Origin of the sequence: Streptacidiphilus sp. PB12-B1b, from assembly GCF_014084125.1 — a bacterium.
GTDB lineage: Bacteria > Actinomycetota > Actinomycetes > Streptomycetales > Streptomycetaceae > Streptacidiphilus.
The window spans coordinates 3,186,759-3,648,131 of record NZ_CP048405.1 but is presented as its reverse complement, the minus strand read 5'-3'; the positions used below and the strand labels follow the sequence as shown (position 1 = coordinate 3,648,131).

Genomic DNA, 461,373 nt, shown 5'->3' with positions numbered 1-461,373 from the left:
ATCATCCAGCCCCGGTACCACAGCGGGCCCAGGTCGCGCGGCACCCGGCGGACCGCCCCGGCGGCGTCCCCGGCGAGCAGGGCGTCATGGTCGAGCAGCGCCACCACGGCCCCCAGGGCCCGGGCGGCGGCGGCCTGCCCGGCGAGGTACGGGTCGCAGCGGGTGGAGCGCAGGGGGTCGCCGCAGAGCAGCAGGGAGGTGGCCACCGCACCACGGTAGGGGCGCCCGGCCACGGCCGCGCGGCATTTTCCCGGTGCCCCGGCGGGCACGGCGGGCGGCCCCGCGGGGGCCGGTCAGGCCTGGTCGGCGGCGGCGGCGCGGACGCCGGGGCGCAGCCGGTTGCCCGCGGCGACCAGCAGCAGCATGAAGACCACGAAGACCGCGGTGACGATCAGGGACCAGGTGGTGACGTGCGCGTATCCCCCGGGTTCGCGCGGGTCGAGGAAGTCGTACGGGTACCAGCCCACCATCGGGCCCCGGACCAGTGACACGCCGAGGTAGACCAGCGGGAAGACCAGCCAGTACGCGGCCCGGCCGAGAGCGAGCCGGACGGTCGGCGGCACCAGCAGCCAGTCGAGCAGGAACGCGACCGGCATCACCCCGTGCACGACGTCGTTCTGCCAGACGATGGTCTCCGGCGTGATGGTGTCGGACAGCAGCGTCCAGAACACCAGGCCGGTGATGACCAGGTAGAGCACGGACGCGCCGCGCACCAGCGCGGGCAGCCCGGGGCGTCCGCGCAGCAGGGCCGCGCCGCCGGTGAGGAACACGAAGGCGCCGAAGAGGTTCGACAGGTTCGTGAAGTAGAACAGGAAGTTGCCGCCGTCGTGGACGTGGACGTCGCGGTCGAGTCCGACCGCCAGCGCCACCAGGGCGAGCAGCCCGAGCGCGATCCGTACTGCGCCCACAGCCTTGGGGTTACGTGCCATGGGAGCAAGGTACAGACTGCCGACCCCGCGCGCTACCGCCGAGTAACCGGCGGGACGCCTGCTCAGGCGGGTCGCGGGGCCGGGCTCGTGCCCAGGTCAGGGGCGGCGGCGCGGGTTCCGGCGGCCCGGGCGTGGACGATCGCCGGGCACCCGGGTGCGCGGGTCATATTGTAATGTATAACATCTACTTCCGCCCTGATCGCGGGTAGAGTGTCGCTGTGGCCCTCAAACGAACCTCCCTGCCCCGCACCGCCGAGGCCGTCGCCCTGGTCGAGCTGCGCGACGCCATCGTCCGGGGCGATCTGCCGCCCGGCTCGCAGATCCGGCAGAGCGCCGCCGCGGAGCAGCTGGGGCTGAGCGTGATCCCGGTCCGCGAGGCGCTGAAGACCCTGGCCAGCGAGGGCATGGTGGTCTACCAGGCGCAGCGCGGCTACACCGTGGCCCAACTGCACCCCGAGAGCGTGGACGGCATCTTCCGGGTGCGGGAGCTGCTGGAGGCCGAGGCCGAGACCGCCGCCGCCGCCCGGCTGCGCCCGGAGGACCTGGCCGCCATGCGGGCGGCACTGGAGGAGCAGTGCGCCGCCACCGAGGCGGGCGACGCGCACGCGGGGATCACCGCCAACCGGCGGTTCCACTTCGCCCTGCTGGACCGCTGCGACAACGAGTGGCTGCTGCGCTTCGTGCGCCAGCTGTGGGACGCCCTGGAGCCGCACCGCGCACTGGCCTACCGGCGCACCGCCGCCGGGGGCGACCGTGCCCGCGCGGAGGAGATCCTGCGCGAGCACGGCGCGATCGTGGACGCCTTCGAGGCCGGGGAGGCCGCCTCGGCGCTGGCCCTGCTGTCGGCCCACCGCCGCAACGGCCAGGGCGACTTCCACCGGCTGCTGGCGGCGGTCGATGCCGCCCCGGTCAGCCCCGGGGCAGCTGCTCGCTGAGCACCGAGGGCAGGCCGGTCCAGTCGCAGGAGACGAACGAGGCGTGGTCGGCGGCCAGTTCGGCGACCCGGGCGGCCGCGTCGGCCTGGCTGGGAGCGGTGTCGGACAGCGCCGGGGTGACGTTCTCGGCGTCGGTCATGACCAGCAGGTAGTGGTTGGTGTCGTACCAGGAGGTGTCGATGCCGCCGTCCACGTAGGCGCTGGCGTCCCCGTCGAAGACCACGAACCACTGCCGCAGCGAGGCGTCGCTGTAGCGGGTGCGCGGGTCGCCGGAGGCCGCGCCGAGCACCGAGGGGAAGATCTGCGCCTGGCCGAGGTTGCCGGCGGCCTGCAGCCCGGAGAGGTACTGGGCGTACTCCGTGTCCGTCCACAGGTGGTCGAAGGGGTTGGCCTGCTCGAAGGTGCCCGGGATGGCCTCCAGGATCACCTTTCCGGCCAGCGCGGCGCGCGAGGGCCAGTTGTCGGCCCGGGCGGCGGCGTCCAGCGAGGGGTAGCCGCCGAGCAGGTCGGCGGGGCGGAACACGTCCGCGCCCAGGTGTGCCTGGACCAGCGCGTCCAGCTGCGCCGGACCGAGGCCGTCGGTGGCGTCGAAGCCGGCCTTCATCTCCAGCTTCACCATGATCGGCGGGTGGCCCGGGTGGGCGGCCAGCCAGACCCGGATGTCGTCCAGGCAGCTGCCCAGATCCTTGTTGGCGCCGCCGGTGTAGAGCTGGGCCGGGGTGGAGGCGTCGACGCAGTTGTTCTGGTTGCCCAGCGGGCTGGAGTGGCTGACCTTCCACTCGTGGGTGAACGGGTCCACCCAGGTGTCCAGCTCGATCAGCGAGGCGCCGGTGTCCAGCGCGTCGGCGAGGAAGGGGAACTGGCTGGTGTCGGCGTAGGTGTTGTGGATGCCCACGGACGTGCCCGCCGCCAGCGACAGGCCGCCGGTGTCGTCGGCGGAGGCCGGGGCGGCGGTGGCGAGGGGCAGCAGGCAGGCGAGGGCCGCGGCGACAGCGGCCAGGACGCGGGCGGGGCGGATGGGGACGGACATGGAGCCTCCGGGGTCACGGGCGGGAAGCAGGCTGCGCGCAGCCTGACGCTATACCCCTGCAATGACAAGGACATGACCATCCGTCGAACGGATCGGATACGGCAACGCGCGGCTCCGCACCCGGGGCGTCCGGCCCGGGCGCGGAGCCGCGCGGGGAGGGGCCGTCAGGCCCGGTGGTCGGCGGGCCGCTCGGGGCTGGCCTCGGCCAGCGCCTTGGTGACCGCGTCCACGTCGCCGACCAGGCCGTAGACCGGGGTGCCGGGCTGCTGCCGCCAGGACTCGTCCAGCCCGCCGGCGTCGACGGTGTCGAAGCCGATCTCGTCGATCAGCGCGCGGATCACCCGCTTGGCGTCCTCGTCGTCCCCGGCCACCGGCACCGCCAACCGGCCCGGCGCGCCCGCGGGCAGCGGCTTCTCCACCAGGTGGGCAGCGTAGGTGCCGTTGAACGCCTTGACCACGGTGTGGCCGAGGTGCTGCGCGGTCCAGCGGCTCTCGGTCAGGCCGTCCTCGATCTCGGCGATGCGCCCGTCCCGCTGCTGCGGGTAGTAGTTGCCGGTCTCCAGGACCGCGAACCCGGGCGCGACCCCGTCCAGCAGCCCGGCGGGCAGGTCGGGGACGTTCTTCAGCGGCACGGAGACCACGACCACCTGCGCGCCGCGCGCCACCTGCTCCACCGGGACGGCGGTGGCGCCGGTCTCCGCGGCGATGTCGGCCAGGGTCTCCGGCCCCCGACTGTTGGCGATGGACACCTCGTGGCCGACGGCGGTGAACCGGCGGGCCAGGTTGCCGCCGATGTTCCCGGCTCCGATAATCCCGATCTTCATGATGCGTCAGTCCTCCGGTTCGGATGGGCAGTCAGCTGGGCCAACCCACGGATTCCGGCGGGTATTCCGGCCACAGGGAACCGGCGGGTAGTGTTCCGGTCCGATGAAATGGCATGACTGAATCAAGAAATCTCCTGGATTCCCTTGACGTGACATTTCGCTGCGTACTTGGATGTAACACAGCGTCACGCATGATCGGTGTGTTCACCCCCGGAACACCCGTTCCCGCGCTCGGCGCTCCTTGTCCTGCCCGCGATGAGTCGAAGGATCGCCATGTACCTGCCCACCGGGCCCGCCTGCGCCTGATGCCGCTGCGTCCATGACGGGTCACCGGTCCGCGCCCCGCCACCACCTTCGATCCCTTGGAACTCCCGTGACGTCGATCCCCGATGCCACCGCACAGGCGCCCGCCCAGGGCTGCCGGCGAGCGGCGCCCCCAGCGCGCCCGGCGTTATCCCGCGCCGGCGGAGCCCCCGCGGGCGGTGGGCGCCGATGAGCCCGCAGGACGGCGGCCGGGACGACTCCCGGCTGGTGTACCACCCGGCCGGGCGCGACACGGCCCTGCGCGCGGCGCTGGAGGACCTGCGGACCGGACGCTGGATGTCCATGCGCAACCTGCTGGCCGCCACCGGCGACGACTGGGGGCTGCGCACCGCACGCAGCCAGGTCCTGGCCACCGCCGCCGCCCGCTCGGACATCCTCCAGGTGTGGCAGGCCGAGGAGCCCGACGGCGCCGACGTCCCGCTGATGCAGGCCCGGGTCGCCGTGGAACGCGTCCTGCAGGCGCACCGCCAGGGCCGCACCGACGCCCCCGCCCTCGCCCGGGCCGCGCGGGAGGCCTGCCTGCGGGCCGGGCGGCTGCACCCGGCGGACCCGGTGCCGTGGGTGTGCCTGCTGGCGCTGGCCCAGGTGGACGAGCGGCAGCAGCTCCCCGAGCACCGGCAGCCCGCCCCGGAGCAGATGCTGCCGCCCGGGCCGTGGGGCCTGCTGGGCGAGGCGCACCAGCGCGACCCCTTCAACCGGGAGGCGTTCCACCGGATGCTGAAGTTCTGGCTCACCCGCGCGGCCGGCTCGCACGGGGACGCCATCGACTTCGTCCGGGCCACCGTCTCCTGGGCGCCGGCCGGGTCCGCGCTGATGGTGCTGCCGCTCTACGCCTACGTGGAGCAGTACCGGCTCCAGCGCGACCGCGACCAGTTGGACCCGCTGACCCGCCGTCAGTGGACCCGGGACCACATCGCCCTGGACGTCGACCGCGCCCTGGCCCTCTGGTTCGACCAGCCCGCCGACGCCGCCCGTACCCCGCTGGACCTCAACCACCTCGCCCACGGGCTGTGGGCCGGAGGCAGACTGGGCGACGCCGGGCGGGTGTTCGACGCGATCGGCCCGTACGCCACCACTGCGCCCTGGGCCCATGTGGCGGACGACCCGGCCGCCGCCGAGCGCGAGTTCGCCTGGGCCCGCAGCCAGTGCCGCAACTCCGGCGCCCACCCGGTGCGCGGCCACTCCCCCGGCTGAACTCCGGCCGACCCAAGGCCGATCCACGGCCGATCCCCGGCTGACCCACCGCACCGCAGGCAGCACCCCTCCCCCCGTTGCCCCACCACACGAAGGCCCCCATGTCCCCCATGTCGCAGACGACCACGCCACCGGCCCCGCCGACCGACGACAGCGCGCTGTTGCGCCAGTTGGGCTACCGGCCCCAACTGGTGCGCAGGATGAGCTCGTTCGGGAACTTCGCCATCTCCTTCAGCGTCATCTCGGTGCTCTCCGGGTGCATGACGCTGTACGGGTTCGGGCTGAACACCGGCGGCCCCGCGGTGATGATGTGGGGCTGGCTGGCCGTCGGACTGGCCGTGCTGTTCGTCGGCCTCTCGCTGGCCGAGGTCACCTCCGCGTACCCCACCTCCGGCGCGCTGTTCTACATGGCCGACAAACTCGGCGGACCGCGCTGGGGCTGGTACACCGGCTGGCTCAACCTGCTCGGGCTGCTCGGGGCGATCGCCGGGATCGACTACGGCGCGGCCCAGTTCACCGGGGCACTGCTGCACCTCCAGTGGAACTTCACCCCGACCCCCGGCTCCACGCTCTGGATCTACGTGGCCATCCTGGCGCTGCACGGCGCGCTGAACATGTTCGGCGTGCGGGTGGTGTCGCTGCTCAACTCCATCTCGGTGTGGTGGCACCTGGGCGGCGTGGCCCTGATCGTCGTGGTGCTGGTCGTCGCGCCCTCGCACCACCAGTCCCTGGGCTTCGTCTTCGGCCACTACGTGAACAACACCGGCTGGTCCAGCCCGCTGTACGTCGGCGCGATCGGCCTGCTGCTGGCGCAGTACACCTTCAGCGGCTACGACGCCTCCGCGCACCTCTCCGAGGAGACCACCCAGGCGTCGGTGTCGGCCGCCAAGGGCATCGTCCGCTCCATCTGGGTCTCCTGGCTGGCCGGCTTCGTGCTGCTGTTCGGCCTGACGTACGCCATCCAGAACTACTCCGGTACGGTCGGCAGCGCCACCGGCGTGCCCCCGGCGCAGATCTTCCTGGACGCCCTGGGCGCCACCGGCGCCAAACTGCTGCTGCTCGTGGTGATCCTGGCCCAGCTGTTCTGCGGCAACGCCGGGACGGCCGCCGCCTCGCGGATGGTGTTCGCCTTCTCCCGCGACGGCGCCATGCCCGGCTCGGCCCTGTGGGTCCGGGTCTCCAGCCGCAACGGCACCCCGACCCGCGCGGTCGGCCTTGCGGTGGTCGCCGCCCTGGTGCTCGCCCTGCCCTCGCTGTACTCCCCGGCCGCCTACGGCGCGGTGACCGCCATCAACGTCATCGGCATCACCCCCGCCTACGCCATCCCGATCCTGCTGCGGCTGCGCGCCGGGCGCAGCTTCACCCCCGGCCCGTGGAACCTGGGCCGCTGGTCCACTCCGATCGGCGTGGTCGCGGTGGTCTGGGTCGCCGTGGTGACGGTGCTGTTCTGCCTGCCGCAGACCAAGCCGGTCAACGCCACCACCTTCAACTACGCGCCGGTCGCGCTGGCCGTGGTGCTGGCGCTGGCCACCGTGTGGTGGTGGCGGGCCCGGCGCTCCTACGCCACCCCGGTGCACGCCAGCCCGGAGATGGCCGAGCTGGAAAGCGATGTGGTCTGAGGTGACGTCCGGTCTGCTCACCCCCGACCACCTGCGCCAGCAGGTCGCCTCCGGCCGGATCGACACGGTGCTGCTCGCCGTCGCCGACGGCCAGGGGCGGCTCAAGGGCAAGGAGTACGACGCCTCCGTCTACCTGGACCGCATCGCCGGGGGCGGGGCGGCCGAGGTGTGCGCCTACGTCTTCGCCACCGACGTGGAGATGCGCCCGGTCGACGGCTTCGCGCTGACCTCCTGGGACGGCGGCTACGGCGACCTGCCGCTGGAGCCGGTCGCCGCGACCGCACGGCTGCTGCCCTGGCTGCCGCGCACCGCCCTGGTGCTGGCCGACGCCCTGGGCCCGGGCGGACAGCCGCTGGCCGTCTCCCCGCGCACCATGCTGCGCCGCCAGCTGGACGCCCTGGCCGAGCACGGCCTGCGGGTCAAGGCCGGTGTGGAGACCGAGTTCACCCTCTACCACGGCCCGCTGGGCGAGGCCGCGGCCCGGGGCTTCACCGGGCTGACCCCGGTGGCCTGGGACAACCGCGACTACGCGCTGGACCAGCCGCGGGTGCTGTCGCGGTTCTCCCGCCGGCTGCGGACGGCGCTGGCCGGCGCCGGGCTGCCGGTGGAGGCGGTCAAGACCGAGGGCGCCCCGGGCCAGGTGGAGGTGACCTTCCCCTACGGCGACGCGCTCGCCGCCTGCGACGGGCACCTGCTGTTCAAGCACGCCACCCGGGCCGTCGCCGAGCGCTGCGGGTTGGCCGCCACCTTCATGGCCGCGCCCGCCGACGGCGTCGGCAACGGCCTGCACCTGCACCTGTCGCTGTGGCGGGGCGAACCGGGAGAGCCGGGCGAGCAGGCCGTGCTGGCCGACGCCGGTGACGGCGAGGAGCTGTCCGGGGTCGGGCGCCGGGCCGTCGCCGGGCTGCTGGAGGCGCTGCCGCAGCTCGTCCCGCTGTACGCCCCCACCACCAACTCCTACAAGCGCTACCAGGACCACTCGTTCGCGCCCACCCGCTTCGGCTGGGGCCGCGACAACCGCGGCTGCGCGGTCCGCGTGGTCGGCCACGGCGCGGGGCTGCACCTGGAGATCCGGCTCCCGGGCGCGGACGCCAACCCGTACCTGGCGCTGGCCGCCGTGCTGGCCGCCGTCCGGCACGGCCTGGAGGGCGACCGGCAGCCGCCCAAACCGGTGGCGGGCGACGCCTACCGGCACGGCGAGGCCGCCCTGGTGCCGCGCACCCTGCACGAGGCCCTGGCCGCCTTCCAGGACAGCGCCCTGGCCGCCCGGCTGCTGGGCGCCGAGGTGGCCGCGCACTACGCCCAGGCGGCCCGGATCGAGCTGGACGTCCAGCGCGCCCAGGTCACCGACGTCGAGCGGCGCAGAGGCTTCGCCCAGGCGTAGCGAACCGCCCGGGCCGCACCTCTGCCACCGGGCCCGCACCACCGACGCCATGCCGACGCACCGCACCGCACCGCCACCGCACCACGGCGGCCCGCTGTCGGCCCGGCGCGGGCCCGGCCGACCGGCCGCCGCCCGCACCGGGCCCGCTCCGACCGTCCCCGCTCCGCCTGCTCCGCCCCCTGCTCCGTCCCCGCTCCGACCGTCTGCTCCGCGAGGTCCGATGCCGCCCTTCACCCCAGCGACCGCCCAGCCGGCCAACGCCGGTCCGCTGCCGCTCCGCACCCTGCTGCGCCTGGTCGCGGCCGTGGTCACGCTCGCCTGCGCGGCGCTGGTCGCCACCTGCACCGCCGTCATGCTGACCCAGGCCGACGCCTTCCGCTCCGGCGACCTCCAGGTGGCGGGAGCCGCCGCGCTGCTGCACCGGGACGCCTACGCCCTGGCCGGGGCCGGGGCCGCGGTGGTGGCCGCCGTGCTCACCATCAGCCTGGCGACCAGCCGGACCATCGTCCGCCGGGCCGAGCACGCCCAGAAGACCGCGCTCTCCGTCGCCCAGCACCAGATCCCCGACCTGGTGCGCCGGCTGCAGGCGGGCGAACAGGCCGATGTCGGCACGCTGCCCCGGCTCAGCGGGCACCGCGACGAGTTCGGCGTCATCAACGACGCCATGGCCCGGCTGTCCCGGCTCGCCAGCGACTCCGCCCAGACCGTCTACCTGGAGCGCGACGGCTTCACCCGGTTCGCCACCGCCACCGCCGCCCGCGCCCTGGTCGCCGCCGGGACGGTGCTCGCCGGTATGGACGAACTCCAGCGCCGCCCCGGCCTGGACACCGCCAGCCGACAGGAGCTGTCCCGGCTGGACCAGGTCACCGTGCGCCTGCGGCGGCAGCTGGAGAACCTGCTGCTGCTCACCGGCGGCGCCATTCCCGATCCGCACACCGAACCCGTCCCGGTCGGCAACCTGATCCTGGACGCCATCGGCGAGGTCTCCCAGCGCGAGCGGGTACGCGTCGACTTCGGCGCACAGGGCTACGTCGCGCCGGAGGCGGCCGGTGCGCTGACCCACCTGCTGGCCGAGCTGATCGAGAACGCGCTGGCCTTCTCGCCGCCGCAGCTCACCGTGGTGCTGCGGTCCTCGGCGACCGCGGGCGGCATCGCCTTCGAGATCGAGGACCGCGGCCACGGCCTGACCGCCCCCGTCCTGGAGCAGCTCAACCGCCGGCTCCAGGTCGCCCCGCTCTACGCCGAGCTGGCCGAGTTCCAGCAGCTCGGACTGTTCGTGGTGGGTCGGCTCGCGGCGCAGCTGGACCTGTCCGCCCGGCTGCGCCCGTCCGCGTTCGACGGCGTGTCAGCGGTCGTGCACGTCCCCGCGCGGCTGCTGGTCGACGGCACGGCCCGGGAACGCACCCCGGACGCCCCCCGCGACCCGCTCGGCGCGGACGCCCGGCAGGCGCCGGTGCCGCTCCCGCCGCAGGCCCCGGCGGAACCCCCGGCCGCAACCCCGGCCCCGCCCACAGCCGCAGGCCCGGCCGCCGCCACCGCTGCCGCCGGGCCCCGGCCGGAGCCGGCGGGGCGCGGCGCGGCCCGGGCCAGACCCACCCTGGCCGTCGTCCACGCGGCGCACCTGGAGCGGACCGAGGACGGCCTGCCGCAGCGGATCCCCGGCGCGCACATCGCCGCGCCGCTGCAACAGCGCCCCGCGCGCCCGGCGGACTCGTCGACCGGCTACGGCGACGACGAGCGGACCCCGGAGGAGCTCGCCGCTCTCTTCGCCCACTACCCCATCGCCGACCAGCAAGAGGACTCCCCGTGACCGACCTGACCACGCTCGCCAACTCCGTCCAGGACACCGACCCGGCCGACGCCGGCACCTACGACATGCTGCGCAACGCGCTGGCGGCCGTCCCCGGCGTACGCGGCCTGGTGCTGCTGTCCAACGACGGCATCCCCAAGGCCGCGTTCGGCGTCGAACTGGACGACGCCCAGCGGATCACCGCCGCCTGCTCCGGCATGGCCAGCCTCGCCGACCACCTCTCCAACGGCGTCGGCGGCGGCCCGGTGCTGCACACCGTGGTCAGCATGCGGCAGCGCAGCATCGTCGTCACCTCCTGCGGGCGCAACAGCACGCTGTGCGTGGCGCTGGACTCCACCACCCCGATCGGCCTGGCGATGATGGAGATCACCCGCACGGCGCGCGCCTACGCCGAGCAGATGGGTACCCGGTCGCGTCCGGACCTCCCGGCCCGCTGATGCCCGACCAATCCGCACGCCGTACGCGCCTGTTCGCGCTGACCCCGGCAGGCGCCCTCCCCCAGTCGCCCTTCGCCATGCACTCGTTCGTCACCGCCGCCGTCCCGGTCGAGCAGGTCGGCGGCCTGCCCCGCGAATGGCAGGGCGCCATGGACCTGTGCCAGGACTCCCGGGCCGTGGCCGAGGTCGCCGCGCGCCTCGGCCTGCCGCTGACGACCGTGATCGGGATGCTCACCGAACTGGCCGCGCGCGGCCTGGTCCACCACCAACCACCCATGACCGAGAACCAGGCAGCCGATGTCACTCTCCTCCGCCGCATCAAACACGGCCTCCAGGCCCTCTGATCCACCGCCCCCGCAGGCCAAGGTCCTCATCGCCGGCGGCTTCGGGGTCGGCAAGACCACCCTGGTCGGCGCGGTCAGCGAGATCGCTCCGCTGCGCACCGAGGAACGCCTGACCGAGGCGGGCATGGCGGTGGACGCCATCACCGTCGCCGGCAAGACGACCACCACCGTGGCCATGGACTTCGGCCGGATCACCCTGCCCGGCGTGGCCACGCTGCTGCTGTTCGGCACCCCGGGCCAGGAGCGCTTCTGGTTCATGTGGGACGACCTGCTGCGGGGCACCATCGGCGCGATCGTCCTGGTCGATCCGCGCGACCTGGTCAGCAGCTTTCCCGCGATCGACTTCTTCGAGGAGCGCGGCACGCCCTTCGTCGTCGCCGTGAACTGCTTCGACGGGGCCCAGACCTACGACCACGAGCAGATCAGCAAGGCCCTGGTGCTGAAGGACCCGTACACCGAGGTGCTGATGGTCGACGCCCGGGTCCGGGAGTCGGCCCGCACCGTGCTGGTGGCGCTGCTGGACCAGCTGATCGCCCGCAGCGAGGAGAACGACCCGCTGTCCCACAGACCCGGCACGCCCTGACCGGCCGCCCTCCGGTCGGCGGGGTTCGCCCGCCCGGCGGTAGGCCGAGCGGGCGAACCCCCGTGGCACCGGCCGCCGCACTGGGTACGGCGTGGGGGTGCGGTGCGCCCGGTCGAGAGGGAACTGATGGCATTGAACAGGCAGGACGCGTGCGATTCGCCTGAGCTGTCCGGGGAGGGCCCGCCTCCGAGCCACCCGGTTCCGGCCCCCGGGGGCCGCCGTCGGCGCGGGGCGCTGCTGTGGTCGGCGCTGACCGTCCCGATCGTGGGGCTGGCGCTGGCCGTCTACTGCATCCACGCCGCGCTGGCCGCGCCCGGCAGGCAGGGGGCCACGGCCAAGCTCGCCCGCTGGGGCCGCTGCCACCACCTGGTGGTGGTCGCCGACCTGGTCGACGGCCGTGCCCGCGCCCACAGCGCCCCCTCGGCGGAGTGCTCGCCGGACGGCTACGCGGAGCTGCGCCGGGAGGACCACCCGGACCACGCGGCCCGGCTCGCCCGTTCGGCGGCGGCCCGGGCGGCGGCCGCGGTGATCCCGCTGCACCGGCCGGTGCGTCCGCTGGTCTCCCCGGCGCTGCCCGGGGAGGGCGTCTTCACCCCGCTGGTCACGGTCAAGGGGCAGCCGGTGCTGCAGAGCGCGACCATGCGCCCGGACGACTCCGACAGCGACTTCCCGGTCGGGGTGGTGTGGATGCACCGCACGGCGCTGCGCTTCGAACTGCACCCGGGCGTCTCGGAGCCGGGCGGCGACTGGCCGGTCCCGGCGACGCTGGCACCGGGACGTCGCACCGGCCTGGTCGCCGCCTACAACGGCGGCTTCAAGCTCTCCAACGGCGACTCGCACGGCGGCTTCTACCTGGACGGCCGCTACGGCGCGCCGCTGGTCGACGGCGCGGCCTCGGAGGTGTTCCACCGGGACGGCTCGCTGACCGTCGGGGCCTGGAACCGGGACGTCGCCATGGCCCCGGACGTGGTCGGCGTGCGGCAGTGCCTGGTGCCGCTGGTCTCCGGCGGAGCGGTCACCGAGGCCGTCCAGGACGGCGGCGTGGACGTGTGGGGGCTGACCGACGGGGGCAACTCCTACGTGCCGCGCTCCGGGGTCGGCGTCGATCGCAACGGCGACGTCATCTACGTGGGCGGCCGGCTGCTGTCCGTGGAGACCCTGGCCACGGTGCTGCAACGGGCCGGGGCGGTGAACGCGATGATGCTGGACATCAACCTCAGCTGGCCCTCGTTCATCTCCTACGACGGCAGCCGCGACCCGCACGACCCGGTCCCGCACAACCTGGTGAACTTCGTCCGCGACCCCACCCGCTACTACGACGAGTCCAGCCGGGACTTCGTCGCGGTGTACGCACGCGGGTGACCGCTGCGGGGCGGTCGCGGGCCGCGCGGGCCGCGACCGCCCCGGAGGTGTCCGGCGGCACTACGGCGCCGGGACCTCCTTGATCAGCCGCGAGGTCCACGGGCACCAGTAGAGGCCGGGCAGGAACGGGCCGCCGGCCTCGTCCAGGTGGTCGTTGACGTAGGGGATGGTCGCGTCGCAGACCTCGATGGCGTAGTTGTAGAAACTCACCGTCTCCGGGTCGAGCTGGAAGTCCCAGCGGCCGTTGTACTCGGCGCGGCGCTTGATGATCCGCCCGATCAGGTGCGGCTCGTCGCTGGTCTCGCCGCGCACCAGCTCGCGGGCGTGCCTGATGTCGTCCTCCTGGGTCAGCTTGACCACGAAGACGTGACGCGTGATGTCGGTCATCTCGAAGTAGGCGGGGGCGACCGCCGCAGCCCGGGCCACCGGGGCTACAGGACGCTCGGCCTGGGCGGGCTGGGCCAGGGAGACGGGAAGCATGGCCACAGCCGCGAGGCTGCAGATCCGGGTGAACATGCGTCGCATGGGGACAACTCCTGTGACTGGCGGCCGCCGCTGCGGCCGTTCATGACGGAATGTAGTCGATTCTCCACGCTGCGTGTTCGCAACTTTCCACCCGTCAGTTCGTTGACAGCGAGAGCACTGCCGCATGGATCGGGCGCGGAGCGCGGCAGCCCACCCCCCGGCCCGTGGGACGCGGCGCTCCAGAGCAGAGCAGAACCGTTCCTGCCACAACCCGGCGGCACGGCGGAGCCGAGTCGCTCACACGCATGCGTTATCGAACACGGATTCCCTTGGTGAGGCGCCGACGCATCGTTGACGACCCACATGTGGGCGTGCACAGCTCAAAGCGAGCTCCGATCCACGCAGTTGGACACGCGTTGCCGCAGAGCCGGAACAACCACCCGCACGGGATGCTCGTCCAATCCCAACCCAGCTGCCAGAGAAGCCATATGACGATGCATCAGTTCCATCGGCGGCGTCCTCGGCCGTACCGGAACCTGCTGCCAAGGGCGTTGGCAGGAAACTCGGCCGGATGAAATTCAACGCTTGGGGACGAAACTCCGGGAAGTTGTGTCTACCATCACGGGAACACTCCTAGCTACAAATGATGGGTAAGGCGCTCATGGCAGAGGCATCAACCACCACGTTCGAGTCGGTGATCGCGGGCATCCGTGGCTACCTCAACGAGCAGTTGGGCGAGCTGGAGCGTGAACTCGACGCCGCCCGGCAAGCGGTGACGCAGCTCAACGACCAACTCACATCCAAGCAGTCCTCCATCGAGGGCCTGATCGCCAGCCGTGACCTGCTGGCCGCCAAGTTGCGCGAGCTGGACGGCGCGTTGGCGGAGTCCGCCACCGTCACCCTGCCCCGCCAGTCGCGCGCCGAGGCCGACACCGCCGCCGCGCCGCAGGACGAAACCGTGGCGGCTGTCCGGACCGTTGAGGCGGTGGAGGCGGTTGCGGAGCCCGCTGCCGCCGAGGCGGCCCAGCCCGAGGCGGCTCCGACCGCACCGGCCAAGGCCCGGAAGCTCAACGGCAACCAGCGCAACGTGCTCGGTTTCCTGGAGACGACCCCCGGCGTGCACAAGGTGTCGGAGATCGCCGCAGCCGTCAACGGCCCGGACGCGGACAACGCCGCCACCCAGGCCGTCCGCCGCGCGCTGGCCACACTGACCAGGACCGGCCTGGCGACGAAGTCCACCCAGTCCGGCACCGCCTTCTACTCGGCCGCCGAGACCGCAACCGGAACCGTGGCGGTGACCGAGGCCGCCGCCGTGGTCGCCGAGGCGGTCGAGGCGGTCCAGCCCGTGGAGGCGGCGGAGGAGGCAGCCGCCGAGTCCGTCGCGGCGGCGCCCAAGGCCCGCACCCGCAAGGCCGCGACCAGGACGGCCCCGAAGAAGGCCGCGCCCAAGAAGGCTGCTCCGAAGAAGGCGGCGAAGGCGACGGGCGCGAAGAAGACCGCCAAGCGTCCCTCGCGGGCCGTTGCGGCCACGCCTGCAGAAACGATCGCTGACGCGCCGTCGGCCGCTGCGGAGACGCCGTCGACCCCGGCGCGTGCCCGCAAGCGCGCCGCCAAGAAGGTCGCGGCCGCCTCCCCGGCCGACGCCGGGGAGCGCACGCTGCGCGCCGACCGCGCCAAGATCGTGGCGACGCTGCAGGCCGCCACCGAGCCGCAGTCGGCCGGCGACGTCTCGCGCACCGTCATGGGCGACGAGTGGCGGACCTCGGACGCCACCAACTTCCGCAAGGTCCTCAAGAGCATGGCCACGGAGGGTGTCGTCGCCGAGCACGTGGGCGAGAACAACCGCGCCCGCTACACGGCGGCCTCCGGCGCCTGACCGGCGGGTACCGGCCCGCCTCGGGCGGCGCGCTCGCGCCGGCCGGGGCGGGCTGCTTGCGTTACTCCACCGAGTTCACGTCCAGGATCCGCTGCACCTCCGGCGAGCAGCGGACGCGGTCCTTGAGGATGGCGTAGCGCTCCCGCAGCCATTCCACGTCCGCGTTGGTCCGCACCTGCTCGGGTTCGCCGACCGGGTTCTGGTAGGCGTTGAGCACGTGGGCCATCAGGATGTCGCCCTGCGTGATCCGGATGTCCAGGATCACGCCCGTGAGTGCACTGTCCATGGCTACAGCATCGACCGGGATCGCCCGTTCGGCATCCCGACACGGCCGGGCCGCCACCCCCTCGGGCACGCCGTGCCGGAGCGAACGGGCGGGCCTAGGCGCCCGGGTGGTGCTGCCAGCCGCGCTCCGCGCGGTCGGGGGTGTGGACGTCGCCGACGTACTCGCCGGTGGCCTCGTCGGGCCAGGAGACGACCAGGGTGAAGCGGTGCTCGTAGGTGGGGCGGCCGTCGTCGTCGTCCATGGCCGGGATGCGGGCCCAGCCGGTGGAGTGGATCTGGGCGTCCTCGGCCGCCGCCGTCCGGCTCCAGTCCGCAGCGGCCTGCAGGGCGCCGCCCTGGCTGGACGCGGCGAAGGTGACGGAGGTGCGGGTGGAGATGGTGATGTCGCTGTCGGCGTCGGGGGGCATGGACGCGACCGCACCCGCGGCACTGGTGATGTCGCGGGTGAGGTCGTCGATGACGTGCTGAGGCGCGGTCAGTATGCCGGGAACCAGTACCGCTCCGGCCGGGGCGGCCGGGACGATCTCATTCCGGACAGCAGGTGCGCTCATGTCTTCCTCGCCTGTGTTCAGTGGTCCCCCACCGCACATGCTCCCCTGCCGGTGGGCCGCTGTCACCAGGAACCTGACAGAGAACACTGTCAGGGACGAAACTGGTATATGCCGTCAGCAGGTTGACAACTCACCAGCGAGGTGGGAGAAGCTAGTTCTCGTCCTGGGTCACCACCCGGCCGGCGGGCTCCGCCTCGGCGCTGGGCAGGAACCGGGCGATCACGAACTGGTAGATGCCCGCGCCCAGCAGCCCGCCGACGAACGGCCCGACGATGGGCACCCAGAAGTACAGGTTGCCGTACTGGTCACGCCAGGCGTGGTGGTAGCCGGTGATGAAGCTGGCCAGCCGGGGGCCGAAGTCACGGGCCGGGTTGATCGCGTAGCCGGCGTCGGTACCGAAGGACATGCCGATCGCCACCACCAGCAGGCCGGTGATGAAGGGGCCCATGTTGGCCTTGGGGGCGGTGTTCAGCAGGTCCGTCAGCGCCATGATGACCAGCAGCAGCAGGGCCGTGCCGATGACCTGGTCGCGCAGCGCGCCCCACTCGCTGACCGGGAAGGTGCCGTTGCCGGGCAGGGTGGAGAAGACGATCTGGGTCTTCAGGGTGTGCCCGGGGTCGGCCTTGGCCAGCACCTCGGTGTAGTTCCAGCGGACCAGCAGCGCGGCCACGAAGGCGCCCAGGGTCTGCGCCAGGGCGTAGGGCACGACCTTGCGCCAGGAGAAGCCGCGGAAGGTGGCCAGGGCGACGGTGACCGCCGGGTTCAGGTGCGCGCCCGACAGCCGGGCGGCGACGTAGACGCCGATCATGACGCCCAGGCCCCAGGCCCAGGCGATGCTGTCGTGGTCGCCCACACCGGCCGCGACCACCTGGGCGACCACGCCCGCCCCGAACAGCAGCAGGAGCATGGTGCCGATGAACTCGGCGAGCACCTCACCGAGCAGGATGCGGGTAGCGCTGGGTGCTGGCCGGAGGGCCGGACTGGAGGCCGAAGCCATGGGGGGTGTCCTTTCGTGCGGTCAGTTCAGGGGCAGCATGTCGGGGGCGTCGAGCCGGGCGGCGTCGGCGGTGCGGTCGTCGGGCTGCTGCTGGGCGTCGCGTTCGGCGGCGACCCGCCTGCGGTAGTGCTCGACCTCGTCGCGGGTCTGCTCCTCGGTCCAGCCCAGCGGTCCGGCCATCAGCCGGGCCGCCTTGTCGGCGGCGGCCAGGCCCCGGTCCCAGGACTCGATCGAGGCACGGGTGCGCCGGGTGAGGACGTCGTCGAGGTGGCGGGCGCCCTCGTGGGTGACCGCGTACACCACCTCGGCCTCCAGGTAGTCGTCCGCCCCGGGCAGCGGCGTGCTCAGCGAGGGGTCGTCCTTCAGCAGGTCGAGGATCTCGCCGATCAGCGACCCGTAGCGGTTGAGCAGGTGTTCGACCCGGACGACGTGCAGCCCGGACTCCTGCGCCAGGTTCTGCCGCCGGTTCCACAGCGCGGGGTAGCCGTCCGCGCCGACCAGCGGCACCTCCTCGGTGACCGAGGGCCCGGCCGAGGCGCCGTCCAGGGTGCGCACCGCCTCGTCCACGGCGTCCTTGGCCATCACCCGGTAGGTGGTGTACTTGCCGCCCGCGACCACGACCAGGCCGGGCACGGGGTGGCCGACCAGGTGCTCCCGGGAGAGCTTGCTGGTGTCGGCGGCGTCGCCGGAGAGCAGCGGCCGCAGCCCGGCGTACACGCCCTCGACGTCGTCCCGGGTGAGCGGGGTCTCCAGGACCGAGTTGACGTGCTCCAGCAGGTAGTCGACGTCGCGGGAGCTCACCGCCGGGTGCTGCTTGTCCAGGTCCCAGTCGGTGTCGGTGGTGCCGATCAGCCAGTGCCGGCCCCAGGGGATGACGAACAGCACGCTCTTCTCGGTCCGCAGGATCAGGCCGGACTGCGAGTTGACCCGGTCCCGGGGCACCAGGATGTGGACGCCCTTGGAGGCCCGGACGTGGAACTGGCCGCGGGTGTCGGCGAGCGCCTGGGTGTCGTCGGTCCACACCCCGGTCGCGTTGATCACCTGCTTGGCGTGGACCTCCAGCACCCTCCCGGTCTCCAGGTCGGTGACCACGGCGCCGCTCACCCGCTCGCCCTGGCGCAGGAATCCGGTGACCCGGGTGCGGTTGGCGACGTGCGCCCCGTACGAGGCGGCGGTCCGGGCGATGGTCATGGTGTGCCGGGCGTCGTCCACCTGGGCGTCCCAGTACTGGACCGCGCCGACCAGGGAGTCCGCCTTCAGCGCGGGCACCTCGCGCAGCGCCCGGCGCTTGGTGAGGTGCCGGTGGTGCGGCAGGCCCCGGGCGTTGCCCGAGGTGATGCCCATGGTGTCGTACAGCAGCACGCCCGCGCCGACGTACGGCCGCTCCCACACCCGGTGCTTGAGCGGGTAGAGGAACTTCACCGGGTGCACCAGGTGCGGTGCGAGCCGCTGGATCAGCAGGCCGCGCTCCTTGAGGGCCTCCTGCACCAGGCGGAAGTCCAGCATCTCCAGGTAGCGCAGGCCGCCGTGGATCAGCTTGCTGGAGCGGCTCGAGGTGCCGCTGGCCCAGTCACGGCCCTCGACCAGGCCCACGCTCAGGCCGCGGGTGACGGCGTCCAGCGCGCATCCGGCACCGACCACACCGCCGCCCACGACCAGGATGTCCAACTCCACGCCCGAGCCGAGGGCGTTCAACGCGTCCTCGCGGGACTGTGGCGACAGGGCGACCGGCTTCATCAGTCTGCTCCTTCAGCGGCATCGACAGGGGCACGGACGGTGCTGTGCGTCCGAGGCCATCCGAACAAGCAGTGACCGTCCGCGCACCCGCTGCGGCCCCCGCTGCGGCCGAACGGGTAGCGACACGCCGCCCCCGGGCGCGCCGCGCGCGTCCGCCGAGGTGCGGTCCGGGGCGCCCACCTATGCTGAGGTCATGGCTGGTACGGCCCGTTCCGCAGGTCAGCACCGGGTCCGTCGGTTCGCTCGCGCGTTGGCCGCCGACCCGGTGGAGGCCCTGCTCTACGTCCCCGAGGAGCTGACCGGACGGCTGGAGTACCCGGTCGACTACCGGGTGGACGAGTCCTGGGAGCCCGAGCTGCACCGGCTGCTGGGCGCGCCGTGGCCGTGCCCGCAGACAACGCGCGCCTCCGAGCTGTGGGCGGGCATCGCCGACGAGCTGCGGCAGCGCGGGCTGGACTTCGGCCGCCACACCTACGGCGCGTACAGCGACGCGGACGAGTGCCTGGCCCGCGCGGTGTGGTGCACGGTGCTGCACCGGCGTCCCGAGGTGGTGGTGGAGACCGGGGTGGCGCGGGGCGTGATCACCCGGGTGATCCTGGAGGGGCTGGCCGAGAACGACCGGGGCCACCTGTGGAGCATCGACCTGCCGCACCCGTTCGAACGCGGGCTGCACGACCAGACCGGCGTGGCCGTACCGGGCCCGGTGCGCTCGCGGTGGACCTACGTCGAGGGTTCGAGCAGGCGGCGGCTGCCGCGGCTGGCACGGGAGTTGGGCACGGTCGACATGTTCGTGCACGACAGTCTGCACACAGCCAGGAACACCCGCTTCGAGATGGACCGGATCGCCCGGGTGCTGGCGCCCGGCGGGGTGATGCTGGTGGACGACATCAGCACGCACCAGGGCTTCGAGCCGTGGACCAGGGCGCCGGGCGGGGCGGAGGCGCTGGTGTGCCGCTCCGCCGACCGCGAGGGGCTGTTCGGCATCGTCCGCACCGGCAGCGGGACCGGCTCGGGCACCGGCGGCGGCCCCGGCCCGCGCCGCTGACGGCGGGCGGCCGGGGCACGACCCGTACCGGGACCGCTCGGACCGGCCGACCGTTCAGGCCGGCACGGCCGCGAGCAGCTCCCGGGTGTAGTCCTCGGCCGGGTGGTCGAAGACCTGCTCCGCCTCCCCCGTCTCCACGATGCGGCCGCCCTGCATCACCGCGACCCGGTCGCTGAGGTGGCGGACCACGGCCAGGTCGTGCGAGATGAACAGCAGCGCCACGCCCAGGTCCTGCCGCAGGTCCGCGAGCAGGTCCAGGATCTGCGCCTGGATGGAGACGTCGAGCGCGGAGACCGGCTCGTCGCAGACGATGACGTCGGGGGCGGGCGCCAGCGCGCGGGCGATGGCGACCCGCTGGCGCTGGCCGCCGGACAGCTCCAGCGGGCGGCGGCCGAGCAGCCCGGCGGGCAGGCCCACCCGGTCGAGCAGCTCGCCGACCCGGGCCCGGCGCTCCCGGCCACGGCGCACCCCGGTCCGGGCGACGGCCTGTCCGACGACCCGCTCCACGGTGAAGCGCGGGTCGAAGGAGCCCAGCGGGTCCTGCTGGACGGACTGGATCCGCAGCCGGGAGGGGCGGCGGTGCCGCTCGGGGACGCCGCTCCACGGCAGGCCGCCGAAGCGGACGCTGCCGGAGTCGGGCTCCAGCAGCCCCAGCACGATCCGGGCGGCGGTGGTCTTGCCGGAGCCGGACTCGCCGACCAGCCCCAGGGTCTCCCCGGCGCGCAGGGTGAAGGACACGTCCCGGACCGCGTCGTAGTGGCTGCCGTCGGGGGCGCGGTAGCGCTTGGAGACCGACTCGGCCTGCAGCACGACCTCCGCTTGGGCCGGGGCCTGGGCCGGGGCCTCAGCCGGGTCTGCTTCGAGGGTGACGGCCGAGGCGGCTCTACGGCTGGCAGCCCTCGTGGCGGCCTTCGTGGCAGCCCTCGGGGCGGCCGTGCCCGGGTGCCAGCAGAGCGTGCCGGAGTCGTCCGGTGCGGGCAGCGCGGCGCGGCAGCGGTCGTCGGCGGCGGCGCAGCGGGCGGCGTAGGGGCAGCCGTCGGCACCGGCCGCGGGGAGGGCGGCGGCGGGGGCGGAGAGCCGGGCGCCCCTGGTGTGGGCGGCGGGCACGGCGTCCAGCAGGGCCCGGGTGTAGGGGTGGCGCGGGTCGTCCAGGACCCGCCGGGCGCGGCCGGTCTCGACGATCCGGCCGCCGTACATGACCGCGACCCGGTCGGCGAGCCTGCCGACGACCGACAGGTCGTGGCTGATCAGCAGCAGCGCGGTGCCCTGCCGCCGGAGCGAGTCCAGCAGGTCGAGCACCTGGGCCTGGACGGTGGCGTCCAGCGCGGTGGTGGGTTCGTCGGCGATCAGCAGCTGCGGTCCCCCGGCGACGGCGGAGGCGATCAGGGCGCGCTGCCGCAGGCCGCCGGAGAGCTGGTGCGGGTACTGCTCGGCGCGGCGGGCCGGGTCGGGGATGCCGACGTCGTCCAGCAGCTCCAGCACGCGCGGGCGGATCTGGGCGCGGGCGAGCAGGCGGTGGGTGCGCAGCGGCTCGGCGACCTCGGCGCCCACGGTGCGCAGCGGGTCCAGCGAGACCAGGGCGTCTTGCAGAACCAGGCCGATCCGGCGGCCGCGCAGGGCGCGCCACTGGGCTTCGCTGCGCGCGGTCAGGTCGTCGCCGTCGAAGGCCAGGGTGCGGGCGGTGACGGCGGCGCGGTTGCCGGTCAGGCCGACCAGGGTGCGGGCGGTGACGCTCTTGCCGGAGCCCGACTCGCCGACGACGGCCAGGCACTCGCCTGCGTCCAGGGTGAAGGAGACGTCGCGGACTGCGCGCACCGGCCCGAAGGAGACGTCCAGGCCGTCCACGGTGAGCAGTGGGGGCGTCATCGGGTGGTCCTTCGGGTGAAGCCGGACTGCGCGCGGCGGCCGACGGTGTTGACGACGAGGGCGGTGAGGGTGATCGCGGCGCCCGGGAAGATCCCCAGCCACCAGGCCGTCTGCAGGAAGTCGCGGCCCTCGGAGAGCATGGCGCCCCACTCGGGCGAGGGCGGCTGCGGGCCCAGGCCCAGGAAGCTCAGCCCGGAGGCGGCGATCAGCGCGGAGCCGAAGCCGACGGTGGCCAGCACCAGCATCGGGCCCAGGGCGTTGGGGACGACGTGGCGCAGGATCAGCAGCGGTCGCGGCAGCCCCAGCCCGACGGCCGCCTCGACGTAGCCGGACCGGCGGATGACCAGGGTCTCGGCGCGGACGATCCGGGCGTAGCCGGGGACGTAGGCGGCGGCGATGGCGATCATCACGTTCACCGGGCCGCTGCCCAGGATGGTGACGGCGAGCAGGGCCAGCAGGATCGGCGGCAGCGCCAGCAGGACGTCGGCCAGCCGCATCAGCACCTGGTCGGCGACGCGTCCGCCGAGGGCCGCCGCGAGGCCGAGGACCGCGCCGCCGGCCGCGGCCAGCAGGGTCGCGCCGGTGCCCATCAGCACCGAGGGGCGGGCGCCGTACAGGACCCGGGTGAAGATGTCGCGGCCGAGCTGGTCGGTGCCGAACCAGTGCGCGCCGCTGGGGGCGCTCAGGGCGTGCAGCGGATCGGTGTCGATCGGTGAGGCGCTGCTGAACAGGCCGGGGTCGGCTGCCACCAGCACGATCAGCAGCAGCACGGCCGACGCCAGTACCAGCGTCACCCGGCCGCCACGGCCCGGCCGGACCGCCCGGGCTCTGCGGGCGGCGGTGCGCCGGGGGCTCGCGGCGGCGGACGCCGGTGTGCCGGGCGGGGCGGTGTCGAGTTCGGTCATGGGCTCACCCAGTCCTCAGGCGTGGATCGATGACGAGGTACAGCAGGTCCACGGCGGTGGACAGGGCGACGAAGACCAGGGCCGACAGCAGCACCAGTCCGATGACCAGCGGCATGTCCTTGTTGGTGGTGGCCTGCAGGGTGAGCGCGCCGATGCCGGGGCGGCCGAAGACGGTCTCCACCAGCACCGCCCCGCCCAGCAGCGATCCGGCGAGCCAGCCGGTGAGGGTCACCAGCGGGACGGCGGCGTGCCGCAGCGCGTGGCGCAGCCGGACGGCGGCGACGCTGAGCCCGCGTGAGCGGGCGGTGACCGTGAACGGCTGGTCCAGTGCCGCCTCCAGCCCCTCGCGCAGCACCTGGGCGAGCACGCCGACCATGGGCAGGGCCAGCGTCACCGCGGGCAGCACCAGCGCGGACGGCCCCTGGTCGCCGACGACCGGGAAGATCCGCAGCTGGAACGAGAACGCGGTGAGCAGCAGGATGCCGATCCAGTACGAGGGGCTGGAGACGGTCAGCAGCTCGACCAGGCCCGCGGCGGCCCGCAGCGCCGGCCGTCGCCCGGCGGTCGCCACGGCCACGCCCACCGCCACGGCGACGGCCAGCACCAGTGCGACCAGGGCGAGTTGGACGGTCGGCCAGAGCTGCGCGCCGATCAGCGCGGTGACCGGCCGTTGCAGCTGGTAGGACTCCCCGAGGTCGCCCCGGGCGAGGTTGCCCAGGTAGTGCAGGTACTGCAGGGCCACCGGCTGGTTCAGCCCGAACTGGGCCCGGATGCGGGCGCGGACGGCCGGGGTGGCGGCGTTGCCGGGCCCGAGCATGACCGTGACCGGGTCGCCGGGGATCAGCTGCAGCGCGACGAACGCCACGGTGGCGGCCCCGAGCAGGACCGCGACCGCGCCGGCCAGCCGCTTCACGATGCCGCGGAGCAGGGCGGGGAGGTTCACGTCACTTCCCGAGCCAGGTGTCGTGGAAGACGAGCCAGGTGTTGGGGTCGAAGGTGAGCCCGTGCACGCTGCTGGAGGCGGCGTCGATGGTGGTCTCCACGTACAGCGGGATGTCCAGGGCCAGGTCGGTGACGCGCTGCTGGACCTGCGCGTACACCTGGCTGCGGACGCCCGGGTCCAGGGTGGCCTCGCCCTGCGAGGTCCAGGTGTCGAGCTGGGGGTCCTTGTAGAAGGTGGCGTTCTCGCCGCCCTTGGCAGGCTGGCTGGAGCTGTTGAAGTACAGCCGCAGCACGTCCGGATCGGCGCCGGACCAGCTGTAGTCGGCGATGTCCTCCTGGCCGCCGTAGACCTTGGTGATGTACGTGCCGATGTCGAGCCGGGGGCGGTCCACCGCGATGCCGATCTTCTTCAGGTCGGCCTGGATGGCCTGCCCGAGGATGTCGCGCTGCTCGCGGATGTACTGCTGCGGCATCAGCGGCCACTCGATGGTGAGCTGCTTACCGTCCTTGGTGCGGTATCCGGCGGCGTTGCGGGTGGTCCAACCGGCCTGGTCGAGCAGCTTGTCGGCGAGCGCCGGGTCGTACTGCCAGCTGTTCTGCAGGGCGCTGTCGTAGTCGGGGGTGGCCGGGGAGATCGGGCTCCAGGCGCGCGGGTACAGGCCGAAGTAGACGCTCTGGACGTCGGTGCCGACGTTGATGCCGTGCTGAACAGCCTGGCGCACCCGCTCGTCGTCGAAGGGGGCGATCGAGGCGTTGAGCATCAGGCTGTACACGGCGCCCGGCGCGGTCTTGGTGAGCACCTGCAGGCCGGAGTCGGCCTTGAGGCTCTTGACGTCCACCGGGGGCACGGCGGCGGCGACCTGGATCTGGTTGCTCTGCAGGGCGCCGACCCGGGTGGAGTCCTGCGGCAGGAAGCGGAACACCAGCTTGTCGAGGTAGGCCGGGCCCTGGTTGACGTCGGTCGCCGGGGCCCAGCGGTAGTTCGGGTTGCGGGTGAGGACGGCGCTCTGGCCCTTGGTGTAGCCGGCGAACTCGAACGGTCCGGTGCCGACGTCGACCGGCCCGCCGGCGCCCAGCTGGGAGCCGTGGGCGGCGATGGCGGCCGGGGAGTAGAAGCCCAACTGTGGGGTGCTGGCAGCCTGCAGGAACGGCGCGTAGGAGCGGGTGAAGGAGACCTGGACGGTGTCCTTGTCGATGACCTTGGTCCCGGCGTAGGGGCCGAGCAGGCTGGCCGCGTACTGGGACTTGGTGGCGGGGGCGACGATGCGGTCGAAGTTGGTCTTCACGGCGGCGGCGTCGAAGGGCGTGCCGTCGGTGAAGGTGACGCCGCTGCGCAGGTGGAAGGTGTAGGTCCGGAGGTCCTTGGAGACCGTCCAGGAGCTGGCCAGCCAGGGGTGGAAGCCGCCCTTGTCGTCCTGGTAGACCAGCGAGTCGACGATGTTCCGGTCGATGGCGCCGGTGATGTCCTGCTGGTTGACCTGGATGTCGAAGGAGACGGGCTCGGTGTCCACGGCGTAGGTGAGCGTCCCGCCGTGCACCGGTGTGCCGGAGCCGCTGCCGGTGGCGGCCGCGGTGGTGCCGGTCGAGCTGCACGCGGTGAGCATCAGAGCCGCCGTGGTACTGACGGCGAGCAGCGGGATGCCTCGGTATCTGGATCGGGACATGCTCGAACTCCTAGGGGCGCGGGAGGGTTTGGGATGCGCTGCGGGGTGGGGCCGGTGACTGCGCGGCCCGGGGATGCCCCGAAGCTATCGACGCCCGCCCGGGCCGCCGCACCCCTAGCCCACCCCTAGCGGACCCTTAGTCGGCAACCGGGTAGCGGGGCACGGAGCGGCGCTGCCGGATCCGCCACCCCTGCGGGGTGCGCACCAGGACGTCCAGGTAGTCGCCGTTGTGGACGCTGCCGTCGGCGAGCATCGCCAGGTAGCGGCTGTGGCCGCGCACGGTGCCGTCCGGATCGACCGTCAGCACGGTGTCCAGGGTGTGGTGGTCGGGTGAGCGCTCGCCCAGGCGTTCGTTGAACTCCCTGATGGCGTCCAGGCCGTGGAAGAACCGGCTCTGCTCGCGGACCAGTTCGATGCTGCCGTCCTCGGTGAACACCTGGTCCAGGGCGTCGCGTCGGCCGTTGTCGAAGACGTGCGCGAAGTGCGCGAGGAGCTGCCGGATCTCCTCCCGGTCCTGGACGGTCAGTTCTGCTGTCATGGCGGCTCCTCGGGGCGGGCACGGGAGCCGCCCGGCCGGGGAGCCCGGCCGGGCGGCGTCGGATGGTGCGGGGACCGGTGGGGCGTGGTGCGGCTGGTGCGGTGCGGTGTCAGACGGCCGGGGCGGTCAACTGCTGGACGATGCCCAGGCGGTCCGGCAGCACGTTGTAGCGGACGACCTGGCCGTCGCGGACGGTCAGCGAGCTGATGCTGCGCCCACGGAACCGGCGGCCGGTTCCCTCCACGCCGAAGACCGTGCCCTCGTGGATGCCGGCGATGGTCCAGAAGACGATCACCCGGTCCCCCTCGGCGACCAGGTCGTCCACGGTCACCTCCAGCTCCTTGACGCTCTTCCAGAGCCATTCGACATGCTCCTGGAAGTCGGCCCGGGTACCGCTGCCGCCGACCCCGACCCGGGTCTCGTCGGCGGCGTCGGCGGCCACGACCTCGGCCAGCACCTCGATCCGCTGCCCGTTCACCAACTCCTCGAAGTACCGCCGGGCCACGCGCTTGTTGGCCTCGGTGGTGCCTGCTCCGGCGGTGTCGGCCTGGGTGCTCACGTGTTGTCTCCTTCTGTTGCTGTGCGGGTGGGAAGCGGGGCCTGCGGCGGGAGCAGGATGCCCCCGTTGGCACTCAGACCCCCGTCGACCGGGACGGTCACCCCGGTCACGTAGGAGGCGGCAGGCGAGGCGAGGAACCAGACCACCTCGGCCTGCTCGCGGGGGGCGGCCCAGCGCTGCGCCGGGATACGGCGGGTGACCGCCTCGCCCAGCTCCGGATGGGCCAGGACGCCGCTGGTCAGCGCGGTGACCGTGCCGCCGGGCGCGATGGCGTTGATCCTGATGTTCTGCGCCGCGTAGTCGATGGCTGCGCCGCGCACCAGGTTGATCACGGCCGCCTTGGTGGCGTTGTAGCCCCAGGTGCCCGGGTCGCCGCGCAGCCCCGAGACCGAGGAGGTGGCGACGATCGCGCCGCCGCCCGAGGCCCGCAGGGCCGGCGCCGCCGCCCGGATGCCCAGCGCGATGCCGCGCACGTTGACCGCGAACAGCCGGTCGAAGCGCTCGATCGAGCCGGGCGACTCCAGCGGCCCGGAGCCGCCGATCCCGGCGTTGAGCACGGCCGCGTCCAGCCGGCCGAAGTGCTCCAGGGCGAGCCGGACGGCCGCGGTGCTGGTGGCCTCCTCGGCGACGTCACCGGCCAGGGCCACCACGTCGTCGAGGAGTGCAAGTTTGGCCAGGCCCTCCTCGTCCACGTCCACGGCCACGACCCGGTGCCCGCGTTCGTGGAACAGCCGCACCGTCGCCTCGCCGATCCCGGACGCGGCTCCGGTGACGAACGCCACCGGCGCCGCCTCCGCTACTGGGCTGACCATTGCTGCTCCTTCTGTTCGATCCACTGCCGGACGGCGTCCGCCGTCGTCGGGGTGTGCTGCTCCAGCAGGGTGAAGTGGTCGCCGGGGACGTCCACCGCCTCGTGCGGGAGGGGCCAGTAGGCGCGCCAGTCATGGCGCCCGGTCGGGTCCACGACCGTGCCGCGCAGCGGGGTGTCGGCGCGGACGGCGAGGATGGGCGCGTCCACCGGCTTCGGCTGCCAGCCGTCGAAGACGGTGTTGTAGCCGCCCATCGCGGTCAGGCTGGCGTCGCTCCAGACCATGTCGTACTGCTCGATCCGGTCGAGCATCCCGGTGAGCATCGCCGTCAGCCACCACTCGCCCATGCCCTCGCGGACGGCGCTGTCGATGGGGTAGGCGTCGATCAGCGCCAGCCCGGACACGGCCCGGCCCTGCTCCTCCAGCCGGGCCGCGACGGCGTGCGCCACGCAGCCGCCCATGGAGCGTCCGACCACGACGAACGGGCGGTCGTGGCCGACCACGTCCAGCACCGTCTCGGTGTGCAGGGTCAGGAAGGCGTCCAGGTCGTCCGGGAGGTGGTCTCCGGGCTCCCACCCCGGCGAGGGCAGTACGAAGACGTCCCGCTCGCCCTGGAAGGCGTGCCCGAAACGGGCGTACTCGTGCGGGCCGGAGATCGCGCTGAGCGCGGGGAAGCAGACCACCGCCGTCTCCCGGGCGCCGGTGGCCAATTGGATCGGCGGCAGGGCGTGCGCGGACCGCTCCCCCGTGCCGAAGCGCGGACGCAGGTGCGAGGCCACGCCGATCAGCGCCGACGCCCGCGCGAACTTGCCCTGCGCGGCCAGCTGTCGGTAGAGCCGGGAGAGCGGGTGGTCCGCGCCGGGCGCGACCACGGCCCCGGTTGCGGCCGGGGCGCTGTCGACCGGGCTCAGGTCGCCGAGCAACTCGTCGATGTGCGCGGCGAGTTCGGTGGGGGTCGGCTGGTCGAAGGTCACCGTGGGCGGCAGCCGTAGGCCGGTGGCGGCGGTGAGCCGGTTGCGCAGCTCCACCGCGCTCAGCGAGTCCAGTCCCAGCTCGTTGAAAGGGCGTTGGCCGGTCACCGCGTCCGGTTCGGCGGCCAGGACGGCCGCCACCTCGGTCCGGACCAGATCCAGCAGCACCGCCTGCCGGGTCTCCTCGTCCGCTCCGGCGAGGCGTTGCGCCAGCGTCGGCCCGCCGACGACGGCGGACCGCGCGGTCCGCCGGGCGGGCCGGACCAGTCCGCGCAGCAGCGCCGGAACCCCGTCCCCGCGCAGGGCGTTCAGGTCGAGCGGCGCGGGGACCAGATAGGGCGCGGCCAGCTGCTCCGCCGCGTCGAACAGGCGCACACCCTGCTCGGACCGGATCGGCCGCACCCCGGCGCGGGCGGCGCGGCGCAGATCGGCCTCGGTCAGCTGCGCGGTGACGCCGCTGGGCTGCTCCCACTGGCCCCAGGCCAGGGACTGCCCGGGCAGCCGGGAGGCGCGGCGGTGCACGGCGAGGGCGTCCAGGAAGGTGTTGGCGGCCGCGTAGGAGGCCTGACCGGGGCCGCCGAAGACGGCCGCAATCGAGGAGTAGAGCACGAAAGCGGCCAAATCGGTTTTTTCGCGGGTGAGTTGGTGCAGGTTCCAGGCGCCGTCGGCCTTGGCCCGCAGTACCGTCTCCAGCCGCTCCGGGGTCAACGCACCGATCACACCGTCGTCCACCACACCGGCCGTGTGCACCACAGCCGTCAGCGGACGATCAGCCGGAATCCCCGCCAACACCCCCGCCAGAGCCTCACGGTCGGCCGCGTCCACCGCCGCAACCTCCACCTCGGCGCCCAGGGCCGACAACTCCGCACGCAACCCCCCGGCGCCCGGAGCCTCCAGACCGCGCCGCGACACCAGCAGCAACCGGCGCACCCCACGCACCGCCACCAGATGCCGCGCCAACAAGCCGCCCAACACCCCGGTACCACCGGTGATCAGCACCGTCCCCTGCGGATTCCACACCGGGAGCGGGTCATCGGACGGGGCAGCGGTGGCGCGGGAGAGCCTCGGAACTCGCGCTGTCCCCTCACGCAGCGCCAGTTGCGGCTCTCCCGCAGTCAGGGCGGCGGTGACGGCCGCACGCAGGGCTGCCTCCGAATCCGGGTGGTCGTCCCGGTCGAGCAGGAGAATCCGGTCCGGGTGCTCGGCCTGGGCGGACCGCAGCAGGCCCCAGACCGGGGCCACCACCGGGTTCGGGGTGTCGCCCGGGCTGACGGCGACGGCCTCGCGGACGACCACCACCAGCCGCGTCGCCTGCCACCGCTCGTCCGCGAGCCACTCCTGCACCAGCGACAGCGCCTGGTGCAGCAGGACGCGAGCGGCCGTGGGGACGTCCCCGTCGTCGTGCCCGTCGTCGTCGGCCGGTGGTCCGTCGAGGGCGACGGCCAGCCAGGGGCGGGCCTCCGCGCCGGGCTCGACGGACGCCAGATCCGGATAGGCCGGACGCTCGGCCGCGCCCTCCGGTGCCGTGGCCGGTTCGGCAGCAACGGGCAGGGTGACCCAGTCGAGCTGGAAGATGCCGTCCTGCGTGCTGCTGCGGGCGGACTCCAGCTGCGCCGACGACACCAGCCGGGCGCGCAGCGCCGCCACCGAGGCGACCGGCGCTCCCGTGGCGTCGACGGCATCCACGGAGATCGCCTCGGGCCCGGTGTAGCGCAACCGAACCCGCAGTTCGGTCGCGCCGGTCGCCTGGAGCCGCACCCCCTCGTAGGCGAACGGGAGTCTGCTGGAACCCTCGGGGGTGTCGGTCAGGCTCCGGTACGCGGTGAGGTGGACGGCGGAGTCGAGCAGGGCGGGGTGGATGCCGAACCGGGCGGCCGACTCCCGCTGGTCCTCGGGCAGCGCGACCTCGGCGTAGAGGTCCGCTCCGTCGCGCCAGGCGGCGCGCAGCCCCCGGAAGGCGGGGCCGTACTCCAGCCCGGAGGCTGCCAGCGTGTCGTACACGTCATCGACGGGCAGAGGTTCGGCGCCGGGCGGCGGCCAGGCGGCCGGGGCGAACGGCGGTTGCGCGGGCTGCGGGGTGTCGTCGACCAGCAGCCCGGAGGCGTGCCGGGTCCACTCGGCGTCGGCCCCGGCCGGGCGGGAGTGCACGGTGACGCTCCTGGCCCCGGTTGCGTCGGCCTCGCCCACGGCGACCTGGAGTTGCACACTGCCCTGCTCGGACAGCAACAGCGGCGCTTCCACCACCAATTCGTCCAGGGTTCCGGCGTCGGCCTCGTCGGCGGCTCTGATCGCCAACTCCAGCAGCGCGGTGCCGGGGACGACCACGCTGCCCTGCACCCGGTGTCCGGTCAGCCAGGGGTGGGTCCGCAGCGACAGACTGCCGGTGAGCAGGACTCCGCCGGTGTCCGGCAGCGTGAGCGCCGCCCCCAGGAAGGGGTGGTCGATGGTGCCGAGGCCCAAACCGGAGGCGTCGTGGGCGCGTTGGGCGGGCTCCAGCCAGTAACGGCGCCGCTGGAACGGATACGTCGGCAACTCCACCCGGCGCGCACCCGAACCGGCGAACAACACCGGCCAGTCCACCCGATGACCCTGCACATGCACCCGACCCAACGCCGACACCGCCGTCAACGCCTCCCCACGACCCCGCCGCAACACCGCAACCGCCACCGCATCACCCACCACACCCCGCACCAGACCCGACAACGTCCCATCCGGCCCCAACTCCACAAACGTCGTCACTCCGGCATTCGCCAACTCCCCCACCACATCAGCGAAACGCACCGCCTCCCGCACATGCCGCACCCAGTACCCCGGGCTCGTCACCTCCTCCACCGACGCCAACCGACCCGTCACATCCGACACCAGCGGAATACGCGGAGCAGTGAACGACAACCCCGCCAGCACCTGACCGAACTCCGCCAACATCGCGTCCATGTGCGGCGAGTGGAACGCATGGCTCACCCGCAACCGACGCACCCGCCGACCCCGACCGGCGAACTCCTCCGCAACCGCCGACACCACCACCTCATCACCCGACACCACCACCGACACCGGACCGTTCACCGCCGCAATCGACACCCCCGGCCCACGACCCGCCAGAACCTCAACAACCTCACCCTCCGACGCCTCCACCGACACCATCGCCCCACCCGAGGGCAACCCCTGCATCAACCGCCCACGCGCCGCAACCAACACCACCGCATCACCCAACGACAACACCCCCGCCACATGAGCAGCCACCACCCCGCCGATCGAGTGGCCCGCCACGAAGTCCGGACGCACACCCCACGACTCCCACAACCGGAACAACGCAACCTCGAGAGCGAACAACGCCGGCTGCGTCACCCCCGTCTCGTCCAGGCCCTCCCCCGACTCGATCGCCTCGGCCAGCGACACCCCGTCCAGCAGCCCGTCGAACTCGGCCACCACCGCTTCGAACGCCTCCGCGAACACCGGATACGACGCATACAACTCCCGCCCCATACCAACCCGCTGACTCCCCTGACCGGTGAACAGAAACGCCAGACCACCCGTGCCCGTGCCCGTGGACGAACCGACGACGGCCTCCGGCGTCGACTCACCCCGGGCGAAGGCCCGCAGGCTGTCGCTGCCGCCGAGGAAGACCGCGCGCTCGCTGTGCAGGGCCCTGGCCGTCACCAGCGTGTAGGCGGCGTCGGCCCGGCTCAGCGGATCGTCGGTGGCGTCCAAGCGGTCGGCCAGTTGGGCCGCTTGGACGCGCAGCGCATCGGAGGTGCGTGCGGAGAGCAGCAGCGGCAGGGTTCCGCTCGAGGCCCGTTGGGGCGGCGGGGCCTGGTCCGGCTCGCCCTCCAGGAGCGGCTCGTCGAGGGCCGGGGCCTCCTCGATGATGACGTGGGCGTTGGTGCCGCTCGCGCCGAAGGCGGAGACTCCGGCCCGGCGCGGCTCCTCGGTCTCCGGCCAGTCCCGGGCCTCGGTGAGCAGGCGCACGGTGCCCGACGACCAGTCGACGTAGGGCGTGGGCTCGTCCGCGTGCAGGGTGCGCGGCAGCACGCCGTGGCGCAGCGCCTGGACGGTCTTGATGACGCCTGCCACCCCCGCCGCGGCCTGGGTGTGGCCGATGTTGGACTTGAGCGAGCCCAGCCACAACGGCCTTTCCGGGTCGCGGTCCTGGCCATAGGCGGCGATGATCGCCTGCGCCTCGATCGGATCGCCCAGCGAGGTTCCCGTGCCGTGGGCCTCCACGGCGTGGACGTCGCCGGGGGCCAGCCGGGCGTTCTCCAACGCCTGCCGGATCACCCGCTGCTGCGCCGGGCCGTTGGGTGCGGTGAGGCCGTTGGAGGCGCCGTCCTGGTTGACCGCGCTGCCGCGCACCACAGCCAACACCTCATGCCCCAACCGCCGGGCATCCGACAACCGCTCCACCAGCAGCAGCCCCACCCCCTCCGCCCAACCGGTACCGTCCGCGCCCGCACCGAAGGCCTTGCAGCGGCCGTCGGCGGACAGGCCGCGCTGCCGGGAGAACTCGATGAAACCCTGCGCCGTGGACATGACGCTCACGCCCCCGGCGAGGGCGAGGTCGCTCTCGCCGGAGCGCAGCGACTGCGCCGCCAGGTGCAGCGCCACCAGCGACGACGAGCACGCCGTGTCCACCGTCACCGCCGGACCCTCGAACCCGAAGGTGTACGAGATCCGCCCCGAGGCGACACTGTCGAGTCCGCCGATGCCGAGGTAGCCCTCCAGGTCGGACGGCGCGTCCTGCAGCCGTGGGGTGTAGTCGCCGCCCGCGATCCCGGCGAAGACGGCGGTGCGGCTGCCGCCCAGGGCGGTGGGGTCGATACCGGCCCGCTCGAACGCCTCCCACGCGGTCTCCAGCAGCAGCCGGTGCTGCGGGTCGGTGGCCAGGGCCTCGCGCGGGGAGATGCCGAAGAACTCGGCGTCGAAGTCGGCGACGGTGTCCAGGAATCCGCCGTGCCGGGTGTACGAGGTGCCGGTGTGGTCGGGGTCGGGGTGGTAGAGCGCCTCCAGGTCCCAGCCCCGGTCGTCGGGGAAGGCGCTGACGGCGTCGCCGCCTTCGCTGACCAGCTGCCACAGATCCTCCGGCGAGGCGACCCGGCCGGGGAGCCGGCAGGCCATGCCGATGATGGCGATCGACTCCCGGCGGCTGGTCTCGACCTCCTGCAGACGCTTCTGGGCGTGTCTGGCGTCGGCGAGCGCACGCTTCAGGTACTCGCGGAGCTTCTGGTCGTTCGCCATGGCAGTGGGGGCCTCTCAGGGTCGGTGGGGGCGGTCGGGGTGGCGCGGTGTTCAGAGCGCTTCGGAGTTGCGGTCCATCAGCTCGAACAGTTCCTCGTCGGTGGCGGTCTCCAGGTCGAGTTCCTCGTCCAGGCCGAGGAGTCCGCTGTCGCGGTCGTCCCAGCGGTCCACCAGGGCCCGCAGCCGGGTGAGGAGTTCGTCCCGGTCGTCGGTGCCGGTGCCGGTGCTTGCGGAGGCGAGTGCCTGCTCCAGGGCGGCGAGCGAGGCGTTGGCGCTGGGCGGCTCGGATCCGGCTTCCCCGGAGGGGAGTTCGGCCAGCAGGTAGTCGGCGATGGCGACCGGGGTCGGGTGGTCGAAGACCAGCGTGACGGGCAGGTCGAGGCCGGAGGCGGCGCCGATCCGGTTGCGGAGTTCCACGGCGGTGAGCGAGCTGAGCCCGAGGTCGCGGAAGGCCCGGTCGGGGAGGACGCCGGAGCTGTCGGCGTGGCCCAGGACCACCGCGACCTCGGCGCGGACCAGCTCCAGCAGGGCGGCCGCGCGCTCCTCCGCGCCGAGGGCGGCGAGCCGCCGCTGCCAGGCCGCTCCGGTGTCGGCGGCCGGTGCCGCAGCGGTCACCGACGCGGCGTCGACGGTCGTGTTGGAGACCACGGCGTCCAGCCAGTACCGACGGCGCTGGAACGCGTAGCTGGGCAGCTTGACCTGATGCACCGTCAACTCGCTGAAGGCGGGCGACCAGTCGACCCGGATGCCGCGTACATGCACCTCGGCGGCGGAGGTGAGGAAGCGCCGCAGATCACCCGCGCCGCGCCGGAGCGAACCCGCCACCACACTGCCGCGCGCCGCACCCGCGGACTCCAGCGTCTCCTGGATCGGGACGGTCAGCACCGGGTGCGGGCTGATCTCGATGAAGGCGACGTGCCCCTGGGCGGCCAGGGCACGGACGCCCTCCTCGAAGCGCACCGTCCGGCGCAGGTTGGTCACCCAGTACTCGGCGTCCAGCCCGGCCGTGTCGATCCAGTCGCCGGTGACGGTGGACAGCATCGGGACGCGGCCGGTGCGCGGCCGGACCGGCGCCAGCGACTCCAGGAGCTCCTCCCGCAGATCGTCGACCTGGGCCGAGTGCGAGGCGTAGTCGACCTGGATCGTCCGGGCACGCACGTCCTGCTGCTGGTAGTCGGCGACGAGATCGGCCAGGGCGTCCGGCTCCCCGGACACCACCACCGAGGAGGGGCCGTTGACGACCGCGATCGACAACCGGCCCTCCGTGCGGGCGATGCGCTGCTCGACCTCGGCGGCGGGCAGCGGGACCGAGGCCATGCCGCCGCGCCCGGACAGGGCCAGGATGGCGCGGCTGCGCAGGGCGACCACCCGGGCGGCGTCGTCCAGGCTGAGCGCCCCGGCCACGCAGGCAGCGGCGATCTCCCCCTGGCTGTGGCCGATCACCGCGTCCGGGCGGACCCCGTACGAGGTCCACAGCTCGGCCAGGGACACCATCACCGCCCACAGCGCGGGCTGGACGACGTCCACCCGGTCCAGGCCGGGGGCGCCGTCGACGCCGCGCAGCACGTCCAGGAGCGACCAGTCGGTGTGGGGTGCGAGCGCCCGCGCGCACTCCTCGATCCTGGCCGCGAACACCGGCGCGGTGTCCAGCAGGCCCATGGCCATCTCCGGCCACTGCGATCCCTGGCCGGGGAAGACGAAGGCCGTCCTGCCGTCGAGGTCCGCGACCCCGGTGACCAGCCCGGGGGCCGGGTCGTCCGCCGCCAGTGCGCGCAGTCCGCCGGTGGCCTCCGCGACATCCGGGGCGGCCACGACCACGGCGCGCTGCTCCAGCGCGGCGCGGGTGACCAGCAGGGAGTGCGCGGCGTCCACCGGTCGGGGAGCGTCGGCGGCGGCAAGGTGGTCGGCCAGCTTGGCGGCCTGGCCGCGCAACGCCTCCGGGCTGCGGGCGGACAGCACCCACGGCAGCAGCGGGGCAGTGCCGTCCAGGTCAGGGCTTGCCTTGAAGGGCTTCGGCTGCGGTTCGGGGGCCTGTTCGATGACGACGTGGGCGTTGGTGCCGCTGACGCCGAACGAGGACACCCCGGCCCGGCGCGGTTCGCCGGTCTCCGGCCAGTCCCGGGCCTGCGTCAAGAGCCGCACCCCGCCGTCCTGCCAGTCCACGTACGGCGAGGGCTCGTCCACGTGCAGGGTCTGCGGCAGCACGCCGTGACGGATCGCCTGCACCATCTTGATGACGCCCACCGCGCCCGCCGCCGCCTGGGTGTGGCCGACGTTGGACTTGAGCGAGCCCAGCCACAACGGCCGCTCGGGGTCGCGGTCCTGGCCGTAGGTGGCGATCAGCGCCTGCGCCTCGATCGGGTCGCCGAGCGTGGTGCCGGTGCCGTGTCCCTCGACCGCGTCCACTTGGGCGGGTGTGAGCCCGGCGTTGCCGAGGGCCTGCCGGATGACCCGCTGCTGGGAGGGTCCGCTGGGCGCGGTGAGACCGTTGGACGCGCCGTCCTGGTTGACGGCGGTCCCCCGGACCACGGCCAGCACCTCATGGCCCAAACGGCGGGCGTCCGACAGCCGTTCGACCAGCAGCAGCCCCACGCCCTCGCCCCAGCCGGTGCCGTCCGCCGCCCCTGCGTACGCCTTGCAGCGGCCGTCGGCGGAGAGCGCGCGCTGGCGGCTGAACTCGACGAAGGTCGTCGGCGTGGACATCACCGCGACGCCCCCGGCCAGGGCCAGATCGCACTCGCCGGAGCGCAGCGACTGCGCCGCCAGGTGCAGCGCCACCAGCGACGAGGAGCACGCCGTGTCCACGGTCACCGCCGGGCCCTCGAAGCCGAACGAGTACGAGATCCGGCCGGAGGCGACGCTGCCCGCGCTGCCGTTGCCCAGCCAGCCCTCCAGCTCCGCCGGGATCTCCCGCACCCGGGGCGCGTAGTCGTGGTACATCACCCCGGCGAACACCCCGGTGCGGCTGCCGCGCAGGGTTCCGGGGTCGATCCCGGCGCTCTCCAGCGCCTCCCAGGTGGTTTCCAGCAGCAGCCGCTGCTGCGGGTCGGTGGCCAGGGCCTCGCGCGGGGAGATGCCGAAGAACGCGGCGTCGAAGTCGGCCGGACGCTCCAGGAAGCCCCCGTGCCGGGTGTAGGAGGTGCCCGGACGGTCCGGGTCCTCGCTGTAGAGCGCCTCCAGGTCCCAGCCTCGGTCGTCCGGGAACTCCGAGATGGCGTCCCCGCCGCCGGCCACCAGCTGCCACAGCTCGTCGGGGGTGGCGACCCCGCCGGGCAGCCGGCAGGCCATGCCGACGATGACGATCGGATCCTCGGCGGGAGGCGCGGCGGGCTGCCCGGCAGCCGGCGTGGGCGTGGTCTGCGCCGACGAACCGGTCCAGGCGTCGGCGAGCAGGGTACGCAGGTGCTCGGCGAGGGCGCCCGGCGTGGGGTGGTCGAACACCAGGGTGGCGGACAGCCGCAGCCCGGTGGCCGCGTTCAGCCGGTTGCGCAGCTCGACGGCGGTCAGCGAGTCCACGCCCAGGGCGGTGAACGCCCGCTGGACGCCGACCGATCCGGCATCGGAGCCGAGCACGGTGCCGACCTCCGACCGGACCAGTTGCAGCAGTGCGGCATCCCGCTCGGCGTCGTCGGCCAGCGCGGCGAGCCGCTGACCGAGCGATGCCCCGGTGCTCGTGCCGCCGCCGCTGCGCGCCGTCCTGCGGGCCGGGCGGACCAGGCCGCGCAGCAGCGGCGCGACGGGGCCGCCCGCCGCCGTGAGCGCGGCGGTGTCCATCGGCGAGGGCACCAGCAGCGGGTGCCCGGGCAGCGACAGCGCCGCGTCGAACAGCTGCGCGCCTTCGTCACTGGTCAGCGGCCTGATACCGAGGCGGACCAGCCGGGCCAGGTCGGTCCGGCTGAGGTGCTCGGTGATACCGCTGGGCTGCTCCCACTGGCCCCAGGCCAGGGACTGCCCGGGCAGCCCGGAGGCCCGGCGGTGCGCGGCGAGAGCGTCCAGGAAGGTATTGGCGGCCGCATAGGAGGCCTGCCCGGGGGAACCCAGCACCCCGGCGACCGAGGAGTACAGCACGAAGGCGGCCAGATCGGTCTGCTCGCGGGTGAGTTGGTGCAGGTTCCAGGCGCCGTCGGCCTTGGCCCGCAGTACCGTCTCCAGCCGCTCCGGGGTCAACGCGCCGATCACACCGTCGTCCACCACACCGGCTGTGTGCACCACGGCCGTCAGCGGACGATCAGCCGGAATCCCCGCCAACACCCCCGCCAGAGCCTCACGGTCGGCGGCGTCCACCGCCGCAACCTCCACCTCGGCGCCCAAGGCCGACAACTCCGCGAGCAACTCCCCGGCGCCCGGAGCCTCCAGACCGCGCCGCGACACCAGCAGCAACCGGCGCACCCCACGCGCCGCCACCAGATGCCGCGCCAACAGACCGCCCAACACCCCGGTACCACCGGTGATCACCACTGTCCCCTGCGGATTCCACGCAGGCTCACCCTGGTCGGTCGCGGGCTGGGGCTGGCGAGCGCGGGCCAGGCGGGGCACGGAGGCCCGTCCTGCGCGCAGCGCCAGTTGGCTCTCCTCGGCGTCGAGCGCCGCCTGTATCGCCGCGCCGAGCGCCTCGGCGGATTCGTCGCTGCCGTCGACATCGACCAGGAGGAGGCGGTCCGGGTTCTCGGACTGCGCGGACCGCAGCAGGCCCCACACCGGGGCCGACACCGGGTCGGGGGCGGCACCTGCAGCGGTCGCCACCGCGTTCCTGGTCACCAGCACCAGCCGGGACGCCTGCCGGCGCTCGTCGGCCAGCCACTGCTGAACCAGCGTCAGGGTGTCGGCCAGCACGGCGCGCACCCGGGAGGGCACGTCGGCATCGCCGGGGCGCGGATCGGACGCCATGCCGACCGCCACCCACGGGGGCAGCGGAACCGCGTCGTCCAGGTCCGGCAGAGCGGGGTGGACGGTCGTCGGCTGCGACACCTGGCCTGCGGCCAGGGGCAGTTCGGTCCAGTCGACTGTGAACAGGGAGTCCGGCTGCGGCGAGGGGACGAGGTCGAGCCGGTCGGCGGTCACCGGGCGAGTCGCCAGCGACTCCACGGACACCACGGGCGCGCCGGTGGTGTCGTCCGCCCTCAGCGCGAAGGCGTGCGGGCCGGTCGCGGTCACCTGGACGCGCAGCTCGGCGGCCCCGGCGGCGTGCAGGGCAACTCCCCGGTAGGCGAAGGGCAGTCGCGCCCCTTCGCCCGCAGCCCCATGCAGGCCGGGCAGTTGCAGTGCCGCGTCGAGCAGCGCCGGGTGGATGCCGAAGCGGGCCGCCTGCTCGCGCGGGGCCTCCGGCAGCGCAGCCTCGGCGTAGTACGTGTCGCCGTCACGCCAGACCGAGCGCAACCCCCGGAACGCGGGGCCGTACTCCAGCCCGGCTGCCGAGAGGGCGGTGTACACCGACTCGATCTCGACCAGCTGTGCACCGGTCGGCGGCCAGGGCCCGGAGAGCGGCTGCGCCGGTGGCGGCGGTGCGGAGGAGAGGGTGCCGGACGCGTGCCGGAGCCACGGGCCCTCGGCCCGCCGGGAGTGGATGGTGACGCTCCTGGCCCCGGTTGCGTCGGCTTCGCCCACGGCGACCTGGAGTTGCACGCTGCCCTGCTCGGGCAGCAACAGCGGCGCTTCCACCACCAATTCGTCCAGGGTTGCGGCACCGGCCTCGTCACCGGCTCTGACGGCCAGTTCGACCAGGGCGGCTCCGGGCAGCAGTACCGAGCCGAGGGCGGCATGGTCGGCCAGCCAGGGGTGGGTGCGCCGGGACAGACTGCCGGTGAGCAGGAAGGTATCGGCGTCCGGGCGGGTGACCGATGCGCTGAGCAGCGGGTGATCGATGGCGCCCAGGCCCAAACCGGAGGCGTCGTGGGCGCGTCGGGCGGGCTCCAGCCAGTAACGGCGCCGCTGGAACGGATACGTCGGCAACTCCACCCGGCGCGCGCCCGAACCGGCGAACAACACCGGCCAGTCCACCCGATGACCCTGCACATGCACCCGGCCCAACGCCGACACCGCCGTCAACGCCTCACCACGACCCCGCCGCAACACCGGAACCGCCACCGCATCACCCACCACACCCCGCACCAGACCCGACAACGTCCCATCCGGCCCCAACTCCACAAACGTGGACACCCCCGCACCCACCAACTCCCCCACCACATCAGCGAAACGCACCGCCTCCCGCACATGCCGCACCCAGTAGCCGGGACTCGTCACCTCCTCCACCGACGCCAACCGACCCGATATCCCCGACACCAGCGGAATGCCGGGAGCGGCGAAGGTCAGCGAGGACACGACCTGGTCGAACTCCGCCAACATCGCGTCCATGTGCGGCGAGTGGAACGCATGACTCACCCGCAACCGACGCACCCGCCGACCCCGACCGGCGAACTCCTCCGCAACCGCCGACACCACCACCTCATCACCCGACACCACCACCGACACCGGACCGTTCACCGCCGCAACCGACACCCCCTCCCGACCCGCCAGAACCTCAACAACCTCACCCTCCGACGCCTCCACCGACACCATCACCCCACCCGAGGGCAACCCCTGCATCAACCGCCCACGCGCCGCAACCAACACCACCGCATCACCCAACGACAACACCCCCGCCACATGAGCAGCCACCACCTCCCCCACCGAATGACCCGCCACGAAGTCCGGACGCACACCCCACGACTCCCACAACCGGAACAACGCAACCTCGAGAGCGAACAACGCCGGCTGCGTCACCCCCGTCTCGTCCAGGCCCGCGCCCGTCCACACCACCTCGGCCAGGGACACACCCTCCGACAGCCCGTCGAACTCGGCCGCCACCGCGTCGAACGCCTCGGCGAACACCGGATACGAAGCATACAACTCCCTTCCCATACCGGCCCGCTGACTGCCTTGGCCGGTGAACAGGAACGCCAGACCACCCGTGCCCGTGCCCGTGGACGAGCCGACGACGGTCTGCGGGGTCGCTTCGCCGCGTGCCAGGGCGCGCAGGCCCTGGCGGTCGCCGAGGATTACGGCCCGCTCCTCCAGCGAACCGCGGGTGGTGGCGAGGGCGTAGGCGGCGTCCAGGTCGGCGGGCGCAGCCTCGGCGTCGAGCAGGTCGGCGAGTTGTCCGGCCTGGGCCTGCAGGGCCTGCGGGGTGCGGGCGGAGAGCAGCCAGGGCAGCACGGCGGGGGGTGCCGTGGGTGCGTCGCTCTGCGGAGCTTCGGGGGCCTGTTCGATGATGACGTGGGCGTTGGTGCCGCTGACCCCGAAGGCCGACACCGCCGCCCGGCGCGGCCGGTCCAGCTGCGGCCATTCCTGAGCCTCCGTCAGCAGCTTTACGGCTCCCGCGTTCCAGTCCACGTACGGCGAGGGCTGGTCCACGTGCAGGGTGCGCGGCAGCACGCCGTGGCGGATCGCCTGGACCATCTTGATGACCCCGGCGACGCCGGCCGCCGCCTGGGTGTGGCCGATGTTGGATTTCACCGAGCCCAGCCACAACGGCCGTGTCTCGGGCCGGTTCTGGCCGTAGGTGGCGATCAGTGCCTGGGCCTCGATCGGGTCGCCGAGGGTGGTGCCGGTGCCGTGGGCTTCGACGGCGTCCACCTGGTCGGCGGCGATCCCGGCTGCGGCGAGGGCCTGCCGGATCACCCGCTGCTGGGACGGCCCGCTCGGGGCGGTGAGGCCGTTGGAGGCGCCGTCCTGGTTGACCGCGCTGCCGCGCACCACGGCCAACACCTCGTGCCCCAACCGCCGGGCATCCGACAACCGCTCCACCAGCAGCAGCCCCACTCCCTCGGCCCAACCGGTACCGTCGGCCGCCGCTGCGAACGCCTTGCAGCGCCCGTCCGGCGACATGGCGCGCTGGCGGCTGAACTCGATGAAGGTCGTGGGCGTGGACATCACCAGCACACCCCCGGCGACGGCGAGGTCGCTCTCGCCGGAGCGCAGCGACTGCGCCGCCAGGTGCAGCGCCACCAGCGACGACGAGCACGCCGTGTCCACCGTCACCGCCGGACCCTCGAACCCGAAGGTGTAGGAGATCCGCCCCGAGGCGACACTGCCCGCGGTGCCGATCCCGAGGTAGGCCTCCAACTCGTCCGGCACCTGCTGGGCACTGCTCGCGTAGTCGCGGCCGGAGGTTCCGGCGAAGACGCCGGTGCGGCTGCCGCGCAGGGTGTCCGGGTCGATCCCGGCGCGTTCCAGGACCTCCCAGGTGGTCTCCAGCAGCAGCCGCTGCTGCGGGTCCACGGCGAGGGCCTCGCGCGGGGAGATGCCGAAGAACTCGGCGTCGAAGTCGGCGACGGCGTCCAGGAATCCGCCGTGCCGGGCGTAGGAGGTGCCGGGGCGGTCGGGGTCGGGGCTGTAGAGGCGCTCCAGATCCCAGCCGCGGTCGTCGGGGAACTCGGTGAGGGCGTCCACGCCGTCGGTGACCAGCCGCCAGAGGTCCTCCGGGGAGGCGACCTGCCCGGGGAAGCGGCAGGCCATGCCGACGATGGCGATGGGCTCGTCGTTGCCGACGGTCGCGGGCGCGGCCTGCGGTGCGGTGTCCCCGTCGGCGCCCCACAGCTCCTCGGCGAGCCAGTCGGCCAGGGCGGCCGGGGTGGGGTGGTCGAAGACGACGGTTGCGGGCAGGCGGCGTCCGGTGGCCGCGCCCAGCCGGTTGCGGAACTCGACGGCGGTGAGCGAGTCGAAGCCCTGGTTGCGGAACGCCTTGGCCGGGTCGATCGCCTCGGCCGAGCCGTGCCGCTGGACCAGGGCGGCCTGGGCGCGGACGACGCCGAGCAGGGCCCGGCGGCGCTCGGCGGCGGGCAGCCTGGCCAGGCGCGCCCCCAGATCCCCGGGCCGGACGTCGGCGACGGGGTCGGCGGCGTCCGGGCGGCGGGCGGCGGCGCGGACGGCGGGGAGTTCGGCGGCCAGCGGGTGCACCCGGCCGTGGAAGAAGGCGGCCCAGTCGACGTCGGCGACGACCAGGTGGCTGTCCCCGTGGTCGAGGATCTGGCCGAGCACCGCGACGGCGGGCTCGGCGGGCAGCGAGGCCAGCCCGTGGCGTCGCAGCTGCTCCTCGGCGCCGGAGGCGGCGATGCCGGCCCCGGCCCAGTGGCCCCAGGCGACGGCGGTGGCGGGCAGTCCGGCAGCCCGGCGGTGCGCGGCGAGCGCGTCCAGGTAGGCATTGCCGGGGGCGTAGTTGGCATGGCCGGGGATGCCGCAGATCCCGGCGACGGAGGAGAACAGCACGAAGGCCGACAGGTCGAGCCCGGCGGTCAGCTCGTGCAGGTGCCGGGCGGCCTGGACCTTGGCCCGCAGCGCCAGGTCGAGGTGCGCGGGGGTGAGGGCCGGGATCAGGGCGTCGTGGAGGACGGCGGCGGTGTGCACGACGGCGGTGAGCGGCTGCTCGGCGGGGATGGCGGCGAGGACGGCCTCGATCTCGCCGCGTTCGGAGACGTCGGCGGCGGCGAAGCCGACCCGGGCGCCGAGCGCCTCCAGTTCGGCGGCCAGCTCGGCCGCGCCGGGGGCGTCCTGGCCGCGACGGCTGACCAGCAGCAGGTGCTCGGCGCCGCGCCGGGCCAGCCAGCGGGCGACATGGCCGCCGAGCGCGCCGGTGCCGCCGGTGATCAGGGTAGTGCCCCGGGGGGTCCACGGCTGCGGGCCGTCGGCCGCGAGCGGGGCGGGGGCCGGCGCGGGGGTGAGCCGACGGGCGAACGCGCCGGACGCCCGCAGTGCGATCTCCGCCTCGCGCTCCGGGGAGCGGTCGGCGAGCAGTCCGGCCAGTTGCTGCCAGGTCCGGGCGTCCGGCTGCTGCGGGAGGTCCACCAGTCCGCCCCACTGGGCCGGGCTCTCGACGGCGAGGATGGCGCCGAAGCCCCACACCAGGGCCTGTCCGGGGTCGGTCACCCGGTCCCCGTCGGCGGTGCTGACCGCGCCGCTGGTCAGGAACCAGAGCGGGATCGGCGCGCCGGTCGCCTCCAGTGCCTGGGCCAGGGCGACGTTGGCGGCGTAGGACCAGGGCAGGGCCGGGTGGTCGGGGTGGCTGCCGGAGCCGAGGGCGAGCAGCGAGACCACTCCCGCCGGTGCGGGCCCGGCCACGGCGGCGAGCTGCTCGCCGAGGGCGGCGCGGTCGGCGGCCCCGGGGGCGACCTCGACCAGGACGACGCGGGCGCCGTGGGCGGTCAGGGCGCGGCTGAGGGCGTCGATCCGGTCGCGGTCGGGGTGGGCCTCGGGGACGGCCAGCAGCCAGTCCCCGGTGAGCCGTTCGGCGGCGGGGACGGGAACGGGACGCCACTGGATCCGGTGGCGCCAGGCGTCGGCGGCGGCGGCGCCGAGCTGCCGGTCCCTCCAGGAGGCGAGCGCGGGCAGCAGCGGGTCCAGCTGGGCGCCGTCGACGCCGATGGCCTCGCCCAGGCGGGCGGGGTCGCCTTCGGCGACCAGGTTCCAGAAGGGGTCGTCGGCGGGCGCGGCGGGGCCGCCTGCGGCGGGGAGCAGCTCCGGCGAGCGGGTGGCGTCCAGCCAGTAGCGCTGCCGCTGGAAGGCGTAGGTGGGCAGGTCGACCCGGCGGGGGGCGGGGTCGCCGAAGGCCGGGGACCAGTCCACCTGCACGCCCCGGACGTGGAGTTCCGCCAGCGAGGTGAGCCAGCGCTCCCGGCCGCCGTCGCCGCGTCTGAGCGAGCCGACCACCGCGGTCTGGACGGCGTCCGCCGCCGCGAGGGTGTCCTCGACCGCGCCGGTGAGCACCGGGTGCGGACTGACCTCGATGAAGACGGTGTGGCCGTCGGCGGCCAGGGCGCGCACGGCCTCCTCGAAGCGGACGGTGCGGCGCAGGTTGGCGAACCAGTAGTCGGCGTCCATGCCCGCCGTGTCCTGCCAGTCGGCGGTGACGGTGGACAGCAGCGGCAGGCTGCCGGTGCGCGGCCGGACGTCGCCGAGCAGCGTGGTGAGTTCGCCGCGCAGCGCGTCGGTCTGGGCGGAGTGCGAGGCGTAGTCGATGGCGACCGGGCGGGCCCGGACGCCGTCGGCGGCGTAGCCCTCGGCGAGTTCGGCCAGGGCCTGGAGGTCGCCGGAGACCACGGTCGACGCCGGGCCGTTGACCACGCCGATGGACAGTCGCTCGCCCCAGGCGGAGATCCGGGCGGTCACCTCGGCGACCGGCCGGGCGACGGCGAGCAGGCCGCCGCGTCCGGACAGGGTGGCCAGGGCGCGGGCGCGCAGCGCGACAATGCGGGCGGCGTCGTCCAGGGTGAGGCCGCCTGCGACGTACGCGGCGGCGACCTCACCCTGGCTGTGGCCGACGACGGCGTCGGGGCGGACCCCGTACGAGGTCCACAGTTCGGCCAGGGCGACCATGACGGCCCACAGCGAGGGTTGGACGACGTCCACCCGGTCCGGGTCGGGGGTGCCCTCGGCGCCGCGCAGGACGTCCAGCAGCGACCAGTCGGTGTAACGGGCCAGCGCCTGGGCGCACTCCTGCAGTGTGGCGGCGAACACCGGTTCGGTGGCGAGGAGTTCGGTGGCCATGCCGATCCACTGGGAGCCCTGGCCGGGGAAGACGAACACGGTCTTGCCGGTGGTGTCGGCGGTGCCGCGCACCAGCCCGGGGAACTCCTCGCCGCGGGCGAGCGCGGCGATGCCGCCCCGGTCGCCGACGACGACGGCCCGCTCCTCCAGAGCCGCTCGGGTGGTGGCCAACGAGTAGGCTGCGTCCGGTAGTTCGGGGGCGGTGTCGCTGTCCAGGCGCTGTGCGAGCCGTCCGGCCTGGGCCTGCAGGGCCTGCGGGGTGCGGGCGGAGAGCAGCCAGGGCAGCACGGCGGGGGGTGCCGTGGGGGCGTCGTCCTGCGGGGTTGCGGGGGCCTGTTCGATGATGACGTGGGCGTTGGTGCCGCTGACGCCGAACGCCGACACCGCTGCCCGGCGCGGCCGGTCCAGCTGCGGCCATTCCTGAGCCTCCGTCAGCAGCCGTACGCCGCCGTCGGACCAGTCCACGTACGGCGAGGGCTGGTCCACGTGCAGGGTGCGCGGCAGCACGCCGTGGCGGATCGCCTGGACCATCTTGATGACCCCGGCGACGCCCGCCGCCGCCTGGGTGTGGCCGATGTTGGACTTGAGCGAGCCCAGCCACAACGGCCTTTCCTCGGGCCGGTTCTGGCCGTAGGTGGCGATCAGCGCCTGGGCCTCGATCGGGTCGCCGAGCCGGGTGCCGGTGCCGTGGGCCTCGACGACGTCCACGTCGGCGGTGCCCAGGCCGGCGGAGTCCAGGGCCTGCCGGATGACCCGCTGCTGGGAGGGGCCGTTGGGGGCGGTCAGCTGGCTGCTGCGGCCGTCCTGGTTGACGGCGGAGCCGCGCAGCACGGCCAGCACCCGGTGTCCGAGGCGCTGGGCGTCGGAGAGCTTCTCCAGCACCAGCACCCCGGCGCCCTCGCCCCACGCGGTGCCGTCGGCGGCCCCGGCGAAGGGCTTGCAGCGGCCGTCGGGGGCCAGGCCGCGCTGGCGGCTGAACTCGATGAACATGCCGGGGGCGGCCAGCACGGTGGCGCCTCCGGCCAGGGCCAGATCGCACTCGCCGGAGCGCAGCGACTGCGCCGCCAGGTGCAGCGCCACCAGCGACGAGGAGCAGGCAGTGTCCACGGTCACCGCCGGGCCCTCCAGGCCCAGGGTGTAGGCGATCCGGCCGGAGGCGACGCTGGTGGTGGTGCCGGTCAGGACGTAGCCGTCGGTCTTCTCGGCGGGCAGGTGGTGCAGGCTCGGCCCGTACTCCTGGGCGATGACGCCGGCGAACACCCCGGTGCTGGTGCCGCGTAGCCGGGTGGGGTCGATGGCGGCGTGCTCCAGCGCCTCCCACGCGGTCTCCAGCAGCAGTCGTTGCTGCGGGTCGGCGGCCAGGGCCTCGCGTGGGGAGATGCCGAAGAATCCGGCGTCGAACTCGCCTGCGCCGTAGAGGAATCCGCCCTCGCGGGCGTAGCTGCTGCCGGGGTGGTCGGGGTCGGGGTCGTAGAGGTGGTCCAGGTCCCAGCCGCGGTCGGCGGGGAAGGGGCCGATCACGTCGCGTTCCTCGGTGACCAGCCGCCACAGCTCGTCGGGGGTGCCGGTGTCGCCGGGGTAGCGGCAGGCCATCCCGACGATGGCGATCGGCTCGTCGTCGTGGGTCCGCGCCGCCGCCTGGGCCTCGGCCTCACGCAGGCGGCCGCGAGTCTCGTGCAGCTCGGTGGCGACCCGGTTGAGGTAGTCGCGGAGCTTCGCCTCGTTCGTCGTCATCGGTGATCGGCCTCTCTCAGGAAATTCCGAGCTCGTTGTGCAGGAAGTCGAAGATCTCGTCGTCGCCGACGTCGGCGATGCGGTCCGCGAGGTCGTCCACCGGCCCGGGGACGGGTACAGGTGCGGGCGCGGGCGCGGGTACGGCGGGCGGTTCCGGGGCCAGGCAGGCGCGCAGATGGGCGGCCAGGGCCAGCGGGGTGGGATGGTCGAAGACCGCGGTGCTGGGCAGGCGCAGCCCGGTCGCGGTGTTGATCCGGTTGCGCAGTTCGATGGCGCTCAGGGAGTCGAACTCGGCGTCCATGAAGCCGATGTCGGGCCGGATGGCCTCGGGTCCGGGGTGGCCGAGCACGGCCGCGGCGTTGTCGCGCACCAGGGCGAGCAGCAGCCGCTCCTGCTCGGCGGGGCGCTTCCCGTCGAGTCGGCGCCGCAGCTCCGCCGCGTCGTCCACGGCGGGGACGGCGGTTGCCGGGCGCGGCCGGGGGCGGGCCAGGCCGCGCAGCACCGGGGACAGCTCCCCGGGGGGCCTGCCGCCGGTGTCCAGGGCGGCGGTGGCCAGCAGGGCGTACGGGGTGCCGAGGGCGGCGTCGAAGAGTCCGAGGGCGAGATCGGTGGGCATGGGGGCGAGGCCGGTCCGGGCCAGGCGCTCGGACTCGGTGCGGCTCAACCGGGCGGCCAGGCCCCCGGCTTCGGCCCAGTGCCCCCAGGCGAGCGAGGCGGCGGGCAGCCCGCGGATCCGGCGGTGCTGGGCGAGGGCGTCCAGATAGGCGTTGGCGGCAGCGTAGTTGGCCTGGCCGGGGTTGCCGAGCAGGCCGACGGCGGAGGAGAACAGGACGAACGCGGCCAGGTCCAGGTGCTCGGTGGCGCGGTGCAGGTTCCACGCGCCCTCGGCCTTGGGCCGCAGGACGTCCCGCAGCCGGTCGGGGGTGAGCGAGGTCAGCAGCGTGTCATCGAGGACCCCGGCGGCGTGGACGACGGCGGTGAGCGGGTGCGCGGACGGGACGCCGGCCAGCAGCGCGGCGAGCGCCTCGGCGTCGGCGGCGTCGCAGGCCGCCACCGTGGTCTGCGCACCCAGGGCGGCGAGTTCGGCGATGAGCTCCTCCGCGCCTGGCGCTGAATACCCCTGACGACTCGTCAGCAGCAGTCGGCTGACGCCGTGGTGGGTGACCAGGCGGCGGGCGACCAGGCGTCCCAGCGCGCCGGTGCCGCCGGTGACCAGCACCGTCCCCTCGGGTCGCAGCCCGGCGGGCAGGGTGAGCGCGAGCTTGCCGGTGTGCCGGGCCTGGCTGAGGCCGCGCAGGGCGTGCTCGGCCTGCCGGACGTCCTGGGCCTGCACCGGCAGCGGGGTGAGCGCGCCGGTGGCGAACAACTCGGCCAGCCGGGACAGGATTTCGGCGATCCGCTCGGGGTCGACGTCGAAGAGGTCGAAGGCCTGGTAGGAGGCGCCGTTGTGGTCGCGGGCCACGGCCTGCGGGTCGCGCGGGTCGGTCTTGCCCATCTCCACGAAGCGGCCCCGGGGCGCGAGCAGCCGCAGTGAGGCGTCGGTGAACTCCCGGGCCAGGGAGTTGAGCACCACGTCCACTCCGCGCCCGCCGGTCGCCTCCCGGAAGGCGTCCTCGAAGCCCAGGGTGCGGCTGTCGGCGATACGGCGGTCGTCCAGGCCCTGGCCGCGCAGGGTGGCCCACTTGCCCGGGCTGGCCGTGCCGAACACCTCCGCGCCGCCGTGGCGGGCGAGTTGTACCGCTGCCTGACCGACGCCACCGGTGGCGGCGTGCACCAGCAGCGACTCGCCCGGCCGCAGCCCGGCCAGGTCGTACAGGCCGTGGTAGGCGGTCAGGAAGGCGACCGGGACGCTCGCCGCCTGGGCGAAGCTCCAGCCCTCGGGGACGCGGGTCAGCAGCCGCCGATCGGTGACGGCGACCGGCCCGAGCGTGCCCTGGACCAGCCCCATCACCCGGTCCCCGGCCGCCAGGCCGGTGACCCCGGGGCCGGTCTCCAGGACGATCCCCGCGCCCTCCGCGCCGATGCTGGCCCCGCCCGGGTACATGCCCAGGGCGATCAGCACGTCCCGGAAGTTCAACCCGGCGGCACGCAGCGCGATCCGGACCTCGTCCGGGCCCAACTCCCTTTCCGCGCCGGGCGCGGGGAGCAGCTCGACGCTGTCGATGCTGCCGGGGGTGCGGGTGTCCAGCCGCCACGGGCCCGCCTCCGGCGGCGCTGCCAGGGTGTCCGCGGCCCGCACCCGGACCAGTCGGGGCACCAGCACCTCCTCACCGCGCACCGCGAGCTGCGGTTCGTCGGCGGCGACAGCGGCGGCAACGGCGGCGGGCAGGGCGTCCGGCGTCCCGGGGGCGTCGTCCAGGTCGAGCAGCAGCAGCCGGCCGGGGTGTTCGGCCTGGGCCGTGCGGACCAGGCCCCACACGGTGGCGGCGGCGGGCTCGGGGACGTCCTCGCCGGGGTGGACGGCCACCGCACGGCGGGTGGCCAGTGCCAGCCGGTGCGGGGTGTCGGCCGCCTGCTCCTCGGCCAGCCAGCTCTGGATGGCCGCCAGCGCGGCGGAGGCGTCCGGCACCACGGCCACGACCGTCCGGGCGGGGGCGGCGGGGAGGTCGCCGGGGCGGTCGACGACCGGAACCGGCTGGCCGGTGGCCCGGGCCAGCGCGACGCGCAGCAGGTCGCCCCGGGCGTCGGGGGCGGTGTCGGTGCCGGTTACGTTTGCGGTTCCGCTGAGGACGGCCCAGGCGGTGGGGGCGGTGGCGGCCTGCCGTGGCAGGGGCTGCCAGTCGAGCCGGTAGGCGGCCTCCGCGCCGGAGTCGGCGACGGTGCGCAGGGTGAGCGAACCGACTGTGGCCACCGGGGCGCCGGAGTCGTCGGCCAGGTCCAGCGCAACGGCGTCCGGTCCGGTCGGCCGGATGCGCACCCGCAGCGCCGAGGCTCCGTGCCGGTGCAGGGTCACGCCGTTCCAGGCGAAGGGCACGCGGGGACGGGCCGGGTGTTCGCCGGTGCCCGACGGCAGCAGGCCGACCACCGCGTGCAGGGCGGCATCGGACAGCGCCGGGTTCAGTCGGTAGCCGGACGCGTCGGCAACCGCCGCCGGGCCCGGCCCGACCTCGGCGTACAGCTCCTCGCCCAGCCGCCAGGCGGCGGTGAGGCCACGGAACGCCGGGCCGTAGGCGTAGCCGAGGTCGGCGAGCCGCTCGTAGAGGTCGGCGACGTCCACGGGCTCGGCGCCGGTCGGCGGCCACACCCCGGCGTCGGGCAGCCCGGCGGCATTCAGGGCGGGCGCGGTGCCGCTGTCGGGGACGGCGAGGGTGTCGGGGGCGGCGAGGGCGCCGGTGGCGTGCCGGGTCCACTCCCCCGGGCCGGAGCCCGCAGGGCCGGGCTCGGGGCGCGCGTGCACCCGCAACGGCCTGCGCCCGCCGGCGTCGGCGGCGCCCACGGAGACCTGGAGCTGCACCGCCCCGGTCGCGCCGAGCAGCAGCGGTGCCTCCAGGTCCAGTTCGGCGACGCCCGGCGCGCCGGTGCGCCGGGCGGCGTCCACGGCCAGTTCCAGCAGGGCGGTGCCCGGCAGCAGCACCCGGCCACCGACCGCATGGTCGGCCAGCCAGGGGTGGGTCCGCAGCGACAGCCGCCCGGTGAGCAACCACCCTGCGTCCTCGGGCAGTTCGAGGGCGGCGCCGAGCAGCGGGTGTCCGGCCTCGCCCAGGCCGGCTGCGGCGGGCGCGGCCGTGGCGGGCTGGTCCAGCCAGTGCCGGGTGCGGTGGAAGGGGTAGGTGGGCAGCGGAATCCGCCGGGCCTGCCGTCCGGCGAAGGCAGCGGACCAGTCCACCGGCGTGCCGTGGACGTGCAGCTGCGCCAGGGCCTCGGTCAGGGTGCGGGTCTCGTCCCGCTCGGGGCGCAGCGCGGCGACCACGGCGCGCGGCGTCGGCCCGGCGTCGGCGTCGGCGTCCGCGTCCGCGTCCGCGTCCGCGTCGAAGTCGGAGTCGGAGTCGGGCAGGGCGTCCTCGACCAGGGCGGTCAGCACCGGGCTCGGGCCCAGCTCTAGGAAGCCGGTGACGCCCAAGCCGTCCAGGGTGCGTACGCCGTCGTGGAAGCGCACTGCCTCGCGGATGTGCCGGACCCAGTAGTCCGGATCGCGCAGTTGCTCGGCGGTGGCGGGCAGGCCGGTGAGGTTGGAGACCACCGGGATGCGCGGTTCGCCGAAGCGCAGCCCGGCGGCGATCCGGCGGAAGTCGTCCAGCACCGCGTCCATGTGCGGCGAGTGGAAGGCGTGGCTGACCGTCAGCAGCTTGCTGCGGCGGCCGCGCGAGCGCCAACTGTCGGCCAGCCGCCGCACCTCGTCGGCGTCGCCGGAGATGACGACGGATGTCGGCCCGTTGACGGCCGCGATGCCCACCCGGGCCTCGCGTCCGGCGAGCAGCGGCAGCAGTTCGGCCTCGGTGGCCTGCAGGGCGGCCATAGCGCCGCCCGCAGGCAGGGCCTGCATCAGCCGTCCGCGTGCGGCGACCAGGGCCACCGCGTCGGGCAGCGAGAGCACCCCGGCCAGGTGGGCGGCGGTCAGCTCGCCCACGGAGTGGCCGATGAGGTGGTCGGCCCGCACGCCGTACGACTCCACCAGCCGGTACAGCGCGAGCTGCAGGGTGAACAGGGCGGGCTGGGTGTAGCCGGTGGCGTCCAGCAGCGCGGCCCGCTCGGTGCCGGGCTCGGCGAACATCACCTCCCTGAGCGGGACGTCCAGGTGGGCGTCGAACAGCTCGGCGGCGGCGTCCAGCGCCCGGGCGAAGACCGAGTGGGCGGCGTACAGCGCGCGGCCCGCGCCCGGGCGCTGGCTGCCCTGACCGGAGAGCAGGACGGCGGTGCGGACGCCCGACCGGGCGCTGCCGGTGTGCAGGCCGGGTGCGGTCCGCCCGGCCGCGAGGGCGCGCAGCTGGGCCTCCTGCTCGGCCGGGTCGCTGCCGGTCAGTACGGCGCGGTGGTCGAAGCGGGCCCGGGTGGCGGCCAGCGAGTGGCCGAGATCGGCGGCGGACGGCCGGGGGTCGGCGGCCAGCCGGGTCAGCAGCCGCTCCGCCTGCGCGCGCAGCTGCTCGGGGTCGCGGGCGGACAGCACCCAGGGCAGCGGGGCCGTCGGCTCCGGCCCGGCGGCGGGGGCGGCGTCCTCGGGGGCCGTCGCGGGTGCTTCGAGGATCAGATGGGCGTTGGTGCCGCTGATGCCGAAGGAGGAGACCCCGGCCCGGCGCGGGCGCTCGACAAGGGGCCGGTCGCGGTCGCCCTCGCCGGTCCGGGGCTGCGGCCAGGGGGTGGCCTGCGGCAGCAGCGCCACCGTCCCGGCCGACCAGTCGACGTGCGGCGTGGGGCGGTCCAGGTGCAGGGTGGCGGGCAGTTCGCCGTGCTGCATGGACTGGACCATGGCGATGACCCCGGTCACCCCGGCAGCTGCCTGGGTGTGGCCGATGCTGGACTTGAGCGAGCCCAGCAGCAGCGGCCGGTCCGCAGGGCGGTCCTGGCCGTAGACGGCGATCAGGGCCTGCGCCTCGATCGGGTCGCCCAGGGCGGTGCCGGTGCCGTGGGCCTCGACGGCGTCCACGTCGGCCGGGCAGAGTCCGGCGTTGCGCAGGGCCTGCCGGATCACCCGCTCCTGCGAGGGGCCGTTGGGGGCGGTCAACCCGTTGGAGGCGCCGTCCTGGTTCACCGCCGAGCCACGGACCAGGGCCAGCACCGGGTGACCGTTGCGGCGGGCGTCCGAGAGCCGTTCCAGCAGCAGCAGGCCCACGCCCTCGGCCCAGGCGGTGCCGTCCGCAGCGGCGGCGAAGGGCTTGCAGCGGCCGTCGGCGGCCAGCCCGTGCTGACGGCTGAACTCGGTGAACATGCCCGGCCCGGACATCACCGCCGCCCCACCGGCGAGCGCCAGATCGCTCTCGCCCTGCCGCAGCGACTGCGCGGCCAGGTGCAGCGCCACCAGCGAGGAGGAGCAGGCGGTGTCCACGCTGATGGCCGGGCCCTCGAGGCCGAGGACGTAGGCCAGCCGCCCGGAGGCCACGCTGGTGAGGCTGCCGGTGAGGGCGTGGCCCTGGTAGCCCTCCGGGGTCTGGTGCAGCCGGGGGCCGTAGTCCTGCGGGGTGACGCCGACGAAGACCCCGGTGCGGCTGCCGCGCAGGGAGGCCGGGAGGATGCCGGCGCGCTCGCACAGCTCCCAGGAGGACTCCAGCAGCAGCCGCTGCTGCGGGTCCATCGCCGCCGACTCGCGCGGGCTCAGGCCGAAGAAGGCGCCGTCGAAGCGGTCGGCGTCGTAGAGGAAGCCGCCCTGCCGGGTGTAGGAGGTGCCAGGGCGCAGCCCGTTCGGGTCGTAGAGGGCGTCCAGGTCCCAGCCCCGGTTGTCGGGGAAGTCGCCGATGGCGTCGCGGCCGGAGCGGAGCAGTTCCCAGAGCGCTTCGGGGGTGTCCGCGCCGCCGGGCCAGCGTCCGCTCATGGCGACGACGGCGATCGGGTCGTCGTCGTGGGCGGGCGCTGTCGCCGGGGCGGCGGTGTCGGACGAGGGACGGCCGCCGGTGGCGAGGTCGCGCAGGTGGTCGGCGACGGCGCGGGGGGTGGGGCGGTCGTAGACCAGGGTGGTGGACAGCGGCAGGCCGGTGGCGCTGCCCAGCCGGTCGCGGAACTCGACGGCGGAGACGGAGTCGAAGCCGAGGTCGCGGAAGGTCCGGTCCGGGTCGACAGCCTCGGCGGAGGGCTGGCCCAGCACGATGGCGGCGCTGGTCAGCACGGTGTGCAGCAGCGCGGTTCCATGCTCGGCGGCGGCCTCGACGGCGGCGGTTCCGGCGTCCGTCTCGACGGCGGCGGGTGCGACGGGTACGGGCTGGGTGCGGCCCTGGGAGGCGTCGAACCACAGCCGTCGCCGCTGGAAGGCGTAGGTCGGTAGTTCCGCCCGGCGGGTGCGCGGGCCGTGGAAGGCGGCCCAGTCCACCGCCCCGCCCTGGACGTGGAAGCCGGCCAGCGCGGTGTGGAACTGCCGCAGACCGCCGTGGTCGCGGCGCAGGGTGCCGGTGACGGCCGCCGCGCCGTCCAGGATCTGGCCGAGGCCCACGGTCAGCACTGCGTGCGGGCTGCTCTCGACGTATGCGCGGTGCCCGTCGGCGTGGGCGGCGCGCACGGCCCGGTCGAACTCGACGGTCTGCCGCAGGTTGCGGTACCAGTAGCCGGGGTCCAGCGCGGTGGTGTCCACCAGCCCGCCGGTGACGGTCGAGTAGAAGGCGATCCGGGCAGGTCGGGGGGTGATCCCGGCGAGGATCTCCGGCAGGCTCTCGCGCAGCGGCTCGACCTGCGGGGAGTGCGAGGCGTAGTCGACCGGGACCACGCGGGCCCGGATGCCCTCGTCGGTGCAGGAGGCGACCAGGGCGTCGACGGCCGCGCGGTCACCGGACACCACCGTCGCCGAGGGGCCGTTGACGGCGGCGATGCTCAACTCGTCGCCCAGAGCTGCGATCCTGCCCCGGACCTCGGCTTCGGGCAGCGGCACCGACGCCATCCCGCCGGTGCCGGAGCCGCCGAGCCCGGCGATGGCCCGGGAGCGCAGGGCGACCACGGCGGCGGCGTCCTCCAGGCTGAGCGCACCGGAGACGTAGGCGGCTGCGACCTCGCCCTGGGAGTGGCCGATGACGGCGTCGGGGCGGACGCCTGCCGCCTGCCAGAGCGCGGCCAGCGAGACCATGACCGCCCACAGCGCGGGCTGCACCACGTCGACCCGGTCCAGGCCAGGGGCACCGGGCCGACCGAGCAGTACATCGGTCAGGGACCAGTCGGTGTGCGGCGCCAGCGCGGCAGCGCAGGCGTGGACGCTGTCGGCGAAGGCGGACGCGGTCCGGCTGTCGGAGGCTGCGGCCAGCAACTCCCGTGCCATGGAATCCCATTGGCTGCCCTGCCCGGGGAAGACGAACACGGTGCGTCCGCCGCCGTGCGCGGTGCCCCGAATCAGCTCGGTCGATTGCTGATCCTGCGTCAGAACGTGAAGTTCAGCGACGAACTGGGCGAGGTCGGTGCCGAGCAACACGGCCCGGTGCTCGAAGGCGGTCCGGTCGGTGGCCAGGGAGCGTGCCAACTCGACCGGGTTCGGGGCGTCCTGATCCGTGAGGTGCTCCAACAGCCGTGCGGCCTGGGCGCGCAGGGCCTGCGGGCTGCGGGCGGAGAGCGGCCACAGGGTCGGCGGCTCCGCCGACGGCGCCGCCCCGGACGGGATCCCGGCATCGGTATCGGCTGCGGCCTCGGCTGCGGTCCGGGTTGCAGTTTCGGCCTCGGCGACCAGGACGTGGGCGTTGGTGCCGCCCACGCCGAAGGAGCTGACGCCCGCGACCAGCCGCCGTTCCGGGTGCGGCCACGGTCCGGATCGGGTGCGCACCCGCAGCGCCAGCCGGTCGAAGTCGATCTCCGGGTTGGGTTCGGCGAAGTTGAGGCTGGCGGGCAGCCTGCGGTGGTGGACGCTCAGTACGACCTTGAGCAGCCCGACGATTCCGGAGGCGCCCTCCAGGTGCCCCACATTGGTCTTGGCGGAGCCGACCAGCAGCACGTCGCCGTCGGGCCGTCCGGCGCCCAGGGCGGCTCCCAGCGCGGCCGCCTCGATCGGGTCGCCGACCCGGGTGCCCGTGCCGTGCAGTTCCACGTACTGCACCTGTCGGGGGTCCAGACCGGCCCGTTCCACGGCCGCGCGTACCACCCGGGTCTGCGCCTGCGCGCTGGGGACGGTCAGCCCCTCGGTCGCGCCGTCGCTGTTGACGGCGCTGCCCAGCAGCACCGCCCGCACCGGGTCGCCGTCGGCGAGTGCCCGGGCCAGCGGCTTGAGCACCAGCAGCACCGCGCCCTCGCCCCGGACGTAGCCGTTGGCGCGGGCGTCGAAGGTGAAGCAGCGGTCGTCGGGCGAGAGCGCGCCGAACCGGTCCACGGTCCGCGTGCTGTCGGCGGCGAGATTGAGGTTGACCCCGGCGGCCAGGGCCAGTTCGGACTCGCCGCTGCGCAGGCTCTCCAGCGCCAGGTGCACGGCGACCAGCGAGGAGGACTGGGCCGAGTCCACGGTCAGGCTGGGCCCGCGCAGGTCGAAGGCGTAGGAGAGGCGGTTGGCGAGAACGCCCCGGTTGAGGCCGGTCAGGCTGTGCCGGGTGACGGCGTCCGGCGCGTGCCGGTGGACGAGCGTGGCGTAGTCGCCCGCGATGGAGCCGACGAAGACGCCGGTGCGGCTCGCGCCCAGCTGTGCGGGCAGGGTTCCGGCGTGTTCCAGTGCCTCCCAGGCGAGTTCCAGCAGCAGGCGCTGCTGGGGGTCGGCGGCGGCGGCCTCCGCGGGCGAGATGCCGAAGAACTCCGGGTCGAAGCCGTCCACCTGCTCCAGGTAGCCGCCGGGGCGGACCCCGGCGCCGTCGGGGAAGCGCCCGCTCGGGGGCTCCCCGACGGCGTGGGCGCCGTCGTCCAGCAGCCGCCAGAACGCCTCGGCGGTGGCCGCGCCGGGCAGTCGGCAGGCGTACCCGATGACCGCGACCGCCTCCGTGGCACGGTTGGCGGGCACGGGCGGCACAGACGACGTCGAACTCTCCTGACGGGCCATCGCGGGCTTCCACTCCTGAGAAAGATCACCTTGTGGGTCACAAGTCTTCTCAGCGGCCCTGCCTGGGCTAACCCGTACGCCACCCCTACGCACCCCCTACGGGGTGGGGTGGTTCAGCCTGCCAACTCCCGGCTCCCGTCCAGCGAGAAGCGCAGGTCGACCCGGCGGCGCACGCCGAGTTTGCGGTAGACCCGGGTGAGGTGCTGCTCCACGGTGCTGACGGTGATGTAGAGCTTCCTGGCGATCTCGCGGTTGGTCAGCCCGTGCACGGCCAGTTCCGCGACCCGGCGCTCGGCGTCGCTGAGCTGGGTCGGGTCGCCGTCCGCAGGCGTCGGCACGGCGGCGGGGGGTGGTACGACGACTGCCGGGCGCGGCGCCGCTTCGAACGGCAGCAGCCGGGAGGAGAGCGTCCGGGCCCGGCGTTCGGTGAGCCGGGCCCGGCCCGGATCGCCCTCGGCCCGGTGCGCCCGGCCCAACTCGGCCAGCACTGCGGACGCCTGGGCCTGGTCACCGGCGGCCTCCAGCGCCTCCAGTGCCTGCTCCAGCAGGGCGGCCCGGTCGTCGGCGGCACCGGCCGCCGCCCGGATCCACAGCGCCATGCCGCGTACCCGGGCGTGCCCGGACGGGCCGAGGTCGGCGAGCTGGCGGTCGGCCAGTGCCTGCGCGGCCTGGTGGCGGCCGAGCGCCAGTTGGGCGCGGGCCGCGCCCAACCGCCAGGGCACGATCCCGGGCAGGTGCCCCAGCTCCCAGCGGTTCATCGTCTCGCCGCAGGCCAGGAACTCCGCGAGGGCCTCCTCGGCGCGGCCCACCGCCAGCAGGTAGCTGCCGCGCGCATGGCGGTAGTGCAGTCCGGCCGGGGTGCGGAACATCTCCTCCGGCACGGGGACGGCCAGATAGCGTTCGGCGTCCTCGTACCGGCCCAGCGCGGTGCGGGCCGCGACCATGGTGGACAGCGGGAAGCCGACGGCCACACCCCAGTTCTCCGGGCGGATCCGGGCGAACGCGGCGCGGGCCGACTCCTCGGCGGTACGCAGGTCGCCCTGGCGCAGGGCGGTCTCCGCGAGCAGCGCGGAGAACAGCGCCTGCGCGGTCGGATTGCCGTGCGCGTCGGGACGTTGGGCGTGCGGGCCGCACCAGTGCCCGGCGCGGTCCGCCCGGTCGGCGTAGACCAGCACCATCAGCGCGGAGGTGAGCGACTCGACCGAGGTGCGGCCCAGTCGGGCGTCGCGCAGCACGCTCTCGGCCCGCAGCGCCGCCTCCTGCGGCGGTGTGCCGGCGAGGAGTTGCTCCAGGACGCGCAGGCCGTCGTCGGCGCCGGGCCGGGCGTCGGCCGACGTCTCGCGGGGGCCGGTCCGCGGGGCCTCCCGGGGCAGCAGTGAGGGGTACCAGCAGCGGAGCCAGGAGCGCAGCGCCGGGCCGTGGTCGGCCTCGTACCGCTCCAGCGCGGCCACGCCTTCGGCCACGCGGCCCTGCCAGAAGAGGTGGGTGACGGCCTTGAGCCGCTCGCGTCTGAGCTGCTCGGCCGGGTCGGCGTCGGGCGCGGGCGGGCGGGGCCCGGGCAGCGAGGGCACGCAGGTGATCACCACCGGCGCGCCGGGGGCGGACGCGAAGACCGGCTCGGACGCGAAAGCCAGCTCGGACGCGAAAGCCAGCTCGGACGCGAAGGCCAGCTCGGACGCGAAGACCGGTTCGGACGGGAGAACCGGCTCGGGGGCGAAGGCCGCCTCGGGCGCGCTGTCCGCCGCGGGCGCGCACTCCGCCGGTGCGGCCGGGGCGGTGACGGCCCAGGGGGCGCGGGCGTGGCCGCCGGCCGCGCGGTTCTGCTCCTCCACCCGCTCGGGCTCCGCTCCGGCCGCGTGCAGCAGCCGGGCGGCGCGCCGGTGCAGGGCGGCGAGCTCCTCGGGGTGCACGGCGGCGAGCAGGTCGCCCCCGGCGGTGGGGTGGCGGAAGCCGCCGTCGGCCATCAGCCCGGCGGCGTGCAGCAGGTAGAAGGCGCGGGAGAGCGACTCGGGGGCGAGCAGCAGCAGATCGGCCAGCAGTTCGGTCTCGGCCGGGCGGCCGAGCACGGCCACGCCGCGTGCGCAGCGCAGCGCCAGCGGGTCCATCCGGTGCAGGCAGTGCATCAGGGCGCGGCGGTAGCTCTCGCCGACGATGAGCGCCTGCCCGCTGCCGTCGGTCTCCTGATCGTCCATCAGGGCGTGTACCAGCAGCGGGTTCCCGCCGGTGAGGGCATGGGCCTCGGCGGCGTGGCGGCGGCCGGGGTGCGCGCCGAAGCGGTCGCTCAGCATGTCGGCGACCACGCCCGGCGGCAGTACCCGGAGCTTGACGCCCCGGTGGTGCGGCTGGCGGGCCAGCTCGACCTCGAAGAAGGGGTTCGGCGGGGTCATCGTCTCGCGCGAGCTGAGCAGGGTGAGCACCCGGGCGTTCCTGGTGCGGCGGACGAGGTAGAGCAGGAACTCCAGTGACTGCGCGTCGGCGTCCTGGCGGTCGTCGACGGCCAGCAGCAGCGGCGTACGCTCGGCGAGCCGCAGCAGGATGGTGCACAGGCCGTGCAGCGCCCGCGCCGAGGGCCGCAGCGCGGCGTCCGAGGAGGGCCGGGTGCGGGGATCGACCGGCACCACGTCCTCGAGCAGCATGGCGACTTCGGCCTGGTCGTCGGGGTCGAGGCCGGCGCTCTGGAAGAGTTGCCGGGCGACGCCGAGCGGGAAGTCCCGCTCCAGCGGGGAGCCGGTGGCGACCAGCACCCGTACGCCCCGGGTGGCGGCGAAGTCGGAGAAGGCGTGCAGCAGTTCGGTGCGGCCGCTGCCGACCGAACCGTTCAGGACGACGACCGCGCCCGCGCCGTCGAGGCAGCGGTCCAGGGCGCAGCCCAGTTGGGCGAATTCGAGGTCACGGCTGTAGGGGGCGAACTCGGCGGCGTCGGTGGCAAGGCGTGCGGGAGACGTGGACATCCGCTCTCCTGGAGCAGGGCAGGACCGGGAGGCGCGACACTGCGCTCCCCATCGTGCAGGGGCCGGAAACGGGGTGCATCGATGCATCGGCCGACGGGAACCGCGCGACGCGGACCGGGTCGTGATCCTCGGTCAGAACTGAACTGTCGTCAGCGTCGAGACGGCCGAAGGGTTTCAGCTACAGAGGCAGCTGGCGCGGCGGACCAGGTCGATGTCGAGCCTGGCCACCAGCATGAGCTGGACGGCATTGCTGCCGTGCACTCGCTGCATGACCGTCTCCCCATCCCCGCCGCGTCGGGGTCTCGGCACTCGTGACATGGCGCCCATGTCCTCCGGCTCGCCCGGTCGGCGCGGAATCGGGCCGCAGAGCCGTTTCCGGCCCGCCCGGGTGCGCCAACTGGCTTGCACTGCCCGGGTCGAGTCTAGGAATGGCTGGTCCGCCGCGTCAATCGAGGTCCGGCTCGCGGGATGGCTCGGCATCCGACACGTCGGCGCTGGTGAGCGGCTCGGGGAGGAGGCCGCCGCCCCGGACGTACCCGAACGGCGGCGGCGCGGGCTCAGACCCGGACGACCGCGACGCCCTGCTCCTCGAACTGCTGGACGGTCTCGTCGGGCGCGGCCGAGTCGGTGATGACGGTGTGGATCTCGCGGACGTGGCAGATCCGGGCGAAGGCGCTCCTGTCGAGCTTGGAGCTGTCGGCGAGCACCACGACCTTCTGCGCGCGGCTGGCCATCAGCCGGTTGGTGGCGGCCTCGACCTCGTGGTGGGCGGTGGCGCCGAGGGTGTGGTGCAGGGCGTCGACGCCGAGGAACATGACGTCCAGCGTGACCTCGTCCAGGATGTGCGAGGCCAGCGGGCCGATCAGCTCGTAGGACTTCTCCCGGGCGACGCCGCCGGTGACGACGACCCGGATGCGCGGGCGGACGGTCAGCTCGGAGGCGATGTTGAGGGCGTTGGTGACCACGGTCGCGGTCCAGCCCTCGCCCCGGTTCTCGCCCGCGCCGTCGCCGGAGCCGCTGGACTCGCCGCGCAGGGCGATGGCGCGGGCCGCCTCGGTGGTGGTGGTGCCGCCGTTCAGGCCGACGACCATGCCGGAGCGGACCAGCTTGGCGGCGGCGTGGCCGATGCGCTCCTTCTCGGCGGCGTGCCGCGCGGTCTTGTAGCGCAGCGGCAGGTCGTAGCTGACGTTGCCCGCCACCGCGCCGCCGTGGGTGCGCACCAGCAGCTGCTGCTGGGCCAGGTGGTCCATGTCCCGCCGTACCGTCGCGGTCGAGACACCGAGCCGCTCGGCGGCCTCCTCGACCGCGATGCTCTCGCGCTCGCTGAGGAGTTCGAGCAGCATGGTGAGGCGCTCGTGACGATTCACCCGTAGACCCACCTCTCCAGCCGGGACCGCGCTCTGATGTACGCGTTCACAGGATGCCCGACGTGTGCGCAGCATAGCTCCGTACGCGGGCCGCCGGAGCACGCGCGCCCGTCCGCGCCGCCGGGCCGGGGGCGGCGACAGGAAGGTTACGGCATGGGGGCCGGTCGGCGAACCACCCGTCCCAGCATGCACAGTACTGCTCATCTCATGCGCATTCTTATTCATTTTGCCCGCACTCTTGTCAACTACGAGCAGGCACGCGTAGAAAACTCACAGCGGTTCTGCTTCAGCCGCACCTTCCGAGGCTCGACCGACCTGTGAGGTTGCCCCGTGACTCCCCCCGTATCCCGGCCGTTCCGCGCGACCCTGGCGGGCTGCTGTGCGCTCGCCACGGCCTCCGCGGGCCTGCTGTTCGCCGCCCCCGCGCGCGCCGCCGCCCCGGCCGCCGCGCACCCGGCGACGACGGCCGCCGCCCCGTACCCGAACTACGCGCCGACCCCGCCCATGGGCTGGAACGACTGGTCCTACTACCAGTGCGGCGAGAACGAGCAGATCGTCCTGGACAACGCCCGGGCCCTGGTCAGCAGCGGTCTGGCGGCCAAGGGCTACAACACCGTCACCATCGACGACTGCTGGATGTCCGCCGACCGCGACGCCTCCGGCGACCTGGTCGCCGACCCGTCCAAGTTCCCCGACGGCATGGCCTATGTCGGACGCCAACTCCACGCCATGGGGCTGAAGTTCGGCATCTACGAGGACGCCGGCAGCAGCACCTGCGGCGGTTACCCGGGCTCCCAGGACCACTGGCAGCAGGACGCCGACCTGTTCGCCTCCTGGGGCGTGGACTACGTCAAGCTCGACGGCTGCAATGTGGCCACCCCGTCCGGCGAGACCGACGAGCAGGCGTACTACGCGACCTACGCGGCGATGAGCAAGGCGCTGCTGGACAGCGGCCGCACGATGGTCTTCTCGATCTCCGCCCCGGCCTACTTCGAGGGCACCTCCGCCTGGGACTCCGTCATCGGCTGGTCCGCGCAGCTGGGCAACCTCTGGCGGGAGGGCGACGACATCGCGCTCGGCCAGGAGAGCGGCGCGGACAAGTGGAGTTCCATCCTGGACAACTACGGCTACAACGTCGGCCTCGCCGACCTGCAGCGCCCCGGCCGCTGGAACGACCCCGACTTCCTGCTCGCCGGTGACTCCGGGCTGACCCAGGACGAGATCCAGAGCCAGGTCTCGCTGTGGGCGATGATGGCCGCGCCGCTGATCTCCAGCACCGACCTCACCAGGCTCTCCCCCGGCGCGCTGGCGGCGCTGGGCAACAAGGACGTCATCGCGGTCGACCAGGACCCGCTCGGCCTGCAGGGCCGCATCGTCGCCCAGGGCACCGGCTACGACGTCCTCTCCAAGCCGCTGACCGGCGGCGACCGGGCCGTGGCGCTGTTCAACTCCTCCGACTCGGCGCAGACCGTCACCACCTCGGCCAAGGCCGCCGGGCTGCCCGCGGGCTCGTCGTTCGAGCTGAAGAACCTGCTGACCAAGGCGGTCACCCGGACCACCGGGACGATCGCGGCGGACGTCCCGCCGCACGCGACCGTGATCTACCGGGTCTCCCCGGGCGGCGGTCGTGACGTCCAGCCCGCCACGGCCATCACCTGGCAGAACGTCAGCACCGTGACCGACCCGTCCACCTACCTGGTCACCCTGGACGACCTGGGCCCGACCCGGCTGTCCGACGTCCGGCTGACCGTCACCGCGCCCAAGGGCTGGACGGTCACCCCGGCGAGCGACCGGCTGCGGAAGGTGCACCCGGGAGCGGCCGGATACACCGTGGTCTCGGTCAAGGGCCCCAGGAACGCGGCCCCCGGAACCACCGTCACCGCCGTCACCGCGACCGGCAGCTACCGGGCCGGGAAGGCCGGGGCGGGCTCGGTCAGCGGCCAGCAGACCATCACCAGCGTGGTGCCCTACCCGACGCTCGCCTCGGCCTTCAACAACGTCGGCGTCACCTCGGAGAGCGCGCCCGCTCCGGGCAACTTCGACTCCACCGGCGACAGCTACTCCGCCGAGGCCCTGGCCACCGAGGCCGGGGTGACCCCGGGCTCCACGATCAGCGCCCACGGCCTGACCTTCACCTGGCCCACCGCCGCGGCCGGGACACCGGACAACGTGGCCGCGACCGGTGAGCAGATCACCCTCGACGGCAAGGGCAGCAGCCTGGCCTTCCTCGGCTCGGAGACCGGCGCGGTCTCCGGCACCGTGCTGGTGACCTACACCGACGGCAGCACCAGCACCGGGCAGCTCGGCTTCCCCAACTGGTGCTGCACTCCCCCGGACGCCTACGGCGCGCAGGTCGCCCTGACCACGGACCACCGCGACACCCCGACCGGGCCCGCCAACTACGGCATCAGCTACCAGGTGTTCTCCAACACCGTGCCGCTCACCGCGGGCAAGACGGTGCAGAGCGTCACCCTTCCGGACCAGCCCGCCATCCACCTGTTCGCCCTGTCCGTCGCCCCCTGACGGTCCGGCCGGTCCCCGTCCCCGCGGGCGTGCACGTTTGCGCCCGCGGGGACGGGCACAAGTACCGGTGTCCGCGCCCGGCTCCGGCCGGGGGCGGAGACTTGGGACACAACAGGAGGAGCCGCCATGAACCAGAGCACGCAGTACGGCATCGGAGCCAGGGTCCACTGTCAGGACGAGGACTGCGGGCGGCTGGACCGCGTGGTGATCGACCCGGTCGGCAAGCGGCTCACCCATCTGGTGGTCGATCCCCGGCACGGGCAGGGCAACAAGCGCCTGGTGCCGATCGACCTGGTGGACCCGGCCGCGACCACGGCGGACGACGTCCGGCTGCGCTGCTCGCTCGACGGCTTCGAGGCCCTGGACCCGGCCGAGGAGACCGACTTCGCGCCCGGCACCGGCGAGCTGGGCTACGAGCCCGAGCAGATGGTCTCGCTGCCGTACTACGGCCTGGGCGCGGGCGGCGTCGGCATCGGCGACCCCGGGCTGATGTCCCCGCTGAACCCGGCGCCGGTGGTGTACGACCGGGTGCCCGCCGGTGAGGTGCAGATACGCCGCGGCGACCGGATCGAGGCCACGGACGGCGAGATCGGCAAGGTCAAGGGGCTGGTCGTCGACCCGCAGGACGGCGGGGTCACCCATGTGCTGCTGGCCGAGGGGCACCTGTGGGGCCGCAAGACGGTGGCGGTGCCGATCCGCTCGGTGACCTGCGCCGCCGGCGGCGTCACCGTGGCCCTCACCAAGAAGGAGCTGGAGGACCTGCCGCCGGTGCCGGTGGAGGAGCGGGACTGAAGCGCGGCGCGGGGCCGGCGGGGCTACGTTGGTGCCATGAGGAGTCACACACCCCTGCCGGCCCCGCCGGCGGCCCAGGAGGTCCACCGGGCCTACCTGGAGGAGCTGGGCCCCGAGGAGCGCTCCGCGCTGATGTCCTGGGTCGGCTTCACCTGCACCTTCGCCACCGTCCGGGGGATCACCTACAGCATCCGTGACGGCATAGGGCCGTTCCGGAACGTCAGCGTCGGCGGCGCGCACCTGCACCACTACATGTGGGGCATCGCCCTGCTCAGCGGGGTCGGCGCGGTGGCCGTGCGCGGAGCGGACGAGACCAGGCGGCACCCAGCCGTCGCGCTGAGCTACGGCGCGGGGCTGGCGCTGATCGTCGACGAGTTCGCGCTGCTGCTGGACCTCAAGGACGTGTACTGGGCCCGGCAGGGCCGGATCTCGGTCGACCTCGGCGTCGGCCTGGTGGCGACCGGCGGCACGGTCCTGGCCGCCCTGCCGATGCTGCGCCGGCTGTTCGGCGGGCACCGCTGACGACAGGAAGCGCGGCACGGCCTTGACGTCCGGCCCCGGCGGAGCACCTCCGCCGGGGCCGGACGGGCGTCACGGCCAGACGGAGGGCCCGCCGTCGCACCATTCGACGATGGACGGGTCCAGCTCGACCCATTCGGTCAGGCCGGCCATCTTCAGCAGTTGTTCCACGTCGGCGTACGACTCGGCGATAGCGATCACGTTCCGGCCGATCTGCACGCGGCGGCCGGTGCCGTCGGGGCCGCTCTCCACGCCCCAGACGATCACCAGAGGTTCGAGTTCGATGGAGTCGTTCATGGACCCAGCTTGGGGCGATTGTCCCGCGCGCGCACTCCGGTGCACCCGCATGCGCGCGCAGGCGGCTCAGCCGGCGACTCAGCCGGCCGCCGCCCGGCCGCGCTGGTAGGCGCGCGGTGTGGAGCCGGTCCAGCGGCGGAACGCCCGGTGGAAGGCGCTCGGCTCGGAGAAGCCCAGCTGCTCGGAGAGCTGCTCGATCGAGGTCGTGCCCCCGGCCAGGACCACCACGGCGTGGTCCCGCCGCAGCTGGTCCCTGATCCGGTGGAACGTCGTCCCCTCGGCCGCCAGCTGGCGGCGCAGCGTCTGCGGGCTGACCGACAGCCGCGCGGCGATCCGCTCCGGCTCGGGCATGGAGCCCGGCAGCGCCTGGCCCAGCAGCCGCCGCACCCGGGCCGCGACGGTGCTGCCGTAGTTGGCCCGGGCCAGGACGTCGATCGGGGCGCGGCGCAGGAAGGCGTCCAGGTCGGCGGCGTCGCGCAGGACCGGCTCGTCCAGCAGCCCGGCGGCGAACACCGCGCTGGTGCGGGGCGCGTCGAAGACGCTGGGCGCGCCGAACAGCAGGTCGTACTCCAGCGCGTGCGCGGGCGCCGGGTAGGCCAGCTCGACCCGGAGCAGGTCGATCCGCCGCCGGATGAGCCAGGCCGCGAAGCGGTGGCCGACCACCAGCAGGGTCTCGGAGCCGAAGCGGTCCGGGTCCTCGAAGGCGGGCAGGTCGAACTCGATCCGGGCCTCGGCGGGCCCCGCGCAGGCGCCCCGCTCCGGCTCCACCAGGCGGAAGCCGGGGCCGGAGGGGAACAGCGCGTAGAAGTCGGCGGCGGTGCGCAGGGCCGAGCGCAGGTCGGGGTCGTGCACCGCGACCCTGCACATCATGGCGAAGGTGCCGACCCGGCTGGGGGCGGGGGCCATGCCCAGCAGCTCGTCGTCCAGGGCCGTCCACAGCTGCTGGACCAGCCGGGCGAACTGCTCGGGCGAGACCCGGGCCCGCCCGGCGTCCAGCAGCTCCGGCGCGATCGCGGCCCGCTCCAGCAGCGGGCCGACCGGGACGCCGCGCCGCTCGGCCCCGCGCAGCGCGGCGCGGACGTGGTGCACCGCGACCGTGCGCGGCAGCCAGGCCGCGCCCGACCGGGCGGGGTCGGCCGGGGGGTCACCTTCTCCGAGCGTTGCGGTCATGTACGTCCTGCCTCCGGCCGGGCCATGCTACGCAGCGGCACCGCTTGCTGACAAAAGTACTCACAGTGCCGCCGCCGTGGGAAGCAGGGGAGACGTATGACCACACCACATGCCCGCAGCCGGGAGCGCACCGCGGAACGGCTGCTGGCCTCCAGCGCCAAGCTGTCCTTCGACCCGGTGAAGGACGTCGACTGGTCCCAGCAGCCGGTCCCCGGGCTCTACTTCTCGCCCCCGCGGCGGCTCTCGCTGTACGGCACCGGGATCTGGGACGGCCTGAGCGAGCAGCAGCGGATCGACCTGAGCCGGCACGAGGTGGCCAGCATCGCCTCCCTGGGCATCTGGTTCGAGGAGATCCTGATGCAGATGCTGCTGCGGCACGCCTACGACCGCAGCCCGGCCACCGCGCACGTGCAGTTCGCGCTGACCGAGATCGCCGACGAGTGCCGGCACTCGGTGATGTTCGCCCGGATGATCGCCTGGATGGGCGTCCCCGCCTACGGCCCGGACCGGATCGCCCACGAGCTCGGACGGCTCTTCAAGGCCACCTCCACCCACAGCCAGACCTTCGGCGGCACCCTGTACGTCGAGGAGATCCTGGACGCCTTCCAGCGCGAGGCCATGGCCGACGAGGGCGTCCAGCCGCTGCCGCGCCAGGTCTCCCGGATCCACGTGATCGAGGAGGCCCGGCACATCGGCTACGCCCGCGAGGAGCTGGCCCGGCGCCGCCTCGGCCCGGTGCGCCGCCGGTACGAGCAGCTGCTGCTCGGCGCGATCGTCTACTTCGCCACCACCCGGCTGATCCATCCGCGTGCGTACGCCGCCGTCGGCGTGGACCCGCGGGCCGGGCGGCGCGCCGCCCGCGGCAATCCGCACTGGCGCGCCAGCAAGACGCTGATGGCGTCCAAGGCGCTGCGGGTGCTGGAGCAGGCCGGGCTGGTCGGCCGGAGCAACCGGTGGCTGCTGCGCCGGGCCGGGGTGATGTAGGTGGACAGCACCCTGTACGAGGCCGAGCACGAGGCGTTCCGGGCGACCGTGCGCGGCTTCCTGGAGCGCCGGGTGGTGCCCTTCCACGAGCAGTGGGAGGCGGAGGGGATCGTGCCCCGCTCGGTCTGGCGGGAGGCCGGCGCACTGGGCCTGCTGGGCATGGACGTGCCCGCCGAGTACGGCGGCGGCGGGGTCCGGGACTTCCGCTACCAGGCGGTGCTGGACGAGGAGGTGGTCCGGGCCGGGGCCTCGGGCATCGGCTTCACCCTGCACAACGACGTGGTCGCGCCCTACCTGCTGCGGCTGGCCACCCCGGAGCAGCGCCGGCGCTGGCTGCCCGGCTTCTGCTCGGGCGAGCTGATCACCGCCATCGCCATGAGCGAGCCGGGGGCCAGCAGCGATCTGCAGGCGGTGCGCACCACGGCGATCCGCGACGGCGACCACTACCTGGTGAACGGCTCCAAGACCTTCGTCACCAACGGCATCAACGCGGACCTGGTGATCGTGGTGGTGAAGACCGACCCGGATGCCGGGGCGGGCGGCACCAGCCTGCTGGTGCTGGAGCGCGGCATGCCGGGCTTCGAACGCGGCCGGAACCTGTCGAAGATCGGCCTGAAGGCGCAGGACACCGCCGAGCTGTTCTTCGACGGGGTGCGGGTGCCGGTCGGCAATCTGCTCGGCGCGGAGAACACCGGCTTCGTCCAGCTGATGAACGCGCTGCCGCAGGAGCGGCTGTCGATCGCGGTGGTGGCCGTCGCCGCCTGCGAGCAGGTGTTCGCGGCCACGCTGGCGTACTGCAAGGAGCGCACCGCCTTCGGCCGGCCGATCGGCGGCTTCCAGGCCAACCGGTTCACCCTGGCCGAGATGGCCACCGAGATCCAGATCGCCCGGACCTTCCTGGACCGCTGCATCACCGTGCACAACGAGAGCGGGCTGTCGGTGGCGGACGCGGCGATGGCCAAGTGGTGGACCACCGAGCTGCAGAAGCGCACCGTCGACAGCTGTCTGCAACTGCACGGAGGCTACGGCTTCATGAGCGAGTACCCGGTGGCGCGGGCGTTCCTGGACGGCCGGGTGCAGACCATCTACGGCGGCACCACGCAGATCATGAAGGAGATCATCGGGCGCTCCCTCGGCGTCTGACCCGGCCGCAGCCGGAACGGGCGGGAGGGGACGGGCGGGGCCGGCGCTGTGCCGGTCCCGCCCGTCCCGCCGTTTCGGACGTCCCGCCCGCTCAGAAGCGCTCGTCGCGGGCCGCCTTCTCGCGCAGCAGCGCCGACGGGCGGAACCGCTCGCCGTAGGCGTCGGCCAGTTGGTCGGCGCGGGCGGTGAAGGCCGCCGGACCGACGGAGTTGACGAACTGCAGGGTGCCGCCGCTCCAGGGCGCGAAGCCGATGCCCAGGACCGAGCCGATGTTGGCGTCCGCCACCGAGGTGAGCACCGACTCCTCCAGGATCCGGACCGTCTCCAGCGCCTGGATGTACAGCAGCCGGTCGCGGACGTCCTGCTCCGGGGGGAGCGGGCGGCCGGGCGCGGCCCAGCGCTCGGCCAGGCCGGGCCAGAGCGACTTGCGGCCGCCGTCGGCGTCCCCGGCCGGGTAGTCGTAGAAGCCCGCCCCGGCCGCGCGCCCGGCCCGGCCGTACTCCGCCGTCATGGCCTGCAGCACCTCGTACGCCGGGTGCTGCCGCAGCTGGGCCAGGCCGTCACGGGCCGCGTCGGCGCCGCCCCCGGTCCCGGTTTCGGCCTCGGCCTCGACTTCGGCTCCGGCCTCGGCGAGGTCGGCCAGGGCCTGGTCGCGGATGCGCAGCGGCAGGGTCAGGCTGACCTCGTCGCACACCGCCAGCGGCCCGACGGCCATCCCGGCCTTGCGGGCGACGTTCTCCACCAGCGCCGCCGGGACGCCCTCGCCGACCATGGCGATGCCCTCGGTCAGGTAGGTGCCGAAGGTGCGGGAGGTGTAGAAGCCCCTGCTGTCGTTGACGACGATCGGCGTCTTTCTGATCTGGCGCACGAAGTCGAAGGCCCGGGCCAGGGTCTCCGGGGAGGTCTTCTCACCACGGATGATCTCCACCAGCGGCATCCGCCGCACCGGCGAGAAGAAGTGCAGCCCGACGAAGCGCTCCGGCTCGGCCACGGCCTGCGCCAGACCGGTGATCGGCAGGGTGGAGGTGTTGGAAGCGATCACCGCACCGGGCAGGGCGGCGGCCTCGGCGGCGGCGAGCACGGTGTTCTTCAACTCGCGGTCCTCGAAGACGGCTTCGATCACCAGATCGCAGCCGCCCAGATCGGCGTCGTCCCCGGTGACGGTGATCAGGTCCAGCAGGGACTGTTTTTGATCCTCCGTCAATTTCCCTCGGGCGACGTCCTTGTCCAGCAGCGCGGTGATGGAGTCGCGGCCCCGGACGGCGGCTTCGACGGTGGCGTCCTTCAGCACCACCTCGATTCCGGCGAGGGCGCTGACGTGGGCGATGCCCGCGCCCATCATGCCCGCGCCGAGCACCCCGACCCGGCGGACGCTGGACGCCGGGTGCCCGGCGGGGCGCGAACCGCCCGCGTTGACCTCGTTCAGCTGGAACCAGAAGGTGGAGATCATGTTCTTGGCGACCTGCCCGGTGACCAGCTCGGTCAGGTACTGGGTCTCGACCTGCAACGCGGTGTCGAGGTCCAGCAGCGCGCCCTCCACGGCCGCGGCGAGGATGCGTTCCACCGCCGGGTAGCAGCCGTGGGTCTTGCGGTGCAGCACGGCCGGGGCGGCGGCGAGCAGCGGGTAGCTCTCCGGGTCCAGCGGACGCAGGTCGGGCACCCGGTGGCCGGGGGCGTCCCACGGCTGCGCGGCGTCCGGGTGGGCCAGCAGCCAGGCTCGCGCCTTTGCCATCAACTCGTCGCGGTCGGAGGCGAGTTCGTCGATCCAACCGACCGCGAGCGCCTTCGCCGGGCGCAGCTGCCTGCCCTCGGTCAGCAGCGGCAGCGCGGCCTGCACGCCCATCATCCGCACCGAGCGGGTGATGCCGCCGCCACCGGGGAGCAGCCCCAGCGTGGCCTCCGGCAGGCCGATCCGGATGCCCTCGTCGTCCAGGCAGACGCGGTGGTGGCAGGCGAGGGCGAGTTCCAGTCCGCCGCCCAGCGCGCTGCCGTTGACGGCCGCGACCACGGGCCGGCCGAGCGTCTCCAGGGTGCGCAGCTGCGCCTTGATCTCGGTCAGCCCGGCGGCGAACTCGGCCGCGTTCTCCTCGGTGACCTGGATCAGCGCGGTCAGGTCGCCGCCGGCGAAGAACGTCTTCTTGGCGGAGGTGATCACGACGCCGGTGATCCGCTCGCGCTCGGCGGCCAGCCGGGCCACGGCCGCGCCCATGGCGTCCCGGTACTGCGCGTTCATGACGTTGGCCGAGCCGGGCAGGTCCAGGGTGAGCGTGACCACGCCGTCCGGGTCCTGCCGGTAGCGGACGTGCTCCGCGCTGCTGCTCTCGCTCATGCCCAAGTGCCCCTTCACAGAAGCTCGATGATGGTGGCGATGCCCATGCCGCCGCCGACGCACAGGGTGGCCAGACCGCGCCGCAGGTCCCGGCGTTCCAGCTCGTCCAGCAGCGTGCCGAGGATCATGCAGCCGGTGGCTCCGAGCGGGTGGCCCAGCGCGATGGCCCCGCCGTTGACGTTGATCCGCTCGGAGGGGACGCCGAGCTCCCGCTGGAACTCCAGCACGACCGCCGCGAACGCCTCGTTGACCTCGAACAGGTCGATGTCCGCGACGTCCAGCCCGGCCCGGCCCAGGGCCTTGCGGGCGGCCGGGGCCGGGCCGGTGAGCATGATCGTGGCTTCGGTGCCGACCACGGCGGCGGCGGTGATCCGGGCGCGGGGGGTGAGCCCGAGCCGCTCGCCGGTGCGCCGGTTGCCGATGAGCATGGCCGCCGCGCCGTCCACGATCTGCGAGGAGTTCCCGGCGGTGTGCCGGTGGTGGACGCGTTCGACCTGCGGGTAGCGGTCGACGGCGACGGCGTCGAAGCCGAGGTCGCCGGGGAAGGCGAAGGCGGGGGCCAGCGCGGCGAGCCCGGCCGCGGTGGTGCCGGGCCGGACCGCCTCGTCCTCGGCCAGCAGCACCGCGCCGTTGCGGTCCCGGACCGGCACCAGCGAGCGGCTGAAGCGGCCCTGTTCGCGGGCCTGCGCGGCGCGTTGGTGCGAGCGCAGGGCGACCGCGTCGAGCTCCTGGCGGCTGAAGTCCTGGAGGGTGGCGATCAGGTCGGCGCTGACGCCCTGCGGCACGAAGCCGGTCTTCAGGTTGGTGGCCGGGTCGGCGATCCAGGCGCCGCCGTCGGAGCCCATCGGCACCCGCGACATGGACTCCACGCCGCCCGCGACCACCAGGTCCTCGAAGCCGGAGGCGACCTTGGCGGCGGCCAGGTTGACCGCCTCCAGGCCCGAGGCGCAGAACCGGCTGAGCTGCAACCCGGCCGCCCGGACGTCCCAGTCGGCGACCAGCGCGGCGGTGCGGGCGATGTCCGCGCCCTGCTCCCCCACCGCCGAGACCACGCCCAGGACCACGTCGTCCACCTCGGCGGTGTCCAGCCGGTTGCGTCGGGCCAGGGCGCGGAGCACGCCCGCGGCCAGGTCCACGGGCTTGACGCAGTGCAGGGCGCCGCGTTTGCCCTTGCCGCGCGGCGTCCGCACGGCGTCAAAGATCAGTGCTTCGGTCATGCCCGGACGCTAGCCCGGCGGCGGGGGCGGCCCCCATGACCGTTCCGCTCAGCATCGTTGACAGCCGGTCCCCCGCCCCCGGCTCAGGAGCGCGGGTTGAGCCGGCGCGTGGGCTCGGCCGCGGCCGGGTCCTCCGGCCAGGGGTGGCGCGGGTAGCGTCCGCGCAGGTCGGCGCGGACCGCGCGGTAGCCCTCGCGCCAGAAGGACGCCAGGTCGCCGGTGACGGCGGCCGGGCGGCCGGCCGGCGACAACAGGTGCACCGTCAGCGGGGCCCGGCCGCCGGCCAGCGCCGGGGCGGCCTGCCAGCCGAACAGCTCCTGCAGCTTGACCGCCAGCACCGGCCGTTCGCCCGAGTAGTCCACCTGGATCCGGGAGCCGGAGGGGACGGTGATCCGCTCCGGGGCCAGTTCGTCCAGCCGACCGGCGGCTCCGCTCGCCCAGGGCAGCAGCCGGGACAGCGCCGCGGCCGTGTCCAGGCGCTCCAGGTCGGCCCGGCGGCGGGCCCGGGACAGCTCCGGCTCCAGCCACTCCCCGGCCCGGGCCAGCAGCGCGTCATCGGACACGTCCGGCCAGGGGTCGCCGATCCAGTGGTGCAGGAAGGCCAGCCTCCGGCGCAGTCCGGCGGCCCGGGCGGACCAGGTCAGCAGCGAGCCGACGCCCTCCCGGGCGAGGCCCTCGGCCAGTGCCTCCCGCACCAGCGCGGGGTCGGGACCGGTGAGCGTGCGGGCGGACAGCTCGATCGCGCCCAGCGCCTCCACCCGGCGGGCGGCCACGTCCCCGCGGCGTCCGCCGACCGGCACCGCCCAGCGGACCTCGTCCCGGCTGCTGATCGCCGAGGCCCCGGCCCGGCGGGCGTCGTCCTCGTCCAGCGCGGCGGCCAGCCGGATCCTCGCGGACGGCGAACCGGCCGGGCGGTCGGCGACGGCCACCGCCAGCCAGGGCGCCCCGGCCAGCGCCGAGCCCGCTCCGGTGGCTGCTGCGGTGCCGGACGCCATCACGAACGAGCCGCCCGCCTCGGCCCCGGGCGCGGACGCGCGGGCCCGGGCGATCCGCTCGGGGAAGGCCAAGGCGACCAGCAGCCCCGCGGCGGAGCGGTCGGCGGGCCCGGCGCCGCTGCCGTCGCCCGTCTCGGCGGCCCGGTCCCCGGTCAGCTGTTGCCGCAGCCGGCGCACCTCCTCGCGCCAGCGCCCGGCGTACGGGTCGCGCCCGCCGCGCACGCCCCGCCACACGGCCAGCAGGTCGTCGCCGAGGGCGCGCGGCGGCTCCTCGGAGAGCAGCGCGACCAGCTCCGCCGCGCGCCCGGCGCCGACCAGCGGCGCGCCGTCCAGCAGCGCCCGGGCCAGCCGGGGGTGCAGGGCGGTCCGGGCCAGCCGGCGTCCGCGCGCCGTGGCCCGGCCCCGGGCGTCGACCGCGCCCAGCTGGGCCAGCGTCGCCCGGGCGGCGGCCATGGCCCCGGCGGGCGGACGGTCCGGCAGGGCCAGGCCGTGTGCGTCCGGGTCGCCCCAGCAGGCGGTCTGCAGGGCGAAGGCGGTGAGGTCGGCCAGGGCGATCTCCGGGGTGGGCATGGGCTGCGCGCGGGCGTCCTCGGCCTGGTCCCAGCAGCGGTAGACGGTCCCCGGGGCCTCGCGCCCGGCGCGGCCGGCCCGCTGGCGTCCGGTGGCCAGCGAGGCCCGCACGGTGACCAGGCTGGACAGCCCGCGCGCATGGTCGGTGCGCGGCTCCCGGGCCAGCCCGCAGTCGACGACGGTGCGCACGCCGGGCACGGTCAGCGAGGACTCGGCGACCGAGGTGGCCAGCACCACCCTGCGCCGCCCGTCCCCGCCGGCCAGCGCCGCGTCCTGGACCGCCTGCGGGGCCCGGCCGTGCAGTTGCAGCACCTCGGCGGCCCCGGCGAGCAGCCCGGCGACCCGGGCGATCTCCCCCGCGCCGGGCAGGAAGCAGAGCAGGTCGCCGTCGCGTTCGGCGAGCGCCCGGCGGACGGTGGCCGCGACATGGTCCAGCAGCGCCGGATCGGTGCGGGTGCCCAGGGCCGGGCGCACGGTGCGCGGGGGCGGCGCCCAGACGGTCTGCACCGGGTGGGCGGTGCCGTGCGCCTCGACCACCGGGGCGGGCCCCTGCTCGCCGCCGAGCAGCCGGGCCCAGGCGGCGGTGTCCGAGGTGGCGGAGGCGCAGACGACGCCCAGCTCCGGGCGGAGCGTGGCGCGGACGTCCAGCAGGAAGGCCAGCGCGGTGTCGGCGTCCAGGTGCCGTTCGTGGCACTCGTCCAGGACGACGGCGTCGACGCCGGGCAGCTCCTGGTCGCGTTGCAGCCGTTGCAGCAGGACGCCGGTGGTGACCACCTCGACCACGGTGCGCGGGCCGACCCGGCGTTCGCCGCGGATGGTGTGGCCGACGCGTCCGTCCCCGCCGGGCGTCTCGTCCAGCAGCCAGGCCATCCGCCGGGCGGCGGCGCGGACCGCGAGCCGCCGCGGCTCGGCCACCAGCACCCGCCGGGGCGGCCCGGGAAGCTCCGGGACCAGCCCGGCCAGCGCGAGCGGGACCAGCGTGGTCTTGCCGGTGCCCGGCGGGGCGGCGAGCACGGCCGCGCCGCGCTCGGCGAGGGCGCGCTGAAGCGGCGGGACGGCGTCGCGGACGGGGAGGTCGAGCCAGGCGGGGTTCACCCGCCCAGTCTCGCGGACGCGGCCCCGGCGCGGGCGTCCGGGCCGTCGGCCGCTCCCCCGCGCCGCCCGGCGATTTCGGCGGCGACCCGCCGCGACCTGCGCCCGCATCTTGACAGGCTGGGGGGATGCTGGATTACTTGACCCCACCAACCGGCTGACCGAATGTTCGGTCGGGGCAATCGAGGCGGTGGAAGCGTGACACGGGCCACTCCGGTGCGGACGGGCGCGGCGCAGACGGGTGCGGCGCAGCCCGGCCCGGCGCAGACGATGTTCGCGGCCGACCGGGCCTCCCGCGACCTGGGCATGGAGCTGCTGGAGGCCGAGGCGGGCCGCGCGGTGCTGCGGATGACGGTGACCGCGCAGATGCTGAACGGCCACGGGACCGCCCACGGCGGCTACCTCTTCCTGTTCGCCGACAGCGCCTTCGCCTGCGCCTGCAACAGCCACGGCCCGGTGACGGTCGCCGCCGCGGCCGACATCGACTTCGTCGCCCCCGCGCACGAGGGCGACGTGCTGGTCGCCACCGCCCGGGAGCGCACCAGCTACGGCCGCAGCGGCATCTACGACGTGAGCATCCGGCGCGGCGAGCAGGTGATCGCCGAGTTCCGCGGCCGCAGCCGCACGCTCCGCGGCCCGGTCGGCACCGGTACGGCCGGTACAGCGGACAGCAGCACCCAGGACCAGGACCCGAGGAGAGGCCATGAGCAGCAACCCGACGTCCCCGCCGGCCACTGAGCCCAGGCTGGGCGAGCCGCTCCCCGAGGGGCTGCTGGACGCCGGGGAGCGGCTGGGCGCCGAGGAGCTGCGGCAGCTCCAGCTGACCCGGCTGCGGCAGACACTGCGGCACGCCTACGACAACGTCGAGCTGTACCGGCGGAAGTTCGACGCCGCCGGGGTGGGCCCGGACGACTGCCGCACGCTGGGCGATCTGGCCCGCTTCCCCTTCACCACCAAGGCCGACCTGCGCGACACCTATCCCTTCGGGATGTTCGCGGTGCCCATGTCCGAGGTCCGCCGGATCCATGCCTCCAGCGGCACCACCGGCCGCCCCACGGTCGTCGTCTACACCGACGGCGACCTGTCGGCCTGGGCGGACCTGGTGGCCCGCTCGATCCGCGCGGCCGGCGGCCGGGCCGGGCACAAGGTGCACATCTCCTACGGCTACGGCCTGTTCACCGGCGGCCTGGGCGCGCACTACGGGGCCGAGCGCGCCGGCTGCACCGTCATCCCGGCCTCGGGCGGCATGACCGCCCGCCAGGTGCAGATCATCCAGGACTTCCGGCCCGAGATCATCATGGTCACGCCCTCCTACATGCTGACCCTGCTGGACGAGTTCGAACGCCAGGGCGTGGACCCGCGCGCCACCTCGCTGCGGATCGGCATCTTCGGCGCCGAGCCCTGGACCGAGGCGATGCGGCAGGAGATCGAGCAGCGGATGGACATCCACGCGGTGGACATCTACGGCCTGTCCGAGGTGATGGGCCCCGGGGTGGCCGGCGAGTGCGTGGAGACCAAGGACGGGCTGCACATCTGGGAGGACCAGTTCTACCCGGAGGTCGTGGACCCGCTGACGGACCGGTCCAAGCCGGACGGCGAGAGCGGCGAGCTGGTCTTCACCACGCTGACCAAGGAGGCCCTGCCGGTCGTCCGCTACCGCACCCGCGATCTGACCCGGCTGCTGCCCGGCACCGCGCGCCCGGCCTTCCGCCGGATGGAGAAGGTCACCGGCCGCTGCGACGACATGATCATCCTGCGCGGGGTGAACGTCTTCCCCAGCCAGATCGAGGAGGTGGTGCTGGGCACCGAGGGTGTGGCCCCGCACTTCCAGCTGCGGCTCTCCCGGCGCGGGCGGATGGACGAGATGACGGTGCGCGCCGAGGCCCGCCCCGGCTGCGGCCCGGAGCAGCGCGAGGCGGCAGCGGCGGCCATCGCCCGGGGCGTCAAGGACGGCGTGGGCGTGACCGTTCGGGTGGAGATCGTCGCCCCGGAGACCCTGGAGCGCTCGGTCGGCAAGATCCGCCGGGTCGTCGACGACCGCGCCCCGGACGCCTGACCCCCGCGTGCACCTAAGGCAGCCCGACGCCCCAGCTGACGCGACGTCAACTCGCTTTCCCTGTGCGGTCGGAGCCATCAGGGATGGGCGAGACCAGCGAGAACGCGGCGCCTTCGGGGTCGTACAGCGCCGCCGTGCGGCCGTAGGGCGTCGACACCGGCTCGCTGACCAGGACGCCGCCCAGCCGCAGGGCGTGGATGATGGCGTGCTCCAGGTCGTCCACGGAGAACGAGACGTGCCAATGCGGGCGCACCGGCACCGCCGAGGCGAACAGGTCGGCCGTGCGCAGCGCGGCCAGCCGACGGCCCTCGACCCGCAGCACCACCCGCTCGTGCTCCCAGGCCATGTCCAGGTGTTCCGGTTCGTAGGCCGCCCAGTCCAGGACGCTGCCGTAGAACAGGGCCGCCGCGAAGGCGTCGGTGGACAGTTCGATCCAGCTGGGGGCGCCGAGCAGCGGCAGTCGCCTGGCCGGTCCGACCGGCCCCTGCCACAGGCCGAAGATGGCGCCCTCGGGGTCGGTGGCGATGGCGATGCGCCCGGCCCACGCGCCCATCGGCCCCACCCCGACGGTGCCCATCCGCTCGGGCACCCGGCGGGCGGCGGCGTCCACGTCGGTCACGCCGAAGAAGGTGGTCCAGGTCGCCGAGAAGTGCCCCCGGGAGGGCAGCGAGCTGATCCCGGCGACCTGCACGCCCTGGACGCTGGCCACCGCGTAGTAGGTGCGCTCCGCCCGGACCCGCTCGAACGACCAGCCGAGCAGCGGCCCGTAGAAGGAGCGCGCGGCGACCGGATCGTGCGCCAGCAGGCTGACCCAGCTGGGCGCGCCTGGCAGGCACGGCACCCTCAGGGTGCCGGTGCCGGACCGTGTGTCCACCGCTGCCTCCGGGGGTCGGCCCTGCTTCCTGACGCCGTGCCCGGACCCGCCGCACCGCGAGGGGCCCGCCCCTGAAGTCTGCACGACAATCACCCTGCGTGCCCGTAGGCGGGTCCGCCCGTCTACGGGCAGGGCGGCGCCGAAACGGAGGAGAGCCGCTCCGGGTTGCGGGTGGGGTGGGATCGGCGCACGGTCGAGGGGTGGCGTTCGTGGAACGCTGCGTCTGGTTCCGGCGTGGGCGCCACTTCCCCTCACCTCGCAGGAGGTAAACATGGGCACGGCGATTGACCCGAACCGGGTGATCGGCCACAAGGTCGTTGACGCCGAGGGTCACAAGATCGGTCAGGCCGAGGAGGTGTACCTCGACGACACCACCGGACTGCCACAGTGGGTCACCGTGAAGGGCGGCCTGTTCGGCGGCAAGGAGCACTTCGCCCCGCTGGAGGGGGCCACCCTGGTCGCCGACGACGTCCAGCTGTCCTGTCCGAAGTCGCTGGTGGACGGCGCTCCCGAACTGGAGACCGGGCGGCACCTGTCGGTCGAGGAGGAGAGCGCGCTGTACCAGCACTACGGGCTCGGGCAGCGCGAGACCACGGCCCGGCAGAACGGCGGCCCCGGACGTCCGGGCGCCGGGGACACCCGCATGCGGGACGACACCATCATGGGCGACACCGCCATGGGCGCGGCGGGCATGGGGGCCGCGGGCACGGCAGCGGCGCAGCGCCCCGCCTCCCCCGCACGGGACCGGGCCGGATCGGGCTCCGGGGCGGCCATGGGCACGGGCACCGCCATGGGCGGCGGCACGGCCATGGGCGGCGGCACGGGCATGGGCGGCGGCACGGGCACCGCCGAGCGGTCCGGGGAGCGCTCCGCGCAGGGCCGCGCGGGCGCCGGTCGCGGCGCTCTGGGCCGGGCCATGCTGCGGTTCGAGGAGCGGCTGCACGTCGGTACCGAGCGGATGGAGTCCGGTCACGCCCGGCTGCGCAAGCAGATCACCACGGAGCAGGTCCGGCAGACCGTGCCGCTCACCCACCAGGAGATCCGGATCGAACGCGAGGCGATCCGCCCGGAGGACGCCGGCGGGATGGCGGGCGAGGAGGGCATGAGCGAGGCCGAGAGCGAGGTCACGCTCTATGCCGAGCGCACGGTGGTGACCAAGCACAACATCCCGGTGGAGCGGGTGCGGATGCGCGTGGAGGACGTCACCGAGGAGGTCACCGTGACCGAGGAGGTCCGCTCCGAGCGGATCGACCTGGAGAGCGACGGCATGATCGGCGAGGACAGCCGGATGAAGAAGAAGTAGCGCCGACACGCTGTAACGCACGGCGGCCGTACGGGTGAACTCACCGTCACGGCCGCCGTGCCGCATGTCCAGCACCCGGAGTACCTCGACCAGGGTCCGCGGCAGCGGCTCCACGCAAGGGAGTTGGCGTATCCGCAAGCAACTCCCGCCATCCCGAGCCGGGTTCACCTTTAGCTGACGAACAGTCAACTTGTCTCTCAGAAAGCCATGTTGGCGTCGTCACCGAGTGTCGCCATATCGGGCGTGCACCAACAAATGGTGCGAACCACCGATACCGGTCATAAGCTCGACGGGTGTGGGGGGCATCGCCGGAACCGGCGACGAAATCTCTGGATGAGGAGGCACCATGCTTACTCACGAATTGGCCCGCACCAGGGGCACGACCCAGCTGGCCCCGGCGGAGTTCTCCGCCGTGACCTCGCTGATGTCCGAGGAGGAGGCGCCGATCAGCGACGCCCCGCTGTACACCCCCGAGGACGCCGGGGTCGGCATCCTGCTGCTCGGGCTGCTGCTGTCCCCGAAGCCGCCGAAGGATCGGTGAACGGAGCCGTGGCACAGACCGCAGCCTCACAAGCCGAAGGCTGAGTAGTCATGCCCTTCGCCGATGCGACGCCCCAGGAGGAGTACTCCCTGGCGGTGGAGCGGATGGCGGTCCGCGCCCTCGACGCGCTCAGCGCGCTCGGGGGCGCGGGCGCTGCGCCGTCCGCGCCCGTCACCCTGGGGGCCTCGACCGCGGATCTCGCCGCCGTGCGCATCCTCGGCGCCGATCTCTTCACCCCGTACCTGCTGGCCGGGGTGCCGCTGCACGCCGAACTGGAGGAGGCCGTGGCCATGGCCGACGCCTTCCGGGCCTTCCCGCCCGAGGAGTTGACCGCGCACGGCGCTCCCGGGCAGTCCGCCGCAGTGGTCGGCTGGCGCGACTGGGCGGCGTCCGAGCTGCTGGCGCGCTGCGGACGGCCAGTCGCCGTGCCGACCCCGACCGACGCCGACGGCGCAGGCGAGAGCGGTGACGACACCGGTGAACCGCGTTGGCAGGACTGGTCGTTGTGGATGGCCAAACTGTCCCCGCTGGCAGTTCCCGGGCTGGACAGCCCGGTTCACGAGTCCGCCCGGCGCGGCATGAGCGCGCTGGGCCGGGGCACGGTCCGGGCCATGCTGCGCCGCGACTACCGGACGGCGGCGCGGATCGCCCGCTGGCTGGCGCTCGGACAGGCGTCGGGCCTGGAGTCCCCGCTGCAACTCCCGCCGCTGCTGCGGCACATCAGGCTGTTCGGCGGCCCCGGCGCGCGCACCGCGCTGGACGTCAGGGTCGGCGAGCGACTGGCCGAGGCGGTGGGCAGGTGAACCCGGACGTGCTGCGGACCGCCCACAGCGTGGGGTCGCGGGCGCTGGCCTGGCTGCACGACAGCAAGCAGTTCGGTTCGCTCCCCCACGACACCACCATCGAGTTCACCGATCCCGACAACGTCTACAAACCGCTGGGCGAGACCGCCCTGGCGGCCTCGCTGGTGCTGCGCGAGGGCGTCGCCGGACCGGCCGAGCTGCGCGCCGCGCAGGAGCTCCTGGACTTCGCCTGGGGGCAGTTCCGCTCCGGGGACTTCCTGTTCGAACGCCAGGTCCGGCATCCGATGCTGACGGACCCGCTGGAGACGTACGCGCACTTCGTCCGGGGCGGCCACCGCAACCGCGCGCTGGACGAGGTGGCCGGGCACCTCGCCTCGCTGCGCTCGGTCCGGGCGGTGGAGATGATGCCCAACCGCCGGTTGGCGGTCGCCAACGCCCACCGGGTCATCGACCCCGGCCACCGGGCCGACTGGGCGGCGCTGGCCGCCGACACCTGGCTCGGCTCGACCCCGGAGCCGTGGATGGTCGACTGGATGACCGGCTACAACCTGACCCACGCCGTGTTCCACCTCACCGACTGGGGCGCCCGCCCCGACGGCCTGCCCGCGCCGGTCGTGGGCTACCTGCGGAACTGGCTGCCGGTCTGGGCCGACGTCTGGCAGGAGGTCGCCCAGTGGGACCTGCTGGGCGAACTGCTCATCGTCGACGCCTGCCTGGACGAACCGGTCTGCGATCCGCACAGCTGGGAGCTGCTGGCGCGGGCGCAGCACCAGGACGGGCTGCTCCCCCGGGACGGTGAACCGGTCGCGGACGACCCGCACCGGGCGTTCAAGGACAACGAGCACACCGCCGTGGTCGCCGTCGTCGCGGGCACCGTCACGCTGGCGCGCTCGCTGGGCGGCTCCCGGGCGGCCGCGTGAGCGCCCTCGCCGCCGACACCGGCCGCGCCGGTCCGGCCCGCCCCGGCAGCGCCGACGGCCTGGCCGACCGGGTGCGGCCGCTGCTCGGCGCAGCGCCGCAGGCCACCGGCGTGGCGCTGGCGGCGGTGCACGGCGGCGAACGGCTGCTGCTCTGCGGCGGCCGGACCGCCCGCAGCGGCGGCGGACCGGTGGACGCTGACACCCGCTTCGAGATCGGCTCGGTCACCAAGACGTACACCGCGCTGCTGCTGGCCGACGCCGTGGCCCGGGGCGAGGTCGGCCACCACGACCCGGTTGCCGCCCACCTGCCGCCCGGCGCGGCCCCGGTGCACCGCAGCGGCGCGCCGATCACCCTGCTGCACCTGGCCACCCACACCGCGGGCCTGCCCCGGCTGCCCTCCGGGTTCCTGGCCACCGCGCTGCCCGCCTGGTCCACCGACCCGTACGCGGGCTATTCGACGGAGCGGCTGCTGCGCACCCTGGGCTCGACCCGGGTGCACTCGCGCCCGGGCAGCCGGGTGCACTACTCCAACCTGGGCGTCGGGCTGCTGGGCCTGGCGCTGGCCCGGGCCGCCGGAACGGACTACCCCCGGCTGCTGGACGCCCGGGTGTGCGGCCCGCTGGGGTTGACCCGGACCACCTGCGACCCGGACCGCGCGCAGGCCGTCGGCTACTGGCACGGACGCCCCAGGCCACCGTGGCGCATTCCGGCGCTGCCCGGCGCGGGCGCGCTGCGCTCCAGCGCACGGGATCTGCTGCGCTACCTGGACGCCCTGCTGGCGCCGGGCGGAGCCGGGCCGCTGGCCCCCGCCCTGGCCGATGTGCGGCGGCCCCGGCTGCTGCTGCCGCGCACCGGCGACGGGCTCTGCCTGGTCTGGAACCACCGCCCCCGGCACGGCCGCGACCTGCTGTTCCACTCCGGTGGCACGCGCGGCTTCACCGCCTTCGTCGGCTTCTGCCCGCAGACCGGCACCGGCCTGGCCGCACTCGCCAACACCACCCCGGCCCTGGACGGGGGCTTTATCCAGGCCGCGTACTCCCGGTTCCGCGCCCTCACCGACAGCGCCTGAGCAGGGCGGGCGTCTGAGCCGGGAGTCCTAGCAGGGCGGGTGCCTGAGCGGGGCTCAGGCCGAGGCCGCCGGGCCGCACCAGCGGGTCAGGGCGCGGCTGGCGCGCTCGATCCGGGCCGTGGGGTCGTAGGAGTCGTCGGCCCAGGCCAGGTAGCCGTCCGGGCGGACCAGCAGGGTGCTGATGGAGACGTAGCCCTCCAGTGGGCCGATCGCCGACACCGCCCGTACCCGGTCGCCCCAGCCGCGCTCGGCGGCGGTGGCGGCCACGCCCTGGTGGCCGAAGTCCAGCAGCAGGAACCGGCCGTCGTCCAGCAGGTCGGGTGCGAGCATCGGCGGGCCCTGGCGCATCCGCACCGGCAGTTCGGGCAGCCGCTGTCCGGCGTGCAGCGGCAGCCGCGAGGCGCGGTCCAGCAGTGGACCGGCCGGGTAGCGGGTGGACGGCCCGGCGACCTCGGCGGCGGCCGCGTGCCGCAGCGGGGACGGGCCGGGCAGTCCGCCGAGGACGGTGCGGCGCAGCAGCGCCGAGGCGGGGGACGCTCCGGCCAGGTGCCGGGCGGCGCGCTCGCTGCGGCGCAGCGCCTTGGCGGCTATCGGACGCCGCTCGGCCTCGTAGCTGTCCAGCAGCTCCGGCGGGCACCAGCCGCGTACCACCGCGGCCAGCTTCCAGCCGAGGTTGACGGCGTCCTGGAGGCCGAGGTTGATGCCCTGTCCGCCGAGCGTGGCGTGCTGGTGGGCGGCGTCCCCGAGCAGCAGCACCCGGCCCGCGCGGTAGTGCGTGGCCAGGCTCTGCGGCGTGCGCGGCCGGGCCAGGGCGCGGACCCGGACCACGCCGGGGTCGTGCCCGAGCAGGCCGCGCAGCGCGTCGGTGAACTCCTCGGCGGTCGGCTGCGGCTCGCTCCACGGGTGGGAGTCCAGGGCCAGGGTGATCCGGTACCAGTCGTCCCCGGCCGGGACGCTGACCAGGACGCCGCCGCGCCCGGGCCGTACCAGCAGGTCCTCGGAGAGCGGCTGCCGCAGCCTGACCTCGGCGAGCACCGGCGCGGCCAGCTGTTCGCGGACCTCGCGGCCGATGCCGGCCAGCTCCCGCAGCGAGCCGCGCTCGGTGTCGCAGCCCACCGCGTACGCCGCCGCCAGCTCCACCGCGCCCCCGGCCTGCCCGGCGTCGCCGCTGTCGGCGGACCGGCGCAGCCGCAGCCGGACGCCGTCGGCGCCCTGGGCGAGAGCCTCGACCCGCAGGCCGCGCCGGATCACCGCGCCGAGCGCGGCGGCGCGGTGCGCCAGCACCTCCTCGACCCGGCTCTGCGGCAGCGCGTACAGGCCGGGGAAGCGGCTGTCCGAGCCCTGGAGGTCCAGCGCCGCGGCCCGGCCGCCGAGCCGCATCCGGGCCACCGGGCGGGCCTGTTCGATCAGCGCGCGGGCGTGGCCGCGCAGTCCCAGCTCCTCCAGCGTCCGGCTCTGCAGCAGCACGGCCGGTGACGGCGGCGGCCCGGCCGCGGCGCGCTCGACGACGGTGCACGCCACCCCGGAGGCGGCGAGTTCACAGGCGAGCGCGAGACCGGCGGCGCCGGAGCCGACGATCACCACCGAACACTCCCCGGCGTGGTCCACCGGGGCTTCCCCTGCACGGCGCACGGCAACTGTCACGCGGACTACCGTCCCTTCGGGCCCGAGCACGATTCGACGCACGGATGCGCACGGATTCGACCGTCCCCCTTCCCCAACGCCGGGCACGCATGCCGTGATTCCGCGTCCCGTCCGCGATCCGGCGCCGTCGGGGCCCGTCACTCGAACGGCCCTGCCCCGGACGCCGCTGCGGCCCGCCCGGTCGCGGCCGGGCGGCACCAGTGCTTGGCTGCTGGGGTGGGGGCGGCTGTCTGGGGGCCGTGCGGCGGCCGCGTGTTCCGACGCTGAGGAGCGTGTGCGCCATGACCGACGACAGGAAGCAGTACACGGCCGGCAACGGTGCGGTGGGCGGCAAGACGACCATCGCCGACGGGGTGGTGGCCACCACCGCCGGGCTGGCGGCGCGCGAGGTGGACGGTGTGGCCGATCTCGGCGGCGGCGGCTCGCGCGCCTTCGGCGCGGTCAAGGACGCGGTCTCGCGCTCCAGCGACCCGACCCGCGGGGTCAAGGTCGAGGTGGGCGAGCGGCAGGCCGCCATCGACCTGGACGTGGTGGTGGACTACGGTGTCCGGATCGCGGACACCGCCTCGGCGCTCCGCGGCCATGTCGCGCGGGCCGTCACGCAGACCACCGGCCTGGAGGTGGTCGAGGTCAACGTCGCCGTCAACGAGATCCGCCTGCCGGACACCGGTGACGACGACGCCGAGGAGAGCCGCCCGGAACGCGTGCAGTAGCTGTCGCTGGAGAAGGGACCGCAGGATGAGCACGGCCAGTACGGACCTGCTGATCGACGCCTTCGGGCGCGTCCGAGAGGTCGTCCGGGAGACGCTGCACGGCCTGACCGCCGACGAGCTGGGGCAGCGGGTGCAGGAGGGCTCCAATCCGATCGGCTGGCTGGTCTGGCACCTGACCCGGGTTCAGGACGACCACCTGGCCGACGCGGCCGGGACCGAGCAGGTCTGGCACGCCGACGGCTTCGAGAAGCGCTTCGAGCTGGGCTACTCCGCCGGGGCGACCGGCTACGGCCACGGCGACGCCGAGGTGGCCGCGTTCGGCGGGGTGTCGGCCGAGCTGCTGGCGGCCTACCACGACGCCGTGCACGACCGGACCACGGCCTATCTCTCCGGTCTGGACGACGGGGACCTGGCCCGAGTGGTGGACGAGTCCTGGCAGCCGCCGGTGACGCTGGCGGCGCGGCTGGTCAGCGTGGTCTCCGACGACCTCCAGCACGCCGGGCAGGCCGCCTTCGTCCGGGGCCTGCTGGGGCGCTGACCGACTCGGGCGCGCCCGGGCACCCGACGGGCGCGCTCCGGGCCGTCAGCTCCTGACGGCCCGGAGCACCACGAACTTGCGGTCGCTCGCCACCACCTGGCAGCCGCCGAACAGCCGCCGCAGCTTCACGTGGTAGCCCAGGTGCCGGTTGCCGACCACCCACAGCTCGCCGCCCGGGCGCAGCGCCTGGCGCGCGCCGGTGAACATCCGCCAGGCCGTGGCGTCCGTCGACGCCTGGTAGCTGTGGAACGGCGGATTGTTGAGCACCAGGTCCACCGAGCCCGGCTCGATGCCCGCCATGCCGTCGCCGACCCGGAAGCGGGCGGTGCCGGTGCGGTCAGGACCGGTGTTGGCGTCGTAGGTCGCCCGGGCCGAGGCCACCGCTTGGTGGGACTCGTCCACGAAGGTCAGCTCGGCGCCGGGCGCGGTCAGCGCCGCCGCCGTGCCGACCACGCCGTTGCCGCAGCCCAGGTCCACGATGCGGAGCGGCCCGCCGCCGCCGGAGCGCGGCGCGGCCGGAAGGTGCTGCAGGAAGAACCGGGTGCCGATGTCCAGGTGCTCGGCGCAGAAGACCCCCGCGTGGTTGACGACGGTACGGCCGGACAGCACGCCGATGCCGTCGGGCAGGGCGTAGCTGTGCGGCCAGGGGTCGGCCGGGCGGACCAGCCCGGGGTCGGGCGTGCAGTGGATCAGTCGGGCCTTGCGGACCGCCAGTGACGTCCTGGTGGTTCCGATGATCTGCTCGAACAGTTTCAGTGTCGAAGTGTGGATCTCAGCGACCATCCCGGCCGCGAGCACCACCGTGCCGGGGTGCAGGGCGGGCGCCAGCCGGTGCAGCTGGTCCTCCAGCAGCGCGAGGCTCTTGGGCACCCGGACCAGCAGCACGTCCACCCGCTCCGGCGGCGCGTCCTGGGTGGACAGCTGCCGGACGGCGTCGGCGTCCAGGCCGTTGCGCCGCAGGTTCAGCAGCGTCGCCTGCTGGGCCAGGTAGGAGTCGCAGACCTGCACCGGGGGCCGCTGCGGCGTCCGCGCGGCCAGCGCCGTGGCCAGCGCGCCCCAGCGGTCGCCGAGCACCAGCACGCTCCCGGAGAGGTCCACCGGCTCGGTGGCCGACCCGTCCGGCCCGGGGGCCCCGTCCAGGTGCCGCAGCAGGTACTCGTCAGCGGCGTCCCAGGCGCGCAGGGTCTCGCGCGGGTTCTCCGGGAATCGGACGAGGTCGAGGCCGCCCTGTGCGGTCGTGAAACGGTTCATGGTGCTGACAACCTACCCCGAACGGGCGACCTGTCCTGGATTCGCCGGGTCTGCGGCCCAAGGGTGCTGCCACACTGGCGCGGTGACGATCCGTCGGGTTTGACTCGCCGTGTACCTGACATTCTCCCGCTGTTCACCGACGGCCTCCCGCGCATCTCCGGCCCGGTACGCCAGAGTCGTTCTCGCTCCGGCACCGCGGTGCCGCGCAGCACCGTGCGGGACGACGGAGAGCGACGGAGAGGGAGACGCGGATGTCCGGAATGACCCGACGCAGGCTGCTGGGATCGACGGCCGGCGTGGCCGGCGGCGCGGCGGCCATGAGCCTGCTGCCGCCGAGCGTCCAGCAGGCGGTGGCCGCCGGGATCCCCCGGCGCGGCTCCCTGCGCGACGTGGAGCACGTCGTCCTGCTGATGCAGGAGAACCGCTCCTTCGACCACTACTTCGGCACCCTGTCCGGCGTGCGCGGCTTCGACGATCCGCGCGCGCTGCGGCTGGACACCGGCCGCTCGGTCTTCTACCAGCCCGACGCCGTCAACCCGGACGGCTACCTGCTGCCGTTCCACCTGGACACCCGGACCACCAGCGCCCAGGCCATCCCCTCCACCAGCCACGCCTGGGCGGTCCAGCACCAGGCGTGGAACGGCGGCAGGATGGACCAGTGGCTGCCCGCCCACCGGGCCGCCGACGGCGCCAACGGCCCCTACGTCATGGGCTACTACACCCGCGAGGACATCCCCTTCCAGTTCGCCCTCGCCGAGTCCTTCACCATCTGCGACAACTACTTCTGCTCCATGCAGGGCCCGACCTGGCCGAACCGGCTGTACTGGATGACCGGCACGGTCGACCCCGCGGGCACGCGCGGCGGCCCGATCATCCAGAACTCCGCGCCCACGCCGCTGACCTGGACCACCTACGCCGAGCAGCTCCAGGCCGCCGGGGTGAGCTGGAAGGTCTACCAGGAGACCGACAACTACGGCACCAACATGCTGTCCCTGTTCGACACCTTCCAGAAGGCCCAGCCCGGCGACCCGCTGTACGACAACGGCATGGTCGCCCAGCCGGCCGGGACGTTCGAGGACGACGCCCGCAACGACCGGCTCCCCGCGGTCTCCTGGATCCTGCCGACCAGCTACCAGTCGGAGCACCCGGACTACCTGCCGGCCGCGGGCGCGGACTTCGTCGCCTCCAAGATCGAGGCCATCGCCGCCAACCCGGAGGTCTGGGCCAAGACCGTCTTCATCCTCAACTACGACGAGAACGACGGGCTGTTCGACCACGTGCCGCCGCCCGTGCCCGATGAGGGGACGCCGGACGAGTTCATCGGCGGCCTGCCGATCGGCGGCGGCTTCCGGGTGCCGTGCATCATCGTCTCGCCGTGGACCGTCGGCGGCTGGGTGGCCTCGGAGGCGTTCGACCACACCTCGGTGCTGCAGTTCCTGGAACGGTTCACCGGCGTCGCCAACGCCAACATCAGCCCCTGGCGCCGCGACACCTTCGGCGACCTCAGTTCGGCCTTCCAGTTCCACCGGCGCGGCCAGGGCGCGCCGCCGCTGCCGCCGACCGCAGCCCAGCTGGCGCTGGCCGAGCAGGAGGTCGCCACGCTGCCCGCGCCGACCCTGCCCGGCGCCGAGCAGCGGTTCCCGCAGCAGGAGCGGGGGCACCGCAAGCACGTCTGAGGGCTTCCCGGCGGGCTCCGGGGCGGGTGGACGGCTTCCGTCCGCCCGCCCCGGCCGCGTCAGCGTGTACGTCTGCGTCTGCGTCTGCGTCTGCGGCAGAACGGCGGCGCCCCGCCACTTCCCAGGACGTGGCGGGGCGACCGTCCCGATCGGCGGGTTGCGACCGGCGCCGAGCAGGCCGGGCCCATAGTGTCATGTCCACGTTGCCACACGCCAGGGCCCGTCGCGGATCCGGGCGGACGGCCCTACCTGGGCCACTCCCCGGGCCGGTCGGCCCAGAAGACCTGCTCCGGATCGTGCAGGTCGATGTCCGGGAAGACCAGGCGCACCCGCGACTCGAACTCTCCCTCCCCGATCGGCTCCCAGCCCACACCCATCAGCCGGACCAGCCGGTACCGGGTGTCGGAGGAGAACGCGGCGACCTCGACCAGGTAGTGCCGGGGTCCGGGCTCCGTGCTGTCAGTCATGCCGCCATTCTGCGACCAGCGGGCCGCCCGCGCCCGCCGGGGGACGCGCCATCCCGTCCCGCCGGCCCCGTCGCGCAAAGGGCCCGGGAATTCCGGTACGGGAAAAGAACGCGCCCGGAAATGGGCGTCCCCGCCTTCATGCCACAGTGTCGAAATCGGCCTCCCGAATACGTCTGCCATCCCTTCTTCGGAGCCGCCCGATGCGCGGATTGGCGGCCTGCGGAAAAAATCCGCAAGAATCTCCGGCGCGCCGCCACCGCCCGGACGCACCGGCTCTGACGTGCAGCTTTGTGCCAGAAGGCTGACGTTTTCGACCAATCTGGCGCGGTGTCTTGACCCGGGTGGCCGACGGGGATTCACTTCCCCTTGGCCGCGATTCCTCTGCCATGAACCGGCCGGGTGCACACGCGCATCCTCACGCCGCTCCCCGACGGGACCGAGCGCATTTGCGGCGCGCGACACCGCCGTCCCCCTCACCCCTGGAGTACCCATGTCCCTTGACTCCTCCCTGCCCGAAACCGAGGCAGCGTCGGCGCTGTCCCGACGCGGCCTGATCCGCAACGCCGCCGGAGCCGGCGCCGTGGGCCTGGCCGCCGGCGTCCTGCTCAGCAGCGGCACCGCCGCCGCCGCGCCGGCCGAGGCCGGGCACGCCGCCGCGCTCGCCCCGGAGCCCGCCGAGGACCGGACCGCCACCGGCGAGCCGCTGATCGTCCACCTGCCCGACGCCGAGTCCGGCGTGCTGGACATCTACCACGGCGAGCGGCACAGCCGGGTCCAGAACGGCGAGCTGGCCGACGCGCTGCGCAACGCCGCCCGCTGAACCGTTCCGTCCCCGCACCCACCCGCGAATCCCACAGCAAGGACCCTTCATGTCGTCCCACCGCGAAGCCCCCGAGATCTCCAAGGACCCGGTGGCGGACAGCACCGACGTCTACGCGTTCGTCAGCCCCGACGACCGCGGCACCGTCACGCTGATCGCCAACTACATCCCGCTGCAGGGTGCAGCGGGCGGCCCGAACTTCTACGAGTTCGGCGACGACGTCCGGTACGAGATCCACATCGACAACACCGGCGACGGCCGCCCGGACGTCACGTACCAGTTCGACTTCACCACGCACGTGCGCAACCCGGACACGTTCCTGTACAACACCGGGCCGATCCTCTCCATCGACTCGCCCAACTGGAACCGCTTCCAGACGTACACCGTGACCCGGATGGAGGGGAACGGCCGCTGCACCGTGCTGGGCCGCAACCTGACCAGCCCGCCGTGCAACATCGGCCCGCTCTCCACCCCGCACTACGACCGGCTCGCCGCCGAGGCCGTGCACACCCTCGGCCGGGGCCGCAAGGTCTTCGCCGGGCAGCGCGCGGAGGGCTTCTACGTCGACCTGGGCGCCATCTTCGACCTGGGCAACCTGCGGCCCTTCCAGGAGCTGCACAACCAGTACGGCATGCACATCTTCGACAAGTCGGCCCCCGGGGTGAACACCACCAAGGAGCTGAACGTCCACAGCCTGGCCCTCCAGGTCCCGATCGCCGAGCTGACCCGCGGCGGCTGGCACGGCGGCAACGTCGACGACCCGCGCGCCACCATCGGCGTGTGGACCACCGCCAGCCGCCGCCAGGCCCGCGTCATCGAGCCCGGCACCGGCAGGGAGCACGAGTCCGGCCCGTACGTGCAGGTCTCCCGGCTGGGCAACCCGCTGTTCAACGAGGTCCTGGTGCCGATGAGCCGCAAGGACCAGTGGAACGCGCAGCCGCCGGCCGACGACAAGAACTTCGCCCAGTACGTCGCCCACCCCGAGCTGGCCAACCTGCTCCCGGCCCTGTACCCGGGCGTCTTCCCCAACCTGGAGAAGCTCGACAAGGCCCACACCAGCCGCGCGGACCTGCTGGCGATCCTGCTCACCGGCATCCCGGCCGGCATCGTCGCCGGATTCCAGAACTACACCGGCAGCACCCAGGCCGACATGCTCCGGCTGAACGTGGCCGTCCCCCGGCCAAGAAGCCCAACATCCTGGGGCTCATCGGCGGCGACCCGGCCGGCTTCCCCAACGGCCGCCGGGTCTTCGACGACGTCGTCACCGTCGAGCTGCGCGCCATCGCCGGGGTCACCTACCCGCTGGTCGACAAGGGCTACACCCCGGACGGGGCGGCCTCCCTGGTCACCGACGGCCTCACCCCCGCCGACGTGAAGAACCCGTACCTCCCGCACTTCCCGTACCTGGGCGAGCCCTACGACGGCTTCTACAACCCGTCCTCCTGACCCACCCCGCGGGGCGGTCGGCGCCACCCCGGCGCCGACCGCCCCGCGCCCATGCCCGCTCACCCCTGCCCGCGCACCGCTCATCCCGTACCGCCCTGGAGGACCCGTGACCCAGCACGCCCACACCCACCCCCACGCACCGCTGCCCGCCCCCTCGCACGAGGGCAGCGTCGTCCTGGACATCGGCGAGGACACCGGCGCGCTGGTCATCCACACCGGCCCCGAGCAGGACGGGCAGGAGATCGAGGTGAGCCCGGTCGGCGAGCCCGACCGCCGGACCCATGCCGCGGTGCGACCCCGGCACCTCCCGGGACGTACCGTGTACAGCGTCGTCATCACCCCGCTGCCGGCCGGCGAGTACACCGTCTGGCGGGACCGGGACACCGCCGAGGCGGTCGTCAGCGTCCACGGGGGCGGCGTCAGCGAGTACCACTGGACGTGACCCCGCCTGGAGGCGACGTGACCACCGCACGAGAGGACGCCGTGGACCCCTCGGCCGCGCCGGACCCGCAGAGCGGCCCCGTGCGCTGGCACCGGGCCGGGGAGCGGCCCGGCGCGGTGGTGCTGGTGCTGCACGGCGGGCGGGTGCAGGGCGTCGAGCCGCCCACCCGCCGGGGCACGGCCCGGCTGCGGATGCTGCCGTTCCTCGCGGCCGTCGCCCGGGCCACCCCCGCCCCCGGCGCGGGCACCGGCGTCGCCCTCGGCGAGGTGGTCTACCGGCACCGGGGCTGGAACGGCGCGCGCGCGGACGCCGCGGCGGACGCCACCGCCGCCCTGGAGCACGTCGCCGCCGCGTACGGCCCGGTGCCGGTGGTGCTGCTCGGCCACTCCATGGGCGGCCGGGCGGCGCTGCGCGCGGCCGGGCACCCGTCGGTCGCGGGCGTGGTGGCACTGGCCCCCTGGTGCCCGGAGCGCGAGCCCTGCGCGCAGCTGGCCGGGCGGCGGGTGCTGCTGCTGCACGGCTCGGAGGACCGGGTCACCGACCCGGCCGGGACGCGGGCGCTGGGGCTGCGGGCCCGCTCGGTGGGCGCCCACGTGTGCGGCTACAGCGTCCAGGGCGCCGGGCACGCCATGCTGGGCCGCCGGGCCGGAGACTGGCACGCCGCGTCGGCCCGGCTGGTGGCCGGACTGCTGGAGCTGGGCCCGCTGCCGACCGAGGCGGTCGAGGCGCTGGCCCTGGGCGACACCGACCCGCGCGGCCTGGAGCTGGAACTCCCCCGCGGCCTGCGCGGCTGGCCCGCCGCCGGACGGTCCGGGGCGGGCGACAGGGCGGGGTGAGCGGCCGGAGGGGCGAGCAACTCCCTCAGAGGCCGCGGGCGTGCCGGAAGCGGGCCAGCGACTCGTCCAGGGCGACGATCGGCTCCGGGTAGTCCAGCCGGGCCCGTTGCGTGGCCGACAGCTCCCAGGGGGTGTGCACCTCGGGACCGGCCACCCCGGCCAGCTCCGGCACCCAGCGCCGGACGTAGTCGCCGCCGGGGTCGAAGCGGCGGGCCTGGCGCAGCGGGTTGAGCACCCGGTTGGGCCGGGTGTCGGTGCCGGTCCCGGCCACCCACTGCCAGTTCAGCTGGTTGTTGGCCACGTCGCCGTCGACCAGGTGGCGCAGGAAGTGCGCCGCGCCCTCGCGCCAGTCCAGGTAGAGGGTCTTGCTGAGGAAGCTGGCGGTGACCATCCGCGCCCGGTTGTGCATCCAGCCCTCGTGCGCCAGCTGCCGCATGCCCGCGTCCACCAGCGGGTAGCCGGTGCGGCCGGTGCGCCAGGCGTCCAGCTCGGCCTGGTCGTGCCGCCAGCGGTCGTGCCGGGAGCGGTAGTCGGCGGTGGCGCAGTCCGGCCGGGCCGCGAGCAGCTGGTGGTGGAAGTCCCGCCAGGCGAGCTGCCGCAGGAAGGCCTCCGCGCCCGGGGAGCCCTCGCGGGTGGCCAGGTAGGCGGCCTCGGTGGCGGAGAGGCAGCCGAAGTGCAGGTAGGGCGACAGCCGGGAGGTGCCGTCGGCGTTCAGGTCGTCCTGCAGCTCGGGGTAGGCGGCGATCGACGACGATTCGGTCCACTTCTTCAACTGCGTGCGCCCCGGCCCCTCACCGCCCGCCGCCAATCCGGGCGCCGGCCTGCCGGACTTCGCCAACAGCCGCCGCACCTCGGCCATCGGCAGCCCCTCGTCCGGGAGTTGAGGGAGCGTCAGTTTTCTTGGCGCGGCCAGCGGATGGCGCCGCTGGGCCAGCACCCAGCGGCGGTGGTACGCCCCGAAGACCGCGTAGTGGTCGCGGCCGGTGGGCAGCAGCGCACCCGGTGCGACAGTGGTGGTCACGTTCTGATAGACCGTCAGATCGCTTCCCAGCGCGGCCCGCAGCCGCTCCTCCCGGCGCTGCCCGAAGCCGCTGACGCCCTCGGCGACATGCACCCGCGCCCCGCCCAGCCGTCCGGCCAGCCGCACCGTCTCGGCCACCGCGTCGCCGCGCAGCACCAGCAGCCTGCCGCCGCGGGCCCGCAGCGAGGCGTCCAGGTCCTCCAGGGAGTCGGCGAGGAAGGCGGCGCGGTTGGGGGTGACGAAGCCGGCCCCGCGTACGGCGTCGTCGAGCACGAACAGCGGCACCACCGCCTCCGCGCCCCTGTCCGCCGCGTGCAGCACCGGATTGTCGTGGACCCGCAGGTCGCAGGTGAACAGGGCGATGGAGACGCCAGGGTGCACGGTGGTTCAGTCCTCGGTCGGGTGCGGTTGTGGGTGCCTGCGCGGCGGCAGCGGCAGGAAGCCGCTGGTGCGGGCGGTGTACTCGGCGTAGCCGGGTTTGCTGGACGCCAACTGCTTCTCCAGCATCGGCTTGCCGCTGCCGTTGGCCAGCAGGTAGGTCATCACCAGCGGCGAGACCACGGCGGCCCAGCCGATCGGGGTGTCCGCCGCGCACAGGAACAGGCCCCACCACACACAGGCGTCGCCGAAGTAGTTGGGGTGCCTGGTGTAGCGCCACAGACCGGTGTCCAGCACCCGGCCGCGGTTGCCCGGGTCCGCCCGGAACCGGCTCAACTGCCGGTCGCCGACGGCCTCGAAGAACAGCCCGACCGCCCACAGCGCTATGCCGATCCAGACCGGTACGCCGGGCGCGCGGGGGACGAACAGCGCGATCTGCACCGGCAGCGAGACCAGCCAGACGATGGCCGCCTGCAGCAGGTACACGGTGCGCAGCGCGTACCAGGTGCGGCGCTCCGGCGGGACCTTGGCCAGCATCCGGGCGTAGCGCGGGTCCTCCGGCGCGCCCCGGCCGCGCCGCCAGATGTGCGCGGACAGCCGCACCCCCCACAGCGCCACCATGAGCAGCACCAGCAGCCGGCGCACCGCGTTGCCGTGGCCCGCCGACAGCCCGTAGCCGGTCGCGGCCACGGCGCTGAAGGCGAGCCCCCAGGCGACGTCCACATGCCGGTGCACCCCCGAGCGCACACCGACGGCGAACGCCGCCAGCAGCACGGCCACTGCCGCGCCCAGCGTCGCCGCCAGGCTCACCAGCAGTGCCGCGCCGTCGATTCCGCTCATGCGGCAGCCCGCACGGCGAGGATCTGGTCCACGCCCATCCGGCGCTCGCGGAACGCCAGTGCCCCGCCGACCAGGTACAGCCGCCACACCCGGGCGGTCTGCTCGCCGACGAGCGCGGTGAACTCGTCCCAGCGCTGCTCCAGGGTGTCGTGCCAGGCGTCGATGGTGCGGGCGTAGTGCTCGCGCATCGCCTGGACCTCGCGGACCTCCAGGTCGGCGTCCTCCAACAGGGCGACGGTGTCGCCGACCGGGCGCATGTGCATGTCGGGGGCGATGTAGGTCTCGATGAACGCGCCGCCGCCGGGCGCCCGGTCGCGCCGGGACATCTGCTGCACCAGCAGCCTGCCCCCGGGCCGCAGATGGGCGCGGAGCATCCGGGCGAACGCCGGGTAGGTGTCCTTGCCGACGTGCTCGCCCATCTCGATGGTGCTGACCGCGTCGTGCACGCCCTGGGTGGGGTAGTCGCGGTAGTCCCGCAGCTGCACGTCGACCTGCCCGGCCAGGCCCAGTTCGGCGGCGCGGGCGGTCACGTACGCGTGCTGCTGCTCGGAGAGGGTGAGCGCGGTGACCTTGGCCCCGTAGGAGCGGGCGGCGTGCAGCGTGAGCGATCCCCAGCCGCAGCCGATGTCCAGCAGCCGGCTGCCCTGCTCCAGGCCCAGTTTGCGGCAGACCAGGTCGAGCTTGTCGCGCTGGGCGTCGGCCAGGGTGTAGTCCGGGTCCTCGGAGGTCCAGTAGGCGCAGGAGTACGCCATCGAGGGGTCCAGCAGCAGGGCGTAGAAGTCGTTGGACAGGTCGTAGTGGTGGTGGATGACCGCCCGGTCGCGGGCCTTGCTGTGCAGGGCGCCGCTGAGCGCGGCCCGGCCGTCCGGGGGCGCGGGCCGGGGGCCGACCGCGCCCAGGGAGACAGCCAGGGCGGTGGCCCGGATGCGGTCGCGCAGGCCCAGCGAGGAGCCGACGGCGCCGCTGCGGGCGGCCTGCCAGATCCGGGCCAGCCCCTCGCCGAGGTCGCCGTCCACCTCGATCTCGCCCGCGATGTACGCCTCGGCCAGGCCCAGCTCGCCGGGGTTCCACAGCAGCCGGCGCAGGGCGTCGCGGGAGCGCACCTGGACGCCGGGGGCGTCGGCGGGGCCGCTGCTGCTGCCGTCCCAGGCGGTGAGCCGGATCGGCAGCGGGTCGCCGAGGAGCGGGCGCAGCAGCTCGGCCAGGCGTTCGGCGGCGCCGCCGGTGGTGCCGGGGGCGGTGCCGGACGCGGTGCTCTGGGTGGTGGTCATCGGGCGTCCTTGGTCCGGGTCAGCAGCAGGTGCTGCACGTCGAGGTAGCCGCTGCGGAAGCCGGCTTCGGAGTAGGCCAGGTAGAGCGTCCACATCCGCCGGAAGACCTGGTCGAAGCCGAGCTGCTCGACCTCCCGGTGGCGTTCGGTGAAGCGCTCCCGCCACAGCCGCAGGGTCTCCGCGTAGTGCGCGCCGTACGCCCGGCGGTGGCTGATCCGCAGCCCGCCGTGCTCGGCCAGCACCTCCTCCACCGCCTGGACGGACGGCAGTTGGCCGCCGGGGAAGATGTACTTCTGGATCCAGGTGAAGGTGTGCTCGCTGGCCAGCATCCGGTCGTGCGGCATGGTGATGGCCTGCAGCGCGGCCCGGCCGCCGGGGGCGAGCAGCCGGTCCAGGCAGTCGAAGTAGGCGGGCCAGTGGTCGCGGCCGACGGCCTCGACCATCTCCACGCTGAGCACGGCGTCGTACTGGCCGGTGGCGGCGCGGTAGTCGCACAGCCGCACCTCGACCCGGTCGGCCATGCCGGCGGCGGCGATCCGCTCCTGGGCCAGCGCCTGCTGCTCGGTGGAGAGGGTCAGCGTGACCACCCGGGCGCCGCGCGCGGCGGCGCGCAGCGCCAGCTCGCCCCAGCCGGTGCCGATCTCCAGCACCCGGCTGCCCGCGCGGACCTGGGCCAGGTCCAGCAGCCGGTCGATCTTGCGGTGCTGCGCGGTCTCCAGCAGGCCGGGCGAGGCGATCGGCGTGCCGTCGTCGTCGGTGCTGAACAGCGCCGAGGAGTAGGTCATGGTCGGATCCAGGAACAGCGCGAACAGTTCGTTGGACAGGTCGTAGTGGGCGGAGATGTTGCGCCGGGCGTTCTCCGGGGTGCCGTACTGCTCCTCCGGCTGCCGGGCGGCGTACCAGCGGCGCAGCCACTGCAGCCGGGCGGGCACCAGCGAGGGCATGGAGCGGGCCATCACGGTGAGCACGGCCACCAGGTCGGGGCTGTCCCACTCCCCCGCCTGGTAGGACTCGCCGAAGCCGATCAACCCGCCGACGGCGACGCGCTGGTAGAAGGCGTCGGGGTCGAGCAGCCGCATGACCGGGGCGTCCCCGGGGGCGGGCGTCAGCAGGCTGCCGTCGGGCAGCTCGACGCGTACGCCGAGGCGCCGGGCGACGCTGCGCAGCAGCTGTCGGGCCACCCGGGCGCGGGCCGGGGCGTGCGGCACGGTGGCCACGTCGGGCCAGCGCTGCGCCAGTCCGGTGCCCGGCTCGGCCGGGGAGGCCGGGCTCCGGTCCTGCCGGTTCCGGCCCCTCGGGGCGGGCGGCCTCGGGGCGGGAACCGGGGTCGCTGTCACGGCCGGGACCGGGACCGGCCGGGTGGCGGTCCGGGGCTGGGTCGAGGGGCGGGTCATGCGCGGGTCACTCCGTCCTGCTGGGTGCGCGGGCGTGGCTGTACCGGGAGTCCTCGGGCGAGCAGGCGCAGGCCCTGGAGGCGGATGTGCACGGACACGGCGAGGGTGGAAAGGGGGTGGTGCACGGCGGCGCGCAGCAGGCCGAGGGGGAGGCCGGGCGCCGGTCGCCGTGGACGGTGGCGGTGAACACCCGCCCGACGTCGCGGTCCAGGTGGATGGTCAGCCGCAGCCGGTCGTCGGGCGGCGGCACCACCATCCGGTAGCCGCCGTCCACGGGGAAGAACGGCGAGACGTAGAACTCCTTGGCGGTCTCGGCCCGGCCCTGCGCGTCGGGCCGGAGCAGGTAGCAGTGCAGTCCGCCGTAGGTGTTGTGGACCTCGGCGACGGTGCACACCGGCACGCCGTCCGGGCCGTGGCACCAGTAGAGCGTGATCGGGTTGAAGGCGTGGCCCAGCGAGCGGGCGTGGGCCAGCATCAACACCCGGCCGCCGCGCAGGTCCACGCCGTTGTCGGCGAGGTAGGCGTCCAGGTTGCCGCGCAGCGTCCCGGCCGGGTCGCCGAGGTGGTCCCGGGCCTGGAACCGGGCCAGCGGCCGCAGCAGCAGGGGGAGCCGGGGCAGCCGGTCCAGGTCGACCAGCCACAGGTAGGTGCGGTGCTGGAAGGCGTGCCGCAGCGGGCGGGTGCGGACGTGCCCGATCCGGACGTCGTACAGGGCCGCGCCCCACGGCCCGGGCAGCCGCGGCCCCGGCCCGGCGGCCCTGGCCCGCGCCGGGGCGCTCACGCGGGCACCGCCGCACGCAGGGCCTCGGCGGCCTGGACGCCGGAGCGGCAGCCGTCCTCGTGGAAGCCCCAGCCGTGGTACGCCCCGGCGAAGGCGGTGCGGCCCCGGTTGAGGCCGGGCAGCAGCCGCTGGGCGGCGAGGGACTCCCGGGTGTACTGCGGGTGCTGGTAGACGGTGCGGGAGACCACGTGCCGGGGGTCCACCGGGGCGGCCGGGTCCTCGTTCAGCGTGACCAGGTAGTCGTCGGCGGCGTCGAGCCGCAGCAGCCGGTTCAGGTGGTAGGAGACCCGGACCTGGTCGGTGCGGTCCAGGCAGGAGGCCATCAGGTAGTTCCAGGAGGCCCGGGCGTGCCGGGCGCGCGGCAGGACCGAGGCGTCGCGGTGCAGCACGGTCGGGTTGTACGAGTACTGGAACGCCCCCAGCACCTGCCGCTCCTCGTCGGTGGCGTCGGCGAGAGCGCGCAGCGCCTGGTCGGGGTGGGTGGCCATGACGACGGCGTCGAAGTCGTCGGTGCGGCCGTCGGCGGTGCTGACCGTGACGCCGTCGGGGTGCCGGCGCACCCCGGTGACCGGGGCGCCGGTGCGCACCGCGTGCAGCAGGGCGGCGACGCGCTCCACGTAGCTGCGGGATCCGCCGACGACCGTGCGCCAGGTGGGCGAGCCGGTGACCGACAGCATGCCGTGGTTGTCCATGAAGGCGAAGAGGTAGCGGGCCGGGTACTCCTGGGCCAGGCCGGGCGCGCAGGACCAGACCGAGGCCACCAGCGGGGTCATGAAGTGCGCGGTGAAGTACGGCGTGAAGCCGCCCCGGCGGAGGAACTCGCCCAGGGTGATCTCGTCCGCCGAGCCCTCCGGGGTGGCCAGCAGCCGCCGGGCGAGCCGGTGGAACCGGGGCACCTCGGTGAGCAGGTGCAGGTAACGGCCGCGCAGCAGGCTGCGGGGCTGGGCCAGCAGCCCGGCGGGGCCGCGCGCGCCCGCGTACTCCAGGCCGCAGCCCAGGCAGCGGACCGACATGCTCATCTCCGAGTCCTGGGTGGCCACGCCGAGGTCGGCGAACAGCCGCAGCAGGTGCGGGTAGGTGCGCTCGTTGTGGACCAGGAACGCGGTGTCCAGTGCCAGCGCCGATCCGTGGGCGGGGGTGACGTCCTGGGTGTGGGCGTGGCCACCGAGCCGCCCGTCGGCCTCGAACAGGGTGACGCTCGCGCCGGTGCGGGTGAGCTCGTGGGCGGCGCTGAGCCCGGCGATCCCGCTGCCGACCACGGCCACGCTGCGCCCCCACTCGGCCCGCTCCCGCCCGGCGCGCACGCTCGCGGTCCCCCGCGGCTGCCCCGGCAGGGCCGTCGTCGCAACGTTCTCCGGCATCCCTGTTCACCCTTGCGTCCCTGCGGACCACCTGTGCGGCCCACGCCCTGCCCCCCGAACACCCCTGATTCGGCGCGGGCGGCGGGCCGGATTGGTCGAGGTGGTGATGTTGTGGCGCGGATTCCGCAGTGGTTCAGCCGCTCGCCCCGGCGGCCTGGTCGTAGAGGCTCTGGACGTCGGCGTCGAAGTAGGGGCTGTAGGAGACGTCGGCGGTGTCGCCGCCCTGCTGGTAGCCGCCGATGACGCCGATGACGGTGCCGGTGCGGGTGGCCCGGTCGAAGGAGGCCAGCCAGGGGCTGCCGCTGGTGCCGCCGGGGAAGCCGGTGCAGGCGATCCGCATCTGGTACTGGCTCTGCTGGGTGGTCCGGTTGAAGCAGGAGATCGGGCTGACGGCGGTGGCGGGGTAGCCGGTGATCTGGACGACCTTGCCGAAGCCCTTGTCGATGCCCAGGGTGTTGCCGCCGAGGACGTCCTCGATGTTCCTGCCGCCGACCTCGCCGACGGTCACGAAGGCCACGTCCAGATCGGGGTCGGAGGAGGAGATCCAGCGCTGGTCCACCACGATCCGGGTGACCGGCCACTGCCCCTCGGAGGCGTCGCCGTCCCGGTAGGCCGGGACGAAGACCAGGTCGCTGCCGTAGCTGCCGCCCTTGCCGCCGTGCACGCAGTGGGCGGCGGTGACCAGCAGGTCCTTGGCGGCGCTGTGGACGACGCTGGCGGTGCAGAAGTGGTCGCCGTCGGCGCTGCGGGCGAACAGCGCCCCGACCCGGGCGTTGCCGACGGTGGCCTTGGCGGTGCGCGAGGTGCCGCCGTGCTTGGAGAGCGCCTTCTGGAACCGCTCCGTGGACCAGCTCCGCGGGCTGGTGCTGACCGCCACCGACACCGCCCCGGCGGGCGGGGGCGAGCCCGCCGCGGCCGTACCGGAGCCGCCCGGGCTGCCGCAGCCGCCCAGGGCCAGGGCCGCCAACGCGGCGGCGGCCCCGGCCCGGCGCGCAGCGCTGCCCCGACCCCGCCGCCGGTCGTGCCGTTCCCGCATCAGCTGTCCTCCCGCGTCGCCCTGCGGACGAGTGTGCTGATCCGGTGGACGCGGCGCATCCGCGATCACCCCCTCGGGTGACCGCCGAACGGGTCGTATCTGCGGCGGGCCCCCGGATCAGGCCGGATAGCTGTGCGTCTGGGCGGCTTTGACAGCCGCCCAGACCCGGCTGCCCTCGCCCAGCGCCAGGTCGGCGACGGCGGCCGGGGTGAGGTCGGCGGTGATCGGCAGGGCGCCGGCCAGGTCGATCCTGACCTGGTCGCCGTGCAGCTCCATGCCGCGCACGGTGGCTGGCCACAGGTTGCGGGCGCTGGTGTCGGGCTGCTCCCGGTGCAGCGTGACGGCGGACGGCGGGAAGGCCGCGAAGACCGGCCCGCGGTGGCTCTCGGCGGTCGCCAGCACCGCGTCGGTGCCGTCCACCCGTACGTCGTGGCCGTCAGCGGTGCCCCGGTAGAGGTTGAGGCCGACCAGCCGGGCCACGTAGTCGCTGCGCGGGTGCCGGGCGATCTCGGCGGGGCTGCCCTCCTGGACGACCAGGCCGCCCTCGATCACCGTGAGCCGGTCGGCGAGGACCATGGCGTCCAGCGGGTCGTGCGTGACCAGGACCGCGACGGCGTCGAACTCGGCGAGGTGGCGCCGGAGTTGCGAGCGCACGTCGAGCCGGGTGCGGGCGTCCAGGGCGGCCATGGGCTCGTCCAGCAGCAGCAGCCGGGGCCTGGGGGCCAGCGCCCGGGCCAGCGCCACCCGCTGGGCCTGCCCGCCGGACAGGGCGCGCGGGCGGGCGGCGGCGTGCTCGGCCAGGCCGACCCGCTCCAGCCAGCGGGCGGCCTCCGCCCGGGCCGGGGCCCTGCGCAGGCCGCGGGTGCGCAGCCCGAAGGCGACGTTGTCCAGCGCGGACAGGTGCGGGAAGAGCAGGTAGTCCTGGAAGACCACGCCGACCGGGCGGTCCTCGGTGGGGACGCGCAGCCGGGTCGCGGGCTCCTCCAGCACCTCGCCGTCCAGGGCGAGCCTGCCGTCGGTCAGCGCGGTGAGCCCGGCCAGCGCGCGCAGGGCGGTGGTCTTGCCCGCGCCGTTGGGGCCGAGCAGCGCCAACACCTCGCCGGGGCGGGCGCGCAGGGCGACGTCCAGCCGGAACGTGCCGCGGTCGACCACGATCCGGGCGTCCACGCCCTCGCCCGCGCAGGCAGTGGGGCCGGTCCCGGGATCGGTCACACCGCACCGCCCATCCAGCGCCCGCGCAGTCCGGCCAGGACCAGCACCGAGACGGCGAGCAGCACCACGCTGAGCGCGATGGCGGCGGCCGGGTCGTCCTCCAGCGCCAGGTAGACGGCGAGCGGCATGGTCTGGGTGGTCCCCGGGAAGTTGCCCGCGAAGGTGATGGTGGCGCCGAACTCGCCCAGCGCGCGGGCCCAGGCCAGCACGCCGCCGGCGGCGATGCCGGGGGCGACCAGCGGCAGCGTGACCCGGCGGAAGGCGGTGAAGCGGGAGGCGCCCAGCGTGGCGGCGGCCTCCTCGTACCGGGTGTCCGAGCCGCGCAGCGCGCCCTCGACGCTCAGCACCAGGAACGGCATGGCCACGAACGCCTCGGCGACGACCACGCCCGGGGTGGTGAAGGGCAGGGTGATGCCGAAGGCGCTGTCCAGCCACTGGCCGATCAGGCCGTTGCGGCCGAGCACCAGCAGCAGGGCGACGCCGCCGACCACGGGCGGCATCACCAGCGGCAGCGTCACCAGGGTCCGGACGAAGGAGCGTCCGGGGAAGTCGGTGCGGGCGAGCACCCAGGCCAGCGGCACGCCCAGAACCAGCGAGACGGCGGTGGCAGCGGTGGCCGTCTCCAGCGAGAGCCGCAGCGCGGGCCAGACGGTGGCGCCGTCCAGCTCGCCGGACATGCTGCTCCAGGGCGCCTTGACGAGCAGTCCGACCAGCGGCAGCACCAGGAAGGCCAGCCCGATCACGGCCGGGACCAGCAGCACCACCGGCACGCTGCTGTGGCGGCGGGCGGCGCGGCGGCGCGGCCCCCGGCCGGGAGCGGTGTCGGCGGCACCGCTCCCGGCCGGTGTGGTGGTGGGACCGGTCACGGCTGCTGGAAGCCCGCCGCGGTCAGGACCTGCTGGCCGGTGCCGGACAGCACGAAGGCGACGAACGCCTGGGCCGCGGTGGCGTTCGGGGCGTTCTTCAGCACGGCGATCGGGTAGTCGGTGACGGCCTGCGCGGCGGTCGGGAAGGTGACGCCGGTGATCTTGCCGCCCGCGCCCAGCACATTGGTGCGGTAGACCAGGGAGGCGTCCACCTGGCCCTCCTCGACGACGTTCTGGGCGCTGGTCACGTCGGGCTCGTAGGTGACCGGGGTCAGCTTGACGTTGGCGTCGGCCAGCGCGGTGACGGCGGCCGCGCCGCAGGGCTCGGTCTTGGCGCAGAGCGCGACCTTGACGCCGGGCTTGGTCAGGTCGGCCAGGCTGGTGATGTGCTTGGGATTGCCGGGGGCGACGGCGATCTCCAGGGTGTTCTTGGTGAAGGTCACCGGCGTGGTGGGGGTGTCGCCGGCCTTGGTGACGGTCTGCATGGTGGCGTCGCTGGCGGCGGCGAAGACGTCGGCCGGGGCGCCGGAGGTGATGCTGGCGGCCAGGGTGCCGCTGCCGCCGAAGTTGAAGGAGACCGTGGCGCCGGGGTTGGCGGCTTGGAACTCCTTGCCGAGCTTGGTGAACACCTGCTGCAGCGAGGAGGCCGCGAAGACCACCACCTTGCCGCTGACCGCGCCGGTCGAGGCCGAGGAGGAGGCGGAGGAAGTGGCCGAGGGGCTCGAACTGGACGCGGAGCTACTGGAACTGCTGCTCCCGCAGGCGCTCAGGACGAGCAGCGCGGCGGCCGCGGTGAGGGCGGCGGCGGCCCGGGTGGTGCGGCTGGCGTGGGTGGCGGTCATGGCGGTACCCCAGGTGTTCAGAGGGTCGGTGGGAGCTCAGGTGCGTTCGACGACCACATTGGTCGACTTGATCACAGCGGTGGCAGGCGTCCCCGGTTGCAGGCGCAGCTCCTCGGCCGACGCGCGGCTGATGAGCGAGACCACCCGGTGGGGACCGGCCTGGATCTCGACCTGGGCCATCACGTCGCCGAGGACGACCTCGGTGACGATGCCGCGGAAGCGGTTGCGGGCCGACGAGGGGAGGCCCTCCTGAGCCGCGGTCTCCGGCTCGGCGAGCTCCTTGGCGAAGGCGGCGAGGTGGGCGCCGGGGATGATCCGGTGCCCGTGCTCGTCGCGTTCGGCGCCGACGCGGCCGGCGTCGACCCAGCGGCGCATGGTGTCCGCACTGACGCCGAGCAGGGTTGCCGCCTCACCGATTCGGTAGCTGTTCACATGATCTACATCTTGTCGCATCTGACATCTCCTCGTCATTCGTAGCATTGCACAAGCAAGGCAGAGGGCTCCACAGACCTCGCATGTGCGACCCACCAGGCGCTCGGACCCCACCTGTTTGCCGGTGCCGCCGCCCCTCCCGGGTGAACGCGCAGGCCGGCACCGGGGAACCGGTAGATTGACCGTCCTTGATCCATCCTGCCGCAGGGGGTTCGGCCGTGAGCGACTCGGAGATACGACGCGCGCGGCGCTCGGTGGCCACGGTGTTCGCCGTGCACGGGGCGGTGTCCGGGAGCTTCGCCACCCGCATCCCGTGGATCAAGGCCCATCTGCACCTGGGCGCGGGCGAACTGGGGCTGGCGCTGATGGCCCCGGCGATCGGCTCCTCGCTGGCGATGCCGCTGGCGGGGCGGCTGGTCCACGCCCGCGGCCACCGGGCCGCCGTCCGGCTGCTGCTGACGCTGTGGTGCGCGGCGCTGGCGCTGCCCGCCCTGGCGCCCGATCTGCCGGTGCTGGTGCTCAGCCTGCTGGTGTTCGGCGCCTGCGCCGGGACCGCCGACGTCGCCATGAACGCCCAGGGGGTGGAGGTCGAACAGCGCTACGGACGCTCCATCATGTCCGGGCTGCACGGGATGTGGAGCGTCGGCGGGCTGCTGGCCTCGGCGGTCGGCGTGCTGGCGGCGGGCCTCGGCTGGGACGCGCGGATCCACCTGGGGGCGATGGCCGTCGTGCTGACGGCCGTGGGCGTGCCGGCCTGCCGGGGGCTGCTGGACGTGCGCTCCGAGCCGCAGGCCGAGGCGCCGCCCCGGTTCGCGCTGCCGCCGCGCTCGGCGTGGGCGATCGGGCTGGTCGGCTTCTGCGCGGTCTTCGCCGAGGGGGCCAGCGGCGACTGGAGCGGCGTCTACCTGCGCGGCACGGCGGGCGCCTCGGCGGGCCTGGCGGCGGCCAGTTACACCGCCTTCGCCTGCATGATGGCGGCTGCCCGGCTGTCCGGGGACGCGGTGGTGCGGCGGCTGGGCGCGGTGCGGACGGTGCGGCTGGGCGGCGCCGTGGCCGCCGGGGGCGGCGCGCTGGTGGTGGCCGCCCGCACCCCCGCCCCGGCGATCGCCGGCTTCGCCCTGCTCGGCATCGGCATCGCCGTGGTGGTGCCGCTGTGCTTCGCGGCGGCCGGGCGCGGCGGCGACAACGCCAGCCGTTCGATAGCGGGCGTGGCCACCGTGACCTACACCTCGGGCCTGCTGGCGCCGGCCGCCATCGGCTGGGTCGCCCAGGGCAGCTCGCTGTCGGTCTCCTTCGCCCTGGTCACGTTTCTGACGCTGGGCCTGGTGTTCGGCGCGGGGGTGCTGGCTCCGGCCCGCAGCCTTCCGCGTGCCGTCGGCGGGCCTGCCGGGGCGGAGGGGGACGGCGGGGCTGTCGCGTCGCAGGCCGCCTCACCGGACACGCCCTGCACCCCCTGACCCGTGGCCCGGACCCCGACCGGCGCCGGGTGTACACCGGCGGAGGTGGAAGATTGGTGTGATTGGGTAATCCACTGGTCCTGGATTGATACAGCCGCAATGATGGGGCGTCAGAAGGTCGCGGGAAAGCCGCACAAACGGACGATTGCCGGACCATGCCCGCAACCGACCTGACAAAACCCGTCCATCTTTCGACTCAGCATAATCAGTGAACCTCTATTCGCACAGCTGTGCGAATGAAACCGCTGGACTCGTACGAGCGTCTCAATCGCACGTCAGATCGGTTGACAAAAACGGCGCGGCGACACGTCCGGACGGGTGCCTTGTCGGTGATCAATGCGATACTCAGACAGCACGGTGGGACAGTACGGAAACACCCGGCACGGTTACACCTGAAACAGCGCAACCGCATGCGGATGAGCGTGCGTATACGGGGCAGCAGCTTACGGGGCAGCAGCACAGATGGGGAGGCACGGCATGGGAGCAGCACTGCGTGACGACTACCGCGGGTGGCTGGCGCCCTCCGGGAACTATCCGGTGGCGGTGCCGGACTACGAGGAGCCGTGGGACTCTCCGGAGTTCGCGCCGGCCCCGCAGGCCCCGCAGATCACCTCGGTCCGGCCGACCGGCTTCGAGTCGGCGCGGGTGATCGGCGAGCACGTGCGCGTCGGCACCCCGGTGATCATGGACCTGTCGGAGATGCCCGATGCCGACGCCAAGCGCCTGGTGGACTTCGCCTCCGGTCTGATCTTCGGCACCCGGGGCACCATCGAGCGGATCGCCAAGCGCGTCTTCCTGCTGGCCCCGCCCGAGGTCGAGGTGCTGGTGGTCGACAACCCGCGCGACGACTCGGGCTTCTACAACCAGAGCTGACCGCACGCCAGGGCCTCGGCCCAAGAACCGCTCTCCTCCCCGTCGGCGACGGGGAGGAGAGCGGTTCTGTCGTGAGGGGGCGTCAGCGGTGGCTGCCCCGGCGGCGACGGCCCAGCCAGAACACCCCGGCGCCGCCCGCCAGCATGACCGCGGGCACGGCGATCAGCAGCCCGGAGGAGTGCTCCCCGGTGTCGGCCAGCTCCCACCCCGGCGTGGAGTCGGTGGGGCTGGGCCAACGGCTGTGCTCATGGCTGTGGGTGGGCGTGGGCGTACAGGTGGTCGTGGTCGGCGTGGGGGTCGGAGTCGGCGTGGGCGTGGGCGTCGGGGTGGGGGTCGGCGGGGGCGTGGGCTTCTCGGCGCACAGCGGCAGGATGCCGGTGAAGTCGTACGCGTGGATCTCGTAGCCGCCGCTGCCCTCCTGGATCAGCCCGCCGGCCAGGTACAGCCGTCCGTTCATGCCGGGCATGGAGACCGTGGTGACGCCCTCCGGGTTGCCCGCCAGCACCGAGCCCTGGAACTGCGCGCCACCGGTGAAGTGCACGCTGGTGGCGGTGGGGAAGTTCCACATCAGCTTCGGCCGCAGCCCGGTGAGCTGGTCGCCGGGCAGGCCGGTCCCGGTGTAGGTGTTCACCACCGGGTGCTCGGAGGCGAAGTTGACCAGCACCGAGGCGCCCGCCGGGATGTCCTTGAAGACCAGCCCGATGCTGCGCTGCTCCGTGCCGAGGTCGCCGGGGACGTCGAACACCTGGAGCGCGCTGGTGCCGTCGCCGGTGAAGGTGGCCTCGCTGGCGGTCTGGCTGACCGTACCGGTCGCCCGGGCCTGCGCGGCGCAGGCGGAGCGCTCCTCGATCACCCGGCGCAGGCGGGCGTAGCGGGCGGCGGCATCGGGGGTGTGCACCGCGCGGCCGGGCGGTGCCACCTCGACCCGGCCGGTGAGCGTGCCGCCGTGGCGCAGGTCGCCGTAGGCCGTGCCGTGGGCGTCGGAGCCGCCCACGTAGACGGTGGTGCCGGGGGCCACGTCGACGTCCCCGCCCACCGTCACGAAGTCGGTGCCGTCCGGCGGGGGCACCCGGGAGCCCACCCCGACGACCGCCATGTTGAACGAGCCCCCGCCGTTCTTGGCGACGGTCAGCCCGCCGAGGGTCACCACCTTGCCCTCGACCTCGGCGGCGCGGCCCCGAGCGAGGTAGTCGCCGCCGACGAAGACGTTGACGGAGGCGTCCCGACCGGCGAAGTCGCCGTTGTTGGGCGGCGGGTACTCGCTCGGGCACTGGCTGCCGGTGCACGCGCCCAGCGGCGGTTCCAGCGGACCGGTGCCGATGACCGCCCCGGCGGCGGTTCCGGTGACGGTGAGCGCCGCGGCGAGCGCGAGTCCGAGGGCCGCAGTCGCTCCGGCGACCGCCGGGGTGCTGCGAGCAGTGATGCGCACAGGTTGTTTCCCATCCAAGTGAGGGGTCAGATTCCGCTTCCAGCAGACGGCGGGTGCCCGCGCGGACTCCAGCACCACGCCCGTGGCGGGCCCGACGATCCACCGGGCGGCGCAGCCCCCGGGGCCAGTCGGCCGCGTCCCGCAGGCCGCCGGGGCGGGACTGTCAGTGCGGCTCCGTAGGCTGGTCTGCGTCCCGGGCAACCGCTTCGGACGCCGCCGCCGACTGCAGGGAGCGCCGCACCATGACCGCCGCACGTCCGGCCGGGCCCGGCCGTCCACCCGTGGACGGTCGGCGATGATCGTCCTGCACGCCCTGTGGCGGGCCGATCAGCGGCTCGCCCTGTGGGCCGAGGACGGTGCGCCGACGGGCTGCGACGTGCCGACCCTGCGCGCCCTGCTGGGATCGGTCGGGCCGGGCCTGGAGTGGCTGGCCGGGCGGGCCGAGGCGGGCCGGGTGTCGCTGCTGCTGCCGAGCCGGGCCGGGGTCGCCCTCCCCTCCCCCGAGCTGGCGCTGCCGGGGCCGTCCGGGCGCGGCCCGGTGCTGCTGGCTCCGCACCGGCTGTCGGCACTGGTGTTCCCGGCGGCGGAGGCGGCGCAGCTGCTCGGCGAGCTGTACGACCCGCACCAGTCGGTGCTGCAGCCCGAGCTGCCCGGCACCGGCCGGGTCGAGGCCCCCTACGGCGCGTCGCTGCGCTGGTCGGCGGCGGTCCACGACCTGGCCTGGCGGCTGGCCGGCCGGGGCCTGGCGCTGCCCTCGCTGGAGTGGGACCAGCCGTCGGGCACGGCCCGGGCCCGGTGGGTCGCGGCCCCGGACGGCGCGGCCCGGCGGGAGCTGGCCGCGCTGGCGGCGGACTGCCCGCCGGTGTGCCGGTCCGAGGCGCGGCCGGACGGCACCGCGATCGGCCCCACCGGCGCGGAGCTGACCGCCCGGCTGGTCGCCGCCCTGCTGGACTACGAGGTCAGGGCGGTCCTCGCGGACGCTCCCCCGCTGCTGCGCGGCCACCGGGCCCGGCCCCCGGCCACGGCGGCCGAGCGCTGGCTGGCGGCGCTGGGCTCGCTGGAGCCGGAGTTCCCGCTCGACCCCGACAGCCCCGGCCCCAGCCCCGGTTCCGGTTCCGGCACGGGCACCGGCACGGGCACGGGAACCGCCGACGCCGCCCGGCTGCGGGACCGGCTGACCGCCTGGCACCGCTCCGCCACCGCCGCCACGGGCCCGCTGCGGCTGGGCTTCCGCCTGGTCGAGCCGCTCGGCCAGGAGTTGGACGAGGAGGGCGGCCCGGCGCTGGACCGCTGGCGGCTGGAGTTCACCCTGCAGGCCGCCGACGAGCCGTCGGTCCTGGCCGACGCCGCCGAGCTGTGGGCCGGCGGCCCGGCCGCCGACGCGGTGCACCGGCTGGTGGACCGCCCGTACGAGGCGTTCGCCGCCGAGCTGGAGCGCGCCGTCCGCTGCCGCCCGGAGCTGGAGCGGGCGCTGCTGGCCGAGCGGCCCTCCGGGCTGGAGTTGGACCGCGCCGGGGCGCTGGACTTCCTGCGCGAGGCCGCGCCCGCCCTGGCCGGGGCCGGTTTCGGTGTCCTGCTGCCCGCCTGGTGGCGGCAGCCGCCCGGGTTCGGCCTGGCGCTCACGGCCGACCTGGTGCAGGCCGGGCTGGTGGAGCGGCAGAGCCTGGTCGGCAAGGACGACCTGGTCGCCTTCGGCTGGCGGGCGGCCCTGGGCGACCAGCCGCTGACCGCCCAGGAGCTGGCCGAACTCGCCGCCGGCAAGGGGACGCTGGTGCGGCTGCGCGGCCACTGGCTGGAGGCCGACCAGACGGCGATCGCCGCCGCCGCCCGGTTCCTGGCGCTACGCGAGGCCGAGGGCGTGACCACCGCCGGGGAGCTGGTGCGGCTCGCGCTGAGCGGCCGCGAGCCCGGCAGCGGCCTGCCGATCCTGGCCGTCGACGGCCGCAGCCCGGTGGTGGAGCTGCTGCGCCGGGTGCGCTCCGGCGCGCCGGAGGCCCTGTCGGCCGAGCCCGTCCCGGTGCCCGACTGGTTCGGCACCGAACTGCGCCCGTACCAGCGGCGCGGGCTGGCCTGGCTGGTCCTGTTGGCCCGGCTGGGCCTGGGCGGCGTCCTGGCGGACGACATGGGCCTCGGCAAGACCGTGCAGGCCCTGGCGCTGCTGGCGGTCGAGCACGAGCAGGCCGCGCGGGCCGGGGCCCCGGCGGCGGCGCGGCCGACTCTGGTGGTCTGCCCGATGTCGCTGGTCGGCAACTGGCAGCGCGAGTGCGCCCGCTTCGTCCCCCGGCTGCGGGTGCACGTGCACCACGGCGCCGACCGGTCCGAGGGCCCCGAGCTGGGCGAGGCCGCGGCCTCGGCCGACATCGTCATCACCACCTACGGCCTGGTGCTGCGGGACGGCGCGGCGCTGCGCGCGGTCCACTGGCACCGGGTGGTCGCGGACGAGGCGCACCACCTCAAGAACAGCGCGACCCAGCAGTCCCGGGCCGTGCGCGCGCTGCCAGCGGCCCACCGGCTGGCGCTGACCGGCACCCCGGTCGAGAACCGGCTGGCCGATCTGCACGCGGTGCTGGACTTCGCCAACCCGGGCCTGTTCGGCTCGGCGGAACGGTTCAAGGAGCGCTACTCGGTGCCGATCGAGCGCAATCAGAGCCTCAGCGCCACCGCCGAACTGCGGCGGCGCACCGCGCCGTTCGTACTGCGCCGGACCAAGGACGATCCCGCCATCGCCCTGGAGCTGCCGCGCAAGCAGGAGATGACGGTGCTGTGCAATCTGACGCCCGAACAGGCGGGCCTGTACCAGGCGGTCGTCGACGACCTGCTGCGGCGGTTGCAGCGGCTGCGCGACGGCAGCCACGGCAACCTCGAACGCCGGGGCGTGGTGCTGGCGGCGCTGACCCGGCTGAAGCAGATCTGCAACCATCCCGCGCACTACACCGGTGAGTCCGGTCCGACCGGGCCGACCGGGGTGGCCGCCCTGCCCCGGCTGGACGGCCGCTCGGGCAAGCTGGCGCGGCTGGAGGAGACCCTGGCGCAGGCCGTGGCCGAGGGCGACCGGACCCTGTGCTTCACCCAGTTCACCGAGTTCGGTCGACTGCTGCAGCCACACCTCGCCGAGCGGCTGGACAGCGAGGTCCTCTTCCTGCACGGCGGCATGACCAAGCGTCAGCGCGACGCCGCGGTCGACCGCTTCCAGGATCCGGACGGCCCCTCGGTCTTCCTGCTGTCGCTGAAGGCCGGCGGGCGCGGGCTGAACCTGACCGCCGCCAACCAGGTGGTCCACATCGACCGCTGGTGGAACCCGGCGGTGGAGGAGCAGGCCACCGACCGGGCGTTCCGGCTCGGCCAGCGGCGCGACGTCCAGGTGCGGCGGTTCGTCTGCGTGGGCACGGTCGAGGAGCGGGTGGACGCCATGATCGAGGAGAAACGGCAGCTGGCCGCGGCGGTGGTGGGTGCGGTCCCCGGCTCGGCCGAGGGCTGGCTCGGCGAACTGCCGGTGGACGCCCTGCGCGAGGTGCTGGCGCTGACCGAGGACGCGGTCAGCGAGCGGGCGGTGAGCGGCGTATGAGCGGCCCGTCGGCGGAGCCGTGGTCCGCCAGGTTCCTGGAGCGGGTGGAGTCCTTCGACACCGGTCCGAGCGCGCAGGCGGCCCTGGACGCCCGGGCGCAGCTGCCCGTGGAGGACCTGCGGATCGGCCCGGGCTCGGTCCGCGCCCGGGTGCCGGACTCCGCGGGCGGCGGGTACGAGGTGTGGATCGAGCTCCCGGTGTTCGACCGGGTCCGCTGGACCAGGGCCGAGCAGGCTCTCGCCGCCGACCCGGAGGCCCGCGAGCAGCTGTTCGACGGCGAGTTCCCCGAGCGGCTGGACGGCCTGCTGGCCCGCGCCGGGCTGTCGCTGCTGCCCGCCCGCCCCCGAGATCTGGCGGCGGAGTGCTCCTGTCCGCTCTGGTCGCCGACCTGCCGCCACCTGGCCGCGGTGCTGGGAGCGCTGGCCGCCGCCTTCGACGAGGACCCGTTCCGGCTGACGGCCTGGCGCGGACGCGACCGCGAGCGGCTGCTGCGCCACATCCGGGAGGCGCACGCGGCCCGCGCCGCGTCGGAGCCGAACGCGGCGGGGGCGGCCGACGCCTCCTCCCGGCCGCTGACGGACTGCCTGGAGGACTTCTGGCAGGAGGGGGACCGCCACCGACGGCTGCTGGCGGCCTCCGGCAGCGGATCCGGCTCCGACTCCGGCAGCGACTCCCGTCCCGGTTCCGCACCGGCTGCCGAGGGCGCCACAGCCTTGGCGGCGCTGGCCCCCTCGGGAATCGTCGTCCGGGGGCGCTCGCTGGAGTCCCTGCTGGCCCCGGCCTACCGCGCGTTGCAGGAGGACTGAGAGACATTCCAGTAGCTCGTGAGACACACGTGTCTCAGATGAGCTATCCTTGCATCATGGCCACGGACCGCGACTCAGTACTCCTTGCCGCCGTCGGCGTGCTCTCCCGGCAGCCCACGGCCGCCATGGACGAGATCGCGCGCGCGGCCGGCATCAGCAGGGCCACCCTGCACCGCCTCTTCCCCGGCCGCGACGCCCTGGTCCGCGACGTCGCCGCGCACGCGCTGCGCCGCATGTCCGCCGCACTGGACTCGGCCGCGCTGGACGAGGGCGATCCGGTCGAGGCCGTCCGCCGCCTCGCCGAGGCGGTCATCCCGGAGTCCACCCTGGCGGCCCTGCTCGCCGGCGAGAACCGGCTGTTCGACGACGACAGCATCAACGACGCCTGGGAGGCCATGGACGCGCGCGTCGCCGCGCTGTTCCTGCGCGGCCAGCAGTCCGGCGCCTTCCGCGTCGAACTGCCCGCCGCCTGGCTGAGCGAGGCCTTCTTCGACCTGCTCGCCGGTGTCGGCTGGGCCGTCCAGGACGGACGCCTGGCCCCCGCGACAGCAACCACGCCCTCACCGAGCTCTTCCTCGGCGGCGCCCTCAGGAGAGACCCGAAGTGACCGCCGACCCGATCGTCGCGCAGACCACGTCCGCCTACCGAAATCCCCGGCCCGCCGGCCCGCGCAGGCGCTGGATCGCCCTCGCCGTGCTGGTGCTCGCCGTGCTGCTGGTGGCCCTGGACGCCACCGTGCTGTTCCTGGCCATCCCCTTCATCAGCGAGAGTCTGCACCCGTCCGCCACCCAGCTGCTGTGGATCGGCGACAGCTACTCCTTCGTCATCGCCGGGCTGCTCGTCAGCATGGGCTCGCTCAGCGACCGGATCGGCCGCAGGCGGCTGCTGCTGATCGGCACGGCCGCGTTCGGCGCCGCCTCCGTCCTCGCCGCCTACGCCCCCGGGGCCGGCTGGCTGATCGCCGCGCGGGCGCTGCTCGGCGTCGCTGGGGCGACCATCATGCCCTCGACGCTCTCGCTGATCCGCAACCTCTTCCCGGACGACCGCGAGCGCGCCAGGGCCATCGGCATCTGGGGCGCCGCCGCGACTGCGGGCGCCGCCGCCGGGCCCCTGCTCGGCGGGCTGGTGCTGGAGCACTTCTGGTGGGGCGCGGTCTTCCTGATCAACGTCCCGCTGGTGGCGCTGCTGCTGGTGCTCGGCTGGCGGCTGCTGCCCGAGTCCCGCGACCCGCAGGCGGGCGCGGGCGCCTGGGACCTGCCCAGCGTCGGCCTCTCCCTGGTCGGGATCGTCGGCGTGGTGTACGCCGTCAAGGAGGCGGCCATCGGCGACGGAACCCGGCCGCAGGTGATCGCCGCCGCCGTGCTGGGCGTGCTCTGCCTGACCGGTTTCGTCCGGCGGCAGCTGCGGCTGCCGGTGCCGCTGCTGGACGTTCGGCTGTTCGCCGACCGGCGGTTCACCGCCGCCGCCCTCGGCTCGCTGATCGCACTGATCGGGCTGGGCGGGGTGATCTTCTTCCTGTCCCAGTACTTCCAGCTGGTGCGGGGCTACTCGCCGCTGCAGGCCGGGCTGGCCGACATGCCGGCCTTCGCCGGGTCGGCCGTCGGCGGCCTCGCCGCCGCATACACGGCCCGGCGCTGCGGCCACCGCGCGGCCTTCGCCGGCGGGCTGCTGGCGATGGGCCTCGGCCTGGGCGCGCTCGGCTGGATCCAGGCCGGCACGCCGTACCTGCTGATCGCCGTGGCCTTCCTGATCACCGGCGTCGCCGAGGGCGCCGTCTACGCCCTGTCCACGACGATGGTGCTGAGCAGCGCCGCGCAGGAGAAGGCGGGCGCGGCGGGCGCGGTCTCCGAGACCGCGTACGAGCTGGGCACCGCCCTGGGCATCGCCCTGGTCGGATCGGTGCTGGCCGCCGCCTACCGTTCCGGGCTGGTGCTGCCCGCCGGGGTGAGCGGCCCGGCGGCGGCCGACGCCGGCGACTCACTGGGCGGAGCGGTGCACACCGCCGCCTCGCTGCCGCAGGCGAGCGGGGAGGCGCTGCTGACCAGCGCCCGGGACGCCTTCGTCCACGGGATGAACCTGGCGGCCCTGCTGTCCGGCGCGCTGCTGGTCGGCGCCTCGGTCCTGGTCTGGGCGCTGCTGCGGCCCGGCCGCCGCGCGGGCAGCGACACCCCCACCGCCGACGCCGGCGCGGAAGCCGGCCTCCCGGCCGACACCGCAGCCGACGCCCTGGCCGACGCCCTGGCCGACACCGGCGTCCAGGTCCGCACCGAGGCGGCGCCGGAGCCGGGCGTGCCCGTGTACACCCAACGGCCCGACCGGGCCGCGCCCAGAGCCGCCGCCTGACCGGCCGCCCTCCCGACAACCCCGGGCCGGGATGGGCGGACATGGGCGTGATGGGCGGTCCCGGGCGTGATGGGTGGTGATGGACGGTCATGGGCATGGATGGCCGTCGATGCAGGAAGTGGTCAGTTTCGCGGAAGTCCTCCTGTTCCCTACCTGCATGGATCACACTGGGGCCTGATACCGTCACCACCGGTCGATCGCTGGCGCGAGCGGGCCGTGGCGGGTCTGCCGCCGTGCGTCCTGGGGAGAGGCGCACGCCGATGATGTGGGGGTTCAGTGGTCCAGCCACTTTCCAAGCAGGATCCACTCCTGGAGCAGGAGACCGAGCAGGAGAGCAGCGCCGCGCCCGGCCCGGGCGGCTCCGCCGGAGCAGCCCCCGTCGTGGTGGTGGGAGCCGGACCGTACGGCCTGTCCGTGGCCGCGTACCTGCGCGCGCTCGGGGTGCCCGTGCGGGTGTTCGGCGTGGTGATGGGCAGTTGGCGGCATGACATGGCCTCGGGGATGTTCCTCAAGTCCACCCCGGACGCCGTGGACCTGGCCGCGCCCGTGCCCGGGGCCGAGCTGTCCGACTTCGTCCGGGCCGTGGGCGAGCCCGAGCTGACCGAGCTGACCCCCATCCCCTGCACGCTCTTCGTCCGCTACGGCCAGTGGTTCCAGGACCGCCACGTCGGGCCGGTCGAGGAGACCCGGGTGGCGTCGGTGACCGGCAGCGGCGCCGGGAGCGGCGGCGCGGGCGGCTTCACCGTCCGGCTGGAGGACGGCGAGGAGTTCACCGCGTCCGCCGTGGTCGTCGCCTCCGGGCTGACCGGCCTGGCGCGCATACCGCAGAAGCTGTCCCACCTCGCCCCCGAGGGCCCGGCGGCGGACGCGCTGCTGTCGCACACCAGCCAGCACGCCGACCTGTCGGTCTTCGCCGGGCAGCGCGTCGCGGTGGTCGGCGGCGGGCAGTCGGCGCTGGAGAGCGCGGCGCTGATGCAGGAGTCCGGTGCCACGGTCGACGTGCTGGTGCGCGCGAACAAGGTGATCTTCGGCGGCCGTCCGGTGCTGCACCGCAGCCTGCTGCGGCGGGTGGTCAAGCCCTCGTCGCCGCTGGGCACCGGCTGGGCCCTGGCGGTCATCTGCGCCTCCCCCGAGCTGGTGCGCAGGCTTCCCGGCCCGGCCCGCCGCTACATCCTGCGCCGCGTCCTCGGCCCCTCCGGCGGCTGGTGGCTGCGCGACCGGGTGGAGGGACGGGTCACCATCCACACCGGCCGCGAGGTCGCCCGGGCCGAGGCCGGTCCGGACGGCATCCGGCTGCGCCTGGCCGGTACCGGCTCCGGTCCGGCGGAGATGACCGTCGACCACGTCCTGGCCGCGACCGGGTACACCATCGACATCAGCGCGACGCGCTTCCTCGCGCCCGAGCTGCGGGACGCCCTGGTACGGGTTCCGGGCGCGCTCGGGCCACGGCTGTCGTCCGCGTTCGAGTCGAGCGTCCCCGGGCTGTTCTTCACCGGCAACCTGGCGGCTCCGGCCTTCGGCCCGATGATGCGCTTCGTCGTCGGCACCCGCTACGCGGCCTCCCGGATAGCCCCGGCGGCGGCCCGGCACGCCGCCCAGCGCACTGCCCAACACACCGGCTGACGTCGGATCAGCCCAGGTCGGCGTCGGCCAGGAGGACGCCGGGGTCCGCGGACATCCCTCCGCGGGCTCCCGGCCCCGGCCGGTACAGGAACCACTCGCGTCCCAGGCACAGCTCGCGCAGCTGCGGCTCCTCGAAGGCGGCGATCCGGGCGCCCCGCGCGAACTCGGAGGCGTGCGCCCGGACGGCCTCCCACTTGACGTCCAGCCAGGGCCGGACGTCGACGGCGGCGGCGATCCGGGCGTCGGGGGTGCACGGCAGGGGTGACTCCAGGCCCAGCTCGAGCAGCCGTTGCACCAGCGACTCGGGGAGGGTGGCCAGCCACAGTGACTCCACCGCCCAGGCCGGACCGGCCTGCGGCCACAGGTGCGCGCTGGCCGCCGCCTCGACCGCGACCAGGACGGCGCGGTGCACCCGGACGTGGTCCGGGTGGCCGTATATGCCGAAGGCGTCGTACGTGGCCACCGCTGCGGGCCGGAACGAGCGGATCCGCGCGACCAGGTCCGCGACCAGGTCGTCCATCGGGGCCTCGCACAACGAGCCCTTGCCGCGGCCCAGATGGCCCGAGTCGCGGTAGGGCAGGATGCCGGACTCGGCGACGCCGAGCACGGCGAGGGCCTGGGCCAGCTCCTTGACCCTGGTCCCGGGCGCGGCGAAGGAGCCGCCCTCGGCCAGCTCGCCGTCGGTGCAGGTGAGGACGGCGGTGGGACGGCCCTCGGCGGCATGCTGGGCAAGGACGCCACCGGTCCACAACGACTCGTCGTCCGGGTGCGCGTGAACCGCCATCAGGCCCCGTGATCGAACCATCGGACCCTCCCCTGCCTCAGAACTGGCATTCGTCCGCCAGCACGGACAACTCTAACGGGGAGGCCCGACACACCGCACGGATGCCGAGCCCGCCGCTCCGGCCCTGCGGGTCGACCACCGCGTCGGCGGCGGCCCGGTCAACCCGTCGGGGCGGCGCCGTCACCGTCCTCGACCTGCCGCACGATCTGCTCGCACAGCTCGTGCGTCAGCAGGGCGTCCCGGCCGGAGAGCGTCACGCCCTGGCGCACGGCGTCCAGGAAGACCCGGCACATCTGGACGAATCCGCGCTGCCACCCGACCGAGACCCAGTCGCCGCGCCGCCGCAGCGCGGGGCGACCGCCGCTGTGGTCGACGACCTCGCTCAGGCTGACGATCTCGCGCTTGGCGCCCCGCCCGGAGAGCTCCAGCACCTCTTCGGTGGAGCCGCTCAGCCGGTTCATGATGCCCAGCGCGGTGAAGCCGTCGCCGGACAGCTCCAGCACCACATGGTGCAGCAGGCCGTCGGGCGCCCGGTGGCGCACGGATGTGCGCGTCACCTCCCCGGGCACGAGGAACCGCAGGGTGTCCACGACGTGGATGAAGTCGTCGAAGACGAACGGGCGGGCCTGCTCCGGGCCGATGCTGCGGTTCTTCTGCAGCACGATCAGATCCCGCGGGTGCTCCAGCGCCTCCACGTGGTCCGGGGCGTAGCGGCGGTTGAAGCCGACCATCAGCGAGAGCCCGGCCGCCTCGGCCTGCTCGACCAGCTTGCGCGACCCGGCGAGCGAGTAATCAAGCGGTTTGTCGACAAATGCATGTACACCGGCGCCGAGCAGCGCCTCCACCAGCGGTACATGCGCACTGGTGGCGGCATGGACGAAGGCCGCATCGACCCCGTCCGCCAGCAGCCCGTCCAGGTCCGGGTGACGGCGGGAGATCCGGTACTGCTCCCCGACCCGGTCGAGCTTGGCCCGGTCCCGGGTCATCAGGCTCAGCTCCAGGCCGGGCTCGGCGGTGAGCACCGGCAGGTACGCCTTCTGTGCGATGTCGCCGAGGCCGATCACGGCGACACGCAGCGGAGCGGCGCTCATGCCTTCCAGTCCTCGTACCGGATGCGCGCGAGGTCGCGGATCTCGCCGGTGGTCCCCCACTCGTCCTTGCCCAGCCGCGACAGCGGCCGCAGCGCCCGCATCTCCGGATGGCCGTCGACCAGCACGTCCTCGTTCACCACGGCGTGGACGACCTCCCCGAAGACCACGGTCGAGTTGCCCAGGCACAGCGTGCTGTGCAGCCGGCACTCCAACGCCACCGGCGACGCCGCCACCCGCGGCGGCTTCACCAGCAGCGACGGCTCCTGCTCGATCCCGACCGCCTCGAACTCCCCCACCCCCGGCGGGAAGTTCGTCGCGGTCGCATTGACCTGCTCGAACAACGGCTCCGACACGAAGTTCACCACGAACTCCCCCGTCGCCTCCACATTGTTCAACGTGTCCTTCCGCCCCACCGACGTGAACTGCACGATCGGCGGCGCCGTGCACGCCACCGTGAAGAACGAGTGCGGTGCGAGGTTCGCAGTAAGCAGTGGTGGAGCCGACATGGTCGACACCCAGGCGATCGGCCTGGGCACCACCACCGCAGTCAGCAGCTTGTAGAACGCCGACGAGTCCATCGCGGCCGGATCGAAGTCGATGCGCATGTCGATCAGTATCCACCAGCACCCGACCGAGTCGGTCGCAGACCGTAGCACCAGGTCAGCGGCACCATCAAGCAGCGGAATCCGAAGGAGAGTCCAGGGCTGGACCAACTCGACCGCAGGAGCCGACAGCACCATGCCCGCCGCCACTCTCCCCCTCTGCGAGGACTTCGAAGTCCCTCCGCAGGCCCGCCGGGCGGCCCCGCGGGACTCCGCATAGTCGACGACCACCAGCAGCGGATGACGCGAGCGGCCAAGGGCCTCGTAGCCCGTACTGCCGGCGCGGGGCCGGTCGGCCAGTGTGCCGTGGATCCAGGACTCATCGCCTTGGGCGCCCTGCTCGGCAAGGAGCGCGGCGGGTTCGGCGGCCAGGCGCGTCTTGCCGACGCCGCCGGTGCCGGTGACCAGGGCGACATCAGTCAGGCGCGTGGTGGTACACCAGTCCCGCAGGTCCTCCAGGGCGCCGGCCTTCCCTCGCAGCGGCACGACCCGCGAGCGGGGGTCGAGCAGGTGGGAGGAGGACATCTGCGGGTCGGCCAGGTCGACGAACAAGGAGTCCAGGTCCGCCGGGCGGATCTGCGGCGGCATCCCAGACGCCTGCGCGACCGCGCGCGCGAAGCCCCTGGCCGCCAGCAGCCGAACCGACGGCACAGCCAGCAGGATCTTCTGGTCCCGGCGGTCGGCGGCGCTGTAGGTCAGCCCGACGACCATGTCGTTGCAGAACACCGCCGCCCCGGACACCCCGCGCCAGAACTCGAGCGAGTCGGGAGGCGCGTCGTCCAGCTCCAGCATGTAGAGCTTGGAGCGCTCGCCGCTGCCCGGCTTGATCCTTCCGTCCACGGTCTTCGACTCGTCCACGCCCCGCGGAGTGGGGCCCTCGCGGTGCATCCCGTTGGGGAACCCGGTCAGCGTGCACACCGGGCGGTGAGCGGCGAACTCGCACACCAGCTCGCCCCACCGCACCGGCGAGAGCCCGGTCCCCAGGACCTGCTCATCGGCACGCACCAGCGCCGCGTCCATACCGGAGTGCGCTCACACCACCTGGGCGGGCACCTGCGGACCACCCGCCAGGGCGCGCACCTGGACCCCCCTTCGTCCTCCCCCGGACACGCCACATGGAAGGCCGTCAGCACCGGCCCCGGCGCGACCAGCGTCCCGGTCCCGAAGCTGTCCGTACGCGGATTCACGACCTCCACCGTGCGCTGGGACGGCGTTCCCCCCACACCCGCCCCCTACGGGATCTCGGGAAGCGGAGCGAAACCCGAACGCCGGTCCCCGACCAGCAGGTCACCGCCCTGTAGGTCCTGCGCCCTCAACATCACGGTCAGGCGGTGCGTGTGTCCGTTCGACCGCTCCCCCTTCGCCATGGCGTTGACCACGTACGCCCGCACCCAGCGGCGCCGGGTTCCGACCAGCGCCGCCATAACCGTCCCCAGGGCGATCAAGAGGAGCTGGACACGCCAAGTCGCGCCTCGGTGGCAAATCACCGGGTTCCGCCGACGGAACGCAGGCATGGCAGCCGAAGTCCAGCCTGTTGAACGAGGGGTAGCTGCCGGTAGGGGAGTCGATGACGGCCTCGGCGTTGACGTGCTGCGCGTCCAGGTACTGCTGGGTCTGCTCGGTACAGCCCCGGGTGTTGTCGGTCAGGTCAGCGGGGAGTTCTAGCCGAGGGCATTCTCGACCTGACTCAGATGCGCCGGCGGGGGCACCAGGGCAGTCAGGTCGTCAATCGTCGTCATGCGGGCCAGGCTATGGAGTAGAAGACCTCGCGTCGTCATACAAGATCCCCGACAGCGTCAGGCACTAAGGAGGCGCGGCGGTGCTGGAGTGGACCGACTTGGACGTCGACGGGCTGCTGGTCCGCCGAGCCCGTGATCCGGCGGTGGTCCAGGAACGCGGGTGTGTGGTGCTTGTCCCGGGATCCCTTCACGGCTGGTGGGCGTTCGAGCGGTGGATGCCGGTGTTCGCACGGGCAGGCTGGACGCCGTTGTCCATGTCCTTCCCGAACCACACTGGCTCCCGAACCGTCGCGACTGGGGAGTATCTCTCCCTCACCCCTGCGGACTACGCCGCGGATCTGCTGGCGGTGCTGGACCGCGCCGGCCCGGGTACGGCCCTGCTCGGGCACAGCATGGGAGGCCTGGTCGCGCAGCTCGCGGCCCAGCAATCCCCGCCGAGTGCGTTGGTGCTGGTGTCTGCTGTGGGTCCCGGCCAGCTCGGGGCGATGCGTGCCGCGCCCTACCCGATTGACCGGCCGGTGATGGTCAGCCGCGACCAGGCCCGCGAACAATGGTTTCACCACCTGCCGGAGGCGGCCCTCGACACCGTCATGGGCCGCCTGCGGCCGGAGTCCCCTGCTGTGGTCAACGCCTACAGCGACGGAAGCATCCACATCGACACCGGTTCCATCACCTGCCCGGTCCTGGTCGTCGGCCCCGAGAACGACCGCTCGCCTGTCCATGACGTCCGTCGCATCGCGGAACTGTACGGCGTGACGCCGGTGCTGGTGCCAGGCGTGGGTCACGACATGATGCTGGAGGACGCGGGTCAGCACACCGCCTGCGCTATCGCCGAATGGCTCAACGGTTACGCCGAGTAGCCCGCGTGGTGCTCGTCAGGGTCGGATGAGTCGAACGCGTGGGGCGTAGGCAGACCGGTGTCCACGCTCTCCGGTGCACGTAGCGTGCCACCCGAGCGTCTGCTGTCGGCCTCAGTTCACGCAGCTGGTGGGGACGACCGGGCTGCCCTTGCAGTTGGTGGGCCTGTTGCGCGCGACGAGCGAGCCCGCGGTCCCGAACGGCGTGCTCGTCCACAGCCCGCCGGGGGCGATGGGTGCGGAGTTCCCGGTGATCCTGGCGTGCATGAGGGTGACGCTGCCGCCGAGGTTGTAGATGGCTCCGCCTTGGGCCGTTCCACCGGTGACGTTGTTGTCGCTCACGGAGCTGTTGCTCAGGTACAGGGTGCCGTCGTTGTAGATGCCGCCGCCCCCGGGCAGGGTCGACTGGACACCTGCGGTGTTGCGATCGACTCTGGTGCGGACGATTTGCAGGTCCGCGTCGTTGTAGATGCCCCCGCCTCCGTCGCCGGAGGTCGCGGTGTTGTTGTTGACTGCGGTGTCGGACACGCGGGCCGTGCCGCCGCCGAATTCCAGGCCGCCGCCGTCGAAGCTGGCGACGTTGTGCTGGATCTCGGACTGGCGGATGGTGGTGCTGGCAGTGCTGCCGAACTGGACCAACCCGGCCCCGAAGGTCGCGCTGTTGGCCACCAGGCGTGAGCCGACGATGGTGGCGGTGCCGAGCACGGCCACACCGCCGCCGTTGCGCTCGGAGGTGTTTCTGGTCACGGTGGTACAGGCGAGTTCGAGGTCTCCATCGGCCTGGACCTGGATGCCCGCGCCGAGTTCGGGCTGGCCGGTGATCATGCCGCCCTGGACGGTGAGGTTACGCAGGTCCAGATTCCCGCCGGAGGCCACATCGAAGATCCGGAACGGGGCGGTCGCGGACGAGGCGCGCTGGACCGTGGCCTGGTTGCCGATGACGGTGATGTGTTTGGTGATCGCCGGGAGGCCGTCCTGGCCGGTGAGAGCGGTGGTCAGGGTGTAGGTGCATCGGGGAGTCAGCAACAGGATGCCGCCGTTGCCGCCGTTGGCCGCCTGGATCGCGGAGATCAGCGCGGAGCTGTTGCATCGGACCAGGTGGTGGATGCCGGGCCAGGGCCGGGCGGCGGGTGCCGCGAAGGCGACGGGGATGGCCGCGGCGGCGATGAGGGTGGCTCCGCCGACGCAGCAGGCGGCCTGTCGGACAAGGGCGTTGCGGTGAAGCATGTCGGCGTTCCTCCGAGGGGTGAGGGAAGCACAGCCGCTGGGGACGGCCGTCCATCAGCTCGAAGTAGGGTGACCGTTCAGGCGTTCGGCGCATCACGAACGGCACGAGCTTCCCCCAAGGGAAGGACGGAACTCCCGTTCGGATACGCCGCCCGGCCTACACGTACGGGGGTCCCGCCGCCTATCAAGGGGACCCGAACCATGTCCCGGCCGTGGATGGTGACGCCCGGCTCCAGGTCCGCCAGGTTGGAAGGCCACTGCCCGACCGCCCGGTCCAGAGCTGGCCAAGGCCTCCGCTGTCGGGATAACCGTTCACGATCCCGCTTCCGGTGACCCTCCGTGGCCCTGGCACGGAAGCGATCCAGAACCCGACGTCGACCTCGGAGATCACCAATGGGGCCAGGCCGGCCTCGGGCCCATGAACCGTCCCGCTGTCCCGCGCCGGGATGAGGCCCGCGACCGGAGGGGCGGCTTCTTAGAAGTCATCTCATTTGGCCAGCCGGCGGTAGCAGATGAGCGTGGCCGCGATGCCTGCGAAAGCGAGGAAGTGGTCAGCCTTGCGTTCGTACCGACGGTGGAGTCGTCGGCACCCGGCGAGCCAAGCGACGGTGCGCTCCACGGTCCAGCGGTGGCGCCCCAGACATTCGGAGGACTCGATACCGCGGCGGGCGATGCGTGGGGTGATGTGGCGAGATCGGAGCCATCGCCGCAGGTGAACGTAGTCGTAGGCCTTGTCGGCGTGAAGCTTTGCGGGGCGCCGACGGCGTGGTCCACGCCGGGAGCGGACTGGCGCTATGCCACGGACGAGCGGCTCGAGGGCCTGGCTGTCGTGCAGGTTCGCGCCGGAGATGCCGATTGAAAGGGGTAAACCGGTGCGCTCGGTGAGTATGTGGATCTTCGACCCGTACTTGCCCCGATCCACAGGATTCGGACCCGTCAGGTCCCCTTTTTCATGGCCCGCATGTTCACCGAGTCGACCGCGCATCGCGACCAGTCGAGCTCGCCGCGGGCACCGAGTTCGTCCAGGATCAGGCGGTGCAGCTTCGCCCACACCCGCGCCCGGCTCCACTCAGCGAAGCGACGGTGCGCTGTCGGCCCCGACGGGCCGAAACATGGCGGCAGCTGGGCCCACGTGCACCCCGATGTGGCCACAAAGATGATCGCTGCCAGCACCTCACGGTCCCCATAGCGGCGTCGACCACCGCCCTGCGGCCGGATCGGCGAGGCCGGCACAACCCGCTGGAACAACTCCCACAGCCCATCCGGCACCAACCGCTCCACGATCGTCACGACCGCAGCCTACCGGTCCAAATGAGATGACTTCTAAGCCCCCGACTCCCTCGGACCCGCAAAACGTCGTCCTTCGCCGTAAGGAGCATGAGGCGGTAAGCGAGGTGAAGTGGGTGGGGTGGGTCGGCCGTCTGGCCCGGCGGGCGCCGGGTGGGAAGACGATCAGCGGACTCGCACGGACTCCCGAACCGGTACCGGACCGGGCTTCAGCGGGGAGGCTGACCAGCCGCCCCACCCCGCAAAACATGCTCGTGCATACTTGAAGTTATTGCAACCTCTTCGCAATAGTGGTGTCGGAAGATCGATCAGACACCGCACGCGACGAGAGGCTGCAAATCCATGGCCCTGTACAACCTCCCCGACCTGCCCTACGACTACTCCGCGCTCGCCCCGGCGATCACCCCGGAGATCCTGGAACTGCACCACTCCAAGCACCACGCCGCCTACGTCAAGGGCGCCAACGACACCCTGGAACAGATCGCCGAAGCCCAGGACAAGGAGGAGTTCGGCGGCCTGGTCGGACTGGAGAAGACCTACGCCTTCAACCTGTCCGGCCACGTCCTGCACTCCCAGTTCTGGCAGAACCTCTCCCCCGAGGGCGGCGACCGCCCCGACGGCGCCCTGGCCACCGCCATCGACGAGCACCTCGGCGGCTTCGAGACCTTCAAGAAGCAGCTCACCGCCGCCACCGTGGGTGTCCAGGGCTCCGGCTGGGGCATCCTCGGCTGGGAACCCCTCGCGAAGCGCCTCGTGGTCACCCAGGTCTACGACCACCACGGCAACGTCGGCCAGGGCGTCACCCCGCTCCTGGTCTTCGACGCCTGGGAGCACGCCTACTACCTCCAGTACCGCAACGTCCGCCCCGACTACGTCACCAAGCTCTGGGACCTCGTCAACTGGAACGACGTCACCGCCCGCTACACCAAGGCCCTCAACGGCAGCTGAGCATGCGCCAGCAGGACCGGTCCGGGGACGACTCACCGTCCCCGGACCACACCGAGGCCGAGCCGCTCCGGCCCGGCCTACGGCGTCCGCAGCCACTGCCTAGGCGGCTTCTACGCGACGAGGAGGCCGACTTGGCCATCTGCCACCTGTGCGGACGCGGATTCCGCTCCCTCGGCTCCCACCTGCGCGCCCACGGCATGACCGCCGACCAGTACCACCAGCAGTACGGACTCCTGCGCCGCCGAGCACGCAGCGCCCGGCAACTGACCCAGGCCCGCTCCACCGCCCAACGCCAGGCGTACACCGCCTCCGAGCGCATGCGCACCGAGGCGTACACCGCCTTCGAGCGCATGCGCACCGACTTCGCCCAAGGCCAGACCATGGCCCGCAACGGAGCACTCTCCCGCCGCTCCCGAGCGGCCTTCACCGAGCACGGCGTCTCCCAGGAACTGGAACGCGAACGCCTTGAACGACTCGCCGCCGGCCGCCGCACCCAGCAGGCCACCGCCGAACAGCACCTGACCGCGACCATCGAAGCACTGGGATTCCCCTCCGTGGAGGCGGCCCTGCGGACGCTCTACATGGAGCACGAGCTGAGCATCGAGAACACCGCCGTCCAAATCGCCATGAGCCCCAAGCGAGCCCGACGCCTACTGGCCCGCTACGCCATCCCCATCCGCGCCACCGGCCAGAACACCGCCTCCGGCCGACGCACACGCATCGCCCTCAACGACCAGAGGACCGCCGAACGCCTCGGCACCAGCGACATCACCGGCTGGCTCCGCACCCGCAGAGCCAGCCCACGAGCAGATCGTGCGACCTGTACCCCTCGGGCACCGGCGCCCGCTGGGGCGGAATCGGCCCGGACGCCCTGAGCGTCGCCCTGGTCGCCAACGTCGATGACCGCAGCCACTGGTCGCGGAGGGTCAAAGCCCGTTGTGCTGCATTGCCTGCTCGCGAAGGGCATGGATGAGCATCCTGGCGTGAGGCCGGGCACGGCCGCCGATCGTGGCGACGCCGATGTGCCGGATCGGGCCTGGCGGCTTGATCGGGACGGCGCTCAAGCCGGGGATCTTGGGGGTGAGGGCGACGGAGGGAATCAGGGAGATTCCCATGCCAGCGGCGACGAGGGAGCGGGCGAAGAAGTAGTCGGTGGTGGTCCCGCGGATCTCCGGATCAAAGCCGGCCTGCTCGGCGTAGCGGCGCAGGTATGCCTCGGTCTTCAGGCAGCCGAGCACCCAGGGGTCTGCGGCCAGTTCGGCGAGGTCGAGCGCGTCGTGGTTGGCGAGTCGGTGCCCTGGCGGTAGGACGACGTGAAGGGGGTCTTCCAGGAGCGGCGTCCACTCCAGGCTGGGGCTGAGGGCCGGTCCGATGGGGAGCGGGCCGTCGAAGTGGTAGGCGAGGGCGAGGTCCACGGCGCCCTGCCGGACGAGGGGGAGGGTGTCTTCGGGTTCTCCCTCCCTGACATGGAGCACGGTGCGGGGATGGGCTGCCATGAGCTGGGTGAGGGCGGCGGGCAGCAGGAGCCTGCCGCCGCTGGTGAACGTGGCGACGGTGAGCTGGGTGCGGCCAGTGCTGAGCTCGGCGACCTGATTTTGTGCATGTTCGAGCTCAGCGGCGACGGATTCGGCGGCGCCGACCATGATCTGGCCGGCCTGCGTGAGGGTGACGCCTCGGGTGCTGCGCGCGACGACCTGGGCACCGAGGCTGCGTTCCAGGGCAGCTACCTGCTGGGAGACGGCCGAGGGGGTGAGGCGGAGAGCCATGGCCGCCCGGTTGAAGCTGCCGTGCTCCGCCACCGACCGCAGGACCCGGAGCCGCTGCACATCAATCAACAGTTTTCCTTAATGCGGATGCAGTAGGTCAGGACTTCTGCTGATGACGATAGGTCTCCAGCATGGAGGCATGCAAAAGATCTGCGTCATCGGCGGAAGCCGGTACTCCGGAAAGCTCCTGGTGGAGCGCCTACGGGCGGCGGGCCACCAGGTCACCTTGATCAACCGCGGCTCCACTCCGCCGCCTGCCGGCGTCGATCACCTGGTCGTCGACCGCAACGACGAGGCAGCCCTGACGGCCGCGCTCGATGACCGCACCTTCGATGTCGTGGTGGACCAGATCTGCTACACACCGGTGCAGGCCGCCATCGCCGCCCGGGCCTTTGCCGGCCGCACCCGTCGCTACGTCATGACCTCCACGATCGAGGTCTACGACCCCACGACCGCCGCCCTACCGGCCGTGCCCGTGGGGACGCCCGTGTCGGAGGAGAGTGTGGACCCGGCCACCTGGCAGGTGGCCATGGACCTGCCCTGGCACGACGACGCCTACCTGGAGGCGCACTACGCCGAGGGCAAGCGGCAGGCCGAGGCCGTCCTCGCCCACGCCGGCGGCTTCGCCTTCGCCGCTGTCCGCAGCGCCCATGTGCTCGGCGGCGGCGCGCAGGAATTCACCGGCAGGCTGGCGCACTATGCCGGGCGCATCACACGAGGCGAAGAGATCACTGTGCACGCGAACGCGCTGCCCACGGTCTTCATCCACTACCAGGAGCTGGCGGACCTGCTGCTGTGGGCGGCCGCAGCCGACTTCACCGGTGCAGTCAACGCCTGCTCCGACGGCCCGCTCGATGTACACGGCCTCGCTGAGATCGTCGCCACGCAGGCTGGCAGGGAGGCCGTCCACCGGACCGTCCCAGCGGGCGAGAAGGCTTCGCCGTTCTCCTTCGACCGCCACTACGCCATGAGCAACACCCGCGCGAAGGCGCTGGGCTTCTCCTTCTCACGCACCACCGACTGGCTGCCCGGCGCCGTCGCCGAAGCCCTCGCCATATCCGCCGCTCCCACCGCGTAAGGAACAAGGCCACCGTGCAGTACCGCACCCTCGCCCACACCGCCGTCAGCGCCATCGGCCTGGGCGCCATGCCGCTGTCCATCGAGCACCGCCCGGACGAGGCTCGGGCCATTGCCACCGTCCACGCCGCTCTCGACGCCGGCGTCACCCTTGTCGACACCGCCGACAGCTACCACTGGCACGCGGGCGAGGCGGGCCACAACGAGCTGCTGATCGCCCGCGCCCTGGCCCGCTACGGCGGCGACACCTCCCATGTCCTGGTAGCCACCAAAGGCGGCCGCGGCCGCCCCGGCGACGGCAGCTGGACCGTCACCGCCACCCCCGCCCACCTCAAGCAAGCCGCCGAAGCCTCCGCCAAGCGCCTGGGCGTCGAGGCGATCGGCCTCTACCAGCTGCACAAGCCGGACCCGGCCGTGCCCTGGGCGGAATCCGTCGGCGCGCTGCGCGAGCTTCTCGACGCCGGCACCATCCGCGCCGCCGGCATCTCCAACGTCAGCACCGCCCAGATCCGCCAGGCACATCAGATCCTCGGCGACGGACTTGTCTCCGTGCAGAACCAGTACTCGCCCGCCGTCCGCGACAGCGAGCCCGAGCTGCGGCTGAGTGAACAACTGGGGCTGGCCTTCCTGCCCTGGAGCCCACTCGGCGGCATCACCCGCAGCTCCCTCGACGGCCCCTCCGGCCCCACCTCCATCGGCACCGCCTTCCACCGCATCGCCGCCGAACGCCGCGTCAGCCCACAACAGATCGCCCTGGCCTGGCTGCTCGCCCGCTCCCCGGCAGTGATCCCGGTACCGGGAGCCAGTCGCCCGGCCTCCATCACCGACTCCGCCAGGGCCGTGGAACTCAAGCTGAACGCGCAGGAACTCGTGGAACTTGAGGACGCTCTGCCGGGCTGAATTCCACAGCCCGGTCCATGACAGTCATGAGGGAACGAACTCAAGAACCATGCAGCTCGGGGCTGTTCGCCAGGCGGCGATGCTCAGGTTGTCAGGCGGGTCAGGAGCACGGGATGATCTGACAGGGCCGACTCCAGCATGGCCCGGGCATGGGGCCTAAAGAAGTCGAGGTCGACGGACCGCCAGTCGATGCCGCCCAGGGGTGGCTGGGGGTCGTACTCGATGAAGAGTTGGACGGTGCGGGCAGTCTGTTCGCCCGCGAGGCGTTCGACCAGGTGGAGGGCCATGTCGATACCGGCCGATACTCCTGCGGCGGTGAGCACGGGACCGTCCTGGACCCAGCGTTCGGCGACGGGCGTCGCGCCGAACTTGGCCAGCAGGTCCCGGAATTCCCAGTGGGTGGTGGCCTGACGGCTGTCGAGCAGACCGGCGGCGCCCAGGATCAGGGAGCCGGTACACACCGAGCCGACGACCTCGGAAGTCCGTGCGGCCTGGCGGATCCAATCCAGCAGAGGCTCGTTGGCCAGGGCAGCGAGGGTCGGCTCGGTCCCGCCGGGCACGATCAGCGCGAAGGGATCGGGGACCTGGTCGAACGTGTGACTTGGCGTCAGCTTCAGCGGCGTGTCGGTGCTCAGGGGCACGAGGTCCTGGCCGACGACGGCCACCTCGAACGACGGGTCGATCTGGGCCAGCGCCGACAGCACCTGGAGCGGCCCCACCAGGTCGAGCGGGGTGATGCCGGGGTAGAGCACGAAGGCGAGCGTCTTGGTCATGCCGTCACCTTCAGCCCCTGGCCATGGCGGCGCCAAGGGCAGACAGCGACCAGGTCGGAATTCTTGGGATACACGTCGTTCCGACATAGGGTGCTGGTCATGGAGGATCGAGTGGTGGTCGTCGTCGGATACGACGGGGCCGAGTTGCTGGACATCGCCTGCGTGACGACAAGCTTGATCACCGCCAACCGGCTCGGAGCCAGCCCCGCCTATGCCATGAGCGTGGCCACCCCGGGAGGCCGTGCGATCACCTGCGACTCGGGGCTGACGTTGCACAGCCAGCGATCCCTGGAGCGGCTCAAGGGGCCGCTGGACACGCTGATCGTCTCGGGAGGGTTCGGCCACCAGGCCGCGGGGGACAACCCGCGGATCGTCGGCCATGTCCGCCGCCTGGCCAGGGAGAGCCGCAGAGTGGCCTCGGTCTGCACCGGGGCCACCGTGCTGGCTGCCGCCGGCCTGCTCAAGGGGAAACGCGCCACCACTCACTGGTGGTATGCCGAGCGACTGGCCTGCGCCTACCCGGAGATCACCGTGGATCCGGCGCCGATCTACATCCGCGATGGAAGCGTGTCCACTGCGGCGGGCGTCACCAGCGCCCTGGACCTGACCCTGGCCTTCATCGAGGAGGACCACGGCGCGGAGCTGGCGCGCGCAGTGGCCCGCGGCCTGGTCACCTATCTGCAACGACCCGGCAACCAGGCACAGATGAGCATGTTCACAGCCGCCGCAGCACCCACGAACGGGCTGGTCAAGCGAGTCGTCGACTACATCGCCAGCCACTTGGCCGGCGACCTGACCGCCACCGTTTTGGCAGCCCACGCGGGAGTGAGCGAACGCCACCTGACTCGCCTGTTCATCGACCACCTTGGAAAGGCGCCAGGCCGTTTCGTGCGCGACGCGCGCACCGAGGCCGCCGCTCACCTCCTGACCTCCACCTCGCTCCCCGTGGCGAGCGTGGCCGCGCAATGCGGCTTCGGAACTGCTGAAACGCTCCGCCAGGCATTCGTCAGCCGCTACGGGACACCGCCATCGCGCTACCGAGCAACACAAAGCACATCAGCTACCTGACGGCAGCACTGCGCTCTCCCGACCAGGAACCACCACCGACCAGGAGGCCAGCGTTGAGCACCCCACCCGAAGCCCAGACCCAGGCATTCCGAGAGTTCCAATACCCGACTCCACCATTGTCCCGTCAAATGATCTGGTCTGCGAGTGGGGCTGTGACCTGCGGCGACCAGGTCAATTGAGACGCCGGGGTGCCGAAAATCTCAAGTGATCTGGTCCCGGAAGCTGGGATGCGATCTGTTGTCTCAGCTGATCTGGTCCGGCTGTGTTGCTTCACGGTGAGCTCGTTTGACCGTTTCCACCAGTCGGAATCGCTGGGCCAGCACCTGGGTGTCGTCGTCGACGGTGAAATCCGGGTCGCCCAGTTCCTCGCGCACCTCCGCGCTGTGCCAGAGTTTTTCGTGCACAGCCCGCCACTCGGCCACCGACGCATAGCCCTCGCCTTCGTCGAGGGCATGCTGCGGGTCGACGTCGGCGAGTCGGACTATCCGGACCTCAGTCAATTCGATCACTGCCACCCGGAGCCCTTCAGAGTCGACCACGGCCGACAGTTGGCCAACCGTGGTCAACGGTTCGTTCTCCCGCTCGTATCCCAGCACCAGCGCGGAGGTAGAGGTCTTGGCGCCGGACAGGACCGCGGCGACCAGCTGCCTGCAGGCTACTCAGCCGGCGGCCTGGAGGCTCACACTTTTCGCCGTGCCATCTGGGCTTTTCTACCGCCCAGACAGGTGAGACGCCACCGGGCCTGGTGAGACCTATCCCGTCGCATCGAACCTGTCTATGGATCTTGTGCTGAGCTGCGGGGTTGCCAGGTCGGATGAGAACGCCTGGCTCGGGTGATAGTGGCCAGTTGGATCTCCCCACTGGCGGCCAGCGAGCGGGGAGATATCTGGCCGCCAGTGACTCATAGGCGACTCGGCAGCCCATGTCGCGGGCCACCGCCAAGGGCAGGGCACCGATCGAGGCGGGCTGGTCGACCACCACCAGCACGGTGCCGTGCCTGGCCTGCAACTTGGCGAACAATGCACGCAGTTGGGGCTCGGTGTTGGGCAGCCGCTTGTCGAAGACTCGCTTGCCGACCGGGGTCAGGGCGGTGGCGTGGTGCTCGCCCTTGCCCACGTCCAGGCCCAGGTAGACGTCGATGTCACCCGTGTCGATCACGTGCACTCTCCACAGCGGTCGTGCCCTTCCCGGCCTCACCTGCGGCATCAGTGTGCCGGCATCCACGTTACGAAGAGCCTGCCTCACCCTGTTGGACTGCCAGGACCTGCCGCAGTACGACCGGGGACGGCCGGTCCCGACGACGGGCACCGGTCCCCCGCACACCTCGCACACCGGCGCTTCGGTGCCGACCACCACACACTGCCCTCGGTCAGATATACGCGCGGCACACCGTGCCCCGGAGTCGATGCACAACCGCTGCGGCGTGCACCGCGCGGCCGCCGTAGAGAGAGTCGAGGTATCAGACTGACTGAGTCGATTGAAAGGTGCGATCTCATGATCGTCAAGAAGCTGTATGAGGCCGGGCTGCGGTCCGAGCACGCCTACGCGGCCGCGTTCGCCTCCATCGGGCTCTCCTTCGCCTCGTGGATGGCCTCAGCCAAGATGGAGGCGTCTGGCGTAGACCGGGCCGACCGCTGGGGGATCTTCGTCGGAGAGTGGGCCCCGACCTTCTTCGGCCTGGGTCTCGCCCTCGCGCGGTACGAGCAGCCTGCGGCAGAACTCTACGCGGACGACCCCCGGCTCCAGGACACCCGTTCCTGAGCGCTGCCGGTCAGCCGGTCGGTCGCGCGTCGATCCCCCAGGAGGGCGACCGTTCCAGCGGACGCCCTCCTGCTGCGGGATGCTCGCGATGAGGTCTCGCCGACCACGACGTCCCCAATCCGCACTGCCCGCACCTCCGTGCCGCTCGCTGCCGAACGGTCACCGGCGGTACGCCGGTCAGGCCATCGACCCGCTGGAGCAGGTCCGCGCCCAAAACGGCCCTCCAGCGGCAGCACGGCGTCCTTCGCCAGCCGGTCCAGGCCCTGACCGGCACCAGCGGCTCTCGCTTCCGCTTCGCCAGGGCGTGCTCATGGGTCACCGTCCGCAGCCGGCACAGCACGGCGCCGGTGCTCAGGTGGCGGCTCCACGGCAGCTCGCTCGCCAGATGCGGCTCCACGGGGCTCCCGGCGACCAGGCCGGGCAAGTCCCGGCCCGGTCCACACCGCCTGCCGCGCGAGCACTCCGTGAGTCGGGCAGCCGAGTCAGATGCCGTGTGCGCTCCAGCCAGGATCAGCTGAAGATCACCGACCGGAGGAGCTGGCTGTCCGGGAGGGTCGTGAAGGGGTTCATGGTGGTGTAGTCGCCTGTGCAGTCTGCGCCGGTCCAGACCGTGGCGGTCGCGTCCGTCTGGTTCTCCGGGTGGAAGGCGGAGGTCATTCCTTCGGGCAGGACCTCCGGGAGGTTGATGCACACCCTGGTGTCCGGGTCGACCAGGCGGCCGACCTGGGTGACGCCGACGATGTCCTTGTACTGGTAAAGGAAATCGCCGTGAGCGGAGTCGGCGGCCATGGCTTGTCCAGGCAGTGACAGGGCGAGCGCGAAGGCGGCGGCAGCGGCGACGGCTGCATGGCGGAGGCGCATGAGCGGGGATCCCTCTCCAGAGAACACGCAAGACTTCGTTCGGGAGCAGCCTAAGGTGCGGCGGGTCTGACGAAACGTTCCTCTATGGCGGGCGTCCGCGTGTCGTGAGGCCAACGCTGCCACAGGCCGCCGAAAGCCTCCGGCCGAGCTCCCGTCGACAGTACGGTCAACGACTGACACACGATCACGTCACCAGGCCACCGACGGGTGTTCGCCGTCTACCTGCCAATCCAGAGGTCCGGGACGATGAACGCGCCCAGGTCCGCGACGCCGACCGGGACGCCCGGGGTGGTGCACAGCCGCCAGGCCAGCAGCATGCCCTGCCCGGTCAGCCCGTCCACGTAGGCCCGGACCATGTCCGCGTTCCACGGCTGGATCGCAAGCCGTTCCTCATCCCGCCAGATCACCGGCCCCGGGACGGTGCGGACGTGCACGCTGCCGGGCTCGTGCGGGTCCATGCCTTAGACGCCGTTTTCGTACCGAACTTGATCGGCTGTTTTCGCAGGTCAGGTATGACGTTGTCGTAGCTGCGGAAGGGTTGAGCCGTCGGGGTTTCTCGTCGGTGGAGGTGCTGGGTGGCGTCGGTCGTGGGTCTGCTGGAAGCTCGGGAACTGGCCGCGCGGGAGCGCGTGGAGGGATTGCGGGAGGCGGCGGACCGGATCCTGGCGGAGCTTGCCGCAGCGGAGACGGACTGGCAGGGCTGGGTGATCGCCCGGCAGCGGGTCGGCGAGGTCCTGGCCGACCTGCCGGAGCCGGAGCCGCGGGCAGCAGTGGTCGAGCCGGTGCCAACGGGCCAACCGTCGGCACCAGTGGCCGCCTCGCAGGCGGTGGCACCTCCAGCAGGGCCAGCTCGTCGGGGCTCGATCGTGCCGGTGTGGCGGCCCGGGTTGAAGTCGGACGTACTCGCGGTCGACTACCAGCGCATTCTTGCCCTGCTGGTCGCGAGGGCGGCGCAGGGCCAGGGGGTGATGTCGTGTCAGGAACTCGCGGCCGGGCTGGGACTGGAGCTGACGTCGGCGAATGTCGAGGGCCGGGTGCGGTCACGGGTCAAGCGGTTGGCGGACCGGGGCTGGCTGGCCGAGCCGGTCGCGGGCGCCTTCACCCTCGCTGCCGGGACAGCCGCCGACTCATGAGCATGGTCATCGACCACAGCACCATGGCCTCGTGGGCTTCGGGCAGGGCCTCGTAGTCGCGCACCAGGCGTCGCGAGCGCATCAGCCAGCTCAAGCTCCTCTCCACCACCCAGCGCCTCGGCAGTACCACGAAGCCTGAGGCGTCCTCGCTTCGCTTGACGATCTGCAGGGTGACCCGCAGTTTCTCTGAGGCCCAGGTCACCAGCCGACCGGCATAGCCGCCGTCGGCCCACACCAGCGTGATCTTCCGGTAGCGGTCGCGCACCCGCTCCAGCAGCGGCTGGGCGGCGTCGCGGTCCTGGACGCTCGCGGCGGTGACCATCACGGCCAGCAGCAGCCCGAGGCTGTCGACGACGATGTGCCGCTTGCGCCCGCCCACCCGCTTTCCGCCGTCCCAGCCGGAGGTGGAACGCGGAACACTGGGCGCGGCCCGCAGCGACTGCGCGTCGATGATGGCGGCGGTCGGCTCCGGGTCGCGGCCAGCATCCGCACGCACCAGCGCGCGCAGCCGGTCGTGGAGTTCGGCCAGCAGGCCCCTCAGGCGCCAGCGGCGCGCGAACGCGTAGACCCGGCCCCAGGCCGGGAAGTCGGCCGGCACGGACCGCCAGGTGATGCCGCCCGCGACCAGGTAGCGCACGGCGTCCAACATCTGCCGGTGGCAGTAGCCCTCCGGCTGCCCGCCCCTGCCGTTCAACCACGCCGGGACCGGGAACGCCTCGCGCACCACGGCCCACTCCGCGTCGGTCATGTCCGAGGGGTATTTCGGTCGCCTGTCCGGTCGGTCGCCCGCGTTCCCGAACCTGTGCGCGAGGCAGTCACACGACCGGGCAACCGAGTTGGACCCCACGGGCACCAAAAGGGAAGACTGCAGCACAGGGCCTCCTGCATTGCTCTGGACTCGATACCCACGAGCTGTGCAGGAGGCCCTACTTGCATGCCTCGACTACCGAAAGTTCATCCCACCGAGTCGACGCAATCGAACTCGCGATCACCATGACCGGTACGAAGACGGCTTCTTAGGCCTCGCGCACCCTGGCCAGCGCTTCGGCGGAGGCCTGGTCTCGAGGTCGATGACCAGCACCAGCGGGTTGTCGCCGTCCGCAGCCGGAACCGGTGCGCTGGGCAGCTGCGCTCCAGAGCGAGGGGTGCGGTCGGGGTGAGGGGTATGGCACGATCACGCTCGTGATCATCGACCCTCACTCGGTGGACGCCTGCCACATCAGACTCCTGGCCGGGCACGGAGAAGACGGCCAGCCGGTGTGTGAGGTGCTGCGTGCCTTGAGGCGTGAGGCGGACCTGTTCGTCCTCGCGGGCAGTCCGGGCCTGGTGCTCGGGTTTGCGGCCGGTGACCTTCTGAGAGTCAGCGACAGCGACAGCGACAGCGGCGCGTTCGAGTCCGCGGGCCAGGGCGGGAACGTGTGCGTCCAGGCCTTTCGCGAGGACGGCTTCACCCGCGAACAGTTCGCGGACCTCACGGACTCCGCTGGGCTCCTCGACGGGCACGCGGAAGCGCCGCCGAACTTGCGCTTCATCGCGGTGAAGATCGGACGTTCCGTTGGGCTGGCCGCGATCGAGCAGTGCCTGAACGGTGGGGCTGCGGAGGTCGACGGGGTCGAGTGGTGGTTCGGGAACGTGGATGAGCCGGTCTGACCTGCGACGTCAGCGGGCAGACCACCAGAAGCAGGGCCGTGGCTGCGTCACGGCCCTGCTTCTGCCAGGAGCGCGTCGACCAGGCGATGAGTGCTCGAGTCCCTCGATCGACTCGTCCAGGCGCCGACGCTGCCGGGCCAGGCGGGTGAGCATCTCTGGGCACTGCGGCAGCAGCCGTCCCGCGTCATACCCCACGCACGGCAGCATGACCGCGATGTTCGCGGTGTTCAGGCCCGCAGCGAGCAGCGCCCGGATGGTGTCGACACGCACTACGTCCGACTCCTGATAGCGGCGCCTGCCCGCAGGCGTCCGGTCAGGGGCCAGCAGCCCGCGCTCTTCGTAGTACCGCAGCAGACGCTCCGGCACGCCGGAACGGGCGGCGAGTTCGCCGATCTGCATCTGTGCTCCCCGCTCCTACCTGCGGCGATACCGCATGACTTGCTCCTCACACCGATGAGAGGTCCTACGGTCATCGCGTTCAACACCAAGCGAGTTGGAGAAGATTCCCATGCCAGGACTAGTCATTGTGGGCGCCGGAGCGGGCCTGGGCGCCTCGGTCGCCGCGCGGTTCGCGCGCGAGGGCCTGCCCGTCGCGGCGATCGCCCGTAGCCAAGCCGTGCACGAAGTCGCCGCCGCGGTCCGCACGCGGACCTCCGGGCAGGTGCTCGCACTGCGCGCCGACAGTACCGACCGTGCGGCGCTGCACGCCGCCGTCGACGTCGCCGTGGACGCGCACGGCATGCCCGACGTCCTCGTCTACAACGCGGCGATCATCCAGCCGGACCGGCCCGGCGAACTGAGCACGCAGCAGCACCTGGACGCGTGGTCGGTGAACGTGCTCGGCGCGATGGACGCGGCAACGTACCTGGCTACGCGGATGACCCGGACCGGCGGCGGCACAGTGATCATCACCGGCGGCATGCCGCGACCCCTCAGCCGCAGCACGAGCCTGTCCCTCGGCAAGGCCGGTGTACGCGCGCTCACCCGGATCCTCGACCAGGAGTACGGCCACCTCGGCGTGCACGTAGCCACCGTGACCGTGGACTGCGCCATCGTGCCGGGCACCGACGCCGACCCCGACCTGATTGCCGAGCACTACTGGGCGCTGCACCGGCAGCCGCGTGCGCAGTGGCAGCACGAGATCGTGCACTCGGCCTCAGCGCTGGCCTGAACACGTCCCCGGCCGGCATCCGGCCGGGCCGGACCCCCAGCCGAACCCCCAGCGGGAGTCCCGCTCCTTCGCAAGAGCCACACCACCACCTCGAGACGGAGAACCCCTGTGTCCACCCCCGTGAAGCTCGCCATCGTCTACTACTCCTCCACCGGCACCATCGCCGAGATCGTCAAGGCGCTGCACGACGCCGGCGTCAAGGCCGGCGCCCAGGTCCGCCTGCTGAAGGCCGCCGAGCTCGCCCCGGCCGGCGCCATCGAGTCCAACCCGGCCTGGGCCGCCAACCACGCCGCCACCCGGGACGTCCCCAAGGCGAGCGCCGAGGACATCGAGTGGGCCGACGCGGTGCTCTTCGGTTCCCCCACCCGCCTCGGCAACATCTCCGCGCAGCTCAAGCAGTTCATCGACGGCCTCGGAGGCCTGTGGGCCCAGGGCAAGCTGGCCGACAAGGTCGACAGCGGCTTCGTCTCCAGCGCCACCGCCCACGGCGGTCAGGAGTCCACCCTCCTCGCCCTCTACAACTCGATCCACCACTTCGGCGGCGTCACCGTCACCCCCGGCTTCACCGACCCGGCCAAGTTCGTCGACGGCAACCCCTACGGCACCTCCCACGTCGACGCCCAGGCAACAACCCCGTCGACGACACCACCCGCACCGCCGCCCGTATCCAGGCCGAGCGCGTCGTCAAGATCGCCGCACAGCTCAAGGCCGCCTGACTGATCGTCGCAACAGCAACCGCAACAACCGCACGCGCAACAACCGCAGAAGGAGAGGCCGTGAAAGAGTTCCTGGTCGAACTCACCACCACCGTGCCCGAGGGCACCGACCCGGCCGAGGTCGAGCGTGTGCGCGCGGCCGAAGCCGTCCGGGCCACGAAACTGGCCCGCGCCGGCCACCTGGTCAGGCTGTGGCGCCCCGTGGGCGAACTGCGCAGCATCGGCCTTTGGCGGGCCGCCGACGAGGCCGAGCTGTACGAGGCGCTGCTCGCACACTGCCCCTGTGGCCGTGGATGACCTCGACGGTCACCTCCCTCCAGCCCCACCCCAACGACCCAGTCGGCGACGCGGTCTGATCCCCACGCGGCTCCCGCTCCCTGCGGGGCACCGCACGTGGCCGACCTCAGTGGTCGGCGACGTGCCGCTGTGGAAATCCGTTGCGCTCGAACCTGCCGGGGCTGGCTCCTCGCCGGCCGCACGGTCTTCTCTCCCCTTCGGGAAGCGAAACGGAGCGGCTGCCCGACCCGCCGAACAGCTGACCTCGCGTCCGACGTCGGACGACCCTCCCCGATCACCCGGTGGTCCGGCCGCCTTCGGGGGCTCGCCGGCCCACGCGGCGTGCGGGAGGGCCGTCAGGTCCTCCTCGGTGACCTCGACGGGGTTGGCGTACGGGTTGGCGAGGACCTCGTCGACGATGCGTGGGATGGCCGTCTCCGCCATGCCGAGGTCCCGCAGCGAGCGCCGAGCGCCCAGGCCGTACATCGCGGGCGTCTTGCTGTGGTCTGCCCGCTGACGTCGCAGGTCAGACCGGCTCATCCACGTTCCCGAACCACCACTCGACCCCGTCGACCTCCGCAGCCCCACCGTTCAGGCACTGCTCGATCGCGGCCAGCCCGACGGAACGTCCGATCTTCACCACGATGAAGCGCAAGTTCGGCGGCGCTTCCGCGTGCCCGTCGAGGAGCCCAGCGGAGTCCGTGAGGTCCGCGCACTGTTCGCGGGTGAAGCCGTCCTCGCGAAAGGCCTGGACGCACACGTTCCCGCCCTGGCCCGCGAACTCGAACGCGCCGCTGTCGCTGACTCTCAGAAGGTCACCGGCCGCACACCCGAGCACCAGGCCCGGACTGCCCGCGAGGACGAACAGGTCCGCCTCACGCCTCAAGGCACGCAGCACCTCACACACCGGCTGGCCGTCTTCTCCGTGCCCGGCCAGGAGTCTGATGTGCCCGTCTCCGCGTGGAGGCGTAGGCGGGGCGGCCACTGTGACGGGCCGTCCGCGACCGCGCGGCAAACGCCTGGGGAGGCAGCGGGAGCGGAGGGCCTCAAGGGCGGTGCCGGGGCGCAGCTGGACCGCGACCAGCCACCTGGAGCTCCACCAGCCAGCCGTCGCCATAGGGATCAGTGTTGAGCGACTCCGGTACGGAGGTGAGGTCCTCGTTGACCGCCGCAGCCTCGCCCCCCAGCGGGGTATGGAATCTGAGACCGCCTTCGTGGACTCGACCTCGCCCATCGGGGCACCCGATGCCGCATCCGTGTCAACGTCCGGGAGCTTCACGCCAACGACGTCTCCGAGCTGGCTCTGCGCATGGTCCGTGATTCCAGCCCTGGCCCTGTCCGGGCTGACCTTGCGCACCCACGCATGTTCGGCGCAGCCAACACGCGGACGCGCGCATCGGCCGGACCTCGCAGGAAGCTGGGCGGGGCCGAGCGTCATGGCGTCTCGGTCCGAACGCGCCCGGTGATGTCCTGTCGCACGCGGGCGCGGTAGCGCAGCGGCGACTCGCCGACGACCCGTTTGAACGCCGTGCTGAAGGCGCTCTCCGAGCCGTAGCCCAACTCCTCGGCGAGCGCCGCGACGCGGGCGTCACCGTCCCGAAGCGCGCGCTGGGCGAGCAGCATGCGCCACCGCCCCAGGTAGGTCAGGGGTGGCACACCGGACGCCTCCCGGAACCGCTCGGCGAACGTCGTCCGGGACATCGCGGCGGCCCGCGCCAACTCCTCGAGCCCCCAGGCGCGTCCGGGGCGGCCGTGCAGCAGGTCGAGGGCGGGGCGCAGACGCTCGTCGACGAGCAGCCGCAGCCAGCCGGAGGGCAGCGCGGACTGGTCGACATAGGACCGCAACAGCTCCAGCAGGAAGAGCTGACCGTACTGCCGGATCGCGAAGGCCGAGCCGAGCCGCTGCGCGGTCGCCTCGTCGAACAGGCGCAGCAGGGCCGCGAGGAGCCGGTCGTCGTCATCGGCCGACCTGATGTGCGCCAGTGGCGGCAGTGATTCGAGGAGGAGCGTGCTTCCGGCCTCGTTCAGACGGACGCAGCCGCCGATCATGATGTCGTCAGCGTCGCGGTCCGCGGACGCGAAGCGGTCGGTGGAGAAGTCGGATTCCGGCTGCACCTCCTGGCGGGGTTCCGCGCCGGCCTCGAAAGCGACCCAGGAGCGCCCGGTGAGGATCGCCACGTCACCCGTCACAAGGTCGACCGGTTCGTCGACCCCGTCGGTGGTCAGGCGGGCCCGACCGCTGACGAGCGCGAAGAACTTGACCGGGTCGGAGAGCGGTCCGCGGCCCCACCATCCGCCGCGAGCCGCGATGCCGCCGGTGAGGACGCTGCGGACCTCGACCAGATCGAGTGCTTCGGAGAGTCGGTCGGGGGCCATACCCGTACTTTCGCTCAAAAAAACGGGACTCTCAAGTATTCATCGTCCGGCTTCGCCCCGGCAGGCTGGTGGCATCCCGCAGACGGACCTCAGGAGGGAACATGCGTTACCGCGGACTCGGCAAGACCGGGATCAAGGTGAGTCCCTACGCTCTCGGCGCCATGATGTTCGGCGCCCTCGGCAACCCCGACCACGACGACTGCGTCCGCATCATCCACCGGGCCTTGGACGCCGGCATCAACCTCATCGACACGGCCGACATGTACGCGCACGGCGAGTCGGAGGAGATCGTCGGCCGGGCACTGAAGGGCCGTAGGGCCGACGTCGTGTTCGCGACCAAGGCCCGGAACCCGATGAGCGACGATCCGAACCACCAGGGCGCCTCCCGGTGCTGGCTGGTGCGCGCGCTGGAGGACTCGCTGCGCCGCCTCGACACCGACTACGTGGACATCTACCAGATTCACCGCCCGGACACCGACACCGACATCGAGGAAACGCTCGGGGCTCTCACCGATCTGCAGCGAGCCGGCAAGATCCGCACCTTCGGCACATCGGCCATGCCGGCCTCCGAGCTCGTCCGCGCCCACTGGGTCGCCGAGCGGCGCGGCCTCGCCCGGCCGCGTACCGAGCAACCGGTGTACTCGATCCTCAACCGGGGCATCGAGCGCGAGGTGCTCCCGGTGGCGGAGGAATTCGGCATGGGCACCCTGGTCTGGTCGCCGCTCGGCGGTGGGCTGCTGACCGGGCGCTACCGGAAGGGCCAGCAGGCCGCGACGCACCGCTCGCAGTACGGCTTCTCGCACCTCAAGGACGACCGACGGCTCGACGTCGTCGAACAGCTCATCCCGCTCGCCGAAGAGGCGGGCATGCCGCTGACCCATCTGGCCATGGGCTTCGTGCTCGCTCACCCCAGCGTCACATCCGCGCTCCTCGGACCGCGGACCATGGCACACCTGGACGATCTGCTCGCGGGAGCCGAGGTCACGCTCTCGGACGACGTCCTGGACCAGATCGACGCCATCGTGCCGCCCGGCACGGACACGGGCACACTCGACATGGCCAACCAGCCTCCGGCCGTCCGCCAGCGGGAACTACGGCGTCGGCCTCCGATCGAACGCGCCGCGGCGTGACGGCACAGTGCGGTGCGGACAGCAATCTCGTGTCGACCACGCGGCTGGGTTCTGGGACGGGACGGAGCCTGCGCGCTGGGGCCGTTCCTGCCCGCGCCGCGCCTCAGCCTCTGCCCGGCGCACCGGGCAGAGCGAGCCCTCGATGTCGTGGGCCAGGGGCGCGGTCCAGGGCGGCGTCCGGGACCCGGCCATGCTCCGCACCCGGCCGAGGTGCTCGGCCAAGGTGCCCACCTCGATCACCTCGCCGAACCAGGCGTCGGACAGCAGCGCCAGCCTGTCCAATCGCCCGGTCGGCAGGAGCAGCGCGGCGAAGCGCTCGGTGGAGAGCAGCTCGCGGTGGTCGGCGGCGGCCTGGGCGACGGCGGCGAACGCCTCGGTCTGGAGGTCGCGGACCGGGAGCAGGGGCATGATGGGCGGGCTGGCTGCCTGGATCATGGGCTGTCCGTCCGTCTGGTCGTTCGCCGCCCAAGCTGTCAAGGCCCGGGTCTGGGCTGGGCCCGTTCGAGGGGAGGGCCGCCTGACAGGCCGAGCGGCGGTCGTCCCCGGTCACCAGGTCGAGGTCCGGGGGGACGGACGACCCCGGAGCGGTGTCGCAGGGCAATCAGGACGAAGGGCGGCGGCGTGTCCCAGGCAGGTAGTCCCGGCCCCTTGGGGACACCGCGTCACAGCGTCAACAACCCCAGGCCTACGAACGCTGCCCCGAAGATCGCCGCGAACACCATGTCCTTCCCTGACTGCTGCTCCGCTGCGGGGACCGCCGACGCGGTCCAGGGCTCGTTCTGGGCGTAGACGACGGGGAGCCGGCTGGAGACGCCGTACTGGTGCGGGACGCCGTCGATCCATTCGTCTTGTCCGACGCCCAGAGTGTCCATGAAATCGACCTCTACGGAGTTGCTGTTCTTCCCGTAGGTGCCTGCTTGACCGTCGCGGACACCCGGGTGCCGTGTTCGAGGAGCTGGCCGGCGTCGTAGCCGGTGACCTCGTTCACGGCGGCCGCACCGAGGCCGCCGACTATGAGCAGCAGCCCTACGGTCCAGCGGGCAGCTGTGCGCCTGCTGGTTTCCCACGGTCGTCTCTTCATGCCGGGGACGCTGTAATACGCGCTGATCAGCAGCCTGCCCCGGGGCGCGGGCCGGCCCGGGCAGGGCCACCTGTGAGCACCGGGTAGGTGCGTAGCGGAGCGCCTCGGGCAACTCGTCAGTGGGAAGGCGGCCAGCGCGGAGCTCCGCCGCCGGGACCGGGGCGGTCCCGGCTCGCTCGATGCCGGCCGGGTCGTCGATGTGCTGCCCGACCGTACGCGAACTCGTCGACACCTGGTACTCCAGCCGCACAGCCTGGCGGGCATCGGGCACGCCTCACTCATCGGACTGCACTGCCCCGTCTCCAGGTGGATCAGGAACACGTGGAGACGGGGAGGTGCTGCGACCTGGAGGCCCAGGTCAGCGAGATGACGGCGGACTCCTCGTCCGCAGCCACGTCCTGAACCGCGCTCCGGAACCCGGTGCGGTGCGGTGCGGTTCAGGACACCGCCGCTGGCCCGAGACACCATCTGACCTCGCCGTGTCCACCTGTCCCCGTGTGGGTCCGTCGAGCGCACGGGCTCACGGGGTTGCAGGCACTGGGCGGCTCTCGTGTGCTTCGCGGATGCAGGTGTCCAGGATGTCGACAGCGAGGTCGGCGTCCTGCTCGGCGTGGTCGGCCATGGCCTGGAGACGGAAGCGGGCCGCGTCGGAGGCGACCGCGGGCTGTTCGACGAGGTGGGTGATCAGGCCGCGGCGGGCGACCAGGCCAGAGGCGATCCGGCCGACCGCGGTGGTGCCGAGGAAAACCGGCACCACGGGGCAGACGACGTCGCCCATGGTGCGGTGGCCGCGCGCGGCCAGTCCCTCGCGCAGTCGCCTGGCGACGGCGGCGACCTTCTCGCGGCGCAGGGCGCCTTCGGGTGAGCGGATGATGTCATGGGTGGCTTGGGCAACGGCGACCTGGACGGGGGTCAGGGCGCTGGAGAAGGTCTGCGGTCCGCCGAACATGCGCACGAACTCGCGTACGGACGCAGAGCGGGTAGCCAGGAACCCGCCGGTGGTGGCGAAGGACTTGGAGAACGCGCCCACAACCAGGTCGACCTCGTCGAGGACTCCCTGCAGGCCGAGTTGGCCCGTCCCGTCCTGTCCCATCGCCCCGAAGTCGTGGGCAACGTCGACCAGCAGCCGGGCGTCGTACTCGCGGCAGAGGCCCAGGAGCTCGGCCAGGCGGGGGGTATCGGAATCCATGGAGAAGACGCCCTCGGTGACGACCAGCACGGCGTTGGCGGTGTCGGTCGAGCGGATCGCGTGCAGGCGGGCGCGAACGTCCGCGTTGTCCAGGTGGTCGAAGAACTGGACCGCGGCCCCGCTGGCTGCAGCCCCCTGGCGCAGTGAATCGTGGGCGAGCCTGTCGAGCAGGACGTGATCGCGGCGGTTCATCAGGGAGCGAATGGTGCCGAAACCGGCCGCCCAGCCGGTGGGGAAGAGCACGACATGCTCGGCGCCCAGAGCCTGGGCCAGTCCCGCCTCCAGGGCCTTGCTGGCCGGGGTGGCGCCACCCAGGGCCGGTGATCCGGCGGCTATCGGACCAAAGTCGCGCAGTGCCCGCACAGCGGCCTCGCGCACCGCAGGGTGGGTGCTGAGCGAGAGGTAGTCCTGCGCACCGAAGTTGACGCCCTCGGTGACCTCACCGCGCTCCGAGACCACGACGGCGTGCGGGTGCAGTGCCGTCGCGAAGTGCCGGAAGTAGGGCCACAAGCCGGCCTCGGCGCGCCGGCGCTGCCATTCCAGGAACGGGTCGTTGCGCGTGAGCAGGCCCGCACCACCCACCGTGCGGAAACGCATGATGTCAATCTCGGCCACATCGCTGCCACTGCCGGCTTCAGTCGTCGTCATCCCGATGCACTTCTCCCTGCGGTGACGGGAGGGTCCAACCCACGATCGGACCACCCACTCCCGCCCCTGCCTGGTGACGCTAGGCCCGCGATCAGCACCCACCCCGCGCCCTGACGAACTCCTGACCCACCGCCACGCACTAATGACGTGCCTTTGACAAGAGGTCGGCGGCAGGAGCTGGGGCCGGGGAGGAGGGCCTGGACTGGACCAGGCCTTTTCGACGATGGCCGCGTCCGGGGCAGTCCTCCTCCCGCTGTGCCTTCGGCGGGGTCCGGGGCGGCACGGTGGCCGGGGAAGTCGTGGGTGACCTCGGCATCCTCGGGCGCGGCAACGGCGCGGAGTCGTTGAGGCTGTCGCGCACCGTGAACCCGGGCGACACCAGGATCGCGGTGACCGCAGCAAGCATGGCATCGCCAGGCTCTGTTGGGACGATCAGCCGACTTGCAGGACGAAGAACAGGAAGCCCAGGAAGCGCGACTTGTTCGCCACCTCGGGGAACAGCTCGCGGGCGGCCGGATCGAGTTCCGACTCGCTGACGACCGTCATCCGGAAGCCCGCGGCGGCGAAGGCCCCGGTCATTGCGTGCAGCGGCCTGTGCCAGCGACCCCTCAGGGCGGGCTGGCTGCCCAGGGGCCCTTCATCGACCCGAGCACGTCCACGCCCGGTGACTCGACCTCCCGCGGCGCCACCGCATGACCCGCGCGCCGGGACCGGCGTCCGGTCCCGGGGTCACAGTTCGACGACCACGGTTCCCAGGTGGCGTCCGTGGATGACGTCCAGAAGCGCCCCCGGCGCCCGCTCGATGCCGTCGATGCGCACATGCGGGAAGGTGATCTCGCCCGAGCGCAGCCACGCGCCGAACCGCTGGTTCCACTCCGGGCGGGCCTGGGGGTCCTCGTCGGCGCTGTAACCGCGCATGGTGATCTTCTTCATCAGGATCTGGAAGGTGTCCAGCTCGACCGGGGCCGAGCGGCCGGTGCCGCGTGCCGCCAATTGCCCGGACAGGGCTCCGACCAGGACGAAACGCGCCCCCTCACGGGCGGCCGCTACGGCCGCGCGCAGCTGCTCGCCGCCGACGGTGTCCAGGAAGACGTCCACGCCTCCCGGCGTGGCCCGGGCCAGCTGCGCGGTCAGCGGCTCCTGGGCGTCGCGGATCACCGCCGCGTCGTATCCCAGCTCCCCGACCAGGCGCTCGGCCTTGCCCGGCGAACCGGTGCTGCCGACCACCCGGCCCGCGCCCAGCAGGCGGGCGATCTGCCCGGCCATCGAGCCGATCGCGCTGCTTGCGGCGGAAACGAACACGGTGTCGCCGGGCCGTATACGCACCCCTCGGGTCAGTGCCGCGTACGCGGTCCAGCCGTGGCCCAGGATCGCGACCGGGTCCGGCAGGCCGGCGTCCAGCGGTGTGCACTGCGACGGGTCCAGGACCGCGTACTCGCGCCATCCGCGGTGGTGGGAGACCAGGTCACCCGGATGCAGGCCGCTGTCGGCGGGGGCCGAGACCACCTCGCCGACCGCCTCCTCGGTTAGGACGTCGCCCGGGCTCAGCACCGGGAACGGTACGCCCGGAACGTCCTGGGCGCCCTGGCTGATCATCATCCGCAGCGAGGCCGAGACCCGGAAGAAGCGGTTGCAGACCAGTACCTGACCTGCCCCCGGCGCGGGCAGGGGGACCCGGACGACCTCGAAATGCTCGGGCCCGGGCAGGCCCTCGGGGCGGGCTGCAAGCCGCACCTCGCGGCAGGTCGGCGGAAGAACGGGCATGGGGTTGCTCCTCGACGTGGGGCGGAACCTGGGCCGGACGCCCACCCGGGCGGTGGGCGTCCACCGGGCCCGATCGGGCCCGGCCGAACCCAGCCTCGAACACGCCACGCGCCGCCTCCAGGTAGCCGGGGCTGCGCGCCGGATTTCGACACCCGTACTGTGGCGAGGTGTGGATTCCCTCGACCGCCAGCTCGTCCATGCCCTGTACGTCGACGGCCGGGCGCCGTTCAGCCGCATCGCCCACGTGCTGGGCGTCTCCGACCAGACGGTCGCCCGCCGCTACCGGCGCCTGCACCAGGCGGGCGCGGTGCGCGTGCTCGCCCAGCTCGACGCCCGCCGCCTGGGCCACGTGGAGTGGGTGATCCGGCTGCAGTGCGTGCCCGGCAGCTCCGGCGCCGTCGCGCAGGCGCTCGCCAAACGCGACGACACCCACTGGGTGCGCCTGGCCTCGGGCGGCACCGAGGTCGTCTGCAAGGTTCAAGCCGACAGCGAGCACAATCGCGACGCGCTGCTGCTGGACAAACTCCCCGCCACCCGCCCGGTCACCGCCATCAGCGCCCACTGCGTCCTGCACACGTTCCATGGCGGCCCGACCGGATGGCAGGGCGTCACCTCGGCGCTGACCGAACAGCAGGCCACCGAGCTCGCGCCGCCGCCCGTCGACCCCCTGGACCAGCAGGGCCCGGTCGATCTGGACCAGGACGACCGGGCCCTGCTGGCCGAGCTGGCCCGGGACGGCCGCACCGCACACGCCGCACTGGCGGCGGCAACCGGTTGGCACGAGACGACCGTCCGCCGCAGAATCGCCGCCCTGCGCGCGAGCGGAGCACTGTACTTCGACGTCGACGTCGAGGACCGGCTCCTGGGGTACACCGGCGCCGCGCTGCTGTGGGTCAGCGTCGACCCGGCCCGGCTGGCCGCCGCCGGGCAGGCACTGGCCCAGCACGCCGAGGTCCCCTTCGTCGCCGCCACCAGCGGCCCGGCCAACCTGCTCGCCTCGGTGCTGTGCTCCGACGTCTACGCTCTGTACGACTACCTCGCCGAGCGGATCGGCCCGCTGCCCGGGGTTCGCGCCATCGAGACAGCCCCGATCATCCGGACCGTCAAACGCGCGGGTGCGGTCGACCGCCCCCGGCCGCGTGCGACACACTGACCAGCTCCGAGCGCCACGCCGGCGTACGGGCCCGCTATCGCGTCGAGCAGTCCGCGACCGTCGCCGAACCCGTGCTGCCGCCGCCAGGACGTCAGGTGTCGACGCCCTGGCGGCGGGACCCCAGCGAGACCTCCCTCCCGCACTGCACTTGCTTGCTGAGCCTCCAAACAGGACCGCGTGCCGGAGGCGGCGGCCCGGGCGACTGGAGTGCCGGGGATCCGTACCTCAGCTCAGGTGTTGCTGTCCCACAGCGCGGAGCCCTGACAGGTGTAGGTGCCGGAGCTGTTGGGCGCGTAGACGACCAGGTTCCCGTCGGTCTGGAAGCAGGTGTAGGCCCCCGGGTGCCCGCCGGTGCCGGCGTTCCACAGGGCCCGGCCGCCCGAGTAGACCACGAAGTTGCCGTCGGTCTGCCCGATCGCGTCGGTGGTGCCCGGGTTCGCCGTGCCGGAGTACCAGAGCGCCGCACCCGTGGGCCCGTAGATGACGAGGTTGCCGTCGTTCTGCATGGCCAGCTCGTAGCTGCCGGAACAGAGGTTGGTTACCTGCGGCAGGGTGGTGCCCGGGGTCACCGCGATGTCCCCGCTGGTGCTGATCGTGCAATTCGTGAACGTGTCCGGGTGGACGTCGGCGCGGGCCTGCTGGACGGTCCGCGCGGTGACCGTCAGCACCGGGGAGTGCGGGGCGGCGGCACCGGCCGTGCTGGGTGACAGGACCGCCACCGCGGCGGCAGCGGCGGCAGCGGCGGCAGCGGCGAGAACACGGGGCGCGGAGAGGACCTTGCGTGGAGGCATGGTGGAGCCTTCCTGCTCAAGGGGCGGCTCCGGTGGGAGCCAATGCATACGCGTAGCAGAAGAACCCTGGGCACCGCTGGACACCACGTCTGATGTAGAGTCAAATGTCCGGTTATGAAGGCGGGTTGTCTCAGCCTATGCACTTGACGGAGTCGGACGTGCGGCCTTCGACGCGGTCGCGTTCACGGCAGCCGGCTCGAGGCAGGGGCCGGCTGGTCGGCCGGAAGGTCGCTCATGCGCTGAAGAATAGGGGGCCGACAGGCCGACAGTGCAGGCCAGGGCACCTCACCCACCCCCACGGCCTGCCTTCCCGCGCCGGCGCGGACCGCCAGGATCGTCATGCCGTCACCAAACCGTTCGCCAGGCCGCTGACCTGACGCGCCCTCACGCGGATGGCCAGCAGTCGGCACAGGACCTGGGCCAGGGCCATCAGCAGCAGCGCGGCGGTCCAGGCCGAGGCGCCGGTGATCAGGTTGTCACGGCCGAATGGGGCCACCGACGCGGCACCGCTGTGGGTGGCCCAGTACTCGAAGCCCGCCCGGGAGGCCATCCCCACGATCCACAGCCCCGCCGCGACGACGTCCGCCCTGGCCACCGCCACACCATCGGCGACTCAACCGAGAAACCGCCCCGCACGCCAGGCCCAGCACCGCGCCGGCCACCACCCCCGCAACGTCCAGCTGCACATCGTGCCCCTGGGTCGGGAACGACTTGAGGTAGTAGGCGGCGGCAGCGGCCACCGCGACCATCGGCAGCAGCGCGTTGTGCAGCGTCTGGCGGGTACCGCGGATCTGCGGGACGACCAGCAGGACCAGCGCGGCGGAGATGAGGTAATCGGTCAGCGTCATACACTGAGCTTCCCGCCCGGAACCGCACCAGGGCGTCGGACCCCACGTTGACCCCGGGTTGATCCCCGGCGTCAACCCGTAGGTTGACGCCGCCAGCCCACACGTCGAGAGGCCGGGGGCGCGCAAACCCTCCCGGTCATCTGACAGATCCGGAAGATCACGGCCGGTCATAGGGTGAGGTCATGCCTACCAAGACGAGTCCTCTCGGCGAGTTCCTGCGTGCCTGCCGCGGGCGCGTCGACCCCGCCGACACAGGACTGATGACAGCGGGCAGCCGCCGCGTGGCCGAGGAGAACCTCGCCTCGGCGAGTCCGGACTTGTTGCGCGCGATGGTGAAGACCTTCGCCGAGACGATGATGTCCGCCGACGTCGACCGCGCCTGCGGCGGCGAATACGGCCGCCCGGGCGAGGAGCGCACCAACTCCCGCAACGGCTACCGGCATCGGGACTGGGACACCCGCGCCGGCACCATCGACCTGGCCATCCCGAGAGTTCGGTCAGGGTCCTACTTCCCGTCGTGGCTGCTGGAGCGCCGGCGCCGGGCCGAGCAGGCCCTGGTCTCAGTGGTCGCCACCTGCTACCTCCTCGGCGTCTCAACCAGGCGGGTGGAGAAGCTCGCCGAGAGCATGGGCGTGACCCAGCTGTCCAAGTCCCAAGTATTCGAGATGGCCAAGCACTTGGACGATCGCGTCGCCGAGTTCCGGGGCCGTCCGCTTGACCAGGGCCCCTACACGTTCGTCTGGGTCGACGCGCTGACGCAGAAGGTCCGCGAGGGCGGCCGGGTCGTCAACGTCCACTGCCTGGTCGCGGTCGGCGTCAACAACGAGGGCCAGCGCGAGGTCCTGGGCCTGGACGTCGCCACCAGCGAGGACGGCGCCGGCTGGCTCGCCTTCCTGCGCTCCCTGGTCGCCCGCGGCCTGGCCGGCGTCAAGCTCGTCGTCAGCGACGCCCACGCCGGGCTGGTGGACGCGATCGGCGCCACCCTGCCCGGTGCAGCTTGGCAGAGATGCCGAACGCATTACGCCCGCAACCTGCTGTCGCAGGTCCCGAAGTCCGCCCAGCCCTGGGTCGCCACCCTGCTGCGGACCGTCTTCGAACAGCCCGACGCGAAGGCCGTGCGCCAGCAGATGGCCACCGTCATCGCCGCCCTGGACGAGCGATTCCCCAAGGCCGCAGAGCACTTGGAGCACGCCCGCGAAGACCTCCTGGCCTTCGCCGCCTTCCCGCGCACCGTCTGGAAGTCGATCTGGTCGAACAACCCGCAGGAGCGTCTGAACAAGGAGATCCGCCGTCGCACCGACGTCGTCGGGATCTTCCCCGACCGCAGCTCGATCATCCGCCTGATCGGCGCCGTCCTGGCCGAGCAGAGCGACGAATGGGCAGAACAGCGCCGCTACATCGGCTCCGAGATCCTCGGCCGCTGCCGCCTCCACCCGATCGAGGGAGAAACCCTCGAAGAAACCAGCACAACCGCACTCACCGCATAGCCTGAAATCGGATCACCGAGTGGCCGTCGATACACCACTCCGGAGGACGTGACCCGAGTTCGGCTATCTGAGGGCAGGCGCCGGTGATCAGGTTCCGCAGTTCGGTGTCCTTGGTCCGCAGGTTCTCGGGTTTGGTCAGCAGGAGCCTGGCGGCGTGCTGCGGGGTGGTCACGGGTCGGGGCCCTTCGGCGCGGCCCTGGTTCAGGTAGCGGTAGAGGAGGTTGAGGCCGCCGGTGTAGCCGCGCTCCTTGATCTCGCGGAAGAGCTGGGTGACGGGCACGGCCGGGTCCTGTTCGCGGCGCTTGCTCAGGTGGTCGCGGTAGGGGTCTACCAGGGTGGGTCGGTAGCGCGGGACGATGCGTTCGGTCGGTGGCTGGGGCCTGCGGGCGTAGCGTTTGACAGTGTTCAGCGCGAGATCGAGGCGGCGGGAGCATTCCAGCAGGCCGACGCCCTGGTCCAGGAGGTTGTGGATCTTGTGCCAGCGTTCGAGGGTGGTCTGCTCGCGCACCCCGCCGGGCAGGGCGGGGTTGCAGGTGGCCCAACAGGGGGCGTGGCCCCGGGCCTCGGCCAGGACCTTGTCGCACAGGTTTCGCCACACGTGCCACCGGTCGCTGACCTGCACCGCGTCGGGCAGCGCGGTGCGGATGGCCTCGGCGTAGGCGGTGGAGCCGTCGCGGCACACGACCTCGACTCCGGGGTGCGCGCGAAGCCAGTTCGTCAGGGTCTTGCCGGAGCGGTCGGGCAGGACGTCGATGCGCTCGCCGGTCTGGGCGTCGATGAGGATGGTGGCATAGCGGTGGCGTCGGCGCAGGGCGAAGTCGTCCACGCCCAGGACCCGCGGTGTTCGCGGGGCGGGCAATGGCAGGTGGAGCAGCAGGCGCAAGGCGGTGGATCGGGAGGCCGGGGTCGCCAAGAGGTGCAGGAGCCGGGAGCCGGCACGGCCTGCCAGTTCCCGGACGACGGCTCCGAGCTGGGCGGTCAGCCGGCTGGTGCGGCGTTGGTAGCGCTGGAGCAGGTCCGGTACCTGCTCGCGAAAGGTCTGCCGCGGGCACTGCAGGACCGGGCAGACCAGGCGTCGCTTCCTGACCACGATCACCACCCGGCGGCCGTCCACCGGCACGTCCGCCACAGTGCGCCGATGGACGGCGTGCACCCGCCCCGTAGGACTACCGCACACAGGACACGGCACCGGACTGTCGAGCGTCCGCGCCATCACCCGAATGAACTGGCCCTCGTCCACCACATCCTGGATGACCAGCGCCGACAGACCCGAAAACACCGTACCCACAAGGGCGTTGACCTCAAGCACAGCCCATCATGATCCGAATCACACCCCGTCACCACCGATTACGGGACAGAGCCGAAGACCGTACAGACCCCTGCCTGACCAGCACCGTCTCCGCCGAACAGGAGACACCGACCTGACAGCCCGACGCCTCGGCGGGTGGGGGCCATCGACAGGGCGCCCACCCGGCACACGTCGTTCAGACCCGGGCGATCAGGGCATACCGCTCGTCATTCACAGGACCGCCCCACAAATCCGCATCCCCGCCCAACTGTTCGATCCGCAGGTCAGTGACGAACGGCCGCACGGCGGCCGCTAGGTCATCGGCGCCCACCCCGCCATTCCAGGGCAGCAGCTCCGCCCCGGCCACATACGGCACGCCGCTCTGCCCCGGACTCGCGCCACCGGCCCTCAACCAGTACCAGTCGGCCACCGGGGTGAAGCCTCGTCACCCACTCCCGCAGCGCGGCCTCAGGGTCGGGCAGCGTCCACACAAGGTGGCGCGACAGCACGACATCAAACGCCTGGTCGCCGGTGGGCGGCACGGCTGCGTCACCCACCAGGAAGCGGCCCCCAAGGCCGACGGCCGCCAGCTTCCGCCCAGCCTGCTCGACCATCCTCGGCGCCAGGTCCACACCCGTCACGCGATGTCCGGCCTGCGCCAGGAGCATGGCCAGCGAGCCGGTTCCACAACCGACATCGAGTACATCAACCGGACCGGACGGCACCCACGCCGCCAGCAGCCGCCCCCACGCGGCACGCGTGTGCTCCGCCCTCAGCCCGTGATCGGGCTCGTCGTCGAAGGACGACGCGGCAGCGTCCCAGTAGTTGGCGATGGCAGCGGTTTGGTCATTCGTGGCCCGCATCCTGGCAGCCACCACTGACAGCCCCGACTACACGGCGCCCGCCCGGACGCATCCTGTCGGGGGATCCGTCCGGGCGGGCTCACGACTGGTCTGGCCGGCCGCACCCACACGCTACCGGCTTGCCCCATTTCGTCACTGCCCCTGCCCGTGACGAAACACGGCCGGCCGTGAAACCTGCCCCGATCGAGGGGTGGGGCCACTCGAACCTGGAACCCGACGCCCGGCCACCCCCAGCACCCCACTCAGACCAGAAATGGAGCCACGCGAATCCGGAACAGTGGGGCCACCGGACCCCGGAAAAGACACCCGGGTCTCCTCCGTATCAGCGGTCGGCCTGATCGCGGGCGACAGCTGGGCCGAGCCCGGCTGGGAGTTTGTCTACGACGAGGGATACCGCGTCGTCCCCAGTGCGGGCAAACCCGATGGCGTCAGCACTTCGAGGACGCCGGACGCGGAACCGTCCGTCAGACAGGGGATCGACCGACGGCACCTGGACTGACCACGGGTAGCTCGTGAAGCAGCCGAAGTTCAGACTGAAATGGCTGGTGAAGGGGTAGAGCTGCTGCAGTTTCGGTACCGCTCCGGCCGCCTCGATCAGGGACACGATGTCCGGGTAGGCAGTGCCCGGTTTCAAGACCTCGTGGCGCTCGTGATGCCACTGGCCAGACCAGAAGTAGCTGCTGCCAGTGTGCCTCCACAGTCTCCCCTGGTCCGAGTGCGCGGGCCGCGGTGAGGTCGGGAAGCGTTGGCCTCGGTGGGATGGCCGGCATGTTGCCGGGCCTGTCGGGGCTCATCGTCCCAGGATCCCCCGTCCCCTCAGCCGTGGATCGGGAATGATGCCTGGAACGCAAGGCGATCGTCGGCGCCATCGCCGACGCGGGAAAGGACTTCGTCGAGTGCGATGAACTCCTCCCACGCGGGCCGGCCCGTCGCTGCGGCCAGCCGGGCAACGACCAGATCCTCCAGGTCGGAAACGCGCTTGTTCTTCCAGACCTTGTCGGCGAGGCTCACCAGGAGGTCCTCCAAAAGGACCGCCTCCGTCCACGATGAGCAATGCTCAAGACCTGTGGATCGGGTTTCGGGAGGGCACGCGGAGGGCGTACCTTCCCGAATGATCGTTTGATGGTCACCGAGTAGGCCCGCGTTCGTAGCGCGGGTCGGGAAGGCACGCCCGTGCTCAGCGTAGTCAACGCCGACGGCTCTACCCAGTCCGGCTCCCTGATCGACGAGATCGTCCGCGAGGGGGCCCGGCGGATGCTGGCCGCCGCTCTGGAGGCGGAAGTCAATCAGTACATAGCCGAGTTGGCGGTCGAGACCGACCAGCGGGGGCATCGCCTGGTGGTCCGCAGCGGCCATCACCAGCCCCGAACCGTGACCACCGCCGCCGGCCCGATCGAGGTGCGGGCCCCGCGCGTGAACGACAAGCGGGTGGACGAGACGACCGGGGAGCGCAAGCGGTTCTCCTCGAAGATCCTTGCGCCGTGGTGCCGTAAGTCGCCCAAGGTCAGCGAGGTGCTGCCGTTGCTCTACCTGCACGGCCTGTCCTCCGGGGACTTCGTGCCCGCCCTGGAGCAGTTCCTCGGCTCGGCGGCCGGCCTATCGGCGGCGACCGTGACCCGGCTGACGAAGCAGTGGGGCGAGAACCACGGCGCTTTCCAGGCCCGTGACCTGTCGGAGCGCGACTTCGTCTACGTGTGGGCCGACGGCGTGCACCCGAAGGTCCGGCTCGGGCAGGCGCACTCGTGCGTGCTGGTCCTGCTCGGGGTGCGAGTGGACGGCACCAAGGAGCTGATCGCGCTCGCCGAGGGTCTGCGCGAGTCCACCGAGTCGTGGGCGGACCTGCTGCGTGACTGTCGCCGACGCGGTATGCGTGACCCGGAGTTGGTGGTCGGCGACGGCGCGATGGGACTGTGGCGGGCCCTGGCCGAGGTGTTCCCCGCCACCCGCCATCAGCGCTGCTGGGTCCACAAGGCCCGCAATGTCACGAACGCATTGCCGAAGTCCGCACAGCCGGGCGCGACGAAGGCAATGCAGGAGATCTACAACGCCGAGGACCGCACGCACGCCGAGAAGGCGATCGAGGCGTTCGAGAAGACCTACGGCACCAAGTGGCCCAAGGCCGTGGCTAAGATCACCAACGATCAGGACGAACTGCTGGCGTTCTACGACTTCCCGGCCGAGCACTGGATCCACCTGCGGACCACCAACCCCATCGAGTCGACGTTCTCCACCGTCAAACTGCGGACCAAGGTCACCCGCGGAGCCGGCAGCCCGGCTGCGGCCCTCGCGATGGTGTTCAAGCTCGTCGAGTCCGCCCAGGAGCGCTGGCGCACGATCACCGGCGCCCACCTGGTCGCACTCGTCCGCGCCGGCGCCCGCTTCGAAAACGGCATCCTGGTCGAGCGCACCGAGGTGGCGGCATGAACGAGCCCCTCAATCCCGGCAGCCAGGTAGTCGAGGTGGAACTGCAGATCGATCAGGTCACCATCGTGAACCGGGCCGAGGCCACCGCCACCGTGCGCTGCATCCTCGGGCCGGTTCGCTGCGGCGCCCACTTCGACCGCATCCGCGACTCGGCAGAAGCCATCGACCTGGAACTGACGCAGATCCTCGCCTACGGCCGCCGTTCCGTCGATGAACTCGACCCCGTCTACACCGCGCTCGTGACCCTCCGAGGCACAGGAGTCCAACTCCTCACGTCAGCCATCTCCCACTGGCAGGTCATCCGGGGAACCAACCCGTCGCCGTAACCAAGCCATCCACAGGTATTGACTATTGCTCGTCCACGATGCATGTGTCGCAGTGAAGCGGGCGAGCTCAGGACTGACGCCACGGCCAAGCAGAAGAGCCTGCCCGGCCTGCTCATGCGCCACTCCGGGCCCAGAGAGCTCGGAGAGGTGCACGCTCTTCCCGATGTCATGTGTCGCGGCCCCGAAGAGCACCGCCTCGCGATCGAAGAGCACGGCCGCGTAGCGCTTCTCCATCCAGTCGACGAGCTGGTGCGCGACATCGTGGACAGCTCGCAGATGGGCTGCCAGCCGTGGCGGCTCCCCACCTCGATCAGAAGCTCCGCGACGCGATCAGGCAGCGCGAGCAGCGGTGGGTCGACAGTGCAGCTCATGGCCCTCAACAAGAAGGTATCGGTCATCACCGCGTCAGGGTACTGACCGCGGCCTGCCTTTGCGTCTGTTAGGGGAACCCCCAACGAACAATCGCGATCTTGCCCGTCGAGAGAGATCGACCCGCGCTGACGGCGTCTCATTTAGGGTGTCCGGTGAACTGAACGGTCAGCGCGGGCTTACCGTACGCTCCGGGCATGAGCGAACGCGTCGGCTACGCGAGATGCAGTCTGGACAAGCAGGACCTCACAGCCCAGCACGAGATCCTGCTCAGTCTGGATGTCCCGGAGGACCGGATCTACCTTGACCATGGGCTGACCGGAACCAATCGCGACCGGCCCGGCCTCTCGCGGCGGTGCGCGCCGGCGACACCCTCGTCCCCAAGCTCGACCGCCTCGCGCGCTTGGTACCCGACGCCCGCGACATCGGCGACTCGCTCACCGCCCGCGGCGTCATCCCGCCGCCGGTCACTGCCGACTGCCAGCTACAGGAAGACGGCGTGCTCCCGCAGATTGTCGGTCAGGTTCGGTGGCAGGTCCAGGGTCGCGGAGAGGTCCTCCACGGAGGTGAAGAGTCCGACGCTCTGGCGCGTCTGTTCGATGTAGTCGGCGATCTGCGGGGTGATCCCAGGCAGCTTGCAGAGGGCTTCCGGCGCAGCGTGATTGACGTCGACCAGGCCGAAGTCTTGCGTTCCGGGAACGTCTGGACGTCCCACGCCCACCTCCCGGGCTAGCACCGGGTCTTTCACCGCCAAGCGGCGCCCCTCTTCCCGTTCCTTGATCCGCTCGCGGGCGGCGATGAGGACAGGAGTACCGTCAGGCACCCGCCTTACCTGCTGTATCCGCCGAGTGGCGTCCTTGGAGATGACGGCGACGTGCACGATGCCGCCGAACCAGGCGAAGGCAAACGGGATCGGGGCGATACTGGCCGCCAGGTCGGTCACGCTCGTGCCCGACGCGGCTTCCAGGACGCAAAAGGCGACCATCAGGGCGGCGTATCCAGCGGACCACACCAGCCAGGCGCGGCGCTGCGCTCTTCGGCCGAGGATCAGGAAGACGGCCCAGGTGAAAAACCCGACTCCAGCGGCGGCCATGATGAACAGCGGCACGAGGTTGACGCGGGGGCCTTTGGGCGCAGGACGGCGTGGTGCGGGACCAGGCTGGGGCTGCCATGGGCCTTGTGAGGCAAGCGGTTGGGTCACGTTACCTACGCTAGCGATACGGGGCACCCAGCACTATAGGTCCGTTCAGTACAGCCTCCGGTTCGGGATGCGGTCAGGGCTTGACGCCCCGGCGGCCCGGGGCAGAGCAAAGACAGGACGTCCCGGCCCGCCCCGGTCGGCCTCGACCGGAGCACCGGTCCGACTGCCCGCCGAGCTTGCGGCCCGAGTGCGGAGCGCAAGCACAGTGCCGGTCACCCGGCGCAAGATTCCTCTCTGCTCGCGGCAAACATGTCCAGCACGGTGACGTGCAGGGCCGCAGTGGCAGAGAACGCGTTGAACGCGGCAATCGCCGCGCGCCCGCTCTGACACGGGATGAATACCGCAGCGAGACCGGGACACCCGTAGCGTGCCTCGCTCAGTTGGGCTAGAACCTCGCCCGGCTCCCCGTCGACCATGACAACGATGACCTCTTTCGCTCCCGCTTCCAGCGCGTTGGCTAACGAGCAATGCTCAAGACTTGTGGATCGGTTCCGGGAGGGCACGCGGAGGGCGTACCTTCCCGATGATCCTTAGAGGTCATCTCATTTGGCGAGTCGGCGGTAGCAGATGAGCGTGGCGGCGATGCCCACGAAGGCGAGGAAGTGTTCGGCTTTGCGTTCGTAGCGGCGGTGGAGTCGTCGGCAGCCGGCGAGCCAGGCGACGGTGCGCTCCACGGTCCAGCGGTAGCGGCCCAAGCGCTCGGAGGATTCAATGCCACGGCGTGCGATGCGTGGGGTGATGCCGCGGGATCGGAGCCATCGCCGCAGGTGAACGTAGTCGTAGGCCTTGTCGGCGTGGAGCTTGGCGGGGCGCCGTCGCCGTGGTCCGCGTCGGGAGCGCACCGGGGCGATGCCACGGACGAGCGGCTCCAGGGCCTGGCTGTCGTGCAGGTTCGCGCCGGAGATGCCGATCGACAGGGGTAAACCGGTGCGCTCGGTGAGTATGTGGATCTTCGACCCGTACTTGCCCCGATCCACAGGATTCGGACCCGTCAGGTCCCCCTTTTCAAGGCCCGCATGTTGACCGAGTCGACCGCGCACCGCGACCAGTCCAGCTCGCCGCGCGCGCCGAGTTCGTCCATGACCAGGCGGTGCAGCTTGGCCCACACTCGCGCCCGGCTCCACTCGGCGAAGCGGCGGTGTGCGGTCGGCCCGGACGGGCCGAAACACGGTGGGAGCTGGGCCCAGGTGCAGCCGGAGGTGGCCACGAAGACGATCGCGGCCAGTACCTCACGGTCCCCATAGCGGCGACGCCCGCCGCCCTGTGGCCGTGTCGGCGAAGCCGGCACGGCCCGCTGGAACAACTCCCACAATCCGTCCGGCACCAACCGCTCCACGATCGTCACCAGGGCAGCCTACTGGCCCAAATGAGATGACTTCTTAAGGTCTCCGAGTAGGCCCGCGTTGCAGCGCGGGTCGGGAAGGCACGCCCAATGCAGTCACCGATGACGGCTCCACCCAGTCCGGCTCCCTGATCGACGAGATTACCCGGGAGGGCGCCCGGCGTATGCTGGCCGCTGCTCTGGAGGCGGAAGTCAACCAGTACATAGCCGAGTTGGCGGCCGAGACCGACGAGGCTGGTCGACGCCTGGTGGTCCGCAACGGCCGCCACCGGCCCCGGACCGTATCCACGGCCGCCGGGGCCATCGAGGTCACCGCGCCCCGGGTGAACGACCGCCGCGTCGACGAGTCCACCGGCGAGCGCATGCGGTTCTCCTCGAAGATCGTACCGCCCTGGTGCCGCAAATCGCTCAAGGTCGGTGAGGTGCTGCCGCTGCTCTACCTGCACGGGCTGTCGTCGGTGGACTTCGTGCCCGCGCTGAGCAGTTCCTCGGCTCGGCCGCCGGACTGTCGCCGGCCACGGTGACCCGGCTGACGAAGCAGTGGGGCGAGGACCACGCTGACTTCCAGGCGCGGGACCTGTCCGACCGAGACTTCGTCTACGTGTGGGCCGACGGGGTGCACCCCAAGGTCCGCATGGGCCAGGCGCACTCGTGCGTCCTGGTCCTGCTCGGGGTGCGTACCGACGGCACCAAGGAGCTGATCACGCTCGCCGAGGGCCTGCGCGAGTCCACTGAGTCCGTGGGCGGACCTGCTGCGCGACTGCCGACGACGCGGCATGCGTGATCCCGGGCTGGTGGTCGGCGACGGCGCGATGGGCCTGTGGAAGGCCCTGGCCGAGGTGTTCCCCACCGCCCGCCATCAGCGCTGCTGGGTCCACAGAGCCAGAAATGTGAACAATGCCCTGCCGAAGTCCGCGCAGCCGGGGGCGACGAAGGCGATGCAGGAGATCTACAACGCCGAGGACAGGACGCACGCCGAGAAGGCGATCGAGGCATTCGCGAAAACGTACGGCACCAAGTGGCCGAGGGCAGCCGCGAAGATCACCGACGACCAGGAGGGACTGCTGGCGTTCTACGACTTCCCGGCCGAGCACTGGATCCACCTGCGGACCACGAATCCGATCGAGTCGACGTTCTCCACCGTCAAGCCCCGCACCAAGGTCACCCGCGGCGCCGGCAGCCCGGCCGCGGCCCTGGTGACGGTGTTCAAGCTGGTCGAGTCCGCCCAGGACCGCTGGCGCGCGATCACCGGCGCCCACCTGGTCGCCCTCGTCCGCGCCGACGCCACGTTCGAGAACGGCGTCCTGGTCGAGCGAGCGGAGCAGGTCGCGTGACCGGGGTGGTGGACTACGGCCGCTCCCAGACTTACCTGAGGGGCGGCAGTCGCGCCTCAGTGACCGAACTGGTCGCTGCGGTGCTCGAAGCCCAGGCCGATGTCCCCTTACACGGTCCGACGAGGCCGGATGGCCTCGAGATCCGACACCACCCGGACGCCGGACTCGCCGGCGACTTCATCGGGTGGCCGTTCACCATCGAGGCAGAGAGCGAGGAGCCCGGACCAGCCCTGGTCGAAGCAGTGTCACTCGTACTTCGGGCCGCATGGAACCGTGGCCTCGACGCCGTTGCCGCATGCGACTTCGAGGACGAGCTCCCCGACCTCGGCGGCATCACACGCTACCGCTGAACTACGACGCATCCACAAGTAGTGACTATTGCTATTCCGAGAGTGGTGCCCTGGGTTTGGTCCTTGGCCCGAAGCACCAGTTGTTCCGCCAGACTTGTCAGAACGACCGCGCAGCCCAGGGAGGAAGGCTAATCTCGTTCGGTGATCACTACTTGGGACCCTACGGCGTTGGGCGTCCTTCGCCTGCCGTCGGGCCGACTTGTGCGGGGCCGAGGGCTCAGCCGCCCGCTTCCGGTCGGGCAGGTGCCCGGCTTCGCGCTTTATCTACTGGGTCACGAGCCTCCTGCGGTCCCTTGGGAAGCGCGCTGGCTCCTTTGGCCGGACTTCCGGCCGCCGTCGGATCGCGCTGCTACTGGGAGCGCTCTGCGAGAGGCATGGACGCGATCCGAAGCCGAACGCGTCGAGATTGCCTGTACTGGCGGACAGGGACGAACCGGCACTGCGCTGGCCTGCCTTGCCGTACTGGATGGGGTGCCCAGTCGCCAAGCGGTGGCATATGTCAGAGAGCACTATGCCTCCCGTGCTGTTGAGACATTCCGGCAACGCCGTTTCGTCGCTCACTTCCATAAATGCGATGCTGGCGCCGCCAAAACATTGTCGGCTGACGTTTGACATCAGGGCTGTTGCCGCGTGCGACTTCGAGCCCGTGCTCCCCGACCTCGGCGGCATCACGCGCTACCGCTGAACTACGACGCATCCACAGGTATTGACTATTGCTTGTCTCGAAGGCGTCCCGGTGCAGGTTGTACTCGCACATCTGGACCAACCACGCCGGAGCCGCGACCGCCCGCACCTTAGGATCTGCTGGAGCTCCACCTCGATCCCCGCCAGCTCCCGACCCCGGCGAGCTGCTGTTCGCAAGCCCGGACGCCGGCTATCCCGGCTCAGCTAAATTATGTATCGATTCTTTATGTATATAGTCATGAAGTTGGCGATCAGTATCAGATCTGCGCACCAGCGCAAAATTGCGGCGGCGAGATTTTCGCTGTAGATCCCCGCGAGACCCATGGCCACGACTGACGGCGTTACGGGTATCGCGGCATTCGGCACGTAGCTCACTAGAAAATTCTCACGGAACTGCTCGCGCCTATTTGCAAGTGAGCGATGCCAGCCGACGGAACCTGGGCAATCCCTGTTCAGGCGGCCTTCGACTTCATCTCGAATATAGACGGACAACTGGGATATTTGCATGGTCTGATAAATCGTCAAGCCGCCAAGCGCGGTTGCAATCATCGGCACCAGAAGAAGCAGCAATGCACTGTGAAGTTGGACACCAACCCCCATCGTGGCCATACTGAGAGTCAAGGTGGCCAGTCGGTAGGTTGTCCGATGATCCATCTTCGTTAAGATCTCATCGCGCAATGCCCTGTATTCAGTAAGCGCTATTTCACGCGAGGCGACATCGTTTGCACTTCCCGAGCTGCCCCCTGGATGCCTCAGCCGAAGCCCCCCTCGTCCGGAGGTGTTCAGATGCCTCCTCCAGCGCGGAGGCAGTCCCGCGTACTGCACTTCGTCAGGTCAGCTTCCCTGCACGCCTCTTACTCCAGCACGAACACCAACGCGCGATCGCCGGGAAGCCGGGTACGGCCAGCGCACCGAGCGGCGGCTACGGTGGAGACGAGTCACAGGCCCTCCCCGGGCTATCCGGCCCGAGAGTCGAGACGCAGGCTCCACGGTAGTGGCCGCTGCTATCGGTGCGCCTCTTCCTTGCAGAATCGGGCCAGCGCTTTCCGAGAGCTTTCTGCGCAAATCCAGCCGCCAAACCCCGCTCGATGCCGACCACAGCTCAAGTCCTCGCAATGCCGTGCATGAGGCGCTCCGCACGGGCTCACTGTGTCCTCCAGCCACGCTGCCCAACAAAGGCCCTCGCTGACCCCGACCCTAACCTCGATTTTTCGTGAAGGTCCGTTGGTTGTCTGGCGGGCCGTTTCGTCTTGTCGGGACGCTGGTGGGCAGGTTGAGGGCCCGGCTGTCGCGTCGGGTGGGCGCCGGGTTCCACGGATCCGGATATGTTCGGCTGCTCGTCGGGGCGGGTTGATGTTGATGGTCAGTCGGGGTTCGGCAGGGCCTGCAGCCTGGTGAGGGCCGTGGTGATCAGTTCGGTCCAGGGCCAGTGGCGGGCCAGACGGAGGATACGCCTGCGGCCGGTGGTGACCAGGCGGGCGGCGGCGGAGAACAGTCGCAGCCGCAGGCGTTTTGGCTCCCAGCGGCGGGCGGTGCCGGTCAGGGCGAGCATCGGCATCCAGGCCAGCAGGTCCAGGGCGATCTGGACGATCTCCAGCCAGATCTGGTTCTGGGCGGCATCGTGCAGGGGCAGGTTGCGCAGGCCGGTGTCGCGGGCCGCGCGGATGCGGTCCTCAGCGCGGGCGCGTTGGCGGTGCCGCAGTTCCAGACGCGCGACAGCGGTGTCCGCGGTGTTGGTGGCGAAGCAGGTCAGGCGCATGCCGTCGGCGTCGGTGAACCTCAACTGGGCTCCGGGGTGGAGGCGTTCCTTGCGCACGATCAGCCGCATTCCGGCGGGCCAGCCCTTCAGGACGTCGCCGGCCAGTTCGGCCACCCAGGCACCGTCGCGGACCTGGCCGTCGGGTTCGACCGCCGGGGTCCAGGCCGAGGCGGGAATCCGCAGGACAGCGTGGTGGACAACCTCGGTGATCGTCATCCCGACCGAGTAGGACAGCCACCGGCCGCGCGCGGTCAGCCAGTTCAGGAAGTCGTGGGTTCCGCCGGCGGAGTCGGTCCGGATCAGGGTCCGCCGGCCGCGCCGGTACTTCTTCGGCAGTTGGGCCAGGGCCATGCGGGTCGTGGTGATGTGGTCGGCAGCGGTGTTGCTGCCTGCGTTGCCCGGCCGCAGCAGCCCGGCCACCGGTTCCCCGGACCCGGCCGCTCCGTGGTCGACGAACGCGACCAGCGGATGGTGCCCGAAGGTCCGCTTCCAGGTCGCCGCGGCGTCCTGCTTGTCGGAGTGTGCCAGGACCAGCACACCGTCGATGTCCACGACCACCTGGCCACCCGCATCGGGGGCATCCGCCCCGGCCAACTTCCACACCCGCTCCCGGACTTCGGCCCTCGCCCGGCGGATCGCCGTCAGCGCGCGGGGGCCGGCGGCGGCCAGGGTGTCGACCAGCCTGGAGACGGTGGGACCGGAGGCCACAGGCCCGAACACCTGAGGCTCGGCCCGCAGCATCGCCACATCCGACAGGCAGTCCCCGCCCAGTGCCACCGCCAGGGCGAGGTCCAGCAGGACCTTGCCCGGATCGTGCACCGCCCGTGGCTTGCGCCACGGCGTCAACGCCGCCGATATCGCCGTATCCAGCCCGGCCTTGCGGGCCGCCTCCACCAGCAGCACACCGCCGGCTTGCGAGACCACCCCGCCTCCGTCGCCCTGGACGCGGACACGCGGATACCACCCGATACGCTTGTTCACCTGGAGAGTGCTTCTTTCCTTGCAGCTGACAGGACCCTCGACAAGTCCCATCGTTGCAGGTCAGCAGCACTCTCCACTTATTTGATCAAGACCCGGACAAGCCCACTCGTGAAAGCGCGAGGCTAAAGGCTGTCTCGTAACTCTGTGGGCCGGGTGTCGTTGGTCTGGGTGTGCAGGTGTTGTCGGCGGAGCGTCGTGAGCTCATCGAGGTGTTCACCGGGTTGCGCCCGGCCCAGTTCCGACGTCTGGTCCAGGCGGTGAAGTACCGAGGTGGCCGGGCACTGGACCCGTCCAGGCCTGGGCGGCCCTGGGCCTTGTCGCTGGAGGACAGGGTGCTGCTGGTCGCGGTCTACTACCGGACAAACCTGACGATGCGCCAGCTCGCTCCACTGTTCGGGGTATCGCCTGCGGCCGCGCACCGGATCATCGACCGACACAGCCCGTTGTTGGCCCTGGCCCGCACCCGCCGCCACCCCAAGGCCGATGAGATCGTCATAGTCGACGGCACCCTGGTGCCCACCCACGACCGGAGCATCGCCGCACCTTCGAAGAACTACCAGCAATCGGCGAACCTGCAGATCCTGATCGATGCCCATACCCGTCTGGTCCTGGCCGTCGGCAGACCGCTGCCTGGCAACCGCAACGACGATGGCGTCCCTTGTCGTGGTGTAGCCGATCAGGGTGGGGTGGTGCGCCGGGGGCGTGTGCCCGGGTAGCTTCCGCTCCCTGTCGACAGGGTGGGCCACCGTGCAACTCTCCGTTGTGAACGGGCAGTTCAACGTGGGAGGTGCAGGGTGGCCCTGTCTCAGCATGACCTACTCCGGCTGCTGGAGTCACTACGTTCGGCAGACGGCCTGGAACTCGTCCGCTCGGTGGCCGAGCGGATGCTGCAGGAGCTGATCGAGGCCGAGGCCACGGCCAGGATCGGCGCCGAGTGGAACGAGCACACCGACGCGCGCACCGCTCTTCGCAACGGCCACCGCGACAAGACGCTCACCACGCAGGCCGGCGACCTGGGGCTGGGCATCCCCAAGCTGCGGTCGGGCAGCTTCTTCCCCGTGCTGCTGGAGCGGCGCCGCCGGATCGACCAGGCCCTGTTCGCGGTCGTGATGGAGGCCTACGTCCACGGCGTGTCCACGCGGTCGGTCGACGACCTGGTCAAGGCCCTGGGCTCGGACACCGGGATCTCCAAGAGCGAGGTCTCGCGGATCTGCAAGGACCTGGACGGCCAGCTGTCCGCGTTCCGCCGGCGGCGGCTGGACCATGTCCGCTTCCCCTACGTCTACCTCGACGCGACCTACTGCAAGGCCCGCGTCGAGCACCAGATCGTCTCGCGGGCAGTGGTGATCGCCACCGGCATCACCGAGGACGGCGGCCGCGAAGTGCTCGGCGTGATGGTCGGCGACAGCGAGAGCGAGGCCTCGTGGACCGCCTTCCTGCGCTCCCTGCGCGAACGCGGCCTGGACGGAGTGCGGCTGGTCATAGGCGACCACCACCTCGGGCTGGTCGCAGCGATCCGCAAGGTCATGCTCGGCGCCGGCTACCAAAGGTGCAGGGTTCACTTCCTGCGCAACGTCTTCAACGTGATCCACAAGGACGCCGCCGAGATGGTCGCCGCGACGATCCGTACGGTCTTCGCCCAGCCCAATGCCGGCGGGGTCCGCAGCCAGCTCGACACCGTCGCCGACATGCTCGGCAAGCAGTTCCCCAAGGTCAAGGAGATGCTGCTGGAGGCAAAGGACGACCTGACCGCGTTCGCGGCCTTCCCCGAGCGGCACTGGAAGAAGATCCAGTCGACCAATCCGCTGGAGCGCATCAACCGCGAGATCAAACGACGAACCGACGTCGTCCAGGTCTTCCCCAACGACGACGCCCTGCTCAGGCTCGTCACCGCCGTGCTGTTCGAACTGCACGACGAATGGATCGCCTTCCCCCGCCGCTACCTGCCCGAAGGCAGCATGGAAGTGCTCTATCCTGCCGAGCTCCCGGAAGGCGCCCCCGCGCTACCCAACACCACCGATGATTGATCGGCTACACCACACCAAGGGACGCGATCGCAACGACTGCCAGGCATTCGCCGAGTCCGGTATCGACACCGCCTGCGGCGAAGCGATCGTGCTGGCCGACGGCGCCTACCGCGGCACCGGCACACTCATCCCGCACCGCCGACAACCAGGCCAGGACCTGCCCGACTGGCAGAAGGACCACAACCGCTCCCACCGTCGAGTACGAGCACGCGTCGAACATGCCATCTCCCGGATGAAGAACTGGAAGATCCTCCGTGGGTGCCGACGCAAAGGACTGGCCGTCTACTGGGCCGCCAGCGGCATCGCCCGCATGCACAACCTCGCCCTGACCGACTGAGAGCGCAGCCGAGGGCAGACACCTGGCAGCATCTCGCCAACCGAGTTACGAGACAGCCTTTAGCTCACCCCGATCCCGCAGCCAGGGCCGACGGCCAGGTGTGGGGCCAGGGGGCGCAGCCGATGGCGCCAGCCGCCTCTTCGCCCAGCGGCCGACGCGCCGGGACAGGCAAGGCCGAGGCCCTGGCAGCCCTATGCCTGGCCGCCGGCGTGCGGGACGCGCGGGAGGCACGGTTGATCGACGCAGCCCGTGCGGCGGGCACCACGTGGGCCGAGGGTCTGAGGCATCCTCGGCATGACCTCCCCGCGGGCGCTGGAAGCAGAAGGGCTGCAGGGTCCGGCGGACCAGGACTCGGAACATCGCCGCCGGGCGCGGCAGCAGGCGCCAGGTGCCGTCTTCGCCCTGCATCGCGTGGGACCATCCCCGCGCTCGGGGAGCAGAGCCGCTTGACCAGCGCGCGGCGCACGGCCGGGTGACCATCCCCGCAGGCGCGGTGAGCAGGTGCCGCCCGCGCCACCGCTGTTCGCGGCCTGGGGACCATCCCCGCGTCCGCGGGGATGCCCCCGCCTCGCCGGTGTCTCGCAGGTCGTGCTGCGCCTGCTCCCCGCGGTCCAGCGCGGCCTCCGCGCCCAGGGCGATGTCCGCGCCCGCCCGGTGCCGGCGGCACCTTCTACCTGCAGCAGAAAATCGCCGAAACCACTGGACTCGGCTGAGCCGGAAGCCAGCCACGGCGACCAGGTCGGCCGTCTGCGCGAGAACGGGGCCCAGCTGCTCTCCGACGGGCGTGTGAGCGCCGTCACCCCTGGCCTTCGTGCGTTTGGTCTTGCCCGTCCAGGCCCGCGCTCCGCGTCGGCGGGCGGCCTCGCGGGCGGAGTACAGCGCCCCCCGGGCAGGCCCGCTCCCGACATCACCGGCTCCTGCTGCATCCTGGCCGCCGTTCTGCCGGTCGACGTCGATGTCCTTCCGGTCGTGGTTCTCGCTCATGCTGCCCCCAGCCGTTTTGCAGGATCAATTTGGTACTCCCGGTCTTGGTCGTACGGCACCAGGAACTGGCAACGGCGGGATGGCCAGCCGGTCTACGAGCGGTTGCCGGCATTCCAGATGTAGACAGCTGTGGTGCCTCCGCCGTACCAGGACTGAGGACCGACCTCAGCTGTGAGCGTCGGGTATGTGCGTATGGCCCTCTCGACCTCGGCGAGCGCCACCTGCGTGTACGGCTGGTTGAAGACCAGGGCGGGCCCGCCCGCATCTGGACGTAGACGTTCGGGCCGTAGGGCCAGCGCACTCCATCAGTGCCGCGGGTGAGCACGCCGCGGGCCCGGCTGTCCAGGGAGTCGATCAGATCTCGCTGGTCGGCGCTCTGGCAGTGTCGGCACCACCACTGTGCTGCGCCGATCCCCGAGCCGAAGAAGAGTCCTCCTCGTCGGGACTGTCCGCACCCTTTGCAGTCGTACATGGTTCTGCTCCCTCCCTTCTCGTCGGCCCGGTTCATGGGGCCCAGTTGGTTGGGAGACGGGCAGGGGCCGGGGCAACGCAATGTCATGACATCGAGCGCCGGTCCGGCGGTCATCCATGAGCTCTCGTCGGTACCAACGAGCGCACAGTGCCACCGTCACGGGCCAAGCGACCATCCCTGCGGCTGCGGCGCCGTGAGAGCTCGACGTGCGGCTGGCAAATCGCACCCTCGCCAGTGCCGTGGGTGGGGTGCTCGGTGGGTACCCCTTCGTTGCCGCCCAGGTCACACAGGTGCGTGGGTCGGCCGGCAGGAACGCGGTGGCGGGGTGGTTCATGCCCAGTACTGGTACTTACGTACCCGGCTGCGGGCCGCGTCCGCGCTGACGCCGAGGGCTTCACCCATGGTCTGCCAGGACACGTCGGCCTCAAGGTTGAACACGGTCTCCAAGCCCGCATGGCCGGTCAGGCGCTCCAGCGCGGCTACGACCCGCAGAGCGGCAACGGGGGCGTCGGCGGCGAGGTTGGCGATCCTGTCCTGCAGGCGCTGCAGCAGCTCGTCCACGTCGTCGGGGATCGGGACGGTTCGGGCCTCGACCTGGCGGGTGTGTCGGCCCAGTCCTCGACTGGCCCGGGGGTGTCGGCGAAGCAGGGCTGCTCACCCAACTCGGCCAAGTCCAGAGGGGTGTAGCGTCTCGCCGCGCCAGCCGCAGGAGCAGCCGGCTCGCAGGTGGGTGGCGAGGGGAGAGTTGAGGGTACCGTTGTACACCCACCACTCGCTGGTGCGGTGGACGTGGGGGCCACTGCCGGTGTCGAAGACCGCCGGCATGGGCTCCGTGCCGTCCGCGAGGACGGCGACCGCCCGGTCTTCGTGGTGCGCACCGAACTCCTCGACCTGCCAGCCGTTGCCCATGGGATCCTCCGTCGTCGTGGTGACGGATCCACGATGCCCGAGCACCCTGGGCGACGGCAGGCCAATCACCCGAACGAGGGGCAGTCGCGATCTCACGGGCCGGGCTGCGTTCTCCCCGGGCTGGGGTGCCGGCGCCAGGGACCGTCGACAGGGTCCGTGCTGCGCCCGTCGGGGATCCCGCCTTCGCAGAGCAGCGCCCGCCCGTGCCATTCCTCGCCGAACGCGACCACCAGGGACGGGTCAGCCTCTTCCTCTTCGTCGTCCTTGTCTTCTCTGCGGCTCCACAGGGAGAGGTCGACAGGGTGTCCGCAGGCGGCAGCGGAGAAGTAGCCCCACCACTCGGGTGCATCAGGCCCGGTGTGGAACCAGATGCCCTCGCGGGGCAGCCAGAACGGCGGGGTGCGGTCGGCCGCCGGCGTCGTGGAAGGTGACCGATTCATAGGCCCACGGGACTTGGAGGTGGTCGGAGAACACCGACCACCTGGGATCCAGCTCCGTGCGGAACTGTGTGGTGACCACTTCGGACGCCATGATCTCTTCCTTCGTGGCCGGACTGCCTGCCAAGGATCAAGCTGGCACGCACCCCCACCGCGCCACGGTCACCGGATCGGCCCAACGGGTGCGCCCGACAGGAATACCGCCAGGCCGGGGCTCTGACGCCGCCGGGCAGTAGGCACACCGCCCGGGCCGGTCAGCCTGGCGTCCGGGTCGACCGGTCCGGCGACGGCACCCGTCAGCACGGCTGACCCCAGGTCACTGATGCTCGGGGGGAAAGTGCCGCTCGAGGATCTCGGTCCAGGTGGGCAGCACGACGAACGTGCCGCGGTCCAGGGGATCGGCCTGCGCCTGGACCAGGTCGGTCAGCGCCGCGACGAAGGTTCCTGCGCGCTCTGCGCTCGGTCGTGGTTGTCGCCTACCTGGAGGCATGACCATGGAGACCGCCTTACCGGCCGCCCTGCCGCACGGCGAGGTGACCTCGATCCGGTCGCTGCCCCGGCAACTGTGCGACGAGGGCCAGGTCCTCACTCTCGTCGGCCCGCCCGACCCCGACGGCCAGGCCACCTACTGGGGCGACCTGTGCCCCGTCCACGCCAACGCGGGCCTGGACGGCGGGCCTGGCACCCGCTGACCCGTCAGCTCCCGTCCGAGCAGCAGGTGCTGTGCGAGGGGGAGAGCAACACGTGGTCGGCCCGACCGCTGCTGCCCTCCGGGACCGGGCGCCGTTATGCGATCGCGGTCGACCTCTGCGCCTCCATTTCCTGGCGTAGAAGGCGGTGCGGGGCACCCCCGAACTCGGCTGCCAGGGTGCGCAGGTCGCACTTGCCGCCGGGCGGCCTCGAAGCAGTCGGTCTATCGCCGCCCGGACCGAGTCCTCGTTCTGGTTGCGGGCGCGCCTCCGTTCCGGTTGCCCCGTTCCGCAGTCGGGTGCAGGCGCCCCGCTATGATCCGTACTGCGCGAGCAGCTCGCCCGGCACCTCAACCGAATGACATTGCAGCGGCGCTGCCTGCGCCCCGGTCAGTCCCATTCCCAGCGAAGCCCGTACATTCCCGGCGGCAAATCCGATAGAGCAAGGTGGACGCTGTTGCTGTTTCCTATCCAGAGTGGACCGAGATTCCGTTCCGGAGTCTCCCGGCGCGGCGAGTAAAAGCCCTCGCATTTCGCCGGAATCGCCTCCGGGTGGAACTCGACCTCGATGACAAGGACATCGGCCGGTCGGTAGAGCGAGTGCCTGGTGTAGTTCTGCGGACTGGATTCCACGGCCCTGTAGGAGGAGAGGTACTCGACGGTCGCGGTGTCGCCCCGATTGAGCACCCGGTCGAGTATGAATTCCGCGACCGAGTAGCCGGACTGCGGATCCGACCGCATACGTCCGAGCCTGACCGCGTGCACAGCCTCAAACCGGGTCGGGGCGCCGTCGGTGCGCATCACCGCGATGATCCGGTCCACCCCGTCCACCTCGGCCCGGACCACCTTGCGGACCCGGGTCCGTCCGAACGTCCTTGCTGCGGTGACCTGTTCATGCACATGCGTGTAGACCGTGGACACGGCCCACAGTCTCCGCCGGGCATCCTCCTCCACGGCCGTCAGGGTGCGGTTGAGCCTGCCGGCCGCGGGCCACAGCGCGCTGGTCGGCACCGGATCGGCAGCGGCGGCGGTCCAGCGCCCCCGCGCCCGAGGTGGCCCGAGCAAGGCCATCAGGGTGTTGGACGGCAGTCCGAGGATCTCCTCGAGCAGGGATACGGCCCTCAACGACTCTGCCCGCTCAGGACGATTGCTCCCGCGCTGCCAGTAACTCAGGGCCGCTGGGCTCAGGGTGACGCCGCGCTCGGCGAGTCTGCGGCTGACCCGTGCGAGGCTCAGGCCGCTGTGGTCGATGGCCGTGCGCAGGGCCTCGCCGAAGGGACCGACGCGGAAGGCCGTCGCGGCTTCACTCTGGGGTCGATGGTGCTCGGGCATCGGGGTGCGCCCTCTCTGGCGAGGAACAGGAGGTACCGCGGCCGCTGACTGCTTTCGACGCTGACCGCTTGGCGATCGGGCCAGCCGGTTCGGGTCCCGGCTGGGGACCGAGCGGGCCGTTGGTGGCAGACGGTAGCCGGTGGCGGCAGAGAACTGTCAAGAGCCGCAACTGAATGACCAGGGATTGGCCGCGCCGATGCAGGAACGGGACGGTGGGCGGGCCTTCCGTCAAGGGAGTCGACTGGGCCCCGGCGGGACCTTGACCGGCCTTGTGGGAGCGCGGATACATTCCTCCCACGGTCGTCCGAAACGGCCGAAGCGCAGCCGCGGCAGAGCCGGAAAAGGCCCGGTGCCGCATCCTCCACGGCGTTCGAAGGAGAATGATGACGTTACGTCACAGGCCTATGGCGAAGCCAGGATTCACGGTGGGGGCGTTCGGGGCGGGGGCGTTCAAAGCACTGATGGTCGCGGCGCTGAGCGCTGTGCTGGCCGGAGCCGGGGTGGCGGTGGCGGCCACAGGCGGGACCGCGCCGCCGCCCGACTACAAGCGGGTCGGCTCCGAGCCGCGCAACCTGGACCAGCTCAAGGCCCAGATCAACGCCTACTACAACGGCTACACGGACGCCTCCGGGAACTACCACATCGGCCCCCACAGCCAGTGGGAGACCGACGTCGCCAACCAGATCGCCAAGGCCCAGGCCTATCTGGAGCAGCGGCTCGCCCACCATCGGCTGCGGATCCCGGCGATCATGTTGGATATCGACGACACCTCGCTGTCCACCTACCCCGTCCAGGCCGACTTCGACTTCGGCGGCGGCGCGGACGCGGCCCAGGCCGACGCACACGCCAACGCAGATGACACCTACCCGGTGATCGGGCCCACGCTGGAACTCGCCCGGTGGGCCCACGCACACGGAGTGAAGGTCATCTTCATGACCGGTCGGCACTCCAACCTGACCACGGTGACCCGCAACCAGCTCACCGGGCTCGGCTACCCCATCGACGGGCTCTACCTGCGGCCGAGGAGCGACCCGCCGTCCTACCTGCCCTGTGGGACGAGCTGCACGGCGATGCCGTTCAAGTCGAACACCCGCAAGTACCTGGAATCGCAGGGCTACGACTTCATCGTCGCCATCGGGGACCAGGTCAGCGACTATGCGGGCGGCTACGACGACCGGGGCTACAAGCTGCCCAACCCGATGTACAACATCCCCTAGAGCCGTAGTCCCCGCGATCCACCCCCCGACACCGACAGCGTCCGTATTGTCATGGACGTGACATATTTTCGGCAAAGGAAGCCCTCATGCGCACCAACGCCCTCATACGCTCCCGGATCCTGTGGTCCGCCGTCAGCGCCGGCGCGCTGGCCGTCTCCGCCTTCGCGGCCACCGCCCAGGCCGGCACCACCCCCACGGCCCGGTCCGCGCAGACCCCCCTGGCCTGGCACCAACTCTGCGCCGCACCCGGCACCGCTCAGGCATCCTGCGACGTCCTGCAGGTCAACCACCCCGCCGAACGGGTCGCCGCGTTCGGCGCCACAGCCAACGCCTCCCCCTCCGGCTACGGGCCGTCGGACCTGCGCAGCGCCTACAACCTGCCCGCCAACGGCGGCTCGGGCCAGACCGTCGCCGTCATCGACGCTGACGACGACCCCGATGCCGCCAGCGACCTCGCCACCTACCGCCAGCAGTACGGACTCCCGGCCTGCACCACCTCCAACGGCTGCTTCAGGAAGGTCAGTTCCAACGGCAGCAGCACCAGCCTGCCCACCAAGGCCAGCGCCGACCAGGGCGCGGAGGACTCGCTCGACCTCGACCTGGTGTCCGCCATCGCCCCCGGCGCCCACATCATCCTGGTGGAGGCATCGGGCGGCGGCGTCTCCAACATGGGCGCGGCCGTGAACGAGGCGGTCAAGCTCGGCGCCAAGATCGTCTCCAACAGCTACATCTGGAAGCAGACCTCCTCGGACCCGACCTACGACAAGGACTACTACGATCACCCGGGCGTCGCCATGGTCGCCGGAAGCGGCGACTGGGACTACCAGTGGGGCGTCGGCTACCCGGCCAGCTCCCCCTACGTGACCGCAGTCGGCGGAACCTCGCTGGTCAAAGCCTCCAACTCGCGCGGCTGGAACGAGACCGTGTGGAACACCAAAGCAGGCGAGGGGACCGGGTCGGGCTGCTCGGCCTACGAGGCCAAGCCCTCATGGCAGAAGGACACCGGCTGCACCAAGCGCACCGAGGCCGACGTCTCCGCCTCCGCCGACCCCGACCACGGCGAGGCCGTGTACGACAGCTACCAGGAAAGCGGTTGGGGCGTCTACGGCGGAACCAGCGCCGCCACCCCGATCATCGCCGGCGTCTACGCGGACGCCGGGACACCGACCGCCGAATCCAACCCGGCCTCCTTCCCGTACGCGGACTCCAGCGCTCTCAACGACGTGACCAGCGGCAACAACGGCAGCTGCTCCCCTGCCTACCTGTGCACGGCAGAGGTCGGCTATGACGGCCCGACCGGCCTCGGCACCCCGAACGGCACTGCAGCCTTCCACAGCTGAGCCACGCAATACCCCTGCGCCAACGCCGACCGGCCCATGGAACCAGGGGTTCCATGGGCCGGTCGTGGAGTGAACAGGACGGTCCGGTCCGGGGGCCGTGCAGCTGGCCCCGCCCCAGGTGTCCGTGCGCTTGCCCGATGGCCGGCGCTTGCGGGCCGCGATGCGTGCCCGACGCCAGGAGGCCGACCGTTCGTGGTGGGCGCTCGTACTCGTCACCTTGATCGTCCAGCACGAGAGGGCCGAGGGCCGGCTGACTGCCGAACCAGAGCCGGTAAGTTTCTGGGCGCCGATGGCTGACGGCGTGGTGACCCCGATCGAGGGCGGGGACTCCAGCGAGGTCTCCACCACCCGGCACCGGTAGCTGCTCCGCGACCGGGCCCGCCGGCTGCGCGAGAACCGGCTGCGCGGCGGCCGACAGCCAGACGGGGGAACCCCCGTGATCGAACCGGCGAGGCAGAGACAGAGCGGTGGCCTGTCGCGACCGGTGTGCCGGATGCCCGGCCGCCGACCTGCCCCGGCACGCGCCCGACGGTCTTCGGCCCGGACCGGGTGGAGCTGGACCTCAAGCTCCGCACCAAGGTCACTCGTGGCGCCGGCAGCCCGGCCGCGGCACTGGCGATGGTGTTCAAACTGGTGGAATCCGCCCAGCCCAGGTGGCGGGCCATCACCGGGGCACACTTGGTGTCCCTGGTTCGCGCGGGTGCCCGCTTCGAAGGCGGTCAGCTCGTGGAGAGAAAGAAGTTGGTGGCCAACCCGGAACCCCTCACTGCGGACTTCGACCACCGCGAGATCGTCGCGGCAACCCCCGTCCAGCAGCCCCGCTACGTCGACATCGCCGATGAACGCTGGGACGAGAACGCACACTTCATCGCCGCCGCCCGCAACACCATGCCCCTCCTCGTCGCAGAAATCAGACGCCTACGCCGCCAACTGGATGACGCCCTCGGGAAAGACGATCAAGACGTGAAGTGATCCACAAGTCTTGACTATTGCTCGTTCGGTCTGCGCCGGGTCCGGCAAGCAGCAGGACCTGATCTCCGCGCTGGCGATCGCCGGCCGCGCGAACACCTTCATCGCCGGGCACGTCCCGGGCGAACTGGTGGAGCACCTGCCCCAGCTCGCGGCCCACTACCAGGTCCCCGTCGACCAGGCCCTGCGGCTGCTGGCCGGCGGCATCCTGCCCGCGACCCGCGCGGTCGATCTGGAGATCCGCGACCACCTGCCCCGCGCACCCGGCACCTGCTGCGCGACGATCCCGAGCTGGCCAAGCGGCACCGGGGCGACCCGGACGATGCGCCGACCATGGCGCTGGCCGAACTGCTCGCCCCGACCGTGGTCGTCACCCAGGACAGCGTCTTCTCCCGCTTCGGCGCGCCGTCGGCCCGGGCGAAGTGGATCGAGACCACCCAGGGGCTGCTGCGCGCGGTCGGATTCGAGGCATCCCTCGCGGACTCCGTAGTCGCCACCGAGCTGGTGCTGCGCCTGGTCGGCGCGGGCGCGACCGGGCTGACCTCAGTCGCGCAGCGTCACCCGCTGATCAGCGCCGGGGTGCTGGCCGGGGCGGCTTGGCTGGGCCACCGCAAGGGCTATCTGGACTGGGGCGGCTGGCGCTCGGGCGCCGCGAAGGCGTACGAGCTGGCGTAGCCGATGCTGGACCGCTTCGGCGAGAAACCTGCTGGACCACGGCGAGGTGCGGGACGCGCTGGTCTACGACGGCGACAGGCACCGGGTCCCCGCCACCCAGCTCAAGCGCGCGATGGACGGACGCCGCGGCTTCACCCGGGCACCCGGGGACCTGTACAACGTCGGACGGCCCCCGCGGCTCACCCGCGCCGCGTTGGAGTAGCGAGGGGATCGGCAGCTCGAGCGGCCCGGGACGCACCCGAAGGGGTGAGTTCCGGGCCGCCGCCATAATTACGATCAAAATGGCGGCGGTCAGTCTCGGAGGGAGGACCGGATCGACCGGTCCCTGGACACAAGGAGGTGCCCATGGAGGGCAACTTCGACATGGGCCGCACCTGGCCGTACCGCCTCTCCAGCAAGGACGGACCGATCGACGGCGTACCGGGCCGCCTGGACTCGAACGAGATGGCCTGGCGCCTCGCTGACCGCCTCGCCGACCAGGGCGTCACGGGCGGTCCGCATGGAGCGGCAGTCGATGGCAGGGGTCTGAGAGGAGGTCCCGGTCCTGCCGTAGCAGATCGGCGGCGGCCGACAGCGCGGGTTGTCGAACCCTCAGTCGCCGCCGCGCAGCCGGACGACCCGGACGCCGCCATGGCGACCGGTTCCCACGGTGACCTCGACCGGGTGCGGTGACTCCAGCCACCGCACCCGGCTGCTGTCCACGGCGCTGAGGGGACGCAGCCGGGTGCTGACGAGGTCGGCGACCTGCCGGGCCTGGGCGGAGTCCAGGCGCGGGGAGGTGGTCTCCTCCCGGCCGTCGGCCAGCCGCACCAGCAGGGCCTCTGGGCGGCCTGGGGCGCCGGTGATGCCGAGCAGCAGCGCGTCCTGGGTGTCGCGGGTCCGCATCTTGACCCACGCGCCTGTCGAACCCGGGCGGTAGGCGCTGCGCAGGTCCTTGGCGACGATGCCCTCGACACCGGCGTCGGCCAGGCCGGCCTGCCAGCGCAGCGCGAGATCCCCGTCGCCCGTGGACAGCACTGGCTGCACCAGCGGGCCGCTGCCCTCCAGCAGCTGCGTGAGCAACTGCCACCGCTCACTCAGCGGCCGTCCCCGCACGTCCGCGCCGGGCACCGCGAGGACGTCGAAGGCGGCAGCGTGCGGGTTCGCGGATTCCTGGTTGGCCTTGGTGGCGATCCAGTGAGCGGGGTCTTCCTACCAAGGCCGCCGTCCTGGTCGTCCTCGGGGTCCGCGCGGACGGCACCAAGGAGCTCGTTGCCATGGCCGACGGCTACCGCGAGTCAACCGAGGCGTGGGCCGTACTGCTGCGCGACTGCGCGCGCCGGGGCATGCGCGCCCTGGTCTTGGCCGTCGGCGACGGCGCGCTCGGCTTCTGGAAGGCCCTGCGCGAGGTCTTCCCGACCACCCGCGAGCAGAGGTGCTGGCTCCACAAAACTGCCAACGTCCTCGACTCCATGCCGAAATCCGCGCAGCCCGCGGCGAAGAAGGCCCTGCAGGACATCTACAACGCCGAGGACCGCGAACACGCTGAGCAGGCCGTCGGGGTGTTCACCAACCTCTACCAGGCGAAACTCCCCAAAGCAGTCGCCACGGTCACCGGCGACCAGGACGGGCTCCTGACGTTCTACGACTATCCCGCCGAGCACTGGATCCACCTCCGCACGACCAATCCCATCGAGTCGACATTCGCCACCGTCCGGCTCCGGACCAAGGTCACCAAGGGTGCAGGCTCCCGGGCCGCCGGACTCGCCACGGTGTTCAAGCTGGTCGAGTCTGCCCCAGGCCCGCTGGCGAGCCGTCAACGGCGCCCACCTGGTGCCTCTGCTCCGCGCCGGGGCCCGCTTCGAACGGGGAGTACTCGTGGAGCGTTCCGCTCGTTCGGCGGCTTGATCAGGTGCACCAGGTGTCTGGGGCGGGCTCCATTGAATCGAGCCGAAGTTCAGCGGCCTCGAACGCCCATAGGATCACTGGATCAGCAAACGGACTCACATGACGGCCGAGGAGGTCTGCCCGGTGGTGCTTCAGGTGAGAGGTGTCGTACTGCCAGAGCGGGAGGAGCGATCCTTCTGGATCGATGGAGACCGCTTGCGGACCGACCCGGTCCCGCATGCGGATCTCGTTGTCGACGGCGGCTGGCTGCTGCCCGGCCTGGTCGACGTGCACACGCACCCGGGCACCGAAGGCATTGAAGACCCTTTCAGCGACGAGGTGCTCCGGCGCCATCTGGTCGATCACCGCGACGCCGGGGTGCTTCTGGTTCGCACGCCCGGGTCTGCGGCCCGGATGCCCGGCTGGGTGGACGAGGACCCCGACATGCCGCGAGTCCGCTCGGCCGGCCGATGGCTCGCAACCCCTGGCCGCTTCTTCCCCGGCTTCGGTCGTGACGTGAGCGAGGCCGACCTGGTCCATGCCGCCGTCGAGGAGGCCAAGGCTTCCTCAGGTTGGTGCAAAGTCATCGGCGACTGGAAGCACAGTGAACCGGCACTGCCACTGGAGATCCTGACGGCCGTCGTGCAGGCCGTGCACATGGCCGGCGGCCGAGTGGCCGCGCACTGCCAGACCGCTGAAGGCAGTCGTAACGCCGTTCTGGCCGGTGTCGACAGCTTGGAGCACGGCATGCACCTGGACCCTGATCTGATTGGCCGCATGGCTGCCCAGGGCACCGCGTTCGTCCCGACACTCAGCGTCTTCGGCGCAACGGCGGACCAGAGGCGCGCCGGGGCTCCGAGTTCCACCCGGGACTGGTGGCTGGCTGGATGGGAGGGGATGCTGCCCAACGTCAGCGCCGCCCACGAAGCCGGCGTTACTGTCTTGGCCGGCACCGACAGCTTCCCGTGCGGCACCGTCACCTCAGAGATCGAGTGGCTGGTCCATGCAGGCTTGCCGGCCGAGGCCGCTCTAGGCGCAGCATCGTGGTCAGCCCGCTCCTGGCTAGGCCTGCCCGGATTGGTTGACGGAGCCCCCGCCGACCTTGTCGCCTATGACACCGACCCGACCATCGACACGTCCGTGCTGGCCCATCCAACCCGCATCATCCTGCGCGGACGAGTCGTCAGCTGATCGGCCGGCAAGGCTCGTCCAAGATCCGTGGAACGACCTCGCGGGATCAAGCTCCAGGGCCAATCCACAGCTCTTGACAATAACTCCTCTCCAACCTGAACCGCTACGTGAAGAAGTTGCCTGCGGCGGCGGAGGACACGGTGATGACGAGCCTGCCGGGCGGCGCAGTCCAGTTCGAGACGCGCGTCCCGGGCCGCGTGCCGGGGTCGTACGCGCTCTATACGAATCAGGTCGGAGCGGACGGCACCACGATCGGATACACCAAGACAACGGTCGTGCCCGACGGCTCGATCGCCCATATCAAGGACAAGTTGCTGCCATGAGTGATGCTGAGAAGCTCCGTCGTGCGCAGGCGCTGCGCGATCTGGTCGGGTTCCACCTGCCGGTGTACCAGGCTGCCCGCGCTCTGGCGTTGTTTCCCTGGGACTGCGCGGAGGAACTCGTCGTTCTCGAGCGGTCCGATGCGTTGCGTGCCTTGGAGAGGCTTTCCCAGGGTCTCGTGACGGCCGTGGGGTTCAGAGACTGGGCGCAGGCCCTGGAAGTCCGGGACGACCTGGGTTTCGAGCCGGGCTTCGGGGACCTGCTCAAGGAGTTCCTGTTCGCCGCGTCAACGCCCGAACTGGCGGGTCCCCTCGACGGCGAAGCGATTCGGCGCTGGGAGTCGGTGCTGCGTGCGTCAGGCGGCCGGGCATGAGCGTCACCTTCTGCTGGTCAGGCCGCGACTGCTCGGCCTGCGGTCGGGGTAAGGGCAGGGGGGAGCCACGCGCCAGTCGTGAAGAGGTCTTCGAGCGCGGTGAGTTTGTTGTGGCCCCACTTGCCGACGATGGACAGGTAAGACTGGACGACAGCGAAGTCAGCGAGTCCCTGCAGGGTTCTCCAGCAGCCACCGGAGGTTCGCTGCTGGCCCTTGACGGGGCGCTGGTCTCGCTCGGCGAGATTGTTGCTGAAGGGAACCGTGAGGTTGGTGGCGAAGCGCAGGATCATGTCCTCGCGGGCCTCGAACCGGCGGATCAGGATCCGGGCCTCGTCTGCCAGGGGGCCGCGCTTGCCCAAGTTGTTGTCACGGCCACGGGCCAGCGCGCCGAGGTAGCCGTTGCGGATCCTCGACGGTCCGGCGGCTCCAGCGCGTCCAGGCCTCGGGCGGGGGCTGTCCGGGCGGCGTCCTTGGCCTCCAGCAGGGTGGTGGCCATCGCCTGGGCCCACAACTGTCCGACGGGGTGCCCGTCGTGGACACTGCGAAGATCACGCAGGAGATGAGCGCCGCACCAGGCGTGTCCGACCTGGTCCAGGTGCAGGTAGCCCTGGTAGCCGTCGCGGACCAGGACGCCGTCGAAGTCAGGCCAGATCCCGCCCGCGCCATGCACTCCTTGGTGCGGTCCCCGACGCGCATCGCGGTCAGGTACTCGCTGCACGGCACGTGCAGGTACCGCAAGGCGTCCGCGGCCCGCGCGCAGGTCTCATCCGCGTGCGCGACCGGGGCCGCCGTGATCAACTCCTTGACCCGGCGAAGGAAGTCCCGCTCCACCAGCCGGGCCGCCTTCCCGCGCAGGGCGGCGGCCCAGCCCGCCGAGACCGGTGCACCCAGCAGCGCGGACAGCACAGAGGCGGCCCGGCGCACCGGCAGGTGGTGCGCGGACACCAGCCACGCCGCGCGGACCATCAGTCGGGGCCCGTACTGTACCCGCCCACGTGCCCAGGCCAGAACCTCGCCCACGGTGGTGGTCCCGCAGCCGGCGCCCCAAGCTCCGCTCCGGCAGCTTCTTCCCCAGCCTGCTCGAACGCCGGCGCCGCATCGACCAGGCCCTGTTCGCCGTGGTCATGGAGTCCTACGTGCACGGCGTGTCCACCCGGTCCGTCGACGACCTGGTCCAGGCCCTCGGCGCGGACTCCGGGATCTCCAAGAGTGAGGTCTCGCGGATCTGCGCCAGCTTCAGCTCCAGGTCGCCGGCCTGGCTGGTCAGCAGCTTGTCGCGGTGGCCGTTGCGCCAGGTGACGCGCTCCGGGCTGTGCTCGCCCGCCTCGGCGCCGATGACGGCGGTGGCCTCGGCCTCGATCAGCTCCTGCAGGATCCGCTGGGCCAGGACCCTGATCAACTCAACTCCGTCAGCCGTACGCAGTGACTCCATCAGGCGCAGTAAGTCAGACTGGGACAAGGCCATCGCACACCTCTCATCAACGAGCTTCGCCACTCGGAGAGTTGCGCGGTGGCCGCCCATTCCAAGATCGCTGCTACACCATTCGGCGGGACACCATCCGGTGAGGCCAACTCCAGCGCGGCAACTGCGCGCAGCGCGGCCGCTGGCGCGTGCTGGGCGAGGCCGTCAAAGTGGTCGGCCGGGCACCGTAATGTGCTCTGGTGCCCGGCCTCTGACGGTTTGCCGCGGCTATCCCTGGGTGACGAGCAGTGCGTAGCGGTTGCCGGGCGGGGCCTGTGCGGTGACGGTCATGGGTGTGAGGTGGTCTGCGGTGAACACCGCTTTTTGGATCGAGCCGTCACAGGGTTGCTTGTTGATCTGGTAGATCGGTGCTGTGCTCCCCTGGAAGACCTGGAGGGACACCGCCGCTGTTCCCGCTCCGATGCACCCGATCCGCACCGTGATCGAGGAACTGCTCAGGGCCTTGGTGGTGAAGATGCTGTGCCCGGTGTTCTGCGCTGCCTCAGCAAGGACATTCTGCTGGGACACGGCGGGGAACGCGGGCAGCGAAGGGGAGGCCACGGGCCGCGTGGCCGTCGGTTTGGAGGAGGGGCTGGCTGCCGAGGTGCAGCTGGCGGTGAACGCGCAGCCGACTGCTACCAGTGATGCGGCTGCCAGCGTGCGGTGGTGATCCCGTTTCATACCGGATCCCTAGTAGGCGGTGGTCCAGGTGTGCCAGCCCTGCCCGATGGGGAAGTACGTCTCGGCTTCGGCGACCTCGTGCTGGGCGCAGACCGAATTGACGGTGTACGTCTCGTCGTACGTGTTGGCTTCGAAGACAGCGTACTCGGCGTGCAGGGCCGTGTTGAACGAGACGGTGTAAGTCACCTCGTGGCTTCCGGTGACCGTGGCTGACTGGGTGGCAGAGATGCCCTCCATGAGGGCGTCCTCAGCTTCACCGACACCCCCGGGCCAGCCGAGGACTGGGCCGCGCACACCCGCCAGATCGAGGCCCGCACCGTCCCGGTCCCCGACGACGTGAGCGAGCTGCTGCAGCGCCTGCAGGACAGGCTCGCCAACCTCGCCGCCGACGCCCCCGTTGCCGCCCTGCGGGCGGTCGCCGCGCTGGAGCGCCTGGCCCAACAGGCGGGCCTGGAGGCCGCGTTCAACGTCGAGGCCGCCATGTCCTGGCAGACCATGGGTGACGCCTCGGCGTCAGCGAGGACGCGGTCCGCAGCCGGGTACGGAACTACCAACACCGGGCATGAACCACACCCCGCCACCGCGTTCCTGCCGGCCGCCCACGACCTTGCGGTTGGCCCCACCCCTCCCCCCATCGTGTCCGCGAACACGATTCCGGCCTGAGGGGCCACAGGATGCGCTTCGTGCCGTCCTGGTTCGACGAGGACATCGGCACCGGCCAGGACACCGGGATGCCGAGGACTGCGCGAAGTTCGTGGAAGCCAAACACCTGGGTCGGGGGCATCGGGGTAGTGGTCGCGCCAGGGCCGCAGTCGGCTGAACACTTCGGCTGAGGTGATCCGGCACGCTGTCCGTACCCGGGCTACGGGATCGGCGGGCAGCTGGACGGCAGCCCCGGCCCGGGATTGAGGCATCAGCCCGAAGTGCTGGGCCGGCCCGAACCTCAGCTCGCGCCTTCGGCCTGGAGCAGGTCGACTACGGCCGCCGTCGAGGCCAGCTGGAGCAGCGGGGCGGGCGCGGGGTCGTTGGAGACCCAGATACTGATCACGACCGAGCCCTCCCGCACGGTGTCCACAGCCATCAGCAAGGGCTCCCCGCCATTCCAGGCGGAGGACGCCTGGACGCCTACCGAGTCGTCGCCGGCCTTTTGCAGCGGCAGATTGGATATACCGGTGAGGGCCAGGGCGTTGCCGTTGAGTGTGTAGTCCACCTTGGGACATTGCGGCGTGCGGTTGCGCAGGTCGGTGAGGACCCGCTGGGCCTGCGCCGCGGACGCGTAGCCGATCAGCATGGTCTCCAGTTGGATCCCGCCCGAGGAGCCGCCGACCTGATAGCCCCGGTCCGCCTCCGCCAGCGAGTGGTAGGCGTCGGCGGTGCCGTTGAGGGCATTGAGGAAGACGGTGCACGCAGGGCCACCGGTGGAGGCCGCGTACTTCAGGGTGTCCACGCCCAGGTGGTCGCTGGCAGGGGCCCGCTGCAGTCCCGGGATCAGCGAACCGGCCGTCAGCAGGACCGATTGGAGCACCCTCTGGCTCACCGGACCCGCCGCCGCGCCTCCACCGCCCGCAATGGGGATGCTCGGGAAATTCTGGGCGCTCTGGGACACGACCGGTACCGCGCTCTGGGTCGCCTTCGTCGTCGCGCCGACGGGGCGCGCGCCCGCCGGGGCTGCCGCCGACGAGTCGGAGCAACCCGCCGCCGAGCTGATGAGTACACAAAGCGCTGCAGCTCGGGCCGCACTCCTGATTGCCTTCATCTGTCCCCCTGATCCCGAAGATCGAATGCCGACCGGATGGTAGCAGCGCCGCCGGCTCCGGCCTCCTTTCGCCGTCCGTTCCTGCAGCCGGGTGAAGGAGGGGCGGCCGTGCTCGTCCAGGGCGACGATCTCCCCGTCCAGGATCGCGTCGCCCGGCTGCGCCGATGAATCCGTCCTGCCTTGGTCTCGCCAGCCCGGGCAACGCGACGCCCCCTCCGGCTGCGCGGTGAGGCGGGCCGGCAGCGGTTGCTACTCGGAGCGCACATGTTCCGGCGAACCCGTGCGAGGCGGCACCGAAATTCAACAGGTTCAGCAGTGTCGCGACGTCGTGTCAGGTGTCTTCTGGGCGTCCGCCGAGATCTGTTGTGAGGTCGGCCCGAAGCCGGGGATTGTCCGTGGTCGAGATGAGCCTGTAGGCGACCGGCCCGATGCGCCATCCGGAGTCGTGATCGAACGGAGGCCGCACGCCTGCAGCGTTGTGTGCGACCTTGGCGACCAGCTCAGCGAGAGTGAACAGAAGGGCCTGTTCTTCCTCCAGCGGCCAACTCTGATCCAGACTTCGTCGTCGCAGACTGTCGAAGACTTCACGGGCCCGAGGCCACTGCTCTTCGGCCTCGGCCAGCAGGAGAGCGTCGTCGACTTCCGGGAAGACGCCGAGCCCCCGACTCGCCGCGCGAAGCACGTTGCCAGCCCGTGCGACCGGAGCGGACTGGCTCTCGAACTGGGAACGTCCCCCACGAATACAGCCGCTGGGCATTCGTCTGATCGGCCATGATCACTCCGCTTCGTCAGGAGGTAGTGCTGGTCGGGGCCTTCACCGGAGGGTAGACATCCGGCGGCTATACCGCACCGGAGTTTGTGCTGGCGGGAATGCGCCCGGGGTCGACGTAATCGGCGAGGTGGATGAGGCTGACCTGGGGGTCCATGCCAAAGGCCGCGGCGACGAGCTTGGGGTCCAGGGTGTTGACGAGCTCGACGAGCCGGGCGCCGCGGATCATCCGGGGCGGATAGCTGCACTGGTGAAGGACGTGGGACAGATAGGCGGTTGAGGCCGGGCTCCAGCCGACCTTCGTTCCCTTGTTCACCATGACGTGGGGGTTCTGCGTCGGCCATCCGGCCCGGTGAGTGAGGCATCGTTGCAGCACTGCCCAGGACGCGGGGTCGAGCGGGACCGGGTGCGGCCGTTTGCCGAGCAGGGCTTCGTGGGGATGGACCTCGTCGTCGCAGGTCCAGCGGCGGAACAGGTCACGCTGCTGGTCGAGGGTGAGGGTCCGGCCCCGGTATCCGTTGCTCTCCTTCGCGGTCAGTCCGCGGGTTGGATCGACCAGGACCAGGTGCTGCGAGCGGGCGAAGCCGAAGAACTGCCGCAGCACGGTCAGTCGGCGCTTGCGGGCGTTGGGCCAGGTGGCCAGGAATGCCTCAACGTCATGGACGTCGACCAGAGCCCAGTCGCTCTTGCCGCACTCATCTGCGAGGAACACTGCCCCCGGACGCATGCACGACACCACCGCGATGCGGGGCGAGGGCATCGACGACCTCTTCCGACAATTCGCCAAGGTTCAAGTGCTTCTCGACGATGGCTACTTGGGCCTCCGGAGAGATCATCCTGGCAAGGCCGTCACACCACCGAGGAAGCCGAACAAGGTCGCGGCGCCGGAAGTCCACGAGGTCCGGGAGCGGGCCCGCCACGAGCACTCCCGGCGAGGTCCCGGTGCGTGGCCGGGTGCTCCTGGGGTGTCTGGGTGGTAGGGCGGGCAGGGAGCGTTCCGCCGGTCAGGGCACGGGTGGGGGCAGGGCTGCGAGGCGGGTGAACGCGGTGGTCACCCGGGCTGGAAACTCGTCGGCACGATCCGCAACTGGGCGCCCACCGGACTGCTGGACAGCTACCACGACGAACGGCACCCGGCTGCCGCACGAGTGCTGCGCCACACCCGCGCCCAGGCAGTGATCATGAACCCGGGTCGGAACGAAGGGGTGGACGCGGTGCGCGCTCTGGTGACCGACCTGCTGCGGCTGCCGGACACCAACCACTACATCTCGGGCATGTTGTCGGGCCTGGACGTCCGTTACCCCGGCGTCGGCCTCCGGCTGACCGACGTGGATCTGACCACCGAGGACGGGCCGACCCGGGTGAGTCGGCTGATGCACTCCGGCCGGGGCCTGCTGCTCTCCCTCGACGGCAAGAGGCGCTCGGTCGGCGACCGTTCCGACCCGGTCGACCACGTCATGGCGAAGACCGCCGAGGACCTCGACGGCGCCCAAGCCCTGCTGATCAGGGCCCGACGGCTACGTTACCTGGACCGATACCGACGGCACCCCGCTGGAGACCACCCTCGCCCACTGGTTCGGCTGAACCCCACGGGTGGGTATTCACCGCTGCCCGGGCAACGGCCGGCTCGCGGACGAACAGCCCACAGGGGCGCAGCCTCACGGACCGCGACGCCGCGTCACTGGAACCCAGGCCTGCCCGCCGTGCAGGCGGAGGGCAGGCGCCGGGGTCGACTCCTGCGGGCGGGCCCGGCATGGTCCTCCTTCCCGGACCTCATCCCGGCGCGGGACAGCGGGACGGTTCATGGGGCCCGAAGCCGGCCTGGCCCCATTGGTGATCTCCGAGGTCGACGTCGGGTTCTGGATCGCTTCCGAGCCAGGGCCTCGGAGGGTCACCGGAAGCGGGATCGTGAACGGTTATCCCGACAGCGGAGGCCTTGGCCAGCTCTGGACCGGGCGGTCGGGCAGTGGCCTTCCAACCTGGCGGACCTGGAGCCGGGCGTCACCATCCACGGCCGGGACATGGTTCGGGTCCCCTTGATAGGCGGCGGGACCCCCGTACGTGTAGGCCGGGCGGCGTATCCGAACGGGAGTTCCGTCCTTCCCTTGGGGAAGCTCGTGCCGTTCGTGATGCGCCGAACGCCTGAACGGTCACCCTACTTCGAGCTGATGGACGGCCGTCCCCAGCGGCTGTGCTTCCCTCACCCCTCGGAGGAACGCCGACATGCTTCACCGCAACGCCCTTGTCCGACAGGCCGCCTGCTGCGTCGGCGGAGCCACCCTCATCGCCGCCGCAGCCATCCCCGTCGCCTTCGCGGCACCCGCCGCCCGGCCCTGGCCCGGCATCCACCACCTGGTGCGATGCACCAGCTCCGCGCTGATCTCCGCACCTCCGCCTTCAAGAAGCGCAAGGTGGTCATGGACGACGGCTCGGCCGACTGGGTGGTGCTCCGCCCCCTGTTCCGCCGACTCCTGGTTGATCTCGCCAGCGGCGCCGTCGACGGCGTCATCTTCTACGACCTCGACCGGCTCGTCCGGCGACCCCGCGACCTCGAAGACCTGATCGACATCGTCGAGTACGTCAAGAGGCCCGTGCTCGGCGCCACCGGAGCGACCGCCACATGACCCGGATCATGTGCGTGATGGCGCTCAAGTCCTCCGAGGACACCTCGCGCCGCGTCGCCCGCATGCACCTCGCCTGCGCCCGGGACAGAAAGATCCAGGGCCGCATCGCCTACGGCTGGATCCGGACCGGCCCCGACAAAGGCAAGGCCCATCCCGTCGAAGCCCCGATCGTGCAGGGCATCTTCAGCGCCTGCCTCGTCGGCACGACGGCGTACGGCATCGCGACCAAGCTCAACCGGTGGGGCCTCCCCTCCCCTGCGGGAGCACTCTGGTCCAGCACCATGGTCAACAAGATGCTCCTCAATCCGCGCTACTGCGGCATGGTCTCCTACGCCGGCCAGCACCGCGTCGAACCGGCAGTCGCGTGGGACGGCTGGTCACACGTCCTGTTCGACGACAAGGGCCGCCCCCTACTCGGAACATCGCTCCGGCCGACGTATCCACGATGCGCCGCCAAGAACGCCCCGCAGGCGATTCCGCCGACGAAAGGCGGCAGACATGCCGAAGAACCCCTCGGACATGGACAGCGAGACCCACGAGCACAGCTGGGGACCGAGCGTGGATGACACCCGCACCCAGGACAACCCCAGCGCCGAACGCTCCTTCGACACCTACGCCCCCGACCCCGGACCCGGACCCGGACGCACGGTCTCCGAGCAAGAGGGCCACGAGGGCTAGGCCTGGGCGGGGGTTCCTGTCCAGTCGAGGCAGACAACCAGGGCGTCGTCGGTGGCGTCGGCGTGGCGGTAGTCGGCCAGTTCGCGCAGGATCGCCCCGGGGACGTCGGCGGCGGACAGCAGGCTGGTGGCGGTGATCGCGCGGGCCAGGGCGTGCTCCTGGTAGCTCTCGCCTTGGGGGAGGCAGTGGCGTAGACGCCGTCGCTGAGGAAGATGAGCCGGTCGCCGGGGAGCACCTCGAATTCCTGCTCGGTGTAGGGGGTTTCTTCGAACATGCCCAGGGGCAGTTGGGCTTCGAATCGGACCCGGTCGACGCTCTTGCCGCGCCGGCGCCACAGTTGCGGGGAGCCGGCGTCCACCACCAGGACACGTCCGGTGGCGAAGGCGAAGGAGAGCAGGAGCGTGGAGACGTGGGCCTGGCCGCGGTGCTGGGCGTAGATGGCCTGGTCGGCGAGGGCGGCTTGGTCGGCGATGCCGACGCCGGCGCGGCGCGCGTTGCGCAGGGCGTTGACGGCGAGGTTGGTCAGCAGGGCGGCGGCGATGCCTTCGCCCATGCCGTTGGTGATCGTCAGGGTCAGCGTGTCGGCGGTGGTGGCCCAGTCGAAGTTGTCGCCGTGGATGGCGTAGGCGGGTTCGAGTTGCGCTCCGATGGCGTACTCCGCGCGGGAGCAGGAGCGGCCGGGCAGCAGTTGCCACTGCATCTCGGCGGCCAGGGTGAGCCGGCTGGCGCGGCGGGCCTGCAGGTAGAGATCGGTGTCGCGTTCGGCTACGAGGATCTCTCGCCCCAGCAGGTCGGCGACCTGGCGCAGCTCGTCCAGTGCCGTCGGTTCGGCGGCGTGTTCGGGCAGGGTGACGGACAGGATGCCCAGCCTGTCTCCGCGTACGGTCACCGGCAGGTGCATGTCTACATGGCCGTCGGGGCGTGCCTCGTACTGCGACTCCTGGCTGCCGAAGGCCCGGCCGGGGACGCTGCCGCGCACGGGCAGCGGGCGGGTGGTGTGGGGCAACGTGGTGACCGGCTGCAGGAGGCTGAGGCTGTAGTCGGCCATCAGCAGGTTCACGCCGACTGCGCCGAAGTGCGCGGACAGGGACTGGCGGGCGGCGTCGAGCAGTGCGTGCGGGGCCGCTGCGCGCAGGGCGCTTTCGACGGCCAGGTAGTTGTCGGTCACGGTCGCTGGTGGGCCTTCTGCTGTGATTCGGGCCGGCCGGTGCCGGTAAGCTGACAATACCGGCCCGCAGATGGCAGAGTGGTCGGGTGTCCTCCACCACCCCGACGTCGCGTCCGCTGCAGGCGGCTCATGACGCTTGCGCGGTGACGGAACTGCTTGAGGCCTTGTGGGGGCGCGGTCAGGCCGCCGCGCCCGACGGCCCGATTTCCTCCTCGCAGTTGCGCGCCCTCCTGGCGATCGAGGCCCACGAGGGGATCAATCTGCGCGTTCTGAGCGAGGTGCTCGGCTCCAGTGCTCCCTCGGTCAGTCGTCTGTGCGACCGGTTGGGGGCGCTGGGTCTGGTCGAGCGCTCGCTGGGCGCGTCCAGTCGCCGTGAGGTGGAGCTGCGCCTGAGCCCGCGCGGCCACGCGGCGATATCGGATTTGCGGGACTACCGGGTGAGGGAGCTGAACGCGGTGCTGCAGACCATGGAGCCCTCCGAGATGGCGGACCTGGCCCGTGGCCTGCGGGCGTTCCGCGACGCCGCCGCCCGAGCAGGCGGGGCGAAGGGCTCGGACCGGCTCGACGATGCCCGCAGCGCCTAAAAAAACCATCCAATGGCAATTATTGTCATGCGGCAATAGTTGCTCTAGGGTGGTTGTAGGCCGCGCCATGCGGTCGGGTGGGTGCCCGCCTGCCGTGAGAGGAGACCTATGGTCACCCGGCACCACCCTGCCCCGCCCACCTCCACCCGCAGGCCCCGACCGACATTCCCGCCCCGTACCTCACCGCACCGCCCCGACCCGAAGCTCGACCAGGTATCCGTCCTGCTCGTCGAAGCCGATCCAGGCGATGCGCTACTCGTGGAGAAATTGCTCGCCGAAAGCGCCGTGCCGTTCACCGTGCGTCGGGTGTGCTCCGCCGCCGACGCCATCCGTGAGCTGGCGGCAGCGCCGCCGCAGTGCGTCCTGGTGGACCTGCACCTGCCCGACGCCCAAGGAGTCGAGGCCGTGGCGCGAATCGTCGCGGCGGCCGACGAGGCCGCGGTCGTGGTCCTGACCGGCCTGGACGAGGAGCACACCGGGATGGCCGCGGTCGCCGCCGGCGCCCAGGACTACCTGGTCAAGGGCCGGGTGTCCGCGGACCTGTTGGACCGCGCCCTGCGCTATGCCATCCAGCGCAAAGCAGCCCAACAAGCAGCGGCCACCCTCCAGGCCAGCGAACTGCGCGCTCAGGAGAACGCCCGCCTGGAACGCGGCCTGCTGCCCGTCCCCCGACTGCTCGACACCAGCGTGCAGGTCTGCGCCCGCTACCGGCCCGGCCGCTCCCAGGCCCTGCTGGGCGGCGACTTCTACGACGTCGTCCAAACCAGCGACGGAACGGTCCACGCGGTCGTCGGCGACGTTTCCGGCCACGGCCCCGACGAGGCTGCCCTGGGGGTCTGCCTGCGGGTGGCCTGGCGCGCCCTCATCCTGGCCGGCGAGCGCGGACCTGACCTGGTCGCACTGCTGGAGCAGATCTTGACCGCCGAGCGGTCCGGGCCGGCGATATTCGCCACCCTGACCACTCTCAGCCGCTCCGCGGGGGGCCCCGCTCTCGAGGTGGTCCGGGCCGGGCACCCCGACGTCCTGCTTCGCTCCTCGGACGGCGGCGTGCACCTGGCCGCGGTGCCCAGCGGGCCCGCGCTGGGCCTGCTGCCGGGGGGCGGCGCCTGGACCACTGCCCCGCTGCCGATGGATGCCGGCACGGCGGTGGTGCTGTTCACCGACGGCCTGATCGAAGGACGCATCGGCCACGGCCCACGGCGCCTGGGCGAGGAGGGCCTGCTCGAACTCGCCGGGAAATACGCCGCCCTGCCGCCCGACACCTTCGTGGACACGCTGATCCGCAGCGCCGAAACGCTGGCCGCAGGCCACGGCGGCCTGGCCGACGACATCGCCCTCCTGCACCTGCACTGAGGTCCCCACCCTGGCAACCACATGCCGCAAGATGGATCCACGGCCCGATCGCGCATCCCTCGTCCCCCGCGCCCTGATGTCGGCGAAATTTCAAGCAGTGTCGCTACCAGGGCGGTTGGTCAAGACCTGGTCCAGACCGGTGCGTGAGGATGCGTAGGGTGTTGTAGGTCACCGCGGCGTGTGCCTCCCGCGGCTCGTGACCCAGGAGGTACAGCGAAAGCGGGCACGGGACCTGGCGACGGATGAGTCCCCGACCGCGAACGAGTCGGCCCGATGGCAGCCGCAGGACGCCTGATGTCCGTGGGATCCCAAGCAGCGAATTTCCAGCACCAAGTGCCGGTACCCACGCCGGACAAGGTCGACCAGCAGGCGCGACAACGCTCCGGTGCTCTCGAGGTCCATCGTCCCGGCGGCACCGCCAGCGTCAGCCAGCAGGATCCCGCACGCGGCCACGTCGATCAGTGAGGTCGAAGTCGTCGGTCAGCTATTCGGCGACTTCCACGAAATCCCGCCAGGCACTATGACACTCACTAGTGCTCACGAGCCGCAGGCACCGGACGCCTGTAGGCGCTGCTGGCCTGTCAATGCCCGTGCCCGCGCCGGTGGCCCTTGCCTTTGTTGCTTTTGTTGCCTTTGTTGCCTTTGTGCTGGGCTTGGGCTGGCTTCGCGTCGCCCGTGACGCCCGTGGCCCGCAGTGTCGGCATCGGAGCCGTCGCGGGCGCAGCAGATGGATGGCGAGTCGCGGTGGGGGCGGGTCCGGTGCCGTGTGCGCGCGGGGTGGCCGAGGCATCCGGATCGGCTGCGGTTGATGTGGGTGCTGGGTGTGCGCTGGTGACTGGGCTGCTGGCCGTGTGAGCGGCGGAGGAGGGCTGCGGGCCGGCGGCCACGAGACTCCAGATGAGTCCGCTGCCGGCAATAGCGGTGATTGCGACGGCGGCCGGACGCACCCACCGACGCTTGTGCGCAGGCGGGTTGGCGTGCTGGTCCGGCTCGACGCGCGACTCGGGGAGAGGTGCCGGGGTCGCGGGCGGCGCAGCGGTGCGCTGTTCCAGTACGGCGCTCAGGCGTTTGGCGCACTCGGAGGCGCTGATGCGTTCGGTGGGGTCGGTGCGGGTCATATGGTCCAGGGCCTGTGTCAGGGTCCAGGGCAGCCCGGCTGGGATCTGCGGGGAGCGGCGGAGTCGGGCGACGGCGGATTCGGCTGCCGGTCCGGGGTATTCGCGTTCGCCGGTGAGGCATTCGATCAGGACCAGGGCCAAGGCGTAGACGTCTGCCTCGGGTCCGGCGCCCCGGCCGTGGACCTGTTCCGGAGCCAGGTAGGCGGCGGTTCCCATGATCATGCCGGTGCGGGTGCTGCCCGCGGTGTCCACGGCTCGGGAGATGCCGAAGTCCGCCAGCCTGGGACGCCCGTCCTGGTCCAGGAGGATGTTCGACGGCTTCACGTCCCGGTGCACGACGCCCTGGCTGTGCACGTACTCCAGGGTCCGGGCGAGGTCCAGGCCGGTGCGCAAGGTCTCGGCCAGGGACCGGGGGCCGCTGCGCAGCAGGACGCCAAGTGGGGGTCCGGGGAGCAGTTCCAGTGCCAAGTAGGGTCCCTGCGCGGTGTGGCCGAAGTCGAAGACCTCGACCAGGCCCGGGTGGTGGAGCCGTGCCAGCAGCCGGGCTTCTGCCTCGAAACGCCGGACCAGATACCGGTCGGCGTCCTGACGGAACACCTTGAGGGCGACCTGGCGCATCAACCGCTCGTCCAGCGCCTGGTGAACGGTGGCAGCCCCGCCACGGCCAAGGACCGGCCCCAGGCGATAGCGGCCGACGAACAAGTCGGCCGCTGCGTCCAGCGGCCCCGGGGCGGGCGTAGGCATCACGACTGGTGCTCCTCGTCTCCGGCACCTGGGATAGTCCAGGCGGATCTCACCTTCCCCCAACCGCGGGGACTACCCGTCGGTCAGCTGGTCGGGGAAGAGGTCGCGGGGACTGAGGCAGCGGGTCACACCCGACAGCAAGCCACCCAGCCCGCTACGGTCTCGGTCCCACGCCGCCGCGAGCGTGTTACACACCTGACCGGCGCTAACCCCCTGGATCCGTATCGCGTCCGGCCGTGTCAATCAGTCGCCGCCGCGAGGTAGGCGGAGCCGCCGGTCCACCACGTCCTGGCAGACGGCGCCCAGGGGGCGTCCGCTGCCGCAGGCGAAGGCGCGCAAGCGCAGCAGACCTTCGGTGGCGGGAATTGCGAGCTGGTCGCTGACCATGCCGCTGGCCTGATGGACTACATCGCGCAGCAGCTGTCCCCGGCCCAAGGGCCAAGCGCTCGCGTCGTGCTCCGCCGCTCATCAGGCAGCGGACGGTCAACGCGGCCGTGAGCACCGTGGCATCGTCGGCCTGGTGCTGAGTCAGGGGACCCGGAGTGCGGCGCACGGCGGTCAGGACCCGACACGCACGGGGCCGACCGCCAGCGGGAAGGCGTCGGGGCTACATCGTCCACTTCTCGGGGGACTCTCCCCAAATCAGCGATGAACACGTCAGGGGCTAGGACGTCACTCGACAGCCTAGGCCAAACCCCGATCCCTGGCGCGTCATGGTCGGCCAGCAGTAACCAGCGCCCCCCGGAAGGCGTCTCCAAGCGGAATCAGTTCACCTGCCGAACTGACCTCCCCAAACGGAGAGCGTTGGGGAAGAGCGTTGCCTGTGACTGAGCCTCACCCCTTGGGGCTTCCCATCTTCTCCCAGCCACTCGCGCCGGCGCCTGCGCCGGACAGGCCCCGGTTGCTGCCAGTGGACCGTGCCGTCTTCCAGGCACCCCCGACGAAGATGGTCGAGCAGCCGGCAGCCCGCCCGGCTTGCCGTACCAGTGCGTGACGACGACCTGATTCGCTCGTTGGTCCCGGCGAGGCCATCCCCCATGGCCGCTCCGCCGGGGCGTTGCACAGTGTCATGACTACGCACCGCCCCGGCCCCTTGGCCCCTTCCGGCCTATTAGGCCGTCTCTTCGGGCGGGCGCGGGTGACGGTGGCGTGCACCGGTATCGTCAGCCGCGGGCTGCGTGGCGGCTTGTCCGCAGCCGGGAGATCAGCCACTGGGCGATCAGGAGGTTGATCGGCCAGGAGGCCCAGGCGCCGCTGCGGTAGGCCTGCTCGAAGGAGACCCCCAGGTTGGGCAGCACAGCCAGCCAGAGCCGGAAGGTGACCGCGGCGAAGATCAGGGCGTAGGACCGGGTCATCCACACCTCGTGCTCGGTGAAAGCGCGCCGGCGGATCGCCCGGAACGCCATCGTCGTCGCTGCCAGGAGTGCCATGGCGAGCCCGGCGAAACCGAGTGGCGCCACCGGCCAGTAGAGCCCCTTTGGGACCATCAGCAGCCCGCCGACCCCAGCCGCCAGCGCGCCCAGCACGTATACCCGCCCGATCACCCGATGCACCGCCGGGTGCTCTCGCCTGAGCCGGGGCACGAACTGCCACGGGCCCACGGCCAGGGCCACGACGCCGCCGCTGATGTGGAAGAGCAGCGGAGCGAGGTCGGCCACATAGACGGCGCGCTGCTGCGCGAGGAAGAGCCCCGGGTCGTCCAGGAAGTAGCGGGAGGAGACCCCGGCCGTCAGCAGGGCCAGTGCGGTCATGGATATCCAGGCGGTCCGGCGCCGGCCGGTCCTGGGGGCGGTATCGGTGGCGGCACTCGCGCCGGTAGCGGTGGTGGTGGGAGGCGTCATGCCGGGAAAGCTATGGGGCGGGACCGGTGTGCCACGTCCGCCTGCCGGGGTCGATCGCCCTACTCCTGCGGGGGTACCGGGGCGTGAGCCGGCCCGCGTACCCCACCAGGGGTACGACGGGTGTGCTCGCGCTCGCTAGGCTCGGTTCGATCAAGTCGCTGCACGGCGGTGACGGCAACCATCCGGAGCTGCCATGAGACAGCCGAGCTGGACCAGTACCCGCGCCGCGGCCCGACGCCGAACGCGGCCGAACGCGGCGGTGCTCGACTTCGCCCTGGCCGCCGCGTTCCTGCTCGCGATGCTGGCCGAACGCTTCGGCGCGGCGACGCGGATCGGCGAGCGGATGCCCGCGGCGATCGCGTTGAGCGTGCTCATCGCCGGCGCCCTCGCCGCCCGTCGCGCGGCGCCGCTCGCCACGTACCTGGTCGGCTCTGCCGCCCTGTCCGCCGAGGCCCTGTTCATCCTGCCCAGCGCGGTTTCGCCGTACGCCAACCTGATCGGCCTCTACTCGCTCGGCTTGTGGGGCACCCGTACCCGGGCCAGGCTGGGGCCGGCCATCGTGCTGCCCGGCATGATCGCCTACTTCTCCGGAACCGCCCACACCTATGCGATGGTCCCAGCCGCAGTGCTCTTCGTCTGGCTGCTGGCCTGGGCGCTCGGCTACGGCGGGGCCCGGCGCCGGGAGGCGTGGGAGGCGTCGCGGCGGGTGGTGCGCGACCAGGTCGTCGCCGAGGAACGGGTGCGGATCGCCCGGGAACTGCATGATCTGGTCGGGCACACGCTCAACCTGATGCTGGTACAGGCCGGCGCCGCCCGTCGGCTGCTGGACCGGGACCCGGAGCAGACGCGCGGATTGCTGGGCACCATGGAGCACACCGGCCGGGAGGCGCTGGAGGAATTGGACCGGGTGCTGCACCTGCTGCGCCGGGACGAGCCCGAGCTCCGGCCGGGGCTCGCCCGGCTGGACTCGCTGACGTGGCGGATGGAGCAGGCCGGGATCCGGGTGACCGCCCGGGTCGACCCGGCCGCGTACGAGCTGCCGCGTTCGCTCGATCTCTCGGCCTACCGGATCGTCCAGGAGGCCCTGACCAACACGGTCAAGCACGGGCGGGCCACCCGCGCCGAGGTCTCGGTCCGCCGGGACGGGAACGCGCTCGACGTGGAAGTCCGCGACGACGGCGTGGGCGTGGACGGGGGGTACGTGCCCGGCCGGGGCCTGGCGGGCATAGCCGAACGGGTCCGCGAGTTCGGCGGTAGCGTGGAGCACGGAGGGGGTGAACGGGGCGGCTTCCGGCTCCACGCCGTGCTCCTGATCCCGTGACCGGCGGGAATGGAGGCTGGCCGACGACTGCCGGGAGTGAAGGTCGGCCCGCGACCATCAGGGTCGTGATCGCCGATGACGACGCCCTGTTGCGCGCCGGGGTCGCCCTGGTTCTCGGCAGCGAGGACGGCATCGAGGTGGTCGGCGAGGCCGCCGACGGGCTGCGCGCAGTCGAGCTGTGCCGGTCCGCCGCGCCGGACGTGATATTGATGGACGTACGGATGCCCGGCATCGACGGCGTCGAGGCGACCCGCCGGATCGTGACTTCGGGACTGCCCACCCGGGTGCTGGTGCTGACCACCTTCCACCACGACGACTACGTGTGGGGCGCGCTGCGGGCCGGCGCCGCCGGCTTCCTGCTCAAGCGGGCCTCCCCGGAGCGGCTGATCGACGCCGTACAGACCCTGGCCGGCGGGGAGTCGGTGCTGGACCCGGCGGTCACCCGCGACCTGGTCGGCCAGTTGGTCACCGACGGTCCGGCACGGGCGAGTTCCGGGCCGCGCGATCCCCGGCTGGCCCAGCTGACCGCACGCGAGCGGGAGGTGCTGCGACAGGCGGCCGAAGGCCACTCGAACGCGCAGATCGCCGAGCTGTTCCTGATCGCCGAATCCACCGTGAAGACCCATATGAAGCGGATCCTGGCGAAAGTCGACGCGCGCGACCGGGCCCAGGCGGTCGCGATCGCCTACCGGGGCGGGCTGATGAACGCCGCCGGCGAGGACCCACGCTGACCACCGCCCCGCAGGCCGCAGTCAGCGACCGGGGCACCGAGGCCCCCTGCGAGCGGTCAGACGCGGCTCGGACGACGGAGCCACCCGCTGACGGACCCACATCGGCCGCGGTCCACGTAGCCGTTCCCGCGCGCCCGCCCCACCGCGGTATGGCAGTCCGATGCGGCCCTCGCCCCTGGGAAGGGGGCTCAGCAGGCTGCCTCCAGAGATTACCGGCGGTGCCAACGGCGCTTACCGCAGCCGGGACTGGCACCGCGCAGAACGAAGCCCGAGACCCGCAGGGCCAGGACCACGAGCGCGATCCCGGCCTGGCTTCGTCTTGCTGCGTCCCGGCAGTCCGTGGTGTCTCAGGCCTGCTGCAGGGCGGCCAAGTGATCGGCTTCTTCGACCGGGTGGCACAGGAGGAGCCGTAGCGCGTAACCGGGTTCGGTCTCCCGGCACTCCCAGCGCACGTCCTGCACTGTGTAGCGGGGGCCCTCGCGCAGGCAGTCCGCCGCCGCGGCGAAGACAGCCACGGGATCCTGCCCGGCCAGTGCCGGGGTGCCCTCACCCTGGACGGCGACCCACAGGTCCACGTGCTCGTTCTGGCAGGGGCGAAAGCTACTTATCGGAATAGGGCTCTCTGAACGCCCACCTAGAGGGCGGTATGTGAGTTCTTGCCTGATGTCTGACTCCGTTGATCAGGCGGCGGAGGTTGAGGGCGGCGGCTCGGGTGTGGAGCCAGGTGTCGTTCCTGAGGGAACAGGCCGGCGCGCACAGGGAGCGTGCGGCGCATGACCGCCCGCATGTCCTTGGCGCTGAACCGTCCCGCAGTCGGCCGGGGAAGCGGCTGCTCCCTTGGGGGGTCAAAGTGTCGTGCGCCCGTCCGGATGCCGGTAGCAGCCCAGTATCCGCACTGATTCCGCTCCCAGCCGGGTCGCGGCCTCCACGATCCCGGCCGTGATCGGCCGGGATCTCTCCAAGGAGGTGGTGCTGGTCAGGAGACGTTCAGCGCCGTGTCGTCGACCACGAAGGAGGTCTGGTACTCGGAGTCCTCCGCGCCGGTGAACTTCAGCGTCACGGTCTGGCCGATGTGGCTCGCCAGGCTGAAGGTGTGCTGCTGGTAGCCGCTCGCCGCGTTGAGGTTGGAATAGGTCGCCAGCGTGCCGAGGACCGTGCCGGAGCTGTTCAGGACCTGGACCTTCAGGGTGTCGTAGGCCGTGGTCTTGCTGGTCTCGGCGCTGTCGATGTGCAGCCAGAACGAGAACGTCGCCGTGGTGCACCCGGCCGGGACGGACACGGACTGGGCGAGGGTGTCCGTGGTGGTCTTGCCGTAGCCGTCCAGCCACGCGTCCCAACTGCCGGAGTGCGCCGGCTCGGAGGCGCTGTCGCTGATCACACCGGAGGAGGCGGTCCACGGCGAGGCCGAGCCGGTCTCGAAGCCGGGGTTGCCGAGGAACTGCTGCGCGGTGCAGCCGCCACCGCTGCTGGGGTTGACGGTCCAGGTGAAGGACTGCGAGCCGGACGCGCCGGCGGTGTCGGTCGCGGTGACCGTCACGTTGGAGGTGCCGGACGTCGTGGGCGTGCCGGAGACCAGACCCGTCGAGGAGTTGATCGACAGACCCGCGGGGAGACCGCTCGCGGAGTAGGCGAGGGTCTGGCCGCTCGCCGAGTCAGAGGCGCTGATCTGCAGCGAAGCGGCGGTGCCGACGGTGCCGGTCTGGTTGCCGGGGTTGGTCACCGTCACTGTGTTCGCACCCTGCGCGGTGACCGTCCAGGTGAAGGAGGTCTGGCCGGCAGGGCCGGTGGAGTCGGTGGCGGTCACCGTCACGCTGGAGGTCCCGGCCGCAGTGGGGGTACCGGAGATCAGGCCGGTCGAGGAGTTGATCGACAGGCCGGCCGGCAGTCCGGTGGCCGAGTAGCCCAGCGTGCCGGTCGCGGTGTCGCTCGCACTGATCTGCAGGCTGGCCGCGGTGCCGACGGTGCCGGTCTGGTTGCCGGGGTTGGTCACCGTGACGCTGCCGCTGGACGAGCTGCCCATGTCGCTGTTGAACGCCTGCTCCAGGCCGCTGACCACGCCGGAGTCGCTGACGATCAGGCCCAGCTCGCGGTTGCTGTTCAGCGAGTTGGAGGAGAAGTTCTCCGAGCCCGCGAACGCCTTGGCGGTGGAGGTGCCGTAGTCGGCGATGATGGCCTTGGCGTGGATGTAGTAGCCGGTCGAGCTGGTGTAGGTGGTGACCTGGCCGCCGGCCGCAGTCACCTGGTTCAGCTCGGTGGTGTAGGTGTTGCTCTCGTTCTCAGCGACGACGCGCACCTTCACGCCGCGCTGCTCGTCGGCGACGATCGCGTTGACCAGCGTGGTGTCGCCGAACTCCTCCTCCTCGACGTCCAGGCTGTGCTGGGCCCCGTTGATCAGGCCGAGGATCTGGGTCTGCGAGTCGGTGGGCGACCAGACCAGGTCGGCGCCGTCGGACGGTGTTATGGAGGTCTTGGCGTAGTCGGCGTTGAACACCGCCTCGATCGCGCTGACGTCCGACGCCGTCTCGTCGAAGACGCCGTAGTCGCGTGAGGTCGCGTAGTAGGTCGTGTCGAAGTTGCCGGTGGAGATGTAGGACTCAGTACCGTCCACAGTGATCGTCTTCTGGTGCGTGTAGACGAACGCCGCCGAGGACCACGTCACACCGACACCACCATTGGTGAGGGTGGTGTACGCGGCGTCGTTGACCGAGGTCTGCTTGCCGTCGAGGATCACCCGGACGGCGACGCCCGCCTTCTCCTTGGCGACCAGGTCGTTCTCGAGCGTGGCGTCGCGCAGCTCGTAGATCGTGATGTCGATCGACTTCGTGGCCGAGTTGACGAAGTTGTAGATTGCGCTCTCGCCCTGGTCGGGCAGAACCACTAGCGAGTAGTTACTGGCGGCGTGTGCGGTCACGGCGCCCGGCAGGATCGCTGCCGTGGCGACCGCAGCGCAGGCCGTGAGCGACTGGATGAGACGGCGGCGGACGGCTCTCAATTGAGCTCCTGATGCAGATAGGGGTAGGGCACGGGGAGCGGAATGGGGTGTGCAACGCGCGTAGCACGGTCAAAGCTAGGTGACTTACGAGTACATGTCATGGTGCTGCGCATGAAAAGGTGTTGAACGCGCGGCAGACGATCACTAGGGCACGTATTTGGTTGTGATCAAGCGGTGGCTCTGGTGAGGTCCTTGATCCAGATCATTGCGCCGCGAAGGTGGAGGCCGGCGAGGTAGCTCGCGGGAGTCTTGTCATAGCGGGTGGCGATGCCTCGCCAGGCCTTCAGCCTGTTGATCAGGCGCTCGACAGTGTTCCGATCCTTGTAGAGCTCGGCGTCGTGGCTGACGGGCCGGCCACCCCCGCTGCCCTTCTTCTTGCGGTTGGCGGCCTGGTCGACCTTCTCTGGGATGACCGCCTTGATCTGGCGTTTGCGCAGGTGGGCGCGGTTGCCGCGGGACGAGTAGGCCTTATCCCCGGCGACCGCGTCGGGACGTGTTCGAGGACGGCCGATGGGTCCGCGGACCCGGACTCTTTTCAGCACGGGGATGAACTGCGGGCTGTCGGCGGCCTGTCCCTCGGTCAGGATGAACGCCAGCGGGCGGCACTTGCGCTCGCCCGCGACATGGATCTTGCTGGTCTGTCCGCCCCTGGAGCGTCCGAGCAGGGCGGCCTTCAGGCGGAGCTTGCATCGGCGTCGGATACGCCGCCGCTCTTCCCGTTCCGCGTCACCGGGGCCGTCATGTCCGTCTTGTTCCTGCGGGCCTCCCCTTTTTGCCGGGCATTCTCCGCCTCCTCGGCGGCCTTCTCCAAGGCGGCCAAGGAGTCCGGGTCCAGGTGCATCCCGGCGGCATCATGATGGGCCCGGACGGTGGTGGAATCCACGCTGACCAGGGACAAGTCCACCTCGCCCCGCTTGGCTGCCTCCGCGATCGCGCCCTCTAGCAGGGCCTCGAACACGCCGGCGTCTCGCCATTGACGGAAGCGGTTGTGGACGCTCGACCAGGCACCGAACTCCCTGGGCGTCTCACGCCACTGGCTGCCGGTCTTGAAGTGCCAGATCACGCCTTCGAACTGTTGGCGCAGCCGTTCGGGGTACGGGCCGTACTCACCGATCGGCAGGTACGGCTCGATGAACTCCCACTCCGCATCGGATAGTTGCACTCGAGTCACGGAACAGGGTCTACCGCATCAATACGCACCGCGAGGACAACTTCCCAAAACTGATCACAACCGGATACGTGCCCTAGCGCGCGGCGTTCAGCCGCTCCGCCAGCACGAACGGCGCTTCACACAACAATGCTCCTGGGACTTGACCGCCCGATCATGTGACTATCGCCTGGCTTGCTCGTTGGTTCGGGCATGGGGCGGGGAGACCTGACGGATGCCGAGTGGGAACGGCTGCGGCCGTTCCTGCCGGTCAGCAACAGGCGTTGTGGCCGGTGGCGGGACCACCAGCAGGTGATCGACGGGATTCCGCACCGGGTGCGGACCGGAGTGCACTGGCGTGACCTGCCCGAGCGCTTCGGGCCGTGGAAGACGGTCTACGAACGCCATCGGCTGTGGTCGGCCGACGGAACCTGGGCACGGCTGCTCCAGCAGGTGCAGGCCGAAGCGGACGCGGTCGGCGACATCGACTGGGACGTCTCGGTCGACTCGACCGTCGTGCGGGCCCACCAGCACGCGGCCGGCGCCCGCACCGACCGGCCACCGGCCCTGGCCTCAAAGGGGGCCGGGGCAGGGGAACACCAGGACGAGACGCCGTGGCAGAGCCTCGTCGCCCGCCTGGTGGAGGTGGTGCTGGCGGCGAGGGCCTGTGCCGCTCGCGCGGCGGGTTCACCACCAAGGTCCGCCTGAGTGCGGGCGGCCGCTGCCGCCCGCTGTCCCTGGTCCTCACGCCGGGACAGCGGGCGGACTGCACGCAGTTCGAACGCGTGCTGGAGAAGATCCGCGTCCCGCGGACCGGTCCGGGCAGGCCCCGCACGACACCCGACAGCCTGGCCGCAGACAAGGCCTACAGCTACGGCCCGTGCCGCGAGTACCTGCGCAGGCGCGGCATTCCGCACGCGATCCCGCAGAAGACGGACAGTCGTGCCGCCCGCCTGCGCAAGGGCTCGCACGGCGGGCGACCACCGGGCTTCAACGAGGAGCGGTACAGGAAACGCAACACCATCGAACGGGCCATCAACAAGCTGAAGCACGCCCGAGCGGTGGCCACGCGCTACGACAAACGCGGCTACGTCTACCTCGGCACGGTCACCGCAGCCGCCCTCCTCATCTGGCTCCGCACGTGATCGACCGGACAAGTCCAGGCGTTCCGGCGCGCAGCCCGTCGATGACGATGGCGATCATGTGGCCGGTGCGTTCTTGCCAGTGGGGCCCGCCGTCGGTTTTCCACAGGAACGACACGAGCAGCAGCACCTCGTCCGGGTCGGCGTCGGGCCGCACCTGCTTGGCGGCCTTGCCGGCGCTGAGCAAATGGCCCAGCGCGGTGATGACCGGCGCGTAGTACTGGTTTCCGAGGTCCGCGCGGGTGGCGGCTTCGACGGCCAGGGAAGCTCCGTGCTTGATCCGGCCGTATGCGGCGAGCTGGCCGAACCACAGGCGGAGCGCGTCCAGGGGCTCGTGCTGGTCGAGCAGCCGGGGCGCGGCGTCGATGAGTGCCTCGACGTCCTGCCGGTAGACGGCGAGGAGCAAACTCTCCCGGCTGGGGAAATGCCGATACATGGTTCCCTGTCCGACCCCGGACGTCTTCCGGATCGACTGCAACGACGCCTCGGGACTGTCGGCAAAGGCAGTGCGAGCGATCTCGATGATGCGCGCACGGTTGTCCTCGGCGTCCGAGCGCGTCGCGCGCTGACGGGGCTGCGCCACTGATTCCTCCGAACCGGGCCACGGAAAGGTGGTCCGTTTTGTCTATACGGACGCATGTCCGTTACTGTGGGTCCATTGCGGACATGCGTCCGTTTATCTGATTCTAGAGCGGAGGCACGAGATGTCCGGCATCGAGGGCAAAGTCGTGGCGATCACCGGAGCGAGCAGTGGGATCGGCGCCGCCACCGCCCGTCTGCTGGCGCGTGAGGGCGCCAAGCTCGTCCTGGGAGCGCGCCGCGAGGAGCGGCTCGCTGACCTGGCCGGTGAACTCGGTGACAAGCGTGACGAGGTGGCATTCAGGGCGGTCGACGTCCGCCGCCGCGAGGATCTGGTCGCCTTGGTGGCACTGGCCCGGGAGAGGTTCGGCCGGCTGGACGTCCTGGTGGGCAACGCCGGCGTCGGGCCCGTATCGCCGCTGGACGAGCTGCGGCTGGACGACTGGGACGCGATGATCGACATCAACGTGAAGGGAATCCTGCACGGGATCGCCGCGGCCCTTCCCGTCTTCCGCGCCCAAGGCCACGGCCAGTTCATCCACACTCTGTCAACCGCCGCCTACAAGACGGTCCCCGGGCAGGCGGTCTACTCTGCCTCGAAGGCCGCCGCCCGCACCCTTACCGAAGGCCTGCGACAGGAAGCCGGCCCCTCGATCCGCGTCTCGATGGTCTCACCGGGCTTCGTGGCAACCGACTTCATCGAATCCGTCCCCGACCCGGACCTGCGCGCGCGGATGAACGAGTCGAAGAACGCGATGGCCATCGCCCCCGAGGCAGTTGCCCGCGGGATCCAGTTCGCGATCGAGCAGCCCGCCGACGTCGACGTCAACGAGATCATCATCCGACCCACAGCCCAAGCCTGACCGGGTGGAATCCGGATAGGGGTTTACAAAGCCCTGCTCCTTCTCTCCGTGCTGGTCGCTGTGCACGTCCCGCTGGGCGATCACGTGGCCCGCGCCCCGGACGGCGGCGGCCACTGGAAGGCCGAACGCCTCCTCTACCGCGCCTGCGGCATCGACTCCGACCGCGAACAGGACTGAAGGCACTACTTCACCGCACGCATGGCGTTCACCGCCATGAGCATCGCCGCGCTGTTCGGCCTGTTCACCTGCCAGCAGTGGCTGCCCTGGTCACCCGGCCACCGCGGCATGCCCTGGCAGCTCGCCCTGGACACAGCCGTCAGCTTCACCACCAGCACCAGCTGGCAGAACTACGCGGGTGAGAACACCACCGGTCACCACGCGGTCATGTCCGGTCTCGGCGTCCAGGCGTTCGCCTCGGCGACCGTCGGCATGTGCGTCGGTCTGGCACCGATCCGGGGCCCTCTGGCCGACGGCATGCACTGACGGTGGCCGGCCGGCACGTCGGACTGCGTCGGCCCCCGGCCGAATGGCTCGGGGCCGACGCCGGAACGTGTCTCGTCGATCGGCGGCTACCGCTCCTCAGGCATGGGGGCGACAGCCGTGGTTACCGCTTTTCTTGCGGCGGTCGTGCTTCTTCCGGGCGCGCTTGGACATGGATTCCTCGTGGTGACGTGACGGTGGAAGCTGCTGTGACGCATGGTCAGACCGATTGCGGCACAAGCTGGGTGAGTCGTTCGCTGAGCTTGAGCAGGCGGTCGACCGAGCGCTTCTCAGTGACCTGGGTACCGGGGGTGGTGGGGGTCAGCTGGTCGTAGTAGCCGCCGTTGACCACCTCGGTCGCGGGTGAGCACAGCGTCAGGACGGTCTCGGCGACCTCGGCGGCCGGGCGTCCCGAGGTTCCGTACAGCGGCCGGACGGCGGTCTCGGCGACGCCCGGGTGGACGCTGATCGCGGTGTGGTTCTCGGGGAGCCAGTGGGCGACTGCGGTGACGAAGGTGGTCAGTGCCAGCTTGGACTGCCCGTAGGCGGAGATGCGGGAGTACCGCTTGGCGCGGGTGAGGTCGGTCCAGTCGATGTTGGCGGTGCGGTGCAGGCTGGAGCTCAGGGCGACGATGCGGCTGTCCGTGCCGCGCGCCAGCGGACGCTCCAGAAGACGGGTGAGCAGGTACGGTGCCAGGTAGTTGACCTGGAAGCACAGTTCGTTGCCCTCATCGGTGAGGGTGCGGCGCTCGGGTCCGGCAATGCCGGCGTTGAGCACCAGCAGATCCAGCCGCTGGTGCCGGTCGGCCAGGTGCGCGGCCAATCGGCCGACCTGCTCCAGCTGGGCGAAGTCAGCCGCGGCGATCTCCAGGCCCCTGGCCGGAGCACCGGCGGCGACCAGGTGCTCGACGGCCATGGCGGCACTGTCCTCAGTGGGGCCGTGCACGATGACCCGGGCGCCGCCCAGGGCCAGGCGCAGCGCGGTCTGGTGGCCGATTCCCTCGGTGGCACCGGTGACAAGGGTCGTGCGGTCGGTGAAGCGCAGGTCGTCGATGGGCACGATGGGTCCGTTCAGTACAGGGATCAGGGCAGGTCGATACCTGGCCCGGACCGGGTCCAGGAGAGGCGAAAGGGATCGCGGCCGGGCGCGGGTGCGGTACCGGGCGCGTGGGTGGGGTAGGCGCGTGTCAGCGCCGGGCGGCGCGTTGACGGGGACGGCCGGGCCCCGGATGAGGCGGCTGGTCCTCATGGCGCAGGCCGGAGTGAACCGGCGGGGCCGGACAGCACAGCGCACTCACGGCGCGGTCGGTGCTGCGTATCAGAAGGCCCATGACAGCCATTGCAGCCCACGGCAACGATCCGGGCAAGGGCCCGACCGGCTTCCTGGCGCCCTCCGTACGCGCTCGCACGTTTTCTTGGCGTTCCCTTGGTACTGCAACGGTGCTCACCGTGGCCGGGTGTTGGGTTCGCTCGTTGGGCTTTCATGGGTGGGGATATATCCGAGGTCGATGCTCGTCGCTGGTCGGACGGGCTGACCGGGCATGAGCGGTTTGCTCACCGGTTCGCGTGGAGCGATTCGCGGGAGTCGGCGCTGGCCTACACACGTGGGTTGCTGGCGCCGTTGGAGCGCACGAACGGCTGGACGGGGTGCTCGAGGATCGACACCGCCAGTCAAGTCACCTCAAGAAGGCAAGTACAAGATCACCAACATCAGCAGCGCCCTGTGCGTGCAGGCCAACGACAAAGCCGACCGCGGGAAGTACCCTCGCCCTGGCCTCCTGCCCCAGCTCCACTGGGCCGACCGGCCCCTGTTCGCGGCGTTGATCCGGTTACTGCCCAAGGGAAATTCGCGCCCACCGGCTCGTCACCACCGGCACCGGGCGAAGCACACGTCAGATCCCGCTGGTGGCTTCGGCTCTGCCCTCTTTCACGGCAGTCTGCAGGGCAGCGAAGTCGTCTTCGTTCTGGTCGGCGTAGGTTTCGGCGAAGTCCGCGATGGCTTGGTCGAACCGGTCGGAGCCGCCGAGGTAGGCGGCCAAGGCGACCCGGTCACCGGAGCGGGCGTGCGCTCGGGCAAGGGTCCAACCACACAGCCAGGCGTACACCGCCATGCCCGATGGGAGCATCATCTCGATCGGTGCGGAGAATTTCCAGTCGCGCAACTGGCGCACGTAGAAGTCCCGGTCCTTCCCGTCCGGCCCGGTGACGCGGGTCCAGCCGAGGAAGATGTCGCTTTGGGCCTGCATGAGGTGCTGCCCGGCGACGACGCGCTCGCCCTGGTTGCTGTACTGGCTGCGCCCGGCATACTCCACCAGGACGGAGGGCTGGGCCTCCTTGGCTTGCAGGAACAGCGGTTCGACGCCGTCCCCGGCGTCCATCAGCGCGATCCAGGCTCGGGTACCGACGCTGCCCACCCCGACGACCTTGCGGGCCATCTGGACCAGCGTGAACTGATCGAGCAGGTGTCGCCGGTCGGACTGCAGCGTGCGCCGGTATTTGCCCAGCACGGTGCGGATCAGCTCGTAGATTGCCTCGGCCTGCACATCACCGAAAACCTCTTCGACGGGGACGATCGTCGGGGGGTCGCTGACGATCTGCCGACGACCGTCGACCATGGTGGTGAGCTTGCCCAGCACCTGCGTGCTGTCGCGGGTATGGGCCTTGGCCAGCAGTTCCTCGGCCGCCTTGAACCTCTTCGCTTTCAACTGGGACCTGAACTGCCTGATGGCCTCCTCGATGTCCAGGTGCGCATACCAGACGTCCAGGAAGGACTGCTTCGCGAAGCGGCGCATCGCCTTGCGATAACCCTCGGCCGCAGCCAGGACGATCTTGCGGCGGGTCTTGCCGGAGAAGTCGTTGTCGCGCCCCGCCACGGCCAGGCTCGCGGCCAGCCGCTTGACATCCCACTCGAACGGCCCGGGCAGAGTCTCGTCGAAGTCGTTGACGTCGAACACCAGTCGCCGCTCCGGCGAGGCGAACGCGCCGAAATTGGACAGATGCGCGTCTCCGCACAGCTGGACCCGCAGCCCTGAGGTGGGCGTGGCAGCCAGATCCGCCGCTATCGGCAGTGCGGCCCCCCGGTAGTACGTGAAGGGCGATACCAGCATGCGCCCATGCCGTACCGGCACGAGTTCCGACACCCGCGACGCCGCCTGACCCAACAGAAGCCCGACCGGATCGCGCGATCCGACCGGCCGGAACTCTCCGTGCGCCTCCAGCGGCGCCGCCCCGCGGGCTTCCTTCCCCAGCGCCACCCGGTCCGCCCGGCTCATAGGCTCTGCCGGCGCTGCGCCCCGGGTGGATGCCCCCGCACCAGGCTTCCCGCCTGTCACGCCCTTTTTCTTCGCCGTCATGGCAACTCCCGTAGGGTCGCAGCCGAGTTCGCTGCTGGCGGGTAACGCATCGCAGATATAGATACATATTTCAGCCAAATATTACCTATACCGGGAGAAAATTCCCCCGAAGGGGTGAGCGGCCCTGGGCTTCTGCGGCGAACCCCTGTGGTGGCCCATTCCGCCGCTGCTGCTGGCCGGCGTGCTGGTCGCGCTGACCATCCGGTGCCTGCCCGGCACAGGCGGGCGCTCACCAACCGACGGGTTCGTCGTGTCCTAGGTCGTCTCCGCCAGGTTCGCGCCGACCCGGCCCCCGGAAACCCCTTCTGCGACGAAAGCACCCACTTTCCGGCAGATGAACCGCACCCAACCGCCTTCGTGCGGCTGTGGGGAGTCATCGGGCGGTGATCCGAGAAGCGGCGCGTCACTGCTGCGGCGTCAGAACCGGTAAGGCAACAATGGGGCATGACATCAGGCCCGAACCCGGTCGCCCCGCCCCCGCCAGCGCCGGTTCAGGCCGCTGCACGGGGTGAGCACTGGTGGCCGGTGGCGCTGGCGATCTTGTTCGCCGCGTTTCTCCACGTGGCGTTGCCCACGAAGTACCGGGTGACCCCTTCTTGGGCGGTCCCGGTCGTCCTGATGGTACTGCTAGCCGCGCTGATCATCGGAGACCCGGGCCGCATCGATCGACAGAAGCCATGGCTGCGGATCACAACCGGCCTCACCATCGCCTTCATGACGGTGGCGAATTTGTTCGCCGCCGCCCACTTGGTGGCCGACATCCTGACCAACAACAAGCTGTTCGCCAACAACGCCATCGGGTTGCTGGCTACCGGTGGAGTGATCTGGGTCACGAACGTGATCACCTTCGGGCTGTGGTACTGGGATCTGGATCGCGGTGGTGCCGCTTCCCGCGCGCACCAACCGTATGCGAATCCGGCGTTGGTGTTCGCCGAGATGCAGTACACGGACTACGCGCCGACCACCTGGGTGCCGATCTTCGCCGACTATCTGGTACTGGCCTTCTGGACCGCCACCGCGTTCAGCCCCACCGACATCTCCGCGATCAAGCGGTGGGCGAAGCTGTTGATGATGATGGAATCCGTCGCCTCTCTTGGCATCGGCGCGCTGGTGATCGCTCGCGCGATCAATATCTTGCAGTAGGAGCACAGCTCGTCCAGGAACAGGTCCGCATGGACGGCCGTGCCGGCATCCGCCCTGGCCGCCGCCGTTGGGGCGGTTCCGGGTGGGCGGGCACGGAGCGTGGGACAGGCCGGAAGTGACGAGGTCTGCCACGGGCCGCCGCCGCCGCCGGTCCCGCGCCTGGCGGGCCGGCGGCGGCGAATCAGAGGTCATCTCATTTGGCGAGTCGGCGGTAGCAGATGAGCGTGGCGGCGATGCCCACGAAGGCGAGGAAGTGTTCGGCTTTGCGTTCGTAGCGGCGGTGGAGTCGTCGGCAGCCGGCGAGCCAGGCGACGGTGCGCGGGTCCAGCGGTAGCGGCCCAAGCGCTCGGAGGATTCGATGCCACGGCGTGCGATGCGTGGGGTGATGCCGCGGGATCGGAGCCATCGCCGCAGGTGAACGTAGTCGTAGGCCTTGTCGGCGTGGAGCTTGGCGGGGCGCCGTCGCCGTGGTCCGCGTCGGGAGCGCACCGGGGCGATGCCACGGACGAGCGGCTCCAGGGCCTGGCTGTCGTGCAGGTTCGCGCCGGAGATGCCGATCGACAGGGGTAAACCGGTGCGCTCGGTGAGTATGTGGATCTTCGACCCGTACTTGCCCCGATCCACAGGATTCGGACCCGTCAGGTCCCCCTTTTCAAGGCCCGCATGTTGACCGAGTCGACCGCGCACCGCGACCAGTCCAGCTCGCCGCGCGCGCCGAGTTCGTCCATGACCAGGCGGTGCAGCTTGGCCCACACTCGCGCCCGGCTCCACTCGGCGAAGCGGCGGTGTGCGGTCGGCCCGGACGGGCCGAAACACGGTGGGAGCTGGGCCCAGGTGCAGCCGGAGGTGGCCACGAAGACGATCGCGGCCAGTACCTCACGGTCCCCATAGCGGCGACGCCCGCCGCCCTGTGGCCGTGTCGGCGAAGCCGGCACCACCCGCTGGAACAACTCCCACAACCCGTCCGGCACCAACCGCTCCACGATCGTCACCAGGGCAGCCTACTGGCCCAAATGAGATGACTTCTCAATCCGGCCGCGCTGTTCTCGTCGTTCCGGCGCAGAGGGCCCAGATCACGAAGACGTCGATGGCGATCAGCACGATGGCCCAGAACGGGTAGTAGGGCAGCCACAAGAAGTTGGCGATCATGCCGAGTCCGACGACGACGACACCGACGGCACGTGCCCAGACGGCACCACTGAAGAGGGCCACACCGGCCAGGACGATGAGTATGCCCAGGATGAGATGGATCCAGCCCCAGCCGGTGGTGTTCAACTTGTAGGCGTAATTGTGAGTGACGACGATCAGGTCGTCTTTGGCGATGGCGGCTATCCCCTCGAATATCGCCATGGCACCACCGAAGATCATCAGAACGGCGGCAAAGACGGTCCAGCCGGTTGCGAACGGCCTCCGGGACGTGAGGGCGTCCGTCGGCGTTTCACTGACATTGCTGGCCATGTGCGGGCTCCTTCGAGAACAACTTCGTCGCCGAATTGGGCGACCCGGTCGGAGACTCCATATCCAGGCTGCCACGGCGGCAGTCAGGCAGCACCTCCGGGACTCTCTCCCCGCGCCCTCTCCCTCCGGCCTGTTCCGCGGTACCTCGGCGGAGGGTTGCGTACGCCTGTCAGAACGGTACGGACAGGTGCGACCCCGGGGCCCTCCTGGCCCGCAGCCGGGCAACCAGCCATCGGGGCGAGTCGGCCCCCACGTGACGGCCCCGGGTGAAACACCTGATATGTCGGGTTAGCCTGGAGAAATAGACCCTGGATGGCCAGCACCGACAGCCCCGACCAGGACCCGGCACCGCGCCCGAAACGGTATACCTCCCCAACGGGGGCGCAAGCTGCCGATTGCGGCCAAGTACGACACGGCCTCACCAGGGACAAGGAGGCGATCCTGCGCCGCGGGCTGTTCTTGGATGTCGTTCCGTGCCGCGCGGCGGACACGACCCCGTCGAGCCACGGCTGCGGGCACTCTCGACTGGCTTGGCGGAAGGAGTAGACCCGTGTCAACAACGGCATGGCGGTTCAGTGGTACCGAAGGAGCCGACGACGCAGTCCTGCAGGTCAAACAGTTGGGTGACCAGCAGGTCATCGATGTGCGCGATGTCGCAGTGATCCGTTGGCCGCAGTACGCAGCGGGGCCCCAGGTACAGGAACACGTGACCGACGAGGGCGGCAAAGCCTCCGCGTTCGCCAAGAAGCTGAGCAAGGCCGGCATCGACAGCGCGATGATCGAGTCTGTGAAGGGTGACATGACGCCGGGCACCTCGGCGCTCGTGCTCCTGAGCACCGACGCCGTGATCGACTCCGTCACAAAGGCGTTCCAAGGACACGCCATGGAGTTGATGCGCTCTGACCTTTCGGTGCAGCAGGAGGATCAGCTGAGGGCTGCCTTTGGCGCAAAGCCATGAAGTTACGGCGTTGTGCCTGATGGCAAGGGGCTGCTGAGAACCTTGCAGTCGACCGGACGCAGGAAACGGAGCCCCCGGTGGACGGTCGGATGCCGGCTTCCACTACGGCTGCTCGGCCTGGTTGGGCCGGTGACGGCGAGGTCGGTGGCGGTCGGGACGGCTTCGCGCTCTGCTTCGCCCTGACCGACTCAACCGCCTGACCGAAACCGTTCGACTTCGAGCGGACGCGCGCTGACCCGTCCCGTTCCGGAAGCCGATTCCGTCAGCGCGCAGGATCAGCGGGGGTATCTGGTGACGAAAACAGCTGCTGCGCCCCCGTCGTCCAGAAGGCGGCCAGCACGACGATGTCGAGCAGCAGTTGGACGAGCGATCCCCAGTCCTCGCGCCAGCTGGTGAACGCAGTCGACACCCTGGTGTCCGCCGCGGCCGGGATCGTCGTGACGGAGATGAAGCCGCCGAGCAGGGTGCTCGTCCTGGCTTCGGTCAGCGAAACAATGCCGACGATGCCCGCCAGGCCCGCGACGGCGAACGAGAAGAAGTCGGGAGTGTTGATCACCGTGGATACCGGACGCACTCCCAGGGTGAACGCCTCAGACTGCAAGCCGAACGCGCGAATCAGCAGGCTGAAGAGGAACGTTGCGACGATGGCGAGCAGGAAGCCGAGCAGCGCGAGCAGCCCCTGCCTTCGGGCGTTCCAGCACCGATTGGTCACCGTCAGTGGCAGCGCGTACCCGGGGGGAGGTCGCGGGGCGGCGACCTCAGCGCAGTGGTGCCGACTGCACGCCTCACCGCAGGCGAACAGCTGGATAATGGCAGATAGTGGGAGATAAAGGGGTAATGTCGAGATTGGATGCCCATGGACCGCTACCCGCCCATCGCAGATCACGGCCTCATAGGCGATTTGCAGACCTCCGCCCTGATCTCGGCCCAGGGGGTAGTGGATTGGTTCGCCGCCCCACGGTTCGACTCGGCCAGCATCTTCGCCGCACTGCTCGACCACGACGGCGGTGGCCACTTCCGGCTCTCGCCCAAGGACCTGTCGCAGAACACCTGCAAGCAGCTCTACTACCCGGACACCGCCGTTCTCGTCACCCGGTTCATGTCGCCGGACGGGGTGGGAGAAGTGATCGACTGGATGCCACCGAACGCCGGCCCCACCCCCACCGACCGGCACACGCTGATACGCACCGTGCGTGCCGTGCGCGGGACGGTGCGGTTCACCCTTGAGTGCCGTCCACGCTTCGACTACGGGCGGGCCCAGCACGAACTCGACCTGCGCGCCGAGGGCGCCGCGTTCCGGGCCCCCGGCATCACCGCCCACCTGCAGAGCACCTTTCCGCTGGAACGGGACGGGCAGGACGTATGCGGCGAGGTCGCACTGAGCGTCGGTGAGGCGGCGGCGGTCGTGTTGACCGTGTGCGACGCCGACGGGCCGGCACCGGCCGCACCCACCACCGAGGGGATCACCGCCCAGCTGTGGGACGTCGTGGGCTTCTGGCAGCGGTGGCTGCGCTCCTCGAACTACCGGGGCCGCTGGCCGGACATGGTCGCCCGCTCCGCCATCGTCCTCAAGCTCCTGACCTACGCCCCCACCGGAGCGCCGGTGGCCGCTGCCACGATGGGCCTGCCCGAACAGGTCGGCGGCGAGCGCAACTGGGACTACCGGTACACCTGGGTCCGGGACGGCTCGCTGTCGGTGCGGGCGCTGCTGGACCTGGGGTTCGTGGAGGAGGCGACAGCCTTCACCCACTGGCTGGGCGACCGCCTGCACGACGCGGACAGCAAGGACGGCGAGCCCCTCCAGATCATGTACCGGGTCGACGGGGAGCCCCTCCTGACGGAGGAGATCCTTGAGCACTTCGAGGGATACCGGGGCTCGTACCCGGTCCGGCTCGGCAACGCAGCCTCCGACCAGCTGCAACTCGACATCTACGGCGAGGTTCTCTACGCCCTGTCGGAGGGACGCGAGATCGGTGTCCAGGCCGGCTACCGGGGCTGGAAGATCCTGGCCCGGACCCTGGACTGGCTCGCGGACAACTGGGACCGGCCCGACGAGGGCATCTGGGAGACCCGCGGGGGCGCATGGACTTCACCTACAGCCGCGTGATGTGCTGGACGGCCTTCGACCGCGGCCTGAAACTGGCGGCCGAGTTCAGCCGACCGGCCGACACGGTCGGGTGGACCAAGGCCCGCGACACCATCCTGGAAGAGGTGATGGAACGCGGGTGGAGCGACAAGGAGAAGGCCTACGTACAGCACTACGGGGGCGATGCCGTCCTGGACGCCTCGCTGCTGCTGATCCCCCGGGTGGGGTTCCTCGCTCCCCAGGCCCCCTCCTGGCTGTCCACTCTGGACGGCATGGACCGCACCCTGGTCTCCGACAGCCTCGTCTACCGGTACGACCCGGCCGCCTCCCCGGACGGCCTGCGCGGCTCGGAGGGCACCTTCAGCCTGTGCACCTACCTGTACGTCGACGCCCTCGCCCGCGCGGGGCGGCTGCACCAAGCCCGTTACACCTTCGAGAAGATGCACACCTACGCCAACCACGTCGGTCTCTTCGCCGAGGAGATCGGCCCCAGCGGCGAGCAACTGGGCAACTTCCCACAGGCGTTCACCCACCTGTCGCTCATCATGGCCGCCACCACCCTCGACGAAGCCCTGGACCGCCAGCGCCCCTGACCTGCCGCAGGGGACCACTCCTGATGCCTGCTCACGCCGGAGAAGGTGCGTGCGCCGGGAGCGAGGTCCACTCGGGCCGGACGCCAATCGTCGGCCGGGGCGTCCTCCTCGACATCCCGCGCCTGGGCGGCGTGCCCTGGCTGGAACCGGGCGACCACGTAACCACGGCCGACCTCCACCTCTTGGAGCGCTTGGGCTGAGGGCGGTTCGTGCCCACGTCTCCCCCTCCGTGTACCGCGCCCGCCGCCCACCTCACAGCCGGGACCCGAAGGGGGGACTCAGCAGGATCGCGGTGTCTCCGGCCCGGGGCGTCGGGCTGTCCGTCTCGGTGACGGGCGCGAGCTGCCCGTTCGGGCGCACCAGGAACATCACGTAGTGCCCGGCGGGGATCCCCTCGTCGACCCGGCAGGTCACGATCCGGGCTCCACCGTCGTACCGGCGGGCCAGCTCGGGCCGGGTCAGCGCACTGTCGAAGAGGTTCTCACTGCCCGTGTACGGGGCGATCACGCCGTGGCTGGGGCTGGGCGGCCCGAGGCGGAGGACGGGACCCCGGACGCTCCCCCGGAGGTTCACCGATGCGAGGGCATTGAAGTCGTCCTCCTCGGTGAGGAGCAGCACGTCGGTGATGCCCTCCAGCTCCGCACCGGCACCCGTGGCCGCCGCCAGGAGGCCGCCCGGGGCCAGTTCCAGTCCGGCCTGCTTGATGCCCTCCCGTTCGCGTTCGAGTCCGGCCCACATCAGCACGTCCAGGCCCGCTGAACGCAGCGCGCGTGCCAGGTCGACTGCCCAGGGGTCGCCGCCGACCAGCAGCGGCCGGGAGCGCGCCGGACGCAGGGCGTCCAGCATCCTGGCGACGCGATGCGCGGTCAGGCCGTACAGCGTGACCGTGGCGACGATGACCACGAAGGTGGCGGGAAGGATCTTCCCGGCGCCTCCGATTCCCCTGCTCACCAGCGTGGCCGAGAAGGTCGAGGCGGTGGACGCGGCGACGATGCCGCGCGGTGCCATCCACCCGACGAACCATCGCTCCCCCACGGAACGTCGGTGCCGACGGTGGAAAGGACTGCGACGAGCGGTCTGACGACAAGGACGAGGATGGCCACGAGGGCAAGTGTCGGCAGCAGCACGTGGCGCAGGGACTGGGGCGTGACGGTGGCCGAGATGGAGATGAAAAGGACCCCGATGACCAGCGAGACCAGGGTTTCGAAGAAGGGCCGGCGCGCCGGGAGGTCGAGTCCGGGAAGGTTGGCCAGTGCCATTCCCATGACGACCGTGGCGATGAGACCTGTGTCGTCGCGGGCGATGTCGCACGCGGCCGCCACCCCGACGGCAGCGGCGAGCTGCACCGTCGTACCGAGTACCTCGTCCAGCCGCAGGTACCGGAAGACCAGCCACAGCAGCGCCGCGCCCAGGACACCGCCCGCCAGGCCGACAGCCGCGCTGGCCGCGAACTGCCCCACCTGGCCGGCGAACCCCTTCCGTTCACTCGCGACGACGGCGTGGAAGACAAGTGCTCCCAGAATTCCACCGACCGGGTCGATCAGCGACCCCTCCCAGACCAGGATGCGCTGGAGCCGCTCCGTCGGTCGGACGAAGTTGAGCAGCGGGCCGACGACCGTCGGCCCGGAGACGACGAGGATCGCTCCGAGCATCACCGCCGCGCGCTCGGACATGCCGAGCACGGGAATCGCGAGCAGGGCTGCGGAGACCGCGGTGATCGCCACACCGATCCAGATCAGCCTGACCACCACCCGTCGGGTGTGCCCCTTCAGTCCCCGCAGGTTCAGGCCGAGACCGGCGTCGTAGAGGATCACTGCCACGGCCAGCGACACCATCGGGGAGAAGGCCGCTCCCAGCAACTGGTCGGGATCGACGGTACTGGTGAGCGCACCGGCGGTGAATCCGACCGGGAGCAGGACGATGAGCGCAGGGATGCGCAGCCGGCTCGCCAGGAGCTGGGAGCCCACGGCGAGCACGGCGATCAGGCCCAGGCCCTCCAGTACCTGGTTCGACGTCACTGCTGTGCCTCCCGGCTCCCTCGCCTGACGGGCCGACTGGTACTCCGCACGGCCGGAAGGGCTCCTGCCCCGACGGAGTCGGTGATCGCTTCTCCTCAGGGCTGTGAGGTGCCGGGGTGGTTCGGGTCGCCCTCGACGTCCGCGTCGGTCAGCGGTACGAGCTTGCCGCTGGTGTCGAGGCGGTACAGGACCACGAGCGCCGGTCCGATCAGGACCACGGCGACGATCGTCACGATCAGCAGCCATTGCAGCGGCCTGGCCGCTCCCGCCGCCTGCTGCACGGTCAGGGAGGTGGGCACCAGGTAGGGGCGTTGTGCGGTGCCCCAGGCGGCGATCACCAGCGCCACCGAACCGACGGAGGTGAACCGCGCCCATCCGGTGTGTCGGCCGGCCACCAGCCAGGCCGTGACCAGGGCGACGACGGCTGCGACCAGCAGCAGGACGAGCCCGGTTCCGTGGGTGAGGCCGTGGTAGACGTAAGAGGTGTGCTTGTGGGTCACCGCGAGGCCGATGAGGGCCAGGACGACGGTGCCGACAAGGCTGCCCCAGACCCGCAGCCGGAAGTAGCCGACCAGGTCCCTTGCCGCGAAGCGGTGCGCATCCGCGGTGAGGTACACCGCCCCCAGGAAGGCCGTGGCGGCCACAGTGAGCAGCCCGCTGATGACCGAGGTGGTGTTGGCCCAGGCGTCGGCCGAGGCGGTGGTGTCCAGGGCAACCCGTCCGGAGGCCACGCCGCCGACCGCGGCTCCCAGAAAGAAGGGGGTGAGCAGCGAGGAGACGGCGAAGACGGCTCCGTAGATGCGGCGTTGGGCCATCCGCCGGGTGGGTTTGCGCAGCGCGAAACCGGCGCCGCGCAGGACCAGGCCGACGGCGGCGAGGGCCAGCGGCAGCCACATCGCGCTGAAGACCGTCTCGAAGAAGACGGGGAATCCCGTCCACATCAACACCAGGATGAAGATCAACCAGACGTTGTTGACCTCCCAGACCGGCTCCATGGCGTGGTCGATCAGCCAGCGCGGACGCTTGCCCCGCTCGGCGCCGCCGGCGAACAGGTCCCAGAAGCCGGCGCCGTAGTCGACGCCTCCGCCGCAGGCGTATGCGGCTACCGCGACCAGCAGGATCCAGGCAACGATATCGGCGGTCATTCCGCGTCCCCAGGTGCTCGGCGGCTGTCGGGGCCGGCTCGCAGGGCGGTGGACCCCGTGCCGACTGCGGCGGGTTCCGGCCGCGGCCCGTAAGGAGTTTCGGTCTCCGGGCCCTCGTCCTCGGGGCGGCCGAGGCCCGAGTCGGCGAGCCGCCAGCGTCTGCTCATCTTCAGCACGACGGTGAGGAAGGCACCGAAGACGAGCACGTACACCACCACCACAATGCCGAACATCGTCCAGAGCGAGGCGGCCTTGGTGGGTGTCACCGCGTCCGACACCTTCATGTACTGGTAGACGATCCAGGGCTGCCGTCCCACTTCGGTGGTGATCCAGCCGCATTCCACGGTCACCACGCTGGCCACGCCGGCGATGGCGGCGATCCGGAAGAACCAGCGCGACTTGGGCAGGTCCCTGCTGAGCAGCCAGCACAGGCCGTACCAAAGGGCCAGCAGGATCAGCAGGCTGCCGATGGTCGCCATGATGTCGAAGGTCCAGTGCACAAGGTTCGCCTCCGCCGGCGTGGGGCGGTCGGCTGCCGCCACCGAGGTCAGGCCCGTCACCTGGGTGTTGCGGCTGAAGCCGGCCAGGATCGAGTCCAGGCCGGGGATCTTCAGCCCTCCCTTGACGCTGCCGTCGGACTGCAGCCTGCCGAACAGGTACTCGGGCACGTGCGTACCTGTGTTCCAGACGAGCTCGGCGGCGGCGAACTTCACCGGCTGCTTGTGGTAGATCTGCCGCGCGATGTTGTCGCCGAGGAAGAACTGCACGGGAGTGAGAATTGCGGCAACGGTGAACGGCACGCAGAACCCGAGCCTGTGGTAGCGGTCCCGGCGTCCGCGTAGCCAGCCCAACGCATAGACACCGGCGACGACGTAACCCGCCGTCAGGAACATGGCGACCACGAAGTGCCAGTACTCCGGACCGAGCATCGGTGTGAACACCGCCGCCTGCACATCGACGCTCTCGGGCTTGCCCGCCGCGTCGAGGACAAAGCCCCGGGGCGTGTTCATCCACGAGTTCGCGGAGATGATGCCGAACGCGCCCATCACGGCAGCGAAAGGTAGCGGTGTGGCGAGCCAGAAGTGCGTCCATGGTTTGAGCCTGCGCCATCCGTACAGGTAGATCGCGATGAGGATCGCCTCCAGGAAGAACGCCCACGCCTCCACTCCGAAACCGAGACCGAAGACGTCCCCCCAACGGCCCATCATCTTCGGCCACAGCAGCCCGAACTCGAAGGACAGGACCGTGCCGGTGACGACGCCGACAGCGAACTGGACGGCCATGACGGCCGACCAGCGCCGGGCGAGCAGCAGGGCGACAGGGTCGTTCTTCCGCAGACCCCGATGGTGCATGACGAGCGTGATGAACGGCAGTGCCACGCCCAGCGGCACCAGGATGATGTGGGAGGCCAGGGTGAAGGCCATGAGCTGGCGCGCGGGCAGCAGTTGCGCGGGGCCGCTCGCCAGGAGGTCTGCTGCGGTGTTCATGTGGGCCTCGGTGGATCGTGGCGGGGACGGTCGGGCCGGCCGCCGCACCGGACGGGGACTGTCCGCCTACCGGGGTGGCAGGTGTGTCGGTCGACGCGAAGGCGCGTTCACGTCGGGAGCCGGAGGCGAAGACCACCGCCCAGCTGAGCAGTGCCCCGAACCGGCTCCGGAAGCCGGTGAGGAACACGATGTGGATGAACAGCCAGATCAGCCACCCCCAGCACCCCGGATGCGTGGAACCGGCCCACCTTGACGACCGCCCGGCGCTCGGTGACCGACTCTGCCATCTCGAAGGCACAGTAGATCTTGCGGCGTACGGCCAAGGCGTCATCGAGCGTCTTCATGCCCGGGGCGTGCTGGGCGAACTCGTTGTGCCCGAAGTAGGACTGCTTCACGCCGATGCCGACGATCAGTTCGTCGTAGGGAAGGGAGACTGATGTGCCGTCCGCACGCTCGGCGTGGACGACGCGCGCGTAGACGTCCACGCCGGTGGCCGTCGCCAGTAGGCAGCGGACGTTGCCGTGGCGGCGCAGGACGGCGCGCAGCGGCTGGGTGATCTGGCCGCTGGAGAGGATGCCCGAGGCGCACTGGTACAGCAGTGGTTGGAAGAGATGGTGGGCGTTGCGGTCGACCAGGGTCACGGCGACCGGTGCCCTGCGGAGCGCTCGCACAGCGAACAGCCCGGCGAAGCCGCCGCCGAGGATCACCACCCTGCGTGGGGCGATGTGGTCGTCCACGGGGGTCAGCCTCCGGTGGCGAAGCCGGGGAAGAGAGTCATCCCGCCGTCGACGAAGAGTGTGCTGCCCACGACGTAGTCCATCAGGTCGGAGGCCAGGACGGTCACCGCGTCGGCGATGTCCTCCGGGTCGCCCACCCGGCGGTACGGGATCAACCGCAGGAGATCGGCCTCGGCCTCGGGCGTGTCCCAGGCACTGCGGTTGATGGGGGTGCGGATGGCGCCCGGCGCCACGGCGTTGACCCGGATCCCGTGCGGGCCGAGTTCCTGGGCCAGCGTCTGCATCAGCATCAGCACTCCGCCCTTGGAAGCGGCGTAGTTCACGTGCCCCGACCAGGGGATGATCTGGTGGACCGAGCTCATGCAGATGATCTTTCCCGCGCATCGAGAGACCTCCGGGACGATGCCCCGGCGCAGGAATTCCTTGGCCGCCTCTCTGGCGCAAAGGAACTGGCCGGTCAGGTTCACGTCCAGGACCTTGTGCCACTGGTCGACGGTCATCTCGGTGATGGCGGCGTCCCGCTGCAGTCCCGCGTTGGCCACCATCACGTCGATGGTGCCGAGTTCCTCGACCATCTTGGCGACCATGGCGACAACCTGGCCCTCGTCGGAGACGTCGGCCTCGTGCGCGTAGGCGCGCACACCGAAGCCCTGGATCTCCTGGACGACCTCTTCGGCGGCCTCGGGGCCGAAGACATAGTTGACGACGACATCAGCTCCCGCCCGTCCCAGTGCGATCGCTGTCGCCTTGCCGATGCCCGAATTCGCCCCCGTCACCAGGGCCTTCTGGCCTCGGAGGAGCGGTAGCGACGTCCCCTTCTCGGCGTCCGTGCCTGTAGTCACTGGTGTCTCCTCATCAACGGCCTACCAGATCGTCGGGAACACCCGGCCTCAGGTTCGCCGCTACCACTGCTCCGGACGCGTTTGAATGACTTCGGCGACTCAAACACCCGTAGCGGAGGCGACCGCAGAGCGACCCGCTCGGCTGGGCCATCGGAAGGAGCAATGTACGCCCAATGGCGCAGCCGACAGGAGGGGTCTTTCCAGCGACTGGCTCTGTCGCTGATTCGGTGCTGACGGAGGGTGGTGTCAGCCCAGGAGGATTCGGTGCCGTAGGAAGGCGAACCCTGCGCGGCCGTACATCTGACGCTTGATCATCTTGGTCTCTGCGTTGACTCCTCGGCCGTCTTCCACGGCCCGAACGGCTCTGGCAGGTCACGCCAGTGCACACCGGTTCACACCCGGTGCAAGATCCCGTCGATCACCTGCCGATGATCACGCCATCGGCCACAACGCCCGTTGCCCACCGGGATGGGGTCTGCGAACGCCATCGTCCGTTCTGGTCAGGCCAGCAGGGTGCGGCCGTACCAGTCGGTGGTGTCGGCCAGGCCGGGCAGGACGTAGAAGTAGCCGCCGCCGAAGGGCTGGACGTAGTCGATGAGCGGCTCGCCGATCAGCCGGGTCTGGACGGTCTCGAACTGCCGGTGCACGTCCTGCTGGTAGCAGGTGAAGATGTGCCCGGCCTGGATGTTGCCGTTCTGGTCGAGGCCGAGGTCGTAGCTGTAGGAGCGGCGCAGCAGCCGCTGGTCGGCGGTCTGCCGGGTGCGCGGGTTGGCGAGCCGGATGTGCGAGTCGAGGGGGATGACGTTGCCGTGCGGGTCGGCGGCGTAGTCGGGGGTGTCGAACTCGTTGGTGCCGTCCAGCGGCGCGCCGGAGTCGCGACGGCGGCCGAACATGCCCTCCTGCTCGTTGATGGAGACCCGGTCCCAGAACTCGACGAGCATCCGGATCAGCCGGACCACCTGGTACGAGCCGCCCTGGGCCCAGGCGGGCTCGGCCGGGTCGTCCACCCAGATCAGCTGCTGCGCGGTGGTGCCGGTGGGGTTGGCGGTGCCGTCCTTGAAGCCGAGCAGGTTGCGGCCGGTGCCGGAGGGCCGGGGCGGGGAGTTGTAGCCCTCGATCTTCCAGCGCAGCTGCATCGCGCCCCGGGTGTGCTTGGCGATGTCGCGGATGGCGTGGTGGACGGTGTCGGGGTGGTTGGCGCAGATCTGGAGGTGCAGGTCTCCGTGCATCCAGGCCGGATCGGGCGAGTCGTCGGGGAAGATCCGCATCGGCGTCAGTTTGCGGGGCTTGTCCGCGGCCAGGCCGAAGCGGTCGTCGAAGAGGCTGGAGCCGACGGAGACGGTGACGGTCAGTCCGTCGGCGGGCACGACCGGCCCGAGGACGTCGCTGTCCGAGGGCGGCTGGCCGACGCCCAGGTCGGGGGGCGTGCCACCGGTGGCCAGGAAGCGGGCCCGCCCGGTCAGCGTCCTCATCAGCTCGGCCAGCTCCGCCGTGCCGGTGGCGGTGACGTCGAAGGCCGCGTAGCAGGCGGCGGCCTGCTTGTCGGCCGGGCCGGGGGTGAGCAGGCCGGCCTGGTGAGCGCCGTGGAACGGGTAGGAGTCGGCCGTGGCCGGGCCGCTGTCGGCGGCGCGGGCGTCGGCCTGCGCACCGCCGATGAGCATTCCGCCGGTCAGGGCGGTGCCGGCGGCGCCCGCGGCGGCGCCGGAGAGGAACCTGCGACGGCTGACATTCATCTTCGGACGCCTGTCTTCCTGGTACGTGCTCATCGGGTGGGGTGTCGTCGGGTGGGGGTGTCTTCGGGCAGGTCAGTGGCTGGGCGGGACTTCCAGCAGGTCCGGGACCTGGTCCAGGGTCTCCAGCAGGGCGCCGATGGCGGCGTCCACCTGCTGGCGAGCGGCCGCCGGGGCCTGCTGCGGGGCCGGCTGCGGGGTATGCCACTGGCCGTCGGTGCGGGTGGCCAGTAGCGCGGACTGGAGCGTGTCCAGCTGCTGTTCCGCCAGCGGCAGCAGCTTCGGCGCCCGGGCGGTGAGCGGGCCGGACAGCTCGCCGAGCACGGTACGGGTGACCTGCACGTCGGCCCAGGTCTGCGGGTAGGCGGCACCGGCGCCCTCGTCGTCGATCCCGGAGAGGTGGTCGCGCAACGCGTCCTCCATGATCTCGTGGGCGCGGATCGGCAGGTTGGTCGGGTCGCCCGCCTCGTCGTCGGTGGCCAGGTTCCGGCTCACCTCGGCGACGTCGGCGCTGAGCGTGGAGACCTGCGGCAGCAACTGGGCCGCGCTCTGGCCGTGCCACAGGCCGTACTCCAGCCGGTGCAGACCGGTGAAGCCGCTGTCCTGGACGCCGTTCGGCAGGCCGTCGGGCAGTCCGTCGACCGCGGTGCCCGCGTCGCCGAAGCTGTCGTACGAGGCTCCGACCTCCTCCCAGTCCAGCTGGGCGGTCAGCCAGTCGGACTTGGCGGCGGCCAGGTTGCCGGCGGTCAGGTCGGTGCGGATGGCGGCGACGTCGGCGGTGAGCCGGGTCAGCACGCCCGCCGCGTAGTGCTGGTAGGCGTCGTTGGGGCCGGTCAGCTCCTGGAGGGTGACCGGCTTCACCGCGGCGGGCGCGGCCTGCGTGCTGGAGCCGCTGACCTGGACGCTGGCCGAGGAGGCCGCAGCCTGGCCGGACATCAGGCATTTGATGGCGTAGGAGCCGCTGCCGAGGGTCGCGGTCATATCGGCGGTGGTGGCGGGCCCGATGGTCTCGATCTCGGCGACCACTGCCCCCGAGGCGTTGACCAGGTCGATCTCGCCCGCCCTGTCGGTCCTGTTGGCGACCGCGATGGTCTGGCTGCCGGCCCGGGCGGAGGTCCACTCCTGGGCGCAGCGGGTGCGGGTGACCGTCACCGTGGCCGCGGCGGCGGAGGGCAGTGCCAGGACGGCGGCGGTGGCGGCCAGCGTCGGGACGACCACCAGCACGGCGGCCACCGGCCAGGGGCGCTGCCCGGCCAGCCGTACCCAGCGGCCGGGGGCCTCGGCCCCCACGGAGGCTCCGGGCGCCGCGGCTGCGGGGGCCGCGGCAGGCACGGGGCCTTCGGCTGCGGTGCGGGGCGCGGGAGCGGGGCGTCCGGCGCGGACGAACAGCGGGACCACCACGGCCAGGTAGACGATCCAGGCCACCACCTGGAGCGCCGTCATCCTGGGCGCGAGCTCGGTGAATCCGGTGATGATCGACACCCACCAGGAGTTCGGGTCCAGGTGCGCGGTCAGGTCGAAGGCGACCCAGTGCGTGCCCGGCAGCAGGCCCGCGTCCTGGAGGTCACCCAGGCCGTACGCGAGCACCCCGGCGGCGACCACGATCAGCGCCAGCGCCGTGCGACTGAAGAACACCCCCAGGTTGAGGCGCACAGCCTGCCGGTACAGCAGCCAGCACGCCGACACGGCGGCGGCCAGCCCCAGCCCGGCGCCCACCAGCGGCGCAACCGTCGATCCGGACGCCTTGACGGCCGTCCACAGGAACAGCGTCGTCTCCAGGCCCTCGCGGCCGACCGCGAGGAACGCGGTGAGCGCGAGCGCCCCCGCACCGACCGCCGCCGCGCGCTCCACCTCGCCGCGCAGCTGCCGGGACAGTCCAGCGGCGGTGCGGCGCATCCAGAACACCATCGCCGTGACCAGGCCGACCGCGAGCACGCTCAGCAGCCCGCCGACGGCCTCCTGGCCCGCGCTGGACAGCACGCTGGTGGAGAACGTCAGCACCGCGGCGAAGCTGGCAGCCACCGACACCGCGCCCAGCACGCCCAGCCAGACCGGCGCGGACGACACCCGGTGCCCGTCCGTCCCGGTCTTGCGCAGCGCGGCCAGCAGGATGCTCACCACGAGCCCGGCCTCGAGGCCCTCGCGCAAACCGATCAGCAGATTAGGTACAGCCTCAGCCCAGGTCACAGAGGATAAGGTAAGGCACCCCTAACCACTACGCGCAAGGGGGGTGTCGTTCTGCCACGGATCCAGCGGGTTCGACGACTGGACCCTCGCCCAGAGCCGGGTGTTCCAGCGCGTCTCCCCGTACGGTTCGCGTCCTACGGACCTCGCCGACCAGGCGCAGATGACCAAGCAGAGCGCCGGCGTGCTGGTCGATCAATTGGAACGCCTGGGCTATGTCCGCCGCGTCCCCGACCCCACGGACGGCCGCGCCCGGTTGATCGTGATCGAGCAGCGCAGCCGGCGGGCGGTCGAGGTGGCCACGGCGACACTCGACGAGATCTACGCGGAGTGGAAGGCCTACCTGGGCACCCGCAACTTCACGCTGTTGCACCAGATCCTGGATCAACTCCGCGAGATCACCGACCCCTACGCGCGGTAGACCCGGCCACCCCGAGCCGGCTACCTCGATCCCCGGTCTCCCTGCGGTGGGCCGCATCCGGCAGGGGCTGGCATACTCGCGCGGTGACCGGTTCCCATGACACTGACCGAAGCCGCCTGCTGCGGCGGGGATTCGCCCTCGAATACGCAACGCTCAGCTGGAACGTCGTCGGCATCGTGGTGCTGACTGTCGCAGCGGTCTCGGCTCGTTCGGTCGCGCTGGCCGGGTTCGGTCTGGACTCCCTGATCGAGATCGGCGCGTCGACCGTGGTGATCTGGGAACTGTCCGGCGCCGGCGTGGACCGTCAGCGCCGGGCCCTACGGCTGATCGGCGGGGCATTCGCGCTGCTGGCGTTCTACCTGCTGGCACAGTCCACCGTGGTCCTGGCCGCCGGCTTCCATCCCCGCCACTCCGCGCTGGGCATCGTGTGGACCGCGGTGACCGCGTTGGTGATATTCGCCCTGGCTGCGGGCAAGGCCCGAACCGGCGCCGCCCTGGACAGCACCGTCCTGCGGACCGAGGGCCATGTCACCCTCATCGACGGCGTCCTGGCCTCTGCCGTGCTGCTGGGCCTGGTCCTCAACGCCGCCATGGGCTGGTGGTGGGCGGACCCTCTGGCAGGCTTCGTCCTGGTCTACTACGCCGTCCGCGAGGCGAAGGAGATCTTCTCCGGCCACCACTGACCGCACGAGCGCGGACGAGGCCGGCGGGCGTCAGGATTGCCCTGAGTCCCGCTGAGCACCGCGTGCGGTCACGGCTGGTGCGGTGGCGGCTCTGGTGGGGCAGGCGGCAGTGAGTCGATGCCAGGGGCGGGTTCGGGCCACACCAGCAGGACGGCGCAGGGCGCATGGTCGACGACGAAGCGTGTGGCGTGGCCCAGGCTGCGCGGGCCCAGGCGGTTGCGGTCGCCGTCCCGTACACAGATGAGCAGGTCAGCGGTATCAGCCTCGCGTACGACTTCGCGTTCGACGCGTCCGTGACGGTGCCGGCAGGTGACACCGGGATGGTTCAGGCGTTCGGCGGCAGCGGCGAGCAGGGCCGCTGCCGCAGCTTCCTCCAGGGCCTCCACTCGCGTACCGGGGTCGCGTTCGCGGTGGCTGCGGCCCAGGAGCGCGGCGAAGGAGCCGTGGGCGGTTGCGGCGATGTCGTCGCCGGTGACGTACAGCAGCGTGATGTCGGCACTGGTGGGGGTGTGGGTGCGGGCGGCGTCGACGGCAGCCTGCCAGGTTCCCTCGGTGATCCACACGAGCACGCTCACGTCAGCCTCCGGTCGCTTGGAGCATTGCCCACAGTGCCACAGTGGCCGCCAGCAGGGTGGAAGGCACGGTCAGCAGGCCGAGGCGGGTGAAGTCGGCCAAGTCGGCGTCGGTGTCGTGTTCGCGCAGGATGCGCCGCCACAGAAGGGTGGCCAGCGATCCGACGTACGTGAGGTTGGGTCCCAGGTTCACGCCGATCAGTGCGGCCAGGACCGCACCGGGTCCGCTGGCGGCGAGGATGGGTAGCAGGGCCAGGATCGCGGGCAGGTTGTTGATCACGTTCGCCAGGACGGCCGCGAGGGCGGCGACGGCCAACAGTGCGGGCAGGCTCGTGCCGTGCGGCAGCAGGTGTCCGGCGGCGGTGTTCAGACCGTTGCCGACCACCGCTTTGACCACGATGCCCAGGGCCAGGACGAACAGGCAGAACAGCGGGCTGGTGGCCTTCAGGAGGCCCGGCATCGTGGTCGTCCTGCGGCGAAGCGCCCGCGCACCGAGCACCAGCGCGCCAGCCAGGGCGGCCCAGGCCGGGTTGACGCCGACGAAGGACGTCACGGCGAACCCGGCCAACGTCAGCCCGAGCACCACCAGCGTGAACACCGGCACCGACGGCCGCTCGCCGGACTGCTCCGGCCGGGTCGGGGCGGCCAGGTCGGCGGCGAAGAAGCGGCGGAAGACCAAGTACTCGATGGCGATGACCAGCAGCCACGCCGGCGCCATGAGGACGGCGAAGCGGGTGAAGGACAGGCCGCTGGCAGTGAACGCCAGCAGATTCGTCAGGTTGGACACCGGCAGCAGCAGCGACGCGGAGTTGGCCAGGTGCGCCGTCGCGTACGCGTGCGGGCGCGGTCGGGCCCCGACCCGGGCCGCGGTGGCGAACACCACCGGGGTCAACAGCACCACTGTCGCGTCCAGGCTCAGCACCGCCGTGGTCAGCGCAGCCACCGCGAACACCCCGCCCAGCAGCCGCACCGCGCTACCCCGGCAGACGCGGGCCACCAGATCCCCCGCAGCGGTGAACAGCCCCTCGTCCGCACACAGCTCGGACAGGACCAGCACCGCCGCCAGGAATCCCACCACCGGCAGCAGCGTGCGCGTCTGCGCCCACGCCTCAGAAGGCGACACCGCGCCGGCCACGACCACCACGGCAGCGGCCGGCACCGCCGCCACTGCCTCGGGCCACCCCTTGGGGCGGGCCACGGCGAACGCCAGCACCCCCAGCAGCAGGGCGACGGACACGATCTCGGCAACAGCACTGTTCAGGACGGACTCCACGAAGCCAGGGACAGACGGGGCACACGCCCCACTACCCCACCGTAACCAACCCACACCAGCTGCTCCCGTCGCGACCTGCCACCGCCGTGGTGACGCTGGTGGGCGCGACCCTGGCGACGGGACGTCGAGGCGGCACGGGCGCGCGACGCCGAGCCCGGCGGAAGCCATGACGACGACGCCCTGGTCATGGCCCTCCACCACCCAGCCCGCCGACACCGCCGGTCCCCGTGCCGGTTGACCTCAAGCCCGGGACAAGCGCTCCCGCTCTGCGGATCCGGCGGTAGCCCTCCGTCGCGGCACCCGTCCAGGCGTGCTGCCGGTCCGGCATCCGTGCTCGTGCTGGGGGCGTGGAGTGCCGCTCAGCTGACTACCCGCACCGTCCGTGCCTCGGCCCGGGCAGTTCCGACGGCTTCGAGCACAGCGGTCACATCGCGGGCGAAGCGGACGTCGCAGCCGCCGCCGCGGGTCCCCGTCCTGACCTCCTCGTGCAGCCGGTCGAGGGCCGTAAGGAACGCCGCCACCGCGTCCCCGCCGCTCTGCGGCAACTCCGCGAAGCCGCTCTCGCCGTGGAGGACCATCTCGAACCCGGTCGCCTCGGGCGGCGCGTCCAGCGTCAGCGACAGTGTTCCGGCGGCTCCGTCCGCGTGTTTGAGCAGGACATGGACGGTTCCCCTGGGACCGTCCACTGCGGCCACCTCGGTCACCGGGCCCAGGATCGGAAGGACGAGGGACAGCAGGTGCGGGCCGACGTCCCAGAGAGCGCCCTGCTCTCGGCGCCACTGGGATCCACCGTAGGGACTCTGACCGCCGAAGATCGAAGCGAAGAAGGTGGCGCGGACCCCGTGCCAGCCGCCGGTGGCTGTCGCCGAGGCGAGGAAAGCGTCGACCTCGGGACGGAAGCGGAAGGTGAAGAAGACGACCGAGGCGATCCCGGTCGCCTCGGCGGCGACCACCACCCGGTCCGCGTCCGCGAGACTGAGCGCCAGCGGCTTGTCCAGGAGCAGGTGCCGCCCGGCCGATGCGGCACGGGCCGCGATACCGGCCTGGATGTCGGGAGGCAACGCCACCGCCACGGCGTCGACCGCCTCGATGAGCTCGTCCACGTCGTGGAAGGCGGGCGCGCCGTAACGCTGGGCCAGGGCTTCCGTCTTGGCGCGGTCGCGTCCCCAGACCCCGGCGAGCATGGACCCCGGGTGCGCGTCGATCGCCGCCGCATGCGTCCGGGCCGCCCAGTGGCCGGTCCCGAACAATCCGAACCGCACGGATGAACTCCTCTGCTGAGCGAGCAGGACTGATGGCGTTGACTGCGGCCGACCAGCCGCCCGCTGGGGAGAGCCGACCACGAGCCTTTTCGGCGTGCGCTCCAGATTAGTCGTTCGGCCGTGCTGTTTCGGAAGGCGCTCCCCTGCACGCCATCGGTCCGTTGGCCCAGCGATCGGTCGGCGCCGTCCTCGCCGGCTTCCAGGAGAGTGGGGGCAGCTCCCACGATCAGCGGGTCGGGGGCACCGATGGCCCGCTGGCCCTCGCCGGTGCACTCGAAGCAGAGCGGGCCTGGCGGGGGCGCCCGGGTGGGCGCGCCGTCGGTTCAGTGGCCTCCGACACCGGGGCGTCCGCGAGGAGCGAGGTCATGGTGGTCCCCAAGGGGCGCAGACAAGGGGGCGAAAAGGCAGCAGAAGCACCAGTGCAATGTCACATAGCACTGATGTGCATGACTGTGTCCGCACAGGGGGAGAGAGTCAAGATGTGATGAAGCACTTCCGTGGTTGATCTTGAAACGAACCGGTCGCCGCCGGTGGCGCTCGCCGTCTCCCGGGCCCCACCCGTACCTGATAACGGGCTTGACGCTGCATCAGTCGGACGCGATGGTATGTGGCAAGCACATGCCATGTTATGCGTGCCATGGCATGCGCGAGGACGCGTGGCCCGCAGGCCGCGCACGGGAGGGCAGCGCGTGGAGCTGGAGCTCCGGCACCTGAGGGTGCTGTGCACGATCGCCGACGCCGGCAGCGTGGGCCGGGCCGCCGTCATGCTCGGCGCCTCGCAGCCCGCGACCAGCACCCAACTGCGCCGGATCGAGGCCCACCTCGGGGCGCCGGTGTTCGTGCGCACCAGCTCCGGTGTGGAGCCCACCGGCTTCGGTCTCGAGGTGCTGGCCGCGGCCCGGGACCTGCTGGCCAGAGCCGACGGCCTGGGCCGCCAGACGGTCGCGGGCGCCTCACCGGCCCGCCGCGAGCTGCGACTGGCCGCGACCAACTCGCCGATGCTACCCGGCCTGCTGACCCGGATGCGCAGCCGCCTGCCCGAGCTGCGGATCGCCGTCAGCAGCGTCTACCGCTCCTCCGACATCGTCAAACAGCTGGAACAGGGCAGCCTGGACGCGGCGATCGCGGTGGACTACCCCGGCATCGAACTGCGCCACTCGGACGCCGTCGAGCACCGGGGCATCGTCACCGAGCCGACCTTCGTCGCCCTGTCCGCCGGGCACCGGCTGCGGAACCGCCCCGAGGTGGCGCTCGCCGATCTCGCCGACGAGCCCTGGTTCGTCACCCCCGACGACGGCGCCGGGTGGCCGGGGGTCTTCTACGACGCCTGCGCCGCAGCCGGTTTCGCGCCCGCGGCGGTGCACGAGTTCCTCGGCGACCGCGGGGAGCTCCGCGACATGATCGCGGCCGGCCTGGGCGTCTCCACCGTGCAGGCGACCGCCCGGCCGCACCCCGCCGTCACGATCAAGGCCCTGGCCGGCACCCCGCTCCGGGCCAGGTACCTGCTCGTCTGGCGGCCCGCGACGGTGGGCGGCGAGCTGGCCGAGACTCTCTACACGGCCGCGGTCGCCGCCTACCGGGAGCTGACGGCGGGTTCGCCGCACTTCGAGACCTGGGCCGCCCGGACCTACTGGGGCGCCCGGCCGTAAGCGGCCGATCACAAGCCGCCCGACCCGCGCCCGACCCGGGCGGTGTTATGGCTCGGTCGACGAGCTCATATGACATGTCACATTGTATTGGCATGCGGCCGGTGGCACGCTTCACCTCGCGTTCTCCCACGCTTCGGACCGAAAGCTCCACAGATCCACTCACCGCCGGATGTGACCCCCACTCAGAAGGGCCAGCAGTGCGCCTGCGCATACCCCTCCGCATCCTCGCGGCCGGCGTCGCCGCGAGTTGCGTGACCGCCACGTTCCTCCTGCCGGCTTCGGCAGCCGTCGCCTCCCCGACCCCCACGCACGCCAAGGCACCCGCGACCGCCACGACACCCGGGCACGGGCACGCCGCGCCGACCGCCCCCAAACCGTTCGGCGCCACCCTCCCCGGCACCGCCGTCCCCTCCTCCGACACCGCCGCCCTGACTGCCTCCCCGCTGCCCCCGGCCCAACTGGCCCAGGCCCAGCGCCCGCTGCCGCCCCGCACCTCGGCCCAGCCGCCGAAGTCCTCCCGCAGGACGGCCGCCGACACCGCGAGCTGCACCCCGGCGGACTTCACCACCCGCACCGGCAGCGCGCTGGCCTCCTTCGTCGAGAGCTCGACCTCCGACTGCGTCAACACGCTCTTCAACCTCACCGGCAGCGACGCGGGCGGTGTCTTCAAGGAACCCCAGATGCTCACCGTCGCGGGCGCCTACCAGGCGCTGGCCTCGGGCTACACCGGGGACGACTCGACCGGCATCTGGCAACTGGAGCTCTTCCTGCGGGCCGGCTGGTACGTGCAGTCCAACGACCCGACAGACGTCGGCAGTTACGACGCGACTCTGACCTCGGCCAACCAGGCCGCCCTCAACGCCTTCTTCGGGGGCACGCACTGGCAGGACGTCACCGCGGCCAACGCGCAGGTGCTCTACGACGCGCTGGTGCTGACCGACAGCGCCAACCTGCAGGCGGACTACCTGAACGTCTACAAGAAGGTCCTGGCTGGTTACACCAGCGCCGACGACTCCGTCACCGGCATGGACGCGGCTGTCAACGCCGTCCTGTTCGCACCGCTGTGGCGCGGCAACTGGAACCCGACCTTCGTCAGCGCGGTCGCGGCCGATCCGAGCATCCTCGCCGCCTTGGGCTCCTTCGCGACGAAGTACAAGGCCACCGCCTCCGGCGCGGACGGCTCCCTGGTGGTCAACGCCGGCAACGACCTGGGCCGGGCCGCCGGAGACGGCGGCGCCGTCGGGGCGGCGGCCGGACAACAGGTGAAGGCGGTGCTCGGCGCCTCGACGATCACCGGTGTGACCGGCCCCCTCTGGGTGCACACCGCGTACGACGCGAACACCTACGACGCCGCGCACTGCTCGGTCTACGGAACCTGCACCCTGGCCGCCACCCTCACCTCGACGGTGCTGACGCACCAACTGGTCTGCGACAACCGCACCATCGAGACCGAGGACCTCACCGCCGCCGAGCTGAGCACGGTCTGCACCAGCCTGCGGGGAGAGGACACCTTCTTCCACAACCTGGTCAAGGACAGCGGCCCGGTCAACCCGTACGGCAAGACCATCACCTTGGCGATCTTCGCCAACCAGGCCGACTACGTCACCTACTCCTGGGCCATCTTCGGCAACGACACCGACAACGGTGGCGAGACCCTGATGGACGCGACCGACCCGAACAACCAGCCGGTGTCGGTGATGTACCGCAAGTCCTGGAACGACGGCTTCCCGGCCAACGTGTGGAACCTCAACCACGAGTACACGCACTACCTCGACGGCATCTACGACATGAAGGGCACCTTCTCCGACGAGCTGGTCGTGCCGGACATCTGGTGGATCGAGGGCGTCGCCGAGTACGAGTCCTACACCTACCGCGACACCACCGACACCCAGGCGATGGCGGAAGCCGCCCAGCACACGTACAAGCTCAGCACCATCTTCCAGAACACCTACGACAACTCCGACACGGTGCGCACCTACCCGTGGGGCTACCTGGCCGTCCGCTACATGTTCGAGAAGCACCCCGACGTGGTCCAGGCCATGCTCTCGCACTTCCGCACCGGTGACTTCCAGGGCGCCTACCAGGTCTACAACAGCATCGGCACCGGCTACGACGCCGACTTCGACAGCTGGCTCACCGCCTGCGCGGCCGGTGCCTGCTACGCCCAGGGCCCGACGGCGCTGTTCGACTCGTCCGTCAACGGCGCAACCGTCAGCCTCACCGACACCTCCGTGCAGACCGGCGGCGGCAGCATCACCGGCTGGCACTGGAGCTTCGGCGACGGCAGCAGCTCCGACCAGCAGAACCCGACGCACACCTACGCGGCGGCCGGCACCTACACCGTCGACCTGACGGTGACCGACAACATCGGCCGGACCGCCAGCACCCCGGCCTCGGTCACCGTGACCGCCGCCGCGACCCTGCCGACCTGCACCGACCCGCGCACCGACGCGCTCGGTCAGAACTGCTCGCGCTCCAACGTGTCGGAGACGGCCGGCAACACGGCCTACTTCTACCTCTGGCTCCCGGCCGGAACCTCCACCCTGACCGTCACCAGCTCCGGCGGCACCGGGACCGCCGCCCTCTACTACGACCCGGACGCCTGGGCCTCGCCGAGCACCTACACGGCCTCGTCCACCAACCCCGGCACCACCGCCCAGACGCTCACCGTCACCAACGCCACGGCCGGCTACCGCTACGTCAGTCTCTACGCGGTGACGGACTTCTCCGGAGTCACCGTCGGCACGCAGTTCTGACCGACTGATCGACCGTCCCCCCTCCGGTCCCCGGCGCCCGCCCAGGTGCGCCGAGGACCGGAGCCGTCCCGCTGGATCCGACCTCAGCCGGTCGCGCAGTCCGCCCAGAGCGTGGCCAGCGCGTGCGGGATGCCGCTGATGCAGCCCCCTGTTGCGGGGAAGCCCGCGCTGCCGAGGTAGGTCCAGGCACCGGAGGCGCTCAGGCTGAAGTACTTGCGCACGCTGCCCTCGTCCTGGGAGGCGCCCTTCTCCTGCGCGGTCGCGCCGGCGGTCGATTGGAACCTGGTCGCCGCATACGTGACGCCCTGGCACGCGCCGTACAGGAAGCTGCCGGGGGCGGGCGCGATGTGGACCAGCTTGCTCTACGCCGCGTAGGCCCGGGTGACCTCGGCCTTGACGCCGGCCGTCACCACGAGGTTTCGGCAGGAGGAGCCGGAGGCCTGGACGGCAGCGCTGCTTCCGGCGGGGGCCGGGGCGGCACTGCCACTGGAGGGGGCCGGGGCGGCTGTGCCGCTGGAGGGGGCTGACGCGGCGCTGCCGCCGGAGCCGGTCGAGTGGCAGGCGCTGAGCGCCAGGGCGGCGCAGACGGCAAGGCTCACCGAGGCGGCGCGGAGCGCGGTGGCTTCCATGATCGGTCCTTTCGGTGGAAGGAGTCGGGGGTGCGGTGGGCCGCACCGCTGACGGCCCTCATCCCTCTCCACCCCGCCCGCGCCGCCGGGGTTGCACAGGGATCGCAGAAAGACGGCTCTGCTGTCGCTGCATGGATGAGGTTTATGACACCTCCACGGCTCCGGCGAGCCAGCCGGCAGTGGCTGTGGGGGGCGGTCGCCGAGCCCGGGGCCCGCGTGCGCGCGGGTCGGCGTGCGACTGGCGGACCCGGGTCGCGCGGGCAGCGGGCAGCGGGCAGCGGGCAGCGGGCTGCCGGGTTTCCGTGCCGCTTTCGCACCAGCAGTGTTAGAAATGATGCATGGTCGAACACACCGACCGATCGCGAGTCGTATCCTGGAAGTCACTGACCGCGAAATTCCCACGAAGCGTTGCCGCACAGGTCTTCGTGCTCGAGGTCGTGGTCGTGCTGGTGCTCGTCCTGGGGGCGATCCTCGCGCTGGCCCTCGAGTCGCGCCGGAACAGTGCGAGCGAGGCCGTGAACCGGTCGGTGGCCGTCGCGGAGACCTTCGCGCACTCCCCGGGCCTGGTCGCGGCGCTGAAGTCGCCCAATCCCACGGCGATCCTCCAGCCGATCACGGAGGCCACCCGCAAGCAGGCCGGCGTGGACTTCATCGTGGTCATGAACGACCAGGGGATCCGGTACACGCACCCGCTGCCGAGCGAGATCGGCAAGCATTTCGTCGGGAACATCGGCCCCTCTCTGGCCGGGCACGTCTACACCGAGAGCGTGCACGGCCCGCTCGGCCACGAGGTCCAGGCGACCGTGCCGGTCGACGCTCCCAACGGATCGGTCGTGGGCCTGGTGTCGGCCGGGCTCAAGGTCAACAATGTCACCGCCGCCGGAAACCGGCAGCTACCGCTCATCCTCGGCAGCGGCGCCGCCGCACTCGGGGTGGCCACGGTCGGCACCGCCCTGACCACCCGGCGGCTGAAGCGCCAGACGCACGGCCTGGACCCTCTCGAGCTCGCCCGCATGTACGAGCACCACAACGCCGTCCTGCACGCGGTCCGCGAGGGCGTGGTCATCGTCGGGCAGGACGGGCAGCTGCTGCTGGCGAACGACGAGGCGCGCCACCTGCTGGGCCTGCCGTCCAACGCCGAAGGCCGGCACCTGGGCGAACTGCGGGGCCTCGACCCGGACACCACCGAGCTGCTGCTGTCGGGCCGGACGGTCACGGACGAGTTGCACCGCACCGGCGGCCGGCTGATTGCGATGAACCAACGGCCGACCGACCCCCGCAGCCGCAGCATGGGCACGGTCGCCACGCTCCGCGACTCCACGGAACTGCTCGCGCTGTCCGGCAAGGCCGAGGTGGCCGGCAAGCGGCTGGCCCTGCTCTACGCGGCGGGGGTCGGCATCGGGACGACGCTCGACGTCAAGCGGACGGCCGAGGAGCTGGCACTGGTCGCGGTCCCCGGCTTCGCGGACTTCGTCACCGTAGACCTCGCCGACCCCGTGCTGCACGGCGACGAGCCCGGCGGCGGCGCCGTCAACGCCGTCAACCTGCGTCGGGCTGCCGTCCACGGCATCCGCGACGACCATTCGTTCTACCCGCCCGGCAGGTTGGGCTCCTTCATCCCCTCCACCCCGCAGGCCCAGGGCTTCGACAGTGGCCGGTCGTACGTGGTGCCGGACCTGTCCGTCGCCGAGGGCTGGCTGGCCCAGGAGTCGGCCGTGACGGCGCGGATCATCGAGGACGGCATCCACTCGCTCATCACCACTCCGTTGAAGGCCCGTGGCATCATCCTGGGCGTCGTGGCCTTCTGGCGGTCGCAGAGGCCCGAGCCGTTCGACGACGAGGACCGCTCACTGGCCGAGGAGCTGGTGGCGCGGGCCGCGGTCAGCATCGACAACGCCCGCCGCTACACCCGCGAGCACACCATGGCCGTGACCCTGCAGCGCAGCCTGCTGCCGCGCGCGCTGCCGGACCAGAGCGCCCTCGAGGTCGCACACCGCTACCTTCCCGCACAGTCCGGAGTCAGCGGCGACTGGTTCGACGTGATCCCGCTGCCGGGCAGCCGGGTCGCGCTGGTGGTGGGCGACGTGGTCGGCCACGGGCTGCACGCGGCCGCCACGATGGGCCGGCTGCGCACCGCCGTGCACAACTTCTCCGCCTTCGACGTCCCGCCGGACGAGCTGCTCGGCTACCTGGACGAGCTGGTGGACCGCATCGACCAGGAGGAGACCGACGGCACCGCCGGCATCGGTGTCACCGGCGCCACCTGTCTGTACGCGATCTACGACCCGATCTCCCGGCTCTGCACCTTCGCGACCGCCGGTCACCCCCCGCCCGCACTGGTCGACCCCGAGGGTCACGTGGTGTTCCCGGAGCTGCCGACCGGCCCGCCGCTGGGGGTGGGCGGGATGCCGTTCGAGACGGCGCAGGTGCGACTGGCCGAGGGCACCCAGATCGTGCTCTACACCGACGGGCTGATCGAGGAGCGCACCCGGGACTTCGACGTGGGCATGGAACTGCTGCGCGTGGCGTTGTCCAGGCCCGGCCGGGAGCCCGAGGAGAACTGCCAGGCCGTACTCGACGCCCTGCTGCCGGAACATCCGCAGGACGACGTGGCGCTGCTGATCGCGAAGACCCGGGTGCTCGGCCCGGAAAGGGTCTCCGACCGGGAGGTGCCGTCGTGCCCGGCCGCCGTCGCCGACATCCGCGCCTGGAGCACCGCGACGCTGGAGGCTTGGGGCCTCACCGATCTGACCTTCGCCACCGAGCTGGTGCTCAGCGAGCTGGTCACCAACGCCATCCGCCATGGCTCGGCGCCGGTGCGGGTACGGCTGCTGCGCGACCGGAGCCTGATCTGCGAGGTGTCCGACGGCAGCACCATCTCACCGCACCTGAAGTACGCGGCGACCACGGACGAGGGCGGCCGCGGGCTGTTCATGGTGTCCCAGCTCACCAGGCGCTGGGGCACCAGGTACTCCCCCCAGGGCAAGATCATCTGGGCGGAGCAGCCCTTCCCCGCATCCGTCCAGGCCTCGGCCGAGCAACGCCGGGAGACCTCGGCGGCGGTTCCGCGCGCGTCGTCCTGATCCGGGGCGACGACGGCTCGGCCGGTCCCGCTCGAAAACACGATTCTGGTCCTGCGCTGCAGCTTCTCCGATCCCGACAGTCCCGCGCAGCATCGGGGACGATCTCGTCCGCAGCCACGGCCTGAACCGCGCTCCGGGACCCGGGGGCAGTGCGGTTCAGGACGCCGCCGCTGGCCCGAGACACCATCTGACCTCGCCTTATCCTCCTGTCTCCGTGTGGGTCCGTCGAGCGCGCGGGCTCACGGGGTTGCCCCGCTCCTACTTTCGATGATCCTTTCTATTTTTGGCGATCACCACGCTCCCTACCAGACAGATGACGATCAGAGCCACTATCACGATCTGGAACATGCCACCCGGGAGCCGGGTTCCACCAACTGCAAGCATGTCTTTCCCATCGCGTCTCTGCGGCTCCGACGACCAAGACCAGTGATTTCGGTCGCCGGAGCCAGGAATTTTGCTTTTCTGCCGACTTTTCACATATGCCCGAGGGGGCGGATGCTATCCGGCGACGGCCCCCTCCGCCGCGGATCCGGTTTCAGCGGCTGCGAGTGTGCAGCCCGCCTCGCCAAGGACAGACGCAGCCCCAGCAGTTGGGACGTCGAGCAGCCCCAGTCCGAAGTTGCATACGGTGTCGGTGGCGAGACCCGTTGCGGCACCCGCGAGATCCCCCAGGAGCCCGTCTGTGTCACCGTCAGCGAAGTCAGAGACCGCGTTGTAGGCATCCGAGATGTCGAATACGGTACCCAGATCGAATGTCCCGGTGGGGTCGGTGTTGTTGACGGGGTTGTCGCCGGCGTAGGCGTAGGGGTCAGGACCCTGGCCTTTGGGGTCGGGCTGGGTGAAGCGTCCGACGGTGGGGTCGTAGGTGCGGTCCCCCATGGTGTAGAGGCCTGACGGGTTGAGGTAGGCGCTGGCGTAGCCGTAGGGCTGGGGGACAGCGGCGCTGCTGCTGCGCGTCGCGCCTGTGGGGGTGTAGGTGTAGGCGTCGACGGTGTGGCCGGTGGCGTCGACGACGTCCAGGACCGAGCCTTGAATGTCGGTCAGGTAGTAGTAGGCCTTGCCGCCGGTGGTCATACCGGTGAGCGTGCCCGCGGGGTCGCGGATCAGTCCCGTGGTGGTGGATGCGGTGGTGATGGAGGAGAGACCTTCAGGGCCCTGGTCGAAGCCAGTGGTGCCGGAGGTGAGGCGGTCGGAGGAGTCGGTGCCCGCATAGGTCTGCGACGTGGTCGAACCGCCCGCCGTCAGCGAGGTCGGCTGGTTGAACGGGCTGTAGGTCTCACCGCTGCGCGCCAAGGCGTCATTGGCGGCGGTCTCGTTGCCGTCGGCGTCGTAGGACCAGCCCGACGTCGAGCCGTTCATGGCGGTGGTCTCGTCGGCGGTGTTGACCGAATACGTGGTCAGGCCGCCGGCGCTGCAGGTGGATGCGGTGGTGGAGGTGGCGGTGAGGTTGCCGGCCTGGTCGTAGCAGGAGAGCCAGCTGGCGTTTCGGGTGCCGGTGCCGGTGTTCTCCTGGGCGTAGACCAGGTGGTTCTGGGTGTCGTACGTGTAGCCGGTGACCGCGCCGGTCGTCTGGTCGGTGCGCGAGCGGATCTGACCGGTGTCGGTGGGCGTGCCGTTCTTGTTGTAGCTGTAGGAGTAGGTGTAGTTGACCACGGTGCTGGTGGGAGTGGTGGCTTTGGTGGCGGTGGGGCGGTCGGCGGCGTCGTAGGCGGTGGTCTGGGTGGTGCCGCCGGGGTAGCCGGTGGTAATGCGGTCGCCGTCGTTGTTGTAGCTGAAGACGGTCTTGGCGCCGGTGGGGTCGGTCAGGGAGGTGACCCGGTTGTCGGCGTCGTACCCGTAGCCGGTGGTGCCGTTGGGGTCGGTGATCGAGGCCAGGTCCCCGGCCGCGTTGTAGGCCATCGCGTACGCGGCGCCCCCTGCCAGGGTGCGGGTGGTCTCGCGGTCCAGCGCGTCGTAGGTGTGGGTGATGGTGCCGCTCGCGTCGGTCTGCGTGAGCAGGTCGCCATCCTTGTCGTAGGTGTAGGACACGGTGGCGGCGGGGATGGAGCCGCCGGTGGTGGCCACTTTGGTGACGCGGTCGTGCTGGTCGTAGGTGTAGGTGGTGGTGATGCCCCGGCCGTCGGTGGCGGTGGCCAGGCGCCCGAGGGGGTCGTAGGTGTAGGTGGCCGGGGCCAGGGGTGCGGGCGGGGTAACGGTGGTCAGGTTCCCGGTGGTGTCGTAGGTGTAGTGGGTGGTGTGGCCATCGGCGTCCGTACTGGTGCAGCGCTGGCCGGGGAACCCGCCGCAGGTGGTGGTGCCGTCGCCCTGGTAGGTGTAGGTCACCGCGGCGCCCTTGCCGCTGGTGGTGTCCTGGGACTGGGTCATGTTGCCGTCGGCGTCGTAGCTGAAGGTGGTGGTGTTCCCCGACATGTCGGTGAGTGAGCCGGGCAGGTAGGCGCCGGCCTGCTGGAGGTAGGCGCCGGTGGAGGCGCTTGCGCCGGTGGGCAGTTTGGCGGAGGTGGCGTTGCCGTTGCTGTCCCAGCCGTAGGTGGTGGTGTCGCCTGTGCCGGTGCCCATGGCGTTGACGGCGGTCAGCTGGTCGTTGTCGGCGTTGTAGGTGGCCGAGCGGGAGTGTCCGAGGGCGTCGGTGGTCTGGGTGACGTTGCCGTTCGCGTCGGTGGTGTAGGCGGTCTTGTTGCCCGCAGGGTCGGTGATGGTGGTGGTGCCCGGTCCATCAGTGGTGGTGTACGTGAACAGGGTGGTCAGGCCGGTCTGCGCGGCGGGGTCGGTGACCCGGGTCCAGGAGGTGAGCTGGTTGTCGCTGTTGTAGGTGAACGTGGTCTGGTTGCCCGCGGGGGTGGTGAGCGAGGTGATGCGCCCGGAGGAGTCGTAGGCGTAGGCGGTGGTGGCGCCGTTGGTGTTGGTGACCGACAGGGCGGTGGCACTGCCGTCGGTGAGGGTCTCGGTGTAGGTGACGGTGCGCCCGGTGCTGTCGGTGGCCTGCCAGGTGGTGCCGCCGCTGCCGCTGGCGGTGAGGTTGATCCAGCGCCCGGAGCGGGTGTCGGTGAGCTTGTAGCCCGCCTGGCCTCCGTTGCCGGTGGCGTTCTGCGCCACCGTGACCGTGTCGCCGTTGCGGTCGGTGATCGCGGTCAGTTGCCCGGTGCTGCTGTAGGCGTCCTTGGTCCCGGTGTCGGTGTGGGTCAGGGTGTAGGTGCCGTCGCTGTTCTTGGTCAGCGCCACGGTGTAGCCCGGCGGGCGGGTGTAGCCGCCGCCGGTGGCGGGGGTGAAGTTCATCGAGTCGCCGCTGCTGCCGTAAGCGACCACACCGTTGTCGAAGATCTGCAGGTAGCGGTCGTAGGCGGCAAACCAGTTGCCGCCGATCGTCCCGCCGGGGCCGAAGAAGGTGCTGTAGGTCTGGGTCAGGGCCAGGTCCTGGCCAACCCCGTGCACGTCCAGGTCGGTCGAGCTGAGGACCAGGTCGCCGTTGGCCACGTCCAGGGACGCGGTGAGGGAGTCGTCCAGGCGGATCTGGTCCTGCTGGTGCCAGGGCACGTGCCCCTGCCCGTCGGGCGTCACCATCATCGGGCTGATCGCGGTGCGGGCGACCTTCCCCGCCTGGCCGCGGCGTACCCGCGGGACGCGCGAGCGCTGCGAGACCGGGGCCCGGGTGACACCCTGGAGCGCACGGACCGCCGCACGCGGAGCCGGCCCGCGTCCGGCAGCGGTGGAGGCGGGTGCGGCCATCGCGGCGGTGGGAAATGCCGCTGCCACCACCGCCATCGCGGCCACCAGCGCGGCACCGGCCGCGAACGGTTTCTTCCTGCGGGCACGCCCGAGCGGCGCACCGTGGACACGTGGAAACACGGGGATCCCCCTCTTCGAACCGGCGCCCCCGATGGGCGGCCGGAGGAAAGCGTGCACCCGCCCCGGCAGCGCATCGCCCCCCTCTACCCCCGAACTCGATCTCCAAGGCACCCTGTTCACGCCAACACCACCCCCGCCCGATTCACCGCACCGGTCCCGAAACGCCGATCGATCGCACACGCAACGCAACCGAGCGCCCAGGCCAGGTCCCCCCGGCCCCCTGCACCCTCACTACCGGTGATCACACCACCAGCCGTGACAACGACCGAAACCAGCCCCTGAACAAAACCGGCCAAACCGTCGGCACGCACCCCCTGTCGCACCAACCCCCGTAAAGATCTCGATCCCCGCGTATCAGATCCAAGGGGATTCGCCGCCGGCACCGCCTCGACGGCGGCGCCGACCTGGCCCGGTGAGCCCTCTGATGAAGGGCGCCGGGCAGCGCGGCTCCGCATCGGTAGCGCAGGTACGGCCTCGGGCTCGAGAAGTTCTCACCAGCCGGGTTCTAGTTAGGCTTATTTACAATATGCTCGGCGCATGATGCGAATGAAACTGATAGCGGCAGCAACCGGAGTTCTCGCCCTGGCAGCCGCAGCCGGCACGGCGGCTGCGGCCAACCCGGTGAGATCCCCTACAGACACAGCAGTCGGCCCCGGGGTCACGGGCCGCGCCAGCGCGGCAACGGATGCCGGGAGGGCGACCTCGCCGATCAGCCTGAGCAGCTGGGACGGCCTGCTGCTCCCCGTCAACCCGGCCGGTCAACCCTCCGGCAAAGATGCCCAGGTGCTGAGCCCGGCCCGCCTGATCGCGCCCTGGCTCACTCAGAACAGCAGCGGGGCCCTGACCTTCTGGGCGCCCTCCGGGGCGGCCACCACGCCCGGCTCGCTACATTCGCGCACCGAGCTGGAGTCCGCCGACAAGTACGCCGTGGGCACCGAGAAGCACGTGCTCGACGCCACCCTGCGGATCCTGCAACTCCCGAAGAGCAACCCCGAGATCTGCGTCGCCCAGCTGCACGCCGGCGGCAGCGGAGGATCATCCCCCTTCGTCATGGTCGACTACAAATCCGGCAAGCTCTACGCCATGGTGGCCTCGGGAACGAGCGCCCCGGCGGACTTTTACACCCTGCTCACCGGCGTCCCGCTGGACAGCTCGTTCTCCTACCGGGTTACCGACAACGGCAACGGCACGCTGGCCCTGTCCGCGGCCGCAGGCAAACAGAGCCAGTCCTACACGGTCGCCGTCCCGAGGACTCTGGTCGGCGCCTCCGGGCACTTCTCGGCGGGCGACTACCAGCAGGGCACGGTCAGCGAGGGAACGGACGACGGCGGCAGGGTCCAGTTCACAGCTCTGACCCAAAGCTAGCGGCACGTCCCGGGCCGAACCGGACGGTCCAGCCCGGTCCACGCCAGAAACCACACCTGAGAGCCCCCCACACACACAACAGCCGCAGGGACTGCCCGTCGTCGGTATCCGCTCCTGCAGGCCCCGGACGACAGGGCGGTGACATCCGGGCGGTCGCCGGGCAAGCCCCGCCTGTGCCTGAACCAGCGGATCGCAGCCCGCGTCGCGTTGGCCGACGTGGCGCGTCCCTGCGCGGACAGGAACCGGGGCCGGGTGCGGTAAGTCGGCGTGGTCAGGTCGGCGCGGCCGAACACAACCCCGTAGCCGCATGGCAGACGGAACGCAGGGTGTGAGCCCATGGCGGTCCAGAGCGGGGCCTTGAGGTACGCGCTCACCTTTGCGACGGTGCTGCTGGCCGCGCCGACGCGGGACGCGAACTGAGCGGCTGTCAGGTAGTGCGCCGGCGCTGCGGCCATTGTGGGCGTTGCCAGGACGGCGAGCACCGGCAGCGGAGCAGCGAGCATGCCGAGCAGCCTGAGGTGACGGGAGTTCATGGGGGTTCTCCCCAGGGAACGGTGCTTCAGAGCATGGAGCGCCCAGCCCAGGGGTGCGCGGCAGCATCTGCCCGTGATCATGCCGTTCAATCTACGGCGTTGGGCGGCCCCCGCAACTGTCGTCCGACGCCGGATCACCAGCCCGGCACCGGCGGACGATACCCCCACCTCGAACCCGGTCGACTCGAATGCACGGACCTGGTGGGAACACATGCTCTCCAGTCTCTGTAGGTTCTAGCCGTCGACCGGCGCTGCGTCGGTGCATTCGCTGGGCTGGTGGGAGAGACCGCATGGGTTCGCCAACTGCAGGGGCACGGATTGGTATCGACCCCCGAGCCGTACCGTCCGGGCGCGTCCGCGCGCTGCGCGCGGTCCGCCGTCCCCGGCCGCCGGTGGTCGCCGCGCTGTTCGCCGCGGCCTGGGTGCTGCCGGTCCTGACCCAGCTCACGCACACCGACCCGCTGCTGGTGGTGCTGGCCGTCCTCGGCACCGGCGGACTGCTGCGGGTCGGCGCCACCGTCGTGGACCGGCTGCTGATAACCGTCGTGCTGCTGATAGGCATGGCCATGGCCGGCGGGCTGCTCTTCTCAGTGTGGCCCTGGGGCCTGCACCCGGTGGCCGTCGGCGGGTTCGGCCTCACCCTGCTGGTCGGCGCCCACGTCGCCCTCGGCGCGCAGCCACCCTGGCGCAGCTGGCCGCGCCGGGTGCTGGGCAGCGACGCGGTACTGATCCTCGGCCTGGCCGCCGGAACGCTGGTCGCCTACTGGCCCAGCCTCGGCGGCGGCACCGGTACCCGGCTGGGCTTCGCCGGGATGACCGGCGACCGGCTGCGCCACTTCAGCCTCTTCGACGCCATCCACCGCTACGGCGGCTACACCTTCCTGATGCAGGACAAGGTGAAGGAGGTCGTTGACCCGCGCATGCTCGCGGTGTACCCGCCCGGCCAGCACTACACCTACGCGCTGGCCGACATCTTCCTGCGTTCCAGCAGCGACCCCGGCAACGCCGTTGGCGAGCTGCTCCGGTACAACGTCTGGGCCAGTCTGGGCTACGGCTTCTTCGTGGCCTGCGTCGCCTGGGCCGCACGCTGGACCGCGGGCCCCTTCCTGGCCGGATGGCAGCGGGTCCTGCTTACCACCGCGACCGCCGCCTACCTCGCCGTCGGGCCGTTCACCAGCGCGATCTGGTGCACCTGGGACCCGCAGGTGTTCGGCATGGCGCTGCTCGCCGTGCTGGCCGCGGTCTGCTTCCGCCCACCCAGCGGCTGGCGCACCCACGCGGCACTCATGGCAGTGCTGTTCCTTGCGAACTGCCTGGCCTACGACGGATTCGCGCCGTTCGCCGCGATCATGGTCGCGGTCTCCGTCGTTGTCCACCGCAGGCGGCTGCTCCCCCACTGGAAGCCGCTGCTCGCCCTCGCGGTCCTCGCGCTGCCGGCGGCGCTGAGCGAGTACGCCGCGGCCCACGCGGCCGGCCTGAGCGCCGCCACCGCAGCGCAGGCCACCGGGTTCACCATTCTCCTCAGCTGGATACCGCTGACCGTGATCGCAGCCGCGAGCCTGCTCGGCTTCGCCACCCGGGCCGCCCGCCGCCGCCCCTCGGCCGTCGCGGGCCTGAGCACCACGCTGCTGTGCGCGCTGGTCGTCCTGGCATACCTGCTGGACACCCAGCAACCGCTGGCCGGCGACTACTACTTCCAGAAGTTCGTACAGGCATGGGTGGTGATCATGATGGTCACCACGGGCACCTTCGGACACCTGTTGCGCCGACCCGTCCTGCCGCGCCGCGGCCGGCTCGGCTTCGCCGTCGGCCTCGCCGCGTTCGCGCTCGCCATCGGTGCCACGCACAGCTTCTGGTGGACCGCGCACCTGAACCGGCCCGCCTCCCCCGCCGGCGACCCCAACCCCGGAGCGAACTGGTCGGTCGCCCGGTCCAGCACCTGGGCCTCGGTCTGGATGAGCAGCTGCTGCCAGGTCCCCGACAACATCACCCCACTCGGCAACCTCGCCAACGCCCACCAACTCGCCGACGGCATACCGACCGTCACTGTCGTCTACGGCAGCAACGGCGCGTCCAGCAATACCGACCTCACCCTGCAACTGGCCGTACTCAACCACGACGCGGGCACCATGGCCCCCGTCGTCTACGGCTCACCCACCGACCCCGACCGCGGCCTCAACGCAACCGCCGACCTCGCCGACACCGGACACAACAACGCCCCATGGACCGCCGAGCAGCGCCACGAACTGGCGGAACTCGAAGCCGGGATCAAGGCCGTCGGCATCCCCGTCCGTGTCATCGTGACCTCCCACCCCCTCCAGACCGCCCTGGCCGCCTGGAGCCGCGCCAACCCCGACACCATCCGCAACATCCTCTACGAGCCCGACATCCTGGCCTGACCCAGGCCCGTGCCCGGGAGGTGCCCCTATGTGTTGGGGCAAGGTACTCCGCCTTCTACTGCGGCTTCGACGCACTCCAGGGCCCGGCATCGGACCAGCTTCCGTCGTTGGCCAGGGTGCTGCCCCTCGGGCGGGCCCCATGCCTCTCGTGTGCTTCACTGTTTGAGGAGTTCAGCGAAGCGGTCCAGCGCGCGATCGGTGCGGTGGCGGTCGCCGGTGGTTGTGAGATCGAACAGCAGACCCCGGACAACGGCCATGAGCAGCGTCGGCGTCACGGTGTCGTCGGGACCGGTGGAGACGTCGCGGAATGTGGCATCGAGGGTGTCGAACCAGTCCGTGATCGCCTCGCCCTGATCGGGGTAGCTCTCGGGGTGGACCAGGCCGTCGGCGTGCACCTCGAAGAACAGCCGGACGAACGGCGCACGTTCATCCGCACTGATCCACGCCCAGATGCCACGCAGTCGCTCCTGCACGGAGCCCGTGTCCGCCGGAAGGCTCCCGGCCAGGCGCACCGCACCCCGGCGGCGGGCCTCGGCGAGAACCGCAGCGACTGCGAACGCGCAGTCGAGCTGGGCCTGCCCTCGCCGGCATTCACGGAGCACGTCGACCTCACTCCGTGGAGCCTGGCGGATGGTGAGAACGCCCCGCCTGAATGGCAGCCGCTGGTCCACGGCAGCGTGCTGGTCCCTCCCGACCTCGACTTCAACGGCTACCTGGAGTGTCTCCGCAAGCGCCGGGCGCGGTTCCCGGGCCTGCACATCGCCTCTGGCATCGAACTCGCACCGAAAGCGTGACAGTGTCGCAAAAGCCGCCTGGCGGACATCCTGGTGGAGCGAGCTCGCCAATGCGGCCTCCGCGTCGAATCCTGTTTCCTCGTAGCTGAGTTCAGGATCATGCGAATGCCGCCCGGCGTCCGGCGACCCCCCGTGTGGGTGACGTCGAATCCTGTTCCTCGTAGCTGAGTTCAGGATCATGCGAATGCCGCCCGGCGTCCGGCGACCCCCCGTGTGGGTGACGCGGCAGGGATGCCGGCTGTCCCTGTTCACAGGCTTTTCTCTGTGATTGACTCCGAAGCTCTATCGGGCCCTCCGGGCCCAGGGGCGGGCGAAGGGTGCTACGGGGTGGACGCAGTAACAGTGTTAGGCGGCAGGTACCGCCTGGAGCGGCAGTTGGGACACGGTGGGATGGGGGAAGTCTGGGCTGCGCGTGACGGTGACCTTCACCGGGACGTCGCAATCAAGATCTTGCTCGCGTCGCTGGGCAGAGACCCGGAACTGATCCACCGGTTGAAGAAGGAGGCACGGACGGTTGCCGCACTCTCTCACCCGGGCATCACCGTGGTCCACGACATCGGCGAGCACGACGGCCACCCCTACTTCGTGATGGAACTTCTGGACGGCGCGACGTTCGAAAGCCTCCTCGATGCGTGCCCGCAGGGCCTCCCCGTTGAGCGGGTCGCCACACTGATGGTCCCTGTCCTTGAGGCGCTCGGCTATGCGCACGGCCGGGACGTGGTGCACCGCGACGTCAAGCCGGCCAACCTGATGGTGCTTACCACTGGCAGGGTGAAGGTATTGGACTTCGGAATCGCCAGCTATGCCGAGGCCACCGCCCGCTTCACTACAAAGGGCATCATGGGCACGCCCCCCTACATGCCCCCTGAGCAGTGGCATGGCCACCCTGCCGGCCCAGGAGCCGACCTGTACTCCTTCGGCGCGACCCTGTTCACGCTCCTGACGGGGCGGCCGCCCTTTCTTGGGCCGAGCGCCCCCGCGTGGATGCACCAGCACCTGACCGCAGCACCACCGCGCATCACCGGCATACCCGATGCGCTCAACGCCCTCATCCAGCGCCTGCTCGCCAAGGAACCCGCAGACCGCCCCACCGCTGTCGAAGCCAGGCAGACCCTCCTCGACATCCTGCAGCCGAAGCTCCCCGAGATTGGACCTGGCGTAGGGTTGCCGGTCGGGACCCTTCGGCCGAAGGCGCTGCTCGGCGCGTATGGTGAAGCCGGACCGGTTTGGACCGATGCAGGAGATTTCCAGGTCGCGGGCGATGATCCGAAATCTTTCCGCAACAAGCACAGCACGATGCGCTGGATCCGGATGGAGCGCGGCTGTCTGATCGGAGGGTGGACCGGAGGCATTCTCGCGGCAGTCGTCCTGCTCTTACAAGATTTATCAGCCGACACCTCCTACACCAAGAATTACGTCATCACCATGATGGGCCACTTCGTTGTGTCAGTCATGCTGGTTGTCTTCGGAACTGCCGCCATCGGGGCGATCATTGGTGCCATGGGCTGGCGCAGGGTCAAGTCCGAGATCGTGACCGTGGGTAGCCAGGGGATCTCGATTGAGCGGCCGGCCACTCCGAGCGCTAGCTTCTCTCTAGGATGGGATGAGCTGCAGAGCATCGGCGTGAAAGGCCCCACCGACAAGGCTGAGCTCGTGGTCAGGTTCCAACCCGGACGCGTGCCAGAAGATGCGAAGCTGAGTCAGTTCGGGATCTGGCCCACCCCGGAGGCGGATGGCCGCTACATCATCTACAGCCCGCACAAGCCCGACTCTGTGACAGGGGTGGGAGTGGAGGCATACCGCATGGCGCTGAAGAATTATGCCGAAGACCTGAGCAACGGCTGACCTTGACGTCCATGGCCCTATTGCTTCCCGGACGTTAAACGACAAGGTCAGTTCCTGTTCCTGATGCCGGCACGACAAGGAGGGTCGAGTTGCTTGCCCTCGACCAGGTTGAGGGTCTCAAGGTCGGGGACCATGACATCGCTCGATCGTCCAACCCCGTCAGAGCTCCGCTACGTCTGGCTGACATCGAAGGCGGTGTCCGGAGTAGTTGGCAGGGCAGTTGCAAGTTCCGGGGTTGTGCGGTTGGTCGGGTGGTGACCGGCTGGGGTGCATAGCAGGGCAGGCGCGGGCGTCATGACCATCGTGGTGTCTGAAGCCAGATGATCACGAGGTGGCCCGTGCGCTGACTGTGGCGGGCGTCAGCGGCCGAGGAGCCGGTCCCGGAGCGGGCGTCGGCTGCGAGGGTCGAGGGACATTCGAGTAGCGATCACGAACAACAGCTACCGTGCCAGTTACAGGTTTCTGCAAAGTTGTGGCGCTATACGGACGTTGGCACGACACTGCTGGACATGGCGATACAGCGCAGAGGTCGCGCCCGTAGTGACGACGATGGCCCATGGGTGATGAGCACTCATGAGGACGGCACCCCGATCCGCTTCAAAGTCGTCCCAGAAAACGTTGAGTACGTGCCAGACCCCGCATGCCGGGCCTTCCTTGCGGAGCAGGCCCGTGCTCGGGGAATGACGCTGCTCGCGTATGCCGACTGGGTGGGCAGGATGCCGAAATCCCAGTTGCATGCATTGCGCGACCGGGTCAAGGCGGGCGCCGTGACGGAGGAGGAAGCTGCTTTGTACTACGCGTGGTGCGAGGTGCTGAGCGTTGTGGTGGAGAAGCACCAATCGTTGCAGCGCGGCTGGGAGGGCGAGCCGGACAGGTGGATGTGATCAGAGGCACGCCTCCTCCAGGCCTACACGAGGATTGGGTGGCCCGGACCCCGATCAGCGCTTGATCAAGTTCCGCAGTTCTCCGGAGTGTTGGTGATGCCCAGGACTGGGAGTGCTCTTTCGGGGTTGTCGCGGATCGCCCGGGTGGTCTTGGCGATGTTGTCGGCTCCGAGGATTTTCAGTATGCCGATGGCGAGGTTGCAGAAGGTCGCCATGGCGCGGGGTGCAGTTCCAGTGTGGACGGTGGAGGCGTTCTCGGCGAAGGTGACATCTCTGATGTGGTGCGAGGAGTTCTCCACTCCCCAGTGTCCGCGGATCACGACGGCCAGGCCGGGTGACGTGGCAGGTCACCGATTGGCTGCCTCCACAGTGATGGCCCAGCCGCGTGTTCGCGGGGCTGGACATTGGCTTCCAGCCAGTGCAGCCCAAGCACCTCGAAAGCGAAGCCCACGACCAGCCGAAAGGCCTTCGGTGATACAGCCGCGGCCGGTAGTGGAGGTATAGGCGGTATAGCCCGAGGTGCCGCTCTGGATCGTGCCCCGGACGATGTTGTTCTGAGCTCCTCATAGTCCTGTCGACAGACGCGTCGAGCTGCTACTCGGGGCCCTTCGGCAATGAAGGCTGCAGTAGTCATCACGTGATCTCAAGAGCGACAGTCGAGGATCGAGGACAGGCACCTAGAGATCGCTACGGGACCCCTTACCCTCAGTCGGCGATGTTCGCGTAGTCGACGACGACGGTCGCCGCCTGGGCAGTGGGGCTGGCGGGGGCGGGGACGAAGACGACAGTCCCGCTTCCGGAGCACGGCAGCAGCAGGGACGTGGGAATCGCGGCCTGGACGGCCCAGTGTGTCAGTGTCACCGGGGCCGTCGTCGACGTCGCGCCGAAGTCCACGTTGATCCGGTCGGCGGCGCTTCCGGTGTAACCGGCGGTGGAGGCGCTGCTTGCCGCGGCGGGCAGCGCCTCCACGGTCTGTCCGGCCAAGGGGTGGCCGGTCTCGCCGGGCACGACCGGTCCCGGGCAGACCACCTTGATGACGGCTTGGCTGCTCACGTTGTCGACCAGGCCGGTGAAGTACTGGCCGGGGCCGATCGGCGCGGGGTCAACGACGCCCGCCGCGTAGGCGGGCGCGGCGGCCATCAGGGCCGCTGCGCCGACGGTGACAACGGCGACGGTGAGGCTGCGGCGGCGGAGCGTGGGTGCCATGTCTTCCTCCTGGAGAGGCGGGTAGCGCCCTGGCGCCGCGGGAGCAGCGCAGGGCGGTAGTGACGATGTACACGCAAGCGAGCGGATGCTATGCCACAGCTCGACAGCCGGACAAGGCTCATACCGAAATCAGGCAGTGTCTGCGCCCCTCCTGCCCCGCTTGCGGCTCGGGCGGCACCTCGGGGCAGCCCCGGTCGGCGCAAACGGTCTGCCGCGGTGCCGCGTCAGGCGCTTTGCGCGGCATGCGAGGGCCCGCGCGTCGGTGTCCGTGGTGGCCAGGAGGGGGTTGATATGGGCCCTGGAACGACCAGCAGGCCTGCGCCGACTGGTCGACGTCCTGGTCACCGAGGATTTCCCCGGCGCGCCGCACTCGATGCAGTCGCCGAGGCGCACTGCCGCACATCGAGAGCCTGGTGTGACTGTGCATCTGCGGTCGGGTGCTGCCTGAGCAGGAGCCACGCGCGGGGCGCACACTGGTGGCATGACCCTTCCCGCGACTCACGAATGCCGCACATGTTCATACCAGGCTGTGCTCGGAACGACCGTGCACGAAGACGTGGTGGTCGGTGCGCCGCTGTCGATGGAAGATCTCGACGATGCCCAGCGTCTGCAAAGGTTTGGGGCCAAGTACGCCCACGACAAGTGCAGGGTGCTTGGCGTGCGGCGAGTGGCGTCTGTGGAGGGACTGAGCGGCTTCGGCTGGGAGGTCCGTTTCGTCGAGTAGGGCAGTGCCTCTGAACGCGGGCATGCCAGGGGGACTGCGGGGTTCGCCGGGGTTACCGGCTCGTACCGCGGACAGGCCGTTGGCTGAGAGCCGCTGGTGTCTACGCTGCCGATGGAGAGGTCGCGGGGAGGTCATCTACGCGGCCTCTCCCTGTCTCAGGATCCGGCATGCCGCCCGCGGGGCGCGATGCCCGGGATCCCCCACGCACAGTGGGTTTCCTCACCGCGGCATGCACTGGACAGCTCGCGGGTGCTGCACCGTAGAGACGCTTGGCTCCCGGCTGCCCGGTTCGCCGCCGCCTACGCGGTACTGCGGGCCGCGGCGGCGGTCGGAGACCACTGGGTTAACGCCGCGAAGGCCGTGTCCGCCTTCTTTGGTGTCTCGCTCCCGCTGGGGCCCCGAACGCCGTTGGCCAAGCGCGGCCCCGTGAGCGTGTCTCGATCTGCCAGCGTCAGTGCTGTGCGTCGGGATTCACTCTTGACGGTGACGGCGTGATGCCGGCGGCGGTGTTCGCCGCGGTGTTCGCGGTGCTCTTCGCGTCCCATGTCTGGGCTGACCATTGCTGGCAGACGGATCAGTGGGCGGCGGCCAAGGGCCGTCCTGAACCCGGAGTCGAGGGCCCGACCACTGCTGAATCGTGGCGGGCCCTGCTCGCTCATGTAGCTGTCTATCACCTGGTCATGGCCGTGATGCTGGCCGTGACCGCCGTTATGAACAGTTCGCATGTCTCAGGCCCCCTGCTGTCTCAGCTGACGGGGAATCGACCTCTGCGGGGCTGTCCTTGCCATGCAGGCTCCAGTGTCTCAGGCGGCGTTGAAATTTTGCCCTCCCGTGATCTGTTGGATCGACGGATTGACGATGCGATACCTACTTCAACACTGCGGCTCATGACCCAGGCGGCACTCGCTCAAATCGCTCGGGAGGCACGAATCGAGGCATCTCGGCTCCGCCTTGCTGGTCAGGTCAAGCTCCCTGTCCAGGAACGCTTCTGGAGTCCGGCCGTTCACCGCCGGTCCCGTATGAAAGGGAGTTTGCTGATGGGTACGGGGGGATGCCCGCGCGGTGACGGACTCAACGTCGACGAGTTCGGTACCTGCGATGTTCATGGTTCGGTTCGCCGTGGGCGGTTCAGCATGGTGCGGGCGCCTTCAGCCGAGGTCTTCCGTCCGTCTACGGCGTATCGGCGCGCTGCTCGGGGGTGCCGCCTCGGCGGTCATGGAGGTCTCGGTGCCCCACACGACCGGGGTTGAGGACGGCTGGATGCTGGGCGCGGCGGGGCGGTTCTGCGGCGGTCGGCAGGATGCCGACGCGAGGCTGGTGTTCCGTATGTGCCTGTTTTTGATCCTCGAGCCGGGCTGTCTCCACCAGCAGGGCCTCCTGGTGTGCGTGGAGGGGTCCTGCGGGGGCTTGAAGCGAAGTGGACTGAATGCGGTATCAAATGGCGTAGCCGGTGTGCAGTGCCGTTCAGCCGTGGTGGGGGTGGTGGCATTCCGGCATTGATCACGTCACGCTCAGTGTGCGCCCCCTCACTCCCCCTATGCTCGGGCCTGCGTCGCCCCGGACCCCGGCTTCGCCTGTCACCGCGTTACACGTGCAGGTCAAGCAGAGGGAGTTGGTCTCATGGGCGCCGATATCGACAAGGATCCGGGTGCCGCCGAGCACAGGTACCGCGTGATCGCCCCGTGCGGTGAACTCAATGCGGCGACCACGGCGGTGCTGAGGTTCGACCTGAACGGGTGGGGCAGCCGCGAGGGCGCGCAGCGCCTGGTCGTGGATCTGAGCGCGGTCACCTTCATGGACGCCTCGGTGCTGCGGATCCTGTGCACCGCCCATGGCCGGGCGGACCGCGAGGGCGGGTGGTTGCGCCTTGTCTATACCGTGCCCCGGATCGGCACGTTGCTGGCGGCGACCCGCCTGGACGTCCGCTTCCCCTGCCATGCCACCGTCGCCGACGCACTGGCGGGCCGGACCTGCCCGGCTCCGCGACGGGTGCGCATGCCCGATCCGGCTCCCGGCGAACGGCAGCCGATACCACGGCAGCGCAACCCCGGGGCGTGAAGCCTGTGGGGAACGCACCCGGCCGTGTACTGGCGGGCCGTTGACCGTGTGACGTCATTGAAGGAGGGGCGGCTTCGTGGGTGAGGGTCGGGTTCAGGCTCACCCATTCCGTTGGCCGAGGTTGACCTGACGACAGGTCAACCTCGTTTTCCGGCAGGCATCGTGCGAGTGGGCCCCCTTCGCCGCGTGGTGCGGGCCGGTGTGCGGAGACGATGGCCGCGTGCTGTCGTGTCCGCCGCCCGGACCAGGGGGGAGTCGGCCCTTGTATTCCGGTGGGCGGGGGAACAGGATGGCCCTGTAACCCAAGGTGTCCGAATGATTCGCCTGAGTGATCGGCTCGCGAGCTTCGGATGCCCCGCCGCGTGCCATATGGGCCCAGACCCCGCCGTCGGGCACGGAAACTGCGCCACAGGAGGACTTCATGTCCGAGCAGTCCAACATCTCGACGGTCCAGGACCTGTTCGCCGCCCTCAACAAGGGCGACCTCACCCACATCGAGGCAGAGTTCCTGCACGAGCAGGCCAGCGTCCACGTGCCCGGCCAGCACCCGCACGCCCGCAAGCACACCGGCAAGCAGGGCGTCCTGGACTTCTACCGCAACGTGCGCAAGCAGACCGACCACGTCACCTTCGACGTCGAGAACATCGCCGCCGCCGGCAACCAGGTCCTGGTCGAGCTGCACATCCAGGCCCACCGCACCACCGGCTCCCCGGCGACCTTCGACACCCGCGGGATGAACGCCATCACCTTCACCGACGGGAAGATCAGCGAGATCCGCCAGTACACCGGCGACCAGAGCGCCACCGACACCTACCTCACCCCCGCCGGCCCCAAGTAGCCCCCGTGCGGCGGAGCCAGGGCGCCTTCCCGCACCTCGGTCTCGTGGGTGGTCTATCCAGAAGTGTGCCTGCGTCCTATGCTGGCGGAGCTGCCCCAGACCCCGGCCGTGTGCGCTTGACGTGGGAAAATGCACCGGCTCGGCAGGGGAAGGCAGCACCACGCCACCCTCGCGTACCGCCGGTCGCATCACCCCCGTGCACACGTCCTTGAGTGCTGGGGAAGCGTGGGGCCGCGGGGCGCCGGTGCGGAATTGGGTTCTCCACCGGTGCTGCGCGATGCCGCCGAACTGGGGGGTATCGGCGGCAGGGCGGTCCGTACCGGAAGGCGTCCGGTGCGGGCCGCCCTCTTCCGGCGGCGTTGCTGCCAGGGTCGCCCAGGACGTCCTCGAAGTCGAGGGCCCGGCCGCGCGGAAGCAGGGCCCATGGCCGCTGGCTGTCGACACCGTCGGATCATCGCCGGTGCTGCCAGGGGCCGTGAGGAGTACCCAGACGGGGCAGCCGCTGGTCGGCGGCTGCCCCGCCGCTGCCAGCAGCGGGGGTGCCCCCGGGGCGGCAGGTCAGTGGGCTCGCTCAAGCGGCGATCGGCGCGGGCTGGAACAGGGCGGGGCCCGGCTGCGCGGTTGGTTTCTTACTGGCGGGTGTGCGGGTGAGGCGGCGGGTCATGAGGGTCACGGCCGCCCAGATGATCAGACTCTCGCTGATCTCCGGGCGCCTCTCGTAGTCGCGGCAATGCCGGCGGGCCCGCATCATCCACGAGATCGAACGCTCGACCACCCACCGGCGCGGCAGGATGACGAAGCCCTTCGCCCCGGGTGGGCGTTTGACGGTCTTGATGGTGAGGTTCAGGTAGGTCCTGGCCCAGGTGACGAGCTGCCCGGCGTAGGCGGAGTCGGCCCAGACGATCGCGATCTCCGGGTGCATGATCCTCAATCGGAACAGGACCTCCTTGGCCGCGTCCCTGTCGGTCATCGAGGCCGGAGTCACCATGACCAGCAGCATCAGGCCCCGGGTGTCGACCACCAGGTGCCGCTTCCTGCCCGATATTTTCTTCGCCGCATCGAACCCGCGTGTGGTTTTGGAGACGGTCTCGGCGCCCTTGATGCTCTGGGAGTCGATGATGGCCGCCGCCGCTTTGGGGTTCCTGCCCGAGGCAAGGCGGACCTCGCGGCGCAGGTGGTCGCGGATCAGCCCCATCACCTCGGTGGCCGCCCACCTGGCCATGAACCCGTAAATCGTGCCCCAGGGCGGAAAATCCGCAGGCATAGCGCGCCACTTTATGCCGTTATCGACCAGGTAGCGGATCCCGTCGACGATCTCGCGGCGCGGCCACCGTGACCACCGGACTGCTGCGGCGCCCCGACGTGGCGTTCAAGGCGATGGCGGATGAGACGGCCCGTCAGCAGGTGCCCGCCAGACCCGGACACACCACCACCGTAGACCCATTCGAAGATCCAGATATCAGGTTGAGAAACGGGCACTATGGCCGGGTCGCTGTACGGAGCACCGCCCCGCCCACGCCGCCGCCTCGTTGTTCCGTTGGGGGGCTTGCGGTGGGGCGTGGGCGGTGGTGCGGGTGGTGGTCAGGTCACGGTGAAGGGGGTGGGTCCGGCCAGGACGGTGTAGGCGTCGTTGAGGAGGTACCAGGCGGCGTAGTTGCCGGGGTTGGCGAGGCTGCCGGCGGTGGTGGTGAAGGTCAGGCTGCCGCTGGTGGTGGGGGCGTACTGGTAGGTGAGGGACTCCCCGGTGCCGGGGGTCACTCCGGTGGGGTAGATGCCGATCCAGTTCTTGGTGCTGGCGGTGGCCGGGGCGGTGGCGTACTGGAAGGTGATGGTTGCCCCGTGGGCGAGCGTGCTGGCGCTGGCGGTCAACGTGCCGGCGGGGGCCGGGGCCGGCGCGGGGGCCGGGGTCGGCGCGGGGGTGAGGGTCGGGGTGGGTGCCGGGGTGGGGATGTTGTAGTAGGCGGCGAGGCGGGTGGTGATGGTGTCGGTGTAGGGGGTCAGGGTGGTGAACTGGGTGGTGATGAGGGTCTTGGCGGCGGTGGTGAGGTCGGCCAGGTTGCTGGTGGCGCCGACCATGTGGGGTTCGAGTTGCTTCATCAGCTGGTAGTCGCTGGTGATGCCCAGTGCGCCCAGGGCGCTTCCCAGCGAGGCGGTGGTGCTGGTGGTGTCCTGGACGCGGCTGACGAAGGTGACGCGGTGCAGGATGCGCCAGCAGGGGGGTTTGCGGTCGCTCTGGCGGGCCTTGGCCAGTTCCTTGGCGTTGGGGTCGTTGCTGGTCTCGATCCACTGGGGGTCGATGACCTTGCCGTAGAAGTCCTCGTAGTTGTCGCTGGAGGTGTCCAGGTAGAAGGACATGAACCGGTAGGCGTCGACGCGTCCGGGGACCAGGACGGGCTGGTTGTTGGCGTCGAAGACGGGGTCGGTGCCGTTGTACTTCTGCAGGTTGTGCCCCGGCTGGGCGACGACGTCCAGGCTGAAGGTGCGGGTGGCGTCCTTGGTCTTGCGGCGCGTGACGCTGTAGCCGCCGCCCAGGGTGGCCTCGAAGCCGGCCTTGAAGCCGACGGGGCCGATCTCGACCTCGAAGCCGGTCTGGAAGGTCGCGCTGCCGCTGACGCTGTAGTCCCCGGCGGTGGACTGGGTGACCTGGTCGGTGGTGGCGGTGGTCTCGGCGAACAGGCCGCCGGCCGCGGTCCACACGTAGGTGTTGACGATGTTGCGCCGCGCGGCGGACTTGTTGGCCGCGCGCCCCGCCGCCGGGTCGCTGCCGCCCGAGGTCAGGCCGGTACTGCTGCCGGTGCCGCCCATCATGCCCTTCAGTACCCGGTCGGCCGCCGCAGCCACCGGGTCGGGGGCGTGGGTGTCGGTGGACACCGACTCGTAGAAGCCCTGGAGCTGCTGCTCCTCGCGCTGGATGCGGCGCTTGATCGCGTACGCCTCGCGGGGCCGGTAGTAGCTGTAGGCGCCGCCGTCGCCGGCGTTGGGGAAGGACGGGTCGGCAAAGGGCTGCAGGGTCGCTGCGGTGCCCTGGGCGCTGTAGCCGACCAGGCCGTCCAGGGTGCCCTGCTTGGTGTAGCGGGGGTTGATCGGGAACGCGATGACGTTCCAGTCCCGGGGGATGTCGGGGTTGGGCACCATCCGGTAGGCCACCAGGACCCCGCTGTGGGCCAGGCGCAGGGCGTACTGGTCGGCGGTGTCGGACTGCACGATGGCGAAGCCGGTGTTGGCCGGGGCCCAGCGCCGGCCGGCGGTGGGGTTGAGCTGGGCGGTGGGGTCGGTGGGCTCCCAGTGGCCGGCCAGGGTGACCGAGCTGGTGCGGGTGGTGGTGGCGCCCTGGCTGACCTGGGTGTCGTTGCTCCAGCTGTTGGAGTACTTCATCTCGACGGTGCCGCCGGCGCTGGCCTTGAGGGAGCTGAGGGGTTTGGCGGTGCCCGCGCCGAGCGGGGCGGCGACGACGAACGTGTCGTCGCCCACCGAGCCCTCGAAGGTGGCTTTGGCGGAGGCGTCGACGCTGGTCTTGCTGTCCGAGGAGATCGTGTTGGCGACGGTGTTGGCCTGCACGAAGCCGACCGTGGACGCGCCGCTGTAGTCGTCGGCGGTACCGGCGATCAGGTTCTCCGAGGGGACCGGCGGGGCGCCCTCCAGGTAGCCGACCAGCTGCGGGTTGAACTGGGCCTGCCCGACCCAGGTGGTGGTCAGGTCCCCGACCTTGAAGCCCGTGGTCAGCACCCAGGAGGTGCCGCGCAGCGAGGTGTAGGACCTCTTCATGACGCCGATCGTCTTGCCGTGGGCGTCGCGCTGCAGGTCGGCGTACTCCGAGGCGCTGGGGGTGCCGGTGACCAGGGCGCTGAAGGGGGTCAGGGTGCCGGTCAGCGCGGAGCGGACCTCGGCGGTGTCGTCGGAGATCGGTGCGGTGGACAGGACGATGCCCGGGGCGGTGGCCGAGGGGGTCAGGTCGCAGCCCTGCAGTCCGGCGTCGGTGACGGTGGCGCCGGGGACGGTGGAGGCGTTGTCGAAGGGGTAGTAGGCCATCAGGTCGCCGCGTTCACCGCGCAGGCGGGTGAACATGTTGTCCAGGAGCTGTTCCTGGGTGCGGCAGGTGCGCCAGACCCGCAGTTCGTCCAGCGCGCCGGTGAGGACCTCGGTGGGCTGGCCGTAGGCGTCCGTCCTCGCGGCAGCGGTGACCTGGTTGGGGCCCATGACGGTGAGATCGTCGATGACGGTGTCCAGGACGGCGATGCTGGGGTTGCCGCTGTGGTAGAAGGTCAGGCTGTTGCCAGCCGGGTCGGGCGTGCGCACCCGGAGCGGGCCGCGGACCTGGGCGGGGTAGGAGTCGCAGCCGTCGGCGGTGGTCGCGCCGGCGCTCTCGTGGAAGCCCCACCAGGCCACCAGGCCCTGCGACTTGGCGGTGACCGGCGCACCGATCTGGCCCTTGTCGCGGGCCACGTTCCAGATCCGCGCCTCGGCCAGGGTGCCGCGCAGGCCGAGCGCCGACGTGCTGATCCGGTAGCGGCCGATCTCGCAGTTGGCGTCGTTGCCCACAGGTTTGGGCCCGCCGTACGTCTGCGGGTCGCCGCCCACGACCTGGCCGTTGATGTAGAAGCGGATGCCGACGGTGCCGGACTTGTCCTCGCCGCTCTTGCGGGTCACCGCAACCTTGGTGAACACCCCCGCCTTCACGACGCTGCCCGAGCGGAAGACCTGCTGCTGGCCCCTGCCCCCGGCGCCGGACTCGAAGGTGAACGCGAGCTGGCCGTCGGACTCGACGTAGAAGCTGTAGGGCACGGCTGAGGCCGCCGTGCCCGAACCGATGGCGCCCTTGCCGATCAGGCCGTGGACGGTGCCCAGGGTGTCGAGCCGGACGAACGCCTCCAGGGTCAGGTCGTCGACCAGGTCCAGGCCGTCGGGGCCGCCCGCGTCCAGGTAGCCGTCCCCGTCCATGGCCATCGCCCAGTCCTGGCGGAACGCCATCGCCACATGGGACCAGTCGCCTGCGGGGAACGCCTCCTGGCTGCGGAAGAACTGCGTGCCGACACCGGCTGCCAGCGAGAAGCCGCGCTGGGCGGTCTGGGTCAGGATGGGCTTCCCGACCATGATCCCGTCGTGGCCGTTGCCGGAACGGTCCACGGTGGAGGCGCCGGGGAAGCTCCAGTAGCCCAGCAGTCCGGGCTCCTGCCCGCTGAGCTGACGGTTCACGAACGCCGCGATCTCGTCCGGAGTGCGGACCCGACCCCACAGCCGGTACTCGTCCACGATGGCATCCGCGGCCCAGCCCCCGCCCCAGCCGGCGACGCCCAGCATGGTGCGCCCGGCCCCGGAGTACGGGGCGTTCGCCTGGCCCTGGGCGACCTGGATCCCGTCGCAGTACAGGGTGCGGATCCCGGTGGACACGTCGAAGGAGGCCGACCAGCAGTGCCAGCCCAGGTCCACGGCCAGCGACGGGGTGGCCAGGTCGTCGCCGGACCAGCCGAAGAGCATCTGGTTGGCCTGGTTGAAGCCCAGGTACAGGTTCGGATCCGTCATAGTGAGGCCGCCGTGTCCGAACAGCGTGTCCTGGCGGCCGCCGTTCAGGCGCCTGGCCCACACCTCGATGGTGAAGCTCTGCCCGGCCAGGGCGATGCCGCTGCCGCAGTCCACCCAGCTGCTCCCGTCCAGGGCAAAGGCGCTGGTGGGCGCGCCCGGTTCCAGGGCCAGGGTGTAGGGGGCGCCGGGGACGGCGGCGTGCCAGATCCGGGACCGGCTGCTGGTCATGGACGGGTTCACCCACGCCTCCACCGTCAGGTCGGCCGGCGAGGTGACCTTCGGCCAGCCGGCCTGGGGCAGGGTGAGGTACTGGGCCTTGCCGTCGAAGGACAGCGCGCGCCCCGGAGAGTTGCCGTGCCAGCGCGGAACCAGCGGGCCCGCCCCGTCGGCGGCGGCCCCGTTGGGCACCGGCGCACTCGGGTTGAGGAGGTTCACGCCCACGATCTGCGAGCCCCGGTCCAGCACCGCGCCCACCGTGGTGCAGGTCGCGGTCGCATAGTCGTACAACGCGGTCCGCAGCTGCTGGCCGACCGTGCCGCTCAAGTCGCCGTTCGCAGTGACGGTGATCTTGTTGGCTCCGGCCGACACCGCCGCGGCCACGGTGCGCACCAGGCCGCCCACGGAGATCGCCGCGCCCGCGGCCAGGGGTTGGGTCAGCGCGGCGGCCAGTTCGATGATCTGGCCCTGGGCCGAGCCGACGGTGCCCAGGACGGTGCCCGGCGGGCGGACCCCGTTCAGCACCTGCGCGAAGGCGGTGGCCTGGCGCGGAACGCCGGGGAACGTCTCGGTGACCGCACCGGCGGTGACCGAGACCTGGCACAGGTCGGCGGTGGCGCCGTCGGCGACGCTCAGCGCGAAATCGGCCAGTGTCGCGGCGCTGTCGCGCGCCAGCAGCGTCAGCTGACCGGTGCCCACCGCGATCGTCCGCGTCGCCCGCGAGACGTCGGCGGCGTAGTAGGCCGAGAAGAACTGCCCGTTCCCGCCTCGGAAGTACAGCACCACGTCACCGGTCGAACTCTCCAGCAAGGAGGGCGCGTCCGTGGTCCACGCGAACGTCAGCAGCGACGCGTACACACTCAGGCCCTCGCGGTCGGTGGAGACCTTGGGCATGGCTAGCACCACCTCCGAACCGCCCTGCATCCCTCCCGTCAGCGTCGCCAGCGCCTGCTGCGCCGCAGCCAGCTGCGCCTGGTCGAAACCCAGCCGGTCGGCGGCCAGCCGCAGCGGCGGCACGGTGCGCACCAGGAGGGCGCGCTGCTGGTCGCGGAAGCTGAAGCGGGCGATGTCGGCGATGTAGTTCAAGGTGGGCTGCAACAGGTCGGCCTGCGCCTGGTCGGTCGCCAGTTGGGTCTGCGCCGCCGTGACGCGGTTCTGTGCAGCGGTGATCGTGTCCAGGTTCTGGGTGGGGGCGGGCTTGCCGACCTCGGCCAGCGGCACCAGGGTCGGTACCATGGCCAGCCGCCCGTCGCGCGTCAGCGCGAAGTCCACCGTGGCCACGTAGCGGCGGTCCGCCGACCCGCCGGTGGGCGCCGGACCCGTTGTGGCGCAGGCCAGCAGCACCCGGGCCTGTCGCTTCTCCTGTGTGGGCGCGGCGCCGTAGCCGGTGGGGGCGGGCTCCTGCTGGAAGTAGAGCGTCGCGGCCAGCGGCCCGGCCGCCTGGCGCACGGCCGTGCTGGGGCCGAAGGTGAACACGTCCCGCGACAGGCCCGGGCCGTCCCCCGCCGGCGCGTCCGAGGCCACCCACACCGGGCCGTTCAGCATCGCGGGCGAAGCGTTGTCGCACTGGTTCGCGGTCAGGCCGCCCGCGCCCTCGTCGAACCGGTAATAGGTCACCAGGCCCGGTTCTATGCCCACCAGGCGCCGGCCGCGGTCGGCGAAGTCCGCCGCCGTGCGGGCCCGGTTCCACAGCCGCACCTCGTCGATGTCCCCGACGAACTGCTCGACTACCTGGCCCGCCACGCTGCGGCTGCCCAGGTAGTCCACGCAGGACGGTCCCACCGCCACCGGCACCGCGCCGGTTCCCACGCTCACGCCGTTGACGAAAAGCGTGACCGTCAACTGGTCGAACACCGCCGCCACATGCGTGTAGACGCCCATCGTCAGCGCCTGCGAGCCGGTCACACTCCAACCGCCACTGCCCTGGCCGATCCACAGCCGGCCCGAAGCATTCACCCCCAGGTGGAATCCGTCCGCGCGGCTCTCGTCGTAGGTGGCCGCGATCGTTCCCGACGGCATGGTGGGCCGCACCCACGCCTCGAAGGTGCACGCGCCCGTCCCGGCCGCCATGTTGATGTTCACCAGTTTCAGCACGCACGGCGGCCCCGCCGAGAACCGCAGCGCGGTGCCCGCCCGGTCGGTCGAGGCCGGCACCGGCACCAGCGGAAGCCTGGTGTTCGGGTCGATCCCCGGCTCCCGCTCCAGCACCGAGGACGCGAACCTGGGGTCCGGACTCGTGTACAGCTGGGTGCCCGCGATGTTGAACAGCCCGTCCTTGCCCTGCTCGCAGCTGAACGAGTCGATCTGCCCCTTGGCCGTGTTGTTCACGAACAGCTGCCAGCGCGAGACCCCGTCCACCGCGGTGGGCAGCAGCAGCACCGCGAACCCGCCGTCCTGGACCCGCCGCACGAACGAGAGCTTGCTCGTGGGCTCGTAGAACAGCTTCCCGTCCATGTCCCGGGTGCCCAGCGTGTCCGTGCCCTCGGCGGCCGGGGCGAACTTGCTGCGGCTGCGCTGGTAGCGCACCTCGACCACCGGCTTGAGGACCGAGCCCACCAGCACGAACCGGTCCACCAGCAGTGAGGCGTCCACCGGCGCGATCTTCGCCGGATTCGGCCCGGTGGTCATCGTGTAGTCGGTGCGCGCCGGATCCCCCGACAGCGCGGTCCCCGACGTCTGGAACACCGCGTTCGGGTCGTCCGCGCCGATCGACTGCCGGAACACCAGGATGTACCGGCCGTCGGAGACCACCTGGATCGGCGCCGCCGCGGTCAGCCGCGCCGTGCTCGACAGGAACGGATCGCTCTCACCCGCGAACAGCTTCTCCGGCGCCGTCTCGACCCGGCTGCCCTTCTTGACCGTCGGCATCACCATCGCCACCGGCGCCGGCGACCCCGGGTCGACGATCTCCGAGGGGAACGCCAGCAGGCCCGGATCCGCGTTCCAGTACGCCGCATCCAGCGGCCCGCGCACATCCTGGGCCGACTCCAGGTCCAGCACGCTGTAGTAGATCCGCTGCTGGTTGTCCATCGCGAACGCCACCGTCGTGCCGCCGTGACGCACCGTCGTCGTCGACACGTACGCCTTGTCCCGGTAGACCTTCGTCAGTGTTCTGTCCTGCATCAGCCACACTCTCCTCGACCGCAGAGCCCGCCCCCACGGCGGACCGCCTGTGAACGCCCACCACAAGGACGTCGAAAGACACGTGGTCGCCGGCCCCGGCAGGCACACCGGCACCAAGCGATCCACGAGCGCACCACACCTCAGGACCACCCGTGCCACACACTTCGACACCGAGCACTCTGCGAACGGAAGAGCAGGAACGAGAACCGAAAGGCCGACTCCGGGAAGGCCGAAGACACGACAACTACCCTGTTGAACAACGGATCTGACCGTGCACCCTGCGGTCGCTACCCTGGCATATCCACCCGCCTCACCGCAGTAGAACAACAACCCCAGCCGTTCGGTCCGTCGGCGCTCCGCGCAGTTGTCCGCTTCCAGTCCACAGACTGGCCACCTGAGGACTTGACACCCCGTCCTCCAGAGCCTGGACCGACCCGGCCGCCGTCGCACTGACCTATCAGTCCGCTCCCAAAACACCGCCATCGGCTCCAGCTGCGAACCCTGACGGCAGGCACGACCGCCACGATCACTGGCTTGTGCCGCTGTTGAACCCACCCCTTGTGAACCTATGCCGGCATCGGGACGGGATCGGCATCGACGGCGGAGCTCCGGAACACCCGAGGCAGCGGCTGCAGGGTTCGGCCGCCGCACAGAAACAAGACCGCTGACGGTGCGGGCAGAGGTGTGCGATGCCGGTCCAGAACGGGCACCGTCGATTGCAGAGCGGCCCTTGGATCTCCCAATGGGGAGACCGAGAAGCCCCACCTGCACTACGTCGTAGCTCTGACCGAGGTGTTCCATGTCCCCCAACCGCCTCGCCTTTGATGAGGATCTCGGCAATCGGCCAGGGTCGCTCGTCAGCCCGCTTCGTCCGTCGGTCAGGGAAGTGGGGTGCTCCGCTGAGCGCCGTTGCTGGTCCGCCTGGTCGGGAGGCGTCGGTCTTTGGCGGGTGTGGCAGGACGCCCCCTGCCACGGTGGCAGGGGGCGTCCTTGGCTGTGCGGAGCGGGGCGAGGACGCGGTCTTGTCCCGGGGTCTTCGCGCGCTGGTGTAGCCCCGCGTTGATCCTTCGGGAGGTCAGGCTTGAGTCGAGGTTGCCCGGCCGGACCGTTCATGGTGAACGGTCCGGCCGGGGCTCGGGTCTATGGTCATGGTTGAGCGGTGGCCGTGCTCCGTTGGTTCGCCGGTTTCGGTGGTCAGCCGATCTGTACGGCTCCGGTGCCGATCGGCAGGGTCGGCAGGGCGACGCCGCCGATGGTGAGTTGCAGGCCGGTGGTGCCGCTGCTGTTCAGGACCTCGGTGGCGGGCAGCGTCACCGGCAGGAGGCCGGCGACGGTGGCGGTGGCGGTTCCGGTGACGGTGGCGGTGGTGCCGCCGGTGGCGATGGTGGCGCCGGTCAGGTGGACGTCGAGGTCGATGGTGATGCCGAGCAGGCCCAGCAGTCGGCAGGTGGTGTCGCCGTAGGCGGTGCCGTCGGTGTAGGCCAGGGCGGAGGTGGCGCAGCGTGCGCCGGACAGGTTGACGCCCAGCAGGGATGCGGAGAATCCGCCGTCCATGGCGGCGCTGATCGGTGTCGCGTCGACGACCGGATCGGTGGCCGGGATGGCTTTGAGCTGGTGGGCGGTGGCGGGGTCAGGGTCCGGGTGGTGGAGTGGCCGTTGCCGCCGGTCTCCGGGGAGACCTCGACCTGGCCGTCTTCGAGTCGGCCGCCGACGGTGGTGGTGTTGTAGGTCAGGGTGACGGTGTCCAGGTGGGGGTGCAGTCGCCGTGGTCGCCGTTGTCGACGACGGTGATGCTGAACGGGCAGGTGCTGGTGGTTGCGCCGATGGTGCACTGGGCGGTGCCCGCGGCGTAGGCGGTGTTCGGAGCGGTCAGGTAGAACGTGGTGATGGTGGCCTGCTTGATCTTGACGTTCGCATCGTGGTTGTTGTAGGTCAGGTTGCCCTTGATGGTGCCGCCCAGGGTGGTGCGGCGGGCGGTGAAGGAGATGTTCGCGTCGTGGCCGCCGACGTCGATCCGCCCGTCGGCGGTGGCCTTGGCGACCGTGTTGACGTAGGCGTACTTGTCGGCCGTGCTGGTGGCGCTGGTGCCGGCCGGGGTGGTGACGGTGACGTCGACCGGGCCGAGCGTGGAGCGGGCCGGGGCGGTGGCGGTGATCTGGGTGGCGTTGACGACGGTGAACGAGGTCGCGGCCACGGTGCCGAACTTGACCGCGGTGGCGCCGGTGAAGCCGGTGCCGGTGATGGTGACGCTCGTGCCCCCGGTGACGTCCCCCAGGGCCGGGCTGACGGCGGTCACCGCGGGCGGGGCGGCCGGTGCGGGGACGACGGCTGTCCCGTACGGGCCGGTGAACCCGCTGGCCGTGGCGGTGACGGTGTTGGTCGCGGGGTTGATCACCGAGACGGTGTTGTCATTGAGGTTGGTGGCGTAGACGGCGGTGCCCGAGGGGTCGACGGCGACCTCGGCCGGGCCGTTGCCGACCGGGACGGTGGCGGTGACGGTGCTGGTCGCCGGGTTGATCACCGAGACGGTGTTCCCGCCGAAGTCGGCGGTGTAGGCGAGGGTCCCGGCGGCGTTGAACGCGACGCCGTTCGGGGCGCCCCCGACCGCGATGGTCGCGGTGACGGTGCTCGTCGCGGTGTTGATCACCGAGACGGAGTTGTCGCTGCTGTTGTCGGCGACGTAGGCCAGGGTTCCGGCGGGGTTGACCGCGATGGCGGTGGGGGCGGCCCCGACCGGGATGGTCGCGGTGACCGTGTTGGTTGCGGTGCTGATGACCGAGACCGTGTTGTCGGCGTTGTTGGACACGTAGGCGGTGGTGCCCGACGGGGTCACCGCCACCCCGTTCGGCGCGCTCCCGACGGGGATGGTCGCGGTGACCGTGTTGGTCGCGGTGCTGATGACCGAGACCGTATTGGCGCCGTTGTCCGTGACGTACGCGGCGGTTCCGGACGGGGTGAACGCGACGGAGAGGGGGCTGCTGCCGACGGGGATGGTCGCGGTGACCGCATTGGTCGCCGTGTTGATCGCCGAGACGGTGCCGTCGCCGAAGTCGGCGACATAGGCGAGGGTGTGGGCCGGGTTGACCGCTATGACGGCGGGGCTGTTGCCGACGGTGATGCTGCCGGTGATCGTGTCCGTGCCGGCGTCGACCACCGAGACGGTGTTCGCGCCGAAGTTGGCCACGTAGACGGTCGAGGCGCCCGCGGCGTGCGCGGCCGGGGCAGCAAGGCCCACCAGGCCCGCAGCGGCCAGGGCCGTCGTGCCGGCCATGGCGGCCAGGCGGCGGCGTAACCGGCTGCCGGAACGCGGACTCGAATACTGCGAGGTCATCGGATCTCCCCTCGGATCCGCGCGCCCCGGTCGGACCCGGCGGGCCCTGGCACCCGCAGCGACACGGTCGTACCTGGGCACGGGAGGACCACTGGGCGACACAGCCCGGCCGAGGTTCGCCGCGCAGTGCCGCCCACGGGTCCGACCGCCGCCGCGAGCAGGATACGGGGCTGCGACGGTCCAGGGCCGTCCTGCAGCCGCGGGCGAACCCTGATATGTCCACAACAATCATTAGCGCAAAGCCGCCCCGCTGTCACCCCTCTGGACCCTGGCATCAGGGGCACGTTGGTGAAGTGGTCGGCCGTGACCACGGCGCTGGTGCCGCCGGGGTGGTGCGGACCGTGCCCGGCACCGGTCGCGGTTTCGCTGATCCGGGATCCCTACCCCGGGCCCGGTCTGCGGCTATTTCTGAGCATTTTCGATCGACACCTGTGCACTTTTTGATCATCTGGTGTTGTTGGTGGTCTTTTCGTCGGGTTGATGTGGTTGTTCGCACCCGGTGAAGGTTGTGTGTGTGCCATGGTGGTGGAGACGGCCCTTGTGCCCCAAGTCCTCTTTTGCGCAGCCGAGTTGACGTGCGGGTCGTTGCTTCCTGCTGTCTTCTGCGCCTGTGCCCCGGGGTGGCGGCGCCGTTGCGGTACCGCGCTCGCGGCGGTCGCAGGGGGGCCCACCGGTCTCCTGCCGCCTCGGTGCGCAGATGAGGGGGAGACCTTCATGTTCTTCTTGACCAACCCACCCCGTGCGCCCAGAGCCCGCAGGGGTTCGCGGGTGACCGCGCTGGCCGCCGCCGGGGCCCTTGCCCTGACCGGCCTGACCGCCCTGGCCGCCCCGGCGCACGCCGCCACTGGGGACCGGATCGCCTATGTCGCGAACCTGCGCGGCAACTCGCTCAGCGCCCTCGACACCGCCACCGGCACCGTGGTCGCGACCATCCCCGTCGGCACGTTCCCCACCGCGGTGGCCGTGTCCCCGGACGCCTCCACCGTGTACGTCACCAGCCAGGGCGCCAATACCGTCTCGGTGGTCGACACCGCCACGGACACGGTCACGGCCACCATCCCGGTCGGACCGGGCGCCTCGACCATCGCGGTGTCCCCGGACGGCTCGCTGGTGTACGTGGGCGACAACGTCGGGCCCGGCATCGGCGGGATCACCGTGATCAGCGCCGCCACCGACACCGTCACCGGCACCATCACCACCAGCAACCAGCCCAACAGCATCGCGTTCACCCCCGACGGCACCAAGGCGTACGTGGCCAACTTCGTCGGCGGCTCGCTGTCCGTGATCGACACCGCCACCAGTACCGTCACCGCCACCGTCCCCATCGTCCCGCAAGCCGCCGGGGTGGCCCTGACCCCCGACGCCACCCACGCCTACGTGGCCAACTACAACAAGAACACCGTCCTGGTCATCGACACCTCCACCGACACGGTCACCGCCACCATCCCCGGCCTGTCCGGGCCGTACAAGCTGTCGGCCACCCCCGACGGCACCCGTGTCTACGTCACCAACCAGAACAACAGCACGGTCTCGGTCATCGACACCGCCACCAACACGATCACCGCCACCATCCCCGTCGGTACGGCCCCCGGCAGCATCGTGGTCGACCCGGTCACCGGCAACGCCTACGTCACCAACATCAGCGGCAATACCGTCTCGGTCATCGACACCGCCACCAACACCGTCACCGCAACCATCCCCACCGGCTCCACCCCGTACGACGTCACCATCGCACCCGCACCCCTTGCGGTGACCGCGATCAGCCCCGGGCAGGGCCTGCCCGCAGGCGGCGGGACCCTCACCATCACCGGGACCGGCCTGGCCGGCACCGGCGCCGTCCACTTCGGCACCACCGCGGCCACCGCCGTCCACGTGGTCAACGACCGGACCGTCACCGCCACCATCCCGGCCCACAGCGCCGGCACGGTCGACGTCACCGTGACCACCCCGGCCGGCACCAGCGCGACCACAGCCGCCGACCAGTACACCTACCTGGCCCCGCCCGTAGTCACCGCCGTCAGCCCCGCCAGCGGCCCGACGGCCGGCGGCACCACCGTGACGGTCACCGGAACCGACCTGGCCGGCACCACCGCCCTGACCTTCGGCCCCGGCCACCCGGCCACCGCGCTCTCCTGCACCGCCACCACCTGCACCGCCACCGCCCCCGCCCAGGCAGCGGGAACCGTCGACGTGCAGGCCACCACCACCGGCGGCACCTCCGCCACCAGCACGGGCGACCGCTACACCTACGTCACCCCGTTCACCTTCACCGGCTTCCTGCTGCCCGTACTGAACCCGCCCTTCGTGAACCCCAGGATCGCGGGCCTTGCCGTCGCGGTCCCCTTCAGCCTGCACGGCAACAAGGGCCTGGGCGTCATCGCCGCAGGATCGCCCACCACCGGGCCCGTCAACTGCCTCACCCACGCCCCCACCGGTAGCAGCACCGCCGCCACCGGCACCCTCACGTACAGCCCCCTGCTCGGCGTCTACACCTACATCTGGAAGACCCCGGCCTCCTTCCACGGCACCTGCCAGCAGTTCACCCTCACCCTGACCGACGGCGGCACCCACACCGCCTACTTCGCCTTCTAGAACCACCCCCGCACCGCCTATCGCGGCGCAGCCACGATGGCCCCGGTCCGATGCCACCAGCACCGGACCGGGGCGCATCCAACGCCCGGCACCCGAGCAGCGGCCACCGCCGCCGCACCGCTCCTGCGGGTCCAACCGGAACGCCTCCAGCACCGCTGTTGCTCGCGGCACCACAGCACTACGGCACTACATGCTGCCTGAGTACAGGACACACTCCCCGGTCCGCATGTCCACGACGAGGTACACCGGGATGCCGCGCGCCGCGCACTGGTTGAGCTTGCGCCCGTAGTCCTGGCCGAGCGTGGAACGCGGCACGGCTCTCGGCAACGAAGTGCACGTGCTCCTGAGCGACGAAAGCGCCCCCCGGACCGAGCACTCCCGCGTCCATCACCAACATGTTGTAGACCCGCGTTCGGAATGTCCCCTGCCGGTATGTCCGCCTGGGGTTCTTCCCGTTGTCACTTTTCGGGGCCACTGCATTCCGTCTCATAGACTCGTCCCCTGCGACGCTCCGGTGGCCCGCTCCCCAACGTTCACTGGACTGGCCCGACTCGCCTTCAGTCGGCGTAGGTCGGGACCCGGTCCTGCCCTGGGGGCGCCTGACTGAGGCTCGGGCTCTCTGCTTTCTGCGATCCCCGCGGGCCCCTGGTGGTTCTGGCGGGCGACGTCGACAGGCTGCACCGGCGCACCTGGTCCCCGTCGTGGGCCTGGTGCGCCGGTCGCAGCAGCCCGCGTTGCGGGGTGGGGCCTACTGGTGGGCGATGCCGCGGGTGCCGGCGAAGCCGGGGACGCTTCCGCGCCGACCGCGCCATCAGCGGGCACCGGCCAGCGCTCAGGACACGGCGGGGGCCGACGCAGTGGCCGAGCCGCAGCTGCTGGATCCTTGGCTGGACGCCGATCACCCCGAGTACCTTCCGCCACGGAGTCTCGCCGACGCCTACCGACGCTTCCGCTACCACCCAGACCCGGGCCGACGCCGTCGCTTCCGGATCCTGTTCCCCATGGTCAGCGTCCTCGCCGCACTGATCGCTGTCCTGGCCGTGGAGTTGATCGTCCTGGTTGGCCTCTGCTTGATCCTGGCGATCCAGGACCTCGTGTCCCTGATGTGAGGTGCCGTCAGGACTCGCTACTGCTGCCCCTGCTGAACGTGGCGCCTACGAGCCCGCCGACGGCGATGCCGCATCAGCCTCTGCCGCGCTGCACCGGCCATCCGCGACCGGTGTCGCCCCTGCTGGGCAAGACGTCTGGGGGCACTACCGAGACGACGGTCGGTCTGCTCAGCGTGTGACGGCAGCACGGTCATCTGCGGACTGGCGCTGCCGAGGCGAGCGTCCGGCATTTGCTTTGGGTCGGTCAACCAGCCCCGGGATCTCCTGGTACAGGGTCACCCTGGAGACGCCCAGCGCCTTCGCCACTCCAGAGATCGTCTGCTTGGGGTCAGCCAGCAGTTCGGTCGCCCGGGCCACCACCTCCTCAACCCGCGCACGCTGCTTGTCGGTCCGGCCGCGCGGCGCGACGGGCCTACCGCTCACCCCGGGGACCTCGTAGTACAGGAGAGCCTTGGAGACACCCAGGATCCTGGCCACACCCGTGATCGTCTGCGCGGGGTCTGCCAGCAGTTCGGCGGCCTGCGCGATCTGCTCGGCGGTCAGCTTGCGGGGCGGCTGCAGCGGATCGAGGCATCCCTGGCCGAGGTCAGTCCGCGGTCTGTCCGGCAGGCATGAGGTGGGTGGTCCACTTCACCTCGATGCGCGAGACGCGCCAGAACCCCAGGGCGAAGACCCAGGTGGCGACGAACAGGCCCACGATGACGAATCTGATGGTGCTCAGGTCCATCCAGCCGACGTAGTTGATGAGGATCTCGGATTCAAAGAGCCCCACCCCCGGCACCTTCGGGAGAGGGACGCCGCCGGGGCAGCCGCGGGGACGCCCACGGGTGACTTGTCCAGGTATCACTGACGGCCCCAGGCCGATGGTTAGTCTCAAGTCTGGATGGCAAGGGCGAGGAGGGTGTCGACCGCGACTTCGAAGGGGCGCGTGCTCCGTTGTACCTGGGCGAGGAGAAGTCCCCCTTGGAGGGTGGCGAGCATGGTGGTGGCGAGGGCGTCCCGGTCGATGCCGGGCGCGAGCTTCCCGTCGGCATGAAGCGACCTGAGTCCTTCGCTGATGACGGTTGACCACTGCTCGAATCCGGCGGCGATGAGGGCTCGGGCCTCGGGGTCGCTCTCGGCGAGTTGGCCGCCGAGCGAACCCAGTGGGCAGCCGCCCTTGGCCTGGCCGTGCGTCACCCCGGCGATCAGCATGTTCCGCCAGGCTGCGACTCCGTCGTCGCTGCCGAGTGCCTGTCGGTTGTGGTCGACGAGCGTGTCGGCCTGGTAGCCGATGACCGCCTGCAGGAGCTCGTTCTTGTCGGGGAAGTAGTGGTAGAGCTGCGAACCGCTGACCTCCGCTGCCACCTTGACGTCTTCCAGGGTGGTACCCGCTACCCCGCGCTCGTGGATCAGGGCCGCAGCCCCTTCCACGATCCGCGCCCGGACGCGTTCACCCTTCGGCGTGAGCCGCGGCCGATCGTTCGCCTTGTTCACCATGCACCCATAGTAGCGATTCTGAGTTTGACAGCCCAGTCCGATCGGATCAGACTGAGTTGTGTAACCCACTTTGAGGAGGAAACAGCGCATGCCTGCTGACCTGAAGGACAGAACCGCACTCGTCACCGGGTCCACGAGCGGGATCGGCAAGGCGACCGCCCTGGCCCTCGCCGCCCGCGGCGCCCACGTCCTGGTTGTCGGACGCAACGCAGAACGAGCCGAGCGGGTCGTGGCCGAGATCGAAGCCGGCGGAGGAAGGGCGTCGTTCCGGCTCACCACGCTGGGAGGCCTGGAATCCGTGCAGGACCTGGCGCGATGGGCCACCGAGGCCGGCGACGGGCACGTCGACATCCTCGTCAACAACGCCGGAGTCGCCTTGCTGGGACCGAGCGACGCCGCGACCGAAACAGAGTTCGACGAGACCTTCGGACTCAACGTCAAGGTCCCGTTCTTCCTCGTCGCGGCCCTGGCACCCGCGATGGCCGAGCGCGGATGGGGCTCGATCGTCAATGTCAGCACGATGGTCGCCAGCTTCGGACAGCCCGGCATGGCGATGTACGGCGCCAGCCGAGCGGCCCTCGAACTCCTGACGAAGGCATGGGCCGCCGAATACGGCCCGCGTGGCGTACGCGTGAACGCCGTCGCCCCCGGCCCCACGCGCACCGCGATGACCGAAGGCATCCCCGACGAGATGGTCAACTACCTCGCAAGCCTCGCACCAGCAGGTCGCGTAGCCGAGCCCGAGGAACTCGCCTCCGCGATCGCCTTCCTGGCCAGCGACGATGCCAGCTTCATCCACGGCGTCACCGTTCCCGTCGACGGAGGCCGCGTAGCGACCTGACGCCAGCCGCGGCGTCCGAGTGCCTGAGCCCCCTTCGCTTCGGGCGGAACCCGACGTCCAAAGTCAGGGGCGCGCGGGAGCGGCAGCCGAGCCCTCGACTATGAAGCCGCGTGACTCGCCAACGGAGCACCGGCCCCGCGACGCAGCAAGAGCCGTCCCACCTGAACAGCCCCACCGAAGATGAGAGGGAATCCCGATGAGCACACTCCCGGGAAAGACCGTGATGATCACGGGCGCCAACGTCGGGATCGGCAAGGACGTGGCCCGGCAACTGGCCTTGCGGCCGGAGACGGCCCGCATCTACCTGGCCTGCCGCAACCAGGACCGGGCGAGGGCGGCAAAGGCCGAGCTCGAAGCCGCCACCGGCCGGCGCATCTTCGACATCGTCGTCATGGACGTCGCCGATCTGGACTCGGTCCGAGCTGGCCTTGAGGCCGTCGACGGATCCGTCGACGCGCTGGTCATGAACGCCGGCGTCATCGGCCCGCAGTCGATGGCGTTGACCTCCGACGGGGTCACCAACGTCTTCGCGACGAACGTTCTCGGCCACGTCGTCCTCCTCGAAGGACTCCTGGCCGAAGGGCGGCTCGGCGAGGTCGCGGTCCTCGCCGGAAGCGAAGCAGCCAGGGGACTTCCGATGCTGCGGATGCAACGGCCCTCCTTCGCCTCGACCTCTGCCGACGAACTCGCCACCGTCATCGACGGCAGCTACTTCGCCGACGGGAAGACCGACTTCAACCTCGCCTTCGGGCAGGCCAAGTACATCGGGGCCCTCTGGATGGCCTACCTGGCCCGCCAACACCCCGACCGCCGCCTGATCACCGTGAGCCCCGGCGCCACCACCGGCACCCAAGCCTCCAACGACATCGCCCTACCGCTGCGCATGGCGTCCAAGTACGTCCTGCCCGCCCTGGGGATCTCCCACAAGCTCGAGGCCGGCGCGAAGCGACTGGTCGACGGTGTCACCGACCCGGCCCTGTCCAGCGGCGTGTTCTACGCCAGCGCGGCCAACAAGCTGAAGGGCCCTCTGGTCGACCAGGCGGACATCTTCCCCGACCTGGCCAACCCCTCGTTCCAGGACCACGCCAACGAGGCCATCCACCGCTTCATCAAGTAAAGGAAATCGCATGACGGTTGCCCGGCCGGGGGACACGCTCCGCCTTGACCTCGATGAGACAGAACAGGGCCCGGACGGGTCGCCCGGCAGCGCAACCGTCGACGATCTCCGACTCGACCTCCAGGTCTGCTTCGCCGTACACGCCACGGCCCGGGCCTTTGACCGCACCTACCGCCCCCTGCTGGCCGGGCTAGGGCTCACCTACCCGCAGTACCTGGTCATGCTCGTGCTCTGGGAGCACGGCGATCTGCCCGTGAAGAGTCTCGGCGAACTGCTCTCGCTGGACTCGGGCACGCTCTCACCGCTGCTGAAGCGCATGGAGGGCGCCGGCCTGGTCCTGCGAGCGCAGCCCGCAGGACGAGCGTTCGGTGATCGTCAGCCTGACGGCCGAGGGCCGCTCCCTGTGGACAGCCGCCAAGGAGGTTCCTCGCCAGATCGCCGTAGCCAGCGGCCTCACCGCCGCCAAGGGCGCCGAACTGCGCCACAGCCTGGAGCGAATGACAGCAGTTCTGGACGGCAGCTGAACCCATGGACCAGCCGACACCTGCAAGCCAGACGGACCGCATGGACCGGGCGGACGCGGCCCGCGAGCCCACACCCAGGACAGCGCGGAGATTCACGGCGAAGGGCCTGGCAACCCGCGCTCGCATCATCTCTGCCGCCGCCGAGCTGGTGTCCGCCCGCGGCGTGGCCCGCACCGGCATCGAGGACGTCCAGCAACGAGCGGGTGTCAGCGCATCGCAGCTCTACCACTACTTCACCGACAAGGACGACCTGATCCGGGCCGTGATCGCCCACCAGACCGACGGCATCCTGGCCGCACAGAGGCCCGTCCTCGACGAACTCGACAGCTTCGACAACCTCTACCGGTGGCGTGACCTGCTCGTCGACCTGCAAGAGCAGCGCAACTGCGTCGGCGGCTGTTCAATCGGATCCATCGCGGCCGAGCTGGCCGACAACGACCCCCACGCACGAGCAGACCTCGTCGACAGCTTCGAACGATGGCAGGCCCCGATCCGCGAGGGCCTGGCCCGCATGCGCACCCGAGGCGACCTGCGCCCGGACGCCGACACGGACGCCCTCGCCCTGGCCCTGCTCGTCGCACTCCAGGGCGGACTCCTCCTCACCCAGACCCGCCGCAACACCACCCCCCTGCGCACCGGCCTCGACGCCGTCCTGACCCACATCCGTACCTACGCGACCGAGAACACCAGCCGCTAGCGGCCGGCGAGCTTCCAGCGGGTGCCGCCTTCACCGACGAAGAGCTGTACACCGCCTGCCAGTACCTGGGCACCAAACAGAACAGCGAGGTCCGCGAGCGCATCCGCGACGGACGCAGGCCCACCAAGCCGATGCGGCAGGCGCTGGCCTGGGCGCTGTGGGAGATCACCCATCCGGAGTGGACCCGCACCCTGTGGTACTGGGTCGGCCAGTACAGAGTCTCCGCCACCGCGGTGTTCCGATGCCAAGAGCTCAATGCCCAGAAGGAAGGAACAGATCTACGTACGCCTGAGCCGCGTCGTCGGGTAGGACGCATGCTCCTCAGGATCATCGGAGGCCCGATTGTCGGTGGCGACTGAGACGCTGTGTAGCCACTTCGGTGCTTCAGGTGATGATGGGGAGTGAGTGTGGCACAGCAGAGCAGCAGCGAGACCGCCGTACAGGATGGTGCGGCGGTAGCGGAACCGGGTCGGGGCGAGCAGGAGAACGGGGTGGGGGTGCACCTGGTCCTCCTCTCCGAGGGAAGGGTCCTGCTCGGACAGCGCCTGAACACCACATACGCCGAGGGGAAGTACCACCTTCCCGCCGGCCACGTGGAGGCGGTGCCCGGGGAGTCTCTGGCCGCCTGCGCCCGGCGGGAGGCCGATGAGGAGCTGGGCATCGGCATCGACCGGGACGCTCTGGAGCTTGTCCACGTCCACCACAGCCACGACCTGGACGACGGCCGCAACCGAGTCCAGGTCTTCTTCCGCGTGCGCAGCTGGACCGGGCGGATCCGCACCGCCGAGCCGGACAAGTGCGCTGGCTGGGAGTGGCACCCGCTGGACGACCTGCCCGAACCCATTGTCGACTACACCGCCCAGGCTCTGGGCGCCATCCGCAGAGGCACCGCCTACAGCGAGGACGGCTGGTCGACACCGTAGGCGTCCAGGTCGGCCCTTCCCCAGGGGGCTGAGCCCCGCCGGGTGTTGTGCACGGTGGCCACGGTCTGCGTTCCGGTGACGGCCCCGCGGATTCGTGGCGGCCGTCACCGCCCGCGCGGGGCCCGGCGCTCGGAGAGCACCGCTACTTGGTCCGTCGCCTGCTTGCTCAGCTTGGCCTTCAGCCCGCGGTTCTCGTGGTAGAGGTTGGCCGTCACCGTGGCCAGCGCGTCGAGCTTGCCCTGGAGTTCTCCCGCCCGGGCGGTCGCCTCGCGTAGGCGCCTCTTCAGCTCGGCGATCGTCTCGTCACGTTGGACTTCGCCGGGGGTGCGGAGCACCGGGGTGGTGACGTGGCTGTTCCACTCAGCCAGGACCTGCTCGGCGCGGTGGACGGTGGCGTGGCTGACGCCGGCTTCGCGGGCGAGGTTCTCCTTGGTCAAGGCGCCGTCGCTGTTGCGGGGCTGGCCGGCCAGGAGGCGGGCCATCGCCTCGCGCAGCTTGGTGTCGGTGGCGGCGGAGACCGGCATCAGGAGGTCGCTTTCATCTTGTCGAACTGGGCGTTGGTGCTGCGGACGTCGGCGAGCCTGGCCTCGGCCTGCTCGCGCAGGTACTTGGAGAGCTTGGTCGTCAGGAGGCCGAGCAGCTGTGCCTCCTCCATCCGCCAGACTTTCTCGTGGGCCGGGGTGAGGACGGAGTTGCGGCAGCGCGCGGGCTGGCAGGCTCCCAGGAGTGGGGACTGGCCGCGCTGGTCGGCGGGGAGTTGGTTCTGGCACTCGGCGGTGGAGGCGTTCCACAGGCAGTGGTTGACCGTGCCGAGGTGCAGGTTCGCGAACTCGCCCTGCAGCAGGGTGGCCTGCAGGCGTTCGTCGGCGATCTGGGCGCGGAGCACCGGATCGTCCGCGAGGAGGTTATTGATCTTGTCGAGGCTGGCGTGGAACCGAGCCGCTGCCGGTCCGACGGCGATGGTCTGGCCCAGGCGGCGGTCCTGGAGCAGTGCCACGAGCTTCTTGGCGGCGGAGCGTTCCATCTGGTTGTCGAACTCCTTGGCCCATCTCGTGTCGGCCTTGCCGTAGGAGAGGGTGAGGCGGTTGGACAGGGCCCGGCCTGCGGCGTGCTTGAGCTGGATGCCCAGGGCGATCTCGCCGTCCGGCTCCTGAGCGGCGAGGACGGCCATCGTGCGGCGGAACATGTGCGGGCGCACGTAGGCCGGTGGGATCTCCTCCAGGCCGGTGTGATGCCGGTTGGCGTTGACCGTGGCGATGAAGTCGTCGATGTCGGTGTGGACCGCGTAGCCTCCGCCGTCCTGGCCGAGGGCTGGGGTCAGCGAGGTGAAGACCCGGGTCTCGTGCCAGGTGATCTGCTCCGCGACGGCGAGGGTCTGGGCGACGGGTTCGATGATCCACCAGTGTTGGTGCGGGCGGGCCTGGTCGTGCTTCACCTTGCGGGACCTGATCGCGGGGGCGCCGTAGTGCTGCGTGACGGCGCCCCGCGCGATCTCCTGGATTTCGCTGGTGCGCATCGCCGTGAGGGCGGCCACGAACACGTAGCAGGCGGCACGCAGCATGCGGATGGTCATGCCGTCCTCGTTGGGCCGGGTCCGCGCTGGGTCCTGCGCGGCCTCCACGATCCACGCTCGCCGCTGTTCGATCCCGGACCGCTGGCAGTGCAGCGGTCCGTAGACGGTCTCGACTCCGTAGACCAGTCTGCTGATCTCGTTCCAGTTGGGCTTTCCTGCCCAGTCCACGTTGGCATCCGCCGGGTGCATCGGGATGATGTTGGCGGGGTCGGCCAGCCAGCGCTTGAGTGCCTCGTCGCCAGCGTCCGGCAGCTGCCGGCGCTCAGTGGCCTCGTCCGGGCGGTAGGGGCGGTGGATGGCGCGGTCGAACGCGTAGGTCCGGCCGGTCTCGGCGATCCAGTGCAGGATCCGGGCCTGGCGGGCGCGGCCGGCACCGGGTGCGAGGAAGAGCGTCGGTCGGCGTGACTGCTGCACTTGGCGGCTAATCTCGTTCCACATGGGCTCGCCCGCGGCGACGGTCCCGCGGGCCCTGCCGGTCACCGGAATGCGAGTCTCGGGGTCAGCCAGCCATGCCTCCAGCAGCCGATCAGGTGTTCTGAGGGACCACTCCGTCTGCTGCGGGTGTGGTGCCTGCTTGAGATCGCGACGGGCCAGGATCGTCGGGGCGAAGCGGTCGATGTAGGCCCATGCTGCCCGCAGCAGCGGCCACCAGATCTCGGGCGGGATCGGCACGGTGGACAGGTCGTCGCTGTAGGGGCTGTCGGCTACCTCGCTGGCGGTCTTGCCCGGCCAGGGGTCGCTGAAGGTGGAGATGCCGGTCAGGACCGGGGCGAAGGTCACCAGGTGCCGGACGACCGACACGTAGCGGCGGACGTTGCTGGGGCTGGTGATCTCGGCTCGGTCGTCGATGAAGGCCTGCCAGTCCTCGGTGCGCCAGCGGCCGAAGTCGTCCAGGAGTCCCTGTTCCTCCCCCCATCGCGCGAGGATGGCCACCACGCCGGACTTGTCCACTGCGGAGGCCATCGCCCACTGATTGGCCTTCAGGAAGATCCCGGCGCGGCGAAGCGCGGAGTGTGTGGGGTTGAGCAGGCAGAACGCGACTTCCCGAACCAGCAGGTTCTGGCGCGGTTCGGCGGGCAGGGGGATCGACCAGCGCGCGGGGACGCGGCTGGCCGGCCGCCGCACGTTGGTGGCGGGCCAGGCGTCGGTGCGCGCGAAGGTCGGCCCGACCCTGTCGGGGATCTGTCCGGGCAGGCTGGCGAAGACGGGCTCGTCGTCCGAAAACGTTGCCGAGGCCAGGTGGTGCTCGTGGGCTGGGGTGGTCATCGGTCGTACTCCGTTCGCATGCCCAGCGGCAGACTGAGGTTGACGCCCTGTTCGGCGATGGCGGCCCGCTCGGCGGGGATGTGCTCGGCCAACTCTGCGAAGACCGACGCGAGGGCGGCGGACTGCTTGCCCCAGACCGCGGTCCAGGTGGTCGGGGCGAGGACGTTGCGCATGTGCTCGATGTGGTCGACCAGCAGCAGTTGCTGCGGGAGCTGGGAGACGAACAGCACGGCGTTGGGGCAGATCATGCACATCGCCGGCGCGACGTGGCAGAGCTTGCCAGGGGTGCTGTGGGGAGAGTCGAGCGGGTCCTTGCAGTTACTCACACCCATGTCGAGAACGCCGTCGCGCAGTTCGATACCCTGCTCGGCGCTCACGCCGAGAGCCGAGGCGACCTCGGGCTCGCCGAGTCTGGCCTGTTCGGTGGGCAGCACGAGAGTGGGCCGCCCGCTGATCTTGTCGAACACCTTGGACTGCGCGCGGTTCATCGCCGCTGCGGCCAGCACGTGGGCGGTGGTGCCGTGGGCGTAGTGGCGCTGGAAGACCTGGACCGTGTGGTCATCGCCAGCCAGGTCGGTGAGCGTGCCTCCCAGAGCGACCACCCGGGTCGTCTTCGAGGTCTTGCGGATCCGGCGGATGTCATGCGGCTGAGTCACCCCGTCCGGGAACGGACGTCCCGGCCCGGTGCGGGCAGCGATCCAGTGCGTCAACCGGCGGCCGGGGTCGATGAAAGTGGCCCGCGCAGGCTCCATGCGAACCCCGTGCCGCATCTCGACCGCTGTGAACAGCCACTCCTGCGTGGCATACGCCTCTCGGGTCATCGCGCCGGCTTCGACGAGGCGGCGCAGCAGACCGGGCACATCCCATTCGCCGCGGCCGTGGTAGTTCAGCTCACCGACTACCGGGCTGAAGCCCTTCTCCTGGCCGGCCGGATGGAAGTCCGCGCGGACCCGGTCGGCGCGGTACTTGGCCTGGACGACGCGCACGCCTTCCGCGTTGAACTCCAGGTCGGGCACCCGCAGAGCGTGGATCTCGTCCGAGGTGCAGTCGGTCATCGCCAAGAGCAGCAGGATCCGGAACGCGTGCAGATCGGCTTCTCGGGGATACAGCGCCCAGTGCAGTGCGCGGAGCAGGCCGCCCACGCCGCGGTAGCCCGCGCCGAAGTCGGCCAGGAAGTCGCGAAGGTGCTCCGGCCAGTAGCGGACGTGCGAGGGAAACTGGGCCTGGAGCCCGGCGATGCTCAGCAGGCCGTGGCGCGCGGCCCAGACCAGGTTGGGCAGCTCCTGCCAGCCGTACTCGCGCGGGTCGTCTCCCGTCGCGAGGAGCTCGCGGCCGTGGGCCAGCCGCTTCTCCAAGCCCCTCAGGGCGGCTTGGGCCGCTCCCTTCAGTTGCAGTCGCTCGGCATTGGTGAACTCGTCCAGCACCTCGCAGGTGACGCGGCTCAGCCCGGCCGGGGCTTCGGCTCGCCGCCGCAGCCGCTCAGGGACTCGTGGTGCGCGCTGCGCCCAGTGGCTGAGCAGGGCTATCAAGCACCGGTCCAGGCCCCAGGGACGCCGGGAATTCTCCGGGTACTTCGTGAGAAGGTCCTGCTCCCAGCGATAGATGATCTCCGGGAAGTCGATCCGTTCGTCCTCCAGCCGGGCCTGCGCCGGGTCGATGCCCCACTGGCGCATGATCTTGACGGCGAAAGGGACGAAGGAGCGGATGGCCCTGTCGTAGCCGTGGACCGTCTTCAGGTTGTTCTTGCGGTGGTAATCCACCCAGGTGTCGGCCAATTGGGCGGCCAGCAGCGGACTGGCGAACGCGGACGGGTCGATGGCTGCGCGGCACTCCTCGGCGCTGCGGGCGTAGATGACCTCGCGGATCCCGACGGACCCCGCCGGTGCTGGCGCGGGGCGCGGTGGCCGGCTGGTGGTGGTGCGGCGTTCTCCTCGGCGCGGCATCAGCCGCTCCACTCGGACGAGCGCTGCATGGCGAGGTCCGCGAACGTCCGGTCCTGCTCGTTCCAGGCCGCGATGGCCTGAGCGACCAGCAGGTTCGTCCTCTTCTTGTACGTCAGGTACCTCATCGTAGACTCTGGCCGACGATGTCCAAGCAGCTGCATCAGGGTGAGGAACGCGTTGCGGGACTGGTGGTCAGCGGCGTAGGTCGGCACCCGGCCGTTGCGGGCGAACTCCGCGGCGTCCTGCTCGCGCAGGATCTCCGTCATCATCTCCAGCATGTAGACCGCGAAGGTGTGGCGAAGGTCGTGGATCCGCGTGACCCGGGGCAGCTCCACCTTGACCCCGAACTCGACCGCCAGGCGTTCGGCACGCAACTGGGCATCGGTGAAGACCTGCTCCCACCGCTGACCGCTCAGCATCAGTCCGGTGCGGCCGATGTACAGGGCCATCGCTTCGAGGCCATGGTCGCCCTCGAAGACCGTGATCCGGCGCGTCGGCTCGTCCATGGCAGAGATCGCGAACGACCTGCGCTGGCCGTGCAGAATGCCGCTGACCTTCATCTGCCGGGTATCGATGTCCGTCACGATGAAAAGCTGCTCGCGTCGGCGCCACAGGTTCCCAGCCGCCCCGCGCACGGCGGCAACACGCTCCGTCTTCCGATACCAGTCGATCTCGCGCAGCGTCGGGTGCTGAACGTCCACCTTCCGAGGCAGGCCGAACTTCGCGATGGCCTGGAGCTGCACCTCAGCAGTCGACGCGTCACGCCGCGGTGCCCCGACCTCCACGTCGAACAGAGCCCGGAACTCACGCAGCCGCAGACCCGTGGTGATCGAAAGGTTGCAACCCGAGCTGTTGCGCAGCGACTGGCGTGACCGGAACGCCGGATCGACACTTCCATCCGGTAGCAGCCCGCGCAGGCCCACCCGATCGAGCAACCACCACTGGTCGTAGGTCAGGCAGCGAACGGCAAGCTCAGGAACGGCATCGCCCTGCAGCACGTCGCGGCCGTTGGCCTTGCGCAGGTATGGCCGCCGCTCCAGCAGCCCGGTCTCCACGGCCCAGTTGTAGAAGTTGGTGATCGTCGTTCGGTGGCGCCTCCAGGAGGCTGGCCTCATCGGTTCGTCGCGGTACTTCGTGCAGTGGTCGCGGTAGGCCGTGAGGTCGTCCTCGGTGGCGCTCAGGAGGTCGGCGGGCGGATCCAGGGAGGTGAGGAAGTCGTCCAGGCCGAGGAAGTCATAGGCGTAGTCCCGCAGCGACTTGGCCTTGTTGGTCTTGGCCATCTCCTGGAAGAACGAGCTGTGCGGTTCCAGGGGGCGCATGTCCGCGTCGAGGAAGAATGGAGTTCCCTCCTTCACCGCACGGGCGCGCGTGACGTAGTCGACGGCGTCCATGTCGAGAGGGGCCACCACATCGGGGTAGCTCCGCACCTTGTCTCGGGACGTAAAGAAGTAGTCCACCGGGCTCCTTGATACAGCTGGGGAGCCGTGAACCTAACCGATCATGTCGATGGTGCGCGAGGCCAGTGGGGTAGAGCTGAGACATGGACGGTTCCTTGGCATAACCGTAGCTCTTCTTGGCCTTCCGGTGAGCTGGACCGGCGCTGCCGCAGGGATCGCGTTCTCGGCGGTCACCCACGGATTCTGGGACCGCCGGTGGCCGGTGCGCGCGTGGATGGTGTTGACCGGCAGCAGCGAGTTCGCCAAGAACCCGCAGGGCCGATACTGCGTCGACCAGGCTCAACACGTCTTCTGCTTGTGGATCTCAGCGCTCTTGATCACTCTGTTGTGAGCGGTGGTGAAGGTGGACAACACCCTGGTCATCTGCCCGTCGCTGGCCGGGGACGAGGTGATCGGCCTCGGCCAGCTGACGTCGCAGCCGCTGGAGCTCGTCATCCTTGGCCGCCAGCTCGGACAGGACCAGGCTGTGCTTAGCCTTGAGACCGGTGAACTCGGCATGTGTGCGGGCGAGTTTGCTGGTGAGCCGCTCGTTGAGGTCCCGCAGCCGGGCCATGCGGGCCTCACGCGGGTCCGGCTGCTGTCCGGCTGCCCAGGCAGCAGCGCGCCGCTGTTCGAACTCGTCCTTGAGGTGGCCCCAGGTCCGGTAGAGCGCTGCGCGGGAGATCCCCGCCTCCCGGGCGAGGGTCTTGACGTCGCAGGCTCCGCCGACAGGGATCTGCCCGGCCAGTAGCCGGTCGATCGCTGCCCGCAGGCGTCGTTCTGCCTGCTCACGCTGATCCTGGCTCAGTGCCATGGTGTTCGGCCTTCCCTGCCGCGTTGTCGATCTCTTCCAGGACGCGCATCACGCGCTCCTGCTCGGCCAGCAGCCGAGTCTTCTCCCCGGCCGGGAGGCGGGGGCTGGCAAGCAGCGCGGTGCCGTTCGCTGCCGCGGTCTGCCAGACGGGACGGTGGACCAGGTGGTGGGTTGCTTGCGTGCAACGTGCGCTGTCGCACAGCCCAGTCAACGGAGCCACTGCGGATTTGGCGCCCGCGAGCTTGAGACACAGCGCCTTGGCCGGATCCTCGAACCAGCAGTAGTTCGCGAGGGACAGGTGAAGCGTGTCCGCTCTGCGCTGCAGCAGCAGCTCGACCTGCCGGTCGGTGACCACCTTGGCCGCCCCCGGCTCGTGCTTCTCCAGCTCGGTCTCGACGCTGCGGAACTCCGCCAGCAGCGCTTCTGCCCCTGGCCCTGCTGGCAGTTGGCCCTGCTGGTACTGGCGAAACGACTCGACGGTCCGCTGCAGTTTCTCCTTCGCCTCCGCCTGCTTCCACTCACGGTGAAAGACGGCCTGCGCTCCCCCGGGGCGACCGGCGTATCCCTCGCTGGTGGCCACCACCAGGTGCTTGAAGTGGACCTTGGTGGCGAACAGGCCACCAGGCCTGGCAGCCATCTCGACGGAAAGCGTGCGCCGCAGACGGCGCGGATGCACCGGGTCTGCCGGGATCGGCTCCAAGCCCAGGCGCTGGCCAGCTGGGGAACGGACCCAGTTCCTCAGCCAGGTCATCGGCCCGCAGCTCTCGAAACTGGGGAACTTGCCGAACAGCAGCTGTCCGGGCTGGGCGTCAGTGAGTTGTTCGGCGATGCCGATGATGCGGGCGACTTCCTCGATGACGACCCACTCGTCCGGCTCCCCGCCCCAGCGGCGTCCTTTGACGACCTTGCCCACCAGGCGATGGCGTTCCATACCTGTGGCGTCGTCACGGTCGGCGCGGCGGCAGCCGGCGACCACTTCCATCAGCTCACTGGAACGCATTCCGGTCAGGGCCGACGTCGCGATCAGGCAGGCGTGACGGGTGACACCGACAAGGGAGTCCGCGTGCATGTGGGGCAGCGGCAGCGACCACGGAACCATCTCCCCGGTGTCCGCGCGGGGCACTGCGACGGCGTTCCTGCACCAGGCGTACTCGGTTCCCACCGCCGCGACGGCTTCCTCCAGAAGGGGCCGTGTCCGGGACAGCAGCGCATCGTCGAGCCGAAGGTGCCCGGTGGGCACCACGAGCTGCGTGAAGCTGACCTCCAGCAGCGGGTCGCGTGCGTCCCAGCCCCTTCGGCAGCGCTTCATCGACCAGGTCGGATCGAGCCTCGGAAGCGGACGTCCGTCTCGGAGGTATCCGTCCACCACCTCGGCGAGCACGCCAGCGTCGGTGAGATTACGTGGCATCCCCGCCTGGTCCCGGGAGAGGCGGTCCTCTCGCAGTGCTGCCCGCAGGTCCACCTCGTGTGGGCCAAGGACGTCGACCAGGTGCAGACACGCGGTCAGCAGCGGGGACAGCACCCTGTCGTCCAAGGGCGCGGTCTTGATCGGGGCCAGGCGCCCGATCGGGGCACCGGTGACCTGTCCGGCCGTGCTGCTGCCCCAGGGCCGGAACCCTGACCGGTAGCAGTCGGCGGACAGCAGCTCACGGTAGTCGGCGATCTCCTGCATGACGGAGACGATCGACAGCAGTGACTGAGGAGCCTTGTCGCGCAGGACGGCGCCGGTCTTCCGGTCCCGGACGACGCCATGCTGGCGCACGAATCCCTCGCAGTGGTCCTGGGTGACGGCGGCGAGCGTGCTGATGCGGCGCTCGTGCAGCCAGTTCAGCCAGAAGGTGAGGTGGTAGATCCGGGCCTGGACCGTGCGGGGGTGGCGCGGAATGCGGCGGGCGTTCGGCAACGCGAGGACGCGCTCGTCCTGGCTGGCGATCCAGGCCAGAGCGAGTTCCTTGGCGACCACCCGCCAGCTGGGGTGCGTGATCCGGTCGAAGCGCCAGTTCTTCTCCGTCGGCGTCATCTGGACCGGCGCGTCGGCCCAGCCGTCGAAGCACCACACCTCGTCCTCGAAGCGCGGCCGGCGGTGACCCGGCAACCACGTCAGACCCGCGGTCGCCGCGACGTCGCTCCCGGCGAACACGCCCCTTCCGGGCGAGCTGGCAGCAGTGGGCTCGATCGTCACGACGTCATCTCCTCCGCTCGCAGCGGCAACTCCGCGTCCTGGTCCAGAACCTCGCCCTGGGCCGCCGCGACGGCAGGGGCCGCGAAGCGCGGCAGGATCTCGGCAGACAGCCGACGCGCGTAGGGGGCAAGGGTGGCGGCGAACTGCTCGTGCGGCATCTCGCGGAACTGGCGGGCGAAGTATGCCTTGAGGCGAAGCAGATTCGGCAGGTGTCGCGGCGCGAACAGCGCCAGCGGGCAGAGCAGGCAGACCCAGGGCCGGGCCGGACACGGCTTGCCTTTCGGGCCGTGCAGCCCGGCCAGCTGGTCGGTGCAGGCGCCGCTGAACACATCCCGCTCGCCCGACAGAAGCTCAGCCAGCACGCCCTGCTCCAGGCCCAGCCGCCGAACTTCCTGCGGCAGCCGGCTCGCGGTGACCGCGTCATCGACGACCATGGGCGTGATGGCGCGCCGCAGCAGATCGCCCTGGGCGTCTCGCGCGATCTCCTCCACCACGGCCTTCTGAGCCGGCGTCGAGGCCGCGAGGTAGTGGTCGCCCTCGACCTGCGGTGAGTGGTTGGGGTCGATGGTGGCCCGCAGCGACCACTGCCGCTGGCCACGCTCGGCGATGAACGTCGTCCTCAGCCGCCGGCGGTCGATCCAGATCGGGTCACCGGCCTCGGTCTGGAGGTTGTGGTCCAGGGCCCACTTGCGCGTCGCGTAGTTCGCGAAGGTCGCGCATCCCGGCTCGTGCAAGCCTGACATGGTCACCAGCCAGAAGTGGTCTTCCAGGTCGGGGGAGACGTGACTGCGCAGAAGGGCAGAGTGCGCCTGCCAGCGCTCCAGCAGCCGCGAGGCCCGTGCGGGCAGCACCAGGCTCTCGCCCGAGGTGCGGCCCTTGGTGTAGGACAGCAGCGTCGCCTGCTTGCCAGCCCAGCGGATGCCGGAGAGCCGCAGCCCGGCCAGCCCGTCGGGGACGATGCCGGTCCATGCCCCCAGCAGCAGCACGTAGGGAATGGCGTCCGCGTGCGGAGGGAAGAGCGCCGTGCGGACCCGGTGGATGCCCCGGTGCCGGATCTTGAACTCGGCGGCGGTCATCCCCATGTGCTCGGCGACCGTCGCGGCGCGGACCGGCCCGATGCGCTGCAGAAGCCAGGCCGCGTTCGCCTCGCTCCAACCCCCGACGGCCGGATCCTGGCCGCTCGCTGCGAGCCCGATCATGGCCTGGTGCCTTGCCCCGAGCCGGCGGACCTCGCTCTTGCAGAGGTCGATGATCCGGTTCCACTCCTGCGGCTCGTAGGCGGACAGCGGCCCGTTGATCTTCGGTCGCTTGTAGTTGATGCCGAACACCATCTGCCGCACCGGCTCGTCCAGCAGGCGGTGACGCTCGTCCATGGCGCGCAGGATCGTGCGGGTGCGGTACTCGACCAGGTAGTTCGACCGCAGCCAGAACACGTTGAGCGTTGCCCGGGTCAGATCGCCGGCTCCCCCGTGGAAGCCGTCCCTTGCCAGCTCGCGCACCATCCGCCGCATCGTGAACAGGAAACCCATCACCGTGGTGCGCTTGGCGAGCGGACCGTGGGGGTGAACCGAGGCAGCCAGGCCCTCGGCGAGGTCGGCAGCCAGACGAGGGTTGGGCAGGTCGCCGACCGGGAGCACCTCCTCCCCCATTCCGGGAAGCGACAGCCTCAAGGCGAGCGGACCGTGCAGTACTTCGGCCGGCATCAGATCTCCTCCTCGAACTCGGCGTCAGCTTCGCCGACGGCGGCCAGGCCGACGCCTGCGACCGTGCGCTCCCAGGCAGCGTGGTAGATCCGGTGGACGTCCAGCCGCTTGAGGTAGACCTCCGTCGTCACGACACTGGAGTGCCCCAGCAAGTCGCGCAGGATCAGCAGCGGGTCGGCCTTGAGCAGGTAGAGCGCGAGCCCCGAGGTGTCACCGGCGGCGGCTGCGAGCTGGGCCGCCTGCCGGTAGTGGCCTTCCACCAGCTTCTCCAGCGTGGCCATCGCGAAGGTGTGCCGGCATCGGTGCGGTGCGACGTCCGGGAACCGCGGCTCGAACCGGTCACGGATCCGGCGGGCCGTGCGGCGAAACAGCGTCCCCCAGTCCACGAAGGGCCGCCCGCCGTAGCTCAAGGCCAGGAGCAGGGAACCGCCCTCGGGGCCGACCAGCCGCAGGCGTTCTTGCGGACCCAGCGCTGACCAGGACGTGCGCCGACCGTTCACCCGGCCTCCGTAGAAGTCCGCGTCCTCCACCACCAGTGGGTTGCGCGGCCTCCACGAGCCCCGTGCCAGTTCGCGTTCCAGCGCGATGTAGGAGTGCACGTCGGCCAAGGCGTCGTAGTCGATCCAGGTCGTGCGGAACTTGCGGCCCTTGGCCGACCGCTCCGGAACCGCCCACGGGATCGGCACCTCCGTCGGCTCCCTCGGCAGGGGCGGCACCTCGTGGACGAGCAGGTGGGTGAACTCGCGGCTCCGCATCCCAGTGCCCAGCACGAGGCTTCCCATCGCCGCGTTGCGGCCCGGGAACCTGCCGCGGAAAGTGCGGTCCTCCAGCCCGTCCGGCCCAGGCCGGCCAAGCCATGACGGAAGAGACTGGCGAAGTCGCCCTCCAGGTACTGCACCGTCACATGCGGCTTCGGTCGACGCAGCCGGGCCAGGTTTCGTCCCGTCTCCACCAGGCGGCCGTGCACCATGCGCTTGCCGACGGCCAGGGTGAACGGCACCGCCGTTGCCAGCCCTGCCTCCGTGGCCCAGTCGTAGAACCGGCTCAGCGCGGTGATCTGCAGTTCCCAGGACGACGTCCCCAGCCGCTCGTCCAGGGGGCCAGCCAGTCGGCGGTCAGCGTAGGTGCCCAGTGCGGCGACCAGGTCCTCCCGGGTGCCGAACACCTCGACCTTGTGGCGCCGCAGGTGCATCAGCCAGTCCCTGGCCGCCGAGGCGTAGACCCGCCACGAGTTCGGCGAGGGGGCGCCGCTCGACGGCAGGCTGCGAAGCCATCCGTTCACGGCGCGAGTCGCCCGTGAGCCGCTCTCGTCCTCGAACAGGAAGTCGTCGTCGATCAGTACCGGCATCTGCTCGGGGATCAACGGCTGGCCACTGAGGCCCCATGTCTGCCAGCCCTCGCCGGCGAAGTAGTGCACCAACATGCCCCGGGACGCTAGGCCCGCGACACAGCCCCCATCAACCGCTAACGCCACGTACAGCTAACGGCAGTCAAGCAATGCGAGACACGGCAAGAAAGCAGCAACAAACTGGATCCAGACCGATTACCACGCGGTGACCAGGGGCCAGTACGACGACATCCCCGGCCAGTCCACTCGCGCCGGCCGCCGGTCCTGTACTGCCCACGTCGCCACCTGCACCGCCACCCAGGCGCTGGCCCTGGCCGTCGGCGGCCGCGTCCTCGGCCTGCGCTGGAGCCCTGTCCGTGTTGCCGCCGCGCTGGCTCGCCTCCGGCAGGCACCTGCTCGCGGACCGCCGCAGGCCACTGCAGGCCATGGCGGAGGCAATCGGCGCCGGCGGGTTCTACCGGCTCGGGGCACCGCGCCCCGGCCACGACGACAACCCCAGCTTCGGCGCCACGGCTGGGAAGTCGTCGTGGCGCTGATCCTCGCCGGTCGCTGAGCCGTCCGGCTGCCGAGGCTCCCCAGCACCCCCCGATCGCGAACTCTGCGGCCGGGCGGCGGTGAGCGGCGCTGCCACCCGGCCGGCACCAAGATCGCCGGCGCGAGGGGCTCGTCGCCCTCTGGCCCGAGGCCGACCTCATCGGTCATGGACCAAGCCGTGCCACCGTTGACGGTGACCTATACATATCGGCCGGTGGCGTGGAGATTTATCGCCCGGTACAACCTTGTCTGCATGTCTGCGCCGGCGTAAGGCTCGGCGACGGTAGCTACCGGCGTGAAGTTGACATCGTCACCGGAGACCTGGAACCAGTTGCTGTCGATCTCATTAGTGTTCCGACTGCTGCCCAGTGACTGAAGGGTGCCGTTCGACTCCAGGGACCACTGCTGAGCGGCGGTGCTGTTGCAGTCGTACAGGTCCGCAGGGGTCAGGTCGACCGAGTTCCCGTCAAAGACATCCAGGCACTTGCCTGTGATCCCGGAGGTGACAGGACCGGTGGGTCCGGCCCCGCCGGCGCCGGGCGGCAGGCTGAACCACTGCGTCCGGGTGTTGGTGCAGGTGTTGATGTCCAGCAGGCTGGTGGCGGTGGAGTCGTTGAGGCACAGACCCGACTGCGGGTTGGGCAACTCGCCGTTGTCGGCCTGCCATTGCTGAGCGCCGGTGCCGTTGCAGTCGTACAGCTGCACGGGGCTGCCCGGGGTAGTCGCGTCGTTCGTGACGTCCAGGCATTTGCCGAGGGTTTCCAGGGTTCCGTTGGTGGCCGCGGTCCACTGCTGGTTGGCTCTGCCGGTACAGCAATCGGGGTCCGGATGCCGCGCATGAACTCGATCATGGAACGATGGATCCGCTCCTGCCGGACCGAACTTCTGGACCGCACCTTGGTCTGGAATCACGCGCATCTCCTGCCACGCACTCGGCGAGTACGAGCAGTTCTTCAACAACCACCGACCCCACCGCGCCCTGAACTCCGCCGCGCCACTGCGCGCGCTCCCCCAATCGATCATGGACAGGGTTTATGAGCCGGATCGGCAGGGTGGAGTTGTAGTTCCCGTCGATCACCCAGCGAGGCCGGGCCGCCAGTGCGTGATCGGGGCGTCCAGCCTGGCCGCCAGCAGTCGCGCGAGGTGGGACTTGCCGGAGCCGGAGCAGCCGACGATCGATACCTTGTTCACGACGCGTCGACCTATCACGTCACCATCCACCTGGGCAACGGCCACGAGGTTGCGGCCGACCGACCTGGGGCTCCGGTGGGCGTCGCCACCGTCGCCACCGTCGACACCCGCTCGGACTGCGCCGTCGGGGCGGAAGTCCTGTGAAAGCGTGACCGCATTGCCTTCAGGACCTCGTCCAGGGTGCCGGGTTCCCGCTGCCGCACGGTGCGGAAGGCGGGCGGCGGGTTCAGTCCGCGTCGGTGGGGTGCTCTTCGGTGGTGTGGGAGTCGGTGAGGGTGAGGGCGCCGGCTGCCGCGATCACACCGACGACGACCGCCAGGACGGCGTAGGCGATCCGCTCGCCGTGGAAGAAGGACTGGACCAGGGCATGGCTCCAGGTGCCTACGGGCAGCTGGGTGGTGACCAGCAGGGCGATCATGGTGCCGATCACGGCGGTGCCGACGCTGGTGCCTACCTCCTGGGCGGTGTCGTTGAGTGCGGTGCCCATCGACGTGCGGTTCTCCGGCATCGCACCGACGAGCGCGATGGCGCAGATCGTCATCACGGTGCGCAGACCGATGGTCATCACCACCATGCAGACCGCGATGACCAGGTACCCGTGACTGACGCCCCAGGCGAGACCGGCCAACGAGCCGCCCAGGCAGGCCGCGCCGACCAGGCAGGCGATGCGGTGGCCGAACCTCTTTGCGAGCCACTCGGACAGCGGGGTCGCCGCGATCATGGTCATGATGATCGGCAGGTTCGCCAGGCCGGCCCGCATGGGGCTCCACCCGTAGGCGTACTGGAAGTGGAGGATCAGTCCGAACATCACCGCGGCCATGGCGATGGACGTGCCGATCTGGGCGATGGCCGCACCGCGGACGGTTCCGTTGGAGAAGAGCTTGAGGTCCAGCATGGGCGACGCGCTGCGGCGCTCGTGCCACACGAAGGCGAAGCCCGCGACGACGGCGCCCAGGATCGAGCCGATGGTCGCGGCGGAGAGCCAGCCGTGCTGGACGCCGCTGGTCAGCGAGTAGCAGGCGAGGCCGATGGTGAGGACGCTGAGGGCGGCGCCCGGCAGGTCGAGCCTGTCCTTGGTCAGATCCTCGGGCCGGTCGGCCGGGACGCCGAGACGGACGCCGACGGCCGCGATCAGGGCGATCGGGGCGTTGACGACCAGGAGCCACTGCCACTTGAAGTGGGCCAGGGCGGTGCCGCCCAGCAGTGGGCCCAGGACGAAGCCGGACATGCCGACGACGATCATCACGGTCATCGCGCGCATGCGCAGCTTCTCGTCGTCGAACAGCCGGAAGACCAGCGAGTTGGTGATGGGGGCCATAGCGGCGGCGGCGATGCCGAGGCAGGCCCGCAGGGCGATGAGCTCCCCTCCGGTGCTGACCCAGATGACGCCCAGGCTCAGCAGGCCGAACACGGCCAGACCGACCAGCAGCACGCGCCGACGGCCGAGCCGGTCGGCCATCGATCCCGCTGTCAGCAGCAGGCCGCCGAAGGTCAGCGAGTACGCGCCAGTGACCCACTGCAGCGCCGTGGTGCTGCTGTCGAGGTCACGGCCGATCGTGGGCAACGCGATCGAGAGCAGGGTGTTGTCGACCATCTCGACGAAGAAGGCCAGGCAGAGTGCGGCCAGCGGGATCCAGGCTGCCCGCAGGGATGGGTAGGTGCGCGATGGTGCGGGCGCGGTGGCGATGGCGGTCATGGCGGCTCCTTCCGGCGTCGCCGACTATCGAACGACGTTCTACATGCACCATAGAACACAGTTCGATGAATCCCCAAATCATGATTGAATGGATGGCATGGCACGCCCGCGAACACGCCCCGTCGACGATCCTCCCCGAGTACGGCAACGTGCTTCCCACTCCATGGAGGCCGTCCTCACCGCGGCCGTGGCCCTGCTCGATGAGGCGGGCCAGTCGGCGCTGACGTTCCGCGCCCTCGCCGCCCGGCTCGGCACCGGCGTCGGCAGCATCTACTGGTACGTCTCCAGCAAGGACGAACTGTTCGACCGCGCCACCGACCACGTCGTCGGCGAGGCGCTGATCGCCGTTCAAGCGCAGACGGGCAGCGACGACCCGATCGCCGACCTGCGCGCGATGGCCGTCACCCTGTTCGACGCGATCGTGGAGCGCCCCTGGCTGGCGGCCTACTTCATGCGCAACACCGACGTCCAGGGCAACTCGCTACGGCTGTACGAGGAGCTCGGCCGACAGACGCTCCGCCTCGACCTCACGCCACGTCAGCGCTTCCACGCCGTTTCGGCGGTCTTCGGCGTCGTCGTCGGAACCGCCGCCGACCTCGGCGCGGAAATCCCCCAGGAACTCCTCGACGGCAAGGTCGACCGCGACCAGTTCCTCGCCCGCTACGCCGAGACGTGGCGTGGGCTCGACCCCGCACAGTTCCCGTTCGTGCACGAGATCGCCGACGAGTTCGCCGCGCACGACGACAGGGATCAGTTCCTCGCCGCCCTGGACCTGACCCTGGCAGGCCTCCGCCTCCAGGCCCGGGCCTGACCCCCACGCACCCGGCCGTCGGCCGGGCCGTGAGCGTCACCTCCCGCCAACACCCCGCGACAGCGGGAAGCCTGGGCGTGGGGAAGCCGGACGGAGTCGTGCGGTCGCCTGCCGCCGTCCCGTCCCGGAGGGGCCTGACGCGCGGTCAGGCATGCGGCGCGCCACCGTCCGCCGCCAGGCGCGTGAGCCACTCACGCAGCAGGAGCTGCTCGGCGCCGCTGAGCACACCGGCATCGTCGGGGAGGGCGGCGCGCAGCGCGCGGGCCGCCGCGGCGGGACCGGACTCCCCGGCGGGGACCACCGGCTCGGCGCGGGTGACAGCCGCGACCATGGACTCGCGCAGGACGGTCAACAGCGCCGGATTGCGGCGGTCCGCGGGGGTGGAGTGCCAGGTGGTGACCGCTCCCTGGCCGGTTGCCTGGATGATCTGGGCGGCCAGCTCCTCGTCGACCCGCAACCATCCCCCGGCGGCCAGCCGACGCACCCGCCCATGGAGGATCTCCAGGCCCGCGCGGTGCGCTGCGTCCGATCCCCGGCCGACGGCCCGGTTCATCACCGCGAACAGTTCGGGGCGGGAGACCCCGAACTCGACCACCATGTCCCAGCCGCGGCGCAGCTCCTCCACCGGGTCCTGCGGGGTGGGGTCGAGCTGCGCGTGCTTTCTCTCCAGGAACTGCGCGTAGCCGTGCTCGGCGACGGCCTCAAGGAGCCCCTCCTTGTCGCCGAAGAGGCGGTAGATCGCCGGCGGCTGCATTCCGGCAGCGGCGGCGACCGCGCGGGTGCTCACCGCGTCCGGGCCGCCGTTCTCCAGCAGCTCGACGGCGGCCTCGACGATGCGGCGCCGAGGGGTGTCGGTGGAGTCGCGCGTAACCATGAACCGATGGTACCGATGATCTGGTTCCAGTGGAATTTCCAGTGTTACCCTTCATGTGATTCCAGCGGAAGCAGCATCGGGAGACCTCAATGATCATCGTTACCGGAGCCACCGGAAAGCTCGGCCGCCGCACCGTCGAGCGCCTCTTGGAGCGCCTCCCCGCCGACCGCGTCGGCGTCAGCGTCCGCGACCCCCGCAGGGCCCAGGACCTCGCCGACCGCGGCGTCCGCGTCCGGCAGGGCAGCTTCGACGACCGCGCCTCGCTCGCGCGCTCCTTCGAGGGCGCCGAGCAACTGCTCCTCGTCTCCCTCGACCGCACGGGTCAGGAGTGCGTGGACGGCCACCGCGTCGCCATCGACGCCGCCGTGCAGGCCGGTGTCGGCCGCATCCTCTACACCAGCCAGATGGGCGCCGCCCATGACGCCCGCTTCCAGGCGTGCCGCGACCACGCCCAGACCGAGGACCTGCTGCGCGCGACCGGCCTGCCGTGGACCGCGCTGCGCAACGGCTTCTACGCCTCCAGCGCCCTGCAGTTCCTGGAGTCCGCGCGCCACACCGGCGACATCGCCCTCCCCGCCGACGGCCCCGTCGCCTGGACCGGCCACGACGACCTCGCCGAGGCCACTGCGGTGATCCTCGCCGAAGAGGCCCGCTTCGAGGGGCCCACCCCGCCGCTCACCGGCCCGGCGGCGCTCGACTTCGACACCGTCGCCGAAATCGCGTCCGAGACCACCGGACGGCCCTTCACCCGCACCGTCGTCCCCGACGACGTCTTCCGCGAGCAAGCCCTGGCGCACGGCGCCCCCGCCCCGATCGCCGACCTCGTGCTGAGCATCTTCGCCGCGGCGCGGAACGGCGAGTTCACCGCCGTTGACTCGACGCTGACCGAGCTGATCGGGCGAGAGCCCGCCACCTTCCGCACCCAACTGGAGCGCGCCTGGGCCGAATAGTCCTCCCATGGGACGCGCAGCGGGCGGCACGAGCCGGCCACGTCCCGCACTGACTGGTCCCGCTGGCTCAGCGTGGTGGGATGACGGGGACTTCCAGGGCTGAGGGGTGGTCGGCTCCCCAGTGGAGCGTGCAGTAGCCGCCCCTGCTGCGGGGGTAGTGGGAGGGGAACTGCCCGTTCAGGGGGTTGCGCCGTTCCAGTTCGCGGCCGGAGACGAGCAGGCGCAGCGTCTCGCCGGCCCGGAACAGGGTCGAGGACTCGACCAGGGGGATCTGCACGGCCACCGCCTCGCCGGGCGACAGGGGCTGCGGGGTGAGGAAGGTGTGAACGGGGCGGTGCGGTGCGGAGGCGGTGGTGTCGAGTTGCCGCAGGGACAGCCGCTGGCGGCCGGTGGTGACGCGGTTGCGGCCGTAGCCCCAGGACCCTTCGAAGGGCACCCAGCGCGATCCGGTCCACTTCTCGACCCCGATGAAGAGGTTGGCGTCGTCGGCACCGCGCAGCGACGCCCACAGGCGCAGGTTCATCGGGCCGGTCAGCTCGGTGTCCTGGGTGAAGGTGGTGGTGAACGCGGCGCAGTCGCGGCGCAGGTCGAGTTCGGCCGCGCCGGGCGCGGGGGTTGCGGTGGACAGGGTGCCGTCCGGGCCCAGGTGCAGGTCGCGCCAGTGGGTGCGGGCCAGGGGCCATTCCTGTTCGGCGCGGATCTCCGCGATGGTGGTGCGGCTCTCGCGGACCTCCAGGCGTACCGGCGGCGGCGGGGGTACGTCGTGGCCGCGCAGGTAGCGGTCGAAGAAGCCGAGCTGGGTGTACAGGGCGTCCGGGCTGTAGAAGGTGGCCCATTTGGGGCCGCGGTGGGTGTGGAGGAAGCGGTCGGTGGAGCCGGTCTGCTCGAAGGCCCGGAAGGAGCCGCGGGAGTGCAGGTTGCCGTCGGAGAAGCTGCCGCAGACGAGCATCGGTACCCGGATCCTGGTCAGGTCGGGGGTCATCGCCTGCCACCACTCGTCCCGCAGCGGATGCAGCGGCCGTTCCTTGGCCATGTCCCCGTGCAGGCGGGCTCCGTGCTTGGTCGCGGCCTGCCAGATTCGGGAGAACCCCTGTTCGACGATGCCGCCGTTGGTCATGAAGTCGCGGTAGACGTCGGTGAAGCCCTCCCACGGGCAGATCGCCTTCAGGTGCGGCGGTTGCAGCGCGGCGGCCTTGTACTGGGAGATCGCCAGGTAAGAGACGCCCAGCATGCCCACGGCGCCGTTCGACCACGGTTGGGTGCCGGCCCATTCGATCAGGTCGTAGACGTCCTGGGCCTCGGCGTCACTCATCAGCGAGCCGGTGCCCTGGGAGGTGCCGGCGCCGCGGGTGTCGGCGTTGACCACGGCGTATCCGTGCCCGGCCCACCAGGCCGGGTCGGGGGCCTCCCAGCCGGTCAGGTCGGAGATCCGCAAGGGGGCGGGCTGGTTCATGATCCGGTACTGGGCGTTGAGCGACCAGCCCCGGCGGGTGCGCCGGGGCAGCGCGTCCTTGCGGTAGGGGTGGGCGGACATGATCACCGGAAAGGGGCCGGGCCCCGCGGGCCGGTACACGTTGACCCGCAGCACGGTCCCGTCGCGCACGGTCACCGGAACGTCGCGGTCCCGCACCACGTCGGCGGGCGCTTCGTACACGGTGACCGGGGGCCGGAGCAGGGCCGCCAAGCGGATCCGCGCGTAGGCGACGCCGCCGGGACGGCGGCGAGGACGGTCCGGAAGCAGCGAGTCCTTCATTGTTTGAGTCCTCATACAATCAATTAGAACACCATGTCAGTCGATTTCGCTTAGGCTGGCAGCATGGACGCCGTGCCCGAGCAGACGAAGAAGCCCCGCAACACCAAGCGCCAGCGCGAGGCCGGTGAGGCCGCGCGCCGCGAGACCAAGCGGCAGCTCCTGGTCGCCGCCACCGAGGTGTTCCCCCGGCGCGGCTACGCGGCCACCCCGGTCTCGGCGGTCGCCGAGCACGCCGGGGTGTCCGTGCAGACGCTCTACCTCGCCTGGGGAAGCAAACGTGAGCTGTTCACCGCCAGCGTCCTGGCGCAACTGACCGGAAACGGCGAACTGGAGGAGCCGGCCTGGCGGCGGACGCTGCTGGAACAGCTCACCGCCGCCCGCCAGGGAGACACCCTGCGGGACCACTGCGCCGCTCTCGCAGCAGTGTTCTGCACCATCGCGCAACGGGCCGCCCCCGCCTGGAAGCTCATCCGCGACGCCGCCGGAAGCGATCCCGCCATCGCCGACGAGTGGCGCACGATCACCCTGAAACGACACGAGACCACCGCCGCGCTCCTGCAGACGTTCCCCGTCCCGGCTCCGGGCCCCGACCTGGAGGCAGCGGTCGACGCCGTGTGGGTACTGGCCGGCCCGGAGACCTTCGACCTGATGGTCACCGTCCGCGGGCACAGCATCGACCGGTTCCGCACCTGGCTCACCGACGCCCTCGAACGCGCCCTCGCCCCGGGCTGAACCCGGGAAGTACCCACGGCCGCTGACCCCCTGTCACCGCAGGACGGGCCGATCGGGTTGGGGCATGCCAGTGGCCCGGCCGTCCCGCATCGCCATGCGGGGCGGGAGCGTACCTCAGTGGGCCCCTTTCGGGGCCCTGGGGTCCAACTCGAGCGAGTGAAGCAATGTGGCGACGCCTACAGGCAGTTGCTCAAGGGGACGTTCGCAGGAGAGGAGACGGACGCGGCTGTGGGGCCGAACTCGGCACCGTTGACCACGTTGCCGTCCGCAGGATCCTCGGTCGTACCGCCCGCCTGCACATCCTTCGTGTCCGGCTGGTACTGGCAGGTGCCGTTGAGGAGGAGCTGGTAGTGCCCCTCAGAGGCGTACCCCTGGCCGGTGTTGACGACCGCGGCGGCTACCCTGGCCCTGAACTTCGCCCGACAGGAGGCTACAGAACATCCCGATGGGTACGTGACCACGAGATCGATCGTCAATGTGTTGTAGTCCGCCTGGGTGTTGTACAGACAGACGTCACCGGTCGGGCAGCCGTGGACGGTGGCGGCCTGAGCCGGGGCGCCGGATGCGAGGGCCAGGCCGGCGGCAAGGATCGGGGCGGACAGGACCGCGGCGAGGCGCTGGTGTTTCACGGCACGGCTCCCATGCTGTTCGTGGTCACGGAAACGGACGGGTGGACCTGCACGTTCGCCGTCCGCCCGCTCCCATGCAGTACACACCTCGGAACGACCCCGCGCCTCCTGGGCCGGACAGCGGTAGGCCGTGCGTGAGAGAGGAGTCCCGGACGGCCTCGTCGTACCGGTCCTTTCGGAGCCCTGGGGGTCCAACTCGGTTGCCCGGCCGTGCGACTGTCTCGCGCACATGTTCGGGAGCGCGGGCGACCGGCTGGACAGACGGTCGGGGCATCCCTCGGACACGACCGGCGCGGGTCCGGGCGGCGGTGCCGGCGGCAGGCGCTTACCGCTGGTCGAGGAAGTAGCGGGTGTGGTGGACGAAGGACTCGTGGTACTGGTGGTGGGCGCCGTGGCCCGAGTCCGGGTAGAGCAGCAGCTGGGCGTTGGGCAGGTGCTGCTGGAGGATGTAGGAATTGACGGTGGTGATGATGATGTCGTGGTTGCCGTTGACCACCAGGACCGGCAGGGTCAGGGCCTTGAGGTCCGGGAATTCGGGGTCCTTGACCGCGCCGTAGGCGGCGATCGCGGCAAGCTGGGCGATCACCGACTGCTGGGTGACGGGGGTGTCGCGGTCGGTGCGCTCGACGATCCGTTCGACGTAGGCGCGGCCGGCCGCCTGGCTGGTCTCGCTGGGTTCGAACAGGATGGGCAGCCACATGTCCTCCTGCCGCGGGTAGGTGCGGGTGAACAGCTCGCCCACCCACGCCGGGCGGGAGCCGATCTCCTCGCCGCCGCGCGGACCGGTGCCGACCAGGATCAGCCAGCGCTTCGCCCGGGCGGTGCAGGAGGCCGTCGGACTGGACCAGGAAGCGGCCTGGACCCGCGCCCTGGCCCTTTTCAGCCAGATGGCGGGCGCGTTGCTGCTGTCCCGCGCCGTCGTCTCCACCGACCCCTCGCTGGCTGACGAGATCCTCGCCGCCGCCCGCGAGGACCTGCACACCCGTGCCCACCAGAAGTGAGCGCGGCGGACGACGGTGACGACCGGCTCGTCGGGCGCCAGGCCGAACCGGCTCTGATCGCAGCACCGTCATCGCCCTGGTCTTCGGCGCGCTACTGGAGCGGTTCCTGCTCGGCCGCCCTGCCACGGCCGGGGTCCGGTCCGTCCCGTCGCCGATGGGCCGGTCCGGTCACCCGCGCCCCAGGACGCAGTCACCGCAGACGGCCCTTGCTCCTGTGGGCGCGGCCCGGTAGATCAGGCAGCAGCTGCGGCGGCGGAAGCCGTGCCCGGTGCCGTCGTGGGTCGCGCTGCCGAGCAGGGGCGGCCGCTCCAGCAGGGCGGACGCGAGCAGCCGCGCGCGCGGCGCGCACTCGGGCCGTGCGGACGCCAGCGCGCCGACGGCCCCGTTGACGGCGGAGGCGACGTTCCCCCTCAGCACCCGGGCGGAGACGGACATCTCCGCGACCATCAGCTCGATGTCCTTCAACGCCCCGTGCAGCACATCATCTGACAGGCCATCAGCCAAGGTCTGCACGTCACCGATGTGTCCCTGGCCCAGTGCAATGGACAGCGGAAACATCCCGCCGGGCACCTGCTGCCAGCGAAGGCGGTCCAACCGCCACGGCAGGACGGTCCCGTGCAGAACAGCCATGGCCAGAGCCGGCGAGAGCAGCCTGGCCGCCAGACCGAGGTGGGTGACCGAGGCCGCTACACGCAACTCCAGCTCCTGAGAAGTCCTGCCGCTGCCCGCGGCCAGGTACGACCGCACGGACTCGACCCGGTTGGACAGCACCTGCGGGTCCTTGACCAGCGCCGCCATGCTGTCCCACGGCGCGAGTATCTCCGAGGTCGGTGCGTGAGCCTGGACGGCGAAGAACGGGCCGAGGGCCGCCAACTCGTCGAGCATCTCCGCATCCGGCACCGGCGCGATCATGCCGCCCTGACCGGCTCTGACCGGGCGGGCACGGGCGCGGGTGATACGGCGGATCCGGTCATGGCCCTCATGATCGAGTCATCCTCGCGGCGACGCAAGGCGCTGCTTGGGCCGATGGTCGCGTTCGACGCAGACGTCCCTGCGTTCGCTTGGCGTTCAGGATGGCTGGACTTGGTCGAAGTGGGCGACGGCTTTACGTGGGTCCAGGTGTGGGACACGGGCAGGGCGTAGAAGGGGCGGTGGACGAAAGCGGTGCCGTGCCGGAGGAGGTCGAGGACGGGAGCGGCCCAGCCGTCGAACAGGGCCAGCAGGCTCGATCGCACGGCCTCGTCGTCCGCCAGGTCCAGGTTCGTGTGCCAGTCCAGCGGCGCGCGGAACTTGGCGTACACCTTGACGTGGCCGCCGCTGTTGCGCTGGGCGACGAAGGAGCGGTTGGCACCGTAGGCAGCCAGGTCGCGTTCGAGGACGGCGACGGTGCAGCCGTGGCGGTGCAGCACCGCCCCCGTCTGCCAGGCGGGATGCGTCGTCAGGGGGGAACCCGGTGGGGATCCGGGACTGCCCCGCAGCGGCGAGTGGGAACGACCGCCGGGCGACGTGCACCGCTTCCGCCGGGCCCACGCCGCACCGGTACGGCTCCCCCACCGGTCCGTGGTTGCTCGGCGCGGCCTGGGGCGGGCGGACGCGGTGGCGTGCCCGCCCGCCCCGGTGGCCGGGTCAGGCGTTGAGCTCCTCCCGGATCAGGCGGGCGGCCGCCACCAGGTGGTCCAGTGAGCTGCGGGTCTCCGGCCAGCCGCGGGTCTTCAGGCCGCAGTCGGGGTTGACCCACAGCCGTTCGGCCGGGATCGCGGCCAGGCCCTGACGCAGCAGGGCGGCGGCCTCCTGGGTGCTGGGAACGCGCGGCGAGTGGATGTCGTAGACACCCGGCCCGACCTCGCGCGGGTAGCCGACCTGGGCCAGCTCGTGGGCGACCTGCATGTGCGAGCGCGCCGCCTCCAATGAGATGACGTCGGCGTCGAGGTCGTCGATCGCGGTCATGATCTCGCCGAACTCGGCGTAGCACATGTGGGTGTGGATCTGGGTGTCGGCGCGGACCGCGCTGGTGCTGAGCCGGAACGCCTCGGTGGCCCAGGCCAGGTAGCCGGGACGGTCGGCGGCGCGCAGCGGCAGGGTCTCGCGCAGGGCCGGTTCGTCGACCTGGATCACGGCGGCGCCGGCCGCCTCCAGGTCGCCGACCTCGTCGCGCAGGGCCAGGGCGACCTGGCGGGCGGTGTCCGCCGGCGGCTGGTCGTCCCGGACGAAGGACCAGGCCAGCATGGTCACCGGGCCGGTGAGCATGCCCTTGACCGGACGGTCGGTCAGGCTCTGGGCGTAGCGGAACCACTCCACGGTCATCGGGGCGGGGCGGGAGATGTCCCCGGCCAGGACCGGCGGGCGCACGTAGCGGGTGCCGTACGACTGCACCCAGCCGTGCTGGGTGGCCAGGTAGCCGTGCAGCTGCTCGGCGAAGTACTGGACCATGTCGTTGCGCTCGGGCTCGCCGTGCACCAGGACGTCCAGCCCGGCCTTCTCCTGGTAGGCGATGACCTCACGCACCTCGGCCCGCATGCGCTCCTGGTAGCCCTCGGTGTCGATGCGCCCGGCGCGCAGGTCGGCGCGGGCCGTGCGCAGGTCGGTGGTCTGCGGGAAGGAGCCGATGGTCGTGGTGGGCAGCAGCGGCAGGTCCAGCCGGGCGCGCTGGGCCCGGGCGCGCTCGGCATAGGGCTGGGCGCGGTGGGCGTCCTGGTCGGTGGTCGCGGCCAGGCGGGCGCGTACGGCCGGGTCGCGGGTGATCGCGGAGGCGGCGCGGGAGGCCAGGTCGGCCCGGTTGGCGGCCAGTTGCGCGGCGATGGCGTCGGTGCCACGGCTGAGCGCCGTGGCCAGGGTGGTGATCTCGGCGGTCTTCTGGCGGGCGAAGGCCAGCCAGCGCGAGACCTGCGGATCCAGGTCGCGTTCGACGGCGGCGTCCAGCGGGACGTGCAGCAGCGAGCAGGAGGGGGCGACGTCGACCCGGTCGGCCAGCCCGAGCAGGGTGCCCAGGGTGGTGAGCGACTTCTCCAGGTTGTTGATCCAGATGTTGCGGCCGTCCACGACACCGGCCACCAGGCGCTTGCCGGGCAGGCCGCCGACGGCGGCCAGGTCGTCCAGATTGGCAGCGGCCGGGCCGGTGAAGTCCAGGCCGACGCCCTCGATCGGGGCCTTGGCCAGCACCGGCAGGGCCTGGCCCGCCCGGTCGAAGTAGGTCGCCACCAGGATCTTCGGGCGGTCGGTGACCGTGCCCAGCTCGCGGTAGATCCGGGCTGCGGCGTTGAGCTCGGCCGGAGTCCGGTCCTGCACCAGGCACGGCTCGTCCAGATGGACCCACTCCGCGCCCGCCGCGTGCAGGTCTTCCAGGAGTTCGGCGTAGACCGGCAGCAGGCGGTCCACCAGGGTGATCGGCTGGAAGTCGGCGGCGACGCCCGGCGCGGGTTTGGCCAGCAGCAGGTAGGTGAGCGGCCCGACCAGGACCGGCCGGGCGTTGTGGCCGAGCGCGAGGGCCTCGCTCAGCTCGCCGACGGGCTTCGCCGGGTTCGCGGCGAAGCCCGTGTCCGGGCCCAACTCGGGCACCAGATAGTGGTAGTTGGTGTCGAACCACTTGGTCATCTCCAGCGGCGCGACCTCCTGGGTGCCGCGCGCCATCGCAAAGTAGCCGTCCAGCGGATCGGCATCGACCGCGGCGCGGTGCCGCTCCGGGATCGCACCCACGGCGACGCTGGTGTCCAGAACGTGGTCGTACAAGGAGAAGTCCCCGGTGGGGATCTCGGTGATCCCGGCGTCGGCAAGGCTCTGCCAGGCGGCGCGGCGCAGCGTGGCGGCGGTCATGTGCAGGTCCTGGGCGTCGACCCGGCCGGTCCAGTAGCCCTCGACGGCCTTCTTCAGCTCACGGTTGGGGCCCTGCCGGGGATAGCCGTGGACGGTGGCCTGCGCGCTGGTGACACTCGGTGACACGGAACTCTCCTTCGCGAGTCGCGTTGCGATCCCGGGAGAGCACGGGGCGCGAAGGAACAGCAGTCAGGGCGCGGCCCCCTACCCGTGCCCGCCTGCTCCGCCAACCCGCCCACGAGGTCACCGAGATCACCGTGTGCAGGGAGCACGCGGGCAGTGGCAGGTCTTCGGACTCATGGGCACACCGGAGACCTGTTGGTACTCCGGCACCTACTGGCCGTCGCTTCCCGGACTGTGTCGTCCAGTGCGTGTGACGGCGGTCGTTCCCACTCACCGCTGCGGGGCAGTCCCGGATTCCCACCGGGTTCCCTCTTACGACGCCCTGCCTGGCAGACAGGGCGAACCGACTGCATTTACCAGCCTATCCCCATGGCGCCCTCCGCGTCCGGATCGCGGATGAACGGGTGCGGTTGCCGCATCCGCTCCGGGTGGCACCGGCCGAGGACGGAGGAGTCGGCCCGTGGCCCGACCGGGACGGAACTGCAACGTTCCGATCACGATCGGATCGTTCTGCATCCGAACTGATGGGCTGTCGGACCAGGGTGGCAGATGCGCTCTTCGGGACTGGCCAAGGGATGTGCCGCACTCCTGCTGACCGCCGCGCTGGGCGGCTGCGGCACCGAGCACGTGACCTCCTCGCAGGCGCAGGCGCAGGGGCGGACGGCCGCAGGGTCCGCGCGCCCGGTGCCGGAGGGGTTCTGCCTACCGCCCGAGGCGCAGGGCGACTCGACACCAGCCCCCTGCATCAGCGAGAGCTGGCAGCAGCGGACCGCGGAGAACCACGCGTACGCCAGCCAACTGCCAGCCGCACCGAGCGCCGAGGCGCTGGACCAGCCCCTGGCCGCGACCCTGCGGACCGCACTCCAGCACCTGGTCGGCAAGCCGGTCACCCAGGCACAGCTGCAGACAGTCACGGCGACGGCCACCAGGATGACGCCGGCCGCCGTCGCGGTCACCGCCTTCTCGGCGACCGACCCGGTGGACATGTCCGTGGTGGTCGAACCGCCCGCAGGCGACTGCATCCATGGCGACATCGTCGGCACCTCGGTCACCACCGAGGTCACCGGCTACCTCGCCGACGGCGGCTGCGCCCCGGCGCCCCAGTAACCCACGGCGACCGCACGCTGACGCGCCTCGGCGGTCCGACGCGGGGGCGGATTCCGGGTACGGCAGGGCTTTTCCATGGCCGCGTCCGCCGCGTCCCTGCAGACGGTGATTAGGGCGACCTTGCTCGATCCACTGGACAATATGCTCAGTGATTGTGCCGGATGGCTGGGCAGATCGTACAGGTTGTGCAGCCCAGCGAGGCACTCTTGTCCCCCACGGCTTCATACGGTGTGCTCTGTGTCCATCGCCGCAGTGCTCAGTGGAGGAGAACGACCCGTGACCATCGAGACCACCCTCACCGACCAGGAACGACTCGCCGAACTCGACCTGGGCCAGCTGCGTCAGCTGGTCGGGCTCGTGGAGTACGACGGGGACCGGGACCCCTTCCCGGTGACCGGCTGGGACGCCGTGGTCTGGTCGGTGGGCAACGCCACGCAGGCGTCGCTGTTCTTCCAGGCCGTCTTCGGGATGGAGTTGATCGCCTACTCCGGCCCCACCACCGGCAACCGCGACCACCACGCCTATGTGCTGCGCTCGGGCGCGGCCCGGTTCGTCGTCAAGGGCGGGGTGGACCCGGACAGCGAGCTGCTGGACCACCACCGCCGCCACGGCGACGGGGTGGTGGACATCGCGCTGGAGGTCCCGGATGTGGACAAGTGCATCGAGCACGCCCGCACCCAGGGCGCGACCGTCCTGGTCGAGCCGCACGACGTCACCGACGAGCACGGCACCGTGCGTACGGCCGCCATCGCCACCTACGGCGAGACCCGGCACACGCTGGTCGACCGCTCCCGCTACACCGGCCCCTACCTGCCCGGCTACGTCGCCCGCAGCAGCGGCTGGGTCAAGCCGCAGGGCGAGCCCAAGCGCCTGTTCCAGGCCCTGGACCACGTCGTGGGCAATGTCGAGCTGGGCAAGATGGACCAGTGGGTGGACTTCTACAACCGGGTCATGGGCTTCACCAACATGGCCGAGTTCGTCGGGGACGACATCGCCACCGAGTACTCGGCGCTGATGAGCAAGGTCGTCGCCAACGGCAACCACCGGGTGAAGTTCCCGCTGAACGAGCCGGCCGTCGGCAAGAAGCGCTCCCAGATCGACGAGTACCTGGACTTCTACCGCGCGCCCGGCGTCCAGCACCTGGCCTTGGCGACCAACGACATCCTCGCCACCGTGGACGTGCTGCGGTCCAAGGGCGTGGAGTTCCTGGACGCGCCCGACTCGTACTACACCGACCCGAAGCTGCGCGCCCGCATCGGCCAGGTCCGGGTACCGGTCGAGGAGTTGGCCTCGCGCGGCATCCTGGTCGACCGCGACGAGGACGGCTACCTGCTGCAGATCTTCACCAAGCCGATCGGTGACCGGCCGACCGTCTTCTTCGAGCTGATCGAGCGCCACGGCTCGCTGGGCTTCGGCAAGGGCAACTTCCAGGCGCTGTTCGAGGCCATCGAGCGCGAGCAGGCCAAGCGCGGCAACTTCTAGGCTGCGAGGAACGCGAGGAAGAGCCCCGGTATGCCGTACTACCGCCGGGTGGGCCACGTCCCGCCCAAGCGCCACACCCAGCACCGCCGCCCGGACGGCGGGCTGTACTACGAGGAACTGGTCGGCGAGGAGGGCTTCTCCAGCGATTCCTCGCTGCTCTACCACCAGGGCATCCCCTCCGCGCTGACGAGCGCCCGGTCCTGGGAGCTGCCGGACCAGCGCACCGCCCCCAACGCTCCCCTGCTGCCGCGGCACCTGCGCCTGCACGCGCTCTTCCCCGACCAGGACACGGCGCCGGTGGACGTGGTCACCGGCCGCCGGCTGGTGCTCGGCAACGCCGACGTGCGGCTGTCCTACGTGGCCGCCGACGCGCCCAGCCCGCTGTACCGCAACGCGGTCGGCGACGAGTGCGTCTACGTCGAGTCCGGCGGCGGCACGGTGGAGACCGGCTTCGGCGTCCTGCCGGTCCGGGCCGGCGACTACGTGGTGCTGCCGCGCGGCACCACCCACCGCTGGATCCCGGACCCGGGCGCGCCGCTGCGGGCCTACGTCATCGAGGCGGACAGCCACATCGCCCCGCCCAAGCGCTACCTGTCGCGCTACGGGCAGTTGCTGGAGCACGCGCCCTACTGCGAGCGGGACCTGCACGGCCCGGACGAGCCGCTGGTCGTCGACGACGGCGAGACCGAGGTGTACGTCCGGCACCGCGGCGCGGGCCCGGCCGGGCAGGCGGGCACGGTCCACGTCCACCAGCGCCACCCGTTCGACGTGGTGGGCTGGGACGGCTGCCTGTACCCGTACACCTTCAACATCGCCGACTTCGAGCCGGTCACCGGCCGGTTGCACCAGCCGCCGCCGGTGCACCAGGTCTTCGAGGGCCGCAACTTCGTGGTGTGCAACTTCGTGCCGCGCAAGGTGGACTACCACCCGCTCGCGGTGCCGGTGCCCTACTACCACGCCAACGTGGACTCGGACGAGGTCATGTTCTACTGCGGCGGCAACTACGAGGCCCGTCGCGGCTCCGGCATCGGCCAGGGCTCCGTCAGCCTGCACCCCGGCGGCCACTCGCACGGCCCGCAGCCGGGCGCGGTGGAGCGTTCGCTGGGCGCCGAGTTCTTCGACGAGCTCGCGGTCATGGTCGACACCTTCCGTCCGCTGGAGCTCGGCGTCGCCGGCCAGGGGTGCGAGGATCCGGGCTACGCCTGGACCTGGGCCCGGCAGGCAGGGGAGGCGCAGTGACCGCCTCCCCAGGCAGCGCCCCCGGCCCGTCCGGCCCACTCGGACCGTTCGACGCCTTCCTCGACGACGCGGCCGTCTTCCCGCCGGGCGACCTGCCGCTGCCGCAGGCGCTCCCGGCGCACCAGGGGCACCGGTCCGCCTGGTACGCCCCGCTCGTCGGCTCCTTCGTCTGCCCGGCCGCCCGGGTGGACGAGCTGACCGGCCCGCTCGCGGTGAGCCTGACCCTGCCCGACGGGCCGGACGCACTCCCGCAGGCGCTGGAGCGCTTCGCCCGGGCGGCGCCCGGCGTCCTCGCGGCCGTGGAGGTGGTCCTGCCGGAGCGGATGACGGCCGCCGAGGCGGTCGCGGCCCTGGACGCCCATCTTCCCGCCGGGGTCGCCGGGTTCCTGGAGGTCCCGCGCGGGCCGCGCCAGGAAGACGTGCTGGACGCCCTGGTCGGCACCCGGCACCGGGCCAAGTTCCGCACCGGCGGACTGGTCCCACAGGCGCACCCGGACGAGCGGGAACTGTCCCGGACGATCCTCGCCGCGGCCGGGCGCGGGCTGCCGTTCAAGTGCACCGCCGGACTGCACCACGCCGTCCGGCACACCGACGGCGCCCTGGAGCAGCACGGGTTCCTGAACGTGCTGCTGGCGACCGACGCCGCGCTGCGCGGCGGGCAGCCGGCGGAGCTGGCCGAGATCCTGGCCGAACGCTCGCCCGGGATCGTCGCCGGCCAGGTGGCAGCCGCCGCCGAGGACGGCCGGCTGGCGCGGGCCCGCACCGCCTTCCTGTCCTTCGGGACGTGCAGCATCACCGATCCCGTCACCGACCTGACCGCACTGGGCCTGGTGCGCCGCCCCGAGGAGACCCACACATGACCTGGCTCGCCCTTCCCGAGGGCTCCGCCTTCGGCGTGAGCAACCTCCCCTACGGGGTGTTCTCGACCGCGGACCGCGAGCCGCGCGTGGGCGTGCGCATCGGCGACCAGGTGCTGTGCCTGGCCACCGCGCTGGACGACCCGGTCTTCGCCGCGCCCGCGCTCAACGCCTTCCTCGGCCAGGGCCGCGCCCGCTGGGACGCGGTCCGGGCCCGCATCACCGAGTTGCTGACCGATGAGCGGTGGCGCGCGGTGGTGGAGCCCGCCCTGGTCCCGCTGGACCAGGCGCGGCTGCACCTGCCGTTCACCGTCGGCGACTACGTCGACTTCTACGCCAGCGAGCACCACGCGAGCAACATCGGCCAGATGTTCCGCCCCGGCTCGGAGCCGCTGACCCCGAACTGGAAGCACCTGCCGATCGGCTACCACGGCCGCTCGGGGACCGTCGTGGTCTCCGGGACGCCGGTGCCGCGCCCCAACGGCCAGCGCAAGGCGCCCACGGACGCGGCACCCTCCTTCGGGCCGTGCCTGCGGCTGGACATCGAGGCGGAGGTCGGATTCGTCGTCGGCGCCGCCACCGCGCCCGGGCAGCCGGTGGCCCCGGCGGACTTCGCCGAGCACGTCTTCGGCGTGTGCCTGGTCAACGACTGGTCGGCCCGCGACATCCAGGCCTGGGAGTACGTGCCGCTGGGCCCCTTCCTGGGCAAGTCCTTCGCCACCTCGGTGTCCCCGTGGGTGGTCCCGCTGGCCGCGCTCGAACACGCCCGGACCGACCCGCCGCGCCAGGACCCGCAGCCACTGCCGTACCTGACCGGCGGTCAGCCCTGGGGACTGGACCTGGAGTTGGAGATTCGCCTCAACGGGCACCCGGTCTCCCGCCCGCCGTACGCGACCATGTACTGGACCCCGGCGCAGATGCTGGCGCACATGACCGTCAACGGCGCCTCGATCCGGCCCGGCGACCTGTTCGCCTCCGGCACCGTCAGCGGCCCGGACAAGGACCAGCGCGGCTCGCTGATGGAGCTCAGCTGGGGCGGCCAGGACCCCGTCGTCCTGCCCGACGGCTCCACCCGGACCTTCCTGGAGGACGGCGACGAGGTCGTCATCCGCGCGACCGCGCCCGGCCCCGACGGCGCCCGCATCGGCCTCGGCGAGGTCGCCGGCCGCATCCTGCCCGCCCCCACCCACCCCCACTTTTCCGAGCACGTGCACAAGGAGCAGTCGTGAAGGTCCAGTTGGCCGAGTTCGAGGCGAAGGCCCCGCAGATCGTCTTCGAGTGGCAGGACACCGAGACCCCGGCCAGGGGCTGGGTCGTGATCAACTCGCTGCGCGGCGGCGCGGCCGGCGGCGGCACCCGGATGCGGGCCGGGCTGGACCGGCACGAGGTCGAGTCGCTGGCCAAGACCATGGAGATCAAGTTCACCGTCTCCGGCCCGGCGATCGGCGGCGCGAAGTCCGGCATCGACTTCGACCCGCGCGACCCGCGCAAGCAGGGCGTCCTCACCCGCTGGTACCAGGCCATCACCCCGCTGCTGCGCAGCTACTACGGCACCGGCGGCGACCTGAACGTCGACGAGATGGCGGAGGTCGTGCCGCTCACCGAGGGCCTGGGGCTGTGGCATCCGCAGGAGGGCGTGGTGCGGGGCCACTACGGCCCCGGCGACAGTGCCCAGGTGCGTCGCCTGGGCCAGCTACGCCAGGGGGTGGCCCAGGTGGTCGAGGACCCTCGACTGTCCCCCGACCCGGCCCGGCGCTACACGGTCTCCGACCTGATCACCGGCTGGGGGGTGGCCGAGTCCGTCCGCCACTTCTACGCGACCTACGGCGGTGACCTGGAGGGCAAGCGCGTCGTCGTCCAGGGGTGGGGCAACGTCGGCGCGGCGGCGGCCTACTACGCCGCGCAGTCCGGCGCCCGCGTCGTCGGCGTCATCGACCGCGACGGCGGCCTGCTGAGCCCGCAGGGCCTGGGCCCGGAGGAGGTCCGCGAGCTCTTCCTGAACCGCAGCGGCAACACCCTCCGGGCGGACGGCCTGCTCCCCTTCACCGAGGTTGACGCCCGTATCTGGGACCTGGGTGCCGAGGTCTTCCTGCCCTGCGCCGCCTCGCGCCTGGTCACCCGCGAGCAGGTCGACCGGCTCACCGCAGCCGGCCTGGAGGTCATCGCCTGCGGTGCGAACGTGCCCTTCGCGGACACCGAGATCTTCTACGGCACGACCTACGAGCACGCGGACAGGAGCGTGGCCGTCGTCCCCGACTTCCTCGCCAACTGCGGCATGGCGCGCACCTTCGCCCTGCTCATGGACGGCACGGACGAGATCACCGACACCGCTGTCTTCGACGACGTCTCGCGCACCATCGCCGAGGCCCTGCAACGCTGCCACGAGCGTTCAGCGGACCCCACCGGTCTGGCGGCCACGGCCTTCTCCATAGCCCTGGATCAGCTGAACTGACGCGCCACCGTGGCCGGCTGTGCAGCACGAACGCCGGAGCGGGTCGTGACGTACCGGTGGCCCGGGCGGTTATGCCGCCCGGGCCACCGGAGTTGACGAAGGGTCAGCACTCCCTGTTTCTGTTCCTACCAGGGCGCGGCGGCCAGCCGATCCAGGCAGATCCGACGGTCCTGCGGGTTGTGCACCGCCTGGGCCAGGCGGTGGGCTTCGTCCTTGAGCGAGGCGGCCTGCGGGTCACCGGACCGGGAGGCGACGCGGGCCACCGCCTCGGCGGCGAACGCGCGGTCCCAGTCCTCGAAGGCCGCAGGGTACCGGCCGATGAGTTCGGCGTAGCGGGCCGCGTGCCGGGCGGCGACGTCCAGCAGGCCGATGCTCACCGCAACGGAGGCGATCAGGTGCTCGCCACGGCCGTGGTTGGCGACGTTGCCGGCCTGCATCCAGTGGTAGGTGGAGGCGTACGCCGCGTACAGTGCCTGCTCACGCTCCGGCTGCGGGCTTTCGGCGGACAGGTCGTTGTCCAGGGCATCCCAGGTGCTGTTGTTGAGTTCGACGGCGAACCAGCGGTTCAGGTCCCGGCCGCCGCTCTGCTGGGCGACGGTCGCTGCCGCGAGCTCCCGCCAGCCGTCGAAGCCGTGCTCGCGGGCCACCACCAGCTGGGCGTCGCGGAGCGGGATCTGCGCTGCGGCGTCGGGGTGGACGGCCCTGACCCGGGCGACGGCGGCCGGATTGCCGCCGGCGTGGGCGCGCCGGAGTTCCTTGGCCCGGGCGCGCAGCTGGCCCAGGTCGGCGTTGTCGCGCAGCTTCTTGGATTCCATGGGTCGTCTCCATCGTCACCCGGGTCCGCTGCGGCCGGATGCGACAGGACAAACGCGCATGGCTACGCATGGTGAAAGGGAATCCAGGGGTACTCGGTACTTGCCGCGGACGGGAGGCGCCCTGGTGCGCGCTGGTGGAATCATAGACCAACCGGCTTCACCGCACATACGGCGACCGGCACAACAACTGCGACAACAGGGCCTCCCGGCGCGTTCGACGGTTTCAAAAACCACGAACTGCACCAGGGGCCCTGTCTTCATGCGCGGCCCGACTGACCACGAATAGGCCTTTTTAAATGAGGTTCGGGGGCCTGAGCGGTCAGAGCTGGAGGAGGATTAATAGACTCATCCTGGTTCCCCGCGCAGGCGGCGATACCACGGCCGGGGCTTTTCCACCGCAGGCTGTGCGACCTACCGCGGCTCTCCACACTCCGTCGTCATGCTGGCCCACCATGAGCCGTCCCCGTACTGGCCGTCACCAGCGAGGCCGAACCCGCCCTTGATGGTGCAGTCACCTCTGAGCTGGTTCTCTGCATTCTGCTCGGCTGCACCAAGGGTGGCGCCGTATCCGGTCTCCTCCATTTCGTAGTTCGTCGCGGGCGCCACTGCGGAAGCAGTCGCCGCCGAGGCGGTCGCCGCAGGCGTCGCTGCCGAAGCGGTCCAGGCGCCCCCTCCGGTCAGGGCCGCAGCCAGGGCGAATGTGGCGGTGAGGCGAACTGCGTGTCGCGCAATCATGGCAAACTCCGATCGTGGCAGGGGAGATCGGCACCATCATGGCACCGGGCGGCCTGGAAACAAAGAGACCTATACGCATGAAAGGTCTTTCTGTCGGGGATGATCGAGACCCTGGATAAACCTCGTCATGGATGCACAAAGCGGAGGCTGATCGTTCGGAATTGTGGGAACGCGGTGATCGACAGCCCTCCAGATCCCAACGCCGTTCCCGACTCGGCGAGGGTGCCGGGCAACGGAGGACACCCCTACGGCTAAGGTCTATGCGCTCGGCGGCCCTGCGCTGCGCCTTCGTAAGTTTCGGGCCGTGGCTCACCAGAGCCACGGGCACCTACGGTTGGAGGAGCATCCGTGATCGGCAAGCTGCAGTGCGTGGCGCTGGACTGTCCGGACGTCCTTGCACTCGCCCGGTTCTACCAGTCGCTCCTCGGCGGCGTGGTCGATCAGCCCGATGCCAGATGGGCCGTCAGCGACGACTTCTCGACTCTTCACACAGGCTCCGGCCTGGTATTTGCGTTCCAGCGCGTGCAGGACTACCAGGCGCCGCGATGGCCGGACGCCGGCCACCCGCAGCAGTTCCATCTGGATCTCGACGTCCCCGATCTCGACCGGGCCCAGGAGCAGGTCCTCGCCTCCGGTGCCACGCTGCTTCACGCCGACACCCGTGGCTGGCGGATCTTCGCAGATCCTGCGGGCCACCCCTTCTGCCTTCTCCGGGGCTGACCAGCGAGGCGCGCAACGCGTCCACGCACCCCATGGCTCCGGGCGGGTCAGCTGCCCGGGTGGGAGGCTGCCCAGCCGTGTTCGAGCAGTGCGAAGGCCTCGTCGGCGGCGCGGGGCGGTTCGCTGTGCCGGAGGATGAGGCCGCGGGCCTCGAGGGCGAAACGGGCCAGGGCGGCGCAGCTGACGTCGTCCTCGGGGGCGCCGACGGCCTCGGCGATGGTCCGCGCCAGGGCCGCCTCGTGGCGCGTCCACATGCGCTGGGCGTAGTCGCGCAGCGCGGGGGTCTCCTGCACCATCCGGGTGAAGTCGGCGAACCGGGGATCCGTGGCGTGGACGGCGAACTGGGTCTGTTTCAGCAGGATGTGCTCGCGCAGCGCCTGTGGGATCGACTGGCCGGGGGCGCGGTCGCGCACGGCGGAGACGAGCGCTGCCTCCAGGTCGTCGTCCTGGTCGAAGACCAGGGCTTCCTTGCCGGGGAAGTGCTTGAACAGGGTGGTCACCGAGACGTCGGCGGCGTCGGCGACGTCCTTGACGCCGACCTGGTCGTAGCCGCGGTCGAGGAAGAGTTCGAGTGCGGCATCGGCCAGGGACTGGCGGGTCTGGGCCTTCTTGCGCTCGCGGCGCCCGGTCGGTTCGGTCATGCGTCCACCCTATCCCAGTGCGCAGCGACTACGAAAGTTTAGTCGTTGCATTTAATGGGTGAGTATGCTTTCTTGGTGAAGCCGGGCCTCCACCGGCTCACCCATCCCCCGGGGACACCCATGAACTCTGCTCGTGATGCCCGCACAGCGATTGTCGGCGCCGGCCTCGGCGGCCTCGTCTGCGCCCGAATCCTGCAGCAGCACGGTCGCCGCGTCACCGTGTTCGAGCGCGAGGCCTCCGCCGACGCCCGACTCCAGGGCGGCAGCCTCGACCTGCATGCCGACACCGGTCAGGCCGCTTTGCGAGCGGCTGGGCTCCTGGACCGGTTCCGGGCCCTCGCCCGCCCCGAAGGAGAGGAGTGGCGCGTGCTCGACTTCGCCGACGCCGCCCTCCTGGCGCATCAGGGGCCTCCCGCCACCGGCAGCGGCCGACCGGAGATCGACCGGGGCCAGCTGCGCGGCCTGCTGCTGGATTCGCTCACCGAGGGAACGGTGCGGTGGGACCGCGCCGTCCGCGGGGCCACTCCGCTCGCGGACGGCACCTGCCGCCTGCTCCTCGGGGACGGCACCGCCGAGGACTTCGACCTGGTGGTCGGAGCCGACGGCGCCTGGTCGCGCGTCCGCCCGGCCCTGTCGCCCGCCGTACCCCGCTACACCGGCGTCACCTTCGTCGAGACCGGTTTCGACGACTGCGACACCCGCCATCCCGACCTCGCGCGGCTGGTCGGCAACGGAACGATGCTGGCGAAGGGCGTCGGCCGGTCCCTGGTCGCCCAGCGCAACAGCAACGGCCACATCCGCGCCTACATCGCACTCCGCGCGCCGCAGGACTGGCACGTGGCCGCCGGTATCGACCTCGGCGACCAACAGGCCGTGCGCACACACCTGCTGGGGATGTTCGACGGCTGGGACGAGAGCCTGCGCTACATCCTGCGCCACGGCGACAGCGGGCTCGTCAACCGGTCCCTGTCCGTCCTGCCCGCCCCGCACACCTGGCAGCACGCGCCCGGCGTCACGCTGCTCGGCGACGCCGCGCACCTGATGCCCCCGGTCGGGCTGGGCGCCAACCTCGCCATGCTCGACGGCTCCGAGCTCGCCCACGCCCTCGTCGCCGAATCCAGCGTCGACGACGCCGTCCGCGCCTACGAGAGCATCATGCTGCCGCGCTCGAACGAGGCCGCGATCAACAGTGCGCAGGGGCTCGACCGCCTCGTCCCCGCAGCGGTTTTGACCACGTGACGGTGTAGGCACGTTCCTGGGTGACCTCGCCGGGTGGGCCCGGAGTCGGGGCGGTCGGTCGGCCGGGCAGTGGTGGGGTTATCCCCACCCCGGGGCCGGTGACCTTCCCCATGGTTGCGGCCATGCGTGCTCCAGCAGGGTGGAGCTACAAGGACGCACGCCCGTGCCGAGCATTCAGGAGATCTCCAGTGACCACGTCCGTATCGAGTCCCGCAGCCCGGGGCAGCAGGGTGCGCTCACCGTTCGCCGCCCGAGCGCGGGGGCTCACCAAGGCGTACGGCAGCGGCGAGACCCGGGTGACAGCCCTGGACGCGGTGGACGTCGACATCCCGCGCGGGCAGTTCACCGCGATCATGGGCCCGTCCGGATCCGGCAAGTCCACGCTGATGCACTGCCTGGCCGGTCTCGACACCGCTTCCAGCGGTGAGATCTGGGTGGGTGACACGGAGATCACCAAGCTGCGGGACAAGCGGCTCACCCGGCTGCGCCGGGACAGCATCGGCTTCGTCTTCCAGGCGTTCAACCTGCTCCCCACGCTGACCGCGCTGGAGAACATCACCCTGCCGATGGACATCGCCGGCCGTACCCCCGACCGTGCCTGGCTGGACCGCGTGGTGGAGACGGTGGGACTGGCCGGACGCCTCAAGCACCGCCCGGCGCAGCTGTCCGGCGGCCAACAGCAGCGTGTCGCCGTGGCCCGCGCCCTCGCCGCCCGACCCGAGATCATCTTCGGGGACGAGCCGACCGGGAACCTCGACTCCCGCGCAGGGGCCGAGATCCTCGGTTTCCTGCGCCACTCGGTCGACGCCCTGGGCCAGACCATCGTCATGGTGACCCACGATCCGGCGGCCGCCTCCTACGCGGACCGGGTCCTCTACCTCGCCGACGGCCGGATCGTCGACGAGATGCACTCCCCCACGGCCGACGCCGTGCTGGAGCGGATGAAGTCCTTCGACGCCCGAGGCAGGACGTCATGACCGTGCTCCGCGCCTCCTTCCGCAACTTCCTGGCGCACAAGGGCCGGATGGCTCTGTCCGCCGTCGCCGTGCTGCTGTCGGTGGCGTTCGTGTGCGGGACGCTGGTCTTCACCGACACCATGAACACCACCTTCGACAAACTCTTCGCAACGACCGCCGCGGATGTCACGGTCAGCCCGCCGAAGGTCGACAACGCGCAGCAGACCGGGACACCGGCCACCCTTCCCGCCTCGCTGCAGGCCCGGCTGGCGCAGATCCCCGGGGTGGCCGGGGTGGTGCCCGAGGTCAGCAGCCAGCAGGCCACCGTCGCCGACAGCCGCAACCAGGACATCGGCTCCAGCACCGGCGCGCCGACCATCGTCGGCAACTGGAACCCGACCCAGACCACGTCCGTCACCATCACCTCCGGCCACGCCCCGACCTCGCCCGATGACGCCTTGCTGGACGCCGACACCGCCGCCACGCACCACCTGGGCATCGGCGACACCCTGCGCGTCATCGCCGGACCGGGCGACATCAAGGTGACCATCAGCGGCATCGCCACGTTCACGACGACCAACCCGGGCGCGGCCGTCGTCTACCTGGACACCCCCACCGCCCAGCAGGTGCTCCTCGGCTCCCGTGGCTACACCGACTACGCCCTGGACGCCGCACCCGGCGTCAGCGACGACCAGCTCAAGGCACGCGTCGACGCCGCCCTGGGCAGCCGCGCCTACCAGGTGCAGACCGCCGCCGAACTGGCGGCCCAGAACCAGCAGGACATCGGCTCCTTCCTCAACCCCATGAAGTACGTGCTGCTCGGCTTCGCCGCGATCGCCGTCCTGGTGGGCATCTTCCTGATCGTCAACACCTTCTCCATGCTGGTCGCCCAGCGCACCCGCGAGATCGGACTGATGCGGGCCCTCGGTGCGAGCCGACGGCAGGTCAACCGCTCGGTGCTGGTCGAGGCGGTGCTGCTCGGAGTCGTCGGCTCGGTGGCGGGCATCGGTGCGGGCATCGGCCTGGCCGTCGGCCTGATCAAGCTCATGGGCGCCCTGGGGATGCACCTGAACACCGCCGACCTGACGATCAAGGCGGCCACGCCGCTGATCGGCCTGGCCGTCGGCGTCGTGGTGACCGTGGTGTCCGCCATGCTGCCCGCCCGCCGGGCCGGCGCGACCTCCCCGATGGCCGCCATGCGCGACGCCGGCACCCCCGCCGACGCCCGGGCGGGACGGGTCCGTGCCGCGCTCGGCGTGCTGCTCACCGCAGCGGGCGGGACCGCCCTGGCGCTGGCCGCGGGATCGTCCAGCACCTCCAAGGGCTCCGGGCTGCTCGCGGTCGGCGTGCTCCTGACCCTGGTCGGGTTCGTGGTCGTCGGCCCGCTGCTCGCCGGGCTCGTGGTGAGGGTCCTGGGCGCGGTCACCCTGCGGATGTTCGGCCCGGTGGGCCGCCTCGCCGAGCGCAACGCGCTGCGCAACCCGCGCCGTACCGGAGCCACCGCCGCCGCGCTGATGGTCGGCCTGGCCCTGGTTGCGAGCCTGTCGGTGGTCGGCAACTCCATGGTCGCCTCGGCGACCTCGCAGATGGACAAGTCCGTCGGCGCCGACTTCATCATCCAGTCCGGCAACGGCAACCCGCTCAGCCCCGCCGCGGTCAAAGCCGTTCACGCGGCCGGACACCTGTCCCACGTCACCGACCGCACGGACGTCGCCGCGACGGTCACCGCCCCCGACGGCAGCCAGGACAAGACCGACATCGCGGCGGCCACCCCCTCCTACACCGACGACCTCCAGGCCAAGACCGTGCAGGGACGGCTGATCGACGCCTACGCGCCGGGCGCCATGTCGGTGCCCGAGGGCTGGGCCAAGGCCCACCATGTCACCCTCGGCGACCGGCTCAGCGTCGCCTTCACCAGCGGCAGCACGGCGAAGCTCACGGTCAGGGCGATCACCTCCGACGACACGGTCTTCGACAAGGGCGCGATGTACACGAACATCGCCGAGGCGAGGAAGTACCTCCCGGCCGCCACGTTCCCGCCGGACGACATGATGTTCGCCGCGGCGGACCCCGGCCAGCAGAGCCAGGCCGCAGCGGCCCTCAAGGCAGCCACCGCCGACTACCCGCAGATCAAGGTCCGCGACCAGGCCGACTACAAGGACATGATCAAGCAGCAGCTCGACCAGCTGCTCAACATGATCTACGCCCTGCTCGCGCTCGCCATCGTCGTCGCCGTCCTGGGCGTGGTGAACACCCTGGCCCTGTCGGTCGTCGAACGCACCCGCGAGATCGGACTGATGCGCGCCATCGGCCTCTCCCGGCGCCAGCTGCGACGGATGGTCCGCCTGGAATCGGTGGTCATCGCCCTGTTCGGCGCGGTCCTGGGCGTGGCCCTGGGGCTGGGCTGGGGCATCGCGGCGCAGCAACTGCTGGCCCTCACGGGGCTGGGCGTGCTCAGCATCCCGTGGACCACCATCGGCACCGTCTTCCTCGGCTCCGCAGGGGTGGGCCTGCTGGCCGCCCTCTTCCCGGCCTTCCGCGCCGGAAGGATGAACGTCCTCAAGGCCATCGCCACGGACTAGCCTGCCGCCCCCGGATCGGCGAACTGCCGCGCCCGCCCCGACCGCAGACGGCTCCGCAGGGGTCCGGACCGGAGACACTCCGGCCCGGACCCCTGCGCATCCGGCGCGTGCCCGGGCACGCAGAGGCGCCCGACGCCATACCGAGCGTCGGCCGCCTCAGCCGCTCCAACTGCCTCCGGGCAGCGGTCGGTCGGGGCTGTCGAGGAACGCCCACTGGCGTCTGTCGTCGACGACGATCCCGAGGCGGGTGCGCTCGGGCTCGCCTGCGGCCGTCCACCAGTCGAGGGCCTTCTCGATCTCGTCCCACAGCGTCCGCGGCCCGTACTGCTGGACGGCGTACACCTCGGCGCCGGGCTCGTAGTCGACGGACGCCCAGGAGGTGCCGTCCGAGAACCAGAGGGTGAACTCGCCGTCGGGGCCGTGGCCGACGGTGTACCGGCAGCCGGGCACCTGCAGGCCGACAGCCAGCAGGGCGTCACTGTCACCGAGCGCACGCGGGTCGGTCTTGGTACTGGAGTCGACGGCCGGCTCGGGGCGCGGGGCCGGGGTGCTGCGGGGGATCCGCTGGGACCGGAGCCACATGAACGCCGCGTCGTCGACGATCCTGCCCACCGCGGTCCCGTCGTTGCGGACGGTCAGCTTGAGCATGACGCCGTTGACCATCGCGGTGCCCAGCGGCGTGACGATGATGCCGCCGGGCCGGGTCTGAGTGATCCACGGGCGAGGGATGCTGTGCACGGCGCAGGTGGCGATGATCCGGTCGTAGGGCGCCCGGTCGGGGTAGCCCTGGGCGCCGTCGGCGATGGCCAGGTGCGGCGCCCGGCGGGCCCCGTTGAACGCGCGGCGGGCGCCCTCGAGGACAGCCGGGTCGATGTCCACCGAAGTGACGTGGCCGCCGCCGAGGCGGTGGGCGAGCAGGGCGGCGTTGTAGCCGGTGCCGGTGCCGATCTCCAGGACGGTCATACCGGGCTCAACCGCGAGTTGGTGGGGCATGCGGGCGACGACCCGCGGCATGGACGCCGAACTGGACGGCTCGTTGCTGGTCTCCGCATCGGCCCCGTCTTCGACTTGGGTGACGACGGGCCGGTCGCTGTAGGCGGCCTGCCACCAGCCGTCCGGATCGGTGGCGCGGTCCAGGGCCCGGTAGGGGCCGGTGTCGTCCCTGAGCCAGACCCGGTCGGGCAGGAACAGGTCCCGGCGAACACCGACGAACGCCGGAAGCCATTCCGGCGTGAGATGGCCCCCGCCGACAAGCTGCCCAGCGAGGGCCCGCGCCCGCTGCTGGGGCGTCACGGCTTCTTCGGCGCGGGCGGAACGGGCTTCTCAGGCTTGTGGCCGTCGGATTCCGAAGTGTCCTGGCCTCCGCCGTGCTTTCCCATGGATCCTCCGAGGATGAAGGTCGTGTACGCCCGGATGCTACCGACCGTAACAGCGTGATCACAGGGCCGGCGAGGGCGCACGGTAGCGCAGGGGCGCACCAACGCGCCCATCCGCCCACGGGAATGCGCACGGAAAACGCACCAGTGCGTTACCGGCCTGGCGACGAGGTCGCGGTGCAGCCCGAGGACGGCGGCGCGATCTCCGCTGCGGACTACGCCTCGGGTTCCAGCACTACCGGCCCCACCACGGCGGTTGACCGCACCGGGACTCGCCTTGTTCTCTCAGGCGCGCTCCCAGGTGTCGGACGCACGGTCATGGCGCACCAGGTGCAGTTGTTCCATGGCGTGGAGCCACCCCTGCATGGGCCAGCTCCCCAGCGCCGTTGGAAGGCTTCGCCGTTGCGCAGGATGTCGTCGAGGTGCTCGACCGGGGGGCGGCTGACGGGGTGGTACTGGTGGTAGACGGGCGCTCCGCCGACCCAGCGGAGGTCCGCTCCGGCGCTCCGGGCCAGCCGGGCGAAGTCGGTGTCCTCGGCTCCGTAGCCGACGTACCCTTCGTGGAACCCGCCGATGGCCCGCCAGGTGTCGGCGGTCACCGCGAAGGAGAGCGACCAGAACAGGTCGGGGTCTCCCCCGGGTTGTACGGCGTCGTCCGGCGGCACCGGTCGGGCCGGATGCGGTCCGGCCAGCGCCGGGAGGCTGCTGAGCGCATATCCCTGCGCGGGCGGCGGCGGCAGGTAGTGGACGGCGCCGCACCACAGCGCACCGTCCTCGGCGACCTCGGCGTAGCGCGCCAGGGTGGCGGGCCCGGGCACGCAGTCGACGTCCAGGAAGACCAGCAGCTCGGCGCGGCGGTCCAGTGCCTGCCGGGCGCCGGCGTTGCGGGCTGCGGCCAGCGGCAGGTGTCCGTCGCGTACGGGGACGTGGAGCGTCTGCGCCTGCGGGGTGCGGTGGGCGGTGGCGGTGCGCAGGTGCGGGTCGCCCATGGCCACGGTCAGGTACTGGTCGGGCTGCCGGTCGCCGGCGGCCAACCCCCGTTGTTGCAGCGCGAGATGGTCGTGGCGTCCGTGCGCGATGGTGATCACTGCGAGATTCACGCCGCCGCCTCCCCCGTGGGACGGACGGCGAGTCCGTCCAGCAGGTGCGCGGCCCTGCGGGCGCCGTCGCCGGGGGACCACAGGCTCCAGGCTTCGCCGTTCATGGCGAGCGCGGTGTCCAGCAGCGCCGGCCAGTGACCGGCCTCCGGCCACGGGTGCCGCACCACGGCGAGACCGGCGGCTGCCAGCGCGCGGGCGGTCGCGTGCTGCTCGCCGTACGGGCGGTCCTGGGGGATGACGACGGCGGGGCGCCGGGCCGCGGCGCATTCGGCGATCGCGTTCTGTCCGCCGTGGGTGACCACCACGTCGGCGGCGCACAGCAGCGGCCACGGGTCCGGGGTCCACGAGGTCCGGTCCAGGACCGTCCAGGACCAGTGGGGTGTCGCGCGGACGGCTTCGCGCAGCTGACCGGCGGTGACGTCGGCGCCGCCCGCGCCGAGCATGACCAGCAGGCGCGGCCGGTCGTGGGGCCGGGCGTCCACGGACCGCGGGCGCTGGTCGAAGCGCGAGAAGGCCCCGGTGTGGGTGGTCTTGCGCCGCCAGGAGGGCAGCCAGTGGGGTTCGGGCAGGGCGGCCGGCCAGGGCGCGAGGAGTGCGTCGGCCAGGTCGTAGGCCAGCCGGTGCGCCGGGTCCAGGCGTTCTCCGCGCATGGCCGCCACGGCGACCGGCACCCCCATCAGGCGGGCCATGCAGGCCATTTCGACGGACACGTCGCTGACGAACAGCGTCGGGGCGTGCTGTTCGATCCACCGTGCCACCAGGCCCATGCGGGTCCGCAGCCCGGCGTGGTGGACGGGGGCCCAGTGCAGGCGGCCGCCGGCCTCAGGGTCGGTGGGCGTGCCGCCGGTGTCCAGGGGCAGGTCGATCCAGGGGCCCGTCCAGGAGTCCGGCCGGGGCAGGGAGGACAGGCCGGTGACCGGGGTGCGGGTGTGGCGTGCGATGGCGGCGGCCCGGTGCAGGTGCCCGGCGCCCTGGTGGTGGACGTAGTAGCCGATCACGCCGCCAGCTCCTGGTACAGGGCTTCGTAGCGACGGCTCATGGCGCGCAGGGAGCAGAAGTGCTCGGCGCGTTCGCGGGCGGCGCCACGCCCGAGCGCGGTGGTGGGGGCGATGGCGTCGGCGAGTCGGGCCTCGTCGCCCGCTGGTACCAGTCGGCCGCAGTCCGGTGTCAGGATCTCGCTCAAGGCGCCCCGGTCGAAGCCGCACACGGGGGTTCCGCAGGCCAGGGCCTCGGCCACGACCAGGCCGTAGGGCTCGTCCCAGCACGGTGTCACCAGCACGGCGGCGCAGCGGCCGATCATGCGAGCCAGCGCCCGGCGGTGGAGGTGGCCGACGTAGTCGATGCCGTCCCCCAGTTGCGGAACGATGCACTCGCGGAAGTAGCGGCGGTCCACGACCGGCCCGGCCAGGCGCAGCCGGTACCCGGCCTTGCGGGCTGCCGCGATGGCCAGGTGCGCGCCCTTCTCCGGGACCAGCCGCCCGGACCAGGCCAGGTCGCTGCCGCCGGGGCCCTCGGTCCAGAGCGCGGTGTCGATCCCGTTGTGCAGGACCTGCGCGTCGGGCACCAGGGGCCGCCAGGCACGCGCGGTGTGGGCGCTCACGGCGGTGAACACCACCGGGCAGGGGTCGCACGCCTGGATCGCCGACTCCATCCAGGCGGTCGGCGGGGTGTGGAGTGTGGTGATCAGGGGGACGTCCAGCGTCGCGGACAGCGCGATCGGCAGGTGGTGCAGGCTGTTGTTGTGGATCAGGTCGAAGCCCGATCCGGGCCCCAGTTGCAGCATCAGCCGCAGGTACGCGTGCTGTTCGGCCATCCACGAGGCATCGGGCATGCTGACGTCGCTGCGCGCGGCCGGGCTCAACTGCAGCGTCTGGACCGGCAGTTCCCGGACGCCGAGGGCCGGGTCCGATCCCGGGGCGGCGAAGAGGGTGACCTGGTGTCCGAGCTGTTTCAGGGACCAGGCGAGGGCCCAGGTGTGCGCCTCGAGCCCTCCGGCGAAGGGTTCGCGGATCGGGAACCGCGCCGAGGCGATCAGGGCGATGCGCAGGGGCCGGTTCATTGCAGCAGGTCGGTGTAGATGCGCTCGTGCACGGCCGCCACCCGGCCGCGCTCGGTCAGGCGGTCGGCGGCGGCGGCCTGCCAACGGGGACGCTGGCGGTAGGCGTCCAGCACGGCGGTGCGCAGCGAAGCCTCGTCCAGCCCCTTCTCCTGGCTGTGGCCGTAGGACAGGCAGGGCCGCTGCTGGGCGTAGAAGCCGCAGTCCGGCGCGATCACGGCGGTGCCGAGGTCGTAGCAGGCCTCGAGCCATCCCGAGTGGGTGCCGAACGCGTACGGCAGCACGGACACGTCGAGGGAGCGCAGGTAGTCGTAGAGCTGCCGGTCGTCGAAGTAGTCGTGCACGCGCAGGTCGACCAGGCCCCGATCGCGCAGCGCCTCCAGTTCGGCCATCACCGCGGGCGCGTAGGCGTAGGAGCCGCTCTGCCGGACCTCGCAGTGGATGTCGACCCGCAGCACCGCGTCCAGCCCGGCAACGGTGTCCGCCACGACCCGGACCACCGGCAGCAGCTCCATGTTGGGCCGTAGGCTCTTGGCGTGGACGCCCACCGTGAAGGTCTCCCGCTCGGGGCGCACGCCGTCCAGGTCGGCCACGCCCACGACGTGCGGATGCGGCACCACGGTGGCCGGGCGGTTCCACCGGCGGGCGATCTCCGCGGCGCTGCCGGGGGTCAGCGTCACCAGGTGATCCGCGGCCGGAATCAGGACGTCCAGCACGGCGTCGTGGGCCTTCCGGTCCGGCTGGTGCGGATTGCGCAGATCGTGCACGGTGTACACCAGGGGTTTGCGCTGCGCCCGCAGGGTGCCCAGCAGCGCACCGATCTCTGCGGGGCTCTGCGCGTCGAAGCCGAAGTGCAGGTGGAAGACGTCGAAGTCCTCGCCGTGGGCCCGCACCCAGTCCGGGTCCAGCATCACCGGCGGCCACCACCGCTGCGAGGTGCTGGGAGCACCGTTGGGACGGGGGTCACGCAGGCGTACGACCGGCTCGCCTCCCCGCGAGGACGGCCGGGACAGGTGCCGGACGTACACGTGCCCCTCCGGCACGGAGGCCACACGTATGCGGCCTTCCAGGGCCGGGAGCCGCTCGCTCAGAGCCGCAGAAGTCTCCACGAGGCATCCTCCACCAGCGACGGACAAATCCCCCCATAACCGTCGACTGCCCCGGACGTCCCCCAGCAAACAGCTGACAAGGAGCCCTTCCAGCGGCTCGCGCACCGCCGGCCGGGCCGGGTGTCCGGGTGGTCACAGGTGCACCACCCGAACCGGCTCCGGTTCCTGCCCGTCGGGTTCGTGCCGGACCAGGATCTGGTCGAGACCGGCCATCGACAGCAGCCGCTTGACCTGGTCGGGCGGCGACATCAGGGTCAGCGAGCCGCCCACGCTCTTGGTGCGGCGCAGCAGCCGCAGGAACGCGCTGAGGCCCATGGAGTCGCAGAAGCTGAGTTGGGCGAGGTCCAGCACCAGGTGGTGGTGGCCGAGGTCGACCAGTTCCTCCACGGCGGCGATGAGGACCGGCGCGCTGTCGAGGTCGAGATCCCCCACCGGCCTGACGACGCTGCGGGGGGTGCCGCTGCGGGGAGTCCCCGGAGCGGGGTGGGCCGTGTCACTGGTCATTCGAGTGCCTGCTTCTGGAATATGTGCTCATGCGGGTGGGATCCCGTCGTCCGTGCTGCGGATGCCTGGCTCGCGGATGTGGGCCTCGCGGATGCGGGGCTCGGTGCGTTGACGCGCCCCGGTGGTCGGGGAGCCCGGCATGACGACGCGCACGGTCTTGCCCGCCGGTCCGGGCACGACGGTCAGGCTCGTGCCCAGATGGTGCAGCAGGTGCCAGCCGAAGCCTCCGGTGCCCGTGGCCAGGTCGGGCGGACGGGGCCGGGGGACGTCGGTGCTGGTGTCGCCGACCTCGACGACCAGCGTCGCACCGTGGTCGACCAGGCGCAGCGTGCAGGGACCTGGCGCGTGCCGCACCGCGTTGCCCACCAGCTCGCTCACCACCGTCAGGACGTCCTCGGCGTTCATGACGTCCTCGGCGGTGGCGCTCGGACGCCGGCGGCGGGCCTCCAGGAAGGCTCGGGCATGCGCTCGGGCCTCGCCGACCGTTCCCGGCAGACCTGTCAGAGCCCATGCCTCCCCTTCCTCGCAGAGGTGCGGCGGCTCGGCGTGCCCCATCAATGTCTCCTCCTACCCTGGGCTCCCAGGCCAACCCCCGAGGGGTGGCCGACACACAGCACTGTCCTGGGTTCGTCGCCGGGGGCCGTACCGACTGGAGCGAGTATCCGAGGGCTACCGCGCATAGTATGCGAGAGCCGGCGCACGCTCGGACCAGAGGGCAGCGCTCACGGCGGTGGGCGGCCCCCGCGGACACCTCCGCGCGTGACGATGGGCCCGTCGGCCCGATCGTCCGAGCCCGTGCCCGCACGTCCGCGCAGGCATACGCCCGCGGTGCCGGGGCAGGCGGAAGACATGAGCGTCCTTGCCTTCACCCGCCGCCGATCAGCAAACCGACCCGGCCGGGCCGGGACCGACGTGATAGTGCACCCGGTGGTCCACTCCATCGACGGGCGCACAGCACCGTTTCGGAGCATCGAGCTGGCGGGCACGGTCATCGGCACCGCACGGTGCGCGAGGGACTTCGAGCGCCTGTGCCGGGCCGGAGGGATCTCCGACGTGACGGCGACGGAACTGCGCGTCCACTGGCGCGGCGGCGGCCCCGGGCACTGGGGTTAGCACGGCCCTGGTTAGCGCATCATCAGCCCGCAGCCGGGCAGCGCTCCCTGGAACTTCCCGCGGTTTCACCGTTCGGAGACGGCCACTCCCCTAGGATCGGCGGTCATGGTTGATGTGTACCCTCCGACAAGTCCCTACGACGCGGGTTTCCTCGACACCGGAGACGGCAACCGCATCTACTACGAGCAGCTCGGCAACCCCGAAGGCAAGCCTGCCGTGAACGTCCACGGCGGCCCGGGGGCGGGTGCGCCGCAACGGCCGACCAGGGCCTGGGATCCCGAGGCCTACCGCCTCATCCGCTTCGACCAGCGCAACTGCGGTCGCAGTACCCCGCACGCCGGCGACCCGGCGGCGGACATGGGCCTGAACACCACGCAGCACCTGATCGACGACATGGAGCGGCTGCGCGAGCATCTCGGCATCGAGAAGTGGCTGCTCAATGGCGGCTCCTGGGGCGCGACGCTCGTTCTGGCCTATGCACAGCAGCACCCCGAGCGCGTCAGCGAGATCGTCATCGCGGCGGTGATGATGGCCGACCGCTCCGGGGTGGACTGGCTCTACCGAGGCGCCGGACGGTTCCGCCCCGAGGCGTGGGACCGCTTCCGCGACGGCGTCCCCGAGGGCGAGCGGGGCGGGGACGTGCTGGCGGCGTACGCGCGGCTGATGGAGAACCCTGACCGGGCCGTCCGGGAGCAGGCCGCCGCCACCTGGCTCGCCTGGGAGGACGCGGTCATCTCGAACGAGCCCAACGGCTCCCCCGGCATGTACAGCGATCGCAAGGTGGACGCGCAGCTCGCGTTCGTGCGCATCTGCGCCCACTTCTTCAGCAACTGTGCTTGGCTGGAGGAGGGCCAACTGCTGCGCAACGCGCACAAGCTGGCCGGGATCCCGGGGGTGGTCGTCCACGGCCGCCACGACATGAGCTGCCCGGTACAGGCGCCGTGGGAGCTGGCGAAGGCGTGGCCGGATGCGCAACTGCACATCATCGAGGACTGCGGGCACGCCTCGAGCGAGGCGATGTCCCTGGCGACCCGGACGGCCATCGAGCAGTTCAAGAACCGGTGATTCTAGCCGAGTGCGAGCATCGCCTCGGTGACCTCGCCGACCGCCGCGTCGGGGATCGCGGTGGCGGCCTCCTGGAGGACGAGCAGCCGTGCTCCGGGGATTTCGCGCGCGATCGCCTCGCCGTTGCCGACGGGGAAGAACCGGTCGCGGCGGCCGTGGACGACGAGCGTGGGGATCCCGATCTCGGGCAGGCGCTCGCGCCAGCGGGGTGCGCAGTCGAGCCTGGAGAACACCAGGCGCATCTGGTTGGCCATCTGCACCGGGGGTGCGGTGCCGGGCGTGCGGTCCCAGATGCGCGCGGCGACGGCGCGCGCGGCGAGGGGGTCGTCGCCGAGGATCTCCGCCCCGGCGGCGGCGAACTCGGCAACCGCCTCGCGGTCGGACCAGTCGGGCATGGGACGCGCGAACAGTCGGCTCATCGTCGCCTGGTCGTGGTCGGGGAGGTCGTCGTCGGGCGGGCCGGGAGCAACTGCGCGGGTGCCGACCAGGGTGAGTGCCGAGAAGGCGCCCGGATGGTCGAGGGCGGCCACCTGGGCGACCATCCCGCCGACGCCGATCCCCGCGAGGTGCGCAGGCGCCCCGCCGAGCGCGTCAGCAAGGGCGGCCGCGTCGGCGGCGAGGTCGCGCAGGGTGTAGCCGGGTGCCTGCGGATCTGCCGTGGTCGACTCCCCGCTGTCGCGCAGGTCGTAGCGCACCACACGGCGGCCACCGGCGGCGAGGCGCTCGCAGATCGCGTCGGGCCAGGAGAGCATCGTCGTGCCGCCCGCGAGCAGGACGAGTGGCGCGTCGGCGTCACCGAACGACTCGACGCCCAGGGAGACCTCACGGGCGTGGACAGTGGTCATCGGATCACCGGAAGACGTCGTAGGAGCAGGCGTGCTGCGGTCGATGACCGAAGGTCCCGGGGTGGCCGCAGGTCACAGCGTAGCCCTGTCCGCCGACAGGGGGCAGGCGACAAGCCGCATCTGCGGCCGTCCCTGGGACACCGCCGGGCGTCGGTGCGCGGTGGTGTGCTGACACCCAGCGGGGGCTGAAGGTTGTTGCGGGATCGTCCGGCCGCGCGCGGTCAGTCAGTGGCAGCTGCTTCGGCGGGGACCTCGGTCATACGCACGTCGTAGCCGGTATCGGGGCTGACGACACGGCCGGCGGAGCCGCTGCTGAAGGACCATCTGGTCCTGGCCGTTCCGGCCGACGGCAGGTTCGCCGACCGTACCGGCGTCACTGCTCAGCAGATCGCCGGTGAGACCTGGATCGCCAGCCCGTCCAGCACCGGGGAGCCCCTGCTGGGCATCTGGCCGGGCCTGCCCGGGCGGCCCCGGGTCCACCACGCCACCCGCGACTGGCTGGCCAAACTGCACCTGGTCGCAGCAGGCGTCGGCATCACCACGGTCTCCTCCATGCTGCTGTCCGCGATGCCGCCCGGCGTGCGCCTGGTCACCGTCGACGACCTCCCCGAGGAACGGCGCCGCGTCAGCCTGGTTCGCCTGCCGGGCGCCACCACGCCCGCGACGGACGCCCTCCTCCACGCCCTGTGCCGACACGCCGCCGAACTCGCCGAATAGGTCGCTGCGGAACGGGAACTCCCTTGGGGGCGACGGCTACTGATCGGGGGCGTTCATGGCGGGTCGTCGGTGGGCGGGATTCAAGGCGTTGTGGTGGTCGCTGCACTGCGGGGACGCCTGTGCGCCCGGCCCGAACAACCAGGCGTCCTAGCGTGCCCGCAACTGTGACGCCGCCTGCCGTGCGCCGACGGTCTCGATCGCGCTTTTCAAGCCCTTTGGCAGACAAAGTTTCTGATTGACCATCAGTTGACCGTGGCCATTCAAAGTTTCCTCGAACAGATGTAGTGTCCCCCATGCCCCAGCACGCCGAATTCGGGCGATCACGCCGCGTGGCCTGGCTGCCACCATCCCGCAGAGGAGTCCTCCCCCATGGTCAGAAGATGGTCAATCCCCCTGGCAGCGCTGGCGCTTGGCTCGCTGGCGCTCACCGGGCCGGCGATGGCGGCCGGCAATGCGCATCCTGCTGCCGCACCCAAGGCGCACAGCGCGTTCATGCCCGGCGGCCTGTTCAAGCCGGCCCCGGGAACCCACCCCGCCAAGGTCGGCGGCCACGTCATCGACTACTCGAACAACTGGTCCGGGTACGCGGTCACCGGCAGCACCTTCACCACGGCGACGGCGAGTTGGACTCAGAACGCCATCACCTGCACCAGCAGCGACGGCGAGACGGACATGTCCCCGTGGGTCGGCATCGACGGCTTCAACTCCAGCACCGTCGAGCAGACCGGAAGCTCCGGCGACTGCGACGGATCCACGCCGGACTACTACGCCTGGTACGAGATGTACCCGGCGAACGTGATCATCATCAACAAGACGGTCGAGCCCGGCGACAAGTTCACCGGCACGGTGACCCACACCTCCGGCACGAAGTACTCGCTGGTGCTGAAGGACATCACTCAGGGCTGGACCAACACCGTCACCAAGTCGCTGAAGGCCGACGACAATTCGGCCGAGGCCGTGATGGAGATGGCGGCCGACCACCTGACCAAGTTCGGCACGGACCCCTTCACCGGCTTCACCGTGGACGGCCAGCCCATCGGCTCCTACAGCGGCTCCCCGTACACCATCGACCAGATGGAGATCCAGAGCGGCAGCACGCTCTGCGACTCCACCTCCAGCCTCAGCGGCAATGACAACTTCACCACCACGTGGCTGAACGCGTGTTGATCCGTTGAACGCCTGCGGCGGCCGGACGGACGACGGTCCGGCCGTCGCAGCGCTCCCCCGCCCCGACCCCAGGGCAGGCGCGCGCCGGTCCGGTCATTCGGCGCCCGGACGGGCTCCGGGGTGCATTCGGGCGTGCAGCCAGTCCTCGAGTACGCGGCGAGCACGCCCGGCGACAGCCGTGTCCGACAGCATGCTGTCGAACGCGTGCGGTCCGTCGGCGAAGACGTGCAGGTCGGTCGGGACACCGGCGGCGATCAGCCGACGAGCGTAGTCGAGGTCCTCGTCCAGCAGCCCGTCCAGATTGCCCACCGTGACGAAGGCCGGTGGCAGGCCCCTGAGATCGTGCGCCCGCGCGGGCACCGCGTAGCCGGGGATCGCCTGGCCCGCGCCGTAGCCGCCGAGGTACGCCTGCCAGCCGTACTGGTTGGTGGCGGCGTCCCACAGCGGGGCGCCGGCCCGGCCCGAGGCGGTCTGCAGCCGATCGTCGAGCATCGGGTAGCTCAACACCTGGAAGCCGACCGGGATCTCGCCCCGGTCACGGGCGAGCAGAGCCAGACCGGCGGCCAGGCCGCCGCCCGCGCTGCCGCCGATGACGCCGATCCGGTCGGGGTCGACACCGAGTTCGGCCGCGTTCCGGTGGACCCAGGCCAGCGCGGCGTAGCAGTCCTCGAGCGGGCCCGGGTAGGGGGTCTCGGGGGCGAGGCGGTAGCCGACCGAGACGCCGACGCACGTCAGCGCGGTGCACCAGCGGTCGAACCGTCCGTCATCGCCGAGATGTGAGCCGATCACATAGCCCCCGCCGTGGATCGAGACCAGGCAGGGCAGCCCAGTGGTCGCGTCGTGCGCGCGGTGCAGCCGCACGGGGACGTCCGGGTCGCCGGGTGCCGCGGGTACCAGCCGGTCGGTGTGCTCGACGGCGTTCGACGGAGTGCCCGGCGAGCGCAGCGTGCGCTGGCGCATGGCCGCCAGGTTTCCCTCGTTGATCGAGAACGCGCCGATCTCCTGGAGCCGTTGGCGTACGTCCGCAGGCAGCGCCGCGAGAAGCGATGCCAGGTAGTCGGCCCGATCAGTCGCTGTACTGGACGTCGGGGTGGGGAGCGTCGGGTCTGGTACAGACATGGCTGCCTCGCACGGTAGAATTCCCTTATATGTTTAAAACTATCAGCGTTTTCGGAGGAAGGACACCCGTGTCGGCACACGACCACCCCTCAGCGGCGACGGGCCCTGGGACGACGGCGGACGATCTCGCGGGCTCCGTCTGGGCGCTCATGTCCGCGTTCGTCCGCGGCTTCGACCCGACCGAGGAGCTGCGTCGGACACTCGCGCTGGGCCGCGGCTCCGGACGGGTCAAGGCCCTGCTCGCGCTGGCCGACGGACCGCTCAGCCTCGCGCGACTCGCCCAGGCCGCAAGCCTCGACCCCCCGTACACCACGCTCATCGTCAACGAGCTGCAAGCCCTCGGGCTGGTCTCGCGCGCCGACGACGAGGGTGACCGGCGCCGCAAACTGGTGACCCTGACCGGGCCGGGGCGCGAGGCGGTGGGCACGGCCCAGGGCATCATCGCCCGCCCGCCGGCGGCGCTTCGCGCGCTGCCCGCCGAAGATCTCACCGAGCTGCGCGGCATCCTCGAACGGCTCGAGAACCTTCACCAGGGCATCGGCGGTCCCGTCCCGCCGACGGACTGAGGGGCGGTGGAACGGACGAGACCGGGACCTCGTCCGGTCGGGCTACGGCGCTTCCGGGGCCGTTCCCCGGCCGGGGGCGGTCTCGATGGCGTCCGCCACCGTGGGCCGGATGGAGAAGAACTGGTCGAGTCCGACGATTTCGAAAACCCGGCGGAGTTCCTGGCTCAGCCCTGCCAGGGTGAGCAGCCCTCCGGCTCGCTGGGCCCGCTGGTGGGCGGTGACCATGGCGGTGATGCCGGTGGAGTCGCAGTAGGTCAGCCGGGTGAGGTCGATGACCAGCAGAGACCCCGGGCCGAAGGCCACCTCGTCCAGGGCGGCTCGCAGCTGCGGGGCCGTGTGGTGGTCCAGCTCGCCGTCCACGGTGATCAGGCAGTGCCCGCCGGGGAGCACCTGCAGGGCGGTGGTCAGGGGGCGTTCGGTCACCGGAACTCCTGGGCGGTGGGCTGTCCGACGGACGGGGTGGGTTCCCGGTGGAGGAGGCAGCCACTGCCGGTCAGTGTGAGCACCTAGAATATCGTACTGATCCGCTTCGCCTGGGGGGCGGACGACATTCCCGACCTGTGCCGGGCCGGGGAAGCAGCGACGACGAGTCGGTGCACCCGGGGGCTTTCAGGAGCGGGAACGGTAGCGCCGGCAAGCCGTGGGTGTAAGCGAAAGGTGTCCTTGAGTGCGTTCTGAAAGCGCTGGGCCCGCGGTACCGGCTGCCGCTGGGGCGGGGGTGTTCGCGGCCGACCCCACGATCGGTCGTGACCTGGCCGCGCTGGACTGGTCGGCGACGCCGCTGGGGCCTCCGGCGGCCTGGCCGCAGAGTCTGCGCACGGCGGTGGACATCCTGCTGTCGTCCCGGTTCCCGATGTGGATGGCCTGGGGGCCGCAGCTGACGTTCTTCTGCAACGCGGCCTACCGACGGGACACGCTGGGCCGCAAGTACCCCTGGGCGCTGGGCCGGCCGGCCAGCGAGGTGTGGGCGGAGATCTGGCAGGACATCGGCCCGCGCATCGACACCGTGATGACCACGGGCGAGGCCACCTGGGACGAGGCGCTGCTGCTGTTCCTGGAGCGCTCGGGCTATCCGGAGGAGACCTACCACACGTTCTCCTACAGCCCGCTGAGGGACGACCTCGGCACGGTCGTCGGCATGCTGTGCGTGGTGAGCGAGGACACCGAGCGGGTCATCGGCGAGCGGCGGATGGCGACGCTGCGGGATCTCGGCTCGGACCCCAGCGTGGTCCGCACCGAGCAGGAGATGCTGGCCTTCGCCGGGCACCAGCTCGGCCGGAACCAGCACGACCTGCCCTTCACCCTGACCTACCTGCTGGAGGACGGGGCGCAGGACGCGGGCTGCGCGCGTCTGGCGGCCGCCACCGGCATCGCCGCCGGGCACGCCGCCGCCCCGGCGACGCTGCCGATCGCGGACCCGGACGCGATCTGGCCGGTCGCCGCGCTGGCTCACGGTGAGGCTGTGCTCGTCGAGCTCGGCGCCGAGCACGGCGATGCCCTGCCCACGGGCGGCTGGCCGGAGCCGCCGGCCCAGGCCCTGGTGGTGCCGCTGGTGCAGCAGGGCAGCGTGCCGTACGGCTTCCTGGTGGCCGCACTGAACCGGTACCGCCCGCTGGACGACGCCTACCGGGGCTTCGTCGAGCTGGCCTCCGGGCACATCGCGGCGGGCATCGGCAGCGCCCGCAGCTACCACGCCCAGCAGCGGCGGGCCGAGGAGCTGATGGAGCTGGACCGGGCCAAGACTGCCTTCTTCTCCAACGTCAGCCACGAGTTCCGCACGCCCCTCACGCTGATCATGGGGCCGCTGGAGCAGCTGCGGGGCCGGCTGCCCGAGGACGATCCGCAGGCGCACGAGGAGCTGGAGGTCATCCACCGCAATGGCCTGCGGCTGGGCAAGCTGGTCAACACCCTGCTGGACTTCTCCCGCATCGAGGCCGGCCGCATGCAGGCCGTGTTCGAGCCGCTGGACCTGGCGGCCGCGACGGCCGAGCTGGCCAGCGTGTTCCGGTCCGCCGTCGACCGGGCCGGCCTGGCCCTCGAGGTCGACTGCCGACCGCTGCCCGAGCCGGTCTACGTGGACCAGGGCATGTGGGAGAAGGTCGTCCTCAACCTCCTCAGCAACGCCCTGAAGTTCACGTTCGAGGGCTCGATCCGGGTCGGGCTGCGCCACGAGGACGGTCAGGCGGTCGTCACCGTCGCCGACACCGGTATCGGGGTGGCCGAGGAGGAGATTCCTCGGCTGTTCGAACGCTTCCACCGGATCGAGAACGCCCGTTCGCGTTCGAATGAGGGCAGCGGCATCGGGCTCGCGCTGGTCCAGGAGCTGGTCCAGCTGCACGGCGGCACCATCACCGCCGACAGTGTCGCCGGACAGGGGACGGCCTTCACCATCCGGCTGCCGCTCGGCAGCGCCCACCTGCCCCCCGACAACATCGCCCCGGCCACCGACACGACGGCCGTGTCGTCCGGCGCCGCCCCCTTCGTCCAGGAGGCGCTGCGCTGGCTGCCCGAGGGCGGCGCCCTGCCCGAGTCCGGGCCCGCTGCGGCCGGTGCGGAGGCGGTGGGTGCCGGGGCCGCCGGGCCCGCCGTCCCGGCCCGGGTCCTGGTCGCCGACGACAACGCCGACATGCGCGAGTACCTGGTGCGCCTGCTGAAAGGCGCCGGCTACCAGGTCGACTCCGTGAACGACGGCCAGGCGGCGCTCGAGGCCGTCCGCGCGGACGCCCCCGACCTGGTGGTCAGCGACGTGATGATGCCCCGGCTGGACGGCCTGGCGCTGGTCGCCGCCCTGCGCACGGACCAGCGGACCGCCGGGGTGCCGGTGCTGCTGCTCTCCGCCCGCGCGGGGCAGGACGCCTCCATCGAAGGGCTTGAGGCCGGAGCCGACGACTACCTGGTCAAGCCGTTCGCCGCGGCCGAACTGCTGGCGCGGATCCGCGCCAACATCGAGCTGGCGCGGCTGCGCAGCCACCACGCCCGCTGGCGCGCCGCCCTCGTCGACTCCCTGCAGGAGGCGTTCTTCGTCTGCGACGAACAGGGCTCGGTGATCGAGGCCAACACCGCCTTCACCGACATCCTCGGCTTCGGCCCCGAGGGGCTGCCCTACGCCTACCCGTACCCCTGGATGCCCACCGCCGCAGCCGATCCCCAGGGGTACGGGCAGACGGACAGGGCGTTCGCGGAGCTGCTCACCGCCCGCAGCGGCAGCTACGTCCTGCCGGTCGTCCACCGCGACGGCCGGCACGTGTGGGTGAGCGCCACCTTCAACCAGGTCCAGGACCCGGACACCAGCCGCCGACTGGCGGTCGGGACCTTCCGCGACGTGACCGCGGAGCGCTACGCCATCCAGCGGGAGACGGCCATGGCCGCGCTGAGCCTGCGCCTGGCGGAGGCGACGAGCCTGCCGGAGGCGCTGGCAGCGGCTCTGACGGAACTGCAGGCGATCTGGCGGGTGCAGTCGGTCGTCGCGGCGCTGTTCACCGACGCGGGAGGCGTGCGGCTGACCGCCACGGAGCCCGGTCTCGGCTGGGACGACCTGTCGGCCGAGCGCCGGGCGGTCCTGACCGGCCTGCACCGGCAGCCGCTGCTGACCCCGTCCGTCCACCACGGCGACGGCGGCGCGATCGTGCTGGAGCACCCGGAGGGGCAGCTCGTGGTCTGGGTGGGCCCCGGCGAGCGGCTTCCCTTCGCCGACCAGGACCAGGTGCTGCTCTCCCTGCTGGCCGGCAGGCTCGCGCAGGGGCTGACCCGCGCCCACCAGATCGACCAGCAGCGGGAGACGGCGATCGCCCTCCAGCGCGCCATCCTGGGGCCCTCGCACCTCCCCGTCGGCTTCGCGGTGCGCTACGAGCCGGCCGCCCGCCCGCTGGAGGTCGGCGGCGACTGGTACGACACCGTCGAGCTCCCCGACAGCCGGATCGGCATCGTCGTGGGCGACTGCGTCGGCCGGGGGCTGGAAGCGGCGACCGTCATGGGCCAGCTGCGCAGCGCCTGCCGCGCCCTGCTGCTGCAGGACACCGGGCCCGCCCAGACCCTGATGGCCCTGGACCGGTTCGCCGCGGGCATCCCGGGAGCCCTGTGCACCACGGTCTTCTGCGGCATACTGGACCCCGCGACCGGGGCCCTCACCTACTCCAGTGCCGGCCACCCGCCGGGCATCCTCGCCCACGCGGACGGCACCACGCATCTGCTGGAGGACGGCCGCTCCACTCCGCTGGCGGTCCGGGTCGGCGCCCGACGGCCCGAGGCGCAGCGCACCATGCCGCCGCGCGCCACCCTCATGCTCTACACCGACGGCCTGGTCGAGCGCCGCCGCCGCTCCCTGAGCGACGGCATAGACCGGGCGAGTTCCGCGGTGCAGGACGGCCGCGCGACGCCGGTGGACGAACTCGCCAGCGGGGTCATGACCGTCCTTGCCCCCGAGGGCGGATACGACGACGACGTCGCCCTGCTCCTGTACCGCCACCCGGCGCCGCTGGATGTGTCGTTTCCCGCCGAGTCCTCCCAACTGGCGCCGGTGCGCCGGGCGTTGAGGGGCTGGCTGGACCAGTGCGGGCTGCCCGCGCAGACCGTGCAGAACGTTCTGGTGGCCGCGGGCGAGGCGTGCGCCAACGCCATCGAGCACGGCCATCGGCATGCCGCGGGCGCCAGGATCAGCCTGCGGGCCGCCGCCACGGTGGACGACCTCACGCTGACCGTCGCCGACAGCGGTCAGTGGAAGGTGCCCCAGCCCGAGGCGAACGCGCACCGAGGACGGGGCGTCACGCTGATGCGCGCGATGATGCAGCACGTCACCATCACTCCCGGCGAGTCCGGCACGACCGTCGACATGCATACGAGGATCGCCTGATGACCACCCCACTGACCCTCACCACTGTCCGCCGCGCCGACGGCTCGCACGTCCTGGAGGCCGCGGGTGAGATCGACATGAGCAATGTCGAGTCCTTCGCCGCCGCCATCGACGAAGCGACGGCGTCCGCCACCGCCCTGACGGTCGACCTGAGCGCGGTCGAGTACCTGGACAGCGCGGGGCTGACCGTGCTGTTCGCCCGGGCCGAGCGGATCGAGCTCGTCGCCAATCCGCTCCTCGGCCCGCTCCTGGACATCTCCGGGCTCTCCGGGCTCACCCGGATCCACGGCCTCGGCCCGGGGGCCGGGGAGCAGCAGGGCTAGCCGGACGCCGGTCCGCCGTCACGCCCCGGCCGCGCCGGTCGCGGTCAGGACGAGGAGGGCCTGGTCGTCGTCGATGTCGATGCCGCCGGTGAAGGCCCGCACGGCGCCGTTGACGGCGTCGACGACCTCCTGCGCGCTGTGGGCCGGTACGCCGGTCAGGGCCTGGGCGAGGCGTTCCTCGCCGAACTGCTCCCCGTCGGGGTCGCGGGCCTCGGTGATGCCGTCGGTGTAGAGCAGCAGGCTCTCGGACGGGCGGAGGTGCAGCTGGTGGGTGGGCAGGTGCGGGTCGGTGGTGATGCCGAGCAGCAGGCCCTGGCTGTTGACGAAGCGGGCCGAGCGGTCGGCGTCGACGTGCAGCGGGAAGGTGTGGCCGGCCCGGACCAGGGTGATGTCGAGGCCGCCCCGGGCGGCCGGGGTGAGGTGGCCGTACAGGAGCGTGACGAAGCCGGTTCCGTGGCTGTCGGGGCGGTCGAGGAGGGCTCTGTTGACGGCGCGGACGACGGCGTCCGGGCCGGGCAGCAGCGGGGCGACGGCGCGGGCGGTGTTGCGGACCAGCGCGGTGGTGGTGGCGGCGATGGCGCCGCGTCCGCAGACGTCGCCGAGCATGAAGGCCCAGGTGCCCCCGCCCAGGGGGAAGACGTCGTAGAAGTCGCCGCCGATGTCGAGCCCTTCGCCGGCCGGGTGGTAGTAGGTGGCGAGTTCGGCGCCGGGCAGCTCGGGCACCTGGGGCAGCAGCAGCCCGGCCTGCAGGTCGTGGGCGAGCGTGACCCGCTCGGTGTACTGGCGGGCGTTGAGGGCTGCCGAGGCGGCGCGGCGGGCGAGTTCCTCGGCCAGGGCGACGGTGTGGCCGTCGAAGGTGTCCTCGCCGGTGGTGAGCAGGGTCAGGGCGCCGAAGGGGGTGCCCCGGTCCAGCAGCGGGACGCACAGGTAGCCGGTGACCTTGAGGTCCTGCCAGGGCCCGGGGCCGGTGGGGGTGCGGCGGGCGATCTCGCTCACGCCGGAGGCCAGGACGCGGGCGACGGCGTCGTCGTCGGCGTCGTAGACGGGGATGTGGGAGGCCAGGCGGTGCTCGTCCGGGCGGGTGGTCGCGGCCGTGGCGACGCGGCGCACCCGGCCGGCGTCGATGATGTCGACCGTGCTCAGCGGCGCCAGCGCGGGTACGCAGGCGGCGGCCAAGCGCTGGAGGGTCTGGGTGTAGTCCAGGTCCGACGCCAGGACCGTACTGGCGTCCAGCAGGAAGGCCAGGTCGCGGCGGGCGGCCCGCTCCCGGTTCTCGGCGGCCAGGCGGGCCTCCTCGGCCCGGTGCCGCTCGATGGCGAGGGCGGCCGTGCCGGCGAACACCCGGGCCAGGGCGAGGTCGGACTCCTGCGGGGCGCGGGGGGTGCGGTGGTACATGGCGAAGGTGCCCAGCAGCGATCCGTCCCTGCCCAGGACGGGGGTGGACCAGCAGGCCGCGAGGCGCGCCCGGTCGGCCAGGTCGCGGAAGTCGTCCCAGAACGGGTCGGTGGCGATGTCGGTGACGATGACCGGCTGACGGCGGTGGGCGGCGGTCCCGCAGGAGCCGACGCCCTCGCCGGTGGCGATGCCGTCGATGGCCTGGTTGTAGAAGTCGGGCAGGCTGGGGGCCGCGCCGTGGCGCAGGTGCCGCCCGTCCGGGTCGGCGAGCAGGACCGAGACCAGGACGTCCTCGGGCGCGAGCTCCTCGATGGTGCGGGCCATGCCGTGCAGCACCCGGTCCAGGGGTTCCTGGCGCGCGATCTGCTCCAGCAGCGCGCGGTGACCGGCGGTGAGCCGCTGGGCCTGCTTGACCTGCGTGGTCTCCACCCCGATGACGCGCACGCCCATCACATTGCCGCCCGCGTCCAGGCGGGGTTCGTACGTGAAGTCGAAGAACGCCTCCCGCGCCTCGGGGCCGACGCCCAGCAGGATGCGTGCGTCATGCCCGATGTGGCGCTCACCGGTGCGGTAGACCCGGTTCAGCAGCGCGAGGAAGCCCTGTTCGGCGAGTTCCGGTATCAGCTGCTCCACCGGCACGCCGACGCGTGCCCGGTCGCCGCCGCCGATGGCGGCGAAGAAGGCCGCGTTCGCCGCCTCCACCATGTGCGCGGGGCCCGCCAGCGAGGCGAACACCGCGCTGGACTGGCCGAACAGGGCCCGGAGGTCCTGTTCCGCCCCGCCGTCGGCGCCCGGGTCGGCGGCGGGACCGGCGTCCGGCGCGGGCTGCTGCTCGGGAACGCGGGTCATCGCCTGCTACCTCTCGCCTGCCACATGCGCCAGGGACGCCGGGTCCTGGCTGTGGGGTTCCTGTGCGCCGTCTTCGGCGGACAGCGCATCGTACGCCGTGCCGTGCACGGCGATCACCTGGTCCAGACCGGTCAGCTCGAAGATCCGCGCCACCGAGGCGGGCACCGCGGCCAGGCGCAGGACGCCGCCGTGCCCGGCCAGCCGCTGGTGGATCTGGATCAAGCCGGTGATGCCGGTCGAGTCGCAATACTCCAGCGCGGTGCAGTCGACCACCACCAGCGGCGCCGGCTGCGGCTCGGCGAGCACCGCGTCAGCGGCCTCCCGCAGCTGGACGACGCTGTGGAAGTCCAGCTCGCCCCGCAAAGCGAGCACCCATGCGTGCTCGGACGGCTTGGAATCCACCGAGAACACCTTTCACCGCCTCCGCCTCGACCACGTGGTGACCAGTCGATGATAGAGGGCAGCTCCGACAGTCAGGGCGGAACACCGGTTGCCGCCCGGCGACGGCCCGACCGGGCGGTACCGCCGAAGGCCGGTACCGCCCGGTCGGGCGGCTGTGCGCCTGCCCGTCAGGCCGGGCTCACGTCAGGTGCCGGGCGAAGAACCGGGCTCCGTCGTCCACCTCGAACCACGGGGTGCCGGCGTGCCCGCCCAGGTTGGCGTGCAGCGTCTTCTCCTCGGAGCCGAAGGCGTCGAACAGGTCCAGGGCCTGCTGCCGGTCGTTCCCTTCGTCGTCCCACTGCAGCAGGAACTGCAGCGGAAGGGTGACCTGCCGGGCCTCCTCGCGCAGGACGCGGGGCACGAAGCCCCCGGCGAAGAATCCCGCGGCCGAGATGCGCGGCTCGACCACCGCCAGCCGGATGCCGACGGCGGTCATCCCCGAGTACCCGACCGGGCCGGCGATCTCGGGCAGGGAGAGGAGCGCGTCCAGGGTGGCCTGCCACTCCGGGACGGCCCTGTCGACCAGCGGGACGATGAAGGCGTCGACGATGCCGTCGACCGGCTCACCGGCCTGGATCGCCCGGCGGAGGTCGGCGCGGTGCTGCTCGTCGGCGGCGGAGCGGGGGCGGTCACCGTGCCCGGGGTGGTCGATGGCGGCCACCGCGTAGCCGTACTCCGCCGCGTAGTGCCGGGCCCGGGCCACCAGCCGCGGGTTCCGCTTGTGCAGGCCGCCGTTGTGGCCGCTGAGGATCAGCGGGGCGGGGCCGGTTCCGGACGTCCACAGGACGCCGGGGACCTCGCCGAGGGTGAAGGCGCGTTCGAGGACGCCGTCGTCGAGGCGCTGCTCAGAAGTGAACTGCATGGTCGTGCCTTTCGGGAGTGCTCGTGAAGGCGCTCCCGGACGACCTATCGCCCGGCCGTGACCCCGGAGGGGAGCACCCATGTCGATACAGCGTTCACGGGTACCACCTCCTCGTTCTCTCGCACGGCCACCGGCAAGGTATCAGTGGTCGCCGCGGTCCGCCAGGGGATTCCTCGGGCGGGGCAACCAGCCCTCCCGGTCCTCTCAGTCCTCGAAGCGCCACCGGGTCGCACCAGCGGGTTCGCGGGTGGCGACGCCGAAGGCGGTGCTGATCCGCATCCGGTACAGGTGCCACGGCGGCGGGCCGGCGCTGGGGGCGCTGAAGGGCGCGGTGAAGGCGCTGTCCGCCACCTCGGCGGGCCATCCCGCCTGCCGGTAGATGGCCGAGACCTGCTCCAGCGTGTCCTGGTCGGTGACGCGCGCGGCCTCGCCCTCGGCCACGATGTCGATGCCCTCCAGCCGCACCGAGAACGTGCACGCCGGATTCGCCGCCAGATTGCGGGCCTTGCGCGCATCGGGGCTGCTGGTGAAGTACACGTCGCCGCCGAGCCACACCGCCCCGACGCCCGCGGCGCACGGGCGGCCGTCCGGGCGGACCGTCCCGAGGAAGGACGTGACCGCCTGGCTCGGCATGGAGGCGCCCAGCGCCTCGTCGGCCCTGCTCCAGGGCAGCGCCGGATTGCCGTAGCGGTCCAGGCTGGTCGTCTCGACGGGTTCCCTGCCGGTCATCGTCCATCACCCCTTCGAGGGACCGTGTCACCGCCCCGAGCTGCTGCCGGGCCGTGCCCAACCTCTCACGGGAGCCCGAAATCGCACGTCAGCGACACAAGCCGACGGAAGGAGGACGAATGCCCGGTCGGTCCCCGGGTAGGCGGCGCGCATGAGCCTCTTCCCCAAGACCCACAAGAACGACCAGGCCACTGCCCTGCACCGGGTGCAGGAAGCCACCGTCGAACACGCCCGCACCCGCCGTGTCCTGGATGCCGCCATCGCCGATGCCATCGCCGCCGGAGTGCCGCCCGAGGCGCTGCAGGAGGTCGGCCAGTGCGAGCCCGGCCACGGCAAGCACGTCGGCGACGTGGACATCGAGCTGGCCGGTATGGCGGACTGAGGACGCGTCCGCCACCACCCCGTCCACGGCAGGGGCGGCCCCCGCAGTCGGTCTGCGAGGGCCGCCCCTGCCGTGCTCGTTCCGGCGGCCCGGCGCGGGGGCTCATCGGACATGGCTGTGCGTGATGATCAGGAACCCGATGATCGCCAGGACGACGGCGCCCAGGTCGGCGAAGGTGAGCAGGTGCCGCGGATGGTCGGGGCAGCGGGAGAGCAGACCTCTGGCCCGGTTGCGGCACATGCGCCCCTCGCCGGTCCTGGCTCCACAGCGGCCGGTCAGCGCGACGGCTGCGGCCCAGCACCCGGCGATGATCACGATCAGCGGCATGTCAACCCCCGATGTCGACTCCTGCCATGACAGCACCCCGGCCGCACCACCGGAAGGGGGCCGGTGACCACCGGTCAGCAAACCAGCCATCCCCGGCCGCGTCCCCGGCGGCCCGCATCACGCGTCCAGCGCGACGTCCGACCAGCGCCGGACTCCTGGCCCGGGACGCACGAGGCCGATCGAGACCGACGTGAACCCCGCCGACGGCCCGGGCGCCGGCGGCCGGTACGTCACCGGTGCCTCCATTGCCGTGGACGGCGGTTTCGCCGCCTGACCCCCGGTCGGCGCTCAAGGCAACGGTTCGAACATGAGCTGCTTGTGCTCCTGGTCCGGGGGCAAGGGGTAGCTGTGCTGAAAACTCTGGTGGTTGCGTTTGCCGGCTCGTTGATGGCCGGCTCGGTGGTGGCGGCGGTCCTCCTGTCGCCGTGGTGGTGGACCGCCGCAGGTGTGCTGACTGCGGTTCTGGTACTGGCGGTGTGGGACCTGTTGCAACGGAAGCACTCGGTGCTGCGCAACTATCCGGTGCTGGGCCATCTTCGGTTCCTGCTGGAGGACGTGCGCCCGGAGCTGCAGCAGTACTTCATCGAGCGCAACTTCGACGGCCGCCCCTTCGACCGCGACACCCGCAGCATCGTCTACGAGCGCGCCAAGGGCACCGCCGCGGAGGAGCCGTTCGGCACCGAGCGGGATCTCTACCAGCCGGGCAGCGAGTACCTGGTTCCCTCGATGGTTCCGCGGCCGGTGCCCGAGGACGCGCCCCGGGTGCGGATCGGCGGCGCCAAGTGCACCCAGCCCTACGACATGGCCCTGTTGAACGTGTCCGCGATGAGCTTCGGCGCCCTGTCGTCCAACGCCCTGCTGGCGCTGAACACCGGTGCCGCCCTGGGGGGTTTCGCCCACGACACCGGTGAGGGCGGCCTGTCCGAGTACCACCTGCGCCCCGGCGGGGACCTGATCTGGGAGATCGGCACCGGCTACTTCGGCTGCCGCACCGAGGACGGCGGCTTCGACGAGAAGCTGTTCGCCGAGAAGGCGGCCCACGAGCAGGTCAAATGCGTTTCCCTCAAGCTCAGTCAGGGCGCCAAGCCCGGCATCGGGGGCGTACTGCCGGGACCGAAGGTCACGGCCGAGATCGCCAAGGTCCGCGGCGTGCCCCAGGGGCAGACGGTGACCTCGCCCCCGTACCACCGGGTGTTCTCCACCCCGAGGGAGCTGGTCCGGTTCCTGGACCGGATGCGGGAGTTGGCGGGCGGCAAGCCGGTGGGCTTCAAGCTCTGCGTGGGCTCGCGCCGGGAGTTCCTGGCCGTCTGCAAGGCGATGCTGGCCGAGGACGTGACGCCGGACTTCATCGTGGTCGACGGTGCCGAGGGCGGCACCGGCGCGGCGCCGCTGGAGTTCGCCGACAATGTCGGCCTGCCGCTGACCGAGGGCCTGATCACCGTGCACAACGCCCTGGTCGGCGCCGGGCTCCGGGACCGGATCAAGATAGGCGCCAGCGGCAAGGTCGCCACCGGCAGCGACCTGGTCAAGCGCCTGCTCCAGGGAGCGGACTACACCAACGCGGCCCGGGCCATGATGTTCGCGGTCGGCTGCATCCAGGCCCAGCGCTGCCACACCAACACCTGCCCGGTCGGCGTCGCCACCCAGGATCCGAAGCTCGCCCACGCCCTGGACGTCGGCGACAAGTCCCACCGGGTGCAGCGCTTCCAGGAGGCCACCGTCAAGAGCGCGCTCCAGCTCATGGCCTCGATGGGCGTCACCGACCGGTCCGAGCTGGCACCGCACATGCTCCTGCACCGCATCGACCCGCACACCGTGCGCAGCTACGCCGAGCTGCACGAGTGGCTGACCCCGGGCCAGCTCCTCAAGGACGCCCCGCAATCGTGGCAGCGGGACTGGGACGCCGCCGACCCGGACCGCTTCGCCGGATGAGTACCGAACCCCGGCCGGCCGCTCCGGCCCCGGCCGCCCGTACCGACTTCGAACAAAGGAAGCCCGCTGTGGCCCGTACTGTCGCCCGTGTGATCGTCGACGCCTTGAAGGACCTGGATGTCAACCACGTCTTCGGGGTGGTGGGGGACGCCCTGAACCCGCTGACCGAGGCCATCCGCACCACCGAGGGCATCGACTGGATCGGGTGCCGCCACGAGGAGGCGGCGGCCTTCGCCGCGAGCGCCCAGTCGCAGCTGTCGGGAACCCTGGGCGTGTGCATGGGAACGGTGGGCCCGGGCTCCGTGCACCTGCTCAACGGCCTGTACGACGCGGCCAAGAGCCGCACCCCGGTCCTGGCGGTCTGCGGGCAGGTGCCGCTGGCCGAGGTCGGCAGCGACTACTTCCAGGAGGTCGACAACGACCTGCTGTTCCGTGATGTGGCGGTCTTCCGCGCCACCGTCACCTCGCCCGAGCAGATGCCGCGCCTGCTGGAGTCCGCGGTCCGCGCCGCGGTCAGCCTGGGCGGGGTGGCCGTGCTGACCGTCCCCGGCGATCTGGGCGACCAGGAGCTGGAGCAGGACCGCCCGGCCCGGTTCGCGCTCAGCCGCGCGGTCACCCGCCCCGAGGACCAGGCGCTGACCGCCGCCGCCGAGGTCATCGGTACGGCGGGCAAGGTGACCCTGCTGGTCGGCAAGGGGGCCCGCGACGCCCGCGCGGAGGTCCTGCAACTGGCCGAGCTGCTGTCCGCGCCCATGGTGCTGACGCTCAAGGCCAAGGAGGGCTTCGAGGGCGACAACCCCTACCAGGTCGGCCAGACCGGCCTGATCGGCAACCCCGCCGCCGCCCACGCGCTGGACGACTGCGAGACCCTGGTCATGCTCGGCACCGACTTCCCCTACCGCGACTGGTACCCCACCGGCTGCAAGGTGGTCCAGATCGACACCCGCGAAGAGCACCTGGGGCGCCGCACCCCCCTGGACGCCGGCCTGACCGGCGACGTGGGCGCCACCCTGCGGGCGCTGCTTCCGATGCTCACCGCGATCGCGGACCGCACCCACCTGGAGGAGTCCCGGGCGAAGTACGACCACTGGAACCAGGGCCAGCAGAGCCTGGCCGACCCGGACCACGACCGGCACGGCCTGCGCCGGCTGCGCGCGGCCCTGGACAACCGCGACCACGACGTGCGCCCCGAAGCCCTGGCCGCGGCCGTGAACAGCTACGCCGACGACGACGCCGTGTTCACCTCCGACACCGGCATGGCCACCGTCTGGCTCTCGCGCTTCGTGTCCATGCACGGCACCCGGCGGCTGATCGGCTCCTACAACCTGGGCTCCATGGCCAACGCCATGCCCCAGGCCATGGGCGCGCAGCTGTGGGCTCCCGACCGCCAGGTGGTGGCGTTCTGCGGCGACGGCGGGCTCAGCATGCTGCTGGGCGACCTGATGACGATCAAGACCTACCAACTGCCGGTCAAGCTGGTGGTCTTCGACAACCGCCGCCTGGGCATGGTCAAGCTCGAACAGGAGCAGTCGGGTCTGGCCGAGTTCGGCACCGAACTCGACAATCCCGACTTCGCCGCCGTGGCCACCGCCCTGGGGCTGACCGGCATCCGCATCACCGATCCCGCCGACCTGCACGAGGGCGTCCGACGGGCCTTCGCCACCCCCGGGCCGGTCCTGCTGGACGTCCTGACCAACCCTCAGGAGATCGCCGTCCCCGGCAAGCCCACCGTGGCCCAGGGCTGGGGCTTCGCCATCGCCAAACTCAAGGAGAACCTCCAGAGCCACGGCGCGTGACACCGGCTCCCGGGGCGGCTGCCGGCCGCCCCGGGCATCACTCTCCGCGCCTCCGCGGAGCCCGGCACCGCGTGAACCCCTCCCATCATTGGCGTGTCTGCCTCAGCATCACACCCTCACCGGGCTGCTGTACCTGGCTGTTCGGAGGGCCGCCTCCTCGTCACCGGGGTCGGATACCATGCCCGCATAGGTCGGACCTATCGGGAGAGTGCGACGTGCCGGTCACCGACGAAGCCATCGGAAAGATCAAAGAGATGATCGTTTCCGGGCAGCTGAAGCCCGGGGACAAGTTGCCCAAGGAGCAGGACCTGGCCGTGGAGCTGGGGCTGTCGCGCAGCTCCTTGCGCGAGGCGGTCCGGGCGCTGTCGTTGCTGAACATCCTCCACGTACGGCAGGGCGACGGCACGTACGTGAGCAGCCTGGAGGCCGGGCTGCTGCTGGAAGCGGTCACGTTCGTGCTCGACTTCCACCGCGACGACACCATCATGCAGGCGTTCCAGGTCCGCGCCATCCTGGAGCCGGCCGCCACCGCCCTGGCCGCCCAGCGCATCGGCGAGGAGGAGCTGGCCGAGCTGCGCGGGCTGCTGGACGCGCTGGGGGATCACCCGGAGCTGGAGGAGCTGGTCGCCAGTGACCTGGAGTTCCACACCAGGATCGCCGCGGCCTCGGGTGTCCCGCTGCTCTGCTCGATGCTGGAGGCCATCTCCGGGCCGACGGTGCGGGCCCGGGTCTGGCGCGGCCTCACCCAGGAGGACGCGGTGCCGCGCACGCTGGCCGAGCACCGGGCCATCCTGGACGCGCTGGCGCTGCACGACACGGAGACCGCGCGGGCCTGGGCCACGGTCCACGTCTCCGGCGTCACCCGCTGGCTGGACAGCTCCCTCTGACCGCAGCGAAGCAGCCGCTCCCGTCGGCCATTGTCCGCCTCAGAAGGCCGAGTTGGCGAACCAGTGGGCCAGCAGCTTCTCGTCGCCGACGGCCTCGATACCGCCCGACGCGAGGTCCAGCCGCCCGTACACCAGCAACAGCAGGTCCTGCGCGCTGCCCCGGACGGTCGCGTCGGCGGCTGCCGTCGCCTCCGGTACGGGCCCGAAGCCGTCGGCCCGCAGCCGGACCAGCCAGTCCCGGTCCGTGTCGGCGCAGCTGAAGCGGATGGTCCGGTCGCCGTCGGAGCTTCGCAGGTTCGCGGTGTCCGGGGCGAAGAAGGCAGCGAAGGGCAGGTTGGTGAGGAACTCGTCCACGCCGTCGGCCGCGAGGTCGCCGTCGACGTCCGGCCGCAGGCCCAGGGCGGACTCGGCGTCGACGCGGTGCAGCACGGTCTCGAAGAGCATCCTGCGGACCCAGAACCGGGCGTGCTGGTCGGCGCCCCAGGCCCACATCGGGCCGTCCAGGTCACCGGCCGCCGTGAACGCCTCCGCGGCCACGGCCGCGCTCGCCGCCAGCCACCCGGGGTAGTCCGCCTCCCGCTCCGGCAGGTCGAGGTCGACGTCGCGGCTGGTCGGCCGCTCCTGGATCCGTTGGCGCAGCAGCACGGAGAACCAGCGCTGCACGCTGCCCGCGTGCTTGACCAGGTCGGCCAGCGTCCAGCCGGGGCAGGACGGCACGGCGGCGGCGAGGTCGGCACCGGCGACGGCGTCGACGAAGCGGGCGGTCTGCGCGGCGACGGCCGCAGGGTAGTCGACCGGGGACGGTGTGCTCATCGGTGTTGCCTTCCTGGGCCTGAGGACTCGGTCCATCTTCTCGCACCCCGCGGCCTGCCGGGCGGCTACGGCTTGCGGGCGATTCCCGCGTACACGGTCACCTCGCTGTCGTCCAGGGCCGGGCCGTCGGCGTCCGGGTGCCAGCGGTTGGCCAGGGCGACGCCGGGTTCGTCCCACTCCAGTCCAGCGAAGAACTGCTCCACCTGGCGTCGGGTGCGCTGGTAGTTGTCGATACCGGCGTTCCGGTAGTGCTGGGCCGCCCGCGCGACCTCGTCCGGGGCGGAGTCCGCGGTGCCGGTCGTCACCGCGAGGAAGCTGCCCGGCGGCAGCGCCGCCACCAACTGCTGGACGAGCGGGCGCGCCACCTCGTCGCTGTAGAAGTGCAGGATGTTGATGAGGGTCAGCGCCACCGGCCGCGTCAGGTCCAGCGTCTCGTGCAGCACGGGGTGCGCCAGCAGCTTCCCGGTGTCGCGCAGGTCGCCGTCGATGTAGGCGGTGCGGCCCTCGGGGGTGCTGGTCAGCAGGGCGCGCGCGTGGGCGAGCACGATGGGGTCGTTGTCCACGTACACGACCCGGCAGGCCGGGTCGACGCTCTGGGCGATCTCGTGCAGGTTCGGCGTGGTCGGGATGCCGGTGCCGATGTCGAAGAACTGGCGGACGCCGTGGACCTCGGCCAGGCGCCGGGTGATCCGGTGCATGCAGGCACGGGCGGCGAGGGTGGCGGTGTGGGCCGTGGGCCAGTCCGTGATGACCTTGTCGCCGGCCTCCCGGTCGGCGGGGAAGTTGTCCTTGCCGCCCAACAGGTAGTCGTAGACGCGAGCCGAGTGCGCCCGGTCGGTGTGCAGGTCGACGGTGGGTATCGGGCCTGGGTCCGCCCTCATCCACGCGTGCTCATCGGTCATGTCCGCCCCCAATTCCCTGCACGCGCCGCACGTGTACGAACGCGTCATTCGAAATCATAGGGCGGGAAGGGCGCCGCCGGGCCACCCTCCCGCGCGGCTTCACCTCCGCCGCAGCTCAGAAGTCGCGGCCGCAGGCGGGCAGGTGCAGGTCGGCGGGTGTGCGGCGGCGGTGCCGCATGCGTATGCGTCGATACATGGGACAGGCCCGACCGGGCGTGGTGACGATGGACGGCATGTCCTCCTCTTCCGCGCCCCTCTCCGTCTCCGATCGGACCTCGCCCTTCGCCGCCGCCTTCCCCGGCCTGCGGCGGCCCGGCCCCGACGGCCGCCCCTTCGTGCACGCCGACGCGCCGGGCGGCGCCCAGGTCACCGACAGCGTCATCACCGCCATGGCGGACTACCTGCGCCGGTCCAACGCCAACCCGTCCCGGGGGTTCACCACGTCCGTGGAGACCGCGGAGCTGATCGCCTCGGTCCGCGACCGGTGCGCCGGTCTTGTCGGCGCCGACCCCGGCGGGGTGGTTTTCGGTCCCAGCAGCACCATGCTGATCTGGCACTTCGCCCGCGCGTTCGCCGAGACGCTCGACGCCGGCGACAACATCGTGTGCACGCAGCTCGACCACGAGGCCAATGTGTCGCCCTGGCTCGCCGTTGCCCGCAGCCGGGGCGCCGAGGTGCGCTTCGTACCGCTGGACCCCGACACCTTCGAACTGGACTACGCAGCCCTGCCCGGCCTGGTCGACCGGCGGACCCGCCTGGTCGCCTTCACCCGCTCCTCGAACCTGATCGGCTCCATCGTCCGGGTCGAACCCCTGGTGGAGGCCGCCCGGTCGGTCAGCGCACTCACCTTCTCCGACGGGGTGGCAGCCGCAGCCCACCGCCCGCTGGACCAGCTCGCCCACGGCATCGACGTCAGCGTCTGCTCGGCCTACAAGTTCTTCGGGCCGCACCTCGCCCTGCTGACGGCCGGTCCCGACCTGCTCGACCGCTTCGCCCCCGACCGGATCCGCCCGGCAGCGAAAAGCGGCCCCCGGCGGTGGGAGATGGGCACGCTCGCCCTGGAATCCCTCGCCGGGCTGGGCGCCGCCGTCGACTACCTCACGGCCACCGGCTACCCCGCGATCGCCGCGCAGGAAAGGGAGTTGACGGTGCGCACGCTCGACGGGCTCCGCCGCCTGCGGCACGTCCGGCTGCACGGCCTCGACAGCGCGGAGGGCCGGGAGCCGATCTTCGCGGTCACCGTGGAGCGCCGGTCGACCCACGAGGTCGCGTCGCTCCTGGCCGACCGTGGGGTGTTCGTCGCGGCCGGCGACAGCTACGCGACGGAGTGCGCCAAGGCCCTCGGCCTGCCGCCGTCCGAGGGGGCCGTGCGCTTCGGGCTCGTCCACTACCACGGCGACGACGACGTCGACCGGATCCTGGAGGCGCTCGACGACCTGCGCCCGGGCGGCTGACCGTCCGGACCGGCCGGGCGCTCCGACCCGCGCCGTCAGCCGGAGCCGCCCCTCGTCCGGGGTCTACCCCGGAGACCGACCGACTGATAGGACTGCCGGATGGCCACCACCTCTGCCGCAGCACCCGCCCGCAGCCGCTACGACGTGGTCGTGGTCGGCGGCGGCCACAACGGACTGGTCGCCGCCGCCTACCTGGCCAGGGCCGGACGCAGCGTGCTGCTGCTGGAGCGGCTCGGCCACACCGGTGGCGCGGCGGTCTCGGAGCGGGCCTTCGCCGGGGTGGACGCCCGGCTGTCGCGCTACTCCTACCTGGTGAGTCTGCTGCCCCGGCAGATCGTGGCGGACCTGGCGCTCCCGGTCGAGCTGCGGCGGCGCCGGGTCTCCTCGTACACGCCGGTGGAGCGTGACGGACGCCCGACAGGTCTGCTGGTCGACAACGGGGACGAGGCCGCCACCGCCGACGGCTTCCTCCGGCTGACCGGCTCGGACCGGGAGTACCGGGCCTGGCGGGAGTTCTACGACCGCACCGCCCGGGTGGCCCGCGCCGCCTTCCCGACCTTGACCGAGCCGCTGCCGACCCGCTCCGAGCTGCGGAAGCGCATCGGCGACGACGCGGCGTGGGAGGCCCTGTTCGAGCGGCCGCTGGGAGAGGCCGTGGAGGCGTCCTTCCAGGACGACCTGGTCCGGGGCGTGGTCCTGACCGATGCCCTGATCGGGACGTTCAGCCACGCCCACGACCCCTCCCTGCGGCAGAACCGCTGCTTCCTCTACCACGTGATCGGCAACGGGACCGGCGACTGGGACGTCCCGGTCGGCGGCATGGGCGCGGTCACCGATGCCCTGGCGGCGGCCGCCCGCACCGCCGGTGCCGAGCTGCTGACGGGCTGCCAGGTGTCGGCGGTGCGGACCGACGGCACCGAGGCCGAGGTGGAGTTCCGCCGGGGCGGCGACGAGCTGCGGATCGGCGCCCGGCAGGTGCTGTGCAACGCCGCCCCGCGCGAGCTGGAGCGGCTGCTGGGGGAGCCTCCCACGGGCCCCGACCCGGAGGGCTCGCAGCTGAAGGTGAACATGCTGCTGCGGCGCCTGCCCCGGCTGCGCGACCGGGGCGTGGACCCGCGTGCGGCCTTCGCCGGGACCTTCCACGTCGCCGAGTCCTACCGGCAGCTGGCCGACGCCCACCGCGAGGCCTCGGAGGGCGCGGTGCCGTCCGCCGCGCCGTCCGAGCTGTACTGCCACTCCCTGACCGACCCGTCGATCCTGGGCCCGGAGCTGCGGGAGCAGGGCTGTCAGACGCTCACCCTGTTCGGGTTGCAGCTGCCCGCCCGGCTGTTCGCCGGCCGGGACCACGACGCCGTCCGGGCCGCCGCCCTCACGGCGGTGCTGGCCCAGCTGGACGCCGTGCTGGACGAACCGCTGGCCGACTGCCTGGCCACCGACGCCGACGGCCGTCCCTGCCTGGAGGTCCGCAGCCCGCTGGACCTGGAGCGCGACCTCGGCCTGCCCGGCGGCAACATCTTCCACCGCGACCTGTCCTTCCCCTTCGCCGAGGACGAGGACCGGCAGGACGGCCGGTCCGACCGTTGGGGTGTGGCCACGGCCCACCCCAACGTCCTGCTCTGCGGCGCGGGCGCGGTGCGCGGCGGCGGCGTCAGCGGCATCCCCGGCCACAACGCGGCCATGGCCGCGCTGGGCCGGTGACTCTCCCCCGCTGACGCCGGAGACGATCCGGCCCGGCCGCTGCGGTCAGCGGCGGCCCGGGCCTGCCGGGACCGCCCGGAGCGAGGCGAAGGCGGCCGCGACCTGGCGTGCCTGGTTGTCCGCGCCGAGGGCGTTGGGGTGGACGAAGGTGCAGGCCTCGCCGGTGCCCGGGATCTCCTGGCAGAGCTCGGACGGCGGATCGGTCTGGGTGCCGTCGCCGGTGAGGTCGTCCTTGACCCCGTACATCCACTTCTGCTCGCCGGTCTGGCAGACCCCGTGGCCGACGCTGGAGCTGTAGGTGTCGACATAGGTCGCGCCGTGCTCGTCGGCCTGCTCCCTGATCAGCCCGTTGAGTTCGCGTTCCAGGCTGTCCAGCCAGGGCATGTCGCCCTTGGCGACGGTGCCGAGCTGGCGGAAGTTGCCCCAGGTACAGCCGGTGCTGTTGGGGACGATGGCCGGGTAGCCGACGACCGCGACCTTGGCGCGGGGCGAGCGGTCGTGGATCGAGACCATCATCTCGCTGAACTCGCGGTCGAGTTGGCTGAACTTCTCGGCCAGCCAGGCCCGGCCGTCGCCCTGGGTGTAGTAGTTGGTGCAGGGTGTTCCGAAGCCGAGGGTGCCCAGGCCGCGCTCCAGGCACTCGGTGACGATGGTCCCGAAGCCGAGGGTGTTGCCGCCGATGCCGACACTGACGTAGTCGGTGTCGTGGCGCAGCGCGTCCAGCTGGGCCGGGCGCTCCCGCCAGCCGCCCGGCGGCGGGATCGACGGCGGGCCGTAGAGCTTGGACGCCGGCTGCGGGCGCAGGATTCCTTCCTCCACCTCGGCCGCGCCGCAGGTGACGTCGTGGAGTTCCAGGCCCAGCCGTTCGGCGACCTGGTGCGGGTAGTTGCGGTACGAGCGCCCGCAGCCGTCGCTGTCCTCCCACGGGCGGACGAACACATTGGCGCTGTACGAGTCACCGAGGGCCACATAGCCGGCCGGTCGTCTCACGGCGGCCTGGGCCGCCGTCGACGGGGCGAGGCCGGTGAGGGTGGCGGCGAGTGCCGTGGCCGCCGCGAGCGACGCCCTGAGCGGGACCGGCAGACGCAATCCTGACATGCGGATTCCCTTCGTATAGGAACGATCTGCGCGCAGAGTATGCAGGTGCGTACGCTGAGTCAATGAGTTCCCACACAGGCCCACTCCAAGGAGTGAGGCGGCCGCCCGGCTCCACCGGGGCCGTGGAGCAGCCGCTCATGATCAACCTTATGATGGAGGGCAACGAGAACAAGGAGCAGCACGCCATGCACTTCATCCCGCGCCCCGCGTTGCAGGCCGTCCGTGCGGCCGACAGCGCAGCGATGTCGTTCCATGAGTGAGCTGGTCGCGTTCCTGGGGCTGATGGACTCGGGCAAGTCCGCACTGGCGCTCCAGATGAACCACTCCCTCGGCGGCGAAGGCGTCCTGCTGACCAGCGGGAGCCGGGACGGCGAGGGGCTCATCTCCTCCCGTGTCGGGCTCCGGGCTCCGGCCTTCGAGGTGAGTGCGGATCTGGACCTGTACGACCTCCTGGCGGCCATCACCGACGGCAAGCGGCCCCAGTACGTCATCGCCGACGAGGTGCAGTTCTACACCGAGAAGCAGGTGAACCACCTGGCCGACGCCGTGGACGGGCTCGACCTCTCGGTGTACGCCTTCGGGCTCCGCACCGACTTCCGAGGCGAGCTGTTCCCCGGCTCGAAGCGGCTGCTGGAGCTGGCGGACCGCGTCGAGAACCTGCCGGTGAAGACGCTGTGCTGGTGCGGCCGTGAAGCCACCCACACCGCCCGGGTCCGCGACGGCGTGATGATTCACACCGGCGATCTGGTCGAGGTCGGCGACATGGACTCCTACCAGAACCTCTGCCGCAGGCACCACCGCGCGGGCCTGGCCTGACCGGCACCCCCCGCCGCCGCCGTTACGTCTTCCGTGGGAGCGACCTCGACCTCCGCTCGTCGGCGACGGCAGGCGGCCCGGCCCGAAGAACCTGCGGCCGGGTCAGCTGGCTTGCAGGACGAAGAAGAGGAAGCAGAGGAAGCGCGGCTTGGCCGCGATCTCCTCGGGGAACAGCTCGCGGGCGGCCGGATCCGGGTCCGGCTCGCTGATGGCCGTGATCACGAAGCCCGCCGAGGCGAAGGCCTCGACCATCGCATGCAGCGGCCGGTGCCAGATGCTCATCAGCTGGCTCCGGCCGCCGATGTTCCACTCATCCACCCAGTTGGTGGTGTCGAAGTAGCTGTAGTCGGCCTCGCGCCCGGCCAGGCGGTGCATGAGGTGGATCGCAAAGGGGTGCTCGACGGACGCGATCAGCCGACCGCCGGGCTTGAGCACGCGCCGCAGCTCGGCCAGGGCCGGCCCCCAGTCCTCCAGGTAGTGCAGCACCAGCGACGCGACCACGTCGTCGAAGGCGTCGTCCGGATAGGGAAGCGGGCTGCCCAGGTCGGCCACCCGCAGGTCCGCGCCGTCGCCGAGCCGCCGCCGGGCCAGCTCCACCATGCCGGCGCTCGCGTCGAAGCCACTCACCAGGGCGCCACGCTCGCGCAGGACAGCGGACAGCGGCCCGGAGCCGCAGCCGGCGTCGAGGATCCGTCGGCCGGCCACGTCTCCGGCGAGGGCCAGCATTGCGGGCCGCTCGTAGTGGGCGTTGATGAGGTTGGACTCGTTCTCGGTCGAGTACGCCTCGGCGAAGCTGTCGTAGTCGTTGACGGTGGGGTTCAGCTGCTCCTGCTGCTCTGCGGACATCATGGTGCTGGAGACGGATGCCGCCTCAGTCCGGTTCCTGCACAGGGCAACCGCACAGCAGCCCCCGGCGCGGTCAGGTGCTCCCGACGCTCAGCGATGTGCTCCCGGTCCGGCCCTCCGGCCCTGGGGCCGCAGCGCGCCCGGGCGGGTGGTGAGCTGGCGGGTGAGCTGGTGCACGCAGACCCCGGCCGTGATCGGGGGCAGACCGGCAACGATGATGTCGCAGACCCCTCGGGGGACGTCGGCGACACACAGCCCGGTCGCCAGGCCGGTGAACAGCACCACCACGACCCAGGAGTGGAAGGGCCGTCGGCCCTGGAGGGCGGCGCGCAGGACCGAGAGGCACCCCGCGAGCCACGGTCCGTCGACGATGATCGGCCACAGGTGCGACAGCCCCCGCGGCGCCCGCGTGAACGCGATGTCGCGCAGCGGACCGTAGGAGAGCGCGCCGCCGAGCAGGCACACGACAGTGGCCGTCAGGGCCATCAGCACTCCGGACAGCAGGCCGAGGATGCGCGGCCAGGCCGCCGGGGGACGTTCGGGTCGTCGGTGCCGGGAAGGCCGCCGACCGGAGGCGTCGGGCGGGGGGTCATCGACCGGCGCGCGCGGGCGCGGGACGAACACCCGCTCGTAGTCCCAGGTCGGGGCCTCCGGGTAGAAGCCGTGGACGACGTGGGGTGCGGGCGGCTCCCCCTGCAGCTGGTCCCACTGCTCGGAGGCTGTTCCCGGACGGTGGGCACCAGCCCACGGCTCGTCGCTCGACGGCGGGAAGTAGCCGCTCATCCGGTCATGCACGCAGGCTCCCGGGACGGTCGGCGGTCGACGGTCTCTCGGCGCGGGCGGCAGTCGTCCCCCCGGGCGGCGGCGCGGTGTCGAGCGGCACCGAAGGGGGCCCGAGGCGGACGGCGAGGTCGTCCTCCAGCTGCTGGATCCTGCGGACGAAGTCGGCGAGCACGGTTGAGGAGTGCGACAGGACGACCTGCTCGTCCTGGCACGTCAGGTAGCCGGCGTCCACCTCTCCTTCGGCGTTCCTCCGCTCAGGGACGAACAGCCACCTCCCCAGCCTGGCGGTCGGGTCCGGAGGCGGCGGGGCGTACGGCTGGCGCGTTGAAGTCATGTCTCATCAACGAGGAATCGGCCGACCGGTATGTACCGCTTAAGGGTTTCCTTCTATATTTCTGATCCCTTGGCGCTCTCTGAAATTACCCGGGGGTGGCGCACGGGGGTGGTATTTCACAGGCTCGCGCAGAAATGTCCGATGCCTTGATCCTTCCATAGTTCCCGGGGATGACGCTCGTTCAAAATCCCCAACCAAAAGGGAGAGCAGAAACGATTCTTCCCTTTTCCTCCAGCAGGGCTTCGTGCTATGTTTCCGGCTTTCCCTTGGCATATGCCCCCATGTCGCCGTGCGGGGCGCCGACCGCACCCGCGAGGAGAGCTCTCTCTTGCTGAGCTGGGACGAATACACGGAGGCCGTCGAGCTGCGCCGGCAGGGGTGGTCCATCGCCCGGATCGCCCAGCGCCTGGGCCGGGACCGCAAGACGGTCAGGTCCTACCTGGCCGGCGAACGGACCCCGGGGAGCCGCCGCCCCGTGCAAGACGATGCCCTGCGGTTCCTGCCCTACTGCCGTCTACGTCTGGAGGAGGATCCCCATCTTCCGGCAGCCACCCTCTTCGACGAGATCACCAGCCTCGGCTATCCGGGCGGCTACTCGACGTTCACCCGCGCGCTGCGAAGACACCACGTCCGGCCCCCGTGCGAACGCTGCCAGGCGAGGACCTCTTACGGAGACAGCTCTGGCACCCCTCAACCGGCCGGTGAGGCCATCCAGTTCGACTGGCTGGAACTCCCCGGGCCGCCCCCGGCATGGGGCTGCGGCAGCCGAGCGCACATGCTGCTGGGCCTCACCCGCTCCGGGCGTTGGCGCGGAGCGCTGGCCGAGACCGAGGAACTGCCCCACCTGGTCGAGGCCATGGACCATGTGATGCGGCGTCTGGGCGGCAGCCCGCGCTGCTGGCAGTTCGACCGGATGCCCGCCGTGTACTGTCAGCGCACCGAGCGGGCGACGCCCGAGTTCGCCGAGGTCGCCGATTACTACGGTGTGCAGGTGGAGTTCTGCCCGCAGGACGCCCCCCGACGCGCGGAGTGCTTGACGCTCCGCCATCTCGCCCACCGGTGGTGGGCTGCAGTGGCAGAGGACGCCGTTCCCCAGGACGCACAGAACACCCTCGACCAGGTCGCCGCACATATGGACCTGCACTGCCGATCAGCCGACGCCACGGATGACGCGTCGACCGCCACCGACGGGCTGCGGCAGCTTCCCGCCCAACCGTTCCCGGTCCAGGTCCGCGCCGAACGAGTCGTCTCCCCGCAGAGCCTGGTCCACTTCCGTGGCAACTCCTACGCACTGCCGCACCACCTGCCCGGCGCTGTCGTGGAGGTCCGCCACCGCCTGGACGAGACCCATCTGTCCATCGCCACAGCCGGCGGCGCCGTCATAGCGCGCTACCGGATCGCGCCCCGAGGAGCAGGCCTCCAGGTCGCCAAGGGCGCCACCATCACCCTCGATCGCCACGCGAACACCCCCGCCACGCACCCCGAGCCCTGTCGACGCAGAAAGCGACGGCCGACAGCGAAGAACCCACCGACCGCAACCGACGACACCTGCCCACCGGGCCAGGCACCACCGCTCGCACCCCCACCCCCTGCACAGGCCACGTGACAGGCTACGAGCCGGGTATCAGTCTTCCTCGTCGTGAAACGCTGGTGACGGTCTCCGGCACGTAAGCGGCGACGGTCTTCCCGGATGCGTCCACCACCCGCACGCCGAGCGGGTCAGCCCGCCTGATGCTGGGCTCCGGTGTGGACGCGCCGGTCGTGGTGGTGCGAGGCTCCGGCCCACTGGGAGGCAAGTGGCGCGCCCAGGAGGGCGACGGTCAGTCCGAGGGCGATGGAGCCGGCCAGCAGTGCCCAGCGGACCGGGGCGCCGCCGGGCTGCGGCTCGCCGTGCCGGGCGGGCCTGCGGCGCAGGTCGGCGGCGATCAGCCGGGGCAGTCGCCAGACGTAGGCCAGGACATGCACGGTCATCACGGCGGCCCAGGCGACGAAGCTTGCCTTGTGCAGCAGGAGCAGCGGAAACGGGCCGATCCTGTCGTCGGTGCCGAGCAGGCCGAGGGCGACGCCGGTGCCCACCACCGTGACACTGGTGATCACCACGAACGGCCCGAGAAGCCTCAGCAGGGGCATGGGCGGCCCCTTGCGCCGGTACGCGGGAGCCCCCGTGTAGTAGCGGGTGAACCGGTAGAGCGTGGAGCCGAGCTTGAGCAGGACCGGGCCGACGAGCAGGAACCCCAGGAAGTAGTGCCAGGTCAGCAGGCGGGTGAGGGAGAGGATGGTGACGCCCTCGGCGGCGAAGAGGACCAGCAGCACCGCGCCGGTGGCGGCGGTGAGCCGTTCGTTGCCCTCCGGGCCGGTGTCCTGCCCGGGCGCCGGAGCCCGGTGGAGGCGGGGCTGTGCCGCGTCACTGCCGAGGGAGGGCATGAAGGGTCCTTTCGCAGGTGCCGGGCTGCCATGCAGCAAGCAGTCTGGCCCTACGGGTCCTAAGAACCGGTTCAGACGGGTACGGGCGGCCCCCGGCCGGTCAGGAAGGGCCACCATGGCCAGGACCGGGCGAAGGATCGCCGCTCGGAGCGGGGTCGGCGGTCAGTCCGGGGGCTGTTGCCGGCTGCCGCTCCGGCTGTGGCCGGGCCGTCGGCGCGGGAGGTCCAGGACCACGGTCAGGCCGCCGCCCGGGGTGTCCTCCAGCCGGGCGGCGCCGCCGTTGGCTGTGACCAGGCGGTGCACGATGGCCAGCCCCAGCCCGGTACCGCCCGCCTCCGGATTGCCGAACCGTCGGAACGCGGACTGCTGCGCCCGGGAGGTCATCCCGGGGCCGTTGTCCACCACGCGCAGTTCCACCGCCGCCTGACCGGCCAGCCCCGAGGTGGCCGCCGCCTCGATCCGCACCGCACCGCCCTCGGGGACCGCGTCCAGGGCGTTCGCCACCAGGTTGTCCAGCACCTGCTCCAGGTCGCCGGCCCCCAGGGAGACCGTCTGCCCCTGCCCGCCGTGGGCGGACAGCGAGACTCCGCGCTCGGCGGCCACCGGCTCCCAGGCGGCCAGCCGTTCGGCCACCGCCGCGTCCACCGGCACCGGGACCGGCGTGGGCACCGTGCTCTCCGCCCTGGCGACCGCCAGCAGCCCGTCCACCAGCCGCGACAGCCGGGCGATCTCCTCCTGCGCCCCCGCCAGCTCCTGCAGCGCGTCCCCGTCGACGTCCCCGGCCAGCAGGTCCAGGCGCAGCCGCAGCGCGGCCAGCGGTGTCCGCAGCTGGTGCGAGACGTCGGCCAGCACCGTGCGGTGTCCGTGCACCAGGGCCTCGGTGCGGGCCGCCATGGTGTTGAACGTCGCCGCCAGCCGGCGCACCTCCTGCGGCCCCTGGCCGGCCTGCGCCCTGACCTCCAGCGCCCCCTCCCCCAGCCGCTGGGCGGCCTCGTCCACCGCGTGCAGCGGGCTGCCGACCCAGCGGGCCAGCCGGACGGAGACGAAGGTGCCCGCGAGCAGCCCGAGCACGGCGATCAGCGCGAGCCACCCCCAGACGGCCCAGATCCGGTCGTTCAGCGGATCGACGGACCGCACCAGCAGGGTCACCCCGGAGACGTCCTGGATGTCGCCGACCGGCGTGGCGACCGTGAGCCGGTCGCCGGTCCGCTCGCTGCTGGTCCGCGGGTGCGCGAGGGTGGCCGCGACCAGGCCGGGGACGTCGCCGGTCGCCTCCCGGCACGGGGTCCGGGCCACCACGCGTGCGGCGGAGTCGTAGACGACCGCGCAGTCGCCCCTGGCCCCGGCCGCTGCCAGGAGCTGGAGCATCGAGGTGTCGGACCGGTGGTCGGACAGGGTCTCCTCGGCGGCTGCCGCCACCTGTTGGGCGTCCGCCTGGGCGGAGGCGCGGAACGAGGTCTCCTCCCGGGCCTCGAGCAGCACGCCGAGCGGGACCACGGCCAGCGTCAGCAGCACGGTGACCAGGGCCAGCACGGTCAGGGCGATCCGCCGGGTCACGGGCGGCCGACGGGGTCGCTCAGCCGGAAGCCCCGGCCGTAGACCGTCTCCACCAGCCCGGGGACGCCCAACTTGCGGCGCAGCGCGGCCATGTGGACGTCGAGCACCTTGGTGGGCCCGTACCAGTGGGCGTCCCAGGCGCGTTCCAGGATCTCCTGGCGGGTCACCACCCGGCCCGGGTCGACCGCCAGGCACTCCAGGATGTCGAACTCCTTGGGCGTCAGTACGATTTCCTGCCCGGCAATGCTGACCTTGCGGGTGCGCGGATCGACCGACAGCGGGCCGCACTGCAGGAGTTCGGGGACCTGCGGACGGGTCCGGCGCAGGACCGCGCGGACCCGCGCGAGGAGTTCGGCCAGGCCGAACGGTTTGACGAGGTAGTCGTCGGCGCCCTCGTCCAGGGCCGAGACGCGGTCGCCCTCCTCGCCCCGGGCGGTGACCACGATGACGGCCGCGTCCGAGCGGCGGCGCAGCAGCCGGCAGACCTCGACCCCGTCCAGGTCGGGCAGTCCCAGGTCGAGCAGCACCAGATCCGGGACGGGTTCGGCCGCCAGGGCGGCCCGGCCGGTGTCGACGCTGCGGGCGGCGTAGCCGTCCCGCTCCAGCCCGCGCACCAGCGAGCGGGCGATTCCGGCATCGTCCTCGACCACCAGCACTCGAACCTTCACCGTGTCCACGTCCGTCTCCTGCATGGCGCCAGGGTAGGCGACCGGGTGGGCGCGGCGCCGAGCCGGTTTCCTCAGCTCGCCGGTGCGGGCGAGGTGTGTGCGGCGCGGCGGCGGATCTCGTCGGGGGTCGGCCCGGCCAGCCATGCGAACCTGCCGAGCCTGGGGCGCAGGCGGCTGTCCAGGCTCCAGGTCGACCCCGCGTACGCGTGCAGCAGCGCCAGCGAGGCGAAGATGTAGGCGACCGAGGGGCCGACGTCCGTGATCCCGGGCGTGTTCCAGGGCAGCCCGAACGCCTCGGCGCTGGACCAGATGCCGAACGAGTAGACGGCGCTGCCGACGAAGACCAGGTTGCTGAAGACGCCGAGGACCAGGCCCAGGGCGATGAGCGTCTCGATGACGGCGGTCCCGACGGCGAAGGCCCCGGGCGCGGAGGTGGCCGCGCCGTGCCACACCTGAATCCACTGGTGGATCACCGGGGTGTGCACCGAACTGCCGCTCCCCAGTTCGTCGGAGAGGGTCTGCCCGTGCACGAATCCCGGCAGCCATTTGAAGGACGCGTCGATCGCCCAGATCAGCCCGAAGCCGATCCGTACCACCGCCGCCCGGTGCAGCCTGCCCGTCTCGGTGCCGGACAGGGCCGCTCCACCACCCCGGGCCCGCGGGCCGAATTCCGCTTGTGTCGCCATGCTGGACTCCTCGCATGCGTGATGACGAGCCGCGTTCACCGGTGCACATCGGCGGCCCTCCGATTTCCGCGATCCGCTCATGCGGTCGGCGGTTCGGCCGGGACGAGCAAAGCAGGATTGGCATGCATGAGTCAATGCTTTTCGGGAATTCCCGACTCCGGGAATTCCTAAGAAGTGACTAAGGCAGCAGGTAATGGCGGTGATTGCACCGGGAGCAGAGACGGGAATTATTCGACACCGGGTCGCGGGCAGTTTCGACCGGTGTCGAATCATCCGCCGGGCGGCGGGCGGCGCCGTCAGTCCGCGACGAGTACGGCGGCTCCGGTCACCCGGTCGGCGGCGAGGTCGGCCAGGGCGGTGTCCGCGTCGCCCATGGCGTAGCGCTGGACGTGGACGGCGGGGGGCCGGGCGGCGGTTTCGGCGAGGTAGGCGCGGCCGTCGTCGCGGGTGTTGGCGGTGACGCTGCGCAGGGTGCGCTCCTGGAAGAGCTGCCGGTCGTAGTTGAGGGCGGGTATGTCGGTGAGGTGGATACCGGCCACGGCCAGTGTTCCTCCCCGGTCCAGGGCGGCGAGCGCCACCGGCACCAGATCCCCGACCGGCGCGAAGAGGATGGCCGCGTCCAGCGGCTCGGGCGGGGCGTCGTAGGCTCCGCGGGCGGAGGCCGCGCCCAGGTCGAGGGCCAGGCGCCGGGCATCCGCCGCCCGGGTGAGCACGTGGACGGTCGCACCGCGGCCCAGCGCCAGCTGGGCGGTCAGGTGGGCCGAGGCGCCGAAGCCGTAGAGCCCGAGCCTGCCGCCGGGCGGCAGCTCGGCCCGCTCCAGCGCGCGGTAGCCGATGATGCCCGCGCACAGCAGCGGGGCCAGCTGTTCGTCGGGAACCCCGTCGGGAAGGCGGTAGCTGAAGCGGGCGTCGACCACGGCGTGGCCGGCGTAGCCACCGTGGCGGTCCCAGCCGGTGTAGCGGGATCCGGGGCACAGGTTCTCCCGGTCGGAGCGGCAGTAGCGGCAGCTCCCGCAGGTGCTCGCCAGCCAGGCCGCGCCGAGCCGGTCCCCGGGCGCCCAGCCGTCCGCGCCGGGACCGGCCCGCTCCACCCGGCCCACGATCTCGTGGCCCGGTGTGCACTGCGGCAGGTGCGGCGCCAGGTCGCCCTCGGCCAGGTGCAGGTCGGTGCGGCAGACTCCACAGGCGGTCACCCGCACCAGCAACTCCCCCGGCCCGGGCTCGGCGACCTGCCGCTCCACCCGGACCAGCGGACGCCCGGCGATCGGCCCGGGACGTTCCACCACCCAGGCCGTCGTCGTCACAGCTGCCGTTGCTGCCGCGCCGGTTCCGGTCGCCACCATGGTCCGGCTCCTTTCCTGACGGGATTGCCTCCTCCCATGGTGCGCGCGATCAGGGCCGGGTGAAGGGTGACCGGTCGGCCCTCGGACCGGGCCGTTCGGCCCTGGCCGAACGGGGCGTGCCGCAGGATGCTGGTGGGGCCGGAGTGCAGAACCCAGAGTGCAGAGAACACAGTGCGCGGAGGTGGCGGACGTGAGCATCAACCACAGGCATACCGACAGCGCCCCGGGCCAGGTCGGCGGCCTCGCCCGGAGAATCGAACTGCGGCGCAGGCAGCTGGGGCTGACCCACGAGGGCCTGGCCGCCCGGGCCCGGATGGCCCCGCGCTATCTGCTCTACCTCGCCGAGACCGAGGGGGAGTTCGATCCGGACGCCTTCCAGCGGGTGGCCACCGCGTTGGAGCTCAGTACCGCCGACCTGCTCGACGAGCGCGCCGACGCGCCACCGGGGCGAAGCCCGGCCGCACCTCATCCGGGATCGATGAAACTCAGCCCGCGTGCGTGCTGGGACCGGCTGGGCACCCACGGCATCGGCCGGATCGGCCTGTCCACGGCCTCGGGGCCGGCCATCATCCCGGTCAACTACACGGTCGACGACCGCACCGTCGTCTTCCGGACGGCTGCCGACAGCGGGACCGCCGCCACCGTGGACACGGAGGTGGCGTTCGAGGTCGACCTCGTGGACGAGCGCCTGAGCGAAGGCTGGAGTGTGCTGATCGTCGGCCGGGCCGAACACGTCGGCGAACCCGCCGCCCTCAGGCGACTGGCCGAGGCCCCCGGCGCCGCCCCGTGGGCGGGCGGCAGGCGGGACCTGGTGATCCGCGTGGTACCGACCCGGATCACCGGTCGGCTCGTCTACGCGGCATAGCGCCTCAGGCCCCCTCCCCCGGCGCGATCCGCAGCTGCGGTGGGCCGGGAGAGCGCGCAGACTCGAAGAGGGGGACGACCACGAGGTGGTCCGGCAAGGGCTTCGCGCCCTGGGGGTGGTGGAGCCCGGCCTGGACGTGGTGGGCGAAGCCGAGACCCGCGCTCAGCCGGCAGCCCGGATACCGGAACTGCAGAAGGAGTCACGATGGAGTCACCCGTGCTTGCCGCAGTCGACGGGTCGGAGGAGAGCGTCCATGCCGCGTCGTGGGCGGCCGACGATGCGGTGCGCCGCGCGGCACCGCTTCGCCTGCTGCACGCGGGCCTCTGGTTGGACCAGCGTCCGATCGACGGCGGTCGCGGCGACGACGTCCAGGGAGAGGCTCGGCAGATGCTTGCCGACGTGGCGAAGACGCTTCTGTCGAACCACCCCGGGCTGGACATCGACACCCGTCTGATCCACCACGACTCCGTCGAGGGACTGGTGTCGGCCGCTGCCGACGGTCAGCTGCTGGTGCTCGGCTCGCGCGGGCTCGGCGGGTTCGTCGGACTGCTGGTCGGATCGGTGAGCCTGGCCGTGTCCGCCCGGGCCGAGACGCCCACGGTCGTGGTGCGCCCCGAGCACGGTGGAGCGGAGCCGTCCGGTGGCGAGGTCGTCCTCGGCGTGGACACGAAGGCCGCGGCCGACCGACTGCTCGAATTCGCCTTTGCGGAGGCCGCACTGCGCGGCTCCCGGCTCCGGGTGGTGCACGGCTGGAACCTGCCGCCCACCGGCTCCTCACTCGGCTGGGTGATTCCGCCGCCGAGCCTGGGCGCGGACGTGGAGAAGGCGGAGGCGGAGGAGCTCGGCCGACTGCTCCAGCCCTGGCGGGAGCGGTTCCCCGGGATCGACGTCATCGAGGACGTGCGCTTCGGCGGGGGCGCGCGTGCCCTGGTCGAGGTCTCCGGCGGAGTCGGCCTGGTGGTCGTCGGGCGGCGCACGCGCACCCACCAGGCCGGCTGGCACCTGGGACCGGTGGCGCACGCCGTCCTGCACCACGCCAAGGCGCCGGTCGCCGTGGTACCGCATCCGTAGACGGCTACGATGACCGGCGATCATCATGAGCCTTTGAATTCCCCAGCCCCCTGCGCCCTGTCGGCGGCGGGTTATGCCTGGGCGAAGCGCCAGGAGCCGGAGTTGTTGTCCCGGTTGGAGTAGTCGTTGGTGTAGACACCGTGCAGCCCGGTGGCCGGCGCGGGGGCGAGGCCCATGGTTTCCAGCCAGCCTCCGTTGGGCGGCCCGTAGTTGCTGAGGATGTGCACCACGTCCCCGGCCCGGAGGGCGCCGTCCTGGGGCGAGGAGGTCTCGGCGAACAGGAACCACAGGCCGCTGTCGCCGTCGCGGCTCGGGGTCGGCGCCGTGGAGACGCCGTACTTGCCGGAGCTGTAGCCTGCGGCCGTACTCACGTCGCGGTAGGTCGGGGTGTTGTACTGGCTTGCCAGGTGGACGAGGTCTCCCGAGGCCACCGTTTCGCCGTCCGCCTTGCTGCTCGCGGAGGATTTTCCAGGTGCCGCTGAGGGAGTCGCGCGTGGCGGTCGCATCCGTGTCGACCCCGTAGACGGAACCCGAGGTCCCCCCGGGCCCGTTGACCTCCAGGTAGCCTCCCGTCCAGTCGGCGTAGCCGTTCTGCAGGGTGACCGCGACCCCGTACCTCTGCTCATTGGCCATGACTCTGCTTTTCCTTCCCGCCTGGGCACATGGTTTGTCTACGCACTCAGGAGATTACGCAACACCCGGAAGACCGTGCCGCCGGGCCGGATCAGCACGGGCGGCCAGGTCGTGGCACAGGCGCCGTCGCAGTTGGACTTCGACGGGGAGGAGGTGTCCTTGTCGAAGCGGTACAGCGTGAACCCGGCGCCGTTGAGGACGACCGGGTTGAGGGTGCCGGCAGCGCCGACGCTGAGCTGGACCCACTTCATCGCCGCCGGAGTGTTGTCGGCGCCCTGGTGGAAGTCGCCGGTGTCGGCGGGGGCGTTGTTGCTCAGGGCGGTTCCGGGCGCGAAGTCCAGCGCCGGGGCGAGCAGGGCGGGGGCGGAACCGCCTGCGGCGGGGGCGCTGGGCCGGGCGGCCGGGGCGGCCGCGCCCGACGAGGAACCGCAACCGGTCAGGAGGACCGCTCCGGCCGCCAGCGAGGCGACGAGGAGGGTGACACGACTTCTGATCATCTGTCTTTTCTCTTGCTTTCCAAGGGAGTTGCTTGCAGAGCCGGGCGTGAGATCGCGCTCGGCTGCTGTCCCGAGTCACACGGTCCGGGTGCTGGAAGCGTTCAACGGACCTGCACGCGGGTGGCTCAGGCGGGCACGGTGAGCCGGGTGTTGAGGATCGGGAGCTCCACGCCGCCCCTGGCGTCGGCGTGCCAGCGCCAGTGGGCGCCCTCGGCCTCACCGCACACCAGCCCGGTCCACCCCGCGCCGCCGGGGCCGCACAGCGCGGCCAGCTCGGCGGCCTCGCGCTCGCCCGGCGGCTCCGCCAGCACGACCAGGCCCTGGACCGGCTGCCGGGCGGCGGCGCCCAGGACGGTCCCGCGCACCGGCGTGGGGCGGCCGTTCGGGTCCGGCACGACGCCGGTCACCGGCCGCAGGCCGGAGGGCAGCGGGATCAGCGCGCCGCTGCGGGTGCCCAGCACCGTCACCGGGGTGTCCGGTCGGCTGCGGGCGGTCTCGGCCAGCAGGTTGCGGACCACGTCGCGGGCGACGGCCCGGTCGCCGGTCACGCTGAGCACCCCGTCCAGACGGCTCAGGTCCACGAAGACCGGCTCGCCCTCGGCGTCGGTGCCGACGCGCACCAGGCAGGCCGCCGGATCGCCCGGGCGCAGCGAGTCGTCGGCGCTCTCGGGGCGGCGCCAACGGGTGCCGTCGACGCTGTGCCAGGGGACCTCCAGGGCCTCGGCCGCGGGCAGCCAGACCGTCACCCCGTCCGGGTCGAGCTGCAGCGCGTGCACCGACGGCCTGGGGCGCTCCCCCGGCGCGGTGAACTCGCCGAGTGCGCCATGGGCCCGGCGGACGGAGGCGGCGTCCGCCGCGAACTGCCGACCGATCCGGGCCCGGGCCTTGGTGCGGCGCCTGCGTGCGAACGGCTCCCCTAGCGCGGCGACGGCACGTCCGAGCGCGGCCAGCGCCCGGCGCAGCCGCCGCCGGGCCACGATCGCCGCCGTCACCAGGGCCAGCAGCACCGCTCCGAGCAGCGCCAGCACGGCGGCCGGGGGCAGGGACAGGACCGTGGTCGTGCCCCGCGTGGCGCGGGCGGTGCCGGTGGAGGCGCTTCGCGCGGCGGTGCTGCTTCCCGCGCCGGCCGAGGGCGACGCCCCGCCCTGACCCGCTCCGGCCGTGCCGGACTCCCGGGCCAGCTGGACGCCCGGGCCGGAGGCGTCGGGCGGCAGCCGCAGGATCCATCCCGGGTGCAGCTGCTGGTCCGGGCTGGTCAGCGCGCTGCCGTCGGCCTGGGTCAGCCCCTGGTTGAGGGTGAACACCTCACCGGCCCGGGACGGGTCGCCCAGGGTGCCGGCGGCGATGGACGACAGGGTCGCGGGGGCACCCCCGGTCTGCGCCGGATCCGGCACCACGAACACCTTGACCAGGTCGCCGCTTCCGCTTCCGGCCGCGGTCGCCGGGGCCGCCGTGGCGGCTGCCGCCCCGAGCGCCAGCAACAGGACCGCGACCACGCGCAGGACGGCCCCCGCGATCCGTTGTGCGGTCCATGTTATCGGCGGGACCGCTGCTGCGGCTCCGGCTCCCTTGCTCATCTTCACCCCTGGTATCGGCCCGTGGCACGGGCTCTGTGCACCCTCCACACGGAACCGCTCCGGCGAATGTTCACCGTTCGCGTGAACGTTGCAGGGCCCGTCCCCCGTGTAGGGGGTCGAACACACAGCGGACACCGCCCCCGGGGGAACCACGACTCATGGCACGGCAGCACTCCAGTCCGGCGGACTTCCAGCTCGTCGGCTTGGACACCGACCCCACCCCGGGCGATCCCGACCTCATCCAGGGCGTCATCCAGCGCTACCGCGACATCGGCGACGCCGCCGAGAGGGCACTGACCCTCATCAGGAAGGACGGCGCCATCTCCCAGGGCACCGGCTCGGCGATGAACGCCCTGAGGAACAAGATCGGCGACGACCTGCCCGGCAAGCTCGACAAGACGGCCACCTCGTACCACGACGCGGCCCAGGCGTACACGGACTACATCCCCAAGCTGCAGGACGCGCAGGCGACCTTCGATCAGGCGGTCGACCAGGCCCAATCCGCGTCGGCGCGGGCGAACCAGCAGGCCCCGAACCTCGGACCGGACCCGACCGACCAGGAGAAGGACGCCGCGCGCACGGCGCAGAACTCCATCTCCGAGGGGCAGCAGGCGCTGTCGGCGGCCAAGGGCCTGGCCCAGCAGGCCAAGGCGGCGCGTGAGGCCGCCCAGCGGGCGTGTGCGGACGTGCTGGACCGGGCGGCGAGCGAGGCGATTCCGGAGCGGAGCCTGTTCCAGAAGATCAGCGACTTCTTCAAGGACTTCCCGTTCGTACAGATCCTGCTGGGCCTGCTGATCGCGGTCGTCGCGGTGTTCTTCCCGATCGCCGGGGCACTGCTGGGGGCCGCGCTGTTCGCCGTCACGCAAGTGTCGGCGATCGCCGGGGGAACGTTCAGCCTGGGCGAGTTCCTGGTCGGACTGGTCGGACTGGTTCCCGGCGGTTCGCTGCTGAAGGCGGGCGGGGGCGCCGCCGAGGCCGGTCTCGACGTAGCCGAGAAGGCCGTCCCGGCGGCCACGAAGGCTGCGGACGGCAGCATCGCCCACGGTGTCGGCGGCTCCCTGGGCACAACCAGGAGCGTCGGTTCGGTCCTCAAGGGGACGACCGGGAAGGTCCTCAAGGGCGCGGCGATCCACGCGGCCACCGGCTCCGCCAAGGAGGCGGCCGGCGAGGAGATCGACGGCAAGCCGCTGGACGCCGGCGCCATCATCGGCGCGGGCGTCGGCGGAGCCGTCTCCGGCGGCGGCAAGGCGCTGGACACCGCCGGCAAGTTCGGCAAGGGCGTGTTCTCGCGGGCCGCAGGGGACGCTGCCGTCGGCTTCGGCTCGGACGCGTCCAAGACCGCCACCGCCGAGGGCGTGGACGGCCAGTCGCTGGACGCCGGCGCGATCATCGGCGCGGGGCTGACCGGCGCGGCCTCGGGCGCAGCCGGAGCACTGCGCCCGCAGAAGCCCGCAGCAGCGGCAGCAGCAGCGCCTGGCGGGAGCGGCAGCCCCGGCGGGAGCGGGAGCGGCTCCGGCGGGGGCGGGAGCGGCTCCGGCGGGGGCGGCAACCTGGGGAGCGGCAGCGGCGGGAGCAGCGGGAGCGGCGGGAGCAATCCCGGCGGGAGCGGCAGCGGCGGGAGCGGCAGCGAGAGCAGCAGTCCCAGCGGGAGCAGCACCAGCGGGAGCAGCACCGGCGGGGGCGCCGACGGCGTTGGCGGTTCGATTCCTACCAAGATCAGCGGCAGCGGAACGACGCACGTCCTGCCCGCCGCCTCCGGGCCGAGCCCGCAACAGGACCCGGCGGAGGAGCCGCACGCCGCCACCGCAGTGCCGTCCAGCACCGACAACCCGGTCACCGCCAGCCCGGCGGACGCCGACGCAACGCACGAGCCGTCCGCCTCCGTCGGGCACCCGGGCGAGGGCCGACCGGACGAAGCCGTGCGGCCGGAACCGGCCCCGCAGACCGGCCAGGCCGCGCCGACCGGTCGGGCCGCGCCCGCCTTTCCCCGCAAGGGGTCGACCGCCGGGCGCGGTTGAGGCCACCGAACGTCCACCCCGCCGGGGTGGAGTGCCCCACCCACCATCCGATGCACCACCAGCAAGGAGTACCACCGTGCCCGATTTCAAGGTCAACTCGGACGAGACCGCCTCGACCTCGCAGGCCCTGCTCAACGACTTCTCCCAGCTCCAGGACAAGCTGACCGAGGTCAAGGGGAAGATCTCCAACCTGCTGGCCAACGGCTACACCACGCCCGCCGCCCAGCAGAAGTTCTCGCCGTTCTTCGACGAGTTCGCCAAGGGCTTCGACCAGGTCAACCAGGGGCTCCAGGGCATCGGCCAGTACGTGAAGTCGGTCGGTGACGCCTTCTCGCAGACCGACGAGCAGCTGGGCTCCAACCTCAGCTGACCCCGAGAGCCGACCGCACCGCAGCAGACCGACAGGAAGAGACGAGAGAACCGTGCGACTGAACGTCAGCGTTCGTGACCCGCAGGCCGAGGGGGTGTCCACAGCCGTCGTCATCGACACCGAGCCCTCCGCACGCGCGGGCCTGTTCGCGGCGGAGCTGGCGCGCGCTGTCGGGCTGGCGGAGGCGGGGCCGGGCGGTGCGGAGCCGGCCCTGTACATCGGCTCCCGGTGGGTCGATCCGGCGGACACGCTCCAGGCGGCCGGGCTGCGGGACGGCATGGACCTCGGGCTCGGCGCCCCCGTACCGACCGGGCCCGAGCCCGAGGGCCGGACCGAGGTCCGGGTGGTGTCCGGCGCCGGGGCGGGCACCGCCTTCCGGCTGGTGCCGGGCGACTACGACATCGGCAGCGGCGGCGCCCGGATCCGGCTGGCCCCGGGCGCCCCGGCGCGCGCGGCCCGGGTCCGGGTCCGGCTGGACGGCACGGCCGAACTGTTCGACGCGGACGGCGCCCGGCTGGACAGCAGACCGGTGGCCGGCCCGACCGCCTGGCAGGAGGGCAGCCAGCTGGCGGTCGGCGACATCCTGCTGGAGCTGACGTCCCGGCAGTCCGCCCGGGCGCCGCTGACCCCGGCCGCCGACGGCCTGGGGCTGGAGTTCAACCGCCCGCCGAGGTTCCTGCCCGCCGCCGCGGGCGGGAAGTTCCGGCTGCCCACGCCGCCGGTGAGGCCGGACAAGCGGCCGGTCCCGCTGCTGCCGATCCTGCTGCTGCCCGCCGCCACCGCCGTGGTCACCATCCTCACCACCAAGAGCTGGCTCTTCGTCTTCATCGCCCTGCTGTCGCCGATCGGCGCGCTGTTCACCCAGTTCGGCGGACGCAAGCAGGCGATGCTGAAGTACCTGGAGCAGAAGAAGGAGTACGAGGAGGTCCTGGCCCGGCTGAACGCCGACATCGACGCGGCCGTCCTGGAGGAGCAGCACCGGCTGCGGCTCTCCCTGCCGGACCCGGCCTCGCTGCTGCAGATGGCGGCCCAGCCCTCCGAGCGGCTGTGGGAACGGCGCTGGCAGGACCCGGACTTCCTCTCGGTGCGGGTCGGCACGGCCGACCTGCCGTCGTCGCTGAGCGTCGACGACCCCACCCAGGACGAGCACCGGCGCACCAGCGTGCCGCAGCTCGACCAGGTGCCGGTGTCGGTGGCGCTGCGCCGGGCCGGGGTGGCCGGGCTGGCCGGCCCCGGCGCGACCCGGCTGGCCGGGTGGATCGCCGCCCAGGCCGCCTCCCTGCACAGCCCGACGGATCTGCGGATCGTGGTCCTGGCCGGTCCGGACGGGGAACGCGACTGGTCCTGGACCCGCTGGCTGCCGCACACCCAGGCGCAGGGCGAGGACGCGTACTCGCTGGTGGGCAGCACCACCGACTCGCTGGCCCGGCGGATCGGCGAGCTGGGCCAACTGGTGCAGACCCGTGCCGCCGCCGGGCCGGAGGCGGCGCGCGGCGGCGTCAACGGCTCGCCGGACGTGCTGGTGGTGCTGGAGCAGGCCCGCCGGGCCCGGTCGCTGCCGGGCGTGGTGGCGCTGCTGCGGGACGGGCCCGCGGTGGGCGTCTACACCGTCTGCATCGACCGCGAGGAGCGGCTGCTGCCGGAGGAGTGCGGCGCGGTGGTGCTCACCGACGCCGACGCCCCGGGGATGTCCCGGGTCCGGTCCGGCTCGGGGGCGCCGCTGCGCGGGGTACGCACCGACTCGCCGGAGCCCGAGTGGTACGAGGCGCTGGCCCGGGCGCTGGCGCCGCTGCGCGGGGTCGGCGACAGCGACGAGAGCGCCCTGCCCGGCTCGGTGCGGCTGCTGGACCTGCTGGGTCTGGAGCCGCCGACCGCCGAGGCGGTCGTGGCCGGGTGGTCGCTCGGCGGCCGCAGCACCCGGGCCGTGCTGGGCAGCGGCTACGACGGCGACTTCTCCGTCGACCTGGTCCGCGACGGGCCGCACGCGCTGATCGCGGGCACCACCGGATCGGGCAAGTCCGAGCTGCTGCAGACGCTGGTGGCGACCCTCGCGGTGGTGAACCGGCCGGACGAGATGACCTTCGTCCTGGTCGACTACAAGGGCGGCAGCGCCTTCGCCGAGTGCGCCGACCTGCCGCACACCGTCGGCCTGGTCACCGACCTGGACACCCACCTGGTGGAGCGGGCCCTGGTCTCGCTCGGCGCCGAACTGCGGCGACGGGAGGGCCAGTTGGCGGCGGCCGGGGCCAAGGACATCGAGGACTACCTGGACAAGCGGCGACGCGGCGGCGACACCCTGCCGCCACTGCCCCGACTGCTGCTGGTGATTGACGAGTTCGCCTCCATGGCAAGGGAGTTGCCGGACTTCATCACCGGTCTGGTCAACATCGCCCAGCGCGGCCGGTCGCTCGGCATCCACCTGGTGCTGGCCACCCAGCGCCCCGGCGGCGCGGTCACCCCCGACATCCGGGCCAACACCAACCTGCGGATCGCGCTGCGCACCACCGACGGTTCGGAGAGCCGCGACATCATCGACTCCGCCGACTCCGGCGACATCTCGCCCGGAACCCCGGGCCGCGCCTACGCCCGGCTCGGCCCGTCCGCGCTGCTGCCGTTCCAGGCCGGGCGGGTCGGCGGCCGACGCCCCGGGGACCAGGCCGCCGCCGAGGGCGCCGAAGCCGCCGAGGTACCGGTGCGGGCCGCCGCCGTGGGCTGGCGCGACCTGGGCGGGCCGCTGGTCGGCCACGCCGGCGGACGCTCCACCGGCCCGGCCGCGACCGGCGCCGTCACCGACCTGGCGGTACTGACCGGCGCCATCGCCCGGGCCGCCGAACTGGCCGGGGTGCAGCCGCAGCCCAGCCCCTGGCTGCCCGCGCTGCCCGAGGTGCTGGAGTGGACCGTGCCGTCCGCGCCGGCCCCCGCCGCCGAGCGGCAGGCGCTGCTGCCCGCCGTCGACTACGGCCTGGTGGACCTCCCGGCCTCGCAGACCCGCGCGCCGCTCACCTTCGACCTCGACCGCACCGGCCACCTGCACATCGTCGGCTCCCCGCGCAGCGGCCGCTCGCAGACCCTGCGCACCCTGGCCGCCGCGCTCGCCCAGGCCCACGGCGCGGACGACGTCCACCTGTACGGCATCGACTGCGGCAACGGCGCGTTGAACGCCCTGACCGGCCTGCCGCACTGCGGCGCGGTCGTGGACCGCAACCAGGTCGAGCGGCTGAGCCGGCTGCTGAACCGGCTCGGCGCCGAACTCACCGGCAGGCAGGGCGTCCTGGGCGCACGCGGCACCGCCGACCTGACCGAGCTGCGCCGCGGCCGGCCGCCGCAGGAGCGGCTGCCGCACATCGTGCTGATGGTGGACCGGTTCGAGGTGTTCGAGCGCGAGTTCACCGCCTACGACAACGGAAGCCTCATGGAGCAGCTGCTGCGGCTGCTCCGGGACGGCGCGGGCGTCGGCATCCACGTGGTGCTGGCCGGTGACCGGGTGCTGGGCAGCGGGCGCTTCTCCGGCACCACCGAGGAGAAGATCGTGCTGCGGCTGAACGACCGCCAGGACTACTCGTCCGTCGGCATCCCGACCAAGTCGGCGCCGACCGCGCCCGCCCCCGGACGCGGCATCCGCACCCGGGATCTGGCCGAGACGCAGATCGCGGTCCTCGGCGCCGACCTGTCCGGAAGCGCCCAGGCGCAGCTCCTGGCCGATCTCGGGAGGGCGCTGACCGAGCGCGAGGCCGCCGTCCCGGCCGACCGGCGACCGCTGTCGCTGGACCTGCTGCCGGACCGGATCGCCTTCGCCGACGCCGTCCGGCTGCCCGGCGCGCTCGGGGCGATGCGCCCGCTGATCGCGGTCGGCGGCGACACCCTCGGCACCCTGGGGCCCGACCTGGCGGACGTCCCGTCCTTCGTCGTCGCGGGGCCGCCGCGCACCGGGCGCAGCACCGTGCTGCTCACCGCCGCGCTGTCGCTGCTGTCCCAGGGCACCGGGGTGATCGTGCTGGCGCCCCGGCGCTCGCCGCTGCGGGAGCTGGACGGCAGGCCGGGCGTGGCCGCCGTGCTCACCGACGCGGAGGTGGGCGTGGCCGAGTTCCGCAAGGTCCTCGGCGAGGTGCCGGAGGCCAACGCGGTGATCCTGGTGGACGACGCGGAGCTGTTCATGGGCGCCGAGATCGAGCCCGATCTGGGGCTGCTGGCCCGGGGCGGGGCCGGCAACGGCTGGGGGCTGGTGGCGGCGGGCAACGCCGAGTCGCTGTCGCTGAGCCTGGGCGGCTGGGTCGGCCAGATGAAGCGGAACCGCACCGGCATGCTGCTCTCGCCGCAGGGCCTCGGCGACGGCGACATCATCGGCGTCAAGCTGACCCGGGGCCTGGTCGGGCGGGCGCCGCAGCCGGGCCGGGGGCTGCTGCACCTCGGCGACGGCGCGCCGGTCGCGGTGCAGGTGCCGCTGCCGGGCCTGTGACCGGGGCCCGGTAGCGCAGGCGGCGGCCGGGCGCGGTGCCCGACCGCTGCCCGACCGCCGACCCGGCGGCCGACCCGTGCCGGCTCAGCCGGGCAGGAACCGGAAGGTGCCGGTGATCGCGTCGAAGAGGTCGTACACCTCGTTCTGCAACGGCAGGTTGGGGCTGGCGAAGGTCACCACCAGGAAGTCCTCGGCGGTGCCCGGGACCGGCATCATCGTGTGCATGGTGAGCAGCTGCACCTCGATGTCGCCGGTCAGCCGGGTGGTCTCGGTCCCGGTCACCCGGGCCACGGTGCCGACCCGCGCCACCGCGGCCGAGGTGATCACCCGGTCCCGGGGCGCCTCGCCGGTCGCCGAGGAGACGCCGAGCCGCGCGGACAGCACCGGCAGCGTCAGCTCCGAGCCCGCGGGCGTGGTGACCGCGAAGACCATGCCGTACGCCAGGAACAGGCCGTCGTCGTAGAGGGTGGAGGTGCCGGACGCCAGCAGCGCGCCGTGCCTGCGGGCGGACCGGGCGAGCTCGCGGCCCTGCCGGAACATGTCGTTGATCCGGGCCTTCTCGCGCACGTCGGTGGTGGAGGCCAGGGCGGTGGCCCGGTTCCTGGCCAGGACCTCCCCGCTCAGGTCGATCTCGTCCCAGTGCTCGGGGATGTCCAGTACGAACCGCTGTGCGCCGCTCACTGGCCGCCCTGCCCTTCGTCGAGGTTCTGCGCGGCGTCCTGATCGGTCTTGGTGAAGGCGTCGAGGATGCTGCCGATGGCGTCCTTGACCGACTCCACCTGCTTCTGGAGCTGCTGCTTGCCGTCGTTCCACTTGTTCTCGAAGTTCTGCGCGGCGCCGCGGGACAGCTCCGGGCCGAACGCCGCGTCGAAGTCGAAGGTGTTGTGCCCGATGTCGATGAAGTCGTGCACAAAGCCGAGCATGCTCTGGGCTTCGAGCAGCTCGTCCCCGGGTATGTTCACGTCCTGAGCCATCCCGCCCCCTGTCTGTGGCGTCTGAGTGTCTGTGGCGTCTGGGGCCGCCTGCGGTCGAACGCAGTCGACCGTGCTGGTCTGCGCAGAGCACACGGAGCCGGCGCACGGTTTCGTTCACCCCGGCCGCCCGAAACGGCACAGAAGCGGCACGGATCCGGCACCCGTGCCTGCCTACCGTCCTCCCCAGGAACATCAACTCCCAGGGGGACGAGAACCATGACCGCACGTGAGGCGGCGCCGCCGACCCAGATGGCCGCGCCCGAGCTGCTGCAGGCGCTGATGGCCGAGCACTGGAAGGCGACGGCCGCCTACGCCGAACGGCTGCTGGGCGACCACCACCTCGCCGAGGACATCGCCCAGGAGGCGCTGATCCGGGCCTGGCGCCACGCCGACCGGCTGTTCAGCACCGAGGGCTCCATCCGCGGCTGGCTGCTCAAGGTCACCCGCAACCTGGTGATCGACCGGATGCGCAGCCCGTCGACCCGCTACGAGACCTTCAGCAGAGTGCCGTACGAGGCGGTCCAGCAGGACGCCAGCGAAGCGGTCCTCGCCTCGGTGGAGTCCGCCCGGTTGCTGCGTCGGCTGTCCCGCGAGCACCGCGAGGTGCTGGCGCACACCTACCTGTACGACCGCACCGTCCAGGAGACCGCGGACATCCTGGAGGTGCCCGCCGGCACGGTCAAGTCGCGGCAGCACTACGCCCTGGTGAAACTGCGTGCGCAGTGCCCGCCCGGCCCGGCCTGACCGGTGAACCCTCCCCGGGCGCGGCACGTGTGGGAGGTATGAGTCCCAGCCTCCCGCGCCCGTGAGCGGATCAGCCGAGCTGCTCCAGCCGCTCGCGCACCGCCGCCGCCTCCGGATGGTCCAGCTGTGCGTAGAGCTCCAGGGCCCGCTGCCAGGCGGCCCGCGCCGACCGGTGGTCGCCGCGGGCCTGGTGGCTCTCGCCCACGTGCACGAGGGTGTCCGCCTCCAGGCTGCGGTCGCCCATCCGGTGGTACAGCCCGACCGCGTGGTCGTAGCTGTCCAGCGCCTGCTCGTGCAGGCCCAGGTGCTGCTGGGCGTAGCCCCGGCTGTCCCAGGCGGCCGCCTCGCCGCTGCGGTCGCCGATCTCCTGGTGCATGGCCACCGCCTTCTCGCACTGCACCACCGCCGCCTCGTGGTCGCCCATCAGCAGCCGGGTCCAGCCGATCTCGTTGTGCAGCTTCGCCAGGCCGCTGACGTAGCCGGTCAGCGTGTAGCACTCGCCCGCCAGGCGGTAGTGCTCCAGAGCGGCGTGGTGGTCCTGGAGGACGTTGGCCAGAAAGGCCGCGTAGCGGTGCGCCCCGGCCTGCCCGCCGTGGTCCCCCAGCTGCCCGAACAGGTCGAGGGCGGCGGCCAGGTGGCGGCGCGCGTCGTCGTGCGCGCCGAGTCGGCACGCGGCCAGGCCGAGCGCGCGCAGGGCGTGGGCCTGGCCGCTGCGGTCCCTGGTGCGGCGGGCGGCTTCCAGCGCGGTGGTCTGCACGTGCAGCAGCTCCTGCCAGCGCCCGTGCCGGTCCAGGAAGAGCTCGATCAGCGACGCCAGCTTCCAGCAGGATTCGTCGCCCTCGCGCGCGTGCTGTCCGGCCTGCTCGACCAGGGCCAGCAGCACCTGCCGTTCGCCCTGGAACCAGTCGGCGGCCTCGGCCTCCCCCCGGAAGCCCTGCGGCGAGACCCCCGGCGCTGCGGGCAGCAGCTCCACCCGCTCCCGGTGCGGCGCGAGCAGCACATCGGCGTTGTGCGCGGTGTGCAGGTAGTGCTCGACCAGCCGTCGGCAGGTCTCCCTGCGGTCCTCCTCGCTGTCCTGGCTCTCGCACAGTTCGACGGCGTAGGCGCGCAGCAGCTCATGGCAGCTGAACCGGCCCGGGAGGTGCTCGGTGAGCAGGTGGTGCTCGACCAGTTCGGCGAGCCGACCGCGCGCCTCGCGCAGCGGAACCCCGGCCAGGCTGGCGGCGGCCGCCACCGCGACGTCCGGCGCCGCGTGCAGCGACAGCAGCCGGAAGAGCTGCGCGGCGGCCGGGCTCAGCGCCTGGTACGACCAGGAGAAGACGCTGCGGGCGTCCGTGCTCGCGTCCCGGCTGATGAAGGCGTCCAGGCCGCCGTGGCTCTCCCGCAGCTCGTCGGCGATGGACGCCAGCGGGAACGTCGGGTGCAGCACGGCCCGCGCCGCCACGATCGCCAGGGCGAGCGGCAGCCGTCCGCTGTGCTCCACGATGGCCTGCGCGGCGGCGGGCTCCTTCGCCACCCGCTCCTGCCCGAGTCGGCGGACCAGCAGGTCCATGCCCTCGGCGGGAGTGAGCGGGTCCAGCGGGATGAAGCGGATGTTGTCGGCGACGACCAGGGCGTCCAGCCGGTGGCGGCTGGTGATCAGGGCCAGGCAGCCGGCCGCCGCGGGCAGCAGCGGACGCACCTGCTCGGCGTCGCGGCAGTTGTCCAGCAGGATCATCAGCCGACGGCCGACGAACAGGCTGCGGTAGAGCGCGCCCAGGGCGTCGGGGCTGTCCGGCACCTGCTGCTGCGGCACCCCGAGGGCCTCGATCACGTCACGCATCGCGTCGAGCGGATCGAGCGGCGGCATCGACGGGTGGAAGCCGCGCAGGTTGACGTAGAGCTGGCCGTCGGGGAAGCGGTCTGCGACCAGGTGCGCCCAGTGCACGGCCAGTGTGGTCTTGCCGACCCCGGCCATGCCGCTGATCACCCCGATCGCCATGGGCGGGCCCGGCTGACCGGGGTGCGGCGGCAGTTGTGTGAGCGAGTGCTCGATCCGGTCCTGCCGCCCGACGAACGCGGCTATGCCGACCGGCAGTTGAGCCGGACGGACCTTCACCGCCGACTGCATCCCGCCGCCGTCCGTGGTGTCGGCGGCGGTCGGCTCCTCGGCGCCGGGCTCCTCCGGCCGGGTCTGCGGGGCGGTCGCTGCGGACTGGCGGAGCACCTGCCGCTGGGCGGCGAGCAGCTCCGGGCCCGGGTCGATGCCCAGTTCCTCCGCCAACTCGGCCCGGAGCGAGGCGAACAGCTCCAGTGCCTCCGCCTGCCTGCCGGTGGCGGCCAGCGCGGTGACGACACGGGCCTGCAACGCCTCGTCCAGCCGGTACCGCCCCGCCGTCGCGGCCCTGAGCACCGCGAGCACGCCCTCGGCGAGCGGGGACGCCTGCCAGGGGACCACGTCGGCCGCCTCCTTGGCAGCGGCGACGTACTCGTTCTCCACCGCCACGAACACCGGGTGCTGGTGCAGGTGCGGCAGGGTGCCCGCGCCGACCGGCCCCCGCCACAGCAGCAGCGCATCGGTGAACCGTCGCGCGCCGTCCTCCAACGCGCCTGCCGCCACTGACCGCTGGGCCTCGGCGCGCAGCTCGCGGAAGCGGGCGAGATCCAGCGCCGCCGCGTCGGCGGGCAACCGGTAGCCGCCGGTGCCACGGACCAGCAGGCGGCCCTCCGCCCGGCTCTCCTCCGCCCCACTGTCCGGCGCCGGATCCAACAGCCGCCGCAGGCTGCCGATGTGGCGGTGGACGACATTGACCGCGCTGAGCGGCGGCTCGCCGTCCCAGAGCACGTCCACGGCCTCGTGCACGGTCACCGGCTCCGGGGCGCGCACCGCCAGCAGCGCGAGCAGGGCCCGCTGCTTGGGCGGCCCCAGCACCAGCTCCGTGTCGCCGCGCCAGACCCTGACCGGGCCGAGAACCGCGTACCGTACCGTCGTCAACGTCCCTCATCGTTCCTGTGGCCCCGTGCTGCTCGCCAGCAGGATACGCAAGGCAGCGGCCTGCCGGTTCCGCGCGGTTCGCCCGCAATGCGCCGAAGACTGAACGCTCGGCGCCCGGCGCACGTGAATGGGGAGTGCGCCGACGGAGGACCGCGAGCGATCAGGGCACTTCCGGCGCAGACAGCCACACAGCACGAGAGGACCGCCCCCATGACCACGACACCGGCCGAGTTCGACCGAGGGACCGCCCTGACCCGGCGCGAGGCCGACCCCGCCGACCCCGGGACGGTCTTCGACACCGTGCTCGACCCGGGCTGGCGCATCGGCGGCTGGATCAACGGCGGCCTGCTGCTGGCCCTCACCGGGCGGGCGCTGTCGCAGCACCTCGGCGAAGGCACCGGCCACACGGACCCCTTCTCGGTCAGCAGCTACTACCTCAGCTCCTCCCGCCCCGGCCCGGCCGAGGTCCGGACCACGACCGTGCGCACCGGGCGGGCCATGTCCACCGGCACCGCCTCGCTCCTCCAGCAAGGCCAGGACGGCGCCCCCGTCGAGCGGCTGCGCGTCCTGGCCACCTACGGCGACCTGTCCGCCGCCGACGGGGAGGTCCGCACCAGCGCGACCCCGCCGCAGATGCCGCCGCCCGACCAGTGCATCGGCACCGAGCACGCACCGGCGTCCTTCCGCAGCCAGGCGGACCTGCTCGGCCGGATCGACCTGCGGCTCGACCCCGCCACCGTCGGCTGGGCGCTCGGCCAACCCAGCGGCGAGGGCCGCGTCCAGGGCTGGCTCCGGTTCCCCGACGGACGCCGACCCGACCCGCTGGCGCTGCTGTTCGCCGCCGACGTCCTGCCGCCGGTCACGCTGGACCTCGGCCTCGACGGCTGGCCGCTGACCCTGGAACTCACCGCCCACATCCGCGCCGCGCCCGCCCCCGGCTGGCTGCGCGTGGTCCACGCCACCCGCAACCTGGCCGGGGGCCTCCTGGAGGAGGACGCCGAGATCTGGGACGACTCCGGCCGTCTCGTCGCCCAGTCCCGGCAGTTGGCGATGCTGCCCCCGTCCGACCCCGCCACCGGCCCGGCCCACGGCACGATCCTCGCCTGACGCCCGTCGCCGGGCCTACGAGGAGGCGCGCAGGGCGAGGTCGAGGTCTGCTGCGGACAGTCGGCTCACCTCCAGCGCGATCTCGGCGATCCGGGCCCAGTCCGGGTCCTCGGCCAGGAGGGCGGCGGCCACGGCGGCGACGGTGCGGGTGGTGAAGACGTCGCGGACGCGTATCCGGTCGGTCTGCAGCTCCTCGTGCAGGGCGGCGACGATGCGCGTGGCCAGCACCGAGTCGCCGCCTCGGGCGAGGAACTCGTCCTCGACGCCGAGGCCCTGGTCGTCCAGCGCGTCCCGCCACGCGCCGAGGAGCACCTGTTCGAGCGGGTTGCGCGGCGCGACCGGCCCGGCTCCGGCCGGGGCCCCGGCGTGTGCGTCGAGCAGGGCGGCGACGGCGGGGCGGTCGGGCTTTCCGTTGCGGGTCGCGCACGCCGACCGGATCGCCGTCCTGGAGGGCGGCCGGGTGGCCGAGCTCGGCACGCATCAGGAACTGCTCGGGGCCGAGGGCCGCTACGCCGCGTTCTGGCACGAACGCCGACGGGCGGCCGGCTGGCACCTGTCCGGCCACTGACCCGGCCCGGCAGGCAGCTGCCCGGGCCGACGGCTCAGGCTGCGGATCGGACGGTGATGTCGCCGTTGACGGTGGTCAGGTCCAGCCGGTCCGCGGCGGTGCCGTCGCTCGGCAGGCCCAGGTGCGGCTGCCCGTTGCGGGTCTGCGCGGTGATCGCGTAGTGCGGGCAGTCCGCAGGCAGGGTGAGGTCGAGCGATCCGTTGGTGGTGCCGGCGGTGACCTGGCCGGGCGCGCTCGCCCAGGCCAGGTCCACGTCGCCGTTGACGGTCAGCGCGGCCAGGCTCGGCGCCCGCAGGCCGGTGGCGCGCACCGAGCCGTTGCGCGTCGTCAGCTGCATCGGCTCGTCGGCCGTGCCCGCCGCCGCCACGGTCACATCGCCGTTGACCGTGGCCAGGTTCAACGGCCCGTCCAGCCCGGTGGCCGACACACCGGCGTTCCTGGCCTGCACGGTGACGGCCGCGTTCGCCGGGACCGACACCTGCACGGTCCCCGGGCAGGGCCCCGCGCCGGGCGCCGGATGCGCCGGGCAGTCCAGGTCCAGCGTCGCCACCGGGCCCGCCCGGTGCCAACTGCTCACCACGGCGCCGTCGGTGCCCACCGACACCGCGCCCGAGGCACCGGCGCTCAGCGCCACCCCGCCGTCCGTGACGATCACCAGCCGCTGCGTCGGCGCCAGTGCGAAGGCCGCAGCCCCGGTGGTCGACCCGGTGCCCGTTGCCGTGCCCGCTCCGGGCGCTGCCGGGGTGTCCGGCAGCCTGTGCACAGGCAGCGCCCCCGACGCCGAACACGAAACCAGCCCCAGCACCGCCGCCGTCAACGCGAGCGGCGGCAGCGCCGTACGGGCCACTGCGGACAGGCGGTCGAGGAGCGGTGCCGACCGAATCAGGAGAGCCATGACCAGCGTCTGCCCACGGACGCCGGAATTCCTCCCCCTCGGCGTCGGTTGACGGGGCACTAGGCTTGATCCCTGTTGGCCGAGGAGAGGGAGACCCAGTGAACGACCATGCGTCCCTGGACGTCGTGGCCCTCGACCGCGGCACCATCGCGGAGATCATGCTCGTCGGGGAGCTCGACCTCGACGCGGACGAGCAGGTGCGGCTGGCCGTGACCGGGGCCCTGATCGACCCGCAGGTGCGGCAGTTGGACATCGAGGTGTCCCTGGTCACCTTCTGCGACTCCAGCGGGCTCAACGCCCTCACCCGCGCCTACCAGCAGACACGGACGGCCGGCGTCACGCTGCGCCTGGTCAACGTCGGACGCCAGCTCCGGCGGGTCCTGGACCTCACCGGCCTGTGGGACGTCCTCAACTGCACCGAGGCAGAAGCCCCCTAGCCCCGGCCTTCTACGCGGACGCGCGCGATCCTGGACGTGTCCTGAGCCGTACCCGCTGGCCAGCGGGCATCACCGGCTCGACCTGGGGCAGGAGACGGTGCGAGGGCAGTTGTCCGGAGTCGACGAGGGGTGCGTTCCATGGACCAGCAGGACCACCGGCAGGACCATTGCGAGTCGACCTACGACCTGGACGGGAAGCCGGGCAGCGTAGGCGTGGCCCTGAGCCACACCCGCAGCTTCCTCAGCGGTTGCATTCCGAGCCTGGATCCGCAGACGGCGCAGGATCTGGAGCTGCTGGTGTCCGAACTGGTCACCAACGCGGTGCGGCACGCGCCCGGGCCGCTGACCCTGACACTGTGCTGCGACCAGTACGTCGAGGTGGCGGTCACCGACACCAGCGTGACCGCCCCCACCGCGCGGGAACCCGACCTCGCGGGCGGCGGCGGCTTCGGCTGGCACCTGGTCACCGCCCTGGCGGACCAGGTGCGGGTCAACCTGGCCCCGCCCCACGGCAAGACCGTCAGCGCCGCCGTCACGCTGCACTGAACACCCTGCACTGAAACGCCGCGCCCGCCCCGTCCCGCAGCCGGAGCATCCGGCGGGGAGGGGGCGGGCGCGGCCCGTGCGGCGTAGGCCGCTACGCCTTGTCCTGCATCGAGCGGCGGGCCGGGTTGCTCTGCTTCCCGGCCTTGGGATCCTTCTCGTCGGCCTTGGCGTGGACCCCGTCCCGGATGCGCCGTCCGACCTCCGGGTCGATGTTGGTCCAGTACTCGAAGGCGCGCTGCAGGACCGGCTCGGTGACGCCGTTCAGCAGGTGGCCGACGACGTTGTCGACCAGGCGGTCCCGGGCGGCGTCGTCCAGGACCTCGCGCACCATCGTCCCCGCCTGGCCCCAGTCGTCGTCCTCGGCGTGGTCGACGTAGGCCGCGCGGGTGATCTCGCCGCTCACCTGCCAGCTCGGCGGGGAGCCGTAACGGGCGGTGTCGGCGGCCGGCCCGCCCTTGGAGTTGGGCGCGTACACCGGGTCGCTGGTCTTGCGGAACGCCATCGCCCCGTCCTTGGAATAGCTGTGCACCGGGACGGTCGGCGCGTTGACCGGCAGCTGCTGGTAGTTGGCGCCGATGCGGTGCCGGTGCGCGTCGGCGTACGAGAACAGCCGCGCCAGCAGCATGCGGTCCGGGCTCGGGCCGATGCCGGGGACGAAGTTGTTGGGCTGGAAGGCGGCCTGTTCGATCTCGGCGTGGTGATCGGTCGGGTTGCGGTCCAGCGTCAGGCGGCCGACCTCGATCAGCGGGTAGTCGCCGTGCGGCCACACCTTGGTCAGGTCGAACGGGTTGAACCGGTAGTCCGCGGCGTCCTCGTCCGGCATGACCTGGACGTACATGGTCCAGCTGGGGTACTGGCCGTCGCGGATGTGCTCGAACAGGTCACGGGTGTGGTAGTCGGTGTCGACGGCCGCCATCTGGTCGGCCTCGTCCTGGGTGAAGTGCTCGATGCCCTGGTCGGTCTTGAAGTGGTACTTCACCCAGGACCGCCGGCCCTGCCCGTCCACCCACATGTAGGTGTGCGAGCTGTAGCCGTTCATGTGGCGCCAGGTGCGCGGGATGCCCCGGTCCCCCATCAGCCAGGTCACCTGGTGGGCGGACTCGGGGGACAGGGTCCAGAAGTCCCACTGCATGTCGTGGTCGCGCAGGTTGTTGTCGGCGCGGCGCTTCTGGGAGCGGATGAAGTGCTGGAACTTCATCGGGTCCTTCACGAAGAACACCGGGGTGTTGTTGCCGACCATGTCGTAGTTGCCCTGCGAGGTGTAGAACTTCAGGGCGAAGCCGCGCGGGTCGCGCCAGGTGTCCGGGCTCCCCCGCTCCCCCGCCACGGTGGAGAAGCGCGCCAGCACCTCCGTCCGCGTGCCCGGCTGGAACACGGCCGCCTTCGTGTAGGCCGTGACGTCCCCGGTCACCTCGAAGTGGCCGAAGGCGCCGCTGCCCTTGGCGTGGGGCTGCCGCTCCGGGATGCGCTCCCGGTTGAACTGGGCCATCTGCTCGATCAGGTAGCCGTCCTGCAACAGCAGCGGTCCGCCCGGACCGACTGTCAGCGAGTGCTCATCGCTTTCGACGGGTGCGCCCGAGTCGGTGGTGGTGGCCGGGACCTCGGTCATGCGATCAACCTCCCAGAAGGGTGCCACGGGATGGCCTCAAGCCACCCGCGAACCGCGCGGCGTGCCCGCTCGGCAGCGAACAGGGACCACCGCACAGCACCCGTACGCGTATCCCCTGACCTGATCCGCTAAACCGGGGGCGCGGGGACGGTCCCGGCCCCGGCGGCGGTGAGGCGGCTCAGACGGCCGGTCGGCCGGGCCAGACGTCGAAGGCGGCGCGGTCCCGGCGGCCGCCGTTGGCAGAGGTCTCGGCGGCTTCGGCGGTCGCGGCGGCTTCGGCGGCGCGGTCTTCGCGGGTTGCGAAGACCTCCTTGAGCCACAGCGCCACCACGGCCACGGGGCTCTCGTCCAGGAGCATGATCCCTTCGTCGGCTGCGGGATCCTCGACGGCCGGGGGCCCGGTGACCACGACGTGCGCCAGCGCCTGGGGGTCGGCGAACAGCTCGGGTCGGCCGTGGTCCGGGTGGCCGAGGCCGGTGTCGACCAGGCAGACAGCGGCGGCGTCACCGGCCTGGAGGACATCGACCTCGCGGAAGCGCGCGGCCAGGGCCGCCACGATGTGGTCCGCGGCCCGGCCGGGGCCGGTGATGGTGACGTGTGCCTGCTGGGGCGGGTGCGGTTGGTTCGTCATGCGGATCGGCTGCCCTCGGCGGAGCTCCGCTAAAGCGGTCGGCGGCCTCACTGAGCAGGAGGGGTGGCTGTGCTTCGGCCGGATGGCGGGACGATCGGCGGCGGCGGCGCCCCACGCGTTAATCCCCGCTCGACCCGGGTATCCGCAGTCACATGATCAAATCATTGGTACGGGGTGCGACGGCCGGTGCGGCCGGTACGACGGTGTTGAACGCGGCCACCTACGCGGACATGGCATGGCGGGCGCGCGGCAGCAGCGATGTGCCGGACCAGGTGGTGGACGCCCTGGCCAAGCGCGTCGGCCACCCGGTCCCCGGCAGCGGCGAGGACCGGGAGAACCGGCTCACCGGGCTGGGCGCGCTGTCCGGCATGGCGGTCGGCTCGGGTGTGGGCGCGGCCATGGCGGTGACCCGCCGGATCGGTATCCGGCTGCCGCTGTGGTTGGGCGGTGTGGTGACCGGCGCGCTGGCCATGGCGCTGACCGATGCCCCGATGGGGGCGCTGGGCGTCAGTGACCCGCGTACCTGGTCGCGTACCGACTGGGTGAGCGACGCCCTGCCGCACCTCGCCTACGGGCTGGCCACCTACGCCACCGTCATCGCCCTCGAGGGCAGCCGGGATGCCTGAGACGGCGGCTCCCGGCGCCGGGCTGTGGCGGGCCGCCCTGCTGGGCGCCGCCGCCGGCGGCCGCAGCATGAGCGGCGTCGCCGTGCTCGCCCTCAGCGTTCCCGGCACCGAAACCGAGCGCCCCGCGCGCTGGCTGGCCGGTACCGGCGCCACCGTGGCGGCTGTCCTGGCCGGTGCCGGGGAACTCGTCCTCGACAAGCTGCCGGCGACCCCCAGCCGGCTGTCCCCGCAGGGCCTGGCGCCGCGCATCGTGCTCGGCGCCTTCACCGGCGCTGCGGTCACCGCCCATCTCGAGCAGACCGAGGAACCACGCCGCCTGGCCGCCCCGGCCGCCCTGGCCGCTGCGACAGCCCTCCTCGGCGCGCTCGCCGGCGCCCGCTGGCGCAGCCTGGCCCGGCGCGGGCCGCTCCCGGACTGGGCTGCGGCCCTCGCCGAGGACGCCGTCGTCCTCGGCCTCGCCACCACCGCCTGCCTCCTGCGGGCACGGCCTGCGGTCGACGACCTTCCTGCCGGGACTCCGATCGCTCATACGGACGTGTCGGGGTAGACGCGGGACGTGGCAAGGGAAGCACGAGCCCCTTTCCAGGTCGGACCGTGTGCGCGCGGCAGCTCGGCGATCCCGCCGGGGCGCGCACGCGGCCCCGTACAGCCCAGGAGGCGAACGATGGACGAACGCGAGCCGCAGCACGAGCCGCAGCACACCGGAGCCGGTACCCAGGGCGCCGCCGAGGAGAACGAGGGGGCCGGGCGGGCGCCCGAGAAGCCGTCCGACCTGCCCCGCGGCTCCTCACGCGGGATTCTGAAGCGCACCCTCAAGGAGTACAAGGCCGACAACCTGGCCGACCTGGCGGCGGCGCTCACGTACTACGCGGTCCTGGCGGTCTTTCCCGCGCTGCTGGCCCTGGTGTCGATCGTGGGCCTGCTGAGCAAGTCGACGGCCAAGTCGCTGACCGACAACATCACCAGCGTGGCCCCGGGCGCCGTCCGCTCCACCCTGACCAGCATCGTCGCGCAGGTGCAGGCCAGCGGCGGCAAGGCGCTGATCCCGCTGATCATCGGCGTGGTGATCGCCCTGTGGTCGGCGTCGGGATACGTGGCGGCCTTCATGCGGGCCGGCAACACCGTCTACGACATCGGTGAGGGGCGTCCCGCGTGGAAGACGCTGCCCATCCGCTTCGGGATCACCGTCTTCCTCGTCGTCGTGCTGGCAGTGATCTCGGTGGGCATGGTGTTCACCGGCAGCCTGGCCCGCAAGACCGGGAGCATCCTGGGCCTGGGCAACACCGCGGTGACGGTGTGGGACTACGCCAAATGGCCGGTCATGGTCATCCTGTTCGCCCTGGTGGTCGCGGTGCTGCACTGGGCCGCGCCCAACGTCAGGCACGGGTTCTCCTGGGTCACCCGCGGCAGCCTGCTGAGTATCGGCATCTGGATCGTCGCGTCCGCCCTCTTCGCGGTCTACGTCTCGAACTTCAGCAGCTACAACAAGACCTACGGCACCTTCGCCGGGATCATCATCTTCCTCATCTGGCTCTGGATCACCAACATCGCCCTGCTGCTGGGGCTGGAGTACAGCGCGGAGTCCGAACGCGCCCGGGCGCACGAGGGCGGCCAGCCGCTGGACGAGGAGCCCTACGTCGAACCCCGGGACAGTCGCAAGCTCTGACACCGGCTGCCGCCGGGAGTCACCGCGGCGACGGCTCGCCCGCGAGGTGCAGCAGCAGGAAGCCGTCCGCATCGGCGACGGTACGGTAGCCCTCGGTGCGGGCCCGGTCGACCAGGTCGGCCTGTTGTGCGGCGGTGATCGGCCAGCCCTGGGGAGTCGCCGTGTCGAGCATGATCCAGCGGGGCGCCGGGCGGGCGGAGAGGCCGAACTCGGTGACGGTGGCGCGGTCGGTCAGCTGCGGAACCAGGCGGTTCCCGGCGGCGACGCTGGCCCCGTCCGGGATCAGGTCCATGATCCGCCGCGCGCCCGCGATCCTCGGGTCGGCGCGCCAGGTGCCGGGCTGCGCGAGCTGGACGAGCGGGAACTGTGGCAGCAGCAGCGCTGTGACCGCGAGCTGGACGACCAGGTAGTGCCGCAGGGAGCGGGCGTCGGCCGGCCGCCGGGCGAGGGCGTCCAGGAAGGCCGCGAAGACCACCGGCATCAGGACCGCGCTGTACTGGGCATTGGTCCCCCAGTACAGCGGATTGTCCGAGGCGAACCGCCACACCAGGGTGGGTACGGCGGCCCACAGCAGCGCGGAGCGCAGGGCGAGGAAGGCGGTCGGGGCCAGCAGCAGCACCAGGGTGAGCGCCTTGGGGTCGGGCGCGGCCACCAGGCCGACCGTCAGCCGGTACAGCTGCCCGGGCAGGCCCGACGCACCGGCGGGCGCGGAGTCCAGGCCGTCCAGATAGGTGTAGTGGCCGCCGGGGTTGAAGGCGGGGATGACGACCAGCACTTCCAGCGCGCTGCCCACGAGCCCCGCTGCCGCGGTGGCCCAGCCGAGCCGGCGCCCCCCGCGCCAGGCGATGAGCACCCCGATCACCGCCACGGTCAGCCCCAGGTCCTCCTTCACCAGCAGCAGCGGCAGCGACCATCCGGACGCCGCGCGCAGACGCCCCTGGCCGAGTGCGGCCAGCGAGAACGCCAGCAGCGGAACGGCGAAGCACACCTCGTGGAAGTCGAAGCCCACCGCGGAGGCGATCCCCCAGGACGCGCCGTAGCCCAGCCCCACCGCCCACGCCACCGCGGGCCCCATGGCCCGCTGCGCCCACCGGGCCAGCGGCACCACCGCCAGCGCGAACAGGGCGGCCTGCGCGAGCAGCAGCACCGCGGGCGAGGGCCACGCCCGGTAGAGCGGCGCCAGGGTGGCCAGGATCGGCGAGAAGTGGTCGCCCAGCTCCTGGAAGCCCGGTCCTTTCAGGTCGACGACCGGCAGCCGCCCGTGCGCGTAGCAGCGCACGACCTGCTCGAAGATGCCCAGGTCGAAGCCGGTCGTCAGCATCCGCTGCTGTCGGCGGAGCGACACCACCGCGTAGGCGGCGAAACACACGGCGGCCAGGCCCCAGACGGTCCGTCCCCCCGGGCCCGGCACCGGGTCTCGGCCTTCCGCTGCGGCGGGGCAGGCGCGGCGCCGCTGCACGGCGCTTCGCAGGTTCGGCACAGGCAGCACGGCCCACCCTCCGGGCTCCGGTCGTGGGAACAGGCCGGTCTACGACACCGCGCACGGCCACCGAGCCCGGCCCGTTCCGGCCCGGCCCGATCCCGTCTGTCCGATCATCACATCCACGGCGCGATCCCGGTCGGCACCACGGCGCGAGCCGGACCCGACTGCCCCCGAACGGTGGACCCCGGCGAACCGGTGGCCCGGGGGTCCGCGCGTCGGCTAGTGGCGGTCCTCGTGATCGGGGCGGTCCCGGTCGTGGCCGGGCTTGTTCCAGTCGGGGTCGTCCCAGCGGGGGTCGTCCCACCAGTCGTCGTCGCGGTCCCGGGCGTTGGTGAGCACCGCCGCGACCGGGGGGATCACCATGGCCACCAGGCACATGCCGATGGCGGCGCCGACCGAGTAGAAGCGCACGACTCCCCACGCCAGGACGAACATCCCGACACAGATGCTCATCATGACGAAGTACCTGACATGGCGCCGACGGCCCTGCACCCCTCCAGGTTACGGCGGCGCCCCGGTAAGGCGGGCCGGTTCAGGGCGACCGGGGGTGGTCGGCCAGGCCGTGGACGGCTGAGCTGATGATCGCACCGACGCGCTCGGCGCGGGTGTGGCAGACGTCGATGCTGTGCAGCTCCGCCGCGGTGAGCTGCCGGTCCTCCCACTGCCGGACCGTCAGCCGGGCGAGCCGGCGTTCAGCCTCCGGCAGGGTGACGCGCAGCTGCGCGGCCAGGCGGGCCGCCCGGGCGGCGGAGGGCCGGGACGGCGGCCTGGTGGTCCAGCCGCCGACCATCCGGTCGGCATAGCGGAGCACCGGGCGCAGCGCGTCCAGATAGCCCTCGATGAGGGCGACCATGCGGCTCCGCGGAAGCCGGTACCGCCAGACCGGGAGCAGCTCCGTCTGCACTTCCCGGGTCAGCGCCGCCTGTCCGGCCAGGACCTGGGTCAGCCACGGGGGGACGTCGGCGGGCAGGTCGGGCATGCCGGACGGAGGGGACTCCCGCTCGATGCGGCGGCACCGGTGGAGCAGCGCCCGTCCGAGCGACACTTCGTCAGCGCAGGGTATCCAGACGCGTCGGAGCAGGTCGTCGGCGATGGATTCCGCGCCATACTCGTTCACACACGCCCTGTCAGCGGGCGGTCCGGTGGAGTGGAGCCGTGGCTGCGCGGGCTGGCGAGGATGGACGGCATGCCCGGAATCCTAAAGGCAACATTTGCCGTTTGACAACAATCGTGGGCGTGTAGGAATGTGCGCGCAGACGAATGCCACGCTTGGGCGACGCGACGGGGAGAGGGGAAGGACGTGGGGCCGACGTACCTAGGCCGTGCCCGCCCTGCCGCGTCCGCTGCCCGGCTGGCTGCCCGCACTGGCGTCGGCGGTGTCGACCAGGAGCTGCAGCCCCTTGCCCAGCTGGGCCAGCTGGCTCGGCCGCAGGACCGCGAACAGCTCGAGCAGTCTGCGGACGCGGTGGTCGCGCAGCTCCTCGACCACCGTGCGGCCGTAGCGGGTGAGCCGCAGCTCCACCTCGCGGCGGCTGACCGTGCTGGGCGAGCGCTCGACCATGCCCAGGGCCGCCAGCCGGTCGCAGAGCCGGCTCACCGAGGACGGGCTCGATCCCAGCAGCGCGCACAGTCCGCGCAGGTTCATGCCCTCGTAGCGGTCGATCGCCACCAGGGCGCGCAGCTGGAAGGCCGACACGGCGCCGCTGGGCAGTGCCTCCTGGCCTCTGCCGAGCAGTTCCTCCAGCAGTTCCATGGCCTCACGGGCCACCTCCGCGACCTGTTCGGGGCGGGGAGGAGGCGCTTGGGGGGACACGGCTCCACTGTGCCATGTCCGGCGCGTTCAGCCCAGTCCGTCTCCGTGGATCTCTGTCGTTCATTCCTCCTCTCGAAGGCTGCCGTGCGATGACGCCCCACTTCCTGGCCATCGAGCGCGCTCTGCGACGCTCTGCGCCGCATGCCCTGATCGAGACTCTGCGTACGGGGCTGGTGCGCGACTACGGCGCCCTGGCCGTGGAGGTGGTGCTGGCCGACTACAGCCTCACCGCGCTGTGCCCCGTGGCGGCGGACGAGGCCGGGTCGTCCTCGGTCCTGTCGGTGCACCGCAGTCCGCAGGGGCGGGCGTTCGTCAGCCAGGAGCCGCTGCGCCGGGCCACCGCGGCGGACCCCTCCGTGGTCGATCTGCACCTGCCGCTGACCGTGCACGGGGACCGGCTCGGCGTCCTGACGGTCACGCTGCCCGACGCCCTGGCGACCGGGGAGACCGAGGGCGAGCTGCTGCAGATCTCCGAACTGTTGGGCGGCGCGATCATCGTCGCCCAGCGCGAGACCGACCAGTACGAGCAGGCCCGGCGCCTGTCCAAGCTCACCCTGGCCGCGGAGATGCAGTGGCAGCTGCTGCCCGGCCGGTCCTTCAGCTGCCCGCAGTACTCGCTGGGGGCCCAGCTGGAGCCCGCCTACTCGGTGCGCGGCGACAACTTCGACTGGTCCGTCGCCCCGGACGCCCTGACCCTGGCCGTCACCAACGGCATGGGCGAGGGCATGCACGCCTCCATGCTGACCAATCTGGCGGTCAACGCCCTGCGCAACGCCCGCCGGGCCAACCTGCCGATCACCGATCAGGCCATGCTGGCCGACGAGGCGATCTACCACCAGCACCGCGGCGACGCCCATGTCTCGACGCTGCTGATGCACGTCACCCTGTCCTCCGGCCATGTCAGCGTGGTCGACGCCGGTTCCCCGCAGCTGTGGATCCAGCGCGACAAGGCCGTGGAGCGGCTCGAACTGGACGCCCAGCTGCCCCTGGGCATGTTCGCGGAGTCGCGCTACATCGCGCAGCAGTTTCACATCGAGCCCGGGGACCGGCTGGTCGTGGTCAGCGACGGCGTCTACGCCGCGACCTCGCCCACCGGCGAGTCCTACGCCGAGCGGAGCCTGGCGCGCGCCATCAGCACCGCCCACTTCCTCCCCGCCGCCGACGTCCCCAGCGCCGTGCTGCGGGGCCTGGCCACCCACCGCAGCGCCGAGGCGGACGACGACGCCCTGGTGCTCTGCCTGGACTGGCACGGCTCACCGGCACAGAATCCCTGACCCGGAGGTCCGCTTGAACAGCCAGCACGACGAAGCGGCGGGCCTCGGGGCAGCCGACGGCCTGCAGGTGGGCAGCCTGGAAGCGCCGGACGGGGCCGTGGTGGTCTGGGCCGACGGCGATGTGGACCTCGACTCCTCCCAGGCGCTGCGGGTCGTCCTCGACACCGCCCTGGACCTGGGCGCCCGGGCGGTGGTGGTGGACCTGGCACGGACCCGGTTCTTCGACTCGGTGGGGCTGAACCTGCTGCTGCGGTTCACCCGCCGGGCCGGTCGGGCCGGGGTGCCGGTGCACCTGGCGGCGCTGGGCCCGCAGGTGCTGCGGATCTTCGAGATCACCGGCGTGGACACGGTCCTGCCGGTCCACCGGAGCGTGGCCGACGCCCTGGCGGCGGCGTCGTCGGACCGCGCGGACCCGGCCTGAGCCCGGGGCCCGCGGCGGCCGACCGACCGCCTCCGGCGGTTCAGACGAAGGCGCCGATGCCGGTCGCGGCGCGGCCGACGATCAGCGTGTTGATCTCCCGGGTGCCCTCGTAGGAGTACAGCGCCTCCGCGTCGGCCACGAAGCGGGCGATGCTGTAGTCCAGGACGATGCCGTTCCCGGCCAGCAGCTCCCGGCCCCAGCCGACGGTCTCCCGCATCCGGGTGGTGCAGTACGCCTTGGCCAGGGCGGAGTGCTCGTCCCGGAACGTCCCGGAGTCCTCCAGCTGGGCCAGCCGGACCACCATGCCCAGGCAGGAGGTGGCGTTGCCGAGCATCCGCACCAGCAGGTCCTGGACCAGCTGGAAGCGGGCGATGGGGCCGCCGAACTGCTCGCGCTCCACGGTGTAGTCCAGCGCGATCCGGTAGGCGCCGAGTATCACGCCGACCGCTTCCCAGGCCACGCCGCTGCGGGTGTGCCGCAGCACGTCCGCGGTGTCGCGGAAGCCGTTCGCCTGCTGCAGCCGGTCCGCCTCGGGCACGCGGCAGTCGGTGAGCACCACGTCCGCGTTCTCCACCGTCCGCAGCGCCATCTTGTTGCCGATCCTGGTGGCGCTCAGCCCGGGGTTGTCACCCCGCACCACGAAGCCGAGCACGTGGTCGGTCTCCTCGTCCCGGGCCCAGACCACGACCAGGTCGGCGAAGGTGGCATTGCCGATCCAGCGCTTGGCGCCGTTGAGCACCCAGCTGTCGCCGTCGCGCCGCGCGGTGGTGCGCAGCCCGGCGGCCACGTCGGAGCCGCCCTGCGGCTCGGTCAGCGCGAACGCGCCGATCTGCTCCATCCGGGCCATCGCCGGGAGCCAGCGGTCGCGCTGCTCCTCGGAGCCGCAGCGGGCGATGCTGCCCATGGCGAGCCCGGCGTGCACGCCGTAGAACGTGGCCATGGAGGCGTCCACCCGGGCCATCTCCAGGGCGATGAAGCCGTTCAACAGGCTGCTGGCGGGCTTCTCGGTGTAGGCCAGCCCGGCGATTCCGAGCTCGGCGTAGCGCGGGACGAGGTGGTGCGGGAACTCGGCCCGGCCCCACCATTCGTTGGCATGCGGAGCGACCTCACGCGCCAAAAACTCACGTACCCGCAGGAGCACCTCCGCCTCCTCGGGGGACAGCAGCTCCTCGAACCGGTACAGGTCCTCCACCAGCGCGGCGTCGGCCATGGCACTCTCCTCACCTGGGCGGCGACGGCCGCTCCGCCGCCGTGACGCCGCCTACCCGGTGGCCGCCGTCCGAAGCGGCCCGTTCGGGTGACCGCCGACCCATCGGCTGGGGCCTTTGGGGTCAATGGGGGTATTGGGGCGATCAGGCGGGTGATCGCGGAATTTTCTCGGAGACTTCCGGTTTGCGCGGGATCGCATGGGCAGACGAGAGTAGTGCGATCCCCTGGATCGTCACGCACGGCGAGACCCCGTTGCTTTCTGTTCAACCTCGTGGGGTTGCCAGAGGATGACTCGCCGTGAAGACTGTGCTCAGCTCGCTGTCATGTCCACGTCGGGTCGGCGGTCCGTACTGTCGGTGACACCCGCTGTGGAGCGTTCCGCGCATCCGATGGCGCGGGGAGATGTCGCTGGGGGATTGCTATGCCAGGTCGGTCCACCGTTCAGGCTCGGGCACACGGCCCCGGTCGTCCGCAGAGCCGCTGTCGGCTCCGACGAGCCTGTTGACGTGCACCGTCCCGCTGCACCGACAGCCTGAGCGCTGAGCATCGAGCCCCACCCGGTCACGCCCTGCGGACCGACTGCGCCCCGTACCGCGTACGACGTACTCCGTGTTCCAAATCCCACCGGAAGGCGGGCCGCCCGGAACCATTCGGCGGCCTGATTCGGCACGACCTGCCGCATACCGCTATCCAAGGAGACATGGTGACCAGCACGCAACGAACGACGTCCTCGGTCCTGCTCGAGGACGTGACCGAGCGCTGGCGCGAGTTACGCCAGGCCGGACCGGTGCGGTACGACGAGGGCCAGGGCCTGTGGCAGGTTCTGGACAGCGAGAACGTCGCCGCCGTTCTGGCGGACCCGGCCGCCTACTCCTCGGACCTGTCCTCGCTCACCCCGACCCAGGAGGACTTCGAGACCTTCCGGCAGGGGAACTTCGTCGGCATGGACCCACCGGAGCACCGCAGACTCCGGGCGCTGGTCAGCCAGGCGTTCACGCCCCGGGTCGTCCAGGGGCTGGCGCCGCGGATCGAGGCCGTCTGCGCCGAACTGCTGGACGCGGTCGCGGACACCGACCGGTTCGACCTGGTCGACGCCCTGGCCTATCCGCTCCCCATCATCGTGATCGCCGAACTGCTGGGCATCCCGGCCGACGAGCACCGGCTCTTCCAGGAGTGGGCGAGCATCCTGTTCAGCGGCGACCAGTTGGGCGAGGCGTTCGACATGGACGACCTGGCACGGGCGCTGGAGGCCATCGCCCCGGTCGTCCGCGAGATGAACGGCTACGTGCTGGAGCACATCCGCCGATGCCGCGCGCACCCGGGCGAGGACCTCACCAGCCGGCTGATCAGCGCCGAGGTGGACGGCGTCGGCCTGGAGGACCAGCAGATCGTGGGATTCGTCGCGCTGCTGCTGGTCGCCGGGCACATCACCACAACAGCGCTGCTGGGCAACGCCGTTGTGATGTTCGACCGGCACCCCGACGCCGACGCCGCGCTGCGCGCCGACCCGGGACGGCTGCCGCAGGCGGTCGAGGAGGTGCTGCGCTGGCTGCCGCCCTTCCCCGAACTGGGCCGCCGGGTCAGCCGGCCCGTCGTCCTCGGAGGCAACGAACTGCCCACCGACACGCTGCTCATGGTCCATCTCGGCACTGCCAACCGGGATCCGGCCCGCTTCGACGCACCCGACGTCTTCGACGTGGCCCGCAACCCCAATCCCCACCTGACCTTCGGCCACGGCATCCACTTCTGCTTCGGCGCGCCGCTGGCCCGGTTGGAGGCGCGGATCGCCCTGGGCATGCTGTACGAGCGCTTCAGCGCGCTGGCGGTCCCCTCGTACGAGGACGTCACGTACCAGAACCCGGCGGTCCTCATCGGCGTACGCCACCTGCCGGTCGAGGTCGTACGGCCGTAGGACGGCGCGCACGCGCTCGCGGTCGGCCCGGCACCGCCCTGCCTGCGGCCGTCCTCCCCACCCACCTGTGAGACCCAGTCAACGGGAGCCACCACTCATGCCCCACTCCCCCACCGCTACGGCCGCCGTGTGCGCGCCGTCCCACTTAGGGCTCGAACTCCAGGCTGTGAGAAGAGAGTTGCAGCACCGCCTGGACACACTCGCGCGCCACCACCGGGTACCCGGTGCCCAACTCGTCCTGGACAACGGCTCGGAGGAGGTCGTGCTGCACACCGGCACGGCCGACGCCGGGACCGGCGCCCCCTTCACCGCGGACACCGCCGTTCCGCTGGGATCGCTCACCAAGCCCTACACCGCCGCCCTGGTGATGCTGCTCGCCGACGACGGCGACCTCGACCTGGACGACCCCGCCGCCGAGCATCTCCCCGAGCTGCGGGAGATACCGGAGGTGACGATCCGTCACCTGCTGAGCCACACCGGCGGACTGCCCACCGGCCCGGACTCCGACACCGCCGCCCGGACCACCGCGGCCCGCTACCTGTCGTCCGTGTGCACCGCCCGGGACGCCCTGTTCCGCGCCGGTTCCGACTTCTCCTACTCCAACGCCGGCTATGTCGCCGCCGGACGCCTGGTGGAGGTGGTCACCGGCATGCCGTGGCACGAGGCCGTGCCCGCGCTCCTGCTCGAACCCCTGGGGACCGTACCCGCCTTCATCGGCGCGGGCGGCGAACGCCCCGTCGCGGCCGGGCACGCGCTCAACACCGCGACCGGCCGGGTCCGCCCGGTCCAGCAGAACCTGGCGCCGCTGGAGGCGCCGGCCGGAGCCCTGCTGGCGAGCGCCGCGGACCTGGCCGCGCTCGGCAGCGCCCTGATCGGCAGGAACGGCGTGCTGCCCACCGCCGTCGCCAAGGAGATGCGCCGCCGGGAGCCCTCCGCCGACCCCGGCGCGCTCGCCGACGGCTGGGGGCTCGGCCTGGCCCTCTACCGGCAGGACGGCCGGGTGTGGTGCGGCCACGACGGCAACGCCCAGGGCACCTCCTGCCATCTGCGGGCCGAGCCGGACAGCGGCATGGTGGTCGCCTTCACCGGCAACGCCGGCGCCGCCACCGCGCTCTGGCGCGACCTCGCGGACGACCTGGCCCGCTTCACCGGCGTGCGGGTGCCCGCCGCCCTCGCCCCCGCGGACCGGCGCGACCCGGTCGCCCTGCCCGAGTGCGCGGGCAGCTACGCCAACGGCTCCACCCGGTACCGCGTCGCGCTGGAGCCCGACGGCTCGCCGACGCTGTCCGTCGACGGCGACCTGCCGATCCCGCTGCTGTGCTACCCCGATCTGTCCTGCGACCTGGTCGACCCGGGCACCGGCCGCCGCGAGCCCGGCGGACGGTTCCACCGCGACCCGGCAACCGGCACGGTCGACCGGGTGCAGATATCCGGACGCACGGCACGCCGTACCGGCCCCGCCTGAGCCCGCCGCCCGCCGCCCGCCGGACCCGCAGCCCCCGGCGCCGGGCACTTCCCGGGCGCGCCCGCGCCCGTACGCCGCACCGCCGCAGCGGGCCCAGGGCTGCCCGCTCCCCGCCGTTCGCGCCGCTTCCTGCCCACCCGGAAGGACTCCACCCCATGGCCGACCTGCCCGACAAGCGCGTACCCGCGTCCCCCGGGGCCCCGTCGCAGGCGTACCCCACGCTCGGCGAGCTGTTCGCCGGCTGGGTCGCCCGTACGCCGGACGCGCCCGCGGTGACCGACGGCCGGCGCACCTGGAGCTACCGGGAACTGGCGGCCCGGGCCGACCGGCTGGCCGGCCACCTGGTGCGCTGCGGCGCCGGGCCGGAACGGACGGTGGCGCTGGTCCTGCCGCGCTCGATGGAGCTCATCGCGGCGGAGCTGGCCGTCGCCCGGGCAGGCGCCGCCTTCCTGCCGGTGGACCCGGCCTACCCCGCCGAGCGGCGGGCGCTGATGCTCACCGACGCGGCCCCCGCGGTGACCCTGGACGACCCGGCCCAGGTCCGCGACCTGCTGGCCGCCGACGCGCAGGAGCCCACGGACGCCGGGCCGACCGACCCGCCGGTCGGAGCCGACCACACCGCGTACGTCATCTACACCTCGGGCTCCACCGGCACGCCGAAGGGCGTGGCGGTCACCCACCGCGGCATCGGCGGATTCACCGAGGCCGCCATCGAGCGCTACGCGGTACGCCCCGGCGACCGGGTGCTGCAGTTCTCCTCGCCCAGCTTCGACGCCTCGGTCCTGGAGCTGTTCATCTCCGTGCTGTCCGGCGCGACCCTCGTCGTGCCCCCGGACGGCCCCTGGCTGGGCGACGAACTCGCCGCCGTCCTGGACAGGCACCGGATCACGCACACCCTGATCCCGCCCGCGGCCCTGGCCACCCTCCCCGCCCCGGCACAGGGCGGCGCACGCCACCTGCGCACGCTGATCGTCGGCGCCGAAGCCTGCCCGGCCGCCCTGGTCGACCGCTGGGCCCCCGGCCGACGGATGATCAACTCGTACGGCCCCACCGAGGCCACCATCGTCGCCACCTGGACCGGGCCGCTCTCGGCCGGCGCCGGTACGCCGACCATCGGCGGCGCGCTGCCGCACACCCGGGTGTACGTCCTGGACGCCGCCATGGGCCAGCTGCCGCCCGGCGCCGACGGTGAGCTGTACATCGGCGGCGACGGCGTGGCCCGCGGCTACCTGGGCCGCCCCGGCCTGACCGCCGCCCGCTTCGTCGCCGACCCGTTCGGGCCGCCCGGCGCCCGGCTCTACCGCACCGGCGACCGGGCCCGCCGGACCGCCGACGGGGAGCTGGAGTTCCTCGGCCGGCTCGACCGGCAGGTGAAGGTCCGCGGCTTCCGCATCGAACCCGGCGAGATCGAGGCGGCCCTGCGGCGCCACGCCGACGTCGCCGAAGCCGTCGTGGTGGTCCGCGAGGACGAGCCCGGCAGAGAGCGCCTCGTCGGCTACGTCACCCCCGCCGACCCGGGACACTCCCCCGACCCCGCCGGGCTGCGCGCGGCCGTGGCCGCCGCCCTTCCGGCCCACATGGTGCCCTCCGCCGTCGTCGTCCTGGAGGCGCTGCCGCTCACCGCCCAGCACAAGATCGACCGGCGGGCGCTGCCCGCCCCCGCCCGCCCGGCCGCGTCCGGCAGCCTGGCCCCGCGCACCCCGCAGGAGCAGGCTCTGGCCGACATCTGGGCGCAGGTCCTGGGCGCCGACGCCGTCGGCGCGACGGACGACTTCTTCGACCTGGGCGGCGACTCGATCCTGGCCGCCCGCACCCTGGCCCGGGTCCGCGACGAACTGGGCGTCCGGCTCACCCTGCGGGACGTCTTCACCGCCCGCACCGTGGCCGCCCTCGCCCCGCTGCTGGGCGACCGGCACGCCGCCGCGCCGCCGGACCCCATCCCGCCCGCCCCGCGCGACGTCCCGCTGCCGCTGTCCGGCGCCCAGCGCCGGCTGTGGTTCCTGGACGACCTCACCGGCGGCGGCACCGAGTACAACACCGGGGTGGCCCTGCGGCTGCGCGGCGCCCCCGACCCCGAGGCCCTGCGCCGGGCCCTGGACCGGCTCGTCGCCCGCCACGACTCGCTGCGCACCACCTTCACCACCGTCGACGGACAGGGCGTGCAGCGGATCGCCGCGCACTCCACCCTGCCGCTGCGCACGGCCGACCTCGGCGAACTGCCCGCCGGGCGCCGGGCCGAGGCCGCCGAGCAGCTGCTGACCGAGGAGCTGTGCCGCCCGTACGACCTGACGACCGGTCCGCTGGCCCGGGCGCTGCTCGTCCGCCTCGCCCCGGACGAGCACCTGCTGCTGCTGGGGCAGCACCACATCATCACCGACGGCTGGTCGGTGGGCGTGCTCACCCGGGAGCTGGCCGCGCTCTACCACGCCGAGGCCACCGGCGAGCCGGACGGCCTGCCCGCCCCGGCCGTCCAGTACCCCGACTTCGCGGTGTGGGAGCAGCAGCGCCGGGCCGCCGGGGACGGCGCCGGGGAGACCGCCGACCTCACCTACTGGAAGCGGCACCTGTCCGGGATGCAGCACCTGGAGCTGCCCGTCGACCGGCCCCGGCCCGCGCTGCGCACCACCGCCGGGGCGGCGCACCGGCACGACCTCCCGGCGGAGCTGGTGGCCCGGCTGCGGCACCTGGCCGCCGGACGCGGCACGACCCTGTTCACCATGCTCGCCGGCGCCTCGGCGCTGCTGTTCTCGCGCTACTCCGGCCAGCGGGACGTGGCGTTCGGCACCGTCACCAACGGACGCGACCGCCGGGACCTGGAGGAGGCGACGGGCTTCTTCGCCAACACCGTCGTGCTGCGCGGCGACGTGGACGAGGCGGCCACCGTGGACCGCTTCGTCGAGAGCATGCGCACGACCGTGCTGGACGCCTTCGTCCACGCCGGGGCGCCGTTCGACCGGGTGGTCGAGGAGCTGGCCCCGCCCCGGGATCCCAGCCGCACCCCGCTGGTGCAGGCGCTCGTCGTGCAGCAGGCGGCGGCCGCCGTGCTGCCGCGCGCCGGGGGCCTGCGGTTCGAGGACCATCCGCTGCCCCGCCCGGCCGCCCGCTTCGACCTGGTCCTGGAGTTCGCACCGGACGCCGCGGGCGGCTGCGCGCTGACGGTGGAGTACAACACCGACCTGTTCGACCCGGGGACGGTGGCCCGGATGGCCCGGCACCTGCACCGGCTGCTGGAGGGGATGGCGGACGGCCCGCAGCGGACGCTGGCCGAGCTGCCCATGCTCTCGGACGAGGAGCAGCGCGCCCTGCTCGAGGCCTGGAACCCGCCGGGCCCGGCCGTGGCGGACGTCCCGGACGCCGCGCTGCCCGAGCTGTTCCAGGCGCAGGCGGCCCGCACCCCCGACCGGACCGCGGTGGTCTGCGGGCCGGTGCGGCTGGACTACGCCGGGGTGAACCGGCGGGCCAACCGCCTGGCCCGGCTGCTGGTCGCCCGCGGCGCGGGGCCGGAGACGCTGGTCGCGCTGTGCCTGCCGCGCTCCGCCGAGCTCCCGGCGGTGCTGTGGGCGGTGCTGAAGTCCGGCGCGGGCTACCTCCCGGTGGACCCGGGCTACCCGGCCGAGCGCATCCGCTTCGTCCTGGACGACGCCCGGCCCGCCCTGGTCGTCGCCACCCGGGAGACCGCGGCCGCCCTGCCCGAGGGCTGCGACCCGCTGATCCTGGACGACGCCGCCGGGCCGGACGCCGCCGCGGACGCGGACACGGCAGCGGACACCGGTGCCGACCCGGCCGAGGCGGACCTGACCGACGCCGACCGGGTCCGGCCGCTGCTGCCGGACCACCCCGCGTACGTCATCTACACCTCGGGCTCGACCGGCCGCCCCAAGGGCGTGGTGGTCACCCACCGCAGCGTGGTGGCGCTGGCCGCCTGGGCGCGGGAACGGTTCGGCCCGCACGGGCTGGATCACGTCATCGCCTCCACCTCGCTCAACTTCGACGTGTCGGTGTTCGAGCTGCTGTGCCCGCTGCTGGCGGGTGGCAGCGTCGAGGTGGTCGCCGACCTGCCCGCCCTCGCCGACGCCCCGGGCCAGCGGCAGGTCGGGCTGGTCAGCGGCGTGCCCTCGGTGCTGTCGCGGCTGGTCGACGGCGGCGCCGCCCCGGTCGAGGCGGGCACCGTCCTGCTGGCCGGTGAGGCCCCCTCCGCCCAGGTGCTGCGCGACCTGCGCGACACCATGCCGGACAGCGAGATCGCCAACGTCTACGGCCCCACCGAGGCCACCGTGTACTCCACCGCCTGGACGGCGGGCGACCGGCTGCCGGAGCAGGCCCCGCCGATCGGCAGGCCGCTGGCGCTGACCCGGGCCTACGTCCTGGACGGCTCGCTGCGCCCGCAGCCCCCGGGCGTCGCGGGCGAGCTGTACCTCGGCGGCGGCGGCCTGGCGCGCGGCTACCTGGGCCGCCCGGGGCTGACCGGCGCCCGCTTCGTCGCCGACCCGTTCGGGGCGCCGGGGGCGCGCATGTACCGCACCGGTGACCTGGTGCGGTGGAGCGCCGAAGGCGGCCTGGAGTACCTCGGCCGACTGGACCAGCAGGTCAAGGTGCGGGGCTTCCGGATCGAGCTGGGCGAGGTGGAGGAGGCGCTGCTGCACTGCGACGGCGTGGCGCAGGCGGCCGCCGCCGTCCGCGAGGGCGACGGCCACCGCCGCCTGGTCGGCTACGTCGTCCCGGCCGCGCAGGGCGGCGTGGAGCCCGAGGCCGTGCGCCGGGCGCTGGGTATCACCCTGCCCGACTACATGGTCCCGGCGGCCGTGGTGGTCCTGCCGGAGCTGCCGCTCAACCCCAACGGCAAGCTCGACCGGGCCCGGCTCCCCGAGCCGGGACCGGCCGTGCGCGCCGTGCGCCACGTCGCGCCCCGCACCCCCGCCGAGCGCACCCTCGCCGCGATCTGGGCGGACGTCCTGCGGGTGGACCGGGTCGGCGCGGACGACAACTTCTTCGAGCTCGGCGGCGACTCCATCCTGAGCATCCAGGTGGTGGCCCGGGCCCGGCAGGCGGACCTGCCGGTGACCTCCCGGGACGTCTACCGGCACCAGACCGTCGCCGCCCTGGCCCGGTGCGCGGACGCCGCCGACCGCCCCCGGCCGACCGCCCCGGCCGTGGTGGCCGCCACCGGCCCGAGCCCGCTGACGCCCATCCAGCGCTGGTGGTTCGCCAGCGCCGCCGGGCGCACCGGCCAGTTCGCCCAGGCACTGTCGGTCCGGCTGCCCGACGACCTGGACCCGGCGGCGCTGGAGGCCGCGCTCGACGACGTGGTCGCCCACCACGACGCCCTGCGCTCCCGCTTCCTGACCGGCGAGGGCCCGGGCGACGACGCCACGGACGTGCGCTGGCACATCGACGCCCCGGCGCCCCGGACCGTCCTGACCCGCCACACCGGCCCCGACACCGACAGCCCCCACCTGGGCCCGTTCGACCTGGGCCACGGGCCGCTGCTGCGCGCCGTGCTGCACGACCTCGGGCCCGGACGGCCGCAGCTCCTGCACCTGGCCGTGCACCACCTGGTGGTGGACGGCGTCTCCTGGCGGGTGCTGCTGGAGGACCTGGACCGGGCCTACCGGGCGCGCCGCGACGGCCGCGACGGATCGGCGGCGCTGCCGCCGAAGTCCTCGCCGCTGCGGCACTGGGCCGAACGGCTGAACGCGCACGCCGCCGCCGGCGGCTTCGACGACGAGACCCCGTACTGGTCGCAGGCGTTCCCGGACAGCGCCGACCCGGCCCCGGGAGAACCGGCCCCGGGAGAGCAGGCAGGCCCGGCAGCCGCCGGGAGCTACGCCTCGGCCCGCTCGGTGACCGTGCGGCTGAGCCCCGCCGACACCTCCGTGCTGCTGCGCACCCTGCCCGACACCTACCGCACCCAGGTCAACGACGTGCTGCTGAGCGCCCTGGGCCGGGCGCTGTGCGGGCCCGGCGGAGCGGACCGGGTGGTGGTGGACGTCGAGGGCCACGGCCGCGAGGAGCTCTTCCCCGACCTGGACCTCAGCCGCACCGTCGGCTGGTTCACCACCCGGCACCCGGTCGCCCTGGCCGTGCCCGCCGACGCGGACTGGGATGCCGTGCTGAAGCAGGTCAAGGAGCAGCTGCGCGCCGTCCCCCGGCACGGCCTGGGCCACGAGGCCCGCCACCTGGCCCGGCCCGGCGCCGCGCCCCGGGGCCCGGTCGCGCAGCTGAGCTTCAACTACCTGGGGCGGATGGCGCTGCCGGACGACCCGGACGGGCTGTACCGGGGCACCTTCCGGCCGCTGGAGCTGGACGCCGACCCGCTGGCCGAGCGCCCGCACGCGCTGGAGGTGGTCGGGCGGCTGGACGGCGACGCGCTGGAGTTCAGCTGGTCCTACTCCGAGGGCCTGCACCGCCGCGCCGACGTCGAGGAGCTGGCCGGGCGGTTCGCCGACGCGCTGGCCGACCTCGCCCGGTACGCGGCGCGGCCGGGCGCCGCCGGGCGCACGCCGTCCGACTTCCCGCTGGCCCGGCTGGACCAGGCCGCCGTGGACCGGATCGCGGGCGGAGAGCCGGGCGCGGTGGAGGACGTCCTGCCGCTGACCCCGACCCAGGCCGGGATGCTCTTCCACGGCCTGTCCCAGGACGACAGCGGCGTCTACGTCCAGCAGCTCACCTTCGACCTGGACGGCGTACCCGACCCGCAGGCGCTGGCCGGGGCCTGGCAGCGGGTGACCGACCGCACCGCGGTGCTGCGCGGCCGCGTGGTCTGGCAGGACGTGCCCGAGCCGCTGCTGGTGGTGCAGCGCCGCGCGGCGCTGCCGGTGGAGCTGCTGGACTGGCGCGGCCTGTCCGAGGACGGCCGCCGCGACCGGCTGGACGCCCTGCTGGACCGCGACCGGGCGCGCGGCATCGACCTGGCCCAGGCCCCGCTCCAGCGCCTGGTGCTGGCCCGGGTGTCCGACACCGCCGTCCGCGTGGTGTGGACCTTCCACCACGTGGTGCTGGACGGCTGGAGCCTGTTCCAGGTGCTGTCCGACGTCTTCGCCTGCCACAGCGCGCTGTCCCGGGCCGGATCGGCGGCCGGATCGGCGGCCGGATCGGACGCGGCGGACGCCGTGCCGCAGGACGCCCTGCCGGACCGCCGCCCCTACCGCGACTACCTGGCCTGGCTGGCCGAACGCGACTGGGACCAGGCCGAACGGCACTGGCGGGACCGCCTGTCCGGGCTGGCCGAGGCCACGCCGCTGCCCTGCGACCGCGAGCCGCGCGAGAGCCACCGGGCCGAGTCCAGCCAGGCCGTGCGGGTCACCGTGCCCGCCGCCGCGACCCGGGCGCTGGAGGACCTGGCGCGGACCTCCGGGCTCACCCTGAACACCCTGGTCCAGGGCGCGTGGGCGGTGCTGCTGGGCCGTCAGGCGGGCCGGGGGGAGGTGGTGTTCGGCACCACCGTCTCCGGACGGCCGCCCGAGCTGCCCGGCTCCGAGACGATGACCGGCCTGTTCATCACCACCCTGCCGACCCGGGCCGAGGTGCCGGCCCACGGCACCCTGCTGGACTGGCTGCGCCGGCTCCAGCGCGACCAGAGCGAGGACCGGCGCTTCGACTTCGTGCCGCTCACCCGGCTGCGGACCTTCACCGGCCTGCCGGAGCGGGTCGCCCTGTTCGACAGCATTGTCGTCTTCGAGAACTACCCGGTCGACGACGGTCTCGCCGCCGCCCACGGCCTGCGGCTGAGCGGCCTGGACGGCATCGAGACCACCAACTACCCGCTCAGCCTGGTGGCCTACCCGGGGCCGGAGCTGGCCCTGCGGCTGTGCTACGACCCGCAGCTGTTCGACGCCGGCACCGCCCGGCGGATGGCCGAGCAGCTCACGGTGGTGCTGGCGGGCATGCCCGCGGGCGGCCACCTGCCGCCCGCGCGCCTGCCGCTGCTCACCGCCGAGGGCCGCAGCCAGGTGCTGGAGACCTGGAACGACACCGCCACCGCGCTCCCCGAGAGCACCATCGCGGAGCTGTTCGCCGCGCAGGTGCGCCGCACCCCCGACGCCGTCGCCCTGGAGGCCGGCCCCGAGCACGTCACCTACCGGGAGCTGGACGCCCGCGCCGCCGCCCTGGCCGACCGGCTGGCCGCGCTGGGGGTGCGGCCGGAACGCCCGGTCGCCGTGCTGATGGACCGCTCGGTCGGGCTGATCACCGCGCAGCTGGCCCTGGTCCGCACCGGCGGCGTGTACGTGCCGCTGGACGGTCGGGCGCCGCGCGAACGGCTGCGCCGGATGCTGGCCGAGGCCGGTGCGGAGCTGCTGCTCACCGACGCGGCCTGGGCGCCGACCGCCCGCGGACTGCTGCCGGACGAGGGGGTGCTGCTGCTCGACGGCCAGGCGCCCCCGGACGCCGCCCCTGGCGCAGACGCCCGGCGCGGCCCGGCCCCGGCCGCCGCCGTCCACCCCGACAACGTCCAGTACCTGATGTTCACCTCCGGCTCCACCGGCACCCCCAAGGGCGTCGCCGTGCGCCAGCGGGACGTCGCCGCGCTCGCCCTGGACCGCGCCTTCACCGGCCACGACCGGGTGCTGGTGCACTCCCCGCACGCCTTCGACGCATCCACCTACGAGGTGTGGGTGCCGCTGCTGCGCGGCGGCACGGCCGTGCTGGCCCCGCCCGCCGACCTGGACGCCGAGCTGGTCCGGCGCGCCGTCACCGAGCAGGGCGTGCGCTGCCTGTGGCTGACCGTCGGCCTGTTCCGCCTGCTCGCCCAGGAGGACCCGGCCTGCCTGCGCGGCGCGCGGGAGGTGTGGACCGGCGGCGAGGCCGTGCCGGGCGCGGTGGTGCGCCGGGTCCTGGAGGCGTGCCCGGGCCTGGTCGTCGTGGACGGCTACGGCCCGACCGAGACCACCACCTTCGCCACCCGGCGCGCCTTCCGCTCCGGCGACCCGCTGCCCGCCGTGCTGCCCATCGGGCGCCCGCTGGACAACACCCGCGCGTACGTGCTGGACGACGCGCTCCAGCCGCAGCCGCCGGGCGTCACCGGGGCTCTGTACGTCGCCGGGGCCGGACTGGCCCGGGGCTACGCGGGACGCCCCGGCGAGACCGCCGCCCGCTACGTCGCCGACCCCTTCGGCCCGCCCGGCGGCCGGATGTACCGCACCGGGGACACCGCGCGCTGGAGCGACGACGGCGACCTGCACTTCGTGGGCCGCGCGGACGACCAGATCAAGATCCGCGGGTTCCGCATCGAGCCCGCCGAGATCGAGGCGCGGCTCACCGCCCACCCGGACGTCGCCGAGGCGGTCGTGTCGCTCTACCAGGACGCCGGGCGCAAGCGCCTGGCCGCGCACCTGGTGCCGGCCGGCGGCGCCGCGCTGCCGTCCGCCACCGCGCTGCGCGACCACCTGGCGGCCGGCCTGCCGGACTACATGCTGCCCGCCGCGTTCGTCACGGTGCCGCAGCTGCCGCTGACGGCCAACGGCAAGGTGGACCGGCGGCAGCTGCCCGCCCCCGACTGGGCGGCGGCCGGGGACAGCGCCTACCGCGCCCCGTCCACCCCGGCCGAGCAGGTCCTGGCCGCCATCTGGGCGGAGCTGCTGGGCGCGGAACGGGTCGGCGTCGACGACAACTTCTTCATGCTGGGCGGCGACTCGATCCTGAGCATCCAGGTCGTCTCCCGCGCCCGCGCCGCGGGCCTCGCGCTCACCCCGCGCGACCTGTTCCGGCGGCCCACCGTCGCCGCGCTGGCCGCCGCCGCGGGCACCGCCGGGGCCGTCGCCGGCACCGGGCCGGTGAGCGGCGAGGTCGGCCTCACCCCCATCCAGCACTGGTTCCTGGACCCCCGCCCGGCGCACGCCGGGTTCTTCAACCAGTCCGTGGTCGTGCGGACGCCCGGCGAGGTCGACCCGGACGTCCTGCGCCGCGCCCTGACCGCGCTGTGGGCGCACCACGACGCCCTGCGCTCCCGGTTCACCACCGGCGACGACGGGCGCCCGCGCCAGCACTGCGCCCCCGCCGACGCCGCCGCGCCCGAGCTGCTGCAGGTCTGCGACCTCGGCGGCCTGGACCCGGCGGCGGCCGAGCAGGCCGAGGCCCGGGCGACGGCGGCGGCGCACGCCGGGTTCCGGCTGGACGCCCCGCCGCTGCTCACCGCCCGCCTGTTCATCACCGGGAGCGGTCGGCCCGCCCGGCTGCTGCTGGCCGTGCACCACCTGCTGGTCGACGGCGTCTCCTGGCGGGTGCTGCTGGAGGACCTGGAGACCGCCTACCGGCAGGCCGCCACGGGCAAGCCGCTGCGCCTGCCCGCCCGCACCACCTCGGTCCAGGAGTGGACCCGCCGGCTGCGCGAGCACACCGCGAACGGCGGCTTCGCGGACCAGCGCGCCCACTGGGAGGCGGTCGCCCGGCACTGCGCCGAACCGCTGCCGGTGGACGCCGACGGCGGCAACACCTCGGCCGACGTGCGCGCCGTGACCGTCCGGCTGGACCGGGAGCGCACCGGCGACCTGCTGCGCAAGGTGCCCGGGGTCTACCGCACCCGGATCGACGACGTCCTGCTCACCGCGCTCGGCCGGGCGCTGGCCGAGTGGACCGGACGGCGCACCGTCGCCGTCGGGCTGGAGGGGCACGGCCGTGAGGACCAGCTGTTCGAGGACGTCGACCTGTCCCGCACGGTCGGCTGGTTCACCACCCTCTTCCCGGTCGCCCTGGAGGTCCCGGAGGGCGACTGGGGCACCGCGCTGAAGTCCGTGAAGGAGCAGCTCCGGGCGGTGCCGCAGCGGGGCCTGGGCTACGGCGCGCTGCGCCACCTGGCCCGGGAGCAGGGGCTCGCCGACGCGCCGGCCCCCGGCGTCAGCTTCAACTACCTGGGCCGGTTCGACTGGTCGGCCGACGACGCCGCCCTGGTCCGTGACGTCCCCGGCGGCCTGGACGGCGCGGAGGCGCCCGGCACCGAGCGCCCGCACCTGCTGGACGTGGTGGCCCGGGTCCAGGACGACCAGCTGGAGATCGGCTGGTACTACAGCGGCGGGCGGCACCGCGAGCAGACCGTCACCGGGCTGGCGCAGGGCATGCTGCACGCGCTGGAGGGCATTGTCGCCCACTGCGCCCGACCGGACGCCGGCGGCCGCACCCCCGCGGACTTCCCGCTGGCCCGGCTGGACCAGGCGGCCGTGGACCGGCTGGTCGGGGACGGACGCGCCGTCGCGGACGTCCTGCCGCTGACGCCGATGCAGGCGGGCATGGTCTTCCACAGCCTGCTGGACCCGGACGGCCGCACCTACGTCAACCAGGTGCAGCTGGTGCTGTCCGGCGTCACCGACCCGCACGCCCTGGCCGAGGCCTGGCAGCGCACCGCCGACGCCAACCCGATGCTGCGCACCCGGCTGGCCTGGCAGGAGACCGCCGAGCCGGTGCAGGTGGTCCAGCAGCGGGCGCTGATCCCGGTGGTCCAGCACGACTGGACCGGGCAGCCGGCCGACCGGATCGAGCAGGAGACGGCCCGGCTGCTGGCCGAGGACCGCAGCGCCGGCATCGACCTGGCCGCCGCGCCGCTGATGCGGCTGGCCCTGATCCGGCTGACGCCGACCCGGGTGCGGGTGGTGTGGACCTTCCACCACGTCCTGCTGGACGGGTGGAGCGCGGCCCAGGTCTTCGACGAGGTCTGCGAGCGGTACGCCGCGCTGACCTCCGGGCGCCGCCCCGAGGTGCCCGAGCGCGCCGCCTTCGCCGACTACCTGCACTGGCTGGCCGGTCAGGACACCGCCGGGGCCGAGCGGTACTGGCGGGAGACGCTGGCCGGGTTCACCGCCCCCACCGAGCTGCCCCGGGACCGGCGGCCCGCCGAGGCCCACCGCGCCGCCTCCTCCGCGACGGTCCGGGTGACCCTCGGCACCGGCCTGTCGGCGCGGCTGCGGGAGACCGCCCAGCAGGCCGGGCTGACCGTCAACACCGTGCTGCAGGGCGCCTGGGCGCTGCTGCTGTCCCGCTACGGCGGCGGGGACGACGTGGTGTTCGGCACGATCGTCTCCGGCCGACCCGCCGAACTCCCGGGCGTGACCTCGATGGTGGGCCTGTTCATCAACACCCAGCCGACCCGGGTGCGGATCGACGGGCGGAGCCTGCTGCCGCAGTGGCTGCGCGAGCTGCAGGCCGGCCAGTCCGAGGCCCGGCGCCACGACGTCTCGCTGGCGCAGCTGCAGACCTGGAGCGAAGTCCCGGGCGGCACCGCCCTGTTCGACAGCATCGTGGTGTTCGAGAACTACCCGTTCGACCAGGACGGGGCGGCCCGGCACGGCCTGGCCGTCGAGGCCGAACGCGACCTGGAGCCCACCAACTACCCGCTCAGCGTGGTGGTGGCCCCCGGCGACGCGCTGACGGTCAACCTCGACTACGACCCGGCCGCCTTCGACGCCGCCACCGTCGAGGGGATCGGGGCGAGCCTGGAGACGCTGCTGGCGGCGATGGCGGCCGAGCCCGACCGTCCGCTGGCCGAGCTGCCGCTGCTGGACCCGGCGCGGGGGCGGGAGGTGCTGGAACGGTTCGGCGGGCCGGTGGCCGAGGCGCCGCGCCGCACCCTGCCCGAGGCGTTCGCCCGGCAGGCCGCGCGCACCCCCGACGCCCCGGCCGTCCGCTGCGGCAGCGAACTGCTGAGCTACCGGCAGCTCGACGAGCGCGCCAACCGGCTGGCCCGGCTGCTGATCGCGGCCGGCGCTGGCCCCGAGCGCTTCGTCGCGCTGGCGCTGCCCCGGACCGCCGACCTGGTCGTGGCGCTGCTGGCGGTGCTCAAGAGCGGCGCGGCCTACCTGCCGGTGGACCCGGGCTACCCGGCCGAGCGGATCGCGTTCCTCTTCGCGGACGTCCGGCCGCAGGCCGTGGTCACCAGCACGGAGACCGCCGACCGGCTGCCGGACGGCCTGTTCACCCGGATCGTGCTGGACGGGCCGGGCTGCGCCGAGGAGCTGGCGGCGGCCGACGCCACCGCCCCCGGCGACGACCAGCGGCGGCACGCCCTGCTGCCGGAGCACCCCGCCTACGTCATCCACACCTCCGGCTCCACCGGCCGCCCCAAGGGCGTCGTCGTCGCCCACGCCTCGGTGCTGGCGCTGACTGACTGGGCCGCGGCCGAGTTCGCCGACCGGGGGCTGGCCCACGTGGTGGCCTCCACCTCGCTGAACTTCGACGTGTCGGTGTTCGAGATCTTCTCGCCGCTGCTGTCCGGCGGCTGCGTGGAGATCGTCCGCGACCTGCTGGCCCTGGCCGAGCGCCCCGGGCCGTGGCGGGCCGGGCTGCTCAGCGCCGTGCCCTCGGCCCTGGGCCGGCTGCTGGCGGAGGACGCCGTGCAGGTCACCGCGGACACCGTGGTCCTGGCCGGGGAGGGCCTGCCCGCCCGCACCGTCCGTCGACTGCGCGAGGCGGTCCCCGGCTGCCGGGTCCTGAACATCTACGGCCCCACCGAGGCCACCGTCTACGCCACCGCCTTCACCTGCGACCCCGCCGACCCCGACCGCGACCCGCCCATCGGCCGACCGGTCGGCGGCGCCCGGGCGTACGTGCTGGACGACCGGCTGCGCCCGGTGCCGGTCGGCGCGCCCGGGGAGCTGTTCCTGGCCGGTACCGGCGTGGCCCGCGGCTACCTGGGCCGCCCCGGCCTGACCGCCGCCCGCTTCCTGCCCGACCCGTTCGGCCCGCCGGGGCGGCGCATGTACCGCACCGGCGACCTGGTGCGCTGGACGCCCGACGGCGACCTCGTCTACCTCGGCCGCGGCGACGACCAGGTGAAGGTCCGCGGCTTCCGGATCGAGCTGGGCGAGGTCGAGGCCGCGCTGGCCCGGCACCCGCAGGTGTCGGCGGCGGCGGCCCGGGTGGTGGAACACGACGGCCACCGGCGGCTGGTGGGCTACGCGGTGCCCCGCGAGGGCGGGCTGCCGGGAGCGGTGGAGTGGCGCGCCTTCCTCGGGCGCACGCTCCCCGACCACCTGGTGCCCGCGCTGGTGGTGCCGCTGGAGCGGCTGCCGCTGGGCGCCACCGGCAAGCTGGACCGGCGCGCGCTGCCGGAGCCGGTGTGGGCCGCCCCGGCCACGGCCGGCTCCCGGCCGCCGGGCACCGCCGCCGAGCGGGCGCTGGCCGCGGTCTGGTCCGAGGTGCTCGGCGTGCCCGAGGTGAGCGCGGACGACAACTACTTCGCGCTGGGCGGCGACTCGATCCTGGGCATCCGGATCGTCTCGGCCGCCCGCCGGGCCGGTCTGGCACTGACCCCCCGGCACCTGTTCGCGCACCAGACCCTGGCCGAACTCGCCCTCGCCGCCGAGCAGTCGGCGGCCACCGCGGTCGCCGTCAGCGCCGAGCAGGGCCCGGTGGTGGGCGACACCCCGCTCACCCCGGTCCAGCACTGGCTGTTCGACAGCCTCGGCGGCGACCCCGCCCGCTTCACCCAGTCGGTCTCCTTCCAGCTCGCGGCCGACACCGACGAGGCACTGCTGCGCGCCGCCTTGGCCGCCGTCCTGGAGCAGCACGACGCGCTGCGGCTGCGGTTCCGCCCGACCGGCCCCGGCCGGTGGCAGCAGTACGGCACCGCGCCCGGCGACGCGCCGGAGCTGCGCACGCACGACCTGCCCGCCGACGGGCCGGACCGCGAGGCGGCGCTGCTCGGGCTGGCCGACCGGCTGGCCGACGGCTTCGACCTGGCCGACGGGCCGCTGCTGCGGGCCGCGCTGTGCCGCTCCGCCGACGACCGGCACCCGGTGCTGCTGCTGGCCGCGCACCACCTGGTGGTGGACGCGGTGTCCTGGCGGCTGATCCTGGAGGACCTGGACGCCGCCTACCGCGCCCTGCGCTCCGGCGACCGGCCCGACCTGGGGCCCAAGAGCACCTCCTTCCGGGCCTGGGCGCAGCGGCTGGCCGAGCACACCGCGTCCGGCGGCTTCGACGCGGAACTCGACCACTGGCGCGGCCTGGGCGACTCCCCCGCCGCGCTGCCGACCGACCTGGCCGGGGCCAACACCGCCGCCGCCGAGGAGACGCTGACCGTCGCCCTGGACGCCGAGGACACCCGCCGGCTGCTGCAGGACGTGCCGGAGGTCTACCGCACCCGCGTCAACGACGTGCTGCTGTGCGCCCTGGGCCGGGTGCTGGCCCGCTGGACCGGGCAGGACCGGGTGGTGGTGGCCCTGGAGGGGCACGGCCGCGAGGAGCTGTTCGAGGACGTCGACCTCGCCCGCACCGTGGGCTGGTTCACCACCATGTACCCGGTCGCCCTGGACGTGCCCCGGGGCGCGGACACCGGGACCGCGCTGAAGGCGGTCAAGGAGGGCCTGCGGGCGGTGCCGCGCGGCGGACTGGGCTACGGCGCCCTGCGCCACCTGCGCCCCGGCGCCGAGGACCGGCTGCCGGAGCTGCCGCAGGTCGGCTTCAACTACCTGGGCCGACAGGACTGGGACGGCGCCGCGGACGGCCTGCTGCGCGCCCCGTACGGGCCGCTCACCGGCGGCATGGACCGCGCGGCGGACCGCCCGCACCTGCTGGACGTCCTCGGGCGGGTCAGCGACGGGCAGTTGGGCTTCACCTGGTCGTACTCCGGCGCGGTGCACCGGCGCGAGACCGTCGCCCGGCTGGCCGCCGAGACCGTGGAGGAGCTGCGGGCCATCGTCCGGCACTGCGCCGAGCCCGGCGCGGGCGGCCGCACCCCGTCCGACTTCCCGCTGGCCCCGCTGGACCAGGCGGCCGTCGACCGGCTGGCCGGTACCGGCCGGGACGTGGCGCAGATCTATCCGCTGACGCCCACCCAGACCGGCATGGTGCTGCACGGCCTGGACGAGGCGGAGCACGGCCTGTACGTCGAGCAGATCACCTTCGTGCTGGACGGCGTCCGCGATCCGCGGGTGCTGGCCGCCGCCTGGCAGCACGTGGTCGACCGCACGCCGGTGCTGCGCACCGCCGTGGCGCTGCGCCAGGTGCCGGTTCCGTTGCAGCTGGTGCACCGGCAGGCGGTGCTGCCGGTGGCCGAGCACGACTGGAGCGCGCTGTCGGCGGACCGGCGCGAGGCGGAGCTGGAGCGGCTGCTGGCCGAGCAGCGGGCCCGCCCGCTGGCCCTGGACCGGGCCCCGCTGCTGCGGCTGGACCTGGTCCGGCTCGGGCCGGACGCGGTGCGCGTGGTGTGGGCCTTCCACCACGTGCTGCTGGACGGCTGGAGCGTCTTCCACGTCCTGGCGGACGTGCTGGCCGCGCATGCCGCGCTGGCCCGGGGCGAGCAGCCGGGCCTGCCCGAGCGCCGCCCCTTCGCGGACTACGCCGCCTGGCTCGCCGCCCGCGACACCGACAGGGCGGCCGAGCACTGGCGCGGCGTCCTGGCGGACCTGGCCGCGCCCACCCCGCTGCCCTACGACCGCAGGCCGGCCCAGGACGCCACCGCCCGCTCCGGGACCTGGCTGTCGCAGCAGCTGGACCCGGCCGCGACGGAACGGCTCCAGGAGTTCGCCCGCAGGCACCGGCTGACCCTCAACTCCCTGGTGCAGGGCGCCTGGGCGCTGCTGCTGTCGCGCTGGAGCGGTGATCCGCAGGTGTGCTTCGGCACCACCGTCTCCGGTCGGCCGGCCGACCTGCCCGGCGCCGACACCATCGTCGGCCTGTTCATCACCACCCTGCCCGCGCGCCTGGCCGTGGACGGCGGCGCGCCCTGCGGCGCCTGGCTGCGCGCGGTGCAGGAGGCGCAGGCCGAGGACCGCCGGTTCGACCACCTGCCGCTGGCCGAGATCCAGGGCCTGAGCCGGCTGCCCGCCGGCACGCCGCTCTTCGACAGCCTGGTGGTCTTCGAGAACTACCCGGTCGGCGATGCCACGGCCGGTGCGCACGGCCTGCGGATCAGCGGCCTGGACGCCCGGGAGGCCACCAACTACCCGCTCACCGTGGTCGTGTCGCCCGGCGACCGGCTCGGGGTGGAACTCGGCTACGACCCGCGGTACTTCGACCCGGGCACGGCCGAATCGCTGGCCGGGCAGCTGCTGCACACCCTGTCCGCCCTGGCCGCCGCGGACGGCGGCACCCGCCTGGACGACATCGACGTCCTGCCGCCCGGGCAGCGCGCCCGGCTGCTGCGCGGACCGGCGCGCCCGGCGCTCGGCCCGGTGCCCGCGACCGCGCTGGCCGCCCTGGTCGAGGCCGCCGTCGACATGCGGCCGTCCGCACCGGCCATCGGCGCCCCCGGCCTGGAGCTGACCTTCGCCGAGGCCGAGGCGCGGGCCAACCGGCTGGCGCACCGGCTGATCGCCCGCGGCGCGGGCCCCGGCGAGGTCGTCGCGCTGCTGCTGCCGCGCTCGGCGGACATGGTGCTGGCCCAGCTGGCGGTGGCCAAGACCGGCGCCGCCTTCCTGCCGGTCGACCCCGGCTATCCGGACGCGCGGGTCGAGCTGATGCTGCGCGACGCGGCCCCCGCGCTCACCCTCGACGCCAAGGAGGTCGCCGACCTGCTGGCCGAGGCCCCGGACGGCTCCCCCGGCCACCGGCCCACCGACGCCGACCGGACCCGCCCGCTGGACCTGGACGACCCGGCCTACGTCATCTACACCTCGGGCTCCACCGGCACCCCCAAGGGCGTCGTGGTCACCCACCGGGGGCTGGCGGCCTTCTCCGCCGCCGAGGCCGAGCACTATCAAGTGGCTTCCGGGGACCGGGTGCTGGCCTTCGCCACCCCCAGCTTCGACGCCTCCGTGCTCGAACTGTGCATGTCCCTGCCGCACGGCGCCCGGCTGGTCGTGCCCGCCCCCGGGCCGCTGCTCGGCGCCGCCCTGGCCGACGTCCTGAGGGACGGGCGCATCACCCACACCCTGCTGCCGCCCGCCGCCCTGGCCACGCTGCCGTCCGACACCCCCGGCACGCTGCCCGACCTGAAGACGCTGGTGGTCGGCGCCGACGCGTGCAGCGCCGACCTGGTCGCCCGCTGGGCCCCGCACCACCGCATGGTCAACTCCTACGGGCCCACCGAGGCCACCGTCGTCGCCACCTGGTCCGCGCCGCTGGAACCGGACGGCGCCGCGCCGCCCATCGGCCGCCCGCTGCCCGGCACCGGCGGCTACGTCCTGGACGCACGGCTGCGGCCGGTCCCCGACGGCGTCCCCGGCGAGCTGTGGCTGAGCGGACCGGCCCTGGCCCGCGGCTACCTGGGGCGGCCCGGCCTGACCGCCGCCCGCTTCACCGCCGACCCGTACGGGCCGCCCGGCACCCGCATGTACCGCACCGGCGACCTGGTGCGCCGCGACGCCCGGGGCGAGCTGCACTACCTGGGCCGCACCGACCACCAGCTCAAGCTGCGCGGCCACCGCATCGAGGCGGGCGAGGTCGAGGCGGCCCTGGTGCGGCACCCGGCCGTGCTGGACGCCGTGGTGAGCGTGCGCGAGGACGAGCCGGGGCAGCAGCGCCTGGTCGCCCACCTGCTGGCCGCCCCCGGCGCGGAGCCCCCGGCCGCCGCCGAGCTGCGGGCGCTGGCGGCCCGCTCCCTGCCCGGCTACATGGTGCCCTCGGCCTTCGCCGTCCTGGACCGATTCCCGCTCACCGCCAGCGGCAAGACCGACCGGGCGGCCCTGCCCGCGCCCGACCCGGAGCAGGAGCGGCCGGCCGACCGCGTCCCGCCGCGCACCCCCACCGAGGAGGCGGTGGCCGCCATCTGGGAGCAGACCCTGGGCACGGCCGTGGGCGCGGAGGACGACTACTTCCTGCTGGGCGGCGACTCCATGCGCGCCCTGCTCATCGCCTCCCGCGCCAACGACGCCTTCGGCGTCGCGCTCACCCCCCGCGACGTGCTGGTCTCCCGCACCGTGGCCGCCCTGGCCGAGCTGGTGGAGGAACAGGTGCTGAGCGAACTCGAAGACGCCGCGTACGGCGGCCCCGACGATGACGAACGGTGAGGACCCGACGACCATGACGCCTTCCAAGCGAGACCGCGCCCAGGCCCTGCCCGGGGACCTGCAGGAAGCGCTGCGCCGTCGGCTGGCCGGACGCGCCGGCGGCGAGGGCGGCGGCGCCGACCGGGCCCTCCCGCGCGCCGACCGCGACCGCCCGCTGCCGCTCTCCTCCGTCCAGCAGCGCCTGTGGTTCCTGGACCGGCTGCGCCCCGGCGACCCGCGCTACAACAGCGCGGTCGCGGTGCGCTTCACCGGGCCGCTGGAGCACGGGGCCCTCGCCGGGGCGCTGGCCCTGGTCGTGGCCCGGCACGAGGGGCTGCGGACGATCTTCGACGAGACCGACGGCCGCCCGGCGCAGACCGTGCGGCCGGCCGGCCCGGTGCCGCTGCCGGTGCGGGAACCGACCGCGCCGGAGCACCTGGACGCGGTCCTGCTGGAGGAGTACTCCCGCCCGTTCGACCTGCGGCAGGGGCCGCTGCTGCGGGCCGTGCTGGTGCCCGCGCCGGACGGCTCGCACGTGCTGCTGCTGACCGCGCACCACATCGTCACCGACGGCTGGTCCATGGGCGTGGTGCTGGACGAGCTGTGCACCGCCTACGACGCCCTGGCCCGGGGCGCCGACCCTCAACTGCCCCCCGTGCCCGCCCAGTACCCGGACTTCGCCGTGTGGCAGCGCGAGCAGCTCTCCGGCGCCCGGCTGGAGAAGCACCTCGCCTACTGGAGGGGTCAGTTGGCGGGGGCCGTGGCGCCGGAGCCGCCACTGGACCGGCCCCGGCGCGGCGAGGAGGCCGGTCCCGGCGGGGTGCACAGCTTCACCGTCCCCGCGCCGCTGACGGCCCGGCTGCGCGACCTGGCCGCGCAGCAGCACACCACCCTGTACACCACCCTGGTCGCCGCCGTCCAGGCGCTGCTGGCCCGCTGGTCCGGCCAGGACGACGTCACGGTCGGCTCGCTGACCCCCGGACGCTCCCGCACCGACCTGGAGCGGGCCGTCGGCTGCTTCGTCAACACGGTGGTGCTGCGCACCCCGGTGGAGCGGTCCGCGTCCTTCCGCGACCTGCTGGCGGCCGCCGCCGGAACCGTCAACGACGCCTTCGCGCACGGCGACACGCCCTTCGAACGGCTGGTGGAGGCGGTGGGCGCGCCGCGCGAGGCGGGCCGCAACCCGCTGTTCGACGTGATGGTCCTGCTGCACCCGGCCCCGCCCGCCGCGCCCGCGCCGCAGGGGCTGCGGATCACCCCGGTGGCGGTGCCCCGGCAGGCCGCCACCTTCGACCTGAGCGTGGAGTTCGTCCCGGACGGCGCGGCGCTGACCGGCCTGCTGGAGTACCGCAGCGACCTGTTCGACGCGGCCACCGTGCGGCGGACGGCCGAGCAGCTGCTGCGGCTGCTGGAGGGCGCCGCCGCCGCGCCGGACCGGCCGCTGGACACCCTGCCGCTGCTCTCCGCCGAGGAGACCCGCCGGGTGACCCGGGACTGGAACGCCACCGCGCTCCCCGTGGACGCGGCCACCCTGCCGGAGCTCTTCCAGCGCCGGGCGGCCCTCACCCCGGACGCCCTGGCGCTGGTCGCCGGGGACGAGCGGCTGGACTACGCGACCCTCAACGCCCGCGCCAACCGGCTCGCCCACCAGCTGATCGCCCTCGGGGCCGGACCCGAACAGCTGGTCGCGCTGCGGCTGCCGCGCACCGCCGACCTGGTCACCGCCGTCCTCGCGGTGTGGAAGTCCGGCGCCGGCTACCTGCCGCTGGACCCGGCCCTGCCGGACGAGCGCGTCCGCTACCTGCTGGACGACGCCCGGCCGGCCCTGGTGCTGGACGAGGCCGCGCTGCGCGCGGTGCCCGCCACCGCGCCCGACACCGACCCGGGCGACGCCGACCGGCTCGCCCCGCTGCTGCCGGCCCACACCGCGTACGTCATCCACACCTCCGGCTCCACCGGCCGCCCCAAGGGCGTCGCCGTGCCGCACGCCGCGACGGCCAACCTGCTGGCCGCCCACCGGGCGGGCTTCGTCGCCGACGCGGGCGGCGGCCCGCTGCGGGTGGCGCTGACCGCGTCGTTCTCCTTCGACACCTCGCTGGAGGGGGTGCTGCTGATGGCCGACGGCCACCCGCTGCACCTGGTGGACGAGGTGACCCGGATGGACCCGGCCGCCCTGGTCGAGTACGTGGTCCGGCACCGGGTGGACTTCCTCGACGTGACCCCCTCGTACCTGGCGCAGCTGCTGCCCGCCGGGCTGCTCACCGATCCGCGCCACCGCCCCCGGGTGCTGATGCTCGGCGGCGAGGCGGTCGGCCCCGGCCTGTGGCGCGAGCTGGCGGCGGCGGACGTGGCCGCGTACAACTTCTACGGCCCCACCGAGTGCACGGTCGACGCGCTGGCCTGCCGCATCGCCGGACAGGACCGCCCGCTGGTGGGCCGCCCGCTGCCCAACACCCGCGCGTACGTCCTGGACGGGCGGCTCTCGCCGGTGCCGCCCGGCGTCGGCGGCGAGCTGTACCTGGCGGGCGCCCAGGTCGCCCGCGGCTACACCCGCCGCCCGGGCCTGACCGCGGCGCGGTTCCTGCCCGACCCCTTCGGGGCGCCGGGCGAGCGCATGTACCGCACCGGCGACCTGGCCCGCTGGACCGCCGACGGTCGCCTGGACTACCTCGGGCGCGCCGACGACCAGGTCAAGGTGCGCGGCCACCGGATCGAACCGGGCGAGGTCGAGGCGGCGCTGCTGGAGCTGCCGGAGGTCGGCGCGGCGGCGGTCGTGGCCGCCGCCGACGCGCACGGCCACACCCGGCTGGCGGCCTACGTGGTGCCCGCCGCGCCGGGCTCAGCGCCGTCCGGCGCCGAGCTGCGGGCGGCGCTGCGGCGGGTGCTGCCCGACCATCTGGTGCCGTCCTCCTTCACCGCGCTGGACGCCCTGCCGCTGACCGCCAGCGGCAAGCTGGACCGCCGCGCGCTGCCCGCCCCCGACCCCGAGGGCGACGGGCGGCAGCGGGAGTTCGTCGCCCCGCGCACCCCCGACGAGGAGGTCCTGGCCGGGGTCTGGGCCGAGGTGCTGGGCGTGGCGCGGGTGGGCGTCACCGACAACTTCTTCGAGCTGGGCGGCGACTCGATCCTGAGCATCCAGGCCGTCTCCCGGGCCCGCGCCGCCGGGCTCCAGCTCAGCTCGCGGGACGTCTTCCGGCACCAGACCGTGGCCGACCTCGCCGCCGCGGCCCGCCCGGACCCGGCCCCGGCCGCGCCCCGGCGGCCGCACGATGACGGGCCCGCCCCGCTGACCCCGGTCCAGGAGTGGTTCTTCGCCGCCCACGGCCCGCTGCGCCACTTCAGCATGTCGCTGCTGCTGGACCTGCCGCGCGACCTGGACGAGCGGGCCCTGGAGCAGGCGCTGCACGCGCTGGTGGCCGCCCACCCGGCGCTGCGCACCCGCTTCACCCGCACCGGGGACGCCTGGGTGCAGCAGCCCGGCGCGGCCCCCGCCGCCGGGCTGCTGACCCGGCACGACCCGGCCGCGGACGCCGCCGACCCGCAGGCCGTCCAGGACGCCCGGCTCCGGGCCGCCGACGCCGCCCGCGCGGCGCTGGACCCGGAGACCGGCGCCCTGCTGCGCGCGGTCCTGCTGCCGCCGTCGGACGGGGCCCGGCCGCAACTCTTCCTGACCGCCCACCACCTGGCCGTGGACAGCGTCTCCTGGCGGCTGCTGCTGGCCGACCTGGAACAGGCCTACCGGCAGGCCGCGGCGGGCGAGCCGCCGCAGCTGGAGCCCGAGCACACCCCGTTCACCGACTGGGCCCGGCACCTGGCCGAGCGGGTGCGTGACGGGGGCTTCGACGCCGACCTGCCGCACTGGACGGCCGAGGCCCTGGCGCCCGCCGCCGCCCTGCCGGTGGACCGGCCCGGCACCCCGCTCGCCGGAACCGTGCGCACCGTCCGCACCCGGACCGACCGCGCCACCACCGAGGCCCTGCTCCGCCGGGTTCCGGGGGTGTACCGCACCCAGGTCAACGACGTGCTGCTGAGCGCGCTGGGCCGGGCGCTCGCCGACTGGACCGGCGCGCCGCGGGTGGCCGTCGCCCTGGAGGGCCACGGCCGGGAGGACCTCGGCGGCCCGGCCGGGCAGCACCCCGACGTCTCCCGCACGGTCGGCTGGTTCACCAGCCAGTACCCGGTCACCCTGGCCCCGGTCGGACCGGCCGGGGCGCCCGACTGGGCCGCCACCCTGAAGGGCGTCAAGGAGCGGCTGCGGGCCGTGCCCCGGCACGGCCTGGGCTACGAGGCGCTGGCCCGGCTCGGCTCGCCGGACGCCGCCGCCCGGGCGCTGCGGGAGGCGCCGTTGCCGCAGGTGTCCTTCAACTACCACGGCCAGTGGACGGCCCCCGCAGGCGGCGACTTCGCCCCGGCCGGGGACGCCCCCGGCCGGGACATCGCCCCCGACGAGCCGCTGGACCACCTGCTGGACGTGACCGCGGTGGTGGCCGACGGCGAGCTGGAGATCACCTGGCACTACAGCGACCAGGTGCACCACGCGGAGACCGTCCGCGCCCTGGCCGACGCCATGGCCGCCGCGCTGGCCGCCATCGCCGAGCACTGCGCCCGCCCGGACGCGGGCGGGCGCACCCCCTCCGACTTCCCGCTGGCCCGGCTGGACCAGGCGGCCGTGGACCGGCTGGTCGGCGCGGGGCGGGAGGTGGAGGACCTGCTGCCGCTCACCCCGCTCCAGGAGGGCATGCTCTTCCACCGCCTGGTCGGCGGGCCGGACGACGTCTACGTCGACCAGGCCGCGCTGCTGCTGGAGGGCGTGGCCGACCCGGACGCTCTGGCCGCCGCCTGGCAGCGGGTGGCCGACCGCACCCCCGCCCTGCGCACCTCGGTGGTGTGGGAGGGCGTGCCGGTACCGCTCCAGGTCGTGCACCGCACCGCCGTGATCCCGGTGACCCAGCTGGACCTGCGGGCCGCCGACCCGCAGCAGCGGGACGACCGGCTGGCCCGGCTGCGCGCCGACGACCTGGCCCGGGGCGTGGACATCGGCGCCGCGCCGCTGATGCGGCTGACCCTGGTCCGGCTGCCCGACGCGCGACTGCACCTGCTGTGGACCTCCCACCACCTGATCCTGGACGGCTGGAGCCTGGCCCAGGTGCTCACCGACGTCTTCGAGGAGTACGCGGCGCTGACCACCGGCGCCGCGGCGCGGCCGTCCGTGCGCCGACCCTTCGGCGACTACGTGCGCTGGCTGGCCGAGCAGCAGCCCGAGGGCGCCCGCGAGCACTGGCGGGGCGTGCTGGACGGCTTCGCCGCCCCGACCCCGCTGCCCGCCGACCGGATCCGGCGCGGGGTCCACCGGACCCGGTCGGCGGGCGTCCACCCGGCCGGGCTGTCCGCGGAGGGGTCCGACCGGCTGGCCCGCACCGCCCGGCGGGCCGGGCTGACCCTGGGCACCCTGGTCCAGGGCGCCTGGGCGCTGCTGCTGTCCCGCTACAGCGCCGAGCCGGACGTGCTGTTCGGGACGACCGTCTCCGGACGCCCGGACGAGCTGCCCGGCGTCGAGTCGATGATCGGCATGTTCATCAACACCCTGCCCACCCGGGTGCGGGTGGACGGCGGGCGCACCGCCGCCGACTGGCTCCGGGAGCTGCAGCAGGCGCAGGCCGAGGCGCGGCGCCACGCCGCGGTGTCGCTGGCCGAGCTGACCGGCCTGAGCGACGTGCCGTCCGGCAGCGCGCTGTTCGACAGCATGGTCGCCTTCGAGAACTATCCCTTCGACGAGACCCGCACGGCCGGCTCCGGCGTCCGCCTGGCCGGCGTGGACTCCCGCGACGCCACCAACTACCCACTGGTGCTGCGGGCCTACCAGGGCGAGCGGCTGGGCTTCGACCTGGCCTACGACCCGGAGTTGTTCGACGCGTCGACCGTGCGCACCCTGGCCGACCGGCTCTGCCTGCTGCTCACCGAACTGGCCGACGACCTGGACCGTCCGCTGCGCGCCCTGGCCTGGACCACCGCCGGGGAGCGGCGGCGGCTGCTGGCCGACTGGAACGGCGCCGCCGAGGGCCGCCCGGAGCAGACCCTGGTGGACCTCTTCGAGGCGCAGGCCGCCCGCACCCCGCACGCCGAGGCGGTCAGCTTCGGCGGCGAACGCCTCGACTACGCCGAACTGGACGCCCGGGCCGGCCGGCTGGCCCACCGGCTGGCCGAGCTGCAGGCTGCGCCGGAGCGGTTCGTGGCGCTGGCGCTGCCCCGCTCGGTGGACCTGGTGGTGGCCGTCCTCGCCGTCCTCAAGACCGGCGCGGCCTACCTGCCGATCGACCCGGCGCTGCCGCCCGAACGCCTCGCCGGACTGCTGCGGGACGCCGGGCCGGTGGCGCTGGTGACCGCCTCCGAGGAGGCCGGCGACGTGGCGCGGGGCACCGGCGTGCCGGTGCTGGCGCTGGACAGCGCGCAGGTGCGCGCCGACCTGGCCCGGCGCCCGGTCGCCGGATTGGACCCGGCCCGCCGCCCGCTGCCGGAGAACACCGCCTACGCCATCTTCACCTCCGGCTCCACCGGCCGCCCCAAGGGCGTGGTGGTTCCGCACGCCAACGTGGTGCGGCTGTTCAGCAGCACCCGGGACCGGTTCGGCTTCGGCCCGGACGACGTGTGGACGCTGTTCCACTCCTACACCTTCGACTTCTCGGTGTGGGAGCTGTGGGGCCCGCTGCTGCACGGCGGCCGGCTCGTCGTCGTGCCCGAGGACACCGCCCGCTCCCCGGAGGACTTCCTGCGGCTGCTGGCCGACGAACAGGTCACCGTCCTCAACCAGACCCCGTCCGCGTTCTACCCGCTGGTGCGCGCCGACGCCGAACACCCGGCGACCGGCGACCGGCTGGCGCTGCGCACGGTGGTCTTCGGCGGCGAGGCGCTGGACGTCACCCGGCTCGCCGACTGGTACGACCGGCACCCGGACACCGCGCCGCGGCTGGTGAACATGTACGGCATCACCGAGACGACCGTGCACGTCACCTGGGCCCCGCTGGACCGGGCGGCGGCCCGGGCCGGGGGCGCCGGGCCGATCGGCACCGGCATCCCCGACCTGCGGGTGTACCTGCTCGACGGCGACCTGGCCCCGGTGCCCCCGGCGGCGGTGGGCGAACTGTACGTGGCGGGCGAGGGCCTGGCCCGGGGCTACCTGAACCGGCCCGGTCTGACCGCGACCCGGTTCGTCGCCGACCCGTTCGGGCGGCCCGGCACCCGGATGTACCGCACCGGCGACCGGGCCCGCTGGCGGGCCGACGGCACCCTGGAGTACCTGGGCCGGGCCGACCAGCAGGTGAAGATCCGCGGCTACCGGATCGAGCCCGGCGAGATCGAGGCCGCCCTGCTCGCCCACCCGGGCGTGGGCGCCGCCACCGTGGGCGTCCACCAGGACGCCTCCGGCACCCGCCGGCTGGTGGCGCACGTCGTCGCCGCCGGGCGGGCCGCGGAGCCGCCGTCCGCCGCCGAGCTGCGCACCCACCTGGAGCGCCTGCTGCCGGCGTACATGGTGCCCGCCGCCTACGTCCCGATGGCGGCGCTGCCGCTGACCGTCAACGGCAAGCTCGACCGGCGCGCCCTGCCCGCGCCCGGCCCGGACGGCTTCGCCGCCGGGCGCCACCGCACCGCCCCGCGCAGCCGCGCCGAACAGCTGGTCGCCGCCGCGTGGGCGGACGTCCTGGACACCGCCGAGGTCGGCGCCGACGACAACTTCTTCGCCCTCGGCGGCGACTCCATCCTGGCCATCCGGGTCACCTCGCGGCTGCGCGCGGCCTTCGGCGCGGACGTCTCGCCCCGGCTGCTGTTCACCCACGCCACCCTGGCGGAGCTGGCCGCCGCGCTCGGCGACCCGGCCGGGGACGGCGCCCCCTCGGCCGACGCCATCCCCGCCGCGGCCCCGGACGCCGAGCCGCCGCTGTCCTACGCCCAGCAGCGGCTGTGGTTCCTGGACCGGTTCGAGCCGGGCAGCACCGAGTTCACCACCCTGTCCGTGCTGCGCCTGCGCGGCCCGCTGGACCAGGGCGCTTTGCGCGCCGCCCTGGACGGCCTGGTGGCCCGGCACGAGGCGCTGCGCACCACCTTCGCCGAGCAGGACGGGCGGGCGCGGCAGGTCGTGCACCCGCCGCACCCGGTCGCGCTGGCGTACGACGACCTCACCGGGGAGCCCCCGGCGGCCCTGGACGCGCTGCTGGAGCGGGTCGCCGCCACCCCCTTCGACCTGGCCGCCGGGCCGCTGCTGCGGGCCCGGCTGGTGCGCTGCGCCGAGGACGAGCACGTGCTCGTGCTGGCGGTGCACCACATCGCCACCGACGGATGGTCGGTGGCCGTCCTGGGCCGGGACCTGGGCGAGCTGTACGCGGCGGCGCACGAGAACCGCGGCCCCGGGCTGCCCGCCCTGCCGGTGCGCTACGCCGACTACGCCGCCTGGCAGCGCTCCCGCACCGACCGGGCCGAGGCGGACCTCGCCCACTGGCGCCGGACCCTGGACGGCTCGGCCCCGCTGGAGCTGCCCACCGACCGGCCCCGGCCCGCCGTGCGCACCCGCGAGGGCGCCCTGGTCGCCTTCACGCTGCCGGCCGAGCTGACCGAGCGGCTGCGCGCCCGGGGCCGGGAGGCCGACGCCACCCTCTACATGACCCTGCTGGCCGCCTGCCAGGTGCTGCTCGCCCGCTGGACCGGCCAGCAGGACATCGCCGTCGGCACCGTCACCTCCGGCCGGGAGCGGCCCGAACTCGCCGACGTGGTCGGCATGTTCGTCAACACCCTGGTGCTGCGCGGCACGGTCCGCCCGGAGCTGTCCTTCCGCGAGCTGCTGGCCGAGGCGCGCGACACCGTCCTGGACGCGTTCGCCCACCAGGAGGTGCCCTTCGAACGGCTGGTGGACGCCCTCCAGCCGGAGCGCGACACCAGCCGCACCCCGCTGTTCCAGGTGATGGTGGCGCTGCACAACCTGGGCGCCGAGGTGCCCCGGCTGCCCGGCCTGGAGGTGGAGCCGGTGGCGCCGCCGATCCGGCACGCCGGCTTCGACCTGGCCTTCGACTTCGTCGAGCGCGACGGCGCGCTGACCGGCTACCTGGAGTACAGCACCGGCCTGTTCGACGCGGACACCGCCGAGCGGCTGGCCGCCCGGCTGCGGACGCTGCTGGAGGCCGCGGCCGAGGACCCGGGCACCGCCGTCGGCGCGCTGCCGCTGATGACGGCCGACGAGCAGCGGCTGGTGCTCCGGCAGAGCCGGGGCGGATCGGTGCCCGTGCCGGACACCGACTTCGCGGCCCTGTTCGAGGCGCAGGCCGCCCGCACCCCGCACGCCACTGCCCTGGTGGCCCGGGACGCCACCCTGGACTACGCCGCGCTCAACGGGCGGGCCAACCGGCTGGCCCGCCACCTCGCCGCCCTCGGCGCGGGCCCGGAGCAGGTGGTCGCGGTCCGGCTGCCGCGCACCTCGGAGCTGCTGGTGGCGCTGTTCGCGGTGCTCAAGGCGGGTGCCACGCTGCTCTGCCTGGACCAGGAGCTGCCCGAGGAACGGGTCCGCCACCTGCTGGAGGACGCCCGGCCGAGGACGGTGCTGACGGCGGACGCGCTGCGCGAGGTGCCCTGGGAGCAGCTGCCCGCCCACGACCTCACCGACGCCGACCGCACCCGCCCGCTGCTGCCGCAGCACACCGCCTACATCGTCTACACCTCCGGCTCCACCGGTCGGCCCAAGGGCGTCGCGGTGGAACACCGCCACCTGGTCAACCTCTGCCAGGACCACCGCGAGGGCCTGGTCGCGCCGCACACCGGGGACGGGCACCGGCTGCGGGCCGCGCTCAGCGCCTCGTTCTCCTTCGACACCAGCTGGGAGGGGCCGGTCCTGCTCGCGCTCGGCCAGGAGGTGCACCTGATCGACGAGGAGGTGCGCATGGACCCGGAGGCGTTCTGCGCCCAGGTCGCCGAGAGCCGCCTGGACCTGGTCAACGTCACCCCCTCCTTCCTGCGCGAGCTCACCTCGGCCGGGCTGCTCGCGCCCGGGCGGCACCACCCGCGGCTGCTGCTGGTCGGCGGCGAGGCCGTCCCGGCCGCCGCCTGGCCGGGGCTGTGCGCGGTGCAGCAGCTCGGCGTGACCGCCTACAACATGTACGGGCCCACCGAGTGCACCGTCGACGCCGTCTACGGCCGCTGCACGGACCGCCCCGACCGCCCGGCCATCGGCCGCCCCGGCCGCAACCTGCGGGCGTACGTGCTCGACGGCGCGCTGCGGCCGGTGCCGCCCGGCGTGCCCGGCGAGCTGTACCTGGCCGGGGCGCAGGTGGCGCGCGGCTACCTGAACCGGCCCGGCCTGACCGCCGCCCGCTTCCTGCCCGACCCGTTCGGGCCGCCCGGTGAGCGCATGTACCGCACCGGCGACCGGGCCCGCCGGGACGGGGACGGGCTGCTGGAGTTCCTCGGCCGGGTCGACGAGCAGATCAAGATCCGCGGCTTCCGCATCGAGCCCGGCGAGATCGAGGCCGCCCTGCTGGACCACCCGGACGTCGCCGACGCCGTGGTCACCGCCCGCGAGCACGCCGGCCGGCTGATGCTCGTCGGCTACCTGGTGCCCGGCGCCGACCGGGTGCCGCCCGCCGAGGAGCTGCGGGCCCGGCTGCGGCGGACGCTGCCGGACCACATGGTGCCCGCCGCGTTCGTCCCACTGGACCGCATCCCGCGCACCACCAGCGGCAAGACCGACCGCCGCGCGCTGCCCGCCCCGCCCGAGCAGCCCGACCGCGCCACCCCGTACACCGCACCGCGGACCGGCACCGAGGAGCGGCTGGCCGCGATCTGGGCCGAGGTGCTGGGCCTGGAGCGGGTGGGCGCGCAGGACAACTTCTTCGCGCTCGGCGGCGACTCCATCCTCAGCATCCAGATCGTCTCCCGCGCCCGTGCCGCCGGGCTCGCGCTCACCACCAAGGACATCTTCCGCTACCAGAGCGTGGCCGAACTGGCCCTGCGGGCAGGCGAATCGGCGCCGGTCCGGCCGGACGCCGACAGGGACGCCCCGCCCGCCGAGGCGCCGCTCACCCCGATCCAGCACTGGTACCTCGACGGCCGCCGCCCCGGCGACGCCCTGCGCTTCAGCATGACCCAGCGGCTGGAACTGGCCCCCGGCACCGACCCGTCGGCGCTGCGCCGGGCGGCCCTCGCCCTGGTCCACCACCACCCGGCGCTGCGCACCCGCTTCCGCCGCACCGGCGCCGACTGGCGGCAGGAGGTCACGGACGGGTCGGCGGACGCCGTCTTCACCCGGCACGACGTGGCCGGCCTCCCGGCGGAGGCGCTGGAGGCCGAGGTGCGACGCGCCACGGACCACGCCCGCGCGTCGCTCGACCCCGGCGCGGGCCGGATGGCCCGGGTGCTGTTCTTCGACCGCGGCGCCGAGCAGCCGGGCCAACTCGTCGTCACTGTGCACCACTTGGCCGTGGACGGCGTCTCCTGGCGCATCCTGCTGGCCGACCTGGAGGCGGCGTACCGGGCGGCCGAGGCCGATCGGCCGGTCGAGCTGCCCCCGGCGGGCACGTCCTACGGCCGCTGGGCCGCCCGGCTGGAGCAGCACACCCGCTCCGGCGCGCTGGCCGCCGACGCCGACCACTGGGCCCGCACCTGCGCGGCCCCGGCCGAGCTGCCCGCCGGGCGGCCCGGCCGCAACACCCACGGCGCCGCCGCCACCGTCACCGTGGCGCTGGACCGGCAGGCCACCGACGCGCTGCTGCGGCAGCTGCCCGAGGTCTACCGCACCCAGGTGAACGACGTCCTGCTGAGCGCCCTGGGCCGGACCCTGGCCCGCTGGTGCGGGCGCGACACCGTGCTGATCGGCGTCGAGGGCCACGGCCGTGAGGATCTCTTCGACGACGTCGACCTGTCCCGGACGGTGGGCTGGTTCACCGCCGAGTTCCCGCTCGCCCTGACCGTCGCCCCCGACGCCGGCTGGCACGACACGCTGCGCTCGGTCAAGGAGCAGCTGCGCGCCGTCCCGCTGCACGGGCTGAGCCACGGCGCGCTGCGGTACCTGCTGCCCGACAGCCCCCTGGCCGACGCCCCGGCACCGGCCGTGGGCTTCAACTACCACGGGCACTGGAACACCGGCTCCGGCACGGACTCCCCCGGCCTGTACCGGGGCTCGCTGCCCCCGGCCGGCGGCGACACCGACCCGGACGAGCCCCGCCCCTACCTACTGGACATCACCGGGGCGGTCCAGGACGGAAGCCTCGAACTGGGCTGGACCTACCCGGCGGACGTCTACGACGAGGCCACCGTGCGCCGGCTGGCCGAGGAGATGTGCGCCGCCCTGCGCGACATCGCGGCGCACTGCGCCCGCCCCGGCAGCGGCGGCCGCACCCCCTCCGACTTCCCGCTCGCCGGGCTGGACCAGGACCGGCTGGACCGGCTGGTCGGCGACGGGCGGGAGGTCGCCGACGTCCTGCCGCTGACGCCGCTGCAGTCCGGGATGGTCTTCCACGGGCTGGTCGGCACCGAGGGCGCCTACGTCGACCGGACCGCGATCCGGCTGTCCGGGGTGGCCGACCCGCTGGCGTTCGCCACGGCCTGGCAGCAGGTCGCCGACCGCACCCCGGCGCTGCGCACCAGCGTGCACTGGCGCGGCCTGCCGCACCCGGTGCAGGTCGTCCACCACCGCGCCGACCTGCCCGTCACGCACCTGGACTGGCGCGGTCTGCCGCCCGAGCGGCGGGAGCAGGAGACCGAGCGGCTGCTGGCCGAGGAGCGGGCCACCGGCATGGACCTGGCCGCCGCCCCGCTCACCCGGCTCACCCTGGCCGCCCTGGACGGCGAGGAGGTACTGCTGCTGTGGTCCGCCCACCACCTGATCCTGGACGGCTGGAGCACCGGGCTGCTGCTCACCGAGGTGTGCGAGGCGTACGCCGCGCTGACCGGCGGCCCGCAGCGGCCCCGGCCCGCCCGACGGCCGTTCGCGGACTTCCTGCGCTGGCTGGACGGGCAGGACCAGGAGGCGGCCGAGCGGCACTGGGCCGACGCCCTGGACGGCTTCACCGCCCGCACCCCGCTGCCGTACGACCGCACGCCCGCCGAGGCGCACCGGGCCCGCTCCACCGAGGCCGTCCGCCACGAGCTGGACGAGACGGTCTCCAACCGGCTGCGGGAGACCGCCGCCCGCGCCGGACTGACCGTCAACACCGTGCTGGAGGGTGCCTGGGCGCTGCTGCTGGCCCGCTACAGCGGCAGCGACGACGTGGTGTTCGGCACCACCGTCTCCGGGCGCCCGGCGGAGCTGCCCGGCGTCGAGTCGATGATCGGGCTGTTCATCAACACCGTGCCGACCCGGGTCCGGATACCCGCCGGCGGCGTGCGGCCCTGGCTGCGGGAGCTGCAGGAGCGGCAGAGCGACAGCCGGCGCTTCGACCACCTGGCGCTGACCCGGGTCCAGGCGCTGAGCGGCGTGCCGTCCGGCGAGCCGCTGTTCGACAGCATGCTGGTGTTCGAGAACTACCCGGTCGACGAGTCGGCCGCCGCCCGGACCGGCGTGCACGTGCGGGAGGTGCGCGCCGACGACGCCACCACCTTCCCCTGGTGCCTGCGCGCCCACCTGGCCGAGCGGCTCGGCTTCGACCTGGCCTACGACCCGGCGCTGTTCGACCGCGCCACCGTGGAGCGCGCGGCGGAGCGGCTGGCCGTACTGCTCACCGCCCTGGCCGACGGCGTCGACGGCGACCTCGGCGAGCTGGAGCTGCTCACCGCGGCCGACCGGGAGCTGCTGGCGTCCTGGCAGGCCACCGCCCGCCCGGCGGCCCCCGGCAGCCCGGTGCAGGTCTTCGCCGAGCAGGCCCGGCGCGCCCCCGGGGCGGTCGCCCTGCGGGACCGCGACCGAGAACTGACGTACCGTCAACTGGCGGACTGGTCCGACCGGCTGGCCTCCCGGCTGCTGGCCGACGGCCTGGCAGCCGAGGACCGGGTGGCGCTGGCGATGGACCGCTCGGCCGAGTTGGTCGTCGCCCAGCTGGCGGTGCTCAAGGCGGGCGGCGCCTACCTGCCGCTGGACACCCGGGCCCCCGAGGAGCGCCGCCGCGCCCTGCTCGCCCAGGCGGGCGCGCGGGTCCGACTCACCGCCGACCAGGTCGCCGCCGCACGCACCGACGCCGCCACGGAACCGGCCCGCCCCGCGCCTGCGGCCGACCCGGACCGGCTGGCGTACGTGATGTTCACCTCCGGCTCCACCGGGCAGCCCAAGCCGGTGGCGGTCCGCCACCGCGACGTGGCCTCGCTGGCCACCGACAGCCGCTTCGCCGACGGCAGCTGCGCCCGGGTGCTGCTGCACTCGCCGACCGCCTTCGACGCCGCCACCTTCGAGGTGTGGGCCCCGCTGCTCAACGGCGGCTGCGTGGTCGTGGCCCCCGACGGGCCGCCGGACGCGGCGCTGCTGCGGCGGCTGTGCGGTGAGGGCGGGCTGACGGCGCTGTGGCTGACCGCCGGACTCTTCCGGCTGCTGGCCCAGGACGCGCCGGACTGCTTCGCGGGCCTGCGCCGGCTGTGGACCGGCGGCGACGCGGTGCCCGCCGCGGCCGTGCGCCGGGTCCTGGCCGCCTGCCCCGGCCTGAGTGTGGTGGACGGCTACGGACCCACCGAGACCACGACCTTCGCCACCTCCTTCGCCCTCGTCGACCCGGCGGCGGTGCCCGGCACCGTGCCCATCGGCCACCCCCTGGACGACACCCGCGTGCACGTCCTGGACGGACGCCTGCGGCCGGTCCCGCCGGGCTGCGCGGGCGAGCTGTTCGTTGCGGGCGAGGGCCTGGCCCGGGGCTACCTGGGCCGCGCCGGCGACACCGCCGCGCGCTTCCTCGCCGACCCCGCCGGGCCGCCCGGCGCCCGCATGTACCGCACCGGCGACCTGGCCCGGCGGCGTCCGGACGGCGCCGTGGAGTTCCTGGGCCGCGCGGACGACCAGGTGAAGATCCGCGGCTTCCGGGTGGAGCCCGGCGAGGCGGAGGCCGCGCTCGCGGCCCACCCGGACGTCGAGGACGTCGCCGTGCTCGCCCGCGAGGACCGGCCCGGTGCCAAGCGGCTGGTGGCGTACGTGGTCGGCCCGGCCGCGGACGACCCGGAGGAGCTGCGGGCCTTCGCCGCCCGTACGCTGCCGGACTACCTGGTGCCCTCCGCCTTCGTCCCGCTCGCCGCCCTCCCGCTGACCGGCAACGGCAAGGTCGACCGGGCGGCCCTGCCCGCGCCGGAGCCGGACCCCGGCACCGGCCGCGGCGAGCCGGTCGCGCCGCGCACCGAGGCCGAGCGCCGCACCGCGCAGGTCTTCGGCGAGGTCCTGGGCATCCGGCCGCCCGGTGTCGAGGACGGCTTCTTCCAGCTGGGCGGCGACTCCATCCTCAGCATCCGGCTCACCTCCCGCCTGGCCGAGGAGTTCGGCACCGACCTCACCCCCGGGCGGTGTTCACCCACCCCACACCGGCCGGGCTGGCCCGCCTGCTCACCGAGCGGCGGCAGCAGGGCGGCGGCGCCATCGTCCCGGTCGCCCGCGACGCGGCGGCGCCCCTGTCGTACGCCCAGCAACGGCTGTGGTTCCTGGAGGAGTTCGCGCCCGGCGGCACCGAGTACACCACCGCACTGGCGCTGCGGCTGCGCGGCAGCACGGACACCGGCGCGCTGGGCGCGGCCCTGACCGCGCTGGCGGCCCGGCACGAGTCGCTGCGCACCACCTTCGACAGCGCCGACGGCCGGGGCGTGCAGACCGTCCACCCACCGCAGCCGCTGCCGCTGCCGCTGCACGACCTGTCCCATCTGCCCGAGGAGCAGCGCCGGTCGGCACTGCGCCGGCTGCTGGCCGAGGAGCGGGCCCGCCCCTTCGACCTGCGCCGGGGGCCGCTGCTGCGCACCGCCCTGGTGCGGCTGGCCGAGGACGAGCACGTACTGGCCCTCAGCCTGCACCACATCGTCACCGACGGCTGGTCGACCTCCGTCCTGCTGAACGACCTGGCCCATCTCTACCGCGCCGAACTCGGCTCCGCCGAGGGCCCGTTGCCGCCGCTGCCGGTGCAGTACGCCGACTACGCGCACTGGCAGCGCAGCAGCGGCGGCTCCGACGACCAGCTCGGCTACTGGAAGCAGCAGCTGGCCGGGACCGAACCGCTGCGGCTGCCCACCGACCGGCCCCGGCCCGCGGTGCGCACCGGCAACGGCGCCGCCACCCGGCTGGAGCTGCCCGCCCGGACCGCCCGCCGCCTGGCCCGGATCGGCCGCGAGCAGGGAACCACCCTGTTCACCACGCTCGTCGCCGCCGCCCAGGCGTACCTGGCCCGGCTCAGCGGCGACGACGACATCGCCGTCGGCACCGTCACCTCCGGCCGCGACCGGCCCGAGACCCGGAACCTGGTCGGCTTCTTCGTCAACACCCTGGTGCTGCGCTCGCGCGTCCAGCCCCGGCAGCCCTTCACCGGGCTGCTGGCCGACGTCCGGCAGACCGTGCTGGACGCCTTCGCCCACCAGGACGTGCCGTTCGAACGGGTGGTGGACGAGGTGCAGCCGGCCCGGGACACCAGCCGCACCCCGCTCTTCCAGGTCATGGTCGTGCTGCAGAACACCCCGTCGGCCGACCTCGACCTGCCGGGCCTGGAGGTCACGGACGTCGAGACCGAGCTGGAGCAGGCGGCCTTCGACCTCACCCTGGAGTTCGCCGAGGCCGAGTCCGGCGCGCTGCACGGCCTGATCACCTACAACACCGACCTGTTCGACGCGGCCACCGCCCAGCGGATGGCGGACCAGCTCGGCGCCCTGCTCACCGCCGTCGCGGAGGACCCGGCGCGCCCGGTCGGCGCGCTGCCGCTGACCTCCGACGCGGAGCTGAAGGCCCTGCTGGAGCAGGCGCAGGGCACCTTCCGCCCGGTACCCGAGGCGACCCTGCCGCAGCTGTTCGAGCGCCAGGCGGCCCTTACCCCGGACGCGCCGGCGCTGCTGGACGGCGGCCGGGAGCTGACCTACGCGCAGCTGGACCGGGCGGCCAACCGGCTGGCCCACCGGCTCATCGGGCAGGGCGTGGGGCCGGAGCGGCTGGTCGCGCTGGCGCTGCCCCGCGCGGCGGAGATCGTGCTGGCGCAGCTCGCCGTCGCCAAGGCCGGCGGCGCCTTCCTGCCGGTGGACCCGGACTACCCGGCCGGGCGCCGGGAGTTCATGGTGCGGGACGCGGGTGCCTTCCTGGTGCTCGACGACCCGGCCGGGCTGTGGGCCGACGACGGCCCGCAGACGGCGCCCACCGACGCCGACCGCACCGCCCCGCTCACCCCCGGCCACCCCGCCTACGTCATCTACACCTCCGGCTCCACCGGCACGCCCAAGGGCGTGGTGGTGACCCACCGGGGGCTGGCCGGCTTCGCCGCGGCCGCCGCCGAGCAGTACGCGGCGGGCCCCGGCGACCGGGTGCTGCAGTTCGCCTCGCCCAGCTTCGACGCCTCCGTGCTGGAACTGTGCGTCTCCCTGCTCAGCGGGGCCGCGCTGGTCACCGGCGAGGAGGGGCCGCTGGTCGGCGAGCGGCTGGCCGAGGTGCTCGCCGAGCGGCGGATCAGCCACACGCTGATCCCCCCGGCCGCGCTGGCCACCGTGGAGCCGGGGACGGCGGGCGCCCTGCCCGCCCTGCGCACCCTGATCGTCGGCGCCGAGGCCTGCCCGGCCGACCTGGTCGACGTCTGGGCCCCCGGCCGCCGGATGATCAACTCGTACGGTCCCACCGAGGCCACCGTGGTGGCCACCTGGACCGGCCCGCTGGCACCGGGCGCGGGCGCGCCGCCGATCGGCCGCCCGGCCGGAGCCGCCCGGGGGTACGTCCTGGACACCGCCCTGCGGCCGGTCCCGCCCGGCGCCACCGGCGAGCTGTACGTGGCCGGTCCCGGCCTGGCCCGGGGGTACCTGGGCCGCCCGGGCCTGACCGCCCAGCGGTTCCTCGCCGACCCGTTCGGCGCGCCGGGGGAACGGATGTACCGCACCGGCGACCTGGTGCGCCGTCACGCCGACGGCGACCTGCGCTTCGTCGGCCGTCTGGACGACCAGGTCAAGCTGCGCGGCTTCCGGATCGAGCCGGGCGAGGTCGAGAGCGCGCTGCGGCGCAGCCCGCTGGTGCGCGACGCGGTCGTCACCGTGCGCTCCGACGCGCCCGGCGAGGGGGCGGCGGCGGGCCCCGGCCGGCTGGTGGCCTACGTCGTCCCGGCGGACGGCCCCGACCCGCTGCCGGAGCGGGCGCCGGTGCTGGAGCTGCGCGCGCACCTGGCCGCGCTGCTGCCGCCGCACATGATCCCGTCCGTGTTCGTGCCGCTGGAACGGCTGCCGCTGACCCCGAACGGCAAGACCGACCGGCGGGCCCTGCCCGACCCCGGCCCGGCGCAGGCCGCCGCCGGGCCGCGGGTCGCGCCGCGCACCGACACCGAGCGCCGGGTCGCCCGCATCTGGGCCGACGTCCTGGGCGTCGAGGGGATCGGCGCCGACGACAACTTCTTCGCCCTGGGCGGTGACTCCATCCTGAGCATGCAGGTGGTGTCGCGGCTGCGCAGGGACGGCCTGCACCTGGCCACCCGGGACCTGTTCACCCACCAGACCCTGGCCGAGCTGGCCGCCGTGGTGCGCGCCGCCCCGCAGGGCGGCGGCGAGGGCCCGGTGACCGGAGAGGTGCCGCTCACCCCCATCCAGGAGTGGTTCCTGACCACCCCGCGCGCCGCGCACCGGCACTTCAACCAGTCGACGCTGCTGGAGCTCGGCGCCGACCCCGACCCGGACGCGCTGCGCGCCGCCCTGGACGCCCTGCTGGAGCACCACGACGCCCTGCGGATGCGGTTCACCCGGGACGAGGACGGCTGGCACCAGTTCAACCCGCCGCCCGCCCGCACCGACGACGTCCTGGTCCGGCACGACCTGACCGGACTGTCCGCCGAGGAGGCCGACGCGGCCGTGCAGAAGGCCGCCGACGAGCTGCACACCGGCTTCGACCTGGCCACCGGCCCGCTGCTGCGGGCGGCTCTGTTCACCGGCGACCCCGGTCGGCCCGCCCTCCTGCTGCTGGTCGCGCACCACCTGGTCGTGGACGCCGTCTCCTGGCGGGTCCTGCGCGACGACCTGGAGAGCGGCTACCGGCAGGCCGTGCAGGGCGGCCCGGTCGCGCTCGGGGGGCGCGGCACCTCCTTCCGGGAGTGGGCGCTCGGGCTGGCGGCCCACGTCGCCGGGGGCGGCCTGGACCACGAACTGCCCTACTGGGAGCAGGCGGTGGCCGCCGAGGCGGTCGCGCCGGACCGCCCCGCCGGGGCTGTCCCGGCCGAGACCGCGGCGGTGACCGTGGAGCTGGCGCCGGAGGACACGGAGGCCCTGCTGCGGGCCGCCCCGACCGCCTACCGCACCCGGGTCAACGACGTGCTGCTGGCCGCGCTGGCCCTGGCCCTGGCCCGCTGGACCGGGCGCGACCTGGTCCGGCTGGACCTGGAGGGCCACGGCCGCGAGGACGTGCTCGACGGCGTGGACCTCTCCCGCACGGTCGGCTGGTTCACCACCGTCTACCCGGTCGCCCTCCAGGTGCCCGCACCCGACGACTTCGGCCCGGACCGCGACTGGCGCTCGCTGGTGAAGTCGGTGCGGCGGCGGCTGCGCGAGGTGCCCGGCAACGGGCTGGGCTTCGGCGCGCTGCGCACCTTCGGCCCGCCCGAGGTCCGCGAGCGCCTCGCCGCCGGTGGGCAGGGCGGGGTGGTGTTCAACTACCTCGGCCAGTGGGACAGCCGCCCGGAGGCCTCCGACGGCGGCGGCCTGGTCCGGGCCGAGCACGGCTCCTTCGGCCAGGACCACGACCCCAGGGACGGCGGCTCCCACCTGGTGGAGGTGGTGGGCGCGGTGCAGGACGGCCGCCTCGCCTTCACCTGGCACCACCGCCCCGCCGTCCACGACACGGCGACCGTGCGCCGCGTGGCCGAGGAGTTCGCCGAGGCACTGCGTCACATCGCCCGGCACGCCCGAGGGGCCCGATGACGCCTCCCCCGCCGAGCGCCGGGGCGCCGGGCGCGGCCCGCGCTCCCCCGCTGCTCCCCCGCGCACCGCAGTGACGACACCCGAACAACGACACGCCGATGACGAAGGAACGCGACATGGACGAGAACACCCGCTACCAGGTGCTGCGCAACGACGAGGAGCAGTACTCGCTGTGGCCGGTCGACATCGAGGTTCCCGCGGGCTGGCAGCCCGTCGGCAAGGAGGGCACCGAGGCGGAGTGCTCCGCCTACGTCGACGAGGTCTGGACCGACATGCGCCCGCGCAGCCTGCGCGAGCGCATGGAGAACACCGGGGCCTGACCAGGCCGCCGCACGGGGGCGCCGTCCGCACGCCGCGGCCGGCGCCCCCGGCCCGCCCCGAACGCCACCGCCCGACGTCCGCAGCCCGCCGCCCCGCCGTCCGGACACCCCGCCGTCCGAACACCGCACCGCACCCGCACCCCACTCCCGACCCCCGACACCTCCGAGGAGCCCGCCATGACCCCCGCCCTGCGCACCGAGCACCTGGATTTCCTCCCCTACCGGGCCGAGGACGAGGACGTCTTCACCGCCCTGCTGCGCAACGAGGACGTGTGCCGCTGGATGGGCCAGGAGCTGGCGCCCGAGCCGGACATCCGCGCGCTGTTCCGCGCGATCCTGACCGACGTCTACCCCACCCGCAGATTCGACGTGTGGGGCCTGTGGCTGGACGGGGCGTACGCCGGGCACGCGGAGGTGAAGCGGACCGGAAACGTCGACGGCCACGAACTCGTCACGGCGCTCGCCCCGCAGTTCTGGGGCCGGGGGCTGGGCAGCGAGGTGATCCGCGGCCTGCTGCGCCACTCCGCCGAGGACCTCGGGCTCACCGAGGTCTACGGGATGGTGGGCGCGGAGAACACCGCCAGCCTGACCATGTGCCGCCGCCTGGGCTTCCGGCACCTGCGCGACGTCGTCGGCGACGACGGCTCGGTGACCAGGATGCTGGTCGTCCCCACCACGGCGCCGGCCGTCCCCGCGACGGAGCCCGCCTGATGCGGCCCGCCACCGAGGACGCCACCGACACCCCGGCCGCCGACCCGTCGCCGAGCCTGTGGCGCAACCGCGCCTTCAACCTGCTCTGGACCGGCCAGTGCCTCTCCGACGCGGGCAGCGCCATGGCCGGGCTGGCCCTGCCGCTGCTGGTGCTGCAACTGACCGGCTCCCCGACCCAGGCCGGTCTCGTCGGCACGGCCGCGCTGGTCGTCACCACGGTCTGCCGGCTGCCGGCCGGCGTCCTGGTCGACCGCTGCGACCGGCGCCGGCTGATGATCGTCTGCGATGCCTTCCGGGTCGTCGCGTACGCCGTCCTCGCCTGCGCGGTGGTGACCGGCGTGGCCGACCTGGCGGTGATCCTGGCCGTCGTGGCCGGGGGCTCCGCCGCGACGGCCGTCTTCAGCACCGCCGAGTACGCCGCGGTCCGCAGCCTGGTGCGCCCCGACCAGATCGTCTCCGCCGTCGCCCGCAACGAGGCGCGCTCCTACGGCACGTCGCTGGCCGGACCGCCCCTGGGCGGCCTGCTGTTCGGGCTGGCCAGGGCGCTGCCGTTCTTCGGCAACGCGCTGACCTTCCTGCTGTCGCTGGTGGCCGTGGTGTGCATCCGCCGACCCCTGCAGCAGCCCCGGCCGCAGACCGCGCCGTCCGCGGACGCGGGCGGCTGGGAGGGGCTGCGGTTCGTGCTGGGCAATCCGTTCCTGCGGGCGCTGCTGGTGATCGCCGCGCCGCTCAACATGGCGTTCACCGGCATGATCTTCGCCATGACCATCTCGCTGCGGCGCTCCGGGATGTCCCCGGTCCTCGTCGGCCTGGTCACCACGGTCCTCGGGGTGGGCGGCTTCCTCGGGGCCTTCGCCGCGCCGTCCCTCCAGCGCCGGCTGCGCCTGCCCGCGCTGATCACCACGATCTGCTGGTCCACCGCCGTGCTGATGGCGGTGAGCGTGCTGCTGTCCCCCAGCGTCGTGACCGCGGTGCCCCTGGCCGCCGCGGTGTTCCTCGGCCCCACCGCCAACGCCGCCCTCTTCGGCTACCAGGCGGCCATCACCCCGGACCGCCTCCAGGGCCGGGTGGTCAGCGTGATCCTGCTGGCCGCCACCTCGGCCGCCGCCCTGGCGCCCGCCCTCGCGGGAGCGCTGCTGGCGCAAGTCCCCGGCCGTGCCGCGATGCTGGCCTTCCCGCTGCTGGTCGCCGCCTCCGCCCTGGCCGCCACCTTCGGCCGGGGCCTCAGGTCGCTGCCCGCCCAGCAGTGAGGTTTGTCATGGGTGTTGGTGACGGTCCGCACTGCCCGGCGCGCTCCGCCGGCCCGAGGCTTGGAGCATGGACAACGGAGCGAAGGTGATCGAGGCCGCCGGTGCGCGCCGCCGTTACGGGGGCGGCTTCGAGGCGGTACGAGGGGTGTCGTTCTCGGTGGGGCGGGGCGAGTTGTTCGCGCTGCTGGGGACCAACGGGGCGGGCAAGACGTCCACCCTGGAACTGCTGGAGGGGCTGGCCCGGCCGAGCGACGGCACGGTCCGGGTGCTGGGCCGGGATCCGCACACGGAGCGGGCCCTGGTCCGTCCGAGGACCGGGGTGATGCTCCAGGAGGGCGGATTCCCGGCCGAGTTGACGGTGGCCGAGACCGCGCGGATGTGGGCCGGCTGCGTCAGCGGCGCCCGGCCCCGGCAGGAAGCGCTGGACCTGGTCGGGCTGGGCGGCAAGAGCGGGGTGCGGGTCAGGCAGCTGTCCGGCGGCGAGCGGCGCCGACTGGACCTGGCGCTGGCACTGCTGGGCCGACCGCAGGTGCTGTTCCTGGACGAGCCGACCACCGGCCTGGACCCGGAGGGCCGGCACCACACCTGGGAGCTGGTCCGCGCGCTGCGGGCCGAGGGCACCACCGTGCTGCTGACCACGCACTACCTGGAGGAGGCGGAGGCGCTCGCCGACCGGCTGGCCATCATGCGCCAGGGCCGGATCGTCGCCCTCGGCACCCCCGCCGAGGTGACCGGCGCCCGCCCGGCCCGGATCACCTTCGACCTGCCGCCGGACCGGCACCCCGGCGACCTGCCGCCGCTCCCGCAGATCGGCGTCCTGCGGCACGAGCTGCGCGACGGCCGGATGGTGCTGCACACCGACCGGCTCCAGCACACCCTCACCGCACTGCTGCGGTGGGCCGAGCAGGCGCGGTTCCCGCTGGACCGGCTGGACGCGCGGACGGCCTCGCTGGAGGAGGCCTTCCTGGCCATCGCCGGGGACACGGCGGACGACCTGGCGCCGGACACGGCAGCGGAAAGGGCAGGACGATGACCGCCGCCACCCGGGTACGCGCGCTCGGACGCGCCGAGCTGACCCTGCTGCTGCGCAACCGCACCGCCCTCGCCGTCGCCCTGCTGCTGCCGGTCGGCTCGGTCGCGGCCTGGCGGCCCGCCATGGGACAACTGTCCGGCAGCGGGGCGATCGGGCAGCTGAACCGGCAGCTGACGATCGGCGGCATCGGCCTGGTGCTGCTGTACGTCGTCTACTACAACCTGGTCACCGCCTATGTCGCGCGCCGGGAGGAGCGGGTGCTGAAGCGGCTGCGCACCGGCGAGCCGACCGACCTGGAGATCCTGGCCGGAACCGCCGTCCCGGCCGTGGCCGTGGCACTGGCCCAGTGCCTGGCCCTGGTCGCCGCCGGGACCGCGCTGCTGCACCTGGGCCTGCCCCGGCGGCCGGACCTGCTGCTGGCGGCGCTCGTCCTGGGCATCGTGATGCAGGTCGTCCTGGCCGCCGCGTCCTCGACCCTGACCCGCAGCGTGGAACTGGCGCAGCTCACCACGGCGCCGCTGCTGGTGCTCTCGGCGGTAGGCTCGGGCCTGCTGATCCCGCTGGCGTCGATGCCGCAACTGATGGGGGAGGTCTGCCGGTGGCTCCCGCTGACCCCGGTGCTGGACCTGGTACGGGCGGGCTGGGTCGGCGGCGCGGCGGCCGGTCCGGCCCCGGTGCTGCGCGACCTGGGCGCCGCGCTGGCCTGGACGCTGCTCTCCGGCTACGCCGTACGCCGCTGGTTCCGCTGGGAACCGCGCCGCTGATGACCCGTCCGCCGACGACCCGCGCCGCCGACGACCCGTGCCGCGACCAGGCCCCGGAGGGACCGATGGCAATCCTGACCGGCTGGTGGCAGCGGCGGAGCGACCCCGCGCGGATCGAGTTGTACACCCGGTCCTCGTTCCACTTCTTCGCCCTGTCCGAGCTGGGCATGCTGGCCGGCTCGCTGATCGGCGGCGCCCCGCCGGGGGCGTGGATCGGGCTGCTCGGGCTGGTGGCGGCGCACGCCGCGCTGTGCGCGCTGCTCTCCGCCAGGGGCCTGGACTGGCTGACCGGCCGCCGGGAGCGGCCGGTCCGGCTGCTCGTCGCCGTCGCCGCCTTGTCCGTGGCGGGCGCGGTGCTCGCCCTGGCGCTGCGGACGAGCGGCGTCCTCGGCCGTGGCGTGGACGTCGCGGTCCTGGCCGTGGGCCTGATCGGCTTCGGTCTGGGCGCGATGGTCCTCGGCATCCACGGGCTCCGCGAGCTGGTGTACTGCCTGCTGGGCGCAGCTGCCCTGCTGGCCGCGGCCTGCGCCGCGCTGGGACTGCCGGGCGGGGCGGTGGCCGGATTCGCCGCCGCCGCGCTGGGCACGGGGGCGCTGATGATGTTCACCAACGGCTGCTCGGTGTGGCTGATGAGCGTGGTCCGGGAGCTGGATGCGGCCCGGGAGCTGGAGTCGCAGCTCGCCGTCGCCGAGGAGCGGCTGCGCTTCGGCCGCGACCTGCACGATGTGATGGGTCGGAACCTGGCGGTGATCGCGCTCAAGAGCGAGCTGGCGGCGCAGCTGGCCCGGCACGGCCGGGCGGAGGCGGTGGAGCAGATGATCGAGGTGCAGCGGATCGCCCGGGAGTCGCAGCGCGAGGTGCGCGCGGTGGTCCGCGGCTACCGCCGGGCCGACCTGGCCACGGAACTCACCGGGGCGCTGTCCGTGCTCCGCGCGGCGGGCATCGACGGGCGGGCCGAGGGGCAGGACGGCGATGCGCTGCCGTCCGAGGTGCAGGCCGCCCTGGGCTGGGTGGTCCGCGAGGCCACCACCAATGTGCTGCGCCACAGCGAGGCCCGTAGCTGCACCATTCGGCTGACCACGGACGGCGCGGCCGTGCTGTCCGTGGTCAACGACGGGGTGCCCGCCGACAGCCGCGCCCCGTCCGGCTCCGGCCTGGTCGGGCTCCGCGAACGGCTGGCCGTGCTCGGCGGCGCCCTGGCCGTCGAGGCGGGCGACGGCAGCTTCCGGCTGACCGCCGAGGTGCCCCTGCCAGAGGCCTCGCTGCCCGAGGATTCGGCGCCCGAGGCTTCGCCGGCGCGGCAGCGGAGCGCGGCCCTGTGAGCGAGCCGGTGCGGGTGCTGCTGGCCGACGACGAGCACCTGATCCGCGGTGCGGTCGCCGCCCTGCTGTCCTACGAGAACGACCTGCTGGTGGTGGCCGAGGCCGCCTCCGGCCCGGAGGCGCTGGCGATGGCCCGGGCGCACCGGCCCGACGTGGCGGTACTGGACCTGCAGATGCCGGGCGGGCTGGACGGGGTCGCGGTGGCCGCCGCGCTCCACGCCGAACTGCCCGGCTGCCGGACGCTGATCGTCACCAGCCACGGACGTCCCGGGCACCTCAAGCGGGCCCTGGCCGCCGGGGTGCGCGGCTTCGTCCCGAAGACGGTGTCCGCGGCCCGGCTGGCCGAGATCATCCGCAGCCTGCACGCGGGTGGCCGCTATGTGGATCCGGAGCTGGCCGCCGACGCCATCAGCGCCGGTGACTCCGTACTGACCGCGCGTGAGGCGCAGGTCCTGGAACTCGCGGCGGACGGCGCGCCGATCGCCGAGGTCGCCCGGCGCGCCTCGCTCTCGCAGGGGACGGTGCGCAACTACCTGTCCGCCGCCACCGCCAAGCTGTCCGCCGACAACCGCCACACCGCGGTCCGCATCGCCCGGGAACGGGGCTGGATCCAGTAGTCCGGCGAACAAGTAGTGGCAAGGAGAGCCCTCTCCTTGCCACTCCCAACGTATAGCGCACCGGGGGGCTTGCCGCAAGGCCCCGGTCAGGGCGCAGAATCGTCGGCTGATGCCGCAACCTGCGGAAACAGGGCAGGCCGTGGGTGTGGTCAGAGGGAAGGCAGCAGGAGTGACGGAGCAGTACGTGCTGGATCTGCACGAGGTCGACGGGGATCAGCTCGCGCTCGTCGGCGGCAAGGGTGCGCAGCTGGGCGGGGTGGCGCGGATCGAGGGCGTCCGGGTGCCGGAGGGCTTCTGCGTGACGACGGACGCCTTCCTGCGGACCATGGCGCAGGAGCCGTCGATCGGCGCTCAGCTCGACCAGTTGTCGCGGCCGGCCCCGGACGACCAGGCGGCGGCCCGCACGCTCAGCGCGCGGATCCGCCGGACCATCGAGGGGGTCGCCGTCCCGGACGACATCGCGGCGGCGATCGTCCGCGCGCTGGCCGGGCTCGGCGAGCAGGCCGGTTACGCCGTGCGTTCCAGCGCGACGGCGGAGGACCTGCCGACGGCCTCCTTCGCCGGCCAGCAGGACACCTACCTGAACGTGGTCGGACCGGCGGCGGTCCTCCGGCACGTCAGCCGGTGCTGGGCCTCGCTGTTCACCGACCGGGCCGTGGCCTACCGCCGGCAGCACGGCATCGACCACCGTGCGGTCCGGATGGCCGTGGTGGTGCAGCGGATGGTGGTCCCGGACGCCTCCGGCGTCCTGTTCACGGCCGACCCGGTCACCGGCGACCGGACGGTCGCCACCGTGGACGCCGCCTTCGGCCTGGGCGAGGCCGTGGTCTCCGGCCTGGTGAACCCGGACGTCTTCCGGGTGCGCCGCGGCGAGGTCGTCGCCCGGACGATCGGCGCCAAGCAGCGTGCGGTTCTCCCGCTGCCGACCGGCGGCACGCAGCTGGTGGCGGTCGACGCGCAGCGGCAGCAGCAACCGGCGCTGACGGACGACCAGGTCGTGCGGCTGGTGCGGCTCGGGCGGCGGATCGAGGCGCAGGCCGGCCGCCCGCAGGACATCGAATGGTGCCTGGTCGACGACGGCTTCCAGGTGGTCCAGAGCCGGCCGATCACGACGCTGTTCCCCGTTCCCGAGGCCGCCGACCAGGAGAACCACGTCTACGTCTCGGTCGGTCACGGCCAGATGATGACCGATCCGATGAAGCCGCTGGGGCTGTCCATGTGGCGGCTGACGGCCATGGTGCCGATGCACGAGGCGGGCGGGCGGCTGTTCGTCGACGTCACCCGCCGACTGGCCTCGCCCGCGAGCCGCGCCGGTCTGCTGGACGCCCTGGGCAAGGGCGATCCGCTGGTCAGGGACGCACTGGAGACCGTCCTGGAGCGCGACGGCTTCGTCGTGCCGCTTCCGGACCCGGGCCCCGGCGGGCCGCCGTCCGGTGCTGTGCCCGCCCCGATCGAGACCGATCCGGCCATCGTCACCGGGCTGATCGAGCGCAGTCGGGCGTCCATCGCCGCCCTGGAGCGCGGCCTGCGGTCCACGAGCGGCCCGGCGCTGTTCGACTTCCTGGCGGAGGCCTTCGAGGAGCACAAGCGTGTTCTCGGCGATCCGCTGAACCTCCAGGTGATCATGGCGGGAATGGAGGCCACCTGGTGGCTCAACGACAGGCTGCAGGAGTGGCTGGGCGAGAAGAACGTGGCTGACACGCTGACGCTGTCCGCCCCCGGCAACATCACCTCGGAGATGGGGCTGGCGCTGCTCGACGTCGCGGACGTGATCCGCCCGCATCCGCAGCTGGTGGCGTTCCTGCAGGGCGTCGAGGACGAGGGCTTCCTGGACGGGCTGGCGAAGCTCCCGGGCGGGAGCGAGGCGCGCGACGCCATCGAGGCGTACCTCGACCGGTACGGCATGCGCTGCGTCGGCGAGATCGACATCACCCGGCCGCGCTGGCGCGAACGCCCCAGCACGCTGGTGCCGCTGATCCTGGACAACGTCCGGAACTTCGGGCCGGGCGCCGCCGAGCAGCGCTTCGAGCAGGGGCGGCGCAGGGCGCAGCAGAAGGAGCAGGACGTGCTGGCGCGACTGCGGGCCCTGCCGGACGGGGACCGGAAGGCCGACGAGACCAAGCGGATGATCGACCGGGTCAGGACCTTCATCGGCTACCGGGAGTACCCGAAGTACGGCATCGTCTGCCGCTACTTCCTCTACAAGCAGGCCCTGTTGGCGGAGGCCGAGCGCCTGGTGCAGGCCGGTGTGCTGCCCCGGCCGGAGGACGTCTTCCACCTCACCTTCCAGGAGTTCCGCGACGCCGTGCGCAGCAACCGGGTGGACGGCCGGCTCATCCGGCAGCGCAAGGAGGCGTTCCGGTCGTACCACGCGCTCACGCCGCCCCGGGTGCTCACCTCGGACGGCGAGGCCCTCACCGGGGCGTACCGGCGTACGGACGTGCCGACCGGCGCCCTGGTCGGCCTGCCGGTCTCGGCCGGGACGGTCGAGGGGCGGGCCCGGGTCGTCCTCGACCTGGCGCAGGCCGATCTCGAGGCGGGCGACATCCTGGTCACGACCTTCACCGACCCCAGCTGGTCGCCGCTGTTCGTCGGCGTCGCGGGCCTGGTGACGGAGGTCGGCGGCCTGATGACCCACGGCGCGGTGATCGCCCGGGAGTACGGCCTGCCGGCCGTCGTGGGCGTGGAGCAGGCCACCCGGCTGATCCGGGACGGGCAGCGGATCCGCGTGCACGGCACCGACGGGTACGTCGAGTTGCTGCCGTGATCCGCAGCGGCGGGGCCCAGGTGGTTCCCGTGGTGCGCCGGTCCGGCGCGGGTCTAGGCTGGCTTCATGACCGTGCTCGTACGCCGTCGCCATGTGGACTTCGGGCGCCTGTCCAGCGCCGCGTGTCGCGCTCACCGTTGAACACTCCCCCGCGGATCCCCTGAGCGTTCCCAAGGAGATGGTCATGACCGAAGCACGCACGAGCACCGAGCAGTACCTCGACAACAACACCGTCTACGCGTCGGACTTCACCGGCCCGCTGCCGCTGCCGCCCGCCCGCCACACCGCCGTTCTGGCCTGCATGGATGCGCGGCTCAACGTCTACGGCGTGCTCGGCCTGGCCGAGGGCGACTCGCATGTGATCCGCAACGCGGGCGGCGTCGCCACCGACGACGCCATCCGCTCGCTCGCCATCAGCCAGCGCCTGCTGGGCACGCGGGAGATCATCCTCATCCACCACACCGACTGCGGCATGCTGACGTTCGGCGACGACGCCTTCCGGGAGTCCATCCGCGAGGAGACCGGCATCAAACCGCCCTGGGCGGCCGAGGCGTTCGCCGATCTGGAGACCGACGTCCGGCAGTCGGCGGCCCGGATCAAGGCCAGCCCGTTCGTGCCGCACACCGACCAGGTGCGCGGCTTCGTCTTCGACGTGGCCACCGGAAAGCTCGACGAGGTGGTCCTCTAGCGGCGCGGGGGGCAGTGGTGTGACCGGGGCAGGGGTGTGACCGGTCGTCAGGTCGGCGCGGGTCAGGCGGCCGTGCCCAGTTCGCATCGGGAGGCGAGCAGGGCGCGGGCCCGCGCCAGGGCGGCGGCGGGTCCGCATGTGCCGACGGTGACGCAGAGGGTGTAGTACAGGTCTTCCCCGGACTGCGCTGCCAAGGCCCCGCTGCTCGGGGCGTCCGGCCGCTTGAGGTTCTCGAGTGCTCTGACCAGGCGGTGCAGCTCGTCGAAGTTGATCAGTGGCATGTCCGGCTCCGTCGTGTGCCGTGGGGGCAGTACGCCGGGGTCATCCCCGACCGCGAGGGACGCCTTCCCGCTGCGCGCGGATTTCCGCACCCGTCGCGGAATATTTTCAGCCGATCACCGCACGGAGGCAGCGGTCACTGTCTGTCGGCGTCACGCCCGCTGCTCGGCCGGCACGGCGGGTCGCAGCGCAGCGGTATGGGTCCGTGGAAGCTGGCGGTGACGGTCTTTCCGTGGGACTGCTGCTGGGCGCCCCAGGCGTCGGCGAGCGCGTCGACGAGCACGATGCCGCGCCCGCCCGTGGCGTTCTCGTCGGGGGTGCCGGTGGTCGGCAGGTCGCGGCAGCCGTCGTGGACGCTGACGTGCAGGTAGCGGTTGTCCCAGACGAGGACGAGCTGCGCAGTGCTGTGGGCGTGGAAGTGGGCGTTGGTCACCAGCTCGGAGACGGTCAGCTCGACCGCGTCGGCGATGTCGGGCGCCCACTCGTTCCATCCCAGGGTGTCCAGGTGGCGGCGCACCCAGCGCCGACTCGCCTGGACACCCCCCGAGATCGGGAACGACTGTGCCCAGCCGGTTGCTTTTACGGACGTCACGCGCATCGGGGGCTTCTCCTTGACCAGGGCCGTGGGAAAGAGCGCCTACCCGTCACAGAGCGTTCCAATGGTCCCGCCCCGGCCGCAGTCGTCCGCCGCCCCCGGTGTGCCGCCGTCCGAGCGTGGCTCACCGCCCGGGCGCGGCCCCCGATTCCGGTACGGCCTCCGGCCTCGGGGCGGTGGGGCCCTGGCGGTCCCAGCCCGGGGAGCGGATGTCCAGGCTGACGTCCGGGCCCCGCACCTCCGCCCCGCAGGTTCGGCAGGTCCAGGCCGCGTCCAGCGGGTGGTCGGGATGGTCCGGGTGGCCGGTCGGATGGTGCCGGAGCACCACCGGCGGCTCCGGCGTCACCCAGCGGTCGCCCCAGGCGAGCAGCGCCTGGGTGAGCGGGGCGAGGTCCCGTCCGGCCTCGGTGAGGTGGTACTCGTAGCGCGGCGGGCGCTCGCTGTAGGCGCGGCGTTCGACCACCCCGGCCTCTTCCAGGGCGCGCAGCCGGGCAGTGAGCCGGTCGCGCGGGGCACCGGTGTTGCGGACGATCCGGTCGAAGCGGTGGTTGCCGTAGAACAGCTCGCGCACGGCGAGCAGCGCCCACTTCTCGCCGAGGATCTGCAGCGCGGCGGCGATGGAGCAGGGGCGGCCCGGCAGCGGAGCGGCGGCAGGACGGCCTTCGGTGTGCTGGGGGTCGGTGTGCGGGGGGTCGGTGGGCTGGGTCACTCCACCAGCCTGCCACAGAGGGTTGTGTTCTCGGACTCACTACCGCTAGCGTTCCCGGGCATGGAGACAGTTGGAATATCAAACTCAGTAGCCGCACCGGCCGACCGGGACCGGCCGCACCGTCGGGCCGCGTTCCTGGTGGTGGCCGCCGCGGTGTTCGTGTCGAACCTCGACCTGTTCATCGTCAACGTCGCCCTTCCGGCGATGCAGCGGCACTTCCACGGCAGCAGCCTGGCCACCCTCTCCTGGGTGCTGAACGGCTACGCCATCGTCTTCGCCGCCCTGCTGGTCGTCGCCGGGCGGCTGGCGGACCGGATCGGACACCGCCGGGTGTTCCTCGCCGGGCTGGCCGTCTTCACCACCGCCTCCGCACTCTGCGCGCTCGCCCCGGCCGTCGGCTGGCTGGACGCCGCCCGGGTGGTCCAGGCGGCGGGCGCCGCCGCACTGATGCCGACCTCGCTGGCGCTGCTGCTGGACGCCACTCCTCCGGCCGAGCGCCCCTCCGCCATCCGGGCCTGGGCCTCGATCGGCGGAATCGCCGCCGGGTTGGGACCGGTCCTCGGCGGACTGCTGGTCGAGGCCGACTGGCGCTGGGTGTTCATCGCCAACGTCCCGGTCGGCGCAGCCGCACTCGCCGTCGGTGCCCGTGTGCTGCCCAGGCTGCGCGGCCAGGAGCAGGGACCGCTGCCGGACCTGTTCGGCGCGGGGCTGCTCACCGCCGCGATCGCCGTTCTCGCCGTGGCCCTGGTCAAGGGCGACGACTGGGGCTGGGGCTCGGCCCGGGTCCTCGGCGGCCTGCTCGCGGCCGTACTGCTGACCGCCTGGTTCCTGCGCCGCTCGGCCGGCCACCCCGCCCCCGTCGTCGAACTGCCGCTGCTGCGGGTGCCCAGCTTCGCCGCGGCCAACACCGCCGCACTGCTGTTCACCGTCGCCTTCGCCGGGATGCTGCTGACCTCGGTCCTGTGGTGCCAGCAGGCATGGGGGTACTCGGCGCTGCGCACCGGACTGGCCATCGCCCCGGGCCCGCTGCTGGTGCCGCCGGTCGCGCTGGGCAGCGCCGCGCTGGTGCGCAGGCTCGGCCCCGGGCGGTTGGCCGCGCTCGGCACCCTGCTGTTCGCCGCGGGCATCGGCTGGTGGGCGTCCGCCATCGGCGTCAGGCCCGGCTACACCGCCGAACTGCTGCCCGGCATGCTGCTCACCGGCCTGGGCGTGGGCCTGACCCTGCCCACCCTGATCGGCTCCGCCGCAGCGGCGCTGCCGCCCACGCGGTTCGCCACCGGCTCGGCCGTCACCACGATGGCCCGGCAGATCGGCGCGGTGGTGGGCGTGGCGCTGACGGTCAGCCTGATCGGCACCCCGCACGGACCGCAGAGCGCGCTGGACGCCTTCCGGCGCGGCTGGACGGCGGTGATCGTGGCGGCGCTGCTGGCCTCCGCGGCCTCCCTGGTGCTCGCCGCCGCCCAGCGCCGGGCAGCGGCAGGGCAGCCCTAGCCGGCCGTCAGCCGGAGCCCTTCGGCCTCGCGGCTGCGGCCAGGCCCGGCTGGAGCCGACGGGCGACGTCGATGTGGTCGCCGGTCCAGATGATGCGGACCGCGGTGCCCGTGGCCTGTCCGCGTTCGTCGCTCAGGTCGTGGCGGACCGACGCGACCAGGCGGGCCAGGGCTGCGGCGTCGGTCGGCACCGGAGCCGGGATGTCCGCCTCCCGGTCCAGGCCGGCGGCCAGGCCCCGGTACCAGTCGGTGACGCGGGTGGCCGCGCCCAGGATCTCCAGGCGCGCGTCGGTCCGCTCCACCTCGGTGCGCCCCTGCGCCGAGTGCCGCCACAGGGAGACGACCGCGTCCGCCACCAGGCGCAGGCCGACGACGCCGGTCACCAGCGCGGTCAGGTTCGCCAGCGGCATCGGCTTGGAGCCGCGTTCGGCGAGGTAGCTGCGGAAGGCGTCGTCGAGCCTGCGGGCCGAGGCGGCGGCCTCGCGTCCCTGCGGCACCGGAGCGGAGGTTGCGGCCGGGTCGGCGGTGCAGTGGCCGACGGCGTACTCCACGGCACCGGCCAGGTAGCGGGCGCTCTCCCGGTACGCGTCCGCGAGGGCCCGCTCGACGGCGGCCCCGGCGCCGCGCGGCCAGAAGAACAGCGCCACCAGCACGCTCACCCCGCAGCCGAGCCCGATGTCCTGGACGCGCAGCAGCGCGATGTGCCAGTCGGGGTTGTGGCCGATGTTGAACAGCACCACCAGCGTGACGGTGAACGCGGCCTGGCCTGCGGTGAAGGAGATGGCGGCGGGCGCGATCCCGGCCAGCAGGATGGCCAGGGGCAGCAGGAACCACAGCAGGGTGCCGTGGTGGCCGATCAGTTGCAGCAGCCCGGCTCCGATGATCGAGCCGGCGACGGTGCCGAGCACGGCGCGCATGGCGTTCTGCCCGGTGTTGAGGGCGCTGGAGCGCAGGACGGACAGGGTGCCCAGCACGATCCAGAAGGAGTGCTGGACGGCCGTGACGTCGGCGAGCGCAACGGCGATGCCGAGGCCGACCGCGCCGCGCAGGCTGTTGTGCAGCCACACCGAGTGCGGCTGGAGGTGGGCTGCGGCCCGCTCGCGGGCGGCGGCCAGCGGCTCGGTCAGGGCGCCGGGCTCCCGGCCGAGCAGGCGCTCGGGCCAGCTGCGCTGTTCGGCCGCGGCGGCGAGGTGGATGTTGCCCGCGATCTGCAGCACCGCGAACCCCAGCTCCTGCGCCCGGAAGGAGAGGTCCAGGGTGGCGACGAAGGCGTCCACGTCCGTCCGGGCGGCTGCGGTGGGCCGCCGCACCGGCAGCAGGCCGGTCGAGCTGCGCTCCATGCGGACGACGGCCGCCCGCAGCCCGTCGGAGGCGAGCCGGAGCCGTTCGGGGTCGGCCCGCAGGTCCTCGAGCAGTTCGGCGGCGCGGTCCAGGACGTCGGCGAGGGCGCGGCGTACCGCCGGGGCCGCCGGGTCGCAGGGCGGCGGGTCGTCCGTGGACGTCGGGGTGTCGGCCAGGACGCGGGCCAGCCAGGTGAGTTCGTCGATCAGCCGGACCAGGGCCCGGGAGGTGATCGACAGGCCGGTGGGCCGGTAGGGGGTGGCGTCGAAGGCCCGCCGCAGGTCGACCCCGGCACGCGCGGCCTGCTCGGCGGCGGCCCGGCACTGCTCCGCGCCCGGGGCGTCCGCTCCGTGGTCCAGCCGGGAGGCCTCGGCGCGGATCCGGGCCGAGGCGGCACGGCAGACGCGGGCCGCCGGCGCGCAGAGCGGGTCGACGGAGGGCCGGGGCCACAGCAGGCAGACCGCCAGCACCGCCGCGGCCGTGGCCAGGCCCGCACCGGCCAGCCGGTCCGGTAGCACCGACAGCGGCGCCGGGCTGGTCACCGGCAGCACGAACGCCAGCAGCAGGGCGGTCGCCGAGCCGGCCAGGACCGAACTGACGATGCCGGAGAACAGCACCAGGAAGCCGACCACGACGGTGACGGCGACCCCGAGCCAGGTGCGGTGGGCCACGAGCGTGCCCAGGCAGATCAGCACGCCCCAGGACACGCCCAGGCTCAGATGGGCCCGTACGCGCTGCACCATGGTGCCCGGGAACTCCACCAGCAGCAGCATCGAGAAGGACCCGAACGCGGCGAAGCTGGCCATCGCGGGCGAGTGGAACACCTCGGAGCACAGCGCGAACAGGGCGGGCATCACCAGCGCGGTGCGACCGGCCCGGCGGGTGGCCGCCAGCCCGGGGTCATGGGCCCGCAGCCACGCCACCACCCATGCGATCCAGCCCGGTACTCGCACGGCTCCGCACACCTCCGTCGGCAGGCAGTATTGCCCCGTTCCGGCAGGGTAACGGCTGCGCCGCGGCGATGCGCCGACGGGCCGACGCAGCCCGACCGGGACAACCCGGTCGGCCGGTCACCGCCCGGGGCCAAGCGGCCGGGCGAGACGGCGTTCACGCGCACAGGCGCGGGCTCGACGGCAAGCGCGGCTGGCCGAGGCCTTCGACCGCGCGCGGCATTCAGGGCGCCCACGCCGACGGCACCGGGCATCGCCGCCCGGGCGGCAACCGCACCGACGACCGCGACAGACACCGTCGTCTTCGGCCTCATCCGGTACCGGCAGAACGTCCGGCCCGTCCTCAACCTGCTGCGGGCGGATCGCTGACCGTGGGGGCACGTGCGCCCGCGCCGGTCATCCACGACCGTGGATGTCCTCAACACCGTTTTACCGCAAGGGAGTTCGCTCAAGTGGCGGGAACCCGACAAGGCAGTCGAAACCGTGGCGAGTGGGTCGACGCCGGGCACCGCCGCCTGGATACTCGGAACCAACGGCCGTTCTCTGCTTCGAAGTTCAGTAATTCGACAAGCACAGACGGCCGTTGGTCATGTCTGCTTCCGTTCGGACCAGGATGAGGAGACCCACGACATGCGTAGAGCACTGCGCAATCTGGCGATGGCCGCCGCGGTGTTAGCGAGCACCGCACTGGTGGGCGCCCAGACGCCCTTGGCAGCCGCGGCGACCACAGCGACCACGGCGGCGTCCGTCACGGTCCACGCCACCCGGGGCTGCGCGGGCGCCGTGGTGCGCGCGCCGCGCGCCGGGCAGGCGATGACCGCCGCGGACGCGGGCGCCCCGTCCGCGCTGGACGGCTTCTTCGCCAAGGCCGCCGAGCACCACGTCACCTGGCTGACCGCGATGACCTGCACGACCTCCACCGTGAACCACCGGCTCCAGCCCGTGGCCGCCGCCCACGGCACCGCGAACACCGTGTACCAGAGCGGCAACTGGTCCGGCTACCAGATCACCCAGCCCGGCGTGCAGGTGGCGCAGGCCGGTTGGACCATCCCGGCGGTCACGGTGCCGAGCCCGGGGTACTCGTCGAACGGCGCGTACTACTCGTCCACCTGGTCGGGCGTCGGCGGGGGTTTCAACTCCGGCTCCGGGGCGCTCGTCCAGGCCGGTACCTCGTCGGACATCTCGGTCGGCGGGACCGCCCAGTACTACCCGTGGTGGGAGATCGTCAACGGCACCGGTGACACCGGCGGCGAGGTGCGGATCACCAACCTCGCGGTCCACGCCGGGGACACCGTCTCGTCCACCCCGTACTGGGCCCCGATCAACGGCGGTCTGGCCCAGTTCGCGGTCTGCAACATGACGCAGAACGTCTGCGTCGACTTCGCCCACGCCTCCTCGGCGCCGGGCACCACCGCCGAGTGGATCCAGGAGGCGCCGACGGTGAACGGCAGCGTCGCGTCGGTGCCGAACTTCGGCTCGCTGACGTTCACCACCGCCTGCTGGGTGCAGACCTGGCCGGGCAGCTGCGTCCCCGCGGCCACCGGCGGCAGCCTGGCCTCGATCGACCTGTACCTCAACGCGCTCAACAGCGAACAGCTCGTCTCCTACCCGGGAGCCGTGAGCGCGAGCGGCTCCCAGTTCACCGTCTACTACCGCCAGCCGTAGTCCGGCTCCCTCGCTGACGCGGGCGTCCGACCCCCTCCCCGGCGGCCGGACGCCCGCCCATCCGGCGGGATCAAATCAGGGCCGCAGGCAGGCGAGCAGGCTGCGGCGGGCGGAGTGGACGTGCTCCTCGGCGCGGCGGGCCAGGGTCTCGTGGTCGTCGGAGCGCAGCAGCTCGGCGAGTTCGCGGTGCTCGTCGACGACGCGGGCGCGGTAGTGCTCGTAGCCCAGGTCGATCCGGCGCAGCTGGAAGAGGTAGGTCTGCGAGCGGACGGCGCGCCAGGCCTCGTCCAGCCTGCGGTTGGCCGCGGCGTCGTAGATCCGGTCGTGGAAGGCGATGTCGAGCGCGAGCAGCCCCGCCCCGGACGCCTCGCCGGCGGTCTCCTGCTCCATGGCGCGGACCAGGCCGTCGAGGCCGTCCAGTTGTTCGCCGGTCGCGTTCCGCTGCGCGGTGGTGGCTGCCAGCCGGTCCAGCGCGGCGCGCACGGCGTAGACCTCCTCGACGTCCCGCGCGGCGACGTCGATGACGGTGGTGCCGCGGTGCCAGGCGCTGTGGACGAGCCCTTCGCGTTCGAGCGCCGCGAGCCCCTCGCGCACCGAGCCTCGGCTGACGCCGAGCGAGGCGGCCAGGTCGACTTCGCGCAGCGGGGATCCGGGCGGGAAGTGACCGGCGAAGACGGCCTCGCGGATGAGGTCGGCCGCCTGGTGCGCCAGGCCGCGGCGGGTGGCTTTGGGGAGCGGTGCGCTGGTCATGGGCCAATGTTGACATTCGACATTGCGTGCTACAAGGTCGGAGCCGCCATCGATCGAGTCGAAGGAGCCCCGCATGTCCGTCAGCCCCGGCGTCCGCCCCGCCTTCCACCTGGCCATCCCCGTCGACGATCTGGACGCCGCCCGCCGGTTCTACGGCGGGGCCCTGGGGCTGAGCGAAGGGCGCTCGACCGACCACTGGGTCGACTGGGACCTGCACGGCCACCAGCTGGTGACCCATGTCGTCCCCGGCGGCTCCGCGCCCGCCGGGAGCAGCGAGGTGGACGGGCACGCGGTGCCCGTGCCGCACTTCGGCCTGCTGCTCCCCGAGGGCGACTTCCACCGGCTCGCCGACCGGCTGGGGGCGGCAGGAACCCGGTTCGTCATCGAGCCCTACCGGCGCTTCCCCGGAGATCCGGCCGAGCAGTGGACGATGTTCCTGCTCGATCCGGCCGGCAACGCCCTGGAGTTCAAGGCGTTCCGCGACGAGTCCCAGGTCTTCGCGCGATGAGGCGGGTGCTGGTCACGGGGGCGTCCCGGGGCATCGGACGAGCGGTGGCCCTCGCCTTCGCCGGGCGCGGGGACAAAGTGGCGGTGCACTACGCGTCCCGCCGCCAGGACGCGGAGCAGACCCTGGCCCTGCTGCCGGGGGACGGCCACGCCCTGGTCGCGGGCGATCTGGGCGACCCCCGGGCGGCCGGGCGCATCGTCGAGGAGGCGGTCGGGGCGCTGGGCGGGGTCGACGTGCTGGTGAACAACGCCGCCGTGGCACCGGCCGCCGACACCCGGCACGCGGTGGCCGAGGTGTCGTACGCCGACTGGCAGCGCGTCTGGCATCGCATGATCGACGTCAACCTGCTCGGTGCGGCGAACCTGACCTACGGCGTCGCCCGGCACCTGATCGGGCGCGGCGCGCCGGGCAGCGTCGTCAACATCGGCTCGCGCGGGGCCTTCCGCGGTGAGCCGGAGTTCCCCGCGTACGGCGCGAGCAAGGCCGCGCTGCACGCCTTCGGGCAGTCGATGGCCGTCGCGCTGGCACCGCACAGGATCGCCGTCACCTCGGTGGCGCCCGGCTTCGTGGCGACCGAGCGGCAGGCGGCGAAGATGGACGGCCCGACCGGCGACGCGCTGCGGGAGCAGAGCCCCTTCGGACGGGTCGGCACTCCGCAGGAGGTGGCGGCCGCCGTGCTCTACCTGTCCTCGCCGGAGGCCGCGTGGTCCTCGGGCACGGTCCTGGACCTCAACGGCGCCTCCTACCTGCGCACCTGAAGCCGCCCGGCCCGCCTCCGCGGCGGCACCGGGACGTCTCGGCCCCGCCGGTGGGCCCGCCGGGGCGGGAACCACAACCTCCCGTTGTGTGCCTATGATCGGCGCATGGACCTCGACGCCGTGCGTACCTTCGTCGCCGCTGCGGACGCCGGCCGGTTCCAGGAGGCCGCCGCCGCGCTCTCGATCACCCAGCAGGCCGTCTCCAAGCGCATCGCCGGGCTGGAGAAGGACCTGGAGGTGCGTCTGTTCACCCGCACGGCCCGCGGGGCCCAGCTCACCATCGACGGCCTGGCCTTCCTGCCCCACGCCCGGGAGCTGCTGCGGGTGGAGGAACGGGCCGACGCCTCGGTCCGCCCCGGCCGCCGGGCGCTGCGCGTCGACGTGGTCAGCCGGCGGATCGCGTCGGCCGTGCTGCTGCAGGACTTCCACCGCGCGCATCCGGAGATCGAGCTGGACGTCGTGGCCCTGCTGGACGCCGACGTCGATGCGGCCGTCGCCGCCGTCGCGGCCGGGACGATCGACGCCAGCTTCCACGCGGTCGCCCCGCAGCAGCAGCTGCCGGACGCCGTCAGGACCGCCCGGGTGATCGACGAACCGCACCAGCTGCTGGTCGGGCCCCGCCACGCGCTCGCCCACGCCCGCTCCGTCACGCCCGCACAACTCGCCGGACACCGGATCTGGATGCCCGGCATCGCCGCCGGCACCGAGGTGGCCGGCTACTTCGACGAGCTCGCCGCCACCTTCGGGCTCACCCTCGACCGCGTCGGGCCGGTGTTCGGCTACGAGGCGCTGCTGGCCGAGATCGCGGAGTCCCCGGAGCTGGCGACCCTGGTCGGCGAGGGCTCGCGGTACCTGTGGCCGGACAGCTACGACCTACGGCGCATTCCGGTGCGCGGTCCGGCGCTGGTCTACCCGCTGTCGCTGATCTGGCGCGACGACAACCCGCACCCGGGCCTGGCCGCGTTCCGCGACTACCTCGGCACCCGACGGCCGAGCCCGCCCGGCACCGAGGTCTGGACGCCCACCTGGGCTCAGTGGTCGGCCGCCCGGGCCTGACCAGGGCCCTGACCAGTGCCCCGACCCGGCCCCTGACCGGGCGCCAGGGTGCGGCGGACGGCGTTGCGAAGCCAGTGGTGGGCCCGGTCGGCTGCATGGCGGGGGTGCCAGGCCATGCCGACGGTCAGGGGCGGCAGCTCCACGGGCATGTCCAGCAGGTGCAGCCCGAGCGCGACGGCGTCGCCGGTCAGGGGTGAGGCGGCGGCGCCGGGAAGTGCGGCGGGCACCAGGCAGACGATGTCGCTCCGGGCGGCCAGGGCCATGGCGGCCAGGTGGCTGGGGAGGACGACGCTGACCCGGCGCCGGAGGTCCTGACGGGCCAGGGCGGTGTCGAGCGGGCCGGTGAACCGGCCGCGGCGGCTGACTGCGACGTGGTCGGCGGCCGCCAGCCGGGTCGGTGTCAGTGCGCCTTCGGTCAGCGGGTGGCCGGGCCGGACGGCCGCCACCATGCGCAGGCTGACCAGCTCCTCGACCCGGGTCTCGGGGTCCACGTGGTCGATGGACCCGACCTCCAGGTCGATCCGGCCGTCGCGCAGGGCCGGGCCCGCCTCCAACTCCTCGGCCCGGAGCCGGAACGAGACCCCCGGCGCCTCCTGCTCGGCCAGCCGCAGCAGGCCGGGGGCCAGGGCCGCGCCGACCAGGTCGGCGGCCTGGAGGGTGAAGGTGCTGCGCAGGGTGGCGGGGTCGACGCCGGTGTCGGGGCTGAGCAGGGCGCCGAGGCGCTGCACCACGGCTGCGGCCTCCTCCCGCAGGGCCTGGGCGCGCGGGGTGGGGACCATGGTCTGTCCGGCCCGGACCAGCAGCGGATCCTGGAGGGTGCGGCGCAGCCGGGCGAGGGTGCGGCTCATGGCGGCGGGCGAGGTCTGCAGGCGGGCGGCGGCCCGGGTGACGCTGTGCTCGGCCAGCAGGGCGTCCAGGGCCACGGCGAGATTGGCGTCCAGGGCCGAAGCTGCCGTATCCGGGCTGTTCACCAGCGGTATTCCATTTCCGTCAATGATTCCGTGCCGACGTTCCCATTGTGGCAGCACCGGGATCCTCCGCAGGATGAGGGGTGTACCGACCAGCACGACCTACGAGGTTTTCATGATCGTTATTACCGCTCCCACCGGCAACATCGGCCGCCACCTGCTCCCCCTGCTCCTGGAGTCCGCCCCCGCCGCGGGCGAGGAGCTGCGCGTGATCGTGCGCGATCCCGCCCGGCTACCGGACGCGGTGCGCGGACGCGTCGAGGTGGTCACCGGCTCGCACGGGGACGCCGAGGTCGTCGACCGGGCCTTCGCGGGGGCCGACGCCGTATTCTGGCTCGCCCCGCCGGACGCCACCCTGACCCCGTACGACGCCTACAGCGGCTTCAGCGGCCCAGCCGTGAGGGCCCTCGCCGCCCACGGCGTGGGCCATGTCGTCGGCGTCTCCGCGCTCGGCCGCGGCACCCCGCTCGCCGACCGGGCCGGGCTGGTCACCGCCTCCCTCGCCCTGGACGACCTGATCGCCGGGACCGGTGTCGCCTACCGGGCCCTGGCCAACCCGTCCTTCTTCGAGAACCTCCTGGAGGAGGCCGACTCGATCCGCGAGAAGGGCGTCTTCACCGACTCCGTCGACGCCGACCGCCGGGCCCCCTTCGTCGCCGTCGCGGACATCGCGGCCGTCGCCGCCGGCCTGCTGCTGGACCGCTCGTGGACCGGCACCGACAGCGTCCCGGTGCTCGGCCCGCGGGACCTCTCCCCCAACGACCTGGCCCGCATCATGACCGAACAGCTCGGCCGACCCGTGCGCTACGAACGCCAGCCGCTCGACGAGCTGTACACCACCCTCGTCGGCTACGGCCTGAACGAGGAGTTCGTCCAGGGCATCGTCGACATGAAGCGGGCCAAGGACGAGGGTCTGGACGCCGGCGTGGCCCGCACCCTGGGCACCGCCACGCCCACCGGCTTCGAGCACTGGTGCGCCCGGACGCTCAAGCCCGCTGTCCTCGGCTGAGGGCGCACCGCCCGCACCGTGCACACGCACAAAGCACCAGCGCACCAACGCACCAACGCACCACGATCACCTACCACTTGGGGAACCCCTGATGCCCGCTGAGGAAACCGAACCGCCGGTCACGGCGTTCATGCTGGTCAAGACCACGCCCGAATGGCTCGCCCTGACCGTCCAGGAACGCGTGGACGCCTTCGCCACCGAGGTGCTGCCCGCGATCAAGTCCCGTACCACCGGCGTCCGTTCACGCTTCTACGACACGGAGTTCTACTCCGCGCGCGTGACCGACGTCTGGGTCTGGGAGGCGGACGACCACCGCGCCTACCGGCTGCTGATCGACGCGCTGCGCGAAACCCCGTTCTGGGACCGCTACTTCGAGGTCGTCGACCTGCTCGTCGGCACCGAGAACGGCTACGCCCGCAGCTACGGCGTGGAGACCGTCGCCACCATCACCACCTGACGCACGGCCTGCGCACGGCCTGCCGCCGCTCCCGGGATGGTGCTCCGGGAGCGGCGGCAGGCCGTTGCCGTGGGTCAGTACCGTGCGAGCGGCGCCCAGCCCTTGACGGCGAAGGCGTCGCCGCTGTGCTCGACCTCCAGGGCGCTGTGTCCGCTGAAGTGGGCGGGCAGGACCAGGGCGTGGGTGTCGGCAGCCCAGCCGAGCAGCCTGCGGCGGGTGGTGCGGGCGGCGGCCGGGTCCTGGCAGAAGCAGCTGCTGTGGTCGGGGTGCACGACCTGCAGCGGCGTGTGCAGGATGTCGCCCGCGAACAGGGCCCGGTCGGCGCCGGAGGCCAGCGTGACGACGCTGGACCCCGGGGTGTGGCCGGGAGCGGCCTCCAGCCGCAGATTGCCGTCGATGGTGTGGCTGTCCTCCCACAGCCGCACCTGGCCTGCGGCGTGGACGGGGGCGATGCTGTCCTCGTAGGCGTTCTCGTTGACGCCGCCGGCGACGTCCGGGTTGCCGGCCGGGTTCCAGAACTCGAAGTCGGCCCGGGGCATCAGGTAGACGGCGTTCGGGAAGGTGGGCACCCACGCGCCGTCGACCAGGCGGGTGTTCCAGCCGATGTGGTCGGCGTGCAGGTGGGTGTTGACCACCACGTCGACGTCCTCGGGCCGCACGCCGGCCCGGGCGAGGTTGGCGAGGTAGCCCGACTCCAGGCCGGTCCAGGACGGGACGCCGGGGCGGCTCTTGCCGTTGCCGACGCCGGTGTCGATCAGGATGGTCCGGCCCTCGCTGCGCAGCAGCCAGGTCTGGAAGGCGGTGTGGACCATGGCGTCGTCGGCGCCCAGGTGGTCGGGCACGAGCGCCTGCCGGTGCTCCTTCCACGCCTGCTCGGGCAGGTCGGGGAAGAACTGGTCGGCGGGCATGATCGGGCCGTGCATCTCCTCGATGCGGGTGACCGTGACGTCGCCGAGCGTGAGCTCGTTCATGGATGGCTCCTTGCGTGGTTACGGGTGAACAGCGGGGCTGCGCGGGTCAGTTGTTCAGGTGGGCGAGGACCAGGTCGGGGTCCGTGCCGGTGAGGTAGGCGGCGCTGAGGACGGAGACGGTGTCGCCGCGCAGCGCGATGGAGGTCGGTCCTTCCAGCCCGTCGGCCGCGGTCAGCACGATGGAGTGGCTGCCGTCGGGCTGGACCAGTGCGACCTGGTTGACGGTGTCGAGGGCGGCGAGGATCTGGTCGCCGCGCCCGGTGAAGGCGAAGTCGTCGATCCCGGTGAGCCCGGTGGCGGTGACCCGGGCCTGGCCGGCGCTGCCGTTCGGCAGGACCGGGATGCGCACGATGGTGCCCCGGTCCAGGTTGGTGACCCAGACCGCGCCGTCGCGGAGCTTCAGGCCGTTGGCGCCGAGGAATCCGGACGGGGCCAGCGCCGGGTCGGTGGACCACGACTGCGCGGCGCCGCCGGAGGTGGGCACGCGCCACACCGTGCCCAGTGCGGAGTCGGCGACGTACAGGCTGCCGGTGCGGGCGTCCAGGGCCAGGCCGTTGGGCAGGCTGTCGGCGGGCAGCGCGGCGATCCGCTCGGGCTGTCCGCCGGGGCGCAGCCGCCACACGCCGGTCAGGTCGGCCGTGCCGGTGGCGTACAGGAAGTACAGCGTCCCGTCGTGGCCGCGGACGATGCCGAGGGTCAGCGGGAAGCCGAGGGCCGGGGTGTGCACGCCGCCGTCGGCCGGAAGCGGCAGGGTCGCCAGGACCCGGATCGTGCCCGTGCGGGAGACCTCGGCGACCTGGCGGGCCTTGGCGAAGGTGACGTAGCTGCCGCCGTGCGGGGCCGGCGCGACGTTCTCCGGCGTCTGGCCGGCGGCCAGGTCGAAGTGCACGGCGACACGGGCGTCGCTCAGCGGCGCCGAGGCCGCGGAGGCGCTGGGGACGGCCAGGGCGGAGGTGGCCAGGACGGCGGCGGCGGACAGGCCGACGGCGGACAGGGCGGCCTTGGAGAGCTTGGTGAACATGGTTCCTTCACTGTTTTCGGGCATGCGGCAGCCACACGGCGGCGCATGGGTGAAAGGTGCGTCCGGCCAGGGCGCAGGCGCCCATGGCGGGTTGGGGCAGCGGCCGACGGTCGGCCGTTCCCGGGGGGAGTGATCGCCCGCCGCCGGCTCAGTGCGGGCGGCGGGCCGTGACGGGGGTCAGCCGGGGCTGACCTGGGCCCCTCGTCCTTCCGGGGCAGATGTGGGGGCAGGGGTGACGGCAGCGGTGGCGGGCCGGTCGATGGCCTGGGAGAGCAGGTCCAGCGCGGCCCGCGAGGGCGAGCCCGCCGCCGCGGTGGCGACCACGACGTTCGGGCCGGGCCCGTGGCTCAGCGTCTGCTGGGTGACGGTCAGCGAGCCGACCAGCGGGTGCCGCATCTCGTAGGCGGCGACCGTGCAGTCCTTGACCCGGTGGTCGGCCCACATCGAGGCGAAGTCGGGGCTCTTGGCGCTCAGTTCGCCCACCAGCGTGTGCAGTGCCGAGTCCTGCGGGTACTGGCCTGCCACCAGGCGCAGATTGCCCACGACCGCCTTGGCCTTGCTGGGCCAGTCCGCGTACAGCTCGCGGGTGTGGGCGTCGAGGAACACCAGCCTGGCCATGTTGGGGCGCCGGGCGGGCGACTCGGCGGCGTCCGGCTCCAGGTGTCCGGCGAACAGCGCGTGCCCCAGCCGGTTCCAGGCCAGGACGTCGCTGCGGCGGCCGATCACCACCGCGGGGACGTCCGCCAGGGCGTCCAGCAGCTGGCGCGCCGCGTCGGTCACCCGCTCCGGAGCGGGCCGCCGCCCCCGGCCGCGCTGACGCTCCGGGCGGGCCAGGTCGTGCAGGTGCAGCCGCTCGGCCTCGTCCAGCCGCAGGGCCCCGGCGATCGCGTCCAACACCTCGGGCGAGGCGTTCAGCGACTGCCCCTGCTCCAGCCGGGTGTAGTAGGACACGCTCACCCCGGCCAGCAGCGCCAACTCCTCGCGCCGGAGGCCGGAGACCCTCCGCCGCTCGCCGTAGGTGGGCATCCCGATGTCCTCGGGACGGAGCTGGGAGCGACGGGCCTGGAGGAACTCGCCGAGTTGCGATGTGCCGTTCATGGAATTCAGTATGTGCGGTCGCGCGGCGCGCAGCCTGCCCCTGCCATGGGTAGGCAGCGCCGGGTGGGGCGGCCCGGCCGGCGGGCGGCTCAGCCGAGGGTGAGCAGCAGCCCGGCGAGCTCGGCCGGCTGGGTGACCATGCAGTCGTGGCCGGTGGCCAGTTCCCGTACCTGCGCCGGGGCGCCGTTGGGCTGGGTCGCGGGAACCGGTCGGCGGGCGGGGCCGTCCGGCGGGCCGGCGACGCAGTGGATGTGCGTGCGCGGGATGGCGTCCGCGGCCGGGTTGCCGAGGTGCACCGGTTGCACCAAGCAGCGCACTGACTGGTCGGTGAGCAGCCCTTGCAGCCAGGCGGCGTCGGTCGGGTCGGTGACCCCGAACAGGCCGTGGGGCGGGGGCAGGGCGGGCAGCGGCGGTATCCGCCAGGGGCTGCCGGACGCGGCGGCCTGGTCGATCAGGGTCTGGGTCAGCGGGATGACGTCGAGCGCGCTCTCGCCGTCCTCGGGGACCATGGCGTCGAGGTAGACCAGGTGCGCGATCCGGTCCGGGATCTGGTGGGCGGCGGACGAGATGACCAGCCCGGCGTAGCTGTGTCCGACGAGGACCACCTCGGTGAGGTCCTGCCCGGTGATCAGCCCGACGACGTCCTGGACGTGCGTGTCGAGCCCGACCTCGGGGCTGAGCAGGTGGGCCCTGTCGCCGTGGCCGGTCAGCGAGGGGGCCAGCACCCGGTGTCCGGCGGAGGTCAGCAGCGGGACGACGCGCTCCCAGCACGCGCCGCTGTGCCAGGCTCCGTGCACCAGGAGGAAGGTCCGACCGGTCGGCATGCTCATGGGGATCTCCCTTGTCGGGGGTGTCTCGGCTGTGCTCCGCCCGTCCGCGGGATGCCTGCGGGAACCTTTCGGCGCATCAGTAATCTTTACCGACAAGCATTGAACTAATCACGGTTGGATCACTAAAGTCGGTCAGCGAACCACCGCGCTGTCGATCACCCGCCGGGTGGCAGCGGTGTTCCCGCCGAGTCCGAGGCGCGGCAGGAGAGCCGACAACTCGGAGCCGGGGAACCACTCGTTCCTCGGGGTGAATCGACGTCAGGCCGGTCACTGCCGGTGAGGCGCCGTAGGGCGATCTTCCAGCCCGAACCCGTCAGCTAACCCGGTAGGCGGGCGAGGAAGAAGGAGCTCGCCTTCGTGGCGTCCCATCGCCGTACCCCAACGCCCCACCGCACCCGGGTCACCGTGCTGACCGCCGTCGCCGCGACCACCGTGGCGATCACCGCCAACGCGCAGTCCGCGCAGGCCGCCCCGCCGCCCAGTACCGCCTCGCTCGCCGCCGAGGTGCAGGCCGACAACGTCGCCGCCGACGCGGCGGTGCAGCGGTACGACACCGCGCAGGAGCAACAGCAGCAGCTCCAGCAGCAGGTGACGGTCCTTCAGAACGAGATCGCCCGGCAGCAGGCCGCGATCAACGCGCAGGAGTCGCTGCTCGGGGCCGCCGCCGCAGCCCAGTACCGGGACGGGGGCACCATCGACCCGACCGTGCAGCTGATGCTCTCGGCCGACCCCTCCAACTACCTGGACCAGGCCTCCACCACCGTTCAACTCAACTCCAGCCAGGCCGAGTTGCTCAGCGGGTTGCAGGGCGCCGAGACCACGCTCGACAGGGAGAAGGCCACGGCCGAGGCCAAGCTCAGGGCGCTGGCCGCGTCCGCCGCCCGGCTGGCCGCCGCCAAGACCCAGGTCCAGCAGAAGCTGAGCGCCGCCCAGGCCCGGCTGAACTCCTTCACCGCCGCCCAGCGGCTCGCCGTCGACCAGGAGCTGAACGGCGCCCCGGCGACCACGACCGCCCACAACGGCAGCGGCGGCCACGGAGCCGGGGACGGGAACGGCGGCGGTGACAGTAGCGGTGGCGGCGCCCCGGTGGACCTGGGCCATGCCTCGGCCGGGGACGCGGTCGAGGCGGCGGCCTTCGCCGCGGCGCAGACCCGGCTCGGCGACCCGTACGTGTGGTCCCACACCGGCCCGACCACCTTCGACTGCTCCGGCCTGATGATGTGGGCCTACGACAAGGCCGGGCTGAACATCGGCCGCACCACCTACGACCAGGTCACCCAGGGCACCCCGGTCGCCAGCGAGTCCGACCTTCAGGTCGGCGACCTGGTGTTCTTCAACGACGACACGCACGTCGGCATGTACGCCGGAAACGGCATGATCCTGCACGCGCCGCACAAGGGCACGGTGGTGCGCTACGAGTCCATCGACACCGTCGGCACCGTCTACGCGATGCGGCACCTGTAGAGCCGACGCTGTTCCCCCGCCAGGCCCTTCGCCCCGCCACCCCGTGGCGGGGCGAAGCGCTGTCCGGGGCCCGGCCGGAGCCTGTCCATCGTTGTAACGCATCATTGAGCCGCTCCGGCGTCCGCGGCGTCAAGTACCGCCGCCGACAGCCGTGTCGAGCCTGCGCGCGCACCCATCCGACCGCGCCGGAAGCCTTGACAGGCCGGGAGAGCGCTGTCATCAATATTCCTGTTACATCGTTGGAATGCCCTCCCCGGGCCGCAGGCGGCCCGCTCCCGGCGGCCGCCTGCGGAACCATCCGCGGGGCACCCACCCACCTCCACAAGGATGTGATCGGCGTATGCACGCCATTCCCCTGCGCAGAGCCGTCCCGGCAACGGCCCTGGCTGCGGCCCTGTGCCTCGGCGCGAGCGCCTGCACCAACGCGGGCAACGCCACCGCCTCCGGCGCCGCCACCACCGGCGGGGCCGACACCGCCGCCGCCCAGCAGACCGTCGCCGCCTCCGCCCCGGCGGGCGCCGGCTCCGGCTGCACGTACCAGACCTACGCGGGCGGGGTGCCGAAGCTCGACATCACCGACGGCAGGACCATCGTCGGGTTCTCCCAGTCCGAGTCCACCAGCAACCCGTTCCGCGCCACCGAGACCGCGAGCATCACCGCACAGGCCAAGTCCCTGGGCGTGAAGCTGATCCAGCGCAACGCCAATGCCGACGTCAACGCGCAGAACTCGCAGATCGAGGACATGATCGCGCAGGGCGCCAAGGTGCTGATCGTGGCCCCGGAGAACTCCGCGGGCCTGGGCCCGGCGCTGGCCGAGGCCAAGGCCAGGAAGATCCCGGTGCTCACCATCGACCGCACCGCCAACGGCACCGCCTGCACCGACTTCGTCGCCTTCATCGGCTCGAACTTCTACGGCCAGGCCCAGACGGCCGCCGACGACCTCGGCGCGGCCACCGGCGGCAAGGGGCAGGTCGCGGTGCTGTCCGGAACCCCCGGCAACAACGTCTCCACCGACCGCACCAACGGCTTCAACGCCGAGATAGCCGCCAAGTACCCCGGGCTGAAGGTCGTCGCCTCGCAGACCGCCAACTTCGACGAGACCGACGGGCAGACGGTGATGGAGCAGCTGCTCCAGTCGCACCCCGGCATCACCGCCGTCTACGCCGAGAACGACGAGATGGCACTGGGCGCGATCCAGGCCATCAAGTCCGCCGGGAAGACCCCCGGCAAGGACATCAAGATCGTGTCCATCGACGGCACCCAGCAGTGCGTGCAGGACGTCGCCGACGGGCAGTTGGTGGCCGACATCGAGACCAACCCGAGATTCGGACCGTTGGCCTTCCAGTCCCTGACCGACTTCTACGGCGGCACCGGCGTCCAGCCGAAGGTGATCATCAAGGACAACCACTTCACCCCCGCCAACGCGGCGCAGGCGCTGTCCGGCGGCCTCGTCTACTGAGCCCGGTCCGCCGAGCCGGTCCACTGAGCCCCTGGCGGCGGGGCGCACCCCCAGCGCCCCGCCGCCTGCGGGCCCGATCCACAGCAAGGAGGCGGTGAGTGTCACCCCAGCCAGACGTTCCGGTGCCCGAGGCGGTCCTGGAGGTCACCGGAGTGAGCAAGAGCTTCGCCGGGGTCCACGCCCTGAGCGGCGTCGACTTCCGGCTGCTGCCGGGCGAGGTGCACGCCCTGGTCGGCGAGAACGGCGCCGGGAAGTCCACCCTGATCAAAGCGGTCACCGGCGTGCTGCGCCCCGACTCCGGGACGCTGCGCCTGGCAGGCCGGGAGCAGAGCTTCCGCAGCCCGCTGGAGGCGCAGGCGGCGGGCATCTCGACGATCTACCAGGAGGTGAACCTGATCCCGCTGATGTCGGTGGCGCGCAACCTCTTCCTGGGCCGCGAGCCGCGTCGGCTGGGCCTGGTGGACCAGCGCCGGATGAACCGCGAGGCGTCCCGGGCGCTGCGCCGCTACGGGGTGGACGCCGACGTCAGCCGCCCGCTGCACACGCTGGGGCTGGGCGCGCAGCAGATGGTCGCGCTGGCGCGCGCGGTCAGCGTGGAGGCCCGGGTGGTGATCATGGACGAGCCCACCTCCTCGCTCGAACCGCGCGAGGTCGAGACCCTGTTCACGGTCATCGACGGGCTGCGCGCGCAGGGCATCGCGGTGGTGTACGTGAGCCACCGCCTGGACGAGCTCTACCGGATCTGCGACCGGGTCACCGTGCTGCGGGACGGCCGGGCGGTGCACACCGGCGCGATGGCCGGGCTAAACCGGCTGCGGCTGGTCTCGCTGATGCTCGGCCGGGAGATGTCCGCCGTGCGGCGTTCCGGCACGACCGCCTTCAGCGAGGCCACGCACGCCCGTGACGACCAGGAACCCGTACTCACCGCAAGGAACATGACGGTCCGTCATCATCTGCACGGGATCGATCTGGACGTGCACGCGGGCGAGGTGCTCGGCCTCGGCGGGCTGCTCGGCTCCGGCCGGAGCGAGACCGCCAAGGCGGTGGTCGGCGCGCTGCCCGACGACACCGGGACGGTCCGGGTGGCGGGCGAGGAGCTGCGGCACCGCAGCCCGGCGGCGGCGCTGCGGGCCGGGGTGGTGATGCTCGCGGAGGACCGCAAGAGCGAGGGCATCATCCCCAGCCTGTCGGTGCGCGAGAACATCGTGCTGGCGGCGCTGCCACGGCTGTCGCGCGCGGGCGTGGTCTCCGCCGCGAAGCAGGACGCGGTCGTCCGGCTGTTCATGGACCGGCTGCGGATCAAGGCGTCCAGCCCGGAGCAGCGGGTCAGCGACCTGTCCGGCGGCAACCAGCAGAAGGTGCTGCTGGCCCGCTGGCTGTGCATGAACCCCAAGGTGCTGCTGCTGGACGAGCCCACGCGCGGCATCGACGTCGGGGCGAAGGCGGAAGTCCAGTCCCTCATCGAGGAGTTGGCTCTGGAGGGGCTGGCGGTGGTGCTGATCTCCTCGGAGTTGGAGGAGCTGGTCGAGGGTTCGGACCGGATCCTGGTGCTGAAGGACGGCCGGGTGGTCGGCCGCCTCGACGGCGCCGAAGTCACCGAGGAGGGCCTGTTGGCGGCCCTGGCCGCAGGCGGCGAGGCAGGCGGCGAGGCGGCCGACGCAACAGACCCCGCAGCAGACCCTGGCACAGGCGGGACAGCAGCCGGTGATCCGGTGGGAGCCGCCGAGCGCGGCGGGCACGAGAGGAGCGACAGGTGAGCGCCACCACCGCCGGGACCGCCAAGGGCCGCGGACTGCCGGAACGCGACCGGCTGCTGCACCTGCTCCAGGAGTACGGCATCTACGCCGCCCTGCTGCTGCTGGTCGTGGTCGCCACCGGGCTGGACGGCAGCTTCCTGTCCGCAGGCAATGCCCGCGTCCAGCTGTTCCAGGTGTCCCCCGCGCTGCTGGTGGCGCTGGGCATGGCCCTGGTCATCGGCACCGAGGGGATCGACCTGTCGGTGGGCGCGGTGATCGCGCTGGCGGCGGCCGTCGTCCCGCTGTACCTGGGCTACGGGCTGGGCGTGGCGCTGCCGCTGGCCCTGCTGCTGGGGGCGGTCAGCGGCCTGGTGGCCGGGGCGATGGTGGCCTTCGCCCGGGTGCAGCCCATCGTCGCCACGCTCTCGCTGATGATCGGGGTGCGCGGGCTGGCCGAGCTCGTCAACGGCGACTCGGCCAAGCCGGTGACCGACTCCGGGCTGCTGGCGCTGGGCGGGGACTGCTTCCTCGGCGTGCCGTGGATGGCCTGGATCGCCGGGCTGGCGGCCGTGGTGGTCGGCCTGGTGGTGCGCCGGACCACCTTCGGACGCCAGCTGGTGGCGGTCGGCGACAACCCCCGGGCCAGTCGGCTGGCCGGGCTGCCGGTCCGCCGGATCCAGGTCGGGGTGTACGTGGTCTCCGGGGTGCTGGCCGCGCTCGCGGGGGTGCTGATCGTGGGTCACGGGGCCGAGGCCGACCCCGCCAACCAGGGCCTGGACATGGAGCTGACCGCGATCACGGCAGTGGTGGTCGGCGGCACCCCGCTCAGCGGGGGCCGGATCCGGGTGCTCGGCACGGTCGCCGGGGCCCTGTTCATGCAACTGCTCACCGCCGTGCTGACGCAGCACAACGTCCCCGTCTCGTACACCCAGATCACCGAGGCGGCCATCATCTGCTTCGCCGTCTACGCCTCCCGGGAGCGTGGTACCCGATGAGCTCCACCGCAGCCCACCCCCGAGCCGCCGCACCGGCGCCCGGCACACCGCCCCCGGACGGCGGCCGGGCCGGACGGTTCGAGACCGTCGCCGCCCGGATCCAGCAGCAGGGGGCGCTGGCCGTGCTGGTCCTGGTGTGCGCCGCCGCGTCGTTCGGCTCCAGCACGTTTCCCAGCTGGTCGAACATCAGCAGCATCCTGGCCAACAACTCCTTCGTCTGGCTGCTCGCCCTGGGCATGACCTTCGTGATCACCACCGGCGGGATCGACCTGTCGGTGGGCTCGCTCTACGCCCTCGGCGGCGTGCTCGCCGCCAGGGGCGCGCAGACCGGGACGTGGCTGGCGGTGCTGCTGCCGATCGCGGTCTGCGCCGCCTGGGGCACATTGCAGGGCCTGCTGGTGGCGAAGGCCCGGATGGCGCCCTTCATCGTCACGCTGGCCGGGCTGCTCGGCGCGCGCGGGCTGCTGCAGGCCCTGACCGACCAGGGGTCCACCACCTACCTCGTGCCCGCCCACTCCGCCTTCCTGCGGCTGGCGGCGGGCGTCTGGCCGCCGGTGCTGACCGTGGCGGCGCTGTTCGCCCTCGGCTGGCTGCTGCTCACCCGGACCCGCTTCGGCGCGACCGTGACCGCGATCGGCGGCAACGAGAACGCCGCCGGGCTGATGGGCCTGCCGGTGACCCGGACGAAGGTGCAGGTGTACCTGCTCTCCGGCACCCTGGCCGGGCTCGCCGGGGCCATGAGCGGCTCGCGGCTGGGCTCCGGGGTGACCACCATCGGCGTCGGCTACGAGCTGACCGCCATCGCCGCCGTGGTGATCGGCGGCACGCTGCTGACCGGGGGCTCCGGATCGGTCGGCGGCACGGTCTGCGGGGTGCTGCTGCTGGCGGTGATCAACAACCTGATCGACCAGTACGCCTCGCAGTACGGGTCGGCGTTCACCGACACCGTCAACGGGGGCTTCCTGGCCGTGGTGGTGCTGCTGCAGACGCTGCTCAGCCGCGCCGGGCGGCCCGCCTGAGCGCGGACCGCCGCCGGGGGGAGCGGCCGGGCGCCGCCCCGCTCCCCCGGCCGGCCCGGACCGCCGGCCCGGCAGCGGCTCAGGGACGCCGGCGGCTGCTCTCCCGGACCACCAGCCGGTAGCCGGGGATGATCGTCCGGCCGGGCTCGGCGTGGCCGTTGGCGAGCCGGTCGAGCAGCGCCCCCACGGCCGCCTCGGCGATCTTCCGCTTGTCCGGTGCGATGGTGGTCAGCGAGGGGATGGAGTACTCGGCCTCCTCCACGTCGTCGAAGCCGACCAGCGCGATGTCCTGCGGGACGCGCAGCCCGGCCTCGTGCGCCGCGCGCATCGCGCCCAGGGCCAGCAGGTCGTTGAAGCAGAACACCGCGTCGGGGCGGTCCGGCAGCTTCAGCAGCCTGCGCATCGCCGCCGCCCCGTCCGGGCGGAAGTAGGAGCGGACCGGGGGGAACAGCGCCTGCTCGACCGGCAGCCCGGCCTGCTCCAGCGCCTGGGTGTAGCCGAGCAGCCGCTGCTGCGCGGTGGCCCGGGGGTTGGGGTCCTGCCAGCCGATCGCGCCGATCCGGCGGTAGCCCTGCTCGACCAGGTGGCCGGTGGCCGTCCGGGCGGCGGCCACGTTGTCGATCTGGACCCGGTCCGCGACCGGGCCGAAGTCCGTCTCCCCCAGCAGCACCAGCGGGATCGGCCGTTCCCGGGCGATCAGCTCGGCCTGGTCCAGGCCGAGCGGGCTGAGGATCACCCCGTCGATCATC

The 461,373-nt window shown here is 72.4% G+C and carries 342 protein-coding genes, 36 pseudogenes and 2 riboswitches (2 of these 380 running past the window's edge); of the genes and pseudogenes, 184 read left to right on the top strand and 194 right to left on the bottom strand.

Going from position 1 to position 461,373, the window contains the following annotated elements; translation table 11 throughout:
* Positions 1–206, bottom strand: partial view of an ATP-grasp domain-containing protein gene (locus GXW83_RS16345; protein WP_182443790.1) — the start only. The gene continues 664 nt to the left of window position 1, outside the view; the window shows 206 of its 870 coding nt (coding positions 1–206); it begins with the start codon at positions 204–206; its stop codon lies off the left edge, out of view.
* An 87-nt stretch (positions 207–293) separates the two neighbouring features.
* Positions 294–929 carry a Pr6Pr family membrane protein gene (locus GXW83_RS16340; RefSeq protein WP_182443789.1) on the bottom strand — a complete coding sequence of 212 codons (636 nt, stop codon included), beginning with the start codon at positions 927–929 and terminating at the stop codon, positions 294–296.
* Positions 930–1,147: 218 nt separating this feature from the next.
* On the opposite strand from GXW83_RS16340, the gene GXW83_RS16335 reads away from it, so the two are divergent.
* The gene (locus GXW83_RS16335) at positions 1,148–1,864 is read left to right on the top strand and encodes a GntR family transcriptional regulator (RefSeq protein WP_225447031.1); all 717 of its coding nucleotides are present in this window, start codon (positions 1,148–1,150) and stop codon (positions 1,862–1,864) included.
* Here GXW83_RS16335 and GXW83_RS16330 read toward each other — a convergent pair.
* Together GXW83_RS16330 and GXW83_RS16325 are read right to left on the bottom strand one after the other, a co-directional pair.
* A complete protein-coding gene (locus tag GXW83_RS16330) occupies positions 1,839–2,894 on the bottom strand; it encodes a phosphatidylinositol-specific phospholipase C domain-containing protein (protein WP_182443788.1) in 1,056 nt (351 codons plus the stop codon). The two genes, GXW83_RS16335 and GXW83_RS16330, sit on opposite strands and share 26 nt — an antisense overlap.
* A gap of 164 nt (positions 2,895–3,058) precedes the next feature.
* Positions 3,059–3,718, bottom strand: coding sequence for an NADPH-dependent F420 reductase (locus tag GXW83_RS16325; protein ID WP_182443787.1), 660 nt, complete (start codon positions 3,716–3,718; stop codon positions 3,059–3,061).
* Between the two features lie 492 nt (positions 3,719–4,210).
* Between GXW83_RS16325 and GXW83_RS16320 the strand changes: the two genes are divergently transcribed.
* The 8 genes from GXW83_RS16320 (at position 4,211) to GXW83_RS16285 (ending at position 12,775) form a co-directional block, all read left to right on the top strand.
* On the top strand, positions 4,211–5,236 hold the full coding sequence (locus GXW83_RS16320; protein WP_182443786.1) for a hypothetical protein: 1,026 nt from the start codon (positions 4,211–4,213) through the stop codon (positions 5,234–5,236).
* A 110-nt stretch (positions 5,237–5,346) separates the two neighbouring features.
* The gene (locus GXW83_RS16315; protein ID WP_182443785.1) at positions 5,347–6,855 is read left to right on the top strand and encodes an amino acid permease; all 1,509 of its coding nucleotides are present in this window, start codon (positions 5,347–5,349) and stop codon (positions 6,853–6,855) included.
* A gap of 1 nt (position 6,856) precedes the next feature.
* The gene (locus GXW83_RS16310; protein WP_225447030.1) at positions 6,857–8,239 is read left to right on the top strand and encodes a glutamine synthetase family protein; all 1,383 of its coding nucleotides are present in this window, start codon (positions 6,857–6,859) and stop codon (positions 8,237–8,239) included.
* Between the two features lie 220 nt (positions 8,240–8,459).
* Positions 8,460–10,049: a sensor histidine kinase KdpD gene (locus GXW83_RS16305; RefSeq protein ID WP_182443783.1), complete on the top strand. Its 1,590-nt coding sequence runs from the start codon at positions 8,460–8,462 to the stop codon at positions 10,047–10,049.
* Positions 10,046–10,486, top strand: a complete 441-nt coding sequence (locus GXW83_RS16300; RefSeq protein ID WP_182443782.1) for a roadblock/LC7 domain-containing protein — start codon at positions 10,046–10,048, stop codon at positions 10,484–10,486. Before GXW83_RS16305 ends, GXW83_RS16300 begins: the two co-directional genes overlap by 4 nt.
* Positions 10,486–10,830 carry a DUF742 domain-containing protein gene (locus GXW83_RS16295; protein ID WP_182443781.1) on the top strand — a complete coding sequence of 115 codons (345 nt, stop codon included), beginning with the start codon at positions 10,486–10,488 and terminating at the stop codon, positions 10,828–10,830. The genes GXW83_RS16300 and GXW83_RS16295 overlap by 1 nt, the downstream gene beginning before the upstream one ends.
* The gene (locus tag GXW83_RS16290) at positions 10,784–11,413 is read left to right on the top strand and encodes an ATP/GTP-binding protein (protein ID WP_182443780.1); all 630 of its coding nucleotides are present in this window, start codon (positions 10,784–10,786) and stop codon (positions 11,411–11,413) included. The genes GXW83_RS16295 and GXW83_RS16290 overlap by 47 nt, the downstream gene beginning before the upstream one ends.
* A gap of 126 nt (positions 11,414–11,539) precedes the next feature.
* Complete coding sequence (locus GXW83_RS16285) at positions 11,540–12,775, top strand: phosphodiester glycosidase family protein (RefSeq protein WP_182443779.1); 1,236 nt, start codon at positions 11,540–11,542, stop codon at positions 12,773–12,775.
* 60 nt (positions 12,776–12,835) lie between these two features.
* Here the strand turns inward: GXW83_RS16285 and GXW83_RS16280 are convergent, their stop codons facing one another.
* Positions 12,836–13,300, bottom strand: coding sequence for a calmodulin-binding protein (locus GXW83_RS16280; RefSeq protein ID WP_182443778.1), 465 nt, complete (start codon positions 13,298–13,300; stop codon positions 12,836–12,838).
* Between the two features lie 601 nt (positions 13,301–13,901).
* Here GXW83_RS16280 and GXW83_RS16275 point away from each other — a divergent pair.
* On the top strand, positions 13,902–15,116 hold the full coding sequence (locus GXW83_RS16275) for a hypothetical protein (protein ID WP_182443777.1): 1,215 nt from the start codon (positions 13,902–13,904) through the stop codon (positions 15,114–15,116).
* A 61-nt stretch (positions 15,117–15,177) separates the two neighbouring features.
* Here GXW83_RS16275 and GXW83_RS16270 read toward each other — a convergent pair whose 3' ends face one another.
* The 4 genes from GXW83_RS16270 to GXW83_RS16255 all read right to left on the bottom strand — a co-directional run bounded on the left by GXW83_RS16270 (position 15,178) and on the right by GXW83_RS16255 (position 18,686).
* Positions 15,178–15,402, bottom strand: a complete 225-nt coding sequence (locus GXW83_RS16270) for a hypothetical protein (RefSeq protein WP_182443776.1) — start codon at positions 15,400–15,402, stop codon at positions 15,178–15,180.
* A gap of 94 nt (positions 15,403–15,496) precedes the next feature.
* Positions 15,497–15,952, bottom strand: a complete 456-nt coding sequence (locus tag GXW83_RS16265; RefSeq protein ID WP_182443775.1) for a hypothetical protein — start codon at positions 15,950–15,952, stop codon at positions 15,497–15,499.
* 151 nt (positions 15,953–16,103) lie between these two features.
* On the bottom strand, positions 16,104–16,949 hold the full coding sequence (locus tag GXW83_RS16260) for an MIP/aquaporin family protein (protein WP_182443774.1): 846 nt from the start codon (positions 16,947–16,949) through the stop codon (positions 16,104–16,106).
* 21 nt (positions 16,950–16,970) lie between these two features.
* Complete coding sequence (locus tag GXW83_RS16255; RefSeq protein ID WP_182443773.1) at positions 16,971–18,686, bottom strand: glycerol-3-phosphate dehydrogenase/oxidase; 1,716 nt, start codon at positions 18,684–18,686, stop codon at positions 16,971–16,973.
* A 193-nt stretch (positions 18,687–18,879) separates the two neighbouring features.
* Here GXW83_RS16255 and GXW83_RS16250 point away from each other — a divergent pair, with 193 nt between their 5' ends.
* Complete coding sequence (locus tag GXW83_RS16250; protein ID WP_182443772.1) at positions 18,880–19,731, top strand: class I SAM-dependent methyltransferase; 852 nt, start codon at positions 18,880–18,882, stop codon at positions 19,729–19,731.
* Between the two features lie 54 nt (positions 19,732–19,785).
* Here GXW83_RS16250 and GXW83_RS16245 read toward each other — a convergent pair whose 3' ends face one another.
* The 12 genes and pseudogenes from GXW83_RS16245 to GXW83_RS16175 form a co-directional block, all read right to left on the bottom strand.
* On the bottom strand, positions 19,786–21,597 hold the full coding sequence (locus GXW83_RS16245; RefSeq protein WP_182443771.1) for an ABC transporter ATP-binding protein: 1,812 nt from the start codon (positions 21,595–21,597) through the stop codon (positions 19,786–19,788).
* Entirely contained in the window at positions 21,594–22,502 is a 909-nt protein-coding gene (locus tag GXW83_RS16240) for an ABC transporter permease (protein ID WP_182443770.1), read from the bottom strand. The genes GXW83_RS16245 and GXW83_RS16240 overlap by 4 nt, the downstream gene beginning before the upstream one ends.
* 4 nt (positions 22,503–22,506) lie before the next feature.
* Complete coding sequence (locus tag GXW83_RS16235; RefSeq protein WP_225447029.1) at positions 22,507–23,445, bottom strand: ABC transporter permease; 939 nt, start codon at positions 23,443–23,445, stop codon at positions 22,507–22,509.
* Between the two features lies 1 nt (position 23,446).
* Positions 23,447–25,108: an ABC transporter substrate-binding protein gene (locus tag GXW83_RS16230; RefSeq protein ID WP_182443769.1), complete on the bottom strand. Its 1,662-nt coding sequence runs from the start codon at positions 25,106–25,108 to the stop codon at positions 23,447–23,449.
* A gap of 136 nt (positions 25,109–25,244) precedes the next feature.
* Positions 25,245–25,646, bottom strand: a complete 402-nt coding sequence (locus GXW83_RS16225) for a nuclear transport factor 2 family protein (RefSeq protein WP_182443768.1) — start codon at positions 25,644–25,646, stop codon at positions 25,245–25,247.
* 109 nt (positions 25,647–25,755) lie between these two features.
* Positions 25,756–26,205 (bottom strand): ester cyclase, encoded by a 450-nt coding sequence (locus GXW83_RS16220; RefSeq protein WP_182443767.1) that lies wholly within the window; start codon positions 26,203–26,205, stop codon positions 25,756–25,758.
* The gene (locus tag GXW83_RS16215; protein WP_182443766.1) at positions 26,202–27,017 is read right to left on the bottom strand and encodes an SDR family NAD(P)-dependent oxidoreductase; all 816 of its coding nucleotides are present in this window, start codon (positions 27,015–27,017) and stop codon (positions 26,202–26,204) included. Before GXW83_RS16215 ends, GXW83_RS16220 begins: the two co-directional genes overlap by 4 nt.
* Positions 27,002–33,214 (bottom strand): annotated as a pseudogene (locus GXW83_RS16210) (type I polyketide synthase); the annotation flags it as partial. The gene GXW83_RS16215 and the pseudogene GXW83_RS16210, both read right to left, overlap by 16 nt.
* A 54-nt stretch (positions 33,215–33,268) precedes the next feature.
* Positions 33,269–46,468, bottom strand: coding sequence for a type I polyketide synthase (locus tag GXW83_RS34110; protein WP_225447028.1), 13,200 nt, complete (start codon positions 46,466–46,468; stop codon positions 33,269–33,271).
* Between the two features lie 16 nt (positions 46,469–46,484).
* Positions 46,485–56,006, bottom strand: coding sequence for a type I polyketide synthase (locus GXW83_RS16185; RefSeq protein ID WP_255431301.1), 9,522 nt, complete (start codon positions 56,004–56,006; stop codon positions 46,485–46,487).
* A gap of 152 nt (positions 56,007–56,158) precedes the next feature.
* Positions 56,159–58,996, bottom strand: coding sequence for a LuxR family transcriptional regulator (locus GXW83_RS16180; protein WP_182443763.1), 2,838 nt, complete (start codon positions 58,994–58,996; stop codon positions 56,159–56,161).
* A gap of 557 nt (positions 58,997–59,553) precedes the next feature.
* The gene (locus tag GXW83_RS16175) at positions 59,554–60,363 is read right to left on the bottom strand and encodes a DeoR/GlpR family DNA-binding transcription regulator (protein ID WP_182443762.1); all 810 of its coding nucleotides are present in this window, start codon (positions 60,361–60,363) and stop codon (positions 59,554–59,556) included.
* A 330-nt stretch (positions 60,364–60,693) separates the two neighbouring features.
* Here GXW83_RS16175 and GXW83_RS16170 point away from each other — a divergent pair, with 330 nt between their 5' ends.
* The 3 genes from GXW83_RS16170 (at position 60,694) to GXW83_RS16160 (ending at position 64,200) form a co-directional block, all read left to right on the top strand.
* On the top strand, positions 60,694–62,886 hold the full coding sequence (locus tag GXW83_RS16170; RefSeq protein ID WP_182443761.1) for an NEW3 domain-containing protein: 2,193 nt from the start codon (positions 60,694–60,696) through the stop codon (positions 62,884–62,886).
* Between the two features lie 126 nt (positions 62,887–63,012).
* Entirely contained in the window at positions 63,013–63,678 is a 666-nt protein-coding gene (locus tag GXW83_RS16165; protein ID WP_182443760.1) for a PRC-barrel domain-containing protein, read from the top strand.
* Between the two features lie 36 nt (positions 63,679–63,714).
* A complete protein-coding gene (locus GXW83_RS16160) occupies positions 63,715–64,200 on the top strand; it encodes a hypothetical protein (protein WP_182443759.1) in 486 nt (161 codons plus the stop codon).
* Between the two features lie 69 nt (positions 64,201–64,269).
* Here GXW83_RS16160 and GXW83_RS16155 read toward each other — a convergent pair whose 3' ends face one another.
* Both GXW83_RS16155 and GXW83_RS16150 read right to left on the bottom strand, forming a co-directional pair.
* Positions 64,270–64,494, bottom strand: a complete 225-nt coding sequence (locus tag GXW83_RS16155) for a hypothetical protein (RefSeq protein WP_182443758.1) — start codon at positions 64,492–64,494, stop codon at positions 64,270–64,272.
* Between the two features lie 78 nt (positions 64,495–64,572).
* Complete coding sequence (locus GXW83_RS16150) at positions 64,573–65,664, bottom strand: AraC family transcriptional regulator (RefSeq protein ID WP_182443757.1); 1,092 nt, start codon at positions 65,662–65,664, stop codon at positions 64,573–64,575.
* Between the two features lie 96 nt (positions 65,665–65,760).
* Between GXW83_RS16150 and GXW83_RS16145 the strand changes: the two genes are divergently transcribed.
* Both GXW83_RS16145 and GXW83_RS16140 read left to right on the top strand, forming a co-directional pair.
* Entirely contained in the window at positions 65,761–66,648 is an 888-nt protein-coding gene (locus GXW83_RS16145) for a diiron oxygenase (protein ID WP_182443756.1), read from the top strand.
* A complete protein-coding gene (locus GXW83_RS16140) occupies positions 66,649–67,791 on the top strand; it encodes an acyl-CoA dehydrogenase family protein (RefSeq protein WP_182443755.1) in 1,143 nt (380 codons plus the stop codon). It begins immediately after the preceding gene.
* 91 nt (positions 67,792–67,882) lie between these two features.
* Here GXW83_RS16140 and GXW83_RS16135 read toward each other — a convergent pair whose 3' ends face one another.
* From GXW83_RS16135 to hrpB, 3 genes are all read right to left on the bottom strand, one after another.
* Positions 67,883–70,120 (bottom strand): 3-hydroxyacyl-CoA dehydrogenase NAD-binding domain-containing protein, encoded by a 2,238-nt coding sequence (locus GXW83_RS16135; protein ID WP_182443754.1) that lies wholly within the window; start codon positions 70,118–70,120, stop codon positions 67,883–67,885.
* Positions 70,121–70,134: 14 nt separating this feature from the next.
* Positions 70,135–71,337 (bottom strand): acetyl-CoA C-acetyltransferase, encoded by a 1,203-nt coding sequence (locus tag GXW83_RS16130; protein ID WP_182443753.1) that lies wholly within the window; start codon positions 71,335–71,337, stop codon positions 70,135–70,137.
* Between the two features lie 83 nt (positions 71,338–71,420).
* Positions 71,421–73,997, bottom strand: coding sequence for an ATP-dependent helicase HrpB (gene hrpB / locus GXW83_RS16125; RefSeq protein WP_225447027.1), 2,577 nt, complete (start codon positions 73,995–73,997; stop codon positions 71,421–71,423).
* A 267-nt stretch (positions 73,998–74,264) separates the two neighbouring features.
* Between hrpB and paaI the strand changes: the two genes are divergently transcribed.
* Both paaI and paaK read left to right on the top strand, forming a co-directional pair.
* Positions 74,265–74,732: a hydroxyphenylacetyl-CoA thioesterase PaaI gene (gene paaI, locus GXW83_RS16120; protein WP_225447491.1), complete on the top strand. Its 468-nt coding sequence runs from the start codon at positions 74,265–74,267 to the stop codon at positions 74,730–74,732.
* On the top strand, positions 74,698–76,050 hold the full coding sequence (gene paaK / locus GXW83_RS16115) for a phenylacetate--CoA ligase PaaK (protein ID WP_182443750.1): 1,353 nt from the start codon (positions 74,698–74,700) through the stop codon (positions 76,048–76,050). The genes paaI and paaK overlap by 35 nt, the downstream gene beginning before the upstream one ends.
* 46 nt (positions 76,051–76,096) lie before the next feature.
* Here the strand turns inward: paaK and GXW83_RS16110 are convergent, their stop codons facing one another.
* Positions 76,097–76,924: a VOC family protein gene (locus tag GXW83_RS16110; protein WP_182443749.1), complete on the bottom strand. Its 828-nt coding sequence runs from the start codon at positions 76,922–76,924 to the stop codon at positions 76,097–76,099.
* A gap of 271 nt (positions 76,925–77,195) precedes the next feature.
* On the opposite strand from GXW83_RS16110, the gene GXW83_RS16105 reads away from it, so the two are divergent.
* The 5 genes from GXW83_RS16105 (at position 77,196) to GXW83_RS16085 (ending at position 81,561) form a co-directional block, all read left to right on the top strand.
* On the top strand, positions 77,196–78,227 hold the full coding sequence (locus tag GXW83_RS16105) for a PRC and DUF2382 domain-containing protein (protein ID WP_182443748.1): 1,032 nt from the start codon (positions 77,196–77,198) through the stop codon (positions 78,225–78,227).
* 346 nt (positions 78,228–78,573) lie between these two features.
* Complete coding sequence (locus GXW83_RS16100; RefSeq protein ID WP_182443747.1) at positions 78,574–78,768, top strand: hypothetical protein; 195 nt, start codon at positions 78,574–78,576, stop codon at positions 78,766–78,768.
* Positions 78,769–78,818: 50 nt separating this feature from the next.
* Entirely contained in the window at positions 78,819–79,571 is a 753-nt protein-coding gene (locus tag GXW83_RS16095) for a hypothetical protein (RefSeq protein ID WP_182443746.1), read from the top strand.
* Complete coding sequence (locus tag GXW83_RS16090; RefSeq protein ID WP_182443745.1) at positions 79,568–80,491, top strand: hypothetical protein; 924 nt, start codon at positions 79,568–79,570, stop codon at positions 80,489–80,491. The genes GXW83_RS16095 and GXW83_RS16090 overlap by 4 nt, the downstream gene beginning before the upstream one ends.
* Positions 80,488–81,561: a serine hydrolase gene (locus GXW83_RS16085; protein ID WP_182443744.1), complete on the top strand. Its 1,074-nt coding sequence runs from the start codon at positions 80,488–80,490 to the stop codon at positions 81,559–81,561. Before GXW83_RS16090 ends, GXW83_RS16085 begins: the two co-directional genes overlap by 4 nt.
* Before the next feature lie 54 nt (positions 81,562–81,615).
* Here GXW83_RS16085 and GXW83_RS16080 read toward each other — a convergent pair whose 3' ends face one another.
* Entirely contained in the window at positions 81,616–83,169 is a 1,554-nt protein-coding gene (locus GXW83_RS16080; protein WP_182443743.1) for an FAD-dependent monooxygenase, read from the bottom strand.
* A 317-nt stretch (positions 83,170–83,486) separates the two neighbouring features.
* On the opposite strand from GXW83_RS16080, the gene GXW83_RS16075 reads away from it, so the two are divergent.
* Positions 83,487–83,918: an Asp23/Gls24 family envelope stress response protein gene (locus tag GXW83_RS16075; protein ID WP_182443742.1), complete on the top strand. Its 432-nt coding sequence runs from the start codon at positions 83,487–83,489 to the stop codon at positions 83,916–83,918.
* A gap of 25 nt (positions 83,919–83,943) precedes the next feature.
* Positions 83,944–84,456, top strand: coding sequence for a DUF664 domain-containing protein (locus GXW83_RS16070; protein ID WP_182443741.1), 513 nt, complete (start codon positions 83,944–83,946; stop codon positions 84,454–84,456).
* Between the two features lie 45 nt (positions 84,457–84,501).
* On the opposite strand, the gene GXW83_RS16065 is transcribed toward GXW83_RS16070, so the two are convergent.
* Positions 84,502–85,707, bottom strand: coding sequence for a methyltransferase (locus GXW83_RS16065; protein ID WP_182443740.1), 1,206 nt, complete (start codon positions 85,705–85,707; stop codon positions 84,502–84,504).
* A 251-nt stretch (positions 85,708–85,958) separates the two neighbouring features.
* Here GXW83_RS16065 and GXW83_RS16060 point away from each other — a divergent pair, with 251 nt between their 5' ends.
* Complete coding sequence (locus GXW83_RS16060) at positions 85,959–87,383, top strand: alkaline phosphatase family protein (protein ID WP_182443739.1); 1,425 nt, start codon at positions 85,959–85,961, stop codon at positions 87,381–87,383.
* Between the two features lie 245 nt (positions 87,384–87,628).
* On the opposite strand, the gene GXW83_RS16055 is transcribed toward GXW83_RS16060, so the two are convergent.
* A complete protein-coding gene (locus GXW83_RS16055) occupies positions 87,629–87,850 on the bottom strand; it encodes a hypothetical protein (RefSeq protein WP_182443738.1) in 222 nt (73 codons plus the stop codon).
* Positions 87,851–88,340: 490 nt separating this feature from the next.
* On the opposite strand from GXW83_RS16055, the gene GXW83_RS16050 reads away from it, so the two are divergent.
* The 4 genes and pseudogenes from GXW83_RS16050 to GXW83_RS16035 all read left to right on the top strand — a co-directional run bounded on the left by GXW83_RS16050 (position 88,341) and on the right by GXW83_RS16035 (position 91,394).
* Complete coding sequence (locus GXW83_RS16050; RefSeq protein ID WP_182443737.1) at positions 88,341–88,670, top strand: hypothetical protein; 330 nt, start codon at positions 88,341–88,343, stop codon at positions 88,668–88,670.
* Positions 88,671–88,719: 49 nt separating this feature from the next.
* Positions 88,720–90,116, top strand: a pseudogene (locus GXW83_RS16045) (DUF4331 domain-containing protein).
* 106 nt (positions 90,117–90,222) lie between these two features.
* On the top strand, positions 90,223–90,558 hold the full coding sequence (locus tag GXW83_RS16040) for a hypothetical protein (protein WP_225447026.1): 336 nt from the start codon (positions 90,223–90,225) through the stop codon (positions 90,556–90,558).
* A gap of 17 nt (positions 90,559–90,575) precedes the next feature.
* Positions 90,576–91,394 (top strand): alpha/beta hydrolase, encoded by an 819-nt coding sequence (locus GXW83_RS16035; RefSeq protein WP_225447025.1) that lies wholly within the window; start codon positions 90,576–90,578, stop codon positions 91,392–91,394.
* 25 nt (positions 91,395–91,419) lie between these two features.
* Here GXW83_RS16035 and GXW83_RS16030 read toward each other — a convergent pair whose 3' ends face one another.
* The 11 genes and pseudogenes from GXW83_RS16030 to GXW83_RS15980 form a co-directional block, all read right to left on the bottom strand.
* The gene (locus GXW83_RS16030) at positions 91,420–92,796 is read right to left on the bottom strand and encodes a deoxyribodipyrimidine photo-lyase (protein WP_225447024.1); all 1,377 of its coding nucleotides are present in this window, start codon (positions 92,794–92,796) and stop codon (positions 91,420–91,422) included.
* 6 nt (positions 92,797–92,802) lie between these two features.
* The gene (locus GXW83_RS16025; protein ID WP_182443736.1) at positions 92,803–93,633 is read right to left on the bottom strand and encodes a DUF1295 domain-containing protein; all 831 of its coding nucleotides are present in this window, start codon (positions 93,631–93,633) and stop codon (positions 92,803–92,805) included.
* Positions 93,630–94,904 (bottom strand): cyclopropane-fatty-acyl-phospholipid synthase family protein, encoded by a 1,275-nt coding sequence (locus GXW83_RS16020; protein ID WP_182443735.1) that lies wholly within the window; start codon positions 94,902–94,904, stop codon positions 93,630–93,632. The genes GXW83_RS16025 and GXW83_RS16020 overlap by 4 nt, the downstream gene beginning before the upstream one ends.
* A complete protein-coding gene (locus tag GXW83_RS16015) occupies positions 94,901–96,298 on the bottom strand; it encodes a class I SAM-dependent methyltransferase (protein ID WP_182443734.1) in 1,398 nt (465 codons plus the stop codon). Before GXW83_RS16015 ends, GXW83_RS16020 begins: the two co-directional genes overlap by 4 nt.
* Positions 96,295–97,034, bottom strand: a pseudogene (locus tag GXW83_RS16010) (DUF1365 domain-containing protein). The gene GXW83_RS16015 and the pseudogene GXW83_RS16010 overlap by 4 nt, the downstream one beginning before the upstream one ends.
* A gap of 41 nt (positions 97,035–97,075) precedes the next feature.
* Positions 97,076–98,440: an NAD(P)/FAD-dependent oxidoreductase gene (locus tag GXW83_RS16005; RefSeq protein WP_182443733.1), complete on the bottom strand. Its 1,365-nt coding sequence runs from the start codon at positions 98,438–98,440 to the stop codon at positions 97,076–97,078.
* A 133-nt stretch (positions 98,441–98,573) separates the two neighbouring features.
* Positions 98,574–99,476, bottom strand: coding sequence for a serine protease (locus GXW83_RS16000; RefSeq protein ID WP_182443732.1), 903 nt, complete (start codon positions 99,474–99,476; stop codon positions 98,574–98,576).
* Positions 99,477–99,593: 117 nt separating this feature from the next.
* Complete coding sequence (locus tag GXW83_RS15995; protein WP_182443731.1) at positions 99,594–100,688, bottom strand: ABC transporter ATP-binding protein; 1,095 nt, start codon at positions 100,686–100,688, stop codon at positions 99,594–99,596.
* Positions 100,685–101,554 carry a molybdate ABC transporter permease subunit gene (gene modB / locus GXW83_RS15990; RefSeq protein ID WP_182443730.1) on the bottom strand — a complete coding sequence of 290 codons (870 nt, stop codon included), beginning with the start codon at positions 101,552–101,554 and terminating at the stop codon, positions 100,685–100,687. Before modB ends, GXW83_RS15995 begins: the two co-directional genes overlap by 4 nt.
* On the bottom strand, positions 101,551–102,396 hold the full coding sequence (gene modA, locus GXW83_RS15985; protein WP_182443729.1) for a molybdate ABC transporter substrate-binding protein: 846 nt from the start codon (positions 102,394–102,396) through the stop codon (positions 101,551–101,553). Before modA ends, modB begins: the two co-directional genes overlap by 4 nt.
* Before the next feature lie 36 nt (positions 102,397–102,432).
* A complete protein-coding gene (locus GXW83_RS15980) occupies positions 102,433–102,849 on the bottom strand; it encodes a TOBE domain-containing protein (RefSeq protein WP_182443728.1) in 417 nt (138 codons plus the stop codon).
* 197 nt (positions 102,850–103,046) lie between these two features.
* On the opposite strand from GXW83_RS15980, the gene GXW83_RS15975 reads away from it, so the two are divergent.
* Both GXW83_RS15975 and GXW83_RS15970 read left to right on the top strand, forming a co-directional pair.
* Entirely contained in the window at positions 103,047–104,285 is a 1,239-nt protein-coding gene (locus tag GXW83_RS15975) for an MFS transporter (protein ID WP_225447022.1), read from the top strand.
* A gap of 477 nt (positions 104,286–104,762) precedes the next feature.
* The gene (locus GXW83_RS15970) at positions 104,763–105,158 is read left to right on the top strand and encodes a cell division protein SepF (protein ID WP_225447021.1); all 396 of its coding nucleotides are present in this window, start codon (positions 104,763–104,765) and stop codon (positions 105,156–105,158) included.
* Between the two features lie 82 nt (positions 105,159–105,240).
* Here the strand turns inward: GXW83_RS15970 and GXW83_RS15965 are convergent, their stop codons facing one another.
* A complete protein-coding gene (locus tag GXW83_RS15965; protein ID WP_182443726.1) occupies positions 105,241–106,587 on the bottom strand; it encodes a choice-of-anchor A family protein in 1,347 nt (448 codons plus the stop codon).
* Positions 106,588–106,753: 166 nt separating this feature from the next.
* On the opposite strand from GXW83_RS15965, the gene GXW83_RS15960 reads away from it, so the two are divergent.
* The 5 genes and pseudogenes from GXW83_RS15960 (at position 106,754) to GXW83_RS15940 (ending at position 114,924) form a co-directional block, all read left to right on the top strand.
* The gene (locus GXW83_RS15960; protein WP_225447020.1) at positions 106,754–110,152 is read left to right on the top strand and encodes a DEAD/DEAH box helicase; all 3,399 of its coding nucleotides are present in this window, start codon (positions 106,754–106,756) and stop codon (positions 110,150–110,152) included.
* On the top strand, positions 110,149–110,958 hold the full coding sequence (locus tag GXW83_RS15955; RefSeq protein ID WP_182443725.1) for an SWIM zinc finger family protein: 810 nt from the start codon (positions 110,149–110,151) through the stop codon (positions 110,956–110,958). The genes GXW83_RS15960 and GXW83_RS15955 overlap by 4 nt, the downstream gene beginning before the upstream one ends.
* A gap of 38 nt (positions 110,959–110,996) precedes the next feature.
* Positions 110,997–111,107 (top strand): annotated as a pseudogene (locus GXW83_RS35345) (hypothetical protein); the annotation flags it as partial.
* 454 nt (positions 111,108–111,561) lie between these two features.
* Positions 111,562–113,301, top strand: a complete 1,740-nt coding sequence (locus GXW83_RS15945; protein ID WP_370466714.1) for an MFS transporter — start codon at positions 111,562–111,564, stop codon at positions 113,299–113,301.
* 276 nt (positions 113,302–113,577) lie between these two features.
* On the top strand, positions 113,578–114,924 hold the full coding sequence (locus GXW83_RS15940) for an FAD-dependent oxidoreductase (protein WP_225447019.1): 1,347 nt from the start codon (positions 113,578–113,580) through the stop codon (positions 114,922–114,924).
* 7 nt (positions 114,925–114,931) lie between these two features.
* Here GXW83_RS15940 and GXW83_RS15935 read toward each other — a convergent pair whose 3' ends face one another.
* The 3 genes from GXW83_RS15935 to GXW83_RS15925 form a co-directional block, all read right to left on the bottom strand.
* Entirely contained in the window at positions 114,932–115,729 is a 798-nt protein-coding gene (locus GXW83_RS15935) for a PIG-L deacetylase family protein (protein ID WP_182443724.1), read from the bottom strand.
* 137 nt (positions 115,730–115,866) lie between these two features.
* Positions 115,867–116,784, bottom strand: a complete 918-nt coding sequence (locus tag GXW83_RS15930) for a Gfo/Idh/MocA family protein (RefSeq protein ID WP_182447345.1) — start codon at positions 116,782–116,784, stop codon at positions 115,867–115,869.
* An 11-nt stretch (positions 116,785–116,795) separates the two neighbouring features.
* Positions 116,796–117,404, bottom strand: coding sequence for a flavin reductase family protein (locus tag GXW83_RS15925; RefSeq protein WP_182447344.1), 609 nt, complete (start codon positions 117,402–117,404; stop codon positions 116,796–116,798).
* Between the two features lie 1,816 nt (positions 117,405–119,220).
* Between GXW83_RS15925 and GXW83_RS15920 the strand changes: the two genes are divergently transcribed.
* Positions 119,221–120,000 (top strand): alpha/beta hydrolase, encoded by a 780-nt coding sequence (locus GXW83_RS15920; RefSeq protein ID WP_182443723.1) that lies wholly within the window; start codon positions 119,221–119,223, stop codon positions 119,998–120,000.
* Between the two features lie 111 nt (positions 120,001–120,111).
* On the opposite strand, the gene GXW83_RS15915 is transcribed toward GXW83_RS15920, so the two are convergent.
* A complete protein-coding gene (locus GXW83_RS15915; protein WP_182443722.1) occupies positions 120,112–121,224 on the bottom strand; it encodes a hypothetical protein in 1,113 nt (370 codons plus the stop codon).
* A 487-nt stretch (positions 121,225–121,711) separates the two neighbouring features.
* Positions 121,712–122,505 (bottom strand): IS5 family transposase gene (locus GXW83_RS15910; protein ID WP_370466877.1). Its coding sequence is split into 2 segments (ribosomal slippage): positions 121,712–122,172 and positions 122,172–122,505, totalling 795 coding nucleotides; the frame shifts between segments, so codons are not numbered across the junction.
* Positions 122,506–122,853: 348 nt separating this feature from the next.
* Between GXW83_RS15910 and GXW83_RS15905 the strand changes: the two genes are divergently transcribed.
* Positions 122,854–123,459: a superoxide dismutase gene (locus tag GXW83_RS15905; RefSeq protein ID WP_182443721.1), complete on the top strand. Its 606-nt coding sequence runs from the start codon at positions 122,854–122,856 to the stop codon at positions 123,457–123,459.
* Between the two features lie 131 nt (positions 123,460–123,590).
* Positions 123,591–124,334, top strand: coding sequence for a MucR family transcriptional regulator (locus GXW83_RS15900; RefSeq protein WP_182443720.1), 744 nt, complete (start codon positions 123,591–123,593; stop codon positions 124,332–124,334).
* 51 nt (positions 124,335–124,385) lie between these two features.
* On the opposite strand, the gene GXW83_RS15895 is transcribed toward GXW83_RS15900, so the two are convergent.
* Positions 124,386–125,294, bottom strand: a complete 909-nt coding sequence (locus GXW83_RS15895; protein ID WP_182443719.1) for a LysR family transcriptional regulator — start codon at positions 125,292–125,294, stop codon at positions 124,386–124,388.
* Between the two features lie 70 nt (positions 125,295–125,364).
* On the opposite strand from GXW83_RS15895, the gene GXW83_RS15890 reads away from it, so the two are divergent.
* Positions 125,365–126,303: an NAD-dependent epimerase/dehydratase family protein gene (locus tag GXW83_RS15890; RefSeq protein ID WP_182443718.1), complete on the top strand. Its 939-nt coding sequence runs from the start codon at positions 125,365–125,367 to the stop codon at positions 126,301–126,303.
* A gap of 14 nt (positions 126,304–126,317) precedes the next feature.
* Entirely contained in the window at positions 126,318–127,202 is an 885-nt protein-coding gene (locus GXW83_RS15885) for an aldo/keto reductase (RefSeq protein ID WP_182443717.1), read from the top strand.
* Between the two features lie 83 nt (positions 127,203–127,285).
* On the opposite strand, the gene GXW83_RS15880 is transcribed toward GXW83_RS15885, so the two are convergent.
* Positions 127,286–127,975 (bottom strand): DJ-1/PfpI family protein, encoded by a 690-nt coding sequence (locus GXW83_RS15880; RefSeq protein ID WP_182443716.1) that lies wholly within the window; start codon positions 127,973–127,975, stop codon positions 127,286–127,288.
* Positions 127,976–128,074: 99 nt separating this feature from the next.
* Here GXW83_RS15880 and GXW83_RS15875 point away from each other — a divergent pair, with 99 nt between their 5' ends.
* Positions 128,075–129,043 carry a GlxA family transcriptional regulator gene (locus tag GXW83_RS15875; RefSeq protein ID WP_182443715.1) on the top strand — a complete coding sequence of 323 codons (969 nt, stop codon included), beginning with the start codon at positions 128,075–128,077 and terminating at the stop codon, positions 129,041–129,043.
* 242 nt (positions 129,044–129,285) lie between these two features.
* Here GXW83_RS15875 and GXW83_RS15870 read toward each other — a convergent pair.
* Together GXW83_RS15870 and GXW83_RS15865 are read right to left on the bottom strand one after the other, a co-directional pair.
* Positions 129,286–129,690 (bottom strand): annotated as a pseudogene (locus GXW83_RS15870) (ASCH domain-containing protein); the annotation flags it as partial.
* A gap of 217 nt (positions 129,691–129,907) precedes the next feature.
* Positions 129,908–130,201: pseudogene (locus tag GXW83_RS15865) on the bottom strand (transposase); the annotation flags it as partial.
* A 336-nt stretch (positions 130,202–130,537) separates the two neighbouring features.
* On the opposite strand from GXW83_RS15865, the gene GXW83_RS15860 reads away from it, so the two are divergent.
* Positions 130,538–130,804 carry a hypothetical protein gene (locus GXW83_RS15860; RefSeq protein WP_182443714.1) on the top strand — a complete coding sequence of 89 codons (267 nt, stop codon included), beginning with the start codon at positions 130,538–130,540 and terminating at the stop codon, positions 130,802–130,804.
* Positions 130,805–131,314: 510 nt separating this feature from the next.
* Here the strand turns inward: GXW83_RS15860 and GXW83_RS15855 are convergent.
* Both GXW83_RS15855 and GXW83_RS15850 read right to left on the bottom strand, forming a co-directional pair.
* Positions 131,315–131,665, bottom strand: a complete 351-nt coding sequence (locus tag GXW83_RS15855; protein ID WP_182443713.1) for a hypothetical protein — start codon at positions 131,663–131,665, stop codon at positions 131,315–131,317.
* A 218-nt stretch (positions 131,666–131,883) separates the two neighbouring features.
* The gene (locus GXW83_RS15850; protein ID WP_182443712.1) at positions 131,884–132,123 is read right to left on the bottom strand and encodes a hypothetical protein; all 240 of its coding nucleotides are present in this window, start codon (positions 132,121–132,123) and stop codon (positions 131,884–131,886) included.
* Positions 132,124–132,240: 117 nt separating this feature from the next.
* Between GXW83_RS15850 and GXW83_RS15845 the strand changes: the two genes are divergently transcribed.
* A complete protein-coding gene (locus GXW83_RS15845; protein ID WP_182443711.1) occupies positions 132,241–132,798 on the top strand; it encodes a hypothetical protein in 558 nt (185 codons plus the stop codon).
* Here the strand turns inward: GXW83_RS15845 and GXW83_RS15840 are convergent.
* Positions 132,764–133,546: an IS5 family transposase gene (locus GXW83_RS15840; protein ID WP_182443710.1), complete on the bottom strand. Its 783-nt coding sequence runs from the start codon at positions 133,544–133,546 to the stop codon at positions 132,764–132,766. The genes GXW83_RS15845 and GXW83_RS15840 overlap by 35 nt on opposite strands.
* 434 nt (positions 133,547–133,980) lie before the next feature.
* Here GXW83_RS15840 and GXW83_RS15835 point away from each other — a divergent pair, with 434 nt between their 5' ends.
* A complete protein-coding gene (locus GXW83_RS15835; RefSeq protein ID WP_182443709.1) occupies positions 133,981–134,448 on the top strand; it encodes a DUF4265 domain-containing protein in 468 nt (155 codons plus the stop codon).
* A 9-nt stretch (positions 134,449–134,457) separates the two neighbouring features.
* On the opposite strand, the gene GXW83_RS15830 is transcribed toward GXW83_RS15835, so the two are convergent.
* Entirely contained in the window at positions 134,458–134,847 is a 390-nt protein-coding gene (locus GXW83_RS15830) for a MerR family transcriptional regulator (RefSeq protein ID WP_182443708.1), read from the bottom strand.
* A gap of 109 nt (positions 134,848–134,956) precedes the next feature.
* Here GXW83_RS15830 and GXW83_RS15825 point away from each other — a divergent pair, with 109 nt between their 5' ends.
* The 3 genes and pseudogenes from GXW83_RS15825 (at position 134,957) to GXW83_RS15815 (ending at position 136,691) form a co-directional block, all read left to right on the top strand.
* Positions 134,957–135,619, top strand: a complete 663-nt coding sequence (locus GXW83_RS15825; RefSeq protein WP_182443707.1) for an SDR family NAD(P)-dependent oxidoreductase — start codon at positions 134,957–134,959, stop codon at positions 135,617–135,619.
* A gap of 108 nt (positions 135,620–135,727) precedes the next feature.
* Positions 135,728–136,335, top strand: a pseudogene (locus GXW83_RS15820) (NAD(P)H-dependent oxidoreductase).
* A gap of 60 nt (positions 136,336–136,395) precedes the next feature.
* Positions 136,396–136,691, top strand: a pseudogene (locus GXW83_RS15815) (muconolactone Delta-isomerase family protein).
* A 446-nt stretch (positions 136,692–137,137) separates the two neighbouring features.
* Here the strand turns inward: GXW83_RS15815 and GXW83_RS15810 are convergent.
* The 3 genes and pseudogenes from GXW83_RS15810 to GXW83_RS15800 form a co-directional block, all read right to left on the bottom strand.
* Positions 137,138–137,518, bottom strand: a complete 381-nt coding sequence (locus tag GXW83_RS15810) for a DUF4265 domain-containing protein (RefSeq protein ID WP_182443706.1) — start codon at positions 137,516–137,518, stop codon at positions 137,138–137,140.
* Between the two features lie 139 nt (positions 137,519–137,657).
* Positions 137,658–138,049: pseudogene (locus GXW83_RS15805) on the bottom strand (glycine cleavage system protein H).
* Positions 138,046–138,987: an AraC family transcriptional regulator gene (locus GXW83_RS15800; RefSeq protein WP_182443705.1), complete on the bottom strand. Its 942-nt coding sequence runs from the start codon at positions 138,985–138,987 to the stop codon at positions 138,046–138,048. Before GXW83_RS15800 ends, GXW83_RS15805 begins: the two are co-directional and overlap by 4 nt.
* A gap of 101 nt (positions 138,988–139,088) precedes the next feature.
* Here GXW83_RS15800 and GXW83_RS15795 point away from each other — a divergent pair, with 101 nt between their 5' ends.
* Positions 139,089–140,117: an aldo/keto reductase gene (locus GXW83_RS15795; protein ID WP_182443704.1), complete on the top strand. Its 1,029-nt coding sequence runs from the start codon at positions 139,089–139,091 to the stop codon at positions 140,115–140,117.
* On the opposite strand, the gene GXW83_RS15790 is transcribed toward GXW83_RS15795, so the two are convergent.
* The 6 genes and pseudogenes from GXW83_RS15790 to GXW83_RS15765 all read right to left on the bottom strand — a co-directional run bounded on the left by GXW83_RS15790 (position 140,079) and on the right by GXW83_RS15765 (position 144,799).
* Positions 140,079–140,552: a hypothetical protein gene (locus GXW83_RS15790; protein WP_182443703.1), complete on the bottom strand. Its 474-nt coding sequence runs from the start codon at positions 140,550–140,552 to the stop codon at positions 140,079–140,081. The two genes, GXW83_RS15795 and GXW83_RS15790, sit on opposite strands and share 39 nt — an antisense overlap.
* A 227-nt stretch (positions 140,553–140,779) precedes the next feature.
* Positions 140,780–140,989 carry a hypothetical protein gene (locus GXW83_RS15785; protein ID WP_182443702.1) on the bottom strand — a complete coding sequence of 70 codons (210 nt, stop codon included), beginning with the start codon at positions 140,987–140,989 and terminating at the stop codon, positions 140,780–140,782.
* 11 nt (positions 140,990–141,000) lie between these two features.
* Positions 141,001–141,198, bottom strand: a complete 198-nt coding sequence (locus GXW83_RS15780; protein WP_182443701.1) for a hypothetical protein — start codon at positions 141,196–141,198, stop codon at positions 141,001–141,003.
* A 520-nt stretch (positions 141,199–141,718) separates the two neighbouring features.
* Positions 141,719–142,984 carry an aminotransferase class I/II-fold pyridoxal phosphate-dependent enzyme gene (locus GXW83_RS15775; protein ID WP_225447016.1) on the bottom strand — a complete coding sequence of 422 codons (1,266 nt, stop codon included), beginning with the start codon at positions 142,982–142,984 and terminating at the stop codon, positions 141,719–141,721.
* Between the two features lie 483 nt (positions 142,985–143,467).
* Positions 143,468–143,674: pseudogene (locus tag GXW83_RS15770) on the bottom strand (SAM-dependent methyltransferase); the annotation flags it as partial.
* A gap of 90 nt (positions 143,675–143,764) precedes the next feature.
* Positions 143,765–144,799, bottom strand: a complete 1,035-nt coding sequence (locus GXW83_RS15765) for an NADP-dependent oxidoreductase (RefSeq protein ID WP_182443699.1) — start codon at positions 144,797–144,799, stop codon at positions 143,765–143,767.
* Positions 144,800–144,968: 169 nt separating this feature from the next.
* On the opposite strand from GXW83_RS15765, the gene GXW83_RS15760 reads away from it, so the two are divergent.
* Entirely contained in the window at positions 144,969–145,952 is a 984-nt protein-coding gene (locus tag GXW83_RS15760) for an Lrp/AsnC family transcriptional regulator (protein ID WP_225447015.1), read from the top strand.
* Between the two features lie 230 nt (positions 145,953–146,182).
* Here GXW83_RS15760 and GXW83_RS15755 read toward each other — a convergent pair whose 3' ends face one another.
* Both GXW83_RS15755 and GXW83_RS34100 read right to left on the bottom strand, forming a co-directional pair.
* On the bottom strand, positions 146,183–146,743 hold the full coding sequence (locus tag GXW83_RS15755) for a hypothetical protein (protein WP_182443697.1): 561 nt from the start codon (positions 146,741–146,743) through the stop codon (positions 146,183–146,185).
* Between the two features lie 337 nt (positions 146,744–147,080).
* Positions 147,081–147,338: a hypothetical protein gene (locus GXW83_RS34100; protein ID WP_225447014.1), complete on the bottom strand. Its 258-nt coding sequence runs from the start codon at positions 147,336–147,338 to the stop codon at positions 147,081–147,083.
* Between the two features lie 513 nt (positions 147,339–147,851).
* On the opposite strand from GXW83_RS34100, the gene GXW83_RS15745 reads away from it, so the two are divergent.
* Positions 147,852–149,078 carry an IS256 family transposase gene (locus tag GXW83_RS15745; RefSeq protein WP_182447341.1) on the top strand — a complete coding sequence of 409 codons (1,227 nt, stop codon included), beginning with the start codon at positions 147,852–147,854 and terminating at the stop codon, positions 149,076–149,078.
* 55 nt (positions 149,079–149,133) lie between these two features.
* On the opposite strand, the pseudogene GXW83_RS15740 reads toward GXW83_RS15745, so the two are convergent.
* The 4 genes and pseudogenes from GXW83_RS15740 to GXW83_RS15725 all read right to left on the bottom strand — a co-directional run.
* Positions 149,134–150,357, bottom strand: a pseudogene (locus GXW83_RS15740) (ISL3 family transposase); the annotation flags it as partial.
* Between the two features lie 205 nt (positions 150,358–150,562).
* Positions 150,563–151,229: pseudogene (locus GXW83_RS15735) on the bottom strand (class I SAM-dependent methyltransferase).
* Positions 151,230–151,551: 322 nt separating this feature from the next.
* A complete protein-coding gene (locus tag GXW83_RS15730; protein WP_225447490.1) occupies positions 151,552–151,929 on the bottom strand; it encodes a DUF6193 family natural product biosynthesis protein in 378 nt (125 codons plus the stop codon).
* A 116-nt stretch (positions 151,930–152,045) separates the two neighbouring features.
* Positions 152,046–152,261, bottom strand: a pseudogene (locus GXW83_RS15725) (phosphohydrolase); the annotation flags it as partial.
* 141 nt (positions 152,262–152,402) lie between these two features.
* Between GXW83_RS15725 and GXW83_RS15720 the strand changes: the two are divergent.
* From GXW83_RS15720 to GXW83_RS34865, 4 genes and pseudogenes are all read left to right on the top strand, one after another.
* A complete protein-coding gene (locus GXW83_RS15720) occupies positions 152,403–153,653 on the top strand; it encodes an IS256 family transposase (protein ID WP_182443695.1) in 1,251 nt (416 codons plus the stop codon).
* Complete coding sequence (locus GXW83_RS15715) at positions 153,650–153,979, top strand: hypothetical protein (RefSeq protein ID WP_182443694.1); 330 nt, start codon at positions 153,650–153,652, stop codon at positions 153,977–153,979. Before GXW83_RS15720 ends, GXW83_RS15715 begins: the two co-directional genes overlap by 4 nt.
* A gap of 42 nt (positions 153,980–154,021) precedes the next feature.
* On the top strand, positions 154,022–154,396 hold the full coding sequence (locus GXW83_RS35340) for a hypothetical protein (RefSeq protein WP_370466708.1): 375 nt from the start codon (positions 154,022–154,024) through the stop codon (positions 154,394–154,396).
* 149 nt (positions 154,397–154,545) lie between these two features.
* Positions 154,546–154,641, top strand: a pseudogene (locus GXW83_RS34865) (recombinase family protein); the annotation flags it as partial.
* A gap of 191 nt (positions 154,642–154,832) precedes the next feature.
* On the opposite strand, the gene GXW83_RS15700 reads toward GXW83_RS34865, so the two are convergent.
* Positions 154,833–155,456, bottom strand: coding sequence for a helix-hairpin-helix domain-containing protein (locus GXW83_RS15700; RefSeq protein ID WP_182443693.1), 624 nt, complete (start codon positions 155,454–155,456; stop codon positions 154,833–154,835).
* Positions 155,457–156,091: 635 nt separating this feature from the next.
* A protein-coding gene (locus GXW83_RS15695; RefSeq protein WP_182447340.1) for an IS5 family transposase occupies positions 156,092–156,888 on the bottom strand; the annotation gives its coding sequence in 2 pieces (ribosomal slippage) (positions 156,092–156,552 and positions 156,552–156,888; 798 coding nt in all).
* A 131-nt stretch (positions 156,889–157,019) separates the two neighbouring features.
* Between GXW83_RS15695 and GXW83_RS15690 the strand changes: the two are divergent.
* The 3 genes and pseudogenes from GXW83_RS15690 (at position 157,020) to GXW83_RS34090 (ending at position 159,187) form a co-directional block, all read left to right on the top strand.
* Positions 157,020–158,225 (top strand): annotated as a pseudogene (locus GXW83_RS15690) (IS256 family transposase).
* Positions 158,222–158,575, top strand: a complete 354-nt coding sequence (locus GXW83_RS15685) for a hypothetical protein (RefSeq protein WP_182443692.1) — start codon at positions 158,222–158,224, stop codon at positions 158,573–158,575. Before GXW83_RS15690 ends, GXW83_RS15685 begins: the two are co-directional and overlap by 4 nt.
* A gap of 141 nt (positions 158,576–158,716) precedes the next feature.
* Entirely contained in the window at positions 158,717–159,187 is a 471-nt protein-coding gene (locus GXW83_RS34090) for a protein phosphatase (protein WP_225447013.1), read from the top strand.
* Between the two features lie 276 nt (positions 159,188–159,463).
* Here GXW83_RS34090 and GXW83_RS15680 read toward each other — a convergent pair whose 3' ends face one another.
* Together GXW83_RS15680 and GXW83_RS15675 are read right to left on the bottom strand one after the other, a co-directional pair.
* Entirely contained in the window at positions 159,464–159,868 is a 405-nt protein-coding gene (locus GXW83_RS15680) for a hypothetical protein (RefSeq protein WP_182443691.1), read from the bottom strand.
* A 754-nt stretch (positions 159,869–160,622) separates the two neighbouring features.
* The gene (locus GXW83_RS15675; protein ID WP_182443690.1) at positions 160,623–161,999 is read right to left on the bottom strand and encodes an IS1380 family transposase; all 1,377 of its coding nucleotides are present in this window, start codon (positions 161,997–161,999) and stop codon (positions 160,623–160,625) included.
* Positions 162,000–162,169: 170 nt separating this feature from the next.
* Here GXW83_RS15675 and GXW83_RS15670 point away from each other — a divergent pair.
* The 3 genes and pseudogenes from GXW83_RS15670 to GXW83_RS15660 all read left to right on the top strand — a co-directional run.
* Positions 162,170–162,646, top strand: a pseudogene (locus GXW83_RS15670) (transposase family protein); the annotation flags it as partial.
* Between the two features lie 147 nt (positions 162,647–162,793).
* Complete coding sequence (locus GXW83_RS15665) at positions 162,794–164,026, top strand: IS256 family transposase (protein ID WP_182441323.1); 1,233 nt, start codon at positions 162,794–162,796, stop codon at positions 164,024–164,026.
* Entirely contained in the window at positions 164,019–164,363 is a 345-nt protein-coding gene (locus tag GXW83_RS15660; protein ID WP_182443688.1) for a transposase family protein, read from the top strand. The genes GXW83_RS15665 and GXW83_RS15660 overlap by 8 nt, the downstream gene beginning before the upstream one ends.
* A gap of 1,786 nt (positions 164,364–166,149) precedes the next feature.
* Here the strand turns inward: GXW83_RS15660 and GXW83_RS34085 are convergent.
* The 3 genes from GXW83_RS34085 to GXW83_RS15645 form a co-directional block, all read right to left on the bottom strand.
* Positions 166,150–166,380 carry a hypothetical protein gene (locus GXW83_RS34085; RefSeq protein ID WP_225447012.1) on the bottom strand — a complete coding sequence of 77 codons (231 nt, stop codon included), beginning with the start codon at positions 166,378–166,380 and terminating at the stop codon, positions 166,150–166,152.
* 440 nt (positions 166,381–166,820) lie between these two features.
* Entirely contained in the window at positions 166,821–167,168 is a 348-nt protein-coding gene (locus GXW83_RS15650) for a hypothetical protein (RefSeq protein WP_182443687.1), read from the bottom strand.
* A gap of 313 nt (positions 167,169–167,481) precedes the next feature.
* Positions 167,482–167,661, bottom strand: coding sequence for a hypothetical protein (locus tag GXW83_RS15645; protein WP_182443686.1), 180 nt, complete (start codon positions 167,659–167,661; stop codon positions 167,482–167,484).
* Here GXW83_RS15645 and GXW83_RS15640 point away from each other — a divergent pair.
* On the top strand, positions 167,660–167,857 hold the full coding sequence (locus GXW83_RS15640; protein WP_182443685.1) for a hypothetical protein: 198 nt from the start codon (positions 167,660–167,662) through the stop codon (positions 167,855–167,857). The genes GXW83_RS15645 and GXW83_RS15640 overlap by 2 nt on opposite strands.
* A 387-nt stretch (positions 167,858–168,244) precedes the next feature.
* Here the strand turns inward: GXW83_RS15640 and GXW83_RS15635 are convergent, their stop codons facing one another.
* On the bottom strand, positions 168,245–169,186 hold the full coding sequence (locus GXW83_RS15635; protein ID WP_182443684.1) for a hypothetical protein: 942 nt from the start codon (positions 169,184–169,186) through the stop codon (positions 168,245–168,247).
* A gap of 404 nt (positions 169,187–169,590) precedes the next feature.
* Between GXW83_RS15635 and GXW83_RS15630 the strand changes: the two genes are divergently transcribed.
* From GXW83_RS15630 to GXW83_RS15605, 6 genes and pseudogenes are all read left to right on the top strand, one after another.
* Positions 169,591–170,403 carry an HAD family acid phosphatase gene (locus GXW83_RS15630; protein ID WP_182443683.1) on the top strand — a complete coding sequence of 271 codons (813 nt, stop codon included), beginning with the start codon at positions 169,591–169,593 and terminating at the stop codon, positions 170,401–170,403.
* An 86-nt stretch (positions 170,404–170,489) separates the two neighbouring features.
* Entirely contained in the window at positions 170,490–171,743 is a 1,254-nt protein-coding gene (locus GXW83_RS15625; RefSeq protein WP_182443682.1) for a S53 family peptidase, read from the top strand.
* Between the two features lie 561 nt (positions 171,744–172,304).
* Positions 172,305–172,475: pseudogene (locus GXW83_RS15620) on the top strand (IS256 family transposase); the annotation flags it as partial.
* A 39-nt stretch (positions 172,476–172,514) separates the two neighbouring features.
* Positions 172,515–172,715 (top strand): annotated as a pseudogene (locus GXW83_RS15615) (hypothetical protein); the annotation flags it as partial.
* Between the two features lie 330 nt (positions 172,716–173,045).
* Complete coding sequence (locus GXW83_RS15610; protein ID WP_182443681.1) at positions 173,046–173,387, top strand: hypothetical protein; 342 nt, start codon at positions 173,046–173,048, stop codon at positions 173,385–173,387.
* Between the two features lie 46 nt (positions 173,388–173,433).
* Positions 173,434–173,589, top strand: a complete 156-nt coding sequence (locus GXW83_RS15605; RefSeq protein WP_182443680.1) for a hypothetical protein — start codon at positions 173,434–173,436, stop codon at positions 173,587–173,589.
* Between the two features lie 389 nt (positions 173,590–173,978).
* Here the strand turns inward: GXW83_RS15605 and GXW83_RS15600 are convergent, their stop codons facing one another.
* Positions 173,979–174,560, bottom strand: a complete 582-nt coding sequence (locus tag GXW83_RS15600; protein ID WP_182447339.1) for a DNA ligase — start codon at positions 174,558–174,560, stop codon at positions 173,979–173,981.
* A 23-nt stretch (positions 174,561–174,583) separates the two neighbouring features.
* On the opposite strand from GXW83_RS15600, the pseudogene GXW83_RS15595 reads away from it, so the two are divergent.
* The 4 genes and pseudogenes from GXW83_RS15595 to GXW83_RS15580 all read left to right on the top strand — a co-directional run.
* Positions 174,584–175,274, top strand: a pseudogene (locus GXW83_RS15595) (IS256 family transposase); the annotation flags it as partial.
* A 99-nt stretch (positions 175,275–175,373) separates the two neighbouring features.
* A complete protein-coding gene (locus tag GXW83_RS15590) occupies positions 175,374–176,444 on the top strand; it encodes an amidohydrolase family protein (RefSeq protein WP_225447011.1) in 1,071 nt (356 codons plus the stop codon).
* 107 nt (positions 176,445–176,551) lie between these two features.
* Positions 176,552–176,767 (top strand): hypothetical protein, encoded by a 216-nt coding sequence (locus GXW83_RS15585; RefSeq protein WP_225447010.1) that lies wholly within the window; start codon positions 176,552–176,554, stop codon positions 176,765–176,767.
* Entirely contained in the window at positions 176,764–177,138 is a 375-nt protein-coding gene (locus GXW83_RS15580; protein WP_182443679.1) for a hypothetical protein, read from the top strand. Before GXW83_RS15585 ends, GXW83_RS15580 begins: the two co-directional genes overlap by 4 nt.
* Positions 177,139–177,155: 17 nt before the next feature.
* Here the strand turns inward: GXW83_RS15580 and GXW83_RS34080 are convergent.
* Positions 177,156–178,173, bottom strand: a pseudogene (locus GXW83_RS34080) (IS66 family transposase); the annotation flags it as partial.
* An 8-nt stretch (positions 178,174–178,181) separates the two neighbouring features.
* Here GXW83_RS34080 and GXW83_RS15565 point away from each other — a divergent pair.
* Positions 178,182–178,382, top strand: a pseudogene (locus tag GXW83_RS15565) (transposase); the annotation flags it as partial.
* Between the two features lie 32 nt (positions 178,383–178,414).
* Here GXW83_RS15565 and GXW83_RS15560 read toward each other — a convergent pair.
* The 3 genes and pseudogenes from GXW83_RS15560 to GXW83_RS15550 form a co-directional block, all read right to left on the bottom strand.
* Positions 178,415–178,570: pseudogene (locus GXW83_RS15560) on the bottom strand (transposase); the annotation flags it as partial.
* 258 nt (positions 178,571–178,828) lie between these two features.
* Positions 178,829–179,281: a hypothetical protein gene (locus GXW83_RS15555; protein ID WP_182443676.1), complete on the bottom strand. Its 453-nt coding sequence runs from the start codon at positions 179,279–179,281 to the stop codon at positions 178,829–178,831.
* Between the two features lie 9 nt (positions 179,282–179,290).
* Entirely contained in the window at positions 179,291–179,518 is a 228-nt protein-coding gene (locus GXW83_RS15550; protein WP_182443675.1) for a hypothetical protein, read from the bottom strand.
* Positions 179,519–179,617: 99 nt separating this feature from the next.
* Here GXW83_RS15550 and GXW83_RS15545 point away from each other — a divergent pair, with 99 nt between their 5' ends.
* Positions 179,618–179,944: a hypothetical protein gene (locus GXW83_RS15545; RefSeq protein ID WP_182443674.1), complete on the top strand. Its 327-nt coding sequence runs from the start codon at positions 179,618–179,620 to the stop codon at positions 179,942–179,944.
* A gap of 280 nt (positions 179,945–180,224) precedes the next feature.
* On the opposite strand, the gene GXW83_RS15540 is transcribed toward GXW83_RS15545, so the two are convergent.
* From GXW83_RS15540 to GXW83_RS15530, 3 genes are all read right to left on the bottom strand, one after another.
* Positions 180,225–180,806, bottom strand: a complete 582-nt coding sequence (locus GXW83_RS15540; protein ID WP_182443673.1) for a hypothetical protein — start codon at positions 180,804–180,806, stop codon at positions 180,225–180,227.
* A gap of 562 nt (positions 180,807–181,368) precedes the next feature.
* The gene (locus GXW83_RS15535; protein ID WP_225447009.1) at positions 181,369–181,719 is read right to left on the bottom strand and encodes a hypothetical protein; all 351 of its coding nucleotides are present in this window, start codon (positions 181,717–181,719) and stop codon (positions 181,369–181,371) included.
* 157 nt (positions 181,720–181,876) lie between these two features.
* Entirely contained in the window at positions 181,877–182,566 is a 690-nt protein-coding gene (locus tag GXW83_RS15530) for a hypothetical protein (RefSeq protein ID WP_182443672.1), read from the bottom strand.
* Here GXW83_RS15530 and GXW83_RS34075 point away from each other — a divergent pair.
* The 4 genes and pseudogenes from GXW83_RS34075 to GXW83_RS15520 all read left to right on the top strand — a co-directional run.
* Positions 182,523–182,735: pseudogene (locus GXW83_RS34075) on the top strand (hypothetical protein); the annotation flags it as partial. The gene GXW83_RS15530 and the pseudogene GXW83_RS34075 sit on opposite strands and share 44 nt — an antisense overlap.
* A 252-nt stretch (positions 182,736–182,987) precedes the next feature.
* Positions 182,988–183,254 (top strand): annotated as a pseudogene (locus GXW83_RS35335) (monooxygenase); the annotation flags it as partial.
* Between the two features lie 912 nt (positions 183,255–184,166).
* On the top strand, positions 184,167–184,430 hold the full coding sequence (locus GXW83_RS15525; RefSeq protein WP_182443671.1) for a recombinase family protein: 264 nt from the start codon (positions 184,167–184,169) through the stop codon (positions 184,428–184,430).
* 17 nt (positions 184,431–184,447) lie between these two features.
* On the top strand, positions 184,448–184,996 hold the full coding sequence (locus tag GXW83_RS15520; RefSeq protein ID WP_182443670.1) for a recombinase family protein: 549 nt from the start codon (positions 184,448–184,450) through the stop codon (positions 184,994–184,996).
* A gap of 108 nt (positions 184,997–185,104) precedes the next feature.
* Here GXW83_RS15520 and GXW83_RS15515 read toward each other — a convergent pair.
* Positions 185,105–186,261, bottom strand: a pseudogene (locus GXW83_RS15515) (PP2C family protein-serine/threonine phosphatase).
* Positions 186,262–186,362: 101 nt separating this feature from the next.
* On the opposite strand from GXW83_RS15515, the gene GXW83_RS15510 reads away from it, so the two are divergent.
* From GXW83_RS15510 to GXW83_RS15500, 3 genes are all read left to right on the top strand, one after another.
* Positions 186,363–186,860, top strand: coding sequence for a MarR family winged helix-turn-helix transcriptional regulator (locus GXW83_RS15510; protein ID WP_182443669.1), 498 nt, complete (start codon positions 186,363–186,365; stop codon positions 186,858–186,860).
* 108 nt (positions 186,861–186,968) lie between these two features.
* Positions 186,969–188,213, top strand: coding sequence for a PP2C family protein-serine/threonine phosphatase (locus GXW83_RS15505; RefSeq protein WP_182443668.1), 1,245 nt, complete (start codon positions 186,969–186,971; stop codon positions 188,211–188,213).
* Between the two features lie 294 nt (positions 188,214–188,507).
* Positions 188,508–188,678, top strand: coding sequence for a hypothetical protein (locus tag GXW83_RS15500; RefSeq protein ID WP_182443667.1), 171 nt, complete (start codon positions 188,508–188,510; stop codon positions 188,676–188,678).
* A gap of 116 nt (positions 188,679–188,794) precedes the next feature.
* On the opposite strand, the gene GXW83_RS15495 is transcribed toward GXW83_RS15500, so the two are convergent.
* The 3 genes from GXW83_RS15495 to GXW83_RS15485 all read right to left on the bottom strand — a co-directional run bounded on the left by GXW83_RS15495 (position 188,795) and on the right by GXW83_RS15485 (position 191,916).
* Positions 188,795–190,033 carry a serine/threonine-protein kinase gene (locus GXW83_RS15495; protein WP_182443666.1) on the bottom strand — a complete coding sequence of 413 codons (1,239 nt, stop codon included), beginning with the start codon at positions 190,031–190,033 and terminating at the stop codon, positions 188,795–188,797.
* A gap of 285 nt (positions 190,034–190,318) precedes the next feature.
* Positions 190,319–190,462, bottom strand: a complete 144-nt coding sequence (locus GXW83_RS15490) for a hypothetical protein (RefSeq protein WP_182443665.1) — start codon at positions 190,460–190,462, stop codon at positions 190,319–190,321.
* Between the two features lie 776 nt (positions 190,463–191,238).
* On the bottom strand, positions 191,239–191,916 hold the full coding sequence (locus GXW83_RS15485; protein ID WP_182443664.1) for a DUF2306 domain-containing protein: 678 nt from the start codon (positions 191,914–191,916) through the stop codon (positions 191,239–191,241).
* A 193-nt stretch (positions 191,917–192,109) separates the two neighbouring features.
* Here GXW83_RS15485 and GXW83_RS15480 point away from each other — a divergent pair, with 193 nt between their 5' ends.
* Complete coding sequence (locus tag GXW83_RS15480; protein ID WP_182443663.1) at positions 192,110–193,237, top strand: sensor histidine kinase; 1,128 nt, start codon at positions 192,110–192,112, stop codon at positions 193,235–193,237.
* A 56-nt stretch (positions 193,238–193,293) separates the two neighbouring features.
* On the top strand, positions 193,294–193,968 hold the full coding sequence (locus GXW83_RS15475; RefSeq protein ID WP_182447336.1) for a response regulator transcription factor: 675 nt from the start codon (positions 193,294–193,296) through the stop codon (positions 193,966–193,968).
* A gap of 347 nt (positions 193,969–194,315) precedes the next feature.
* Here GXW83_RS15475 and GXW83_RS15470 read toward each other — a convergent pair whose 3' ends face one another.
* The 3 genes and pseudogenes from GXW83_RS15470 to GXW83_RS15455 all read right to left on the bottom strand — a co-directional run bounded on the left by GXW83_RS15470 (position 194,316) and on the right by GXW83_RS15455 (position 198,131).
* Positions 194,316–194,543, bottom strand: coding sequence for a hypothetical protein (locus GXW83_RS15470; RefSeq protein ID WP_182443662.1), 228 nt, complete (start codon positions 194,541–194,543; stop codon positions 194,316–194,318).
* A gap of 401 nt (positions 194,544–194,944) precedes the next feature.
* Positions 194,945–196,879 carry a putative Ig domain-containing protein gene (locus tag GXW83_RS34065; protein ID WP_225447007.1) on the bottom strand — a complete coding sequence of 645 codons (1,935 nt, stop codon included), beginning with the start codon at positions 196,877–196,879 and terminating at the stop codon, positions 194,945–194,947.
* 248 nt (positions 196,880–197,127) lie between these two features.
* Positions 197,128–198,131, bottom strand: a pseudogene (locus GXW83_RS15455) (IS5 family transposase).
* Positions 198,132–198,320: 189 nt separating this feature from the next.
* Here GXW83_RS15455 and GXW83_RS15450 point away from each other — a divergent pair.
* A protein-coding gene (locus GXW83_RS15450) for an IS5 family transposase (RefSeq protein ID WP_370466705.1) occupies positions 198,321–199,252 on the top strand; the annotation gives its coding sequence in 2 pieces (ribosomal slippage) (positions 198,321–198,672 and positions 198,672–199,252; 933 coding nt in all).
* Here GXW83_RS15450 and GXW83_RS15445 read toward each other — a convergent pair.
* Positions 199,233–199,832 carry a TetR/AcrR family transcriptional regulator gene (locus GXW83_RS15445; protein WP_182443661.1) on the bottom strand — a complete coding sequence of 200 codons (600 nt, stop codon included), beginning with the start codon at positions 199,830–199,832 and terminating at the stop codon, positions 199,233–199,235. The two genes, GXW83_RS15450 and GXW83_RS15445, sit on opposite strands and share 20 nt — an antisense overlap.
* A 121-nt stretch (positions 199,833–199,953) precedes the next feature.
* On the opposite strand from GXW83_RS15445, the gene GXW83_RS15440 reads away from it, so the two are divergent.
* The 3 genes and pseudogenes from GXW83_RS15440 to GXW83_RS15435 form a co-directional block, all read left to right on the top strand.
* Entirely contained in the window at positions 199,954–200,691 is a 738-nt protein-coding gene (locus GXW83_RS15440; RefSeq protein ID WP_182443660.1) for an SDR family oxidoreductase, read from the top strand.
* A gap of 48 nt (positions 200,692–200,739) precedes the next feature.
* The gene (locus GXW83_RS34860; protein ID WP_255431299.1) at positions 200,740–200,868 is read left to right on the top strand and encodes a hypothetical protein; all 129 of its coding nucleotides are present in this window, start codon (positions 200,740–200,742) and stop codon (positions 200,866–200,868) included.
* Between the two features lie 15 nt (positions 200,869–200,883).
* A pseudogene (locus tag GXW83_RS15435) lies at positions 200,884–201,174 on the top strand (potassium-transporting ATPase subunit KdpA); the annotation flags it as partial.
* Between the two features lie 96 nt (positions 201,175–201,270).
* Here the strand turns inward: GXW83_RS15435 and GXW83_RS35330 are convergent.
* Entirely contained in the window at positions 201,271–201,345 is a 75-nt protein-coding gene (locus GXW83_RS35330) for a 50S ribosomal protein bL37 (protein ID WP_370466876.1), read from the bottom strand.
* Between the two features lie 46 nt (positions 201,346–201,391).
* Positions 201,392–202,231 carry an SDR family NAD(P)-dependent oxidoreductase gene (locus GXW83_RS15430; protein WP_225447006.1) on the bottom strand — a complete coding sequence of 280 codons (840 nt, stop codon included), beginning with the start codon at positions 202,229–202,231 and terminating at the stop codon, positions 201,392–201,394.
* A 423-nt stretch (positions 202,232–202,654) separates the two neighbouring features.
* Between GXW83_RS15430 and GXW83_RS34060 the strand changes: the two are divergent.
* Positions 202,655–202,816: pseudogene (locus GXW83_RS34060) on the top strand (IS701 family transposase); the annotation flags it as partial.
* Positions 202,817–203,063: 247 nt separating this feature from the next.
* Here the strand turns inward: GXW83_RS34060 and GXW83_RS15425 are convergent.
* A complete protein-coding gene (locus tag GXW83_RS15425; protein WP_370466703.1) occupies positions 203,064–204,524 on the bottom strand; it encodes a DUF2252 domain-containing protein in 1,461 nt (486 codons plus the stop codon).
* Positions 204,525–205,049: 525 nt separating this feature from the next.
* Here GXW83_RS15425 and GXW83_RS15420 point away from each other — a divergent pair.
* Entirely contained in the window at positions 205,050–205,667 is a 618-nt protein-coding gene (locus GXW83_RS15420; RefSeq protein ID WP_182443657.1) for a hypothetical protein, read from the top strand.
* A gap of 193 nt (positions 205,668–205,860) precedes the next feature.
* Here the strand turns inward: GXW83_RS15420 and GXW83_RS15415 are convergent.
* A pseudogene (locus GXW83_RS15415) lies at positions 205,861–206,653 on the bottom strand (IS5 family transposase).
* A gap of 40 nt (positions 206,654–206,693) precedes the next feature.
* Positions 206,694–207,125 carry a hypothetical protein gene (locus tag GXW83_RS15410; RefSeq protein ID WP_182443656.1) on the bottom strand — a complete coding sequence of 144 codons (432 nt, stop codon included), beginning with the start codon at positions 207,123–207,125 and terminating at the stop codon, positions 206,694–206,696.
* Positions 207,126–207,675: 550 nt separating this feature from the next.
* On the opposite strand from GXW83_RS15410, the gene GXW83_RS15405 reads away from it, so the two are divergent.
* The gene (locus tag GXW83_RS15405; protein WP_182443655.1) at positions 207,676–208,083 is read left to right on the top strand and encodes a DUF1269 domain-containing protein; all 408 of its coding nucleotides are present in this window, start codon (positions 207,676–207,678) and stop codon (positions 208,081–208,083) included.
* 328 nt (positions 208,084–208,411) lie between these two features.
* On the opposite strand, the pseudogene GXW83_RS34055 reads toward GXW83_RS15405, so the two are convergent.
* A pseudogene (locus tag GXW83_RS34055) lies at positions 208,412–208,840 on the bottom strand (DUF389 domain-containing protein); the annotation flags it as partial.
* 99 nt (positions 208,841–208,939) lie between these two features.
* Here GXW83_RS34055 and GXW83_RS15395 point away from each other — a divergent pair.
* Positions 208,940–210,762: pseudogene (locus GXW83_RS15395) on the top strand (glycoside hydrolase family 15 protein).
* Between the two features lie 252 nt (positions 210,763–211,014).
* On the opposite strand, the pseudogene GXW83_RS15390 reads toward GXW83_RS15395, so the two are convergent.
* The 7 genes and pseudogenes from GXW83_RS15390 to efeU all read right to left on the bottom strand — a co-directional run bounded on the left by GXW83_RS15390 (position 211,015) and on the right by efeU (position 220,869).
* Positions 211,015–212,780 (bottom strand): annotated as a pseudogene (locus GXW83_RS15390) (cation:proton antiporter).
* A 95-nt stretch (positions 212,781–212,875) separates the two neighbouring features.
* Entirely contained in the window at positions 212,876–213,925 is a 1,050-nt protein-coding gene (locus GXW83_RS15385) for a cytochrome d ubiquinol oxidase subunit II (RefSeq protein ID WP_182443654.1), read from the bottom strand.
* Positions 213,922–215,412 carry a cytochrome ubiquinol oxidase subunit I gene (locus tag GXW83_RS15380; RefSeq protein WP_182447332.1) on the bottom strand — a complete coding sequence of 497 codons (1,491 nt, stop codon included), beginning with the start codon at positions 215,410–215,412 and terminating at the stop codon, positions 213,922–213,924. The genes GXW83_RS15385 and GXW83_RS15380 overlap by 4 nt, the downstream gene beginning before the upstream one ends.
* A gap of 107 nt (positions 215,413–215,519) precedes the next feature.
* Positions 215,520–216,149, bottom strand: a complete 630-nt coding sequence (locus GXW83_RS15375) for an NAD(P)/FAD-dependent oxidoreductase (RefSeq protein ID WP_182443653.1) — start codon at positions 216,147–216,149, stop codon at positions 215,520–215,522.
* Positions 216,150–216,154: 5 nt separating this feature from the next.
* Positions 216,155–216,991 (bottom strand): SDR family oxidoreductase, encoded by an 837-nt coding sequence (locus GXW83_RS15370; RefSeq protein ID WP_182443652.1) that lies wholly within the window; start codon positions 216,989–216,991, stop codon positions 216,155–216,157.
* A 500-nt stretch (positions 216,992–217,491) separates the two neighbouring features.
* On the bottom strand, positions 217,492–218,724 hold the full coding sequence (gene efeB, locus GXW83_RS15360; protein ID WP_182443651.1) for an iron uptake transporter deferrochelatase/peroxidase subunit: 1,233 nt from the start codon (positions 218,722–218,724) through the stop codon (positions 217,492–217,494).
* 72 nt (positions 218,725–218,796) lie between these two features.
* The gene (gene efeU / locus GXW83_RS34855) at positions 218,797–220,869 is read right to left on the bottom strand and encodes an iron uptake transporter permease EfeU (protein WP_255431298.1); all 2,073 of its coding nucleotides are present in this window, start codon (positions 220,867–220,869) and stop codon (positions 218,797–218,799) included.
* A gap of 82 nt (positions 220,870–220,951) precedes the next feature.
* Here efeU and GXW83_RS15350 point away from each other — a divergent pair, with 82 nt between their 5' ends.
* Together GXW83_RS15350 and GXW83_RS15345 are read left to right on the top strand one after the other, a co-directional pair.
* Entirely contained in the window at positions 220,952–221,326 is a 375-nt protein-coding gene (locus tag GXW83_RS15350; protein ID WP_182443649.1) for a MarR family winged helix-turn-helix transcriptional regulator, read from the top strand.
* Between the two features lie 83 nt (positions 221,327–221,409).
* Positions 221,410–222,009 (top strand): cation transporter, encoded by a 600-nt coding sequence (locus GXW83_RS15345; RefSeq protein WP_182443648.1) that lies wholly within the window; start codon positions 221,410–221,412, stop codon positions 222,007–222,009.
* Between the two features lie 68 nt (positions 222,010–222,077).
* Here GXW83_RS15345 and GXW83_RS15340 read toward each other — a convergent pair whose 3' ends face one another.
* The 3 genes from GXW83_RS15340 to GXW83_RS15330 form a co-directional block, all read right to left on the bottom strand.
* Positions 222,078–222,584, bottom strand: a complete 507-nt coding sequence (locus GXW83_RS15340) for a universal stress protein (RefSeq protein WP_182443647.1) — start codon at positions 222,582–222,584, stop codon at positions 222,078–222,080.
* A gap of 1 nt (position 222,585) precedes the next feature.
* Positions 222,586–223,854: an SLC13 family permease gene (locus tag GXW83_RS15335; protein WP_225447005.1), complete on the bottom strand. Its 1,269-nt coding sequence runs from the start codon at positions 223,852–223,854 to the stop codon at positions 222,586–222,588.
* Between the two features lie 359 nt (positions 223,855–224,213).
* Positions 224,214–225,116, bottom strand: coding sequence for a Gfo/Idh/MocA family protein (locus GXW83_RS15330; protein WP_182443646.1), 903 nt, complete (start codon positions 225,114–225,116; stop codon positions 224,214–224,216).
* Positions 225,117–225,805: 689 nt separating this feature from the next.
* On the opposite strand from GXW83_RS15330, the gene GXW83_RS15325 reads away from it, so the two are divergent.
* Together GXW83_RS15325 and GXW83_RS15320 are read left to right on the top strand one after the other, a co-directional pair.
* Positions 225,806–226,765, top strand: coding sequence for a LysR family transcriptional regulator (locus GXW83_RS15325; RefSeq protein ID WP_182443645.1), 960 nt, complete (start codon positions 225,806–225,808; stop codon positions 226,763–226,765).
* A 251-nt stretch (positions 226,766–227,016) separates the two neighbouring features.
* Positions 227,017–229,521: a collagenase gene (locus tag GXW83_RS15320; RefSeq protein WP_225447004.1), complete on the top strand. Its 2,505-nt coding sequence runs from the start codon at positions 227,017–227,019 to the stop codon at positions 229,519–229,521.
* Between the two features lie 83 nt (positions 229,522–229,604).
* Here the strand turns inward: GXW83_RS15320 and GXW83_RS15315 are convergent, their stop codons facing one another.
* Both GXW83_RS15315 and GXW83_RS15310 read right to left on the bottom strand, forming a co-directional pair.
* Positions 229,605–229,742, bottom strand: coding sequence for a hypothetical protein (locus GXW83_RS15315; protein ID WP_182443643.1), 138 nt, complete (start codon positions 229,740–229,742; stop codon positions 229,605–229,607).
* A 141-nt stretch (positions 229,743–229,883) separates the two neighbouring features.
* Positions 229,884–230,150, bottom strand: coding sequence for a hypothetical protein (locus tag GXW83_RS15310; RefSeq protein ID WP_182443642.1), 267 nt, complete (start codon positions 230,148–230,150; stop codon positions 229,884–229,886).
* A gap of 338 nt (positions 230,151–230,488) precedes the next feature.
* Here GXW83_RS15310 and GXW83_RS15305 point away from each other — a divergent pair, with 338 nt between their 5' ends.
* Positions 230,489–233,233 (top strand): SpoIIE family protein phosphatase/ATP-binding protein, encoded by a 2,745-nt coding sequence (locus tag GXW83_RS15305; protein ID WP_182443641.1) that lies wholly within the window; start codon positions 230,489–230,491, stop codon positions 233,231–233,233.
* A gap of 498 nt (positions 233,234–233,731) precedes the next feature.
* Here GXW83_RS15305 and GXW83_RS15300 read toward each other — a convergent pair whose 3' ends face one another.
* Positions 233,732–237,076, bottom strand: coding sequence for an RHS repeat-associated core domain-containing protein (locus GXW83_RS15300; protein ID WP_182443640.1), 3,345 nt, complete (start codon positions 237,074–237,076; stop codon positions 233,732–233,734).
* A gap of 537 nt (positions 237,077–237,613) precedes the next feature.
* Between GXW83_RS15300 and GXW83_RS15295 the strand changes: the two genes are divergently transcribed.
* The gene (locus GXW83_RS15295; protein WP_182443639.1) at positions 237,614–238,441 is read left to right on the top strand and encodes a polysaccharide lyase family 7 protein; all 828 of its coding nucleotides are present in this window, start codon (positions 237,614–237,616) and stop codon (positions 238,439–238,441) included.
* A gap of 823 nt (positions 238,442–239,264) precedes the next feature.
* Positions 239,265–241,373 (top strand): hypothetical protein, encoded by a 2,109-nt coding sequence (locus GXW83_RS15290; RefSeq protein ID WP_182443638.1) that lies wholly within the window; start codon positions 239,265–239,267, stop codon positions 241,371–241,373.
* Between the two features lie 155 nt (positions 241,374–241,528).
* Here the strand turns inward: GXW83_RS15290 and GXW83_RS15285 are convergent, their stop codons facing one another.
* Complete coding sequence (locus GXW83_RS15285) at positions 241,529–242,044, bottom strand: hypothetical protein (protein ID WP_182443637.1); 516 nt, start codon at positions 242,042–242,044, stop codon at positions 241,529–241,531.
* Between the two features lie 354 nt (positions 242,045–242,398).
* Between GXW83_RS15285 and GXW83_RS15280 the strand changes: the two genes are divergently transcribed.
* Together GXW83_RS15280 and GXW83_RS15275 are read left to right on the top strand one after the other, a co-directional pair.
* Entirely contained in the window at positions 242,399–244,012 is a 1,614-nt protein-coding gene (locus GXW83_RS15280; protein ID WP_225447487.1) for a serine/threonine-protein kinase, read from the top strand.
* Between the two features lie 509 nt (positions 244,013–244,521).
* Positions 244,522–244,896, top strand: a complete 375-nt coding sequence (locus GXW83_RS15275) for a hypothetical protein (RefSeq protein WP_182443635.1) — start codon at positions 244,522–244,524, stop codon at positions 244,894–244,896.
* A gap of 65 nt (positions 244,897–244,961) precedes the next feature.
* Here the strand turns inward: GXW83_RS15275 and GXW83_RS15270 are convergent, their stop codons facing one another.
* Both GXW83_RS15270 and GXW83_RS15265 read right to left on the bottom strand, forming a co-directional pair.
* Complete coding sequence (locus GXW83_RS15270) at positions 244,962–245,216, bottom strand: hypothetical protein (RefSeq protein WP_370466701.1); 255 nt, start codon at positions 245,214–245,216, stop codon at positions 244,962–244,964.
* A 385-nt stretch (positions 245,217–245,601) separates the two neighbouring features.
* A complete protein-coding gene (locus tag GXW83_RS15265) occupies positions 245,602–246,102 on the bottom strand; it encodes a hypothetical protein (RefSeq protein WP_182443634.1) in 501 nt (166 codons plus the stop codon).
* A 481-nt stretch (positions 246,103–246,583) separates the two neighbouring features.
* On the opposite strand from GXW83_RS15265, the gene GXW83_RS15260 reads away from it, so the two are divergent.
* From GXW83_RS15260 to GXW83_RS15250, 3 genes are all read left to right on the top strand, one after another.
* The gene (locus tag GXW83_RS15260; protein ID WP_182443633.1) at positions 246,584–246,826 is read left to right on the top strand and encodes a hypothetical protein; all 243 of its coding nucleotides are present in this window, start codon (positions 246,584–246,586) and stop codon (positions 246,824–246,826) included.
* Between the two features lie 1,620 nt (positions 246,827–248,446).
* Positions 248,447–248,884, top strand: a complete 438-nt coding sequence (locus GXW83_RS15255) for an STAS domain-containing protein (RefSeq protein WP_182443632.1) — start codon at positions 248,447–248,449, stop codon at positions 248,882–248,884.
* Between the two features lie 421 nt (positions 248,885–249,305).
* Entirely contained in the window at positions 249,306–249,722 is a 417-nt protein-coding gene (locus GXW83_RS15250; protein ID WP_034090757.1) for a nuclear transport factor 2 family protein, read from the top strand.
* Positions 249,723–250,338: 616 nt separating this feature from the next.
* Here the strand turns inward: GXW83_RS15250 and GXW83_RS15245 are convergent.
* The 4 genes and pseudogenes from GXW83_RS15245 to GXW83_RS15230 form a co-directional block, all read right to left on the bottom strand.
* Positions 250,339–251,064, bottom strand: a pseudogene (locus GXW83_RS15245) (IS5 family transposase); the annotation flags it as partial.
* A gap of 239 nt (positions 251,065–251,303) precedes the next feature.
* Positions 251,304–258,581 carry a LamG domain-containing protein gene (locus GXW83_RS35060; RefSeq protein WP_182443631.1) on the bottom strand — a complete coding sequence of 2,426 codons (7,278 nt, stop codon included), beginning with the start codon at positions 258,579–258,581 and terminating at the stop codon, positions 251,304–251,306.
* Positions 258,582–259,775: 1,194 nt separating this feature from the next.
* Entirely contained in the window at positions 259,776–260,135 is a 360-nt protein-coding gene (locus tag GXW83_RS15235; RefSeq protein WP_182443630.1) for a hypothetical protein, read from the bottom strand.
* Between the two features lie 175 nt (positions 260,136–260,310).
* Positions 260,311–261,852, bottom strand: coding sequence for a beta-propeller fold lactonase family protein (locus GXW83_RS15230; RefSeq protein ID WP_182443629.1), 1,542 nt, complete (start codon positions 261,850–261,852; stop codon positions 260,311–260,313).
* A 774-nt stretch (positions 261,853–262,626) separates the two neighbouring features.
* On the opposite strand from GXW83_RS15230, the gene GXW83_RS15225 reads away from it, so the two are divergent.
* Together GXW83_RS15225 and GXW83_RS15220 are read left to right on the top strand one after the other, a co-directional pair.
* Positions 262,627–264,504, top strand: a complete 1,878-nt coding sequence (locus GXW83_RS15225; protein ID WP_182443628.1) for a PxKF domain-containing protein — start codon at positions 262,627–262,629, stop codon at positions 264,502–264,504.
* 857 nt (positions 264,505–265,361) lie between these two features.
* Positions 265,362–265,613, top strand: a complete 252-nt coding sequence (locus tag GXW83_RS15220; RefSeq protein WP_182443627.1) for a hypothetical protein — start codon at positions 265,362–265,364, stop codon at positions 265,611–265,613.
* 168 nt (positions 265,614–265,781) lie between these two features.
* Here GXW83_RS15220 and GXW83_RS15215 read toward each other — a convergent pair whose 3' ends face one another.
* From GXW83_RS15215 to GXW83_RS15205, 3 genes are all read right to left on the bottom strand, one after another.
* The gene (locus GXW83_RS15215; RefSeq protein WP_182443626.1) at positions 265,782–266,090 is read right to left on the bottom strand and encodes a helix-turn-helix domain-containing protein; all 309 of its coding nucleotides are present in this window, start codon (positions 266,088–266,090) and stop codon (positions 265,782–265,784) included.
* A gap of 109 nt (positions 266,091–266,199) precedes the next feature.
* Entirely contained in the window at positions 266,200–266,385 is a 186-nt protein-coding gene (locus tag GXW83_RS15210) for a hypothetical protein (protein ID WP_182443625.1), read from the bottom strand.
* Positions 266,386–266,486: 101 nt separating this feature from the next.
* The gene (locus GXW83_RS15205; RefSeq protein WP_034090753.1) at positions 266,487–267,092 is read right to left on the bottom strand and encodes a TetR/AcrR family transcriptional regulator; all 606 of its coding nucleotides are present in this window, start codon (positions 267,090–267,092) and stop codon (positions 266,487–266,489) included.
* An 88-nt stretch (positions 267,093–267,180) separates the two neighbouring features.
* Between GXW83_RS15205 and GXW83_RS15200 the strand changes: the two genes are divergently transcribed.
* The 5 genes and pseudogenes from GXW83_RS15200 (at position 267,181) to GXW83_RS15180 (ending at position 271,194) form a co-directional block, all read left to right on the top strand.
* Positions 267,181–267,933 carry an SDR family NAD(P)-dependent oxidoreductase gene (locus GXW83_RS15200; RefSeq protein ID WP_182443624.1) on the top strand — a complete coding sequence of 251 codons (753 nt, stop codon included), beginning with the start codon at positions 267,181–267,183 and terminating at the stop codon, positions 267,931–267,933.
* 196 nt (positions 267,934–268,129) lie between these two features.
* A complete protein-coding gene (locus GXW83_RS15195; protein ID WP_182443623.1) occupies positions 268,130–269,050 on the top strand; it encodes an SDR family NAD(P)-dependent oxidoreductase in 921 nt (306 codons plus the stop codon).
* A 10-nt stretch (positions 269,051–269,060) separates the two neighbouring features.
* Positions 269,061–269,574, top strand: a pseudogene (locus tag GXW83_RS15190) (MarR family winged helix-turn-helix transcriptional regulator).
* Positions 269,575–269,578: 4 nt separating this feature from the next.
* A complete protein-coding gene (locus GXW83_RS15185; protein WP_225447003.1) occupies positions 269,579–270,271 on the top strand; it encodes a TetR/AcrR family transcriptional regulator in 693 nt (230 codons plus the stop codon).
* A gap of 407 nt (positions 270,272–270,678) precedes the next feature.
* Entirely contained in the window at positions 270,679–271,194 is a 516-nt protein-coding gene (locus GXW83_RS15180; RefSeq protein WP_160312309.1) for an NUDIX domain-containing protein, read from the top strand.
* Positions 271,195–271,298: 104 nt separating this feature from the next.
* Here GXW83_RS15180 and GXW83_RS15175 read toward each other — a convergent pair whose 3' ends face one another.
* The 8 genes from GXW83_RS15175 to GXW83_RS34015 all read right to left on the bottom strand — a co-directional run bounded on the left by GXW83_RS15175 (position 271,299) and on the right by GXW83_RS34015 (position 282,881).
* Positions 271,299–271,718, bottom strand: a complete 420-nt coding sequence (locus tag GXW83_RS15175) for a hypothetical protein (protein ID WP_063771587.1) — start codon at positions 271,716–271,718, stop codon at positions 271,299–271,301.
* Positions 271,718–274,033, bottom strand: a complete 2,316-nt coding sequence (locus tag GXW83_RS15170; RefSeq protein ID WP_052069900.1) for a hypothetical protein — start codon at positions 274,031–274,033, stop codon at positions 271,718–271,720. Before GXW83_RS15170 ends, GXW83_RS15175 begins: the two co-directional genes overlap by 1 nt.
* Positions 274,030–275,808 carry a hypothetical protein gene (locus GXW83_RS15165; protein WP_182443622.1) on the bottom strand — a complete coding sequence of 593 codons (1,779 nt, stop codon included), beginning with the start codon at positions 275,806–275,808 and terminating at the stop codon, positions 274,030–274,032. Before GXW83_RS15165 ends, GXW83_RS15170 begins: the two co-directional genes overlap by 4 nt.
* Before the next feature lie 167 nt (positions 275,809–275,975).
* Complete coding sequence (locus tag GXW83_RS15160; protein ID WP_225447002.1) at positions 275,976–277,433, bottom strand: recombinase XerD; 1,458 nt, start codon at positions 277,431–277,433, stop codon at positions 275,976–275,978.
* A 304-nt stretch (positions 277,434–277,737) separates the two neighbouring features.
* On the bottom strand, positions 277,738–278,226 hold the full coding sequence (locus GXW83_RS15155; protein WP_182443621.1) for a hypothetical protein: 489 nt from the start codon (positions 278,224–278,226) through the stop codon (positions 277,738–277,740).
* Positions 278,201–280,408: a hypothetical protein gene (locus tag GXW83_RS15150; RefSeq protein ID WP_182443620.1), complete on the bottom strand. Its 2,208-nt coding sequence runs from the start codon at positions 280,406–280,408 to the stop codon at positions 278,201–278,203. The genes GXW83_RS15155 and GXW83_RS15150 overlap by 26 nt, the downstream gene beginning before the upstream one ends.
* Positions 280,405–282,111: a hypothetical protein gene (locus tag GXW83_RS15145; RefSeq protein WP_182443619.1), complete on the bottom strand. Its 1,707-nt coding sequence runs from the start codon at positions 282,109–282,111 to the stop codon at positions 280,405–280,407. The genes GXW83_RS15150 and GXW83_RS15145 overlap by 4 nt, the downstream gene beginning before the upstream one ends.
* Positions 282,111–282,881, bottom strand: a complete 771-nt coding sequence (locus tag GXW83_RS34015) for a hypothetical protein (RefSeq protein WP_225447001.1) — start codon at positions 282,879–282,881, stop codon at positions 282,111–282,113. Before GXW83_RS34015 ends, GXW83_RS15145 begins: the two co-directional genes overlap by 1 nt.
* 934 nt (positions 282,882–283,815) lie before the next feature.
* Between GXW83_RS34015 and GXW83_RS15135 the strand changes: the two genes are divergently transcribed.
* Positions 283,816–283,995: a hypothetical protein gene (locus GXW83_RS15135; RefSeq protein WP_182443618.1), complete on the top strand. Its 180-nt coding sequence runs from the start codon at positions 283,816–283,818 to the stop codon at positions 283,993–283,995.
* A gap of 196 nt (positions 283,996–284,191) precedes the next feature.
* Here GXW83_RS15135 and GXW83_RS15130 read toward each other — a convergent pair whose 3' ends face one another.
* Positions 284,192–284,905, bottom strand: coding sequence for an RICIN domain-containing protein (locus GXW83_RS15130; RefSeq protein ID WP_225447486.1), 714 nt, complete (start codon positions 284,903–284,905; stop codon positions 284,192–284,194).
* Positions 284,906–285,410: 505 nt separating this feature from the next.
* The gene (locus tag GXW83_RS15120; RefSeq protein ID WP_182443616.1) at positions 285,411–286,880 is read right to left on the bottom strand and encodes an MFS transporter; all 1,470 of its coding nucleotides are present in this window, start codon (positions 286,878–286,880) and stop codon (positions 285,411–285,413) included.
* A gap of 163 nt (positions 286,881–287,043) precedes the next feature.
* On the opposite strand from GXW83_RS15120, the gene GXW83_RS15115 reads away from it, so the two are divergent.
* Positions 287,044–287,691 carry a TetR/AcrR family transcriptional regulator gene (locus tag GXW83_RS15115; protein ID WP_182443615.1) on the top strand — a complete coding sequence of 216 codons (648 nt, stop codon included), beginning with the start codon at positions 287,044–287,046 and terminating at the stop codon, positions 287,689–287,691.
* 145 nt (positions 287,692–287,836) lie between these two features.
* Here GXW83_RS15115 and GXW83_RS15110 read toward each other — a convergent pair whose 3' ends face one another.
* Positions 287,837–288,565: a TetR/AcrR family transcriptional regulator gene (locus tag GXW83_RS15110; protein WP_182443614.1), complete on the bottom strand. Its 729-nt coding sequence runs from the start codon at positions 288,563–288,565 to the stop codon at positions 287,837–287,839.
* 89 nt (positions 288,566–288,654) lie between these two features.
* Here GXW83_RS15110 and GXW83_RS15105 point away from each other — a divergent pair, with 89 nt between their 5' ends.
* Positions 288,655–289,515: an SDR family oxidoreductase gene (locus GXW83_RS15105; RefSeq protein WP_182443613.1), complete on the top strand. Its 861-nt coding sequence runs from the start codon at positions 288,655–288,657 to the stop codon at positions 289,513–289,515.
* 67 nt (positions 289,516–289,582) lie between these two features.
* On the opposite strand, the gene GXW83_RS15100 is transcribed toward GXW83_RS15105, so the two are convergent.
* Entirely contained in the window at positions 289,583–291,283 is a 1,701-nt protein-coding gene (locus tag GXW83_RS15100) for a CocE/NonD family hydrolase (RefSeq protein WP_225447000.1), read from the bottom strand.
* A gap of 48 nt (positions 291,284–291,331) precedes the next feature.
* On the opposite strand from GXW83_RS15100, the gene GXW83_RS15095 reads away from it, so the two are divergent.
* Positions 291,332–292,000 (top strand): TetR/AcrR family transcriptional regulator, encoded by a 669-nt coding sequence (locus GXW83_RS15095; RefSeq protein ID WP_182443612.1) that lies wholly within the window; start codon positions 291,332–291,334, stop codon positions 291,998–292,000.
* A 176-nt stretch (positions 292,001–292,176) separates the two neighbouring features.
* Here GXW83_RS15095 and GXW83_RS15090 read toward each other — a convergent pair whose 3' ends face one another.
* A complete protein-coding gene (locus GXW83_RS15090) occupies positions 292,177–292,629 on the bottom strand; it encodes a hypothetical protein (RefSeq protein WP_182443611.1) in 453 nt (150 codons plus the stop codon).
* Positions 292,630–292,954: 325 nt separating this feature from the next.
* Complete coding sequence (locus GXW83_RS15085) at positions 292,955–293,371, bottom strand: alpha/beta fold hydrolase (protein WP_225446999.1); 417 nt, start codon at positions 293,369–293,371, stop codon at positions 292,955–292,957.
* Here GXW83_RS15085 and GXW83_RS34005 point away from each other — a divergent pair.
* Positions 293,355–293,630, top strand: a complete 276-nt coding sequence (locus GXW83_RS34005) for a hypothetical protein (protein WP_225446998.1) — start codon at positions 293,355–293,357, stop codon at positions 293,628–293,630. The two genes, GXW83_RS15085 and GXW83_RS34005, sit on opposite strands and share 17 nt — an antisense overlap.
* Positions 293,631–293,798: 168 nt before the next feature.
* On the opposite strand, the gene GXW83_RS15075 is transcribed toward GXW83_RS34005, so the two are convergent.
* From GXW83_RS15075 to metE, 3 genes and pseudogenes are all read right to left on the bottom strand, one after another.
* Positions 293,799–294,530, bottom strand: a complete 732-nt coding sequence (locus tag GXW83_RS15075; protein ID WP_225446997.1) for a (2Fe-2S)-binding protein — start codon at positions 294,528–294,530, stop codon at positions 293,799–293,801.
* A gap of 202 nt (positions 294,531–294,732) precedes the next feature.
* A pseudogene (locus GXW83_RS15070) lies at positions 294,733–294,994 on the bottom strand (FAD-dependent monooxygenase); the annotation flags it as partial.
* Positions 294,995–295,256: 262 nt separating this feature from the next.
* Entirely contained in the window at positions 295,257–297,566 is a 2,310-nt protein-coding gene (gene metE / locus GXW83_RS15065) for a 5-methyltetrahydropteroyltriglutamate--homocysteine S-methyltransferase (RefSeq protein WP_182443610.1), read from the bottom strand.
* Between the two features lie 137 nt (positions 297,567–297,703).
* A riboswitch (cobalamin riboswitch) is annotated at positions 297,704–297,926 on the bottom strand.
* Between the two features lie 186 nt (positions 297,927–298,112).
* Between metE and GXW83_RS15060 the strand changes: the two genes are divergently transcribed.
* The 6 genes from GXW83_RS15060 (at position 298,113) to GXW83_RS15035 (ending at position 304,700) form a co-directional block, all read left to right on the top strand.
* On the top strand, positions 298,113–298,670 hold the full coding sequence (locus GXW83_RS15060) for a hypothetical protein (protein WP_182443609.1): 558 nt from the start codon (positions 298,113–298,115) through the stop codon (positions 298,668–298,670).
* 276 nt (positions 298,671–298,946) lie between these two features.
* Positions 298,947–300,152, top strand: coding sequence for a 4-hydroxyphenylpyruvate dioxygenase (gene hppD, locus GXW83_RS15055; RefSeq protein WP_182443608.1), 1,206 nt, complete (start codon positions 298,947–298,949; stop codon positions 300,150–300,152).
* A gap of 30 nt (positions 300,153–300,182) precedes the next feature.
* Complete coding sequence (locus tag GXW83_RS15050) at positions 300,183–301,391, top strand: homogentisate 1,2-dioxygenase (RefSeq protein ID WP_182443607.1); 1,209 nt, start codon at positions 300,183–300,185, stop codon at positions 301,389–301,391.
* Positions 301,388–302,251, top strand: coding sequence for a hypothetical protein (locus GXW83_RS15045; protein WP_225446996.1), 864 nt, complete (start codon positions 301,388–301,390; stop codon positions 302,249–302,251). The genes GXW83_RS15050 and GXW83_RS15045 overlap by 4 nt, the downstream gene beginning before the upstream one ends.
* A complete protein-coding gene (gene fahA, locus GXW83_RS15040) occupies positions 302,248–303,477 on the top strand; it encodes a fumarylacetoacetase (protein ID WP_182443606.1) in 1,230 nt (409 codons plus the stop codon). Before GXW83_RS15045 ends, fahA begins: the two co-directional genes overlap by 4 nt.
* Positions 303,474–304,700 carry a Glu/Leu/Phe/Val dehydrogenase gene (locus GXW83_RS15035; RefSeq protein ID WP_182443605.1) on the top strand — a complete coding sequence of 409 codons (1,227 nt, stop codon included), beginning with the start codon at positions 303,474–303,476 and terminating at the stop codon, positions 304,698–304,700. Before fahA ends, GXW83_RS15035 begins: the two co-directional genes overlap by 4 nt.
* 125 nt (positions 304,701–304,825) lie before the next feature.
* On the opposite strand, the gene GXW83_RS15030 is transcribed toward GXW83_RS15035, so the two are convergent.
* On the bottom strand, positions 304,826–305,515 hold the full coding sequence (locus tag GXW83_RS15030; RefSeq protein WP_182443604.1) for a hypothetical protein: 690 nt from the start codon (positions 305,513–305,515) through the stop codon (positions 304,826–304,828).
* A 1,083-nt stretch (positions 305,516–306,598) separates the two neighbouring features.
* On the opposite strand from GXW83_RS15030, the gene GXW83_RS15025 reads away from it, so the two are divergent.
* On the top strand, positions 306,599–306,970 hold the full coding sequence (locus GXW83_RS15025; RefSeq protein WP_182443603.1) for a VOC family protein: 372 nt from the start codon (positions 306,599–306,601) through the stop codon (positions 306,968–306,970).
* 47 nt (positions 306,971–307,017) lie between these two features.
* Here GXW83_RS15025 and GXW83_RS15020 read toward each other — a convergent pair whose 3' ends face one another.
* The gene (locus GXW83_RS15020; RefSeq protein ID WP_182443602.1) at positions 307,018–307,611 is read right to left on the bottom strand and encodes a TetR/AcrR family transcriptional regulator; all 594 of its coding nucleotides are present in this window, start codon (positions 307,609–307,611) and stop codon (positions 307,018–307,020) included.
* Between the two features lie 120 nt (positions 307,612–307,731).
* Between GXW83_RS15020 and GXW83_RS15015 the strand changes: the two genes are divergently transcribed.
* From GXW83_RS15015 to GXW83_RS15005, 3 genes are all read left to right on the top strand, one after another.
* Complete coding sequence (locus GXW83_RS15015) at positions 307,732–308,850, top strand: NAD(P)/FAD-dependent oxidoreductase (RefSeq protein WP_182443601.1); 1,119 nt, start codon at positions 307,732–307,734, stop codon at positions 308,848–308,850.
* A 122-nt stretch (positions 308,851–308,972) separates the two neighbouring features.
* Positions 308,973–309,827 carry an ABC transporter ATP-binding protein gene (locus GXW83_RS15010; protein WP_182443600.1) on the top strand — a complete coding sequence of 285 codons (855 nt, stop codon included), beginning with the start codon at positions 308,973–308,975 and terminating at the stop codon, positions 309,825–309,827.
* Positions 309,824–312,388, top strand: a complete 2,565-nt coding sequence (locus GXW83_RS15005) for an ABC transporter permease (RefSeq protein ID WP_182443599.1) — start codon at positions 309,824–309,826, stop codon at positions 312,386–312,388. The genes GXW83_RS15010 and GXW83_RS15005 overlap by 4 nt, the downstream gene beginning before the upstream one ends.
* Positions 312,389–312,544: 156 nt before the next feature.
* On the opposite strand, the gene GXW83_RS15000 is transcribed toward GXW83_RS15005, so the two are convergent.
* The 7 genes from GXW83_RS15000 to GXW83_RS14970 form a co-directional block, all read right to left on the bottom strand.
* A complete protein-coding gene (locus GXW83_RS15000; protein ID WP_182443598.1) occupies positions 312,545–313,681 on the bottom strand; it encodes a methyltransferase domain-containing protein in 1,137 nt (378 codons plus the stop codon).
* 298 nt (positions 313,682–313,979) lie between these two features.
* Positions 313,980–314,864, bottom strand: a complete 885-nt coding sequence (locus tag GXW83_RS14995) for a glycosyltransferase family 2 protein (protein ID WP_225446994.1) — start codon at positions 314,862–314,864, stop codon at positions 313,980–313,982.
* Positions 314,861–315,862, bottom strand: coding sequence for a glycosyltransferase (locus tag GXW83_RS14990; protein WP_182443597.1), 1,002 nt, complete (start codon positions 315,860–315,862; stop codon positions 314,861–314,863). Before GXW83_RS14990 ends, GXW83_RS14995 begins: the two co-directional genes overlap by 4 nt.
* Positions 315,859–316,923: a glycosyltransferase gene (locus GXW83_RS14985; protein ID WP_182443596.1), complete on the bottom strand. Its 1,065-nt coding sequence runs from the start codon at positions 316,921–316,923 to the stop codon at positions 315,859–315,861. The genes GXW83_RS14990 and GXW83_RS14985 overlap by 4 nt, the downstream gene beginning before the upstream one ends.
* Positions 316,920–318,029 (bottom strand): glycosyltransferase family 4 protein, encoded by a 1,110-nt coding sequence (locus GXW83_RS14980; protein ID WP_225446993.1) that lies wholly within the window; start codon positions 318,027–318,029, stop codon positions 316,920–316,922. The genes GXW83_RS14985 and GXW83_RS14980 overlap by 4 nt, the downstream gene beginning before the upstream one ends.
* 132 nt (positions 318,030–318,161) lie before the next feature.
* Positions 318,162–318,533 carry an STAS domain-containing protein gene (locus tag GXW83_RS14975; RefSeq protein ID WP_182443595.1) on the bottom strand — a complete coding sequence of 124 codons (372 nt, stop codon included), beginning with the start codon at positions 318,531–318,533 and terminating at the stop codon, positions 318,162–318,164.
* A gap of 27 nt (positions 318,534–318,560) precedes the next feature.
* Positions 318,561–319,088 (bottom strand): ATP-binding protein, encoded by a 528-nt coding sequence (locus GXW83_RS14970; protein WP_182443594.1) that lies wholly within the window; start codon positions 319,086–319,088, stop codon positions 318,561–318,563.
* A gap of 294 nt (positions 319,089–319,382) precedes the next feature.
* Between GXW83_RS14970 and GXW83_RS14965 the strand changes: the two genes are divergently transcribed.
* Positions 319,383–319,646, top strand: a complete 264-nt coding sequence (locus tag GXW83_RS14965; RefSeq protein ID WP_182443593.1) for a hypothetical protein — start codon at positions 319,383–319,385, stop codon at positions 319,644–319,646.
* Between the two features lie 105 nt (positions 319,647–319,751).
* Positions 319,752–320,711, top strand: a complete 960-nt coding sequence (pip, locus tag GXW83_RS14960; RefSeq protein ID WP_182443592.1) for a prolyl aminopeptidase — start codon at positions 319,752–319,754, stop codon at positions 320,709–320,711.
* Positions 320,712–320,713: 2 nt separating this feature from the next.
* Here the strand turns inward: pip and GXW83_RS14955 are convergent, their stop codons facing one another.
* Positions 320,714–321,556, bottom strand: a complete 843-nt coding sequence (locus tag GXW83_RS14955; protein WP_182443591.1) for an alpha/beta fold hydrolase — start codon at positions 321,554–321,556, stop codon at positions 320,714–320,716.
* Between the two features lie 285 nt (positions 321,557–321,841).
* On the opposite strand from GXW83_RS14955, the gene GXW83_RS14950 reads away from it, so the two are divergent.
* Positions 321,842–322,273 carry a LysR substrate-binding domain-containing protein gene (locus GXW83_RS14950; protein WP_182447323.1) on the top strand — a complete coding sequence of 144 codons (432 nt, stop codon included), beginning with the start codon at positions 321,842–321,844 and terminating at the stop codon, positions 322,271–322,273.
* A gap of 369 nt (positions 322,274–322,642) precedes the next feature.
* A complete protein-coding gene (locus GXW83_RS14945; RefSeq protein ID WP_182443590.1) occupies positions 322,643–323,440 on the top strand; it encodes a G1 family glutamic endopeptidase in 798 nt (265 codons plus the stop codon).
* 93 nt (positions 323,441–323,533) lie between these two features.
* Here GXW83_RS14945 and GXW83_RS14940 read toward each other — a convergent pair whose 3' ends face one another.
* Positions 323,534–324,559 (bottom strand): alpha/beta hydrolase fold domain-containing protein, encoded by a 1,026-nt coding sequence (locus GXW83_RS14940; RefSeq protein ID WP_182443589.1) that lies wholly within the window; start codon positions 324,557–324,559, stop codon positions 323,534–323,536.
* Positions 324,560–324,627: 68 nt separating this feature from the next.
* Between GXW83_RS14940 and GXW83_RS14935 the strand changes: the two genes are divergently transcribed.
* Positions 324,628–325,125 carry a MarR family winged helix-turn-helix transcriptional regulator gene (locus GXW83_RS14935; protein ID WP_225446992.1) on the top strand — a complete coding sequence of 166 codons (498 nt, stop codon included), beginning with the start codon at positions 324,628–324,630 and terminating at the stop codon, positions 325,123–325,125.
* Positions 325,126–325,167: 42 nt separating this feature from the next.
* On the opposite strand, the gene GXW83_RS14930 is transcribed toward GXW83_RS14935, so the two are convergent.
* Positions 325,168–325,548: an STAS domain-containing protein gene (locus GXW83_RS14930; RefSeq protein ID WP_225446991.1), complete on the bottom strand. Its 381-nt coding sequence runs from the start codon at positions 325,546–325,548 to the stop codon at positions 325,168–325,170.
* A 430-nt stretch (positions 325,549–325,978) separates the two neighbouring features.
* Between GXW83_RS14930 and GXW83_RS14925 the strand changes: the two genes are divergently transcribed.
* On the top strand, positions 325,979–329,974 hold the full coding sequence (locus GXW83_RS14925) for a SpoIIE family protein phosphatase (protein WP_225447484.1): 3,996 nt from the start codon (positions 325,979–325,981) through the stop codon (positions 329,972–329,974).
* On the top strand, positions 329,974–330,297 hold the full coding sequence (locus GXW83_RS14920) for an STAS domain-containing protein (RefSeq protein ID WP_182443588.1): 324 nt from the start codon (positions 329,974–329,976) through the stop codon (positions 330,295–330,297). Before GXW83_RS14925 ends, GXW83_RS14920 begins: the two co-directional genes overlap by 1 nt.
* A gap of 18 nt (positions 330,298–330,315) precedes the next feature.
* Here GXW83_RS14920 and GXW83_RS14915 read toward each other — a convergent pair whose 3' ends face one another.
* The 4 genes from GXW83_RS14915 to GXW83_RS14900 form a co-directional block, all read right to left on the bottom strand.
* The gene (locus GXW83_RS14915; protein ID WP_182443586.1) at positions 330,316–332,541 is read right to left on the bottom strand and encodes a GAF domain-containing SpoIIE family protein phosphatase; all 2,226 of its coding nucleotides are present in this window, start codon (positions 332,539–332,541) and stop codon (positions 330,316–330,318) included.
* 6 nt (positions 332,542–332,547) lie between these two features.
* Entirely contained in the window at positions 332,548–332,943 is a 396-nt protein-coding gene (locus tag GXW83_RS14910) for an STAS domain-containing protein (protein ID WP_182443585.1), read from the bottom strand.
* Between the two features lie 178 nt (positions 332,944–333,121).
* Positions 333,122–333,844, bottom strand: coding sequence for an alpha/beta hydrolase (locus tag GXW83_RS14905; protein ID WP_182443584.1), 723 nt, complete (start codon positions 333,842–333,844; stop codon positions 333,122–333,124).
* Between the two features lie 204 nt (positions 333,845–334,048).
* Positions 334,049–334,573 carry a pyridoxamine 5'-phosphate oxidase family protein gene (locus tag GXW83_RS14900; protein ID WP_182443583.1) on the bottom strand — a complete coding sequence of 175 codons (525 nt, stop codon included), beginning with the start codon at positions 334,571–334,573 and terminating at the stop codon, positions 334,049–334,051.
* Between the two features lie 151 nt (positions 334,574–334,724).
* Between GXW83_RS14900 and GXW83_RS14895 the strand changes: the two genes are divergently transcribed.
* Positions 334,725–334,955 (top strand): hypothetical protein, encoded by a 231-nt coding sequence (locus GXW83_RS14895; protein ID WP_182443581.1) that lies wholly within the window; start codon positions 334,725–334,727, stop codon positions 334,953–334,955.
* Positions 334,956–335,057: 102 nt separating this feature from the next.
* Here GXW83_RS14895 and GXW83_RS14890 read toward each other — a convergent pair whose 3' ends face one another.
* Entirely contained in the window at positions 335,058–335,282 is a 225-nt protein-coding gene (locus GXW83_RS14890; RefSeq protein WP_182443579.1) for a hypothetical protein, read from the bottom strand.
* Positions 335,283–335,457: 175 nt separating this feature from the next.
* On the opposite strand from GXW83_RS14890, the pseudogene GXW83_RS35325 reads away from it, so the two are divergent.
* From GXW83_RS35325 to GXW83_RS14875, 4 genes and pseudogenes are all read left to right on the top strand, one after another.
* Positions 335,458–335,556 (top strand): annotated as a pseudogene (locus tag GXW83_RS35325) (oxidoreductase); the annotation flags it as partial.
* Between the two features lie 113 nt (positions 335,557–335,669).
* Complete coding sequence (locus GXW83_RS14885; protein WP_182447319.1) at positions 335,670–337,214, top strand: FMN-binding glutamate synthase family protein; 1,545 nt, start codon at positions 335,670–335,672, stop codon at positions 337,212–337,214.
* Positions 337,215–337,282: 68 nt separating this feature from the next.
* Entirely contained in the window at positions 337,283–339,010 is a 1,728-nt protein-coding gene (locus GXW83_RS14880) for a thiamine pyrophosphate-dependent enzyme (RefSeq protein ID WP_182443577.1), read from the top strand.
* Positions 339,011–339,225: 215 nt separating this feature from the next.
* Positions 339,226–339,897, top strand: coding sequence for a FadR/GntR family transcriptional regulator (locus tag GXW83_RS14875; protein ID WP_182443575.1), 672 nt, complete (start codon positions 339,226–339,228; stop codon positions 339,895–339,897).
* Positions 339,898–339,936: 39 nt separating this feature from the next.
* On the opposite strand, the gene GXW83_RS14870 is transcribed toward GXW83_RS14875, so the two are convergent.
* Positions 339,937–340,710, bottom strand: coding sequence for a maleylpyruvate isomerase family mycothiol-dependent enzyme (locus GXW83_RS14870; protein ID WP_182443573.1), 774 nt, complete (start codon positions 340,708–340,710; stop codon positions 339,937–339,939).
* A gap of 65 nt (positions 340,711–340,775) precedes the next feature.
* Positions 340,776–341,612 carry an SAM-dependent methyltransferase gene (locus tag GXW83_RS14865; protein ID WP_370466686.1) on the bottom strand — a complete coding sequence of 279 codons (837 nt, stop codon included), beginning with the start codon at positions 341,610–341,612 and terminating at the stop codon, positions 340,776–340,778.
* 233 nt (positions 341,613–341,845) lie between these two features.
* Here GXW83_RS14865 and GXW83_RS14860 point away from each other — a divergent pair, with 233 nt between their 5' ends.
* Positions 341,846–343,066: an aminotransferase class V-fold PLP-dependent enzyme gene (locus GXW83_RS14860; RefSeq protein ID WP_182443570.1), complete on the top strand. Its 1,221-nt coding sequence runs from the start codon at positions 341,846–341,848 to the stop codon at positions 343,064–343,066.
* A 99-nt stretch (positions 343,067–343,165) separates the two neighbouring features.
* The gene (locus GXW83_RS14855) at positions 343,166–344,764 is read left to right on the top strand and encodes an NAD(P)/FAD-dependent oxidoreductase (protein ID WP_182443568.1); all 1,599 of its coding nucleotides are present in this window, start codon (positions 343,166–343,168) and stop codon (positions 344,762–344,764) included.
* 45 nt (positions 344,765–344,809) lie between these two features.
* Here the strand turns inward: GXW83_RS14855 and GXW83_RS14850 are convergent, their stop codons facing one another.
* A complete protein-coding gene (locus tag GXW83_RS14850; protein ID WP_182443566.1) occupies positions 344,810–345,862 on the bottom strand; it encodes an SGNH/GDSL hydrolase family protein in 1,053 nt (350 codons plus the stop codon).
* A gap of 137 nt (positions 345,863–345,999) precedes the next feature.
* Between GXW83_RS14850 and GXW83_RS34850 the strand changes: the two genes are divergently transcribed.
* Positions 346,000–346,122 (top strand): hypothetical protein, encoded by a 123-nt coding sequence (locus GXW83_RS34850; RefSeq protein WP_255431297.1) that lies wholly within the window; start codon positions 346,000–346,002, stop codon positions 346,120–346,122.
* The gene (locus GXW83_RS14845; RefSeq protein ID WP_182443563.1) at positions 346,115–346,678 is read left to right on the top strand and encodes a thymidine kinase; all 564 of its coding nucleotides are present in this window, start codon (positions 346,115–346,117) and stop codon (positions 346,676–346,678) included. Before GXW83_RS34850 ends, GXW83_RS14845 begins: the two co-directional genes overlap by 8 nt.
* A 102-nt stretch (positions 346,679–346,780) precedes the next feature.
* Here GXW83_RS14845 and GXW83_RS14840 read toward each other — a convergent pair whose 3' ends face one another.
* The 3 genes from GXW83_RS14840 to GXW83_RS14830 all read right to left on the bottom strand — a co-directional run bounded on the left by GXW83_RS14840 (position 346,781) and on the right by GXW83_RS14830 (position 348,539).
* Positions 346,781–347,527, bottom strand: coding sequence for a class I SAM-dependent methyltransferase (locus GXW83_RS14840; protein WP_182443561.1), 747 nt, complete (start codon positions 347,525–347,527; stop codon positions 346,781–346,783).
* An 87-nt stretch (positions 347,528–347,614) separates the two neighbouring features.
* On the bottom strand, positions 347,615–348,319 hold the full coding sequence (locus GXW83_RS14835; RefSeq protein ID WP_182443560.1) for a DUF2637 domain-containing protein: 705 nt from the start codon (positions 348,317–348,319) through the stop codon (positions 347,615–347,617).
* Positions 348,312–348,539 carry a hypothetical protein gene (locus GXW83_RS14830; RefSeq protein ID WP_182443558.1) on the bottom strand — a complete coding sequence of 76 codons (228 nt, stop codon included), beginning with the start codon at positions 348,537–348,539 and terminating at the stop codon, positions 348,312–348,314. Before GXW83_RS14830 ends, GXW83_RS14835 begins: the two co-directional genes overlap by 8 nt.
* A 430-nt stretch (positions 348,540–348,969) precedes the next feature.
* On the opposite strand from GXW83_RS14830, the gene GXW83_RS14825 reads away from it, so the two are divergent.
* Positions 348,970–350,247, top strand: coding sequence for a transposase (locus GXW83_RS14825; protein WP_182443556.1), 1,278 nt, complete (start codon positions 348,970–348,972; stop codon positions 350,245–350,247).
* A gap of 113 nt (positions 350,248–350,360) precedes the next feature.
* On the opposite strand, the gene GXW83_RS14820 is transcribed toward GXW83_RS14825, so the two are convergent.
* The 5 genes from GXW83_RS14820 to GXW83_RS14800 form a co-directional block, all read right to left on the bottom strand.
* On the bottom strand, positions 350,361–351,065 hold the full coding sequence (locus tag GXW83_RS14820) for a hypothetical protein (RefSeq protein WP_182443554.1): 705 nt from the start codon (positions 351,063–351,065) through the stop codon (positions 350,361–350,363).
* A gap of 162 nt (positions 351,066–351,227) precedes the next feature.
* The gene (locus tag GXW83_RS14815; protein ID WP_182443552.1) at positions 351,228–352,622 is read right to left on the bottom strand and encodes a HAMP domain-containing sensor histidine kinase; all 1,395 of its coding nucleotides are present in this window, start codon (positions 352,620–352,622) and stop codon (positions 351,228–351,230) included.
* Positions 352,619–353,314, bottom strand: coding sequence for a response regulator transcription factor (locus tag GXW83_RS14810; protein WP_182443550.1), 696 nt, complete (start codon positions 353,312–353,314; stop codon positions 352,619–352,621). The genes GXW83_RS14815 and GXW83_RS14810 overlap by 4 nt, the downstream gene beginning before the upstream one ends.
* A 47-nt stretch (positions 353,315–353,361) precedes the next feature.
* Positions 353,362–353,976 (bottom strand): hypothetical protein, encoded by a 615-nt coding sequence (locus GXW83_RS14805; RefSeq protein ID WP_182443548.1) that lies wholly within the window; start codon positions 353,974–353,976, stop codon positions 353,362–353,364.
* Between the two features lie 296 nt (positions 353,977–354,272).
* Positions 354,273–355,319, bottom strand: a complete 1,047-nt coding sequence (locus tag GXW83_RS14800; RefSeq protein WP_182443546.1) for a zinc-dependent alcohol dehydrogenase family protein — start codon at positions 355,317–355,319, stop codon at positions 354,273–354,275.
* Between the two features lie 190 nt (positions 355,320–355,509).
* On the opposite strand from GXW83_RS14800, the gene GXW83_RS14795 reads away from it, so the two are divergent.
* The gene (locus GXW83_RS14795) at positions 355,510–356,184 is read left to right on the top strand and encodes a pyridoxamine 5'-phosphate oxidase family protein (protein WP_182443544.1); all 675 of its coding nucleotides are present in this window, start codon (positions 355,510–355,512) and stop codon (positions 356,182–356,184) included.
* Positions 356,185–356,388: 204 nt separating this feature from the next.
* Positions 356,389–357,255: a universal stress protein gene (locus GXW83_RS14790; RefSeq protein ID WP_182443542.1), complete on the top strand. Its 867-nt coding sequence runs from the start codon at positions 356,389–356,391 to the stop codon at positions 357,253–357,255.
* A 71-nt stretch (positions 357,256–357,326) separates the two neighbouring features.
* Here GXW83_RS14790 and GXW83_RS14785 read toward each other — a convergent pair whose 3' ends face one another.
* The 3 genes from GXW83_RS14785 to GXW83_RS14775 form a co-directional block, all read right to left on the bottom strand.
* Positions 357,327–357,686: a hypothetical protein gene (locus GXW83_RS14785; RefSeq protein WP_182443540.1), complete on the bottom strand. Its 360-nt coding sequence runs from the start codon at positions 357,684–357,686 to the stop codon at positions 357,327–357,329.
* A gap of 240 nt (positions 357,687–357,926) precedes the next feature.
* Positions 357,927–358,385 carry a hypothetical protein gene (locus GXW83_RS34000; RefSeq protein ID WP_225446989.1) on the bottom strand — a complete coding sequence of 153 codons (459 nt, stop codon included), beginning with the start codon at positions 358,383–358,385 and terminating at the stop codon, positions 357,927–357,929.
* A 125-nt stretch (positions 358,386–358,510) separates the two neighbouring features.
* On the bottom strand, positions 358,511–359,962 hold the full coding sequence (locus GXW83_RS14775; protein WP_182443538.1) for a hypothetical protein: 1,452 nt from the start codon (positions 359,960–359,962) through the stop codon (positions 358,511–358,513).
* A 158-nt stretch (positions 359,963–360,120) separates the two neighbouring features.
* Here GXW83_RS14775 and GXW83_RS14770 point away from each other — a divergent pair, with 158 nt between their 5' ends.
* The 3 genes from GXW83_RS14770 to GXW83_RS14760 all read left to right on the top strand — a co-directional run bounded on the left by GXW83_RS14770 (position 360,121) and on the right by GXW83_RS14760 (position 366,806).
* Complete coding sequence (locus GXW83_RS14770) at positions 360,121–361,980, top strand: hypothetical protein (protein WP_182443536.1); 1,860 nt, start codon at positions 360,121–360,123, stop codon at positions 361,978–361,980.
* Positions 361,981–362,056: 76 nt separating this feature from the next.
* Positions 362,057–362,350 carry a WXG100 family type VII secretion target gene (locus GXW83_RS14765; protein ID WP_182443534.1) on the top strand — a complete coding sequence of 98 codons (294 nt, stop codon included), beginning with the start codon at positions 362,057–362,059 and terminating at the stop codon, positions 362,348–362,350.
* 58 nt (positions 362,351–362,408) lie between these two features.
* Positions 362,409–366,806 carry an FtsK/SpoIIIE domain-containing protein gene (locus GXW83_RS14760; RefSeq protein ID WP_182447317.1) on the top strand — a complete coding sequence of 1,466 codons (4,398 nt, stop codon included), beginning with the start codon at positions 362,409–362,411 and terminating at the stop codon, positions 366,804–366,806.
* Positions 366,807–366,890: 84 nt separating this feature from the next.
* Here the strand turns inward: GXW83_RS14760 and GXW83_RS14755 are convergent, their stop codons facing one another.
* Together GXW83_RS14755 and GXW83_RS14750 are read right to left on the bottom strand one after the other, a co-directional pair.
* On the bottom strand, positions 366,891–367,487 hold the full coding sequence (locus GXW83_RS14755) for a hypothetical protein (RefSeq protein WP_182443531.1): 597 nt from the start codon (positions 367,485–367,487) through the stop codon (positions 366,891–366,893).
* Positions 367,484–367,780, bottom strand: a complete 297-nt coding sequence (locus tag GXW83_RS14750) for a hypothetical protein (RefSeq protein ID WP_182443529.1) — start codon at positions 367,778–367,780, stop codon at positions 367,484–367,486. The genes GXW83_RS14755 and GXW83_RS14750 overlap by 4 nt, the downstream gene beginning before the upstream one ends.
* A 216-nt stretch (positions 367,781–367,996) precedes the next feature.
* Between GXW83_RS14750 and GXW83_RS14745 the strand changes: the two genes are divergently transcribed.
* A complete protein-coding gene (locus GXW83_RS14745) occupies positions 367,997–368,524 on the top strand; it encodes a sigma-70 family RNA polymerase sigma factor (protein WP_225446987.1) in 528 nt (175 codons plus the stop codon).
* Positions 368,525–368,594: 70 nt separating this feature from the next.
* On the opposite strand, the gene GXW83_RS14740 is transcribed toward GXW83_RS14745, so the two are convergent.
* Positions 368,595–371,498, bottom strand: coding sequence for a BTAD domain-containing putative transcriptional regulator (locus tag GXW83_RS14740; protein WP_182443527.1), 2,904 nt, complete (start codon positions 371,496–371,498; stop codon positions 368,595–368,597).
* 210 nt (positions 371,499–371,708) lie between these two features.
* Here GXW83_RS14740 and GXW83_RS14735 point away from each other — a divergent pair, with 210 nt between their 5' ends.
* On the top strand, positions 371,709–372,605 hold the full coding sequence (locus GXW83_RS14735) for a thioesterase family protein (protein ID WP_182443525.1): 897 nt from the start codon (positions 371,709–371,711) through the stop codon (positions 372,603–372,605).
* A 15-nt stretch (positions 372,606–372,620) separates the two neighbouring features.
* Here the strand turns inward: GXW83_RS14735 and GXW83_RS14730 are convergent, their stop codons facing one another.
* Positions 372,621–372,917, bottom strand: coding sequence for a phosphopantetheine-binding protein (locus GXW83_RS14730; RefSeq protein WP_182443523.1), 297 nt, complete (start codon positions 372,915–372,917; stop codon positions 372,621–372,623).
* A gap of 100 nt (positions 372,918–373,017) precedes the next feature.
* Between GXW83_RS14730 and GXW83_RS14725 the strand changes: the two genes are divergently transcribed.
* Entirely contained in the window at positions 373,018–373,173 is a 156-nt protein-coding gene (locus GXW83_RS14725; protein ID WP_182443521.1) for a hypothetical protein, read from the top strand.
* 34 nt (positions 373,174–373,207) lie between these two features.
* Here the strand turns inward: GXW83_RS14725 and GXW83_RS14720 are convergent, their stop codons facing one another.
* Positions 373,208–374,068, bottom strand: coding sequence for a DUF4097 family beta strand repeat-containing protein (locus GXW83_RS14720; protein ID WP_182443519.1), 861 nt, complete (start codon positions 374,066–374,068; stop codon positions 373,208–373,210).
* Positions 374,069–374,166: 98 nt separating this feature from the next.
* Between GXW83_RS14720 and GXW83_RS14715 the strand changes: the two genes are divergently transcribed.
* Positions 374,167–374,505 (top strand): STAS domain-containing protein, encoded by a 339-nt coding sequence (locus GXW83_RS14715; RefSeq protein ID WP_182443518.1) that lies wholly within the window; start codon positions 374,167–374,169, stop codon positions 374,503–374,505.
* A gap of 138 nt (positions 374,506–374,643) precedes the next feature.
* Positions 374,644–375,051 (top strand): ATP-binding protein, encoded by a 408-nt coding sequence (locus GXW83_RS14710; protein ID WP_182443516.1) that lies wholly within the window; start codon positions 374,644–374,646, stop codon positions 375,049–375,051.
* Positions 375,052–375,142: 91 nt separating this feature from the next.
* On the opposite strand, the gene GXW83_RS14705 is transcribed toward GXW83_RS14710, so the two are convergent.
* Both GXW83_RS14705 and GXW83_RS14700 read right to left on the bottom strand, forming a co-directional pair.
* The gene (locus tag GXW83_RS14705) at positions 375,143–376,660 is read right to left on the bottom strand and encodes a catalase (RefSeq protein WP_182443514.1); all 1,518 of its coding nucleotides are present in this window, start codon (positions 376,658–376,660) and stop codon (positions 375,143–375,145) included.
* Positions 376,661–376,838: 178 nt separating this feature from the next.
* Positions 376,839–377,291 (bottom strand): hypothetical protein, encoded by a 453-nt coding sequence (locus GXW83_RS14700; protein WP_182443513.1) that lies wholly within the window; start codon positions 377,289–377,291, stop codon positions 376,839–376,841.
* Positions 377,292–377,443: 152 nt separating this feature from the next.
* Between GXW83_RS14700 and GXW83_RS14695 the strand changes: the two genes are divergently transcribed.
* The 3 genes from GXW83_RS14695 to GXW83_RS14685 all read left to right on the top strand — a co-directional run bounded on the left by GXW83_RS14695 (position 377,444) and on the right by GXW83_RS14685 (position 379,583).
* Entirely contained in the window at positions 377,444–377,917 is a 474-nt protein-coding gene (locus GXW83_RS14695; protein WP_182443511.1) for a hypothetical protein, read from the top strand.
* A complete protein-coding gene (locus tag GXW83_RS14690; RefSeq protein WP_182443509.1) occupies positions 377,910–378,464 on the top strand; it encodes a DUF4126 family protein in 555 nt (184 codons plus the stop codon). The genes GXW83_RS14695 and GXW83_RS14690 overlap by 8 nt, the downstream gene beginning before the upstream one ends.
* A 117-nt stretch (positions 378,465–378,581) precedes the next feature.
* A complete protein-coding gene (locus GXW83_RS14685) occupies positions 378,582–379,583 on the top strand; it encodes a YihY/virulence factor BrkB family protein (protein ID WP_182443507.1) in 1,002 nt (333 codons plus the stop codon).
* Between the two features lie 19 nt (positions 379,584–379,602).
* On the opposite strand, the gene GXW83_RS14680 is transcribed toward GXW83_RS14685, so the two are convergent.
* The 4 genes from GXW83_RS14680 to GXW83_RS14665 form a co-directional block, all read right to left on the bottom strand.
* The gene (locus tag GXW83_RS14680) at positions 379,603–380,952 is read right to left on the bottom strand and encodes a DUF2079 domain-containing protein (RefSeq protein ID WP_225446986.1); all 1,350 of its coding nucleotides are present in this window, start codon (positions 380,950–380,952) and stop codon (positions 379,603–379,605) included.
* Between the two features lie 333 nt (positions 380,953–381,285).
* Complete coding sequence (locus GXW83_RS14675; RefSeq protein ID WP_182443505.1) at positions 381,286–381,558, bottom strand: DUF3099 domain-containing protein; 273 nt, start codon at positions 381,556–381,558, stop codon at positions 381,286–381,288.
* A gap of 40 nt (positions 381,559–381,598) precedes the next feature.
* Complete coding sequence (locus GXW83_RS14670; protein WP_182443504.1) at positions 381,599–382,183, bottom strand: hypothetical protein; 585 nt, start codon at positions 382,181–382,183, stop codon at positions 381,599–381,601.
* Between the two features lie 198 nt (positions 382,184–382,381).
* Complete coding sequence (locus GXW83_RS14665) at positions 382,382–382,879, bottom strand: MarR family winged helix-turn-helix transcriptional regulator (protein WP_225446985.1); 498 nt, start codon at positions 382,877–382,879, stop codon at positions 382,382–382,384.
* Between the two features lie 89 nt (positions 382,880–382,968).
* Between GXW83_RS14665 and GXW83_RS14660 the strand changes: the two genes are divergently transcribed.
* A complete protein-coding gene (locus GXW83_RS14660; RefSeq protein ID WP_182443503.1) occupies positions 382,969–384,153 on the top strand; it encodes a PP2C family protein-serine/threonine phosphatase in 1,185 nt (394 codons plus the stop codon).
* 13 nt (positions 384,154–384,166) lie between these two features.
* Positions 384,167–384,574, top strand: coding sequence for an STAS domain-containing protein (locus GXW83_RS14655; protein WP_182443502.1), 408 nt, complete (start codon positions 384,167–384,169; stop codon positions 384,572–384,574).
* A gap of 40 nt (positions 384,575–384,614) precedes the next feature.
* Here GXW83_RS14655 and GXW83_RS14650 read toward each other — a convergent pair whose 3' ends face one another.
* Positions 384,615–385,784 carry an acyl-CoA dehydrogenase family protein gene (locus GXW83_RS14650; protein WP_182443501.1) on the bottom strand — a complete coding sequence of 390 codons (1,170 nt, stop codon included), beginning with the start codon at positions 385,782–385,784 and terminating at the stop codon, positions 384,615–384,617.
* 699 nt (positions 385,785–386,483) lie between these two features.
* Here GXW83_RS14650 and GXW83_RS14645 point away from each other — a divergent pair.
* The 14 genes from GXW83_RS14645 to GXW83_RS14585 all read left to right on the top strand — a co-directional run bounded on the left by GXW83_RS14645 (position 386,484) and on the right by GXW83_RS14585 (position 437,496).
* Positions 386,484–387,695, top strand: coding sequence for a cytochrome P450 (locus GXW83_RS14645; RefSeq protein WP_182443500.1), 1,212 nt, complete (start codon positions 386,484–386,486; stop codon positions 387,693–387,695).
* Between the two features lie 178 nt (positions 387,696–387,873).
* A complete protein-coding gene (locus GXW83_RS14640; protein WP_225446984.1) occupies positions 387,874–389,160 on the top strand; it encodes a serine hydrolase in 1,287 nt (428 codons plus the stop codon).
* Between the two features lie 155 nt (positions 389,161–389,315).
* The gene (locus tag GXW83_RS14635) at positions 389,316–408,035 is read left to right on the top strand and encodes a non-ribosomal peptide synthetase (protein ID WP_182443498.1); all 18,720 of its coding nucleotides are present in this window, start codon (positions 389,316–389,318) and stop codon (positions 408,033–408,035) included.
* A 13-nt stretch (positions 408,036–408,048) separates the two neighbouring features.
* Complete coding sequence (locus GXW83_RS14630) at positions 408,049–423,693, top strand: non-ribosomal peptide synthetase (protein WP_225446983.1); 15,645 nt, start codon at positions 408,049–408,051, stop codon at positions 423,691–423,693.
* Positions 423,588–428,024: a non-ribosomal peptide synthetase gene (locus tag GXW83_RS33995; protein ID WP_225447483.1), complete on the top strand. Its 4,437-nt coding sequence runs from the start codon at positions 423,588–423,590 to the stop codon at positions 428,022–428,024. The genes GXW83_RS14630 and GXW83_RS33995 overlap by 106 nt, the downstream gene beginning before the upstream one ends.
* Before the next feature lie 116 nt (positions 428,025–428,140).
* Positions 428,141–428,344 (top strand): MbtH family NRPS accessory protein, encoded by a 204-nt coding sequence (locus GXW83_RS14625; protein WP_182443497.1) that lies wholly within the window; start codon positions 428,141–428,143, stop codon positions 428,342–428,344.
* Between the two features lie 177 nt (positions 428,345–428,521).
* Positions 428,522–429,055, top strand: a complete 534-nt coding sequence (locus GXW83_RS14620; RefSeq protein ID WP_182443496.1) for a GNAT family N-acetyltransferase — start codon at positions 428,522–428,524, stop codon at positions 429,053–429,055.
* Complete coding sequence (locus tag GXW83_RS14615; protein ID WP_182443495.1) at positions 429,055–430,305, top strand: MFS transporter; 1,251 nt, start codon at positions 429,055–429,057, stop codon at positions 430,303–430,305. The genes GXW83_RS14620 and GXW83_RS14615 overlap by 1 nt, the downstream gene beginning before the upstream one ends.
* A 67-nt stretch (positions 430,306–430,372) precedes the next feature.
* On the top strand, positions 430,373–431,338 hold the full coding sequence (locus GXW83_RS14610) for an ABC transporter ATP-binding protein (RefSeq protein ID WP_182443494.1): 966 nt from the start codon (positions 430,373–430,375) through the stop codon (positions 431,336–431,338).
* A complete protein-coding gene (locus GXW83_RS14605) occupies positions 431,335–432,102 on the top strand; it encodes an ABC transporter permease (RefSeq protein WP_182443493.1) in 768 nt (255 codons plus the stop codon). Before GXW83_RS14610 ends, GXW83_RS14605 begins: the two co-directional genes overlap by 4 nt.
* Positions 432,103–432,167: 65 nt before the next feature.
* Positions 432,168–433,424 carry a sensor histidine kinase gene (locus GXW83_RS14600; RefSeq protein WP_182443492.1) on the top strand — a complete coding sequence of 419 codons (1,257 nt, stop codon included), beginning with the start codon at positions 432,168–432,170 and terminating at the stop codon, positions 433,422–433,424.
* Complete coding sequence (locus GXW83_RS14595; RefSeq protein WP_182443491.1) at positions 433,421–434,041, top strand: response regulator transcription factor; 621 nt, start codon at positions 433,421–433,423, stop codon at positions 434,039–434,041. Before GXW83_RS14600 ends, GXW83_RS14595 begins: the two co-directional genes overlap by 4 nt.
* A gap of 169 nt (positions 434,042–434,210) precedes the next feature.
* Complete coding sequence (gene rph, locus GXW83_RS14590) at positions 434,211–436,808, top strand: rifamycin-inactivating phosphotransferase (protein WP_182443490.1); 2,598 nt, start codon at positions 434,211–434,213, stop codon at positions 436,806–436,808.
* Positions 436,809–436,992: 184 nt separating this feature from the next.
* Positions 436,993–437,496 (top strand): carbonic anhydrase, encoded by a 504-nt coding sequence (locus tag GXW83_RS14585; RefSeq protein ID WP_182443489.1) that lies wholly within the window; start codon positions 436,993–436,995, stop codon positions 437,494–437,496.
* 62 nt (positions 437,497–437,558) lie between these two features.
* Here GXW83_RS14585 and GXW83_RS14580 read toward each other — a convergent pair whose 3' ends face one another.
* From GXW83_RS14580 to GXW83_RS14570, 3 genes are all read right to left on the bottom strand, one after another.
* The gene (locus GXW83_RS14580) at positions 437,559–437,777 is read right to left on the bottom strand and encodes a DUF5133 domain-containing protein (RefSeq protein WP_182443488.1); all 219 of its coding nucleotides are present in this window, start codon (positions 437,775–437,777) and stop codon (positions 437,559–437,561) included.
* Positions 437,778–437,911: 134 nt separating this feature from the next.
* A complete protein-coding gene (locus GXW83_RS14575; protein ID WP_182443487.1) occupies positions 437,912–438,373 on the bottom strand; it encodes an ATP-binding protein in 462 nt (153 codons plus the stop codon).
* A gap of 121 nt (positions 438,374–438,494) precedes the next feature.
* Positions 438,495–439,079, bottom strand: coding sequence for a winged helix-turn-helix transcriptional regulator (locus GXW83_RS14570; protein WP_370466680.1), 585 nt, complete (start codon positions 439,077–439,079; stop codon positions 438,495–438,497).
* A gap of 60 nt (positions 439,080–439,139) precedes the next feature.
* Between GXW83_RS14570 and GXW83_RS14565 the strand changes: the two genes are divergently transcribed.
* Complete coding sequence (locus GXW83_RS14565; protein WP_182443486.1) at positions 439,140–440,570, top strand: MFS transporter; 1,431 nt, start codon at positions 439,140–439,142, stop codon at positions 440,568–440,570.
* A 7-nt stretch (positions 440,571–440,577) separates the two neighbouring features.
* Here the strand turns inward: GXW83_RS14565 and GXW83_RS14560 are convergent, their stop codons facing one another.
* A complete protein-coding gene (locus GXW83_RS14560) occupies positions 440,578–442,863 on the bottom strand; it encodes an FUSC family protein (RefSeq protein WP_225446982.1) in 2,286 nt (761 codons plus the stop codon).
* 627 nt (positions 442,864–443,490) lie between these two features.
* Between GXW83_RS14560 and GXW83_RS14555 the strand changes: the two genes are divergently transcribed.
* On the top strand, positions 443,491–444,525 hold the full coding sequence (locus tag GXW83_RS14555; protein ID WP_182443485.1) for a G1 family glutamic endopeptidase: 1,035 nt from the start codon (positions 443,491–443,493) through the stop codon (positions 444,523–444,525).
* 75 nt (positions 444,526–444,600) lie between these two features.
* Here the strand turns inward: GXW83_RS14555 and GXW83_RS14550 are convergent, their stop codons facing one another.
* Complete coding sequence (locus tag GXW83_RS14550; protein WP_182443484.1) at positions 444,601–445,275, bottom strand: GntR family transcriptional regulator; 675 nt, start codon at positions 445,273–445,275, stop codon at positions 444,601–444,603.
* Between the two features lie 73 nt (positions 445,276–445,348).
* On the opposite strand from GXW83_RS14550, the gene GXW83_RS14545 reads away from it, so the two are divergent.
* The 3 genes from GXW83_RS14545 (at position 445,349) to GXW83_RS14535 (ending at position 447,597) form a co-directional block, all read left to right on the top strand.
* Complete coding sequence (locus GXW83_RS14545; RefSeq protein WP_182443483.1) at positions 445,349–445,783, top strand: VOC family protein; 435 nt, start codon at positions 445,349–445,351, stop codon at positions 445,781–445,783.
* Entirely contained in the window at positions 445,780–446,541 is a 762-nt protein-coding gene (locus GXW83_RS14540; protein ID WP_182443482.1) for an SDR family NAD(P)-dependent oxidoreductase, read from the top strand. Before GXW83_RS14545 ends, GXW83_RS14540 begins: the two co-directional genes overlap by 4 nt.
* 105 nt (positions 446,542–446,646) lie before the next feature.
* Positions 446,647–447,597, top strand: a complete 951-nt coding sequence (locus tag GXW83_RS14535) for a LysR family transcriptional regulator (protein ID WP_182443481.1) — start codon at positions 446,647–446,649, stop codon at positions 447,595–447,597.
* Here the strand turns inward: GXW83_RS14535 and GXW83_RS14530 are convergent.
* A complete protein-coding gene (locus GXW83_RS14530) occupies positions 447,573–448,568 on the bottom strand; it encodes a LysR family transcriptional regulator (protein ID WP_182443480.1) in 996 nt (331 codons plus the stop codon). The genes GXW83_RS14535 and GXW83_RS14530 overlap by 25 nt on opposite strands.
* Before the next feature lie 112 nt (positions 448,569–448,680).
* On the opposite strand from GXW83_RS14530, the gene GXW83_RS14525 reads away from it, so the two are divergent.
* Entirely contained in the window at positions 448,681–449,574 is an 894-nt protein-coding gene (locus GXW83_RS14525) for an NAD(P)H-binding protein (protein WP_182447311.1), read from the top strand.
* Positions 449,575–449,665: 91 nt separating this feature from the next.
* Entirely contained in the window at positions 449,666–450,031 is a 366-nt protein-coding gene (locus GXW83_RS14520) for a darcynin family protein (protein ID WP_182443479.1), read from the top strand.
* Between the two features lie 74 nt (positions 450,032–450,105).
* Here the strand turns inward: GXW83_RS14520 and GXW83_RS14515 are convergent, their stop codons facing one another.
* The 4 genes from GXW83_RS14515 to GXW83_RS14500 all read right to left on the bottom strand — a co-directional run bounded on the left by GXW83_RS14515 (position 450,106) and on the right by GXW83_RS14500 (position 453,951).
* Positions 450,106–451,002 carry an MBL fold metallo-hydrolase gene (locus tag GXW83_RS14515; protein WP_182443478.1) on the bottom strand — a complete coding sequence of 299 codons (897 nt, stop codon included), beginning with the start codon at positions 451,000–451,002 and terminating at the stop codon, positions 450,106–450,108.
* Between the two features lie 46 nt (positions 451,003–451,048).
* The gene (locus tag GXW83_RS14510; protein ID WP_182443477.1) at positions 451,049–452,023 is read right to left on the bottom strand and encodes a hypothetical protein; all 975 of its coding nucleotides are present in this window, start codon (positions 452,021–452,023) and stop codon (positions 451,049–451,051) included.
* A 177-nt stretch (positions 452,024–452,200) separates the two neighbouring features.
* Positions 452,201–453,121, bottom strand: coding sequence for a helix-turn-helix domain-containing protein (locus GXW83_RS14505; protein WP_182443476.1), 921 nt, complete (start codon positions 453,119–453,121; stop codon positions 452,201–452,203).
* Between the two features lie 89 nt (positions 453,122–453,210).
* Entirely contained in the window at positions 453,211–453,951 is a 741-nt protein-coding gene (locus tag GXW83_RS14500) for an alpha/beta fold hydrolase (protein WP_225446981.1), read from the bottom strand.
* A gap of 172 nt (positions 453,952–454,123) precedes the next feature.
* Positions 454,124–454,298, top strand: a riboswitch (cyclic di-AMP (ydaO/yuaA leader).
* Between the two features lie 10 nt (positions 454,299–454,308).
* On the opposite strand from GXW83_RS14500, the gene GXW83_RS14495 reads away from it, so the two are divergent.
* The 5 genes from GXW83_RS14495 (at position 454,309) to GXW83_RS14475 (ending at position 460,624) form a co-directional block, all read left to right on the top strand.
* Entirely contained in the window at positions 454,309–455,415 is a 1,107-nt protein-coding gene (locus GXW83_RS14495) for a C40 family peptidase (protein ID WP_182443475.1), read from the top strand.
* 340 nt (positions 455,416–455,755) lie between these two features.
* Positions 455,756–456,874 (top strand): ABC transporter substrate-binding protein, encoded by a 1,119-nt coding sequence (locus GXW83_RS14490; protein ID WP_182443474.1) that lies wholly within the window; start codon positions 455,756–455,758, stop codon positions 456,872–456,874.
* 98 nt (positions 456,875–456,972) lie between these two features.
* Positions 456,973–458,631 carry a sugar ABC transporter ATP-binding protein gene (locus tag GXW83_RS14485; RefSeq protein ID WP_182443473.1) on the top strand — a complete coding sequence of 553 codons (1,659 nt, stop codon included), beginning with the start codon at positions 456,973–456,975 and terminating at the stop codon, positions 458,629–458,631.
* Complete coding sequence (locus GXW83_RS14480) at positions 458,628–459,605, top strand: ABC transporter permease (RefSeq protein ID WP_225446980.1); 978 nt, start codon at positions 458,628–458,630, stop codon at positions 459,603–459,605. The genes GXW83_RS14485 and GXW83_RS14480 overlap by 4 nt, the downstream gene beginning before the upstream one ends.
* Positions 459,602–460,624, top strand: coding sequence for an ABC transporter permease (locus GXW83_RS14475; RefSeq protein ID WP_182443472.1), 1,023 nt, complete (start codon positions 459,602–459,604; stop codon positions 460,622–460,624). Before GXW83_RS14480 ends, GXW83_RS14475 begins: the two co-directional genes overlap by 4 nt.
* Positions 460,625–460,703: 79 nt before the next feature.
* On the opposite strand, the gene GXW83_RS14470 is transcribed toward GXW83_RS14475, so the two are convergent.
* Positions 460,704–461,373, bottom strand: the 3' portion of a protein-coding gene (locus tag GXW83_RS14470) for a LacI family DNA-binding transcriptional regulator (protein WP_182443471.1). 368 nt of this gene lie beyond the right edge of the window; only the last 670 of its 1,038 coding nucleotides appear in the window; its start codon lies beyond the right edge, outside the window; it ends in the stop codon at positions 460,704–460,706.

Bases quoted from the DNA above. Each gene is read 5' to 3' on its own strand.
- GXW83_RS16320 (WP_182443786.1), top strand. From the start codon at position 4,211: ATGAGCCCGCAGGACGGCGGCCGGGACGACTCCCGGCTGGTGTACCAC.
- GXW83_RS15640 (WP_182443685.1), top strand. From the start codon at position 167,660: ATGGAGACCGCCTTACCGGCCGCCCTGCCGCACGGCGAGGTGACCTCG.
- GXW83_RS15380 (WP_182447332.1), bottom strand. From the start codon at position 215,412: ATGAACACCGCAGCAGACCTCCTGGCGAGCGGCCCCGCGCAACTGCTG.
- GXW83_RS15235 (WP_182443630.1), bottom strand. From the start codon at position 260,135: ATGGACGGCGGATTCTCCGCATCCCTGCTGGGCGTCAACCTGTCCGGC.
- GXW83_RS15010 (WP_182443600.1), top strand. From the start codon at position 308,973: ATGCGTGCTCCAGCAGGGTGGAGCTACAAGGACGCACGCCCGTGCCGA.
- GXW83_RS14955 (WP_182443591.1), bottom strand. From the start codon at position 321,556: ATGACCACTGTCCACGCCCGTGAGGTCTCCCTGGGCGTCGAGTCGTTC.
- GXW83_RS15275 (WP_182443635.1), top strand. From the start codon at position 244,522: ATGGCGATACAGCGCAGAGGTCGCGCCCGTAGTGACGACGATGGCCCA.
- GXW83_RS14885 (WP_182447319.1), top strand. From the start codon at position 335,670: ATGGCCGGCTCGGTGGTGGCGGCGGTCCTCCTGTCGCCGTGGTGGTGG.
- GXW83_RS15825 (WP_182443707.1), top strand. From the start codon at position 134,957: ATGCCAGGACTAGTCATTGTGGGCGCCGGAGCGGGCCTGGGCGCCTCG.
- GXW83_RS15485 (WP_182443664.1), bottom strand. From the start codon at position 191,916: ATGACGCCTCCCACCACCACCGCTACCGGCGCGAGTGCCGCCACCGAT.
- GXW83_RS14535 (WP_182443481.1), top strand. From the start codon at position 446,647: ATGGACCTCGACGCCGTGCGTACCTTCGTCGCCGCTGCGGACGCCGGC.
- GXW83_RS16160 (WP_182443759.1), top strand. From the start codon at position 63,715: ATGAGGAGTCACACACCCCTGCCGGCCCCGCCGGCGGCCCAGGAGGTC.
- GXW83_RS34850 (WP_255431297.1), top strand. From the start codon at position 346,000: ATGATCAACCTTATGATGGAGGGCAACGAGAACAAGGAGCAGCACGCC.
- GXW83_RS15425 (WP_370466703.1), bottom strand. From the start codon at position 204,524: ATGACGGCGAAGAAAAAGGGCGTGACAGGCGGGAAGCCTGGTGCGGGG.
- GXW83_RS14630 (WP_225446983.1), top strand. From the start codon at position 408,049: ATGACGCCTTCCAAGCGAGACCGCGCCCAGGCCCTGCCCGGGGACCTG.
- GXW83_RS15500 (WP_182443667.1), top strand. From the start codon at position 188,508: ATGTCCGTGGGATCCCAAGCAGCGAATTTCCAGCACCAAGTGCCGGTA.
- GXW83_RS15480 (WP_182443663.1), top strand. From the start codon at position 192,110: ATGAGACAGCCGAGCTGGACCAGTACCCGCGCCGCGGCCCGACGCCGA.
- paaI (WP_225447491.1), top strand. From the start codon at position 74,265: ATGTTCGCGGCCGACCGGGCCTCCCGCGACCTGGGCATGGAGCTGCTG.
- GXW83_RS14985 (WP_182443596.1), bottom strand. From the start codon at position 316,923: ATGAACCGGCCCCTGCGCATCGCCCTGATCGCCTCGGCGCGGTTCCCG.
- GXW83_RS16165 (WP_182443760.1), top strand. From the start codon at position 63,013: ATGAACCAGAGCACGCAGTACGGCATCGGAGCCAGGGTCCACTGTCAG.
- GXW83_RS15925 (WP_182447344.1), bottom strand. From the start codon at position 117,404: ATGCGCATCGACTTCGATCCGGCCGCGATGGACTCGTCGGCGTTCTAC.
- GXW83_RS14685 (WP_182443507.1), top strand. From the start codon at position 378,582: ATGGACGAACGCGAGCCGCAGCACGAGCCGCAGCACACCGGAGCCGGT.
- GXW83_RS15115 (WP_182443615.1), top strand. From the start codon at position 287,044: ATGGAGGCCGTCCTCACCGCGGCCGTGGCCCTGCTCGATGAGGCGGGC.
- GXW83_RS15610 (WP_182443681.1), top strand. From the start codon at position 173,046: ATGGCGCTGGCCGAACTGCTCGCCCCGACCGTGGTCGTCACCCAGGAC.
- GXW83_RS14970 (WP_182443594.1), bottom strand. From the start codon at position 319,088: ATGGGGCACGCCGAGCCGCCGCACCTCTGCGAGGAAGGGGAGGCATGG.
- GXW83_RS14905 (WP_182443584.1), bottom strand. From the start codon at position 333,844: ATGCAGTTCACTTCTGAGCAGCGCCTCGACGACGGCGTCCTCGAACGC.
- GXW83_RS14900 (WP_182443583.1), bottom strand. From the start codon at position 334,573: ATGACCGGCAGGGAACCCGTCGAGACGACCAGCCTGGACCGCTACGGC.
- GXW83_RS16225 (WP_182443768.1), bottom strand. From the start codon at position 25,646: ATGACAGCAGAACTGACCGTCCAGGACCGGGAGGAGATCCGGCAGCTC.
- GXW83_RS16240 (WP_182443770.1), bottom strand. From the start codon at position 22,502: ATGACCGAACTCGACACCGCCCCGCCCGGCACACCGGCGTCCGCCGCC.
- GXW83_RS35060 (WP_182443631.1), bottom strand. From the start codon at position 258,581: ATGCAGGACAGAACACTGACGAAGGTCTACCGGGACAAGGCGTACGTG.
- GXW83_RS16000 (WP_182443732.1), bottom strand. From the start codon at position 99,476: ATGCGGGAACGGCACGACCGGCGGCGGGGTCGGGGCAGCGCTGCGCGC.
- GXW83_RS14805 (WP_182443548.1), bottom strand. From the start codon at position 353,976: ATGGCGACACAAGCGGAATTCGGCCCGCGGGCCCGGGGTGGTGGAGCG.
- GXW83_RS15840 (WP_182443710.1), bottom strand. From the start codon at position 133,546: ATGACCGACGCGGAGTGGGCCGTGGTGCGCGAGGCGTTCCCGGTCCCG.
- GXW83_RS15525 (WP_182443671.1), top strand. From the start codon at position 184,167: ATGCACCAGCTCCGCGCTGATCTCCGCACCTCCGCCTTCAAGAAGCGC.
- GXW83_RS16285 (WP_182443779.1), top strand. From the start codon at position 11,540: ATGGCATTGAACAGGCAGGACGCGTGCGATTCGCCTGAGCTGTCCGGG.
- GXW83_RS15660 (WP_182443688.1), top strand. From the start codon at position 164,019: ATGATTGATCGGCTACACCACACCAAGGGACGCGATCGCAACGACTGC.
- GXW83_RS15755 (WP_182443697.1), bottom strand. From the start codon at position 146,743: ATGCCTCCACGCAAGGTCCTCTCCGCGCCCCGTGTTCTCGCCGCTGCC.
- GXW83_RS15875 (WP_182443715.1), top strand. From the start codon at position 128,075: ATGGAGGATCGAGTGGTGGTCGTCGTCGGATACGACGGGGCCGAGTTG.
- GXW83_RS14515 (WP_182443478.1), bottom strand. From the start codon at position 451,002: ATGAACGAGCTCACGCTCGGCGACGTCACGGTCACCCGCATCGAGGAG.
- GXW83_RS15775 (WP_225447016.1), bottom strand. From the start codon at position 142,984: ATGCGTTTCCGCACGGTGGGTGGTGCGGGCCTGCTCACGCGCAACGAC.
- GXW83_RS16340 (WP_182443789.1), bottom strand. From the start codon at position 929: ATGGCACGTAACCCCAAGGCTGTGGGCGCAGTACGGATCGCGCTCGGG.
- GXW83_RS14565 (WP_182443486.1), top strand. From the start codon at position 439,140: ATGGAGACAGTTGGAATATCAAACTCAGTAGCCGCACCGGCCGACCGG.
- GXW83_RS15765 (WP_182443699.1), bottom strand. From the start codon at position 144,799: ATGCCCGTTCTTCCGCCGACCTGCCGCGAGGTGCGGCTTGCAGCCCGC.
- GXW83_RS15850 (WP_182443712.1), bottom strand. From the start codon at position 132,123: ATGGACCCGCACGAGCCCGGCAGCGTGCACGTCCGCACCGTCCCGGGG.
- GXW83_RS15980 (WP_182443728.1), bottom strand. From the start codon at position 102,849: ATGCGACAAGATGTAGATCATGTGAACAGCTACCGAATCGGTGAGGCG.
- GXW83_RS15830 (WP_182443708.1), bottom strand. From the start codon at position 134,847: ATGCAGATCGGCGAACTCGCCGCCCGTTCCGGCGTGCCGGAGCGTCTG.
- GXW83_RS16145 (WP_182443756.1), top strand. From the start codon at position 65,761: ATGACCACACCACATGCCCGCAGCCGGGAGCGCACCGCGGAACGGCTG.
- GXW83_RS14845 (WP_182443563.1), top strand. From the start codon at position 346,115: ATGAGTGAGCTGGTCGCGTTCCTGGGGCTGATGGACTCGGGCAAGTCC.
- GXW83_RS14720 (WP_182443519.1), bottom strand. From the start codon at position 374,068: ATGGCTCTCCTGATTCGGTCGGCACCGCTCCTCGACCGCCTGTCCGCA.
- GXW83_RS14895 (WP_182443581.1), top strand. From the start codon at position 334,725: ATGAGCCTCTTCCCCAAGACCCACAAGAACGACCAGGCCACTGCCCTG.
- GXW83_RS14490 (WP_182443474.1), top strand. From the start codon at position 455,756: ATGCACGCCATTCCCCTGCGCAGAGCCGTCCCGGCAACGGCCCTGGCT.
- GXW83_RS15880 (WP_182443716.1), bottom strand. From the start codon at position 127,975: ATGACCAAGACGCTCGCCTTCGTGCTCTACCCCGGCATCACCCCGCTC.
- GXW83_RS14500 (WP_225446981.1), bottom strand. From the start codon at position 453,951: ATGAGCATGCCGACCGGTCGGACCTTCCTCCTGGTGCACGGAGCCTGG.
- GXW83_RS15890 (WP_182443718.1), top strand. From the start codon at position 125,365: ATGCAAAAGATCTGCGTCATCGGCGGAAGCCGGTACTCCGGAAAGCTC.
- GXW83_RS16150 (WP_182443757.1), bottom strand. From the start codon at position 65,664: ATGACCGCAACGCTCGGAGAAGGTGACCCCCCGGCCGACCCCGCCCGG.
- GXW83_RS15905 (WP_182443721.1), top strand. From the start codon at position 122,854: ATGGCCCTGTACAACCTCCCCGACCTGCCCTACGACTACTCCGCGCTC.
- GXW83_RS16315 (WP_182443785.1), top strand. From the start codon at position 5,347: ATGTCGCAGACGACCACGCCACCGGCCCCGCCGACCGACGACAGCGCG.
- GXW83_RS14710 (WP_182443516.1), top strand. From the start codon at position 374,644: ATGGACCAGCAGGACCACCGGCAGGACCATTGCGAGTCGACCTACGAC.
- GXW83_RS14580 (WP_182443488.1), bottom strand. From the start codon at position 437,777: ATGCCACTGATCAACTTCGACGAGCTGCACCGCCTGGTCAGAGCACTC.
- GXW83_RS14850 (WP_182443566.1), bottom strand. From the start codon at position 345,862: ATGTCAGGATTGCGTCTGCCGGTCCCGCTCAGGGCGTCGCTCGCGGCG.
- GXW83_RS14840 (WP_182443561.1), bottom strand. From the start codon at position 347,527: ATGATGTCCGCAGAGCAGCAGGAGCAGCTGAACCCCACCGTCAACGAC.
- GXW83_RS15155 (WP_182443621.1), bottom strand. From the start codon at position 278,226: ATGGCACTGAGCCAGGATCAGCGTGAGCAGGCAGAACGACGCCTGCGG.
- GXW83_RS15970 (WP_225447021.1), top strand. From the start codon at position 104,763: ATGGGAGCAGCACTGCGTGACGACTACCGCGGGTGGCTGGCGCCCTCC.
- GXW83_RS15410 (WP_182443656.1), bottom strand. From the start codon at position 207,125: ATGGCCAGCAATGTCAGTGAAACGCCGACGGACGCCCTCACGTCCCGG.
- GXW83_RS15555 (WP_182443676.1), bottom strand. From the start codon at position 179,281: ATGAAACGGGATCACCACCGCACGCTGGCAGCCGCATCACTGGTAGCA.
- GXW83_RS15550 (WP_182443675.1), bottom strand. From the start codon at position 179,518: ATGGAGGGCATCTCTGCCACCCAGTCAGCCACGGTCACCGGAAGCCAC.
- GXW83_RS14915 (WP_182443586.1), bottom strand. From the start codon at position 332,541: ATGACCCGCGTTCCCGAGCAGCAGCCCGCGCCGGACGCCGGTCCCGCC.
- GXW83_RS15795 (WP_182443704.1), top strand. From the start codon at position 139,089: ATGCGTTACCGCGGACTCGGCAAGACCGGGATCAAGGTGAGTCCCTAC.
- GXW83_RS15860 (WP_182443714.1), top strand. From the start codon at position 130,538: ATGATCGTCAAGAAGCTGTATGAGGCCGGGCTGCGGTCCGAGCACGCC.
- GXW83_RS15745 (WP_182447341.1), top strand. From the start codon at position 147,852: ATGACAGCGGGCAGCCGCCGCGTGGCCGAGGAGAACCTCGCCTCGGCG.
- GXW83_RS15185 (WP_225447003.1), top strand. From the start codon at position 269,579: ATGGACCAGCCGACACCTGCAAGCCAGACGGACCGCATGGACCGGGCG.
- GXW83_RS15645 (WP_182443686.1), bottom strand. From the start codon at position 167,661: ATGGTCATGCCTCCAGGTAGGCGACAACCACGACCGAGCGCAGAGCGC.
- GXW83_RS15935 (WP_182443724.1), bottom strand. From the start codon at position 115,729: ATGGTTCGATCACGGGGCCTGATGGCGGTTCACGCGCACCCGGACGAC.
- GXW83_RS16180 (WP_182443763.1), bottom strand. From the start codon at position 58,996: ATGTCCACGTCTCCCGCACGCCTTGCCACCGACGCCGCCGAGTTCGCC.
- GXW83_RS16135 (WP_182443754.1), bottom strand. From the start codon at position 70,120: ATGAGCGAGAGCAGCAGCGCGGAGCACGTCCGCTACCGGCAGGACCCG.
- GXW83_RS14705 (WP_182443514.1), bottom strand. From the start codon at position 376,660: ATGACCGAGGTCCCGGCCACCACCACCGACTCGGGCGCACCCGTCGAA.
- GXW83_RS15490 (WP_182443665.1), bottom strand. From the start codon at position 190,462: ATGGTCAGCGACCAGCTCGCAATTCCCGCCACCGAAGGTCTGCTGCGC.
- GXW83_RS16215 (WP_182443766.1), bottom strand. From the start codon at position 27,017: ATGGTCAGCCCAGTAGCGGAGGCGGCGCCGGTGGCGTTCGTCACCGGA.
- GXW83_RS16100 (WP_182443747.1), top strand. From the start codon at position 78,574: ATGCTTACTCACGAATTGGCCCGCACCAGGGGCACGACCCAGCTGGCC.
- GXW83_RS15145 (WP_182443619.1), bottom strand. From the start codon at position 282,111: ATGCCGGCCGAAGTACTGCACGGTCCGCTCGCCTTGAGGCTGTCGCTT.
- GXW83_RS14810 (WP_182443550.1), bottom strand. From the start codon at position 353,314: ATGCAGGAGACGGACGTGGACACGGTGAAGGTTCGAGTGCTGGTGGTC.
- GXW83_RS14545 (WP_182443483.1), top strand. From the start codon at position 445,349: ATGTCCGTCAGCCCCGGCGTCCGCCCCGCCTTCCACCTGGCCATCCCC.
- GXW83_RS14865 (WP_370466686.1), bottom strand. From the start codon at position 341,612: ATGACCGATGAGCACGCGTGGATGAGGGCGGACCCAGGCCCGATACCC.
- GXW83_RS14940 (WP_182443589.1), bottom strand. From the start codon at position 324,559: ATGTCTGTACCAGACCCGACGCTCCCCACCCCGACGTCCAGTACAGCG.
- GXW83_RS14610 (WP_182443494.1), top strand. From the start codon at position 430,373: ATGGACAACGGAGCGAAGGTGATCGAGGCCGCCGGTGCGCGCCGCCGT.
- GXW83_RS15060 (WP_182443609.1), top strand. From the start codon at position 298,113: ATGCGCTCTTCGGGACTGGCCAAGGGATGTGCCGCACTCCTGCTGACC.
- GXW83_RS15785 (WP_182443702.1), bottom strand. From the start codon at position 140,989: ATGGACACTCTGGGCGTCGGACAAGACGAATGGATCGACGGCGTCCCG.
- GXW83_RS34110 (WP_225447028.1), bottom strand. From the start codon at position 46,468: ATGACGACGAACGAGGCGAAGCTCCGCGACTACCTCAACCGGGTCGCC.
- GXW83_RS14735 (WP_182443525.1), top strand. From the start codon at position 371,709: ATGACCACGACACCGGCCGAGTTCGACCGAGGGACCGCCCTGACCCGG.
- GXW83_RS14695 (WP_182443511.1), top strand. From the start codon at position 377,444: ATGATCAAATCATTGGTACGGGGTGCGACGGCCGGTGCGGCCGGTACG.
- GXW83_RS14775 (WP_182443538.1), bottom strand. From the start codon at position 359,962: ATGAGCAAGGGAGCCGGAGCCGCAGCAGCGGTCCCGCCGATAACATGG.
- GXW83_RS15250 (WP_034090757.1), top strand. From the start codon at position 249,306: ATGTCCGAGCAGTCCAACATCTCGACGGTCCAGGACCTGTTCGCCGCC.
- GXW83_RS16050 (WP_182443737.1), top strand. From the start codon at position 88,341: ATGTCCCTTGACTCCTCCCTGCCCGAAACCGAGGCAGCGTCGGCGCTG.
- GXW83_RS16305 (WP_182443783.1), top strand. From the start codon at position 8,460: ATGCCGCCCTTCACCCCAGCGACCGCCCAGCCGGCCAACGCCGGTCCG.
- GXW83_RS16055 (WP_182443738.1), bottom strand. From the start codon at position 87,850: ATGACTGACAGCACGGAGCCCGGACCCCGGCACTACCTGGTCGAGGTC.
- GXW83_RS14860 (WP_182443570.1), top strand. From the start codon at position 341,846: ATGTCCTCCTCTTCCGCGCCCCTCTCCGTCTCCGATCGGACCTCGCCC.
- GXW83_RS14870 (WP_182443573.1), bottom strand. From the start codon at position 340,710: ATGAGCACACCGTCCCCGGTCGACTACCCTGCGGCCGTCGCCGCGCAG.
- GXW83_RS14620 (WP_182443496.1), top strand. From the start codon at position 428,522: ATGACCCCCGCCCTGCGCACCGAGCACCTGGATTTCCTCCCCTACCGG.
- GXW83_RS16070 (WP_182443741.1), top strand. From the start codon at position 83,944: ATGAGCACGGCCAGTACGGACCTGCTGATCGACGCCTTCGGGCGCGTC.
- GXW83_RS16155 (WP_182443758.1), bottom strand. From the start codon at position 64,494: ATGAACGACTCCATCGAACTCGAACCTCTGGTGATCGTCTGGGGCGTG.
- efeB (WP_182443651.1), bottom strand. From the start codon at position 218,724: ATGAATGTCAGCCGTCGCAGGTTCCTCTCCGGCGCCGCCGCGGGCGCC.
- GXW83_RS15095 (WP_182443612.1), top strand. From the start codon at position 291,332: ATGGACGCCGTGCCCGAGCAGACGAAGAAGCCCCGCAACACCAAGCGC.
- GXW83_RS16325 (WP_182443787.1), bottom strand. From the start codon at position 3,718: ATGAAGATCGGGATTATCGGAGCCGGGAACATCGGCGGCAACCTGGCC.
- GXW83_RS34000 (WP_225446989.1), bottom strand. From the start codon at position 358,385: ATGATCAGAAGTCGTGTCACCCTCCTCGTCGCCTCGCTGGCGGCCGGA.
- GXW83_RS16280 (WP_182443778.1), bottom strand. From the start codon at position 13,300: ATGCGACGCATGTTCACCCGGATCTGCAGCCTCGCGGCTGTGGCCATG.
- GXW83_RS15855 (WP_182443713.1), bottom strand. From the start codon at position 131,665: ATGCGCCTCCGCCATGCAGCCGTCGCCGCTGCCGCCGCCTTCGCGCTC.
- paaK (WP_182443750.1), top strand. From the start codon at position 74,698: ATGAGCAGCAACCCGACGTCCCCGCCGGCCACTGAGCCCAGGCTGGGC.
- GXW83_RS15310 (WP_182443642.1), bottom strand. From the start codon at position 230,150: ATGGAAGCCACCGCGCTCCGCGCCGCCTCGGTGAGCCTTGCCGTCTGC.
- GXW83_RS16230 (WP_182443769.1), bottom strand. From the start codon at position 25,108: ATGTCCCGATCCAGATACCGAGGCATCCCGCTGCTCGCCGTCAGTACC.
- pip (WP_182443592.1), top strand. From the start codon at position 319,752: ATGGTTGATGTGTACCCTCCGACAAGTCCCTACGACGCGGGTTTCCTC.
- GXW83_RS16270 (WP_182443776.1), bottom strand. From the start codon at position 15,402: ATGGACAGTGCACTCACGGGCGTGATCCTGGACATCCGGATCACGCAG.
- GXW83_RS14925 (WP_225447484.1), top strand. From the start codon at position 325,979: ATGTGGATGGCCTGGGGGCCGCAGCTGACGTTCTTCTGCAACGCGGCC.
- GXW83_RS16255 (WP_182443773.1), bottom strand. From the start codon at position 18,686: ATGAAGCCGGTCGCCCTGTCGCCACAGTCCCGCGAGGACGCGTTGAAC.
- GXW83_RS15580 (WP_182443679.1), top strand. From the start codon at position 176,764: ATGAGTGATGCTGAGAAGCTCCGTCGTGCGCAGGCGCTGCGCGATCTG.
- GXW83_RS16105 (WP_182443748.1), top strand. From the start codon at position 77,196: ATGGGCACGGCGATTGACCCGAACCGGGTGATCGGCCACAAGGTCGTT.
- GXW83_RS15005 (WP_182443599.1), top strand. From the start codon at position 309,824: ATGACCGTGCTCCGCGCCTCCTTCCGCAACTTCCTGGCGCACAAGGGC.
- GXW83_RS14520 (WP_182443479.1), top strand. From the start codon at position 449,666: ATGCCCGCTGAGGAAACCGAACCGCCGGTCACGGCGTTCATGCTGGTC.
- GXW83_RS15030 (WP_182443604.1), bottom strand. From the start codon at position 305,515: ATGGAATCCAAGAAGCTGCGCGACAACGCCGACCTGGGCCAGCTGCGC.
- GXW83_RS35340 (WP_370466708.1), top strand. From the start codon at position 154,022: ATGTGTCGCAGTGAAGCGGGCGAGCTCAGGACTGACGCCACGGCCAAG.
- GXW83_RS15290 (WP_182443638.1), top strand. From the start codon at position 239,265: ATGGGTTCGCCAACTGCAGGGGCACGGATTGGTATCGACCCCCGAGCC.
- GXW83_RS15530 (WP_182443672.1), bottom strand. From the start codon at position 182,566: ATGCCCTCGCCCCGCATCGCGGTGGTGTCGTGCATGCGTCCGGGGGCA.
- GXW83_RS14975 (WP_182443595.1), bottom strand. From the start codon at position 318,533: ATGACCAGTGACACGGCCCACCCCGCTCCGGGGACTCCCCGCAGCGGC.
- GXW83_RS15680 (WP_182443691.1), bottom strand. From the start codon at position 159,868: ATGGCCACGATGGGGGTTGGTGTCCAACTTCACAGTGCATTGCTGCTT.
- GXW83_RS14800 (WP_182443546.1), bottom strand. From the start codon at position 355,319: ATGGTGGCGACCGGAACCGGCGCGGCAGCAACGGCAGCTGTGACGACG.
- GXW83_RS15715 (WP_182443694.1), top strand. From the start codon at position 153,650: ATGAACGAGCCCCTCAATCCCGGCAGCCAGGTAGTCGAGGTGGAACTG.
- GXW83_RS14660 (WP_182443503.1), top strand. From the start codon at position 382,969: ATGACGCCCCACTTCCTGGCCATCGAGCGCGCTCTGCGACGCTCTGCG.
- GXW83_RS16330 (WP_182443788.1), bottom strand. From the start codon at position 2,894: ATGTCCGTCCCCATCCGCCCCGCCCGCGTCCTGGCCGCTGTCGCCGCG.
- GXW83_RS15100 (WP_225447000.1), bottom strand. From the start codon at position 291,283: ATGAGGACTCAAACAATGAAGGACTCGCTGCTTCCGGACCGTCCTCGC.
- GXW83_RS16130 (WP_182443753.1), bottom strand. From the start codon at position 71,337: ATGACCGAAGCACTGATCTTTGACGCCGTGCGGACGCCGCGCGGCAAG.
- GXW83_RS15790 (WP_182443703.1), bottom strand. From the start codon at position 140,552: ATGATCCAGGCAGCCAGCCCGCCCATCATGCCCCTGCTCCCGGTCCGC.
- GXW83_RS14770 (WP_182443536.1), top strand. From the start codon at position 360,121: ATGGCACGGCAGCACTCCAGTCCGGCGGACTTCCAGCTCGTCGGCTTG.
- GXW83_RS15590 (WP_225447011.1), top strand. From the start codon at position 175,374: ATGACGGCCGAGGAGGTCTGCCCGGTGGTGCTTCAGGTGAGAGGTGTC.
- GXW83_RS15440 (WP_182443660.1), top strand. From the start codon at position 199,954: ATGTCCGGCATCGAGGGCAAAGTCGTGGCGATCACCGGAGCGAGCAGT.
- GXW83_RS15170 (WP_052069900.1), bottom strand. From the start codon at position 274,033: ATGACCACCCCAGCCCACGAGCACCACCTGGCCTCGGCAACGTTTTCG.
- GXW83_RS15955 (WP_182443725.1), top strand. From the start codon at position 110,149: ATGAGCGGCCCGTCGGCGGAGCCGTGGTCCGCCAGGTTCCTGGAGCGG.
- GXW83_RS14555 (WP_182443485.1), top strand. From the start codon at position 443,491: ATGCGTAGAGCACTGCGCAATCTGGCGATGGCCGCCGCGGTGTTAGCG.
- GXW83_RS14750 (WP_182443529.1), bottom strand. From the start codon at position 367,780: ATGGCTCAGGACGTGAACATACCCGGGGACGAGCTGCTCGAAGCCCAG.
- GXW83_RS15230 (WP_182443629.1), bottom strand. From the start codon at position 261,852: ATGGCCGGCACGACGGCCCTGGCCGCTGCGGGCCTGGTGGGCCTTGCT.
- GXW83_RS15105 (WP_182443613.1), top strand. From the start codon at position 288,655: ATGATCATCGTTACCGGAGCCACCGGAAAGCTCGGCCGCCGCACCGTC.
- GXW83_RS15175 (WP_063771587.1), bottom strand. From the start codon at position 271,718: ATGCCGGTCTCCGCCGCCACCGACACCAAGCTGCGCGAGGCGATGGCC.
- GXW83_RS15120 (WP_182443616.1), bottom strand. From the start codon at position 286,880: ATGACCGCCATCGCCACCGCGCCCGCACCATCGCGCACCTACCCATCC.
- GXW83_RS14965 (WP_182443593.1), top strand. From the start codon at position 319,383: ATGAGCGTCCTTGCCTTCACCCGCCGCCGATCAGCAAACCGACCCGGC.
- GXW83_RS14600 (WP_182443492.1), top strand. From the start codon at position 432,168: ATGGCAATCCTGACCGGCTGGTGGCAGCGGCGGAGCGACCCCGCGCGG.
- GXW83_RS15295 (WP_182443639.1), top strand. From the start codon at position 237,614: ATGATGCGAATGAAACTGATAGCGGCAGCAACCGGAGTTCTCGCCCTG.
- GXW83_RS16020 (WP_182443735.1), bottom strand. From the start codon at position 94,904: ATGACCACCACCCAGAGCACCGCGTCCGGCACCGCCCCCGGCACCACC.
- GXW83_RS14585 (WP_182443489.1), top strand. From the start codon at position 436,993: ATGACCGAAGCACGCACGAGCACCGAGCAGTACCTCGACAACAACACC.
- GXW83_RS15255 (WP_182443632.1), top strand. From the start codon at position 248,447: ATGGGCGCCGATATCGACAAGGATCCGGGTGCCGCCGAGCACAGGTAC.
- GXW83_RS15020 (WP_182443602.1), bottom strand. From the start codon at position 307,611: ATGACCGAACCGACCGGGCGCCGCGAGCGCAAGAAGGCCCAGACCCGC.
- GXW83_RS15800 (WP_182443705.1), bottom strand. From the start codon at position 138,987: ATGGCCCCCGACCGACTCTCCGAAGCACTCGATCTGGTCGAGGTCCGC.
- modA (WP_182443729.1), bottom strand. From the start codon at position 102,396: ATGACCGCCACCCACGCCAGCCGCACCACCCGGGCCGCCGCCGCCCTC.
- GXW83_RS15110 (WP_182443614.1), bottom strand. From the start codon at position 288,565: ATGGTTACGCGCGACTCCACCGACACCCCTCGGCGCCGCATCGTCGAG.
- GXW83_RS14645 (WP_182443500.1), top strand. From the start codon at position 386,484: ATGGTGACCAGCACGCAACGAACGACGTCCTCGGTCCTGCTCGAGGAC.
- GXW83_RS14920 (WP_182443588.1), top strand. From the start codon at position 329,974: ATGACCACCCCACTGACCCTCACCACTGTCCGCCGCGCCGACGGCTCG.
- GXW83_RS15505 (WP_182443668.1), top strand. From the start codon at position 186,969: ATGGTCACCCGGCACCACCCTGCCCCGCCCACCTCCACCCGCAGGCCC.
- GXW83_RS14505 (WP_182443476.1), bottom strand. From the start codon at position 453,121: ATGAACGGCACATCGCAACTCGGCGAGTTCCTCCAGGCCCGTCGCTCC.
- GXW83_RS14890 (WP_182443579.1), bottom strand. From the start codon at position 335,282: ATGCCGCTGATCGTGATCATCGCCGGGTGCTGGGCCGCAGCCGTCGCG.
- GXW83_RS14510 (WP_182443477.1), bottom strand. From the start codon at position 452,023: ATGTTCACCAAGCTCTCCAAGGCCGCCCTGTCCGCCGTCGGCCTGTCC.
- GXW83_RS16275 (WP_182443777.1), top strand. From the start codon at position 13,902: ATGGCAGAGGCATCAACCACCACGTTCGAGTCGGTGATCGCGGGCATC.
- GXW83_RS16025 (WP_182443736.1), bottom strand. From the start codon at position 93,633: ATGAGCGGAATCGACGGCGCGGCACTGCTGGTGAGCCTGGCGGCGACG.
- GXW83_RS16075 (WP_182443742.1), top strand. From the start codon at position 83,487: ATGACCGACGACAGGAAGCAGTACACGGCCGGCAACGGTGCGGTGGGC.
- GXW83_RS14475 (WP_182443472.1), top strand. From the start codon at position 459,602: ATGAGCTCCACCGCAGCCCACCCCCGAGCCGCCGCACCGGCGCCCGGC.
- GXW83_RS16295 (WP_182443781.1), top strand. From the start codon at position 10,486: ATGCCCGACCAATCCGCACGCCGTACGCGCCTGTTCGCGCTGACCCCG.
- GXW83_RS15635 (WP_182443684.1), bottom strand. From the start codon at position 169,186: ATGCCCGAGCACCATCGACCCCAGAGTGAAGCCGCGACGGCCTTCCGC.
- GXW83_RS14605 (WP_182443493.1), top strand. From the start codon at position 431,335: ATGACCGCCGCCACCCGGGTACGCGCGCTCGGACGCGCCGAGCTGACC.
- GXW83_RS15015 (WP_182443601.1), top strand. From the start codon at position 307,732: ATGAACTCTGCTCGTGATGCCCGCACAGCGATTGTCGGCGCCGGCCTC.
- GXW83_RS15260 (WP_182443633.1), top strand. From the start codon at position 246,584: ATGACCCTTCCCGCGACTCACGAATGCCGCACATGTTCATACCAGGCT.
- GXW83_RS14700 (WP_182443513.1), bottom strand. From the start codon at position 377,291: ATGACGAACCAACCGCACCCGCCCCAGCAGGCACACGTCACCATCACC.
- GXW83_RS14625 (WP_182443497.1), top strand. From the start codon at position 428,141: ATGGACGAGAACACCCGCTACCAGGTGCTGCGCAACGACGAGGAGCAG.
- GXW83_RS14690 (WP_182443509.1), top strand. From the start codon at position 377,910: ATGCCTGAGACGGCGGCTCCCGGCGCCGGGCTGTGGCGGGCCGCCCTG.
- GXW83_RS14650 (WP_182443501.1), bottom strand. From the start codon at position 385,784: ATGGCCGACGCCGCGCTGGTGGAGGACCTGTACCGGTTCGAGGAGCTG.
- GXW83_RS16250 (WP_182443772.1), top strand. From the start codon at position 18,880: ATGGCTGGTACGGCCCGTTCCGCAGGTCAGCACCGGGTCCGTCGGTTC.
- GXW83_RS15520 (WP_182443670.1), top strand. From the start codon at position 184,448: ATGGCGCTCAAGTCCTCCGAGGACACCTCGCGCCGCGTCGCCCGCATG.
- GXW83_RS15205 (WP_034090753.1), bottom strand. From the start codon at position 267,092: ATGGTGAACAAGGCGAACGATCGGCCGCGGCTCACGCCGAAGGGTGAA.
- GXW83_RS16265 (WP_182443775.1), bottom strand. From the start codon at position 15,952: ATGAGCGCACCTGCTGTCCGGAATGAGATCGTCCCGGCCGCCCCGGCC.
- GXW83_RS14790 (WP_182443542.1), top strand. From the start codon at position 356,389: ATGGAGTCACCCGTGCTTGCCGCAGTCGACGGGTCGGAGGAGAGCGTC.
- GXW83_RS15200 (WP_182443624.1), top strand. From the start codon at position 267,181: ATGCCTGCTGACCTGAAGGACAGAACCGCACTCGTCACCGGGTCCACG.
- GXW83_RS15305 (WP_182443641.1), top strand. From the start codon at position 230,489: ATGGTCGAACACACCGACCGATCGCGAGTCGTATCCTGGAAGTCACTG.
- GXW83_RS14540 (WP_182443482.1), top strand. From the start codon at position 445,780: ATGAGGCGGGTGCTGGTCACGGGGGCGTCCCGGGGCATCGGACGAGCG.
- GXW83_RS16245 (WP_182443771.1), bottom strand. From the start codon at position 21,597: ATGACGCCCCCACTGCTCACCGTGGACGGCCTGGACGTCTCCTTCGGG.
- GXW83_RS15050 (WP_182443607.1), top strand. From the start codon at position 300,183: ATGCCGTACTACCGCCGGGTGGGCCACGTCCCGCCCAAGCGCCACACC.
- GXW83_RS16060 (WP_182443739.1), top strand. From the start codon at position 85,959: ATGTCCGGAATGACCCGACGCAGGCTGCTGGGATCGACGGCCGGCGTG.
- GXW83_RS14550 (WP_182443484.1), bottom strand. From the start codon at position 445,275: ATGACCAGCGCACCGCTCCCCAAAGCCACCCGCCGCGGCCTGGCGCAC.
- GXW83_RS16005 (WP_182443733.1), bottom strand. From the start codon at position 98,440: ATGCCGGAGAACGTTGCGACGACGGCCCTGCCGGGGCAGCCGCGGGGG.
- GXW83_RS15915 (WP_182443722.1), bottom strand. From the start codon at position 121,224: ATGCTTCACCGCAACGCCCTTGTCCGACAGGCCGCCTGCTGCGTCGGC.
- GXW83_RS14945 (WP_182443590.1), top strand. From the start codon at position 322,643: ATGGTCAGAAGATGGTCAATCCCCCTGGCAGCGCTGGCGCTTGGCTCG.
- GXW83_RS16290 (WP_182443780.1), top strand. From the start codon at position 10,784: ATGTCACTCTCCTCCGCCGCATCAAACACGGCCTCCAGGCCCTCTGAT.
- GXW83_RS16095 (WP_182443746.1), top strand. From the start codon at position 78,819: ATGCCCTTCGCCGATGCGACGCCCCAGGAGGAGTACTCCCTGGCGGTG.
- GXW83_RS15650 (WP_182443687.1), bottom strand. From the start codon at position 167,168: ATGAATCGGTCACCTTCCACGACGCCGGCGGCCGACCGCACCCCGCCG.
- GXW83_RS15630 (WP_182443683.1), top strand. From the start codon at position 169,591: ATGGCGAAGCCAGGATTCACGGTGGGGGCGTTCGGGGCGGGGGCGTTC.
- fahA (WP_182443606.1), top strand. From the start codon at position 302,248: ATGACCTGGCTCGCCCTTCCCGAGGGCTCCGCCTTCGGCGTGAGCAAC.
- GXW83_RS15225 (WP_182443628.1), top strand. From the start codon at position 262,627: ATGTTCTTCTTGACCAACCCACCCCGTGCGCCCAGAGCCCGCAGGGGT.
- GXW83_RS14855 (WP_182443568.1), top strand. From the start codon at position 343,166: ATGGCCACCACCTCTGCCGCAGCACCCGCCCGCAGCCGCTACGACGTG.
- GXW83_RS14635 (WP_182443498.1), top strand. From the start codon at position 389,316: ATGGCCGACCTGCCCGACAAGCGCGTACCCGCGTCCCCCGGGGCCCCG.
- GXW83_RS15780 (WP_182443701.1), bottom strand. From the start codon at position 141,198: ATGAAGAGACGACCGTGGGAAACCAGCAGGCGCACAGCTGCCCGCTGG.
- GXW83_RS14615 (WP_182443495.1), top strand. From the start codon at position 429,055: ATGCGGCCCGCCACCGAGGACGCCACCGACACCCCGGCCGCCGACCCG.
- GXW83_RS14525 (WP_182447311.1), top strand. From the start codon at position 448,681: ATGATCGTTATTACCGCTCCCACCGGCAACATCGGCCGCCACCTGCTC.
- GXW83_RS16260 (WP_182443774.1), bottom strand. From the start codon at position 16,949: ATGGCTTCGGCCTCCAGTCCGGCCCTCCGGCCAGCACCCAGCGCTACC.
- GXW83_RS16065 (WP_182443740.1), bottom strand. From the start codon at position 85,707: ATGAACCGTTTCACGACCGCACAGGGCGGCCTCGACCTCGTCCGATTC.
- GXW83_RS15265 (WP_182443634.1), bottom strand. From the start codon at position 246,102: ATGGCACCCACGCTCCGCCGCCGCAGCCTCACCGTCGCCGTTGTCACC.
- GXW83_RS15385 (WP_182443654.1), bottom strand. From the start codon at position 213,925: ATGACCGCCGATATCGTTGCCTGGATCCTGCTGGTCGCGGTAGCCGCA.
- GXW83_RS16015 (WP_182443734.1), bottom strand. From the start codon at position 96,298: ATGACCCGCCCCTCGACCCAGCCCCGGACCGCCACCCGGCCGGTCCCG.
- GXW83_RS15625 (WP_182443682.1), top strand. From the start codon at position 170,490: ATGCGCACCAACGCCCTCATACGCTCCCGGATCCTGTGGTCCGCCGTC.
- GXW83_RS15195 (WP_182443623.1), top strand. From the start codon at position 268,130: ATGAGCACACTCCCGGGAAAGACCGTGATGATCACGGGCGCCAACGTC.
- GXW83_RS14820 (WP_182443554.1), bottom strand. From the start codon at position 351,065: ATGCCCTCCCTCGGCAGTGACGCGGCACAGCCCCGCCTCCACCGGGCT.
- GXW83_RS14745 (WP_225446987.1), top strand. From the start codon at position 367,997: ATGACCGCACGTGAGGCGGCGCCGCCGACCCAGATGGCCGCGCCCGAG.
- GXW83_RS15280 (WP_225447487.1), top strand. From the start codon at position 242,399: ATGCCGGCTGTCCCTGTTCACAGGCTTTTCTCTGTGATTGACTCCGAA.
- GXW83_RS14575 (WP_182443487.1), bottom strand. From the start codon at position 438,373: ATGCGCGTGACGTCCGTAAAAGCAACCGGCTGGGCACAGTCGTTCCCG.